Source organism: Kitasatospora albolonga (genome assembly GCA_002082585.1).
In the GTDB taxonomy this organism is placed as follows: domain Bacteria; phylum Actinomycetota; class Actinomycetes; order Streptomycetales; family Streptomycetaceae; genus Streptomyces; species Streptomyces stephensoniae.
In genome coordinates, this window is the sequence record CP020563.1 from 5,216,682 (window position 1) to 5,678,054 (window position 461,373).

General features: G+C 71.5%; 410 protein-coding genes, 2 tRNA genes, 16 pseudogenes and 1 riboswitch (2 of these 429 running past the window's edge). Of the genes and pseudogenes, 257 read left to right on the forward strand and 171 right to left on the reverse strand.

What is annotated here, in order from left to right:
- Nucleotides 1-1,427 carry the 5' portion of a betaine-aldehyde dehydrogenase gene (locus B7C62_23155; protein ID ARF74809.1) on the reverse strand. Its footprint begins 10 nt before the window's first position, so only the first 1,427 of its 1,437 coding nucleotides appear in the window; it begins with the start codon at nt 1,425-1,427; its stop codon lies off the left edge, out of view.
- 6 nt (nt 1,428-1,433) lie between these two features.
- Nucleotides 1,434-2,381: a deoxyribose-phosphate aldolase gene (locus B7C62_23160; protein ID ARF74810.1), complete on the reverse strand. Its 948-nt coding sequence runs from the start codon at nt 2,379-2,381 to the stop codon at nt 1,434-1,436.
- A 168-nt stretch (nt 2,382-2,549) separates the two neighbouring features.
- Between B7C62_23160 and B7C62_23165 the strand changes: the two genes are divergently transcribed.
- Entirely contained in the window at nt 2,550-3,188 is a 639-nt protein-coding gene (locus B7C62_23165) for a hypothetical protein (protein ID ARF74811.1), read from the forward strand.
- A 140-nt stretch (nt 3,189-3,328) separates the two neighbouring features.
- On the opposite strand, the gene B7C62_23170 is transcribed toward B7C62_23165, so the two are convergent.
- Nucleotides 3,329-3,901, reverse strand: a complete 573-nt coding sequence (locus tag B7C62_23170; GenBank protein ARF74812.1) for a hypothetical protein — start codon at nt 3,899-3,901, stop codon at nt 3,329-3,331.
- Between the two features lie 108 nt (nt 3,902-4,009).
- Nucleotides 4,010-4,444 (reverse strand): hypothetical protein, encoded by a 435-nt coding sequence (locus B7C62_23175; GenBank protein ARF74813.1) that lies wholly within the window; start codon nt 4,442-4,444, stop codon nt 4,010-4,012.
- On the opposite strand from B7C62_23175, the gene B7C62_23180 reads away from it, so the two are divergent.
- On the forward strand, nt 4,419-4,715 hold the full coding sequence (locus B7C62_23180) for a hypothetical protein (protein ARF74814.1): 297 nt from the start codon (nt 4,419-4,421) through the stop codon (nt 4,713-4,715). The genes B7C62_23175 and B7C62_23180 overlap by 26 nt on opposite strands.
- A 95-nt stretch (nt 4,716-4,810) precedes the next feature.
- Here the strand turns inward: B7C62_23180 and B7C62_23185 are convergent, their stop codons facing one another.
- From B7C62_23185 to B7C62_23195, 3 genes are all read right to left on the reverse strand, one after another.
- Nucleotides 4,811-6,451, reverse strand: coding sequence for a phosphomannomutase (locus B7C62_23185; GenBank protein ID ARF74815.1), 1,641 nt, complete (start codon nt 6,449-6,451; stop codon nt 4,811-4,813).
- Nucleotides 6,452-7,014: 563 nt separating this feature from the next.
- The gene (locus B7C62_23190) at nt 7,015-7,839 is read right to left on the reverse strand and encodes a purine-nucleoside phosphorylase (GenBank protein ARF74816.1); all 825 of its coding nucleotides are present in this window, start codon (nt 7,837-7,839) and stop codon (nt 7,015-7,017) included.
- 104 nt (nt 7,840-7,943) lie between these two features.
- The gene (locus B7C62_23195; GenBank protein ARF74817.1) at nt 7,944-8,381 is read right to left on the reverse strand and encodes a gamma-glutamylcyclotransferase; all 438 of its coding nucleotides are present in this window, start codon (nt 8,379-8,381) and stop codon (nt 7,944-7,946) included.
- Between the two features lie 277 nt (nt 8,382-8,658).
- On the opposite strand from B7C62_23195, the gene B7C62_23200 reads away from it, so the two are divergent.
- Nucleotides 8,659-10,098 (forward strand): NAD(P)H-quinone dehydrogenase, encoded by a 1,440-nt coding sequence (locus B7C62_23200; protein ARF74818.1) that lies wholly within the window; start codon nt 8,659-8,661, stop codon nt 10,096-10,098.
- Nucleotides 10,099-10,306: 208 nt separating this feature from the next.
- Nucleotides 10,307-11,278, forward strand: coding sequence for a DeoR family transcriptional regulator (locus B7C62_23205; protein ID ARF74819.1), 972 nt, complete (start codon nt 10,307-10,309; stop codon nt 11,276-11,278).
- A 130-nt stretch (nt 11,279-11,408) separates the two neighbouring features.
- Here B7C62_23205 and B7C62_23210 read toward each other — a convergent pair whose 3' ends face one another.
- Both B7C62_23210 and B7C62_23215 read right to left on the reverse strand, forming a co-directional pair.
- Nucleotides 11,409-12,005: a TetR family transcriptional regulator gene (locus B7C62_23210; protein ID ARF74820.1), complete on the reverse strand. Its 597-nt coding sequence runs from the start codon at nt 12,003-12,005 to the stop codon at nt 11,409-11,411.
- Nucleotides 12,006-12,160: 155 nt separating this feature from the next.
- Nucleotides 12,161-13,915, reverse strand: coding sequence for an acetyl-/propionyl-CoA carboxylase subunit alpha (locus B7C62_23215; GenBank protein ARF74821.1), 1,755 nt, complete (start codon nt 13,913-13,915; stop codon nt 12,161-12,163).
- Between the two features lie 391 nt (nt 13,916-14,306).
- Here B7C62_23215 and B7C62_23220 point away from each other — a divergent pair, with 391 nt between their 5' ends.
- Nucleotides 14,307-14,780: a hypothetical protein gene (locus B7C62_23220; GenBank protein ID ARF74822.1), complete on the forward strand. Its 474-nt coding sequence runs from the start codon at nt 14,307-14,309 to the stop codon at nt 14,778-14,780.
- A 49-nt stretch (nt 14,781-14,829) separates the two neighbouring features.
- On the opposite strand, the gene B7C62_23225 is transcribed toward B7C62_23220, so the two are convergent.
- The 3 genes from B7C62_23225 to B7C62_23235 form a co-directional block, all read right to left on the reverse strand.
- A complete protein-coding gene (locus B7C62_23225; GenBank protein ARF77339.1) occupies nt 14,830-15,432 on the reverse strand; it encodes a septum formation inhibitor Maf in 603 nt (200 codons plus the stop codon).
- Nucleotides 15,433-15,719: 287 nt separating this feature from the next.
- A complete protein-coding gene (locus B7C62_23230; protein ARF74823.1) occupies nt 15,720-15,926 on the reverse strand; it encodes a hypothetical protein in 207 nt (68 codons plus the stop codon).
- Between the two features lie 26 nt (nt 15,927-15,952).
- Nucleotides 15,953-17,533 carry a methylmalonyl-CoA carboxyltransferase gene (locus B7C62_23235; protein ARF74824.1) on the reverse strand — a complete coding sequence of 527 codons (1,581 nt, stop codon included), beginning with the start codon at nt 17,531-17,533 and terminating at the stop codon, nt 15,953-15,955.
- Nucleotides 17,534-17,740: 207 nt separating this feature from the next.
- Between B7C62_23235 and B7C62_23240 the strand changes: the two genes are divergently transcribed.
- From B7C62_23240 to B7C62_23255, 4 genes are all read left to right on the forward strand, one after another.
- Complete coding sequence (locus B7C62_23240) at nt 17,741-18,613, forward strand: biotin--[acetyl-CoA-carboxylase] ligase (protein ID ARF74825.1); 873 nt, start codon at nt 17,741-17,743, stop codon at nt 18,611-18,613.
- Between the two features lie 298 nt (nt 18,614-18,911).
- Nucleotides 18,912-20,114 (forward strand): adenylate/guanylate cyclase domain-containing protein, encoded by a 1,203-nt coding sequence (locus B7C62_23245; protein ID ARF74826.1) that lies wholly within the window; start codon nt 18,912-18,914, stop codon nt 20,112-20,114.
- Between the two features lie 198 nt (nt 20,115-20,312).
- Nucleotides 20,313-21,125, forward strand: a complete 813-nt coding sequence (locus tag B7C62_23250; GenBank protein ARF74827.1) for an enoyl-CoA hydratase — start codon at nt 20,313-20,315, stop codon at nt 21,123-21,125.
- A gap of 97 nt (nt 21,126-21,222) precedes the next feature.
- Nucleotides 21,223-22,377, forward strand: coding sequence for a diguanylate cyclase (locus B7C62_23255; GenBank protein ARF74828.1), 1,155 nt, complete (start codon nt 21,223-21,225; stop codon nt 22,375-22,377).
- 62 nt (nt 22,378-22,439) lie between these two features.
- On the opposite strand, the gene B7C62_23260 is transcribed toward B7C62_23255, so the two are convergent.
- A complete protein-coding gene (locus B7C62_23260; GenBank protein ID ARF74829.1) occupies nt 22,440-23,189 on the reverse strand; it encodes a translation initiation factor IF-2 in 750 nt (249 codons plus the stop codon).
- A 192-nt stretch (nt 23,190-23,381) separates the two neighbouring features.
- Here B7C62_23260 and B7C62_23265 point away from each other — a divergent pair, with 192 nt between their 5' ends.
- Entirely contained in the window at nt 23,382-24,932 is a 1,551-nt protein-coding gene (locus tag B7C62_23265; GenBank protein ARF74830.1) for a histidine ammonia-lyase, read from the forward strand.
- 64 nt (nt 24,933-24,996) lie between these two features.
- On the opposite strand, the gene B7C62_23270 is transcribed toward B7C62_23265, so the two are convergent.
- A complete protein-coding gene (locus B7C62_23270) occupies nt 24,997-25,284 on the reverse strand; it encodes a hypothetical protein (protein ID ARF74831.1) in 288 nt (95 codons plus the stop codon).
- Between the two features lie 153 nt (nt 25,285-25,437).
- Between B7C62_23270 and B7C62_23275 the strand changes: the two genes are divergently transcribed.
- Both B7C62_23275 and B7C62_23280 read left to right on the forward strand, forming a co-directional pair.
- Nucleotides 25,438-25,845 (forward strand): hypothetical protein, encoded by a 408-nt coding sequence (locus tag B7C62_23275; protein ARF77340.1) that lies wholly within the window; start codon nt 25,438-25,440, stop codon nt 25,843-25,845.
- 237 nt (nt 25,846-26,082) lie between these two features.
- Complete coding sequence (locus B7C62_23280; GenBank protein ID ARF74832.1) at nt 26,083-27,360, forward strand: hypothetical protein; 1,278 nt, start codon at nt 26,083-26,085, stop codon at nt 27,358-27,360.
- Between the two features lie 119 nt (nt 27,361-27,479).
- Here the strand turns inward: B7C62_23280 and B7C62_23285 are convergent, their stop codons facing one another.
- Together B7C62_23285 and B7C62_23290 are read right to left on the reverse strand one after the other, a co-directional pair.
- Entirely contained in the window at nt 27,480-28,040 is a 561-nt protein-coding gene (locus B7C62_23285; protein ID ARF74833.1) for an ATP-binding protein, read from the reverse strand.
- On the reverse strand, nt 28,037-28,357 hold the full coding sequence (locus B7C62_23290) for a hypothetical protein (GenBank protein ID ARF74834.1): 321 nt from the start codon (nt 28,355-28,357) through the stop codon (nt 28,037-28,039). The genes B7C62_23285 and B7C62_23290 overlap by 4 nt, the downstream gene beginning before the upstream one ends.
- 215 nt (nt 28,358-28,572) lie before the next feature.
- On the opposite strand from B7C62_23290, the gene B7C62_23295 reads away from it, so the two are divergent.
- The 3 genes from B7C62_23295 to B7C62_23305 all read left to right on the forward strand — a co-directional run bounded on the left by B7C62_23295 (nt 28,573) and on the right by B7C62_23305 (nt 30,157).
- On the forward strand, nt 28,573-29,457 hold the full coding sequence (locus tag B7C62_23295; protein ID ARF74835.1) for a transcriptional regulator: 885 nt from the start codon (nt 28,573-28,575) through the stop codon (nt 29,455-29,457).
- Nucleotides 29,457-29,666, forward strand: coding sequence for a DUF397 domain-containing protein (locus B7C62_23300; protein ARF74836.1), 210 nt, complete (start codon nt 29,457-29,459; stop codon nt 29,664-29,666). Before B7C62_23295 ends, B7C62_23300 begins: the two co-directional genes overlap by 1 nt.
- Before the next feature lie 278 nt (nt 29,667-29,944).
- Nucleotides 29,945-30,157, forward strand: a complete 213-nt coding sequence (locus B7C62_23305; GenBank protein ID ARF74837.1) for a DUF397 domain-containing protein — start codon at nt 29,945-29,947, stop codon at nt 30,155-30,157.
- Nucleotides 30,158-30,276: 119 nt separating this feature from the next.
- Here B7C62_23305 and B7C62_23310 read toward each other — a convergent pair whose 3' ends face one another.
- The 3 genes and pseudogenes from B7C62_23310 to B7C62_23320 all read right to left on the reverse strand — a co-directional run bounded on the left by B7C62_23310 (nt 30,277) and on the right by B7C62_23320 (nt 32,278).
- Nucleotides 30,277-31,119: a hypothetical protein gene (locus B7C62_23310; protein ARF74838.1), complete on the reverse strand. Its 843-nt coding sequence runs from the start codon at nt 31,117-31,119 to the stop codon at nt 30,277-30,279.
- A pseudogene (locus B7C62_23315) lies at nt 31,100-31,288 on the reverse strand (aldo/keto reductase). Before B7C62_23315 ends, B7C62_23310 begins: the two are co-directional and overlap by 20 nt.
- 153 nt (nt 31,289-31,441) lie before the next feature.
- On the reverse strand, nt 31,442-32,278 hold the full coding sequence (locus tag B7C62_23320) for an alpha/beta hydrolase (protein ARF74839.1): 837 nt from the start codon (nt 32,276-32,278) through the stop codon (nt 31,442-31,444).
- Nucleotides 32,279-32,469: 191 nt separating this feature from the next.
- Between B7C62_23320 and B7C62_23325 the strand changes: the two genes are divergently transcribed.
- Nucleotides 32,470-33,237: an IS5/IS1182 family transposase gene (locus B7C62_23325; GenBank protein ARF77341.1), complete on the forward strand. Its 768-nt coding sequence runs from the start codon at nt 32,470-32,472 to the stop codon at nt 33,235-33,237.
- A gap of 78 nt (nt 33,238-33,315) precedes the next feature.
- Here B7C62_23325 and B7C62_23330 read toward each other — a convergent pair whose 3' ends face one another.
- Nucleotides 33,316-33,840, reverse strand: a complete 525-nt coding sequence (locus B7C62_23330; GenBank protein ARF74840.1) for a hypothetical protein — start codon at nt 33,838-33,840, stop codon at nt 33,316-33,318.
- Complete coding sequence (locus B7C62_23335; GenBank protein ID ARF74841.1) at nt 33,824-34,033, reverse strand: hypothetical protein; 210 nt, start codon at nt 34,031-34,033, stop codon at nt 33,824-33,826. Before B7C62_23335 ends, B7C62_23330 begins: the two co-directional genes overlap by 17 nt.
- 376 nt (nt 34,034-34,409) lie before the next feature.
- Between B7C62_23335 and B7C62_23340 the strand changes: the two genes are divergently transcribed.
- A complete protein-coding gene (locus B7C62_23340; GenBank protein ID ARF77342.1) occupies nt 34,410-36,221 on the forward strand; it encodes a serine/threonine protein phosphatase in 1,812 nt (603 codons plus the stop codon).
- A gap of 112 nt (nt 36,222-36,333) precedes the next feature.
- Nucleotides 36,334-36,708 (forward strand): hypothetical protein, encoded by a 375-nt coding sequence (locus B7C62_23345; protein ID ARF74842.1) that lies wholly within the window; start codon nt 36,334-36,336, stop codon nt 36,706-36,708.
- Between the two features lie 54 nt (nt 36,709-36,762).
- Here B7C62_23345 and B7C62_23350 read toward each other — a convergent pair whose 3' ends face one another.
- The gene (locus B7C62_23350) at nt 36,763-37,386 is read right to left on the reverse strand and encodes a hypothetical protein (protein ARF77343.1); all 624 of its coding nucleotides are present in this window, start codon (nt 37,384-37,386) and stop codon (nt 36,763-36,765) included.
- A 127-nt stretch (nt 37,387-37,513) separates the two neighbouring features.
- Between B7C62_23350 and B7C62_23355 the strand changes: the two genes are divergently transcribed.
- The 7 genes from B7C62_23355 (at nt 37,514) to B7C62_23385 (ending at nt 42,922) form a co-directional block, all read left to right on the forward strand.
- Nucleotides 37,514-37,867: a hypothetical protein gene (locus tag B7C62_23355; protein ARF74843.1), complete on the forward strand. Its 354-nt coding sequence runs from the start codon at nt 37,514-37,516 to the stop codon at nt 37,865-37,867.
- Nucleotides 37,868-38,091: 224 nt separating this feature from the next.
- The gene (locus tag B7C62_23360) at nt 38,092-39,480 is read left to right on the forward strand and encodes a glutamate dehydrogenase (GenBank protein ID ARF74844.1); all 1,389 of its coding nucleotides are present in this window, start codon (nt 38,092-38,094) and stop codon (nt 39,478-39,480) included.
- 240 nt (nt 39,481-39,720) lie between these two features.
- Nucleotides 39,721-40,131 carry a transcriptional regulator gene (locus B7C62_23365; protein ARF74845.1) on the forward strand — a complete coding sequence of 137 codons (411 nt, stop codon included), beginning with the start codon at nt 39,721-39,723 and terminating at the stop codon, nt 40,129-40,131.
- Nucleotides 40,132-40,169: 38 nt separating this feature from the next.
- The gene (locus B7C62_23370) at nt 40,170-40,931 is read left to right on the forward strand and encodes a phosphonomutase (GenBank protein ARF74846.1); all 762 of its coding nucleotides are present in this window, start codon (nt 40,170-40,172) and stop codon (nt 40,929-40,931) included.
- Between the two features lie 357 nt (nt 40,932-41,288).
- The gene (locus B7C62_23375; GenBank protein ARF74847.1) at nt 41,289-41,906 is read left to right on the forward strand and encodes an RNA polymerase subunit sigma-70; all 618 of its coding nucleotides are present in this window, start codon (nt 41,289-41,291) and stop codon (nt 41,904-41,906) included.
- Nucleotides 41,903-42,553: a hypothetical protein gene (locus B7C62_23380; protein ARF74848.1), complete on the forward strand. Its 651-nt coding sequence runs from the start codon at nt 41,903-41,905 to the stop codon at nt 42,551-42,553. The genes B7C62_23375 and B7C62_23380 overlap by 4 nt, the downstream gene beginning before the upstream one ends.
- Nucleotides 42,554-42,637: 84 nt before the next feature.
- Complete coding sequence (locus tag B7C62_23385) at nt 42,638-42,922, forward strand: hypothetical protein (GenBank protein ID ARF74849.1); 285 nt, start codon at nt 42,638-42,640, stop codon at nt 42,920-42,922.
- A gap of 39 nt (nt 42,923-42,961) precedes the next feature.
- Here B7C62_23385 and B7C62_23390 read toward each other — a convergent pair.
- Nucleotides 42,962-43,435 (reverse strand): annotated as a pseudogene (locus B7C62_23390) (IS630 family transposase).
- Between the two features lie 81 nt (nt 43,436-43,516).
- Nucleotides 43,517-44,437, reverse strand: coding sequence for an alpha/beta hydrolase (locus tag B7C62_23395; GenBank protein ARF74850.1), 921 nt, complete (start codon nt 44,435-44,437; stop codon nt 43,517-43,519).
- Nucleotides 44,438-44,565: 128 nt separating this feature from the next.
- Here B7C62_23395 and B7C62_23400 point away from each other — a divergent pair, with 128 nt between their 5' ends.
- Entirely contained in the window at nt 44,566-45,297 is a 732-nt protein-coding gene (locus B7C62_23400) for a TetR family transcriptional regulator (protein ID ARF77344.1), read from the forward strand.
- Between the two features lie 60 nt (nt 45,298-45,357).
- Here the strand turns inward: B7C62_23400 and B7C62_23405 are convergent, their stop codons facing one another.
- On the reverse strand, nt 45,358-45,792 hold the full coding sequence (locus B7C62_23405) for a hypothetical protein (GenBank protein ID ARF74851.1): 435 nt from the start codon (nt 45,790-45,792) through the stop codon (nt 45,358-45,360).
- A gap of 187 nt (nt 45,793-45,979) precedes the next feature.
- On the opposite strand from B7C62_23405, the pseudogene B7C62_23410 reads away from it, so the two are divergent.
- A pseudogene (locus B7C62_23410) lies at nt 45,980-46,417 on the forward strand (hypothetical protein).
- A gap of 247 nt (nt 46,418-46,664) precedes the next feature.
- Nucleotides 46,665-47,093 (forward strand): hypothetical protein, encoded by a 429-nt coding sequence (locus B7C62_23415; protein ARF74852.1) that lies wholly within the window; start codon nt 46,665-46,667, stop codon nt 47,091-47,093.
- A gap of 111 nt (nt 47,094-47,204) precedes the next feature.
- Here the strand turns inward: B7C62_23415 and B7C62_23420 are convergent, their stop codons facing one another.
- From B7C62_23420 to B7C62_23430, 3 genes and pseudogenes are all read right to left on the reverse strand, one after another.
- On the reverse strand, nt 47,205-47,426 hold the full coding sequence (locus tag B7C62_23420; protein ARF74853.1) for a hypothetical protein: 222 nt from the start codon (nt 47,424-47,426) through the stop codon (nt 47,205-47,207).
- A complete protein-coding gene (locus B7C62_23425) occupies nt 47,426-47,851 on the reverse strand; it encodes an ATP-binding protein (protein ARF74854.1) in 426 nt (141 codons plus the stop codon). Before B7C62_23425 ends, B7C62_23420 begins: the two co-directional genes overlap by 1 nt.
- 147 nt (nt 47,852-47,998) lie before the next feature.
- Nucleotides 47,999-49,183: pseudogene (locus B7C62_23430) on the reverse strand (transcriptional regulator).
- 130 nt (nt 49,184-49,313) lie between these two features.
- Between B7C62_23430 and B7C62_23435 the strand changes: the two are divergent.
- Nucleotides 49,314-49,910, forward strand: a complete 597-nt coding sequence (locus B7C62_23435) for a flavoprotein (GenBank protein ID ARF74855.1) — start codon at nt 49,314-49,316, stop codon at nt 49,908-49,910.
- Here the strand turns inward: B7C62_23435 and B7C62_23440 are convergent.
- From B7C62_23440 to B7C62_23455, 4 genes and pseudogenes are all read right to left on the reverse strand, one after another.
- A complete protein-coding gene (locus tag B7C62_23440; GenBank protein ARF74856.1) occupies nt 49,854-50,555 on the reverse strand; it encodes a peptide-methionine (S)-S-oxide reductase in 702 nt (233 codons plus the stop codon). The two genes, B7C62_23435 and B7C62_23440, sit on opposite strands and share 57 nt — an antisense overlap.
- Before the next feature lie 108 nt (nt 50,556-50,663).
- Nucleotides 50,664-51,779, reverse strand: a complete 1,116-nt coding sequence (locus tag B7C62_23445; GenBank protein ARF77345.1) for a hypothetical protein — start codon at nt 51,777-51,779, stop codon at nt 50,664-50,666.
- A gap of 913 nt (nt 51,780-52,692) precedes the next feature.
- Nucleotides 52,693-53,880: pseudogene (locus B7C62_23450) on the reverse strand (peptidase).
- 312 nt (nt 53,881-54,192) lie between these two features.
- Nucleotides 54,193-55,296, reverse strand: coding sequence for a hypothetical protein (locus B7C62_23455; GenBank protein ID ARF74857.1), 1,104 nt, complete (start codon nt 55,294-55,296; stop codon nt 54,193-54,195).
- Between the two features lie 84 nt (nt 55,297-55,380).
- Here B7C62_23455 and B7C62_23460 point away from each other — a divergent pair, with 84 nt between their 5' ends.
- Entirely contained in the window at nt 55,381-56,526 is a 1,146-nt protein-coding gene (locus B7C62_23460) for a cystathionine gamma-synthase (protein ID ARF74858.1), read from the forward strand.
- A gap of 45 nt (nt 56,527-56,571) precedes the next feature.
- On the opposite strand, the gene B7C62_23465 is transcribed toward B7C62_23460, so the two are convergent.
- From B7C62_23465 to B7C62_23475, 3 genes are all read right to left on the reverse strand, one after another.
- Nucleotides 56,572-56,784 (reverse strand): hypothetical protein, encoded by a 213-nt coding sequence (locus tag B7C62_23465; protein ID ARF77346.1) that lies wholly within the window; start codon nt 56,782-56,784, stop codon nt 56,572-56,574.
- A gap of 50 nt (nt 56,785-56,834) precedes the next feature.
- Nucleotides 56,835-57,353 carry an RNA polymerase gene (locus B7C62_23470; protein ARF74859.1) on the reverse strand — a complete coding sequence of 173 codons (519 nt, stop codon included), beginning with the start codon at nt 57,351-57,353 and terminating at the stop codon, nt 56,835-56,837.
- A 120-nt stretch (nt 57,354-57,473) separates the two neighbouring features.
- Nucleotides 57,474-58,004, reverse strand: coding sequence for a MarR family transcriptional regulator (locus B7C62_23475; GenBank protein ID ARF74860.1), 531 nt, complete (start codon nt 58,002-58,004; stop codon nt 57,474-57,476).
- A gap of 157 nt (nt 58,005-58,161) precedes the next feature.
- Here B7C62_23475 and B7C62_23480 point away from each other — a divergent pair, with 157 nt between their 5' ends.
- The 3 genes from B7C62_23480 to B7C62_23490 all read left to right on the forward strand — a co-directional run bounded on the left by B7C62_23480 (nt 58,162) and on the right by B7C62_23490 (nt 61,382).
- Entirely contained in the window at nt 58,162-59,391 is a 1,230-nt protein-coding gene (locus B7C62_23480; GenBank protein ARF74861.1) for a threonine ammonia-lyase, read from the forward strand.
- 138 nt (nt 59,392-59,529) lie between these two features.
- Nucleotides 59,530-60,522, forward strand: coding sequence for a daunorubicin/doxorubicin resistance ABC transporter ATP-binding protein DrrA (locus B7C62_23485; GenBank protein ID ARF74862.1), 993 nt, complete (start codon nt 59,530-59,532; stop codon nt 60,520-60,522).
- On the forward strand, nt 60,519-61,382 hold the full coding sequence (locus B7C62_23490; GenBank protein ID ARF74863.1) for an ABC transporter: 864 nt from the start codon (nt 60,519-60,521) through the stop codon (nt 61,380-61,382). The genes B7C62_23485 and B7C62_23490 overlap by 4 nt, the downstream gene beginning before the upstream one ends.
- A gap of 75 nt (nt 61,383-61,457) precedes the next feature.
- On the opposite strand, the gene B7C62_23495 is transcribed toward B7C62_23490, so the two are convergent.
- Together B7C62_23495 and B7C62_23500 are read right to left on the reverse strand one after the other, a co-directional pair.
- Complete coding sequence (locus B7C62_23495; GenBank protein ARF74864.1) at nt 61,458-61,955, reverse strand: transcription elongation factor GreA; 498 nt, start codon at nt 61,953-61,955, stop codon at nt 61,458-61,460.
- A gap of 210 nt (nt 61,956-62,165) precedes the next feature.
- Nucleotides 62,166-62,585, reverse strand: a complete 420-nt coding sequence (locus B7C62_23500) for a hypothetical protein (GenBank protein ARF74865.1) — start codon at nt 62,583-62,585, stop codon at nt 62,166-62,168.
- Nucleotides 62,586-62,738: 153 nt separating this feature from the next.
- Here B7C62_23500 and B7C62_23505 point away from each other — a divergent pair, with 153 nt between their 5' ends.
- Complete coding sequence (locus B7C62_23505) at nt 62,739-63,620, forward strand: mycothiol conjugate amidase Mca (protein ID ARF74866.1); 882 nt, start codon at nt 62,739-62,741, stop codon at nt 63,618-63,620.
- 1 nt (nt 63,621) lies between these two features.
- A complete protein-coding gene (locus B7C62_23510) occupies nt 63,622-63,858 on the forward strand; it encodes a hypothetical protein (protein ID ARF74867.1) in 237 nt (78 codons plus the stop codon).
- Nucleotides 63,859-63,957: 99 nt separating this feature from the next.
- Here B7C62_23510 and B7C62_23515 read toward each other — a convergent pair whose 3' ends face one another.
- The gene (locus B7C62_23515) at nt 63,958-66,744 is read right to left on the reverse strand and encodes a hypothetical protein (protein ARF77347.1); all 2,787 of its coding nucleotides are present in this window, start codon (nt 66,742-66,744) and stop codon (nt 63,958-63,960) included.
- 885 nt (nt 66,745-67,629) lie between these two features.
- On the opposite strand from B7C62_23515, the gene B7C62_23520 reads away from it, so the two are divergent.
- The 6 genes from B7C62_23520 to B7C62_23545 all read left to right on the forward strand — a co-directional run bounded on the left by B7C62_23520 (nt 67,630) and on the right by B7C62_23545 (nt 75,697).
- Complete coding sequence (locus B7C62_23520) at nt 67,630-68,784, forward strand: hypothetical protein (GenBank protein ID ARF74868.1); 1,155 nt, start codon at nt 67,630-67,632, stop codon at nt 68,782-68,784.
- Nucleotides 68,785-68,804: 20 nt separating this feature from the next.
- Complete coding sequence (locus B7C62_23525) at nt 68,805-69,701, forward strand: hypothetical protein (protein ID ARF74869.1); 897 nt, start codon at nt 68,805-68,807, stop codon at nt 69,699-69,701.
- Between the two features lie 83 nt (nt 69,702-69,784).
- Complete coding sequence (locus B7C62_23530) at nt 69,785-70,825, forward strand: hypothetical protein (protein ID ARF74870.1); 1,041 nt, start codon at nt 69,785-69,787, stop codon at nt 70,823-70,825.
- A 20-nt stretch (nt 70,826-70,845) separates the two neighbouring features.
- Nucleotides 70,846-72,075 (forward strand): hypothetical protein, encoded by a 1,230-nt coding sequence (locus tag B7C62_23535; protein ARF74871.1) that lies wholly within the window; start codon nt 70,846-70,848, stop codon nt 72,073-72,075.
- A complete protein-coding gene (locus B7C62_23540) occupies nt 72,072-74,246 on the forward strand; it encodes a hypothetical protein (GenBank protein ARF74872.1) in 2,175 nt (724 codons plus the stop codon). Before B7C62_23535 ends, B7C62_23540 begins: the two co-directional genes overlap by 4 nt.
- Nucleotides 74,243-75,697 (forward strand): hypothetical protein, encoded by a 1,455-nt coding sequence (locus tag B7C62_23545; GenBank protein ARF74873.1) that lies wholly within the window; start codon nt 74,243-74,245, stop codon nt 75,695-75,697. The genes B7C62_23540 and B7C62_23545 overlap by 4 nt, the downstream gene beginning before the upstream one ends.
- Nucleotides 75,698-75,753: 56 nt before the next feature.
- Here B7C62_23545 and B7C62_23550 read toward each other — a convergent pair whose 3' ends face one another.
- The 3 genes from B7C62_23550 to B7C62_23560 all read right to left on the reverse strand — a co-directional run bounded on the left by B7C62_23550 (nt 75,754) and on the right by B7C62_23560 (nt 78,293).
- Nucleotides 75,754-76,857 (reverse strand): hypothetical protein, encoded by a 1,104-nt coding sequence (locus tag B7C62_23550; GenBank protein ID ARF74874.1) that lies wholly within the window; start codon nt 76,855-76,857, stop codon nt 75,754-75,756.
- 22 nt (nt 76,858-76,879) lie between these two features.
- A complete protein-coding gene (locus B7C62_23555) occupies nt 76,880-77,542 on the reverse strand; it encodes a hypothetical protein (GenBank protein ARF74875.1) in 663 nt (220 codons plus the stop codon).
- A gap of 124 nt (nt 77,543-77,666) precedes the next feature.
- Nucleotides 77,667-78,293 (reverse strand): hypothetical protein, encoded by a 627-nt coding sequence (locus B7C62_23560; GenBank protein ARF74876.1) that lies wholly within the window; start codon nt 78,291-78,293, stop codon nt 77,667-77,669.
- Nucleotides 78,294-78,546: 253 nt separating this feature from the next.
- Between B7C62_23560 and B7C62_23565 the strand changes: the two genes are divergently transcribed.
- The gene (locus B7C62_23565; GenBank protein ARF74877.1) at nt 78,547-78,987 is read left to right on the forward strand and encodes a hypothetical protein; all 441 of its coding nucleotides are present in this window, start codon (nt 78,547-78,549) and stop codon (nt 78,985-78,987) included.
- Between the two features lie 98 nt (nt 78,988-79,085).
- On the opposite strand, the gene B7C62_23570 is transcribed toward B7C62_23565, so the two are convergent.
- Entirely contained in the window at nt 79,086-80,240 is a 1,155-nt protein-coding gene (locus B7C62_23570) for a hypothetical protein (protein ARF74878.1), read from the reverse strand.
- A 1,014-nt stretch (nt 80,241-81,254) separates the two neighbouring features.
- On the opposite strand from B7C62_23570, the gene B7C62_23575 reads away from it, so the two are divergent.
- Nucleotides 81,255-81,419, forward strand: a complete 165-nt coding sequence (locus B7C62_23575) for a thymidylate kinase (protein ID ARF74879.1) — start codon at nt 81,255-81,257, stop codon at nt 81,417-81,419.
- Here the strand turns inward: B7C62_23575 and B7C62_23580 are convergent.
- The 3 genes and pseudogenes from B7C62_23580 to B7C62_23590 form a co-directional block, all read right to left on the reverse strand.
- A pseudogene (locus B7C62_23580) lies at nt 81,404-81,817 on the reverse strand (hypothetical protein). The gene B7C62_23575 and the pseudogene B7C62_23580 overlap by 16 nt on opposite strands.
- Nucleotides 81,818-81,933: 116 nt before the next feature.
- Entirely contained in the window at nt 81,934-83,046 is a 1,113-nt protein-coding gene (locus B7C62_23585) for a hypothetical protein (GenBank protein ID ARF74880.1), read from the reverse strand.
- Nucleotides 83,047-83,720: 674 nt separating this feature from the next.
- Entirely contained in the window at nt 83,721-84,287 is a 567-nt protein-coding gene (locus B7C62_23590; protein ID ARF74881.1) for a hypothetical protein, read from the reverse strand.
- A gap of 171 nt (nt 84,288-84,458) precedes the next feature.
- On the opposite strand from B7C62_23590, the gene B7C62_23595 reads away from it, so the two are divergent.
- On the forward strand, nt 84,459-86,480 hold the full coding sequence (locus tag B7C62_23595) for a hypothetical protein (protein ARF74882.1): 2,022 nt from the start codon (nt 84,459-84,461) through the stop codon (nt 86,478-86,480).
- A gap of 131 nt (nt 86,481-86,611) precedes the next feature.
- On the opposite strand, the gene B7C62_23600 is transcribed toward B7C62_23595, so the two are convergent.
- Entirely contained in the window at nt 86,612-87,325 is a 714-nt protein-coding gene (locus B7C62_23600; protein ARF74883.1) for a DNA-binding protein, read from the reverse strand.
- Between the two features lie 209 nt (nt 87,326-87,534).
- Here B7C62_23600 and B7C62_23605 point away from each other — a divergent pair, with 209 nt between their 5' ends.
- The gene (locus B7C62_23605) at nt 87,535-89,370 is read left to right on the forward strand and encodes a phosphoenolpyruvate carboxykinase (GTP) (protein ID ARF74884.1); all 1,836 of its coding nucleotides are present in this window, start codon (nt 87,535-87,537) and stop codon (nt 89,368-89,370) included.
- 150 nt (nt 89,371-89,520) lie between these two features.
- On the opposite strand, the gene B7C62_23610 is transcribed toward B7C62_23605, so the two are convergent.
- From B7C62_23610 to B7C62_23620, 3 genes are read right to left on the reverse strand one after another with little or no spacing between them, the layout of a single operon-like run.
- Complete coding sequence (locus tag B7C62_23610; protein ID ARF77348.1) at nt 89,521-90,159, reverse strand: hypothetical protein; 639 nt, start codon at nt 90,157-90,159, stop codon at nt 89,521-89,523.
- Nucleotides 90,160-90,205: 46 nt separating this feature from the next.
- On the reverse strand, nt 90,206-91,927 hold the full coding sequence (locus B7C62_23615; protein ARF74885.1) for a hypothetical protein: 1,722 nt from the start codon (nt 91,925-91,927) through the stop codon (nt 90,206-90,208).
- Nucleotides 91,924-93,264 carry a toxic anion resistance protein gene (locus B7C62_23620; GenBank protein ARF74886.1) on the reverse strand — a complete coding sequence of 447 codons (1,341 nt, stop codon included), beginning with the start codon at nt 93,262-93,264 and terminating at the stop codon, nt 91,924-91,926. Before B7C62_23620 ends, B7C62_23615 begins: the two co-directional genes overlap by 4 nt.
- Here B7C62_23620 and B7C62_23625 point away from each other — a divergent pair.
- On the forward strand, nt 93,244-93,477 hold the full coding sequence (locus B7C62_23625) for a hypothetical protein (GenBank protein ID ARF74887.1): 234 nt from the start codon (nt 93,244-93,246) through the stop codon (nt 93,475-93,477). The two genes, B7C62_23620 and B7C62_23625, sit on opposite strands and share 21 nt — an antisense overlap.
- Here the strand turns inward: B7C62_23625 and B7C62_23630 are convergent.
- From B7C62_23630 to B7C62_23645, 4 genes are all read right to left on the reverse strand, one after another.
- Nucleotides 93,387-94,487 (reverse strand): hypothetical protein, encoded by a 1,101-nt coding sequence (locus tag B7C62_23630; GenBank protein ID ARF74888.1) that lies wholly within the window; start codon nt 94,485-94,487, stop codon nt 93,387-93,389. The genes B7C62_23625 and B7C62_23630 overlap by 91 nt on opposite strands.
- 320 nt (nt 94,488-94,807) lie before the next feature.
- Nucleotides 94,808-95,209, reverse strand: a complete 402-nt coding sequence (locus tag B7C62_23635) for a hypothetical protein (protein ID ARF74889.1) — start codon at nt 95,207-95,209, stop codon at nt 94,808-94,810.
- A 125-nt stretch (nt 95,210-95,334) separates the two neighbouring features.
- On the reverse strand, nt 95,335-96,546 hold the full coding sequence (locus tag B7C62_23640) for an aminotransferase (protein ARF77349.1): 1,212 nt from the start codon (nt 96,544-96,546) through the stop codon (nt 95,335-95,337).
- Between the two features lie 298 nt (nt 96,547-96,844).
- Complete coding sequence (locus tag B7C62_23645; protein ID ARF74890.1) at nt 96,845-97,660, reverse strand: arylamine N-acetyltransferase; 816 nt, start codon at nt 97,658-97,660, stop codon at nt 96,845-96,847.
- 233 nt (nt 97,661-97,893) lie between these two features.
- On the opposite strand from B7C62_23645, the gene B7C62_23650 reads away from it, so the two are divergent.
- Both B7C62_23650 and B7C62_23655 read left to right on the forward strand, forming a co-directional pair.
- Nucleotides 97,894-98,232: a hypothetical protein gene (locus B7C62_23650; protein ID ARF74891.1), complete on the forward strand. Its 339-nt coding sequence runs from the start codon at nt 97,894-97,896 to the stop codon at nt 98,230-98,232.
- An 82-nt stretch (nt 98,233-98,314) separates the two neighbouring features.
- The gene (locus B7C62_23655) at nt 98,315-99,202 is read left to right on the forward strand and encodes a hypothetical protein (protein ID ARF74892.1); all 888 of its coding nucleotides are present in this window, start codon (nt 98,315-98,317) and stop codon (nt 99,200-99,202) included.
- A gap of 161 nt (nt 99,203-99,363) precedes the next feature.
- Here the strand turns inward: B7C62_23655 and B7C62_23660 are convergent, their stop codons facing one another.
- Nucleotides 99,364-100,185 carry a TetR family transcriptional regulator gene (locus B7C62_23660; protein ARF74893.1) on the reverse strand — a complete coding sequence of 274 codons (822 nt, stop codon included), beginning with the start codon at nt 100,183-100,185 and terminating at the stop codon, nt 99,364-99,366.
- A gap of 82 nt (nt 100,186-100,267) precedes the next feature.
- Between B7C62_23660 and B7C62_23665 the strand changes: the two genes are divergently transcribed.
- On the forward strand, nt 100,268-101,167 hold the full coding sequence (locus B7C62_23665; GenBank protein ID ARF74894.1) for an NADPH-dependent ferric siderophore reductase: 900 nt from the start codon (nt 100,268-100,270) through the stop codon (nt 101,165-101,167).
- Nucleotides 101,168-101,174: 7 nt separating this feature from the next.
- Here the strand turns inward: B7C62_23665 and B7C62_23670 are convergent, their stop codons facing one another.
- Both B7C62_23670 and B7C62_23675 read right to left on the reverse strand, forming a co-directional pair.
- The gene (locus B7C62_23670) at nt 101,175-102,794 is read right to left on the reverse strand and encodes an N-acyl-D-amino-acid deacylase (protein ID ARF74895.1); all 1,620 of its coding nucleotides are present in this window, start codon (nt 102,792-102,794) and stop codon (nt 101,175-101,177) included.
- Nucleotides 102,795-102,826: 32 nt separating this feature from the next.
- Nucleotides 102,827-104,128, reverse strand: a complete 1,302-nt coding sequence (locus tag B7C62_23675) for an amino acid deaminase (protein ID ARF74896.1) — start codon at nt 104,126-104,128, stop codon at nt 102,827-102,829.
- 177 nt (nt 104,129-104,305) lie between these two features.
- Between B7C62_23675 and B7C62_23680 the strand changes: the two genes are divergently transcribed.
- The 4 genes from B7C62_23680 (at nt 104,306) to B7C62_23695 (ending at nt 108,420) form a co-directional block, all read left to right on the forward strand.
- On the forward strand, nt 104,306-105,451 hold the full coding sequence (locus B7C62_23680) for a carbohydrate kinase (protein ID ARF74897.1): 1,146 nt from the start codon (nt 104,306-104,308) through the stop codon (nt 105,449-105,451).
- Complete coding sequence (locus tag B7C62_23685) at nt 105,448-106,212, forward strand: IclR family transcriptional regulator (GenBank protein ID ARF74898.1); 765 nt, start codon at nt 105,448-105,450, stop codon at nt 106,210-106,212. The genes B7C62_23680 and B7C62_23685 overlap by 4 nt, the downstream gene beginning before the upstream one ends.
- 6 nt (nt 106,213-106,218) lie before the next feature.
- Nucleotides 106,219-106,629, forward strand: a complete 411-nt coding sequence (locus B7C62_23690) for a reactive intermediate/imine deaminase (GenBank protein ARF74899.1) — start codon at nt 106,219-106,221, stop codon at nt 106,627-106,629.
- A gap of 315 nt (nt 106,630-106,944) precedes the next feature.
- Nucleotides 106,945-108,420, forward strand: coding sequence for a permease (locus tag B7C62_23695; GenBank protein ARF74900.1), 1,476 nt, complete (start codon nt 106,945-106,947; stop codon nt 108,418-108,420).
- 31 nt (nt 108,421-108,451) lie between these two features.
- Here B7C62_23695 and B7C62_23700 read toward each other — a convergent pair whose 3' ends face one another.
- Together B7C62_23700 and B7C62_23705 are read right to left on the reverse strand one after the other, a co-directional pair.
- A complete protein-coding gene (locus B7C62_23700; protein ARF74901.1) occupies nt 108,452-108,826 on the reverse strand; it encodes a twitching motility protein PilT in 375 nt (124 codons plus the stop codon).
- The gene (locus B7C62_23705) at nt 108,826-109,068 is read right to left on the reverse strand and encodes a prevent-host-death protein (GenBank protein ARF74902.1); all 243 of its coding nucleotides are present in this window, start codon (nt 109,066-109,068) and stop codon (nt 108,826-108,828) included. Before B7C62_23705 ends, B7C62_23700 begins: the two co-directional genes overlap by 1 nt.
- 187 nt (nt 109,069-109,255) lie before the next feature.
- On the opposite strand from B7C62_23705, the gene B7C62_23710 reads away from it, so the two are divergent.
- Nucleotides 109,256-110,557, forward strand: a complete 1,302-nt coding sequence (locus tag B7C62_23710) for an iron transporter (protein ID ARF74903.1) — start codon at nt 109,256-109,258, stop codon at nt 110,555-110,557.
- A gap of 101 nt (nt 110,558-110,658) precedes the next feature.
- On the opposite strand, the gene B7C62_23715 is transcribed toward B7C62_23710, so the two are convergent.
- The gene (locus tag B7C62_23715) at nt 110,659-112,389 is read right to left on the reverse strand and encodes a chitinase (GenBank protein ARF74904.1); all 1,731 of its coding nucleotides are present in this window, start codon (nt 112,387-112,389) and stop codon (nt 110,659-110,661) included.
- A 774-nt stretch (nt 112,390-113,163) separates the two neighbouring features.
- On the opposite strand from B7C62_23715, the gene B7C62_23720 reads away from it, so the two are divergent.
- The 14 genes and pseudogenes from B7C62_23720 to B7C62_23785 all read left to right on the forward strand — a co-directional run bounded on the left by B7C62_23720 (nt 113,164) and on the right by B7C62_23785 (nt 125,549).
- Nucleotides 113,164-114,060: a hypothetical protein gene (locus B7C62_23720; GenBank protein ARF74905.1), complete on the forward strand. Its 897-nt coding sequence runs from the start codon at nt 113,164-113,166 to the stop codon at nt 114,058-114,060.
- A gap of 189 nt (nt 114,061-114,249) precedes the next feature.
- Complete coding sequence (locus B7C62_23725) at nt 114,250-114,963, forward strand: Flp pilus assembly protein CpaB (protein ARF74906.1); 714 nt, start codon at nt 114,250-114,252, stop codon at nt 114,961-114,963.
- Between the two features lie 7 nt (nt 114,964-114,970).
- A complete protein-coding gene (locus tag B7C62_23730) occupies nt 114,971-116,269 on the forward strand; it encodes a septum formation initiator (protein ARF74907.1) in 1,299 nt (432 codons plus the stop codon).
- Between the two features lie 3 nt (nt 116,270-116,272).
- Complete coding sequence (locus B7C62_23735; GenBank protein ID ARF74908.1) at nt 116,273-116,710, forward strand: septum formation initiator; 438 nt, start codon at nt 116,273-116,275, stop codon at nt 116,708-116,710.
- A gap of 285 nt (nt 116,711-116,995) precedes the next feature.
- Nucleotides 116,996-117,322 (forward strand): septum formation initiator, encoded by a 327-nt coding sequence (locus tag B7C62_23740; GenBank protein ARF77350.1) that lies wholly within the window; start codon nt 116,996-116,998, stop codon nt 117,320-117,322.
- A gap of 155 nt (nt 117,323-117,477) precedes the next feature.
- The gene (locus B7C62_23745) at nt 117,478-118,815 is read left to right on the forward strand and encodes a secretion protein (protein ARF74909.1); all 1,338 of its coding nucleotides are present in this window, start codon (nt 117,478-117,480) and stop codon (nt 118,813-118,815) included.
- 10 nt (nt 118,816-118,825) lie between these two features.
- Complete coding sequence (locus B7C62_23750; protein ARF74910.1) at nt 118,826-119,770, forward strand: hypothetical protein; 945 nt, start codon at nt 118,826-118,828, stop codon at nt 119,768-119,770.
- Between the two features lie 36 nt (nt 119,771-119,806).
- The gene (locus B7C62_23755; GenBank protein ARF74911.1) at nt 119,807-120,694 is read left to right on the forward strand and encodes a hypothetical protein; all 888 of its coding nucleotides are present in this window, start codon (nt 119,807-119,809) and stop codon (nt 120,692-120,694) included.
- A gap of 164 nt (nt 120,695-120,858) precedes the next feature.
- Nucleotides 120,859-122,145: pseudogene (locus B7C62_23760) on the forward strand (two-component sensor histidine kinase).
- Nucleotides 122,146-122,294: 149 nt separating this feature from the next.
- Complete coding sequence (locus tag B7C62_23765) at nt 122,295-123,188, forward strand: DNA-binding response regulator (protein ARF74912.1); 894 nt, start codon at nt 122,295-122,297, stop codon at nt 123,186-123,188.
- Nucleotides 123,189-123,392: 204 nt separating this feature from the next.
- Nucleotides 123,393-123,623, forward strand: a complete 231-nt coding sequence (locus tag B7C62_23770; GenBank protein ARF74913.1) for a hypothetical protein — start codon at nt 123,393-123,395, stop codon at nt 123,621-123,623.
- A gap of 5 nt (nt 123,624-123,628) precedes the next feature.
- Nucleotides 123,629-124,237, forward strand: a complete 609-nt coding sequence (locus tag B7C62_23775) for a hypothetical protein (GenBank protein ARF74914.1) — start codon at nt 123,629-123,631, stop codon at nt 124,235-124,237.
- 29 nt (nt 124,238-124,266) lie between these two features.
- A complete protein-coding gene (locus B7C62_23780) occupies nt 124,267-124,893 on the forward strand; it encodes a hypothetical protein (protein ARF74915.1) in 627 nt (208 codons plus the stop codon).
- Between the two features lie 8 nt (nt 124,894-124,901).
- On the forward strand, nt 124,902-125,549 hold the full coding sequence (locus B7C62_23785) for a hypothetical protein (GenBank protein ID ARF77351.1): 648 nt from the start codon (nt 124,902-124,904) through the stop codon (nt 125,547-125,549).
- A gap of 98 nt (nt 125,550-125,647) precedes the next feature.
- Here the strand turns inward: B7C62_23785 and B7C62_23790 are convergent, their stop codons facing one another.
- Complete coding sequence (locus B7C62_23790) at nt 125,648-126,421, reverse strand: S-adenosyl methyltransferase (GenBank protein ARF74916.1); 774 nt, start codon at nt 126,419-126,421, stop codon at nt 125,648-125,650.
- Nucleotides 126,422-126,756: 335 nt separating this feature from the next.
- Nucleotides 126,757-127,257, reverse strand: a pseudogene (locus tag B7C62_23795) (hypothetical protein).
- A 499-nt stretch (nt 127,258-127,756) separates the two neighbouring features.
- Between B7C62_23795 and B7C62_23800 the strand changes: the two are divergent.
- Nucleotides 127,757-128,350, forward strand: a complete 594-nt coding sequence (locus tag B7C62_23800; protein ID ARF74917.1) for a hypothetical protein — start codon at nt 127,757-127,759, stop codon at nt 128,348-128,350.
- Between the two features lie 239 nt (nt 128,351-128,589).
- The gene (locus tag B7C62_23805) at nt 128,590-129,789 is read left to right on the forward strand and encodes a hypothetical protein (GenBank protein ID ARF74918.1); all 1,200 of its coding nucleotides are present in this window, start codon (nt 128,590-128,592) and stop codon (nt 129,787-129,789) included.
- A 4-nt stretch (nt 129,790-129,793) separates the two neighbouring features.
- Here the strand turns inward: B7C62_23805 and B7C62_23810 are convergent, their stop codons facing one another.
- Nucleotides 129,794-130,204, reverse strand: a complete 411-nt coding sequence (locus tag B7C62_23810; protein ARF74919.1) for a hypothetical protein — start codon at nt 130,202-130,204, stop codon at nt 129,794-129,796.
- Nucleotides 130,205-130,319: 115 nt separating this feature from the next.
- Here B7C62_23810 and B7C62_23815 point away from each other — a divergent pair, with 115 nt between their 5' ends.
- From B7C62_23815 to B7C62_23825, 3 genes are all read left to right on the forward strand, one after another.
- Entirely contained in the window at nt 130,320-131,171 is an 852-nt protein-coding gene (locus B7C62_23815) for a prepilin peptidase (GenBank protein ID ARF74920.1), read from the forward strand.
- A gap of 121 nt (nt 131,172-131,292) precedes the next feature.
- A complete protein-coding gene (locus B7C62_23820) occupies nt 131,293-132,093 on the forward strand; it encodes an SAM-dependent methyltransferase (GenBank protein ARF74921.1) in 801 nt (266 codons plus the stop codon).
- Between the two features lie 139 nt (nt 132,094-132,232).
- A complete protein-coding gene (locus B7C62_23825) occupies nt 132,233-132,676 on the forward strand; it encodes a hypothetical protein (GenBank protein ARF74922.1) in 444 nt (147 codons plus the stop codon).
- Nucleotides 132,677-132,734: 58 nt separating this feature from the next.
- Here the strand turns inward: B7C62_23825 and B7C62_23830 are convergent, their stop codons facing one another.
- Together B7C62_23830 and B7C62_23835 are read right to left on the reverse strand one after the other, a co-directional pair.
- Complete coding sequence (locus B7C62_23830; protein ARF74923.1) at nt 132,735-133,973, reverse strand: hypothetical protein; 1,239 nt, start codon at nt 133,971-133,973, stop codon at nt 132,735-132,737.
- Between the two features lie 560 nt (nt 133,974-134,533).
- On the reverse strand, nt 134,534-135,583 hold the full coding sequence (locus tag B7C62_23835) for an L-glyceraldehyde 3-phosphate reductase (protein ARF74924.1): 1,050 nt from the start codon (nt 135,581-135,583) through the stop codon (nt 134,534-134,536).
- Between the two features lie 250 nt (nt 135,584-135,833).
- On the opposite strand from B7C62_23835, the gene B7C62_23840 reads away from it, so the two are divergent.
- The 5 genes and pseudogenes from B7C62_23840 to B7C62_23860 all read left to right on the forward strand — a co-directional run bounded on the left by B7C62_23840 (nt 135,834) and on the right by B7C62_23860 (nt 141,161).
- Complete coding sequence (locus B7C62_23840; protein ID ARF74925.1) at nt 135,834-136,595, forward strand: isoprenyl transferase; 762 nt, start codon at nt 135,834-135,836, stop codon at nt 136,593-136,595.
- A gap of 224 nt (nt 136,596-136,819) precedes the next feature.
- Nucleotides 136,820-136,900, forward strand: a pseudogene (locus B7C62_23845) (UDP diphosphate synthase).
- Nucleotides 136,901-137,149: 249 nt separating this feature from the next.
- On the forward strand, nt 137,150-138,472 hold the full coding sequence (locus B7C62_23850; GenBank protein ID ARF74926.1) for a ribonuclease: 1,323 nt from the start codon (nt 137,150-137,152) through the stop codon (nt 138,470-138,472).
- Nucleotides 138,473-138,861: 389 nt separating this feature from the next.
- A complete protein-coding gene (locus B7C62_23855) occupies nt 138,862-139,593 on the forward strand; it encodes a transglycosylase domain-containing protein (GenBank protein ID ARF74927.1) in 732 nt (243 codons plus the stop codon).
- Between the two features lie 146 nt (nt 139,594-139,739).
- Entirely contained in the window at nt 139,740-141,161 is a 1,422-nt protein-coding gene (locus B7C62_23860) for an AI-2E family transporter (protein ARF74928.1), read from the forward strand.
- Between the two features lie 68 nt (nt 141,162-141,229).
- On the opposite strand, the gene B7C62_23865 is transcribed toward B7C62_23860, so the two are convergent.
- Nucleotides 141,230-141,763, reverse strand: a complete 534-nt coding sequence (locus B7C62_23865; GenBank protein ARF74929.1) for an alkyl hydroperoxide reductase — start codon at nt 141,761-141,763, stop codon at nt 141,230-141,232.
- A 12-nt stretch (nt 141,764-141,775) separates the two neighbouring features.
- Nucleotides 141,776-142,330 carry an alkyl hydroperoxide reductase gene (locus B7C62_23870; GenBank protein ID ARF74930.1) on the reverse strand — a complete coding sequence of 185 codons (555 nt, stop codon included), beginning with the start codon at nt 142,328-142,330 and terminating at the stop codon, nt 141,776-141,778.
- 133 nt (nt 142,331-142,463) lie between these two features.
- Here B7C62_23870 and B7C62_23875 point away from each other — a divergent pair, with 133 nt between their 5' ends.
- Nucleotides 142,464-143,468, forward strand: a complete 1,005-nt coding sequence (locus B7C62_23875; protein ARF74931.1) for a hydrogen peroxide-inducible protein activator — start codon at nt 142,464-142,466, stop codon at nt 143,466-143,468.
- Between the two features lie 111 nt (nt 143,469-143,579).
- Here B7C62_23875 and B7C62_23880 read toward each other — a convergent pair whose 3' ends face one another.
- The 5 genes from B7C62_23880 to B7C62_23900 form a co-directional block, all read right to left on the reverse strand.
- Nucleotides 143,580-145,976: a hypothetical protein gene (locus B7C62_23880; GenBank protein ARF74932.1), complete on the reverse strand. Its 2,397-nt coding sequence runs from the start codon at nt 145,974-145,976 to the stop codon at nt 143,580-143,582.
- Nucleotides 145,973-146,659 carry a macrolide ABC transporter ATP-binding protein gene (locus tag B7C62_23885; GenBank protein ID ARF74933.1) on the reverse strand — a complete coding sequence of 229 codons (687 nt, stop codon included), beginning with the start codon at nt 146,657-146,659 and terminating at the stop codon, nt 145,973-145,975. Before B7C62_23885 ends, B7C62_23880 begins: the two co-directional genes overlap by 4 nt.
- Nucleotides 146,656-147,180 (reverse strand): PadR family transcriptional regulator, encoded by a 525-nt coding sequence (locus B7C62_23890; GenBank protein ARF74934.1) that lies wholly within the window; start codon nt 147,178-147,180, stop codon nt 146,656-146,658. The genes B7C62_23885 and B7C62_23890 overlap by 4 nt, the downstream gene beginning before the upstream one ends.
- Nucleotides 147,181-147,279: 99 nt before the next feature.
- Entirely contained in the window at nt 147,280-147,627 is a 348-nt protein-coding gene (locus tag B7C62_23895) for a hypothetical protein (GenBank protein ARF74935.1), read from the reverse strand.
- Complete coding sequence (locus B7C62_23900; protein ARF74936.1) at nt 147,624-148,595, reverse strand: hypothetical protein; 972 nt, start codon at nt 148,593-148,595, stop codon at nt 147,624-147,626. The genes B7C62_23895 and B7C62_23900 overlap by 4 nt, the downstream gene beginning before the upstream one ends.
- A gap of 249 nt (nt 148,596-148,844) precedes the next feature.
- On the opposite strand from B7C62_23900, the gene B7C62_23905 reads away from it, so the two are divergent.
- Nucleotides 148,845-151,085 carry a penicillin-binding protein gene (locus B7C62_23905; protein ARF74937.1) on the forward strand — a complete coding sequence of 747 codons (2,241 nt, stop codon included), beginning with the start codon at nt 148,845-148,847 and terminating at the stop codon, nt 151,083-151,085.
- A 107-nt stretch (nt 151,086-151,192) separates the two neighbouring features.
- Here B7C62_23905 and B7C62_23910 read toward each other — a convergent pair whose 3' ends face one another.
- From B7C62_23910 to aspA, 3 genes are all read right to left on the reverse strand, one after another.
- The gene (locus B7C62_23910; protein ID ARF74938.1) at nt 151,193-153,094 is read right to left on the reverse strand and encodes a serine/threonine protein phosphatase; all 1,902 of its coding nucleotides are present in this window, start codon (nt 153,092-153,094) and stop codon (nt 151,193-151,195) included.
- A 390-nt stretch (nt 153,095-153,484) separates the two neighbouring features.
- Nucleotides 153,485-154,171, reverse strand: a complete 687-nt coding sequence (locus B7C62_23915; GenBank protein ID ARF74939.1) for a hypothetical protein — start codon at nt 154,169-154,171, stop codon at nt 153,485-153,487.
- Between the two features lie 116 nt (nt 154,172-154,287).
- Nucleotides 154,288-155,703 (reverse strand): aspartate ammonia-lyase, encoded by a 1,416-nt coding sequence (gene aspA, locus B7C62_23920; protein ARF74940.1) that lies wholly within the window; start codon nt 155,701-155,703, stop codon nt 154,288-154,290.
- 107 nt (nt 155,704-155,810) lie between these two features.
- Between aspA and B7C62_23925 the strand changes: the two genes are divergently transcribed.
- A complete protein-coding gene (locus B7C62_23925) occupies nt 155,811-157,370 on the forward strand; it encodes a hypothetical protein (protein ID ARF74941.1) in 1,560 nt (519 codons plus the stop codon).
- A 54-nt stretch (nt 157,371-157,424) separates the two neighbouring features.
- Here the strand turns inward: B7C62_23925 and B7C62_23930 are convergent, their stop codons facing one another.
- Together B7C62_23930 and B7C62_23935 are read right to left on the reverse strand one after the other, a co-directional pair.
- On the reverse strand, nt 157,425-158,729 hold the full coding sequence (locus B7C62_23930) for a M18 family aminopeptidase (GenBank protein ARF74942.1): 1,305 nt from the start codon (nt 158,727-158,729) through the stop codon (nt 157,425-157,427).
- A gap of 596 nt (nt 158,730-159,325) precedes the next feature.
- Complete coding sequence (locus B7C62_23935; protein ARF74943.1) at nt 159,326-160,993, reverse strand: fumarate hydratase; 1,668 nt, start codon at nt 160,991-160,993, stop codon at nt 159,326-159,328.
- Between the two features lie 180 nt (nt 160,994-161,173).
- On the opposite strand from B7C62_23935, the gene B7C62_23940 reads away from it, so the two are divergent.
- Nucleotides 161,174-161,884, forward strand: a complete 711-nt coding sequence (locus B7C62_23940) for a hypothetical protein (GenBank protein ARF74944.1) — start codon at nt 161,174-161,176, stop codon at nt 161,882-161,884.
- A gap of 166 nt (nt 161,885-162,050) precedes the next feature.
- A complete protein-coding gene (locus B7C62_23945) occupies nt 162,051-162,422 on the forward strand; it encodes a WhiB family transcriptional regulator (GenBank protein ARF74945.1) in 372 nt (123 codons plus the stop codon).
- 163 nt (nt 162,423-162,585) lie between these two features.
- Here the strand turns inward: B7C62_23945 and B7C62_23950 are convergent, their stop codons facing one another.
- Nucleotides 162,586-163,617 carry a fructose-bisphosphatase class II gene (locus B7C62_23950; GenBank protein ARF74946.1) on the reverse strand — a complete coding sequence of 344 codons (1,032 nt, stop codon included), beginning with the start codon at nt 163,615-163,617 and terminating at the stop codon, nt 162,586-162,588.
- A gap of 184 nt (nt 163,618-163,801) precedes the next feature.
- On the opposite strand from B7C62_23950, the gene B7C62_23955 reads away from it, so the two are divergent.
- Nucleotides 163,802-164,407 carry a hypothetical protein gene (locus B7C62_23955; protein ARF74947.1) on the forward strand — a complete coding sequence of 202 codons (606 nt, stop codon included), beginning with the start codon at nt 163,802-163,804 and terminating at the stop codon, nt 164,405-164,407.
- A 96-nt stretch (nt 164,408-164,503) separates the two neighbouring features.
- On the opposite strand, the gene B7C62_23960 is transcribed toward B7C62_23955, so the two are convergent.
- The 4 genes from B7C62_23960 to B7C62_23975 all read right to left on the reverse strand — a co-directional run bounded on the left by B7C62_23960 (nt 164,504) and on the right by B7C62_23975 (nt 168,444).
- Nucleotides 164,504-165,094 carry a malonic semialdehyde reductase gene (locus tag B7C62_23960; protein ID ARF74948.1) on the reverse strand — a complete coding sequence of 197 codons (591 nt, stop codon included), beginning with the start codon at nt 165,092-165,094 and terminating at the stop codon, nt 164,504-164,506.
- A 185-nt stretch (nt 165,095-165,279) separates the two neighbouring features.
- Nucleotides 165,280-165,552, reverse strand: coding sequence for an exodeoxyribonuclease VII small subunit (locus tag B7C62_23965; GenBank protein ARF74949.1), 273 nt, complete (start codon nt 165,550-165,552; stop codon nt 165,280-165,282).
- A 152-nt stretch (nt 165,553-165,704) separates the two neighbouring features.
- On the reverse strand, nt 165,705-166,916 hold the full coding sequence (locus B7C62_23970; GenBank protein ARF74950.1) for an exodeoxyribonuclease VII large subunit: 1,212 nt from the start codon (nt 166,914-166,916) through the stop codon (nt 165,705-165,707).
- Between the two features lie 109 nt (nt 166,917-167,025).
- Nucleotides 167,026-168,444, reverse strand: a complete 1,419-nt coding sequence (locus tag B7C62_23975) for an amino acid permease (protein ID ARF74951.1) — start codon at nt 168,442-168,444, stop codon at nt 167,026-167,028.
- A 97-nt stretch (nt 168,445-168,541) separates the two neighbouring features.
- On the opposite strand from B7C62_23975, the gene B7C62_23980 reads away from it, so the two are divergent.
- Both B7C62_23980 and B7C62_23985 read left to right on the forward strand, forming a co-directional pair.
- Nucleotides 168,542-169,522 (forward strand): 4-hydroxy-3-methylbut-2-enyl diphosphate reductase, encoded by a 981-nt coding sequence (locus B7C62_23980; GenBank protein ID ARF74952.1) that lies wholly within the window; start codon nt 168,542-168,544, stop codon nt 169,520-169,522.
- Nucleotides 169,523-169,601: 79 nt separating this feature from the next.
- Entirely contained in the window at nt 169,602-170,339 is a 738-nt protein-coding gene (locus tag B7C62_23985; protein ID ARF74953.1) for a polyphosphate glucokinase, read from the forward strand.
- Between the two features lie 92 nt (nt 170,340-170,431).
- Here the strand turns inward: B7C62_23985 and B7C62_23990 are convergent, their stop codons facing one another.
- Nucleotides 170,432-171,103, reverse strand: coding sequence for a hypothetical protein (locus B7C62_23990; GenBank protein ID ARF74954.1), 672 nt, complete (start codon nt 171,101-171,103; stop codon nt 170,432-170,434).
- Nucleotides 171,104-171,390: 287 nt separating this feature from the next.
- Between B7C62_23990 and B7C62_23995 the strand changes: the two genes are divergently transcribed.
- On the forward strand, nt 171,391-172,479 hold the full coding sequence (locus tag B7C62_23995) for a redox-regulated ATPase YchF (protein ARF74955.1): 1,089 nt from the start codon (nt 171,391-171,393) through the stop codon (nt 172,477-172,479).
- Between the two features lie 168 nt (nt 172,480-172,647).
- Here the strand turns inward: B7C62_23995 and B7C62_24000 are convergent, their stop codons facing one another.
- The 3 genes and pseudogenes from B7C62_24000 to B7C62_24010 form a co-directional block, all read right to left on the reverse strand.
- On the reverse strand, nt 172,648-172,911 hold the full coding sequence (locus B7C62_24000; protein ARF74956.1) for an addiction module antitoxin: 264 nt from the start codon (nt 172,909-172,911) through the stop codon (nt 172,648-172,650).
- A complete protein-coding gene (locus tag B7C62_24005; protein ID ARF74957.1) occupies nt 172,904-173,173 on the reverse strand; it encodes a prevent-host-death protein in 270 nt (89 codons plus the stop codon). Before B7C62_24005 ends, B7C62_24000 begins: the two co-directional genes overlap by 8 nt.
- Nucleotides 173,174-173,291: 118 nt before the next feature.
- A pseudogene (locus B7C62_24010) lies at nt 173,292-174,560 on the reverse strand (hypothetical protein).
- 328 nt (nt 174,561-174,888) lie between these two features.
- Between B7C62_24010 and B7C62_24015 the strand changes: the two are divergent.
- Nucleotides 174,889-175,365: a hypothetical protein gene (locus B7C62_24015; protein ARF74958.1), complete on the forward strand. Its 477-nt coding sequence runs from the start codon at nt 174,889-174,891 to the stop codon at nt 175,363-175,365.
- A gap of 38 nt (nt 175,366-175,403) precedes the next feature.
- Here the strand turns inward: B7C62_24015 and B7C62_24020 are convergent.
- A pseudogene (locus tag B7C62_24020) lies at nt 175,404-175,793 on the reverse strand (hypothetical protein).
- A gap of 962 nt (nt 175,794-176,755) precedes the next feature.
- Here B7C62_24020 and B7C62_24025 point away from each other — a divergent pair.
- Nucleotides 176,756-178,894 (forward strand): hypothetical protein, encoded by a 2,139-nt coding sequence (locus B7C62_24025; GenBank protein ARF74959.1) that lies wholly within the window; start codon nt 176,756-176,758, stop codon nt 178,892-178,894.
- Between the two features lie 87 nt (nt 178,895-178,981).
- Here B7C62_24025 and B7C62_24030 read toward each other — a convergent pair whose 3' ends face one another.
- A complete protein-coding gene (locus B7C62_24030) occupies nt 178,982-179,989 on the reverse strand; it encodes a 2,3-diaminopropionate biosynthesis protein SbnB (GenBank protein ARF74960.1) in 1,008 nt (335 codons plus the stop codon).
- Between the two features lie 118 nt (nt 179,990-180,107).
- A complete protein-coding gene (locus B7C62_24035; GenBank protein ARF74961.1) occupies nt 180,108-182,375 on the reverse strand; it encodes a hypothetical protein in 2,268 nt (755 codons plus the stop codon).
- Nucleotides 182,376-182,712: 337 nt separating this feature from the next.
- Here B7C62_24035 and B7C62_24040 point away from each other — a divergent pair, with 337 nt between their 5' ends.
- The 13 genes from B7C62_24040 (at nt 182,713) to B7C62_24100 (ending at nt 207,858) form a co-directional block, all read left to right on the forward strand.
- Nucleotides 182,713-183,741 (forward strand): daunorubicin/doxorubicin resistance ABC transporter ATP-binding protein DrrA, encoded by a 1,029-nt coding sequence (locus B7C62_24040; protein ID ARF74962.1) that lies wholly within the window; start codon nt 182,713-182,715, stop codon nt 183,739-183,741.
- Nucleotides 183,738-184,541 (forward strand): ABC transporter, encoded by an 804-nt coding sequence (locus B7C62_24045; GenBank protein ID ARF74963.1) that lies wholly within the window; start codon nt 183,738-183,740, stop codon nt 184,539-184,541. The genes B7C62_24040 and B7C62_24045 overlap by 4 nt, the downstream gene beginning before the upstream one ends.
- Before the next feature lie 21 nt (nt 184,542-184,562).
- Nucleotides 184,563-185,633: a 2,3-diaminopropionate biosynthesis protein SbnA gene (locus tag B7C62_24050; protein ARF74964.1), complete on the forward strand. Its 1,071-nt coding sequence runs from the start codon at nt 184,563-184,565 to the stop codon at nt 185,631-185,633.
- Nucleotides 185,630-188,383, forward strand: coding sequence for a hypothetical protein (locus B7C62_24055; protein ID ARF74965.1), 2,754 nt, complete (start codon nt 185,630-185,632; stop codon nt 188,381-188,383). Before B7C62_24050 ends, B7C62_24055 begins: the two co-directional genes overlap by 4 nt.
- On the forward strand, nt 188,380-193,515 hold the full coding sequence (locus tag B7C62_24060; GenBank protein ARF74966.1) for a hypothetical protein: 5,136 nt from the start codon (nt 188,380-188,382) through the stop codon (nt 193,513-193,515). The genes B7C62_24055 and B7C62_24060 overlap by 4 nt, the downstream gene beginning before the upstream one ends.
- Entirely contained in the window at nt 193,512-202,109 is an 8,598-nt protein-coding gene (locus tag B7C62_24065; GenBank protein ID ARF74967.1) for a hypothetical protein, read from the forward strand. Before B7C62_24060 ends, B7C62_24065 begins: the two co-directional genes overlap by 4 nt.
- Before the next feature lie 68 nt (nt 202,110-202,177).
- Nucleotides 202,178-202,387, forward strand: coding sequence for an MbtH family protein (locus B7C62_24070; protein ID ARF74968.1), 210 nt, complete (start codon nt 202,178-202,180; stop codon nt 202,385-202,387).
- 91 nt (nt 202,388-202,478) lie between these two features.
- Nucleotides 202,479-202,736, forward strand: a complete 258-nt coding sequence (locus B7C62_24075; protein ID ARF74969.1) for a polyketide-8 synthase acyl carrier protein — start codon at nt 202,479-202,481, stop codon at nt 202,734-202,736.
- Nucleotides 202,733-204,058 (forward strand): 3-oxoacyl-ACP synthase, encoded by a 1,326-nt coding sequence (locus tag B7C62_24080; GenBank protein ARF74970.1) that lies wholly within the window; start codon nt 202,733-202,735, stop codon nt 204,056-204,058. The genes B7C62_24075 and B7C62_24080 overlap by 4 nt, the downstream gene beginning before the upstream one ends.
- Nucleotides 204,055-205,233 (forward strand): hypothetical protein, encoded by a 1,179-nt coding sequence (locus B7C62_24085; GenBank protein ID ARF74971.1) that lies wholly within the window; start codon nt 204,055-204,057, stop codon nt 205,231-205,233. Before B7C62_24080 ends, B7C62_24085 begins: the two co-directional genes overlap by 4 nt.
- Nucleotides 205,230-206,018, forward strand: a complete 789-nt coding sequence (locus B7C62_24090; GenBank protein ARF74972.1) for a beta-ketoacyl-ACP reductase — start codon at nt 205,230-205,232, stop codon at nt 206,016-206,018. The genes B7C62_24085 and B7C62_24090 overlap by 4 nt, the downstream gene beginning before the upstream one ends.
- 50 nt (nt 206,019-206,068) lie before the next feature.
- Nucleotides 206,069-206,884, forward strand: a complete 816-nt coding sequence (locus B7C62_24095; protein ID ARF77352.1) for a hypothetical protein — start codon at nt 206,069-206,071, stop codon at nt 206,882-206,884.
- On the forward strand, nt 206,881-207,858 hold the full coding sequence (locus tag B7C62_24100) for a hypothetical protein (protein ID ARF74973.1): 978 nt from the start codon (nt 206,881-206,883) through the stop codon (nt 207,856-207,858). The genes B7C62_24095 and B7C62_24100 overlap by 4 nt, the downstream gene beginning before the upstream one ends.
- Before the next feature lie 173 nt (nt 207,859-208,031).
- Here the strand turns inward: B7C62_24100 and B7C62_24105 are convergent.
- A pseudogene (locus B7C62_24105) lies at nt 208,032-209,006 on the reverse strand (hypothetical protein).
- 147 nt (nt 209,007-209,153) lie between these two features.
- On the opposite strand from B7C62_24105, the gene B7C62_24110 reads away from it, so the two are divergent.
- Both B7C62_24110 and B7C62_24115 read left to right on the forward strand, forming a co-directional pair.
- Nucleotides 209,154-209,492: a hypothetical protein gene (locus B7C62_24110; GenBank protein ID ARF74974.1), complete on the forward strand. Its 339-nt coding sequence runs from the start codon at nt 209,154-209,156 to the stop codon at nt 209,490-209,492.
- The gene (locus B7C62_24115; protein ID ARF74975.1) at nt 209,452-210,192 is read left to right on the forward strand and encodes a hypothetical protein; all 741 of its coding nucleotides are present in this window, start codon (nt 209,452-209,454) and stop codon (nt 210,190-210,192) included. Before B7C62_24110 ends, B7C62_24115 begins: the two co-directional genes overlap by 41 nt.
- 119 nt (nt 210,193-210,311) lie before the next feature.
- Here the strand turns inward: B7C62_24115 and B7C62_24120 are convergent, their stop codons facing one another.
- Nucleotides 210,312-211,361 (reverse strand): hypothetical protein, encoded by a 1,050-nt coding sequence (locus tag B7C62_24120; GenBank protein ID ARF74976.1) that lies wholly within the window; start codon nt 211,359-211,361, stop codon nt 210,312-210,314.
- Between the two features lie 149 nt (nt 211,362-211,510).
- On the opposite strand from B7C62_24120, the gene B7C62_24125 reads away from it, so the two are divergent.
- The 4 genes from B7C62_24125 to B7C62_24140 all read left to right on the forward strand — a co-directional run bounded on the left by B7C62_24125 (nt 211,511) and on the right by B7C62_24140 (nt 215,669).
- Nucleotides 211,511-211,948: a hypothetical protein gene (locus B7C62_24125; GenBank protein ARF74977.1), complete on the forward strand. Its 438-nt coding sequence runs from the start codon at nt 211,511-211,513 to the stop codon at nt 211,946-211,948.
- A 50-nt stretch (nt 211,949-211,998) separates the two neighbouring features.
- On the forward strand, nt 211,999-213,108 hold the full coding sequence (locus tag B7C62_24130; protein ARF74978.1) for a hypothetical protein: 1,110 nt from the start codon (nt 211,999-212,001) through the stop codon (nt 213,106-213,108).
- Nucleotides 213,109-213,376: 268 nt separating this feature from the next.
- On the forward strand, nt 213,377-215,044 hold the full coding sequence (locus B7C62_24135; GenBank protein ID ARF74979.1) for a hypothetical protein: 1,668 nt from the start codon (nt 213,377-213,379) through the stop codon (nt 215,042-215,044).
- 118 nt (nt 215,045-215,162) lie between these two features.
- Nucleotides 215,163-215,669 carry a levansucrase gene (locus tag B7C62_24140; GenBank protein ARF77353.1) on the forward strand — a complete coding sequence of 169 codons (507 nt, stop codon included), beginning with the start codon at nt 215,163-215,165 and terminating at the stop codon, nt 215,667-215,669.
- An 8-nt stretch (nt 215,670-215,677) separates the two neighbouring features.
- Here the strand turns inward: B7C62_24140 and B7C62_24145 are convergent, their stop codons facing one another.
- Together B7C62_24145 and B7C62_24150 are read right to left on the reverse strand one after the other, a co-directional pair.
- Nucleotides 215,678-218,326: a haloacid dehalogenase gene (locus B7C62_24145; protein ID ARF74980.1), complete on the reverse strand. Its 2,649-nt coding sequence runs from the start codon at nt 218,324-218,326 to the stop codon at nt 215,678-215,680.
- Between the two features lie 120 nt (nt 218,327-218,446).
- Nucleotides 218,447-219,673, reverse strand: a complete 1,227-nt coding sequence (locus B7C62_24150; protein ARF74981.1) for an erythromycin esterase — start codon at nt 219,671-219,673, stop codon at nt 218,447-218,449.
- A gap of 59 nt (nt 219,674-219,732) precedes the next feature.
- Between B7C62_24150 and B7C62_24155 the strand changes: the two genes are divergently transcribed.
- Together B7C62_24155 and B7C62_24160 are read left to right on the forward strand one after the other, a co-directional pair.
- Nucleotides 219,733-220,611, forward strand: coding sequence for a MerR family transcriptional regulator (locus B7C62_24155; GenBank protein ARF74982.1), 879 nt, complete (start codon nt 219,733-219,735; stop codon nt 220,609-220,611).
- Between the two features lie 434 nt (nt 220,612-221,045).
- The gene (locus B7C62_24160; protein ID ARF74983.1) at nt 221,046-222,644 is read left to right on the forward strand and encodes a serine protease; all 1,599 of its coding nucleotides are present in this window, start codon (nt 221,046-221,048) and stop codon (nt 222,642-222,644) included.
- 82 nt (nt 222,645-222,726) lie between these two features.
- Here the strand turns inward: B7C62_24160 and B7C62_24165 are convergent, their stop codons facing one another.
- The gene (locus tag B7C62_24165) at nt 222,727-224,130 is read right to left on the reverse strand and encodes a glycosyl hydrolase (GenBank protein ID ARF74984.1); all 1,404 of its coding nucleotides are present in this window, start codon (nt 224,128-224,130) and stop codon (nt 222,727-222,729) included.
- Nucleotides 224,131-224,147: 17 nt separating this feature from the next.
- On the opposite strand from B7C62_24165, the gene B7C62_24170 reads away from it, so the two are divergent.
- From B7C62_24170 to B7C62_24195, 6 genes are all read left to right on the forward strand, one after another.
- Nucleotides 224,148-224,591, forward strand: coding sequence for a hypothetical protein (locus B7C62_24170; GenBank protein ARF74985.1), 444 nt, complete (start codon nt 224,148-224,150; stop codon nt 224,589-224,591).
- Nucleotides 224,578-225,330 carry a GntR family transcriptional regulator gene (locus B7C62_24175; protein ARF74986.1) on the forward strand — a complete coding sequence of 251 codons (753 nt, stop codon included), beginning with the start codon at nt 224,578-224,580 and terminating at the stop codon, nt 225,328-225,330. Before B7C62_24170 ends, B7C62_24175 begins: the two co-directional genes overlap by 14 nt.
- A 223-nt stretch (nt 225,331-225,553) precedes the next feature.
- Nucleotides 225,554-225,754 carry a hypothetical protein gene (locus B7C62_24180; protein ID ARF74987.1) on the forward strand — a complete coding sequence of 67 codons (201 nt, stop codon included), beginning with the start codon at nt 225,554-225,556 and terminating at the stop codon, nt 225,752-225,754.
- 143 nt (nt 225,755-225,897) lie between these two features.
- Nucleotides 225,898-226,299: a DNA mismatch repair protein MutT gene (locus B7C62_24185; protein ID ARF74988.1), complete on the forward strand. Its 402-nt coding sequence runs from the start codon at nt 225,898-225,900 to the stop codon at nt 226,297-226,299.
- Between the two features lie 252 nt (nt 226,300-226,551).
- Nucleotides 226,552-227,040 (forward strand): hypothetical protein, encoded by a 489-nt coding sequence (locus B7C62_24190; protein ARF74989.1) that lies wholly within the window; start codon nt 226,552-226,554, stop codon nt 227,038-227,040.
- Between the two features lie 160 nt (nt 227,041-227,200).
- Nucleotides 227,201-229,801, forward strand: coding sequence for a PAS sensor protein (locus tag B7C62_24195; GenBank protein ARF74990.1), 2,601 nt, complete (start codon nt 227,201-227,203; stop codon nt 229,799-229,801).
- Nucleotides 229,802-229,824: 23 nt separating this feature from the next.
- Here B7C62_24195 and B7C62_24200 read toward each other — a convergent pair whose 3' ends face one another.
- Both B7C62_24200 and B7C62_24205 read right to left on the reverse strand, forming a co-directional pair.
- A complete protein-coding gene (locus B7C62_24200; GenBank protein ID ARF74991.1) occupies nt 229,825-230,541 on the reverse strand; it encodes a hypothetical protein in 717 nt (238 codons plus the stop codon).
- Between the two features lie 59 nt (nt 230,542-230,600).
- Nucleotides 230,601-232,715 carry a fibrillarin gene (locus tag B7C62_24205; GenBank protein ID ARF77354.1) on the reverse strand — a complete coding sequence of 705 codons (2,115 nt, stop codon included), beginning with the start codon at nt 232,713-232,715 and terminating at the stop codon, nt 230,601-230,603.
- Between the two features lie 282 nt (nt 232,716-232,997).
- Here B7C62_24205 and B7C62_24210 point away from each other — a divergent pair, with 282 nt between their 5' ends.
- A complete protein-coding gene (locus tag B7C62_24210; GenBank protein ARF74992.1) occupies nt 232,998-234,572 on the forward strand; it encodes a sugar transferase in 1,575 nt (524 codons plus the stop codon).
- A 293-nt stretch (nt 234,573-234,865) separates the two neighbouring features.
- Nucleotides 234,866-236,227: pseudogene (locus B7C62_24215) on the forward strand (hypothetical protein).
- 73 nt (nt 236,228-236,300) lie between these two features.
- Here the strand turns inward: B7C62_24215 and B7C62_24220 are convergent.
- The 3 genes and pseudogenes from B7C62_24220 to B7C62_24230 all read right to left on the reverse strand — a co-directional run bounded on the left by B7C62_24220 (nt 236,301) and on the right by B7C62_24230 (nt 239,079).
- Nucleotides 236,301-237,437 (reverse strand): annotated as a pseudogene (locus B7C62_24220) (RNA polymerase subunit sigma-24).
- A gap of 39 nt (nt 237,438-237,476) precedes the next feature.
- The gene (locus B7C62_24225; GenBank protein ID ARF74993.1) at nt 237,477-237,884 is read right to left on the reverse strand and encodes a hypothetical protein; all 408 of its coding nucleotides are present in this window, start codon (nt 237,882-237,884) and stop codon (nt 237,477-237,479) included.
- A 205-nt stretch (nt 237,885-238,089) separates the two neighbouring features.
- On the reverse strand, nt 238,090-239,079 hold the full coding sequence (locus tag B7C62_24230) for an endoglucanase (protein ARF74994.1): 990 nt from the start codon (nt 239,077-239,079) through the stop codon (nt 238,090-238,092).
- A gap of 372 nt (nt 239,080-239,451) precedes the next feature.
- On the opposite strand from B7C62_24230, the gene B7C62_24235 reads away from it, so the two are divergent.
- The 3 genes from B7C62_24235 (at nt 239,452) to B7C62_24245 (ending at nt 241,551) form a co-directional block, all read left to right on the forward strand.
- Complete coding sequence (locus tag B7C62_24235; GenBank protein ID ARF74995.1) at nt 239,452-239,907, forward strand: hypothetical protein; 456 nt, start codon at nt 239,452-239,454, stop codon at nt 239,905-239,907.
- Between the two features lie 169 nt (nt 239,908-240,076).
- The gene (locus tag B7C62_24240) at nt 240,077-241,090 is read left to right on the forward strand and encodes a hypothetical protein (protein ARF74996.1); all 1,014 of its coding nucleotides are present in this window, start codon (nt 240,077-240,079) and stop codon (nt 241,088-241,090) included.
- A 44-nt stretch (nt 241,091-241,134) separates the two neighbouring features.
- Entirely contained in the window at nt 241,135-241,551 is a 417-nt protein-coding gene (locus tag B7C62_24245) for a hypothetical protein (protein ARF74997.1), read from the forward strand.
- A 97-nt stretch (nt 241,552-241,648) separates the two neighbouring features.
- Here the strand turns inward: B7C62_24245 and B7C62_24250 are convergent, their stop codons facing one another.
- Nucleotides 241,649-242,797, reverse strand: coding sequence for a hypothetical protein (locus B7C62_24250; protein ID ARF74998.1), 1,149 nt, complete (start codon nt 242,795-242,797; stop codon nt 241,649-241,651).
- A gap of 282 nt (nt 242,798-243,079) precedes the next feature.
- On the opposite strand from B7C62_24250, the gene B7C62_24255 reads away from it, so the two are divergent.
- Nucleotides 243,080-244,132, forward strand: coding sequence for a hypothetical protein (locus tag B7C62_24255; protein ARF74999.1), 1,053 nt, complete (start codon nt 243,080-243,082; stop codon nt 244,130-244,132).
- Between the two features lie 626 nt (nt 244,133-244,758).
- Here B7C62_24255 and B7C62_24260 read toward each other — a convergent pair.
- The gene (locus B7C62_24260) at nt 244,759-245,016 is read right to left on the reverse strand and encodes a hypothetical protein (GenBank protein ARF75000.1); all 258 of its coding nucleotides are present in this window, start codon (nt 245,014-245,016) and stop codon (nt 244,759-244,761) included.
- A 372-nt stretch (nt 245,017-245,388) separates the two neighbouring features.
- Nucleotides 245,389-246,342: an IS481 family transposase gene (locus B7C62_24265; GenBank protein ARF75001.1), complete on the reverse strand. Its 954-nt coding sequence runs from the start codon at nt 246,340-246,342 to the stop codon at nt 245,389-245,391.
- 254 nt (nt 246,343-246,596) lie between these two features.
- Between B7C62_24265 and B7C62_24270 the strand changes: the two genes are divergently transcribed.
- Nucleotides 246,597-247,187 (forward strand): alpha/beta hydrolase, encoded by a 591-nt coding sequence (locus B7C62_24270; protein ARF75002.1) that lies wholly within the window; start codon nt 246,597-246,599, stop codon nt 247,185-247,187.
- On the opposite strand, the gene B7C62_24275 is transcribed toward B7C62_24270, so the two are convergent.
- Entirely contained in the window at nt 247,184-247,564 is a 381-nt protein-coding gene (locus B7C62_24275; GenBank protein ARF75003.1) for a hypothetical protein, read from the reverse strand. The two genes, B7C62_24270 and B7C62_24275, sit on opposite strands and share 4 nt — an antisense overlap.
- Before the next feature lie 160 nt (nt 247,565-247,724).
- Here B7C62_24275 and B7C62_24280 point away from each other — a divergent pair, with 160 nt between their 5' ends.
- From B7C62_24280 to B7C62_24300, 5 genes are all read left to right on the forward strand, one after another.
- Nucleotides 247,725-248,231 (forward strand): mini-circle protein, encoded by a 507-nt coding sequence (locus tag B7C62_24280; GenBank protein ID ARF75004.1) that lies wholly within the window; start codon nt 247,725-247,727, stop codon nt 248,229-248,231.
- Nucleotides 248,232-248,271: 40 nt separating this feature from the next.
- Complete coding sequence (locus tag B7C62_24285) at nt 248,272-248,703, forward strand: hypothetical protein (GenBank protein ARF75005.1); 432 nt, start codon at nt 248,272-248,274, stop codon at nt 248,701-248,703.
- A 120-nt stretch (nt 248,704-248,823) separates the two neighbouring features.
- Nucleotides 248,824-249,777 carry an IS481 family transposase gene (locus B7C62_24290; protein ID ARF75006.1) on the forward strand — a complete coding sequence of 318 codons (954 nt, stop codon included), beginning with the start codon at nt 248,824-248,826 and terminating at the stop codon, nt 249,775-249,777.
- Nucleotides 249,778-249,869: 92 nt separating this feature from the next.
- The gene (locus tag B7C62_24295; protein ARF77355.1) at nt 249,870-250,670 is read left to right on the forward strand and encodes a short-chain dehydrogenase/reductase; all 801 of its coding nucleotides are present in this window, start codon (nt 249,870-249,872) and stop codon (nt 250,668-250,670) included.
- 134 nt (nt 250,671-250,804) lie between these two features.
- Nucleotides 250,805-251,077, forward strand: coding sequence for a hypothetical protein (locus tag B7C62_24300; GenBank protein ID ARF75007.1), 273 nt, complete (start codon nt 250,805-250,807; stop codon nt 251,075-251,077).
- Nucleotides 251,078-251,115: 38 nt separating this feature from the next.
- On the opposite strand, the gene B7C62_24305 is transcribed toward B7C62_24300, so the two are convergent.
- Nucleotides 251,116-251,739 carry a hypothetical protein gene (locus B7C62_24305; GenBank protein ARF77356.1) on the reverse strand — a complete coding sequence of 208 codons (624 nt, stop codon included), beginning with the start codon at nt 251,737-251,739 and terminating at the stop codon, nt 251,116-251,118.
- 494 nt (nt 251,740-252,233) lie between these two features.
- Here B7C62_24305 and B7C62_24310 point away from each other — a divergent pair, with 494 nt between their 5' ends.
- Nucleotides 252,234-252,617, forward strand: a complete 384-nt coding sequence (locus tag B7C62_24310; GenBank protein ARF75008.1) for a glyoxalase — start codon at nt 252,234-252,236, stop codon at nt 252,615-252,617.
- On the opposite strand, the gene B7C62_24315 is transcribed toward B7C62_24310, so the two are convergent.
- Complete coding sequence (locus B7C62_24315) at nt 252,603-253,271, reverse strand: SAM-dependent methyltransferase (GenBank protein ARF75009.1); 669 nt, start codon at nt 253,269-253,271, stop codon at nt 252,603-252,605. The two genes, B7C62_24310 and B7C62_24315, sit on opposite strands and share 15 nt — an antisense overlap.
- A 324-nt stretch (nt 253,272-253,595) precedes the next feature.
- On the opposite strand from B7C62_24315, the gene B7C62_24320 reads away from it, so the two are divergent.
- The 8 genes from B7C62_24320 to B7C62_24355 all read left to right on the forward strand — a co-directional run bounded on the left by B7C62_24320 (nt 253,596) and on the right by B7C62_24355 (nt 266,564).
- On the forward strand, nt 253,596-256,040 hold the full coding sequence (locus B7C62_24320) for a hypothetical protein (protein ARF75010.1): 2,445 nt from the start codon (nt 253,596-253,598) through the stop codon (nt 256,038-256,040).
- 446 nt (nt 256,041-256,486) lie between these two features.
- Entirely contained in the window at nt 256,487-258,358 is a 1,872-nt protein-coding gene (locus tag B7C62_24325) for a GTP-binding protein TypA (GenBank protein ARF75011.1), read from the forward strand.
- A gap of 578 nt (nt 258,359-258,936) precedes the next feature.
- A complete protein-coding gene (locus tag B7C62_24330; GenBank protein ID ARF75012.1) occupies nt 258,937-260,553 on the forward strand; it encodes a peptide ABC transporter substrate-binding protein in 1,617 nt (538 codons plus the stop codon).
- Between the two features lie 133 nt (nt 260,554-260,686).
- Nucleotides 260,687-261,616: an ABC transporter permease gene (locus tag B7C62_24335; protein ID ARF75013.1), complete on the forward strand. Its 930-nt coding sequence runs from the start codon at nt 260,687-260,689 to the stop codon at nt 261,614-261,616.
- A complete protein-coding gene (locus tag B7C62_24340; protein ARF75014.1) occupies nt 261,609-262,562 on the forward strand; it encodes a peptide ABC transporter permease in 954 nt (317 codons plus the stop codon). The genes B7C62_24335 and B7C62_24340 overlap by 8 nt, the downstream gene beginning before the upstream one ends.
- Before the next feature lie 11 nt (nt 262,563-262,573).
- Nucleotides 262,574-263,632: a methionine ABC transporter ATP-binding protein gene (locus tag B7C62_24345; protein ARF75015.1), complete on the forward strand. Its 1,059-nt coding sequence runs from the start codon at nt 262,574-262,576 to the stop codon at nt 263,630-263,632.
- Nucleotides 263,625-264,767, forward strand: coding sequence for a peptide ABC transporter ATP-binding protein (locus tag B7C62_24350; GenBank protein ARF75016.1), 1,143 nt, complete (start codon nt 263,625-263,627; stop codon nt 264,765-264,767). Before B7C62_24345 ends, B7C62_24350 begins: the two co-directional genes overlap by 8 nt.
- A gap of 165 nt (nt 264,768-264,932) precedes the next feature.
- The gene (locus B7C62_24355) at nt 264,933-266,564 is read left to right on the forward strand and encodes a peptide ABC transporter substrate-binding protein (GenBank protein ARF75017.1); all 1,632 of its coding nucleotides are present in this window, start codon (nt 264,933-264,935) and stop codon (nt 266,562-266,564) included.
- Between the two features lie 81 nt (nt 266,565-266,645).
- On the opposite strand, the gene B7C62_24360 is transcribed toward B7C62_24355, so the two are convergent.
- Complete coding sequence (locus tag B7C62_24360; protein ARF75018.1) at nt 266,646-266,828, reverse strand: hypothetical protein; 183 nt, start codon at nt 266,826-266,828, stop codon at nt 266,646-266,648.
- Here B7C62_24360 and B7C62_24365 point away from each other — a divergent pair.
- Genes B7C62_24365 through B7C62_24380 form a run of 4 tightly spaced genes read left to right on the forward strand, consistent with a single transcriptional unit; the run spans nt 266,827 to nt 270,918 of the window.
- Nucleotides 266,827-267,750 (forward strand): ABC transporter permease, encoded by a 924-nt coding sequence (locus B7C62_24365; GenBank protein ID ARF75019.1) that lies wholly within the window; start codon nt 266,827-266,829, stop codon nt 267,748-267,750. The genes B7C62_24360 and B7C62_24365 overlap by 2 nt on opposite strands.
- Entirely contained in the window at nt 267,743-268,720 is a 978-nt protein-coding gene (locus B7C62_24370) for a peptide ABC transporter permease (protein ARF75020.1), read from the forward strand. Before B7C62_24365 ends, B7C62_24370 begins: the two co-directional genes overlap by 8 nt.
- A 13-nt stretch (nt 268,721-268,733) precedes the next feature.
- On the forward strand, nt 268,734-269,711 hold the full coding sequence (locus B7C62_24375; GenBank protein ID ARF75021.1) for a methionine ABC transporter ATP-binding protein: 978 nt from the start codon (nt 268,734-268,736) through the stop codon (nt 269,709-269,711).
- Nucleotides 269,701-270,918, forward strand: coding sequence for a peptide ABC transporter ATP-binding protein (locus B7C62_24380; GenBank protein ID ARF75022.1), 1,218 nt, complete (start codon nt 269,701-269,703; stop codon nt 270,916-270,918). The genes B7C62_24375 and B7C62_24380 overlap by 11 nt, the downstream gene beginning before the upstream one ends.
- A 167-nt stretch (nt 270,919-271,085) precedes the next feature.
- On the opposite strand, the gene B7C62_24385 is transcribed toward B7C62_24380, so the two are convergent.
- On the reverse strand, nt 271,086-273,212 hold the full coding sequence (locus B7C62_24385; protein ID ARF75023.1) for a S9 family peptidase: 2,127 nt from the start codon (nt 273,210-273,212) through the stop codon (nt 271,086-271,088).
- 179 nt (nt 273,213-273,391) lie between these two features.
- Between B7C62_24385 and B7C62_24390 the strand changes: the two genes are divergently transcribed.
- The 8 genes from B7C62_24390 to B7C62_24425 all read left to right on the forward strand — a co-directional run bounded on the left by B7C62_24390 (nt 273,392) and on the right by B7C62_24425 (nt 280,651).
- Nucleotides 273,392-273,586 carry a hypothetical protein gene (locus B7C62_24390; GenBank protein ID ARF75024.1) on the forward strand — a complete coding sequence of 65 codons (195 nt, stop codon included), beginning with the start codon at nt 273,392-273,394 and terminating at the stop codon, nt 273,584-273,586.
- Between the two features lie 99 nt (nt 273,587-273,685).
- Complete coding sequence (locus B7C62_24395; protein ARF75025.1) at nt 273,686-274,717, forward strand: N-acetyl-1-D-myo-inositol-2-amino-2-deoxy-alpha-D-glucopyranoside deacetylase; 1,032 nt, start codon at nt 273,686-273,688, stop codon at nt 274,715-274,717.
- A complete protein-coding gene (locus B7C62_24400; protein ARF75026.1) occupies nt 274,714-275,238 on the forward strand; it encodes a hypothetical protein in 525 nt (174 codons plus the stop codon). The genes B7C62_24395 and B7C62_24400 overlap by 4 nt, the downstream gene beginning before the upstream one ends.
- Nucleotides 275,239-275,656: 418 nt before the next feature.
- Nucleotides 275,657-277,702, forward strand: a complete 2,046-nt coding sequence (locus B7C62_24405; GenBank protein ID ARF75027.1) for a hypothetical protein — start codon at nt 275,657-275,659, stop codon at nt 277,700-277,702.
- 138 nt (nt 277,703-277,840) lie between these two features.
- Nucleotides 277,841-278,200, forward strand: a complete 360-nt coding sequence (locus B7C62_24410) for an addiction module toxin RelE (GenBank protein ID ARF75028.1) — start codon at nt 277,841-277,843, stop codon at nt 278,198-278,200.
- 6 nt (nt 278,201-278,206) lie between these two features.
- Entirely contained in the window at nt 278,207-278,545 is a 339-nt protein-coding gene (locus B7C62_24415; protein ARF75029.1) for a transcriptional regulator, read from the forward strand.
- A gap of 125 nt (nt 278,546-278,670) precedes the next feature.
- Nucleotides 278,671-279,939, forward strand: a complete 1,269-nt coding sequence (locus tag B7C62_24420; protein ARF75030.1) for an AAA family ATPase — start codon at nt 278,671-278,673, stop codon at nt 279,937-279,939.
- 184 nt (nt 279,940-280,123) lie between these two features.
- Complete coding sequence (locus B7C62_24425) at nt 280,124-280,651, forward strand: hypothetical protein (protein ID ARF75031.1); 528 nt, start codon at nt 280,124-280,126, stop codon at nt 280,649-280,651.
- Nucleotides 280,652-280,863: 212 nt separating this feature from the next.
- On the opposite strand, the gene B7C62_24430 is transcribed toward B7C62_24425, so the two are convergent.
- Nucleotides 280,864-281,424: a maltose acetyltransferase gene (locus B7C62_24430; GenBank protein ARF75032.1), complete on the reverse strand. Its 561-nt coding sequence runs from the start codon at nt 281,422-281,424 to the stop codon at nt 280,864-280,866.
- A 123-nt stretch (nt 281,425-281,547) separates the two neighbouring features.
- Nucleotides 281,548-282,786: a hypothetical protein gene (locus B7C62_24435; GenBank protein ARF75033.1), complete on the reverse strand. Its 1,239-nt coding sequence runs from the start codon at nt 282,784-282,786 to the stop codon at nt 281,548-281,550.
- A gap of 113 nt (nt 282,787-282,899) precedes the next feature.
- Here B7C62_24435 and B7C62_24440 point away from each other — a divergent pair, with 113 nt between their 5' ends.
- The 5 genes from B7C62_24440 to B7C62_24460 all read left to right on the forward strand — a co-directional run bounded on the left by B7C62_24440 (nt 282,900) and on the right by B7C62_24460 (nt 290,856).
- Nucleotides 282,900-283,907, forward strand: a complete 1,008-nt coding sequence (locus B7C62_24440) for a transcriptional regulator (GenBank protein ARF75034.1) — start codon at nt 282,900-282,902, stop codon at nt 283,905-283,907.
- Between the two features lie 165 nt (nt 283,908-284,072).
- Entirely contained in the window at nt 284,073-286,820 is a 2,748-nt protein-coding gene (locus B7C62_24445) for a serine/threonine protein kinase (protein ID ARF75035.1), read from the forward strand.
- A gap of 69 nt (nt 286,821-286,889) precedes the next feature.
- Complete coding sequence (locus B7C62_24450) at nt 286,890-287,021, forward strand: Lanthionine-containing peptide SapB (GenBank protein ID ARF75036.1); 132 nt, start codon at nt 286,890-286,892, stop codon at nt 287,019-287,021.
- 167 nt (nt 287,022-287,188) lie between these two features.
- Nucleotides 287,189-288,961, forward strand: coding sequence for an ABC transporter ATP-binding protein (locus B7C62_24455; protein ID ARF75037.1), 1,773 nt, complete (start codon nt 287,189-287,191; stop codon nt 288,959-288,961).
- Between the two features lie 50 nt (nt 288,962-289,011).
- On the forward strand, nt 289,012-290,856 hold the full coding sequence (locus tag B7C62_24460; GenBank protein ARF77357.1) for an ABC transporter ATP-binding protein: 1,845 nt from the start codon (nt 289,012-289,014) through the stop codon (nt 290,854-290,856).
- A gap of 74 nt (nt 290,857-290,930) precedes the next feature.
- On the opposite strand, the gene B7C62_24465 is transcribed toward B7C62_24460, so the two are convergent.
- The 3 genes from B7C62_24465 to B7C62_24475 form a co-directional block, all read right to left on the reverse strand.
- Nucleotides 290,931-291,536: a DNA-binding response regulator gene (locus B7C62_24465; protein ID ARF75038.1), complete on the reverse strand. Its 606-nt coding sequence runs from the start codon at nt 291,534-291,536 to the stop codon at nt 290,931-290,933.
- Nucleotides 291,537-291,782: 246 nt separating this feature from the next.
- Nucleotides 291,783-292,667, reverse strand: a complete 885-nt coding sequence (locus tag B7C62_24470) for a hypothetical protein (GenBank protein ID ARF75039.1) — start codon at nt 292,665-292,667, stop codon at nt 291,783-291,785.
- 59 nt (nt 292,668-292,726) lie between these two features.
- Entirely contained in the window at nt 292,727-293,740 is a 1,014-nt protein-coding gene (locus B7C62_24475) for a GNAT family N-acetyltransferase (protein ARF75040.1), read from the reverse strand.
- Nucleotides 293,741-293,857: 117 nt separating this feature from the next.
- On the opposite strand from B7C62_24475, the gene B7C62_24480 reads away from it, so the two are divergent.
- Together B7C62_24480 and B7C62_24485 are read left to right on the forward strand one after the other, a co-directional pair.
- Complete coding sequence (locus B7C62_24480) at nt 293,858-294,178, forward strand: ferredoxin (protein ARF75041.1); 321 nt, start codon at nt 293,858-293,860, stop codon at nt 294,176-294,178.
- 141 nt (nt 294,179-294,319) lie between these two features.
- Nucleotides 294,320-295,414, forward strand: a complete 1,095-nt coding sequence (locus B7C62_24485; protein ID ARF75042.1) for a succinyldiaminopimelate transaminase — start codon at nt 294,320-294,322, stop codon at nt 295,412-295,414.
- A gap of 131 nt (nt 295,415-295,545) precedes the next feature.
- On the opposite strand, the gene B7C62_24490 is transcribed toward B7C62_24485, so the two are convergent.
- Together B7C62_24490 and B7C62_24495 are read right to left on the reverse strand one after the other, a co-directional pair.
- Nucleotides 295,546-296,001, reverse strand: a complete 456-nt coding sequence (locus tag B7C62_24490) for an ATP-binding protein (GenBank protein ARF75043.1) — start codon at nt 295,999-296,001, stop codon at nt 295,546-295,548.
- 409 nt (nt 296,002-296,410) lie between these two features.
- On the reverse strand, nt 296,411-297,328 hold the full coding sequence (locus B7C62_24495; protein ID ARF75044.1) for a hypothetical protein: 918 nt from the start codon (nt 297,326-297,328) through the stop codon (nt 296,411-296,413).
- 241 nt (nt 297,329-297,569) lie between these two features.
- Between B7C62_24495 and B7C62_24500 the strand changes: the two genes are divergently transcribed.
- A complete protein-coding gene (locus B7C62_24500) occupies nt 297,570-298,649 on the forward strand; it encodes a succinyl-diaminopimelate desuccinylase (protein ARF75045.1) in 1,080 nt (359 codons plus the stop codon).
- A gap of 120 nt (nt 298,650-298,769) precedes the next feature.
- Nucleotides 298,770-299,555, forward strand: a complete 786-nt coding sequence (locus B7C62_24505; GenBank protein ID ARF75046.1) for a Rossman fold protein, TIGR00730 family — start codon at nt 298,770-298,772, stop codon at nt 299,553-299,555.
- A 93-nt stretch (nt 299,556-299,648) separates the two neighbouring features.
- On the opposite strand, the gene B7C62_24510 is transcribed toward B7C62_24505, so the two are convergent.
- Nucleotides 299,649-300,521: a dihydropteroate synthase gene (locus B7C62_24510; protein ID ARF75047.1), complete on the reverse strand. Its 873-nt coding sequence runs from the start codon at nt 300,519-300,521 to the stop codon at nt 299,649-299,651.
- A 74-nt stretch (nt 300,522-300,595) separates the two neighbouring features.
- Here B7C62_24510 and B7C62_24515 point away from each other — a divergent pair, with 74 nt between their 5' ends.
- Nucleotides 300,596-301,081 (forward strand): cell division protein DivIVA, encoded by a 486-nt coding sequence (locus tag B7C62_24515; protein ARF75048.1) that lies wholly within the window; start codon nt 300,596-300,598, stop codon nt 301,079-301,081.
- Entirely contained in the window at nt 301,078-301,671 is a 594-nt protein-coding gene (locus tag B7C62_24520; protein ID ARF75049.1) for a 3-methyladenine DNA glycosylase, read from the forward strand. The genes B7C62_24515 and B7C62_24520 overlap by 4 nt, the downstream gene beginning before the upstream one ends.
- Nucleotides 301,672-301,675: 4 nt before the next feature.
- On the opposite strand, the gene B7C62_24525 is transcribed toward B7C62_24520, so the two are convergent.
- Entirely contained in the window at nt 301,676-302,488 is an 813-nt protein-coding gene (locus B7C62_24525) for an enoyl-CoA hydratase (protein ID ARF75050.1), read from the reverse strand.
- Nucleotides 302,489-302,803: 315 nt separating this feature from the next.
- Between B7C62_24525 and B7C62_24530 the strand changes: the two genes are divergently transcribed.
- Nucleotides 302,804-302,971, forward strand: a complete 168-nt coding sequence (locus tag B7C62_24530) for a DUF3117 domain-containing protein (protein ARF75051.1) — start codon at nt 302,804-302,806, stop codon at nt 302,969-302,971.
- Nucleotides 302,972-303,060: 89 nt separating this feature from the next.
- On the opposite strand, the gene B7C62_24535 is transcribed toward B7C62_24530, so the two are convergent.
- A complete protein-coding gene (locus B7C62_24535; GenBank protein ID ARF75052.1) occupies nt 303,061-303,726 on the reverse strand; it encodes a methyltransferase in 666 nt (221 codons plus the stop codon).
- Nucleotides 303,727-303,975: 249 nt separating this feature from the next.
- On the opposite strand from B7C62_24535, the gene B7C62_24540 reads away from it, so the two are divergent.
- The 5 genes from B7C62_24540 to B7C62_24560 all read left to right on the forward strand — a co-directional run bounded on the left by B7C62_24540 (nt 303,976) and on the right by B7C62_24560 (nt 309,045).
- Nucleotides 303,976-304,665 carry an RNA polymerase sigma factor SigE gene (locus tag B7C62_24540; GenBank protein ID ARF75053.1) on the forward strand — a complete coding sequence of 230 codons (690 nt, stop codon included), beginning with the start codon at nt 303,976-303,978 and terminating at the stop codon, nt 304,663-304,665.
- The gene (locus B7C62_24545; GenBank protein ID ARF75054.1) at nt 304,662-305,717 is read left to right on the forward strand and encodes a zf-HC2 domain containing protein; all 1,056 of its coding nucleotides are present in this window, start codon (nt 304,662-304,664) and stop codon (nt 305,715-305,717) included. Before B7C62_24540 ends, B7C62_24545 begins: the two co-directional genes overlap by 4 nt.
- 144 nt (nt 305,718-305,861) lie before the next feature.
- Nucleotides 305,862-307,628 carry a protease gene (locus tag B7C62_24550; protein ARF75055.1) on the forward strand — a complete coding sequence of 589 codons (1,767 nt, stop codon included), beginning with the start codon at nt 305,862-305,864 and terminating at the stop codon, nt 307,626-307,628.
- 127 nt (nt 307,629-307,755) lie between these two features.
- On the forward strand, nt 307,756-308,253 hold the full coding sequence (locus tag B7C62_24555) for a Sec-independent protein translocase TatB (protein ARF75056.1): 498 nt from the start codon (nt 307,756-307,758) through the stop codon (nt 308,251-308,253).
- Nucleotides 308,254-308,379: 126 nt separating this feature from the next.
- On the forward strand, nt 308,380-309,045 hold the full coding sequence (locus tag B7C62_24560; GenBank protein ID ARF75057.1) for a hypothetical protein: 666 nt from the start codon (nt 308,380-308,382) through the stop codon (nt 309,043-309,045).
- Between the two features lie 115 nt (nt 309,046-309,160).
- Here B7C62_24560 and B7C62_24565 read toward each other — a convergent pair whose 3' ends face one another.
- From B7C62_24565 to B7C62_24575, 3 genes are read right to left on the reverse strand one after another with little or no spacing between them, the layout of a single operon-like run.
- Nucleotides 309,161-310,294, reverse strand: a complete 1,134-nt coding sequence (locus B7C62_24565) for a sodium:proton antiporter (GenBank protein ARF75058.1) — start codon at nt 310,292-310,294, stop codon at nt 309,161-309,163.
- Nucleotides 310,295-310,337: 43 nt separating this feature from the next.
- Nucleotides 310,338-310,898 carry a hypothetical protein gene (locus B7C62_24570; protein ID ARF75059.1) on the reverse strand — a complete coding sequence of 187 codons (561 nt, stop codon included), beginning with the start codon at nt 310,896-310,898 and terminating at the stop codon, nt 310,338-310,340.
- Nucleotides 310,888-312,162 (reverse strand): magnesium transporter, encoded by a 1,275-nt coding sequence (locus B7C62_24575; protein ARF75060.1) that lies wholly within the window; start codon nt 312,160-312,162, stop codon nt 310,888-310,890. The genes B7C62_24570 and B7C62_24575 overlap by 11 nt, the downstream gene beginning before the upstream one ends.
- A gap of 234 nt (nt 312,163-312,396) precedes the next feature.
- Here B7C62_24575 and B7C62_24580 point away from each other — a divergent pair, with 234 nt between their 5' ends.
- The gene (locus B7C62_24580) at nt 312,397-313,158 is read left to right on the forward strand and encodes a hypothetical protein (GenBank protein ARF75061.1); all 762 of its coding nucleotides are present in this window, start codon (nt 312,397-312,399) and stop codon (nt 313,156-313,158) included.
- Nucleotides 313,159-313,177: 19 nt separating this feature from the next.
- Here the strand turns inward: B7C62_24580 and B7C62_24585 are convergent, their stop codons facing one another.
- Both B7C62_24585 and B7C62_24590 read right to left on the reverse strand, forming a co-directional pair.
- Nucleotides 313,178-313,699 (reverse strand): hypothetical protein, encoded by a 522-nt coding sequence (locus B7C62_24585; GenBank protein ID ARF75062.1) that lies wholly within the window; start codon nt 313,697-313,699, stop codon nt 313,178-313,180.
- Nucleotides 313,700-313,730: 31 nt separating this feature from the next.
- Nucleotides 313,731-314,858 carry a magnesium transporter CorA gene (locus tag B7C62_24590; protein ARF75063.1) on the reverse strand — a complete coding sequence of 376 codons (1,128 nt, stop codon included), beginning with the start codon at nt 314,856-314,858 and terminating at the stop codon, nt 313,731-313,733.
- 456 nt (nt 314,859-315,314) lie between these two features.
- On the opposite strand from B7C62_24590, the gene B7C62_24595 reads away from it, so the two are divergent.
- From B7C62_24595 to B7C62_24615, 5 genes are all read left to right on the forward strand, one after another.
- Complete coding sequence (locus B7C62_24595; protein ARF75064.1) at nt 315,315-315,899, forward strand: Suppressor of fused domain protein; 585 nt, start codon at nt 315,315-315,317, stop codon at nt 315,897-315,899.
- Nucleotides 315,900-316,137: 238 nt separating this feature from the next.
- Nucleotides 316,138-316,815 carry a hypothetical protein gene (locus B7C62_24600; GenBank protein ARF75065.1) on the forward strand — a complete coding sequence of 226 codons (678 nt, stop codon included), beginning with the start codon at nt 316,138-316,140 and terminating at the stop codon, nt 316,813-316,815.
- Between the two features lie 104 nt (nt 316,816-316,919).
- Nucleotides 316,920-317,786, forward strand: coding sequence for a phosphatase (locus tag B7C62_24605; protein ARF75066.1), 867 nt, complete (start codon nt 316,920-316,922; stop codon nt 317,784-317,786).
- 215 nt (nt 317,787-318,001) lie between these two features.
- The gene (locus tag B7C62_24610; GenBank protein ID ARF75067.1) at nt 318,002-318,607 is read left to right on the forward strand and encodes an antibiotic resistance protein MarC; all 606 of its coding nucleotides are present in this window, start codon (nt 318,002-318,004) and stop codon (nt 318,605-318,607) included.
- 353 nt (nt 318,608-318,960) lie between these two features.
- A complete protein-coding gene (locus tag B7C62_24615; protein ARF75068.1) occupies nt 318,961-319,872 on the forward strand; it encodes an NYN domain-containing protein in 912 nt (303 codons plus the stop codon).
- Between the two features lie 3 nt (nt 319,873-319,875).
- Here the strand turns inward: B7C62_24615 and B7C62_24620 are convergent, their stop codons facing one another.
- Nucleotides 319,876-320,733: an alpha/beta hydrolase gene (locus B7C62_24620; GenBank protein ID ARF75069.1), complete on the reverse strand. Its 858-nt coding sequence runs from the start codon at nt 320,731-320,733 to the stop codon at nt 319,876-319,878.
- A 468-nt stretch (nt 320,734-321,201) separates the two neighbouring features.
- The gene (locus tag B7C62_24625; GenBank protein ARF77358.1) at nt 321,202-323,442 is read right to left on the reverse strand and encodes a DEAD/DEAH box helicase; all 2,241 of its coding nucleotides are present in this window, start codon (nt 323,440-323,442) and stop codon (nt 321,202-321,204) included.
- Between the two features lie 475 nt (nt 323,443-323,917).
- Here B7C62_24625 and B7C62_24630 point away from each other — a divergent pair, with 475 nt between their 5' ends.
- Nucleotides 323,918-324,664, forward strand: a complete 747-nt coding sequence (locus B7C62_24630) for a tRNA 2-methylthio-N6-isopentenyl adenosine(37) hydroxylase MiaE-like protein (protein ID ARF75070.1) — start codon at nt 323,918-323,920, stop codon at nt 324,662-324,664.
- Nucleotides 324,665-324,682: 18 nt separating this feature from the next.
- On the opposite strand, the gene B7C62_24635 is transcribed toward B7C62_24630, so the two are convergent.
- From B7C62_24635 to B7C62_24650, 4 genes are all read right to left on the reverse strand, one after another.
- Nucleotides 324,683-324,955: a hypothetical protein gene (locus tag B7C62_24635; GenBank protein ID ARF75071.1), complete on the reverse strand. Its 273-nt coding sequence runs from the start codon at nt 324,953-324,955 to the stop codon at nt 324,683-324,685.
- A 259-nt stretch (nt 324,956-325,214) separates the two neighbouring features.
- Nucleotides 325,215-325,442: an ATP-binding protein gene (locus B7C62_24640; GenBank protein ARF75072.1), complete on the reverse strand. Its 228-nt coding sequence runs from the start codon at nt 325,440-325,442 to the stop codon at nt 325,215-325,217.
- A 186-nt stretch (nt 325,443-325,628) separates the two neighbouring features.
- Nucleotides 325,629-326,270, reverse strand: coding sequence for a TetR family transcriptional regulator (locus B7C62_24645; GenBank protein ARF75073.1), 642 nt, complete (start codon nt 326,268-326,270; stop codon nt 325,629-325,631).
- Between the two features lie 167 nt (nt 326,271-326,437).
- On the reverse strand, nt 326,438-326,653 hold the full coding sequence (locus tag B7C62_24650; protein ID ARF75074.1) for a hypothetical protein: 216 nt from the start codon (nt 326,651-326,653) through the stop codon (nt 326,438-326,440).
- A gap of 123 nt (nt 326,654-326,776) precedes the next feature.
- Here B7C62_24650 and B7C62_24655 point away from each other — a divergent pair, with 123 nt between their 5' ends.
- The 11 genes from B7C62_24655 (at nt 326,777) to B7C62_24705 (ending at nt 341,786) form a co-directional block, all read left to right on the forward strand.
- On the forward strand, nt 326,777-327,742 hold the full coding sequence (locus tag B7C62_24655) for an alpha/beta hydrolase (GenBank protein ARF75075.1): 966 nt from the start codon (nt 326,777-326,779) through the stop codon (nt 327,740-327,742).
- A gap of 131 nt (nt 327,743-327,873) precedes the next feature.
- The gene (locus B7C62_24660; GenBank protein ARF75076.1) at nt 327,874-329,310 is read left to right on the forward strand and encodes a hypothetical protein; all 1,437 of its coding nucleotides are present in this window, start codon (nt 327,874-327,876) and stop codon (nt 329,308-329,310) included.
- Nucleotides 329,311-329,789: 479 nt separating this feature from the next.
- Nucleotides 329,790-331,514 (forward strand): ABC transporter substrate-binding protein, encoded by a 1,725-nt coding sequence (locus tag B7C62_24665; GenBank protein ARF75077.1) that lies wholly within the window; start codon nt 329,790-329,792, stop codon nt 331,512-331,514.
- A 2-nt stretch (nt 331,515-331,516) separates the two neighbouring features.
- Nucleotides 331,517-332,506 (forward strand): peptide ABC transporter permease, encoded by a 990-nt coding sequence (locus tag B7C62_24670; protein ARF75078.1) that lies wholly within the window; start codon nt 331,517-331,519, stop codon nt 332,504-332,506.
- A complete protein-coding gene (locus B7C62_24675; protein ARF75079.1) occupies nt 332,503-333,492 on the forward strand; it encodes an ABC transporter permease in 990 nt (329 codons plus the stop codon). The genes B7C62_24670 and B7C62_24675 overlap by 4 nt, the downstream gene beginning before the upstream one ends.
- The gene (locus B7C62_24680; protein ID ARF75080.1) at nt 333,489-335,156 is read left to right on the forward strand and encodes an ABC transporter ATP-binding protein; all 1,668 of its coding nucleotides are present in this window, start codon (nt 333,489-333,491) and stop codon (nt 335,154-335,156) included. Before B7C62_24675 ends, B7C62_24680 begins: the two co-directional genes overlap by 4 nt.
- Nucleotides 335,157-335,346: 190 nt before the next feature.
- On the forward strand, nt 335,347-337,152 hold the full coding sequence (locus tag B7C62_24685; protein ARF75081.1) for a transferase: 1,806 nt from the start codon (nt 335,347-335,349) through the stop codon (nt 337,150-337,152).
- Between the two features lie 172 nt (nt 337,153-337,324).
- Nucleotides 337,325-338,527, forward strand: coding sequence for a hypothetical protein (locus B7C62_24690; protein ID ARF77359.1), 1,203 nt, complete (start codon nt 337,325-337,327; stop codon nt 338,525-338,527).
- A 188-nt stretch (nt 338,528-338,715) separates the two neighbouring features.
- Nucleotides 338,716-339,681: a reductase gene (locus tag B7C62_24695; GenBank protein ARF75082.1), complete on the forward strand. Its 966-nt coding sequence runs from the start codon at nt 338,716-338,718 to the stop codon at nt 339,679-339,681.
- Nucleotides 339,669-340,508, forward strand: coding sequence for a phage tail protein (locus B7C62_24700; GenBank protein ARF75083.1), 840 nt, complete (start codon nt 339,669-339,671; stop codon nt 340,506-340,508). The genes B7C62_24695 and B7C62_24700 overlap by 13 nt, the downstream gene beginning before the upstream one ends.
- 99 nt (nt 340,509-340,607) lie before the next feature.
- Complete coding sequence (locus tag B7C62_24705) at nt 340,608-341,786, forward strand: adenylyltransferase/sulfurtransferase MoeZ (GenBank protein ID ARF75084.1); 1,179 nt, start codon at nt 340,608-340,610, stop codon at nt 341,784-341,786.
- 64 nt (nt 341,787-341,850) lie between these two features.
- On the opposite strand, the gene B7C62_24710 is transcribed toward B7C62_24705, so the two are convergent.
- From B7C62_24710 to B7C62_24720, 3 genes are all read right to left on the reverse strand, one after another.
- Nucleotides 341,851-343,398: a peptidase gene (locus B7C62_24710; GenBank protein ARF75085.1), complete on the reverse strand. Its 1,548-nt coding sequence runs from the start codon at nt 343,396-343,398 to the stop codon at nt 341,851-341,853.
- Between the two features lie 181 nt (nt 343,399-343,579).
- On the reverse strand, nt 343,580-345,175 hold the full coding sequence (locus B7C62_24715; GenBank protein ID ARF75086.1) for a peptidase: 1,596 nt from the start codon (nt 345,173-345,175) through the stop codon (nt 343,580-343,582).
- 182 nt (nt 345,176-345,357) lie between these two features.
- Entirely contained in the window at nt 345,358-348,252 is a 2,895-nt protein-coding gene (locus B7C62_24720) for a hypothetical protein (protein ARF77360.1), read from the reverse strand.
- Nucleotides 348,253-348,575: 323 nt separating this feature from the next.
- On the opposite strand from B7C62_24720, the gene B7C62_24725 reads away from it, so the two are divergent.
- From B7C62_24725 to B7C62_24745, 5 genes are all read left to right on the forward strand, one after another.
- Entirely contained in the window at nt 348,576-349,109 is a 534-nt protein-coding gene (locus tag B7C62_24725) for a cysteine methyltransferase (protein ID ARF75087.1), read from the forward strand.
- 223 nt (nt 349,110-349,332) lie between these two features.
- Nucleotides 349,333-352,950: a DNA helicase UvrD gene (locus tag B7C62_24730; protein ARF75088.1), complete on the forward strand. Its 3,618-nt coding sequence runs from the start codon at nt 349,333-349,335 to the stop codon at nt 352,948-352,950.
- Nucleotides 352,951-353,054: 104 nt separating this feature from the next.
- Nucleotides 353,055-356,684, forward strand: a complete 3,630-nt coding sequence (locus B7C62_24735; protein ID ARF75089.1) for an ATP-dependent DNA helicase — start codon at nt 353,055-353,057, stop codon at nt 356,682-356,684.
- A 10-nt stretch (nt 356,685-356,694) separates the two neighbouring features.
- Nucleotides 356,695-358,092, forward strand: a complete 1,398-nt coding sequence (locus B7C62_24740) for a peptidase M20 (GenBank protein ARF75090.1) — start codon at nt 356,695-356,697, stop codon at nt 358,090-358,092.
- Nucleotides 358,093-358,145: 53 nt separating this feature from the next.
- Entirely contained in the window at nt 358,146-359,102 is a 957-nt protein-coding gene (locus B7C62_24745; protein ARF75091.1) for an NADH pyrophosphatase, read from the forward strand.
- 112 nt (nt 359,103-359,214) lie between these two features.
- Here B7C62_24745 and B7C62_24750 read toward each other — a convergent pair whose 3' ends face one another.
- On the reverse strand, nt 359,215-359,469 hold the full coding sequence (locus B7C62_24750; protein ID ARF75092.1) for an NrdH-redoxin: 255 nt from the start codon (nt 359,467-359,469) through the stop codon (nt 359,215-359,217).
- A gap of 248 nt (nt 359,470-359,717) precedes the next feature.
- Here B7C62_24750 and B7C62_24755 point away from each other — a divergent pair, with 248 nt between their 5' ends.
- The 5 genes from B7C62_24755 to B7C62_24775 all read left to right on the forward strand — a co-directional run bounded on the left by B7C62_24755 (nt 359,718) and on the right by B7C62_24775 (nt 363,707).
- The gene (locus tag B7C62_24755; protein ARF75093.1) at nt 359,718-361,940 is read left to right on the forward strand and encodes an ATP-dependent DNA helicase; all 2,223 of its coding nucleotides are present in this window, start codon (nt 359,718-359,720) and stop codon (nt 361,938-361,940) included.
- A 166-nt stretch (nt 361,941-362,106) separates the two neighbouring features.
- Complete coding sequence (locus B7C62_24760; protein ARF75094.1) at nt 362,107-362,436, forward strand: hypothetical protein; 330 nt, start codon at nt 362,107-362,109, stop codon at nt 362,434-362,436.
- A gap of 164 nt (nt 362,437-362,600) precedes the next feature.
- Nucleotides 362,601-362,969 carry a WhiB family transcriptional regulator gene (locus tag B7C62_24765; protein ARF75095.1) on the forward strand — a complete coding sequence of 123 codons (369 nt, stop codon included), beginning with the start codon at nt 362,601-362,603 and terminating at the stop codon, nt 362,967-362,969.
- Complete coding sequence (locus tag B7C62_24770) at nt 362,966-363,325, forward strand: hypothetical protein (GenBank protein ID ARF75096.1); 360 nt, start codon at nt 362,966-362,968, stop codon at nt 363,323-363,325. The genes B7C62_24765 and B7C62_24770 overlap by 4 nt, the downstream gene beginning before the upstream one ends.
- Before the next feature lie 166 nt (nt 363,326-363,491).
- On the forward strand, nt 363,492-363,707 hold the full coding sequence (locus tag B7C62_24775; protein ID ARF75097.1) for a hypothetical protein: 216 nt from the start codon (nt 363,492-363,494) through the stop codon (nt 363,705-363,707).
- Nucleotides 363,708-363,797: 90 nt separating this feature from the next.
- Here B7C62_24775 and B7C62_24780 read toward each other — a convergent pair whose 3' ends face one another.
- A complete protein-coding gene (locus B7C62_24780) occupies nt 363,798-365,255 on the reverse strand; it encodes an ABC transporter ATP-binding protein (GenBank protein ARF75098.1) in 1,458 nt (485 codons plus the stop codon).
- A gap of 63 nt (nt 365,256-365,318) precedes the next feature.
- Nucleotides 365,319-366,461: a hypothetical protein gene (locus tag B7C62_24785; GenBank protein ARF75099.1), complete on the reverse strand. Its 1,143-nt coding sequence runs from the start codon at nt 366,459-366,461 to the stop codon at nt 365,319-365,321.
- 320 nt (nt 366,462-366,781) lie between these two features.
- Here B7C62_24785 and B7C62_24790 point away from each other — a divergent pair, with 320 nt between their 5' ends.
- The 4 genes from B7C62_24790 to B7C62_24805 all read left to right on the forward strand — a co-directional run bounded on the left by B7C62_24790 (nt 366,782) and on the right by B7C62_24805 (nt 370,741).
- Nucleotides 366,782-367,405, forward strand: coding sequence for a metal-dependent hydrolase (locus B7C62_24790; GenBank protein ID ARF75100.1), 624 nt, complete (start codon nt 366,782-366,784; stop codon nt 367,403-367,405).
- Nucleotides 367,406-367,650: 245 nt separating this feature from the next.
- Complete coding sequence (locus tag B7C62_24795) at nt 367,651-369,276, forward strand: stress protein (protein ID ARF75101.1); 1,626 nt, start codon at nt 367,651-367,653, stop codon at nt 369,274-369,276.
- An 11-nt stretch (nt 369,277-369,287) separates the two neighbouring features.
- Nucleotides 369,288-369,968, forward strand: coding sequence for a hypothetical protein (locus tag B7C62_24800; protein ARF75102.1), 681 nt, complete (start codon nt 369,288-369,290; stop codon nt 369,966-369,968).
- A gap of 17 nt (nt 369,969-369,985) precedes the next feature.
- Nucleotides 369,986-370,741, forward strand: coding sequence for a hypothetical protein (locus B7C62_24805; protein ID ARF75103.1), 756 nt, complete (start codon nt 369,986-369,988; stop codon nt 370,739-370,741).
- Nucleotides 370,742-370,801: 60 nt separating this feature from the next.
- On the opposite strand, the gene B7C62_24810 is transcribed toward B7C62_24805, so the two are convergent.
- Both B7C62_24810 and B7C62_24815 read right to left on the reverse strand, forming a co-directional pair.
- Nucleotides 370,802-371,341, reverse strand: coding sequence for an NUDIX hydrolase (locus B7C62_24810; GenBank protein ID ARF75104.1), 540 nt, complete (start codon nt 371,339-371,341; stop codon nt 370,802-370,804).
- The gene (locus B7C62_24815) at nt 371,338-372,795 is read right to left on the reverse strand and encodes a hydrolase (GenBank protein ARF75105.1); all 1,458 of its coding nucleotides are present in this window, start codon (nt 372,793-372,795) and stop codon (nt 371,338-371,340) included. The genes B7C62_24810 and B7C62_24815 overlap by 4 nt, the downstream gene beginning before the upstream one ends.
- Nucleotides 372,796-372,985: 190 nt before the next feature.
- Between B7C62_24815 and B7C62_24820 the strand changes: the two genes are divergently transcribed.
- From B7C62_24820 to B7C62_24830, 3 genes are all read left to right on the forward strand, one after another.
- Entirely contained in the window at nt 372,986-374,143 is a 1,158-nt protein-coding gene (locus B7C62_24820; protein ID ARF75106.1) for an NAD-dependent dehydratase, read from the forward strand.
- Between the two features lie 109 nt (nt 374,144-374,252).
- Nucleotides 374,253-374,714: a molybdopterin biosynthesis protein MoeE gene (locus B7C62_24825; GenBank protein ID ARF75107.1), complete on the forward strand. Its 462-nt coding sequence runs from the start codon at nt 374,253-374,255 to the stop codon at nt 374,712-374,714.
- A gap of 412 nt (nt 374,715-375,126) precedes the next feature.
- Nucleotides 375,127-376,233, forward strand: coding sequence for a PDZ/DHR/GLGF domain-containing protein (locus B7C62_24830; protein ID ARF75108.1), 1,107 nt, complete (start codon nt 375,127-375,129; stop codon nt 376,231-376,233).
- A 33-nt stretch (nt 376,234-376,266) separates the two neighbouring features.
- Here B7C62_24830 and B7C62_24835 read toward each other — a convergent pair whose 3' ends face one another.
- A complete protein-coding gene (locus tag B7C62_24835) occupies nt 376,267-376,797 on the reverse strand; it encodes a hypothetical protein (GenBank protein ID ARF75109.1) in 531 nt (176 codons plus the stop codon).
- Between the two features lie 168 nt (nt 376,798-376,965).
- Here B7C62_24835 and B7C62_24840 point away from each other — a divergent pair, with 168 nt between their 5' ends.
- The 4 genes from B7C62_24840 (at nt 376,966) to B7C62_24855 (ending at nt 382,821) form a co-directional block, all read left to right on the forward strand.
- Nucleotides 376,966-379,962, forward strand: a complete 2,997-nt coding sequence (locus tag B7C62_24840) for a hypothetical protein (GenBank protein ID ARF75110.1) — start codon at nt 376,966-376,968, stop codon at nt 379,960-379,962.
- Nucleotides 379,963-380,004: 42 nt separating this feature from the next.
- A tRNA-Met gene (locus B7C62_24845) sits at nt 380,005-380,078 on the forward strand.
- Nucleotides 380,079-380,530: 452 nt separating this feature from the next.
- Complete coding sequence (locus B7C62_24850) at nt 380,531-382,642, forward strand: hypothetical protein (GenBank protein ID ARF77361.1); 2,112 nt, start codon at nt 380,531-380,533, stop codon at nt 382,640-382,642.
- A 105-nt stretch (nt 382,643-382,747) separates the two neighbouring features.
- Nucleotides 382,748-382,821: transfer RNA gene (locus B7C62_24855), tRNA-Met, on the forward strand.
- 144 nt (nt 382,822-382,965) lie between these two features.
- On the opposite strand, the gene B7C62_24860 is transcribed toward B7C62_24855, so the two are convergent.
- Nucleotides 382,966-383,385 carry a transcriptional repressor gene (locus B7C62_24860; protein ARF75111.1) on the reverse strand — a complete coding sequence of 140 codons (420 nt, stop codon included), beginning with the start codon at nt 383,383-383,385 and terminating at the stop codon, nt 382,966-382,968.
- A 165-nt stretch (nt 383,386-383,550) separates the two neighbouring features.
- Here B7C62_24860 and B7C62_24865 point away from each other — a divergent pair, with 165 nt between their 5' ends.
- Nucleotides 383,551-385,002, forward strand: a complete 1,452-nt coding sequence (locus B7C62_24865; GenBank protein ID ARF75112.1) for a catalase — start codon at nt 383,551-383,553, stop codon at nt 385,000-385,002.
- Nucleotides 385,003-385,089: 87 nt separating this feature from the next.
- Here the strand turns inward: B7C62_24865 and B7C62_24870 are convergent, their stop codons facing one another.
- Nucleotides 385,090-385,497, reverse strand: a complete 408-nt coding sequence (locus B7C62_24870; GenBank protein ID ARF75113.1) for a histidine kinase — start codon at nt 385,495-385,497, stop codon at nt 385,090-385,092.
- Between the two features lie 210 nt (nt 385,498-385,707).
- Complete coding sequence (locus tag B7C62_24875) at nt 385,708-386,508, reverse strand: histidinol-phosphatase (GenBank protein ID ARF75114.1); 801 nt, start codon at nt 386,506-386,508, stop codon at nt 385,708-385,710.
- A gap of 165 nt (nt 386,509-386,673) precedes the next feature.
- Between B7C62_24875 and B7C62_24880 the strand changes: the two genes are divergently transcribed.
- Nucleotides 386,674-387,420: a TetR family transcriptional regulator gene (locus B7C62_24880; GenBank protein ID ARF75115.1), complete on the forward strand. Its 747-nt coding sequence runs from the start codon at nt 386,674-386,676 to the stop codon at nt 387,418-387,420.
- On the opposite strand, the gene B7C62_24885 is transcribed toward B7C62_24880, so the two are convergent.
- From B7C62_24885 to B7C62_24900, 4 genes are all read right to left on the reverse strand, one after another.
- Nucleotides 387,312-387,635 (reverse strand): QacE family quaternary ammonium compound efflux SMR transporter, encoded by a 324-nt coding sequence (locus B7C62_24885; GenBank protein ID ARF75116.1) that lies wholly within the window; start codon nt 387,633-387,635, stop codon nt 387,312-387,314. The genes B7C62_24880 and B7C62_24885 overlap by 109 nt on opposite strands.
- Nucleotides 387,636-387,810: 175 nt before the next feature.
- Nucleotides 387,811-388,827: a ribosome small subunit-dependent GTPase A gene (locus B7C62_24890; protein ARF75117.1), complete on the reverse strand. Its 1,017-nt coding sequence runs from the start codon at nt 388,825-388,827 to the stop codon at nt 387,811-387,813.
- A 3-nt stretch (nt 388,828-388,830) separates the two neighbouring features.
- Complete coding sequence (locus B7C62_24895) at nt 388,831-390,171, reverse strand: 3-phosphoshikimate 1-carboxyvinyltransferase (GenBank protein ARF75118.1); 1,341 nt, start codon at nt 390,169-390,171, stop codon at nt 388,831-388,833.
- A 150-nt stretch (nt 390,172-390,321) separates the two neighbouring features.
- Entirely contained in the window at nt 390,322-391,035 is a 714-nt protein-coding gene (locus tag B7C62_24900) for a hypothetical protein (GenBank protein ID ARF75119.1), read from the reverse strand.
- Between the two features lie 53 nt (nt 391,036-391,088).
- Here B7C62_24900 and B7C62_24905 point away from each other — a divergent pair, with 53 nt between their 5' ends.
- The 9 genes from B7C62_24905 to B7C62_24945 all read left to right on the forward strand — a co-directional run bounded on the left by B7C62_24905 (nt 391,089) and on the right by B7C62_24945 (nt 399,600).
- Nucleotides 391,089-391,904: a hypothetical protein gene (locus tag B7C62_24905; GenBank protein ID ARF75120.1), complete on the forward strand. Its 816-nt coding sequence runs from the start codon at nt 391,089-391,091 to the stop codon at nt 391,902-391,904.
- Nucleotides 391,905-391,929: 25 nt separating this feature from the next.
- The gene (locus B7C62_24910; GenBank protein ID ARF75121.1) at nt 391,930-392,598 is read left to right on the forward strand and encodes a hydrolase; all 669 of its coding nucleotides are present in this window, start codon (nt 391,930-391,932) and stop codon (nt 392,596-392,598) included.
- 153 nt (nt 392,599-392,751) lie between these two features.
- On the forward strand, nt 392,752-393,594 hold the full coding sequence (locus B7C62_24915; GenBank protein ID ARF75122.1) for an RNA polymerase subunit sigma: 843 nt from the start codon (nt 392,752-392,754) through the stop codon (nt 393,592-393,594).
- Nucleotides 393,591-393,920, forward strand: a complete 330-nt coding sequence (locus tag B7C62_24920; GenBank protein ARF75123.1) for a mycothiol system anti-sigma-R factor — start codon at nt 393,591-393,593, stop codon at nt 393,918-393,920. Before B7C62_24915 ends, B7C62_24920 begins: the two co-directional genes overlap by 4 nt.
- A gap of 136 nt (nt 393,921-394,056) precedes the next feature.
- Complete coding sequence (locus B7C62_24925; GenBank protein ARF75124.1) at nt 394,057-395,418, forward strand: metal-dependent phosphohydrolase; 1,362 nt, start codon at nt 394,057-394,059, stop codon at nt 395,416-395,418.
- Nucleotides 395,419-395,426: 8 nt separating this feature from the next.
- Entirely contained in the window at nt 395,427-396,785 is a 1,359-nt protein-coding gene (locus B7C62_24930) for a metal-dependent phosphohydrolase (GenBank protein ARF77362.1), read from the forward strand.
- 92 nt (nt 396,786-396,877) lie between these two features.
- A complete protein-coding gene (locus B7C62_24935; GenBank protein ARF75125.1) occupies nt 396,878-397,873 on the forward strand; it encodes a hypothetical protein in 996 nt (331 codons plus the stop codon).
- Nucleotides 397,874-397,993: 120 nt separating this feature from the next.
- Entirely contained in the window at nt 397,994-398,632 is a 639-nt protein-coding gene (locus B7C62_24940) for a peptide deformylase (protein ARF75126.1), read from the forward strand.
- A 230-nt stretch (nt 398,633-398,862) separates the two neighbouring features.
- Nucleotides 398,863-399,600, forward strand: a complete 738-nt coding sequence (locus B7C62_24945) for a peptidase M15 (GenBank protein ARF75127.1) — start codon at nt 398,863-398,865, stop codon at nt 399,598-399,600.
- Here B7C62_24945 and B7C62_24950 read toward each other — a convergent pair whose 3' ends face one another.
- Nucleotides 399,601-400,623 (reverse strand): AraC family transcriptional regulator, encoded by a 1,023-nt coding sequence (locus B7C62_24950; GenBank protein ID ARF75128.1) that lies wholly within the window; start codon nt 400,621-400,623, stop codon nt 399,601-399,603.
- 81 nt (nt 400,624-400,704) lie between these two features.
- Between B7C62_24950 and B7C62_24955 the strand changes: the two genes are divergently transcribed.
- The 7 genes and pseudogenes from B7C62_24955 to B7C62_24985 all read left to right on the forward strand — a co-directional run bounded on the left by B7C62_24955 (nt 400,705) and on the right by B7C62_24985 (nt 406,868).
- Entirely contained in the window at nt 400,705-400,932 is a 228-nt protein-coding gene (locus B7C62_24955; GenBank protein ID ARF75129.1) for a hypothetical protein, read from the forward strand.
- A 132-nt stretch (nt 400,933-401,064) separates the two neighbouring features.
- Nucleotides 401,065-401,631, forward strand: coding sequence for a GNAT family N-acetyltransferase (locus B7C62_24960; GenBank protein ARF75130.1), 567 nt, complete (start codon nt 401,065-401,067; stop codon nt 401,629-401,631).
- Nucleotides 401,628-402,035 (forward strand): hypothetical protein, encoded by a 408-nt coding sequence (locus B7C62_24965; protein ARF75131.1) that lies wholly within the window; start codon nt 401,628-401,630, stop codon nt 402,033-402,035. Before B7C62_24960 ends, B7C62_24965 begins: the two co-directional genes overlap by 4 nt.
- A gap of 191 nt (nt 402,036-402,226) precedes the next feature.
- Nucleotides 402,227-402,755 (forward strand): annotated as a pseudogene (locus B7C62_24970) (hypothetical protein).
- Nucleotides 402,756-403,038: 283 nt separating this feature from the next.
- Nucleotides 403,039-405,087 (forward strand): SAM-dependent methyltransferase, encoded by a 2,049-nt coding sequence (locus tag B7C62_24975; GenBank protein ID ARF75132.1) that lies wholly within the window; start codon nt 403,039-403,041, stop codon nt 405,085-405,087.
- Between the two features lie 98 nt (nt 405,088-405,185).
- On the forward strand, nt 405,186-405,590 hold the full coding sequence (locus tag B7C62_24980) for a hypothetical protein (GenBank protein ID ARF77363.1): 405 nt from the start codon (nt 405,186-405,188) through the stop codon (nt 405,588-405,590).
- 156 nt (nt 405,591-405,746) lie between these two features.
- Nucleotides 405,747-406,868 (forward strand): hypothetical protein, encoded by a 1,122-nt coding sequence (locus B7C62_24985; GenBank protein ID ARF75133.1) that lies wholly within the window; start codon nt 405,747-405,749, stop codon nt 406,866-406,868.
- Nucleotides 406,869-406,918: 50 nt separating this feature from the next.
- Here the strand turns inward: B7C62_24985 and B7C62_24990 are convergent, their stop codons facing one another.
- From B7C62_24990 to B7C62_25010, 5 genes are read right to left on the reverse strand one after another with little or no spacing between them, the layout of a single operon-like run.
- Entirely contained in the window at nt 406,919-407,311 is a 393-nt protein-coding gene (locus tag B7C62_24990; protein ARF75134.1) for a hypothetical protein, read from the reverse strand.
- 14 nt (nt 407,312-407,325) lie between these two features.
- Nucleotides 407,326-407,772, reverse strand: coding sequence for a hypothetical protein (locus B7C62_24995; protein ID ARF75135.1), 447 nt, complete (start codon nt 407,770-407,772; stop codon nt 407,326-407,328).
- A gap of 29 nt (nt 407,773-407,801) precedes the next feature.
- The gene (locus tag B7C62_25000; protein ID ARF75136.1) at nt 407,802-408,176 is read right to left on the reverse strand and encodes a hypothetical protein; all 375 of its coding nucleotides are present in this window, start codon (nt 408,174-408,176) and stop codon (nt 407,802-407,804) included.
- Nucleotides 408,173-408,496, reverse strand: coding sequence for a hypothetical protein (locus tag B7C62_25005; GenBank protein ID ARF75137.1), 324 nt, complete (start codon nt 408,494-408,496; stop codon nt 408,173-408,175). The genes B7C62_25000 and B7C62_25005 overlap by 4 nt, the downstream gene beginning before the upstream one ends.
- The gene (locus tag B7C62_25010; protein ID ARF75138.1) at nt 408,493-408,756 is read right to left on the reverse strand and encodes a hypothetical protein; all 264 of its coding nucleotides are present in this window, start codon (nt 408,754-408,756) and stop codon (nt 408,493-408,495) included. The genes B7C62_25005 and B7C62_25010 overlap by 4 nt, the downstream gene beginning before the upstream one ends.
- Nucleotides 408,757-408,864: 108 nt before the next feature.
- On the opposite strand from B7C62_25010, the gene B7C62_25015 reads away from it, so the two are divergent.
- From B7C62_25015 to B7C62_25035, 5 genes are all read left to right on the forward strand, one after another.
- Nucleotides 408,865-409,704 (forward strand): transcriptional regulator, encoded by an 840-nt coding sequence (locus tag B7C62_25015; protein ID ARF75139.1) that lies wholly within the window; start codon nt 408,865-408,867, stop codon nt 409,702-409,704.
- A complete protein-coding gene (locus tag B7C62_25020) occupies nt 409,701-409,910 on the forward strand; it encodes a DUF397 domain-containing protein (protein ID ARF75140.1) in 210 nt (69 codons plus the stop codon). Before B7C62_25015 ends, B7C62_25020 begins: the two co-directional genes overlap by 4 nt.
- A gap of 99 nt (nt 409,911-410,009) precedes the next feature.
- The gene (locus B7C62_25025) at nt 410,010-411,035 is read left to right on the forward strand and encodes a transcriptional regulator (protein ARF75141.1); all 1,026 of its coding nucleotides are present in this window, start codon (nt 410,010-410,012) and stop codon (nt 411,033-411,035) included.
- A 54-nt stretch (nt 411,036-411,089) separates the two neighbouring features.
- The gene (locus B7C62_25030; protein ARF75142.1) at nt 411,090-411,656 is read left to right on the forward strand and encodes a GntR family transcriptional regulator; all 567 of its coding nucleotides are present in this window, start codon (nt 411,090-411,092) and stop codon (nt 411,654-411,656) included.
- An 86-nt stretch (nt 411,657-411,742) separates the two neighbouring features.
- On the forward strand, nt 411,743-411,949 hold the full coding sequence (locus tag B7C62_25035; GenBank protein ID ARF75143.1) for a DUF397 domain-containing protein: 207 nt from the start codon (nt 411,743-411,745) through the stop codon (nt 411,947-411,949).
- 50 nt (nt 411,950-411,999) lie between these two features.
- On the opposite strand, the gene B7C62_25040 is transcribed toward B7C62_25035, so the two are convergent.
- The 3 genes from B7C62_25040 to B7C62_25050 form a co-directional block, all read right to left on the reverse strand.
- A complete protein-coding gene (locus B7C62_25040) occupies nt 412,000-412,800 on the reverse strand; it encodes an ABC transporter permease (protein ARF75144.1) in 801 nt (266 codons plus the stop codon).
- 6 nt (nt 412,801-412,806) lie between these two features.
- A complete protein-coding gene (locus B7C62_25045) occupies nt 412,807-413,568 on the reverse strand; it encodes a hypothetical protein (protein ID ARF77364.1) in 762 nt (253 codons plus the stop codon).
- A gap of 95 nt (nt 413,569-413,663) precedes the next feature.
- Nucleotides 413,664-414,635, reverse strand: coding sequence for a methionine ABC transporter ATP-binding protein (locus B7C62_25050; GenBank protein ARF75145.1), 972 nt, complete (start codon nt 414,633-414,635; stop codon nt 413,664-413,666).
- A gap of 233 nt (nt 414,636-414,868) precedes the next feature.
- Between B7C62_25050 and B7C62_25055 the strand changes: the two genes are divergently transcribed.
- The 5 genes from B7C62_25055 (at nt 414,869) to B7C62_25075 (ending at nt 417,540) form a co-directional block, all read left to right on the forward strand.
- Nucleotides 414,869-415,114, forward strand: coding sequence for a hypothetical protein (locus B7C62_25055; GenBank protein ARF77365.1), 246 nt, complete (start codon nt 414,869-414,871; stop codon nt 415,112-415,114).
- Nucleotides 415,115-415,309: 195 nt separating this feature from the next.
- Nucleotides 415,310-415,909: a hypothetical protein gene (locus B7C62_25060; GenBank protein ID ARF77366.1), complete on the forward strand. Its 600-nt coding sequence runs from the start codon at nt 415,310-415,312 to the stop codon at nt 415,907-415,909.
- A gap of 90 nt (nt 415,910-415,999) precedes the next feature.
- On the forward strand, nt 416,000-416,272 hold the full coding sequence (locus tag B7C62_25065) for a hypothetical protein (protein ID ARF75146.1): 273 nt from the start codon (nt 416,000-416,002) through the stop codon (nt 416,270-416,272).
- 162 nt (nt 416,273-416,434) lie between these two features.
- Complete coding sequence (locus B7C62_25070) at nt 416,435-416,866, forward strand: hypothetical protein (GenBank protein ARF75147.1); 432 nt, start codon at nt 416,435-416,437, stop codon at nt 416,864-416,866.
- A gap of 149 nt (nt 416,867-417,015) precedes the next feature.
- The gene (locus tag B7C62_25075; protein ARF75148.1) at nt 417,016-417,540 is read left to right on the forward strand and encodes a hypothetical protein; all 525 of its coding nucleotides are present in this window, start codon (nt 417,016-417,018) and stop codon (nt 417,538-417,540) included.
- A 34-nt stretch (nt 417,541-417,574) separates the two neighbouring features.
- On the opposite strand, the gene B7C62_25080 is transcribed toward B7C62_25075, so the two are convergent.
- The 4 genes from B7C62_25080 to B7C62_25095 form a co-directional block, all read right to left on the reverse strand.
- Nucleotides 417,575-417,901, reverse strand: coding sequence for a hypothetical protein (locus tag B7C62_25080; protein ARF75149.1), 327 nt, complete (start codon nt 417,899-417,901; stop codon nt 417,575-417,577).
- 4 nt (nt 417,902-417,905) lie between these two features.
- Nucleotides 417,906-418,364, reverse strand: a complete 459-nt coding sequence (locus B7C62_25085) for a DNA-binding protein (GenBank protein ID ARF75150.1) — start codon at nt 418,362-418,364, stop codon at nt 417,906-417,908.
- A gap of 9 nt (nt 418,365-418,373) precedes the next feature.
- Nucleotides 418,374-418,568 carry a hypothetical protein gene (locus B7C62_25090; protein ARF75151.1) on the reverse strand — a complete coding sequence of 65 codons (195 nt, stop codon included), beginning with the start codon at nt 418,566-418,568 and terminating at the stop codon, nt 418,374-418,376.
- A 90-nt stretch (nt 418,569-418,658) separates the two neighbouring features.
- Nucleotides 418,659-419,141 (reverse strand): glyoxalase/bleomycin resistance/dioxygenase family protein, encoded by a 483-nt coding sequence (locus B7C62_25095; GenBank protein ID ARF75152.1) that lies wholly within the window; start codon nt 419,139-419,141, stop codon nt 418,659-418,661.
- An 80-nt stretch (nt 419,142-419,221) separates the two neighbouring features.
- On the opposite strand from B7C62_25095, the pseudogene B7C62_25100 reads away from it, so the two are divergent.
- From B7C62_25100 to B7C62_25115, 4 genes and pseudogenes are all read left to right on the forward strand, one after another.
- Nucleotides 419,222-419,581, forward strand: a pseudogene (locus B7C62_25100) (transcriptional regulator).
- A 158-nt stretch (nt 419,582-419,739) separates the two neighbouring features.
- Nucleotides 419,740-420,846 carry an arsenical-resistance protein gene (locus B7C62_25105; protein ID ARF75153.1) on the forward strand — a complete coding sequence of 369 codons (1,107 nt, stop codon included), beginning with the start codon at nt 419,740-419,742 and terminating at the stop codon, nt 420,844-420,846.
- Nucleotides 420,839-421,267: a phosphotyrosine protein phosphatase gene (locus tag B7C62_25110; GenBank protein ARF75154.1), complete on the forward strand. Its 429-nt coding sequence runs from the start codon at nt 420,839-420,841 to the stop codon at nt 421,265-421,267. The genes B7C62_25105 and B7C62_25110 overlap by 8 nt, the downstream gene beginning before the upstream one ends.
- Before the next feature lie 152 nt (nt 421,268-421,419).
- Complete coding sequence (locus tag B7C62_25115) at nt 421,420-422,064, forward strand: hypothetical protein (protein ARF75155.1); 645 nt, start codon at nt 421,420-421,422, stop codon at nt 422,062-422,064.
- Nucleotides 422,065-422,200: 136 nt separating this feature from the next.
- On the opposite strand, the gene B7C62_25120 is transcribed toward B7C62_25115, so the two are convergent.
- The 5 genes from B7C62_25120 to B7C62_25140 form a co-directional block, all read right to left on the reverse strand.
- Nucleotides 422,201-423,229 carry a ribonucleoside-diphosphate reductase gene (locus B7C62_25120; protein ARF75156.1) on the reverse strand — a complete coding sequence of 343 codons (1,029 nt, stop codon included), beginning with the start codon at nt 423,227-423,229 and terminating at the stop codon, nt 422,201-422,203.
- On the reverse strand, nt 423,220-425,634 hold the full coding sequence (locus tag B7C62_25125) for a ribonucleoside-diphosphate reductase subunit alpha (protein ARF75157.1): 2,415 nt from the start codon (nt 425,632-425,634) through the stop codon (nt 423,220-423,222). Before B7C62_25125 ends, B7C62_25120 begins: the two co-directional genes overlap by 10 nt.
- 134 nt (nt 425,635-425,768) lie before the next feature.
- A riboswitch (cobalamin riboswitch) is annotated at nt 425,769-425,904 on the reverse strand.
- A 180-nt stretch (nt 425,905-426,084) separates the two neighbouring features.
- Nucleotides 426,085-426,291, reverse strand: coding sequence for a hypothetical protein (locus B7C62_25130; GenBank protein ID ARF75158.1), 207 nt, complete (start codon nt 426,289-426,291; stop codon nt 426,085-426,087).
- On the reverse strand, nt 426,288-428,516 hold the full coding sequence (locus B7C62_25135) for a carbon starvation protein A (protein ID ARF75159.1): 2,229 nt from the start codon (nt 428,514-428,516) through the stop codon (nt 426,288-426,290). Before B7C62_25135 ends, B7C62_25130 begins: the two co-directional genes overlap by 4 nt.
- 207 nt (nt 428,517-428,723) lie before the next feature.
- A complete protein-coding gene (locus B7C62_25140) occupies nt 428,724-429,719 on the reverse strand; it encodes a helix-turn-helix transcriptional regulator (GenBank protein ID ARF75160.1) in 996 nt (331 codons plus the stop codon).
- 517 nt (nt 429,720-430,236) lie between these two features.
- On the opposite strand from B7C62_25140, the gene B7C62_25145 reads away from it, so the two are divergent.
- From B7C62_25145 to B7C62_25195, 11 genes are read left to right on the forward strand one after another with little or no spacing between them, the layout of a single operon-like run.
- Entirely contained in the window at nt 430,237-430,617 is a 381-nt protein-coding gene (locus B7C62_25145; GenBank protein ID ARF75161.1) for a hypothetical protein, read from the forward strand.
- Complete coding sequence (locus tag B7C62_25150) at nt 430,614-431,615, forward strand: sugar transferase (GenBank protein ID ARF77367.1); 1,002 nt, start codon at nt 430,614-430,616, stop codon at nt 431,613-431,615. The genes B7C62_25145 and B7C62_25150 overlap by 4 nt, the downstream gene beginning before the upstream one ends.
- Nucleotides 431,612-432,835 (forward strand): hypothetical protein, encoded by a 1,224-nt coding sequence (locus B7C62_25155; protein ID ARF75162.1) that lies wholly within the window; start codon nt 431,612-431,614, stop codon nt 432,833-432,835. The genes B7C62_25150 and B7C62_25155 overlap by 4 nt, the downstream gene beginning before the upstream one ends.
- The gene (locus B7C62_25160; protein ID ARF75163.1) at nt 432,832-434,322 is read left to right on the forward strand and encodes an aspartate aminotransferase family protein; all 1,491 of its coding nucleotides are present in this window, start codon (nt 432,832-432,834) and stop codon (nt 434,320-434,322) included. Before B7C62_25155 ends, B7C62_25160 begins: the two co-directional genes overlap by 4 nt.
- Complete coding sequence (locus B7C62_25165) at nt 434,310-435,356, forward strand: epimerase (protein ARF75164.1); 1,047 nt, start codon at nt 434,310-434,312, stop codon at nt 435,354-435,356. The genes B7C62_25160 and B7C62_25165 overlap by 13 nt, the downstream gene beginning before the upstream one ends.
- Before the next feature lie 18 nt (nt 435,357-435,374).
- Complete coding sequence (locus B7C62_25170) at nt 435,375-436,472, forward strand: prenyltransferase (protein ARF75165.1); 1,098 nt, start codon at nt 435,375-435,377, stop codon at nt 436,470-436,472.
- A gap of 38 nt (nt 436,473-436,510) precedes the next feature.
- The gene (locus tag B7C62_25175) at nt 436,511-437,545 is read left to right on the forward strand and encodes a glycosyl transferase (protein ARF75166.1); all 1,035 of its coding nucleotides are present in this window, start codon (nt 436,511-436,513) and stop codon (nt 437,543-437,545) included.
- The gene (locus B7C62_25180) at nt 437,542-438,672 is read left to right on the forward strand and encodes an endonuclease (protein ARF75167.1); all 1,131 of its coding nucleotides are present in this window, start codon (nt 437,542-437,544) and stop codon (nt 438,670-438,672) included. Before B7C62_25175 ends, B7C62_25180 begins: the two co-directional genes overlap by 4 nt.
- Nucleotides 438,669-439,862, forward strand: coding sequence for a glycosyl transferase (locus tag B7C62_25185; GenBank protein ID ARF75168.1), 1,194 nt, complete (start codon nt 438,669-438,671; stop codon nt 439,860-439,862). Before B7C62_25180 ends, B7C62_25185 begins: the two co-directional genes overlap by 4 nt.
- Nucleotides 439,859-440,914 (forward strand): endonuclease, encoded by a 1,056-nt coding sequence (locus tag B7C62_25190; GenBank protein ID ARF75169.1) that lies wholly within the window; start codon nt 439,859-439,861, stop codon nt 440,912-440,914. The genes B7C62_25185 and B7C62_25190 overlap by 4 nt, the downstream gene beginning before the upstream one ends.
- Nucleotides 440,915-440,916: 2 nt before the next feature.
- Nucleotides 440,917-441,927 (forward strand): aldo/keto reductase, encoded by a 1,011-nt coding sequence (locus tag B7C62_25195; GenBank protein ID ARF75170.1) that lies wholly within the window; start codon nt 440,917-440,919, stop codon nt 441,925-441,927.
- Between the two features lie 137 nt (nt 441,928-442,064).
- Here B7C62_25195 and B7C62_25200 read toward each other — a convergent pair whose 3' ends face one another.
- Nucleotides 442,065-442,829, reverse strand: a complete 765-nt coding sequence (locus B7C62_25200; protein ID ARF75171.1) for a GntR family transcriptional regulator — start codon at nt 442,827-442,829, stop codon at nt 442,065-442,067.
- A gap of 280 nt (nt 442,830-443,109) precedes the next feature.
- Here B7C62_25200 and B7C62_25205 point away from each other — a divergent pair, with 280 nt between their 5' ends.
- The 4 genes from B7C62_25205 to B7C62_25220 all read left to right on the forward strand — a co-directional run bounded on the left by B7C62_25205 (nt 443,110) and on the right by B7C62_25220 (nt 447,927).
- Entirely contained in the window at nt 443,110-444,408 is a 1,299-nt protein-coding gene (locus B7C62_25205) for a sugar transporter (GenBank protein ARF75172.1), read from the forward strand.
- Between the two features lie 115 nt (nt 444,409-444,523).
- A complete protein-coding gene (locus tag B7C62_25210; protein ID ARF75173.1) occupies nt 444,524-445,531 on the forward strand; it encodes a sugar ABC transporter permease in 1,008 nt (335 codons plus the stop codon).
- Nucleotides 445,528-446,388 carry a sugar ABC transporter permease gene (locus tag B7C62_25215; GenBank protein ID ARF75174.1) on the forward strand — a complete coding sequence of 287 codons (861 nt, stop codon included), beginning with the start codon at nt 445,528-445,530 and terminating at the stop codon, nt 446,386-446,388. Before B7C62_25210 ends, B7C62_25215 begins: the two co-directional genes overlap by 4 nt.
- 9 nt (nt 446,389-446,397) lie before the next feature.
- A complete protein-coding gene (locus tag B7C62_25220) occupies nt 446,398-447,927 on the forward strand; it encodes a sugar hydrolase (protein ARF75175.1) in 1,530 nt (509 codons plus the stop codon).
- A gap of 167 nt (nt 447,928-448,094) precedes the next feature.
- Here B7C62_25220 and B7C62_25225 read toward each other — a convergent pair whose 3' ends face one another.
- A complete protein-coding gene (locus tag B7C62_25225; protein ARF75176.1) occupies nt 448,095-448,880 on the reverse strand; it encodes a glucosamine-6-phosphate deaminase in 786 nt (261 codons plus the stop codon).
- A gap of 301 nt (nt 448,881-449,181) precedes the next feature.
- Here B7C62_25225 and B7C62_25230 point away from each other — a divergent pair, with 301 nt between their 5' ends.
- On the forward strand, nt 449,182-450,264 hold the full coding sequence (locus B7C62_25230; protein ID ARF75177.1) for a glucosamine-6-phosphate deaminase: 1,083 nt from the start codon (nt 449,182-449,184) through the stop codon (nt 450,262-450,264).
- A gap of 373 nt (nt 450,265-450,637) precedes the next feature.
- Nucleotides 450,638-452,104, forward strand: a complete 1,467-nt coding sequence (locus tag B7C62_25235; GenBank protein ID ARF75178.1) for an ATPase — start codon at nt 450,638-450,640, stop codon at nt 452,102-452,104.
- A gap of 169 nt (nt 452,105-452,273) precedes the next feature.
- Here the strand turns inward: B7C62_25235 and B7C62_25240 are convergent, their stop codons facing one another.
- The gene (locus B7C62_25240; protein ARF75179.1) at nt 452,274-452,531 is read right to left on the reverse strand and encodes a WhiB family transcriptional regulator; all 258 of its coding nucleotides are present in this window, start codon (nt 452,529-452,531) and stop codon (nt 452,274-452,276) included.
- A gap of 320 nt (nt 452,532-452,851) precedes the next feature.
- On the reverse strand, nt 452,852-453,820 hold the full coding sequence (locus B7C62_25245) for a diacylglycerol kinase (GenBank protein ARF75180.1): 969 nt from the start codon (nt 453,818-453,820) through the stop codon (nt 452,852-452,854).
- A 157-nt stretch (nt 453,821-453,977) separates the two neighbouring features.
- Between B7C62_25245 and B7C62_25250 the strand changes: the two genes are divergently transcribed.
- Nucleotides 453,978-454,427 (forward strand): hypothetical protein, encoded by a 450-nt coding sequence (locus B7C62_25250; protein ARF75181.1) that lies wholly within the window; start codon nt 453,978-453,980, stop codon nt 454,425-454,427.
- A gap of 127 nt (nt 454,428-454,554) precedes the next feature.
- Here B7C62_25250 and B7C62_25255 read toward each other — a convergent pair whose 3' ends face one another.
- The 3 genes from B7C62_25255 to B7C62_25265 all read right to left on the reverse strand — a co-directional run bounded on the left by B7C62_25255 (nt 454,555) and on the right by B7C62_25265 (nt 456,410).
- The gene (locus B7C62_25255) at nt 454,555-455,481 is read right to left on the reverse strand and encodes a B/F/G family RNA polymerase sigma-70 factor (GenBank protein ID ARF75182.1); all 927 of its coding nucleotides are present in this window, start codon (nt 455,479-455,481) and stop codon (nt 454,555-454,557) included.
- 23 nt (nt 455,482-455,504) lie between these two features.
- Nucleotides 455,505-455,918 carry an anti-sigma regulatory factor gene (locus B7C62_25260; GenBank protein ID ARF75183.1) on the reverse strand — a complete coding sequence of 138 codons (414 nt, stop codon included), beginning with the start codon at nt 455,916-455,918 and terminating at the stop codon, nt 455,505-455,507.
- 231 nt (nt 455,919-456,149) lie between these two features.
- Nucleotides 456,150-456,410 carry a hypothetical protein gene (locus B7C62_25265; GenBank protein ARF75184.1) on the reverse strand — a complete coding sequence of 87 codons (261 nt, stop codon included), beginning with the start codon at nt 456,408-456,410 and terminating at the stop codon, nt 456,150-456,152.
- 35 nt (nt 456,411-456,445) lie between these two features.
- Between B7C62_25265 and B7C62_25270 the strand changes: the two genes are divergently transcribed.
- Nucleotides 456,446-458,047 (forward strand): Na+/H+ antiporter, encoded by a 1,602-nt coding sequence (locus B7C62_25270; GenBank protein ID ARF75185.1) that lies wholly within the window; start codon nt 456,446-456,448, stop codon nt 458,045-458,047.
- A gap of 10 nt (nt 458,048-458,057) precedes the next feature.
- Here the strand turns inward: B7C62_25270 and B7C62_25275 are convergent, their stop codons facing one another.
- The 3 genes from B7C62_25275 to B7C62_25285 all read right to left on the reverse strand — a co-directional run bounded on the left by B7C62_25275 (nt 458,058) and on the right by B7C62_25285 (nt 460,736).
- Complete coding sequence (locus tag B7C62_25275) at nt 458,058-458,966, reverse strand: 1-aminocyclopropane-1-carboxylate deaminase (GenBank protein ID ARF75186.1); 909 nt, start codon at nt 458,964-458,966, stop codon at nt 458,058-458,060.
- Nucleotides 458,967-459,002: 36 nt separating this feature from the next.
- Nucleotides 459,003-460,199, reverse strand: coding sequence for a hemin transporter (locus tag B7C62_25280; GenBank protein ARF75187.1), 1,197 nt, complete (start codon nt 460,197-460,199; stop codon nt 459,003-459,005).
- Nucleotides 460,200-460,289: 90 nt separating this feature from the next.
- Nucleotides 460,290-460,736, reverse strand: coding sequence for a transcriptional regulator (locus B7C62_25285; GenBank protein ID ARF75188.1), 447 nt, complete (start codon nt 460,734-460,736; stop codon nt 460,290-460,292).
- Nucleotides 460,737-460,910: 174 nt separating this feature from the next.
- On the opposite strand from B7C62_25285, the gene B7C62_25290 reads away from it, so the two are divergent.
- Nucleotides 460,911-461,373, forward strand: the 5' portion of a protein-coding gene (locus tag B7C62_25290) for a Crp/Fnr family transcriptional regulator (protein ID ARF75189.1). Its footprint extends 944 nt past the window's final position; 463 of the gene's 1,407 nt are visible here — the first part of the coding sequence; it begins with the start codon at nt 460,911-460,913; its stop codon lies off the right edge, out of view.

Below are 461,373 nucleotides of genomic sequence, written 5' to 3' on the forward strand. Positions count from 1 at the left end.
AGGTACGCCTCCAGGCCGTGGCGGCCGCCCTCGCGGCCGTAGCCCGACTCCTTGTAGCCGCCGAACGGCGACGTCGGGTCGAACTTGTTGAACGTGTTGGCCCAGACGACGCCCGCGCGGAGCTTGTTGGCCACCGCGAGGATGCGGGAGCCCTTCTCCGTCCAGATGCCCGCCGAGAGGCCGTACTGGCTGTTGTTGGCCTTGGCGACCGCCTCGTCCGGGGTGCGGAACGAGAGCACGGAGAGGACCGGGCCGAAGATCTCGTCACGGGCGACCGTGTGGGCCTGGGTGACGTTGGTGAAGAGCGTCGGGGCGAACCAGTAACCCGACGACGGCAGTTCGCAGGGGGCGCTCCAGCGCTCCGCGCCCTCCGCCTCGCCGGTCTCCACCAGGGCGGTGATCCGGGCGAGCTGCTCGGCGGAGTTGATCGCGCCGATGTCGGTGTTCTTGTCCAGCGGGTCACCGAGGCGGAGCGTGGAGAGGCGGCGCTTCAGCGCGTCCAGCACCTCGTCCTGCACCGACTCCTGGACCAGCAGCCGGGAGCCCGCGCAGCAGACCTGGCCCTGGTTGAAGAAGATGCCGGTGACGATGCCCTCGACGGCCTGGTCGATCGGGGCGTCGTCGAAGACGATGTTGGCGCCCTTGCCGCCCAGCTCCAGCGTGACCTTCTTCTCCGTGCCCGCGACCGAGCGCGCGATGGCCTTGCCGACGGCGGTCGAACCGGTGAAGGCGACCTTGTTGACGTCCGGGTGCGTGACGAGGGCCTCGCCCGCGTCCCCGTAACCGGTGAGGATGTTGACGACACCCTTGGGCAGCCCGGCCTGACGGCAGATGTCCGCGAAGAACAGGGCGGAGAGCGGGGTCGTCTCGGCGGGCTTCAGCACCACCGTGTTGCCCGTGGCGAGCGCCGGAGCGATCTTCCACGCGAGCATCAGCAGCGGGAAGTTCCACGGGATGACCTGGCCCGCCACACCCAGCGGGCGCGGGTTCGCCCCGTACCCCGCGTGGTCCAGCTTGTCGGCCCAGCCCGCGTAGTAGAAGAAGTGCGCAGCGACCAGCGGGAGGTCCGCGTCGCGGGTCTCCTTGATCGGCTTGCCGTTGTCGAGGGTCTCCAGGACGGCCAGCTCACGGCTGCGCTCCTGGATGATCCGCGCGATCCGGAACAGGTACTTCGCGCGCTCGGAGCCGGGCAGCGCCGACCACTTCTCGAACGCCTTCCGGGCCGCCTTCACGGCCCGGTCCACGTCCGCCGCGCCCGCCTGCGCGACCTCGGAGAGCACCTCCTCGGTGCTCGGCGAGACGGTCTTGAAGACCTTGCCGTCGGCGGCCTCGGTGAACTCACCGTCGATGAACAGCCCGTAGGACGGGGCGATGTCGACGACGGAGCGGGACTCCGGCGCCGGTGCGTACTCGAATGCGGATGCCATGGCGTATCAGTCCACCGTCACGTAATCGGGGCCGGAGTAACGGCCGGTGCTGAGCTTCTGGCGCTGCATCAGCAGGTCGTTGAGGAGGCTGGAGGCGCCGAACCGGAACCAGTGGCTGTCCAGCCAGTCCTCGCCCGCCGTCTCGTTCACCAGGACGAGGAACTTGACCGCGTCCTTGGTGGTGCGGATGCCGCCGGCCGGCTTCACACCGATCTGTACGCCGGTCTGCGCCCGGAAGTCGCGGACGGCCTCCAGCATGAGCAGCGTGTTGGCGGGGGTGGCGTTGGTGGCCACCTTGCCGGTCGAGGTCTTGATGAAGTCCGCGCCCGCCAGCATCCCGAGCCAGGAGGCACGGCGGATGTTGTCGTACGTGGACAGCTCGCCGGTCTCGAAGATCACCTTGAGGCGGGCGGTCCCGCACTCGGCCTTGACGGCCACGATCTCCTCGTAGACCTTCAGGAACCGGCCGGAGAGGAAGGCCCCCCGGTCGATCACCATGTCGATCTCGTCGGCCCCGGCCGCCACGGCGTCACGGACGTCGGCCAGCTTGACGTCCAGTGCGGCCCGGCCCGCCGGGAAGGCGGTCGCCACGGACGCCACCTTCACACCGGAACCTGCGAGCGCGGCGGTGGCGGTGGCGACCATGTCGGGGTAGACGCAGACCGCGGCGGTGCGCGGGGTGGTGCGGTCGAGCGGGTCGGGGTGGACGGCCTTGGCGGCGAGAGCCCGGACCTTGCCCGGGGTGTCCGCGCCTTCCAGCGTCGTCAGGTCGATCATCGAGATGGCGAGATCGATGGCGTACGCCTTGGCCGTCGTCTTGATCGAACGGGTTCCGAGGGCGGCGGCGCGCGCTTCGAGACCGACGGCGTCGACGCCGGGCAACCCGAACAGGAAGCGGCGCAGCGCACTGTCGGACGCGGTCGCGTCGGCGAATGCGGGAGCAGTGGTGGGCATGGTCACCAGAGGAGCATATCTACGCGCGTAGCGACCTGTACAGGGGGACGGGGCATCCGTGCGTCCTGCGCCCCGCTCTCCGTTCCCGCCGCGCAGCCGCCGGGAACGGAGAGCGGGGCGCGGTGGCCGGAGGCTCCTGGCCCGCGCCCGTCAGGCAGAATCGGCCCCATGACGAGCCCCACACCTCCCGCAGAGCCGCAGTTCGCCGACCGGACCTACCGCTCGACAGCCGCACTGGTCGGCGGAACGCTGCTGCTTCTGCTGATCGCCTGGATGGGCGGGGACGCCATCATCCGGGGCGAGGGCGGGATGCCGTGGCTGGCGCTCGCCGCGCTGCTGTTCGTGGTGCCGCTGGTCGTGGCGTTCACCCTGCGGCCCGCCGTCTTCGTGAACGACGAGCGCATCCGCGTCCGCAACCCGTACCGGACGATCCAGCTGCCCTGGAGCGAGGTCGCCGACGTGCGGGCCTCCTTCTCCTCGGAGATGTTCGGCCAGGACGGTACGAAGTACCAGCTGTGGGCCATCCCCGTCTCCCTGCGCAGCCGCAAGCGCGCGGCGCGGGCGGCGGCCCGGGCGGCACACGACGACCCCTACGGCCGCACCTCGGTCAGCGCCGACGTCAGCGACTCCGCCGCGCGCACGGCCCCCGCCGACCAGACCGTCCGCGAGCTGCGGGCGCTGGCCGAGAAGGCGGGCGGGACGACGCCCGAGGGGGCGGCCCAGGTCTCCGTGCGGTGGGCGTACGAGGTGATCGCCCCGGCTGTGGTGGGCGGGGTGCTGCTCGCGGTGCTGTGGGCTACGGGGTGAGGCAGCCGGGCCCTGTGACCTGTCCGGGCAGGAGGCAGGTCCGGTGGTTTCCTGCCGTCGCCCCGGTACGTGGAGTCGCGCCCTTTCCGACGGTTCACCCGTTCCGGGGGCGGGGACGGGCCTGAGGCCCGACCGTCGGCTCAGATCCCCGGGTCCACCAGCTTCGGCTCCCCCTCCACCAGCCACTTCCGGTGGTCCCCCTCGCCGAACAGCTCACCGATCACCATGCCGGGAAACTCGATCGGCTCCGAGCGGCCGTCCAGCGCCACCCGCACCCGCCACGCGTCTCCCCGGTGCTCCACCAGCACCTCCGCCCATTCCGGCGACGGCACACGCACGCCGCGCAGCTCCGGACCTCCCTCCGGCCCGTACTCCCTGAACGCATGGAGAAGCGGCAGTTCCCGGACCAGCCACGCCAGGTGCGCCCAGGCCGGTGAAGGCGGCTCCGGCATCCACAGCAGTGCGGAGCGCTCGGCATCATCCGCCGGCACCGCACCGGCCACGCTGACCAGGGGCCGCGGATCGGCTTTCGGCACCTGGCGGAAGGTGAAGGTGCGGCCGACGACGTCCAGGTGGGTCAACTCGATCCCGAGCGGACCCCCTTTGAACACCATGTCCGAGACGTTCTGGAGGAACCCGGCCACCGCCTGGTCCTCCGCGTTCCGCGCCCCGGGACCCGCCTCTTCTTCTCCCAGCGGCTCGTACGAGAACACGTAGCGGTCTTTCCTCCTGGCCATGCGCACCCTTCCGTCCTCACCGCGCGCCGCCGCTCCTGGCACGATGCCCGAAGCGGCGGCGCGCCGGACCAGCCGACCGACCGGTTACTTCTTCGGCTTGTACGTGAATGCGTACTGCCATCCGCCGTTCACGGTCGCACCCGACGCGGCACTCTTCGGCCGGAACTTGGTGTTCACCCAGCTCGGGCATTTCGTGCTGCCGATGCAGTAAGCCGTGACCGCACCGAAGTACTTGAACGACGGCCCGTCACCGGTGGCGGTCATCGTGTGGTCGACCACCAGCAGCATCTTGCGCTGCTCCACCACCTTGCACGTGCCGCGGTTGCACTTGATCCTGTGTGCGTACCCGGTGAGGTTGTACCGCTTCGGGATCTTGCTCGCCTCGCGGTTGGGCGACTGGGACAGCCACTCGATGATGCTGTACTTCTTGATGTTGTGCTTCTTTTTGATCTTGGTCCAGCCCCACCCGACCATCTTTTTCTTCTTGTTCCGCTTGTACTCGCCCAGCCGCAGCGGCATATCGCCCGGCCCGGAGTACTTCATCGTCTTCAGGACCTTCCACTTGGACGGCTTCGCAGCCGCGGTGGTGGTGGTGTCCTGGGCCGCCTGTGCGGACGCCTGCGCAGACGCCCCAGACGCCTGCGCAGGCGTTGCGCCGGCCAGCATCGCGGCCACCGCCAGGCAGGCGGCGGCTGTTTTGATGTTCCTCATGAAGACCCTCCCCGTGATCGTCCCCCGTGCACTCCCGGGTGGGGCCGGAGGCAGGACGATCACTTTATGGAGGGTTTGACATGGCATCAATTGGCTTTTCGGGCATGGTCCTTCGGGTCACCCTTCGCCCATGAGGACAACACCCGATCAACCGCCGCACCGGGCTCCCGGGCCTCAGATCCCGGCAGCCGCCGCCAGGTCCCGCTTGATCCCGGCGAGCAGCTCGGCGCCCCGCGCGCGGGCCGCGGGCAGCCCGGCGGCGTCCGCGACCGGGACGACCACCTCCAGGTAGCACTTCAGCTTCGGCTCGGTGCCGCTCGGGCGGACGATCACCCGGGCGCCCTCCAGCTGGTAGCGCAGCCCGTCCGTGGGCGGCAGCGCGGCCGTGCCCTGGGACAGGTCCTCGGCCGAGGTGACCGCGAGACCGGCGAGGGCGGTGGGCGGCTGCTCCCGGAGGCGGGCCATGGCGTCCGCGATGACCGTCAGGTCCTCCACCCGCACCGAGAGCTGGTCGGTGGCGTGCAGGCCATGGGCCAGGGCCAGGTCGTCCAGCAGGTCCAGCAGCGTACGCCCCTGCTCCTTGAGTACGGAGGCGAGCTCGGCGACGAGCAGGGCCGCGGTGATGCCGTCCTTGTCGCGTACGCCCTCGGGGTCGACGCAGTAGCCGAGCGCCTCCTCGTACCCGTACCGCAGGCCGTCCACCCGGGCGATCCACTTGAAGCCCGTCAGCGTCTCCTCGTAACCGAGGCCCGCCTTCTCCGCGATCCGGCCGAGCAGCGACGACGACACGATCGACTCCGCGAACACGCCGGAGGCGCCCCGCTCCACCAGATGCGCGGCGAGCAGCGCGCCGACCTCGTCGCCGCGCAGCATCCGCCAGCCGCCCTCGACGGAGGTGTCGGGTACGGCGACGGCGCAGCGGTCCGCGTCCGGGTCGTTGGCGATGATCAGGTCCGGGGCCGCCCGGCGCGCGGTGGCGAAGGCGAGATCCATCGCGCCGGGCTCTTCCGGGTTCGGGAAGGCGACGGTGGGGAACGCGGGGTCCGGCTCGGCCTGCTCGGTGACGAGCACGGGGGCGGGGAACCCGGCGCGCTCGAAGGCGGCGGTCAGCACGGAGGTGCCGACGCCGTGCATCGCGGTGTAGACGGTGCGTGCGGTACGGGGGCTGTCGGCGGCCAGGACCGCGTCCGTACGGGCGAGATAGGCGTCCAGGACCTCTTCGCCGAGGGTCTCCCAGCCGTCCTCGGGGCGTACGACGCCCGCCAGCGGGCCGACCGCTGCGATGGCGGCCGCGATCTCGCCGTCGGCCGGGGGCACGATCTGCGAGCCGTCGCCGAGGTAGACCTTGTAGCCGTTGTCGCGGGGCGGGTTGTGGCTGGCGGTGACCTCGACCCCGGCGACGGCGCCCAGGTGCCTTATGGCGTACGCCAGTACGGGGGTGGGGAGCGGGCGGGGGAGCACGGCGGCGCGGAGTCCGGCGCCGGTCATCACGGCGGCGGTGTCGCGGGCGAAGTCCTCGGACTTGTAGCGGGCGTCGTAGCCGATGACGACGAGGCCGCCGGCCTGGCCCTGGGCCTTCAGATACGCGGCGAGGCCCGCCGCCGCCCGGATCACCACGGACCGGTTCATCCGCATCGGACCCGCCCCCAGCTCGCCGCGCAGCCCGGCGGTGCCGAACTGGAGCGTGCCCGCGAAACGGGCGGCGAGCTCCTGGGTGTCGCCCGCCTCGATGAGGGCGCCCAGTTCGTCGCGCGTCTCGGGGTCGGGGTCCTCGGCCAGCCAGGTCCTGGCCTGCGCGATGAGGTCGTGCTGCACGGGGGCCGCCTTTCGGGGTGCGGTGGTCTTTGGGGGCGTACGGGGTGGTGGTGCGGGCGTCCGTCGGGGGCGGGGCGGGAGGTGGGCGCCGCGGGGTGGGCGCTGCGCGGGCTGTTCCCCTCCCCGCCCCTTCCCGAAACCGGGGCTCCGCCCCGGACCCCGGTCCTCAAGCGCCGGACGGGCTGGAAAGGAAGCCGGGGCGGCTGGAAGGAGCCGGTCGGGGTGGAGGGAGGCCGGACGGGTGGGGAAGGCAGCCGGTCCGGCTCTGGGAAGGCAGCCGGTCTGGCTCCGGGATGGAAACCGGTCTGGCTCCGGGAAGGCAGCCGGTCCGACTCCGGGATGGAAACCGGTCCGGCTCCGGAAAGGCAGCCGGTCCGGCTCCGGAAAGGCAGCCGGTCCGGCTCCGGGAAGGCAGCCGGTCTGGCTCCGGGATGGAAACCGGTCCGACTCCGGGATGGAAACCGGTCCGGCTCCGGAAAGGCAGCCGGACGGGCTCCGGGAAGATCGGCCAGAAGCGCTGGCAAGGCAGCCGAAGGGCCATGGAAGGCCCCGCCGGACACGCCCTAGATGCGCTCCAGCACCCGGGCCAGCAGCGCGCCCATCCGGGTGGCCGAGTCGCGGCCCGCCTGGAGGACTTCCTCGTGGTTCAGGGGCTCGCCGGAGAGGCCCGCCGCCAGGTTGGTGACCAGGGAGAGGCCCAGCACCTCCGCGCCCGCCTCGCGGGCCGCGATGGCCTCCAGGACGGTGGACATGCCGACCAGGTCGCCGCCGAGGACCCGGACCATGTTGATCTCGGCCGGGGTCTCGTAGTGCGGGCCGGGGAACTGCACGTACACACCCTCTTCGAGGGTGTCGTCGATCTCCTTGCACAGCGCGCGCAGGCGCGGCGAGTACAGGTCGGTCAGGTCGACGAAGTTGGCGCCGACGATCGGGGAGGTCGCCGTGAGGTTGATGTGGTCGCTGATCAGGACCGGCTGTCCGGGGCGCATGCCCTCGCGCAGACCGCCGCAGCCGTTGGTCAGCACGACGGTCTTGCAGCCCGCCGCCACCGCCGTACGGACTCCGTGGGCGACGGCGGCGACGCCGCGGCCCTCGTAGTAGTGCGTGCGGCCGAGGAAGACCAGCGCGCGCTTGTCGCCGATCTTGTACGAGCGGATCGTGCCGCCGTGGCCCTCGACCGCCGGGGCCGGGAAGCCGGGCAGCGCGGTGACGGGGAACTCGGCCTCCGGGGCGCCGAGTGCTTCGCCCGCGGGCGCCCAGCCGGAGCCCATGACCAGGGCGACGTCGTGGGTCTCGGCGCCGGTCAGCTCGCGCAGGCGGGCGGCGGCCCCGGCAGCGGCTGCGTACGGGTCGCCCTGGATGTTGTCCGGAATAACTGATGCGTTCACGCGGAAGAGCGTAACCGCTGAATGCCTACGCGCGTAGATGTCCTGGTGCAAAGACTCGCCGCATGTCTTTGTGGCTTCGCACGAAGAGCGCCCGGGAGCCCTGGTCAGCAGGGGCGCTTGCGCAGGTTCATCACATAGTCGTGGGGCGCGCCCGCCGATTCGGCCGCGTCCGCGATCTCGCCCAGGTAGCGGGCGGAGGGCAGGCCGCCCTCGTACCCGTTCAGCACGTACATCCAGGCCGGCTCCTCGCCGTCCAGGGTGTGCACCCGTACGCGCATCCGCCGGTAGATGTCGAGCCCGACGCCCTCCCAGCGGTCCATGGAGTCCTCGTCCATCGGCGCCAGGTCGTACAGCGCGACGAAGACCTGGGAGCGCGGGGCCTCCACCACGGTGGCCAGCGCCCCCTCCCAGCCCATCTGCTCCCCGCCGAAGGTCAGCCGCCAGCCGTTGAGCCAGCCGGTGCTGCGCATCGGGGAATGCGGGGCGCGGCGGGTCATGAGCCGCGCGTCGAGGTTGCCGGCGTACGCGGCGTAGAGCGACATGGGACCGAGGGTACGGGAGGGGGGCGCGGGTGTGCCGGTTCCTGTGACGAAGGCCCCGGTCGGGGGAGGACCGGCCGGGGTTCGAAGAGGTGTGCGGGCGGGGTCGTTCCCGTACGTCCGGAGCCCCGGCTCCCGTATGGAGGGCCCCGGGGCGAATCTGTTTGGCGCGTGCGGGACAATGGAGTACGTACTGCATTCCCCCGGGGCGATCCCCCGGACCCCCGGCCGGGGCGGCAGGGCGGCCGTGGGGATGACACCCACGCGAGGCGGACTTTTCGTGACCCGGATCGTGATCATCGGCGGCGGCCCCGGCGGCTACGAGGCGGCTCTGGTGGGCGCCCAGCTCGGCGCGGAGGTGACCGTCGTCGACTGCGACGGCCTCGGCGGAGCCTCGGTACTCACCGACTGCGTGCCATCGAAGACCCTGATCGCCACGGCCGAGGTGATGACGACCTTCGACTCCTCCTACGAGGAGCTGGGGATCATCGTCGCCGACGACACCCCGCACATAGAGCAGGCGGCGCGGGTGGTCGGCGTCGACCTGGGCAAGGTCAACCGACGGGTCAAGCGCCTGGCGCTCGCCCAGTCCCACGACATCACCGCCTCCGTCACCCGGGCCGGTGCCCGGGTGATGCGCGGGCGGGGGCGGCTCGACGGGCTCCAGGCGGCCGACGGCTCTCGTGAGGTCGTCGTCACCGCCGCCGACGGCACTGAGGAGCGGCTCAGCGCCGACGCGGTGCTGATCGCGACCGGCGGCCACCCGCGCGAGATCCCCGACGCACAGCCCGACGGCGAACGCATCCTCAACTGGACCCAGGTCTACGACCTCGACGAGCTCCCCGAGGAGCTCATCGTCGTCGGCTCGGGTGTCACGGGCGCGGAGTTCGCCGGGGCCTACCAGGCGCTCGGCTCCCGCGTCACCCTCGTCTCCTCCCGCGACCGGGTGCTCCCGGGCGAGGACCCGGACGCCGCCGCCGTACTGGAGGACGTGTTCCGGCGGCGCGGCATGAACGTCATGGCCCGCTCCCGCGCCCAGTCCGCCAAGCGGGTCGGCGACCGGGTCGAGGTGACCCTCGCCGACGGCCGGGTCATCACCGGCTCGCACTGTCTGATGGCGGTCGGCGCGATCCCCAACACCGCGGGCATGGGCCTGGAGGAGGCCGGTGTACGGCTGAAGGACTCCGGCCACATCCTGACCGACCGGGTCTCGCGCACCAGCGCCCCCGGCGTCTACGCGGCCGGTGACGTCACCGGGATCTTCGCGCTCGCCTCTGTCGCCGCGATGCAGGGCCGGATCGCGATGTACCACTTCCTCGGCGACGCGGTCGCCCCGCTCAACCTCAAGACGGTCTCCGCCAACGTCTTCACCGACCCGGAGATCGCCACCGTCGGCTACAGCCAGGCCGACGTGGACGCGGGGAAGATCGACGCCCGGGTGGTGAAGCTGCCGCTGCTGCGCAACCCGCGCGCCAAGATGCAGGGCATCCGCGACGGCTTCGTCAAGATCTTCTGCCGTCCCGGTACGGGGATCGTGGTCGGCGGCTGCGTCGTCGCGCCGCGCGCCAGCGAACTGATCCACCCGATCTCGCTCGCGGTCGACAACAACCTGACCGTGGAACAGATCGCAAAGGCGTTCACCGTGTACCCGTCCCTGTCCGGATCGATCGCGGAAGTGGCCCGGCAGCTGCACACCCGCAAGCTCACGGACGAGGGCTGACGGCGGGGTAAGTCCTGGCGGGGGCCGGGGAATCGCGACATTCCCCGGCAACCCCCGTCACTCCGGGCGGCGGTGATGACCACTCGGCGATCACACCCGGACAACAGCGAAAGCCCCTATACCACTTCGGGCCCTGCCGGATGTACAACTTCCGTTATTCGGCGCAAACTGCTGAAAACCCATCGGCGGTCAGGTTACTGTCAGTTTCGTGTTCGCTGCAGAACGTCGTCAGTTGATCCTCGAAATGGTGCGCGCCAACGGGGCGGTATCGCTCCGTGAGCTCGCCCGCGTCGTCCAGACCTCCGAAGTGACCGTACGGCGGGACGTGCGGGCACTGGAGGCAGAAGGACTCCTCGACCGCCGGCACGGCGGTGCGGTCTTGCCGGGCGGTTTTACGCGGGAGTCCGGCTTTCCGCAGAAATCCCATCTCTCCACCGCGGAGAAGACGGCCATCGCCGACCTGGCCGCCTCACTGGTCGGTGAGGGCGAGGCCATCGTGGTCGGCGCCGGTACGACCACGCAGGAGCTGGCCCGCCGGCTCGCGCGGGTCCCCGGCCTGACCGTGGTCACCAACTCGCTGCTGGTCGCCCAGGCGTTGGCCCATGCCAACCGGGTGGAGGTCGTCATGACCGGCGGCACCCTGCGCGGCAGCAACTACGCGCTGGTGGGCAGCGGGGCCGAGCAGTCCCTCCAGGGGCTGCGGGTCTCCCGCGCCTTCCTCTCCGGGAGCGGCCTCACGGCGGAGCGCGGCCTGTCCACCTCCAACATGCTCTCGGCCAGCGTGGACCGGGCCCTGGTGCAGGCCGCCGCGGAGGTGGTCGTCCTGGCGGACCACACGAAGCTGGGCGCCGACACCATGTTCCAGACGGTGCCCACGGAGCTGATCACCCGCCTGGTCACGGACGAACCCCCGCACCACGACGAGCGCGCGGCGGCGGAGCTCCAGGCGCTGGCGGACCAGGGCGTGGAGGTCACGGTGGCCGGTCCCGAGGCGGACGCGGACGGCGAGGCCCCGCCCGCCGGGCGCCGACCGCGCCGCGACATGCCGTTGCCGGGGCAGCGACGGACGACGACCACCCGGACCGGGGGGCTGGGGCCGCAACTGCGGAGCGCGTCGCCCCTGTCCGACCAGGCGTCGCCGGGCGAGCGGGCCCGGGTGGCGGACCTGCGGCGGCGGTAGAGCTCTTCGTCGCCGCAGGCCCTTCACCGACGCAGACCCTTCGTCGGCGCCGTACCGGGCGCGCGGTGGCATCGTCGCGGGCGGGGACATCAGAGCCGACTGACCCCGCCCCCGGCCCCTGCTGCGTCCCCTACTTCAACCCCCGCAACGTCAACCGCAGCAGCCGCTCCGCCAACTCCGGATCGTCCGGTGACTGTTCGGCGGCCAGGGCGATCGCATTGGTCAGCTGCAACAGATCATCGATGGACACATCCCCTCGCACCGACCCGCTCTCCTGCGCCCGCCGCAGCAGCCCCGCCCCCGCCTCCCGCAACGGCAGATGGCACTGGGTGAGCGCCGAAGTCTCGTCCTGCGAGGCCGACATGAGGGCGCGGGCGAGGCCCCGGTACTCACCCGCATGAGTGACGATCGCCCCCAGCCAGTCCACCAGCGCCCGGCACGGAGCCTCCGCGCCCGCCAGTTCGCGGGAGCGGTCCAGGAGTGAGCACAGCGCGTCCTGGAAGACCGCGTTCATCAGGGCGTGGCGGTTGGGGAAGTGGCGGTAGAGGGTGCCGATGCCCAGGCCCGCCCGGCGGGCGATGTCCTCCAGCGAGGCGTCCGTACCGTGCTCGGCGAAGGCCGTACGTGCCACGCCGACCAGCCGTTCGTGGTTCCGGCGGGCGTCCGCGCGCATCGGCCGCTCCGGCGGCCGTGCCGTGCCCGTCTCCATCGAGATCGGCCCTGCCATGGCTCCCGCCCTCCCTCGGTCCGAGCACCTCTCGTGGGGTCCAGGATGCCACTGCACGCACCGTGGCCCGGCCCACCGCATGCGACCGCACGACGGAGGGGCCCGGACCGCGTCCACCAGGACGCGGTCCGGGCCCCTCCGCCCGAACTGAGCTGTCAGTCCTTGATCTCGCAGATCAGCGCGCCGGAGGAGACCGAGCCGCCCACCTCGGCGGTCAGGCCCTTCACCGTGCCGGAGCGGTGCGCGTTCAGCGGCTGCTCCATCTTCATGGCCTCCAGGACGACGACGAGGTCGCCCTCCTTGACCTCCTGGCCCTCCTCGACCGCGACCTTGACGATCGTGCCCTGCATCGGGGAGGCGAGGGAGTCGCCGGAGGCGGCCGAACCGGCCTTCTTCGCCGCGCGGCGCTTCGGCTTGGCGCCGGCCGCCAGGCCCGTACGGGCCAGGGACATGCCCAGCGAGGAGGGCAGCGAGACCTCCAGGCGCTTGCCGCCGACCTCGACGACGACGGTCTCGCGACCGGCCTCGTCCTCCGTGTCCGCGTCGGCGGGCGCGGCGAACGGCTTGATCTCGTTGACGAACTCCGTCTCGATCCAGCGGGTGTGGACGGTGAACGGGTCCGCGGTGAAGGCGGGGTCGGTGACCACGGCGCGGTGGAAGGGGATGGCGGTGGCCATGCCCTCGACCTGGAACTCCGCCAGCGCACGCGCCGCGCGCTGGAGCGCCTGCTCGCGGGTCGCGCCGGTCACGATCAGCTTGGCGAGGAGGGAGTCCCACGCCGGGCCGATGACCGAGCCGGACTCGACGCCCGCGTCCAGGCGGACACCGGGGCCGGTCGGCGGGGTGAACAGCGTCACCGTGCCCGGGGCGGGGAGGAAGTTGCGGCCCGGGTCCTCGCCGTTGATGCGGAACTCGAAGGAGTGCCCGCGCACGGCCGGGTCACCGTAGCCGAGCTCCTCGCCGTCGGCGATGCGGAACATCTCGCGTACGAGGTCGATGCCGGTGACCTCTTCGGTGACGGGGTGCTCGACCTGAAGGCGGGTGTTGACCTCCAGGAAGGAGATCGTGCCGTCGAGCCCGACCAGGAACTCGACCGTGCCCGCGCCGACGTAACCGGCTTCCTTGAGGATCGCCTTGGACGCCGCGTACAGCTCGTCGTTCTGCGCCTGGGTGAGGAAGGGGGCCGGGGCCTCCTCCACCAGCTTCTGGTGGCGGCGCTGGAGGGAGCAGTCACGGGTCGAGACGACGACCACGTTGCCGTGCTGGTCGGCCAGGCACTGGGTCTCCACGTGGCGGGGCTTGTCGAGGTAGCGCTCCACGAAGCACTCGCCCCGCCCGAACGCGGCGACGGCCTCGCGGACGGCGGAGTCGTACAGCTCCGGGATCTCCTCCAGCGTGCGGGCCACCTTCAGACCGCGCCCGCCGCCACCGAAGGCGGCCTTGATCGCGATGGGGAGGCCGTTGGCCTCGGCGAACGCCACGACCTCCGCGGAACCGGAGACCGGGTCCGGGGTACCGGCGACCAGGGGCGCGCCCGCGCGCTGCGCGATGTGGCGGGCGGCGACCTTGTCACCCAGGTCCCGGATGGCCTGCGGGGGCGGGCCGATCCACGTCAGACCGGCATCCAGCACGGCCTGCGCGAACTCGGCGTTCTCCGACAGGAACCCGTACCCCGGGTGGATCGCGTCCGCCCCGGAGTCCGCGGCGGCCTGGAGCACCTTGGCCATGTCCAGGTAGCTGGCGGCCGGGGTGTCACCGCCCAGAGCGAACGCCTCGTCGGCGGCCCGGACGTGCAACGCGTCCCGGTCCGGATCGGCGTAGACCGCCACGCTCGCGATCCCCGCGTCCCGGCACGCCCGAGCAACGCGGACAGCGATTTCGCCACGGTTGGCGATGAGCACCTTGCGCACGATGACTCCCTCCTGGAAACAAGCTGAGTTTAGGGACTACCGACACGGCGCTACGACCCGTCCCCAATGGTGAGCTTGCCCACACGGAGTGTGATCCGAGGCTTGCCCCAGTAGTGAAATCCCTTGTGGCACCACGGTACGCCGGGTTCTACCACCGCACAGTAACCAGCCGGTGTGGTGCAGGTCTCTGTCTTGAAGGTCAACGCCTCACGGCGTTTCTTTGTGGACTCCCTACGAACGGCCCAGGGATTCTTTGCCCGCGTTCCGGGCGGTCCGACCCCTTGTCCGAAGGAATACCGGTGAGTAAGGTCCGCGCTACGCCCGTACCGCAGGTAACAGGGCGGGGGCGGAGCCAGCCGACAGGGGCAGAGCAGTCAACAGGGGAGGCGCCGTGCTGCGCAGGCCGGTGGCGGTCGTGACCGCGCTCGTGCTGGCCGGGGAGGCGGTGGGCGTCTTCGCCCTCAACGCCGTCCTCGCCACGGTCGTCGAGAACCAGAACATGTCCCTGGCCGGGATGGACCCGCGGGCCATGGCCACCGGGACCTGGGTGCTGGGCGGGGTCTCCGCCCTGCTCCTGACCGGCTGCGGGCTGATCGCGCTGCTCGCCGGGGTCCGGGACCGCTCGCCGGGGCGGTTCGGCCGGATCGCGCTGATCGGCTGCGCGGTGGTGCACGGGGTGCTCGGCGCGGTGACCGTCGGGCTGGTGGGCTGGTCCGCGTTCACGTCCCTGATGGTGGTGCTGGGACTGCTGGTGTTCACCCTGCTGGCGTACGGCCCCGAGGACCGCGAGGACCGTGACGGGGGCCGCGACGAGGGGCGTGACGGGGGCCGGGTCAGCGACGAGGCGGCCCCGGCTGCCTTCTGAGCCGGGGCCGGGAGCCCCCGGAGGCCCCAGAGCCCCAGGGAAGCCCCTCTCAGACCCACAAATCCGTTACGGAGACGTCCAGTTCGCCCAGCAGTCGGCGCAGCAGCGGCAGCGAGAGGCCGATCACATTGCCGTGGTCGCCCTCGATGGAGTCGACGAACGGGGCCGAGCGGCCGTCCAGTGTGAAGGCCCCCGCCACGTGCAGCGGTTCGCCGGACGCCACGTACGCGGCGATCTCGGCGTCGCTCGGCTCCCCGAACCGTACGACGGTGGACGCCGTCGCCGAGGCCGTACGGCCCGTGGCGGTGTCGATCACGCTGTGGCCGGTCTGGAGGATGCCGGACCGGCCGCGCATCGCCTTCCAGCGGGCGGTGGCCTCCTCGGCGTCGGCCGGTTTGCCGAGCGCCTCGCCGTCCAGTTCGAGGACGGAGTCGCAGCCGATGACCAGGGCCCCGGCCGCCTCGGGGCGCTCCGCGACGGCCGCCGCCTTGGCCCGGGCCAGGACGAGGGCCAGCTCGGCGGGGGTCGCGGCGCTCAGCGCGTCCTCGTCCACCCCGCTGACGATCACCTCGGGGGCGAAACCCGCCTGGCGCAGCAGGCCGAGGCGGGCGGGGGAGGCGGAGGCGAGCACGAGGCGGCGCTGATCAGTCATACCGGCCATCGTAGAAGGGGCCGCGCTCTCGAAATATCCCGCACTCTCGAAAGGCCCGCGCTCTCGAAAGACCCTGCGGGTTCAGCGGGTGCCGAGCACGAACATCGCCACCAGCATCGCCAGCGCGAGCAGGAAGCCCGCGCGGCGCATCATGTCCTGGGCGTCGCGCAGTTCCTTCGGCGGCTTGTTCTCGGGGTCGGACCACAGCATGGTTCCGATCCTGCTGCGTGGGGCGCCGAAACGCCTGAGTACGGGTACTCAAGCGCCCCGGCGCCCCCGGTTCCGGCTCAGGCCGGCCAGTACGTCCGGGCCCAGGCCCGCGGGCCCGGCCGCGGGCGGCCGGTGCGGGCGATGCGGCCCGGGTCGGACCACTGCTCGGGCGGGTTCGGCGCGCCGGACGACACGGCGGCGCTCGCCGCGGCGCGGGCCTGGACCACCGCGAGGGCGGCGGCCAGCTCCTCCGGGGTCGGGTTGCCCCGTACGACCCTGATCATGGGCGGACCTCTCTGTGGACGGGCGGCTACAGCGGGATGTTGCCGTGCTTCTTCGGAGGCAGGGATTCCCGCTTCGTACGGAGCTGACGCAGCCCCTTCACGATGTGGGCCCGGGTCTCGGACGGCATGATCACCGCGTCGACGTAGCCGCGCTCGGCCGCCACGTACGGGTTGAGCAGCGTGTCCTCGTACGCCGTCATCAGCTCGGCGCGCGTCGCGTCCGGGTCCTCGGCGGCGGCGATGGTCCGGCGGTGCAGGATGTTCACCGCGCCCTGGGCGCCCATGACGGCGATCTGGGCGGTCGGCCAGGCCACGTTGAGGTCGGCGCCCAGGTGCTTGGAGCCCATCACGTCGTACGCCCCGCCGAACGCCTTGCGGGTGATCACGGTGATCAGCGGGACCGTGGCTTCCGCGTAGGCGTAGATCAGCTTGGCGCCGCGCCGGATGATGCCGCCGTACTCCTGGTCCACGCCCGGCAGGAAGCCCGGTACGTCGACGAAGGTGATGACCGGCACGTTGAACGCGTCGCAGGTCCGGACGAAGCGGGCCGCCTTCTCGCTCGCGTCGATGTCCAGGCAACCGGCGAACTGCATCGGCTGGTTGGCGACGATCCCGACCGGGTGGCCCTCCACCCGCCCGAAGCCGGTGATGATGTTCGGCGCGAACAGGGCCTGGGTCTCCAGGAATTCGGCGTCGTCCAGCACATGCTCGATCGCGGTGTGCATGTCGTACGGCTGGTTCGCCGAGTCCGGGATGAGCGTGTCCAGCTCCCGGTCCTCGTCGGTGACCGAGAGGTCCGCCTCCTCCGGGAAGGCCGGGGCCTCGGAGAGGTTGTTCGAAGGGAGGTAGGAGAGCAGGGACTTGACGTACTCGATGGCGTCCTTCTCGTCGCCCGCCATGTGGTGCGCCACCCCGGAGGTGGTGTTGTGCGTACGGGCTCCGCCCAGCTCCTCGAAGCCGACGTCCTCGCCGGTCACCGTCTTGATGACGTCGGGGCCGGTGATGAACATGTGCGAGGTCTGGTCGACCATCACCGTGAAGTCGGTGATCGCGGGGGAGTAGACCGCACCGCCCGCGCACGGGCCGACGATCAGCGAGATCTGCGGGATCACCCCGGAGGCGTGCACATTGCGGCGGAAGATCTCCGCGAAGAGACCGAGCGCGACGACACCCTCCTGGATGCGCGCGCCGCCGCCGTCGTTGATGCCGATGATCGGACAGCCGGTCTTCAGCGCGAAGTCCATGACCTTGACGATCTTCTCGCCGTAGACCTCGCCCAGCGACCCGCCGAAGATGGTGAAGTCCTGCGAGTACACGCAGACCGGGCGGCCGTCGACCGTGCCGTACCCGGTGACGACACCGTCGCCGTACGGGCGGTTCTTCTCGATGCCGAAGTTGGTGGAGCGGTGCCGGGCGAACTCGTCGAGCTCCACGAAGGAGCCCTCGTCGAGCAGCAGCTCGACCCGCTCACGGGCCGTCAGCTTGCCCTTGGCGTGCTGCTTCTCGACCGCGCGGGCCGAACCCGCGTGCGTCGCTTCGTCAATGCGGCGCCTCAGGTCCGCGAGCTTGCCCGCGGTGGTGTGGATGTCGCTCTGCGGCTCGGACATCGGGGGGCGGCTCCCTGCCTGGTCACGGGGACGACGACCGGTGATGGTCACGGGGGGACGGGCGGTCGTCTGTCCGGCTCTTCGGCTACTGGCTCGTAACCCGGGGTCACGCGGCTCTCGTACGTAACTCTCCGACTACTGACTCGTAGGGTATCGGCGTGTCTCCGGAAAGGCAGTGCGTCCTTTGCCACACCTAGGGTGGCTTGCATGACACCACCGGATGCGCCACACAACCGCTGGTCGGACCTGGACCGGCCGCCCCTGAACGTGACCGCCCTGCGCCGCGGGCTGCTGCGGCCGGACAGTCTCTGGAGCGAGCTGGAGGTCGTGGAGACCACCGGTTCGACCAACTCCGACCTCGCGGACCGGGCCCGCTCCGGCGATCTGCCCGAGGGCACGGTCCTGGTCGCCGAGGAGCAGACCGCCGGGCGCGGCAGGCTGGAGCGGAGCTGGACCGCGCCGCCCCGCTCCGGGCTGTTCCTCTCGGTCTACCTGGAGCCCGGCGACGCCGTGCCCGTGGAGCGGTGGGGGTGGGTGCCGCTGCTCGCCGGGGTGGCCGCCGCGACCGGCCTCGCCAAGGCGGCGGGCGTCGACACGGCACTCAAGTGGCCCAACGACCTGCTGGTCACCGTGGCGGGGGAGGAGCGCAAGGCGGGCGGCATCCTCGGCGAGTTCGCCGGGGACGGCATCGTGGTCGGCCTCGGCATCAACGTCTCGCTGCGCGCGGACGAGCTCCCCGCCCCCACCGCCGGTTCGCTGGCCCTCGCCGGGGCCGTCTCCACCGACCGGGAGACCCTGCTGCGGGCCGTCCTGCGGTCGCTGGAGCACTGGTACGGGGAGTGGAAGGCGGCGGACGGGGACGCGGCGGCGAGCGGGCTCCAGGCGGCGTACGCGGCCGGGTGCGCGACGCTCGACCGGACCGTACGGGCCGAGCTGCCGGGCGGGAACTCCCTGGTCGGGGAGGCCGTCGCGATCGATGGTGACGGGCGGCTTGTGCTCTCCGCCGAGGACGGGCTCCAGCAGCCGGTCTCGGCGGGCGACATCGTGCACCTGCGGGGCGCGGAGGGCGGGCTGACCTGAGGGGCGGCCGACCTGAGGGACCGGGCCCGGGCCGGGACGCGCGTGCGGGAGGCCCCGGCGGGCCCCTCTGACGGCCCCCGACGGACCCCTGGCGTACGCCGTATCCACCCGATGGCCGTACCGGTCGATACCGCGTATCCGGTAAATGTCACGTGCGACGCACCCGTACCGGGCAACCGACGACGTGAGCTAGGGCACACCTGCCGTATTGTTGAGGCGATCCAGCGACAGATCATTTGTCCGGGCGATCAGCGACAGATCGGCAGGCAGTGCGCAGGGAACGGGCAGGAGGCGGCTGGTGACCGTCGGCGACACGACGTCCGGCGCGGGCGAGGAGCAGCCCCCGTCGGACTCCTCGGTCCATGCCACCCCGCATCACGAGGTCGACCACACGGCCGAACCGACCGACGACCCCCTCGCGATCCGCCTCGAAGCGCTGATCCTCGGGGCGGACCGCCGCTACACGCCCTTCCAGGCCGCCCGTACCGCCGGGGTCTCGATGGATCTGGCCTCCCGGTTCTGGCGGGCCATGGGCTTCGCCGACATCGGCCAGGCCAAGGCGCTCACCGAGGCCGATGTGCTGGCCCTGCGCCGGCTCGCCGGTCTGGTGGAGGCGGGGCTGCTCAGCGAGCCGATGGCGATCCAGGTGGCCCGCTCCACCGGGCAGACCACCGCACGGCTGGCGGAGTGGCAGATCGACTCGTTCCTGGAGGGGCTCACCGAGCCGCCCGAGCCGGGGATGACCCGTACGGAAGTCACGTATCCGCTGGTCGAGCTGTTGCTGCCGGAGCTCCAGGAGTTCCTCGTCTACGTGTGGCGGCGCCAGCTGGCCGCCGCGACCGGGCGGGTCGTGCAGGCGGCGGACGACGACGAGATGGTCGACCGGCGCCTGGCCGTCGGCTTCGCGGATCTCGTCGGCTTCACCCGGCTGACCCGTCGCCTTGAGGAGGAGGAGCTCGGCGAGCTGGTCGAGTCCTTCGAGACGACCGCCGCCGACCTGGTCGCCGCGCACGGCGGACGGCTCATCAAGACCCTCGGTGACGAGGTCCTCTTCGCCGCCGACGACGCGGGCACGGCGTCCGAGATAGCGCTCCGCCTGATCGAGGCGATGTCCCAGGACGAGGCGATGCCCTCCCTGCGCGTCGGGATCGCCTTCGGCACGGTCACCACGCGCATGGGCGATGTCTTCGGCACCACGGTGAACCTGGCCAGCCGCCTCACCTCGATAGCCCCGAAGGACGCCGTCCTGGTGGACGGGGCGTTCGCCAAGGAGCTGGTCCGGCACGGGGACGCCCCGGAGTCCGAGGCCCAGGCCGCCGAGGAGGTCGCGGCCGCCGCCGAGCGGGCGCGGCTGGCGGAGAAGGAGGGCCGCGAGGTGGTCGAGGAGCCGCCGCTGCCCACGTACCGCTTCGGTCTCCAGCCGATGTGGCAGCGGCCGGTGCGCGGGCTCGGGGTCGTGGAGCCGTGGCTGCTGGCGCGGCGGGGGAAGACGGGGTCCTGAGCTTGGTCGACCCCGCTTTTTCTTCTCTGCCGTCCCTGCCGTCCCTGCCGTCCCTGCTGTCCCTGCCGTCTTGTACGTCCCCGATTCCGGTCCCGCGTCCTCGATTCCTGCTGTCCCTGTCGGTCTCCCGGGTGGCCTGTCTAGGATTCCTGCCGGGTAACGCTCGTTAACCGGCAGTCGACCGACAGGGGTGCAGCCATGACCGTCACGTCCGAGCAGCGGTTCGGGGAGTTCGTCGCCGTACGGCGGCACGAGGGCCGGGAGCACGTGGCCGAGCTGGTGCTCGACCGGCCCAAGGCCATGAACGCCGTCTCCACCGAGATGGCCCGCTCCATCGCCGCCGCCTGCGAGGCGCTCGGTGCCGACCGGGACGTGCGGGTCACCGTGCTCACCTCCAGCCATGAGCGGGCCTTCTGTGTGGGCGCCGACCTCAAGGAGCGGAACTCCTTCACGGACGCCGAGCTGGTACGCCAGCGGCCCACTGCCCGGGCCGCCTACACCGGGGTCCTGGAGCTGCCGATGCCGACGATCGCCGCCGTGCACGGCTTCGCCCTCGGCGGCGGCTTCGAACTGGCCCTCGCCTGCGATGTGATCGTGGCCGACGCCACCGCCGTGGTCGGGCTGCCCGAGGTGTCGGTGGGCGTCATCCCCGGCGGCGGCGGTACGCAGCTGCTGCCGCGCCGGGTGGGTGCGGCCCGCGCCGCCGAGCTGGTGTTCACCGCCCGGCGGGTGGAGGCGGCCGAGGCGCGGGAGCTGGGGCTCGTCGACGAGCTGGTGGCGGCGGGGCAGGACCGGGAGGAGGCCCTCGCGCTCGGCGCCCGGATGGCCGCAAACTCGCCGGTCGGGCTGCGTGCGGCCAAGAAGGCGCTCCGGCTGGGGCACGGGCTGGACCTGCGGGCGGGCCTGGAGGTGGAGGACGCTGCCTGGCGGTCGGTGGCCTTCTCCGGGGACCGGGCGGAGGGCGTGGCCGCGTTCAACGAGAAGCGGAGCCCGCGGTGGCCGGGTGAGTGACCCCTGCTGGGTGCCCCGGGCCGCCCGTCGCGTGACGCCGAAAATTAGTTGCGCATCAAACTGATCAAAAGGGAACAAATCTACATAAGCTGGACGAATGGCTGAAGAGGATGCCCGGCTGCGGGCCGTGGTTGCGCTGGCGCAGACGATGGCCGCGGCCTACACACCGCGTGAGTCGTGGCGGGCGGCCGCGCTCGGGGCCTGCGAGGCGCTGGGCGGCAGCTTCGCCGCGCTCTCCGTGTGGGAGCGGGACCGGGGCAGGCTGCGGGTCCTGGTGAACGCGGGGCAGCGGGCGGAGGGGGAGGAGGAGTTCCCCGAGGAGGAGGCGTACCCCGTACACGAGTTCCCGGAGATCACCGAGTTCCTGCACGAGCGCTGGGCGGGCGGCGGTGAGCCCGACGCCTGGGTGGAGACCGCCGACGGCCTGCCCGGCGCGGGCGGCCCGGCGCGCGGCGCCCGTCCGTACTGCCACCAGCGGGTGGTGGCCCTGCGGCGGCGCGGGCGGGGCTGCTGTGTGGTGGCCCCGATCGTGCTGCACGGGCGGGCCTGGGGCGAGCTGTACGTGGCGCGGCAGGCGGGGAAGCCGGTCTTCGACCGGGACGACGCCAACTTCGCGACCGTGCTGGCCGCTGTCGTGGCCTCCGGGATCGCCCAGACCGAGCGGCTGGAGGAGGTCCGGAAGCTCGCCTTCACCGACCCGCTGACCGGCCTCGCCAACCGCCGGGCCGTCGATATCCGCCTGGACGAGGCGATCGAGGCGCACCGCACCGCCGGGGTCGTCGTCAGCCTCGTCGTCTGCGATCTGAACGGCCTCAAGACGGTGAACGACACCCATGGCCACGCGGTCGGCGACCGACTGCTGGAACGTTTCGGCTCGGTGCTCTCCCTCTGCGGGGCGATGCTCCCGGACGCGCTGGCCGCCCGGCTCGGCGGCGACGAGTTCTGCCTGCTCGCGGACGGGCCCCCGGCCGACGACGTGGTGGGGGTGGCCACCGAGCTGTGCGACCGGGCGGCGGTGATCGAGCTCGGCAACGGGGTGGCCTGCGGGGTCGCGTCGACCGGCGACCCGATCGGGCCGGTGCGCTCGGCCCGCCGGCTGTTCCGGCTGGCGGACGCGGCGCAGTACCGGGCCAAGGCCGCCCGTTCGCCGCGCCCGGTGGTGGCCGGGCGGGACGGCGAGGTGATCCGGCTGGCCGACTCCCCGCCGAAGTCCGCGCACGACCGGCGCAGACTGCGCGGCAACCGGCCGTGAGCGGGAGTGTGCGGTGCGGTCGGAGTGTGCGGTGCGGCCGGGATGTGCGGTGCGGAGTCGGCTCAGTGCGGTGGGGCCAACGGCTCCAGGGCGTTGCCGATGCTGCACCCGCCCTCCCCGGGCATCCGCTGGACACGGGACGGCACCCACACCTCGGTGACGCCGGGGCGCACATGGGCGACCAGGCAGTCCTGCGGGTCGTGGCCGTTGCTCTTCAGGGACATGAGGATGCCGACCCGGCCGTTGTCCGCCTTCACCTCGGTACGTATCGCCCGGTCCAGATCCAGGGCGGCGAGCGTACGGCGTATCCCGGCCTCGTCCACCCGCCCGCCCTCCGGTACCCGGGGAAGTTTCGCGCGAAGCTCCTCGTAGGGCAGAGGGGGCGGTTCGGGCGGCGGGGCGAAGGTCAGCGGAGGGCCGTCCGGGCAGTCCACGGCAGGGGGGTCCTCACCCCACTCCGATGCGGGGGAGACTCGCACCGAGAAGCAGCGCAGCACGGTGACCGGCTCGCGGTCGCGCCTCTGCCCGTACGCCGTACCGGAGGTGCGGACGACCAGGCCGATGCCGTCCCCCTCGTGGGTCGAGGTACCCGTCACCCGCAACACCTCCACCCCGTCGATACCGGAGGCCGAGTGTCCGACCTCCTCCGCCGTGCGCGGACGTGGGCCGTCAAGGCGTTCACCGGCCTTCCTGGCCACATCGCGTGCGGCGTCCGACGCCTTGCCCTCGGCGGACGGTAACCCTCCGCAGCCGGCGGTGAACAGGAGTAACGGGGCGATCAACAGCGGTACGGGCAGCAGGAGTCGTCGCATACGTGCAGCTTTCCGGTAGGGCGCGCGGCGGGCAATCCGCTCACCTACTCAGACCGGCCCGGATGGCCGTCCGTTCACTGCGAGCGGACTGCGGGCGGACCACGGGCCGGGCCGTGAGCGCCGAGGGGCGGTAAGGGTCCCTCTCCTCGACGACTAGTGACATAGCGGTTTTCAATCCGTACGCTGCTGAATATGGATATGCACACTGTCGTGGTGGGGACGTCCGGAACCACCGCCGAGGACGTCGTCGCCGTGGCCCGCCACGGTGCCCGGGTCGAGCTCTCCGCCGTCGCCGTGGACGCGCTGGCCGCCTCCCGCCTCATCGTGGACGCGCTCGCCGCAAAGCCGGAGCCGGTCTACGGCGTCTCCACCGGCTTCGGCGCCCTCGCCAGCCGCCACATCAGCACCGAGCTCCGTGCCCAGCTCCAGCGCAACATCGTCCGCTCGCACGCGGCGGGCATGGGCCCCCGCGTCGAGCGCGAGGTCGTGCGCGCGCTGATGTTCCTCCGGCTCAAGACGGTCGCCTCCGGCCACACCGGCGTACGCCCCGAGGTCGCGCAGACCATGGCGGACGTGCTCAATGCGGGGATCACGCCCGTCGTCCACGAGTACGGCTCGCTCGGCTGCTCCGGCGACCTCGCGCCCCTCTCGCACTGTGCGCTCACCCTGATGGGCGAGGGCGAGGCGGAGGGCCCCGACGGCACGGTCCGCCCGGCGGGCGAGCTGCTCGCCGCGCACGGGATCACCCCGGTGGAGCTGCGCGAGAAGGAGGGCCTCGCCCTCCTCAACGGCACCGACGGGATGCTCGGCATGCTCGTCATGGCCCTCGCCGACCTCCGTAACCTCTACACCTCCGCCGACATCACCGCCGCCCTCACCCTGGAGGCGCTGCTCGGCACGGACAAGGTGCTGGCCCCCGAGCTGCACGCCATCCGCCCGCACCCGGGCCAGGGCGTCAGCGCGGACAACATGCTGCGGGTGCTGGCCGGTTCGGGGCTGACGGGCCATCACCAGGACGACGCGCCCCGGGTCCAGGACGCCTACTCCGTACGCTGCGCCCCCCAGGTCAACGGCGCGGGCCGCGACACCCTGGACTACGCGGCCGTGGTCGCGGGCCGCGAGCTGGCCTCGTCCGTGGACAACCCGGTGGTGCTGCCCGACGGCCGGGTCGAGTCCAACGGCAACTTCCACGGCGCGCCCGTCGCGTACGTCCTGGACTTCCTCGCCATCGTCGCCGCCGACCTCGGCTCGATCTGCGAGCGCCGCACCGACCGTCTCCTCGACAAGCACCGCTCGCACGGGCTGCCGCCGTTCCTCGCGGACGACGCCGGGGTCGACTCGGGGCTGATGATCGCCCAGTACACGCAGGCCGCCCTGGTCAGCGAGATGAAGCGGCTCGCGGTGCCCGCCTCCGCCGACTCCATCCCGTCCTCCGCGATGCAGGAGGATCACGTCTCCATGGGCTGGTCGGCCGCGCGCAAGCTCCGTACTGCCGTGGACAACCTCACCCGGATCGTCGCCGTCGAGCTGTACGCGGCCACCCGCGCCGTGGAGATCCGGGCCGCCGAGGGCCTCACGCCCGCCCCCGCCTCGCAGGCCGCCGTGGCCGCGCTGCGGGAGGCCGGGGCGGAGGGACCGGGCCCGGACCGCTTCCTGGCGCCGGACCTGGCCGCCGCCGACACGTTCGTACGCGAAGGGCGTCTGGTGGCGGCGGTGGAGCCGGTCACGGGGCCGCTGGCCTGAGCCGGTCCCGTACGTACGGAAAGGGCTGCCGCATCGGGGGGTGCGACAGCCCTTTCCCGTGTCCTCAGGCCGCCGGGCGGGGCCCGGAACGGCGTACCGAGTAGGTGACGAAGCCCGCGCCCAGGCCCAGCAGCGCCGTGCCGCCGATCAGATACGGGGTGGTGTCGACGCCCGGCCCGGTCTCGGCGAGCTGCGGGCCGGAGGTGTCGTCCTGGGCGGTGGCGACGGCAGCCTGCCGCGCTGCGTTCGGGGCGGTCTCGACAGTGGCGTTGGCCGACGGGACGAACCAGAGAGCGGCCAGCAGCGTCCCTGCGGCGGAGGCGGTCAGGAGTGTGCGACGAGTGACGGACACAGTTTCGATCCCCTTGCAACAACCGTGAGTTAGCCCCGTGGATCGATGCTAAGCAAAGCAGCGGGTCGGAGGAAAGTCGCGGCCTCCCCGAGCCCTACGCTCCGGAGCATGAGCACAGAAGAGACATCCAGGTTTGTTCGACTTCGCGTGGAGATGGTGCTGGAGGTCACCGACCTCGACGCCCTCACCGGTACCGCCCTCGAATCCATCGCCGCCGAGTACGGGGAACCCGTATCGGGTATCACCGAGAGCGACACGGCCGAGGAGCGGATGCATGCCGAGGCCACCGTCCGGGCAGACGGAGCTGAGGCCCTCGCCTCGCTGGTCGACCCCTTCGACCTGGTCAGCGAGGTGCCCGGGGTCGAGCTCGCGCAGGCTTCCTGGAGCAGCGAGAGCATCGACTACGACCCCGACGCGGAGGGCTGGGACGACGATGAGGAGGACGACGAGGACGGCCCGTACCTGGACGGGGCCGGGGGCGACGAGGAGGGGTACGGCGACGGCGTCGCGCACAATGGGAAGAACGACGGCGAGGACGGTGACCTCGCGCAGCGGGTCTGACGTGTGAGAACACCGGCCCCGGCCCCGCTTCACCGCGGACCGGGGCCGCGCTGTGCGGCGGTTCCGCATCCGCCCCCGGCGGCGGGAACCACCGCCGTCCCGACCGCGTCGATGAGTGGTGTTCCCCACATCCCCGGCGGATGTGGAACGGAGCGCCCGCTCCGGGTGTTCTTGGAACATTGACGGGGAATCGCCGCCTGGCAGCCCCGTCCGGGGATTTTTGGGGAATCGGCAACGATGGAGAAGCGTGTGATGACGGACAGCAAGCGGCGCAGGGGCCTCGCGGCCGTGTCCGCACTGCTCGGCGGCGTGCTGGTGCTTTCGGCCTGTAGCGACGACGGGGACAAGGGCGCGGCGGCGAAGCCGAGCGCCGGGAGTTCGGAGGCGTCACAGGCCCAGGAGGTGGACAAGGCCGCGGCCGAGGACGCGTCCGAGGCCCAGATAGCGATCGAGCCGAAGAACGGCTCGACCAACGCCAGCATCAACAACGCCGCCCAGATCTCCGTCAAGGAGGGCAAGCTGACCGAGGTCACCATGACCTCGGCGGACGGCAAGGCGGTCGAGGGCACGCTGGCGGCCGACGGCTCCAGCTGGAAGCCGTCGGGGCAGCTCCAGCGCTCCACCACGTACAAGATCGTCGCGACGGCCGAGGACGCGAAGGGCCGCCAGGCCCACGAGAACAGCTCCTTCACCACCGTCTCGCCCGACAACAGCTTCATCGGGAACTTCACCCCCGAGGACGGCTCCACCGTCGGCGTCGGGATGCCCGTCTCGATCAACTTCAACAAGCCGATCACGGACAAGAAGGCCGTCCAGGCCGGTATCACCGTGACCTCCAGCAGCGGCCAGGAGGTCGTCGGCCACTGGTTCAACAGCCAGCGCCTGGACCTGCGCCCGGAGAGCTACTGGCAGGGCGGCTCCACCATCACCCTGAAGCTCGCGCTGGACGGCGTCGAGGGCGCCGACGGCGTGTACGGCGTGCAGCAGAAGACGGTCACGTTCAAGGTCGGCCGTAACCAGGTCTCCACCGTCGACGCGAAGACCAAGATGATGACGGTCACGCGGGACGGCAAGACGATCAAGACCATCCCGATCTCCGCCGGCTCCCCCGAGACCCCCACGTACAACGGTCAGATGGTGATCTCCGAGAAGTACAAGGAGACCCGGATGAACGGCGCCACCGTCGGCTTCACCGACGACGACGGCAAGGGCGAGTACGACATCAAGGACGTGCCGCACGCGATGCGCCTGTCCACCTCGGGCACCTTCATCCACGGCAACTACTGGGGCAAGGGCATCTTCGGCACCGCCAACACCAGCCACGGCTGCGTGGGCCTCGCCGACGTGAAGGGCGCGAACGACCCCAACGCGCCGGGCGCCTGGTTCTACAACAACTCGCTCATCGGCGACGTGGTCATCGTCAAGAACTCCCCGGACAAGACCATCAAGCCGGACAACGGCCTCAACGGCTGGAACATGGACTGGGCCCAGTGGAAGGCCGGCTCCGCCGCCTGATCCCGGCCCCTCTTCTCCGTTTCCCCGCCTCTCTCCCCGCTCCACCCCCGTCCCCATCCGAAGGCGGCGGCTCCCCGGAATTCCTGGGGGGCCGCCGCCTTCGGCGTGTGCGGGGCCTCTCATAACGCCGAGTCCAGCCCCAGCAGCACCCGCCGGAGGAATGCGACATCGGGCCTGACCACCGGCCTCGCCACCGACCGCTCGGACGCCTGGCGCCGCGGGAGCGGCGGCCGGGCCGCCAGCTCGGCCCACACCACCTTCGCGCCCGCCGTGCGGTAGGAACCCCAGCGCGACGCCAGCCGCTGTACGAGGAAGAGACCGCGCCCGCCCTCGGCGTCATCGTCGGCGTGCTTGAGCACGGGCGGCTCGTCCGACACGTCCCACACTTCGACGACGACGCTGTCCCGCAGGCCGACCAGCCGGACGTGAACGAGGCCGAGCCCCTCCAGCTCCGCCCACGTCGGGCTCTCCGCCAGTTCCCCGGTGACGGTGACGGCATTGGTCACCAGCTCCGAGGCGATCAGAAGGACATCGTCCTCGACTGCCGCCGCCTGCCATTTGGCCAGAGCCAGCCGCAGGAAGTGACGCGACGCCGATACGGAGGAACGCGCGGCGGTCAGCGAGAGCTGGTCGACGAAGCGCACACTCTGCGGCCGGTACGGCGGCTCCCGGCCGGTCACGAGCCGTCCTCCAGGCTGACGACCACCGCGCCGCCCGTGGCGTAGAAGAGGTGCGTGAGCATGGCGTCCTGGAGCGACCGGTTGAGCGCCAGCTCCCGGTAGGACGGCACGACCACCTGCTTCGCCTCGGCGCGCCTGACCGCTTCGACTAACTCCGTGAACGCCGACTGCGCCCCCGGCACGTACTCGTAGAACACGATCGCCAGGTGGAAGCCGTTGCCTTCGGCGTAGGTGCTGAGGTCGTCCTGTTTCTGCTTGGCCTCCTCGTCGCTCATGCCGTCGGGCACGCGCATGTAGCCAAAGATCAACGGGTTCATCGAACGGGGGTCCCCTCGCCATGCCTGCGATCACATGGAGTGCTCGCAAGAGCTCTGTGGGTCACCGAGTGAAGCACTGGATTATTCGAATGTGCAACACTCCAGATTGGAAATCTGGAATTCGATTTCTCGAACAAACATCCCCTATTTCAAATCAGGGATACTCGGGGTTCCATTCCGGATGTAGGTTGGGTTGCAGATCGGAGGCGCATCAAGTGGTGGAAGCAGCAAGTGGTTCGACCGTGCCCCGCCGTCAACTGGGGCGACATTTACGTGAGCTGCGCAACCGCGCGCGGCTGACCGTGCGTGCGGCGTCGACGGCCCTGGAGTGGTCGGACCAGAAGATCTGGCGCATCGAGACGGGCCAAACGTCCATGCGCAGCCTGGATGTTGAGGCCATGTGCCGTGCGTACGGCGCTGACGCCGAGTTGACCAAGGGCCTGATGGGGCTCGCCAAGGAGACCAAGAACCGGGGGTGGTGGCACGCTTACGGTGACGTGATCCCGGAGGGCTTCGACCTCTTCATCGGACTGGAAGGGGCGGCAGCCAGCCTGCGTCAGTACATCAAGGACCTGGTGCCGGGGCTGGTACAGACGGAGGACTACGCGCGAGCGCTGATCCGGGAAGGCACCCATGGAGTGGACCGCGACGAGATCGAGCGACGGGTACATGTCCGCATGGCGCGCCAGGAGTTGCTGACCAGGGTGACCAGCCCGCCCACCTTGGAGTTGGTGCTTGGTGAAGCGGTGCTCCGTCAGCCGGTCGGCGGAGGCGAGGTAATGGCTCGCCAGCTGCACCGCCTGGCGGAGACGATGGACCTGCCGAACGTCTCACTGCGGGTCGTACCGTTCTCGGCGGGCCTGCACTATGGCCTCGTGTCGGGGCCGTTCACCCTCTTGCGCTTCCCTGTCAACGGTGACGGGCAACCGATGGAGCCGCCCACCGTCTACATGGAGGGCTTCACCGGTGATCTGTACCTCGACAAGCCGCAGGAGATCGAGCGGTACGACGGGGCGTTCACTTCCCTCTGGGGTGCCGCCCTGGATCACCAGGGCACCCAGAACATTCTTCGGCAAGCGGCAAAGGAGTTTTCCCGATGATGAGCGCAGATCTGACGGGCGCGGTATGGCGTAAGTCCAGCCGCTCGCAGAACAACGCCACCTGCGTCGAGGTCGCGTTCCTCGGCGACGGCCGCGTGGCCATGCGCGACAGCAAGGACCGGGGCGACGGCCCGGCTCTCGTCTTCACCTCCGGCGAGTGGGCCGCGTTCGAGGGCGGCGTCGTGGACGGCGAGTTCAAGCGGGCGTAGGACGAGCCCCCGCACACCACCGCACGAGCGCCCGGCCGGCATTCTTCTGGCCGGGCGCAGCCGCACGTGGGGTCGACGTGATCGGAGAGCCCGACACGGTTGCACGGACCTGATCGCCGGGCAGCCTCTTTGCGGGGCGACGAGAGGCCGGGCTTGATGGCACGTCTGCGATGACGTGATTTCCGAGGGTTCGAGCGCTGCTCGGGCTGAGGGAAGCCGCCGCGCGTCTGCTCTCGTACAGACATGCCTGATCCACGAGCAGTGAGGGAGCTGACCAAGTGAACAGTGCCGACCTGACAGGCGCGGTCTGGCGCAAGAGCAGCCGCAGCAACGGGGACCGCAACTGCGTCGAGGTCGCCTTCCTCGGCGACGGCCGCGTGGCCACGCGCGACAGCAAGGACCAGGGCAGCGGCCCGGCTCTCGTCTTCACCTCCGGTGAGTGGGCCGCGTTCGAGCGCGGCGTCGTGGACGGCGGGTTCCAGCGGGCGTAGTACGTACGCGTCTTCGCACGCGGTCACGGAAGTGCCCGGCCAGTCGTCCTGGCCGGGCGCTTCGGTGCTGTTGGGCCCCGCGCGGAAGGGGGGCGCCGGACTCGGAGAGGACGCGTCGTTCAGGGGGCCGGGGCCGGAGGACGGACCCCCGTCAGATTCTCCGCGCGACGCCGCAGGAGCGGGGCCAGTTCCGCGTACCAACCGCGACCGACGGCCTGAAGTATCTCGGCGAGGGCGATCTGTTCGCCGATCCGGCCTGCGGGAGTGTCGAGGACATGGGCGAACTCGACACGGATGCGGTCGGCGACCGTGGGGACGCGGAGGCTGTTCACGTAGAGCATGGCCGGGTCGTAGCCGACGGGAACGGCGCCCCAGCGCTCCCAGTCCAGGATGACGAGGGGGTCGTGGGTGAGGTTGGCCCACTGAAGGTCGGCATGCCCGGTAACGCGTTCGGTGATGGCCGGGGCGGGGATACCCAGGAACTCGGGGAAGACCCGGTCGGCCCAGGACTGCCGGATGGTCTCGCGGGGTGGCTCGGCGCCGCTCAGCGCGTCCAGGCTCTTCCGCAGGGCCGTCCACCAGGAGTCCGGTAGACCGGGGTCCTCAGCGAGGTCGGGGGTTTCCGGGGAGATGACCGGCTGGGCGATGTAGTCGATCAGCTCCGCCTCGAAGACGTACTCCCCGCTGTCCCAGCGGTACAGGTCGTGGAGGTGTGGGCGGGAGACCTTGTCGGACACGCGTTTCTCGGCGAGCGCGATGCCCTCGTTCCGGATCTTGGGGGTCTTGGACGTCTCGCCGCAGTGGACGCGGAGCCAGTGGCCGCCTTCGGTGCGACTGCCGATGGTGCGTCCCAACCAGCCCCACGCGGGCGCCCCTGTAGGCGTGGTGGAGAAGAGGGCGGCAGCGTGTGTCAGGGCTTCCTCCATACGGGCCCTGGTGGTCTCATCCTTGGGCGAGTACATCGGTGACCTTTCTGAGGTGGCCCGGAGCAAGCGGGTGCGCGATGACGCCCTGTGCCGCGCTCCAGTGTGATGGGCTGCTGGCGGACAGCAGTACCACGTCCAGGCTCGGGCAGGAGGCCGCAGCGAGGAGGCAGGCGGCGGCCGGCGAGGCACCGGGCCGGACGAACTCGCATGCACTCGTGGAGTGGGTCACCACGCTGATCGTCACCCGTGAGGGCGCCCGCCGCTGCGAGCCAGGTCTGAGTTTTCCCGGCTCGCTTCCGCAGGCTTCGCAGTGCTTCCTCTAGGTCTGACCTAAAGGCTGTCCCGCAAGCCGTGAAGCTCATCCCTTGATGAACTCGATGATCTGCGGAGCGATCTTCTTTGGAGCCATGACGACGGCGCCATGGTTGAGTCCGGGCAGAGTGCGGTGGTCGGCCTGCGGCAGGATCTCGGTGACGGCGAGGGCGGCGCGCTGGAACGCCGCTGGACTCTTGCCACCGGTCAGCACGCGGGTGGGTAGGGTCACCCCTTTCCACTCCTCGGCATCGAGAGGCTTGCCTTGCTGGGTATCGCCCATGACCGCGATGTCATAGGGGAGAGTGCTGGCCAACTTGGTGAGGTTTGCCCACATCTTCGGCATGAGCTTCATGAAGAACACGGCGATGCCGGGCATGCCCTGCACCCTGGTCATGAAGTACTTGACCGCGTCGCTGTGCCGGCCCTCCGCAAGCAACGCGGTGATCTGCTGCGCGAGGTCCTTAGGCGGTCCGTCGTCGCCTTCGCCGACTACGAACGGCGGCTCGTACAGAGCCAGGCGGTCGATGTTGACTCCGGCCGCGGCCGCGCGCAGGGCGAGGACCGCTCCGGAGGACGAGCCGAACAGCGACGCCGAACCGCCGGCGTGATCGACCAACGCGGCGATGTCTTCAATCTCGCGGTCGGGGGCGTAAGTAGCGGCGTCCCCGCTGGCACCGCGTCCGCGCCGGTCGTAGTTGATCACAGTGAAGTGGTGGGCGAGGAGAGTCGCGAGTTTGGCTGTGTCCGAGCGGTCTGCCAGCGCCGAGGCAACCAGGACGATGGCCGCCCCGCGGCCCGACTGCTCGAATGCGATCTCGGTGCCGTCGGCGGAGGTGACTCGGGCCTCGGCTCCGGCCGACTGCTCTCGCGCTGTTGCCATGTTTGTCTCTCCGGTTCACGTAGGGGTCGTACTGCTGTGGTGTGCGTTGCTGCCAATAGGACCCCCGCAGTGCGGGAAACTCATCGGTGCGTCAGGCTTTCGGTGCCGAAGTCCTCGCATCTCGGAGAGGACGAACCTCCTCACGCAGAATCGAGGGCATGGGCGGCAGCGGCAACTGGGATGATCCCGTTGTGACTGGTGTGATTACGGCATCGCAGCCGTCCCGGATAGCCCCGTTCACCGGGCTGAGCCAGCGTTCCTTCGGCAAGCTGGTGACGGTTCTGCGGCGTGAGGGTGCGGACACCGTTGGTAGAGGGCGGCCGTGGAGCCTGCCTCTGGAGGACCGGACGCTGCTGGTCGCGGCTTACTGGCGAACAAACTTGACGATGCGGCAACTCGCACTGCTCTTCAGTGTGTCGAAGTCCGCAGCTGACCGGATCATCGACCATCTCGGGCCGATGATCGCGCTCCGGCCACGCAGGTCTTTCGACAAGGGCACCGTACTGATCGTGGACGGGACGCTCGTGCCCACCCGAGACCACACCATCGCCGAGCAGTCCAAGAACTATCGGTACTCCACCAACCACCAAGTCGTCATCGACGCCGACACCCGCCACGTCGTCCTGGTGGGACGCTTGCTACCCGGCAACCGCAATGACTGCAGGGCATGGGAGGAGTCAGGGGGCAAGGCTGCCGTTGGCGCGACCCTCACCATCGCCGACGGCGGCTATCCGGGCACCGGACTCGTGATGCCTCATCGGTGCCGCAAGGCCGAGGAGCTGCCCGATTGGAAGGAGGCCCACAACAAATCCCACAAGCAGGTCCGCGCCCGGGTCGAGCACGTCTTCGCCCGCATGAAGAACTGGAAGATCCTCCGTGACTGCCGCCTCAAAGGCGATGGTGTTAACCACGCCATGCTCGGCATCGCCCGGCGGCACAACCTCAACCTCTCCGGCTAGATAAGCGGCCGGATGAATCGCCTCCCGCGTTCTCGTGCGTCAGAGATCATTTACGGGACAGCTCTTAGCCGTTCAGGCTCAAAGGTCAAGGCCCTTCACGTACTCCTCGAAAGGAACGGACTCGGCTACTGCGATTCGCTGGTATTCGATAAAAGGGGCCACGTCACCCTCGAATACCTCACGGTTGATCTGCTTGCCGTCAGGCTCATAGTTCATGAGAACGACTTCCGATTGATCGAACATCCAGAAGTCTTGAGCCCCTACAATAGGGTTGGTTCTGTCGGTTACGTCGAGAATGCGGATCTGCTCCCCGGCCAGGCGGTGCGGCCGGTAGTACTGAGAGAACTCGAACCGTAGATACTCGGACAGAGGCCGATTGACGACGTGGACGCGGCCTTGAACGCGCCCCTCCGCAGCCTGTCGGCGTAGCCTGTCCGTGTACTCGTTGCGGACCGTGGTGGGGTCGATACGTGCGCCGTCGCGGAACGCCTGAAGCTCCTCTGCTTCCTGCGGCATGAGGTACTGCGGCAGGGTCTCAAGTCGCCACGCTTCCCGCTGGAAGCCCTCGAAGCGCGCGGCCCACTCTTCACCAGCCAAGAGCACGGACGGCCTCCCTCAGAACGTCCTCGGGGATCTCGACGAGCCCCTCCCCCTCCGGGGGCTGGAATGCCTTGGACACGTCGCCCTGGACGACGATGGAGCCGGACGCGGTGCGGTAGACGTTCGGGCAGTCGTCCTTGCCACACGGTCCCCCGTTGCCGTTTCCGGTGAGCCGGGTCAGATCCTCACGAGCCATGGTGGAACCCCCTGTCCCGCACCCCTCGTGGGGCGGCTCCACGACCGTACGGAGAGGGCGCCACCGCCGTCCATGCGACAACGCCAATATTGGCGTTGTCGCATAAACCGTCTCTGTTGCGCAGCCTGCTCTTGATGCCACGCCCAGGTGCAACCTGACCGTGACCGCCCCCGGCCTCGACGAGCCCGGCCTGTACCTGTCCGTGGTCGAATCGCTGGAAAGCCCCGGCGGCACCGTGCAGGACTTCGCGTACGGGGGAGCCGACCTGCGCGCAGTCCCTGAACAGGCGATCCACATCACGTACCCGGAGGTGGAGCGGCCGTTTCCGGTGCACACTGGGCACCAAGAGGCGTCGAGTCCTGTTGGAGGCGCGAAGGTGAACGCCGGCAGTGGTGGACGGCGCCTGCCCGGCCGGGGCTCCGCCGGGCTGCGTTCGGCCGGCGCGAACGTGCGGTTCCGCCGGGCCAGAGGCGTCCTGCCGCCGGACCGGTTCACCACCCGCAGCCGTCTTGCCTGGCTGAATTCCGCCAGCTCCCGCATCGGCACGACCCTGGACCTGGAGCGCACCGCGCAGGAACTCGCCGAGTTCACCGTGCCCCGCTTCGCCGACGGGGCGGCCGTGGACATCCTCGAAAGTGTCCTGCGGGGTGACGAGGGCTCCCAGAAGACCGCAACCGGCATCCCGCAGATGCGGGCCACGGCGCTGTGCGCGATCGAGGAGCTCTCCAGCCTGGAGCCGACCCCGGTGGGGGAGGTCTTCGTGCACGCCAGCGAGCCGCACGAGACGCTGCTCCACCGGTACGTCCTCCGGCAGGGCAAGCCGGTGCTGCTGAGCAGGGTGCGCGACGACGACTTCATCCGCGTCGCGCCGACCGCGAGCGCCGCCGCGCAGTTGCGCGCCGCCGGTGTGCACAGCTACCTGGCCGTGCCCTTGATCGCCCGTGGGCTGCTGCTCGGCAGCGCCGACTTCGTACGCGGCCGTGGAACCCCGCCGTTCTCCACCACCGACCTGGCGCTGGCGGAGCAGCTCGCCTCCAAAGCGGCGGTCTTCATCGACAACGCGCGCCTGTACGGGCGGGAGCGCGAGCACGTCGTCTCGTTGCAGCGCTCATTGCTGCCGCGCGTCACCCCGGCGACGCCGGGCCTCGTGGTGCACTCCGAGTACGCGCCCGCGGCGGCCTACCACGGCGTGGGCGGGGACTGGTACGACGTGATGGCCCTGCCCGGCGGGCGGACGGCCCTGATGGTGGGCGACGTGATGGGGCACGGGCTGCCCGCCGCCGCCACCATGGGGCGCCTGCGGACGGTGGCCCGCACCCTGATGACCCTGGACATGGCTCCCGAGCGCATCCTCGCGCGGCTCGACCTGGCCACCCGCGACCTGGAGGACGAGCAGGTCGCCACCTGCCTGTGCGCGGTCTACGACCCCGCCGACTCCACCTACACGCTGGCGAGCGCCGGGCACCTGCCGCCGCTGCTCCTGGACGGGCGGGGCGCCGCCGACCTCGTCCCGGTGCCCACCGGCGCGCCGCTGGGGGCGGGCGTGATCCCGTACGACCCCCTGCGGCTGCGCGTCCCGGACGGCGCCCACCTGATCATGTACACGGACGGCTTGATCAAGTCCCGGGACGCGGACGTGGACGCCCAGCTGGACCGGCTGCGTACGGTGGTGCTGAGCCTCCCGCCCGGATCGCTGGAGAAGGGCGGTCTGGTGGAGCGTGCCCCGGCCGCCGCCGCCCGGTTCGACGAGGCGGTACTCCTCGTCACCGCGAGCGCCGCGCTCCCGGCGGGGGACCTGCGGGTGTGGGAGCTGCCGCAGGACGGCCGGGCCGCCTCGGCCGCCCGTGATCTCGTCACCGGCCAGCTCGCCGCATGGGGCCTGGAGGAACTCGCCGACGTCTCCGAGCTCGTCGTCTCCGAACTGGTCGGCAACGCACTGCGCTACGGGAACGGCCCCGGCACGCTGCGGCTGCTGCGCGGGGAACGCCTCGTCGTGGAGGTGTCGGACACCGGCCCCGACCTGCCCCAGATCCAGCACGCGGGCCTCAGCGACGAGGGCGGACGGGGCCTTCAGCTCATCAACATGCTGTGCCGCCGCTGGGGTTCGTCCCGCACGGTCACCGGCAAGGTGGTCTGGGCAGAACAGAACATGCCGTCCTCGGCCCCGGACCGCGGCTCACGGCCGTGAGCCGGTGGGCCGCCCGCCATGACCTCCGAGGTAATCGACGCCCTCCGTCCCGCGCGGCAGCATCGGAGGCGTACCGAACGATCACGCCACGCCCACCCCGGAGGACCGGACCATGACCGCGTACGCCATCGCCCACCTGCGCCCTGCCGACGGCCCCGTCCACGACGAGGTGCTGAGCTACATCGAGCGCATCCAGGCCACGATGGAGCCCTACGGAGGCCGCTTCCTGGTGCACGGGGCCGAGGTGGAGGTGCTGGAGGGGGAGTGGCCGGGGGCGGTGGTCGTCGTCGGGTTTCCCGGGGGCGGGGAGGCCCGCGCCTGGTACGCGTCCCCCGCCTACCAGGAGCTCCTGCCCCTGCGCACCCGGCACCTCGACGGTGACACGGTGATCGTCCCGGGCGTCGGCCCCGAGTACGACGCGTCGGCCACGGCGGCGGCCATGAGGGCGGCGCGGGACCGGGGAGCGCGGGACCGGGTGGCCGGGTAGGGCGCGGGGGCGCCTCAGCCCCTCCAGGTGACCTGATGCCCCCTGCGGGCCGCCTCAGCCCCTCCGGCCCCCCGCCACCGCCGCCCGGTAGTACCGCAGGTCGCTGCGGCGTACGTGGCGCACCCCCGCCAGGTCCGTGGGCGAGGCGGCGGCCCGGGGGCAGCCGCCCAGGCGGTTCCGGGGCGGGGGCTCGGCGGTCGCCCGGCGGAGGTGGTGCCAGGGCTGGAGCGGGAGCCAGAGCAGGCCGTACAGCCAGCGCAGCACCAGGCGGCGGAACTCCGGCCGGCCCGCGTCGGGCAGCCGGATCACCCGTACGCCCATGATCAGCTTCCCGGCGCTCGCCCGTACGGCCATCGTGAGCAGCACCTGGTTGGCGAAGGACAGCACCGTCAGCTGGCCGACGAGCACCGCCGCCGTCCGCCCCGCGCCCGCGTCCGTGGCCCCCAGGCAGGAGTGCAGCAGCAGGCCGACGACCAGCAGGCACAGGTAGCAGTCCAGCCCGGTCGCCAGGTAGCGGCGGGTTTCGCCCGTTCCCCGGGGGACGCGGGGCTGCCGCGCGGGGGTGCCGTACGGGTCCGGGTACGGCCGTACGGGAGGTGCGGCGGTGCGGCCGGTTCCGTACAACAACCTTGGCTCATAAGGAGATTGCGCTCTCCGGCGCCCCCGCCGCTTCGTCATGGGGAGCATCATGACTGATCGTCAGGCGGGGTGTCGCGGTTCCTGACGGGTAACCCCTTCGCTCTTACCGATTTCACCGATCCCTTACGTTGGCGGGAACAGACACACGAGTGGTACGGGGGCGGCGATGGGATTCAACGGCACCATATGGAGGCTGCGGCGCGGCGCGGAACTCGTCGGGGAGATCGCCGTCGACGGCGCGGACTTCCCCTGGCTGCACGGCCGGTTCCTCCCCGGCCCGGCCTTCGACCCCGCCGTGCGTCAGCTCTTCGACCGCGAGCTGGCCCTCCTGGAACGGCTGGAGGAGGACGAGAGCGACGAGAGCGCGGAGGCGTGGGAGCGGGCCTACGACGAGGTGAACCGTACGCTCGCGCTGGCCGGCCCGGAGGGGGCGGCGGTCGCCGAGTTCCTGCTGCACATCCGGGGGGACCGGGCCTGGTTCCGGTGGAGCGACACCCCGTTCTCGGAGGAGGGGCTGTAAGGGGCGGGGCCTTGCCGCAAAGATGAAAAGATGAGTGGAAGGGCCACTATGTGGATGGCCGTTCAAGATCATCGGGTGACGCGGGACAATCGGGGCGTACGACGGTCCCACCCACCGCCCGCCAGGGCCGCCGGGCGGACCGGAGGCGCCCCTCCGGGACGAGGGCGCTCCTCCGGGACGGGGGTGCCGACGCGCACGAGCCGACCACGGAAGGTCTTGATCAGATGCCGGTCATCCCCGACGCCACCGACCCCGCCCGCTCGCACGATGCCGCGGACCGTGTCATCGAGCCCCTCTACGCCGAGATCCTGCGGCGCAACCAGGGCGAGAAGGAGTTCCACCAGGCGGTCCGCGAGGTCCTGGAGACGCTCGGACCCGTGCTGACCCAGCGCCCCGAGTTCGTGGACGCCCGCATCATCGAGCGCATATGCGAGCCCGAGCGCCAGCTGATCTTCCGGGTGCCGTGGGCCGACGACTCCGGCGACATCCACGTCAACCGCGGTTTCCGGGTCGAGTTCTCCAGCTCGCTCGGCCCCTACAAGGGCGGCCTGCGCTTCCACCCCTCCGTCAACCTCGGCATCGTGAAGTTCCTCGGCTTCGAGCAGATCTTCAAGAACGCCCTCACCGGCATGCCCATCGGCGGCGGCAAGGGCGGCGCGGACTTCGACCCCAAGGGCCGCTCCGACGCCGAGATCATGCGGTTCTGCCAGTCCTTCATGACCGAGCTCCACCGCCACCTGGGCGAGTACACCGACGTCCCGGCCGGTGACATCGGCGTGGGCGGCCGGGAGATCGGTTACCTCTTCGGCCAGTACAAGCGGATCACCAACCGTTACGAGTCCGGCGTCCTCACCGGCAAGGGCCTCGGCTGGGGCGGCGCCCAGGCCCGGACGGAGGCCACCGGCTACGGCACGGTCCTGTTCACCGCCGAGATGCTGCGCAGCCGGGGCGAGTCCCTGGAGGGCCAGACCGTCGCCGTCTCCGGCTCCGGCAACGTGGCCATCTACGCCGTCGAGAAGGCCCAGCAGCTCGGCGCGACCGTCATCACCTGCTCGGACTCCAGCGGTTACGTCGTCGACGAGAAGGGCATCGACCTCGCCCTCCTCAAGGAGATCAAGGAGGCGGGCCGGGGCCGGGTCTCCGAGTACGCCGAGCGGCGCGGCGCCCACGCCCGGTTCGTTCCCGGTACGGGGGTGTGGTCGGTCCCTGTGGACGTGGCCCTGCCCTGCGCCACCCAGAACGAGCTCCACGAGGCCGACGCGCTCGAACTCGTACGCAACGGGGTCAAGGCGGTGGCCGAAGGTGCCAACATGCCCACCACGCCGGACGCGGTCCAGGTCTTCCAGCAGGCGGGCGTCGCCTTCGCCCCGGGCAAGGCGGCCAACGCGGGCGGGGTCGCCACGAGCGCCCTGGAGATGCAGCAGAACGCCTCCCGGGACTCCTGGACCTTCGCCCACACGGAGGAGCGCCTCGCCGAGATCATGCGCCACATCCACGACTCCTGCTACACGACCGCCGAGCGGTACGGCAGCCCGGGCAACTACGTGGTGGGCGCGAACATCGCGGGCTTCGAGCTGGTGGCGGACGCGATGCTGGCGCAGGGGCTGATCTGACCGTACGCCGAGGGCGGCCACCGGCCCGCGCGGGAACGCCCGCCGGGCCGGTGGCCCCGGCCTCGTCGTCACGCCGCTTCGCCGCCCGTCCGCTCGGTCACGTCACTTCGCCGCCTGACCGTCCGGTCACGCCGCCTCGCCGTCCGTTCGTTCTGTCACGCCGCTTCGCCGTCAGCAGATCCGCCCGGAGCGCAACGCCCGGCCCGTGCCTGCCGGGCGCCCGGCTCCTAGGCTGGAGCGGTGACCATCCGAGCGACGAACCAGCCCCGCGTCCGCGTTGTCCCCCTGCGCCCGCTCCCCGCCCCGGCCGGACCCGCCCCCGCCAGGGAGCCGCTCTGGCGCGACCTCGCCGGGGGCGTACTGCGGAGCGAACGGCAGGCCCAGGGGCGGACGTTGAAGGACGTGGCCGATGCGGCACGGATCTCGATGCCCTACCTCTCCGAGGTGGAGCGCGGCCGGAAGGAGGCGTCCTCGGAGGTGCTGGCGGCTGCCGCCCAGGCGCTCGGGCTGAGCCTCGCCGAGGTCCTTGCGCTGGCCCAGGGGGAGTTGATCAGGCTGTCGGGGGCGCGGTCCCGGAGCCTCGGGGCCAGCCGCCCGGCGGGCCCGGGGGCCGGGGCGGGGGCGATGGACACCGTACGGCTGGCGGCTTGAGCGGGTGTCACGGCCGATCCGGAGGTACCGTCCTCGGCATGGACTCTCGCACCACAGTCGAGCGCGCTGAGCGCTTCAGGCACCTGCACGCCGACCACCGGCCGCTCGTGCTCCCGACCGTCTGGGACGCCTGGTCGGCCCGGACCGCAGCCGCCGCCGGGTTTCCCGCCCTGACGGTCGGCAGCCACCCGCTCGCCGACTCCCGGGGAGCGGAGGACCAGGAGGGGCAGACCTTCGAGGAGGTGCTCGCCGCCGTCAGGCCGATCATCGCGGCGGTCGACATCCCGGTCTCCGTGGACCTGGAGGCCGGGTACGGGCAGAAGCCCGCGGATCTCGTCGCCGGACTGGTCGAGATCGGTGGCGTCGGCCTCAACATCGAGGACACCGTCCACTCGGAGGGCGGACGGGTGCGCACCACGCAGGAGCACGCGAGCTACATCGCGGGCCTGCGCGCGGCGGCCGACGCCTCGGGCGTTCCGGTCTGGATCAACGGACGCACGGACCTTTTCGCGCACGCGGAGGACGCCGCAGGCGTGCTCGACGAGGCGATCGAGCGGCTGCGGGCCATGGAGCAGGCAGGCGCGGACAGTGTCTACCCGGTGCGCATCCAGGACGACGACGAACTGCTCAGGGCGGTGACGGCCGCGGTCTCCGTTCCCGTCAACTCCACGGCCCACCCCGTCAAGCACGACCTCGAACGCTTCCGCCGTCTCGGCGTCGGCCGGGTCACCTACGGTCCGCTGCTGCAACTCGCCCTGACGGACGCGATGAAGGACATGCTCGGCCCCTGGGCGCCGTGAACCCCGTACAGGGTTTGACCGCAGCGGTCGTGAGGTGAGGCAGAGCGCGGGCAGACCGTTCGCCACCGCGGAACGGGAGCGGTCTCCCCGCGGCGCATCCCCACATATGTGGAGCTGATTCCGTCGAAGCCGACGAAGTCCTGGTCCGTTGCCTCCCCACGAATGGTGCGGGGGCCGGCGGGCGCCCGGGTGACCTTCATGCCACCCCGTCCGACTCGTCGGAGCCTGCGGCCTGATGGGCGGCATGTCGCTGCGGACGGGCCCGACGCCAGGGGACTGCCGGATTCCGGTCGCAGGCTCCGCCCTGTTTTTCCGGGGGGCTGTAAGGAAACGCGGTCCTCATGACATGTACGGGGTGTGGAGACCATTCAGACCGGAAGCGACCGTGAACGCGCCGCGCGGTTCACGGCTTTGTATGTGCGGGATCACCCACGTGTGCTGGCCTTCGTGTACCGGCGTGTGGGTGATCGCGCCGCCGCGGAGGAGTTGACCGCCGAGGTGTTCCGGATCGCCTGGGAGCGCGTCCTCAAGGGCGGCGGGGGAGTCACGAGCGGCTGGCTGTTCGTGACCGCGCGGAATCTGCTGGGCAATCACTACCGCGCCATGGCCCGCCTCACGGAACTTCACCGGCGCATCACCGACGAGCTGGACCGCACGCCTGCGTCCGGTGAGGACTCCGCAGTTCTCGACACGCTCGACCGTCTTCCCGTACGTCACCGGGAGGTTCTGCTCCTGAGCTACTGGGACGGGCTGAGCGCCGTCGAGGCCGGTGAGGTCCTCGGCTGTAGCGGGGCGGCGGTCTGGGTCCGGCTGCACCGTGCCCGTAAGGCGTTCCGGGACCTCTACGGAGAGCCCGAGCAGCCGCAGCCCGTTCAGCCCGAGCAGTCCGTTCAGCCCAAACAGCCCGTTCAGCCCGTTCAGTCCAAGCGGCCCGAGCAGTCCGTTCAGTCCGAGGAGTCCGAGGAGTCGGCATGATGCGTGTGAAGTCTCTGGTCCGAGCCGCCAACCCCCTCCCGGCCCTGGAGGCGGGACAGAAGGGGGACGCGCTGTCGGACCGTGCCCGCGCCGAGCTGGCGGCCCTGACCGGAACCCCGACGCTGCCCTCGGCCTCGCGCCGGGTTCCCCGGCGCGGTCTGCTGGTCGCCGCCGGTGCCTGTACGGCCGCCGCCGTGATCGTGGGTGTCGTCGCCGTGCTGAACGGCCCGTACGAGCCGGGCGGAGGCGTCCTGGCGGACGAGCCGTTCTACGCCTCCACGGCCGAGCTGGAGGAAGCGGCGGATCTGATCGTCCTGGCGCGGCTCGGAGCCGGGCGGGAGGAGACGGTCGACGGCATCGACAGGACGACCGTCACGGCGGCGGTCGCCGCGACCGCGAAGGGCGCGGCCCCGGGCCGTACGGTCGAGGTGTCCTACACGACACCCGGGTCCGGCCCGGAGACCGCCGACCTGGCCGAGGGCAAGGAGTACGTCCTTCTGCTCGACGCCCAGGACGACGGCCGCTTCACCCTGGTGAACACCACGCAGGGGGCGTACGGGGTGGACGGCGGCCGGGCGGTCGCGGGCGCGGACAACGACGTGGTGCTGAGCGCGGGGGTACTCAAGGCGCTCAGCCTGACCCTCTAGTGCTGTGACCGGAAAGGTTCGCCGGGTTTCCTGATCGGCGACGAGGACAGGTCTGCGATGCGGCCTCCATGCCAGGATGTCGCCATGCAGGCGTCGGATGCTCTCGTGGCTCTTCAGATATCGGTCTACCAGGAGCGGAGCGCGCTGGCCGACTTCGTCAGGTCCAGTGGCCCTGTCAAGGAGTGGAATGCTCTCGTTCGAGAGGAAGCCGGCAGGCGTCAGAGATCCCTCGAAGAGTCGGACCGCACGCTGGACCGCGCCGTGCCGGACGAGGCACCCACGGAGGACCAGGTGCGAGAGTTGCGGCGCGCTTTGAGCCGGCGGGCAGGGATCAGCCTTGCGAAGCAGGGGTCGGACCCGGGTGCTTGATCAGGCGGCGAGGGCTGGTCTGCTGCCCCAGCGGATGCCCTTCTCGCTGGTGACGCCGCGTCGGGCGAGCAGGCAGCGCAGAGTCTCCCGGCCGATGCGGATCGCGTGGCCGTGGACCCGGCGGATGCAGGCGAGCAGTTTGCGGATGGACCAGCGGGTGAAGGGCTGCCCGAGCTTGGCGGGGCGGGTGGTGGCCGTCTGGACGACGAAGTCCTCGTCGTCAGGGCTGAGCCGGCGGGGACGGCCTCCCGCCCACCGAGGGTTCAGGCAGGCCAGGCCGATCCCGTTGAACCGGTGGATGACATCGCGCACCGTGTCCTCGTCGGCCTGCACGAGCTGGGCGATCACCGGGCCCCGGTTGCCGCCCGCCGAGGCCGGCAGCATCATCGCCCGTCAGTAGCGCACCGTGTTCGTGCTGCCCCGACGCACGATCCGCTGTAACTGCTGGCCCTCCTGGCCGGTCAGTCTCCGAACCTTGACCGGCTCCGCCCCCGCGCCCCCAACCTCTTGGATGTTCGCCTCATCCAACTGGGTCCGGCCCACCACTGCCAACCCGGTGAACGTTCCCGGTCACAGCGCCAGCCGGGGCCCCTGTCATGCGCGTCCGCCGGTCTCGCCCGGCCGCGCCCGGTCCGCGAGTGCCCGTACCTCCGCCGCCACCGCCGCGTGGCGCTCGCGCGGGATGTCGTGGCCGACGCCGGGCTGGAGTACGAGGCGGGCGCCGGGGATCGCGGCGGCGGTGGCCCGGCCCGCGGAGGGCTTGAGCAGCGGGTCGTCCGTACCGTGCAACACCAGTGCGGGCAGCCGGAGTTCGGCCAGGGCCGGGCCGCTCCACCGCGCGCCGATCTGGCGGGACTGGGCGCCCGGGTCCGCGATGCCGCTCTCCACGTCGGCGGTGATCCGCTCCAGGGCCTCCGCCTCGTCGAACGGATACCCCGGCGACGCGCAGAGCCGCGCCACGGCCAGCGCCGCCGCGATCCGCCCCTCCCGGTCCTCGGCGGGCCTGATCCGGGCGAACCGGGCCAGGGTGCGCAGGCGCAGATGGCGGAAGGCGCCGAGCCCGCCGGTGTCGCTCGGCAGCGCGGCGGACGAGGTGAGCGTGCGCACCCGGTCCGGGTGGCGCAGGGCGACGCGCTGGGCGACGACCCCGCCCAGCGAGTGCCCGAAGAGGTGCGCCGACTCCCAGCCGAGCGCGTCCATGACGGCGACGGCGTCGTCGGCCATGTCCTCGGCGGTGTACGCGGCGGAGCGCCGGGCGGCCAGGGCGGTGAACGGGTTGGTGCCGGAGGTGCTTCTCGGCAGCCGGGTGGACTCGCCCGCGTCCCGCTGGTCGTAGCGGGCCACGGCGAACCCGGCCCCGGCGAAGGCGTCGCACAGCCCCTGCGGCCACCAGTGCCGGGAGACCGCCAGCCCCATCACCAGCAGCAGCGGTTCACCGTCCGAGCCCTCCCGCAGCCGGTCGTGGGCCAGCTCGACCGGGCCGTTGCGGGCGAAGCGGCGTTCGGTCCAGGTCATGGCTTGGCTCCTTCGCTGAGCAAGATACTGCGATCGATGTTCGCGGTATTAGACTACAGGCCGACGGAGAAGCCCGGACGGAACGGAACGGGATGGGATGGGACGGGGACGGGGAGGAGGGGCGGAACATGGTTGATCGTGTGAACCGGCCGACGACCGTGTGGTCACGCCCCGAGCGGGGTGCGCGCGGGCCCGCGCCCGAGCGAAGCCGGTATGAGATCACCGGGGCCGCCCTCGCCCTGGCCGACGCCGAAGGGCTGGCGGCCGTGTCGATGCGCGCGCTCGCGCAGCGGCTGGGCACCGGGCCCGCCTCGCTCTACCGTTATGTGGGGAGCCGCGACGAACTGCTGGACCTCATGGCGGACGCGGTCGCGGGCGAGCTGGACCTCTCCGCCGCCCCCACCGGCGACTGGCTCGGCGACCTCGTCGCCCTGGCCCTCCAGTCCAAGGCCGCCCACGCCCGCCACCCCTGGCTCGCCGACCTGAACGACCGGCGGGGCGAGGTGCTGGGCCCGCACGCGATCGACTACCTGGACCACGCCCTGGCGATCCTGGAGCCCGCACCCGGTACGAGCCGCCAGAAACTGGAGGCCATCGGGCTCCTGGGGGGCCTGGCCACGCTCTTCGCCCGCCGCGAGACCTCCGCGGCGGCGGACGGCACCCCCGGGCCCGGACCGGGCGCCGACGGCCCGCCCGCCCAGGCGGCCCACCTGGCCGCCGTCGCCGCCGAGGGCCGCCACCCGCACCTGCTGGCCGCCCTCACGACGGCGGGCCCGCCACCCCCGGCGGGCCCGGCCGAACGGGACGCCCTGTTCGAACGGCTGCTGCGCCGACTGCTTCCGGCGATGCTGGTGGGCTAGCGGCGCCGCTCGTCGCCGTACGACACGGGCCTCGGCCTCGCCGTACGTACGGCACATGCCTCAGTCGAGGCAGAACTCGTTGCCCTCGATGTCCTGCATCCCGATGCACGACTCGTTCTCCTCGTCGGCGACCAGCACGCGCTCGCACACCGCACCCAGCGCCACCAGCCGGTCGCGCTCGGCCTCCAGCGCGGCGAGGCGCTCCGCACCCACGAGCCCGGTACCGGCTCGCACATCGAGGTGGACCCGGTTCTTCGCGGTCTTGCCTTCCGGTACGCGCTGGAAATAGAGACGCGGGCCGAGTCCCGAGGGATCGGAGCATGCGAACCACGCGTCCCGCTTCTCCGGAGGCAGCGAGCCGTTGTAGTCGTCCCAGGACGCGAAACCTTCCGGTACCGGCGGGACTTCGTATCCCAGCACCTCGCACCAGAAACGGGCGAGGCGCTCCGGTTCCGCGCAGTCGAAGGTGACCTGTACCTGCCTGATCGTTGCCATGTGGGCACCCTAGTGGGGTGTTCCGTCCTCCGGCGCAGGGTTTTTGTGCCGTGCGCACCGAGGCGTGGAGCCCGAGGCCCCGACCCGTCAGCTCTCGGCCGGTGCCACGCCGACCGGTTCCCTCTGTGGCAGAGCCTCGGCAGGGCCGGCGTCTTGTCCATGTGGGTTCGGCGGGCTAGAACTTCTTGTGACCACTTTTGCGTGTGCCGCCTGCGCCCGCCCTCTGACCAGGTCTGTGCAGCTGTCCGAGACCCTGGTCAGGCCGGAGTTCGACGGGCGAATCGGACCTGACGGGCGTCGCCGGGCTCCGGCCACGATGCGTGTGGGGCTCTATGCCCTGGAGCCCGATCCATGGGGAGCCCCGTTTCTGCCGACCGGCGAACCCGTCGCGGTGTTTCCCGCCGGGCCTTGTGTCGGCAATCCGGACGGAGACGGATTCCTGACTTCCGCAGGTCCCCGCAACACGATCGTCCTCCATCCCGACGACGCACCTGACGTGCTGCCCGATCTCGAGGGAGACCACACAGGCTGCTGCGGCTGGCACGGACAGAGCGGCCCGAACCGGCTGTGCCCGTGTGGCGCTGCGGTAGGAACAGAGATCAGCGAGTGTTACACCGCGTACGAACTCCACCTCGACCCAGCACAGGTCCATGCGCTGGACGTCGGCATCGTCGGAGCACCGTCGGAGTTCGGTCAGGCAGAGCAGGAGGCGTGGAGCTGAGGCTCGACCTCCCCCATCATCGAACGCCACGACGACTCTCCGCGACGGCTCCCCAAGAGCTGTGCCAGAAACGGGTTCTGAAGGCAGTAGCCGGTTGCCGTGTCTGCCGGGCGTCCGACCGTTGTCCGTGTCTGCTGGCAGGATCGCCGGCATGACACCGTTGCTTCTCGCCGACATCGAACGAGCCGTTCGCAGCAGTTGGAGTGCCGAGACGTGCACGCCTGAGTTCCGATCACGCTGGACCGAGGAGAACCCGGCCCGGGATCAGTGCGGAGTGACCGCCATGGTGCTCAATGACCTGATGGGAGGCGAGTTGATCCGAGGGGAGGTCCATGTCAACGGGGAACGTGTGGACTACCACTGGTGGAACCGCCTCGGCATGGGCATCGAGATCGACCTCACTCGCGAGCAGTTCGGGCCGGAGGAGATCGTCACCGGAGGCACGGTGATTCCTCGCCCTCCTGTGACTGAGTGGCGCAGGCTCCGTGAGGAGTACGAGCTTCTCCGTGACCGCGTCGTGGAGCAGCTCGATCGGCAGCAGGGAACGGTCTCGGCGGCCGTGTCTCGTCAGTCGGCTTGAACCTGTTCGGCTCGTGCGCGGGTGGTCCCGACGGATCGGCGCGCACAGCTCGACCTTCGACATCGTCGGCATGACCAGGACCACCGCCGTCACAGCTCCGCTCGCGGGGCACTACTCGGACAGGGATGCCCGGAAGAACGCGGTCGTGATGCCCCGGAAGCCCGTGTGCCCGGTCCGGCCCGCGTGCCGCAGACACCACATCTCCGGGGCGTCCTTGTCCTCCGCCGCCCCCGAGCAGTCGCCGCATGTGGTGCACTCCGACTCGAAGACCGGTCCGCTTCCCGTGTGATCGACGTTCAGCGTCCAGTCCGCGAACCGTATGACCCGGGACATCAGAACGCCCCCTGCGGCTGCACGTGGCCGGAGTCTTCCCTAGGTGTGCCAGCGACCGTCAGAACAGCCCACACTGCCTTGCCGGGGCCCTCGCGGTCGCTCACGTCCCACCGGTCCGCCAAGGCAGCCACGAGGTTCAGCCCCCGCCCGCTGACGGAGTCTTCGTCCGGGGACCGCGGAACGGGCCGATCGTCCGACGCGTCGTGGACTTCGATCCGTACGCCCGCCTCGACGGGGCGATAGCGCGTCTCGATCTCTCGCCCGGGGGGTGCGCGGGCGTGGCGTACCGCGTTCGTCAGAAGCTCGGAGAGCACGAGAAGTGCCGCATCCTCGATCTGGAGGAGCCCCCAGTCGGCCAGCGCTTCACGTAAGACTCCGCGCGCCAGCGGGACGCACCGAGGGTTCCGAGTCCAACGCCGAGTCACCTCATGGTGGTTTGCTTCCTTGTTGCTGCCCACGTTGTCTACCCCGGGTCCGTCGTCGGTTGATTAGCCCGGTATCCATGCTGGCGACGAGGGGGGACCGCAACTTTCACACATGGGTGAAAGCCGGAGACGTGACGGGTGAAAGACCTACAGCCCCACCCAGGCCGCAAGGTGATCGAGAGTGTCAGGCGTGCGTCGGGACATGTGGACGAGCCCTCGGACCGTCTCACGCGCCCCCGGGTGATAGCGGGTCTGTTGGGGAGCCAATCACCTTGCCCTGATGATGGACTTCAAGGCCGCCTCACCACGCCCTGCCTCCATCTGTGCCCGCGCCTGATCGACGTAGAAATGAGCCGCGCGTGACACCGCCCAGTCGTCGGGGAGGGCCACGTCCGCCGCGTGCCGCAGCGCCGCACCGTACTGCCGCATCTCGATGTTCGCGGAGACGGCGTGCACTGCGACGTTGGTCGAGCCGAAGGAGAGCCAGTGCACGTTCTGCGCGTCACCGATCTGATCGGCGTAGTCAGCTGCCTCCGACAGGTGAGCCGCGACGGCCTCTCCGTCCCGGGCTCGCGCAGCGATGATCGAGGCACCCAGGTGAAGCTGCCCGGTCACGGCATGGCGTTCCCGTGTCCTCGGAGCCTGTCCCAGAATGTCCTGGCCCGACGAGATCAGGCGTTGGCCGATCACGTACTCGCCCTCACGGAAGTACACCAGGGCCCGCATGTACTGGCGTACCGCCGACAGCAGGGGGTCGGAAGCACGTTCAGCCGCCCAAGCCATCCTGTCCAGAGCCACCGTCGACAGGTCGTAGTACCCGAGCTTGACTGACACGTCGTGCGCGGTTCGGTACGTGCTTGTCAGGGCGGCCCACAGGTCGGTGGAAGGCGTGCGATGCGCAGCCGTGGTGATCTCCGCGACCAGGCCAGGGAGCGCGCGAGCGGCGTCATGGAGTTTCGCGGCCCGAATCTGGGCACAGAGATGGTCTGCGGCGGCCTGAAGCCGGTCCGTGGAGCGGGGGGTGATCTCTGGATCTGCGCCGAGGTCGTACAGGTCGAGCGCTTCCCGGATCGGCCGGATCAGCTCAGCCAGTCGGTCCTGCTGGAGTTCGGTCACGTAGGGCTGGCCCGTCAACGCCGTGACGTCGATGTGCAGTGCGCGGGCCACGGCCGCCACCAGGTCAGGGCTGGCCGACTTGTGCCCGGACTCCACCTGCGTCAGAAGGCTGTACGAGTACGGGATCTTCTGGGACAGGCCGCACTGGGTGAGTCCGGCCCGCTTGCGATGGTGCGCGATTCGCGTCCCTGTGTGATCTTCGTCGGGGAGGGGCATGAGGGCTCCGTTCCAGGACTGGCTCACTCGGAACGTTACGCGTCCGGCCCACGCGGGGAAGGCCGAACAGGAACCTGCCATCCCCACAGGTCAGTTGCGACCCACAGCAGCCCTGGGGTCAACTACGCCCATGACAGCGACCCGGGTTCTCTATCTGCTGGCCAGCGCGGCCCCGCCTGTGCTCGGCATCGGCGGCGTGATCGAGCAGGCGAAGGCGCGGGGCTGGGACGTTTGCCTTGGCTTGACTCCGACGGCCGCGCACTGGCTCGATGATCAGTTGCCTGCCCTGGAAGCGCTCACCGGTCACCCGGTGCGGAGCCGGTACAAGCTGCCTGGGGAGCCCGACGTCTGGCCCCGCGCCGATGTCGGTGTGGTCTCTCCCGCCACCTTCAACACGATCAACCAATGGGCGCTCGGGATCACCGACAAATTCGTGGTCGGATTCGCCGCAGAGGCCATCGGCAAGGGCATCCCCTTGATCACGATGCCGTGTGTGAACGCGGCCTACGTGCAGCATGCCCAGTTCCCGCACAGCATCGCAGCACTGCGCGGGATGGGTGTCACGGTGCTGTACGGCGAAGGCGGATTCGTGCCCAACGAGCCGGGCCAGGGGCGCCCGGACGCATACCCCTGGCACCTGGCCCTGGACGCGGCTGCATCAGCGGCTGCGTCAGTCGGCGGCGGGGGCGATCCCGGTCGGGCACGAACGCCCCCAGTTGGTGGCTGAGGGGGCGCTCAGCTCGACCCCCGTACCGCCGATCCCGCAGTAACCGCCCGGGTTCTTGTCCAGGTACTGCTGGTGGTACGCCTCCGCAGGCCAGAACGGGCGGCCCTCCGCCGGGAGGATCTCCGTGGTGATCTCCCGGTGGCCGGAGGCCGTCAGGACCTTCTGGTACGCCTCGCGGGAGGCGTCCGCCGCCGCTGCCTGGGCGGGGGAGTGGGTGTAGATGGCGGAGCGGTACTGGGTGCCCACGTCGTTGCCCTGGCGGAAGCCCTGGGTCGGGTTGTGGGACTCCCAGAACAGCTTCAGCAGCTCCCCGTACGTGACCACCGCCGGGTCGAAGACGACGCGGACCGCCTCCGTGTGGCCGGTCAGGCCCGAGCACGCCTCCTCGTACGTGGGGTTCTCCGTGTACCCGCCCTGGTAGCCGACCAGCGTCGTCCAGACGCCCTCCGTCTGCCAGAACTTCCGCTCCGCGCCCCAGAAGCAGCCGAGCGCGAAGTCCGCCACCTCCAGGCCCTCCGGGTACGGGCCCACCAGCGGGTTGCCGAGGACCGTGTGGCGGGAGGGGACGGTGAATTCGGGGACGGGGCGGCCGCGCAGGGCCTGCTCCGGGGTGGGGAGCTCGGGGGTGCGGCGGTTCAGGAACATGCGGGGGCTCCTCCGGGGTTCGGGGTCGTCCCTCTACAACAAGGGAGCGGCTGCCAGGATTCCGGGGAGGGGGAGGGGCGCCCCCGCCCTCCCCGCCCCCGGGGCACCTCAGGCGCTCACACCCGCCGCGCGCACCGACTGGTCGCGCAGGAAGCAGTACTGCTCGGCGGGCTCGGCCCGGTAGCGCCACGGCAGGGCGTCCACATAACCGTCCACCAGCCGGAACTGCTCCACCGCCGCCTCGTCGCGGTCCTGGAGCGACAGGTAGTACGCCAGCAGATGGCGCACCTCCGCCAGGCGCGGGTGGGCCGGGTCGGCGGCGGCCACGTCCGCGAGGGCGGCGTCGACCAGGGCGATCATCTCCGGCGTCCGGTCGGCCTCCTGGTCCGTGGTCTCGTCGTGCTCGAAGTGCACGATCAGCGGGAACGCGGTCAGCAGGCTGCCCAGCGGCGCCTTCGCGGCGGCCTCGGCGGCGAACGCCCGGGCCAGCTCGTGCGAGCCGCGCCACTTCTTGCACCAGTACTGGACCGCGGCGAAGTGCGCCTCGTAGTGGTACGGGGCACGCTCGGTGATCGCGGCCCAGATCCGCTCCATCTCCGCATGCGGGTAACCGAGGCCGAGCGCGGCCCAGACCTCCGTGATGTACGGGGTCGGGTCCTCCGGGTTCAGCTCGGCGGCCCGCTCCGTCTCGGCGCGCGAGCGCTGGAGCATCGCGTGGAAGCCCCGGAACTGCTCTCCCGTCGTGTACTCGGCCCGCTTCCCGCCCCGGATCGCCCCGGCCAGGCAGACCGTGCTGCGGGCCCGCACCACCGCCGCGTCCGGGTCCTCGGGGCGGGCCGTCTCCCAGGCCAGCAGCCAGGTGTCGTCGTGCGCGGCCTTCTCGCCCAGCTCGTACGAGTACGCCGACCGCTTCTCCCAGTCCCGCGCGGTGGCCGTACGCCCCATGAGCTCGGCGGCCGGTTCCCACTCCCCGCGCCCCACCGCGTCGAGCGCCGCGGTCAGTTCGGCGGGCGCCGGGCTCGCGCGGTCCGCGTTCTGCCGGTCGGGGGGAAGCAGGCCGAGCGCCGCGGACTCCTCCGGCAGCGCGTACGGGCCGTCGGGCTCGTCCGGGCTGTCGCCCCGCCAGCCCTCCAGGGCGCCCTGCACGATGGCTTTCAGGAACCAGAGGCCGATGGCCAGGACGATGAGGGCGATGAGGGCCAGAACGACCCAGAGCACGGTGATCACTTCGCGTCTCTCTGTGAGGGGGTGACGGGTCCGTGGATTTCCACGGGAGCGGGGTGGAGCGCGCGGGGAAGCGCCGGGAGGGGTGGGTGGTCGGCGGTTACGCGGTGGAGCTCGGGGCCGGGGTCGGGGCCGTTGCTGGTGTCGGTGTCGGGGCCGGTGCTGATCCGGGGGGCTGGGTCTCTACGGGCCCGGGGGCCTCGGGCGCATACACCGGTGCCAGCAGTGCCCGCAGCGGTTCCGTGTCCGGGCGGTCCGCCACCGCCGCCTCCAGCGCGTCCGGGAGTTCGTCCGCGTGACCGTACGGGAGCTCCAGCGCGGCGGACTCCGTCCAGGACAGCTGCCAGCGGGCCCGGCCCTGGCGCAGGTACTCCGCGCTGACCAGCTGCGACAGTCCCGCACGCAGCTGGGGACGGGCGAACTCGCGGGCCGCCCGGCCGGTCGCGGCGGCCGCCACCTCGGAGCGCGGGAGCCGTTCGGCCATCCGCCACAGCGCACCGGCGTCGATCGCGTCGAGCACCGCCCCCAGCGGTCCGCCGCCGCCGCCGCTGCCTTCCAGCTCGGATCGTGGCGTGCCGTGGCCCCCGTGCTCCGGCGTGCCGTTCTCGGCCCCGTGCCCCGGCGTGCCGTTCTCGGCCCCGTGCCCCGGCCTTCCGGCGCCGTCGTCCACCCCGGGCCGAGGAGCGCCATCGCCGCCCTCCGCCGGAGCCCCGGCCCCGCCCTCCACCGGAGTTCCGGCCCCGCCCTCCGCCGGAGCCCCGGCCCCGCCCTCCACCGGAGCCCCGGCCCCGCCCTCCACCGGAGTTCCGGCCCCGCCCTCCGCCGAAGCGTCGCCCCCGCCCTCCGCCCCCAGCATCAGCGCGCCGAAGCACTGGGCGGACTCCTCGGTGTGGACGCTCATCGCGGCGTGGACCAGCTCCGGCCAGTCCAGCCGCCGCAGGCCCAGGGCGGCCGGGGTGAGCACGGCCTCCTCGACGGTGGCGAGGGTCCGCTCGGTGTCGGCCAGCAGCGACAGCGACGGCCGGGCCGGGTCCGAGGCGCGGCCGTCGTCCGGGAGCGCCTCGATCCGGGCGACGCGCTCGGCGATCGGCGGGTGGGAGTCGTACGGGGAGACGGGCTCGGTGGGCAGCGGGCCGCCGCGCATCGCGTCCACCTCCTCGTGGCGGGCGGCCAGCAGGTGGCGGAAGCCGCCCAGGAACTCGCCGGGCGGCGGCAGCAGGCCCGCGTCGGCGCCGAGCGTCGCGTAGCGGTTCAGGTAGAAGTCGTGCGCCGCGTCGATGACCGGGATCTCGCGCAGCGCCGAGGCGGTCGCGTCGCGGCCCGCGATCCGGGCCGCCGCGATGTCCGCGGCGAACTCCGCGCGGCGGGAGCCGGAGAGGGTGGCGCGCAGGTAGAACTTCCCGTACGCCGTGTACAGCCGCGCCATCGCCCGGTAGGTGATGCCCGTGCCGGTGGTGTCGACCTCCCTCGCCTTCCTGCCCTTGGCGAGGGCGGCGGCGGCCTTCTTCTCCTGCCGGGCCCGCTCCTTGGAGACCTTGGCCCCGGCGCGTGCCTCGAAGTGGACGATGGTGCGCAGCACGTGGACACGGCCGCGTTCGGAGATGGCCGAGAGGCGGGTGTCGGCGTTGCCGTAGTGGCCCATCTCGTGGGCGAGCACGGCCCGCAGCTGAGTCTCGGACAGGCCCGTCATCAGCGGCAGCCCGATGTGGAGCCGCCGGGTGCCGCCCACGAGCCCCAGGAAGCGGGCGTCCTCGCTGACCGTCGCGTTGACGTCGCCGGTGAGCAGGATCTCGTCGGGGGCGCGGGTCCCGACCTGCTGGGCGATGTCCCGTACGGTCTGCCACAGCCGCGGCTCGTGGCTGTCGTCCACCCGTACGCCGGGCATGTCCTCGTCCGCGGGCGTCCGGAGCATGAACATGCCCCGGACGATCGGGACGGCGAGCACGGCGCTGACGAGGAAGACCTTCAGCGCGAAGGGGCCGGGGGTGTGGACGGCCGCCGCCCAGTCGACGGCGGCCAGGGCGGCGAGCAGGACGAGGCCGAGCAGGTAGAAGCCCGCAAGCAGGACAAGAGCGCGCGTGGCACGCAGTGTTGGGCCCATCGGGCGGTTCCCCCCACGGGAAAGGAAGACGTTCCGCCCAGGGGCGCGCGGGGCGCCGGGCCGGTCGGCACGCGAAGTGAACGAACGAAGTGAACGAACGAAATGGACGAACAAGGAGCGCGTCGACCGTGGGTGGTGAAACGTGCGAGTCGAACGTGCGTGTGGGGGAACCGGAGTATCTCGCACCGGACGGAGCGGCGGCAACGCGGATTCGCCCTGGTCGCCCGCTGTTACCGCACCGTTCTCAGCGCGACGGCAGCCCGCCCTCAGCGCCGTGCTGAGGGCAGGCTGCCGCCGTTGCCCGCACCGTCCTCAGTGCGGCAGCGTCGCCGGGGAGCCGCCGTTCGCCTCGTACCCCGCGACCGCCAGCGCCCGGTAGACCGTGTACTGCGCGGCCGGGTCCGGTCCCGCCGTCCACGGCAGCGCGCCCACGTGGCCGTCGATGAGGACGAGTTGGTGCATCGCCTCCGACCAGCGCTCCATGTGCACCAGGAACAGCACCAGGAGGTGGCGGACGTGGGCGAGCATCGGGTCGTCGGGACGGGCCGCGTGGACCGCGAACATCGCGCCCTCCACCGCCCTGGTCACCACCTGGCTCTGGTAGAACCCCTGCACCAGGTTGACCTCCGGCAGGTGCTCGTACACCGCGAACAGCGGCAGCGCGGCGAGCAGCGAGCCCTGCGGGGCGCGGGCGGCGGCGGCCGTGGCGAAGGCGTCGGCGTCCTTGCGGGAGCCGTGCCACTTTTCGCAGTGGTAGTGCAGCGCCGCGAGGTGCGCGCCCATGTGCGCCGGGGCCCGGTCGATGATCTTCGCCCAGAGCTGGTCGAACTGCTCGGGGGTGTAGTGCAGGCCCCGGGCCACAGCCAGCTCCACGATGTACGGCACCGGGTCGCCGGGCGCCAGCAGGGCCGCCTCGCCGCAGACCGTACGGGCCTCCTCCAGGATGATCCGGAAGTCGTCGCTCCCCGCCGACGAGGAGCGCCACGCCTGCTGTACCAGGAACTCCGCGTGCACCGCCGCCCCGCCCGCGTCCTTCGGGGCCTCCGCCCGCCAGGCGCGCAGCCACGCGCCGCCCTTCCCCGGCTGCTGCGCCAGCTCCAGCGAGGCCGCGCCCGCGAACGCCTGCACCCGCTGCCAGCGGACCTCGCCCTCCTTCGGCGTACCGGCCAGCAGCTGCGAGGCGGCCCGCCACTCCTGGGTGGCCTGGACGACGTCGAGGACGTCCAGGAGATCCTGGTCCGGGCCCGGCATCCGGACGTCCAGCTCCTCCTGGCGCGCGAAGCCGTACGTGTCGGGGTCGGCCGCGTCGGGCGAGCCCGGTTCGACCTGGCGGATACCGCCCCGCCGGCGCATGACCCACGGGCCGACGATCGCGGCGAGCATGCACATCGCGAGCAGGAACAACAGAATCTCCATGGCTCCATTGTCCCCGGAGCGGCGAGTGGCCGGTATGGGCCCTCTTGACGAACAGGGTCCCTGTGACGAACTACGCTCGGGGCCATGAGCGACCAGCACAGCTTCGAGACTCTCGCGATCCACGCGGGGAACACCGCCGACCCCCTCACCGGCGCGGTTGTTCCGCCCATCTACCAGGTGTCCACGTACAAGCAGGACGGCGTGGGCGGACTGCGCGGCGGCTACGAGTACAGCCGCAGCGCCAACCCGACCCGTACCGCCCTGGAGGAGAACCTGGCGGCCCTGGAAGGCGGCCGTCGCGGGCTCGCCTTCGCCTCCGGCCTCGCCGCCGAGGACTGCCTCCTGCGTACGCTGCTGACCCCCGGCGACCACGTGGTCATCCCGAACGATGCCTACGGCGGCACCTTCCGCCTGTTCGCGAAGGTCGCCGCGCGCTGGGGCGTGGAGTTCTCGGTCGCCGACACCTCGGACGTGGCGGCCGTGCGGGACGCGATCACCCCCCGTACCAAGGCGGTCTGGGTGGAGACCCCCTCGAACCCGCTGCTCGGCATCACCGACATCGCCGCCGTCGCTCAGGTCGCGCACCAGGCCGGGGCCCGCCTCGTCGTCGACAACACCTTCGCCTCGCCCTACCTCCAGCAGCCCCTGGCGCTCGGCGCGGACGTCATCGTGCACTCCACCACCAAGTACATGGGCGGCCACTCCGACGTCGTCGGCGGCGCCCTCGTCGTCAGCGACCCGGAGCTCGCCGACGAGCTGGCCTTCCACCAGAACGCCATGGGCGCGGTCTCCGGCCCGTTCGACGCCTGGCTCGTCCTGCGCGGCATCAAGACGCTCGCCGTCCGCATGGACCGCCACACCGAGAACGCCACCAAGGTCGCCGACCTGCTGACCCGGCACCCCAAGGTCTCCCACGTCCTCTACCCGGGCCTGCCCGAGCACCCCGGCCACGAGGTCGCCGCCAAGCAGATGAAGGCGTTCGGCGGCATGGTCTCCTTCCGTGTCGCGGGCGGCGAGGAGGCGGCGGTCGAGGTCTGCAACCGGGCCAAGCTGTTCACGCTGGGCGAGTCCCTCGGTGGTGTGGAGTCGCTGATCGAGCACCCCGGCCGGATGACGCACGCCTCCGTCGCGGGCTCCCTCCTCGAGGTCCCGGGCGACCTGGTCCGGCTCTCCGTCGGCATCGAGAACGGCGACGACCTGCTCGCCGACCTCACCCAGGCCCTGGGCTGAATCCGGTAGACGGTCAACAGGGGCCCGCCCACTCCGGTGGGCCCCTCACCACCCCTCCAGCGGAGGCGTCACCTCCGACGGCGGCGCGATCCACGGCTGCTCGACCCCCGCCCACACCAGGAACGCGGCCAGCACCGTCCCCGCCAGCCACCAGGCCGTACGCCGCGCTCCCCGGCGCAGCCGCAGCAGCCGGGCCCCGCGCCGCGCGGCCCGGGGCGCCAGACCGGCCGGTACCGGCGGGTGCGGCCCCGCCAGCATCCGCCGGACCTCCTCCGCCTTGTGATCCCGGCCCCGCTCCTGGCCCCCGATCACGGCGCCACCTCCGAAGGCGACGGAGACCGCGAAGGCAACCGCGGCCCGGCGGCCCTGCGCGCGAGCCCGGCCCCCGACCCGCGCAGCACCGCCATCGACCGCTCGCACACCGCCCGCACCCGGTCCGGCGGAAGGCCCAGCAGCGCCGCCGTCTGGTCCTCGCCGACCTCCTCGTACAGCCGCAGCACCAGCACCAGCCGCTCCAGCGGGGTGAGCCGGCCCAGCACCCCGCCGAGCGGGTGCCGGTGCCGCCACGCCTCGCGGGCGAAGCGGAGCGCGAGCTCCTGGCGGGTGTGGTCGTACGGGTCCCCGCCGCGCAGCCGGTCCCACTCCGCGTACGTCCGCGCCAGCGCCCCGCAGAGCAGCCGCTCGGCCCGGACCCCCGTGCCCGCCGGAGCGAGCGGCTCGGTCGTGAGCAGCGTCGCCGTGTGCAGCAGACGGCCGCCCGCGCCCGCCACGAAGGACTCGAACTCCTGGGCGCGGCGCCGGTCCCGGTGGGTCTGCCGCTCTCGCATGTCCTTCATCCGAGCCCCGGTGCGGTACGCGGGTCAAGAGGGCGGACACGACCGGGGGAGACCGGAGGGAGACAAGGGGACAGGTACGCGGGCGGCCGGGGCCCCGGGTGTCCGGGTGTGTCAGTCGTTCTGCGGCAGCTGGTAGGCGGCCTGCCGGGCGGCCAGCGAACCGTTGAACCGGGTGAGCAGCGTGCAGAACGTGTCCCGCTCCTCCTGCGTCCAGCCGTCCGTCACCTGCGACATCAGCTCGCGCCGCGAGGCGCGGACCTCCTCCAGGCGGGCCTGGCCGCGCGGGGAGAGCTGGAGCACGACGGCCCGGCCGTCCTCCGGGTGCGAGGTGCGCTTGACCAGCCCGGTGTCCACGAGCGGGGCGACCTGGCGGGTCACGGTCGAGGAGTCGATCCCCATCCCGGCCGCCAGCGCCTTGACGCCCATCGGGCCTTCCTTGTCCAGGCGGTTCAGCAGCAGGTAGGCCGCCCGGTCCATCGAGTTGCGGACCTGGCCGACACCGCCGAGGCGGGTCTGCTCGGCACGGCGGGCGAAGACCGCCACCTGGTGCTGGAGGGAGTCCAGCAGGCGGTCGGGGCCCGGGTGTTCGGGGGCGGCGCCCCCGGAAGGAGACGCAGCAGTCGTCATGTCCTGAGGGGGCATGGCCGGGGGCTCTCTTCGTGCGGTGTCGGATGGGTGGGGGACAGAGTACGCGGCCCCGGGGCAACGCGTACCAGTGCCGCACAAACCTGCGGACACCACCGCAGGCCGCCATGAGACAAGTCTCCCGCGACCACCGCGAGCTGCAAGACTTGCGGGCATGACGTTCCGCGCGACCTCCCGCCACCCGTCCCTGATCCTCGACGATGTCCGGGGCGCGCAGAAAATGCTGTCCGGCGTGGCCCGGGTGACCGCCCTGGAGGGCAGCCGCCACCTGACCGAGCTGGTCGGCGCCCCCGTCCACCTCAAGTGCGAGAACCTCCAGCGCACCGGCTCCTTCAAACTGCGCGGCGCCTACGTCCGCATCTCCGGCCTCACCCCGGTGGAGCGGGCGGCCGGGGTGGTCGCCGCGAGCGCCGGGAACCACGCCCAGGGCGTCGCGCTCGCCTCCTCCCTCCTCGGCGTACGGTCCACGGTCTTCATGCCCGTCGGGGCACCGCTGCCCAAGGTCGCCGCCACCCAGGAGTACGGGGCCGAGGTGCGGCTGCACGGCCAGGTCGTCGACGAGACGCTGGCCGCCGCCCAGCGGTACGCGGAGGAGACGGGCGCGGTCTTCATCCACCCCTTCGACCACCCCGACATCATCGCGGGCCAGGGCACGGTCGGGCTGGAGATCCTGGAGCAGTGCCCGGAGGTCCGCACGGTCGTCGTCGGCCTCGGCGGCGGCGGGCTCGTCGCCGGGATCGCCGTCGCGGTGAAGGCGCTGCGCCCCGACATCCGGATCGTCGGCGTCCAGGCCGAAGGGGCCGCCTCCTACCCGCCCTCGCTGGCCGCCGGGCACCCGGTCTCCCTCGGCGACCCGGTCACCATGGCGGACGGCATCAAGGTGGGGCGCCCCGGGGACGTGCCGTTCGCGGTGATCCAGGAGCTGGTCGACGAGGTGCGCACGGTCACCGAGGACGAGCTCTCCAGCGCGCTGCTGCTCTGCCTGGAGCGGGCCAAGCTGGTGGTGGAGCCGGCCGGGGCGAGCCCGGTGGCGGCGCTGCTCAGCGATCCGAAGGCGTTCCGGGGGCCGGTGGTGGCGGTGCTCTCCGGCGGCAACGTGGACCCCCTGCTGATGCAGCGCGTCCTGCGCCACGGGATGTCCGCCGCCGGACGCTATCTGAGCCTGCGGCTGCGGCTCACCGACCGGCCGGGGGCGCTCGCCGCCCTGCTGGCCGCGCTGACCGTGGCCGACGCCAATGTGCTCGACATCAGCCATGTGCGCACCGACCCGCGCCTCGGGCTGACCGAGGTGGAGGTCGACCTCCACCTGGAGACCAAGGGGCCCCGGCACTGCGAGGAGGTCGAGGAGGCGCTGCGCGCGGCGGGGTACCGGGTCATCGGCTGACCGTCCGGTTTTCCGCCCGGTGGCCGGATCTCGATATTCACCGCGCGGTGAGGCCCCCCGAATCCTAGGATCGGTCAGGAAGCCGCAAGCCACCCACGTACGCAGGCGGCCACTCATGAGCGATGGGGAGTTCCGGCCATGCCAGGTGCCATCCACGCCGAGGGTCTGGTGAAGACCTTCGGTGACGTACGAGCCCTGGACGGAGTCGACCTCGATGTGCCCGAGGGAACCGTCCTCGGGCTGCTCGGCCCCAACGGCGCGGGCAAGACGACCGCCGTACGGGTCCTGACCACCCTCCTGCGCCCCGACAGCGGAGCTGCGTTCGTGGCCGGGATCGACGTGCTGAAGAAGCCCAACGAGGTACGCCGCTCCATCGGGCTCTCCGGGCAGTTCGCCGCCGTCGACGAGTATCTGACCGGCCGGGAGAACCTCCAGATGGTCGGGCAGCTCTACCAGATGAGCTCGCGCGACGCGAAGGCCCGGGCGGGCGTCCTGCTGGAGCGGTTCAACCTTGCCGACGCCGCCGACCGTACGGCCAAGACGTACTCCGGCGGGATGCGCCGCCGCCTCGACCTCGCCGCCGCCCTGGTCGTCTCGCCGCCCGTGATGTTCATGGACGAGCCGACGACCGGCCTCGACCCGCGCAACCGGCAGCAGCTGTGGGACGTCATCGAGGACCTGGTGGCGGGCGGTACGACGCTGCTGCTGACCACGCAGTATCTGGAGGAGGCCGACCGCCTCGCCCACGACATCTGCGTCATCGACCACGGCAAGGTCATCGCGCGCGGCACCTCCGACGAGCTGAAGGCCCGCACCGGCGGTGAGCGCGTCGAGGTCGTCGTGCACCGCCCGGAGGAGATCGAGCCCGCCCGGTCCGTGCTGACCCGCCTCGGCAAGGGCGAGGTCACCGTCGTACGGCTCGCCCGCAAGCTGACCGTCCCGGTGAGCGGCGGGGCCAAGCTGCTCGCCGAGATCATCCGCGAGCTGGACGGCAACGGCGTGGAGATCGACGACATCGCCCTGCGCCGCCCGACCCTGGACGACGTCTTCCTCTCGCTCACCGGCCACGCGGCCGAGGCGGACGAGCACGAGGACGCCGAGGAGAACGAGCGCAAGGAGAAGACCCCGTGAGCGTCACCACCAAGGACGCGCCCGTCCTGGCCCCGCGCCCCTCCGGCGGTGTCGTCCAGTCGGTCAAGGACTCCCTCGTCGTCGCCAAGCGGAATCTGATCCGCATGGCCCGGATTCCCGAGATGCTGATCTTCGGGCTGATCCAGCCGATCATGTTCGTGGTGCTGTTCACGTACGTCTTCGGCGGCTCGATCAGCATCGGCGGCTCCACCGACCCGCAGCTCTACAAGGAATTCCTGATGGCGGGCATCTTCGCCCAGACCGTCACCTTCGCCACCGCGGGCGCCGGAGCGGGCATCGCCGACGACATGCACAAGGGGCTCATCGACCGCTTCCGGTCGCTGCCCATGGCCCGGGGGGCCGTCCTCACCGGACGGACGCTCGCCGACCTCGTACAGACCAGCCTCACGCTCGTCGTGCTCGCGGGCGTCGCCCTGCTCGTCGGCTGGCGGACCCACGAGAACATCGGCAAGGTGCTCTGCGGCTTCCTGCTGCTGCTCCTGCTCGGGTACGCGTTCTCCTGGATCGGGGCCCTGATCGGCCTCTCCGTACGGACCCCGGAGGCGGCCACCTCCGGCGGGCTGATCTGGCTCTTCCCGCTGACGTTCATCTCGAACGCCTTCGTGCCGGTCACCAACATGCCGACGTTCCTCCAGCATGTCGCCGAGTGGAACCCCTTCAGCGCCACGGTCGCGGGCGCCCGCCAGCTCTTCGGCAACACGATGCCGGGGCTGCCGAAGTCGGTCACCGGCGCCTGGCCGATGGAGCACCCGGTGCTCGCCTCGGTCCTCTGGTCGATCCTGATCATCGCGGTCTTCCGGACCCTCGCGGTCCGCAAGTACCGCTCGGCGACCGCCTGAGGCACCGAGGACCGACGACGCGGGAGCCCCCGGCCTCTTCGAAGAGGCCGGGGGCTCCCGCGTCACGTCATGTCGTCAGCCCGTGTACGGCTTCGCCGCCAGGATCTTCACCGTGGCGGTCTTGCCGTTCGGCAGCTCGTACTCGGCGTTGTCGCCGGTCCGCTTGCCGTTCACGCCGATACCGAGCGGGGACTGCGGGGAGTACGTCTCGATGTCCCCGCTGGCGTACTCGCGGGAGGCCAGCAGGAACGTGGTCGTGTCGTCCTCGTCGCCGTCGAAGGCGATCGTCACGACCATGCCGGGCTCGACGACACCGTCGTCCGCCGGTGCCTCGCCGACCTTCGCGTGCTCCAGGAGCTGGGTGAGCTGGCGCACGCGCAGCTCCATCTTGCCCTGCTCCTCCTTGGCCGCGTGGTACCCGCCGTTCTCCCGGAGGTCACCCTCCTCACGGGCCGCCGCGATCTTGACGGCGATCTCCGTGCGCGCGGGACCAGACAGGTACTCCAGCTCGGCCTTCAGCTGGTTGTACGCCTCCTGCGTGAGCCAGGTGACGTTTTCGCTGGTCTGGGTCACAGGTGCTCCTCGTCGGTACTGGGAATACAAAGCATCGCCCTACCCGGAAGCATGTGCTTCTTCGGGTGGGCGAAACCACGAGCCTAACAATTCCCCAGGAAAAGGGGGAGAAGGTAAACCGTCACACGTCCGGGTGGACCCGTTCCGGCGCCGGAAGGTGCCGGAAGGTGCAGGTCAGGACGGATCTGCCGGACGGGGGGCGGGGAAAAGTCAGCCGGCCGGAGCGTCGCCGTCGGCGGTGCAGCCCGTCAGCTCGACCGCCGTGGCCCGCGCCCGCGTCCGCATCACCACGAGCTCGTCGATCCGGTCGGCGCCGGGCTCGAAGCGGGTCTCCTTGCGGCCGACCTCGCTGCCGTCCTTGCTCAGGGCCCGTACGGTGCAGAAACCGCCGGTCCCGCTGTTCTTGCGCACCTCGAGGTGGGCCTCGGTCCGTACGTCGGAGGCGATCTCGAACTTGATCAGCTCGGCGCTGATGCCCTTGCCGCCCACGTAGTCGAAGCCGATCCAGGCGATCATGGCGAGCAGCCCGACACCCAGCACCGAACCGACGATCTTCAGCTTCCGGTCCGTGCGCTGCTCATCGGTCCTGCCGTACCGCCCCTCGGGGGAGGTCCCGCGCACCGCCGTCATGATCGTCCCTCCGGCATGATCGTCCCTTTCGGACAAAAGGACATCGAGGAATTTTCCGTCTCCTCGTTCGGTCACTATAGAAGTCGCCCGTTCGTCATCCGACCGCGCCCCGGCACGGCGCCCCCAGGACCATCGACTACCGAGGATCGAGCTTTGACTGAGCAGCTGCGGCTGATGGCCGTTCACGCCCACCCCGACGACGAGTCGAGCAAGGGCGCGGCCACGATGGCCAAGTACGTGTCCGAGGGGGTGGACGTGCTGGTCGTGACCTGCACGGGAGGCGAGCGCGGCTCCATCCTGAACCCGAAGCTCCAGGGCGACGCGTACATCGAGAAGAACATCCACGAGGTGCGCAAGAAGGAGATGGACGAGGCCCGGGAGATCCTGGGCGTCCAGCAGGAGTGGCTGGGCTTCGTCGACTCCGGGCTCCCCGAGGGCGACCCGCTGCCGCCGCTGCCCGAGGGCTGCTTCGCCCTGGAGGACCCGCGGCTCGCGGCCGGGCGGCTGGTGGCGAAGATCCGGGCGTTCCGGCCGCAGGTCATCACCACGTACGACGAGAACGGCGGCTACCCGCACCCCGACCACATCATGACGCACACGATCTCGATGATCGCGTTCGACGGCGCGGCCGACGCGGAGGCGTTCCCGGAGGAGGAGTTCGGCCCGGTCTGGACCCCGCAGAAGCTCTACTACAACCAGGGCTTCAACCGGCCGCGCACGGTCGCCCTGCACGAGGCGCTCCTCGCCCGCGGACTGGAGTCGCCGTACGGGGAGTGGCTGGAGCGCTGGAAGGAGTTCGAGCGGGTCGAGCGCACGCTGACCACGCACGTTCCCTGCGACGAGTTCTTCGAGATCCGCGACAAGGCGCTCATCGCGCACGCCACGCAGATCGACCCCGAGGGCGGCTGGTTCCGGGTCCCGATGGAGATCCAGCGGGAGGTCTGGCCGACCGAGGAGTACGAGCTGGCGAAGTCTCTCGTCGATACTTCCCTCCCCGAGAGCGACCTCTTCGCGGGCATCCGCGACAATGCCTGATATGTACGCGACCCAGGCACTGACGCACTTCGTCCCGCTCGCCGCCGAGCTCGACAAGAACAAGGTCACCCCCGGTGTCCTCGGCTTCCTTGTTTTCGCGGCCCTCGCCGTCGGCGTGTGGCTGCTGATGAAGTCGTTGAACCGGCACATGGGGCGGGTGAACTTCGAGGAGGCCCCGGAGCGGGGGGCGGCTGTCGCCGCCGAGAAGGGGGCCTCCGGAGGTTCCGCCGAGAGGTAGGCCCGGGGCCCGGGGCCCGGGGGCGTAGGCACCGAGAGGTAGGCCCGGAGGGCTTCGGCCGAGAGCAGGCCCGGGGCCCCCGGAGCGCGGGCTCCGTCCTCAAACGCCGGACGGGCTGGAGAGGTCGCCGGACGGGCTGGATACGCTCGGTGTCCCTTCCAGCGGGACGCCCAGCACCTCGCGGGAGTGGCGGGTCGGGATCAGGCCGAGCCGCCACGCCTGCCAGCCGTCCGCCAGCTCCACGCCCCGCTCCAGGACCACCGCGAGCGCCTCCACACACCGCCCGAGCCCGCTGTCCCGGGCCGGGTGGTCCTCCCCGGCCAGCTCCGCCAGCTCCTGCTGCGCCACCACCGTGCCCACCTCGCTGCCGCCCGGCGAGGCGTACGGCAGCAGCGTGCACCGCAGGAACCGGGCCCAGTCGCGCCCGCGCTCGTCCCCGTACGAGGCGAACAGCTCCACCGCCTCGCCGCAGAGCGTGAGCGCCTGGGCCGCCCGGCCGTTGCCCGCGTCGATCAGCGCCAGCTCCAGGCACGCCCACGCCTCCCCGTGCGCCACCCCGATCCGCCGGAAGTCGGCCCGGGCGTCCATCAGGAGCTGCCGGGCGAACCCCGAATTGCGCAGGTTCCCCGTCTGCGCGGCCCGCTGGTCGCGGGTCACCCGGCCCGAGTGGTGGCGGGCGCAGGCCAGCCCGTACACGTCCCGCATCCGGGAGAACATCGTCCGGGCCCGCTCCAGCTCCCGTACGGCCTCGACGGTGTCGCCATCCTCCTCCAGCGCCTGGCCCAGGTAGTACCGCGTCCACGCCTCACCGCGCGCGTCCTCGTTGTCCCGGTGCCGGGCCAGCGCGTCCCGGAGCTGCTCCAGGGCCGCTTCCGGATCGCCGCCCAGCAGCCGGGCCCGGGCCAGCTGGGTCAGTGCCCACGCCTCGCCCCGGCCGTCACGGGTGCGGCCGTACAGCTCCAGGGCGGTGGACAGGGCCTCCTCGGCCGCCGCCACCTCGCCTGTCCGCAGCCGGACCTGGCCGAGCTGGAACCGCGTCCACGCCTCCCCGTGCAGCGACTCGCCCTCCCGGTGCAGCCGGAGGGCGGTGTCCAGCAGGGAGAGGGCGCGCACGAGATGGCCCCGGTCGCGCTCGACCGCCGCCAGCGCGTGCAGGGTCCAGGCCCGGTCCTCGGCCTGGGCGGGGGAGGACTGGAGGTCCAGAGCCTCCCCGAGCCGGGCGGCGGCCTCGGTCAGATTGCCCTGGTGGTGCAGGGTGATCCCGAGCGAACAGAGGGCGAGGGCGGCTCCCGCGTCGTTGTGCGCCTCCCGGTAGAGGCCGACCACCGAGGAGAGCGTGGTGCGGGCCTTGTCCAGCTCACCGAGCTGCCGGGCCGCGATCCCCGTACGCCACTGCACCGACCGCTCCAGCAGCCCCTGGTCGATGGAGTGGGTCAGCTCGCTGATCTCACCCAGCCGGTAGAGGTCGCCGCGCAGCAGGCAGTAGTCGCACAGGGCGCCCAGCAGGTTCAGTACGGTGGACTGGTCGACGCCCTCGCTGTGGCGCAGCGCGGAGGTGATGAAGCTGGACTCGTCGTCCAGCCAGCGCAGCGCCGAGTCCAGCGAACCGAAGCCGTGCGAGCCGAACTGTCCGGCCCGGGTCGACATCTTCCCGTCGACCATCCGGATCACGGCGTCGGCGAGCTCCGCGTAGTTCGTCAGCAGCCGCTCATGGGCGGCGGCCCGCTCGGCGGGCTCCTCCTCGTCGAGCAGCCGGGCCAGCGCGAAGCTCCGGACCAGGTCGTGGAGCCGGTAGCGCGATCCCCGTACATGGGTGAGCAGCCCGGCCCGGGTCAGCTCGGCCAGCAGCCGCCCGGCCTCCTGCTCGTCGGCCGCCAGCAGCGCGGCGGCGGCCGCCGCGCCGAGGCTCGCCCGGCCCGCCAGTGCGAGCCGCCGCAGCAGCCGCCGGGCCGCCTCGCCCTGGTCGGTGTAGCGCAGCCACAGGGCCCGCTCCACCGGGGAGAGGTGACCGTACGCCCGCAGATCCTCCGCGAGCGCGCTGCGCGTGCGGGGCCCGAGCGCGGACGCGGCGACCCGCAGCGCGAGCGGCAGCCCGCCGCACAGCTCCACGACGGCGTCGGTGGCCGGATAGTCGTACGGCCCCGCCTCCTCGCCCCCGGCCAGCTCCCGCAGCAGCTCCTCCGCACCGGCCGCCTCCAGCGGACCCACGGGGAGGTGGTGCACCCAGGCCGGAAGTGACTCGGGCAGCTCCAGGGGCTCCCGGGCGGTGACGAGGACCAGGCTGTCGGAGCGCTCCGGGACGAGGGCGCGGACCTGCTCGGCGTCGGTCGCGTCGTCGAGCACGACGGTGACGGGGGTGCCGGTGAGGTGCTGGTGGTACAGCTCGCCGAGCCGCCGGACGTGCTGCTCGGCGGCGGACTTCCCGTACGCCTGCGGCTGGGCGCCGCCGGTCCCGTACGCCTGCGGTTGTGCGGCGCCGGATTGCGTACCGCCGGGCTGGGCACCGCCGGGTGCGGCTCCGTCACGGCGGCCCGGGGCTCCTGGTGTCGTTCCGTCCCGGAAGAGCAGCTGTTCGCGCGGGGCGCCCAGCCGGTTGAGGAGGTGCAGCAGGGCGTCCCGGGTCGGCAGCGGGCTCTCCCCGGCGACCTCACCCCGCAGATCGACCACACAGGCGCCCCGGAACTGGTCCTTGAGCGCGTGCGCCGCCCGCACCGCGAGCGCGGTACGGCCGGACCCCGGCTCACCGTGCAGGACGACGACGGTGGGCCGGGTCTGTGTGGAGGCGCGGGCGGTGTGCACCCACTTCGCGATCTGTGCCAGCTCGGCCCGCCGCCCGGTGAACGGCCCGTCCGCCGAGGGCAGATGGCCGAAGGACTGCTCCAGCACGACCCGGGTGCGGGCAGCGGCGCTGCGGTCGGCGCCGCGCAACTGCCGTACCACCGGGGCTTTCTGCGTTTTCGGGGCGCGGGCGGCCGGGGTCAGCATGCGCTGCTGGTCCAGGTACGGGCGGATGCCCCGTACCTCCAGCGCGGTCAGCCACTGGAGCCTCAACTGTTCGGCCCCGCCCGGCTGTCCGGCCGCTCCGGCGCGGCGGTGGGCGGCGGGCCAGTGCGAGGCGGTCACCTTCGCCACGGTCGTCGCGGCACCGGCCACCGCCACGACCGCGCCCGCGCCGAGGGCGGGACCGGTGGACACCCCGAACGCCAGGTCCGCCCCGAACGCCGCGACGGAGGCAACACCCGCCACCAGCAACGGCGTTCCGATGTTCGCCCGGCTGAACCGCTCCGCCAGCGGCCGGTCACCGGCCGCCGCCGTGTCGAGCGCCTGCGTGTACGCGGTGTACTCCTCGTGTGCCCCGGCCGCGATGGTGTCGAGCGCGGCCCGCGCCCGTGCCAGCAGCACACCGGAGTCGGTCCGGCCGCCGGACCGCCGCGCCTCTTCCTCCACGGCGCGCGCCAACAGCCTTTCGGCCTCCGCCCGATGGCTGTCCCGCATGTATGTCCCCTTCCGAGAGCCGAGTCCGCGTCCGTCGGTGCCGGTGGTCGGTGACCCGGCGCCGGGGTCAAGTGTCCTGCGTACGGGGCCCATGCGCGAGGGGACCTGGGCAAGGGGCAGGTCAAGGGCGGGGGTTCGGGCGCTTCCGTACGTCCCTTTCGTGCGTCCCTTCCGTATTCCTTCCGCATCCCCTCCTCACCCCTTCCGCGCATCCCTTCCGCTGAACGGAAATCGGGTGACACGACTGGCTCGTCGGCGTCGTCCAAGTACGTGCGGGTGGTCGAGGACGGCATCCGCCACGGCACCCGGGAGCGAGGGGGCGGGCCGATGCCGCGTGCGGACGGATGGGGGCTGGCCGTGGACATCGGCGGGGCCTGGGTGAAAGCGGCCTACTGGGACGGGCGGGGCGGGGTCGGGACGTTACCGGTGCTGCCCGCGACCGTGTACCGGGACCTGGACGGGCGGCTGCTGACCGGACCGGAGGCCGTCCGGCTCGCCCGTACCGCCCCCGAGCGGGCCGAGACGATGCCCGTACGCAGCCTGGCCGAGCAGGACGAAGCGCTGCTGGGCGGCGAGCCGACGGCTCCGGCGGAGATGGTGACCGCCCTGCTCGCCCGGGTGCTCCGGGACGCCGGGCCCGGGTTCGGCCGGTCGCGCCCCGACGCGCTGACGGTGGTCGTGCCGAGCGGCTGGGGCGGGGCGGAGCGGACCGCGCTCGCCCGGGCCGCCGGGGCCGCCGGACTGCCGGAGCCCGACTGGCTGCCCGCTCCGCTGGCCGTCGCGGCGGGCTGGGCCGCGTACCGGGAGGTGCCCGACGGCACGGTGCTGGCCGTCTGCGACGCGGGCGCCACCGGGCTGCGCTGCGCCCGCGTCGACCTGGACCGGGCCGCGTACGAGGCGGGGGACGAGGTGGCGTGCGGCGGCGTGGACCTGGACGAGGCGCTCCTCGCCCTGGTGGAGGCCCGCGCCCGGGCGGCCGGGCCGGAGGCGTGGGAACGGCTGCTGAACTCCACTGGTCCGGAGGGGCTCCGGGCCCGGGCCCAGGTGCGCGAGGACATCACGGGGGTGCGCGAGACCCTGTCGGCGACGGTGAGCGCCCCGCTCGTGGTGCCCGGGCACGGGGCGGAACTCCTCCTGCGCAGAGCCGAGTTCGAGGAGGCAGCACAGGGGCCGCTGAGCACGGCCGGCGCGGCACTGCGGGAGCTGCTGGACGCCGGGCCCCGCCCGTCGGCGGTGCTGCTGACGGGCGGGGTCGCGCGGACGCCCCGGCTCGCGGAGCTGCTGGCGGTGGACGGCCGGCTGCCCGACCTCCTCCCCGACCCCGTCAACGCGGCCGTCCTCGGAGCGGTCCGGTCCCGTGACGCGCCCGAGGCCCCGGGCGGTGGGGAAGTGCCGTACTCCCTTCCCGTGGACGACGACCTATTTCTGTGACCAGGAGGTGAGGACACCCGATGGACGTGGTGATGCTCGGCGGCAGCGACGCGGGCAAGACGACGTACGTATCACTGATGTACCGGCTGCTCACCGACGGGGCCGGGGGCTTCTCCTGCGGCGCCGCCGACCCGCGCGTACACGCGGCGCTGAAGGCCGCCGGGGACGACGTGCTGTCCGGGACCTACCCGCGCAACACCCAGCAGCGCGAGGTGCACGACCTCGTCCTGCGGTACCAGGACAAGGACGTGCTGCCGTTCCGGTGGCGGGACCACCGGGGCGAGGCGCTCACCCAGCAGGGGGCCACCAGCGCCGCCGCGCGGCAGCTGCACGACGACCTGAAGGACGCGGACGGCATCCTGCTGTTCGCCGACTCCTGGCGTCTGCTGCACGACCCCGGGCAGGACCTGGAAACCCGCCACATGGTCACCTCCGTCCTGCGGGCCCTCGCGGGGCGGGACAAGAGGCTCACCCCGCTGGTCATCGTCCTCACCAAGTTCGACCTGGTCGAACAGCAGGGCCCCGAGGCCGTCCGCCGCCTCAGGGAACCCTTCGGCGCGCTCATCCGCGCGGCCTCGACGGAACCCCACATCCGGGGAGCCGTGGTGCCCCTCGTCTGCGGCCGACGCCCGGTCAACGCCCAGATCCCGGCCCTGTGGACTCTGCGCAGCGGGCTCGTCGGCCGACTGGGCCGGCTCCAGGAGGCAGCTGACGAGGCCCTGGCACGCGGCCTGCGCGCGGCGGACCGGGACACCCTGTGGGACCGGGTCCTGAGCCGGGTGGTCTCGGAGCCCAGCTGGCGGTCCGTCAGTCAGAGGGCGTTCGCCGACCATCTGGCCGAGCGGGACCGGCTGTTCGCCCTTCAGCCTGCGGCGGACCGCCTGGACGCACTGCTGTGGAACGTCGATTCCTTCTGACTCTTTCTCATTCCTTCTGGCTCCCCATCCCCTTTGGAGGTACACCGGTGACGACCCCGCAGATCCCGGAAATCAGAGTTCTCGTGGCCGGGGGGCACGACACGGGCAAGACCGCGTTCCTGCACGGCATGTATCAGAGGCTCTCGGAAGGAGTGCACGACTACTTCCTCTACAGCGAGGACCGGGACGAGGAAATCCGTCTGGTCAACGCCTGGAAAGTGCTGAGAGAAACCGGCGAGTTCCCGAGGGTGAACGTAAGACCTCAGTCCTACACCTTCCAGTGCACGAGGAACTTCACCCCCCTTCTCCGGATGCGATGGACCGATTTCCGGGGCGGTGCGGCAATGGGGGTGGCCGAGGGGGAAGAGAAGAAGATCGTCGAGCAGTGGCGGGACGAACTGTCCAGGTCCGACAACGTCTACCTGGTCATGGACGGCAAAGCGCTCGGCGACTGGGTGCGCAACGGCATGCCGGAGAACGCCAACTTCGACAGCGGCGGCATGAACCTGACCTCGTACAACCGGGTGGTTCATACGGCGATGGCGAGCCGGGCGGACCGGGGTGTCCCACCGCCGTCCTTCGTGGTGCTGATCACCAAGATGGACCTGCTGCCCGGGGCGGCGGACATGCCTTTGAAACAGGCGCTGGAATCCGTGGTCCACAACCTGTGCACCCTGGTCAAGAGCCTCTCCGGCCCCGGGGTTACGGCCCTCGTCTGCCCGGTGCAGATCGGGGACTTCAAGACATCGCAGGCGTCCGGGGGAAAGGTGCTCCCTTCGCTCGTCCACCCGAAGTATCTGCACCACCCGATCTGCTTCTCGCTCTGGTACCACCTGACGGAGGAGATCGCCAAGTGCGAGGAGGAGCTGGCGGAGATCAAGAAGAGGATATCCGGCGGTGAAACGGAGCTGACCGCCCTCCGAACGAAATCGATCGTCATGTTCCGGAACGCCAAGATCCAGGAGGTGCAGACCGCCCAGCAGGCCCGGGAGACGGAAAGGGCGGAGAAGCAGGCCGAGATCGCGGCCACGAAGGAGCAGGCCGATCTGCTGATGCGGGAGTTCGACCGCTGGCCCATCATCAAGGCCGGCAAGGTCGTCTGGCGGTCGGGTCGTTCGTCATGACGGGCGCGGTGTGGAGCCCCGTGGTCCTCGGCCGGTTGCTCCGGGTCGACGAATGGTGGCGGGAGGTGCCCGAGGACGCCACGGGGGACGGCTGGCTCGTCGACGTGGTCATAGCCGCCGTCATGAACGGACGGGGCCTGTCCAAGGGGCCGCGCATGCTGCTGGCCCGGCCGCCCGTACCGGACGGCGAGGCCGCGCCCGTCCTGGTGGGCGTGGCCTGCGACGCCGAACTGATCAGCACCAAGTACCACACCGACAGCGGGGGCCGGCCGCTGTACTGCTTCGTCGGCTGGCTCTCCGCCCCCGGAGCGGGCGATGTCCCGTCCCTCGGCGCCCTGACCGAGGGGTTCCCGAGCTGGGCCAGGGAGACCTACGAGCGCGCGGTGGGCCCCGACTGGGAGGCGGTCACGGCACCAGGGCGGCGCGACCCCAGAATTCCGGGGGACGCGCCTTGGGGACCGGCCGGTGCGGCGGGGAGCGGTGGAGGGCCTGCCGGGCTGCGGACCGGGTTGCCGGCCGAGCCGCCTGCCCGGCTGCCGGGGGCGGAGGGCCCGGGGACCTGGCTGCTGCCCGAGGCCCGGGCCGGGGAGTACTGGGAGGGGGCCCGGATGTCGGACGAGCCCTGCGTCCTGGTGACCGGGTGGCGTGAGTCGTACGCCCCGGCCCGGTCGGTGCTCACCCATCTGTGCGGGGCCGGTGTCACCAACCCGGTGTTCGACGATGAGCCCGTGGCTTCGGGGACGTACAACTCATCGAAGACGTACGGCTCTTCGGGTACGTACGTCACTTCGGAGAAACGCGCCGCTTCGAAGGGAACCGCCGTTCCGGACGAGGGCGGGGCATCGGGTGAGCACGCCGCACCGGAGACGTCCGGCAAGTCACGGGTGAAGGAGCTGTGGCAGGCCGTCACGGAGGTCCCGAAGGCGGTGAGCGGGGTGGTCCGGAAGATGGGCGAGCTGCCCGGCCACCTCCCGGGCAGGAAGCGGCCGGGAGGGAAGCCCGCCGGGGAGCCCTCCTCCGTACCGGACGTCTCCGTACCGGGTGCCTTCACCCCGGGCGTCTTCGCCGTACGGCCGCCCGGCTCACCGGCGCACGACCTGTTGCTGGAGTCGGGCTGGGCGGAGGAGCCCCAGGGAGGGGCCGGGGCCGACGCCCGGTCCGCCTGGCCGGACAAGCCGTCGCGGGCTGCGGACCAGCCGTCACGGCGGCCGGACTCCCGGCGGCCCGGAACCGAGGAGGACGAAGCATGAACGACACCACCGGCCGCACCACCCGCCACGACGCCCTGGTCGACCTGGTGTACGAGGCCGCCGAGGCGGTGGAGGTCCTGACCGGGGAGTCCGTGCCCGGCGGGTCCGCCGCGCGGATTCTCGCCGAGCTCGACGCCCTCAGCACCGGGGCGGCGGTCGCCGTCTGCGTCGGCGAGAAGAAGCGCGGCAAGAGCTCGCTGATCAACGCGCTGACCGGGCACCCCGGGCTGCTGCCCGTGGACATCGACGTGGCCAGCAGCGTCCACGTACTGGTCCGCTACGGCGAGACACCGCAGGCCGCCGTCCACCGCTGGGAATCCGCCGGAGCCGGACAGGAGGCCCGGGACCAGGCCCAGGACCGGGACCAGGCCCAGGCCCACGAGCCGACCGCCGAGCCCGTCGCCCTGGACCGGATAGCCGAGTACGCGGCGCTGGACCCGGAGACCCAGCTCCCCCGGTACGACGACGTCAGCCATCTCGATGTCGCCGTACCCGCCGAGGTGCTCCGCCCCGGCCTGGTCCTCGTCGACACCCCGGGGGTGGGCGGCCTCGTCGCCGGGCACGCGCAGCTCACGCTGGCCACCCTCGGGCGCGCCGACGCGCTGGTGTTCGTGACCGACGGCTCCGGCGAACTCACCCGCTCCGAACTCGCCTTCCTGGAACGGGCCACCGAGCGCATCGCCACCGTGGTCTTCGTCCTGACCAAGACCGACAAGTACCCGCACTGGCGGAAGGTCATGGAGCGCGATCGCGCCCTGATCGCCGAGCACGCCCCCCGCTACGCCCGGGCCCCGTGGTTCGCGGTCAGCGCCGTACTGGAGGAGGACGCCCAGGAGGCCGAACGGGCGGGCGACCCGGAGACCGCCCGGCTCCGCGGGGCCGAGGGCGGCTGCGGAGAGCTGCGGTCGGCCCTGCGCCGGCTGATCACCGACCGGGCCCTCGACCTGCGGATGGCGAACACGGCCCACGTCATCCGGGGAGCGCTGGCCCCCCTCGCCGCACAGGCGGACAGGATGCTGGAGGCGTCCGCCGGTGACCCCGCCGTCACCGCTGAGGTGCAGCGGCTACAGAGTGCCCTCGCCCGGGAGAAGAGCGCCGCCGCTGCCTGGCGTACGTCCCTCCGTTCGCGGGCGGCGGAGCTGGAGGCGGACCTTCTGCTCCGGTTCCGGCGGAGTGTGAACGATCTGCGGTCCTCGGCCGAGGACCTGCTCTCCGTGGCGGGCAGCGCCACCGAGCTGCAGAAGCTCCCGGCCTCCCTGGAGGAGGCGACCCGGGCCGCCTGGCTGGACCTGGAGAACGCACTCGGGGCGGGGCTCGGGGACATCGCCCGGGAGACCGGGGCGGAGATCGAGAAGGCCCTCGGCGGCGGGACCACCTCCGGGACCATCTCCGGAGCCGCCCCCGGGACCATCTCCGGAACCGCCTCCGGGGGTGGGCCCGGGACCGTCTCCCCCTTCGGGCTGCCGCTCCCGGACCGGCTGCGGGATCTGCCGCAGCCGGTGTCCACGGCCCACGACCAGAGCGGGCCGGGTGCCTTCATGGAACGGCTCGTCCCCTCCTGGGGCGCGGGCGCGATCACCTTCGGCGTCGGAGCCTTCCTCTCTGGAGGGCTGTTCATCCCCCTGGTGGCGGGGGCGGGGGTCACCGCATGGCTCTCCTCGCGCCGCCGCCTCCGGGGCGAACTGTTCCGGGAGCGCGCCGACGTCCAGCGCTATGTGAGCCGGGTGGTGAACGAACTGAACACCGAGGCACCGCCGTTGATCAGGAAGGCGGTGGGCCGGACGCGGGACGGACTGGTCCGGATGATCACCCTGGCCCTGGAACAGCGGGAACGGGAGGTACGCGGGGAGCTCAAGGAGCTCCGGGCCGTCCTCGCACGCGAGCAGGAGGAGCGCGAGGAACTCGCCGATGCCGCCCGGTCCCGGTACGAGCTGATCACGGGGCTGCTCGACCGGCTGGACGCGCTGGCCCCGATGACGGACCCCGCCGCCTTCTCCGTACCGGCCGGGCTTTCCGGTTACGGTGCCGACGCCTCGGGCCCGTCCGGCTCGTCCGACTCCTCAAGTCCCTCCGGCTCGTCCGGCCCCTCCGGCCCCTCAAGTCCCTCCGGCTCGTCCGGCTCCTCCGGCCCCTCAAGTCCCTCCGACGCCTCCGTAAACGGCGCGAAGTGACCCGTCCGGACGAGGCTCCCGTGGTCCGGCTGGCGGCGCTCTGCGCCTCGATCGGGCCACGGCTTCCGGAGCCTGCCGCCACCGCTGTGGCCTCGGTCGCGGCCCGGCTCGCGGAGCCCGCGCTGCGCGTCGCCGTCGGAGGCCGCCTGAACGCGGGCAAGTCGACCCTGGTCAACGCGTTGCTCGGCCAGTCCCTCGCGGCGACCGGGGCCACCGAGTGCACCCGGCTGGTGACCTGGTACCGGTCCGGCCCCCGTAACAGAGTGCTGGTCCGGCGCAGGGACGGGTCGGCGCACCAGGTGCCGGGGGCGGCGGGCGGCGGCGTACCGCAGGGGCCCGGCGCGCTCGGCGCGGATGCCGGGGAGATCGCCGAACTCGTCGTGGAGGCGCCGAACCAGGCCCTCGACCGTTCCTACCGCCTCGTGGACACCCCGGGGATGGACTCGCTGAGCGGGCTGGACGACCTCTCGCTGGCCGCCCTGGACCGGTCGGACGCGCTGCTCTACGTGATGCCGCACCCGGGCGAGGGGGACGCCGAGGCACTGGAGGCGCTGCGGCGCCAGTCCGGCCGGGGCGTCACCGCCGCCAGGGCCCTGGGCGTACTGAGCCGGATCGACGAACTGGGGCGCGGGACCGGCGATCCCGGGCCGCAGGCCGACCGGCTGTGCACCACGTACGCGCGTCGGCTCACCGGGCTGGTCGCCGATGTGGTCCCGATCGCGGGCCTGCTGGCCCAGACGAGCCGCTGCGAGCGGTTCACCGACCGCGACACCGCGTCCGTGGCGCTGCTCGCCGCGATGCCGCCCGCCCGGCTGGAGAGGGTCCTGTACTCGGCGGACGCCTTCCTGTCCTGGCCGGACGGACCGCTCGGGAGCGAGGAGCGGCGACGGCTGCTGTCCCTTCTCGGACGGTACGGAATCCTGGTGGCCGCCCGCCGATACGACGGCGGGTCCACCCGCGCCCTGCTGGCCGAGCTGCGCCGCTGCTCCGGCTTCGATGCCCTGGAGGAGCGTGTCCGGCGCGAGTTCGTGGACCGGGCCGACCACCTGCGGGCCGCCACCGCGCTGAGGGCCCTGACGGCGGTGGCGCACGGGCTCGGCTCCGGAGGAGCCGGGGACGAACTGCGCGCGGGGCTGGCTCTGGCCCGCCGCCACCCGGTGCTGCGGCAGGCCGCCCTGTCCGCCGCCCTGGCGGACCTGGCGGCGGGCCGCCTGATCCTGGACGAGGACCGGGCCGGGGCTCTGGAGCTGCTGACCCGGGGCCGTACGGCCGCGGAGTGCCTGGGGCTCCCCGCCGCCGCCCCGGCCACCGAGACGGCGGCCCGGGCGGCGGCCGAGGCGGGGCGCTGGCGCACGTACGAGACGGCTCCCCGGCGGACCACGCGCGAACACGCCCGTACCGCACGGGCGTTGTGCGAGGCGCTGCACTTCGCGGCGCGGAGCAAGCGCTGACGTCCAGCGCGGCTCGCAGCACGGCGGAAGCACTGACGTACGGTGCGGCTCGCGGCTCAGAAGGAGGAGTGACCGATCCCCGGCCCGCCGTCGCCACCGCCGTCACCGTCGCCGTACCCCGATTCCGAGGAGGGGGAGGAGCCGCCGAACGGGTTCCTCAGGTCCGTACCGCGCGCGCCCCCGTCGTGCTCCTCGTAGGCGTCGGCGTTTCCGTCGTCGCTCCCGCTGCCGGTGAACTCCTCCTCGGCGTAGCCCTGTTCGTCGTTCTCGTTCTGCTCCTGGTCCTCGTCCTCCCCGTCGGCCCGGTCCCACTCCGGCCCGCCGAGCGGGTCGTCCCCGGCAAGGCCCCGCCCGGAGCCCGCCGGGGAGGAATGCGCCCGGCCGGACCTGCCGGACGCGGTGCTTCGGCCCTTGCCCGGTCCGTCGCGGCGCCGGGGAAAGCGGCTGGCCACGATGACCACACCACCAGTAGTCACGGTCCCGGCCACCAGATAGACGGTTTTCTTGTCGTTCAGGGAGGCCGGGGTGAAGACGGGCACCTTGTTGTTGGTACGCGCCGGGGGCAGGGCGACGACATGGGCGTCCGCGGTGGAGCCCTCCGCCGACTTGGTGTCCACCGTGACCGGGCGGAAGTCCGACGACCGCAGGCCCGGGAAGTCCTGGGCCACGACGTCATCGAAGTAGTGGTCGTTCACGATGAAGGCCAGGTCGGATGCGGGGTGGTCGGCCAGGGCCTGACGGGCTCCGGCGGAGCCCACCATCGAGCAGGCCGACTCCACGCCCTCCCCGACGAATCCGGTCGGCCCCTGGCTGACCACCCCCACCGACATGGCCATCCGCATCCGGATTCTGCCTCCCGGACCGGGGACCAGGTTGGCCCCGTACAGCGCGGTCCGGACCCCGGAGACGAGCCGGGGCACGGCGTCGCCCTCCTGGACCTCGCTCGGCAGGATGAAGAGCAGGCCGTCTCCCTGGTCCTGCCGGTGGCACCGCCGCGTCCTCACCCCGGCGGCCCGGAACGCGTGCCCCATGATCCAGTCGAGCCGGTTCTGGAGGTCCATCTGTTCGGTGTGGGTGCGTCGGCTGTACCGCTCGATGTCCACCACCAGAGTCAGCCGCCGTACGGATTTCAGTGCCGTGCCCTTGGACCACTTCTTCATGGCACACCCTCCTCGGGTGTCGTCAGTTCTCCCCGCCCGCCGCGTGGGCGAGCGCGCGCAACGCGTCCAGGTCGTGCACCACCAGGCGTAGATACCCGGTGGACAGGATGCCGCGGCGGCGCAGGTCGGCCGCCGCACGCTGCACGCTCGGCAGGGAGGCGCCCGCGAGCATGGCGAGGTCGAGCTGACTGAGCGGTACGTCGAGCTGGACGCCCTGGTCGGTGCGGCGGCCGTAGGTCGCGACCAGGCCCTCCAGAATCCCGCAGATCCGTACCAGGACCGGGGCCGAACCGGTCTCCATCCGGTGGCGGGTGGCCATCCGCAGCTTGCGGGTGACGGAGCGCTGGACGGCCTCCGCCGCGTCGGGGTGGGCGCGGAGGAACCGGAGGAACTCGTAGCGGCTGATGGAGCGGGCGAGTACCGGGGTGGCGGCCAGCACCGAGGCGCTGCGGGGGCCCTCGTCGAGAGCGGCGAGCTCTCCCACGAGGTCGCCCCGGGTGCGCAGGGCCAGCAGGACGGTCCGGCCGCTCGCGGTGTCCCCGACCACCCGTACGTAACCCTTGGCCAGCAGGTACACCTCGTCGTCCAGGTGGCCCTGGAGCACGAGGGCCTCATGCGGCCCGTACTGGCGTAAGGTGCCCAGGCGCAGCAGCGCCTGCCGGGGAGCCGGGGCGAGGTCCGCCACGAAGCTCCGCGCGGGCCAGCGCGTGTCCGCGCCACCGGTACGGGCCCGGGCGCCCTCCGCACCGTCGACGTCTGCCGTTGTCCCCACCCCCCGGATGCCGTCGGGGGCATCACGGTGGGCGAGTCTAACGGCCGTGATCGCACGGGGCCGGGCTTTCCGGAAGGGGCCTGGCCGGCCCGCGCCGACGGGGCGAGTCCAGCAGGCCCGCCAGCGCCCGCCGCCCCCGCGCGAGCCGTGCGCGCACGGCGTCGGTGGAGGTGTGGTGGTGCTCGGCTATCTCCTGGTAGGACAGTCCGTAGTGGTCGCGCAGCAGCACCGTGTCGCGGGTGTGCGGCGGAAGCTGGTCCATGGCCCACAGCAGCGCCACCCGGGTCGTCATCGGATCGTCGGAGGCCGTCGGCGTTACGGGCAGGGGGAGTTCGGGGGCCGGGGCGGGGCGTCGGCCCCGGCGGCGCAACTCGTCGAGCGAGGAGTTGATGGCCACCCGGGAGAGCCAGGTCCCCACCGACGACCGGTTCTCGTAACTGCCCATCCGCTGCCAGGCGGCGAGCAGGGCGTTCTGGAGCGCGTCGTGCGCGTCGTGATCGTCGCGGGTGATCCGCCGGCACAGGGCCAGCAGACGGGGCTGGTGGCGGGCGACGAGTTCGGCGAAGGCCCGGTGCTCGCCGTCGGCGGCTCTTCTGGCCAGCTCGCCGTCGGTCGGCTGGGGCTGGGGCTTGGGGGAGGGCGCGGGGGAGGTCTGGGTCGCCAAGGTGGCACTTCCCTCAACTGTGCGGCGCGAATGGTCTCGATCCAGCCTAGGAAGAGTGCCGCTGGCGTATTACCTCTCCTGATGTACTCGGTCACCCGTTTTCTCCGTAAGGTCGGCAGTCCCTCGGCGAGAAGGGAGAACAGCCGACATGTCCCAGACGTCCGTACCCCCTCAGACACCCCCCAGTGGCTCTCCCGCCAACACATTTGACGCTGCGTCAGCACTTGACCACGCCTGGCGCATCCACGCGGACGTGGGCGAATGGACCGCCCGGGTCGACGTCAAGGCATCGGTGGTGCTGACCCTGGAGATCGCCATCCTCGCGGGCCTGGTGACGGTCTCCACCGAGGGCGACCTGTCGGTGGGAGGCGCCAGGCTCGTCCTTCTCGTCGCGGGCGCCTGCTTCCTGGTGGCCGCCGTGGTGAGCGCAGTGATGATCCTGATGCCCCGGATGAGAGTACGGAGGATGCGCGACGAAGCCCCGCACGACTTCGTCTACTTCGGGCACCTGCGCCTGTGGGACCCGGTGGCACTGGCCGAGGCCCTCGGCCACGACGTACTGAACGCGCTCACCCGGTCCATCGTGATCAACAGCCGCATCGCATGGCGCAAGCACTGGCTGCTCCGGCTGTCGATCATCCTCGCCCTGGCCGGCGGACTCCTGCTGCTTCTCGGGCTCCTGTTCCGGCCCTGAGGCGTCTTCGGCTCTGAGCGGGCGAGGGCCGCGCGAGGGCCAGGTCAAGCAACGGGCCGAGTACCAAAGGGCAGTCCAGGAAGCGGGCTCCGGGACCATTACCCGGCAGAGCTCTCTTCTCCCTCCTCCTCGCTCTTCTCCTCGCCCTCGCCCTCGACCGACAGGCCGAGGGCGGACCGGGCCTCCCACTCCTCCCAGGTCCAGTCCTCCTCGCCGACGCTCTCCCAGCGTTTGTCGAACTCGGCCGGTGTGCGGGCCTCAGCGGCCGAACGGCGTTCGAGGGAGAGGGCGTCGAGCTGGTTCGCGAGTCCGGTCACCGGGCCCTGTGCCTCCGCCGGGAACCCGTCCACCGCCGCACGCAGCAACCGGGCCGACTCGGCCCCGCCCCGGGCCATCCGGTCGGCCCAGGCGGTGGATGCCGCCAGGTTGTCCTCCGTCGGCGTGTGGGGCGCGCTCACCCGTGCCTCGCTCAAGGGCCGCATGGCCTTCAGGTAGGCCAGTTGGTGTTTGTTCCACTGGCTCGGGTCCTGCCGCAGCGACCTCTCCGGCAGGCTGTCCTCCGCATCCATCCAGCACTGCACCGTCCGGTCCTCGCCGGTCCAGCTGACCGACACGGGGTAGTAGGAGGAAGGGAGGACCGTCGGAAGCGCGGTTGGGTCCAGGGCGAAATCGTGGAGCAGCGGCGCGCACCCCCTGACGGCCTGTTCGGAGATCTTCTCGGAGTCCGAAATAGCGTGGTTGCCCTTCAGCCGGAACGTCGCGAAAACCTCTCCCTGATGGGGCTTCCCGCACGGCACGATCTCGACCGACGGGTCGGTGATCCACGGTTCCTCCTCCCCCTGCGAGCCCTTCGGGGTGAAGCAGTCCCCCTCCCGCAGTTCGCGCAGCGTGCCCGCCTTCGCCGACCCGGACCCGTCGGTTGTCCACGCGGAGAACCGAGCCCCGCCGAACGCGACCAGCAGGAGGGACAGGGCGACCACGGCTCCGCCCACGGCGGTTCCGGCGATGGCCAGTCCCTTGCCGCGCCTGCCGGTGCGGGGGATGCGTACCAGCGCGATGACGCCGAGGAGCAGCCCCACCGGAGCGAGGCAGATCAGCAGCGACAGTACGAGCGAGGCCACCGCGAGCCCGCTCAGCGGGGGGCGCGCCACGGGCTGCCGGGAGTCGGGCGGAGACGGCGCACCGTACGGGTCCGCGGAGGGAGACGCGGGAGACGGAGGTACGGGAGACGGCGGAGGCGGCGGCACGGTCATGGTCCTGTGCCCTTTCGGCAGTCGTGTTCAGCGCGGGAGAGGCGCAGGAGTCGCAGGAGATCAGTGTGGGGCCGGGGTGCCCGCACGCTAGCACCGCGCTGCGTCGGCACCTCCACCCGCCGGTGCGGACAACACCTTCCCGCTCGTTCCTCTGCTCGTCACGCGGACCTTCCGCCTACTGAAGTTGCACTGGCAACTTCTTGATGAGGGGGAAGCCACCACGATGAGTGCTCGAAGAAAGCCGTCGAACCGGGTGGGACGAAGACGGCTCGGCGGCGGGGCTCTGCCGCGTATCGCCCTTGGGCTGGCAGGGCTGCTGGCTGTCGAGGCCGCTGTCGTCGTCGGTACGTCGGGCCGCGCTGTGGCTTTGCCGTCACGGCAAAGCCAGGAGCGGCAGCCGGTTTCCGCTCCCGCGGAAGCGGCCCGCCATCCGCGGGAGGCCGCCGACCTCCCGTCCGCCCAGGTGGCGGCGCGGCTGTCCGGCAAGCGGGTCGAGGCCCTGTCGGAGCGTACGGAGTCGTCGACGACCTGGGCGAACCCGGACGGGTCGGTGACGCTGGACGCCGCGTCCGGGCCGGTGCGCTTCCGGGACGGGGAGACGGACGCATGGCGTGACATCGACGTCGACCTGGTGAAGAAGCCGGGCGGTGAAGTGGCAGCCGAGGCACACCCGTTGGGGCTGAAGCTGGCGGGTAGGACGCCCGCGGCCAAGGCGGCGAAGGTGCGGGCATCGGGCGCGGTCGGGGAGGCCGGGACCTTATCCGTACCGCTGGTGCGGCTGGAGGCCGGTGACGACCGGGCGATGACCCTGTCGTGGCGGGGCGCCCTGCCCGAGCCCTCCGTGTCGGGGACGACGGCGCGTTACGTCGATGCGCTGAAGGCGACGGACCTGATTGTCGAGTCGACCCGTACGGGGTTCGAGCAGTTCGGCAAGGCCCCCTGCCCCACCTGCGCCTTCGTGCCGCGCCCCGTGGCGCGAAGGTGCCGTGGAGGCGGGTGCGCGAGGATTGGGGCATGGCCAATCGACTTGCGCAGACCACGTCCCCCTACCTGCTCCAGCACGCCGACAACCCCGTCGACTGGTGGCCGTGGTCGCCCGAGGCGTTCGAGGAGGCCCGGCGGCGGGATGTGCCCGTGCTGCTCAGCGTCGGGTACGCGAGCTGTCACTGGTGCCAGTGAACTCGCGAACCCAGTAGTCGGCAGTGCTTATACATTTCGATGATTACGTGCTTTCCACGGGCTTTTGACCAGGTGTCACGGTCAGACGCCAGAACGATCACGGGACCGCGACGCTGGAGACGAGGGCGTCGATCGCGTACCTGTTCCCGTGCAGCCCGCTTGCGTTCTGAAGAAGTTTCACTGCACTCAGGGCGTCCTCTTAGCTGACCGGTTCCACCCGCAGCCGGGCGAGTCCTCACTTCAAGCGCGCCAGATCGGCCTTCTTGCACACGGCTTCGATGTTGGTCAGCGCAGACACGAGGACGGGAAAATCGACCCGGCATCGCGCCTCACCGCAAGCCATCATCTTGCGGCCGCCCGTTGTACAGCAGCAAGGAAAGCGCCTCGGAGTCGAGCACTAGCTAGCGAGCCGACTGTTCCTTGGCTTCAGGCGGCGGAGAACTTCACACTCTCCAACTGCTGTGGCTTCCGGAGGGACGCCGTAGCGCGGCGCTCAGATGATCCTATCGTTATTCTAATTCTTGATTTTCCTCGAAAGGAGCAACGTCAATTGCTGAGAGCGAATTCGACGCGAGCCGAGATCAGACGAGTTCCGGACACCCGATGTGTACTCTTCGATGATTTTCTCGACTTCCTCAGCTGACATGTCGACAATAGTCGCCAGTGATTCTAGAAGGCTGTCAGTTTCTCCATTCTCACCATTCCTTTTCCTTTCCGATACTGCACGCTGAAACAGGTCCAAAAGCTCTCGAACCTGCATTCTCTGGAAATGATCGGCACTCTTTAGTTCGGCACGCAGCCCCCAGGAGGTGTGCAGTAGGGTAAACATGTCGACGATATTCGACCACCTGGTTCTGCCGACCCATTTAATGGTATTGCTGAGAAGGGTCAACAGCTCTAGAAATTCCGCAGAGCGATCCTGATAGTTTTCGAAGTCTGCGGAGATTTTATCGTAGCGTTCATTGAGTTCGGTCTTCTTGTTTGAAAGGCCGAAGATGCAAGTGCCGAAGACCTCGGCGTAGAACTCCAGGTCGCCGCCCCGCTTGCGTCGTTCGCCGCTGAATACGCCGGAGACTGTACTTATCTGGTGAGCTGCGCAGTCTTTGAGGAAGTCATTGAATGGCCCGGGGAGCAAGGCGTTTCGGAGTTCCTGCTCCGTCAAGACCATGTTAACTCTGTTGACGCGTGCAAAAACTGCGCGAACGAACTCGTCGGCCAGATTTGACAGACGACGAATCGGGAATCGGTACTGGAAGAACTCCTGCCGCACGTCATCAGGCAGCTCTTTGAAGAGCATTCCCTCAAACTTTGAACTCAGCTTCTCGTCTTCCAGTCCATCCAGAGGGAACTTGTTGTTAAGGAACTCAAGCAAAGAGGTGAGGCGTTGCTGACCGTCGACAACAGATGCAGTCTGCTCCCCTTCTGGTGATGTCTCATACGCAAGGTAAATCTCCGGGATCGGGTAGCCGAGGAGTATGGTTTCCATCAAGGACACCTTGGCACGTACCGGCCATACAGCTTGGCGCTGGTACTCGGGCTGAAGGATTAGCTCGCCGGACTTATCCAATGACCGGAATTCCGCTACTGTTTTCGACTCGATCTCGAACTTGAGTCCGTGATCAGCCATGGTTTACGCCCTCCTCGATTGCGCGATCGCGCGCGATGTTTACACTTTTTGTCTGGTAACTTCTGAGTGACTTATGGTTGCGGTACAAACGATAATTTACCTCACAGTTCCTGAAAGCGCCTCCAAGATCTTGAATGAAGAGATCCCTGGATCGCGACCATTGTTCGCCGAAGGGCAGTCTCGGTAGAACTATATCGAGGGCGATACACTCTTCGAAAACTAGTTTTCGTAGGTAATTCTTATTTCCGGAGAAGAGGTCGCCTTCGATTATTTTCTGAAGTTCCCCCCATGCTTTGTCGAAAAGCTCTGATGAGATTATTGCGATGTCTAGGTCTGATCCTTCGTGGAACTTTCTAAAGTTTTTCTTTGGGTTCATCGAGTAGCCCAGTCGGGCACTTCCAACTAGTTGTACGGCCATCGGGTCTACGCCTAGTTCGGTTGCAACAAGATGCCGCCACTTGATGTAACTCAGTTCTTGGGGCCACACCGCGGGTGTTCCGTCGAAAAGTCGGGCGGTCACGAAGTAGTCAACTTCCCGCCCGAGAGAACTGAACTCTTTCCAGAACTCCGACAGTCCTGAAATTTTGTCCATTGCGTCCCCTCTGTGGGCTTGAGCTGACTGCGTATGCCTTGTGGTCGTTTGTTGGTCACGGTGCCTGCACGGATGCTGGTCGTTAAACGGAGCCCAGGTCCACAGCGATGAAGAAGGGAACGCTGGCCTTCACCGTGCCGGTGAACATCTCGCCGTCCCTGTAAGCCTTGGTGGCGGGGTCGAGGACGTAGGTGTACACGATCGGAACCCCGGTAGCGGCCTGCTCGACCCGCCAGTAGAAGGGGATGCCGGCCTTGGCGTACTGGTCCACCTTCACGATCCGGTCCGTGGTCTCCGAGCCGGGCGACACGACCTCGACGACCAGTAGCACGTGTTCGGGGCGGGTGGGCGTGAGGTCGATGGTTTCCGCCCGGTAGACGGTGACGTCCGGACGGCGGTTGGTAAGCGGAACGTCCTGCAGGCGGACGTCGAAGTCCGTGTCCGCGTTCCAGTCCGGGCCCGCGGCGGCGTCCAGGGCGTTGGCCAGGATGCGGGCCAGCCGGTTGTGGCGCTTGGAGGCGCTCGGGCTCACGACGACCATCCCGTCAACGATCTCGATGCCGGCGCACTGCTCCTCGGTCCAGGAGTCGTACTGTTCCGCGCTGATCTGGGTGTGCATCCACGCGGGCGCCACCATCTCGGCGGTCATGGTGTACCTCCTTCGAGGAGCCTCGGCAGTCCCGGTGCTGCTGGAGCCAGCCTACTGTCCGCCGATGCCGGGCCGCCCGACTTCGGCAGCGCACCCCCGTCCCGCTTGCCCGTTCGCCCTCCGTCCCGTGGCGCGAAGGTGCCGTGGAGGCGGGTGCGCGAGGATTGGGGCATGGCCAATCGACTTGCGCAGACCACGTCCCCCTACCTGCTCCAGCACGCCGACAACCCCGTCGACTGGTGGCCGTGGTCGCCCGAGGCGTTCGAGGAGGCCCGGCGGCGGGATGTGCCCGTGCTGCTCAGCGTCGGGTACGCGAGCTGTCACTGGTGCCACGTCATGGCCCACGAATCCTTCGAGGACGAGACCACCGCCGCCTACCTCAACGAGCACTTCGTCGCCGTCAAGGTCGACCGGGAGGAGCGTCCCGATGTCGACGCCGTCTACATGGAGGCCGTCCAGGCGGCGACCGGGCACGGTGGGTGGCCCATGACCGTCTTTCTCACGCAGGACGCCGAACCCTTCTACTTCGGGACCTACTTCCCGCCCGAGCCCCGGCACGGCTCGCCCTCCTTCCGGCAGGTGCTCGAAGGGGTGAGTGCCGCGTGGAGTGACCGGCGGGAGGAGGTGGCCGAGGTGGCCGGGCGGATCGTCGCGGATCTGGCCGGGCGGTCGCTGGCTCATGGCGGGGACGGGGTGCCGGGGGAGGCGGAGGTCGCGCAGGCGTTGCTCGGGCTGACGCGGGAGTACGACGAGCAGTACGGCGGGTTCGGGGGCGCGCCCAAGTTCCCGCCGTCCATGGCCATCGAGTTCCTGCTGCGGCATTACGCCCGTACGGGAGCGGAAGGGGCCCTTCAGATGGCCGCCGACACCTGTTCGGCGATGGCCCGGGGCGGGATCTACGACCAGCTCGGCGGCGGGTTCGCGCGGTACTCCGTGGACCGGGAGTGGGTCGTGCCGCACTTCGAGAAGATGCTGTACGACAACGCCCTGCTCTGCCGTGTCTACGCCCACCTCTGGCGTACCACCGGGTCCGAGGAGGCCCGGCGTATCGCCCTGGAGACCGCCGACTTCATGGTGCGCGAGCTCCGTACCGCCGAGGGGGGTTTCGCCTCCGCCCTTGATGCCGACAGTGAGGATCAGGAGGGCAAGCACGTCGAGGGTGCTTTTTACGTGTGGACGCCTGCGCAGCTGCGTGCGGTGCTCGGTGAGGAGGACGGGGCCTTCGCCGCCGCGTACTTCGGGGTGACGGAGGAGGGGACCTTCGAGGAGGGGGCCTCTGTTCTTCAGCTCTCCCATGAAGGGCGGCCCGTGGACGCCGGGCGCGTCGCCGACGTACGGGCGCGGCTGCTGGCGGCCCGGGAGGAGCGGCCGCGGCCGGGGCGGGACGACAAGGTGGTCGCCGCCTGGAACGGGCTCGCCATCGCCGCCCTCGCCGAGACCGGCGCCTACTTCGACCGGCCCGACCTCGTCGAGCGCGCCACCGAGGCCGCCGATCTGCTGATCCGGGTCCACCTGGGCGAGGTCGCCCGGCTGACCCGTACCTCCAGGGACGGCCGTGCGGGCACCAACGACGGGGTGCTGGAGGACTACGGCGATGTGGCCGAGGGGTTCCTCGCGCTGGCCGCCGTGACGGGGGAAGGGGCCTGGCTGGAGTTCGCCGGGTTCCTGCTCGACATCGTGCTGGAGCAGTTCACCGGGGAGGGCGGGCAGCTCTACGACACCGCCCATGACGCCGAGAAGCTGATCCGGCGGCCCCAGGACCCCACCGACAGCGCCACTCCGGCCGGGTGGACGGCGGCGGCGGGGGCGCTGCTCTCGTACGCCGCTTACACCGGGTCCGACGCTCACCGGACCGCCGCCGAGGGCGCGCTCGGGGTGGTGAAGGCGCTGGGGCCGCGAGCGCCCCGGTTCATCGGGTGGGGGCTCGCCGTCGCCGAAGCGCTGCTGGACGGGCCCCGCGAGGTGGCCGTGGCCGGGCCCGTCGGCGGGGAGCTGCACCGTACGGCCCTGCTCGGGCGGGCGCCGGGTGCGGTCGTCGCGGCGGGGGAGGGGCCGGGCGCGGCGGCCGAGTTCGCGCTGCTGGCGGACCGGCCGCTGGTGGGCGGGGAGCCGACCGCGTACGTCTGCCGGCACTTCGTGTGCGACGCGCCGACCACGGACGCGGGGGAGTTGGCTGTGAAGCTCGGCGGGTGAGGGGCAGGTGCATGGGGGAGGGGCCGGTCGCGCGTGGTGCGTGACCGGCCCCTCTTCCGTACCCCGTACTCGTAGGGTGGGTGGTCCGTACGCCCGTACCCGTACGCCGGATAGTCCGTACGCCGTACGGGCTATCCGTGCTGGTACGCCACCAGCGAGATGCCCACGTAGTGCGCCACGAACGCCGCCAGCGTCAGCGAGTGGAAGACCTCGTGAAAGCCGAACCAGCGCGGCGACGGGTTCGGCTTCTTGAGCCCGTAGATCACGCCGCCCGCGCTGTAGAGCAGGCCGCCGACCACGACCAGCACCAGCACCGCGATGCCGCCCGTCCGCAGGAAGTCCGGCAGGAAGAAGACCGCCGCCCAGCCCATCGCGATGTAGCAGGGTGTGTAGAGCCAGCGCGGGGCGCCGACCCAGAAGACCCGGAACGCGATGCCCGCGGCGGCGGCCGCCCAGACCGCCCAGAGCAGCGGCCGTCCGGTGGACTCGGGCAGGAGCAGCAGGGTCAGCGGGGTATAGGTGCCCGCGATGATCAGGAAGATGTTGGCGTGGTCCAGCCGGCGCAGCACCGCCTCGCCGCGCGGGCCCCAGGTGCCCCGGTGGTAGACCGCGCTCACACCGAAGAGCAGACAGGCCGTCGCCACATAGATCGCGCAGGCTATCCGGCCCTCGACGCTGTCGGTCAGGGCGATCAGGGTGATCCCGGCGATCAGTACCGCGGGAAACATTCCGGCGTGCAGCCAGCCGCGCAGGCGGGGTTTGACAGGGGTGGGGTCGAGGACGACAGGTCCTTTCGTCGCCTCGTTCGGGCCGGTGGTCGCGGCGGCAGCAGCGGCGTCAGTCATATCGGCATGCTACCTACGCAACCGTAGGTAACGAATATGAGTGGCCATGCTCACGTGTGAGGCCCCCTGGACATATGGGCGAAACGGTCGGATGATCAAATGAGTGCGGTCGGCACCGGATGAGCGCCAGGGGATCGAAGGGTACGAAGCATCCGGGTCGCAGCCCCCACGGGGCACCTGACAACACCCACCCTCTTCAAGGAGCGATCGTGGCGCGCGACATCGCGGCTCCCCTCACTGTCCCCACCCACCACCAGGAGCTGATCTCCTGGGTCGACGAGATCGCAGCCATCACCCTGCCCGACCGGGTGGTCTGGTGCGACGGCTCCGAGGCCGAGTACGAGCGTCTGTGCGGGGAGCTCGTCGCCAAGGGCACGTTCACCAAGCTGGACGAGATCAAGCGGCCGAACTCGTACTACGCCGCGTCCGACCCGAGCGATGTCGCCCGCGTCGAGGACCGTACGTTCATCTGCTCCAAGGAGGAGAAGGACGCGGGTCCCACCAACCACTGGAAGGACCCCGCCGAGATGCGGGAGATCTTCACGGGGCAGGAGGGTGTGTTCCGTGGGTCCATGCGCGGGCGCACCATGTACGTCGTGCCCTTCTGTATGGGGCCCGTCGGCTCCCCGCTCTCCGCCATCGGCGTCGAGATCACCGACTCGGCGTACGTCGCCGTCTCCATGCGCACCATGACCCGGATGGGCCAGGCGGTCCTGGACGAGCTGGGCACCGACGGCTTCTTCGTGAAGGCCGTCCACACCCTGGGCGCACCCCTGGAGGAGGGCCAGGAGGACGTCCCGTGGCCCTGCAACACCACCAAGTACATCTCGCACTTCCCCGAGGACCGCGAGATCTGGTCGTACGGGTCCGGCTACGGCGGCAACGCCCTGCTCGGCAAGAAGTGCTACGCCCTGCGCATCGCCTCCGTCATGGCCCGCGACGAGGGCTGGCTCGCCGAGCACATGCTCATCCTGAAGCTCACCCCGCCGCGCGGTGAGGCGGAGGCCCCCAAGTACATTGCCGCCGCGTTCCCGTCCGCCTGCGGCAAGACCAACCTCGCCATGCTGGAGCCCACCATCCCCGGCTGGACCGTGGAGACCATCGGCGACGACATTGCCTGGATGCGGTTCGGCGAGGACGGCCGCCTCTACGCGATCAACCCCGAGGCCGGGTTCTTCGGCGTCGCGCCCGGCACCGGCGAGCACACCAACGCCAACGCCATGAAGACCATGTGGGGCAACTCCGTCTTCACCAACGTGGCGCTCACGGACGACGGCGACGTCTGGTGGGAGGGCATGACGGAGGAGGCGCCCGCGCACCTCACCGACTGGAAGGGCAACGACTGGACCCCCGAGTCCGGCACGCCCGCCGCCCACCCCAACGCCCGCTTCACCGTCCCGGCCGGGCAGTGCCCGATCATCGCGCCCGAGTGGGAGGACCCCAAGGGCGTCCCGATCTCGGCCATCCTCTTCGGCGGCCGCCGCGCCTCCGCCGTACCGCTGGTCACCGAGTCCTTCGACTGGCAGCACGGCGTCTTCCTCGGAGCCAACGTCGCCTCCGAGAAGACGGCGGCCGCCGAGGGCAAGGTCGGCGAGCTGCGCCGCGACCCGTTCGCCATGCTGCCGTTCTGCGGCTACAACATGGGCGACTACATGAAGCACTGGGTCGAGGTCGGTGCCGACCAGGCCGACCAGTCGAAGCTGCCGAAGATCTACTACGTGAACTGGTTCCGCAAGAACGACGCGGGCAAGTTCGTGTGGCCCGGCTTCGGTGAGAACAGCCGCGTGCTCAAGTGGATCGTGGAGCGCCTGGACGGCAAGGGCGAGGGCGTCGAGACCCCGATCGGCATCCTGCCGGCCAAGGGCGCGCTCGACACCGAGGGCCTGGACCTCTCCGAGGCCGACCTCGACTTCCTGCTCACGGTCGACAAGGAGGTCTGGCGCGAGGAGGCCGCCCTGGTCCCCGAGCACCTCGACACCTTCGGCGACCACACGCCCAAGGAGCTGTGGGACGAGTACCGCAAGCTCGTGGAGCGCCTGGGCTGAGCCGCCCCCCGAACTCCGCGGCGGGTCCATCGGACATCCGCCCTGACCTGTGGGTACGACGACGACCCACCGCGGAACGGGGGCTGTCGGAGACGACAGCCCCTCAGGGAGTCCCCGACCAAGGACGCCCTGCCGGCCCCCGGAACCCCCTCACGGTTCCGGGGGCCGCCCTTTTCCCGGCTCCTTCTCCCAGGCCCGGTTTCTCTCAGGCCCCCGGTCCTCCAGGTACCGCGTATGGCTCCGCTGCCGGATCTCCTCCGCCTCCCGCAACCCCGCCACCAGCGCCTCCACCTCCCGGTGCAGCAAGGACAGCTGCCGCTCCAGCTGCTCCTCGGGGTCCTGCTGCCCCGGCGCCATCCGCGTCCACCACCGGGTCCGTACGAAGGCGTCGACGGACTCCGGGAGGTCCCGGTGCACCGCACGGGCCAGTACGTGGACGCCCTCGGGGTCCTGGGCCAGTGCCTGCGACACCCAGCCGGGCTCCAGCAGCCCGTCCACCAGCTTCGTCAGGGAGCCGATCAGGGCCGTCGCGGCGGGCGGCAGCTCCACCCGGTCCAGATACTCCCGCAGGGTCGTCAAGTCGGCCCGCAGCGCGGACAGTTGCGACGACGGGTCCGGGAACTCCGGGGCGGGCGGGCGCGTCGGCGGTGCGATCAGCGCGCCCGCGCCGTACAGCCCGGCGACCACCACCGGCCAGTACGTGCCCGCGAACCCCGCGAACGTGAGCGCGAGCCCGCCCAGGGCCGCCGCGCTGCCGGTGAGGTTCTTGGCCGATTCGAGGTAGGTCAGCGCCCGGCCCGCCACCCCCGCTGCCCCTGTCCCCCTTCCCTCGGACCTACTGGTAGCCACGGATCTCCTCGAACGCCCCGTCCAGCGAGCCCGGTCCGTGCTCCTTCGTCCCGTCGAAGAGGCGGCCACCGGTCAGGGCGGCGATCCGGTCCAGCTCGGAGCGGTCGGAGTCGCCGAACACGACCGGGAAGACCGGGGTGGCCTGCCGGGCGGGCGGCAGGGAACGGTAGAACGCGGTGAAGTCGGCCGCCGAACGGCCCGCCGTGTTCTCGCCGTCCGTCATCAGCACGATGGAGGTGAACGCGGACTCGGTGTCCGGGCCGAGATGGTCGTAGGCAGCGGCGAGGGAGGAGTAGATCGCGGTGTCCCCCTCGGCGGTCAGCGCGGCGGCGTCCGCCCGGATCGCGGCGGGCGCGGCCTTCGGGTCGGCCGGATCGACGGTGTGGCTGCGGACCCGCTTCACCGAGGTGCCGAACGGCAGCAGGGTGACCTCCTCGCGCTGCCGGAAATCGCCGGTCAGGCCGGTGAGGGCGGACTTCAGCTGCGCCAGCCGCTTCCCCTTCATCGACCCCGAGGTGTCCAGGACGTACACGGTCCGCGAGGGCCGCCTGAGCTGGTGCTCGTACGCGGAGAGCAGCCCGTCGGCGACCGATCGCGAGCCGGGAAAGGGCAGTTCGCGCCGCGCCTCGGGCGAGAGCGGCTCGGCGGGGCGCGCGGAGGCGACGACCGGGCGGCGCAGGGTCTGCGCCGTTATCGCGCGCTGTACGGCGGGGGAGCGGAGGTGCTCGGTGAGGACCCGTACCGCGTCCTTGGCGGCGGGCGGGGCGGCGGCGAGGGTGGAGAGCGGGTAGTCGGCGGTGACGACTCCGTCGCGGGGGCGGATGACGGTGAGGCCGGTGCCTTCAGCGGCTGTGCCTTCAGCTTCCGCGTCTTCGGTTCCGGTGCCAGTGCCTTCAGTGGCTGTGCCGGAGCCGGATTCCGTGCCGCTGCCGTCGCTGTCGTCGTTGCGGTTCAGGGAGAGCAGCACCGACTCGTAGTTGATCAGCGCGTCCACCGTGGAGTTCCGTGCGTACGCCGAGGCCAGCCAGCCCGAGGAGCCGGAGGTCAGCCGCTGCCCCGCGAAGAACTCCTTCAGCTTCGGGCGCGCCGCGCGGACATCGGCGTCGGTCAGGGCCGCCTGCGCGCCGGAGAGCCCGGACGCCACCGAAACGAGGGCGGAGAAGCCGGAGTTGGAGCGCTTCGGGTCGGTCATCCCGTACGTGAGCTTCCCCGCCGCGACCGCCCGGTGGACCTGGGCCCAGCTGACCTGCTCCGGGTCCCAGCCGAGCCGCTCCACCGTCGCGGGCCGCACCCCGAGGGCGACCGGTGAGGCCATCAGCGGGGTCTCGGAGGTGACGCGGCGGGCGGCCTCCGGGTTCAGGCGCAGATAGTCGTTGGACGACAGCCACACCGCGTCGTACGCCCCGTCCGCCTTCCCCGAAGCCAGCCGCTCGACGGCGTCCAGGGTGCCGGTCCAGGTGGGCCGCACGGTGATCCCGGTCGCCTTGCGGGCCTCCTCCAACAGGGGCTTCATGTCGGCGAGTTCGCTGGAGGCGAGGACCCGTACCGTGCCCTCGCGCGGCTTCCCGTCGTCGCCGGACTCCCCTTCGGGACCGGCCGGTTGGGCCGTACAGGCGGCGAGCGGGAGCAGGACGGCGGCGGCGAGCAGGGGAGCGAGGGTGCGCCGGGGTCTGCGGGCCGCCGCCCCGGCCTTCGGGAGGCGGCTCATCCGAGGCCGCCGTCCAGAGCCCCGGCGGTGCGGCTGCGCTCCAACCGGGCTCCTGCCTCCTGGAGTTCGGCGGTCAGCGACTCGACGGTGGCGGCCATCGACTCGGTCGCCCGCACCTTGTACGTGTCGATGGCGTCCAGCGTCCGGTAGATCTGGTGGAACGCGGTACGCAGCGTCTCCGCGCCCACCGCCGGGTCCGCCGCGATGCGCTGGATCTCGCCGCTCTGGGTGGCCAGCATCTCCGCGTTGCCCCGGATCAGCTCCTCCGTGGTGGAGCGCAGCACCTGCACCTGCTCGGTCACCCGCCGCTGGTTCTCCAGCGCCGAGGCGAGCGTCACGGCGATCCGCAGGGCGGAGACCGTGGTGGTCGCGGCCCGGTCGACACCCTTGATCAGCTCGTCGTTGTTGCGCCGTACGACGTCCATCGCCAGGTATCCCTGCGCGCAGACGGCGAGTTGGGTCAGCAGGTCCTGGTGCTTCTGCCGGACCGGGAAGAGGAGGTCGGCGCGGAGCGCGTCCGCCTGTACGGGGTCGGTGTGCTCGGTCTCCGCGATGCGGCGGGCCACGACACCGTCGAGGGCCTCGGTGAGGACCGCGTACTCCTGGAGCTTGCCCATCGACTCCCAGAGCCGGGTGCGTTCGGTGTGCAACGCGGCGTTGTCGCGGCGCAGTTCGTCCTGGCCGCTGCGGAGCGATCCGACGATCCGGTTCAAGGTGCCTTGCGCGGAGGCGTACTTGGCCACATGGTCGCGGAACCGGTTCGCGCCGGGCAGCTTCGCCAGCAGCCGACGGGCCCCGCGCGCCGGGGTGTCGCCCGGGTCGAGATCCTGGACCGTGCGCCGCAGTTCGACCAGGGACGCCCCGACCCGGGCGGGCGCGTCGCCCTCACCGGAGGCCAGCGAGCGGACCGTGCGGTCCAGCATCCGGTTGGACTGCTGGGCGGCGCTGCGGATGTCACCCTGCCCGAGCGCGGTGATCTCGCCGATCCGGGCGGTGAACTCCGGTGAGCGGGCGTCGAGTCCGGCGAGGGAGACCACGTACTCCTCGGCGCGACGGGTCATCTCCTCACGCACCGCGTCCTCGACCGGGACGAGACCGGCGGCCTGCTCGGTCCGGACGGGGACGACGGGCTCGGGCGGGGTGAGGACGAGCGGCGCGGCGGCGGACGGGTCGAGCGGCCGGGGCGCGGAGCCCGGGGGTACGGAGCCGGGTGGTGCGGGGGGCTGGGGTGTGGCGTGCTGTGGTCCGGGGTGGTCGGGTGTTACGTGTCGTGGCCTGGGGTGCTGGGGTGTGGGGTCCGCCGGTCTCGCGTACTGGTGTCTGGGGTCCTGGGGCATGGCTGGGGTCTCCTGGGCTTCTGCGGGTGCGTCGGGGCACCCGGGGGAGGGGAGGGCCGGCGGCCGGGGCGCGGTGGCGGGCGCGCGGAGCCGGGAAGGCCGAGGCGCGGTGGCGGGTGTCATCAGCCGCGGGCGCGCCGGGCCATCGTGCGCAGCACCTCGGCGGTGGGCACGGGCGCCTGGCGTACGCCGGTCAGCCCCTGGTCGATGTAGTCGGTGTGGGCCTCCGTGGCTGCGGTGAACTCGGCCGCAGCGCCCTGCGGCCGGAAGCCGTGGCGTACGGCCAGTTCCCGCAGCCGGGGATCGGTCGAGAGCAGCTCGCCCAGCCGTCGGCCGGTGGCGGTCAGGGGGACGAGCGTGTGATCGCTGGAGACCGTGGTGTCCGGGTAGAGGACGGCGAGGTCCCCGATCTCCTGCCGTCGGCTGTGCGTCAGCAGGGAGGCCACCTGTGACTCGTAGACCAGCACCAGCGGGTTGCCGACCCCGCTGATGAAGTCGCGGAACGGGGCGTCGCTGCTGGTCTGCTGGGCGCCCTGGACCTGGACGAGCTTCCGCATCAGTCCGGCCGTACGGTCCACGGCGGCCAGGTCCGCCGCCACCCGCCCGCCGTCGGCGACGTAGGAGGCGGCGGCGAGGTAGAGGGCGCCGGAGTTGGACGAGACGGGGTCGGTGCTCGTGATGAACACGGTCCCGCTCAACTCGGCCTGGCCGGAGGCCCCTTCGAGCTGCTGCCAGGTCCGGTCCGCCTCGGCCGCCTTCAGGTAGGGGCCCATGAGCAGCGTGCCCCGGGTGGCGAACTTCGAGTCGCCGTTCGCCTTCAGCCGGACGAGCCCGTTGGCGGCGAGCACCTCGGCCGCGTTGCGGTGGGCGACGACCACGAGCGGTGAGTAGAAGGGCCGCAGCGGACCGCCCTCGGCGCCGGACTTCCGGCGGAGCTCATCGGCCGGGGCCTTCGAGCCGGGGAAGGCGAAGTCCTGTCCCTCCAAGGAGAGTTGGTCCATCGCCCAGGAGCCGGATGTCTCCGCCCTGACGGTCAGGCCCCGGGCGGCGAGGGCCTTCACGGTGTCGGGGTCGGCGAAGAACTCCGCCTTCTCCGAGCCGATCACTCCCCGCACGGTCGTCGCTGCCGTGCCGCTGTCGTCGTTGCCGCCCCTGCTGTCGCGGCCCGCCACGACGGCCGCTGTCACGCCGCCGATCAGCAGGACCGCCAGGACGATTCCCATGATGCGTCTCACAACCGCAGCGTGCTCGCGGAAGCCCACATTCCAGCCGGAGTTGGGTGGACGGCAGATGAAGGGGCCATCCCATTACGCAACGGAGGGGGGAGCCGACCCGGGCGCGTACGCGGAAAGCGCGTGCACAGAAAGGTGCGTACGCAGGAAGGTGCGCGTGCTGGAGGGTGCGTGTGCGGGAGGGCTCGTGTGCAGGAGGGTGCGCAGGCGGAATGGCGCGTACACGGAAGGCGCGTACGCCGAAAGGCTCGCACGCCCTAAAGGTCGTGGCGCCCGGTCCGCGCGCCGAGGCGGCACGCGGACCGGGGCCGTCAGTGGGCGCCGACCAGTTGCCCGGAGGCGTCGGCGGTCGAGGCGAGGGCCTCGGTGTGGGCGTCCATCCGCTGCGCGGAGAGGATGGCGGCGGTCGTGTCGGCGCGGGACGCGGCCACCAGCAGCGCGCGGCCCGCCAGTGCGTGGGCGCGGCGGTGCAGGTCCGCCGGGGCGGCGTCGGTCAGGGCGGCGTGCCGGGCGGGCGGGGCGCCGCGCAGCCGCGCCACCTGCTCGGCGATGCGGTCGCCCGCCGGGCGGAGGCCGAGTTCGTCGGTGACCGCGAGGAGGGCGGCGAGGTGCCCGGCCAGCTGGATGTCCAGCTCCTCCTCACGGCTGCGGTGCGGAAAGTCCGCGTCGTCGGCCGGGGTGTGGACCGATGTGGTGCGGATCGGCTCGTACATGGATGGCCTCCCGGTGATGCTGGGTACCCATCCTACATTGGATCGAGTCTAAATTTACGCCTGGTCCGGGAGTGTGGTCGCCCCACGGCGGTGCGTAACCGGTCCGTACCCCGTTATCTCCTTCCCTACGGCTGGCTGTAGCCGTCCAGGAACGAGCCGATCCGGGTCATGGCGTCCGTCAGCTCCTCGGTCGCCGGGAGCGTCACGATCCGGAAGTGGTCGGGCTCCGGCCAGTTGAACCCCGTACCCTGCACGACCATGATCTTCTCGGCCCGCAGCAGGTCCAGGACCATCTGCCGGTCGTCCTTGATCTTGTAGACCTTGGGGTCGAGCCGGGGGAAGAGATACAGCGCCCCCTTCGGCTTCACGCAGGTCACCCCGGGGATCGAGGTCAGCAGGTCGTACGCCACGTCCCGCTGCTCCAGAATCCGGCCCCCCGGCAGCACCAGGTCCTCGATCGACTGCCGCCCGCCGAGCGCGGTGGCCACCGCGTGCTGGGAGGGCATGTTGGCGCAGAGCCGCATGTTGGCGAGGATCGTCAGCCCCTCGATGTACGAGGTGGCGTGCGCCTTCGGGCCGCAGACCGCCAGCCAGCCGGAGCGGTATCCGGCCACCCGGTAGTTCTTCGAGAGCCCGTTGAACGTCAGCACCATCAGGTCCGGGGCGAGCGCCGCCGTCGGGGTGTGGGTGGCACCGTCGTACAGGATGCGGTCGTAGATCTCGTCGGAGCAGACGATCAGGTTGTGGCGCCGGGCGATCTCGGTGAGACCGCGCAGCATCTCGTCGTCGTACACCGCGCCGGTCGGATTGTTCGGGTTGATGATCACCAGGGCCTTGGTGCGGTCGGTGATCTTCCGCTCGATGTCCGCGAGGTCCGGCATCCAGTCGGCCTGCTCGTCGCACCGGTAGTGCACGGCCGTGCCGCCCGCCAGCGAGACCGAGGCCGTCCACAGGGGGTAGTCCGGAGCCGGTACGAGCACCTCGTCGCCGTCGTCGAGCAGCGCCTGCATCGACATCTGGATCAGCTCGGAGACCCCGTTGCCCAGGTAGATGTCCTCGACGTCGAGGTCGATGCCCTTGGTCTGGTAGTGCTGCACCACCGCGCGCCGCGCCGACAGCAGGCCCTTCGCGTCCCCGTAGCCGTGCGCGCCCGCGAGGTTGCGGAGGATGTCCTCGAGGATCTCCGGCGGGCACTCGAACCCGAACGCGGCCGGGTTGCCCGTGTTGAGCTTGAGGATGCGCTGACCGGCCGCTTCGAGCCGCATCGCCTCCTCGAGCACGGGGCCCCGGATCTCGTAACAGACATTGGCGAGCTTGGTGGACTGGATGACCTGCATGTCCGCGAGCTTACGGCCGCATTTCGCGGGGTGCGCGGAGATTGCGCCGTCCTCGCGATCCGCCTGCCCGCCGGGCACCGTACTCCGGCTTCCATCGGCATGGCGGCCCCGGCCCCGGACCGTGGGAACGGCCGGTCGGGGCGGCGTCGCGGCTTGGAATGGGGCGTGGGCGGCCCGGCCGGGTGAGATGCGCCACGCGGGGGCGACCGGGGTGCTGCCCGGGGACGGCCGGGGAGCTGCTTACGGGAAAGGCGCCGGAGCCTCCAGGGCCCCGGCGCCCACGGCCACCCGGCCGGGGTCACTCCGGCAGGCGGGTCCCCTCGGGAAGGCGGATGCCGAAGTCGTCCCGCAGCACCTGGAGGGCCTCCTCGGGACCCGACAGCAGCCGCTCTTTGATCGTGCCGTCGTCGGCCGTCTCCACCAGGTCCAGCCCGGAGAGCGCGAGATGGGCGCCGGGCAGGGTGCGCTGCGCGTACACCGCCTGCCGGAACGGCGAGCGCGGGTTGGTCGCCACGTGCCAGTTGATCACCTCGTAGTCCGGTGCCGCGTACGGCTCAAGCGTGAAGGCGTACTGCGGCTCCCAGGCCCCGCCCTTCTCCGTCCGCAGCTCCCACAGCTCCAGCGGCCCGTCGTGCGGGGCGTGGACCAGGCGGTGGTGGCGCGGGGTGTCGGACACCTCGGCGCCCTCCCGCAGCTCGATCGGCTCCAGCAGCGCGCCGACGGAGCCGAAGCCGACGTCCGCCAGGTACGGGTGCGGCTCGCCGGGCACGTCCACCTTCAGGAGCATGTGCGTACGCGGCCGGACATCGCCCGGCGCCGCGCCCAGCACCACCCGGGCGGCCAGCGGCGTCACGGTGAAGCCGATCTGCTTGAGGGCGGTCCAGAAGAGGGTGTTGTGCTCGTAGCAGTAGCCGCCCCGCCCGCCGTGGACGAGCTTGGCCTCCAGGTCGGCGAGGCCCAGGGACGGGGCCGAGCCGAGCACCGGCTCCAGGTTCTCGAACGGGATGCCCAGGGAGTGGGCGCGGTGCAGGGACCGCAGCACCTCCAGCGTGGGGCGGGGCTCGCCGGTCCAGCCGATCCGGGCGAAGTAGGCGTCGAGGTCGAGTGTCGTCATACCCCGACCGTACGCAGCCGGGGCGGGTGCGCGCCTCAGGCCGCGGGGCGATGTGCCCTCCGCTGAACGGACCGGGACTTCGGACGGACGCGGCGGAACTCCGGACACGGACGGACGCGGCGGGACTCCGGGCCGACGGGGCGCCGTGGGCGCCGTGGCGACGGCATTTCGTCCCTGGCTCAGTTCTTCCTCAACTGATGTGCGAGCCCGATGATCCGGGGAACGGTGCCCCCATGAGTCTGTTCCGGAAGCCGCAGCCCATCACCGTCATCGCCCTTCGTGACGCACCCGATCTCGTCACGTCCCTCCGGCGCGCGCTGGAGACCGCCACCGATGCCGAGCGTCCCGGTCTCGAACGTGCCCTCGCCCTGACCGAGGACGTGGCCGAGCGCCCGGACGCGGAGCTGCGGGGCCGGTGGGTGCGTCGGCACCTCGATGCCGCGGGGTACGAAGGGCCGGCGGACTCGGTGAACGCCATCAGGGTGCTGCGCCAGGCCGAACCGGGGCTGACGCTGCTCCAGGCGTTGACGTACGCGAGGGAGACGGCGGCGGCCGAGAACACCCCCTTGTGATGGCCTGACATCTGGGGAACCATGCGCATGTCAAAAGCCGGAAGATCTCCGGTCCTTGGCATCACTGGAGGGGACCCCCCACATGAACAAGCCTCTCGCCGGTGCGTTTCTTGCTGCCCTGCTCCTGGGGGCGGGCGTCTCGCCCGCCGCCGCGGCCGAATCCGTACAGGTGCAGGTACGGGAACAGCGGCAGGTGCAGGAAACCGCCACCCAGGACGCTCCCGCCGCGAAGGCCGTGACCTTCGCCGGGACCGTCGCGCTCAGCAACTGTTCGGGCTCCGTGGTCCGTTCGCCCGACTCCGCACCCACCGACCCCGCGCTCGTACTCTCCAACGGGCACTGTCTGGAGACCGGTTTCCCGGGCCCCGGTGAGGTGCTCGTCGACCGGCCGTCCACCCGGACGTTCACCCTGCTCGACGCCTCGGGCAACGGCGTCGGCACCTTGCGGGCGAGCAAGATCGCGTACGGCACCATGACCGACACCGACCTCGCGCTCTACGAACTCACCTCCACCTACCAGGAGATCGAGAGCGCCTACGGCATCGAGGCGCTGGAGCTGGAGACCGCCCACCCGGTGGCGGGCACCGCAATCACCGTCGCCTCCGGCTACTGGAAGCGCACCTACAGCTGCGACATCGACGGCTTCGTCCACCGGCTCAAGGAGGGCCGGTGGACCTGGAAGGACTCGGTCCGCTACACCCCGGAGTGCAGGACGATCGGCGGTACGTCGGGTTCGCCGGTGATCGACGACGCCACCGGGAAGGTGGTCGCCGTCAACAACACCGGCAACGAGAACGGCCAGGAGTGCACGGACAACAACCCGTGCGAGGTCGACGAGAACGGCGACGTGACCGTCCGCGAGGGCATCAACTACGCCCAGCAGACGTACAACATGGCCCCGTGCATCGGCACCGGCAACAAGATCGACCTGGACCGGGAGGGCTGCGGGCTGCCGAAGCCGACGTCGTAGCCGCACCGGTCACGTAGGCGCGCCGAACGGTCCGGTCCGGTCCGGCTCGGCTAGGTTCGGTCCAGCCCGGTCCAGCCCGGTCCAGCCCGGTCCAGCCCGGTCCAGCCCGGTCCAGCCCGGTCCAGCCCGGTCCAGCCCGGTCCAGCCCGGTCCGAGAGGTCTCAGGGCCGTTCGGCGCGCGCCGCCGTCACTGTCGCCTCGATCCCGTCCAGCAGCACCCCCAGCCCCACCCGGAACGTCTCCCGCGCCTCCCGCTCCGGATACGGCATCGCGTCCTGGCCGTCACGCGCCCGGTACGGCTCCGGCGCCCCGTCCCGCTCCAGCCCGATCACCGCCGGAAAGCGTTCCGCGAAGTCCGGGACCAGCTCCGTGAGAGCCGCCGAGCGCGCCGCCCACCACTCCTCGTCGGAGCTTCCGGTCGCCGTCGCGGCCCGTCGCGCGTCCGCCACCGTCCGCGCCGAGCCCTGCACCAGCGGGAACAGCGTCCCCACCAGCCGCCGCACCGTCCCGGGCGGCAGCCCGGTCGCGCCGAGCAGCCGGACCAGCGTGTCCAGGTTCGCGTACTCGTGCGGCCCCAGCACCGGCCGCGCCTGCGAGACCTGGAGCACCCACGGGTGGCGGACATAGAGCTCCAGCACCTCGCCCGCCCAGGCGGTGACCGGCCCCCGCCAGCCGTCCGACTCCGGGTACACGGACGGGAGTTCGGCGTGGACCGCGTCGTACATCAGGTCCAGCAGCTCGCTCTTGCCCGGGACGTGCGTGTAGAGCGCCATCGCCGTCCGCCCGAGCCGCTCGCCGACCGCCCGCATCGACAGGGCCGCCATGCCGTCCTCGTCCGCGACCGCGACGGCCGCCGCCACGATGGCGTCCACGCTCAGCCGGGGCTTGGGCCCGGGGCCGACGCGCGGCGGTGCGGCGACCTCCGCGCGCCAGAGCAGGGAGAGGGAGCGGCGGGCGTCGCCCTGCCCGGCAAAGACCACCACTTGCGACTCCTTACGTCATAAAGTAACTTCGGCCAGGCAATGCTTTACTCCGTAAAGGTATCAGGGGAAGAGGTGTCGGCCCATGGGTCAGGCCCCGTCGGTCATGCCGGTCAGCCATGTACGGGTCACCGGGGTCGAACGGATCACCCCGCGTACCGCCCGGGTCACCTTCACCGGCGACGCGCTGCCCGGGCTCATGGAGAACCGCCCCGACCAGCAGATGAAGCTGTGCCTGCCGCGCGAGGGGCGGAGCGTGGCGGCCGGGCTGCTGCCGGAGCAGGACGCCGAGGACACGTACGGCATGCGCTGGTACGAGGCGTTCCTCGCGATCCCGGAGGCGCGGCGGCCCTGGCTGCGCAGCTTCACCGTCCGCTCCTACGACCGTGAACGCAACGCGATGGCCGTCGACTTCGTGCTCCACGGGGATCTCCACGGCGATCTCCACGGCAGCCTCCACGGCAACGGCGGGCCCGCCGCGCGCTGGGGTGCCGCCGCCCGCCCCGGTGATGTGCTCGGCATGGTCGGCCCGTCGTCCCTCTACGCCCGGCCGCTGCCCGCCGCCGAGCGCATCCTCCTCGCCGGGGACGAGTCCGCCCTCCCGGCCCTCGCCACCGTGCTGGAGGCGCTGCCGCCCGGGACCCGGGCGCTCGTGTACGCCGAGGTCGCGGACGCTGCGGAGGAGCGCGAGCTGCCCGCCGCCGCCGGAGGGGCCGAGGTGCGCTGGGTGCACCGGGACCGGGGCGGCTCGCTGGTGGCAGCCGTACGGGAGGCCGGTGCGGAGCTCGACGGGGTGGGCGCGGCCTGGGTGGCGGGGGAGGCGTCGGCGGTGCGGGCGCTCCGCCGCCATCTGGTGGGGGAGCGCCGACTGCCCAAGAAGAACGTCGAGTTCAGCGGCTACTGGCGGCGCGCGCTCACCCAGGACGACGCCCCGACCGAGGAGGACCTCGCCTGGGCGGCGGAGCGGGCCGCCGACGCCTCGTAGGAGCGGCTCAGGCGGCCCCCGCTCCCCGGACCGCCCGGCCCGCCAGCACCGACGTCCGCCTGCCGTCCTCCATGACGAACCGGCCGTCGATCAGCACGTGCGGGATGCCCACCGGCAGCGTGCGCGGCTCCTCGAACGTGGAGCCCGCCGCCACCGTCCCCGGGTCGAAGAGCACCAGGTCCGCGCGGTACCCCTCGCGCACCAGGCCCCGGTCCGCCAGCCGCAGCCGGGCGGCCGGGCGCGAGGTCAGGTGGGCGACGCACTCCTCCAGCGAGAGGATGCCCAACTCCCTGACGTATCGCCCGAGATACTGCGGAAACGTGCCGTACGCCCTCGGGTGCGGCTTGTCCCCCTGGAGGATGCCGTCGCTGCCGCCCGTGTGCACGCGGTGGCGCATGATCTGCTGGACGTTCTCCTCATGGCCCACATGCTGGAGGATCGTCGTCCCGAGCCGGTCCTCGGTGAGCAGCCGCCGCGCGGTCACCCAGGGCTCCTCGCCGCGCAGTGCCGCCGACTCCGCCACCGTACGGCCCACGTACGCGGACAGGTGCGGGGCGCTGACGCCGGAGATCTCGATGGTGTCCCATTCGATCGGCACCCCGTGGCAGCCGTCCGAGCCGAGCACCTCCAGGTGGTGCCGTATCTTCTCGGCGCTCGCCGCGTCCGCGAGCCGGGTGAGGATCGACTCCGGGCCGCCCTCGCCCGCCCAGCTCGGCAGCATCGCCACGAGCGTGGTGCAGCCGGGGGTGTACGGGTAGGTGTCGAGCGAGATGTCGGCCCCGGCGGCCAGCGCGCCGTCCAGCAGGGCCAGCAGGTCGGGTGCCCGTCCCTTGTTCACGCCGAAGTTCATGGTGGCGTGGGCGAGATGGAGGGCACAGTCGGCGTTCCGCGTGAGCCGCACCATCTCCTCGTACGCTTCGAGCGCACCCGCCCCGTAACTGCGGTGGTGCGGGCAGTAGTAGCCGCCGTGACGGGCCACCACCCGGCAGAGTTGGGTGAGTTCGGCATCGTCCGCGTACATCCCTGGGGTGTACGTCAGCCCGGACGACATGCCGACCGCGCCCTCGCGCATGCCCTGGTCCACCAGTTCCCGCATCCGGGTCAGTTCGGCCTCCGTGGCGGGACGGTCGTCCCAGCCGACCGCGTACATCCGGACCGTGCCCTGCGGGATCAGATAGGCGGCGTTGACCGCGATGCCCTCGCCGCCGAAGTTGCGGTCCAGGCGGTCCAGATAGCCGCCGACCGTACGCCAGTCGAAGTCGATGTCGGAGCCGTCGCCGTTCCAGCCGGTGATGGAGCGCCGGACCTCGGCCAGCGTGCGGTCGTCGACCGGGGCGTACGACAGACCGTCCTGGCCCAGGACTTCGAGCGTGACGCCCTGCGCCGCCTTCGCGCTGTGGTCCGGGTCGCGCAGCAGCGCCAGATCGCTGTGCGCGTGCATGTCGATGAAGCCGGGGGCCAGCGCGAGGCCGTCGGCGTCGACCGTGCGGGTGGCGGTGGGGCGGGGGCCGGGGGCGGACTCGGGGTGGATCTCGGCGATCCGCCCGCCGTCGACCGCCACATCGGCGCGGTAGGCGGGCTCGCCCGTGCCGTCGACGACGAGCGCGTCACGCAGGACCAGGTCCATGGATGGCCTTTCGGAGTACGGGAGTCGACGGCTCAGAAGAACGTGCGGATGTAGTCCGCGACCGTGCCGTCCGCCTCCACCAGCGGGATCAGCTGCCACTTGTCGAAGCTGGTGCAGGGGTGCGAGAGGCCCATGCCGACCCAGTCACCCACCTCCAGCTCGGCCCCCGGCTCCGTACGGACCCAGGTGTGCTGGTCGGAGAGACCGGTGACGGAGATCCCGGTGGCGGGGCGCACCGAGCCGTCCCGGGCGGAGCGGACCACCTGCGCCTCGGGGAGGTCCAGGTCGTACGCCGCGTCCCGCTTGCCCGCGTTGAGGAACGCCTGCTCGCCGGAGGGGCGGGAGACGACCTGGGCCCAGAGGCGGAAGGCGGGCTCCAACGCGCCTTCCCCGGGGACGCGGTTGAACGGGGTGAGGTGCTTGTAGTGCCCGTCGTCGTGGGACACGTACGCACCGGAGCGCAGCAACTTCAGTACGGGAGCGCCCAGTTCGGGAATCTCCGCGAAGACGTCCGCGACCGCGTCGAACCAGGCGCTGCCGCCCGCGCTGATCACGATCTCCCCGGCCCCGGCGAACCGCTTCTCGCCGTCGAAGGCGGCCGCCAGTGCGACGAGGCGCCGCAGCCACTCCCGTACGCGCTCCGGATCGGCGTCCGGCACCTCGCCCTCGTACCCGGCCACGCCCACCAGGCGCAGCGACCCGGCCGCCGCCACCGCGTCCGCCACCGCCGCGCAGTCGGCCTCGGTGCGGGCCCCGGTCCGCGCGCCCTCGCCCGCGCCGAGCTCCACGACCACATCGAGGGGGCGGGTGGCGCCCGCCGCGCTCAGGGCCTCCTCCATCAGCTCGACCCCGCGCACGGAGTCGACGTAACAGACGAAGCGGAACTCCGGGTCGGTGCTCAGCTCACCGGCCAGCCAGCGCAGCGCCACCGGATCGACCAGCTCGTTGGCGAGGAAGATCCGCCCGATCCCGTACGCCCGGTAGACCCGTGCCTGGTGCGGCACGGCGGCCGTGATGCCCCAGGCGCCGCGCCGGAGCTGGTCCGCGAAGAGCTGCGGGGCCATCGATGTCTTGCCGTGCGGGGCGAAGGCGAGGCCGTGGCGCTCGGCGTACGCCTCCAGGACGGCGAGGTTGTGCTCGACCGACTCGGCGGAGAGGGCGAGGACGGGGGTGGTGAACCCGCCGGTGAAGAGGTTGCGGCGCTCGGCGGCGAGGGTCCCGACGGTCAGGCCCTCCGCGTCGGGCGGCAGCGCCTTGAAGCGGTGGTCGACGCGCTCCTCGGCGAGACCGGCGGCCAGTTTCGCGGTGTGGTCGGTGGGGTGTTCGGCTGCCAAGGGGAGCTCCTCGAAGTTCGTTGCATCATGTGCAACACCCATTGCGCATATCGCTCAACGCTGTCTAACATCCGAGCCGACGCCCGGTCAATGGTGACCATCGGCCCGCACGTGTATATGACCACCGGCGTTCATGGTGACCACCGGCCCGCACGCCGAACCAGCGAGGAGCCCTCAGTGTCCGGACCCGCAGCAGGGACGGCCCGCGCCGCCACGACCACCACCGATGTCGTCTGTCTCGGTGAGTCCATGGTGACGTTCCTGCCCTCGCAGCCCGGCCGCCTCGCCGATGTGCCGTCCTTCGGGCGCGGGATCGGGGGCGCCGAGTCCAACGTGGCCTGCGCGCTCGCCGCCGCCGGGCACCGGGTGGCGTGGGTGGGGCGGGTCGGCGCGGACGGCTTCGGCGACCATCTGGTCGAGACGATCTCCGGGTACGGGGTCGACACGTCGGCCGTCCGCCGGGACCCGGCCCGCCCGACGGGCATCTACTTCCGTACGGCGGCCGACCGGGGCACCGGCACGCACGAGGTGGCGTACTACCGGGCGGGTTCGGCGGCCTCCGCGATGTCGCCGGAGAACATGCCGTACGAGCATCTCCTCGCGGGCCGCGTCCTGCACCTGTCCGGGATCACGGCCGCGCTCTCCGCCGGCTGCCTGGCGCTGCTGCGGGACCTGACGGCTCCGCGCGCAGCCCGTCCGCTGGTGTCGTTCGACGTGAACCATCGGCCGCACCTGTGGCGGGACGGCGATGCCTCCGTGCTGCTGGAGCTGGCCCGCCGCTGTGACCTGGTGTTCGTGGGGGAGGACGAGGCGGAGGAGACGTGGGGGATCGTGGGCGCGGAGGCGGTACGGGAGGCGCTGCCGGAGCCTTCCGTGGTGGTGGTGAAGCGGGGGAGTGCGGGGGCGACGGTGTTCTCCTCGGGGCGCCACCCCGGAGCCCGCTCCGCAAACGCCGAAGGGGCCGACACGGCCCCCACTGCCCCTGCCTCCCCTGCCTCCCCCGCCGTGGCTTTCGGCCCCGACACCGTCACTGACGTCCCCGCCCTCCGTGTGGATGTCGTCGCCGCCGTCGGGGCAGGGGACGCGTTCGCCGCCGGGTTCCTCTCCGCGACCCTGCGGGACCTGCCCGTACGGGACCGGGTCCGGCACGGTCACCTGATGGCCGCCGCCGCCCTCACCGCGCCCGGCGACCTCGCCGACCCGCCCGCCCGCGACCACGCCGACCGCCTCGTCGCCCTCGACGACGCCGCCTGGGGGAGACTTCGTCTCGGCCCCGGCTGGACCGCAGCCGACCGGGCCCCCGAGGAGGTACGTACGCCATGAGCCAGACCGTCGACCGGGCACTCAGCATCCTGCCGCTGCTCGCCCAGGGCCCCGCCGACCTCGGCCAGGTCGCCGAGCGGCTCGGCGTCCACAAGTCCACGGCGCTGCGCCTGCTGCGTACGCTCCACGAGCACGGGCTCGTCTACCGCCAGCAGGATCAGCGCTACCGCCTCGGCGCCCGGCTCTTCGCGCTCGCGCAGGAGGCCGTGGAGAACCTCGACGTACGCGAGATCGCCCACGCCCACCTGGTCGAGCTGAACGACCGGTGCGGGCACACCGTGCACCTCGCCGTCTACGAGGAGCAGGAAGTCCTCTACATCGACAAGGTCGAGAGCCGCTACCCGGTCCGGATGTACTCGCGGATCGGCAAGCCCGTCGCGATCACCGTCGCGGCCGTGGCCAAGCTGCTGCTGGCCGACCTCACCGAGCCCGAGCGGCGCGCGATCGCCGAGAAGCTCGACTACCCCATGTACACGTCCCGTTCGACGCCGAACGCGGCCGCCTTCCTCAAGGAGCTGGCCGTCGTCCGCGAACAGGGCTGGGCCACCGACCTCGGTGGCCACGAGGAGTCCATCAACTGCATCGGCGCCCCCATCCGGGGCGCGGACGGCCGGGTCGTCGCGGCCATGTCGGTCTCCGCACCGAACGTGGTCGTCACGGCCGAGGAACTCCTCACCCTCCTCCCGCTGGTCCGGCGCACCGCCGAGACCATCAGCCGGGAGTACTCCGGCTCCGGCACCAACCGACCCAAGAAAGTCTGATCAGCCATGACCGAGAAGATCGCGCTCACCCCGTCCACGCACACCACGCCCCCGGCGAAGTTCTCGCACGGCGTGAAGAAGGGGAACATCCTCCAGGTCGCCGGCCAGGTCGGCTTCCTCCCGGCGGTGGCGGGCCAGGCCCCGACCCCGGCCGGCCCCACCCTGCGCGAGCAGACCCTCCAGACCTTCGCCAACGTCAAGGCGATCCTGGAGGAGGGCGGCGCGAGCTGGGACGACGTGATGATGATGCGCGTCTACCTCACGGACGTGGACCACTTCGCGGAGATGAACGAGATCTACAACGCGTACTTCGCCGAGCAGAACCTCAAGGAGGCCCCGTCGGCGCGGACGACGGTCTACGTGGGCCTGCCCAAGGGCCTGCTGATCGAGATCGACGCGCTGGCGGTACTGAGCTGAGGGTCCGGCTGAGCTGACGGCTTCGGCTCGGCTGACCGTTCCCTGTTCCACCGAAGGCCCAGGCCCAGGCCCAGGTCCAGGCCCAGGCCCAGGCCCAGATTCAGGTCCAGGCCCAGGCCCAGATTCAGGTCCAGGCCCAGGCCCAGGCCCAGGCCCAGGCCCAGATTCAGGTCCAGATCCAGGTTCTGCCGCACTGATCGCCTTGTTCCACCCGCAGCAACTCTCCAACCCGCCGTACGGCACGGCGCCCCGTCCCCCGGGGGCGCCGTGCCGCGCTCCGCCCTGCCCTCCCTCCAGCACCATCGGAGTCCCCCCATGCCCCTCGCCGCCACCCCACCGCCGGTCGAGACCCCACCGCACACCGGTGGCCTGCTCCTCCTGATCGACGGCACAGCCGGTCTGCTGACCGTCGCCGCGCTCGGTATCGCGCTCCTCCTCTTCCTGATCATCAAGGTCAGACTCCAGCCGTTCGTCGCCCTGTTGGCCGTCTCCATAGCCGTCGGCCTCGGCGCCGGGCTCTCGGTCACCGAACTCTTCGGCACCGTGCAGAAATCCGCCGCCGCCTCGGTCATCGAGTCCGGCATGGGCGGCATCCTCGGCCATGTGGCGATCATCATCGGGCTCGGTACGATGCTCGGCGCGATCCTCGAAGTGTCCGGCGGGGCCGAGGTGTTGAGCGCCCGCCTGCTGAACCTCTTCGGCGAGAAGCGCGCCCCGCTCGCGATGGGCCTGACGGGTCTGATCTTCGGTATCCCGGTCTTCTTCGACGTGGGCATCTTCGTCCTCGCGCCGATCGTGTACGCGGCCGCCAAGCGGTCCGGGAAATCGGTCCTGCTCTATGCGATGCCGCTGCTGGCGGGCCTGTCGATGACCCACGCGTTCCTGCCCCCGCACCCGGGCCCGGTGGCCGCCGCCGGACTCTTCAACGTGTCGCTGGGCTGGGTCATCCTGATGGGCGCGGTCGTCGGCATCCCGTCCGTGCTGGCCGCCTGGGCGTACGCCTCCTGGATCGGGAAGCGGATCTTCGTCGACGTACCGCAGGACATGGTGGACGCCGCCGCCGAGGCCAAGGAGGCCGTCGCCGCCGAACAGCGGGCGGCGGGCGTCACGCCGTACGAGAAGCCGGTGCCGCTCGCCACGGTCCTCGCGATCATCGGAACCCCGCTGATCCTGATCCTCGCCGCGACCTTCTCCTCCATCGCGCTGAACCCTTCGACTCTCCGCTCGGTCGTGGAGTTCTTCGGCAACCCGTTCGTGGCCCTGACGATCGCGCTGTTCCTCGCGTACTACCTGCTGGGTATCCGCCGGGGCTGGTCCCGCACGTCCCTGGAGTCGGTCTCCACGTCCTCGCTCAAGCCCGTCGGCAACATCCTGCTGGTGGTCGGCGCGGGCGGCGTCTTCGGCGCCGTACTCAAGGGCAGCGGCATCGCGGACGCGCTGGCCGACACGTTCAACGACGTGGGCCTGCCGGTCATCCTGCTCGCCTGGCTGATCTCGGTCGTGCTGCGCGTCGCCCAGGGCTCGGCCACCGTCGCGATCGTCACGACGGCGGGAATCGTGGTCCCGCTGGTCGAGGGCCAGGATCTGTCCCAGGCCCACCTGGCGCTGATCATCATGGCGATCTCGGCGGGCTCGATCTTCGCCTCGCACGTGAACGACGGCGGCTTCTGGATGGTGTCGAAGTACTTCGGCATCTCGGAACGCGACACACTGAAGTCCTGGACGGTGCTGGAGACGGTGCTGTCGGTGGCGGGCTTCGCGGTGGCGGCACTGCTGAGCCTGATGATCTAGGGCCTTACGGTGTGCGCCCCCGGGGGGCCGTTCAGACGGCCATGACCTGGACGTCGTACCGCGGAATCCACTGGTCGCGGGTCACGATGGTCATTCCCTCGGTCTGCGCCTGGGCGACCAGTATCCGGTCGAAGGGGTCGCGGTGCAGGGCAGGCAGCCTGCCCGCCCGGACCCCGTGTCCCGCGGTGATCGGCAGCGCCGTGAACTGGCTGTCGCGTACGCGCTCCGCCAGGTCGTCCGGGCCGTCGAGCTTGCCCAGGGACTGCTTGATGGCGATCTCCCACGCGGACACCGCGCTGAGGTGGACGGAGGGTTCCGTGTCGAGGAGGCCCTTGACCTGATCGGACAGCTCGTCGGAATCCCCGAGCCACCAGAGGACCACATGGGTGTCGAGCAGCAGGCGCATCAGCGCATCCCGAAGGCATCGGCGATGTCGTCCGGCAGCTCGTCGAAGTCGTCGGCGATGTGGATACGCCCTGCCAGCGACCCGCGCCCGGTCCTCCTGACCTTCGGACGCAGGGGCACCACCTTGGCGACCGGCTCGCCGGCCTTGCTGATGACGACTTCTTCGCCGGTGGCGACTTGCTCCAGGATGCGGGAGAAGTGCGTCTTGGCCTCGTGCACGTTGTATTGACGGGCTGCTTCCACGGCTGCCTCACCAAGGGGGGAAGGGGTGGACTAAGTACTGGACTAAAGGCTACCTCAGGCTGACGGAAGCCACCTGGAACTACCTCCCGAGCCCCCCGGGGGCCATTCCTGGCGACGACCCCCGGCCCCCGCCCATTCCCCGCACGCCCCCTTGTGCGGTCCCGCCGATTGCGCTTCCTTGATCGGCATGGCGGAGACAAGAGCAACCACAGGGACAGGGGAGCAGACCTCCCGACCACGTAAGTCCAGCTGGAAGTACATCGGCCCCGGCATCGTTGTCGCGGCGACCGGGGTCGGGGCTGGTGACCTGGTCGCGACCCTCGTCGCGGGCAGCAAGTTCGGGTACACGCTCATGTGGGCGGCGGTGATCGGCTGCCTCGTCAAGATCTCGCTCGCCGAGGCGGCCGGGCGCTGGCACCTGGCGACCGGACGCACGCTCTTCGACGGCTGGCGCAGCCTCGGCGCGTGGACGACCGTCTACTTCGCGATCTACGTCGTCGTCTGGGGCTTCATCTACGGCGCGACCGCCATGTCCTCCAGCGCCCTGCCCATCGTGGCGCTCTTCCCGGACGGGCCGGGGCTGAAGTTCTGGGCGATCGTGACCGGGCTGACCGGGCTGGCCTTCGTCTGGTTCAATCGGTACGCCGTCTTCGAGAAGGTCATGACGGTCCTGGTCGGCATCATGTTCGTGGTGGTCGTCTACGTGGCCGCCCGGGTGGTGCCGGACGTGGGTGCCTCGTTCGCCGGGCTCGTCCCCGTACTGCCGGACGGCTCGCTGCTCTACACCCTCGGGCTGATCGGCGGCGTCGGCGGCACGATCACGATGGCGGCCTACGGTTACTGGGTGAACGCCAAAGGCTGGAGCAACTCCTCCTGGATGAAGGTGATGCGGCTCGACAACCGGGTCGCCTACCTCACCACCGGCATCTTCGTCGTCGCCATGCTGATCGTCGGCGCCGAACTGCTGCACGCCTCGCAGCTCGCCCTCACCTCCGGCGACCGCGGACTGATCGACCTCGGCACGATCCTGGAGGACCGCTTCGGCCCGTCGACCGCCACGCTCTTCCTGGTCGGCTTCTTCGCCACCTCCTTCTCGTCGCTGATCGGCGTCTGGCACGGGGTGAGCCTGATGTTCGCCGACTTCGTGGAGCGGTTCCGCGCCCCGGCGGACCGGGAGAAGGAACACGCGGGCCCGGCCGTCGTCGACCGCCAGCAGCGCTCGCGGCCCTTCCGCGCCTACCTCCTCTGGCTGACCTTCCCGCCGATGACCCTCCTCTGGCTGGACGAACCCTTCGGCCTGGTCATCGCGTACGGGGTGCTCGGCGCGTTCTTCATGCCGTTCCTCGCCCTGACCCTGCTCTGGCTGCTCAACTCCTCCCGTACGCCCAGGGAATGGCGCAACAGCTGGCTCAGCAACGGGATGCTGGCCCTCGCGGGGCTGCTGTTCATCGTGCTCTGCGTCCAGCAGGTGCGCGAACTGCCCTGGTGATTCCGGGGACAGCCCGGGAAACGCGGCAGCGCCGCCGGGGGAGCGGCGGCGCTGCGGGTCGGGGGGTGGCTGTGTTCGGTGCGGGAGGAGCTGCCGAGGAGTTACGGCAGGTTGCGGACGTGCGGGCCGACCGCCTTCGACCAGGCGAACCCGGCCGTCGCGTCCCAGTTGGTCGACCAGGTCATCGCGCCGCGCAGCGACGGGTAGGTCTTCGAGGGCTTGAAGGAACCGCAGTTGGTGCCCCTGGTCAGGCAGTCCAGGGCGGCGTTCACGACCGACGGGGCGACGTATCCGCTGCCCGCGCCACGGGTGGAGGCCGGGACACCGATGCCGACCTGGGACGGGTCGAGGCCGTTCTCCAGCTGGATGCAGGCGAGCGCGGTGAGGAAGTCCACCGAACCCTGGTGGTAGACCTTGCCGTCGCAGCCGAGCATCGAACCGCTGTTGTAGTACTGCATGTTGACGACGGTCAGGATGTCCTTGACGTTGAGCGCCGTCCTGAAGTAGTCGGCCGACGTCGTCTGCATGTCGATCGTCTGCGGGGCCATCGTGAGGACGAGTCCGGGGCCCGCCTTTGCCGACAGCTGGCGCAGCGCCTTCGTCATGTAGGTGGCGTTGAGACCGTTCTCCAGGTCGATGTCGACCCCGTTGAAGCCGTAGTCCTGCATCAGCGCGTAGACCGAGTCGGCGAACGCGGTGGCGGAGGCGTCGTTGTCGACCCGGACCGTGCCCAGTTCGCCGCCGATCGAGATGATGACGTTCTTGCCCTGGGCCTGCTTGGTCTTGATGTCCGCCCGGAACTGGGCGTCCGTGTAGCCGTTCAGCCCGGCCGTGTCGAGGTTGAAGGTCACCGCGCCCCGCGTCGGCGTGGCGTCCGCGAAGGAGACCGCGATGATGTCGTAGTCGGCCGGCACGTCGGTGAGCTTCTGGACGGCCGCGCCGTTGTTGAAGTTCTGCCAGTAGCCGGTCACCGCGTGCTTGGGCACCGCGGGGCCGGGGCCGGGGCCCGTACCGGGCTTGGCCGTACGGGCGCTGACGGCGGCGGACTTGACCGACTCACCGGCCGCGTTGGTGGCGCTCACGGAGAACTGGTACGCCGTGTCGGCGGCCAGCCCCGTGACGGTCGCCGAGGTTCCGGTGGAGGTGGTGGCCTGCACACCGTCCCGGTACACCTTGTAACCCGCGGCGCCCGAGACCGCGTTCCAGGACAGGGCGACCGAGGAGGTCGTCGTGGCGCCCGCGGTGAGACCGGCGGGGGCCGCCGGGATGACCGGGCCGGGGCCGTCGCCGCCCCCGCCGCCGTCGGGTCCCGTCACCTCGATGTCGTCGGCGAAGTAGGCGGACTGCCCGTACCAGCCGTGGGTGTAGACGGTCACCGACGTGGTGCTGGCCCCGGTCCGGAAGCTGGTGGACAGCTTGGTCCAGGTGGTGGAGCCCGGCGTCCAGGTGGAGACGTCGGTCGTTCCGCTGCCGGTCACACCGAGGTAGGCGTAACCGCCCTGCACCCAGGAGCTCAGCGCGTACGTCGAGTTGGGCTTCACGGCCACGGTCTGCGAGCACTTGGCGTTGTCGTGTCCGGCCGGGGTGGCCTTCAGCGCGGACGTGCCGCTGCGCACGGGGGAGGAGACGGTGCTCCCGCTGCCCCCGGTACAGGACCAGTTGGCGAGCCCCGACTCGAAGCCGGCGTTCTTGGCGTTGTTGACGTCGGCGGCCTGGGCGGTGGAGACGAGTCCGGTGACGGTCAGGGCGCCTGCCGCGATGACGGCCACCGCGCCGCCGAGGAACGGCCGGGCGTGGTGCCTTCTGCGTCTGCTGCCTGCGGAGCGTTGCACGTGAGCCTCCGTGGGGGAGTTGGTGGTGCGTGGCGGGGGTGGTGCGGTGGTGGTGCGGGCGTTGCCGGACGGGCGGGGTGCGCGGCGGTGGTGACGGGGAAGGGCCGCGCGGTGGGGCGGGGTGAGGCGGGGGTGGAACCTTGCGGGGCGGAACCTTGCGGGGTGGTGCGGTCCCTGGGGCGGTACGGAACCTTGCCGGGCGGTACGGAACCTTGCGGGATGCGGGATGCGGGTGGAGCCGGGGCGGTGGCCACCGCTGGCGGATAAACTGGTCCAGACCAATCAAGTTGTCAAGACCTCTGGCAGTGAAAGGGACTTCGACAGGAGGTGGGGCAGGGTCCGGGGCGGAGTTTCTTTACCCGGAGATGACCTGCCGCCCGTGCCCCCGCCACCCCCACGGGTGATCTTGCGGAAGGTCTCCGTACCGTGACGAGAACCGCCCGCCGAAATGATCCGGTACGCGCCTGTATCCGCCTTGACGTGCGGGAATGGAAGTGTGACCGGATTCTGGACGGGGGGTTCGGTAACGCTCCGCAGTGGTAGGTCAGTTGGGTGGAATCGATTTCGTCCTGTTTGCCACCCGACCCCCGTACGAACGGTGTTCGCATGATGACGCACTGGTCCCCGAGAACTGTTCTCTGCCTGGTGAGACGTGGCTAAAGTGCTGAGGCAGGAGCACGGAGCAGGAGCGATTGCGGCCGACGTCTCGACGGCGGCCGGAGCCGAACGGGGAAGAGCGTGCCGACCGCGATAGCAGTGACGAGTGCAGATCTGGTGCTGCCGCCCACCGATCAGCAGACACCGACCGCGGCCCTGCTCCAGGCCCCCGAGGACCAGGCGCTGGAGCAGGCGATCGGCGATATGCACCTGCTGCTGGAGCAGCACGGATATGTGATCGCCCTCTACCCGTCCGGTATCCGCCCCGAGCACGAACGCCGCCTCCACGCCATCCGCTCGGTCCTGGAGAGCGACCGGATCGCCCTGGTCAAGGTGGACCTGCCGCCCCTGGGTGTCGCCGTACTGGTGCGCCAGTTACGGCAGTTGTCCATCTGCGACTTCAGCCCTGGGGTGATCGCCTCCGCCGCCCGGCTGCTGTCGCACTACATCTACGCGGGCGCCCTGCTCAACTCGGTCGCCAAGCTCGACCGGGTCCCGGTCGGCCTCAAGAGCCACGCCAGGTCCTGGGTCCCCGGCTCCCAGTTCGCCGTGCTCGCCGGACCCGAACCGCAGCTCATCAAGGTGGGCCCGGTCGCGGAACCGCTGGCCGGGCCCACCTTCCGTACCCATCTCCTCGTTGCCAGAGGGCAGTTGCCGTCCGAGTGGGTGCAGGAGACCCTCGCGCCCGCCTGGCAGGTCCAGGCCGTACAGGAGACGGGCGTACCCGCCGACTCCCCACGCTGGTGGGGCACGGCGAAGCTGGTGGAGTTCGCCGCCCACCTCCCGGACATCTCCGTGCTGTACCAACTGGTCGCCTCCGTACGGCGCGAGAAGTGCCACTGGTGCGAGATGGAACTCATCGGCGACCGCTGCGCCTTCTGTTCCTCCCCGCTCACCGCCCCGCTCGCCCCCTCCCACACCGCCGCGCCCGCCGCGCCCCGAGCCGCCCTCGAGAGCCGCACACCCTCCACCGGCCCCCTCCAGCTGGAAGCCGGCAGACTCTCCGGCCCCTAGCCCCCCGCCCGGCCCGGGCCCCGGCCCCCGGCCCGTACCGCCTCACGCGCCTCCCTCTCCGTCTCCGCCCGCTGCCCTACGCACCCGATCCGCCGCCGATCCGCCCCCGCTCCCCACCTGGTACGCCCTCCCGCTCCACACCCGCATACGCACCCGATTCGCATCCGATCCGAACGAGGTTGTCCGGCCATGAACTCCCGCCAGCGCCGCGGCGTGATACTCCTGCTCCTGTCGGTCCTGTGTGCCTTCGGTGCCTTCGCCGGAGTGCTCTCGGTGATCAGCGATGTGAACGCGAAGGTCGGACCCGAAGTCACCGCCTACCAGCTGAAGACCGACGTGGCCCCCTATACGGCCCTGCGCGGCGGCCAGTTCGAGAAGATCTCGATGCCCAAGCGCTGGCTCTCGGAGAACGCGGTGACCGACCTGCGGGAGGTCGAGTCGAAGATCGCCGTCACCCACCTCCGCAAGGGCTCGCTGCTCCAGTCGGACATGATGGTCCGCAAACCCGAACTCCGTGCCGGTGAGCAGGAGATCGCCATCATGATCGACGCCGCCACCGGGGTCGCGGGCAAGATCACACCGGGCGCCACGGTCAACATCTACGCCACCTTCGCCGGGGAACAGCGGGAGGACGGCGCCCCCGCCCAGTCCAAGGTCATCGTCTCCAACGCCAAGGTGCTGGAGGTCGGCAAGCTCACCGCGCTGGAGCCGACCGGCGACGAACGCCGCAGCCAGGTCACCGAGGCCGTGCCGATCACCTTCGCCCTGAACACCCTGGACACCCAGCGCATCGCCTACGCCGAGTCCTTCGCGGAGCACGTACGTCTCGCACTCGTCGCCCCGGGCAGCGACGGCACCATCCGCCCGGGAGACCGCACCTACACGCTCGACAAGGACAAGTGAGGATCGGATGACCACCAGAATCCTCCCGGCCGTGGGCGACCCCGACGCGGCCCGCTCCGTCATCACCCTGCTCAGCCAGCTCCCCGACGCCGAACCCGCAGGCCCGGTCACCGACTCGACCCAGCTGATCGACACCTTGGCACGTCTCGCGGGCGAGGCCCTCGACGAGCTGCCCGAAGTGGTGCTGGTGCACGAGCGGATCGGCCCGGTCCCCGCGCTGGAGCTGATCCGGGAGGTCTCCCTGCGGTTCCCCTCCGTCGGGGTCGTCATGATCACCACGGACGTCGGACCCACCCTCTTCGCCGACGCGATGGACTCCGGCGCGCGCGGTCTGGTCACCCTCCCGGTGGGGTACGAGGAACTTGCCAACCGGGTCCAGGCCGCCGCCCAGTGGTCGACCGGCGTACGCCGTCATCTCTCCTCCGGCGGTGACGTCTTCACCGGCCCCGGCGGCACGGTCGTCACGGTCACCGGCGCCAAGGGCGGTGTCGGCGCCACGGTCACCGCCATCCAACTCGCCCTGGCCTCCCAGGCGTCCGGCCACACCGTCGCCCTGGTCGACATGGACCTCCAGACCGGCGACATCGCCTCGTTCCTCGACGTACAGTTCCGGCGCTCGCTCGTCGACCTCGCCCTGATCGCCGACATCTCGCCCCGGGTCCTCTCCGACGCGGTCTTCTCCCACTCCACCGGCCTCGCCCTGCTGCTGGCCCCCGGCGAGGGCGAGCGCGGCGAGGAGGTCAGCGACCGGTCGGCCCGCCAGATCGTCAGCGCCCTGCGCTCCCGGTACGAGGTCGTCGTCATCGACTGCGGCGGCCAGATGAACGGCGCCAACGCCGCCGCCATCGAGATGGCCGACGTGGCCCTGCTGGTGACGACCCCGGACGTGGTCGCGGTGCGCGGCGCGAAACGCATCGTACGGATGTGGGAACGGCTCCAGATCCGCAAGGCGGAGGAGACGGTCACCCTCGTCAACCGCTTCACCCGCAACACCGAGATCCAGCCGACCCTGATCCAGAAGATCACCGGCACCCGGGTCGCCTCCGCGGCGGTCCCCGCCAACTTCAAGGAGCTCCAGGCGTCCATCGACTCCGGCCGTCTGCACGAGCTGGACGCCAAGAGCACGGTCAAGCAAGCACTTTGGAGCCTGGCCGGAGAGCTGGGCATCGTCAGGCCGAGCGCCACCGCCAAGAAGGGCGGCGCCCTGGCCAGGAGGAACAGCGGCACCTTCAAGAACGACCGAGGCTCGATCGGCCGCCCGCGCCGCCGACGTGCCGGGCCCGCCGACTCCGAGGGGACACGTTGAGCGATGACGACCACCACCACAAGGACGGCTCGCAGCGGTATACGGGGGCTCCGAACTCTCCGGGTCCCCCGAACCCTCCGGAGAGATGACCGGGGGCAGACCGCGATCGAGTTCCTCGGCATGACCCCCTTCATCATCCTGATCATGCTGGTGCTCTGGGAGTGCGCCCTGATCGGCTACACGTTCAGCCTCGCGGGCAACGCGGCGGACGTGGGCGCGCGGAAGGGGAGCGGAGCGGAGTCCGGGGCCGGGGCGGCCTGCGAGGCGGGTGCGCGGGAGGACCTGCCCGCCGCCTGGGCGGGCGCGGCCGATGTGCGGTGCGGGCCGAGCGGCGGCCTGTACGAGGCGAAGGTGCGGCTCAAGGTTCCGGTGCTGGTGCCGGGGCTGTTCGACCTGAACACCCACATCACGGGCGAAGCCGGATCGCCGAGGGAGGACTGAGTGATGACGGCCACCGTGAACGCACCACCGCAGGCCGGCACCCGAGGAACGGACCGGAGGACGGGCCGGGACACGGGCCGGGGGATGGGCCGGGGGATGGGCCGACGTACGGGTCGGCACACGAGCCGCGACCGGGACCCGGGCCTGCGCAGGGACCGGCACACGAGCCGGACCCGGAGCCGGGGCATGCGCCGACTCCGGGACCCGGGCATGCGCCAGCTCCGGGACCCGGGCATGCGCCGGAGCCGGGCCCGGAGCCGGGGCACCCGCCGGGACCGGGGCCAGGTGGCCCTGGAGTACCTCGGCTTCCTCCCCCTGCTCCTCCTCGTCGCCCTGCTGGCCATCCAGCTCGGCCTCGCCGCCTACGCCGCCAACCAGGCGGGCACGGCCGCCCGCGCCGGAGCCCGTACGGCGGCGAGCCACGACGCCCAGGGCGACCCGGGCTCCACGGCGCGCAGCGCGGTGAGCGGCTGGCTGGCCGACGGCGGGTTCAGCTACCGCCAGAGCGGCTACCGGGACATCACCGCCACCGTCGCGATCAAGGTCCCCTCGCTCGTCCCCGGTATCGGCCCCTGGACGGCGACCCGGAGCGCCACGATGCCGCGCGAGTGACCCCGTACGGGCACACCCGCGCGAGTGACCCCACTGCGGGGACACCCGGGCGAGTGACCTCGTACGGAGACATCCGCACGAGCGACCCCACTACGGGACACCCGCCACACCCGCCACACCCCGCTTCACGCGCTACAGCGAGGAGAGTTACGCAGATGAGCCTGCGGGCACGCATGAGCGCCCCGGACGAGCCCGGCGGCGCCCGGGAGGACGGCCACCTGGTGGCCGTCTACCGGGCCAAGCTCCTGGAGGAGATCGACCTCGCGGAGATGTCCTCGCTGGCCGCCGCCGACCGGCGGGCCCGTCTGGAGCGCGTACTCGGCCACATCATCAGCCGTGAGGGCCCCGTCCTCTCCACCGTCGAACGCGCGCAGCTGATCCGGCGCGTCGTGGACGAGGCCCTCGGCCTCGGCATCCTGGAACCGCTCCTCGAGGACGCCTCCATCACCGAGATCATGGTGAACGGCCCCGACCAGATCTTCGTCGAGCGCAGCGGCAAGGTCGAGCAACTGCCCCTGCGCTTCGGCTCGCACGAGCAGCTGATGCAGACCATCGAACGCATCGTGTCAACCGTCAACCGCCGCGTGGACGAGTCGAATCCGATGGTCGATGCGCGGCTGCCCAGCGGCGAACGTGTCAACGTCATCATCCCGCCGCTCTCCCTGACCGGCGCGACCCTCACCATCCGCCGCTTCCCGCGCTCCTTCACCCTCCAGGAGATGATCGGCTTCGGCTCGCTGGACGAGCAGATGCTGATCCTGCTCGCCGGTCTCGTCCAGGCCAGGCTCAACATCATCGTTTCGGGCGCCACCGGCACCGGCAAGACGACGCTCCTCAACGCGCTCTCCGGGCTGATCCCGAACACCGAACGGATCGTCACCATCGAGGACTCCGCCGAACTCCAGCTCCAGCAGGGCCATGTGATCCGGCTGGAGTCCCGCCCGGCCAACGTCGAGGGCAAGGGCCAGGTCACCATCCGCGACCTGGTCCGCAACTCCCTGCGGATGCGCCCCGACCGCATCGTCGTCGGTGAGGTCCGCGGCGGCGAGTCCCTCGACATGCTCCAGGCGATGTCCACCGGCCATGACGGCTCGCTCGCCACCGTCCACGCCAACAGCGCCGAGGACGCGCTGATGCGTCTCCAGACCCTCGCCTCCATGTCGGAGGTCGAGATCCCCTTCGAAGCCCTGCACGACCAGATCAACAGCGCCGTCGACGTGATCGTCCAGCTCACCCGGCACGCCGACGGCACCAGGAAGATCACCGAGATCGCGGTGCTCGACTCGCACGGCCGCGACCCGTACCGGATCGTGACCGTCGCCCGGTTCGACGCCCGGCCGATGGCCGCCGACGGCCGGATCTACGGCCGCTTCCAGTACCTGCCGCTGCCCCGCAGGATCGCCGACCGCCTCTACCTGGCGAGCCAGCCCGTCCCGCAGGCGTTCGGCATCGCCGAGAGCACCCACCAGCTCGCCACCCGAGAGGCCAACTAGGTACCGAGCCATGGACAACGTCAACCTCCCCCTGGTCACCGTGGGCGTCACCCTGGTCGCCTGTGTGCTCGGCGTGATGGGCCTGTACGCCTACTCCGGCGGCAAGGCCGACCGCGACGCGCTGGTCGAGCGGCTCTCCCACGTCGGCCAGATCCCCGAGACGGGCCGCCGACGCCGGTTCAGGGGCCTGGACCGCAGGCTCCGGGCCACCGCGCTCGGCCGGAAGCTGGAGCTGAAGCTCGCCGCGACCGGTATGGAGCTCACCCCCGGCGAGTTCTTCGTCTACGCCCTCGTCGCGATGGCCGGACTGTGGATGATCGCGTCCTCCCTGCTCGCGGCCTTCTTCGGCCCGGTCGCCGCGCTGATCGGCCTCTGGGGAACCAACGCCTTCCTCAACTGGCAGCGGACCAGGCGCACGGAGCGCTTCATCAACCAACTCCCCGAACTCTCCCGCATCCTGGCCAACGCCACCCAGGCGGGCCTGTCCCTGCGCACCGCACTCTCCATGGCCGCAGAGGAGTTGGAGGACCCGGCGGGCGAGGAGCTGGCGCGCGTCGCGAGGCGGCTGGCCGTCGGCGAGTCCCTGGACGAAGCGCTGAGCGAACTGACCGACCGCCTGCCCTCCCGTGAACTCGTCGTCCTCGTCACCACGTTGGTGCTCTCCAACCGGGCCGGCGGTACGGTCGTGAGCTCCCTGCGCAACCTCACCGAGACGCTGGAGGAGCGCAAGGAGACCCGCCGCGAGGTCAAGACCCAGCTCTCCCAGGTCACCGTCACCGCCTACGCCGTACCGGTCTTTGGCATCGGCGCGATGCTCCTGATGAACGCGGTCATGCCGGGCGCCCTGGACCGGATGACGGGGGCCTTCATCGGCCAGGTGGCGGTGATCGTGGCCATCGCCCTGTACGCGGTCGGCTTCGTGGTCATCCGCCGCCTGTCCCGTATCGACGTCTGACACCGGGTCCGACACCAGAAGAAAGGGGGGACGGACATGGATCTGCTGCTGGCCCTGGTCGTGGGCCTTGCCGTCTACGGGGCCATCCACGGCATCCGGATGTACCGCGCCGACGCCAAGCTCCCCGGCGACCTCGCCATCGCCCTCGAATCCGGCTCCACGCGCACGGGCGCGGTGGGCTCCGGCATCGACCGGCTCGGCATCCGCTGGGCACCGATGGTGCTGCGGATGATGGGCCCCAAGGCGGTCAACAGGAAGCGCCGCCAGATCGACCTGGCCGGAAACCCGGGCGGCCTCACCATCGACCGCTACGCGGCCCGCCGCGCGGTCTACGGCGCGCTCGGCCTCCTGGGCGCCTTCGCCATGCTCCTCCAGGGCCAGCTCTTCCTCGCGCTCCTCATGATCGCGTTCGGCCTGTTCTGGGTGGAGGCGGGCATCTGGTCGGCCATCCGCGTCCGCCGCGAGCACATCGAACGCACCCTCCCCGACTTCCTCGACGTCCTCGCCGTCGTCGTCTCCGCCGGACTCGGTTTCCGGCAGGCGCTGGACCGGGTGGCGGAGAAGTACGAGGGCCCCTGGTCCGACGAACTGCGCATCACCCTGCGCCAGATGGACATGGGCGTCAGCCGCCGCCAGGCGTTCGAGGAGCTGCGCAGGCGCAACGACTCGGAGCAGGTCGCGATGTTCGTCACCACGCTCCAGCAGGGCGAGGAACTGGGCGCGCCCATCGTCGAGACGCTCATCCAGATCGCCAACGACATGCGCCGCACCGACGCCCAGAACGCCCGCCGCAAGGCCGCCAGGGCGGTCCCGAAGGCGACGTTCGCGGTGACATCGTTCCTGCTGCCCGGCACGCTCGTTCTTCTCACGGTCGGATTCGTGTACGGAGCCGATGTCGACTTCTCGTTTCTCACGGGCGGCTGACATGAACGGCGGAGGGGATGGGGAGCACATGAACTCACGGTGGCGTAGGGGAACTCGCCTGACTTACGCGTACTGATCCTGACTTACACGTACTGATATCGGCTTACATGGACTTACGGGAACTTGCGGGAACTTACGGGGAACGAGACGGAGGTGACAGGCGCATGGCCTACCAACTGAGCGGCTCCCGGCCCGGCCTGAGCACGGACCTGACCCGGGCCCACAGCGGCACCCCCGCGCCCCCGGCCCTGGCCATCCAGGTCAATGCGCTCCAGGCGATGTGCCGCCAGGTCTTCGGCTTCCGCCTGGCGATGATCGCGATAGCGACCCCGTACGCCATCGGCCACACCGCCCCCGGTCTGCCCACCTGGTTCATCGGCGCGGCGATCCTGGTCACCTTCATGGGCTCGTACGTCCTCTTCCGCGACTGGGAGCGCTTCGGCCCGGTCCTCCTGCGCCACCCCTGGCTCCTCGCGGTCGACGTGTTCTTCGGCGCGCTGCTGCTGATCACGGCGACCCCCGAGTCGACCCTCGCGTACGTCACGGTCTGCACCCCGCTGCTGGCGGGCCTGGTCCACGGCTGGCGCGGCGCGGCGGTGTTCGCCTCGCTCCAGGTGGTGATCGTCTTCGGCGTGTACGCCAGTGTCCCGAAGCTGGAGGCGGGCGGGGCCACGGCGCTCCTCCTGCCCGGCTTCTGCGTGATCGCCGGGGCGGTGGGGGTGACCCTGCGCAACCTGCTCCTGCGTTTCGGCACGGCCACCCAGGCGCTCACCGAGACCCGGGCGCGGCTGGCGGTGAACGAGGCGGTGGAGGGCGAACGCACGCGCCTGGCACGGGAGATGCACGACTCGGTGGCCAAGACCCTGCACGGCCTGGCCCTGGCCGCCGACGGTCTGGCGGGCTCGGCCGACCGCATGGACCCGGCCGCGGTGAGGCTCCAGGCGGAGCTGGTCGCCCGGGCCGCCCGCCGGGCCGCCGCCGAGTCGAGGGAGCTGCTCACCGACCTGCGGAGGGAACAGGGCCTGGAGGGCGGCGTGGACATCATTGCCGAACTGGCCGCCCAGACATCGGACTTCACCGCCCGCCACCCCGTCACGGCCACGTTCCGCCGCCTGTCCGATGAGACCCCGGTCCCCCCGGTCCCGCAGGCGGTGGCCCGCCAGCTCCTCACGGTCGCCGCGGAGGCCCTGGAGAACGCGAACCGCCACGCGGCCCCCACGTACCTGGTCGTCCTCGCCGGTGTACAGGCCGATGTGCTCCGGCTGAGCGTGTACGACGACGGCTGCGGCCTCCCCGCCGGGACGACCCTGGAGGGCCTGCGCCGGGCGGGCCACTTCGGCCTGGTCGGCATGGTGGAGCGGGCCGCGTCGATCGGGGCCAGAATCCGGATCGGGAGGGGGAAGGCGGAGCGGGGGACGGAGGTACGGGTGGAACTCCCGCTGGCGGCCCTGGGGGAGGGGGCCGAGCCGTACGCCGAGCCACAACCCCACCCCCGGACGCCCTCCCGTTCGCTGCCCTCGCTCACCTCCGCCTCTCCCGCCACCTTCATCCCGAGCCCCCACCCGTAAACCGGCTCCCCCTTCAGAGAGGAGGTCGCGGCATGCCGGACGACCCCGCCACCGCCCCCGCCGGACATCAGGACCCCCCGCCCTCCGCGATCGATCCCCCCGCCCTGCCCCCGGTGCCCGCCGCAGCCCCGCTCCGGGTGGTGGTGGCCGACGACAACCCCGTCGTACGGGCGGGCCTGGGCGTCCTGCTCTCGGGCCGGGCCGACATACAGGTGGTCGCGGAGGCGGCGGACGGCCGTGAGGCGTACGAGAAGACGCTCCGGCACCGCCCGGACGTCGTCCTCCTGGATGTCCGTATGCCGGGCGTGGACGGCATCTCGGCGCTGCCGCACCTGGTCGGGATCGCCCCGGTGCTGATGCTGACGTACAGCCGCGAGAGCGAGATCGTGCACGAGGCCCTGCGGCTGGGGGCGGGCGGTTACCTGGTGCACGGCGAGTTCACGGCGGACCAGCTGGTGCAGGCGGTACGGGACACGAGGAACGGCCGCGCCAACTTCACCGTCACAGCCGCTGACGCCCTGCTGGCCCATATGCGCCAGGGGACGGCCCCGTCCCGGGGGCCGTTACCGGAGGGGCTGGGCGCGGCGCTCACGGCAACGCCCGCCGACCCACCCCCGGGGCAGCCGGAACCTTCGGAAGGTCTTTCGCGACTGCAACCCCCTGTGGGACAGTCTTCTGTGAGCGGGGGGCCGGGCTCATCCCCCAACAGGCAGCAGTACGGGCTGAGTTCGCGGGAGGTGGAGGTCATGGAGCTGATTGCGTCCGGGATGAGTAATCAGCAGATCGCCGCCACCTGCTTCATCAGTGAGAAGACCGTCAAGAACCACATCAACCGCATCTTCACCAAGCTCCACAGCGCCAGCCGCAGCGAGGCCATAGCCCACTGGCTCGGTACGGCGCCCCGGCCTCCCGGGGGGCGGCCATGACCGACCGGATGCCGAACAAAGGCGCCCAGAAAACCTTTTGGGCCCGGAATTGGGCCCACGGGCCCTCTGGCTGTGCGTCAGTTCCCTCCTATGTTGCTCCCGTCGTTCTCGGCACCGGCCAGGAGGAAGCCGGTACCGAGAACGGAACCGCAGAAGCGCCCGAGCCGGCCGGCACGCGATCGGCCGAACCAGGAGGGGAACAGCATGTCGAACTTCAACCTGAAGACCGGCGTCCGCGTCAACGGCTGGGCCAACACCGCAGTCAGCGCCGTCCGGAAGCGTTACGCGGCGAAGGACCGGGGGCAGACGGCGTTCGAGTACCTGGGCATCGTGCTGGTGGTGGTGGCCATCATCGGAGCGATCGCCGCAGCCGGGATCGGTGGGAACATCTCGGACCGTATCGACGGTCTGGTCACCGCCATCACCTCTGGCTGACGCGCATGCGCCGACGCGGCGATGCAGGGCAGGCTTTCCCCATCTACGTCATGATGGTGGCGGGCCTGCTCTTCCTTGCGTTCGCCTTCTTCGCTGTCGGCAAGGCATCGGCCTTGCGCAACGGGTCCCAAGGGGCCGCGGACGCAGCCGCACTGGCTGCCGCTCACAGTGTGCGCGAGCAGTTCGCCCCGGGGTTTCATACGTCGCTCCCCGGCGACCAGCTGGACCAGTTTCTGCGTGCCCCCTTCTCGACCTTCGCGCCGTGCGCGGAGGCCGGGAGGCTGGCGTCCGTCAATGGAGCCGACACCAGCTTCTGCGGCACGTCCGAGACAGGCTGGGGCCGCGACAGGGTCACGGTGAAGGTCGAGGGGCGCAAGGCTGTGGACTCGCCGGTGATTCCCGGTACGGAGAGCACCTTCGCCAAGGCCGAGGCAACGGCACTCATCGAGTTCCGTTGCAGTTGGGTCGCCGCGGACCTCAACAGCGACGGTGCCAAGGACCTCTATACGTTCTCGTGCGGCAAGGCCGGGGTGGCGGAAGTCGTTCCGGGCGACCTGACCGACTGGCCCCGGGTGAGCAAGATTCTTTTCGATGTGCGGTTGGTCGACCAGTGACAGCGAACGACGAGTAGAGGAATCGGACCATGAGCATTCGGCGGACCACGACGACCAGAAGGGCGCTGACGGCCGTCACGGTGACGGCTGCCCTGGCTCTCGCTCTCACCGGCTGTGGCGACGACGGGGGCGAGCAGCCCCGCAGCGAGGGCTCCGTCGCACCGTCCGCTCCGGCCGCCCCTTCGACCCCGGAGGGTGAGGACAAGGGCGAGCCGCAGCAGGAGGACACTGCGGCGGGTGAGAGCGTGGACCCGAACGTGAAGCTCGCAGAAGCGCGCGGGCAGGCGGGCCTCGTCCTGGTCATCAATGAGGTCAAGCGGGACTCCGGCGGATTCCTCACGGTTCAGGGCGTGGTCAAGAACGAGGGCGACACCAGGCAGACAACCTCGACCTGGTCCGGTTCAGAGGTGAACATCGTCAACAAGAACCCCAACTCGGTGGCCGGGGCAACCCTGGTCGACAAGGCGGGCAAGAAGCGCTATTACGTGCTCCGTGACACGGATTCACGGTGTCTGTGCACCACAGCGATCACGCCCATCGCTCCCGGGAAGACCGCGCAGATCTTCATGCAGTTCCCGGCCCCGCCGCAGACCACCACCGAGGTCGACTTCACCCTTCCGACCTTCGCCACCACGTCGCTCAAGATTTCTGGGTGAGCGCCGACATGAAGACCCTCCAGCGTCCCGGAGCGGCGCGCAACGTGGCACAAGCCGTCGCGGTCGTCATGCTTGTCGCCGGAACGACTCTCCTCGGCGCGTCACCCTCGTCCGCCGACGACGGGCCGGGCGTGCCCCCCGGCACGCAGGCGACCTCCGAACCGCCCGTCCCCCTCGACCCCGAGGACCCCGACCTCAAGATGCCGGAAGGCGGCACCCTCGCCCCCGGCCGGGTCCTCGACATCGTCCAGGTAGTGGAAGACCTGGGCGGCGAGGAGCGGCGTGAGGACAGCAACGCCGACATCAAGTTCGCGCTCCAGGCGGAGGTTCTCTTCGGCAAGGACAGCGCGAAGCTGGGTTCGGCGGCCAACGCCCGTATCGCCGCCATCGCCGAGGAGATCAAGAAGCAGAACACGACCAAGGTCCGCATCTTCGGCTTCACCGACAACCTCGGCTCCTCCGCCCACGGCGACGTGCTCTCCAAGAAGCGCGCCGACGCCGTGCACGGGGTCCTGTCGAAGCAGCTCGGCCCCACGATCACGTACGAGATCCGGGGCTACGGCGAGCAGTACCCGATCGCCAGCAACAGCAACGAAGAGGGCCGGAAGAAGAACCGCCGCGTGGAGGTCTCCTTCCCCCGGGGCGAGGGTTCCTGACCACCTCTACCGGATGCAGGAGAGGCTACGAAGGTGCTCCCCGCCGCCCGCGCCCGGCGGGGAGCACCTCATTGCGGGACCGGCCAGCCCCCGGGCGCCTAGCGCTTGCGGGCCACCAGCCCCCACTGGTCCACCGGACGGGGCGCCGGGCCCTCCGGCCGCCAGTGGGACACCGGGACCAGCCCCGGCTCCAGCACCTCGAGCCCCTCCGCCACGGCCAGGATCTCCTCCGGCTCGCGCACCCAGTACGGCGGTGTGTCACCCGACGCGTACGCCTCCTGCGCGGCCAGCGTCTCCGGCGTCTTCACCGTGTCGCACACCACCAGCGCGCTGCCCGCCACCAACGGCTTCATGTACTCCGCCATCAGCTCGGCCCCGGCCTTCGCCTCCAGGTGCCCCAGGGTGGACAGGATCATCACCGCCACCGGCCGCCCCGGGTCCAGTGCCCCCGTCGCCACCGCCTTGGTGAGAACCTCGCGGGCGTTGCGCAGGTCCTCGTCCACGTACGCGGTCTGGTCCTCCCGGACACCCCGCAGCAGCGCCCGCGCGTGCGCGAGGACCAGGGGGTCGTTGTCGACGTACACGATCCGGGCGTCGGGGTTCACCGACTGCGCGACCTCGTGGGTGGAGTCGTGGACCGGCAGCCCGGTCCCCAGGTCGAGGAACTGGTCGATCCCCGTACGGGCGAGATGGGCCACCGCCCGCTTCTGGAACGCCCGCGAGGCCAGGGCCAGTTCCTGGGCGGCCGGGTACGTCTCGGCCACCTGGCGGCCCAACGCCTCATCGACCGGGTAATGGTCCTTCCCGCCGAGCCAGAAGTTCCACACTCTTGCGGAGTGCGGGCTGCTGGCATCTATGTCCGTGATGTCCATGGGCTTTCCCCTCGCTCAATGTGAACGTGTCACCGTGCCGCCGCCGTACGAACGCGGCGACGCGGCCGGGAGGTCGGGCGGCCGGGGAGACTGCCGTGCTCTCCGTGCTGCCTCACCTGCTGGTTCACACCCGCCCCGCGCTGCTCATCCGTCGCGGCACTCATGCCCCGGACCCTACCGGCCCAAAGGGCCCCCGGGTCAGTCCAGTTCGGATGAACCAGCAGGCAGGCCCTGCGAACGCCTCGCTGAACAACCGGCGAAGGCCCCGAAGCCGACCCGAAGTCGACAGCCCACTGCCCCACGGACAACCGCCCTGCCCGCCCCCTTCACCGTCGGCCTGCTACCGCCAGCGCGCCGATCAGCGCCACGGCGAGGATCACGGCACCGAGGTACTCCGTCGTGGTGGCGCCGCTGTCACGCCAGTTGTACGAGTACCTCGGCGGGGGAGGAGGCCGGGTGGCACGCTCCTCCAGGAGCCGGTCGACGGCCACCCCCGCCGCCGCGCCCGTGGCCAGCGACGCCACCGGCATCAGGGAGCCCTCGATCCCGACCGCCTCCCACGGGACCGCGAAGCCGTACGCCAGACCGGCCAGCGGCACGGCCAGCGTGGCGAGCAGGTAGAGGGCGCGGGACTCCCGGTGCTCGTCGGGGAGCATCCGGGCGGCGGCCAGCACGGTGAGCAGCGTGACGGTGAGCGCGGGTATGTGCAGGAGCGCCATCCGCCAGCCGAACGCCTCCAACCGAGCCTCGGTGCCGAGGAGTTCGAGCAGCGACCGGCTCATCAGGAATCCGGCGCCCAGGTGGATCAGCGCACCCGCCGCCCAACTGCGGGTCAACGCGGAGAAGGCCCCGCCCGGCCGGCGGCCCGAACCCCCGTCTCCCCAGCCCCCGTCACCGTTCACGCTGCACCCTCCCTCCCCCGGCCGGAACCAGAGTCGTGGCCGTTCGCTGGCCGTGAGCGTACGGGGAGAGCGCGCGCCCGGCGCGGGCCCTCGGTCCCAATGAGGGCCCAATTCCGTTGAGTTGGAGCCTGTTCGGGGTGCTCGTCCGTGAGGGGGTGCTCTTGGGCTCCGTGGGGGTGTGCTCTGGGGCCGCCGGTGGGCCCGTGGGCCCACGCCGTGCCCGGTGCCGCTCGGTACGCTCGGACGTGCCGACGGTCGCCGACCGCGCCGCCGCGCCCTTCGAGCTCCCGATTCCGTGTGGCCGTGTATCCGCGTGGCTGTGTATCCGTGTGCAAATTCACCTCGGTAGGCGCTTGTCCGGGATGGGCGAGACCCCTACTCTGATATTTGCGCACGCGAATTTATGTTCATGCCGTGATGGGGTGAGGCGTCGATGAGAGCCGGATTCTTCTACTCGTACCACCTGGGCTGGACCGGGCTGGACGCCGCGACCCTGCTGGGGGACCTGGAGGCGGAAGGGCTTCGCCCGGCGCACCCGGCGACCGGGTACACCGTGCTCGTCAGCCTCGACTTCCCTTCCTCCGGGGCCCGTTCGCCCGTCACGCGCGAGCAGCTTCTCTCCCTTGCCGGTCTGCAAAGGCTCCAGGAGGTCGGCTTCCGGTTATGGGTGGACGAAGGTTCCGACTTCCTGGTGCGCATACGGAAGGCCCGCGGCGGTGTCGTCGCCGTCGAGTTCTCCGTGGGCGAGCTGCCGCCGGAGGAGCGGGAGCGGGCGGTCGGCGCGATCCGGCGGACCGTCGGGAGGGCCTCCGTGCTCTGCATCGGCTTCGTCGTCGACCGGAGCGGGATGACGGCCGCCACCGACTGGGACGGTGTCGTCATCGAAGGCGGCGCGCACCTCGACGCCTGGCCGGACGCCGTCGCCGTACGGGAGGAGACCGCCGCCCGGCATCCGCAGCTGGCGGTGCTGGACTCCGTCGCGATCTCACCGTGGAAGGTGTTCGGGAACGCGGTGCTCAGCGTGTGAGCCGGCTGGGAGCGTGGTGGTGAGCGAGTGAGCCGGTCAGGAGCGCGGTGCTCGGTGTGTGAGCCGACCGGGAGTGTGGTGGTGAGCGAGTGAGTGGCTCGGGAGCGCGGTGCTCGGCGTGTGAGCCGGCCGGCAGTGCGACGCTCGGCGTGTGAACCGGCCGGGGTATCCCTGAGGGCTCCCCGGGGGCTCCCCGCCCGGCGTCGGGATTGTCCTGGCCGGAAGACATAATCGGCCGTATGTCCGACCACCAGCTCCGCACCCGGAGACCCGGCGCCCCGTCCCCGCACCCGCGCGCCCCCGGGCCCCGGACGGCCGCCGCACTCCGGGCCGCCGCGCCCGCGCTCGCGGTCTACGCCGCCGTCCGGGCCCTGGGCCTCCTGGTCCTCTGGGCGGCCGCCCACGCCTCCGGCAAGGACCCCCTGACCCGGCTCAGCGGGCGCTGGGACTCCGTCTGGTACCAGCGCATCGCCGAGAACGGGTACGGCTACACCGTCACCCTCCCCGACGGCGCCCTCCACTCCGACCTGGCCTTCTTCCCCCTGCTCCCCGCCCTGGAGCGCGGCCTCTCCGAGGTGACCCCGCTCACCCTCGGCGGCGCCGGGCTCCTGGTCGCCTGGACGGCCGGGCTGCTCGCCGCGTGGGGCATCTTCGCCGTGGGGGCGCAGCTGCGCGGACGGCGTACGGGGGTGGTGCTGGCCGCGCTCTGGGGCGTGTACCCGACGGCGTTCGTCCAGTCGATGGCGTACACGGAGACGCTCTTCACCGCACTGGCCGCCTGGGCGCTGTACGCGGTCCTCAAGGGCCGCTGGCTCGTGGCGGGCGGGCTCTCCGTGCTGGCCGGACTCACCCGGCCCTCGGCCGCCGCCCTGATCGCGGCCCTGGCGATCACGGCCGCGGTCACCCTCGTCAGGGAGATCCGGGCAGGGAACGGCCTCGGCCCGGTGCTCCGCCGCAACGCCCGCATGATCGCCGGGGTGGCGCTCGCACCGCTGGGCTGGCTGGCGTACGTGGTGTTCGTCGCCGTGCGCGAAGGCAGCCCGGTCGCGTACTTCGACGTCCAGGCGCAGTGGGGCAACAGCATCGACGGCGGTCGCGCGCTCGCCGCCTTCATCGCCGGGCTGCCCCTGCCCGCCGCCCTCGGGCTCTGCGCGGCGCTCGGCCTGCTCGGCTGGCTGGTGGTGCTCTGCGTACGGCAGCGGCAGCCGCTGCCCGTCCTCGTCTACGGCATCGCGATCGTCGCCATCTCGCTGATCGGCGCCGGGTACTTCGGCTCCCGCCCCCGTCTGATGATGCCCGCGTTCCCGCTGCTGCTCCCGCCCGCCGTCGCACTGGCGCGGCTGCGCAGTACGGGGCGCGAGGCCGCCGTCATCGCCGTACTGGCCTGCGCGTCAGCGGCCTACGGGGCCTGGACCCTGCTCGGCGCGGGCCCGCCGTAAAGCCCTAAGGAGGGCCCGGCCGTCCCCAGGACGTACCCACCGCCCGCAGCTCCACCCGCACGCCCGGCCGCACCCCCCACCGCTCCATCGCCCCGGCCTCCGCCTCCACCACATGACGGGCCCGCAGCCGGGGCAGGCCGAGGCGGCCGGGCTTCATCGTGCGGACCGCCAGCACGGTGAACTTCCGGTCCAGATAGGCCACATCGATGGCGAACCGCATCCGGAAGGTGTGCACACTCCCGCACGGGGTGAGCATCAGCGCTCCGTCGATCCCGTCCCGCCCGAGCAGCCCCCGGGTACGCGCCCGGTACGAGGCCGCGATCCGCAGCGGCACCCCCCGAACCCCCGGGCCCGGAGCCCCCGCCTCCCTGCCGACGACCGTCAACGTTCCGTCGCCATCCCGCCACTTCCTCATGGGCCTCCTCATGGCCCCGACCGTAGCCCCCGGCACCCGCCTGCGGGACCTGAACGGCCCGGAGTGGGCCCCAGGGCCCAAGCCCCTTGTCCGCACTGCCGATTAGGGTCGTCCCGTGGACATCGCGCTGCTCGCCGTCGCCGCTGTCTGGGGTGGAGCCACCGGACTGCTGATCCCCCGTGCCGCGTACCGGTTCGCCGTCGATCCGGAGGAGCCCTGGCGCACCGCGTGCCCGGCCGGGCACGCGCTCACCGGCCCGCTCGGCGGCTGGTTCGGCCCGGCCCGCTGCGCGGCCTGCGGACCCCGGGTGCGAACCGCCGTACCGTACGGCGACGAAGACGGCACTCCTGCCACGCACCCCGGCGGTGGCGGCGCCCCTGCCACGCCTCCCGGAAGCGATGGCGACAGTGGTAGCGGCGCCCCGTACGCGCCCGGCACCCTCGCCCCCCTGGTCACCGCCCTCGCCTGCCTCGCGCTCGCCGCCGCGACAGGGGCCCGGCCCGAGCTCGTCGGCTGGCTGCTCCTGGCCCCTCCCGCGGTCCTCCTCGCCACCGTCGACCGCCGCGTCCACCGGCTGCCCGACCCGCTCACCCTGCCCCTGGCCGCCGGGGCCGTCCTGCTGCTGGGCGGGGCGGCCCTGCTCCCCGGCCACGCCGGGTCCTGGACCTCCGGGCTGCTCGGCGGGGCGGCGCTCGGCGGTTTCTACCTCCTCCTCTTCCTCATCAACCCGAACGGCATGGGCTTCGGCGATGTGAAGCTGGCCCTCACCCTGGGCGTCGCTCTCGGCTGGTACGGCTGGGCGGTGCTGCTCCTGGGCGGGTTCGCGGGGTTCCTGTTCGGCGCGGTGTACGGGCTCGGGCTCGTCGTCCTCCGCCGGGCGGGGCGCAAGACCGGCATCCCGTTCGGCCCGTTCATGATCGCGGGGGCGCTGACGGGGGTGCTCCTGGGAGCCCTGACGGCAGCCTGAGCCGTAAGCAGCTTGTACGCCCCGGAACCCGACCGCCCCGAAGCGCGACCGCCGCCCCCAAACGCGACCACCGCCCCGGAATCCGGTCGCGCTACCCGCCCCCGGCTGACACGATTCCCGTATGTCCGAACAGTCCCTTCCCCCCTTCGCCTCCACCGCCTCCCGCGACCGGTTCGAGGCGCTCGTCGCCGAGGCGGACGCCGTTTCCGTGGACGGCTGGGACTTCTCCTGGCTGGACGGGCGGGCCACCGAGCAGCGGCCCTCCTGGGGGTACGCCCGGGCCATGGCCGACCGGCTGGCCGGTGCCCGGGCGGCGCTCGACATCCAGACCGGCGGCGGCGAGGTGCTGGCCGCCGCGCCGGTCCTTCCGCCCCTCACCGTGGCCACCGAGTCCTGGCCGCCGAACATCGCCCGGGCCACCGCACTCCTGCACCCCCTCGGCGCCGTCGTCGTCGCGGACGAGGACGAGCCGCCGCTGCCCTTCGGGGGCGCGGCCTTCGACCTGGTGGTCAGTCGGCATCCGGTGACCACCTGGTGGGAGGAGATCGCCCGGGTCCTCGCCCCCGGCGGTACGTACTTCTCGCAACAGGTCGGACCGGCCAGCGTCTTCGAGCTCGTCGAGTACTTCCTCGGCCCGCAGCCGCCCGAGGTACGCCGTGGCCGCGACCCCGAAGACGCGCGTGCCGCCGCCGAGGCCGCCGGCCTGGACGTCGTCGACCTGCGGCTGGAACGGCTGCGCACCGAGTTCCTGGACATCGGCGCGGTCGTCTACTTCCTCCGCAAGGTGATCTGGATGGTGCCCGGATTCACCGTGGAGCGGTACCGGCCCCAACTGGCCTCCCTGCACCGGAAGATCGAGGAGGAAGGGCCGTTCCTCGCCCACACCACCCGCTTCCTCATTGAGGCCCGCAAGCCCCGGTGACGTATCAGGAAGAGTCAACCTGCTTACCCCGGACGCCAGTTCAGCCTTGCCCCACAGGCAACGCGATCGCGGGGGCCACCGTCCTACTCGGCGGGAGCACACACAGCGAGGGAAACGGCGAGGAAGACGGGGAGCGGCCATGACGGTGGAGAGGGAAGAGTACGGCGGGCCGGCCGGGCGCGCGCGGCACGGCAACTCCGACTGGCTCATGGGCTCCCGGATCACCGCCGTCCACGGGGTCTTCTACCGGCCCGAGGGGCGCGCGGGCGAGCCGGAAGCCGTCGAGTTCGTGCTCGCCGACGGCCAGTCCGTCCAGCTGACCTGCACCTCCGACTGGACGCTGCGGGTGACCCCCGGCACCTGGCCGCTGCTGCCCGACTGGTGCGTACCGGCGAACCAGTGGCACCACGCCCCCCTGCCCCAGCTGCCCCCGGTGCCGTACGGGGGAGCCTGGACGGTCGTCGGCACGCTGGAGCGCCGGGACGGCAACGGGGAGGTCCACGAGGCCGTCATCCGGTGTGCGGAAGGGGACTTCGTGGTCGGCGCCGGGGACACGATGGCGGTCCGTTTCCATCCCCACTGATCCGCTCTCCCCTCCCATCCCCACGGAGAGGCCCCACGGGATGTCCCTCTGCCGATGGCTACGCGTGCGGCCCCACCGACACCGTCCCCACCGTCAGCTCCGTCTTCCCCTCCACGATCGCCGCCACCCGCTCCACCTCCGCCTCCAGCGCCCGCAGCCGCGCCGCCGACAGGGGTTCCAGCGGCTCCACCGTCACCGCGATCCGCTTGCCCGAACGGCGCTGGTGCCAGACGCCCGCCACCGTCCCGTCCACCAGCAGCACCGGGTAGTTCCCGGCCTGCCCGCCCCCGAGCGCCCGCTCGGACGCCCGGCCCGGGAAGAGCCGTTCGCGGGGGTGCGAGGCGATGGTGAAGGCGTCGAAGTAGGGGAGCAGGCGCACTCCCCGTACCGGAGCGGCCGGGAAGTCCGTGTCGCCCGCCACCACCCAGGCGGGTCCGGCGCCCTCGAACGCCACCTCCTCGATCGCGCCGGAGCCCGCCCGCGAGGCGAACAGCCCGGCCGCCCACCGCCTCGGGGCCGCCAGCCACTGGGCGAAGTGGGCCGGGGTGGCGGGGCCGTACGCGTACAGGTACCGCTCCAGCAGGGCCGCCGTCGCCTCCGGGCCGGGCAGGGGGGCGCAGCCGGGGTTGGTGTATGCCGCCTTCCGGCCCCGGTTCGGGGCGTAGGCCAGGACACCCCGGTGTCCCGCCAGGTGCAGGACCTGCCGCCAGCGCGGCCACATCTCCTGGAACCCGGGCACCACCAGGTCCCCGGCCCACGGCCCGGTCCGGGCGACGACCTCCTCGGAGAGCTCGTCGATCGTGAGCTCCGCCCCCCTCAGGGCCTCCCCGACCGCCGCCACGACCTCCTCCACCTGCTCCGGGGACATCCGGGCACCCTTGGGGAACGGATGGGGGCCCGTCGGTACGGCACGGAGCGCGCCGGTCCACAGCGGCAGGTCCGCCGCGGGCAGGAGATGGACCGTGCCGCGCGGCCCGAACGTCTTCACCAGGGTCCGCCGGGCCGGGTCGTCGGCCCACAGCGCCGTACGCACGTCCGTGCGCGTCAGGCCCTCACCGCGCAACCCCACGGAAAGCTCGGCCGCCGACAGCACCTGGGCATGCGCACCGAGCATCGCGCCGACCACGTCGGACGGGGAGGGCGGTGATGGTGGTGAGGGCGTCGAGGCCGGGGAGGGCGGCGAGGAGGAAGGCGTACGGGTGGATGCCAGGCCGCCGTACAGGTGCTGGCGGGCCAGCCGCCGGGCGTTCGCCTCGGGCCAGGTCACGGTCGCGGTCGCACGGGCTCGGGTCGTCATCCCCCGAATCTAGAGCTCCTTCAGGTCAGAATCTGTCCGCAATCCCGTCCCGGGGTGACGTGCGCCGTCAAGGCGGCGCCGCGCGTCACCCCCTCGATACCGGGGCCGAATCCGGTCGCGGAAGCGCGGTGCGCAGGGCATCGGACCTGCTCTTCGCGGAGTCCGGCGAATTCGGAGAGTGATGGTGGAGTGGCGTGGCACGCGGCATCACTTACGAAGGGTTATGGTGGAAACCCCCCCTCGGGCCGGTCCGTATCCCCCCCACGGACCGGCCCGTTTTTTACGGGCCGTTTCCGGCCGACGCGGACCGCCGTACGGAACCGCAGCCGCAGCCGTGGTTTTCAGTCGCTGCCGGGGCTCCGTTCTCCCTTATAGGGGAGCATCTTTGACCGGACGTCAGTGGAGCCCCTGACCGGCAGCGGGTATCACCAGCCCTGACCGGCAGCGGGTGTCCAGCCCCTGACCGGCGGCAGGCGCGCCAACCCTCTGACCGGCCGTAGGCACCACCAGCCCTGACCAGCCGTCAGCCCCTGCCCTGCCCTGTCCCGCCCTGAGAGTCGTCAGCCCCGTCCCGCCCAGATGTTCGTCCCCTCGGTGTCCACCGCGAAGGCGTCGATCTCCTTCAGCTCCTCGGCCGTCAGCGCGGGCCCGGCCAGCGCCGCCACGTTCTCCTCCAGCTGCCGCACGCTCGACGCGCCGATCAGCGCCGACGTCATCCGGCTGTCGCGCAGCACCCACGCGATGGCCAGCTGGGCGAGCGACTGGCCCCGGCCCCGCGCGATGTCGTTCAGGCCGCGCAGCCGGCGCAGGACCTCCTCCGAGAGCAGTCCCGGGTCCAGCGACTTGCCCTGGGTGGCGCGCGAGCCCTCCGGGATGCCGTGCAGATATTTGTCGGTGAGCAGGCCCTGCGCGAGCGGCACGAAGGAGATGCAGCCCATGCCGGCCGCCTCCAGGGTGTCGAGCAGGCCGTCGTCCTCGATCCAGCGGTTGATCATGGAGTAGGACGGCTGGTGGATCAGGGCCGGGACGCCCATCTCCCTCAGCAGCCCGGCCGCCTCGGCCGTCTGCTCCGCGTTGTACGAGGAGACGCCCACGTACAGCGCCTTGCCCTGCCGCACAGCGGACGCCAGGGCGCCCATCGTCTCCTCCAGCGGGGTGTGCGGGTCGAAGCGGTGCGAGTAGAAGATGTCGACGTACTCCACACCCATCCGCTTCAGGGAGGCGTCGAGCGAGGAGAGCAGGTACTTGCGGGAGCCCCACTCGCCGTACGGGCCGGGGTGCATCAGATATCCGGCCTTGGTCGAGATGACCAGCTCGTCCCGGTATCGGGCGAAGTCCTGCGCGAACAGCTTGCCGAAGTTCAGCTCGGCCGAGCCGGGCGGCGGTCCGTAGTTGTTCGCCAGGTCGAAGTGCGTCACCCCGAGGTCGAAGGCGCGGCGCAGGATCGCCCGCTGGGAGTCGAGCGCCCGGTCGTCCCCGAAGTTGTGCCACAGGCCCAGCGAGAGGGCGGGCAGCTTGAGACCGCTGCGGCCGGTGCGGCGGTATTCCATGGAGTCGTAGCGCGTATCGGCGGCGCGGTAGGAGAGGCCGGGGGAGAGGTAATCAGTCACTTTCTCTCCTTATCACGGAGTTGTGACAGACCGGGTTGGGCCCCCGTGACCCGATCGCAGTAATGTGGCGGCTTCGGGGAACGCCGATGCGCGGCGCGGCTCAGGCCCGCCTGGACCCGTACTGACCTGTGCGGATGGACCGGACCGGCCGTGCGGACCGTGCGGCGCTCCCCCGCGGGGGTGGACCCCGGACCCCCGGCGACGGGGAGGACGGGCCCCGGGCCCGTACGTTACCGAGAGGGTGGACTCTGTGAACTTCCGCGACCTGGTGTACAGGCTCTACGCGCGCCGGGTGGAAGGCCGCCTGGACCATGACCAGGTGCCGAAGCACATCGGGGTCATCCTCGACGGCAACCGCCGGTGGGCGAAGGCGTCCGGCGGCTCGGCCGTGCAGGGCCACCAGGCCGGTGCGGACAAGATCTCCGAGATGCTCGGCTGGTGCAGCGAGACCGATGTCGAGGTCGTCACTCTCTGGATGCTGTCCACGGACAACTTCGACCGGCCCGAGCACGAGCTGAAACCGCTCCTGCGCATCATCGAGAACACCGTCCGCAACCTCGCCGCCGACGGGCGGTGGCGCGTCCACCACGTCGGCACCCTCGACCTGCTGCCCGCCGAGACGCAGACGGTGCTCAAGGAGGCCGAGCAGGCGACCTCCCACGTCGATGGGATACTCGTCAATGTCGCCGTCGGCTACGGCGGCCGCCAGGAGATCGCGGACGCCGTGCGCTCGCTGCTCCTGGAGCACTCGGAGAAGGGCACGACCTTCGAGGAGCTGGCCGAGATCGTCTCCACGGACCTGATCTCCGAGCACCTCTACACCCGTGGCCAGCCCGACCCCGACCTCGTGATCCGTACCAGCGGGGAGCAGCGGCTGTCGGGCTTCATGCTCTGGCAGAGCGCCCATTCGGAGTACTACTTCTGCGAGGTCTTCTGGCCGGCCTTCCGCAAGGTCGACTTCCTGCGGGCACTGCGCGACTACGCCGCCCGCCACCGGCGCTACGGGGCCTGATCCCCGCAGGGCAGCCACGGGGCCTGATCCCCGCAGGGCGGTCACGGGCCTGATCCCTCTGCAGGGCGGCCACGGGCCCTGATCCCCGCAGGGCGGCCACGGGGCCTGATCCCGCCGGGCACCGCCTGACGCCGCCTGGCATCGCCTTCAAGCAAGCCTCCCGGAAACCGCCGGTCCGCCCCCTACCGCCGTGGTCCCCGATGACTCCCCTCCTCACAGGGGAGTCATCGCGCGTCCACCGGGACTTCTCCACACCGTGTCATATGCAGCGGCATGGCTTCGGGCCGAAGAGGGAATACCCCTGACAGGTCGACATCCGGTCACCAACCAGGCGGATGTCGCATCCAAGTGAGCGGCACCCAGTCCGCTCGCCCGGGAGGCCCTTTGCACACGAAGGACCGTAGACACCGCGGACGCAGTCAGCCTGCGGCCGACGCGGAGGCCGTGGTCCGGCCCGCGCACAGGGGCCCGATCCCGGTCCGTCCTCTCCCTTCGGGAAGCTCCGCGACCGTTCGTCGCACTCCCCGACCTCGTCCGAGGGGGTACGTCCTTCCGTGGTGACCAGTACTAAGCGCCGCTTGCCCGACAGGCGCACATACGTTCTCGACACCAGCGTCCTGCTGGCCGATCCCGGTGCCATGTCCCGCTTCGACGAGCACGAGGTCGTGCTGCCGATCGTGGTGGTCACGGAGCTGGAGGCCAAACGGCACCATCCGGAGCTCGGGTACTTCGCCCGGCAGGCCCTGCGCCTGCTGGACGACTTCCGCATCCGGTACGGCCGGCTGGACGCCCCGATCCCGCTCGGGGATCTGGGCGGGACGCTCCGTGTCGAACTCAACCACTCCGACCCGGGCATACTGCCCGCCGGGTACCGGCTGGGGGACAACGACTCGCGTATCCTCGCGGTCGCCCGCAACCTCCAGGCGGAGGGGTACGACGTCACGGTCGTCTCCAAGGACCTGCCCCTGCGGATCAAGGCGTCCTCGGTCGGCCTCCTCGCCGAGGAGTACCGCGCCGAACTGGCCATCACCGACTCCGGCTGGACCGGGATGACCGATCTGTCCCTCTCGGGGGAGCAGGTCGACCTCCTCTTCAGTGAGGAGACGCTGTACGTCCCCGAGGCCGCCGAGCTGCCCGTCCACACCGGCCTGGTCCTCCAGTCCGAGCGCGGCAAGGCGCTCGGCCGGGTCACGGCCGAGGGCAATGTGCGGCTCGTGCGGGGCGACCGGGAGGCGTTCGGCATCCACGGCCGCAGCGCCGAGCAGCGGATCGCCCTCGATCTGCTCCTCGACCCGGACGTCGGCATCGTCTCGCTGGGCGGCCGGGCGGGCACCGGAAAGTCGGCGCTGGCCCTCTGCGCCGGACTGGAAGCAGTGCTGGAGCGTCAGCAGCACAAGAAGGTGATGGTTTTCCGGCCGCTGTACGCGGTCGGCGGCCAGGAGCTCGGCTATCTCCCCGGCAGCGAGGCCGAGAAGATGAGCCCCTGGGCGCAGGCGGTCTTCGACACGCTCTCGGCGGTCGCCGGGCGCGAGGTCATCGAGGAGGTGCTGGGGCGCGGGATGCTGGAGGTCCTGCCGCTCACCCACATCCGGGGGCGCTCGCTCCACGACGCCTTCGTGATCGTCGACGAGGCGCAGTCGCTCGAGCGGAACGTCCTGCTGACCGTGTTGTCCCGGATCGGGGCGAATTCCCGTGTGGTGCTCACCCATGACGTGGCCCAGCGGGACAACCTCCGGGTCGGCCGGTACGACGGAGTCGTCGCCGTGGTCGAGAAGCTGAAGGGGCATCCGCTCTTCGCGCATGTGACGCTCACACGTTCGGAGCGTTCGCAGATCGCCGCACTGGTGACCGAAATGCTGGAGGAAGGGCACATCTGACCTGCATGTCCCGTTCATGCCGCCCGGCGAGCCAAAGAGCTTAGCCGGGCGGCATCGTGTTGTGCCGTCATTTCCGCCGAACCGATGGCCTAAATGAGGTGTGACCTTTCCCACTCGGCACAGAATTGCCCCGTGGCATCGCCGTCCGGCAGAGTCTTGCTTCCGTCAGGCCCCGCATACGGCACTTGGGCACCTCCAGAGGCGCCACGCACCACACAACTCCACACGAACCGCCCGTATGCCGCCCGCGAGCACCACGCGGCAGCCTCCTCACCGGGGTTGCCCAACGGGCCCGTGCCTCCCGTGACCCACGCAGTAGGGAGGCCAGCGCCAGGGGCACGAACGCGCCCGCGAGGTCACCTAAGCGGACGATGCTGGAAGGACACCATGTGAGCCGGATCTCGGTCCGGGGGTTCGCCGTGGCATCTGCCACCGCGGTCACCACCGTTGGCGCCGTCGTAGGCGTTGCCGCGGGCGGCGCACCTGCCGCCGATGACAACAACTTCGAGGCAGCCGCAGCCGACACCACGCTGCTCGCAGACATCCCCACGGGCCAGCAGGCCCAGGTGCAGATCGCCTCGCTGACGCAGCAGGCCGACGCCCAGGCATTCGCCGCCGACGCCGCCGCGAAGAAGTCGGCCGAGGAGTCCGCCCGCATCCAGGCCGCCAAGGACGCCAAGTCCAAGAAGCAGGCGGCCGAGGAGCGGGTCGAGGCCGAGCGCCTGGCCGCCGAGAAGGCGGCCAAGGAGAAGAAGGAGAAGGAAGAGGCCGAGCGCGCCAGCCGGTCCTCCGTCCGCGACGCCTCCTCGTTCGCCACCCAGGGCTCGTACACCGTGGCCCAGGTCCAGGCGATGGCCCGTCAGATGGTCCCCGCCGACCAGTTCCAGTGCTTCAGCAACATCGTGAACCACGAGTCGACCTGGAACTACCGCGCGGTCAACCCGTCCTCCGGTGCGTACGGACTGATGCAGGCCCTCCCGGGCCACAAGATGTCCTCCGCCGGTGCCGACTGGCAGACCAACCCGGCCACCCAGATCAAGTGGGGCCTCAGCTACATGGACAGCCGCTACGGCTCCCCGTGCGGCGCCTGGTCCTTCTGGCAGGCCAACAACTGGTACTAGAGGCCGACGGGGTCCGGGAAACGGACCCCGCCCCGGCTCCGTGAAGCCCCCCACCGCGTACGCGGTGGGGGGCTTCACGCGTGTACGGTCGCATCCGGCGACCCATGTCGGCGCTGGGGAGCGAAGACGGGGGAAGGGAAAGAGACATGTCAAAACTACCGGGCTGGCTGGGCCGCTTCGGGTCCGAACTGACGGAGCTGGGCGCACGCCTGGAAGAGCGCCGGGCGCGCGCCGTCGAGGACGACGACCCCCTCGGAGACGCCGGGCCCCCCGTGGCCCCGGCGGCACAGGACCCCGGGCAGGTGCCCGCGCCGCCCTCGTACGCCCCCTCCGTCGCCGCCAAGCCCGATCCGGTCGCGGCGATTCCGTGGGGGATGCGGGTCGCGGCCGAGGCCGGGTGGCGGCTGCTCGTCCTCGCGGGGACCCTCTGGGTGCTGATGCAGGTGATCACCGCCGTACAGCTCGTGGTGCTCGCCTTCTCCGCCGCCCTGCTCATCACCGCGATGCTCCAGCCGACCGTGGTCCGGCTCAAGGGGATCGGGCTGCCGCACGGGCTCGCCACCGCCGTGACCGGGGTGCTCGGGTTCGTCATCATCGGCCTGGTCGGCTGGTTCGTGGTGTGGCAGGTGATGGAGAACCTCGACACGCTCTCCGACCGGGTCCGCGACGGCATCGACGAGCTGAAGCGCTGGCTGCTGGACAGCCCCTTCCATGTCACCGAGTCGCAGATCAACGACATCGCCAAGAACCTCAACGACACCATCGGCACCAACACGGAGGAGATCACCTCCGCCGGGCTCCAGGGCGTCACCTTCATGGTGGAGTTCCTCACCGGTCTGCTGCTGGCGATGTTCTCCACGATCTTCCTGCTCTACGACGGCCGGCGGATCTGGGAGTGGTCGCTCAAGCTGGTGCCCGCCGCCGCCCGCCCCGGTGTCGCCGGGGCCGGACCGCGCGCCTGGCGCACCCTGACCGCCTACGTACGCGGCACGGTGCTCGTCGCCCTGATCGACGCCATCTTCATCGGCCTCGGCCTCTACTTCCTCAACGTCCCGCTCGCGGTGCCGCTGGCCGTCTTCATCTTCCTGTTCGCCTTCATCCCGCTCGTCGGTGCCGTGGTCTCCGGAGCGCTGGCCGTGGTCGTCGCGCTCGTCACCGAAGGGGTGTGGACCGCGCTGTGGGCGCTGGTGGTGGTCCTGGCCGTGCAGCAGATCGAGGGCCACATCCTCCAGCCGTTCATCCTCGGCCGGGCGGTGCGGGTCCACCCGCTGGCCGTGGTCCTCGCGGTGGCGACGGGCGGCCTGGTCGCGGGCATCGGCGGCGCGGTGGTCGCCGTACCGCTGGTCGCCGTGACCAATACGGTGGTCGGCTATCTGCGGTCGTACGGTTCCCCGGGACCGGTCGGCGGACAGCACGGGGCCACCGCGCTGGGGATCGCCCCGGCCTCGCCACCGACCTCACCACCGGCCGCGTCGCAGCCCGCCGCGGCACCGCCGGGCCCGGCGGACGAGCCGGGCGGTGACCCCGAACCCCCGGCGCGGTCCGAGGGCGAGCCGCCGCAGAAGTAGACACGAAGGAGCCCCGGGACGGTCGGTCGTCCCGGGGCTCCTGCGTGTGTCAGAGGTGGTGCGGGTGACTACTCGGCGAGTACGGCCTCGGCGTCGAGGGTCACACCGACCGCCTGGATCACCGAAGCGACCTTGACGGCTTCCTGGATCGTCTCCCGGTCCACGCCGGCCTTGCGGAGCACCTGCTCGTGGGAGTCCAGGCACTGGCCGCAGCCGTTGATCGCGGAGACGGCGAGCGACCACAGCTCGAAGTCGACCTTCTCCACGCCCGGGTTGCCGATGACGTTCATCCGCAGGCCCGCGCGGAGCGTGCCGTACTCCGGGTCCGACAGCAGGTGCCGGGTCCGGTAGAAGACGTTGTTCATGGCCATGATGGCCGCCGCCGACTTCGCCGCGGTGTACGCCTCCGGCGAGAGGTTGGCCTTCGCCTCGGGCTCCAGCTCGCGCAGCACCTTCGGCGAGCGCGAGGCGATCGCGCAGGCCAGCACGGTGCCCCACAGCTGCTGCTTCGGGAGGTCGCTGTTGCCGATGACCGAGCCGAGGTTCAGCTTCAGGTCCTTGGCGAAGTCCGGTATGGCGGACTTCAGTTCGTCGAGAGCCATGTCGGTATCAGCTCACTCGCCCGAGAGGAGCGCGACCGGGTCGAGGGTGTTCTCGCCCTTGGTCCAGTTGCACGGGCACAGCTCGTCGGTCTGCAGGGCGTCCAGGACCCGCAGGACCTCCTTGGGGTTACGGCCCACGGAACCGGCGGTCACCATCGTGAACTGGATCTCGTTGTTCTGGTCGACGATGAAGACGGCGCGCTGCGCGAAGCCGTCCTCGCCCTCGATGCCGAGGTCACGCATGAGCTCGTGCTTCGAGTCGGCCAGCATCGGGAAGGGCAGGTCGGTCAGGTCCGGGTGGTCCTTGCGCCAGGCGTGGTGCACGAACTCGGAGTCACCGGAGAAACCGAGGATCTGGGCGTCGCGGTCGGCGAACTCCTCGTTCAGCTTGCCGAAGGCGGCGATCTCCGTGGGGCAGACGAACGTGAAGTCCTTCGGCCACGCGAAGACGATCTTCCACTTGCCCTCGTAGGTCTTGTGGTTGATCTGCTCGAACTCCTTGCCGCTCTCCAGCGAGACACAAGCAGTCAGGTCGAACTCGGGGAACTTGTCACCGACAGTGAGCACGCGCTCTCCTTGCAACGTCTGGAACTCCCTTTTTGGGGGAGTTCCTGAGGGTTGGACGAGATCCACCTTGGCACAGAGTGCATTGATCAGGGAAATAGCTACACTCGGTCGTGATGATCGGAGGTGCCTATCAGTGGCCCAGGGAAAACAGGGCATACGCCCGAAGCAGGCCGGTAAGTCGGCCGCCAGGCAGCCCAGCCTCTCGCAGCTGCGTGCCTTCGCGGCCGTGGCGGAACATCTGCACTTCCGGGACGCGGCGGCAGCAATCGGGATGAGTCAGCCCGCACTCTCCGGAGCCGTCTCCACCCTGGAGGAGGCACTGGGTGTCCAGCTCATCGAGCGTACGACGCGCAAGGTGCTGCTCTCGCCCGCCGGGGAGCGGCTCGCGGTACGGACCGGTGTCGTGCTGGAGGCCGTCGCGGCGCTGATGGAGGAGGCAGAGGCGGCGCGGGCGCCGTTCACCGGGGTGCTCCGGCTCGGGGTGATCCCGACCGTCGCCCCGTATCTGCTGCCCACCGTGCTCCGGCTGGTCCACGACCGCTACCCCGACCTCGACCTCCAGGTCCACGAGGAGCAGACCTCCTCCCTGCTGGAGGGGCTCGCCGCCGGACGTCTGGACCTGCTGCTCCTCGCCGTGCCGCTCGGGGTGCCCGGGGTGAGCGAGCTCCCCCTCTTCGACGAGGACTTCGTGCTGGTCATGGAGCAGGACCACTGGCTGGGCGGCCGGGCCGACATCCCGCGCGAGGCGCTGCGGGAGCTGCCTCTGCTCCTCCTGGACGAGGGCCACTGCCTGCGCGACCAGGCCCTGGACATCTGCCGGGAGGCCGGGCGTACGGAGGGGGCGCCGGTCACCACGACCGCCGCCGGGCTCTCCACCCTGGTCCAGCTGGTGGCGGGCGGGCTCGGGGTGACGCTGCTGCCGCGCACCGCGGTGACGGTGGAGACCGGACGCAACGACGCCCTGGCCACCGGGTACTTCGCCCACCCGGCCCCGACCCGGCGAGTGGCCCTCGCGATGCGGGCGGGCTCCGCGCGGGGCGGCGAGTTCGAGGAGTTCGCCGCCGCGCTGCGGGAAGCGATGGAGCCGCTTCCGGTACGGGTGGTGGACGCGCCTCAGCCCGTGGTGGACGCGCCTTAGGCATCCGTACGCGTACGGGGGCGCGGCCGGACCTCCGCCCGTCCCGGCCCGGATGTACGGCGGTGCGGCCGGAAGGTCTCCCTCCGGCCGCACCCCCCGCACGGTCTCCCGCTACTCCGTCCGCAGCCCGTCCGGCCGCATCAGCCGCCACAGCGAGGGCATCGACGCCGCCGTCACCAGCAGGATCAGCCCTGCCCCGACCCCCGTCAGCGGGAGGAACAGCCACCAGTCGGAGACGGTCTTCGCGATCATCCAGGCGAGCACGGCGCCCAGCCCCAGCCCGCCCGCGACCGCGACCACCAGGCCGAGGAAGACCGGGACGGCGGTCTGCCACAGCACCGACCAGCCCATCGTCGTCCGCCGGGTGCCGAAGGCGACCAGCACCGACAGCAGCCGCTTGCGCTCGCGCAACTGCTCCACCTGGGAGACCAGCATCGAGGCGGCGATCAGCAGCAGCACCACGCTCGCCCCGACCTTGAGCCCGGTCTGGATGCTGTCGTACTGCCGGTCGCGCTCCACCGAGTCCAGGGTGACGAAGGCCATCCCGGGATCGATGCGGGCCGCCGTGTTCCGTACGTGCTCCGCGACGTCGGGCACGCTCCGGTCCACCCGGATCTGGGCGGTGATCTGCGCGCCGGGCAGCGTACTCGCGTCGACCGCGCCGGTGGTGGCCATGATCCCGTAGTGCGTCTCGCCCATCGGGTCCTTGCGGCCCTGCACCGTCCGGGCGTCGGCGGGCAGCGTCCACCGCAGCGGCTCGCCCTCCCCGGAACCGATCTCGACCACCTTGCCCTTGCGGGCCGTCCGGTCGACCCAGGAGGTCATGTCCTGGTCGCCCGGCGGGTGGACGACGAAGGTGTCGCCGTCCTCGCAGGAGGTGATCCGGGCCAGCTCGCGCAGGGTGTCGCAGGTGCCGACGGTCACCGAGGTGGTGGGCGGGATGTCGTCGTCGGCGTAGACGCCGGGCTTGGACGCGTACGCCTGCACCGAGCCGATCACCACGTCCACGCCCTTCGTGGCGCGGAACTGCTCGATGGCCGAGGTGGCCGCCTCGCCGGTGACGTTCTCCGAGTACGCGGCGAACTGGGCCCGCGTCGGGTCCTGGCCGGTCGCCCGGTTGAAGTCGGCGTTCATCGCCGCGAACAGCATCTGGAGGGCGATCGCCCCCGCCACCGCCACCGTGACCCCGCTGACCGCACGGGACGCGGCCCCGCTGTTCAGCTGGAGTCTGCGCACGGCCAGCTGCCAGGGCACCGGGCCGCCGCGCAGCCGCTTCACGCACGCCTCGACCAGCCACGGCAGCAGCAGGGCGAGACCGACCAGCACCAGCACGGCCCCGGCCGCGATGGGGAACGGCTTCACCGGCTCGTACGCGTACTCGTCGACCCGGCCGGTGATCCCGAGCACCGCCAGACCCGCGACGGGCACGAGCAGCCGCCACCAGAGCCGACGGCCCCGGTCCTTCCCCCGGCGGACGACACCGAGCGGCTCGATCACCACCGAGCGCATCGCGACCAGCGTGACGAGCACGGCGGTCAGCGGCACCGCGACCATGATCAGCAGGGCGAGCAGCGGATCGGGCACCACGTCGGCCGGGAACGCGCTGACGTCCCAGACCTCCACCGAGTCGACGAACTCCCGCCCCACCGCGAAGAAGACCAGCCCGATCAGCAGCCCCAGGACCGCGCCGAACAGCGCCTCCCCGGCGGCGATGCGCCGGGTCGTACGGATGTCCGCGCCGACCAGACGCAGCGCGGCGAGCCTGCGGTCGCGTCGGTCGCCGCCGAACCGTACGGCGGTGGCGATGAAGATCGCGACCGGCACCAGCAGCACGACACAGACCATGACGGTCAGTACGACCAGCAGCGGCGGCAGCGGGTCGGCCGGGCGGTGGGCCCCGTAGCCGGAGATCCGCTCGGCCCCGGCGGCGGGCGTCAGGGTGTCGCTGCCCGCGTAGTAGAACAGCTCGTTGGGTGACCGCAGCCCGGCGTCACCGATCGTGCCGGTGAGCTCGTACGACAGCCGCTCGCGCAGCAGCTCGTTGCCGGGCGCTTCGAGCAGCTCCTTCAGCGCGGGGGAGACCACCATCTCGCCCGGCCCGGGGAAGCGGGCCAGCCCCGGCGGGCGGACGGGCGCCGCACCCTCGGCGCGCACCAGGCGGCCGATGACCGTCCGGTCGCGGTACTCCGTGCTCGTGTCGAGCCGCAGCACCGAGGTGTCCGACTTCGCCGAGTCGTCGGCGGAGACCTTCACCTCGCTGCGGGCCTGGTCGCGCGCGGAGCGTTCGTCCAGCATGTGCGGTACGGAGGAGGCGAGCAGCAGCAGCGCGACCCCGAGGCCGACGCCGACCGCCGTCAGCAGCGTACGTATCCACCCCTCGCGGCCCCCGGCGGCGGCGAACCGGATGCCGAGGCCGAGGTCCCGGAGGGTGGTGGCGGCGCGCGAGGGCGGCTTCGGGCTCTCCGGTGCGGCGGGCGGCGGGGCGGTACGGGAATCGAGCAGCGTCATACGGCGTGCTCCAGGTCGCGGGCCCGGCCGTCGCGCACGGTGACGTCACGGTCGGAGTAGGCGGCGACCCGGGCCTCGTGGGTCACCAGGACGACCGCCACGTTGGAGGAGCGGGCGGCCTCGGTGAGCAGCTCCATCACCCGCTCGCCGTTGAGGGAGTCCAGGGCACCGGTCGGCTCGTCCGCGAAGATCACCTTCGGGGAGCCGGCCAGCGCGCGGGCCACGGCGACCCGCTGGCCCTGGCCGCCGGAGACCTCACCGGGGCGCTTGGCGGCGAGCCCGTCGACCTCCAGGCGCTCCATCCACTCCCGGGCGGTGCGCTCGGCGGCCCTGCGCTTCACCCCGTTGAGCCGCAGCGGCAGCGCCACGTTCTCCACGCAGGTCAGCTCGGGGACGAGCTGGCCGAACTGGAAGACGAAGCCGAAGTCGCTGCGGCGCAGGGCGCTGCGCTCGGCGTCCGACATCGCGGACAGCTCGCGGCCCGCGTAGGTGATGGTGCCGGAGTCCGGGGTGATGATCCCGGCCAGACAGTGCAGCAGGGTCGACTTGCCGGAGCCGGAGGGGCCCATCACGGCGACGACCTCGCCGGGGTGCACGGAGAACGAGGCACCGTCCAGGGCGGGCGTCGAACCGTAGGTCTTGCGCAGATCGTGCGCGGCGAGCAGGGAGCCGTCGGGGATCACGCGGCCACCACCTTGGCGAGCTGGCCGAGCCGGGCGGCGGTCAGTTCCAGCCAGCGCAGATCGGCTTCCAGATGGAACAGGGCGTGGTCGCAGATGAGCTGGTCGGCGAGGTCGCCCTTGCGCTTGCGGTCGGTGAGGACACGCATCATCCGCAGGTGCTCCGAGCGCTGGGAGTCCAGCAGGTCGGCCGCGCTGCGGTCGGTGAGGAGGGCGAGGACCACCTTGGTGTAGAGCGTCGACTGGAGATACGGCTCCGGCTTCTCGGGCTGCATGAGCCAGCGGGAGACGTCGGTGATCCCGGCGTCGGTGATGGCGTACCGCTTGCGCTCGGGCCCTCCTTCGCTCTCTATGCCGTCGACCTCGACGAGCCCGTTCTTCAGGAGGCGGGACATCGTCGAGTAGACCTGGCCGTAGTGGAGCGGGCGGTCCTGGCCGAACTTCTCGTCGAAGGTCCGCTTCAGGTCGTAGCCGTGGCGGGGGCCGGATTCCAGGAGTCCCAGGAGTGTGTGACCGATAGACATGCGGAGGACTCTACACGGTGTGTATACCTGCTGTGTATACGCGGCTGGAATACGCCCTCGGGCCCGCACCCGGTGCTGGGTGCGGGCCCGAGGGGCTTCCTAGGTGTCGGCTTCCGGCGCGTGCTCCGGCGGGTGCCCCTCCGGCCTCTCCGCCGGGGGCTCCGGCCCCCCGCCGTCGGCCTTCGGCGGGCTCTCCGGCCCCTCCTCCGGCAGCTGTTTCGGCGGCCGTCCCCGGCGCGCGATCGGCGCCGCCGACCCCGGCAGCCGCCCCGCCTCCTTCAGCGCCCGGCGCAGCAGGAACTCGATCTGCGCGTTGGCGCTGCGCAGCTCGTCGGAGGCCCAGCGGGCCAGCGCGTCGTGCACGGCGGGGTCCAGCCGCAGCAGCATCTGCTTGCGCTGCCGCGACCGGGAGTCCGGCGTCCGCCGGGGAGGCGTCGGGCCGGTCACTGGTAGAGGCTGCCCGTGTTGAGGACCGGCTGTGCCGCGCGGTCACCGCACAGCACCACCATCAGATTGCTGACCATGGCGGCCTTCCGCTCGGAGTCCAGCTCCACGATGTCCTGCTCGGAGATCCGGTCCAGGGCCATCTCGACCATGCCCACCGCGCCCTCCACGATCAGCTTGCGGGCCGCGACGACCGCGCCGGCCTGCTGGCGCTGGAGCATGGCGGAGGCGATCTCGGGGGCGTACGCGAGGTGGCTGAAACGCGACTCGATGATCAGGACGCCCGCCGCCTGCACCCGGGCGGTCAGCTCGGCGGCCAGCTTCTCGGTGATCTCCTCGGCGTTGCCGCGCAGTGAGAGGCCGTCCTCCTCGTGGGCGTCGTACGGGTACTCGATCGCGATGTGGCGGACGGCGGCCTCGGTCTGGGTGGCGACGAACTCCAGGAAGTCGTCGACCTCGAAGAGGGCCTGGGCGGTGTCCTCGACCTTCCAGACGACGATCGAGGCCAGCTCGATCGGGTTGCCGTAGGCGTCGTTGACCTTGAGGACGGCGGTCTCGTGGTTGCGGATGCGGGTGGAGATCTTCTGGCTGCTGGTCAGCGGGTTGATCCAGCGCAGCCCGTCGGTGCGGATGGTGCCGACGTACCGTCCGAAGAGCTGGATCACCCGGGCCTCGCCCGGAGCGACCATCTTCACACCGCTCATGCAGAAGAGGGAGGTGATGACGAGGAGCGGTCCGAGGATGAGGAGGGTCACGCCGATGGCGGTGGCACCGCTCCCGTTGAGCACCGCCCCGCCGATGATCATTCCGATGCCCGCGAACACCCCGAGCACCGTCAGGAGCAGTCCGATGCCGCCCGGGATCGAGTGCGCGGTGAACTCCCTGACCTGCGGAGCGGGCATCTCCGGGGCGTCGATGTCGAGCTCGGCCGCCGGGGCGTCCGGGCGGTGGCCGTCGTGCTGTCCGGTCATGGGTCCCCCGTTCCGTGCGGCCTGACGCCGCGCTATCAATGTGATGTCACATTATCGGTTCTCGCGGCCTCGCGCACCCCCGAGGGGCCGGTTCCCTGGGAAGCGGGTGCTGATTGTCACGTCCGTAAAAGACCGGATCGCTTGCCTTTTGTCCCTGCCGACGGTGTTAGCTGGCAGGTCTGAGTGGTCCGAGCGGTCCTGGTGGACCCGAGCGAGCCGGTCGAGCAGAGAAACGGGAGCAACAGAGCAATGGGTCGAGCGGACGCGCGACGGGCTCAGGCGCGGGAATCGCGCCAGGCCGCGAAGAAGGGCGGCATACGCAGATTCTTCACCTGGCGGAAGCTGCTGGGGACGTTCTTCGGGATCGTCCTGCTGGGCATGGGTGCCTTCCTCGCGCTCTACCTGTACGTCCCCGTCCCCGCCCCCAACGCCATGGCCGAGCGGCAGAGCAACGTCTACCAGTACAGCGACGGCACGGTCCTCGCCCGCTCCAACAACGGCGTCAACCGGCAGATCGTGGACCTGGCCCAGGTGCCCAAGCAGGTGCAGCAGACCTTCGTCGCCGCCGAGAACAAGACCTTCTACAAGGACGACGGCGTCGACTTCAAGGGCACGACCCGCGCTCTGTTCAACACGCTCAGCGGCAAGGGCAAGCAGGGTGGCTCGACCATCACCCAGCAGTACGTGAAGAACTACTACCTGACGCAGGACCCCACCGTGAGCCGCAAGCTCCGGGAGCTGGTGATCTCGCTCAAGGTCGACCAGCAGCAGTCCAAGGAGCAGATCCTCGCCGGGTACATCAACACCGCCTACTACGGACGCGGCGCCAGCGGTATCCAGGCGGCGGCCCAGGCGTACTACGGCATCGACGCCGAGGACCTGAACGTCTCCCAGGGCGCCTACCTCGCCTCCGTCCTCCAGGCCCCCAGCCAGTACGACTGGTCCACCGCCACCGACACCAGCAAGCGCCTGGTCGAGGAGCGCTGGGCCTACACCCTGCGGAACATGGTCGAGATGGGCTGGCTGGAGGAGTCCGAGCGGGCCCGGCAGAAGTTCCCCGAGCCGCAGAAGCCCAAGCCCGCCCAGGGCATGGAGGGCCAGACCGGCTATCTCGTCGAGGCGGTCAACAAGGAGCTGGACAAGCAGGGCATCTCCGCCGAGGACCGTGAGGCGGGCGGCTGGACCTTCACCCTCACCGTCGACAAGAAGCACCAGCGGCAGCTGGAGAAGTCGGTGAAGAAGGAGCTGGAGTCCCAGCTCGACCGCGAGGGCAACAAGACCGACGCCACCGTCCAGGCCGGTGCGACCTCCGTCGACCCGAAGACGGGCAAGGTCCTCGCGCTGTACGGCGGCGAGGACTACGTCAAGCACTACGTCAGCAACGCCACCCGCCAGGACTACCAGCCCGCCTCCACCTTCAAGCCGCTGGTGCTCGCCGCCGCCCTGGAGAACGAGGCGAAGACCCAGAACGGCAGCCTGATCGGGCTCAACACCGTTTACGACGGCACCAGCAAGCGGCCCGTCGTCGGCAGCGACACCCCGTTCAACCCGCAGAACGAGGACGACCGGAGCTACGGCCCGATCTCCGTCCAGAAGGCGATGAACAGCTCGGTCAACTCCGTCTTCGCGCAGATGATCGTGGACGTGACGCCCGCCGCCACCAAGAAGACCGCGCTCGCCGTCGGTGTGCCCGACAAGGAGTTCCCCGAGCGCCCCGCCGTCTCCCTCGGCACCATGAACGCCTCCACCTGGGACATGGCGGGCGTCTACGCGACCCTCGACAACCACGGCCGCAAGGTCACCCCGCACATCCTCCAGTCCGCCGAGCACCGCGCCCGTACGGTGAAGCCGGAGGCGCCCAAGCAGCAGCAGGTGATCAGCCGCGCGTCGGCCGACACCGTGACGTCCTCGCTCACCGGGGTCGTCCAGTCCGGCTCCGGCCGCGCCGCCAGCACCTCCGCCTACCAGGCGGCGGGCAAGACGGGCACATCCGAGGAGAACAAGTCGGCCTGGTTCGCCGGGTACACCCCCGAGCTGACCACCGTCGTCGCCCTCTTCGGCGAGGCCGACGGCGGACGCAGGCAGGTCTCCCTGACCGGTACGGCCAACTCCGGCCGGGCCAACGGCGGCGGCTTCCCGGCCCGGATCTGGGCGGACTACACCCTCGGCGCCCTCGGCGGCGGCTCGGACGCGACGTTCGACCTCCAGGACGTGGAGCGCGGCGAGGTCCCCGCACCGCCCACCCCCTCGGTGGCCCCGTCGCAGGAGCCGACCCCGAGCGAGAAGCCCACCCCGTCGGACACGCCGTCCCGGACCCCGAGTGAGAAGCCGACCGAGACGCCCCCGTCGCCCTCGCTCCCGCCGACCAGCTCCCCGCCGCCGGTCACCCCGCCCACCAAGACCCCGACCCCCGAGCTGCCGCCGCTGCCCGGGGAGGGCGACGGGCAGCCGGGCGAGCGGCCCGGTGGCGGGGGAGCGCAGGGGGAGTGACCGCGCGCACGACCGCATGACGGAGAGGGGCGGTGCCGATCCCGGCACCGCCCCTCTTCGTCACGCACGTATCCGTACGGTTCCGAACCCCGCCCGTACGGCTACGGCTACGGGCTCGGGGTCGCCATCTCGAACCAGACCACCTTGCCCGTCGACAGCCGTGTCGCGCCCCACCGCCGGGCCAGCCGGTTGACCAGGAACAGCCCGCGCCCGCCCTCGTCCGTCTCCCGCGCCCGGCGCTGCCGGGGCAGCTGCGGGGAGTCGTCGCCGACCTCGCAGCGCAGGATGTCGGTCCGCAGCAGCCGCAGCGTCACCGGCCGCTCCGCATAGCGCACCGCGTTGGTGACGACCTCGCTGACCAGCAGCTCCACCTCGTCGGACAGATCGTCCAGACCCCACCGGGTGAGCGCCCGCCGGGCCAGCCTGCGGGCCCGGCCCGGGGCCGCGTCCTCCGGCTCCAGATACCAGTACGCCACATCGCTCGGCGCGATCCCGTCGAAGCGGGCGGCCAGCAGCGCGATGTCGTCGTCCCGGTCGCCCGGGCCCAGGATGTCGAGCACGTCGTCGCAGAGGGCCTCCAGCGGCGGGGAGTGGTCGTCCCCCGTCAGCTGCGCGGTCGCCGCGAGGCGCTCCCGGAGCTGTTCGATGCCCGTCCACACGTCCCGCAGCCGTGACTCGACCAGCCCGTCCGTGTAGAGGAGGAGCGTGGCACCGGCCGGGGCGTCCAGCTCGACGGCCTCGAAGTCGACCCCGCCCACGCCGATCGGGGCGCCCGGCGGCACCCGCAGCACCTCGGCCCGGCCGCCCAGGTGGAGCAGCACGGGCGGCGGGTGTCCGGCGTTGGCGATGGTGATCCGGTGCGCGACCGGGTCGTACACCGCGTACAGGCAGGTGGCCATGCGGTCGCTGCCGAGCCGCTGCGCCTGCTCGTCCAGGTGGTGCAGCACCTCCTGCGGCGGCAGGTCGAGCTGGGCCAGGGTCTGGGCGGTGGTCCTCAGCTGGCCCATGATCGCGGCGGAGGTCATGGAGTGGCCCATGACATCGCCGACGACCAGCGCGACCCGGCTGCCGGGCAGCGGGATCGCGTCGTACCAGTCGCCGCCGACCCGGGCCGTCTCGGCCGCCGGGAGATAGCGCGAGGCCAGGCGTACGCCGGTGGGCTGGGGGAGCGAGTCGGGGAGCATCGTGCGCTGGAGTTCGTCCGCGATGTACGCCTCGCGCCCGTACAGCACGGCCTTGTCGATGCCGAGCGCGGTGTGCGTCGCCAGCTGGGCGGCGACCAGCAGGTCACTGGCCTCGAACGGGGGCCGCTCGGTGGAGCGTACGAAGACGGCGGCGCCGATCACCCGGCGTCTGCCGCGCAGCGGGGCGAGGATCGCCCGGTGGCCGGTGGGGACCGGACGCCCGGGGCCCAGCAGCTCGGGCAGCGCGGCCCGGGCCGCCGCCGAGTCGCCGAAGACCGGCCGCACCCCGCGCAGCACCTCCGCCAGCGCGCCGCCCGCCCGCACCTCGCACAGCTCGGCGGCGGGCATCAGATCGGCCGTCGGGTCGGCGAGGAGGGGCCGCAGCCGCTCCGTCTCCGCACCGGCCTCGCCGTCCTCGTCGGTCAGGCGGAGCCGGTCGCTGCGGCGCAGCCGCAGCACGAACGGGCTCACCGGCCGCTCGTCCCCGACCGGCAGCGGATCGCGCAGATAGACCAGGATCGCGTCGGAGAACGTCGGCACGCTCGCCCGGCACAGGCCCAGCACGATCTCGTCCAGGTCGATGCCCCGGGCGATCCGCCGGGTCGCGGCCCCGACGAAGCGCAGCCGGTCGCCCTCGCGGCGGGTCGCCGACTGGGCCTCGGCGACGGCGGCCGGTCCGGGGCCCGGGTTCGGCGCGGCGGCGGGCGCCGGGATCGCGGCCGCGGCGGCCGCCGCCGAGGCGTCCTGCTGCCGGGGCCGGGTGCGCTCCTGCTGCCGCGCCGCGAGAGGCTGCCGGCCTTCGTGGGAGGTGGGGTGCTCCGTCACGCGTGGGGTTCCGTCCGTCCGGGCCGGTTGTATGGGGCAGTCACTTCGTGAGGCGCCACTGTGCCCCGGCGACCGCGATGAGGACAACGGCTGTCTGCGGATGCCCCCGCGCGCGAGGCCGAAACCGAGCGTCCGGGAGTTGGCCGGACGACGCTGTTCCGCACGGCGGCCGGTCCGCGCACGGCGGTGCGGCAGCGGGCAGCGAACATCTCTCCCACCCCCTCGTGGTGGCCTGCGACCGGGCGGTACGGCCGGGTCCGTGGCCCGTCCCTCCGCACGACCGGTGCGATGACTTGTGGTCAGTTCCGGTGTGGTGTGCGCCGTTCGCGCCGGCGCCTCCCTCGGGGAGCCGGGCCTGCCGACCGGGCCCCGGGGGGTGCGTCCAGGGTCTCACGACGGCATATGGGCAGGGGTGCGGTCCCAGTCATCCGGCAGCGGCGGAATCTGCCACCGCGGATCGGGCCGCCAGTGCTCCCAGCCGTCCCGGAACGGCGAGCCCCACCCCGAGATCACCTCGACCGCCGCCCGGCCCGCCTCCCGGACCCGGACGGCGGTCGCCGGGTCCATCAGGCCGACGTGCTGCGCCTGGGCGAACTCGTCCTCGTCGAGCCACTTCCAGCTCCGGTCCGGGTGCACGGAGATGTCGAGGAAGTGATCCTCGGAATCCACCCCTCCGGACCACCGGAGGCGCGGCTCCTCCAGGTTCACGTACCAGTTCCGGAAGGTCCACCCCCGGTCCCAGAAGAGCCAGACCGACCACGGGTCCCCGGGCCGGGCCAGCTTCAGCACCCCGGCCCCGAACCAGGTGGAGCGCGTGGTGGTGCGGGGCGCGGTGTAGCGGGTGGCGAGCGGTTCGGCGTGCACCTGGGTGCCGTTCGCCAGGACCGGGCGTACGCATTCGGTGCCGGGCGCCATCCAGACGGCGAGCAGGTCGTCGGTGTCCTGGACGACGGTCACCGGGCGGCAGATGTGGACGGGCGGGGCGCCCGGCGCCCGGTGGGCCCGGCCGTTGTCGCGGTAGCGCCAGAGGATCTGGTCCCCCGGCGCCCAGCGTGCGCACTCTCCCGTACCTGTCATGGAGAGATCTTACGGAGCGCCCGCGCCCGCCCGCTGCGACTCAGGTCACCCGGTGTGCCCGGGTGATCCGGCGGGGGTCGTCCGGGCACACCGGACGACCCCACACGTCACATCCGTCACGGCCGTGTCATCCGCAACACGTCCAGCGCCTCGTCCAGCTGTTCCACGGTCAGATCGCCGCGCTCGACATAACCCGAGGCCAGCACGGTCTCGCGGATCGTCGTGCCGTCCTTGAGGGACTGCTTGGCGACCTTCGCCGCCTCCTCGTACCCGATGTACTTGTTGAGCGGGGTGACCACCGAGGGCGAGGACTCCGCGTAGGCGCGGGCCCGCTCCACGTTGGCCGTGATGCCGTCCACCGTGCGGTCGGCCAGCAGCCGGGAGGCGCCCGCGAGCAGCCGTACGGACTCCAGCAGGTTCTTCGCGATGACCGGGAGCATCACGTTCAGCTCGAAGTTGCCCGCCGCGCCCGCCGTGGCGACCGTCGCGTCGTTCCCCGTCACCTGGGCGGCCACCATCAGGACCGCCTCCGGGATCACCGGGTTGACCTTGCCCGGCATGATCGAGGAGCCCGGCTGGAGGTCGGGCAGGTTGATCTCGGCGAGGCCGGTGCGCGGTCCGGAGGCCATCCACCGCAGGTCGTTGGAGATCTTCGTGAGCGAGACCGCGATCGTCCGGAGCTGGCCCGAGGTCTCCACCAGCCCGTCCCGGGCCCCCTGCGCCTCGAAGTGGTCGCGGGCCTCGGTCAGCGGCAGCCCGGTGGCTGAGGCGACCTCGGCGATCACGGCGGCGGAGAAGCCGGGCGGGGTGTTGATGCCGGTGCCCACCGCCGTACCGCCCAGGGGGAGTTCGGCGAGCCGGGGCAGGGAGGCGCGCAGCCGCTCCACGCCGTAGCGGATCTGGGCCGCGTAGCCGCCGAACTCCTGGCCGAGGGTGACCGGGGTGGCGTCCATCAGATGCGTACGGCCGGACTTGACGACCTCCGCGAACTCGGCTGATTTCCGCCCCAGGGATTCCGCCAGATGGTCCAGTGCGGGGATCAGATCGGCGGTGACGGCGGCGGTCGCCGCGATGTGGATGGAGGAGGGGAAGACGTCGTTGGACGACTGCGAGGCGTTGACATGGTCGTTGGGGTGGACCTCGCGGCCGAGCCGCTCGGTGGCGAGGGTGGCGATGACCTCGTTGGTGTTCATGTTCGAGGAGGTGCCGGAGCCCGTCTGGAAGACGTCCACCGGGAAGTGCTCGTCCCAGCGGCCCGACGCGACCTCGGCCGCCGCCTCCTGGATCGCGTCCGCGATGTCCGGATCGAGCACCTTCAGCTCGGCGTTGACCTTGGCCGCCGCGCCCTTGATCCGGGCCAGCGCCTCGATGTGCGCCCGCTCCAGACGCTGCCCGGAGAGGGGGAAGTTCTCCACCGCCCGCTGGGTCTGCGCACGCCACTTGGCGTGGGCCGGGACCTTCACCTCGCCCATCGAGTCGTGCTCGGTCCGGAACTCCGGACCGCCCTGCTGATCCGCGGTTGTGTCGGCCATCGTGTTTAAACCTCCTGAAAAAGATGAGCACGTGTCTTGTTCTATGTATTCCCAAGTCGCCTACCGGCCAGTAAATACCGGGGGTAACGACTCACCCGGGAGGCGCAATGACGCGCACCAGGCTCAGACTTCGAGGGCTCCGCAGCCTTCGCCGGCTCCGCTGTACGGCCGCTGTCACCGCCGCGTTCGCGGTGGCGGCCACCACTCTGGCGGTCGCCGGACCGGCCGGAGCGGCCGAATCGGGCACCGGCACCAGCACGGTCGCATCCACTCCTCTCCCGCCCGCGCTGGAAACGATCCGGGCGGCCGAGGCCACCCGGCTGTACGGCAGCCCCGCCGAACGGCCGCTCGCCGAACGCAAGACCGGGCTGATCTCACTGGGCGACAGCGAGATCTCCGGCGAGGGCGTCGGCACCTACGACCCCGGAACGAACGGGCCGGACAACTGGTGCCACCGCTCCCCGGAGGCCGCCATCCACCGCACGGGCATCGCGGCGGACGTCACGTACAACGTCTCGTGCTCCGGTGCCTATACCGGGAACATCAGAATCGGCGGAAACAAGCAGTACGCCGACGAGCTCGTCCAGAGCGACAGCCTCGCCATCAAGGCCCGCAACACCCGCATCAAGATGATCGTCCTGGTCGCCGGGGCCAACGACGATCTCCAGTTCGGCCCGGTCATGACGGACTGCGTGGTCCGCTACCTCACCCTCCAGGGCCCGTGCGAGCCCAAGTACGCGGGCGGCTGGCAGGCCCGCGTCGACGCCCTGGTCCCCAAGGTCGAGGCGACCGTCCGCGATCTGCGCACGGTGATGACCGGCGCCGGATACGCCGACAGCGACTACAAGCTGGTCCTGATGGGCTATCCCAGCCCGATCGGCCCCGACTTCCGCGACAACCCGAACTTCCCCGGCAAGCTCATCTGCGGCGGCATGGGCTACGACTCCGACACCGTCTGGGGCCGCAACACCGCCGTCCCCGCCTTCCAGGTCGGCATGCGCAAGGCGGCCGCCTCCACAGGCGCCGCCTACCTCGACAACTCCCGCCTCTTCCACGGCCACGAGGTGTGCAGCGAGGCCCCCTGGGCGCGCGGGCTCTACATCGACCTGGGCAAGCCCGGACTGCCCGACGAGAACTCCGTACGCCAGTCCTTCCACCCCAACGCGGCCGGTCACCGCGCCTTCGCCTCCTGCCTGACCCAGATGTACGACTCCGGGCTCCGCGAGGCGAGCTGCGCCGACCCGGCCAGCACCGGCAACCCGGTCCTCCAGGGCGCGGCCTGGGACGACCTGTTCACCCCCGTACGGAACGAGGCCACCGGCACCTGCGTGGACGTCCCCGCCTCGGTGACCCGCAACGGCACCGCGATCGGCGGCTGGGACTGCCACGGCGGCCGGAACCAGAACTGGTGGTACGACAGCGGTACGCAGACCCTGCGCACCGCGCTCAGCCACGACCGGTGCCTGGACGTGCCGGGCGCCAGGTACAACGCGGGCGCCACGCTCATCGTGTGGAACTGCGCGGGCGCGCCCAACCAGAAGTTCGTCCGGCAGGCGGGCACCATCCGCCCGGCCGCCGCGACCGGGCTCTGTCTGACGCTGGCGGGGGCCAAGGACCCGCTCAGGCTCCAGACGTGCGACGGCAGCGCGAAGCAGCGCTTCGCGTAGCGGGCATCCGGCGCGCGGTGGGTGGCGGGACCGTCCGCCACCCACCGCGTGCCGTCATCTCCCGGCCATCACCGCGCCCAGGATGGCCGCCAGATACGCCGGGTCGGCCACCCCGCACAGCTCGCGCGCCGAGTGCATCGAGAGCCCGGGCACACCCACGTCCACGGTGGTGACGCCGAGGCGGGCGGCGGTGAGGGGGCCGATCGACGTGCCGCAGGGCATCGCGTTGTTGGAGACGAACGGCTGCCAGGGGGCGCCCGCCCGCTCGCAGGCGGCGGTGAACACGGCGATGCCGGTGGAGTCGGTGGCGTACCGCTGGTTGACGTTCACCTTGATGGTCGGGCCGCCGTTGGGCAGCGGCCGGTGGTCGGGGTCGTGGCGCTCCGCGTAGTTGGGGTGCACCGCGTGGGCCATGTCGGCGGAGACGCAGAACGCGCCCGCCAGCGCCCGCGACCAGTCCTCGTCGCTGCCGCCCCGGGCCGCCACCGAGCGCGAGAGGACCCGCTCCAGCAGCGGGCTCTGGGCGCCCGTCTCGGAACCGCTGCCGACCTCCTCGTGGTCGAAGGCGGCCAGCACCGGGACGAAGGACGGCTCGGTGACCCCGGTCGCCGCGTCGACCAGGGCGGTCACCCCGGCGTGCACCGAGACCTGGTTGTCCAGCCGGGACGCCACGACGAACTCCCGCTCCGCGCCCAGGTATCCGGGCGGCTGGATGTCGTGCAGCATCAGGTCCCAGCCCAGCACATCGGCCGCGTCCTCCCCGGCCGCCTCCGCGACCAGCCGCAGCAGCTCGCCCTCGCGCGGATCGCCGAGCGCCCAGATCGGGGCGATGTGCCGCTGCCGGTCCAGCGCCACCCCGTCGTTGACCGAGCGGTCCAGATGGATGGCCAACTGGGGCACCCGCAGGAGCGGTTCGTCGATCTGGACCAGCCTGCTGCGCGGGGTGCCGTCCGGGCCGCCGCGCAGCGCGAGCCGCCCGGAGATGCCCAGGTCCCGGTCGAGCCAGGTGTTCAGCGGGACCCCGCCGTAGATCTCCACCCCGATCTGCCGCCACCCCGAACTGCCGGTGTCCGGGGCGGGTTTGATCCGCAGGTTCGGCGAGTCGGTGTGGGTGCCGACGATCCGGAACGGGGTGTGCGCGGGCGCGCCCTCGGGGACGTACCACGCGATCAGCGCACCGGCCCGGCTGACGAAGCAGCCGCCACTGGCCCCGGCCCAGTCGTCCGTGCCGAGCAGCTCGCGGAACCCGGCCTTCTCCAGCCGCTGGGCGGCGCTCGCGACCACGTGGTACGGGGAGGGGCTGGCGGCGATGAAGGCGAGCAGGTCGTCGGTGTGGCTGCGGTGGGGGGCCGGAGTCATTCGGCGTCCGCCTTTCCGGAGTTCGGCAGTTGCTGTGCGGTGGTGTGGCTGTGCTGTGCTGCGCTGTGCGGTCGTGCGCGCGCGTGGCTGCGCGATGGCTCGGCTGTGCGGTTGCGTGGCGAAGGGGCCGTCGGGCACCGAGGGGTGCCCGACGGACCCAGGGCCGGTGAAGAATTCCAGGAACGTTCGATAACCCTTCGCTCCCGCCCCGGCGCGGCGCAACCCCGCAGAACGGCGGGGTGCGGGAAAGAGGCGGTGCCCGACCGGCCCTCCGCCCGGCCGCCGGGGCGGGGTCCGCGGTGTCCGGGCCGGGGGCGCTCCCCGGCGCCCGGTGCGCGCGGGGCCCGTTCGGGCGAGCTGACAGCGCCCGGCCCGGGATGGCCGGAGGGCGTACGCGGGGGGCGGCGGGTGTGCCGGGGCGCTCGGCCGCACCTGCTCCGGGGGCGGCCGGGGGTGCGTTGTACCCGGCTGCGAGATTGGCTTGATTTCGACGTACGGGGGTCGCTTCCGCGCCGGGACACGGAAGAGGGGGCGCCCGTTCGGACGCCCCCTCCCGGTGACTGCCGGCCGTTGACCGCAGGCCGTTGCGCGGCCGGTCAGCCCAGGCCGGGACCCCGGACCGGAATGCTGGTGAAGGTCGGCGCCGGGGCGGGCTCGGTGAAGAAGTCGTTGCCCTTGTCGTCCACCACGATGAACGCCGGGAAGTCCTCGACCTCGATGCGCCAGACCGCCTCCATGCCGAGCTCCTCGTACTCGACGACCTCGACCTTCTTGATGCAGTCCTGCGCGAGGCGGGCCGCCGGGCCGCCGATCGAGCCGAGGTAGAAGCCGCCGTGCGCACCGCAGGCGTCGGTGACCTGTTTGCTGCGGTTGCCCTTCGCGAGCATCACCTTCGAGCCGCCCGCCGCCTGGAACTGCTCGACGTACGAGTCCATCCGGCCGGCCGTCGTCGGGCCGAAGGAGCCGGAGGCGTACCCCTCGGGCGTCTTCGCCGGGCCCGCGTAGTAGACCGGGTGGTCCTTCAGGTACTGCGGCATCTCCTCGCCCGCGTCGAGGCGCTCCTTGATCTTGGCGTGCGCGATGTCGCGCGCCACGACCAGCGGGCCGGTCAGCGAGAGCCGGGTCTTGACCGGGTACTTGGTCAGCTCGGCCAGCACCTCGTCCATCGGCCGGTTGAGGTCGATCTCCACCACGTCCCCGGCCTCGTCCAGGTGCTCGTCGGTGGTGTCGGGGAGGAAGCGCGCCGGGTCCTTCTCCAGCTGCTCCAGGAAGACGCCCTCGGCGGTGATCTTCGCGGTGGCCTGGCGGTCCGCCGAGCAGGAGACGGCGATGGCGACGGGCAGCGAGGCGCCGTGCCGGGGGAGGCGCACCACGCGGACGTCGTGGCAGAAGTACTTGCCGCCGAACTGCGCGCCGATCCCGATCTTCTGCGTCAGCTCGAAGACCTTCTCCTCCAGCTCCTTGTCCCGGAAGCCGTGCCCGGTGGGGGAGCCCTCGGCGGGCAGCTCGTCCAGGTAGTGCGCGGAGGCGTACTTGGCGGTCTTCAGCGCGAACTCCGCCGAGGTGCCGCCGACCACGATCGCCAGGTGGTACGGCGGGCAGGCCGCGGTCCCCAGCGAACGGATCTTCTCCTCCAGGAACTTCATCATGGAGGCTTCGTTCAGGACGGCCTTCGTCTCCTGGTAGAGGAACGACTTGTTGGCCGAGCCGCCGCCCTTGGCCATGAAGAGGAACTTGTACGCGCCGCCGTCGGTGGCGTACAGCTCGATCTGGGCCGGGAGGTTGGAGCCGGTGTTCTTCTCGTTCCACATGGTCAGCGGGGCCATCTGCGAGTAGCGCAGGTTGAGCTTGGTGTACGCGTCGTAGATGCCGTGCGAGAGGGCCTCCTCGTCACCGCCCTCGGTCAGCACGTTCTGCCCGCGCTTGCCCATGACGATCGCCGTACCGGTGTCCTGGCACATCGGCAGGACACCGGCCGCGGCGATGTTGGCGTTCTTCAAGAGGTCCAGCGCCACGAACTTGTCGTTGGAGGACGCCTCGGGGTCGTCCACGATCCGGCGCAGCTGCGCCAGGTGGGCCGGGCGCAGATAGTGCGAGATGTCGTGCATCGCCTCGGCGGCCAGCGTGCGCAGCGCCTCCGGGGCGACCTTGAGGAACGTACGGCCGTCGGCCTCGAAGGTGGAGACACCCTCGGCGGTCACCAGACGGTACGGCGTGGTGTCCTCTCCCAGGGGGAGCAGATCGGAGTACGCAAACTCTGGCATTACGGCCATTCCTCACTCGGCGACAGCGGCTGACCTCCCTTGGGCAGCGCGTCAACCAGGGTAGAACGCCGCCTTCGGGCCGATCCTGTGAGGTAAGGCTCACCTGGAGCGGTCCGCGGGCGGGAGGCGCGCCGTCCGGAGGGGTAGTCGCGATCTATCGCGTTTGGGTACCCTGGGGCGGTGGACCCAGAGAAGCAGCCCCAGCAGCCCGCCCGGCCGGCCACCGCGCCGCCCGCCCCGGTCCCGCCCGCCGGGTTCGCGCCCGGCGACGGTCTGCGCGCCTCCGACGCCGACCGCGACCGGATCGCGGACATCCTGCGGGAGGCGATGGCCGAGGGCCGGCTGACGGCGGACGAGCACGCGGAGCGGGTCGACCTTGTCTACCGGGCCAAGACCGTCGGCGAGCTCCAGCCGCTGGTCCGCGATCTGCCCTCCTCCTCGGACGCCTCCGCCCCGCGCCCGGAGCCGCAGCCGTACGCGTACGGCCCCGAGGTCCCCGACGGCCCCGCCGACAACCTCGTCGCGGTCTTCAGCAGCGCCACCCGCAAGGGCCGTTGGCGGGTCGGCCCCCGGACGAACGCCTTCTCCCTCTTCGGCAGCGTGGAGATCGATCTGACCGAGGCGCTTTTCGGCCAACGGCTGACCGTCATCAACGCGACGGCCATCTTCGGCAGCGTCGACATCCGGGTCCCGGAGAACATCACGCTGCGCGGCAGCGGGACCGGTGTCTTCGGCGGGTTCGACGTGCGCTCGCTGGAGTCGGTGGACCCGGAAGCGCCGGTCGTCGTCGTGAACGGCTTCTCCCTCTTCGGCGGAGTGGACGCCAAACCCAAGCGGGGCAAGTTCGTCGCGGACCTCCAGCGGCGGCTGCGCAAGCACCTCGGGCACTGAGGACGGCACGGCGGACGCACGTTCGGGAATCAGCCAGAACGCCACCTGGAGCCCTTGTCGCGCGCCGTGCGCCGGTGCCGCTGAGTGCATAGGCGTACACACAGCGGGTATGGACTGCTGCATCGTCTCTCGCTCGCGAAGCCGTAGCCGTCGTCAGGAGTAGACCGTGCTGCAACCGCCGCATCAGCCTCCGCAGGTCGCCGCCGTTCCTGCCCAGCGGACCCCCGCCCGGGAGGACGAGGCGGGCCCCTGGCATTCGGAGGCGGTGTGCCGCCGGGACGAAGCCGGGCTGTTCTTCGCCCCGTCGAAGGAGCCGACCGCCGCCCGACTGGCCCGCGAGGAGGCCGCCAAGCGGCTCTGCGCCCGCTGTCCGGTGATGGTGGCGTGCCGGGAGCACGCCCTGCTGCAGCCGGAGCCGTACGGGGTGTGGGGCGGGCTCACCGCCGCCGAACGCCGGGTCGCGCTGGCCCGCCGCCGTCGGCGCGACATCGAGCTGACCGCCGCCGCGACGGGGGAGCGCATAGCCGCGGCGGGCTGAGGGCGCGCCAAGGGGAACGCGAAAGAAAAGGGCGCGCAGGGGGAGCGCGAAAGAAGAGATGGGGTGCGAGGGCGGCAGCCGCCCCGGCACCCCTTCTTTCTCTCCGTTCCCCGCGCTTCCCGGCTGCTTCCCGTGCCTTCCGGCTAGTTCGTGTGCCTTCCGGCTACTTCGCGCGGTCGAAGTCGATGGCGCTGTAGGCGCGCAGCTTCGACAGCCGGTGCGTCGAGGAGATCGTCCGGATCGTGCCGGACTTGGAGCGCATCACGATCGACTCGGTGGTCGCCGTCTCCGCGCGGTACCGCACACCGCGCATCAGCTCACCGTCGGTGATCCCCGTCGCCACGAAGAACACGTTGTCGCCGCTGACCAGGTCGTCGGTCGACAGCACCCGGTCCAGATCGTGGCCCGCGTCCAGCGCCTTCTGCCGCTCCGCCTCGTCCTTGGGCCAGAGCTTGCCCTGGATGACCCCGCCCAGGCACTTTATGGCGCACGCCGAGATGATGCCCTCGGGGGTGCCGCCGATGCCCATCAGCAGGTCGACGCCGGTGCCCTCGCGGGCGGCCATGATCGAGCCCGCCACATCGCCGTCGGAGATGAACTTGATGCGGGCGCCGGTCTCGCGGATCTCCTTGACGATGCCCTCGTGGCGCGGGCGGTCCAGGACGACGACGGTGACGTCCTCGGGCGTGGAGTTCTTCGCCCGCGCGACACGGCGGATGTTCACCGACACGGGGGCGTTGATGTCGACGAAGTCCGCCGCCTCGGGCCCCGTGACCAGCTTGTCCATGTAGAAGACCGCGGACGGGTCGAACATCGCCCCCCGGTCGGCGGCGGCCAGCACGGCGATCGCGTTCGGCATGCCCTTGGCGTTGAGCGTGGTGCCGTCGATCGGGTCGACCGCGATGTCGACCTCGGCGCCGGTGCCGTCGCCGACCCGCTCGCCGTTGAACAGCATGGGGGCCTCGTCCTTCTCGCCCTCCCCGATGACGACGACGCCGTTCATCGAGACGGTCGAGACGAGGGTGCGCATGGCCTTCACGGCGGCGCCGTCGGCGCCGATCTTGTCGCCGCGGCCCACCCAGCGCCCGGCGGCCATCGCGGCGGCCTCGGTGACCCGGACCAACTCCAGGGCCAGGTTGCGGTCGGGGGCCTCCGGGGAGACCTCCAGTTGGGACGGCAGATGATGCTCGGACATCGGAGCGCACCTTTCTGTACGGCGACGACCGGATATGAGGGTGCTGTGACTCTATCGGTAGGTCGATAAAATGAGCAGTACGGGTCACGCATGAGCGCCCCGATACGTGCTGTCCCCGCCACCCGCTGTCACGCCCGCCGCCGCCCGGGACCCTACGCTGGGGCCTCACGGGCCCCGTGCCACCATGGACCCCGTGGCAAGCAAGCGAGGCAAGCAGACGGTCAGGAACATGTTCCTGTCGACCTTGGTGACCGCCGCCTGCGCGGGCGTCATCTACATCTTCATTCCGCACGACGAGAACGCCGACCCGATCAAGGCCGTCGACTTCACCGTCGAACTGGCGACGGTGCGCATCGCGGCCCCCTACCCGGTCGCCGCGCCGGAGGGCCTCCCGGAGAAGTGGAAGCCGACCTCCGTCTCGTACGACCACACCGCGGGCAAGGCGTGGCACCTCGGCTTCCTCGACCCGGACCGCAAGTACGTCGCGGTCGAGCAGTCCACCGCCGACGCGCGCACCTATGTCCCCCAGGTCAGCCAGAAGGCCAAGGACACCGGGACCACCGAGACGGTCGCGGGCCGGGAGTGGCAGTACTGGGAGGGCGCGAAGTACGACGCCCTCGTGCTGCTGGAGAAGGGGCACACGACGGTCGTGACCGGCTCGGCGCCCAAGGAGCGGCTGGTGGAGATGGCCGAGGCGCTGAAGACGGAGCCGGTCGGGGGCTCCGTGCCCGTACCGTCGGCCTCGCCCTCGGTTTCCGTCTCCCCGTCCGCTTCTGCCGCGGCCTCCTGACGGGCGGTCCTGTCCGCTGTACGGACGTGGCTGTACGTACGTGAGGGGCCCCGGAACACCAGGTGTTCCGGGGCCCCTCACGTACGGCGTGCGCGCTCAGACGGTCGTGACGACCTCGTCGAAGGAGAGGCGCGGGCTGCGCGGGAACCAGGCGTCCTCGCCCGGCTTGCCGATGTTGACGACCATCAGCGGGGTGTGGTCGCCGTCCAGGAACTCCTTCTGGATACCGGCGGCGTCGTAGCCGGTCATCGGTCCGGCGGCCAGTCCGGCGGCGCGGACGCCGATGATGAAGTAGGCGGCCTGGAGCGCGGCGTTGAGACCGGCGGCCGACTCACGGACCGGGCGCTCCGTGAAGAACAGGTCCTTGGCCTGCGGGAAGTGCGGCAGCAGCGCCGGAAGCTCCTCGTGGAACTCGTTGTCGGCGGCCAGGATCGCGACCAGCGGGGCGGTGGCGGTCTTCGGCCGGTTGCCCTCGGCCATGTGCTGCACCAGGCGCTCGCGGCCCTCGGCGGAGCGGACCAGGACGACACGCAGCGGCGACTGGTTGAACGCGGTGGGGCCGAACTTGACCAGGTCGTAGATCGCCTGGACCTGCTCGTCGGTCACCGGCTCGTCGGTGAAGGTGTTGGCGGTGCGGGCCTCGCGGAAGAGGAGGTCCTGGGCGGCGGGGTCGAGAACGAGGGACATCTGGGTGCGAACCTTCCGAACGGGCGTGGGGGAAGTGATGGCACGACCGTAACGGAGAGATAGGTTAACTTTCAACTAAAACCGGAGTGGAGTGATCCACTCCACAACGCGGCCGTGCTTCTCCGCTTCTTCCGGCTGCTTCTCCCGGACGGCTCTCCCGGCCAGCTCTTCCGGTCGGCTCGCTCTCAGCCGTCGGTGGCCGGACCCGCGGCGCTGCCGCCCCCGCCGGCCTCGTCCTGCGGCCGGGCCAGCGCGGCGTCCAGGCGGGCCCGGGCGCCCTCCAGCCAGTGGCGGCAGATCTTCGCCAGCTCCTCGCCCCGCTCCCACAGGGCCAGGGACTCCTCCAGCGTCGTACCGCCCGCCTCCAGCCTGCGTACGACCTCGATCAGCTCGTCCCGCGCCTGCTCGTACCCGAGCGTGCTCGTCGCGGCAGCCGCCGCCGTACCGTCGTCCGTCATGTGATCCACCCTAGATTCGTCGTCTTCCGGCCCCGCCCGGCCCGGCCACGGGGCCGTCCGTCCTCGGCCGCTTCCCTCTGCCGCTTGCTTGTGCCGCCTTGCCCGCGCCGCTTCCTCCGGCCTGCTTCACGCGCCGCTTTCCCCGGACTGCTTCACCCGTCCACCCGGACCGTGAACTCGCCCTCCGACACCCGAGCCCGCAGCGGCTCCCCGGCCGCCCCGGCCTCGTCGGGGGAGCGCACCACATGGCCGTCGGGCCGCTGGAGCACCGCGTACCCCCGCTCCAGCGTGGCGGCGGGCGAGAGCGAGACGACCCGGGCCCGGGTGTGCGCGAGCTCCGAATCGGCCCGGTCCAGCAGATGGCCCAGCACCCGGCGGCTCCGCCCGACGAGCGCGTCGACCTCCGCCGCCCGCTCGTCCACCAGCCGCTGGGGGCGCTCCATCGAGGGGCGCCCCAGCGCGTGCGCGAGCCCTCGCTCCTCGCGGTCCAGGATGCCCCGGACGGTCCGCAGGGCCCGGTCGCGGAGCTGCCGCACCTTCTCCAGCTCCTCGCCCACGTCCGGTACGACCTTCTTGGCCGCGTCCGTGGGCGTGGAGGCGCGCAGGTCGGCCACCAGGTCCAGCAGCGGGGAGTCCGGCTCGTGGCCGATCGCGGAGACCACCGGCGTACGGCAGGCGGCCACGGCCCGGACCAGCTGCTCGTCCGAGAACGGCAGCAGATCCTCCACGCTGCCGCCGCCCCGCGCCACCACGATCACGTCCACCTCGGGCAGCGCGTCCAGCTCCTCGACGGCCTGGACCACCTGGGCGACCGCGTTCACCCCCTGCACGGCGGTGTTGCGGACCTCGAAGCGCACGGCGGGCCAGCGGCGGCGGGCGTTCTCCAGGACATCGCGCTCGGCGGCGGAGGCCCGCCCGCAGACCAGCCCGACGAGCTGCGGCAGGAAGGGGAGCTGCTTCTTCCGGTCGAGCGCGAAGAGCCCCTCGGCGGCGAGCGACTTCTTCAGCTGCTCCAGCCGCACCAGCAGCTCGCCGATGCCGACCGGCCGTATGTCGGTGGCCCGCAGCGACAGCTGCCCCCGGGGCGCGTACCACTCGGGCTTGGCGAGGACGACGACGCGCGCGCCCTCGCTCACCACGTCGGCGATGCGGTCGAAGACCTGCCGGAAACAGGTGACGCTCACCGAGATGTCGTGCGAGGGGTCGCGCAGGGTCAGAAAGACGACCCCGGCACCCGGCCGCCGCGACAGCTGGGTGATCTGCCCCTCCACCCAGATCGCACCGAGCCGGTCGATCCACCCCCCGATCAGGCGCGACACCTCACCGACGGGCAGCGGCGCTTCCGCGGACGTGTTGAGAGCCATGCGCACGAGCGTATCGGGACGCACTGACAGCGGAGGCGGCCCACGAACGGAAGCTGTCAGGCAAAGCCCGCCCCCTCACCGCCGCCCGCTCCCCGTGCCCCCGGCCCCTTCACCCCCGCCCGCTTCCCGCTTCCCGTGCCCCCGCCCCCTGCACCGCGAGCACCACGAGCCCCACCCCCAGCCAGCACAGCCCCACCACCTGGGCGCTCGTCGTCGCCTCCAGGATGACCGCGACGAGGATTCCCGCCCCCACCACCGGCACCAGCACGTGCTTCCACCAGACGGGCGGCCCAGCCATCCGGCGTACGGTGAACCAGCCGACCACCGACGCGTGCAGCAGCACGAACGCGGTCAGGGCCCCGATGTTCACGACCGACACCAGGTGGTCGAGGCCGTCGTCGCGCCGGGCCGCCCACACCGCCGCCACCAGGGTCACGACCGCGGCGCCGAGGATCGCGAGCCGCGGCACGCCCGACTTCGGGTCGACCTTGGCCAGGAACGGCGGCAGCCGCCGCTCACGGGCCATCGCGAAGACCAGCCGCCCGGCGGCGGCCTGCCCGGCCAGCGCCGCGAACGCCGCCCCGATCGCCTTGCTGACCGCCACCAGATCGTGCAGCCAGGTCCCCACGGAGGCGTCCACCGCGTCGTAGAAGGCCGACCCCTGGGCCGCCGGATCGGCCTTCAGCTCCGCCGAGCCCATCGGCTCCAGGAGCGCCGCCAGATAGGTCTGCGCGACGAACAGCACCCCGGCGAGCATCAGACAGAAGAGGAGCGCCCGCGCCACCTTCCGGGACCCTCCCGTCACCTCCTCGGCGAACGAGGCGATGGCGTCGAACCCCAGATACGACAGGACGGCCACCGAGACCGCGCCCAGCACCGCCGCCACGGAGAACGCCGTGTCCCCGGTGAGCGGCGTCAGCCACCCGCGCTGCGCCCCGTCCCGTACGAGGACGGCCACGGCCGACACCACGAAGACCAGCAGCACCACGATCTCCATGGCCAGCACGGCGAACCCGACCCGCGCCGCCGCCCGTACGCCCCACAGATTGAGCAGCGTGGTGATCAGCACGGCGACGGCGGTCCACACCCACCGCGACACCTCCGGGACCAGGGCGTTCATGGCGATGCCGGAGAAGAGGTAGGCAACGGCCGGGATGAGCAGGTAGTCGAGCATCGCCATCCACCCCGCGACGAACCCGGGCCCTTCCCCGAGCCCCTTGCGGGCATACGTGAACACCGACCCCGCGAAGGGCGCGACCCGCACCATCTGGGCGTAACTGAAGGCGGTGAAGCCCATGACGACGGTGGCCACGATGTAGACGAGGGCCACCGAACCGCCGGACCGGGCGTCCAGGGTGCCGAAGATGCCGACGGGGGCCATCGGGGCGATGAACAGCAGCCCGTAGACGACGAGGTCCCGGAACCCGAGGGACCGCCGCAGCCGCCCTTCCTGAACGCTGCTCCCGCGCCCCTCCTGGACGCCGCTCCCGCTGTCGCCTCCACTGCCGTTCCCCGGGACCGACGCCATCAACCCTCCACCCTCACCGACCGTGACCACTCGTCACGACCAGTCTGTCCATGTGGTCGTCATGGCGCCTGTTCGGTACGGCCTTACGATGGGACGCATGACTGCAATGCCTGCCCGCCGTGTCCTGCTCGCCGCTCCCCGTGGCTACTGCGCGGGCGTGGACCGTGCCGTGATCGCCGTCGAGAAGGCCCTGGAGCAGTACGGGGCCCCGATCTACGTCCGCCACGAGATCGTGCACAACAAGTACGTCGTGCAGACCCTGGAGAAGAAGGGCGCGATCTTCGTCGACCAGACCGCGGAGGTCCCCGAGGGCTCCATCGTGATGTTCTCCGCGCACGGAGTGGCGCCCACCGTCCACGCGGAGGCCGCCGAGCGCAAGCTCGCGACCATCGACGCGACCTGCCCGCTGGTCACCAAGGTCCACAAGGAAGCCGTCCGGTACGCCAAGGAGGACTACGACATCCTCCTGATCGGTCACGAGGGCCACGAGGAGGTCATCGGCACCTCCGGCGAGGCCCCCGACCACATCCAGCTCGTCGACGGCCCCGAGGACGTCGCGAACATCGAGGTCCGCGACGAGTCGAAGGTCGTCTGGCTCTCCCAGACCACGCTCTCCGTCGACGAGACGATGGAGACGGTGGGCGCGCTCAAGTCGAAGTTCCCGAACCTCCTCTCGCCGCCCAGCGACGACATCTGCTACGCCACGCAGAACCGCCAGATCGCGGTGAAGAAGCTGGCCGAGGACGCCGAGCTGGTCATCGTGGTCGGCTCGAAGAACTCCTCGAACTCCATCCGCATGGTCGAGGTCGCCCTCGACGCCGGAGCCGCCGCCGCGTACCTGGTCGACTTCGCGAGCGAGATCGACGAGGCGTGGCTGGAGGGCGTGACGACGGTCGGCCTGACCTCCGGGGCCTCGGTCCCCGACGTCCTGGTCGACGGGGTCCTGGAGTGGCTCGCGGAGCGCGGTTACGCGGACGTGGAGACGGTCAAGACGGCCGACGAGTCGATCACCTTCTCCCTCCCCAAGGAGCTCCGCCGCGACCTGCGCGCCGAGGCCGCCGCCCTGTCCGCCGAGTAGCCGCCGCCCTGTCCGCCGAGCAGACGCGAGAAGGCCGGGTAGCAGGGCGCGGGCCCCGGCCTGCCCGTACGGTGTTTCCATGGAGATCTTCGGCGTGGACATCGGCGGTTCAGGGATCAAGGGCGCTCCCGTGGACCTGGACCGCGGAGACCTGGCGCGGGAGCGCCACAAAGTACTGACACCCCAGCCGGCCACGCCTCAGGGCGTGGCCGGCTGCGTGGCGGAGGTCGTCGGCCACTTCGACTGGTCGGGCCCGATCGGGATCACGTTCCCGGGCGTCGTCACGGACGGCGTCACGCGGACGGCGGCCAATGTCGACAAGGGCTGGATCGACACGGACGCCGCCGCGCTGCTCGGCGAGCGGGTCGGCGGGCCGGTGACGATCCTGAACGACGCGGACGCGGCCGGGATCGCGGAGATGACGTTCGGCGCGGGCCGGGGCCGTAAAGGCACGGTGATCATGCTGACGCTCGGTACGGGCATCGGCAGCGCGATCTTCGTGGACGGCCGCCTCGTCCCCAACACCGAGCTGGGCCACCTGGAGCTGCACGGCCACGAGGCGGAGAAGCGCGCCTCCACGAAGGCCCGGGAGGACGAGGACCTCAGCTGGCAGCACTGGGCGCACCGGGTGCAGAAGTACCTGCTGCACGTGGAGATGCTGTTCTCGCCCGAGCTGTTCATCATCGGGGGAGGCGTGAGCCGCAAGGCGGAGAAGTTCCTGCCGCTGATCGAGAAGGTCCGCGCGGAGATCGTCCCGGCGGAGCTCCAGAACAACGCGGGGATCGTGGGGGCGGCGATGGCGGCGGCGGGGAAGTAGCGGGCCGCCGCTTACGGGGTGTTACGCGGCCTGTCGGCCGGGTGCGGGTGCTACCTGCCGACGCGGGGGCTTACCTGCCCACCGGAGAAGGCTTACCTGCCGACCCGGGAGCGGTCGGCGCGGATGGCGGGCCGGGCAGCCGCCCCGGCGGCCCTCTGGGGTGCCCGGGGTGCGGTCCGGCCCTTCTCCGCTCCCGTACGCCCCTGAGCCAGCAGATACCGCCGCCGGGCCCGCATCTGCCGGACCTTGCGTACGGAGGCGATGAGCCCCGCGATCAGCGTGCCCCCGTACAGCCACCCCGCGTGCACGGCGAGGGCGGTGACGAGGGCCATGGTCTGCCCGCCGAAACCGCTGGACCCGCCGGAGATCGGGAAGACCCCGACGGCGAAGGCGATGGGCACGCTGATCGGTGCGGTGACGAGGTCGGCGGGCCGGACCCAGAGGGCGGTGAGCGCGCTGACGGGCAGGAAGAGCAGCCCGTAGACGAGCTCGGAGCTGTCGAACAGCAGCCGGTCCAGACAGGCGAGCACGAACATGGTGAGGGAGGCGAACAGCCCGGCCCCGATCCCGGTGAGCCGGGGGTTGGGGAACCGCCGCAGGGCGAGCAGGACGGGCGGCACGGTACGCGTCCGCCCTCCGGCCGCCCCCGTCGCCCGGTAGACGGTGGAACTCTCACCGAAGGCGCCCTGGGCGGGCGTGGCGGGGGCGGGCGCGGCCTGCGGGGACGGCCTGCGCTGCGGGGGACGTGTCCTGGGCTGCTCCACGGGGACAACGTAGGTCGCGGGGCGGGAGGAATCAGGCGTTGGACACGCGCTTTGGCCGACCTTGGCGTTGCGTTCGATGAGACGGGGCCGAAAACGAACCTGTTCGGCGGTATACGCGCGGTGGCCGCGTCCCGGGGGCGGACCCGTGCGGGGCAGGGAGCCCCCGCCCGTAAACTGGAGAATCGGTCCACTCCGGGACCCGGCCCGAACAGCCGAGCCGGCCCCGGCGCCCCTGATCCCCTTCGCTCCCCTCCTCACTCCAGTCCTCACTCCAGGAAGTCGCCAAAGTGTCGCTCACGATCGGAATCGTCGGTCTGCCGAATGTCGGCAAGTCGACCCTGTTCAACGCCCTGACCAAGAACGACGTGCTGGCGGCCAACTACCCGTTCGCCACGATCGAGCCGAACGTCGGCGTGGTCGGCGTCCCGGACCCGCGCCTGAACAAGCTCGCGGAGATCTTCAACAGCCAGAAGCTCCTGCCCGCGACGGTGGATTTCGTCGACATCGCCGGCATCGTGCGGGGCGCGTCGGAGGGTGAGGGCCTGGGCAACAAGTTCCTGGCGAACATCCGCGAGTCCGACGCGATCTGCCAGGTCATCCGCGCTTTCAAGGACGAGAACGTCGTCCACGTCGACGGCAAGGTCTCGCCCAAGGACGACATCGAGACGATCAACACCGAGCTGATCCTCGCCGACCTCCAGTCCGTCGAGAAGGCGATCCCGCGCCTGACGAAGGAGTCGCGCCTCCAGAAGGAGAAGGTCGCGGTGCTCGCCGCGGTCGAGGACGCGCAGAAGATCCTGGAGTCCGGCCAGACCCTCTTCTCGGCGGGCATCACGGCCGCCACGGAGAAGGGCAAGCTGCTCCACGAGCTGCACCTGCTCACCACGAAGCCCTTCCTCTACGTCTTCAATGTCGACGAGGACGAGCTGGTCGACGAGGACTTCAAGAACGAACAGCGCGCCCTGGTCGCCCCCGCCGAGGCGATCTTCCTCAACGCCAAGATCGAGTCCGAGCTGATCGAGCTCGACGACGACGAGGCCCTGGAGCTCCTCCAGTCCATGGGCCAGGACGAGCCCGGCCTCGCCACTCTCGGCCGCGTCGGCTTCGACACCCTGGGCCTCCAGACCTACCTGACGGCAGGCCCGAAGGAAGCCCGCGCCTGGACCATCAAGAAGGGCGCCACGGCCCCGGAGGCGGCCGGTGTGATCCACACCGACTTCCAGAAGGGCTTCATCAAGGCGGAGATCATCTCCTTCGACGACCTGGTCGAAACGGGCTCGGTCGCCGAGGCCCGCGCCAAGGGCAAGGCGCGCATGGAGGGCAAGGAGTACGTGATGCAGGACGGGGATGTGGTGGAGTTCCGGTTCAATGTGTAACCAGGCGATCACCGCATATTAGGAGTCAGGTCGAACGTACACGTCAGAAGGGGTCGGGCCCTGTCGAGCCCGACCCCTTCTGACGGGGTCGGGCCCTGTCGAGCCCGACCCCTTCGTCGTCCCCGTGCTGGATGGGTGCTGGATATTCTGACGTGTGGTCAGTGGTGGTCAGGTGTCGTAAACGGTGGAGTGGTGTCCCACGTGAACAACCCAGACCACCAGTTCCCCGTTGTCGATCGTGTAGACGACGCGGTAGTCGCCAACCCGTAGGCGCCGACGATCTGGCTGGGACACGAGTGCGGTGGTGTTGAAGCCGAGCGGATCGCTTTCCAGCTCGGTCAGCTTGGCCAGGATGCGCAGTGCCATCTCGCGCGGGATCTTCCGAAGCTCGGCCTGCGCCTCGGGGCGGAAGACGGTTCGGCACTCACTCACTGCGCGCCAGCGTCTCCCTCATGATGTCCTCGATCGGGATGCCGGGTGCGGGGGTGGCCATGCGTTCGTCGATGATCCGATTGATCTCGCGCTCTTCCCACTCCTGGTACTTGCGCAGTACCTCGATGGAGACGACGGCGGCGACTTCCTTGCCTCGGCGCGTGATCACGGTGGGTACGTCGTCGCGGTCGGCGCGTTCCACGACCTCCGCCAAATGCGCGCGCACGTCGCGGATGCTCTCTGTGGGCAGCGGCTGCGTCATGCGCTCAAGTGTACCGAATGTCCCATATGTCCCATGTGTACGCAACGGGTATGGGTGGGAGTGGAGGATGGGCATTCTTCGTTACGGCTCCGCGTGCGCCATGAGGCGCCGGGCTCTCTGAGCAGTTCCACTCCTCGCTGGGCAGTGCGTGCCACAGGTCGAGCCAGTCGTGGAGCAGGAAGAGGGGGCGGGTCAGGACGATGTCGTCGGCCCGCTGGGAGCGGATCGCCAGGCCGAGGTCGGCGAAGACCGGATCGCCGGCGACGCTGTACGCCAGGCTGTCGGGCCGTGTCGTGCGGTGGACGAGCCAGTCCTCCACATGGGAAGGCGCGCAGCCGGTCAGCGGGGCTGCGTCCAGTCTCGCCTGGGGGCCGGTGAGTGCGTCTGCGGCGACGCACCCCAGGCGGCCGTCGTGAAAGAGGGCCCTGATCCCGCTCTTGGCGAAGTCGGCGTACTTGAGCTGCTGGTCTTCGCCGTGGTGGGAGTAGGGCGAGACGGCCGGTTCTTCGCCGAGGGCACGGGTGATCTGCTCCAAGGTCATCCCGAAGTGCAGGGGGCCGACTCCTACGTACGACGTGAACGTCCACTCGGCGCGCTCCTCCTCCCGGGCGATCCGCCACGGGCCGCGGTACCCCGCCTCGCTTCCAGCGGCGGCCACAGGCGGCTCGGGTGCTGGCTCGTGCGGGGCGGCCGGTATGGGCACGGTCCGGTCCTCATGTCGGCGGCCGAGTCGTTCCGGAGCCGCGGTGTCCTTGGGTTGCTCTTCCAGCCAGCGGATCGCCTGCTCCTGCTCCTGGCCTCCGAACGGGTCCTCCGCCAGCTCGCCTGCCCGGTCCCGGGCCGCGCGGCGCTCCTTCTCCGCAGTGACGAGACCAGCGACATCCTCCCCCCAGGCAGCCAGCCGTTCCCGGGCGATCCACCGGTAGTACGAGTCCGTGCTCACGGCCAGGACCTCGCGAACGGCGGGCGCGTACCGGGGTACGGACGAGGCGAGGGCGGGATCGGCCAGGAGCAGGGCGGTGGCCGCGAGCGCGGCCTCCTTCACCAGTCGATCGTCGGCATCGCAGAAGTCCGCGATGCGGTCGTAGAGTACGGGCCTTGCCGCACGGGCGGCAGCCAGATTCTGCGCCGTGCCGACGCCGTCCTCGATGTCCAGGCGGGCGATGTCAGCGAACGAAGCCAGCCAGTTCAGCAGTTCGGCGCGGAGCGACCGCCGGCCGGCCCTGCGTTCCCACCGGTCTTCGGCGAGAGTGCGCGGATCGTCGAGAAGACCGGCCAGGACCAAGGCCGCCGGAGCGGTCGCCGGAAACACCTGATCCTGATGGAGGAGCAGCCGGTACAGATCGCCTACCGCTCGTGCCCTGTGGGCCGGGTCGACGGCGAGCACAGCGCCGAGGACGTCCGGTGTGTCAGGCACACCGTGTTGCCCCGTGCAGACGTGCGGCAGCTCCTCCCAGGCAGTGCCGGCGAGCTCTGCCTGTGCTCCGGGCGGCAGGGAGTCGGCGGGGCCGTCAGGAAGATCTGGGGTCATCTCGTTGATCACGACCGCAGTGTCCCAGCCGACTCCGGCATCAGTGCCGCCGATACGTGCCACAGGCCGCAGACGGCTCACGCTCGAGCAACCATCTGATGCCCTTGCTGCTCGTGGCAGCGAGGGCGATGCTCTTATGGATGTCAAATTGCTGTCAGAGCGTGGGTAGGGTCGGGAGCGGTCAGTGGGGTTGGGAGGTTCGGTGGAGTGGCTCGATACGGATTTCGGGTACTACGCGTTGTGTCCGGAGCCGTATCTGACGGATTGGGAGGGCACCGAGGCGGATGCGGTGGGAATTGAGTACGTCGGGAGAGTTCCCCTGCCTGATCACGGTGAGGTGCTCACCTTGGGCGGGGAGCCGTCGGCCATCACCTACCTTGACCGCACTATGACGTTCATCCGATGGCACGCGGCCGACAACGACACTGGGCTGGAGAACGCGGTAGAGCGGAGCATGGCGTCGGACGAGTGGCAGGACGTCTTCGACATCGACCTCGGCGGCCGTTACTTTTTGCTGGACTCTGCGGCTCGTGGCGACGAGATCAGCGAGGCTGATGTGATCCGAGTGGATGTCCCCCCGGGGCGTTACCGCGTGCAGTCGCTCTTCATCAGCCCATCCGAGGACGCATCGTTCATGCTGGAGCGGCTGCTCAAGATGTGAACGCTCATACCTGGCTGAGGCGGCCGCCCGAAGGGGCGTCATGCGGCTTTTGTGAGCTGTTCGGCGGTGGTCCGGGCTTGGGCCGGAGCAGCCAGGACCTGGTAGATCTCGCGGGCGATGTACCGCTTGAGGCAGCGGATGATCTCCTTCTTGGACATGCCTTCCTTGGTCTGCCTCTCCATGTAGTCCTTGATACGTGCGTCGTAGCGCAGGCGGCAGAGTGCGATGCGGTAAAGCGCGGAGTTGGCCTGCCGGTCGCCGCCGCGATTGAGCCGGTGGCGCTGGGTGCGTCCGGAGGAGGCCGGCAGCGGGGCAGCGCCGCAGAGCATGGCGAAGGCCGCCTCCGAGCGCAGGCGCTCGGGGTTTTCGCCCGCAGTGACCAGCAGTTGGCCGGCGACGTCGGGGCCGACGCCGTTCAGGGCCAGCAGGGTTTGATCCGGTAGAGGCGGCAGCCACCGGCAGAGCGGGCGGACAAGACAGTGATGGGGCCTCTGGTCAGGCTGAATGAGGAGGGGGTGGCGCCCGCTGAACGGGCGCCCTGTGCGAGGCCGAGGAGGCTCCCGTCTCCGCCGAGGGGGCAGGGAATTGGCCCCGGTGGCGCCTTCGACGGTGACTAGGTGGAGGCGGAAGCCTTTGCCAGCTCCGAAGCCCCGAGTCGGGTGAGCTTCTTGCAGACTGCGAGCGCTGTTCTCGTGGCGTCTCCTCCCGTGAGGCGCACGTCGATCGCGAGCGCGGGTTCGGCGGAGAAGGCTCGGGCCCGGACGGTGTACGAGACCTCGTTGCCGTTGTCGTTGGTCTTGACGTACCCCGCCAGCGGGGCGTTGCAGTGCTTGATCCAGGCCATCGAGTACCGCGAGCAGGGCTGCTCCAACGTCGAGGGCTGGATCGACTCCAGTCGGAATAAGCTGAAGACGGCGTCCGCACAGCAGCTCGCCGAGGCTGCTTTGACGATGACCTCTGTCGAATGGCAGAAGGTCTACTTGCCCTGAGTGGATCGCGAAACGTCCCGTACTCACGTCAAAGTGGCGCGCGGCGGGGCGTATGGGGTTTCGCGACGGCCAGCCTTTCTTACCCATCCACGTATGACTGGCTGTTGAGGTGGGCGGCGATTTTTCCGACCCGCGCTCAAGGCGGTACCGCACGGCGCGAGCCGTGATGGAATCGTGGGCGGCGATCAGCTCATCCGACCAGTCCAGGGCGTAGCGGAGGAACAGGGTCCGGCGCTCCCCGGGAGAGGTCGCAGGCCCCCACGCTTGCTGGATGTCGGCCAGGTGGGAGCAGATCACGTCGGCCGTCCGCAGGTCGACGGTGCCCTTGGGCATGTCGGCGTCCGGGACCTGCGGATGGCGGATGCCATGCGCGGCGCCGGGGTCCCCATCGCTGGAAGCAGATGCTCGACGAGGCGCCGCTCGTACGCTCACGCCCGCTTCCTTGTCCGAGTTCGCGCACGCGGCCTCGTAGGAGGTGTGGCGGGTACGGGCCCTCCCTCCCCAACCCCGGGGTGTACCTAGGTCCCCCACGGACGCCACCCAGGGCCATGGGCCGGGGCGCTTCCGCGGGATTGACTGGTTGCATGACGAATCGACAGCGTCCGCGCCGCCTCCTCCTCGCCTTCCAGGTACTCCTGCTGACCGTGCTCGTGGTGCTCGGCAGCGGGGTGGCGCAGGCCGCTGGGCCGGGGCGGGATGCCGGTCTTCGTTCGCAGGGGCGGAGCGGCTCCCTGCCGGGGGCGCTCGACGCCCTTGTGCGGAAGCAGCTCGCCGACCATCGCATCCCGGGCGCGGCCGTCGTGGTCGTCCAGGGTGGGCGGCAGGTCTTCGCCCAGGGGTACGGGGTCGCGGACATCGAGGCCGGGACGGCCGTGGACCCGGAGCGCACCGGGTTCTTCCTGGCTTCCGACGCCAAGCTGTTCACCGCGATCGCGGTGCTTCAGCAGGTCGAGAAGGGTCGGCTCGATCTGGGGGCCGACGTCAACCGCTACCTGAAGACCTTCCAGGTCGCCGACACCTTTCCCGGGCGCCCCGTGACCGTACGGGATCTCCTGACGCACACGGCGGGCTTCGACAACAACATCATCGGGCGGGCCACCGTGCGCCCCGAGGACGTGCGGCCGCTCGGTGAGAGCCTCGCCGAGCACCAGCCCCGCCGGGTGCGGCCGCCGGGCACGGTCGCCAGTTACGACAACTACGGGGTGGCGCTCGCCGGTCATCTGGTGGAGACCGTCACGGGCACCCCGTTCGCCCAGTACGTGGACCGGTCGATCCTGCGGCCCCTCGGCATGCGGTCCACCAGCTTCGCCCAGCCCCACCCCCCGGCCGTCGAGGCACGGCTCGCACGCGGCCACCGGCCCTCCGGCGGGCGGCAGTTGGTGGAGAACGGGCAGTACGGCGACTGGAGCCCGACCGGGGCGGGTGCCGTCAGTACGGCCGGTGACATGGGGCTGCTGCTGCGCGCCCTGCTTGACGACGGTGGTCCCCTGCTCACGCCGAAGTCCCGATCCGCCCTGATCAAGCGGCAGTTCGGCAACGACCCGCGGCTCCCCGGTCTCGGCTACATCCTGGAGGAGCGGGTCCGCAGCGGGCAGCGGATGCTCGTCAAGGAAGGCGATCTGCCGGGATTCCACGGCAACTTGGCGCTGCTCCCGGAGCGTGGCGTGGGGGTGTACGTCGTCTACAACGGTGACGGTGAGGGCGGTGGCGCCACCTGGGCCGGGCAGGAAGTGGCTGACCTGGTCGCCGACCACTTCGGCGCCGCCCGGTCGGTGGAACGGTCGGCGGAACAGCCGGTGGAACGGTCCGCTTCGTACGCCGACGTCTCCCCGTACGAGGGCGACTACCGTTCCACGCGCACCAGTTCCTCCGAGCTGACCCGGATCGGCGCCCTGACCGGGTCGGTCCGGGTGGAGGCGGGGGAGGGCGCCACCCTGACCACGACCGGCCCGCTCACCCGCGACCCCTCCACCTCCGTACGGCACTGGGTGCAGATCAGCCCCGGGCTCTTCCAGGAGAAGGGCGGCCAGGACCGTATCGCCTTCCGGGACGGCCGGCTCGTCGTCGCCTCGGACGCCTCGGCAGCGTACGAGCGGCTGCCCTGGTACCAGTCGCCCACCCTGCACCAGCAGGCCCTGCTCGCCAGTCTCGCGTTCCTCGCGCTGACCGTGCTGGCGCTGCCGGTGCTGGCCCTGGTGCGCCGCCGTTCGCCGGGTACGCCGGGAGGTGCGCGCGCCGCCCGGCTGCTGCTCTGGACGACCGGGGCGCTGATCACCGCCGCCACGGTGTGCTTCGTGCTCCTGTTTGCCGACCCCGACGCCCTCAACCGCACCGTGATGGTGGGGGATTCGGTGCTGCTGGAGATCGTGCCGACGCTGATCACCATCGCACTCGCCACCACGTGCGCCATGGTGCTGTGCGCGGGGCTCGCCTGGCGCCGACGCTGGTGGCGGCTGTCGGGCCGGGTGCACTACACGTGCAGCACGCTGGCCGCGCTGGTCTTCCTCGGGGTGTGCTCCGCCTACCGGCTGATCGGGTAGCGGGCATGTGCGAGGGCCCGGACGGGGGCAGTCCCGTCCGGGCCCTCTGTGCGGTGTCGCGGGGTGGGCGACCGGGGCGTACGGCGCTTACCAGCGCGTTGTCTCCCCGAAGAAGTCCGCGATCTCCACTGCCTCGCCCGACTCCCGTGCCGCGTGGAACACGTGCAGGCCGACCGCGAGGTCCAGGACGCCCAGCCCGAACGGGGAGAAGATCACCGGCTTGTCGGACCCGGTCGTCACCTCGCCCTTGATGAACTGGGCGAGCGTGCCGGTGATGAAGTGCCGGTCCCCGTACTTCTGTTCCGCGAGGTGCGGGGAGGTGTTGGCCTTCAGGCAGTGGTCGATGTCGTCGAGGATGTTGTACGAGCCCTCGATCAGCTCCGGGCCGATGTCCCGCAGCGAGATGTTGAGGACCACCTGACCGGGGGCGAAGGCGGCCGGGTCCACGATGTACGGCTCGGCGGCGGTGGTCGCGAGGACCACCACGTCGGCGCCCGTGAGCGCCGAGGCGAGGTCGGGGTCGGTGGTGGCCGGGTAGCCCAGGGTGCCGGTGGCGTGGGCGGCGAGCGCCGCACCGTACTCCTCGCTCTTGTCGTGCACGGAGAGCGAAGTGACCTGCCAGTCGCGGGACTTGAAGAACTCGAGGATGTTGCGCGCGATGATGCCCGCCCCCACGACGGTCAGCTTGCCGGCCGTCCGGCCGCCGGTGAGCTGCTCCGCCGCGAGCACCGCGGAGGCCGCCGTGCGGGCGGCGCTGATCTGCGAAGCCTCCAGGCAGGCGAAGGGGTAGCCCGTCTCGTAGTCGTTGAGCAGCAGGGCCGCCGATGCGCGCGGTATGCCGCGCTCGATGTTGGCCGGGAAGCTGCTGATCCACTTGATCCCGGAGACGTCGGCCGCACCGCCGAGGTGGGCGGGGAGCGCGATGATGCGGGCGTCGGGCTTCTCGGGGAAGCGCAGGAAGTAGCTGTCGGGGTTCACGGAGTCGCCCGCGTCGTGGGCGAGGTAGGTGTCGCGGACGACATCGACGATGGCCTGCCGGGAGGAGCCGATGACCGCCCGTGCGGTCTTGCCTCCGATGACGCTGAACTCGTACATGGCGTGCTGTCCTTGGGAGTTAGGTGGGTGTGGTGCGGACGAGGGAGTGGTGAGCGCGTGCGACCGCCGAGCGGGGCCGTGAGGCCCGCTCGGCGGGTGGGGCTGTGGGGTGGGGTGGTCAGCGGTTCGTCAGCAGGCGGCCGTCGGGTGAACCCGCCTGGTCCGGGCCGGGGCTCTCCTTCGCGGCCGATCGGGGGGCCGGGGCCGAAGCCGCCTCCTCCTCGCCGTGGGAGAGCTGCGGCAGCCACTTCAGCCAGCCCGGCAGCCACCAGTTGGAGCGGCCGAGCAGGACCATCACGGACGGCAGGAGCACAGCCCGTACGAGAGTGGCGTCGAGCAGCACCGCCACCGCCAGGCCGACGCCCAGCTGCTTGAAAGCCTGCATGGACAGCGTGCCGAACACCGCGAACACGGCGACCATGATCATGCCCGCGCTCGTGACGACCCCCGCCGTGGCGCGGATTCCGTGGGCGACGGCCGTACGGTTGTCGGCGCCCCGGCCGTGGGCCTCCTGGACGCGGGAGACCACGAAGACGTGGTAGTCCATCGACAGGCCGAACAGCACCACGAAGACGAACAGCGGCATCCACGACTCGATCGCGCCGACGGCCGTGGTGCCCACCAGCTCGTCGCCCCAGCCCTTCTGGAAGACGGCGGTCATCACCCCGTAGGCGGCGGCCACCGACATCAGGTTGAGGACGATCGCGGTGACCGCGATGACCGGGGAGCGGAAGCACAGCAGCATCAGCAGGAAACTGATGCCCAGCACGAAGGAGAAGACCGGCAGGACCGACGACTTCAGCTGGCTGTTGTAGTCGGTGGAGAAGGCCAGGTCGCCGCCGACCGCGGCCTCGGCGCCCGGGGCCTTCGCCAGGGTGGCCGGGATGATGTCGTTCCGCAGCTCCGCCAGGGCCTTCGCCGATGTCGCGTTGCGGCCGTCGCCCGCCAGCGGGGCGTTGATCACCGCGATGTTCTCGTCCTGGTGGACGGTGATCTCGATCGGGTTCCTGACCTGGCCGGAGGCCAGGGCCCGCTGCTGGAACTCCTCGATGGCGGCGGTGGTGGCGGGCGCGTCGATGTCGGCGGCCCTGAACACGACCTGGGCCGGTGCCGGGGCGCCCGGGAAGACCTTCTCGATCCGCTTGGCCGTCTGCGCCGTGACGTTGTCGGCGGGCAGCAGCTGGTCGAAGCCCAGCTTCTCGGTCTTCATGGACAGGGCGGGCGCGGCGAGCGCGAGCATGAACGCGATACCGAGGACGGCGAACAGGGCAGGCGCCTTGATCACCGCACCGAGCAGCCTGCCCGGCTTCCGGTCCGCCGCCCGCGCGCGGGACGTGCGGCGCAGACCGGGGATGCGGCCCGCGTCGATGCGGTCGCCGAGCATCGACATCACGGCGGGCAGTACGGTCATGGAGCCGAGCACCGCGATCAGGACGACCTCGATGGTCGCGATGGCGAAGCCCTCGAAGACGGTCAGGCCGGAGAAGAACATGCCGGCCATCGCGACGGCGACGGTGATACCGGAGATCAGCACCGAACGGCCGGAGGTCGCCGCCGCGATGCGCAGCGCGGACTCCTTGTCGCGGCCCGCGGCCCGCTCCTCGCGCTCACGGCGGATGTAGAAGAGGCAGTAGTCGACGCCGACGGCGAGCCCCATCAGCAGCAGCACCGAGTTGGTCATGGCGTCGACCGGGACCAGCTGGCTGGAGAGGGCGAGCAGGCCCATGGCGGCGACGCACGCGGTGATGGCGAGGATCAGCGGCAGTACGGCAGCGACGAGCGCGCCGAACACGATGAGCAGGATGCCGAGCGCGACCGGCACGGCGGTGAACTCGGCGCGGGTGAAGTCCGCGCCGAGCGAGTCGTTGATCCCCTTGAGGCCGGTGGCGGCGCCGTACTGGCCGAAGGTGACGTCCTGATGGGCGCCCTCCGCCTTCGCGAGCGCGTCGATGACGGGCTGGATGCGGTCGGCGGCCGTGTCCGGGTCGCCCTTCACGGAGAACTGGACGAGCGCGTCGTGCTTGTCCTCGCCGATGGCGCCCGTCTCGTACGGGTCACCGATGCCCTGGGCCAGGCCCGTACCCTCGACGGCCGCGATCGCGTCGGCCACGGCCTTCTTGAACTCCGGCGCGTCGGCGGTCAGCCGGTCACTGTGCACGAGCACGATCTCGGGTGCCGGGGAGGTGATACCGGCCTCGACGAGAATACGGGCCGAGCGGCCGGATTCCCCTGTTCCGTAGTCGGCCTCGGTCAGGCTTTTCTGCCCCACCAGGTTCCCCAGCACCGTGAGCGCGATGACGGCGAAGAGCCATCCGAAAAGCGCGGTCTTACGGTGCCGGGCGCTCCACACCCCTAGTGAAGCCGCCAGATTTCGTTGACTTGCCATGACCTCTCCCAGTGGGAAGTGCTTTCCGGACCTACGATCAGCGACCCTCCGACGATAGGGGCGCGGGCCCGGCGGATCGCCTTTCCCGCTTGACAGTTGAGTGCCGCTGCAAGGTCCTGCCAGCCCCGCTGCGACCAGGGGCGCGCCGGGCCTGCAACATGCTGCACCGGCAGGCTGCGGACACCGGGAACCGCGCTTTTCGGCCGAGGCGGCGGATACGTTTCTGACGGCGGGAGAACGCCGGTCCGAGGTCTGCATTCCTCTCGGGATTACCCGACGTCAGGATTACCCAGCTCCCGGTCTCCCATTCACAGAATTCCAAGAGAGGGGGAAATTCGTGAACACCGCGATCGAGGCCGACGGCCTGACGAAGAACTACGGCGGCCACCGTGCCCTCGACGGCGTGAGCCTGTCGGTCGAAGCCGGTACCGTGCTCGGCCTGCTCGGACCCAACGGCGCAGGCAAGACCACCACGGTCCGCACGCTCGCCACCCTGCTGGAACCCGATGAGGGCAGCGCGCACGTCGCGGGCTTCGACATCGTGCGCCAGCGGCGCGAGGTGCGTACCCGCATCGGTCTCGCCGGACAGTACGCGGCCGTCGACGAGCTGCTCACCGGCCGCGAGAACCTGATCCTGCTCGGCAGGCTGCTGCGGCTGGGCCGCAGGGGAGCCCGGGCGCGGGCCGCCGAACTGCTCGGACGGTTCGAGCTGGAGGCCGCGGCGGACAAGCCGGCCAAGGACTACTCCGGCGGCATGCGGCGCCGCCTCGACCTCGCCGTGAGCCTGATCGGCTCGCCCGAGGTCCTCTTCCTCGACGAGCCCACCACCGGACTCGATCCGGCCAGCCGGGCCACCCTGTGGCGCATGGTGCGCGACCAGGTCGACCAGGGCGTCACCGTGCTGCTCACCACCCAGTACCTGGAGGAGGCCGACTTCCTCGCCGACCGCATCCTGGTCGTCGACCGGGGCCGGGTGATCGCCGAGGGCACCTCCGACGAGCTCAAGCGGAAGGTCGGCGGCGAACGCCTGGAGGTGGCCGTCGCCGACGCCGACGCCCTCGCCCAGGCCGCCGCGGTCCTCGCCCCGCTCGCGGTGAACGCCCCGCAGCTGGACGGGCGGCAGCGCACCCTCCTCGTACAACTCCCGGACGGTATGGGGGCCTTGGCCGCCGCCGCGACCGCGCTGGAGTACGCCGGTGTCGCGGTGGAGGAGTTCGCGCTGCGCCGCCCCTCGCTGGACGACGTCTTCTTCCATCTGACGGGCGAGGTCACCGGTCCGCGGAGCGCGGAGGAAACGGAGAACGAGGACAGCGTGGACAGCGCGGAGAAAGCAGAGCGCGCGGAGAAAGCGGAGGCCCTGCGATGAGTTCGGCACTTGCCCACGGCCAGGACGTCGCGGCCCTCACCGGCCGCCATCTGCGCCATCTGCGCCGTACCCCGGAGAAGATCATCGGGGTGGCGCTCACCCCCGTCGCGATGGTCGTCATCCTCGGCTACCTCTTCGCGACCGTCGTCCAGGTGAAGGACGCGGGCAGCAGCTACCGCGAGTACATCATGGCCGGGGTCTTCGCCCAGGTCGGGCTCTCCTGCATCGGCATCACCGCGATCGGGGTGGCGGGCGATCTCGGCAAGGGGCTGATGGACCGGTTCCGTTCCCTGCCGATGGGCCGGGCGACCGTGCTGGTCAGCCACACCCTCGCCGATCTCGCGGCGGCGGCGCTGAGCATCGTCCTGGTGGCGCTCACCGGACTCGCCGTCGGGTGGCGGGTGCACGGCACGTTCGCGGAGAACCTCCTCGGCTTCCTGCTGCTGCTCGCCTTCGCGTACGCCATGCTCTGGGTCGGCGCGCTGCTGGGCATGCTGATGCGCAACCTCGAGGCGATCAGCGGGGTAGCGGCCCTGATGCTGGTCCTGTTCTCGTTCCTGTCCAGCTCGTTCATGCCGCTCACCGGCCTGCCCGGCTGGCTGCGGACGGTCGCCGAGTGGAACCCGGTGAGCGCCGTCTCCGAAGCCTGTCGCCAGCTGTGGGGAAACACCGGGGCCGTCACCTCCGCCAGCTATCCCGTGACGCACCCGGTGACCGTCTCGCTGATCAGCATCGGGCTGCTCATCGCCGTTCTCGTACCACTGAGCCTGCGCGTGTACCGCACTTCGGCCACGCGATGACTGCGTGCTTCTGGGGGGATCATGCCGGTCATATCGGCACCACACGAATTCAACACCGAAGATCTCTACGTGGATCTGCGGGACATGTACGGCTATCCGCTGCACCTCAAGTGTGAGGGCTTCAACTTCGCCGGTTCCATCAAGCTCAAGGCCGCGGCGAGCATGATCGAGGCGGCCGAACGCAGCGGGGCCCTCACCCGGGAATCGACGCTCGTGGAGTCGTCCTCCGGCAACCTCGGCGTCGCCCTGAGCGTGATCGCCGCCGCCAAGGGCTACCACTTCATCTGTGTGGTCGACGCCCGTACCAACCTCGCCACCCGCAAGGTCATCGAATCGCTCGGCAGCGAGGTCCACACCGTCACCGAACCGGCGGCCGAGGGCGGGTTCCTCGCGGCGCGCCTCGCGTACGTCCAGCGGCTGCTGTCCGGCGGACCCCGGTACGTCTGGCTCAACCAGCACGCCAACCCGGACAACTGGCGGGCGCACTACCGCACCACGGCCCCGCAGATCGAGAAGCAGTTCCCGGGCCTGGAGGTCCTGTTCATCGGCGCGGGCACCACCGGCACCCTGATGGGCTGCGCCCGCTACTTCAAGGACCGGCCGCGGCCCGTGACGATCGTGGCCGTCGACAGCGTCGGTTCGGTGACCTTCGGCGGGCCGCCGGGCCCGCGCATGGTCCCCGGCCTCGGCACCGGGGTGCGGCCCGCGCTGCTCGACACCTCGTACGTGGACCACGTGGTGCACGTCCCCGAGGCCGACACCGTACGGGCCTGCCACACCCTGGCCCGCGGCGGCTTCCTCTTCGGCGGCTCCACCGGGACGGTGGTCAGCGGCGCGCTGAGCTGGCTGGCCGAGCACCGCCCCGGGCAGAACGCCACGGCGGTCGCCATCGCCCCGGACCTCGGTGAGCGCTATCTCGACACCGTCTACCAGTCGAGCTGGGTGCGTGATGTGTACGGCATCGGCATGGACGGCACGCCCGCCGCACCGGAGACCCCGTCGGCCCGGGACACAGCCGACGCCCAGGGCGGCGACGCGGTCGACGACAGCCATGAACTGACCGAACTTCCCACTGGAGCACTGCAGTCATGATCTCCCTTCCCCCTGCGCAGCAGCTGCCGCTCTCCGCCGCGCAGCACGAGATGTGGTACGGACAGCAGGCGGACCCGGGCAACCCCGTCTTCACCATGGGCGACTTCCTGGAGTTGCGCGGCCCTCTCGACACCGCCCGGCTCACGGCGGCCTGGCAGGGGGTACTGCGGGAGGCCGGCACCCTGCGCGCCCGGTTCACCGAACAGGACGGCGAACCGCGCCAAGAACTGCTCCCCGTCGAGGAGTTCCCCGTCGAGACGGTCGACCTCTCCCACGAGGAACGGCCCCGCGAGGCCGCCGACACGTTCATGCGGCGCGACCTGCTGGCACCACCCGACCTGACGGCGGGCACCCTCCGGTCCGTGCTGCTGCGGCTCGGCCCGGAACACGTGCTGTTCTACATCCGGGTCAACCACATCGTGGTCGACGGGTTCAGCCGCGTCCTCGTCTACAACCGGCTCGCCGCCCTGTACGCCGACCCGGACGCCGAGGGCGCCTTCCCCGACCCCCGTACGCTCACCGACGACGAGGACACGTACGCGCAGAGCGCCAAGTACCGCAAGGAGCAGGCGTTCTGGCAGTCCCGGTTCGACCCGGTGCCGGAGCCGGTGAGCCTGTCCTCGCGGCCCGGCGGCCAGGTCCGCGCCTCCCTGCGGTGCGAGGCGGTACTGCCCGCGGCCACCGTCGAGCGGCTGCGCACGCTCGCCTGGGACGCCCGGGTCACCTGGCAGACGCTCCTGATCGCGGCGACCGGCAGCTATGTGCAGCGGGCCGCCAACGTGGAACGCGCCCTGCTGACCCTCGCGGTACCGGCCCGCGCCACGGCGGCCTCGCGTGCCGTTCCCGGTATGCGGGCCAACTTCGTACCGCACCCGGTCGAGGTGGCGCCAGGCCGGACCGTGGCCGACTTCCTGCGCGACAGCGCCGGTGAACTGCGCGCGACCCTGCGCCACCAGAACTACCGGGGCGACCGCATCCGCCGCGACCTCGGCTTCACCGGCGACGCGGGCCGGTCACTGGGCCCCACGGTCAACGTCCTGGAATCCGGCTTCGATTACACCTTCGGGGAGTGCGCGGGGCTGCTGCACAACCTGTCGACGGGTCCGGTCGAGGACATGCAGATCATCTACCTCGACTCGGCGGAGAGCGGCTACTCGGTACGGCTCGACGCCAACCCCGAGCGCTACACCCAGGAGGAGCTGGAGCTCCACCAGCAACGCCTGTTCGGCTGGCTGACCACTCTCGCCGAGGCCGGTCCCGACGCCGTCGTCGACCAGCTGGACGTGCTGCTGCCGGGGGAGCGGGAAGCGATACGCCAGGGCTGGGCGTCGACCACGGTCGTGGATGCGTATGCGGGTGTGGTGGAGCGGGTGCGGGCGTGGGCGGTGGAGCGGCCGGACGCGATTGCCGTGGAGCATGCGGGAGAGCGTGTTTCTTACGCTGAACTCGTCTCTCTTGCTTCGGCGTTGAGTCGTCGGCTGGTGGCTTCCGGGGTCGGTGTCGGGTCGCGGGTCGCGGTGTTGTGCGAGCCGGGTGTGCCGTTCGTTGCGGGGATTCTGGGGGTGTTGGGGGCGGGGGCGGCGTGGGTTCCGTTGGACCCGGGTGCGCCCCGGGCCCGGAGTGCGGGGCTGCTGGACGACAGTGCGCCGCAGGTTCTGTATGTGGGGCCCGGACATGAGGAAACCGCGGTGGAGCTGCTCGATGCCGCCGTTCATGTTCCGCAGGTGGTGGTCTGGGACGGCGTCCGGGATGGCGGGGTGTTGGTCGAGCCGGTGGGGCATCCGGAGGATCTCGCGTACGTCATCTTCACGTCGGGTTCGACCGGTCGTCCCAAGGGTGCGATGGTGCATCGGCGCGGGATGGTCAACCATCTTCTGGCCAAGGTAAGCGACTTGGGGATGACCGCTGCCGACACGGTTGTTCACAATGCGCCGGTCACTTTCGACATCAGTGTGTGGCAGATGCTGTCCCCGCTGATCGTCGGTGGGCGTCTGATCGTGGTCGACCGGGACACCGCCGCCGATCCGCAGCAGCTCTTCGGCCGTGTCAGCACTGACGGCGTCACCGTCCTCGAAGTCGTGCCTTCTCTTCTGCGCGCCGCTGTCGACGCGTGGCAGGCGGGTACGCCCCGGCCTTCCGTGGGCGGGCTGCGTGCGCTGATGGTGACGGGTGAGGCGCTCTCGGCCGATCTGGCTCTGCTCTGGGGGGAGTTGGAGCCCGGGATACCCCTGGTGAATGCGTATGGTCCCACCGAGTGCTCCGATGATGTCACCCACGCCTTCATCACGCCCGGTACCGCTCTGGAGACGCGTACTCCTATCGGGTTTCCCGTCCGGAACACCCGTCTCTACATCCTGGACACCCACCTGCGGCCTGTTCCGCCGGGCACTCCGGGTGAGCTGTACGTGGCCGGTACGGGGGTGGGGCGCGGGTACCTCGACAACCCGGCCCGGACCGCGACCACCTACCTCCCCGACCCGCACGGCGCACCCGGTACCCGTATGTACCGGACCGGTGACCGGGTCCGTCAACGGGCTGACGGGCAGATCGAGTTCCTCGAACGGCTCGACCACCAGATCAAGATCCGCGGCCACCGCGTCGAACTCGGCGAGATCGAAACCGCCCTCCGCAACCTCCCCGGCATCACCGACGCCGCCACCGCCCTCCACCACGGACGCCTCACCGCCTACCTCATCGGCACCACCCCCACCCCAAGCAAGCCCTGGCCGCCCACCTCCCCGACTACATGATCCCCACCACCTACCTCACCCTCCCCGCCCTCCCCCTCACCCCCAACGGCAAACTCGACCGCAACGCCCTCCCCACACCCGACCCGACGGCTCTCTCCGCCGATCTGCTCGCCCCGCGCAATCCGCTGGAGCGGGCGCTGTGCGAGATCTTCGCCGAGGTGCTCGAACTTCCCGCCGTGGGGATCGACGACGACTTCTTCGAGCTCGGCGGGCATTCGCTGCTTGCCACCCGGGTCGCCTCCCGGGTACGGGCCCGGCTGGGCTTCGAGGTGGCGATCCGGGTCTTCTTCCAGGCCCCGACCGTCGCCGCGCTCGCCGAGCGGCTGGAGAACGGCGAGGGCGGTACGGGCGGCGCCCTCGCGCGGCCCGCGCTCGTGGCGGCCGGTGCGCGCCCAGACGAGCTGCCGCTCTCCCCGGCGCAGCAACGCCTCTGGTTCCTCAACCAGTTGGGCCAGGGCTCCGCCGCCTACCACCTCCCCTTTGCCGTCCGCCTCACCGGCGATCTGGACGTGGCGGCGCTGCGTGCGGCGCTCGGTGATGTCGTCGCCCGGCACGAGAGCCTGCGGACCGTCTTCCCCGACGACGGGGGCCGCCCCCGGCAGCGGATCGTGCCGGCCGCCGAAGCGCGCGTGGACCTGCCCGTGCTGCCCGTACCGTCGGCTGTGGAAGCCACGCCCTCCACGGGCGCCACGCCCTCCACGAACGCCTCCGGCGAGGCCCTGGCTCGCGCGCTCGCCTCGGCCGCAGTCCAGGGCTTCGACCTGTCGAGTGAACTCCCTCTCCGCGCAACCCTGTTCACGGAAGGCGACGGCGAGCACGTCCTCCTCCTGGTCCTCCACCACATCGCCGCCGACGGCTGGTCCATCGCCCCGCTGGCCCGCGACCTCACGGACGCCTACGCGCTGCGCCGCGCGGGGACGGCCCCGCGGTGGGAGCCGCTGCCGGTGCAGTACGCGGACTACACGCTGTGGCAGCGGGAGCTGCTGACCGCCGTCGGCGACGAGCAACTGGACTACTGGCAGACCGTGTTGGGCTCGCTGCCCGAAGAGCTGGAGCTCCCGGCCGACCACGCCCGGCCCGCCGTGCCCAGCCACCGCGGTGCCACGGTCGCGTTCCGGATCGACGGGGCGCCGCACGCGGCCGTCGCCGCGCTCGGCCGCGCCCAGGGTGCCAGCACCTTCATGGTGCTCCAGGCCGCCCTGGCCGCCCTGCTGTCCAGTGTCGGCGCGGGGGACGACATCCCGTTGGGGGCCGCCGTCGCCGGGCGTACCGATCCCGCGCTGGACGACCTCGTCGGGTTCTTCGTGAACACCCTGGTGCTGCGCGCGGACCTGTCCGGGAACCCGACCTTCCGGGAACTCCTGGACCGGGTGCGGGCCACGGACCTCGCGGGCTACGCCCATCAGGACCTGCCCTTCGAGGCCGTCGTCGACGCCCTCGCGCCCAGCCGGTCGCTCTCCCGGCAGCCGTTGTTCCAGACCATGCTGGTGCTCCAGAACAACGCGTCGGCCGACCTTGCCCTGCCTGGCCTCGATGTGTCCGTGGTTCCGGTCCGCACCGGTACGGCCAAGCTGGACCTGGCCTTCGAGCTGACGGAGCGGCACCGCCCGGACGGGACGCCCGACGGCATCGACGCCGTACTGGAGTACAGCACCGATCTGTTCGGCGAGGCGACGGCGCGCGCTCTGGCCGACCGGTTCGCGCGGCTGCTGTCCGTGCTGGCCGGGGCCCCCGACGTACCGCTGAGCCGTCTCGACGCGCTGCTGCCCGCCGAGGCGGACCGGATTCTGACCGTGTGGGCGGGGCCGACGCAGGACGTCGACGTGGCCCCGGTGCACGAGCTGTACGCGGCCCGGGCCGCCGGGCAGCCCGGTCACCCGGCCCTCCGGTTCGGCGAACAGGTGCTGACGTACGCCGAGTTGGACGAACGCGCCAACCGGCTCGCGCACGAGCTGGCGGCCCGTGGCACCGGTCCCGGCGATCTGGTGGCGCTGCTGCTGCCCCGGTCGCCCGAGATGGTGGTCGCGCTGCTCGCCGTCCTGAAGGCGGGCGCGGCCTATCTGCCGATCGACGCCGCGTACCCGCGCGAGCGCATCGCCTACATGCTGGACGACGCCCGGCCCGCGCTCGCCCTGACGGCGTCCGCCGAGTCCGCGGGCCTGGCGGGCTCCGGCGTACCGGCGCTGCTGCTGGACGACGAGGAGATACGGGCCCGGGTGGCCGCCCGCCCGGCCCGCGCGCTCACCGACGCCGACCGTACGGGGCCGCTGTCGGTCCGCGACGCGGCGTACGTGATCTACACCTCCGGCTCCACGGGCCGCCCCAAGGGGGTCGTCGTGGAGCACCGCACGGTCGCCGTGATGGTGGCCGACCAGGGGCCGCGCATGGGGATCGGGCCCGGGACGCGCTGGCTGCAGTTCGCCTCGTACAGCTTCGACGCCGCGACCTGGGAGCTGGCCATCGGGCTGCTGTCCGGGGCCACGATGGTGCTGTCGACGGCCGAGGAGCGCGGTCCCGGCCACCCGCTGGCCGACCTCGTCGAGCGGACGGGCGTCACCATGGTGTGCCTGCCGCCGACGGTGCTGGCCGCCTGGCCCGCCGACCGGCCGATGCCCGAGGGCGTCCAGCTGGTCGTGGCGGGCGAGGCGTGCTCGCCGGAGCTGGTGGAGCGGTTCTCGCGCGGGCGGGTGATGCGCAACGCGTACGGGCCGACCGAGGCCACCGTGTGCGCCAGCATCAGCGAACCGCTCTCCGGTGCGGTCCGCCCGCCGATCGGCTTCCCGCTGCACAACACCCGGCTGTACGTACTCGACGCCTGGCTGCGTCCGGTGCCGCCGGGCGTCACGGGCGAGCTGTACATCGGCGGCGCCCAGCTGGCCCGGGGCTATCTGCGGCGGCCCTCGCTCACCGCGAACCGGTTCGTCGCCGACCCGTTCGCCACGGAGCCCGGCACCCGGATGTACCGCTCCGGCGACCTGGTGCGCTGGAACCCCGACGGCAGCCTCGACTACGTGGGACGCGTCGACGACCAGGTGAAGCTGCGCGGCTTCCGGATCGAACTCGGGGAGATCGAAGGGGCGTTGCTCGCCCTCGATGGCATCGCGCAGGCCGCCGTGACGGTCCGCGAGGACCGGCCGGGGGACAAGCGGCTGGTGGCGTACGTGGTCCGGTCGGAGCACGCTGAAGACCCGCTGGGTGCGCTGGACGTGCGTGCGGGGCTGGACCCGGCCGACGGCGCGCTGGACGTGCGTGCGGTGCGGGCCGAGCTCGCCGCCGCGCTGCCCGAGCACATGGTGCCCCACGCCGTCGTCGCCCTGGACGCGCTGCCGCTCACCGGCAACGGCAAGCTGGACCGGCGGGCCCTGCCCGCCCCCGACTACACCGAGCCGGCCTCCGCCGACCGGGCCCCCGCGAACGAGCGCGAGACCGCGCTCTGCCGGGCGTTCGCCGAGGTGCTCGGCCTGGAGCGGGTCGGCGCGGACGCGAGCTTCTTCGACCTGGGCGGCGACAGCATCAGCTCCATCCAACTGGTCAGCAAGGCACGGGAGTCGGGGCTCGCCATCACCGCGCAGGACGTGTTCGTCCACCGCACCCCGCAGGGTCTGGCGCTCGCGGCGGGCGCCGCCGGGCAGCCGGAGACCGTGGGGGTGGGCGACGGTACGGGCCCGGTGGCGGCCACCCCGATCACGGCCTGGTTCGACGCGATCAGCGGCCCGACCGACGGCTTCCACCAGGCGGCCGTCGTGCGGACGCCCGCGGGAGCCTCGTACGAACGTCTCGTCGGCGCGCTCCAGGTCCTGCTGGACCACCACGACGTCCTGCGGTGGAGCGCCGGGACCGTCCGGGAGGCCGGAGCGGTACGGGCCGGGGACCTGCTGCGACGGGTGGCGGCGGAGCCCGGCGACGACCTGGGCGCCCTGGTGCGTACGGCGGCGGCCCGCTCCCGGCAGGAGCTGGACCCCCGTGCGGGCGAGGTGGTGCGGGCGGTCTGGATCGACGCGGGGGACGAGCGGCCCGGCCGGCTGCTGCTGACCCTGCACCACCTGGTCGTGGACGGCGTCTCCTGGCGCATCCTGCTGCCCGACCTGGCCCAGGCGTACGAGCGCCCCGGCCTCGCCCCGGCCCCGGTGGGCACCTCCTTCCGGCAGTGGGCGCGGCTGCTGAACGAGGAGGCGGCCCGCGACGAGCGCCGCAGTGAACTCCCGCTGTGGGAGGCGGTGCTGGCGGGCGGCGAAGTGCCCCTCGGTGCGAGGCCGTTGGACCCGGCGCGGGACACCGCGGCCACGGCCCGGCGCCTGCGTCTTGAGCTGCCTGCCGAGTACACCGCCGAGCTGCTCACCTCCGTACCCGCCGTCTTCCACGCCGAGATCAACGATGTGCTGCTGACCGCGCTGGCCCTGGCCGTCGCCGACCGGCAGCGCGGACGGGGCGAGGTGCGGGGGGACGCAGGAGGCGATGCGCGGGGTGTGCTCGTCGAGCTCGAAGGGCACGGGCGCGAACCGGTCGTGCCGGGCGTCGACCTGACCCGGACCGTTGGCTGGTTCACCAGCACGCACCCGGTCCGCCTCGACGTCGGGCTCTGCGACTGGGACGAGGTGTGGGCGGGCGGACCGGCGCTCGGCCAGGCGCTCAAGGAGGTCAAGGAGCAGCTGCGGCAGCTGCCGCAGCACGGCATCGGCCACGGCATCCTGCGCCATCTGGACGACGGTACCGGGCAGGTGCTCGGGGCCTATCCGGCGCCGCAGCTCGGCTTCAACTACCTGGGCCGGATGGCGGTTCCGGAGCCCGCCGACTGGCAGATCGCCCCCGAGTCGCTGGAGGTCGCGGCCGGTACCGACCCGGGTATGCCGCTGCCGCACGCGCTGGGCGTCAACGCGCGCACCGAGGACCGCCGCGACGGGCCGTGCCTGGTCGCGGAGTGGGCCTGGGCGGGGCTCACGGTGGCCGACGCCGACGCCGAGGCCGTCGCGCACGGCTGGTTCAGGGCGCTGCGGGCGCTGGTCCGGCACGCCGCGCGGCCCGACGCCGGGGGCTTCACACCCTCGGACCTACGGCTCGTCGAGGGCCTGGAGCAGGGCGAGATCGACGAGTTCGAGAACGAGTTCGCAGACGACTGGGGGACTGACGGATGAGCACGACCACACCGGGCGCCGAGAAGAGGCCCCAGACAGCGGGAGGCGGCCTCAGCGACGTACTGCCGCTGACCCCGCTCCAGGAGGGGCTGCTCTTCCACGCCGTGTACGACCGGCGTGAGCTGGACGTGTACGCGGTCCAACTCGTCCTCGACCTGGAAGGGCCGCTGGACCGGGCCGCCCTGAAGTCCGCCGCCGCCGGTCTGCTGGCGCGTCACCCCAATCTGCGCGCGGGCTTCCGCTACCGCAAGAACGGCAGCCCGGTGCAGCTGATCCCGCGTCAGGCGCCGCTGGCCTGGCGGGAAACGGCGGCGAACGGTGCGGATCTTGAGGCGCTGACCGACCGGGACCGTACGGAACCCTTCGACGTCGGACGGCCGCCGCTGATCCGGTTCACGCTGATCGACACCGCCGCCGGTTCCGCCAGCCTTGTTGAATCCGGCTCCGGCTCCGGATCTGTCCCCGGCTCCGCCGCCGATTCCACCGGCTCTGCTGACTCCGGCCCCGCCGCCGATTCCACCGGCCCGGCCGGTTCCGGCCCCGCCGCGCACCGGCTGCTGATCACCTGCCACCACATCCTGCTCGACGGCTGGTCCATGCCCGTCCTGCTGTCCGAGCTGTTCACGGCGTACGCGGCCGGGGGCGACGCGGGCGTGCTGCCTGCGGTCACCTCGTACAAGAGCCACCTGGCCTGGCTCGCGGGCCAGGACACCGAAGGCGCCGCCGAAGCCTTCCGGGAGCTGCTGGCCGGACTGGCGGAGCCCACCCGGCTCGTCCCCGCCCCGCCCGGCCGTACCCCCGTCCTGCCGGAAGCCCACATCGGGCGGCTGGACGCGGCGGCGACGGCGCGCCTCACCACGTGGGCCCGCACCCGGGGCGTCACGCTCTCCAGCGTGCTCCAGGGCGTGTGGGCGGTGGTCCTCGGCGCGCTGACCGGCCGCGACGACCTGGTCTTCGGCACCACCACGTCCGGGCGCCCGCCGGAGCTGCCGGGCGTCGAATCGATGGTCGGGCTGTTCATCAACACCCTCCCCGTACGGCTCGCGGCCCCCGCCTCCCGCACCCTCGCCGAGGTCGTCGACGCGGCGCAGGAGCAGCACACGGCCCTGCTGCCGCACCAGCACGTGGGGCTCTCCCGCATCCAGCAGGACGCGGGCCACGGCGAACTCTTCGACACCGTACTGATCTTCGAGAACTACCCGCTGGACCCGCAGGCCCTGCGCTCCGCCGTGCCGGGGCTCACGGTGACGGGCGCCCGGGGCCGCGACGCCACGCACTACCCGCTCTCGCTGCTGGTGCTGCCCGGCGACGAGCTGACCCTGCGGCTCGACCACGCCCCCGACCTGATCACCGCCGAGCAGGCGGCGGACATCTCCGGCCGGGTGCTGCGGCTCCTCGAAGCCCTCCCCGAGCAGGCCGGACTGCCGCTCTCCCAGCTGGAGCTGGTGAGCGGGGCGGAGCGGGCGGTGCTGCTGGACACGTACAACGACACGTTCCGCGACCACCCGGACCGGCCGCTGCGCGAACAGCTCGCGGACCGGGCCGGGGCGAGCCCCGACGCGCCCGCGCTGCGCTGCGGCGCGGACCGGCTGACCTTCGCCGAACTGCACGCGCGCGCCGACCGGCTCGCCCACGAACTGGTGGCGCGCGGTGCCGGGCCCGGAGAGCTGGTGGCGGTGGCGCTGCCCCGCTCCACGGACCTGGTCGTCGCGACCCTCGCCGTCGTCAAGGCGGGCGCCGCCTATCTGCCGCTGGACCCCGGCTATCCGGCCGACCGGATCGCCTACATGCTCGACGACGCGGCGCCCGCCCTCGTCCTGACCACGACGGGCGTCGCGGCGGCGCTCGACGCGGTGACCGCCCACCCGCACCTGCTCCTCGACACGGCGGCGCCCCTCCTCGCCGGGCGGCCGACGGGCCCGGTGAGCACGGCCGCCCCGCACCCCGCCGACACCGCCTACACGATCTACACCTCCGGCTCGACCGGCCGGCCCAAGGGCGTCGTCGTCCCACAGGGCGCGCTGGTCAACCTGCTGCACGACATGGCCGAACGGTTCCGGATCGACGGCGGCGACCGCTTCCTGTCGGTCACCACGTTCGGCTTCGACATCTCCAACCTCGAACTCTTCGTCCCGCTGCTCACGGGCGCCGAACTCGTGCTGGCCGAGCACGACACCGTACGCGACCCGGCGGCGCTGGCCGCCCTGATCACCGGCAGCGACGCCACCGTCATGCAGGCCACCCCCACCCTGTGGCACGCCCTGGTCACCGAGCACCCCGGCAGCCTCGCCGCGCTGCGCGTGCTGATCGGCGGCGAGGCCGTGGGCGAACCGCTGGCCGACGCGCTGCGCGCCGCGTCCCGCGAGGTCACCAACGTCTACGGACCCACCGAGACCACGATCTGGTCGACCGCCGCCACCCTGGACGGGGTACGGACCGGGGTGCCGCCCATCGGCCGCCCCATCGCCAACACCCAGGTGTACGTCCTGGACGACGCGCTGCGGCTCGCCCCCCGGGGCGCGGTCGGTGAGCTGTACATCGCGGGCACCGGAGTGGCGCGCGGCTACCACGGGCGGCCCTCCCTCACCGGGACCCGTTTCGTGGCCGACCCGTTCGGCCCGGCCGGCAGCCGGATGTACCGCACCGGGGACGTGGTGCGCTGGGGCGGTGACGGGCAGATCGAGTACATCGGCCGCGCCGACCACCAGGTCAAGATCCGCGGCTTCCGGATCGAGCTGGGCGAGATCGAGTCGGCGCTCGCCGCCCACCCCGAGGTGTCCCAGGCCGCCGTCCTCGCCCGCGAAGACCTGCCCGGCGGAACCCAGTTGGTGGCGTACACCGTCGGCACGGCCGCCCCGGCGGCGCTCCGGACGCACCTCGGCGCGACCCTGCCCGGCCATATGGTCCCGGCGCTGTACGTCACCCTGGACGCGCTGCCGCTGACCGCCAACGGCAAGGTCGACCGCAAGCTCCTGCCCGCGCCCGAGCAGGGGCCGCGCCCCGCCGCCCGCGCCCCGCGCTCCCCGCAGGAGCAGCTGATGGGCGAGGTGTTCGGCGAGGTGCTGGGGCTGCCGGGCCCCGCGGACCCCGACGACTCCTTCTTCGACCTCGGCGGGCACTCGCTGCTCGCCACCCGGCTGACCGGCCGGATCAGGGCGGCGCTCGGCGCCGATCTGCCGGTGCGTGCCGTCTTCGAGTCCCCGACCCCGGCGGGGCTCGCGGCACGGGTCGCGGACGCCGGGGAGGCCAGGCCCGCCCTGGTCCCCGCCGTCCGCCCGGCGGTCCTGCCGCTCTCTCCCGCGCAGCGACGCCTGTGGTTCCTGGGGCAGTTGGAGGCCGGGAACCCGGCGTACAACATCCCCGTGGCCGTCCGGCTGAAGGGCGCCCTGGACGTGGCCGCGCTGCGTGCGGCGGTACGCGACACCGTCGTACGACACGAGGCGCTGCGCACGCGGTACCCGGACGCCGACGGGCGGCCGTACCAGGAGATCCTGACCCCCGACGCGGTGACGGTGGACCTTCCGGTCCATGACCTGCCGACGTACGGACCGACCGGCGGAGCGGTCCAAGACGAGGCCCGCCGGGGCTTCGACCTGGCAACCGAACTCCCGCTGCGTGCCACCCTGTTCAGGGTCACGGACGAAGAGCACATCCTGCTCCTCGTCGTCCACCACATCGCGGCCGACGGCTGGTCGATCGGCCCGCTGGGCACCGACCTCGCCCAAGCGTACGAAGCCCGCCGCGCGGGCAGGGCCCCGCAGTGGGAGCCGCTGCCGGTGCAGTACGCGGACCACACGCTGTGGCAGCGGGACCTGCTGGAGTCGGTCGGCGACGCCCAACTGGACTACTGGCGCGGCACCTTGGTGGATCTCCCCGAGGAGCTGGAACTGCCGGCCGACCGGCCGCGCCCCGCCGTGCCCAGCCACCGGGGCGACACGGTCGCGTTCCGTATCGACGGCGCACTGCACGCGGCCGTCGGCCAACTGGCCCGCGCCCAGGGCGCCAGCACGTTCATGGTGCTCCAGGCGGCCGTGGCGACCCTGCTGTCGAAGCTGGGCGCGGGGGACGACATCCCGCTGGGCGCACCGGTCGCCGGACGTACCGATCCCGCGCTGGACCACCTCGTCGGACTGTTCGTGAACACCCTGGTCCTGCGCACGGACCTGTCCGGAAACCCGACCTTCCGGGAACTCCTGGACCGGGTGCGCACCACGGACCTCGCGGGATACGCCCATCAGGACCTCCCCTTCGAGGCCGTTGTCGACGCTCTCGCCCCCAGCCGCTCGCTCTCCCGGCACCCGCTGTTCCAGACCATGCTCACCCTGCACAACACGCCCGAGACCGCCGTGCGGCTGGCGGGCGTCGCGTCCGAGCCGCTGCTGATCGGCACGGGAACGGCAAAGGCCGACCTCGCCTTCGAGCTCTTCGAGCGGCGCACCGCCGAGGGTGCGCCCGACGGCATCGACGCCGTACTGGAGTACAGCACCGACCTGTTCGGCGAGGCGACCGCCCGGTCCTTCACCGAGCGGTTGACCCACCTGCTGGGCACCCTGGTGACCACCCCGGACCAGCCGCTCGGCGCGGCGGACGCGCTGCTGCCGGGGGAGTGGGAGACAGTCCGCCAGGGCTGGGCATCGACCACGGTCGAGGACGCGTACGCGGGTGTGGTGGAGCGGGTGCGGGCGTGGGCGGTGGAGCGGCCGGATGCGGTGGCTGTGGAGGATGCGGGGGGCTGCGTTTCTTACGCCGAACTCGTCGCCCTGTCAGCGGCGTTGAGCCGCCGTCTCACGGCCGCCGGTGTGGACTCCGGATCGCGGGTCGCGGTGTTGTGCGAGCCGGGTGTTCCGTTTGTGGCGGGGATTCTGGGGGTGTTGGGGGCGGGGGCTGCGTGGGTTCCGTTGGACCCGGGTGCGCCTCGGGCCCGTAGCGCGGGGCTGCTGGACGACAGCGCGCCGCAGGTTCTGTACGTCGGGCCCGGTCATGAGGGCACGGCTGCCGAGCTGCTCGATGCTGCCACGCACACACCGCAGATCGTCGCTTGGGACGGTGTCCGGGATGGCGGGGCGTTGGCCGAGCCGGTGGGGCATCCGGAGGATCTCGCGTACGTCATCTTCACGTCGGGTTCGACCGGTCGTCCCAAGGGGGCGATGGTGCATCGGCGGGGGATGATCAACCATCTTCTGGCCAAGGTCGGTGACTTGGGGATGACCGCTGCCGACACGGTCGTTCACAACGCGCCCGTCACCTTCGACATCAGTGTGTGGCAGATGCTGTCCCCGTTGATCGTCGGTGGGCGCCTGATCGTGGTCGACCGGGACACCGCCGCCGATCCGCAGCAGCTCTTCGGCCGTATCGCCGCCGACGGCGTCACCGTCCTCGAAGTCGTGCCTTCCCTTCTGCGCGCCGCCGTCGACTCATGGAAGAACGGCCTCCCGCAACCCGAACTCGCCCCCCTCACCCACCTGATGGTGACCGGCGAGGCTCTCCCCGCCGACCTCGCGCGCGAGTGGCTCGCGCTCGCACCGCACATCCCGCTGGTGAATGCGTATGGTCCCACCGAGTGCTCCGACGATGTCACCCACGCCTTCATCACGCCCGGTACCGCTCTGGAGACGCGTACTCCTATCGGGTTTCCCGTCCGGAATACCCGTCTCTACATCCTGGACACCTATCTGCGGCCTGTTCCTCCGGGTACTCCGGGTGAGCTGTACGTGGCCGGTACGGGTGTGGGGCGCGGGTACCTCGACAACCCGGCCCGGACCGCGACCACCTACCTCCCCGACCCGCACGGCGCACCCGGTACCCGTATGTACCGGACCGGTGACCGGGTCCGTCAACGGGCTGACGGGCAGATCGAGTTCCTCGAACGGCTCGACCACCAGATCAAGATCCGCGGCCACCGCGTCGAACTCGGCGAGATCGAAACCGCCCTCCGCAACCTCCCCGGCATCACCGACGCCGCCACCGCCCTCCACCACGGACGCCTCACCGCCTACCTCATCGGCACCACCCCCCACCCCAAGCAAGCCCTGGCCGCCCACCTCCCCGACTACATGATCCCCACCACCTACCTCACCCTCCCCGCCCTCCCCCTCACCCCCAACGGCAAACTCGACCGCAACGCCCTCCCCACACCCGACCCGATCGCTGCCCTGGCGGACGGGCCCGGGCGTCCGCCCCGTACGGGCACCGAGCGGACGCTGTGCGAGGTCTTCGCCCAGGTGCTCGGGCTTCCCCAAGTGGGCATCGACGACAGCTTCTTCGAGCTCGGCGGGGACAGCATCCGGTCGATCGAGGTGGTCGCCCGGGCCCGGCGGGCCGGGCTGCGGGTGACCGCGGCCGATGTGTTCACCCACAAGACGGTCGAGGCGCTGGCGGCGGCGGTCGGCGGGGCGGAGACGGTCGAGACGGCCGGTACCGACGACGGCGTGGGCGAGCTGCTCCCCACCCCGGTCGTGCTGCGACTGCTCGAAGAGGGCGGGCCAATCGACGGGTTCAACCAGTCGGTCGTGCTGGCCGCGCCCGCCGACCTGGACGTGGACCGGCTCACCGGGGCGCTCCAGCGGGTCCTGGACCACCATGACGCGCTGCGGCTGCGGCTGACCGGGCACGGCCCGGCCGACTGGCGGCTCGTGATCGGCGAGCCCGGCCGGGTGCCGGCCGCGCCGCTGGTCACCCGCGTCGACGCCACGCACCGCGCGTACGAGGACGAGTCGCTCCTGCGGCGCGCCGTGGCCGCCCAGTCGGAGGCGGCCCGCGACCGGCTTGCCCCGCGCGAGGGTGTCGTGGCGCAGGCCGTGTGGATCGACCGGGGGAGCGACCGGCCGGGCAGGCTGATCCTGATGCTGCACCACCTCGTGGTGGACGGCGTCTCGTGGCGCATCCTGCTGCCGGACCTGCTGTCCGTGTACGAGAACCCGGGTGCGGACCTCGACCCGGTCGGCACCTCCCTGCGTCACTGGTCGCAGGTCCTGCGCGCCCAGGTCGCCTCCCGCTCCGGCGAACTGGCTTACTGGCAGGTGCTGTTGGACCGTACGGAGCCCCTGCTCGGGGCCCGCGCGCTCGATCCGGTGCGGGACACCGCGGCCACGGCCCGCACCCTGCGTCTGACCCTGCCCGCCGAGCACACCGCCCCGCTCCTCGAACACGGTCCGGCCGCCTTCCAGGCCGAGATCAACGATCTGCTGCTGGCCGGTCTCGACCTGGCCGTCGGCCGGTGGCGGGGGACGGGCCTGCTCGTGGAGGTCGAGACGCACGGCCGGGAACAGCCGCACCCCGGCATCGACCTGTCGCGGACGGTCGGCTGGTTCACCGGCACCCACCCGGTGCTGCTGCGGGCCTCGGGGCTGGGCCCGGAGGAGTCGGTCAAGGAGATGCGCGAGCAGCTCGCCGGGCTCCCCGACCACGGCATCGGCCACGGCATCCTGCGCCACCTCGGCGACGGGCCCGCACCGCTGCTGCCCGCCGTGAACCCGCAGCTCGGCTTCAACTACCTGGGCCGGTTCGCCGGACTCGAGGCGTACGAGGGCGGCTGGTCGGCGGCGCCGGAGTCGCGGGAGGCGTACGCGGCGGCCTCCCCCGGAATGCCGCTGGCCCACACCCTGGAGGTGGACGCCCTTGTCGAGGACGGCCCCGAGGGCCCCGTACTGGTCGCCAACTGGACCTGGGCGGGCGGGATTCTGGAGGGTACGGACGCCGAGCGGCTGGCCCACGGCTGGTTCGACGCCCTGCGCGTGCTCGCCGGACGGGCGGGCGAACTCGCCGCGACCCGGACCGGGGAGGACGGCGGCCGACGCCCCGCACTGCTCACCGAGGCTTTCGAGACGGTGCTGCCGATACGGCCCGACGGGACCCGTCCGCCGCTGTTCTTCATGCACGGCGGGGTCGGGCTCAGCTGGCCCTATCTCGGACTGACCGAGCACCTCGCGCAGGAATTTCCGGTGTACGGGTTCCAGTCGGCCGGAATCGTCACGGAAGCCCCGCTTCCGTCGTCGATAGCGGACATGGCCGATGGGTATGTCCGGAGAATTCTGGAAATCCAGCCGGAGGGCCCTTACTATATTCTCGGCTGGTCCTTCGGAGGGCTTCTCGCCCATGCGGCGGCCACCCGGCTCGAAGCGCTCGGACACCGTGTCGCGTTCCTGGCGAACCTGGACAGCTACCCGGTCGCGGAGCCCGGCGGCATCCCGGACGACCGGGCACTGCTGGCGAAGATCCTGGAGTACTGCGGATACGACGCCCAGGCTTTCGCGGGCGGTGAGCCGGGGTTCTCCGAGGTCCTGGAGCTGTTCCGGCGGGACGCCAACCCGCTGGCCGGGCTGGACGAGGAGCAGTTGGGCCGGCTGCTGCGGATCGTGCGCAACCACGCTGTCCTCAGCGCCGAGTTCGTCCCGGACCGCTTCGGCGGGGACGTCCTCTTCCTCTCCGCGGCGCTCGGCACCGACGAGGAGTCGCCGACAATCGCGGAATGGGCGCCCTATATCGGCGGCCGGATCACCCACCACAGCATCGCATCCGACCACGACGGAATGATGCGACCGCAGCCGCAGCAGGAAATCGGACGCATTATCGCCGCCCACCTTCCGCACAGCTGAATTCCCGCAGTCATTCCCGTATACGCCATGCCCTGTACGTCATGCTCTCGCACGGAGGAAATCCGCAGATGAAGAACAACCCGTTCGACGACGAGAACGGCACCTTCCTGGTCCTGGTCAACGACGAGGGACAGCACTGCGTCTGGCCCGAGTTCGCCGCCGTCCCCGACGGCTGGACCACCGTCCTTCCGGCCGGCAGCCGCGCCGCCGCCCTGGAGCACATCGAGCGTGTCTGGACCGACATGCGGCCGAAGTCCCTGATCGACGCCACGGCCTGAGCACCACGACCGGCGGCCGCCACGACCCGGCCGCCACCGCCGCCCCAGTCACCCCCGCCACCATCAGCAACAACCGAGAGGCAGCACACCCATGACCGTGAACACCCCTGTGGACGTCTCGGCCGTCCGGGCCATCGTCGTCGACATCCTGGAGCTGGAGGACGACGAGCTCACCGGGACCAGCCTGTTCATCGAGGACCACGGCGCCGACTCGCTGGGCGCCATCGAGATCCTCTCCCGTATCGAGAAGGAACTCGGCGTGGTCATCGCGCAGGAGGACCTCGTGAAGCTGGTGAACCTCGACGCCGTTCTCGAGGTGCTCGCCACGGCCGAACGGCGCCAGCCGTGAGCGCCGTCGACCCGGTGCGCGGCCCCGCCGAAGGGCCGCGCCGGGTCGTCCTCACCGGCTGCGGGGCCCTGTCCAGCGTCGGCATCGGCGTCGCCGCGTTCACGACCGCCCTGCGGGAGGGCCGGGTCGGCACGGGGGACATCACCGCCTTCGACTCCACCGGCTTCCCCAGCCGCCGGGGCCACCAGGTGCACGGCTTCGACGCGGCGGCCCGGCTGCGCCGGGTCCGGCCGGAGGAGACCGGCCGGGCCACCCAGTTCGCGGCGGCGGCCGCCCGGATGGCCCTGGAGGACGCCGGGCTGACGGAGGATCAGCTCCGCGAGCGGCGTGGCACCGTCGTCGTCGGTACCACCGACGGCGAGACCGGCGAACTCGACCTGCTCACCGAGTCGGCGCTCTCCCTGGGCGCCGCCGCCTTCACCGGTACGGCGCTGAGCAGGTCCGCCACCGGGAGCCTCGCGCTCGGGATCGTACGGGAGCTGGATCTCTCCGACGTCGAGGTGTCGACGATCGCGACCGCGTGCGCGGCGGGCAACTACGCCATCGGCAACGGGTTCGACGCGGTCCGCAGCGGGGCCGCCGAGTGGGCGCTCGTCGGCGGCGCGGACGCGCTGAACCGCAAGACCTTCGCCGGGTTCGCCCGGCTCGGCCTGATCGCCCCCGACGAGTGCCGGCCCTTCGACACCGGGCGTGCCGGACTGCTGACCGGCGAAGGGGCGGGCCTGCTTCTGCTGGAGAGCGAGGAGTCGGCGCTCGCCCGGGGCGCGCACATCTACGCGGAGGTGCTCGGCTACGGCCTCAACTGCGATGCCGCCCACCCCACCGCCCCCGAGGAGGACAGCGTCGCCCGCTGCATCCGCCTCGCCCTGGCGAACGCGTCCGTGAAGCCGGAGGAGGTCGACCTGATCTCCGCACACGGCACCGGCACCCCGACCAACGACGCGACCGAGATCGCCGCCATCCACCAGGTGTACGGGGACACCCCGCCGCGCACCGTCGGCGTCAAGTCGATGATCGGGCACACCATGGGCGCGGCCAGCGCGCTCGGCGCGATCGCCTCCGCGCTCGCCATCCGGCACGGTTTCGTCCCGCCGACGGCCAACCACCGCGAGACCGACCCGGCCTGCCGCGTCGACGTCGTACCGAACACCTCGGTCACCGCCGATGTGCGGGTCGTGCAGAACAACGGGCTCGCGTTCGGCGGCAACAACGCCATCGTCCTGCTGGGCCGCCACGAGAGCGCGGGCCACGGGGGCGCGGGCCATGAGGGCGCGAGTCGTGAAGGTGCGCGCCAGGACACACGAGGGGAGAACGTCCGATGAGCAACGCCGTCATCACCGCGTGGTCGGCGGTGTCGCCGTACGGCACCGGCAGCGCCCCGCTGGCGGACGGCCTGCGTACGCGCACGGCCGCCCCCCGGTCCGAGGCGCCGGAGGAGTGGACGGCGCGGCCGGACGCGACCGCCCGTCTCGTGCCCGGCTTCGACGTCCGTGAGGCGCTCGGCCGGGCGGGCACCCGGGGCATGGACCGGCTCACCGGCCTGACCGCCGTGACCGTACGGGAACTGCTCGCCGCGCGGGGGGCCGAGCAGGACGACAGCCTCGGCACCGGGGTCGTCCTCGGCACGGCGGCCGGGAGCGTGCAGGGGTTCATGGAGTTCACCCGGGCCTCGCTGGAGGGCGCCCGACCCATCGACGTACCGCCGTCGAAAGCTCCCAACATGGCGATGAACAGGGCGGCTTCGGCAAGCGCGATCCGGCACGCGCTGAAGGGCCCCAACAGCACCGTGGCCGCCGGTCGGCTCTCCGGCCTGGTTGCCCTGGACCACGCCAGGCGGCTGCTCGCCGACGGGCGGGCCACCCGGGTGCTCGCCGGATCGGCCGAGGAGTACTCCGCGAGCCGCGCCCACCTCACGCACGCGGCGCACGGCGACGACGTGGTGCTCGGCGAGGGCTGTGTGATGGTCCTGCTGGAGCCCGCCGACCGGGCCGACGGCCGGCCGCTCGCCGAACTCCTCGCGGTCCACCACCGGGTGGCCCCGACCGGCGACTTCACGGCGGCGCTCACCGCAGCCGTCGAGACCGCGCTCACGGCGGCCGGAGTACGCGCCGATGAGGTGTGGGCCGCGCTCCCCGGCAACGCGCCGGGGGCGGCGGGGGAGCAGGAAGTGCGGCTGCACGAGGCTCTGTTCGGTGCGGAGGTACGCGAACGGGTCGCGACCACCGCGCTGTTGGGGGAGACGGCAGCGGCCACCGGGGCCTTCCAGCTCGCGGCCCTGCTGTCGGAGCCGGGCGAGCCCGGCCGGATCGCCCTCGTCACGACGACGGACCCCGACGGCTATGTGGGCTGCGCGGTGCTGCGCCTCCTCACGGACGGCACACCGCCCGCCGCCGGGAACGCACCTACCGCCGGGGGCGCGCCCGCTGCCGGTGACGTGCCCACCACCGGCAACGTGTCCGCCGCCCCGACGACGGCAGAGGAGATCGACGCCCGATGAGTGACACCGAGCACCGCACAGGCAGTGACACGGGCGGCACCCCGGACCTCCCCGTGACCCGTCCCGTCGCGCTCATCAGCGGCGGATCGCGGGGGATCGGCCGGGCCGTCGCCCTGCGGCTCGCCGAGGAGGGATACGACATCTCCTTCTGCTTCCGCGGCGACGAACAGGCCGCCGCGCTCCTGGAGAAGGAGCTGACCGCTCTCGGCGCCCGCGCGTTCGCCGCACGGGTCGATGTCACCGACGCCGAGGGTGTACGTGGCTGGGTGACCCGTACCGAGGAAGAGTTCGGGCCCGTCGCGGTGGCCGTCACCTCGGCGGGCATCACCCGCGACAAACCGCTGCTGATGATGTCCGACACCGAGTGGCACGAGGTCCTCGACACCAACCTGGACGGCGTCTACCACGTCTGCCGGGCCGTCGTGTATCCGATGCTGAAGCGGCGGGCCGGTGCCATCGTCACCCTGGCCTCCGTGTCGGGCCTGCTGGGCAACGCCGGGCAGACCAACTACGCCGCCTCCAAGGCCGGGATCGTCGCCTTCTCGCGCTCGCTGGCCAAGGAGGTCGGCCGCCGGGGCGTCCGGGTCAACGCGGTGGCACCCGGCCTGATCGACACCGACATGTCGGCGGTGCTCGGCGACGGCATCAAGGAGGAGGTCGCCGGACGGACGGCGCTGGGCCGGGCCGGGCTGGCGGCCGAGGTCGCCGACGCCGTCGCCTACCTGGCCTCCCCCCGCGCCTCCTACATCACCGGAGCTGTTCTGCCCGTGGACGGCGGGCTGTGACCGTGGCACCACGGCCGGTGGTCCCCGCGCTGCGGCGCGGGGACTGCCAGCTGTGGTGGGCGTCCGGCCGGGACGACCCGTGGCTGCGCACCCTGCTGGACGACCGCGAGCGCGCCCGCGCCGACCGGCTCCGCCACCCGGCGGCCCGATCCCTGTACGTCGGCGCCCACGCGCTCGCCAGAACCGTTATTGCGGCCCAACTCAATATCTCCGTAAGGGAATTGAAGCTGACGGTGGAGTGCAAGCACTGCGGCGACGCCACGCACGGCAAACCGCGCCCGCCCGCCCCGCTGCGGCTCTCCCTGTCGCACTCCGGCGCCCGGGTGATCGTCGCCCTCGCGCACTCCACCGACATCGGCGTGGACGTCGAGGAGGTCGCCCCGCACGCGCCGGAGACGGTCGAGAAGGCCCTCGCCCCACCGGAACGCGCCTCCCTCGCCGCGCTCCCCGCCGCCGAGCGGACCGCCGGATTCATCCGCTACTGGACCCGCAAGGAAGCCCTGCTCAAGGCGACCGGCGACGGCCTCGCCGTACCGCCGGCGCTGCTGCACGTCACCGCTCCCGACACCGCGCCCCGGCTGCTGTCCTGGTCGGGGCCCGGGCGCCCCCGGCTGCCGCTGCGGCTGTACGACCTCGACGCGGGTACGGGCCACCGCGCCGCGCTCGCCTCCGTCGGGGCCCCGGTCCGGCTGACCCACCACGACGGCACGGCCCTGCTCACGACGGCGCGCCCGGATGGACCCGGTACGCCCGCGCCCCGCCCGGCCGCGCCCCTGTCGTCCCGTACCCCCGTCCCCGTACCCGCCCACGCGGGTGCGTCCGCTTCGCCGTACACGACCACCTCGGAAGGGCAGCCCACCTCATGACTCAGTACGTCGCTCTGATCGCCGACGCGCTCAGCCCCGGCGCGAGGGCCGTGCTCACCCGGGACGGTGCGGTGGAGGTGCGGCAGGTCGACGGCACCGACCGGACCGCGCTGCTGGCCGCGCTCGCCGATGCCGACGCCGTCCTCGTACGCTCCGCCACCCGCATCGACGCGGAGGCCCTCGCCTCGGCGCCCCGGCTCAGGGCCGTCGCGCGGGCGGGGGTCGGACTGGACAACGTGGACGTGGCGGCGGCCACGGCGGCGGGCGTGCTCGTGGCCAACGCTCCCGCGTCCAACGTCGTCAGCGCCGCCGAGCACGCCGTGGCGCTGCTCCTGGCGCTCGCCCGCCATGTCCCGCAGGCGCACGCCGCCCTCAAGGAGGGCCGCTGGGAGCGCGGCGCGTACAGCGGGGTGGAGCTGGCGGGCAAGACGCTCGGCGTGCTCGGCCTCGGCCGGATCGGCTCGCTCGTGGCGCGCCGACTCGCCGCCTTCGACATGGAGGTCATCGCGTACGACCCGTACGCGAGTCAGGCCCACGCCCGGACGCTCGGCGTGCGTCTCACCGATGTGGACGAACTGCTGTCCCGCTCGCAGTTCCTGACGGTCCATCTGCCGCTGACGGAGCAGACCCGGGGCCTCATCGGCTTCGACGCCCTCCAGCGGGTCCGCCCCGACCTGCGCCTGGTGAACGCGGCGCGCGGCGGCATCGTCGACGAGGCGGCGCTGTACGCGGCCCTCAAGGAGGGCCGCGTCGCGGGGGCCGCGCTGGACGTGTACGCGCACGAACCGTGCACGGACTCGCCCCTGTTCGGGCTGGACAACGTGATCGGCACACCGCATCTGGGCGCGAGCACGCCCGAGGCGCAGGACCGGGCGGGTACGCAGGCCGCCGAGTCGGTCCTGCTGGCGCTCGCGGGCCTGCCCGTACCCGACGCGGTGAACGCACCTCAGGGTGTCCCCGTGCCTACGGTGTGAGCCGCATGGACAGCGTGACCGCCGCCCCGTTCCTTCCGGGTTCTCCGGGCGCCGCGCGGTCAGCCGCCACCGGCGACGACAGGAGCGGCGCCGACCGCGGCGGCGCCGCTGACCGCTGCGACGCCGTTGACCGTCGCGCCGCCCACCGCCGCCGTGTCCGCCGTACCGGGGCCCAGCCAGCCGCGCTCCATGGCCAGTGCCCCGGCCTGGAAGCGGCTGCGGGCGCCCAGGCGGGCCAGCAGATCGGCGGTGATGCGCCGCCCCGTACGCACCGAGACGCCGAGCTTGCGGGCGACGACATCGTCGGTGTGGCCGTCGAAGAGCAGGTCCAGCACGGCCTGTTCCTGCGGGGTGAGCCCGTCCGGCGTCGCCTCCCTGGCCTCGCCGATCGGCTGGGACTGCTCCCAGATCTGCTGGAAGAGCGAGACCAGCGCGGTGACGACTCCGGCGCCCTGGAGGACCATCACCCCGAGCAGGGACGCCTCGGGGTCGATGGGCACGATGGCCGCGCGGCGATCGTAAATGATCATGCGCAGCGGCAGTTGCGGCAGGACCCGCACCTCACCGCCGATGTCCTGGAGCCAGCGCGCGTAGTTCAGCGTCGGCGGATCGTTGCGGATCGAGTCCAGGTAGATGTACCGCACCTGGACGCCGCGTTCGACGGCTCCCTGGTCCAGCGGCCGGGCGGCCTTCAGGGCCGCCAGCGGCTGGGCGCCGCGCGGTGCGAACACCTCGATGGAGCTCTCCGCCCCGTACGACAACCGCTCGATCTGCGAGTTGATCGCGTCGAGCCCCGTGTATCTGCGCACCTCGTCGGTCCGCGCCGTCGGACTGCTCTCGTACTCGGTGAGCATCTGCGTGATGGCCAACCGGGAAGTGGCCACCGCCTGTTGATGCCGTGCGAGCTCCTGCTCCTGCCGGTGCAGCAGCCCGGACAGCCCGAACTCCGGGTTGACCAGGCGCACTTTGTCCGGCTCCTCGGAGGAGTTCCTTACGAGTGTGAGCTCGGCGAGTCGGTCCAGCGTGGCCCGGGCGCGCGCGACGGGCCAGCCGAGACCGTCGGCGATCTCCGATACGCCCGCTTTCGGCAGTTTCAACAGGATGCGATAGACGGCTTCTGCGTCTGAATCCAGACCTAGTTGCCCCATTGATGCGCTCCTCCCCCCAGAGGCCCCCTACCGGCGCTTTATGCGGAGTCGCCGGATCGCCCTGACTATCCCAGCCCAGTTGGATCGACTGCAAGCCTACTCAGGGGTACGCGGATCGGTTCACAGGAAGTTCGTGGAGGCCCCACCATGTTCCTCGTGACGGCGACCGTGCCCGCCGGCTCCCTTTCCGGCGGAACGGACCTTGACCAGCGCATCCGTGACCTTGCCTCCCCCGAAGACCAGTTGGAGCACGTCCATGTGGCCGCCGCGCCCGACGGCGGCACCCGGCTGGCCCTCTTTCTCGGCCACCCGGACGGCGCCCGCACCGAGGCGGCGGCGGTGCGCCTCCTGGCCCGGGCTCTGCCTCCGGCCGCCGGGGCGTCGGTCGACTGGACACCGGCCACCTCCCTGCTGAGCGCGATGGAACGACTCGGAGCGGGCGCGCATGACAAGGAGTTGCCATCACAGGAGGCTGACACTCAGTGATGCTGACGAGGCAGTCGGTGAATGCAAGACTCGCCGACGTCAAGCAGGAACGACCAGCACCGTGAATGTTCTAGGGGGACACCACCACCATGCGTATCTGCGTCCAGCGCCGCACCCGGCACACCGCCAAGCCCGTCGCCCGCCGTATCGCCACCGTGGCCCTGGTCGCCCTCGCGGCCACCGCGTCCGCGTCGACGGCCATGGCGGCGGAGCCCGCCCAGGGTGCGGCACAGGGGAGGACGGCCGCAGGCGTCACCGGTGCGGCGGCCGGGCTCGTCGCCAGCACCCTCAAGCTCTTCGGCCTCGGCGACGTCGTCATCGTCAGCCCCAACGGCAACACCTGGGGCCCCTGATGCCCGTACGCGACGAAGAGGCCGTCACCTCGGACGTGGCCGCACCCGTCACCTCGGACGTGACCGCACCCGTCACTTCCGATGTGACCGCACCCGTCGCCTCCGACGTGACCGTACTCCGCGCCGACATCGACCTCGTCGACGCGGAGATCCGGGCCCTGGTGGCGCGCCGCGGCGAACTCTCCCGGGCGATCCAGCGGGCCAGGATCGCCGGGGGCGGCCGGCGTACCGACCTCGCCCGTGAGACGCGGGTCATCACGCCCTACACGCAGAGCTTCGGCCGCCCGGGCACCGCCATCGCCCTGGCGCTGCTGGAGATCTGCCGGGGTACGAAGCCCACGGGCTGACCCGTTCGGCACCCGGCACCTCGCCCGGCACCTCCCCGAACTCCCGGACCCGGCCGGGGCGGTGGAGGTGCCGGGCTTCTGCCGACCGTACGGTTCAGGCCACAGGGCCACCCCACCGCTCAGGTCACAGCACAGCCGTGCCGGGCCCCGGAAGCGGCGGCGAAGGCCGTCAGCAGCCGTTGCGCGTCCTTGCCGCCGACCCTGCTCCGTACGCCCTTCCCGGCATCCGGCCTCGGGAACTCCTCGAACTTGTAGTACGCCGTATCCAGGGCTCCCCCGCAGGAGCGCGCCCGCACGACCGCGCCGAGCACGCTGCCGGGGTAGCGGCCGTCCAGGTACTTTTCCTGCTCGGCGGAGGGCCCGTAGTACGCGCGCAGACGGACGTGGTGGCCCTCGCCCCTTTCCGGTCCCCGCAGGGAGCACTCCTCGGTGAGCGCCCGTCCGGCGGGCTTCTCCGCGGCCGTCGTCAGCCCCAGCCGCTCCGCGTCCCGTGGGCCGACGACGTCACGGCAGGTTCCGGTCGCCCGGGCGGCGGGGCGCGTCGTCCACCGGGTGCGGTCGACGGCCGAGGGGCGCTGCCCGAGGGCCCCCTCACAGTCGAAGCGCTTCGCCGCGCGGCGGGCCGACTCGGTGGTGAACCGGGCCAGTTGGAGGAGCTGCTCGTCGGAGAGCTCCTTGACGTCCTGGCGCGCGGAGGCCAGGACGAGGAGCCCCTTGCCGGGCAGCGGAGCGCAGTCGACGAGCACCGCCGCATCGGGCGTGAGCCCGGAGGTCGAGAACGAGCCGTTCCAGCCGAATCCGATGGGGGACGCCGAGGCATCCTCCGCCGCGCCGCTGGCACGGTGTGCCGCCGACGGACGAATGTTCAGTTTGAGCTGGACGCCCTCGAACTTCTCGAGCTCCTCGGACTCCTCGGACCTCTCGCCATGGGCCCATGCCGCGCAGTACTCGGTCGCCTGGCCCGTCCAGTCCGCGGTGTGGCCCTTGAAGGCCAGCTCGGCCCCGCCGAAGAACGCGGCGGCCTCCTCGGCCGCCAGCGATCCCCGGCAGGTGTCGGCCGGGACCCGCGCCGGGCCGTCGTCCCGGAGGCCGAACCCCCAGATGAGCCCGCCGGCGGTGAGCGCCAGGACGAGCGCCGCCCCGGCCGCCCGGTTCCGTATGTATCGCATGCTTCGCACCGTGCTGCCTTCCCCCGTTGATCTTTCTCGCCGATCAGGCCGAGGACGCTATCCGATCGCAGTTCGGGCGGGACGAGCGGGTTCTGTTCGGGGTCTGGCGGGTAGATTGGTGGATAAGTCCCCTTGGGGAGGCTGATTCGATGCCGTGGCTCGTATGGTTGCTGGCCGCCGCGGCGCTGGGCGCTGCGGAGTTCTTCACCCTGACGCTGGTCTTCGGGCTGCTGGCCGGCGCCGCACTGGTGGCCGCCGTGGTGGCCGGTGTGGGGGTCGGGCTGCTCGGCCAGCTCGTGGCGCTCGGACTGGCGGCGGTCGCCGGTCTCGCCATCGTCCGCCCCGTCGCCCTGCGGCACATGGCACAGGCGCCCCTCGTCCACGAGGGCAGCGACGCGCTGATCGGCAAGCGGGCGGAGGTCATGCAGGAGGTCACCGCCACCCACGGCCTGGTCAAGGTCTCCGGTGAGGAATGGTCCGCCCGGGCGCTCGACGAGAGCCATGTGATCCCGGTGGGAGCGCTGGTGGACGTCATGGAGATCGAGGGCGCCACAGCTGTCGTGTATCCCCGCGAGCTTCTTCCGTGAACGGCTGAACACGCAGCGGGAGCAAGGCGGCGGAGGAAGAGGGAGGAAGTATGGATGCGGTTGTGATCCCGATTCTTGTGGCGGCGATCGTCGTCGTCTTTCTCGTGGCCGCCACCGTGCGGATCGTTCCGCAGGCGCGCCGTTACAACATCGAACGGTTCGGCCGGTACCGCCGGACGCTGCAACCCGGCCTGAACTTCGTCCTGCCGGTGGCGGACCGGGTCAACACCAAGCTCGACGTGCGTGAGCAGGTGTATTCGTCCGAGCCCAAGCCGGTGATCACCGAGGACAACCTCGTGGTCAACATCGACACCGTGCTCTATTACCAGATCACCGATCCCCGGGCGGCGGCCTACGAGGTCGCCGACTATCTCCAGGCGATCGATCAGCTCACCGTGACCACCTTGCGCAACGTCATCGGCTCCATGGACCTGGAGGGGACGCTCACCTCGCGTGAGGAGATCAACGCCCGGCTCCGTGCCGTCCTCGACGACGCGACCGGCAAGTGGGGTATCCGGGTCAACCGGGTGGAGATCAAGGCCATCGATCCCCCGAACACCATCAAAGAGGCGATGGAGAAGCAGATGCGGGCCGAGCGTGACAAGCGCGCGGCCATCCTGCACGCGGAGGGGGAGCGGCAGGCCAAGATCCTCACCGCCGAGGGTACGAAGCAGAAGGACATCCTGGAGGCCCAGGGCACCCAGCAGGCCATGATCCTGCGGGCGGACGGCGAGGCGAAGGCGGTGGAGCTCGTCTTCCAGTCCGTCCACCGCAACAACGCCGACGCGAAGGTCCTGGCCTACAAGTACCTGGAAACGCTCCCGGACCTGGCGAAGAGCGACAACAACACGTTCTGGGTGATCCCGGGCGAGCTGACCGAAGCGGTCCGGGCCGTCACCAGCGCGTTCGGCGACCGGTCGGCGATGGGCCTTCCCCCGGAAGCGACCGCGCAGCGCGAGGAGGAACCCGCCGAGGCCGGGACTGCCGGGGCCGCCGGGACTCCGGAGCTCGACGCGGACCCGACGCTCGCCCTGGACGCCGCGGCGGCGGCCAACGAGGTCGCGAAGCAGGCCGCGGCAGCGGTGAGCGACGCGAAGGCGGAGGCCGAGGCCGTGGGGGAGGCCCAGCTCCCGGGCCGGGGACAGACCCGAGACGGCTGAGGGTGTGGCCGGAGGCGACGGCCAGGCCCGCCGGGTCTGCCCGATCCGCAGTGCGGTCCTGGAAGGGGACAGGGGCGGGCGACAGGGCCGAACGGCGAGTGGTCGGCGTAAGGCCGGACAGCTGCGGAGCTGAGGTACAGGACATAAAGCGGCTATTTTCAGTCAACCTGGCAAATCTCTGGGAACTTGCTCCCCTGCGCCGTGTGAGCTGCTCGCTTGAGGGTTCGTTCGTATGCGTCGCGCCGTGCAGTGTTGAGGGGAATCAGGTATGTCCAGTCTGAAAGAGAAGCCTACGGCTGCGACTTTCGATGTTGAGGCCCTTGTGGCGGCCGCGTGGAACGGCGAGATCCGTGTACCGCACTTTCAACGAGGGTTCAGGTGGGCGCGCGAGGATGTTCGACGCCTGTTCGACAGCATCGTCAAGGGGTACCCGGTCGGCAGCTTGCTGCTGTGGGAGCGCCCTGCTGTCCAGCAGCAGGTGACTCTCGGTGCCCTGCATTTCGATGCCCCTGCCACGGATGCGGCTCAATGGGTTGTCGACGGGCAACAGCGAATTACAGCCCTGGCTAACGCGCTGCATCCGTCGGGGCAGTCAGATCAGAAATTCGCCCTTTCATACAACCTGAAGAACGGAAAATTCATCTCGTCGCCGCCGACTGCTGACCCAATGGTTATTCCACTCCCGATTGTCTTTGATCTTCAGCAAATCTTGAAGTGGTTCGCCAGGTACCCCGAGATTGCGCAGCACCTTGACGATGCGACGAGTGTGACCAAGCGGCTGCGTCAATTCCCCATCCCTGCATACGTTGTCAAGCAAGGCAGCCCGGACGCTCTGCAAGAGATCTTCGACCGAATGAACAACTACGGAAAGAGGCTCAAGCGTGCTGAGGTGTTCTCGGCCCTGTATGCCGGCGAAGAATCGAAGCAGGATGAAACTCTGACCATCGAGAGGATCGGCCAGGGGATCAACGTTGAGAGGCAGTTCGGGACCATTGATGACGACACCATCCTGAGGGCCATCCTTGCGAGGCGTGGCCCCGATGTGACGCGTGACATCCACCATGAGTTCGATGACGGGAAGGAGGGGCGGGACGCCGCCTTCAAGGCGGGGGAGGAGGCTCTGCTCCAGGCTGTCAAATTCGTGCAGGAGAAGGCTGGCGTTCCTCATTTCCATCTTCTGCCGTACAGGTTCCTCCTGGTGGTTTTGGCACGGTTCTTCGCCCATCACCCTGACCCGGGGCCAGGCGGTCTAGAGGTACTACGCAGCTGGTTCTGGCGGGCTGCTGTAGTGGGGCCGTACATTTTCCGCGGAAGTGCTACCGGTGCGATGAAGGCGCAAACCTACAAGATCCTTCCCCACTCGACGGAGGAGTCCCTTCGTGGTCTCATCGACGTCGTGGAGCGGTCCGAGCATGCCATGCCGAACGCTGCTCGCCTGCGGACCAACGAGGGGGCCGGGAAGATTATCCTCTGTTCTCTGTGGGCTCTCGGTCCGCGTGACTTTCTGACCGGAGACACCATTGAGCAGCCGCGCCTGGCTCGTGTGATCGGAGACTCCAACACGGCAGCCTCGGCCATCAACTACATTATTAATCCCAGGAATGTGGGAAGCAGTCAACGTCTCTCTGCCAGTAACCGGCTGATCCTGAGCTCGGAGAAATATCCTGCGAACGAGATCGACAGTCTGATTTCCAATCAGCCGATTCACCTGGGCGATGTCGAGTGGGAATTGGTCCTCGCCTCTCATGCTGTGAACAGGGGAATGGCTCAGCTTCTTGCCTCGGGGAAAGTTGTGGAGTTCCTTCGCCATCGAGAGCAGATCGTGCAGCAGAATCTGCAGGATTTTCTCAGTGAGATGTGCGGATGGAAGTTTGACAGCGTCGAGCCGCTCCTGGACCAGCTGTCTGCGGAGGTCGACTCCGGGATGGAGAGCTGATCCGAGGGACAGAGGCGGGCAGCCCGCACCCACCTGAGTGCCACCCGGGCCGAACCCCCTGAGCGCTGTGCTGCCCCCCGTGGCCGGACCCGCACCCCGGATGGCCGAGAATGCCTGCATGAGCGAAGAGTCGATACGTACGTACCTGGGCACGGTGGAACGGCAGCTCGCCGCCGACGGATGCGGGCCCCGCTGGGAGCAGTGGGGCGGTTCCCCCGTGCTGATCGGGCGGCGGGCCGACTTCCGGATGCGCTGGGCGGCCACCAAGCTGCACCTGTTCACCGTCGCCACCGCCGTCCCCGAGATCACGGTGCAGACCGTCGAGGGCTTCACGGCCCAGGCGCTGCGCTACGCCAAGACCAACAAGGGCGGGCTGCCCGTGGGGTTCCAGACCGGGCTGGCCGTCTTCCCCGTGCTCGTCAGCGACCGGGTGGACCCGGCGGCCATGGCCTGGGCCGAGGAGAAGCAGCGTAACCAGTTCGGCTGCTTCGCCCGGCCCGTCGTCGTGGACGCCGCGAACGGCTACGCGGGCTACTACCAGGGCAAGCCGATGGTGGGGCTCGCGTACGCCGCCCATCTGATCGAGAAGGGCGACCTGTACTTCCGCTCCGCCCCGGTGGCCTGAGTCCCCGCCTACCGCCCCGCCGCCACCCCCAGCTCCGCGATCCCCGTCGGCTTCTCCGGGTCCTCCGCCCGCACCGTCACCCGGACCTTGCGTGCCGTGTCCCCCGGCAGGAACGGGCGCCAGAAGCGGCCGTCGACCGAGGTCTCCACGGTGGACGAGGCGGGGGCGGGGTCGCTCCAGCGCGGGGTCACCGCTGTGACCCGGAGCGGGTGCGGGCCCAGGTCCACCGTCAGGGACCCCGTCGCCCCGTCCGGTGACCAGGATGTCGCCGGGGAGCCGTCCACCGCCGCCTCCGCGTACAGGCCCGGGGCCTCGGACGTGGCCGTCACCGGGCGGCAGCGCGCCGCGTCCGCCGTCGGGGTCAGGTCCGGGCGGCGGGTGGGGAGCACCAGCGCCGAGGTCAGGCGGCGCGGGCCCGCCGCCGTGTGGACCGTGAACGGCGCGCCCGACGTCAGGCGGACCGTGCTCGTCCGGGCGCCGATCTCGACCTCGTACGTGGCATCCCGGTACCGCAGCCCCTTCAGCGTGACGCCCTCGTGCAGCTGGGGCGGCAGCAGCGGGTCCAGGCGCACGCCGTCCTCACGGAGCCTCAGCCCCGTCAGGCCGTGCGTGAAGACCTGGAGGAGCCCGCCCTTCCCGGTCAGGAAGTCCTCGGCCGGGAAGCCCGACAGCGGGTCCTCGGCACCGGACTTCTCGCCGCGCGCCTCGGAGAACAGGTCGTAGGGGCCCCGCATGAACGGCCGGACCGCGCGCTGGAGATACGTGTACGTCGAGCAGCCCGGCTCTCCGGTCTCCGCCGCGACGACCGCGTGCACGGAGTCCGTCATCGCCGGGCCGTCCGGATCGGTGCGGGCCGCGTAGTAGTCGAGCGTGGCGGCGGCCGCGCCGGGCTCCATCGGCCATTCCAGCGGGTACATCAGCAGCACGGTGTCCGCCTGCTTGATGGTCGAGCCGTTGTAGCCCGCGTACTGGAGGAAGACCTTCCGCTCCGCGTCGTACGGGATACGGAGTCCGTCCGCCACCCGGTTCCAGGCCACGGGCGGCCGGTGGCCCAGGAGTTGGGCCGCCCGGGTCGCGTTGCGGAGGGCGGTGGCGGCGACGGCGTTGGTGAAGACGGCGTCGTCCACCCCGTTGCTGTACTCGTCGGGCCCGGCCACGTTCCTGACGGAGTAGCTGCCGTCCGCGTTCGCCGTGGCGCGGGACTCCCAGAACTCCGCGATCCCGCGCAGCAGCGGCCAGCCCCGCGCCGCCAGCCAGTCGCGGTCGCCGGTGGCGAGGTAGTACTGCCAGACGGCCAGCGAGACATCGCCCTGGAGGTGGTTCTGCGTCAGGCAGTGCGGCGGGTCCCAGCTCTGGCACTCGGAGTCCATCCGGCCCCGGCTCGCGCTGGTCCAGGGGTAGAACAGGCCCCGGTGGCCGTACTTCTCGGCGTTCGCGCGGGCCGCGTCCCGGGTGCGGTAGCGGTATTCGACGACCGAACGGGCCAGTTCGGGGCGGGTGGCGAGCAGCCCGGGGAACATCCATGTCTCGGCGTCCCAGAAGATCATGCCCGCGTAGTTGTCGCTGGTCAGGCCCGCTGGGGCGATGCTGTCGGAGGAGCCTCGGCGGGTGTTGGCGAGCAGCCCGTACTGGGCCGAGCGCAGCCACCGTTGCAGCTCCGGGCGGCCGTTGACCACCACATCGGCCGACCACGCCTCGCGCCACGCCCGCTCGTTCGCCGCGAAGACCCGGTCCCAGCCGCGCCGGGCCGCGCGGTGGGCGGCCTCGCGGGCGTCCTCGGCGGGGGTGGGCGAGGTGAGGGCGGTGTCGACGCCGACGTACTTCTCGAACGTGTACGTCCTCCCCTCCCGTACCGGCGTCGGCTTCGGGGCCGTACGCGACTCGGGGCGCAGCGTCTCCACGACCCCTGAACTGTGCCGCATCGCCTGCGCCACCGCCCCCTCCACGCCGGTCCCGAGCGTCCTGAACGTGCCGTCCCTGCGCAGCGTGATCCGGCGCGCGCCCCGCTCGTCCAGTCGGCCGGTGACCGTCGCCGTACCGCTCCAGCGCGGGGTCATCCGCAGGCGTACGGCTCCGGTGTGCACGTCGGAGCGGTCAGCCAGGACCTCGTAGGTCAGGTCCGTGGCCCGGCCGTCCGCCGTCGTCCACCGCAGTGAGGTGCGGACGAGACCGCAGCTGAGGAAGACCGTCTGCCGGTAGTGCGAGATGCGTCCGGCTGGGGTGTCCGCGCCGAACTTCTCGTTGCCGACCCCCACCTCGACCGTCGTCCAGCTCGGCAGCGCGGCGATCACCTCGCGGCCCTCGGAGACGGCCTTGTCCCGCGCGTAGAGACCGGAGACGAACGCGCCGTCGTAGCGGGGCGTGTAGAGGGGCCAGCCGGTCTCCTCACCGGTCGCCGCGTAACCGGTGCCCGCGGCGGGGACACGGTGGCCGAGGTAGCCGTTCCCCACGTACGGGTCGTAGCCGTCGGCCTCCCCGAAGCGGGTGGAGGTCAGTGCCCAGCCGGGGTCCTCGCCGTCCGCCCGGCCGCAGGCGGGGACGGCGGAGGACGGTGGTGGCGCAGGAGTGGCGGCGACGGCGTGGGGGAGGGGCGGCAGCGGTGCGATCAGGGCGGCCGCGACCAGGGAGGCGAGGACGGAGATGCGCGAGAGGCTCACGGTACGAAGGTAGGGAGACGGCCGCGGAGCCGGGTGGTACGGCACGCCCGCCCGTACGAAGGTGGCGTGAACACGCCCGCCGGATGGCCCTGCCGACGCCTTGAGCCCCCGATGCGACTCTCAGCCCCGTACGTCCCTGACGAAGACCAGCCCGTCCGCCTCCTTCAGGTGCGCCGGGTCCAGGCCGAAGTAGCCGAACCAGGGCGAGACACGGGGCGCGGGCAGCGGATCGCCCAGGGTGGCGGCCAGACGGCGGGCGTCGATGAGGAAACGGTCCTCCGGCAGCGCGTACAGGAGGCCCTCCACCGTCTCCGGCGGCGGGGTGTCCACCCCTTGGTGCCGGATCGTGCCGAGGGCCGTGGGGAGGAAGGCGTACGCCGGACCCAGGTGCGCGCTCACGATCGATCCGGCGCTCCACCACTCCAGCCGCTCACCGCCCATCCGCATCGAACTCTTCTCTCGCTGGAGGTGGGCGTTGTGGGCGAAGGCCAGGACCGGGCCGCGTGCGGCGAGGGCGAGGAGGTTCTCGGCCATCATCCGGTCCCGGACGGAGACCAGCCGGGTCATCCGGGCGGGCGTGGTGTCGGCCAGCCAGGCGTGGTAGCTCAGCAGACCGGTGGCGGTGCGGCCGTGGAGGCGGGCGCGGTCCCAGTCCTCCCGACCGGCCGCCGCGATCAGACGCGGTGCCCGCTCATCGAGCAGGGAAACCAAGTCGTGGGCGATGAGGGCGAGTTGTACGGCCTCGGGGGAGCGGCCGCAGGAACGGGACGGGTCCATCAGCGCGGCCGGTCCGGTCCACCGGTCGTCCGCGCCGAGCAGCTCGTCGAGCGTCTCGGCGGTGCAGGGCAGGAGGCTGCCGGTGGGGCCGTCCGCGAGGCCGTCCGCGTCCGGCCAGGAGGTGAGGAAGGTGTGCAGGGCGGTGAGCGCCTGCCGGGGGCTCGCGGCGCCCGTCATCTCCAGCGGGGCGTCGAAACCGGCGAAGCGGAGCTGGTCGGCGGCGGGGCGGCCGGTGTTGTACTCCCTTGCCCAGCGCACGAGTTCGCGGTTGGCGGCGGAGGCGCCGAACCCATGGCTGAACCCGTGTGCCATGGCCTCGTCCAAGGTGCCGGCACCCGTGGTGACGTACGTGTCCACGAGCAGGCCCGCCAGGCAGTCGCTCTCGACGGCGATCGTCCGGTACCCCTCCTGCTCCACGAGTTGCCGGAAGAGTTCGTTGCGTACGTCGAGCAACGTGTCCTCGCCGTGGGTGGGCTCGCCCAGGGCGAGGACATGGGGTCGGGCCGGGAGCAGCTTCATCACGGCGGAGGCTTCGACGGCATGGGTGAGGTGCGCGATGTCGGTGACCATGCCTTCAACGGTATCGTTGAACTCTCGATGGAGACTTTTACGCAGAGGTGCCGTGAAACATGGGAAGTGCAGGGGAAAACCTTCAACCATGGGTACGGCTCCGGCCGGTCGATCTGGCCCGTCCGCACGGCCTCTCCACCCAGGCCGTACGGAACTACGAGGAGGCCGGAATCCTCCCCGCCGCCGCGCGCACGGAGAGCGGCTACCGCACCTACTCCCCGCTGCACGCCCAGGCCCTGGATACGTTCCTCGCCCTTCTCCCCGGCCACGGCCACCCGACGGCGACGGGCATCATGCGGGCGGTGAACCGGGGCGCGGCCGAGGAAGCGTTCCGGCTCATCGACGAGAGCCACGCCCAGCTTCTGGAGGACCGGCGCACTCTGTCGGCGGTGGAGAACGCGCTGCGCGACCTGGGGCCCGGCGCACCGGAACCCCCGGGCGGCCCCGGCCGGAGCCCCGGCCAGGCCCCTGGCCAGGCCCCCGGTCAGGGTCCTGGCCAGGCCCCCGACCATGGCCCAGGCCAGACCCCCGGCCGAGCGGCGGCCCCCACCTTCATCGGCCCCCTGGCCGACCGGCTCTCCATCCGGCCCGCCACCCTGCGCAAGTGGGAGGCCGCCGGGCTGGTCCGGCCCCGCCGTGATCCGCTGACCGGGTACCGCGTGTACGGTGAGGCCGAGGTGCGGGACGCCCGGCTGGTCCATCAACTCCGGCGCGGGGGCTACCTCCTGGAGCAGATCGCCCCGCTTGTCGACCAGGTCCGGGCGGCCGGCGGGCTCGCTCCCCTGGAGGCGGCTCTCGGCGACTGGCGCTCCCGGCTCGCCACCCGTGGCCGGGCCCTGCTGACCGGCTCCGCGAAGCTCGACGCGTACCTCAAGGAGCACGAGCACGAGCAGAAGCGCGAGCAAGGGGCGCGAGTACGACCAGAAGCGCGAGCGTGAGCGGAAAAGCAGAGCGGTTCTCAGGATCTCTTCGTAACGTCCAGGTGAATCGGCCCGCCCGGAAAGCGCGTTCAGGGCGGGCCCGGCGGGCCGCCGCGGGGCCCGGGCCTCCGCTCTCCGGCCGACCGGACAGCGCCAGGTCAGGGGCGGAAGTGGGGGAGCGGGTTCCGCCACGGGCACGGTGCCGGACGATCGTCGTCCGCCGGATGTCAGGCATATGGCAGATGAATGGCGGGCGTATGGCATGGCTCGACGCACCCTTGTGGGTTTGCCATGGATCGGTCAATCTTTCGCTGGCAGCAGGGCATGCCGGTCACGGACGACGCAGAAAGCGTGGCGTTCGGACGGTTGATTTGTCATGCCCCTGCCGGGAGTCTCGCGCGGCTCCGGCACCACCCCCCACCAGCGCACCGCCTATGAGGAGGACCCCTCACATGTCAGTGATGCGTCACACCCCCCATGCACGTCGAAGACTTGCCGCGGCGACCGTCATAGCCACCGCAGCCGCCGTCGCCCTCGCCACCGCCGGTACCCTCCCGGCGACCGCGGCCGACCGCGCACCCGAAGGCGTGATCCTGAACGCGGGCGCCCCGGACACCGTCAGCGGCAGCTACATCGTCACGCTGAAGGACTCCGCCGCGAAGTCCGACTCCGCCAAGGGCAAGGCCCTGGCGAAGAAGTACGGCGCGAGCATCGAGCGCACCTACCGTGCGGCGCTCAACGGCTACGAGGTCGAGGCCACCGCCGCGGAGGCCAAGAGGTTCGCCGCCGACCCGGCCGTCGCGTCCGTCTCGCAGAACCGTATCTTCACGATCGACGCCACCCAGACCAACCCGCCGTCCTGGGGTCTGGACCGCATCGACCAGCGGAACCTTCCGCTGGACCAGCGCTACACCTACCCCGACAAGGCCGGTGAGGGCGTCACCGCGTACGTCATCGACACCGGGGTGCGGATCAGCCACAGCGACTTCGGCGGCCGGGCCTTCAACGGCTATGACGCCATCGACAACGACAACGTCGCGCAGGACGGCCACGGCCACGGCACCCACGTGGCGGGCACTGTCGCGGGCACCGCCTACGGGGTCGCCAAGAAGGCGAAGATCGTCGGCGTCCGGGTGCTCAACAACCAGGGCTCCGGCACCACCGCGCAGGTCGTCGCCGGTATCGACTGGGTGACGGCCAACGCCGTGAAGCCCGCCGTCGCCAACATGAGCCTCGGCGGTGGCGCGGACTCGGTCCTCGACGCGGCCGTGCAGCGGTCCATCAACTCGGGCATCACCTACGCCGTCGCGGCGGGCAACGAGTCGACCAACGCGAACACGAAGTCCCCCGCGCGCGTCGCCGACGCCATCACGGTCGGCTCGACGACCAACACCGACGCCCGCTCCAGCTTCTCCAACTTCGGTGCGGTCGTGGACCTCTTCGCGCCCGGTTCCTCCATCGCCTCGGCGTGGAACTCCAGCGACACCGCCACGAACACCATCTCCGGTACGTCGATGGCCAGCCCGCACGTCGCCGGTGCCGCCGCCATCTACCTCGCCGACAACCCGGGCTCGACCCCCGCCCAGGTCTCCGCCGGTCTCGTCGCGGCGGCCACCACCGGCGTCGTCGGCAACCCGGGCACCGGCTCGCCCAACCGCCTGCTGTACGTCGGCACCGGCAGCACCAACCCGCCGGACCCGGACCCGGGCAAGAAGTTCGAGAACACCACGAGCTACCCGATCCGCGACAACTCGACGGTCGAGTCGCCGGTGACGGTCACCGGGATCACCGGCAACGCCCCGGCCGCGCTGAAGGTTCCGGTCAACATCTCCCACACCTACATCGGTGACCTGAAGATCGACCTGGTCGCTCCCAACGGCACGGTCTTCAACCTGAAGGCGTTCGGCTCGGGCGGCAGCGCCGACGACATCGTGACCACGTACACGGTCAACGCCTCCTCGGTCGCCGCCAACGGCACCTGGAAGCTCCGGGTCACGGACAACTGGACGTATGACACCGGCCGGATCAACAGCTGGGGCCTGCACTTCTGAACCGGCCGCAGCACCTGAACCGAACCAGTGACGCGTGAGGTTGGGGCAGCCACGACCCGTGGCTGCCCCAACCCCGTTTCCGCTAGCGGCGGTTCAGCCCGCGGTGGACCGTGCTGACCAGCTCACCGTCCTCCGTGTCCCCGTCCAGCGACCAGAACATCGCACCGGCCAGGCCCTTGTCCCGGATGTACGAGGTCTTGGCGCGCAGCACCTGCGGGTCGTCGTACGTCCACAGCGTGGTGCCGTCGAAGAGCCAGGCGTGGCCGTTCTTGGTGTCCCGGTGGACCTTGAACGTGCCCGACTGGGCCAGCTTCTTCAGAACCTTGTAGTCCTCGTAGCCGTTCGCCCAGGTGGCCGGAGCCGGGCCGGTGGCAGGCTGGCCGAGGCCCTTGCCGCCGCCGCTCACTCCGGTCCAGCCCTGCCCGTACGTCGGCATGCCCACCACAAGCTTGCTCTTGGGGGCGCCGCGCTTCACCCAGTCCCGTACGGTCTGGTCCACGCTGAAGTCGTTCTTCGCGTACAGCGCCGACTGCTGGGCCGTCTTCTTCTCGCCCGAGACGTGGTAGTCGTAGCCCTGAAGGTTGACGAAGTCGAAGTCCTTCATGAGGCGCTTCACGTCGAAGCCCGCGTCGATCGCCTTCGGGTTGGCGGGGACGTACGCCGACAGGTCGTAGTGCTTGGGCTTCGGCTTGTGGTGGCCGTGGCCCTTGCCCTTCTTCGCCTTGGCCTTCGCCTCGCTCTTCGCGTACGCGTCGAGCTGCTTGCGGAACTCGCTGATCAGCGCGGTGAAGTTCTTCTTGTCCTCCGGGCGGAAGACCGTGCCCTCGTTGGCCGGTGAGCCGGGCCACTCCCAGTCGACGTCGATCCCGTCGAAGACGCCGGCCGCCGCTCCCTTGCCGCCGCGCGCCCCGTCCACCGGCAGGTCGCCCTTGATGTACAGGTCGATGCAGGAGGCGACGAGCGCCTTGCGGGAGGCCGCCGTGCGCACCGAGTCGGAGAAGTGGGTGGACCAGCTCCAGCCGCCGAGCGAGATCATGACCTTGAGGCCGGGGTTCTTGGCCTTCAGCTTGCGGAGCTGGTTGAAGTTGCCCGCGAGCGGCTGGGTGTCGGTGTCGGCGACGCCGTCCACCGAGTTCGCCGCGTCGAGCGGGCGGGCGTAGTCGGCCCAGGCGTCGGCCTGACCGGCGATGTTGCCGGTGAAGCACTTGCCCTCGGCGCTGACGTTGCCGAAGGCGTAGTTGATGTGGGTCAGCTTGGCCGCGGACCCGCTGGTCTGGAGGTCGTTGACCTGGAAGTCGCGCCCGTAGACGCCCCACTGGGTGAAGTAGCCGATGTTCTTGTAGGCGGGGCGGTGGTGGCCCTTGGAGCGGTCGCCGCCGCTGCTCTGGCCGCGGTCGCTGCCGGCCGTCGCGGCCGGGGCGGCACCCGCCACCAGGGCGAGGGCGACTCCGGCGATGGTCAGTCGGGAGAGGTTCTTTCGACGCATGAGGCTCGTTCCTGTGCGTGATCCGGTGCGGGAAGGACATCGGGAAGGAGATCGGGAGCCGTGCTGTGCACAGGAAGGTATTGGTCTGGACCAAAAACGGTCAAGGGGCGGGGAGTTGTGGTCTCGGTGACGGTCTCGACGGTGGCCTCGGGGGTGGTCTCCGCGGCGGTGCCGGTGGTGGTGCCGGTGGCAGTGTCGTTCGGGGGGATTCGGGGCAGATTCGGGGCGGGCCCGGGCGGGTCCGGGGCGCGTTCGGGTGCGGGCACGGAGTGGGCGTGGAGTGGGTGCGGGGCGGGGAATGGCCGGTAACCGCTCTGGCGCTCGTGGCCGATCCATGCATGATCCACCGCAGTGTCATCACATTGAGTGAAACTCTGGCCCATGCTTGCGGTGCGCAACCCACGGTTGTCAGGCTGTTGCAGACTGTCAACCTGTTGGGAGTGGCCTGTGACTTTCGGTGAGCAGCCCGCCTATCTGCGCGTGGCGAGCGATCTGCGAGAGAAGATCGTGAACGGCGCGCTGCCGCCCCATACCCGCCTGCCGTCGCAGGCCCGCATCCGGGAGGAGTACGGGGTATCGGACACCGTCGCCCTGGAGGCGCGGAAGGTCCTGATGGCCGAGGGGCTGGTCGAGGGCCGCTCCGGCTCCGGTACGTACGTGCGCGAGCGCCCCGTCCCCCGCATGATCGCCCGCTCCGGGTACCGCCCCGAGAAGGGCGCCAGCCCGTTCCGCCAGGAGCAGACCGCCGACGGGGTGCGCGGGACCTGGGAGTCCCGCAGCGAGCAGGAGGGGGCGAGCGCCGAGATCGCCGAGCGGCTCGGCATCGAGCCGGGCGACCGGGTCATGCGGACGCACTACGTGTTCCGGGAGGCGGGAGAACCGATCATGCTCTCCACTTCCTGGGAGCCCCTCTCTGTCACCGGGCGTACGCCGGTGATGCTCCCTGAGGAGGGTCCGCTGGGCGGCTGCGGGGTGGTCGACCGGATGGCGGCGATCGACATCGTCGTGGACAACGTGGCCGAGGAGGTCGGCGCGCGCCCGGGGCTCGCGGAGGAACTCCTCGCGCTCGGCGGGGTGCCGGGCCATGTGGTCATCGTGATCGGGCGTACGTACTACGCCTCGGGGCGCGCGGTGGAGACCGCCGACGTCGTGGTGCCCGCCGATCGCTACCGGGTCGCTTACCACTTGCCGGTCAGATGAGTTGACGCCCCGTCGGGCCGGTCCGCTCCGCCGCGAGCAGGGCCGATGAGGTCGAGAAGGGGGCGCATCCAGCGGATGCGCCCCCTTCGGCATGGCCGGATGCGTACCTCTTTGTGTAAAGACGCCTGCGCTGAGTGAAGGTCAGGCGTACGCTCGGGCATATGCGTACTGCGGTTTCCTGGGGATGCTTAGAGACGTGCACGCCGGTGGAGAGAGGGGCGACATGCGGGGGAGCGACACGATGAGCGACAGCGGCGCCGTGCTCCCGTGGCTGGTGATACGGCAGGACGACAGCGGCAACCGCTACCGCGTCGGCAGATATGCCACACAGGCCGAGGCCCAGAAGGTCGCCGACGGCCTGGACGACCGCAAGCACCGCCAGGTGTACCGGGTGGAGCGCATGGGCCAGGGCGGGCGCCCCTGAGGGCCCACCGCGGCCTGCCCGGCCCGCCGCTGCCCGCCACCGCCCACCTCCGCGTTCCGGGACCCTGCCGCGCAGGCGGTAGGGTCCCGCCCGTCCGGTATGAGCGTTCCGGACGCGGCGAACGAGGGCAGGGCGGAGCGGTGATGTCGGTGCTGATCGACACGGTGGCATGGGTGCGGATCGAGAACGGCAGGATTCTCTGCGCCCGGCCCAAGGGCAAGGACGTCTTCTACATCCCGGGCGGCAAGCGCGAGGGCGCCGAGACCGACCTGGAGACCCTCCTGCGCGAGATCGAGGAGGAGCTGACGGTCGGCCTGGTCCGGGAGAGCGTCGTGCACGCCGGTACGTACGAGGCGCACGCCCATGACGGTCCGGGTGCCCCCCTCGTACGGATGAGCTGCTACTACGCCGACTATCGCGGGACGCTGGCCGCGAGCAGTGAGATCGAGGAGGTGGCGTGGTTCACCTACGCCGACCGGCCTCTGGTGCCCCCGGTGGACCAGCTGCTCTTCGACGATCTCGAAGCCGCGGGCGAACTGCGCTGATCGCCGCGCGCGAACTGTGCTGATCGCCGCGGGCGAACCGCGCTGGTCCGCGCTCTGCGGCGGTCCGGCCCCGTACGCGGCCCGCACCCTGCGGCGGTCCGGCCCTCTATGTAGCCCGCGCCCTGCGGCGCTCCGCGCCCGTACGCCCGTCTGCACCAAACCCACCCCGGCGCGGTAGTAACCAATAAATGGTGGGTATGGGCTGTTTAGTCCCCATTTATCTATGGGTGAGCCCGTGGCCGGCCCTGGGAAGTGATCGGCGTGATCGAGACCGAAGGCGACTGCGCCGAGTGGACCTTCCCGGCCGAACCGGGTTCCGTGCGCAGCGCCCGGCACGCCGTCCGTGACGCCCTGCACTGCTGGGGCCTGGACTCGTCGGTCGGCGACATGACCGTCCTGCTGGTCAGCGAGCTGGTGACCAACTCCCTCCGGTACGCCTCGGGCCCCATCGGCGTACGGCTGGAACGTTCGCATCCGGACGCCGGGAGCAACGGGTCCGGTGAGCTGACCGGGGACTTCTCCACCGATCTCCGGCTCGCCGCCGCCCGCCCGCCCACCGCCCCCGGCCTGCTGGTGGAAGTCTCCGATCCGCTTCCGGACGCACCCACCGAACGCCGTGCGGGACCGGACGACGAGGGGGGCCGGGGACTCCAGCTCGTGGCCTGTTCCGCACGCCGTTGGGGGACTCGTCGCGGAAAAAGCGGCAAGACGGTGTGGTTCGAGCTCGCTCTCCCTGGTTAGGAGAGGGGAGGGACGCACAGCGATCACCAGAGGTCGGGCAGAACCTGGCTGAAAGGTACTGAGACCTTGCTGTGATCGTGAACGCCGTGTCGGTCGGGGCCGTAGTGCTGAATACTGCGGGCAGGACCGGTCCGGTGTGTGAGCTGGAGGGGACGGTCGCGTGAGCGAAATACCTGGGACAACGGGCGACGTCGTGTGGCAGAGCAGTCCGCCCGGCTCGATCTACGACTACATCAGGGTCGCCTCCTTCTCGATCGGGGCCGACGGTCTGATCGAGCAGTGGAGCCGCCGGGCCGCCGGCCTCTTCGGCATGGCCGCCGACGAGGCGATCGGGCGTGACCCGGTCGAGGCGTTCATGCCCGCCGAGCTGCGCTCGGACGGCCACCGGAGGGTCGGCGAGATCCTGGACGGCAAGGAGTGGACGGGTCTGGTCCCGTTCCGGATGCCGGGCGAGGGCGGTGCGCACGGGCTCGCCGAGGTCTATGTGATGCCCAGTGAGACGGCGGAGGGCGAGCGGGCCGCGCTCTGTATCGTCGTGGACGTCCGGGCGTTGCGGAGGATCGAGACCGACCTCGCCGCCTCGCAGGCCATATTCGGCCAATCTCCCTTCGGCTTCGTGCTGTTCGGTACGGACTTCACCGTCGTCCGGGCCAACCAGCGCTTCGCCACCGTCTTCGGCGGCGCCGCCGAAGACCACCGGGGCCGTACGGTCGACGACTACCTCCCCGGCCCCGAGGCCGACCGGCTCTCCGCCACACTGAAACGCGTCCTGGAGACCGGAGAGTCCGTCACCGACCTCCAGCTGGTCGGCCCCACCCCCGGCGAGACCGGCCGCCGCCACTGGTCCATGAACCTCTACCGGGTGCACAGCGGCTCCGGCCGCCCCGTCGGAGTCGCGGGCCTCGCCACCGACGTCACCCGCCGCCACATCGCCGCCCGCGAGGCCGCCAGCGCCCGCCGCAACCTCGCCCTCCTCAACGAGGCCAGCGCCCGCATCGGCAACTCGCTCGACCTGGAGACCACCGCCCGCGAGCTCCTCGACGTGGCCGTCCCCGGCTTCTGCGACCTGGCCGCCGTCGACCTCTACCAAGGGCTGCTCACCGGCGAGGAGGCCGCCCCCGGCTCCTGGGCACCCGCCCACCGCGAGTCCGCCGGCGGCTCGGCCGAGCTGCGCCGGGTCGCCCACGCCAGCGCCGTCGCCGACGCCCTGCCGACCGCCGTGGCGGGCAGCGGCGCCCCGGGCCCCGACGACCTGCCGCCCGCGCTCGGCTCGGTCCACCGCTTCCCGTTCGGCTCCCCGTGCGCGGCGGCCCTGCGCTCGGGCCATGTCGAGGCGGTCCCCGGCGACGACATGGGGTTCGTGCAGTCGACGCTCGCCGTGCCGATGGTCGCCCACGACACCGTCGTCGGCCTCGTCCAGTTCTCCCGTACGAAGGGGAGCGAGCCCTTCGGGGAGCGCGACCGGGCGCTCGCCACCGAGCTGGCCGCCCGCGCCGCCGTCTGCATCGACAACGCCCGCCTCTACCGCCGCGAGCACGAACGCGCCCTGATCCTCCAGCGCAGCCTGCTGCCCCCGGGCGACCCCGAGGCCGCCGGACTCGACATCGCCTGCCGCTACCTCCCCGGCAACACCGCCACCGAGGTCGGCGGCGACTGGTTCGACGTCATCGAACTCCCCGGCCACCGCACCGCCCTGGTCGTCGGCGACGTCATGGGCCGGGGTCTGCGGGCCGCCGTCGCCATGGGCGAACTCCGCACCGCCGTCCGCACGTTGGCCCTGCTAGACCTGGAACCCGCCGAAGTGCTCTCCGCCCTGGACGAGGTGGCGCGCGGCCTCGGCTCCCCGGGCGGCGGCGAACGCTCCGAAGGGCTCGGCGGCAGCGGGGGAGCCCAGTGGCCCTCCCGTGCCGCGCAGAAGTCCCGCGAGGCGGACCTCTCCGAGGTGTACCTCGCCACCTGCGTCTACGCGGTCTACGACCCGGTCACCCGACGCTGTACGTTCGCCAACGCCGGGCACCTCCCCCCGGCCGTGGTCGAGCCCGGCAGGCCCGCCCGGCTCATCGACGTACCGCCGGGGATGCCGCTGGGGGTGGGCGGCGAACCGTTCGAGGAGGTGGAGGTCGAGCTCGCCGAGAACGCCCTGCTCACCCTCTACACCGACGGGCTCGTCGAATCCCGTGACCAGACCCTCGACGAGGGCCTGGACGCCCTGCGCTCCGTGCTGACCGGACCGCAGATGCCGCTGGAGGACGCCTGCGACTTCGTCCTCTCCACGCTCGACACCCGGCACGGCGAGGACGACATCGCCCTGCTGATGGCCCGTATCCAGGGGCTGCCCGGCGAGGCGGTGGGGGACTGGACGCTGCCGCGCGAACCCCGCTCGGTGGGCCGCGCCCGCGAACTGGCCCGCTCCCAGCTCATGTCCTGGGACCTGGACGACCTGGTCGACACCACCGAACTCCTCGTCAGCGAGCTGGTCACCAACGCCCTGCGCTACGGCGAGGGCGAGATCAGGCTCCGGCTGCTGCGCGACCGCACCCTGGTCTGCGAGGTGTGGGACGCCGGACTCGTCCAGCCGCGCCGCCGCCGGGCCCGCGACACCGACGAGGGCGGGCGCGGGCTGCAACTGGTCGGGCTGCTCAGCGCCGCCTGGGGCTCGCGCCGCACCCCGCGCGGCAAGACCGTCTGGTTCGAACTGGCCCTGCCGGACGGGGCACCGGCCGCGGAGCTCTCGGTGGAGCAGCTGCTGAGCATGTACTGAGCCGACGGGAGGCGGGGCGTACGTTACGAGGCGCCCGCCTTCAGGGCCGCGAGCCGGGCCTCCACCTCCGCGCTGGCGCCCAGGCTGTCCAGCTGCTCGAACTGCGCGTCCAGCGAGGAGGCGGCCAGCTCCTGCTTGCCCAGGGCCTTCGCTTCCTCGCGCCGCACCTTGTCCTCGAACCGGCTGAGCTCGCTCGTCGGGTCGAGGACGTCGATGTTCTTCACCGCGTCCATCATCTGGTTCTGCGCCTGCGCCGACTTGGCGCGCGCCACCAGCTCGTCGCGCTTGGCCTTCAGCTCGGACAGCTTGGCCTTCATCTGGTCCAGCCCCGACTTCAGCTTCTCCACCACCTCGCTCTGCGAGGCGATCGTCGGCGCGGCCGTCTTCGCCTCCTGCTCCGACTGGAGCTGACGGCCGAGCGCCACCTTGGCCAGGTTGTCGAACTTGTCAGCCTCCGCCACCGACCCCGCCCCGCGCAGCTCGTCCGCCTTGCGGCTGGCGGCCAGCGCCTTGCCGCCCCACTCGGCCGCCGCCTCCACGTCCTCCTTGTGGTCCTGCTCCATCAGCCGGAGGCTGCCGATGGTCGCGGCCACCGCCTGCTCGGCCTCCGCGATGTTGCTGGTGTAGTCGCGGATCAGCTGGTCCAGCATCTTCTGCGGGTCCTCCGCCTGGTCGAGGAGAGCGTTGATGTTGGCCTTGGCGAGCTGGGTGACGCGGCCGAGGATCGTCTGCTTGGTCATGGCACGGCTCCTTGGGAATCGAGATCGTTCGTACGGATGAGGGGACGAGGGAAAGTCGTTCAGAAGCGCCCGCCTCCGCCCCGGCGCCCCCGCGTACCGCCCCCGCCGAAACTGCCCGGCCCGGCACCGAACCCTCCGGACCGCCCGCCGCCGAACCCCCCGGACCTGCCGCCCCCGAACCCGCCCCCGTAACCGCCCCGGCCACCCCCGCCGCCCCCGAACAGCCCGCCGAGGATGATCCCGCCCAGCACCGCCCCGCCCATGCCGCCCCCGCCCCCGCCCCGCGTTCCGCCGGGACCGCCGAAGCCGCCCGGACCTCCCGGCCCCTGGAAGTCCCGTACGTCCTGCGCGGCCAGCTCCAGCGCCTGCCGGGCCAGCGCGTCCGCCTGCTGCGCCTCGGCCAGCGCGCCCTGGGCGTCGGCGGCGGCCAGCTCCCCGGCCCGCTCCCAGCGCCGCTGGGCCTCCGCGAGGCGGGTGCGGGCCGGGGCGCCGACCGCGCCCCGGTGGGTGGTGATGTAGTCGGCCGCCGCCCCGATCGCGGAGCGGGCGGTCAGCATCGCCTGATCGAGGAGCGAGCGGGCCCGCCGGCCGCCCTCCTCCCGCTCCCGCGCCCCGGCGAGCGCCTCGTCCAGGGCCGCGTCCGCCTCCTCGACCCGGCGCAGCGCGTCGACCGGGTCGTACGGGCCTGTGGCCATCGCCTCCCGTACGTCGGTGAGTACGGCCTCCGCGCGGGCGGTCCGGCCCCGCAGGTCGGCGGTGGAGGTGGCGGCGGTGGTCCCTTCGAGGAGGCCGCGCGCGTCGGCGAGGTCGGTCTCCGTCTCGGTGAGGGCGGCGGGCAGCTTCCCGGCGGCCTCGGCCAGCTCCGCCGAGCGCCGGTCCACCGCGTCGACGAGGGTCCCCGCCTGCCCGACCGCGCCCTCGGCGGCCCGGATATAGACGGCGGCCCGGGCGTAGTCGGCGCCGTCCACCGCCTGGCGGGCCTGGTCCAGGGCGGAGGCGGCGAAGGCGAGCCGGTCCTCGGCCTGCCCGACGGCGCCCGCGACGGGGGCGGCGGCCCCGTCCCCGTACCGCTCGCGCATCCCCGCCACCGCGCTCTCCGCCGCCGGGACGCGCCCGGTGAGCGTACGGAACGTGGTCTCGACGCCGGTCAGGGCCTCCGGAGCGTTGCGTTCCAGGGCACGCAGCCGGTCGAAGTCCTCCGCGACGGCGTCGAGCCCCTCGTCGGCCGCCGTGCACCGGGTGAGGATCTCCTCCAGCATCCGGCGGCGGGTCGCGTCGTCCTCGGGGAAGGCGTCGTCGAGCTCCTGGCGCAACCGGAACGACCGCGTCAGCTCGTCCTTGGCCCGTGCGACCGCCTCGGTGAAGGGCTTCGCCGCCTCCTCCCCGAACTGGGCGGTCGCGAAGCCGAGTTCCTCCTCGCTGGTACGCACCGCGTCATCGGTGTCCACCAGCACCTGCTTCGCCCGCGCGTCCAGCTCCTCCAGGGGCACCGGCCCCTCCGACGGCCGCCCCCAGCCGGTCGCGGCGGGGGTGGTACGGGTCCCCGAGCGCCGCTTGCGCCGGGTGTACGCGAACACGGCGAGCGCCCCCGCGCCCCCGACGACGGCCACCGGCAGCAGGAAGTCGCCCGCGCCGGAGGGTCCGGAGGCGCCCGAACCGGGGTCGGCCGGGCCGGGGGTGATGGCGGGGGCGGTCACCGGGCGTCCGGCCAGTACGGAGACGTACCCGTCCGCCGCCCCGATCGCCGCCCCCGCCCAGTCGTTCTCCCGCAGCGCGGGCTCGATCGCGGTGGACGCCACCTCCCGCAGCTGCTCGTCGGTGAGCCGGGAGTCCGCGTCCACGGAGTAGGCGTACTGACGGGCGCGGGTGGCGACGGAGAGCAGCACGTCGTCCTGGCCCAGCCCGTTGCGGTCGGCGGTCTCGTCGCTCCAGGTCTGCCCGGAGCGTCCGGAGAAATCGCGTACGTACACGACGAAGAGCTGGATGCGCCGCTCCGCGTACAGCCGGTCGAGAGCGTCCTCCACCGCGTCCGTACGGCCCTGGAGGGCGCCGGTCCGGTCGGTGATCTGGCCGTCCCGGGAGAGCTCCACGGGGTCGTCGGCCCGGGCGCCCGCCGCCCCGGGGAGCGCGAGCCAGCCCAGGGCGAGGAGCGTGGCGAGCAGGCCGGTGAGCAGGGCCCTGCCCAGGGGCCCGCGCAGGGCCCTGCCGGGCGCGGCGCGCCAGTTTCGGTCCACGAATGGCGTCACGTTCGTGAGGCTATGTCCGGGTTCTGGCCCCCGCGACCGGAGCTTCGGCACCCCTCCCGTACGGGTCTGCGCTGTTCGGATGAAAGGGCGCGGCGGCCCGCGCGTCCGGGCTCGGAAGCCCCGGCCCCCTCCGCCTGATGGGCAAATGTAGAGAAACCGCAACAAGACAGGCCCCACGTGGGTGACCCGGCCGAAGCCTGGAGATGTCACATGACCGGCCTTCAGCTCTCCGTCGTCGTGCCGTGCTTCAACGAGGCCGAGGTGCTCGACACCTTCCACACCGCCCTGCTCACCGTCCTCGAAGGGCTCTCCACCCCCTTCGAGGTCTGCTACGTGGACGACGGCAGCAGCGACGCCACCCGGGAACTCCTCGCCACCCTCGCCCTGCGCGACGACCGGGTCCACTACACCGCCTTCAGCCGCAACTTCGGCAAGGAGGCCGCCATGCTCGCCGGACTGCGCATGTCGCGCGGCGCGGCGGTGGTCATCATGGACGCCGACCTCCAGCACCCGCCCGAGCTGATCCCCCGCATGCTCGAACTGCACCGGCACGGCTACGACCAGGTCATCCCGCGCCGCGACCGGGCGGGCGAGGGCGTGGTGCGCGCCACGCTCAGCCACACGTACTACGCCCTGGTGCGGCGGTGCATGGACGTGGAGCTGATCGACGGCTCCGGCGACTTCCGGCTGCTCTCCCGGCGGGCCGTGGCGAGCGTCCTCTCCCTGCCCGAGAGCAACCGCTTCTCCAAGGGGATCTTCTCCTGGATCGGTTTCGACACCGTCAGCTTCCGCTACCGCAACAGCGAGCGGGCGGCCGGCCGGTCGAAGTGGGGGAGCAGACGGCTGCTGAACTACGGCATCGACGGGCTCCTCTCCTTCAACAACCGCCCCCTCCGCCTCGCCATCTACACCGGCTTCTGGGTCTTCGTCTCGGCCCTGGCGTACGCGCTGTGGACGGTGGTCACCGTGGTCCTGCACGGCGCGGACACCCCGGGGTACGCGACCCTCCTCACCGCCGTCGTCGCGCTGAGCGGCATCCAGCTGGTCACCCTGGGGGTGATCGGCGAGTACGTGGGCCGCATCTACCACGAGACGAAACACCGCCCGCCGTACGTGGTGCGGGAGACCGATGCGACCTGCCGGACCCTGCCGGGCCGCCACCACCGCGTACCGTCCGGGCAGCTGGTGATCGGCGGGCCCGGCGAGCGGCCCGCCCCCTCCACCCGTTCCCGTACGGCGCGCCAGTTCGGCAGCTTCGTCCTCATCGGCTTCGTGAACACCGCCGTCTACCTGTGTGTCTACGCCACGCTCAACCGCTGGATTCCCTACCTCGTGGCCCATGCGCTGGGGTACGCGGTCAGCATCGTCTGCTCGTTCCTCCTCAACTCCTACGTCACCTGCCGGACGCGACCGACCTGGCACGCGTTCGTCCGCTTCCCCCTCTCCAGCCTGGTCAACCTGGTGGCGTCCGGAGCACTGCTCTACGGCGCGGTCAGTGGTCTCGGGATGGACAAGAACCTGGCCGCGCTGGCGGCCGGGGTCATCGTCACGCCGATCTCGTTCCTGCTGGCCCGCTGGGCGATCATGTCGGGCCGCCGCGCCCGGTCTTCCGGGACCCCCGAGAACTCCGCGACCTCCGGAGCCTCCGGGACATCCGTGCAGGAGCGGGCGGCCCAGCCGCTGTCCGGCCGGCCGGTGACCGACCGGCCCCTCTCCTCACGGACGCCCCCACGCCCTTCGGCGGCGGCCCCCCAGACCCCCGTGCGCTCCTCCGAGGAACGGTGATACGACGGATGACCGACAGCACCCCGGAATCCGCCGTGTCGGAGAGCCGGAGGGACACGTCCGGGAGTACGGCCAGGGATACGGCTGAGCAACAGGGACACGGCTCAGCCCCCCGCGACGACCGCTCCCGGAACGCACGCTCCCGCGACGAGCACTCCCGCGACGCACGCCCCCAGGACTCCCGCCCCCGGGACCCACGCCCCCAGGACTCCCGCCACCGGGACCCACGCCCCCAGGACCCCCGCCCCTGGACCGCGCTCTGGGTCACCGCCCTCGCGCTCCCGCCCCTCGCCCTGCTCGCCGCCGCCTCCTGGTTCGGCCGGTGGGTGCGGCCCAGCGCCGACGACTGGTGCTTCCTCCCCGCCGTACGGGACGACGGCATCACCGGCCTGGTCGGGAAGTTCTACTTCGACGACAACGGGCGTGTCGCCAACGCGCTGCTCGTCGGCGCCTACGCGAAGTTCCAGGTCGCCGGGCACCAGTGGTACCCCGTCATCAGCGGGGTGCTGGTGCTCGCGGTCCTCTGGGCGGTGACGGTCGTCGCGCTGCGCCGGGGCGGGATCACGGTGCCGCGCGGGCTGCCGCTGCTGGTCGCGGCGATGGTGACCGCGCTGTTCCTGTTCGTCACGCCGAACACGTACAAGACGTTCTACTGGCCCGCCGCCTCCGTCTCGCACACCCTGCCACCGGTCCTGGCCTGCGCCGCGCTGATCCCGCTGCTGCTCGCCCGTACCCGCCGGGGCCGGGGGTTCGCCCTCGCCACCGTCCTGGTCGCGGGCGCGTTCCTCGCCACGCTCTCGGAGGAGACGGCGATCGTGGTGGTGATGGTGCTGCTGGCCACGCTGCTGCTGAGCGTCCGGCTGGTCCCCGCCGCTGAACGGGGGTTCGTCCGCCTGTGGTGCGGGGCGGGCATCGCCGGAACGGTGGCGGGCGCCCTCGTCCTCATCACCTCACCCGGCTCCACCCGCCGCCGGGAACGGTTCGGCGCGGAGACCACCTCGCTGCTCGCCCCGGACTCGCTCGCCGCCTCGCTGCGCGCCTTCGCGGAGATCACGGTCCAGACGGTCACCACCTGGCAGTACGTGGGCGCGGTCGCCGTCGGCGTACTCCTCGGCCTGCTCTGCGCCCACCGCGACGGCCGCACCCCCGCCCCGCCCGCCCACGGGCCCCTGCTCGTCTGGACCGCCCTGCTCACGCTCCTGGTCTCCGGCTATCTGTGCACGGTGATCGCGTACCCGGTGTTCCAGGACCGGGTGAGCGACCCGAGCGCCAACCGGCTCTGGAACGACTACCTCCTGCTGTACGTGGTCCTCCTCGTCGGAGCCGGGGCGCTGGGCGGCCTCGCGGTGCGGCGGTACGTAGGCCGTACGGCCGCGGTCAAGGCCGTATGCGCCGCGCTCTGCGTCCTGGTCTGCTTCGGCCCGGCGGTCTCGCTGCTCAACCTGGACACCAACATGCGGGCCCGGGCGGAGAAGTGGGACGCGCAGGACCGGCGGCTGCGGGAGGGCGCGGCGGACGGCGAGCGCGTGATGCCGTACGAACGGCTCGTCATCAGCGCCATGCTGGAGCCGTTCAGCCGGGGCGGGGCCAACTACTGGCCCGGTGGGTGCGTGGCGGACTTCTACGGGCTGGAGCGGGTGACGGACGGGGCGCGAACGCCTACTCCTTCGGGCGCTCCCGGTGCTCCCGGCCCTTCCGGTGCTCCTGGTCCTGGCGTTCCTCCTCATCCTTCCGGGAGTTGAGCCGGGCGGCCCGCCGGGTCAGATGGTCACGCTCGGCAGTGTTCTGCGCCTTGCGGGCGGCCTCGGCGTACAGCTTCGCCGCCGTCTCCAGGTCCCCGTCGCGCTCATGGAGGTACGCGGACACCGCCGCGTACCGGGGCAGCGAACCGTCCAGCTCCGCGAGGGCGGCGAGCCCGGCGCGCGCCCCGTCCGCCTCGCCCACGGCCACCGCGCGGTTGAGCCGGACGACCGGACTGCCGGTCAGCCGCACCAGCTCGTCGTACCACTCCACGATCTGCACCCAGTCGGTCTCCCCGGCGGTGGGCGCGTCGGCGTGGAGCGCGGCGACGGCGGCCTGGGCCTGGTACTCGCCCAGCCGGTCGCGCGCGAGGGCCGCCTGAAGGATGCGCACCCCCTCCGCGATCGCCTGGGTGTCCCACTGCCCCCGGTCCTGCTCGGCGAGCGGCACCAGGCTGCCGTCGGGCCCGGTGCGGGCGGCGCGCCGGGCCTGGTGGAGCAGCATCAGGGCGAGCAGCCCCGCCACCTCCGGGTGGTCGATCACGGCCGCGAGCTGCCGGGTGAGCCGGATGGCCTCGGCGGCGAGGTCGACATCGCCGGAGTACCCCTCGTTGAAGACCAGGTAGAGGACGCGCAGCACGGTGGAGACATCGCCGGCCCGGTCGAACCGCACACCGGAGACCGTGCGCTTGGCCCGGCTGATCCTCTGCGCCATCGTCGCCTCGGGCACCAGATAGGCGCGGGCGATCTGCCGGGTGGTGAGCCCGCCGACCGCGCGCAGGGTGAGCGCGACGGCGGACGAGGGCGTGAGGGAGGGGTGCGCGCAGAGGAAGTAGAGCCGGAGCGTGTCGTCGGTCCCGGGGGCGGGACCGGGCGGCGGCTCCTCCTCCACGAGGTCCTCGCGCCGCCGCCGGGAGGCATCGGCCCGCGTCGCGTCGAGGAACCGCCGCCAGGCCACGGTGACCAGCCACCCCTTCGGGTCGCGCGGCGGATCGGCGGGCCAGACCCGCACCGCCTCGACCAGCGCTTCCTGTACGGCGTCCTCGGCCGCCGCGAAGTCGGCTCCGCGGCGGACGAGGACCCCGAGCACGCCCGGCACGATGCTCCGGAGCAGCAGCTCGTCCACCGGCTCGGCCCCCTCCGCGATCTCGTTCATCGGATCAGGTCACTCCGAGATGGTGGGCGGCGCGGTCAGGAAGGGGCGCAGCTCCAGCCACTCGTGGATCGGCTTCCCGCCCGCGCCCGGAGCGGCCGACAGCTCACCGGCCAGCTCGACGGCACGTTCGTACGAGTCCACGTCGATGATCATCCACCCGGCGATCAGGTCCTTGGTCTCGGCGAACGGCCCGTCGGTGACCGGCGGCCGCCCCTCCCCGTCGTACCGGACCCAGGCACCTTCCGGCGCGAGCGCCTGCCCGTCGACGTACTCCCCGGACTTCTCCAGCCGGGCCGCGAAGTCGTTCATGTACTGGATGTGCGCCGAGACCTCCTCCGGCGTCCACCGGTCCATGGGCACGTCGTTGACGGCCTCCGGAGCGCCCCGGTAGTGCTTGAGCATCAGGTACTTGGCCATGGGATTCTCCTCGGTGCGGGGCTGCCGGTCGGGGCCGCCGTGGTCGCTTTCACTACGGGGACGGAGCCGAGGGCGGGTTCTCGACATGGCCGCCCGAACTTTCTTCACCTTCTCTCTTCGAGGTCCGTGGCGACGGCCTTGACGCGGCCGGGAAGTCCGCGGCGGAGCGCGCGGGGCGCCTCGGGCAGGGCACCCCGCGCGGCTCTCAGTACCCGAAGATCATCTTGTACGCGACCTCCGGAAGGAACTGCCCGGCCACGGACCCGCCGCCGACTCCGCAGTTCCCGTCGGACTCTCCCGGGGTCTTCAGCCACAGCAGCATTTCCGCACCGCCGCCCCCGCCGCCGGTCTGGCTGACGGCCCCGGTCCGCCGCCCGCCGGGGTTGCACCACTCGCCGTCGGAGCCGTTGCCGTTGCGGCTGGTGTCGATGACGTACGGCTTCGAGTAGCCGTAGGAGGAGGCCAGCGCCGAGCTGATGGCGTTGCCGTAGGCGGTGTTCTCGCCGGTGGTGAAGTAGTTCGAGATGTTCAGCGAGAAGCCGTGCGCCTCGCGGGCCCCGGCGCCGTCGAGGTGCTGGGCCATGGTGGCCGCGCCGATCCAGGCGGGGTTCCCGGCGTCCAGATACGTCCAGGTGTTGGGCGCGCGGTCGCGGAACTGGGCCAGGGCGCCCCGTAGCATCCCGTTGCGCTCGTCGATCTGCGCCTGGCTCAGACAGCTGAAGTCGCCCAGAGAATCGGGTTCGATCACCACGAGCGCGGGCCGGGAGCCGATGGCGGACGCGAAGGCGGATATCCAGGAGTGGTACGCGGCCGGGGTCCCCGCACCCCCGCCGGAGTGGCCGCCGCAGGCGTCGCGGCCGGGGATGTTGTACGCGATGAGCACGGGCAGCTTGTCGGCGGCGTCGGCGGCGCCCACGTACGAGCCGACCGCCGCCCCGATGTCCCCGCTCCAGGCGCCGAACCAGCGGGCCATGGGGCGCGAGGCGATGGAGTCCCGGATGGCGGCGGCGCGTCCGTCACCGGGGTTGGCGGCGGCCCAGACGGCGGGGGCCGCGTTCGGGTCCGTATAGAAACCGCTGGTCATGCCGGTGGGGTCGGCCGGTACGGCGGCCGCGGCGCTGGACGGTCCGGTCCCGAGGGGGAGGAGCAGACAGACGAACGCCGAGGCGGCGAGCGTACGGAGGAGTCTTCTCACGAGTGCGGCCCTTCTCTGGGAGCGCTCCCATTCGGCGGCGGCCCGGCTGTGGTGGGGGGAGGGAAGCGCGGGGGTGGGGGTGGGGGAGGTGCGCGCGGCGGACCCCTGGGGCGTTGTCGGTCCGCGCACTGCCGCCGTCAGTCGAGACGGTGACAGGAGGGCCTTCGGCTGTCAATGAGTTGGTGAGCGCCCGGCTTTCCGGCGTGGGCCGGGCTTCCTCAGGGGCCGCCTGGGGGACTCCCTCAGGGCCGTGCGACCAGAGAGGTATCCGTATATGTCCCATAGTCTGACCTTTCCGCAGCATAAGCGCATGAAGATGGAGAGGAGGGAAGAACAAACTTCCTTCGGCTCCGACATCTGACAGGAGAGAAAATGCGTGGCGTTCTGGTGGGCGTGGTGGGCACCGTGGTGGTGCTCGGAGTGGCGGTCGCGGTGGCCGTTCCGGAGGCCAAGGAGTGGTACGAGGGGCGCCATGAGCAGACCTCGTCCTATGCCACGGGCAAGGCGGCGAAGAGCGAACGCGAGTCCGTTCCCCGCTGGCTGCCGGACAACGCGGCCTCCGTCGAGTACGCCATGCGTACCACCGGCGGCGAGCGCATCCTGAAGGCCACGCTCAGCGACGCCCGGCTTCCGGCGTCCTGCGAGCTGCTCGACGGCAAAAAGAAGGCACCGGCCCCGGAGCTCAGCGCCTCCTGGTTCCCCTCGGCCGCCGTGAACGGTGCGCAGGGCCGCTGCGGCTCCTATTACGTATCGCTGGAGGACCACACGCTCTACGCGTGGCAGACGAACGACGACTGGATCGAGGAGAACCGCCGCCACGCGCAGTAGGGCAGTAGGACAGTCCCGTTCCCGGCTTCCCGTTCCGTTTTCCCGCAGCTGTGCGGGCTGAGGGCGTTCCCGGCCCCTTCCCGGGCATACAGGCTGGAGGCGTCCCCGCCCCGCCCCTGCTCCTCCCGACCGTGCCGCGCACCGTGCGGCCGACCACCCGAGGTCACCAGTGATCGCTTTCGTACCGACAGCAGTTCTCCTCCTCTGGTTCTGCTGGGGCGTACGGCAGGACCGCCGCCAGTTCCGCAACGCGGTCCTGCTCGGCCTGACCGTGCTGAGCCTGTCGTTCGCCCTGCTGACCCAGGTGGACCGACTGCCGGGGAACCTGGCCGTCCTGGTGTACTCGCTGGTCTTCCTCGTCCCCGCACTGGCGGTCGTGGTCCTCGGCGGCTTCCTGGTGGGCAACGGCCTGACCATGGTCCGCAAGGAGGGGCGCAGCCCGGCCAACCTCCTGTCGGGGCTGGCGGGTCTGGGCATCTTCGCCGTACTGGCACTGGTGGTCACCGCCGACTACGTCGGAGGCTCGCCCGCGTACCAGTCCTTCATCCTGGCGGTCGTCCTGGTCACCGGTTACATCGCCTTCCTGTTCCTGTGCTTCCTCGCCTACGCGTTCCTGTACGGCCGCATCCGCGTACGCGGCGACGTGGACTTCGTGGTGGTGCTGGGCTCGGGCCTCATCGGCGGCGAACGGGTCCCTCCGCTGCTCGCCTCGCGCCTGCGGGCCGGACACCGCATCCAGGCGCGGCAGGCGGCCCGGGGCGCGGCACCTCCCGTCCTGCTGGTCTCCGGCGGACAGGGCCCGGACGAGAAGCTCCCGGAGGCCGAGGCCATGGGGCGCTGGCTCGTCGGTGACGGTGTCGACCCGGCTCTCGTCCTGGAGGAGACGGAGTCCCGGACGACCACCGAGAACCTGCGCTTCAGCCGACGGCTGATGGAGGAGGCCGACGAGCGTTATGTCTGCGTCGTGGTGACCAACAACTTCCACGCCTTCCGCGCGGCGATGACCGCCCGCCGGGAAGGGGTGCGCGGCCAGGTGATCGGCTCCCCGACCGCCGCGTACTTCTGGCCGAGCGCCACGATCCGGGAGTTCGTCGCGGTCTTCTGGGAACACCGGCTGGTCAACGCCGTCCTGTGCGTGCTGCTCGTGGCCCTGGCGGTGGCGGCGGGGACGGGGATGCGCTGACCCCGGCAGCCCCTCCTGACGGGGCCTCCTGCTACAACCTCCGTATGACGTACCGATTCACGGCTCGCGAGGCCGGCGCCGAGGAGGACCCCGACGGGTACTTCGTCGAAGCGTTCCTGGCCGAGGGCGGGGACGAGGACGGCGGCGGCTTCGTCCTGATGTTCATGGCGGGGGAGGAAGAGCCCGACGAGCAGGACGTGGCCCTGGGGCTGGACACGCACTGCCTGGTCACACCGGATCAGGGCACGGCCTACGGCTGCGTACGCGAAGCCGTCCTCACCGGCAACGTCCTCCGCGTCTCGCTCGCCCCCAAGGCGCTGGCGGACCTGGGGCTGACGGACAGCGAGATCGAGGCGGTCATCGAAGCACCGGCCGAGGACATCGCCCTGTTCCGGGAGATGCTCGCCCGGGTCCTCGCCTACGGCCGTGCGGACGCCCTGCCCATGCTCGTGGGCCTTTGAAGCGATTCGCCGCCATCGACGGCACGGGCAGTACGGCCTGTACGGGCAGGTGGGGGACCGGTCAGTGGAGCACACCGGCCCGCCTGGTCCCCGAGAGTCATCCGCCCGCCGCACACCGCCAGATGACCGGATACGCGGTCTCGGGCTCGTCCGGGTCGGGGAGCCCCGTGGCGTAGCCGCCGATGCGGCCGTCGTCGGCGACGGCGTGCGCCTCCGCCGTGCCCAGGGGGTGCAGGCGCGGCAGCTTGATCGCCGGGCGGCCGGTCGGCCACACCAGCGCGGCCCCGCTCTCCTCCCCGGGCCCGGCCCAGCGGTTGGGCGCGTACCCGGCGGTCAGCCGGCCGTTCGGGCTGATCGCGGTGAGGTACCCCTCGGCCCCCAGCTCCGGTGGCACGGCGGCCTCGGCGGGCGGCCGGGTGTACGGGCGGTCCCAGTGGACCGGGGAGCCCCAGGTGAAGAGGCGGTGGCCCACCACACGGCCCGTACGGGAGATGTCGGCGGCCACGGAGGAGTAGCCCTCGCCGGGCGCGGCCTCCGGGAGCAGCGTCCGCGCGTGGCCGGGCGGACCGGCCTTCCAGACGAGCCCGACGCCGACCCACTCGCCGCCCACGTACCGGCTGCCGCCGCCGATGACCGTACCGGCGTCGTTGATGCCCACCGCCGTGAAGGCCCCGCCGTACTCGCCGGTGGAACCGTCCACCGTGAGGTGCCGCAGCACGGCGTTGTTCTTCCAGAGCACCCCCGTGCGCCCGGAACCCGCCCCGGTGGTGACCCCGGCGATGACACCCGAGTCATTGACGTCGTTGGCGGCGGTCCCGCCCGGCAGCAGCTTCACCCCGGAGCCGCCGATACGGAAGCTGAACGCGCTGGTCGCGCCGGTGCCCGGGTGGTGCAGCGTCCCGACCATCAGCCCGTGCCGGTTGACCGCCGTGACCTCCCCCGAGAGGTTCCCGGGCGGAAGCGGCACGCGGTGGACCTTGGTGCCGGTCCAGTACACGGGGACCCCACCGCTCGACCCCGCGGAAATCCCCGGGCGCCCCAGCGCCCTGACGACGGCGAAACCCCCCGGGAGACGCCCGAGCGTCCGCGGAACCGGGTTCGCACAGCCCGCAGAGCCCGTGGCAGGGCCCGTACGGCCGTGGGGCGGAGCGGTGGCGGTCGCGGTGGGGCCCGCCGCGACCGTCAGACCGGCGGTCAGCAGTCCGGCGACGAGGACGCGCGCCGTCCGGAGGCGCCGGAGCACCACGACCTGAGGTGCGGGTATCGGCGGTACGTCCTCGCCGGGTCTTCCTGCGATCATGAGCTGCACACTCCCGGGTCCAGGGCATCGACCTGCTCGTCCTGCGGCTGATGGTGACCGGAACGGCCCGCCGCTGTACGGGATTTCCGCACGCACTACGCAGATGTGGCCGGAGCCGCCGCTCACGCGCATGCGATGCGGATACGCGTACCGCATGACGCCGCTGTCCACCTGTTCCACTCGCTCCGCCCGCTCCGATTGTCAGAGGCTCCTCCTACATTGAGATCCATGGAGATCATCACCGAGCGGGTACTCGCGGAGGCATGGCAGCGGACGGCCGGGCGGCACCCCCTGCTCGCCGAGGTCGGACCGCCGCCCGTGGTGCGTGCGGAGGCCGAGCTGGAGGAGTGGGCCGAGCGGGCCGAGGAGGAGATCGCGGAGACCGGGGAGGAAAGCGGCGCCCTGTGCCTGCTGCTGGACGAGGACGGCACGGTCCACGGCCATCACGATCCCTACCTCGAGGACTTCGCCACCCGCGACCTCGACCAGCTGCTCTACCTGATCGCCGAGGCCGGAGTGCGCCGACGCGGCGGCAGCCCCGAGGAAGTGGCCGACGCGCTGGGCCGGATCGATCCCGGGTGGGGCAGACGGTTCCGCGGTGGCGGCCTGGACGACCCGGGAACGGTCGAGCCGTGCGGGCGCGACCCGCTGGACGGGCTCGCCTGGATAGCCCGGTCCTGGCGCGATCAGTCCCCGTACACGACGCTCGCCTTCTACCGCGCGGCGCCCGGACACACCGTCGACGCCGAGCAGTTGGCCCTGCTGTACGGGGCCGAGCCCGGGCAGGTCGCGGCCGGTACGCGGCTGAAGGACCTCCGGGCCGTGGACGACGGCCGGGCCCACGGGGACCGCCAGTGGAAGAGCTGCTGCTTCGGGCTGGCGGGCGAGTGGACGTTCCTCCTGCACCACGAGACCCCGCCGGGGGCCTTCGCCGACAAGGAGGCGTACGCGGCGCTCGGGATCAAGGAGAGCGTCCACCTGGAGGCCACCTCCGCGAAGGCCATCTACACCTTCGACCACGTGCGGGACGGCCGCCGTGTCGACGACGACCGGGGCCTGCTGGAGCTCATCTGGTACGAGCCCGGCCGAGCCCCCTACCCGCGGGGCGGCGAACTGGACTTCCTCAACCGGGCCGTACGCCGCGCCGAACTGGACCACCCCGAACTGACCGACTCCTTCGAGCTGTACTTCCACGCCCTGGAGCAGTCCCTCGGCCTGCGCCTGCCGCGCCGGGACTTCGAGGAGGGGGAGGTGCGGGCCGCGTACTGGGCGGAGAAGTAGCCCCGAGCGCGCAGCCGTGCGTCCGTCAGTCCATGTTCCCTGCCGGTGGAGCGCCGGAGGCGATTGCTTGGAGGGTCGCTACGTGGCGGGTGAGGGCCGATGGTGACGGCCAGGCTGTAGAGGCCCGCTCCGGCCGCTGTGGTCACCGAGTAGAACGCCCGGTAGTGGCGGGGCAGGACGGAGCGGGTTGCCACGAAGATGCTGAGAGCCAGCAGCGGAAGCATGAGCAGGAAGGGGACAGGGGCGGGAGCGGTGTACGAACCCCTGGGCTGAATGACCAGGCCGTACACCGCCACCAGTGCCATCATGGCCACGCCCAGGAGCAGGATCAGTGCCGTACGAGGGCGTTGGCCGGTTCTCCGTATACGCGAAGTGGCTGTTTCGGCGGAGGCGAGGGCCTCGCACGCCTGGTCCTGGTTCATCGTGGTGACTTCCCGCTACGGCTGTGGCCGGGGGAGGCCACTCCGTCTCTCCGCCCCCGGCCACAGCGTGCGCACCACTCGTGGTGAACTTCCTTACGCACCAAGGGATTTCACCATGGCGCATACCTGCCAAGGCGGCAAGTGCTTGTTGGGGCGGAATGTCATCGGCTCATTCAGGCCGCCGATTGATTCCGCGTGGAGCTGCTACTGGCCGGGCAGTGGCGCGGTGCTGGAGTGGTCGATGACGTTGCCGTTGGAGCAGTTGTTCTTGTGGTTGCCGGTCCAGTCGCTCATGGCGGGCACCACGGCGAGTTCTTGGATGCACACGTCAGCGGCGGTGAAGTTCCAGTTGTTCGCGGCGTTGACGCCGCTGCCGAAGTTGCTGTCGTTGTCGGCGAAGGCGGGCGGGGCGGCGGAGAGGGCTGCGGCGGCCAGCAGGCCGCACGTGATGATCTTTCGCATGGCCGATGAACGCGCCCCGCCCCCGTAGGTCACGCGGCCATCGGCCGAATGTGAACGGGCCCGGTGCCGGAGCTGGCTTTCGGCCCGTCATTTCTCTTTCAGCGGAGAATATGTGGCCCTGCTCTCGGTGCTGCCGCAGTGGCGATCCGGCTGCGGGAACGGTCCCGGATTCCCGGGGCCTCGGCATTCGTTTCTTCGAGGGGGAACCATGTCAGCAGTGCGCAGGGCCCTGGCCGTCCTGGCCGTGACCGCGCTCGTCTCGCTCGGATTCACCGGCACCAGCTACGCCGATCAGTGCGAGTGGCCGTGGGACGGGGGCTTCTACTGCCAGAAGTACTAGGGCCTGTCCGGCCCTGATCCGCCGGACACGCCCTAGGTGTATTGCCCTGTGAGGTTGGGGACGCGGGTGGCGGGTGGTTTGCCTGCGAGCGCGGTGTGTCCGCGGTGGTGATTGTAGGTGTGCAGCCAGGCGGGGAAGGCGTCGCGTCGTTCCTGTTCTGAGCGGTAGGGACGGGCGTAGGCCCATTCGTCCAGCAGGGTGCGGTTGAGGCGTTCGACCTTGCCGTTGGTCTGGGGCCGGTAGGGCCGGGTTCGCTTGTGGGCGATCCCGGCTGCTGCCAGGGTGTCGCGCCAGGTGTGGGACTTGTAGCAGGCGCCGTTGTCGGTCAGGACGCGTTCGACGGTGATTCCGACGCCGGTGAAGTAGGCGTGGGCCCGCTGCCAGAAGGCGGTGGCGGTTTCCTTCTTCTCGTCGGTGAGTATCTCGCTGTAGGCCAGGCGGGAGTGGTCGTCGACGGCGGTGTGGATGTACTGGTAGCCGACACCGGACCTGGTCCTGCGGCCCGCCGGGCGGCCCAGGACTTTGTGGCCGCCGCCGTCGGGGATGTTCCCGAGTTTCTTGATGTCCACGTGTACCAGCTCGCCGGGGCGGTCGTGTTCGTAGCGGCGTATGACGCGGCCGGTGGCCCGGTCCAGATGCTTCAGGCGGGCCAGGCCGAAGCGGGTCAGGACCCGGTGCACGGTCGAGGGGGCCAGGTTCAGCAGGTGCGCGATGCGGGCTGGTCCCCAGCGCCGCAGGACTCTGACCTTGATGATCCGGCGTTCGGTTCGGGTCGCGGTCCGGCGCGGGCTGTGGTGCGGGCGGGAGGAGCGGTCGCTCATGCCGGCCTCGCCCGTGGCCCGGTAGCGGGTGGCCCACCGCTGGGCCGTGGTGGGCGAGACCTGGAAGCGTTCTGCCGCGCGTCGAAGAGGCCAGCCATCCTCGACCACGCAGCGGGCCAGACGCAGGCGGCCGGTCTCGGTCAGAGGTGCATTACGGTGGGGCACGAGGGCCTTTCGGTCAGGTGTAGACGTCGCAATCCACACCGAACCGGCAGGCCCTCACCCATTTCAAGATCCCTCAGCCGAGATGTACCTCACCGTCCACAACCTCCCGGGACAGAACACCTAGGGATGGTCCGGCCCCGACCCGCCGGACACCTCTTGGCCGTGTCCATCGCTACGGCACCGGGGGCTTGGTCCCGGGCCCGGCACGGAGGCCGGGGCCAGGCCCGTTTGGATGCGGCCGGTAGCCTGCGGCCATGTCCGCCCCCTCGCCCCTCGGCGTTCCCACCCGCAGTGACGGTGACCCTGACCGTGTCGCCCTCGTCGTTCCAGGCGTCGGTTACTCGCCCGCCAGGCCACTGCTGCACTTCGCGTGCAGCGTTCTCCGCCAACACGGCTGGAAGGTCCAGGAGTTGTGGTGGCAGGTTCCGGGCGACTTCCCGCAGATCCCCGTGGCCGACCGGATCGCGTGGGTCGAGCGGCAGGTCACCCGGGCCATCGACGCCGAGGCGGGCGCCTGCCGCCTTCTCGTCGGCAAGTCCCTGGGCTCCCTCGCCTGCGGTATCGCAGCCGACCGGAACATCCCGGCGGCCTGGCTCACCCCTGTCCTGACCCTGGACCATGTGGCCCGTGCTCTCCAGCGTGCCCAGGCCCCGACGCTCCTGGTCGGCGGTACCGCCGACCAGATGTGGGACGCGCGGCTGGCGGAGTCCCTGCCCCACGAAGTCCTGGAGGTCCCCTCGGCGGACCACTCCCTGGAGCTCGCGGACGACGCCGAGGGATCGGTCGAGGTAATGCGGCAGGTCGTCTCCCGGCTTGACCGGTTCATCGGCTCTCTCGCCCGTTAGACGTCCGCGGAATCAGGTACGTCGTCGGAGGAGGCCCCCGCCGCGGCCGGTGCTGTCGAGGCACCCCTGAAGCCGCGGTCCAGAACCACCGGGAACGTCCGGACAGCAGATGCGAGCCAGGCGTCGATCTCGTCGTGCGACGACCTGATGGCGTCGATCAGTTCCATGACCGATTCCAGCTTCCGGCTGCCGACGTTCAGGCGCAGTTCCTCGACGGACACTTCCTGGTACGTCATTCTCAGCTGCCACCAGAACCGCATGAGGTAGCGGCACTCCTGCTGATCCCGGTCGTCCGCGAAGCGGCTGTGGATCACTGCTTGGACGCACCGCTGCTGGTCCTCATCGCGGAAGCCGTTGCTGAGGTCGGTCAACGTCATGGCTGGACCCTAAGGGCCTCCTGCCCGGCGGATCACGCCGGGTGGCCCGCCGGTGCTGGATCGCTGTATCGACCCGCCGGACAAGGAGCCGGGTGAAGCGGGTCGGGGCCGGCGGCAAATCCCTCGACACGGGTCGTGGTGATCGGGGACGCTTCGCGCGATGACAAGGATCGATGACACACCGCCCGCGTGGGACGAGCGCACCCAGCTCACCACGTTTCTCGACTACGCACGTGGCACCGCTCGCGCCAAGTGCGAAGGCGTCTCCGCGGAGAACGCCCGCAAGGCGCTCCTGCCGGGCTCACCGCTGATGACCATGAGCGGAGTGATCAACCACCTCCGCTGGGTCGAGTACTACTGGTTCCAGGTGATCTTCCTCGGCGAGGAGGACCTGGCCCCCATGACGGATGAGGACCCCGACCGCGAGATGCGGATCGCCGTCGACTACCCGCTCACGCAGCTGCTCGACGAGTACGCCGAACAGAGCGCCCGCTACCGCGAACTGGTCGCCGGAACCGACCTGGACGAGCGGGCCCGGGGGACCATCCGTAACGGCCTCCATGTCGACCTGCGCTGGATACTCCTCCATCTCACCGAGGAGACGGCCCGCCACAACGGCCATCTGGACATCCTGCGCGAGATGCTCGACGGTGCGACCGGCTACTAGGCCGTATATCGGGAGTGAATCCTGTGCATAGGGTGTCGGCATGTCGCTGAGCCGCATAGCTCTCTCGTCCGGACGTTCGATCGAGCTCACCGAGCTGCGAATGTCCTCGACCTATGCAGGGACGCTGGAGGGCTACCCGTGCAAACTCATCAACGACATGAGGGTCAGGGGTCTCCAGCGGCAGGCTGAGCGGGCGTTTCCCACCAGGCCGGTTCATCTGGTTTCACCCTCCCTCGAGTACCCGGACCAGACCGCCGGCGCCTTCGGCCCCGTTGAGGTACTCCCTTCCGTGGCCTGCACCGGGGTCTTCCGTTCGGCAGCGGTCGCCTCTGAACTCGACCCGGTGCTGCACCGTTCCGCTCTCACCGTGGTCTGGTTCCAGACCGGCTTGGACGTCCCTTCGGGCGAGGACGCCGACCTCGGGCTGCGTGGCATTCGCTGGGAGGAGCTGGCCCAGGACTACGAGCTCTAGCTGTTCTGTCCCGGGAGGTTGTGGACGGTGAGGTACATCTCGGCTGAGGGATCTTGAAATGGGTGAGGGCCTGCCGGTTCGGTGTGGATTGCGACGTCTACACCTGACCGAAAGGCCCTCGTGCCCCACCGTAATGCACCTCTGACCGAGACCGGCCGCCTGCGTCTGGCCCGCTGCGTGGTCGAGGATGGCTGGCCTCTTCGACGCGCGGCAGAACGCTTCCAGGTCTCGCCCACCACGGCCCAGCGGTGGGCCACCCGCTACCGGGCCACGGGCGAGGCCGGCATGAGCGACCGCTCCTCCCGCCCGCACCACAGCCCGCGCCGGACCGCGACCCGAACCGAACGCCGGATCATCAAGGTCAGAGTCCTGCGGCGCTGGGGACCAGCCCGCATCGCGCACCTGCTGAACCTGGCCCCCTCGACCGTGCACCGGGTCCTGACCCGCTTCGGCCTGGCCCGCCTGAAGCATCTGGACCGGGCCACCGGCCGCGTCATACGCCGCTACGAACACGACCGCCCCGGCGAGCTGGTACACGTGGACATCAAGAAACTCGGGAACATCCCCGACGGCGGCGGCCACAAAGTCCTGGGCCGCCCGGCGGGCCGCAGGACCAGGTCCGGTGTCGGCTACCAGTACATCCACACCGCCGTCGACGACCACTCCCGCCTGGCCTACAGCGAGATACTCACCGACGAGAAGAAGGAAACCGCCACCGCCTTCTGGCAGCGGGCCCACGCCTACTTCACCGGCGTCGGAATCACCGTCGAACGCGTCCTGACCGACAACGGCGCCTGCTACAAGTCCCACACCTGGCGCGACACCCTGGCAGCAGCCGGGATCGCCCACAAGCGAACCCGGCCCTACCGGCCCCAGACCAACGGCAAGGTCGAACGCCTCAACCGCACCCTGCTGGACGAATGGGCCTACGCCCGTCCCTACCGCTCAGAACAGGAACGACGCGACGCCTTCCCCGCCTGGCTGCACACCTACAATCACCACCGCGGACACACCGCGCTCGCAGGCAAACCACCCGCCACCCGCGTCCCCAACCTCACAGGGCAATACACCTAGCGACTGTCTCTTGACGGGGCGTAACCGGAGGATCATGTTCTCCCTGAGGGGCGGTGCTCCTGGTGGGTTCCGGCCTGTGCGGTCCTCGCCGCGTGCGAGGTGGTCCTCGTAGATCCGCACCTTGTGGCGCATCACATCCAAGGTCTCGTGCAGTTCCTGGATCTTGGCCTCCACGTGGTTCTCGTGCCGACGCGGCAGCTCAAGTCGCTCGTGTTCGTTGCCCGGGCCTCGGGCCAGCTCGATGCACTGCCGGATCGTCGCCAGAGGCCGGCCTGGCGGAGTTCGGACGGATCGACGTCGTCGTCAACAACGCAGGCTACGGCCTCGTGGGCGCGGTCGAGGAGACGTCCGACAGAGCCGCCCGCGCTCTCTTCGATGTCAACGTGTTCGGCGTACTTAACACCTTGCGGGCGACCCTGCCGACGTTGCGCGCCCAGCGATCCGGACATGTCCTGAACATTGGCTCCGTGGGCGGCTTCGCCACGGCGCCCGCGGCGGGCTTGTACGGGGCGTCGAAGTTCGCCATCGAGGGCATCTCCGAGGCGCTGCACGGCGAGCTGGCCCCGCTGGGCGTACGTGTCACGATCGTGGAGCCGGGCGGCTTGCGCACGGACTTCCTCAACAGCTCGAGCATGCGGGTCGAACCGGCCTCCATCGCGGACCACGTCGTCGGCGCGGGCCCGGTGCGCGAGGCACTGGCCCACCACGACGGCCGTCAGCCAGGAGATCCGGTGAAGGCGGCGAAGGCCATCGTCGACATCACCGAGGTCACCGAGCCGCCGCTGCGACTGCAGTTGGGCGCGGATGCGATCGAGCGTGTCGAGGCGAAGCTGGACCGGGTGCGCCGTGAACTTGACGAATGGCGCCACGTGGCGCTCTCCACCGGTATCTGAACCGTTCCGGGTCCGGCGGGGACTCGACGCGGAGCGGGCGGACCGGGACATCCGGGGCGGCTGTCCGGCCGACCGGTTGGCGACCGTGATCAACGCTCTTGTCACAGCGGCACCGGGCCAGGAATGCTGGAGCGGTGCCAGGGCAGCGAAAACGGAAACGTCAGCAGCGGGTCGCGGGTCGCGGCAGTCTCGGCGCGGGCCGCTGGGAGGTGCTTCTCGAGACGCAGGACGAGTCGGAGTGGCATGCTCACCTGCGTCTTCTGCGGGCCGGGCGGGAGCGGATCGACTGGTCCATGACTCGGGTGGACACCTGCTGCGGACGCCTGATGCAGGCGACCACGTACCGGTTGAGTCTGTTCGTTCCCGGCCCCGGGCCGGGACCCGGTGGGGAACAGTCCGGCCCTTGATCTCCTGAGGCGCTCGAGACGCTTTTCCGGTGCGGGAGTCAGGACTCCGTCGGGTTGCTGTTCAGCTTTCGCCGTTCCCGGCGGTTGGGGTGGCGGATGACCACTCCTCCCGCGCCGCCGGTCCCGGTGAGCCGGATCAGGGGAGTCCCGGGGAGCCGGTCGGGCGTGGTCTCGTTCTTGAGGCCGCCGAAGCCGGGGTCCATGCCTCCGGCGTCCGTGGCCCAGGAGTCGGGGATGACGACCGTGACACCGGATGTCTCCCCGTACGCCTCCACCGCGATCTCCGGGAGGCGGCACTCGACCCGGGTGAAGTCGATCTTCACGCCGCCCACGCCTCCGTGAGCGATCACGCGGCCGGGAACCTCCCACCGCTCGGGGCCTCGGGAGACGCCGTAGATGCCGCCCTTGAGCACCAGCGGCGGCAGGCTCGCAGCGGAGACGGAGTCCGGCTTCGGCAAGTCGTCGGTCAGGGCGGCCAGTTCGCCGTGGGTCCTGGACTTCAGCGCCAGCTCCACCCGGGAACCCAGCTCATCGAGATCGATGCGCCCCTCGGCCGCCGCGTTGCGCAGCTGCTCCACGACCGCGTCCCGGTCGTCGTGAGAGGCGCGGAGCTTTCCGGGCGGAGCAGGGCGCGGCGGGAGCTCCGGGGGCTGGGAAGTCATGCCCACCAGGATAGGCAGGCAGCGGACGGGGCGGGGGCTGCTCGTCTCAGCACTGCCTGGAGCCTCTCGGCTCGGCAGAGGGCTGTGCGGCGTGAGCGCCGTCGGCCGCCGGTCACGCGTGCCCAACGCTCTTGGACGGCCGACAACTTACGCTCGAACTCGGCATCCCCCGTCCGGCTGGTGAAGGCCCCGGGAATCGTGAGCGGACGCCCACGTCCCCGTACGGCCCTCAGGTCCCACCAGGAGCCACTGCGCGTGAGATGCAGGCGCTTCTCGATCCGGGGGATCTCGCTCCAGGGAACCGGGCGTCGGCTCACGAAGGCGCGGAACTCCATTCCCTCCGCGGTCAGGCGCGTCCGGCCGTATCCCCGGTTGAGCATGAGAAGACCGAGGCCGACCGGGCGAGCGTGAGAAGGCCGGTGCCCTGCCGACGAGGGCGCGTGCGGTCGGCCGCGTTCGGCCGGGGTGCCCGGTGCGCTCGTACACTGACCGGCATGGCATGCCGCATCAGCGAACTGGTCATCGACTGCACCGACCCCGAACGGCTCGCCGCCTTCTGGAGCGGCGTCCTCGGCTATGTCGAACTCGGCCGCGAGGATGACGGAAGCATCGAGATCGGGCCGCCCGGCACCGGCTTCGGCGGCCCGCAGCCCACCCTCGTCCTCAGCCCCGGCGGCGAACCGCGTACGGGGAAACTCCGGCTGCACATCGACGTCAACGCCACCGACCGCGACCAGGAAGCCGAGCTGGAGCGGCTGCTCGCCCTGGGGGCCAGGCCCGCCGACGTGGGCCAGAGCGGTGAGGAGAGCTGGCACGTTCTGGCCGACCCGGAAGGCAACGAATTCTGCCTCCTGCGCAGGCGGCTACCGCCTCTCTGACCGTGCGCCCTCCTCCGGCGGCGCGGGAGTGCCGTCCGTACGGGCGTGGACGCTCACCGCGTAGCCGCTGCCCGGGTGGTAGGTGTCGCCGCTCCACGTGGCGTACCGCTGGAGCAGGGAGAGCCCGGCCCGGGTGCACCAGGCGTCGAACTCCTCGACGGTGACCGTCGGTTCCGGCAGGGGCAGGTGGGCCGCGTCCAGGCCCATGCCCGTGACCAGCAGTCCGCCGGGGCGCAGGGCGGCGGCCAGGTGCCGGATCACGGCCGGTTCCGTGCCGGGGGCCAGGAGCGGGATGACGTTTCCGGCGGCCAGGGCCAGGTCGTAGCCCGGCTCCAGGGCGAGGGTGTCCAGGTGGGCCAGGTCGCCCAGGAGCCACTCCTGGGCGGGCGCCTGGCGGCGGGCCACGGCGAGCATCGAGGCGTCGGCGTCCACGCCCGTGCAGTGGTGGCCCAGCTCGGTGAGCCGGATCGCGATCCGGCCGGTCCCGCAGCCCGCGTCGAGAATCCGTGCGGCGGGCTTCAGCAGGGCCTCGCAGAAGGTGGCCTCGCCGTGGACGTCATGGCCCGATGCGGCGAGCCGCGCGAAGCGCCGGGCGTACTCCTCGCCGGTTCGTCCGCCGGTCAGTTCCGCCCAGCGGTCGGGTTGCCCAGTCATGTGCTGTGTGCCTTCCGGTCGGCCGTCCTGGAAAGCACGAGCGTTCCGTCTCGGCGTTCCCGTGTCCAGCGGGACTCGATCCGGGGCTCGATCCCGGGTGGCGGGGCGGGGGAGTGGCGGAGGCGGGCGGAAGGGCGGAGGCGAACCGTTCCTCCGGGCGGGTGAGCTTGGCGGTTCCGTCCGTCGTGTCGGCGGCGCCTCCCGCGCGGAGGCGCCTTCAGTAGGTGGAACGAATCAGTGTGATCAACTGCAAATGCCACCAAACAAGCACTATCCGGTCCATCCGGTACGGGGTGGTCCGGGCCGGCCCCGGAGGTATCAGCCATGTCCCACGTCGGCGTCCCGCGCGGGACGGTACGTAAGCGCCGCTCGCTCGCGCTCCTCACGACGGGGGTGCTCACCATCCCGGTACTGGCGGGGTGCAGCTCCGGTACCGAGGAGACCTCCCGGGGGGTCCCGCAGGACATCGCCCCCGCCGCCCGCGACCGGGTCGCCGACGGATCGACGGTGAACTGGGCGGTCGACGCGATGCCCACCACCTTCAACGCCTTCCAGGCGGACGCCGACAGCGCCACCACCAGGATCACCGGGGCCCTGCTGCCCACGCTCTTCCCGATGGACGCGGCCGGGCAGCCGAAGCTCAACCCGGACTACCTGGAGTCCGCGAAGATCATCGAGCGCGAGCCGAAGCAGGTCGTGCTCTACAAGCTCAACCAGCAGGCCGTCTGGAGCGACGGCCGCGAGATCGGCGCCCCCGACTTCGTCGCCCAGTGGCGGGCGCTCAGCGGCAAGGACTCCGCCTTCTGGACCGCCCGCAACGCCGGGTACGAGCGGATCGAGAAGATCGAGCGCGGCTCTGACGACCTCCAGGTCAGGGTCACGTTCGCCAAGCCGTACGCGGACTGGCGCTCCCTCTTCTCGCCGCTCTACCCGAAGGAGATCACCGGCTCGCCGGACACCTTCAACGACGATGCGCGTACGGCCCTGAAGAAGACCGCGGGCCCCTTCCAGCTGAAGAGCGTGAGCAAGGCCAAGAAGACCGTCACCCTCACCCGCAACCCGCGCTGGTGGGGCCAGAAGGCCAAGCTGGACAGCCTCGTCTTCCGCGCGGTCGCCCCCAAGGACCGGGCCAAGGCCCTCGCCGACGGCACCGTGCACGTCACGGACATCGACGCGTCCACCGCCAACCGCATCGCCCTCGCCGTCCGTGACGCGGGCAGCAACGGCCAGCCGCTCACCCACGGCCCCGGCGCCGACCGCACCGCCGCCGACGCCACGCGCTCCTGGGCCCTGGCGCACGGCTCCGACAAGGAGCAGGCGGAGATCGCCCAGGCGGCCCGGGAGAAGAACCGCAAGGCCGTCGCCGCGTACGGGGCCGAGCAGAAGGCCCTGCGCAGTTACGTCGTACGCAAGTCCCTGGAGCCCGCCTACACCCAGCTCGCCCTGAACGGCGAGTCCGGCCCGCTCGCGGACGACCGGGTGCGCCGGGCGGTGGCCCGCGCCCTGGACCGGCAGGAGATCGCCGACACCGTACTGAAGCCGCTCGGGCTTCCGGCGAAGCCGCTCGGCAGCCACCTGGCCCTCGCCGGGCAGCCCGGCTACAAGGACGGCAGCGGGGCCCTCGGCAACCAGAACACCGAGGAGGCCCAGGCGCTGCTGGCCGACGCGGGCTGGACCCGGGGCGGCGCGGCCCAGAAGCCGAAGGACACCAAGGCGGGCAGCGAGGCGGACAAGACGGAGAAGGACGACGAGGACGCCACCAAGAAGGACGCCACGAAGGAGAAGGAGGACAAGGACGCTGTAAAGAAGGAGAGCGAGGAGGACAAGGAGAACGAGGAGAAGAAGAGCGAGAAGAGCGAGGCGGAGGACGACGAGAAGAAGGCCGACAAGGCCGCCTCCGGCTCCGACGACAGCGCCTCCTCCCGCGCCGAGGGCCTCTACATCGTCGGCCAGGACGACAAGCCGGGCGCCCGGCCCGTACAGGTCCCCTACGCCTCCCAGGCCGCCGCCCAGGGCATCGCCCTCCTCCGCCGCGCCGACGACACCGACCGCGCCGACACCGACCGGGCCGACAACGCCAACGGGGACAGCGCCGACGCCGCCGCCAAGGTCACCGCCCAGGACAAGCAGTCCGGCGGCGCCCCGGGCGCGTACGCCCCCAAGGGCACCGCCGCCCCCGCCCCCGCCTCGGTCAACGGACCCCTCGGCAAGGACGGCAAGACGCTGACCCTGCGCTTCGTGCTCCCCTCCGGGCCCGGCTCGCAGTCGCTGCGCGGCGTCGGCGAGCGGATCGCGGTGATGCTGGAGAAGATCGGGATCGGTACGGAGATCACCAAGGTCCCCGACGAGAGCTACTTCAAGGACCACATCGCCTCCGGCGACTACGACCTGGCCCTCTACTCCTGGCCCGCCACCGCCTACCCGGCCACCGACGGGCGCCCGATCTACGCCAAGCCGGAGCCGGCCACCGACGGGTCGCTCCTCGTCGAGCAGAACTACACCCGGGTGGGCACCGACCACATCGACCAGCTCTTCGACCAGGCGGTCGCCGAGCTGGACGAGAAGGCCGCGCGGGAGCTGATGAAGCAGGCGGACGCCCGGATCTGGGCCGCCGCGGGATCGATTCCCCTCTTCCAGCGCCCGCAGCTCGTCGCGGTGGACAAGAAGCTCGCGAACGTCGGCGCCTTCGGGTTCGCGGCCCCCCGCTACCAGGACATCGGGTTCACGGACCGGCAGGCGGCGGGTGCCCCGGCCGACCGGAAGGAGTAGCGGGTCACCGGAGCGGGGCGGTGCGTGACACCGTGAGGAAGAGCGCGTGACGCCGTAAGAAAGAGCAGGTCAACGGTGTGCGCAAGCTCAGTTCCTGCTCAAAACCCTTGCCCGCCGGCGACCCCGGCGGGCAAGGTGGTATCCGCCCTGACCCGGACCGTTCGACCCTCCTCACACCCTCCCCGCACCTTCCCCCCACGCGGACCCATGCGGACCCCATGCGGACCCATGCGGCCTTCCGCCCGGCCGTCCCGGCTCCTTGACACCGGCTGAATATCGCCTGAATCACACGGGAAGACCGCCTGCGCGGATCGGCCCGGGAAGCCCGGCACGCGCAGGGCCCGTACCATGGGACGAGCCGTGGCGTGCCGCCCGGCGGGCGTACGAGGACTCGAAGACCGACTGAGACGCCTGATCCCACGATCCGAGAGAAGCGCAAGCCACCCATGCCCACGCGCCACGACATCCGTAACGTAGCCATCGTCGCCCACGTCGACCACGGCAAGACCACGCTGGTCGACGCCATGCTCAAGCAGGCCGGCTCCTTCGCCGCGCACGCTGCCGAGTCGCTCGACGACCGCATGATGGACTCGAACGACCTGGAGCGTGAGAAGGGCATCACGATCCTCGCCAAGAACACGGCGGTGAAGTACCACCCCAAGGACGGCGGGGACCCGATCACGATCAACATCATCGACACCCCCGGCCACGCCGACTTCGGTGGCGAGGTCGAGCGCGGTCTCTCGATGGTGGACGCGGTCGTCCTGCTCGTCGACGCCTCCGAGGGCCCGCTGCCCCAGACCCGCTTCGTGCTGCGCAAGGCGCTGGCCGCGAAGATGCCGGTCATCCTCTGCATCAACAAGACGGACCGGCCCGACTCCCGGATCGCCGAGGTCGTCGACGAGACGTACGACCTGTTCCTGGACCTGGACGCCGACGAGGACCAGATCGAGTTCCCGATCGTCTACGCCTGCGCCCGTGACGGCGTCGCCTCGCTGACCAAGCCCGAGGACGGCACCGTCCCGCAGGACAGCGAGAACCTGGAGCCGTTCTTCTCCACGATCCTCAGCCACGTCCCGGCCCCCGAGTTCGACGAGGAAGCGCCGCTCCAGGCCCACGTCACCAACCTGGACGCCGACAACTTCCTCGGCCGTATCGCGCTCTGCCGCGTCGAGCAGGGCGAGCTGCGCAAGGGCCAGACCGTCACCTGGATCAAGCGCGACGGCACCATGTCCAACGTCCGCATCACCGAGCTGATGATGACCGAGGCGCTCACCCGCAAGCCCGCCGAGGTGGCGGGCCCGGGTGACATCTGTGCCATCGCCGGTATCCCGGACATCATGATCGGCGAGACGCTGGCCGACCCCGAGAACCCGATCGCGCTGCCGCTCATCACGGTCGACGAGCCGGCCATCTCGATGACCATCGGCACCAACACCTCGCCGCTCGTCGGCAAGGGCGGCAAGGGCCACAAGGTCACCGCCCGCCAGGTGAAGGACCGCCTGGACCGCGAGCTGATCGGTAACGTCTCGCTCCGCGTCCTGGACACCGAGCGCCCCGACGCCTGGGAGGTCCAGGGCCGCGGTGAGCTCGCGCTCGCCATCCTGGTCGAGCAGATGCGCCGCGAGGGCTTCGAGCTGACCGTCGGCAAGCCCGAGGTCGTCACCAAGCAGATCGACGGCAAGACGTACGAGCCGATCGAGCGCATGACGATCGACTCCCCCGAGGAGCACCTCGGCGCCATCACCCAGCTGATGGCGACCCGCAAGGGCCGTATGGAGACCATGACGAACCACGGCTCCGGCTGGGTCCGCATGGAGTGGATCGTTCCTTCGCGCGGCCTCATCGGCTTCCGTACGGAGTTCCTGACGCAGACCCGCGGTACGGGCATCGCGCACTCCATCTTCGAGGGCCACGAGCCGTGGTTCGGCGAGCTGCGCACCCGCCACAACGGTTCGCTGGTCGCCGACCGTGCGGGTTCGGTCACGCCGTTCGCGATGGTCAACCTCCAGGAGCGCGGTGTCATCTTCACCGAGGCCGGTACCGAGGTGTACGAGGGCATGATCATCGGCGAGAACTCCCGCGCCGACGACATGGACGTGAACATCACCAAGGAGAAGAAGCTCACCAACATGCGTGCGGCCTCCGCGGACACCACGGAGAACGTGGTCCCGGCCCGCAAGCTGTCGCTGGAGCAGTCCCTGGAGTTCTGCCGCGAGGACGAGTGCATCGAGGTGACCCCGGAGACCGTGCGTATCCGCAAGGTCGTCCTGGACCAGAGGGACCGCGCCCGCACCGCCTCCCGCGCCAAGCGCTGACGCGGCGGCCCGCGCCGGGCGTCCGGCGTGGAGCCCCGCGCCAAGCGCTGACGTACGCCCCGTACCGGGCGCCGAGACCTCCTCCGTGCCCGGTGGGGCGGCCCCGCCGCCCCGGAGCCGTACGCTCCGTATTCACGGGGCCCGGCGGCCCGTCAGGTCTCGTTCGGACGGACCGTCAGCACAGGCATTGACAGAGGGCCCGGCCCACCACGGAAACTGTGGTGGGACCGGGCCTTCGCCAATCGTTTTTCCTGGCCGAGCTGTCCGGATATCGGAGGTAGCTCTCCGGAACATGTGTTAACAGTCCGTTTCGGGCGTGTCTGTCTGGGATCGCTTTGTCCGGATTTCGGGCACACAGGGTGGACTGATGTTGTCAAACCGAGACCCTTTAAGTGTGGTTTACAGCCCGGTCGTACTCAATAGTTGGCTCCATTGAGCTCGGGTCAATGGGTCACGCACTGTGGGGAGTGCCGACTCACGAGCACACTCGGGGCACTGAACGATCACCGTCAGGGGTGTCGGTGAATCTCTCCAGTGCCCTTCTTGTAGTCAAAAGTGGACTCATGAGGAGGAAACCCATGCGCGGTGCCAAGAGCGCCAAGTGGGTCGCGGGAGCGGCCGTCATCGCCCTGGCTGCGACTGCCTGTGGCGGCAGCGACAACGGTGACGGAGGCAAGAAGAACTCCGGCCAGCCCGCCGGTTACGTCTCGATCGACGTCGGCGAGCCGCAGAAGCCCCTGATGCCGGCCGACACCAACGAGAGCAACGGCGCCTACGTCATCCGCTCGCTGTTCAGCCAGCTCCTGGGCTTCGACTCCAAGGGCGAGATCATCTTCCTGAACGCGGAGTCCCTCGAGACCGAGGACTCCAAGACGTGGACGGTCAAGCTCAAGAAGGGCTGGAAGTTCCACAACGGTGAGGACGTCACCGCGCAGTCGTACATCGACGCGTGGAACTGGTACGCCAACGTCAAGAACAAGCAGCAGAACGCCTTCTGGTTCTCCGACATCAAGGGCTACGCCGACGTCCACCCCGACAAGGGTGAGCCCAAGAGCGACAAGATGTCCGGCCTGACGGCCGTGGACGACACCACGTTCACGATCGAGCTGTCCGAGCGGGTCCCGTACTTCAACTACAAGCTCGGCTACTCGACCTTCGCGCCGCTGCCCAAGGTCTTCTACGACGACCCGGCCGCCTTCGGCAAGAAGCCGATCGGCAACGGCCCGTACGAGTTCGAGAAGTGGGACCACAAGAAGCTCATCCAGGTCAAGGCGTACGACGCCTACCAGGGTCCGAACAAGGCCGCCAACAAGGGCCTCCAGTTCAAGAACTACTCGACCGTCGAGGCTGCGTACTCCGACCTGATCTCCGGCAACCTGGACATCGTGCGCCAGGTCGGCCCGCGTGACCTGCCGAAGTACAAGACGGACCTCGGTGACGGCGCCATCTCGCAGCCGTACGCCGCGATCCAGACGCTGGTCCCGGCCTTCTACACCAAGACGTTCAAGGACATCGACCCCAAGGTTCTCCAGGGTCTGTCCATGGCGGTCGACCGTGACACCATCACGAAGACCGTGCTGAACGGCACCCGCACCCCGGCGACCAGCTTCACGCCGCCGCAGGTCAAGGGCAACCAGACCCTCGACTCGGACTTCCTGAAGTACGACCCGGCCAAGGCCAAGGAGCTCATCAAGGCCGGTGGCGGTGTCCCGGGCAACAAGTTCACCATCCAGTACAACTCCGACGGTGGGCACAAGGAGTGGGTGACCGCTGTCTGCGAGTCCATCCGCAACGCCACCGGGGTCGACTGCACGGGTGACCCGAAGCCGGACTTCCCGACCGACCTCGAGGCCCGTGACAACAACGAGGTCAAGGGCATGTACCGCGGTGGCTGGGTCGCCGACTACCCGGTCAACGTGAACTTCCTCAAGGAGCTGTACCACTCCAAGGCCGAGTCGAACAACGGTCGCTTCGCCGACAAGGAGATCGACGCCCTGATGGCGAAGGGCGACAAGGCCGAGTCGCTCGAGGAGTCCGTCGCCGCCTACCAGGAGGTCGAGAAGGCTCTCGTCGAGAAGATGCCCTCGATCCCGCTCTGGTACTACGCGATCAACGGTGGCCACGGCAAGAGCGTCAGCAACGTCAAGGTGGACTTCCACGGTGACTTCGAACTGACCAACGTCACCACGAAGTAACCACGCCTGCGGGTCATTTCCCCACCTTGGCCGTCATCCGGCCGTGCTGCTCCTCAGCGCGGCCGGAGGCGCGGGGGTCGTCTCTGCGAAGAGGCGGCCCCCGCGCCGCAGTTATCCCCACACGGAGGCACCCATGGGGCGCTATGTCGCACGACGACTGCTCCAGATGATCCCGGTCTTCATCGGGTCGACCTTGCTGGTCTTCCTGATGATGTACGCACTGCCCGGCGACCCCGTCAGAGCTCTTGCCGGTGAACAGCACGTCGACGCCGCACAGATCGCGGAGATCAAGGCTTCACTCGGCCTCGACCAGCCGATCTGGCAGCAGTATTTGAACTACCTGGCCAACCTGTTCCAGGGCGACCTCGGCACACAGATCGGGACGAAGCGTCCGGTCGCCGAGGTCATCGCCGATGCTTATCCGATCACCGTGAGACTGGGTATCTTCGCCTTCGTCTTCACGGTCGTCGCCGGGATCTCGCTCGGCATCGTCGCGGGTCTCAAGGCCGAGTCCCTCCGGGACCGCGGTCTGCTCGGCCTGACGCTGGTGCTGATCTCCATGCCCTCCTTCGTGCTGGGCTTCCTCGTTCAGTACTTCTTCGCGTTCCAGCTCGGCATCGCCAACCCGAACGTGAGCCTCGAACCGACGAACACCGAGCTGCTCATGCCTGCCCTCGTGCTGGCGTCCCTGTCGCTCGCCTACGTGGCCCGGCTGACGCGTACCTCGGTCGCCGAGAACGTCCGCGCCGACTTCATGCGCACGGCCGTCGCCAAGGGCCTGCCGCGCCGCCGCGTCGTCGGCATCCACCTGATGCGCAACTCGCTCATCCCCGTCGTCACCTTCCTCGGCGCCGACATCGGCTCCATGATGGGCGGCGCGATCGTGACCGAGGGCATCTTCAACATCAAGGGCATCGGATCGCTCATCTTCGATGCCCTCGGCAAGCGCGAGGGTGCCACGGTGGTCGGCGTCGTGACGCTGCTCGTCGTCGTCTATCTCGTCTGCAGTCTGCTGGTCGACCTGCTCTACGCGGTCCTGGACCCGAGGATTCGGTATGCCTGACACCACCGCACTCAAGAGCACCGACGCTCCGGCCCCCGCTGCGGACGCGCCCGTCGCCACGGACGCCGGGCCCGCGCCCGGCAAGCCGCGCAGCCTCTGGTCGGACGCCTGGTACGACCTGCGCCGCAACCCGCTCTTCCTCGTCTCGATGGGGCTGATCCTGCTCCTCCTGGTCATGGCGGCCTTCCCGGGCCTGTTCACCAGCGCCTCGCCGCGGGACGCCAACCTGGCCGAGCACTACCTCCAGCCCCCGAACTGGAGCCACTTCTTCGCCCCCGACTGGCTCGGTTACGACGTCCAGGGGCGCTCGATCTACGCGCGCCTCGTCTACGGGGCCCGTGCCTCCATCACCGTCGGCATCGTGGTGACCCTCGCGGTCACCATCACCGGCCTGGTGATCGGGATGCTCGCCGGTTACTTCGGCGGTCTGCTCGACACGATCCTGTCCCGGATCACCGACGTCTTCTTCGGCGTCCCCTTCATCGTCGGCGCCATGGTCATCCTGACCAGCTTCGAGCGGCGCTCCGTCGGGGTCGTGATCCTGTCCATGGCCTTCCTCGGCTGGACCTCGATCGCCCGTGTCGCCCGAGGCTCGGTCATCACGATCAAGCAGGCCGACTACGTGGTCGCCGCCAAGGCGCTCGGTGCCTCCACCTTCCGGATCATGACGCGGCACATCCTGCCGAACGCCATCGCCCCGGTGATCGTCGTCGCGACCATCGCGCTCGGCGGCTACATCGGCGCCGAGGCCACGCTGTCGTTCCTCGGTATCGGCCTCGCCGAGCCCACCGTCTCGTGGGGCATCGACGTCTCCACGGCGAAGGACCAGCTCCGCAACGCCCCGTACGTCCTGATCATCCCCTCGGTGATGGTCTCGATCACGGTGCTGTCCTTCCTGATGTTCGGCGATGCGGTCCGCAACGCCCTCGACCCCAAGATGCGCTGAGGGAGGCGTTCGTGACCACCATCGAAAAGACGGCCAACGTCCCCGCACCGCGGGAGTCCGTGAGCGGCGACGGTCCACTGCTCGACGTCCGTGACCTGCACGTGGAGTTCCACACCCGCGACGGTGTGGCCAAGGCGGTCAACGGTGTGAACTACACCGTCAGCGCCGGTGAGACGCTCGCGGTGCTGGGCGAGTCCGGCTCCGGCAAGTCCGTGACCGCGCAGACGATCATGGGCATCCTGGACATGCCGCCGGGGAAGATCACGCAGGGCGAGATCCTCTTCCGCGGCCAGGACATGCTGAAGATGTCCAACGAGGAGCGCCGGAAGATCCGCGGCAGCAAGATCGCGATGATCTTCCAGGACGCGCTCTCCTCGCTGAACCCCGTCCTCTCCGTCGGCTACCAGCTCGGCGAGATGTTCCGGGTCCACCAGGGCCTGTCCCGCAAGGCGGCCAAGGCCAAGTCCATCGAGCTGATGGACCAGGTCAAGATCCCGGCGGCGGCGGCCCGTGTCTCGGACTTCCCGCACCAGTTCTCCGGCGGTATGCGCCAGCGCATCATGATCGCCATGGCGCTGGCCCTGGAGCCCGACCTGATCATCGCGGACGAGCCGACCACCGCGCTCGACGTGACGGTCCAGGCCCAGGTCATGGACCTGCTGGCCGAGCTCCAGCGCGAGTACAACATGGGTCTGATCCTGATCACCCACGACCTCGGCGTGGTCGCCGACGTCGCGGACAAGATCGCCGTGATGTACGCGGGCCGGATCGTCGAGACGGCCCCGGTCGGCGAGCTGTACAGCCGCCCGGCGCACCCGTACACCAAGGGTCTGCTGGACTCGATCCCGCGCCTGGACCAGAAGGGCCAGGAGCTCTACGCGATCAAGGGTCTGCCGCCCAACCTCACGCGCATCCCCACCGGTTGTGCGTTCAGCCCGCGCTGCCCCAAGGTGCAGGACATCTGCCGTACGGACGTCCCGGCACTGCACCCGGTGACCGAGCAGGACGGCCTCGAGCTCGTAGGCCGCGGCAGCGCGTGCCACTTCTGGAAGGAGACGATCCATGGCTGAGCTCAAGAAGGAGCCCGTGGACGCCACCCCGAACGTCTCCGACGTGGAGACCGTGGACGCCGCGACCGAGGCGGAGGCGGTAGCCGCCATCGACGCTCCGGTGAGCCAGGGCGAGCCGATCCTCCAGGTGCGCAACCTGGTCAAGCACTTCCCGCTGACCCAGGGCATCCTCTTCAAGAAGAAGGTCGGCGCGGTCAAGGCCGTCGACGGGATCTCCTTCGACCTGTACGCGGGCGAGACCCTCGGCATCGTGGGGGAGTCCGGCTGCGGCAAGTCCACGGTCGCCAAGCTCCTGATGCTGCTGGAGAGGGCCACCTCCGGCGAGGTCTTCTACAAGGGCCAGGACATCACCAAGCTGTCCGGCCGCGCCCTGAAGGCCGTGCGCCGCAACATCCAGATGGTGTTCCAGGACCCGTACACCTCGCTGAACCCGCGGATGACGGTCGGCGACATCATCGGGGAGACGTACGAGATCCACCCCGAGGTGGCTCCCCGGGGCAGCCGGCGGCAGAAGGTCCAGGAGCTCCTGGACGTCGTGGGTCTGAACCCGGAGTACATCAACCGGTACCCGCACCAGTTCTCCGGCGGTCAGCGTCAGCGCATCGGCATCGCGCGCGGCCTCGCGCTCAACCCGGAGATCATCATCTGCGACGAGCCGGTCTCCGCGCTCGACGTGTCGGTGCAGGCGCAGGTCATCAACCTGATGGAGAAGCTCCAGGACGAGTTCAATCTCTCCTACCTCTTCATCGCGCACGACCTCTCCATCGTCCGGCACATCTCGGACCGGGTCGGCGTCATGTATCTCGGCAAGATGGCCGAGATCGGTACGGACACGCAGATCTACGACCACCCGACGCACCCGTACACCCAGGCGCTGCTCTCCGCGGTGCCGGTGCCGGACCCCTCCGCGCGTGAGGGCCGGGAGCGGATCATCCTGACCGGTGACGTTCCGTCACCGGCGAACCCGCCCTCGGGCTGCCGTTTCCGCACCCGGTGCTGGAAGGCGGAGGAGCGCTGCGCCACGGAGATGCCGCTGCTGGCGATCCCCGAGCGCTTCGTGAAGACGGGCGGCGGAGCCGCGCACGAGTCGGCGTGCCACTTCGCCGAGGAGAAGGATGTCGTTCACGCGGCGTAACCGCTTCCGGTAGCTGTACGTCGGATGCCCGGCCCCTCCCGGAGGGGCCGGGCATCCGTGCGTCCGGCCGCGCCCGTGCCCGTACGGGGTAAGCCCGCATGCGGTGTGTGGCGGTATGGGGTGATATGAGGCATTGAGCTACTCGATGACTCTAGGAGGCACTTCATGCGCGGAGCCACACGGGCCAGGTGGGCCGCATGTGCGGTGGCCGTCGCCCTGGCAGCGACGGCCTGCGGCGGCGGAGGCGACGACAGCGGCGGCAGCGGCGCCGACGGGATCGTCAGCTCCTCCTGGGGCGACCCGCAGAACCCGCTGGAACCCGCCAACACCAACGAGGTGCAGGGCGGCAAGGTCCTCGACATGGTCTTCCGGGGACTCGTCCGGTACGACCCCAAGACCGGCGAGGCGCAGAACATGCTCGCCGAGTCCATCGAATCGGACGACGCCCAGAACTTCACGATCAAGCTCAAGGAGGGCTGGACCTTCTCCAACGGAGAGAAGATCACCGCCAAGTCCTTCGTGGACGCCTGGAACTACGGCGCGGCGCTGAAGAACAACCAGAAGAACGCGTACTTCTTCCAGTACATCGAGGGCTACGAGGAGGTCCACCCCGAGTCCGGCTCGGCCTCCGCCGAAACGCTCTCCGGCCTCAAGGTCGTCGACGACCTGACCTTCACCGCCAAGCTCAGCCAGAAGTTCTCCCTCTGGCCCGACACCCTCGGCTACTCGGCCTTCGTACCGCTGCCCAAGGCGTTCTACGACGACCACGACGCCTGGCTCTCCAAGCCGATCGGCAACGGGCCGTACACCATCGAGTCGTACGCCAAGGGCTCCTCGATGAACCTGCGCCGCTGGGACGACTACCCGGGCGACGACAAGGCGAAGAACGGCGGCGTCGACCTCAAGGTCTTCACCGACAACAACACCGCCTACACCTCGCTGACCTCGGGCAACCTCGACCTCGTGGACGACGTGCCCGCCTCCCAGCTCCGTAACGTCGAACAGGACCTGGGCGACCGGTACATCAACACCCCCGCAGGCATCATCCAGACCCTCTCCTTCCCGTTCTACGACGACGAGTGGGACACGGACGACGCCCGCAAGGTCCGCCAGGGGCTCTCCATGGCGATCAACCGGCCGCAGATCACCGACCAGATCTTCCAGAAGACCCGCACCCCCGCGTCCGACTGGACCTCCCCGGTCCTCGGCGAGGACGGCGGCTTCAAGGAAGGGCTCTGCGGCAAGGAGTGCACGTACAACAAGGCCGAGGCCAAGAAGCTGATCGACGAGGGCGGCGGCATCCCCGGCGGCCAGCTGAAGATCTCGTACAACGCCGACACCGGCTCCCACAAGGAGTGGGTCGACGCCGTCTGCAACAGCATCAACAACGTCATGGGCAACAACCAGGCGTGCGTCGGCGGCGCGGTCGGCACCTTCGCCGACTTCCGCAACCAGGTCTCCACCCAGAAGATGACGGGCCCCTGGCGCGCGGGCTGGCAGATGGACTACCCGCTCATCCAGAACTTCCTCCAGCCGCTGTACTACACCAACGCCCCGTCCAACGACGGGAAGTGGACCAACAAGAAGTTCGACGACCTGGTCGACCAGGCCAACGCCGAGACCGACAAGGCGAAGGCCATCACCACGTTCCAGGACGCGGAGAAGGTCCTCGTCGAGCAGATGCCGTCCATCCCGCTCTGGTACCAGAACGGCAGCGCGGGCTACTCGGACCGGATCGACAACGTCGAGCTGAACCCGTTCAGCGTGCCGGTCTACACGGAGATCACGGTCAAGTGACCCGTACCGGCGTCAGCTGACACCCGGTGGCCGGGGCGCCCGACGCGCGCCCCGGCCACCCGCCCATCCGGCTTCTCCGCCCTAGGGGGTGCCTTGCCGGTCGTGCCGGGCTCGCGGGGTCTGGCACCGCACCTCGCGGCGTTGTCGTCGGTCACCGACGCTCCGCGTCGACTCTCTCCTCCGCCTTGCGATGCACGGCACCAGACCCCGCTCCCTGATCCGGCCTGACCGACAAGGCACCCCCCGACCCCCGGAGCCCCTCATGGGACGTTATGTGATCCGGCGGCTGCTGCAGATGATCCCCGTCTTCTTCGGCACCACGCTGCTGATCTTCCTCATGGTGAACGTGATGGGCGACCCCATCGCGGGCCTCTGCGGCGACCGCCAGTGCGATCCGGCCACCGCCGCCCAGCTGCGCTCCGAGTTCGGCCTCGACAAGCCGGTCTGGCAGCAATACCTCACGTACATGGGGAACCTCTTCACCGGCGACTTCGGCACCGCGTTCAACGGGCAGAAGGTCACCGAGCTGATGGCCACCGCCTTCCCCATCACGATCCGGCTCACCGTCGTCGCGATCGTCTTCGAGATCGTCATCGGCATCAGCCTCGGCGTCGTCACCGGCCTGCGGCGCGGGCGCCCCGTCGACACCACGGTCCTCATCCTCACCCTGGTCGTCATCGCCGTCCCGACCTTCGTCACCGGCCTGCTCCTCCAGCTCCTGCTGGGCGTCAAGTGGGGCATCATCAAGCCCTCGGTCTCCCCGGACCCCAGCTTCGACGAACTCCTCGTCCCCGGCCTCGTCCTCGCCTCGGTCTCGCTCGCCTACGTCACCCGGCTCACCCGGACCTCGATCGCCGAGAACGCCCGCGCCGACTACGTACGCACCGCCGTCGCCAAGGGCCTGCCCCGGCGCCGGGTCGTCGTCCGGCACCTGCTGCGCAACTCGCTGATCCCCGTCGTCACCTTCATCGGTACGGACGTGGGCGCCCTGATGGGCGGGGCCATCGTCACCGAGCGGATCTTCAACATCCACGGCGTCGGCTACCAGCTCTACCAGGGCATCCTGCGCCAGAACTCCCAGACCGTCGTCGGGTTCGTCACCATCCTGGTGCTGGTCTTCCTCGCCGCCAACCTCATCGTCGACCTCCTGTACGCCGTACTCGACCCGAGGATTCGCTATGCCTGAGCCGCAGTCACCGGACGAAGCGATCTCCCAGGCGGGCGCCGGCGGCGCGACGGACCTCGCCATGGCGGAGGGCACCAGCCTGGAGAAGACCCCGGGCGGGCCCGAGGGGACCGGGCCCGCCGGGAAGCCGCGCAGCCTCTGGTCGGACGCCTGGCGCGACCTGCGGCGCAACCCGGTCTTCATCATCTCCTCGCTGATCATCCTCTTCCTGGTGGTCATCTCGATCTGGCCCTCGCTCATCGCGAGCGGCGACCCCCTCCAGGCCAACCTGGACGACGCCCAGAAGGGCTCCGAACCCGGCCACCCCTTCGGCTTCGACCCGCAGGGCCGCGACGTCTACACCCGGGTCGTCTACGGCACCCGCACCTCGGTCACCGTCGGCGTCTGCGCCACCCTCGGCGTCGCCCTCCTCGGCTCCCTGCTCGGCGGGCTCGCGGGCTTCTTCGGCGGCTGGTGGGACTCGATCCTCTCCCGCCTCACCGACGTCTTCTTCGGCATCCCCGTCGTCCTCGGCGGCCTGGTCTTCCTCTCCGTCGTCACCAGCTCCACCGTCTGGCCCGTCGTCGGCTTCATCGTCCTGCTCGGCTGGCCGCAGATCGCCCGTATCGCCCGCGGCTCGGTGATCACCGCCAAACAGAACGACTACGTCCAGGCGGCCCGCGCGCTCGGCGCCTCCAACTCCCGGATGCTGCTGCGCCACATCGCCCCCAACGCCGTCGCGCCCGTCATCGTCGTGGCGACCATCGCGCTCGGCACGTATATCTCGCTGGAGGCGACCCTCTCCTTCCTCGGCGTCGGCCTGAAGGACCCAGCCGTCTCCTGGGGCATCGACATCTCCGCCGCCGCCAACTACATCCGCAACGCCCCGCACATGCTGCTCTGGCCCGCCGGAGCGCTGGCGATCACCGTGCTCGCCTTCATCATGCTCGGCGACGCGGTGCGCGACGCCCTCGACCCCAAGCTGCGCTGAGGAGCCGGTTGCCATGTTGCTCGAAGTGCGCGATCTGCACGTGGAGTTCCACACCCGCGAAGGCGTCGCCAAGGCCGTCAACGGGGTCAACTACTCGGTGGCCGAGGGCGAGACGCTCGCTGTCCTCGGGGAGTCCGGCTCCGGCAAGTCCGTCACCGCCCAGGCGGTCATGGGCATTCTCGACATGCCGCCCGGGAAGATCGCCGGTGGCGAGATCCTCTTCAAGGGCCAGGACCTGCTGAAGCTCAAGGCGGAGGAGCGGCGCAAGATCCGCGGCCAGGAGATGGCCATGATCTTCCAGGACGCGCTCTCCTCCCTGAACCCGGTCCTCACCGTGGGCGAACAGCTCGGGGAGATGTACGTCGTCCACCGCGGGATGTCCCGCAAGGACGCCAGGGCCAAGGCCGTGGAGCTGATGGACCGGGTGCGCATCCCGGCGGCGAAGGAGCGGGTCGGCCAGTATCCGCACCAGTTCTCCGGCGGTATGCGCCAGCGCATCATGATCGCCATGGCGCTGGCCCTGGAACCGTCCCTGATCATCGCGGACGAGCCCACCACCGCCCTCGACGTCACCGTCCAGGCCCAGGTCATGGACCTCCTCGCCGAGCTCCAGCGCGAGCTGAACATGGGCCTCATCCTGATCACCCACGACCTCGGCGTGGTCGCCGACGTGGCCGACAAGATCGCGGTGATGTACGCGGGCCGGATCGTGGAGACCGCCCCCGTCCACGAGATCTACAAGGCGCCCGCCCACCCGTACACCAGGGGCCTCCTCCAGTCGATCCCGCGCCTGGACCAGAAGGGCCGGGAGCTGTACGCGATCAAGGGCCTGCCGCCCAACCTGCTGCGCATCCCGCCCGGCTGCGCGTTCAACCCCCGCTGCCCGATGGCCAGGGACGTGTGCCGCACCGATGTGCCGCCGCTTTACGAGGTGGACGAGCAGCGCCGGAGCGCCTGCCACTTCTGGAAGGAGACGCTCGATGGACGCTGACCGCGAAGAGGGTTCGACCCTGCTCTCCAAGGCGGGGGAGAGCAGCAGGCCGTACGCCGAGGGCGAGCCGATCCTCGAAGTGCGGGACCTCGCCAAGCACTACCCGCTGACGCAGGGCATCCTCTTCAAGCGGCAGGTCGGCGCGGTCCGGGCCGTCGACGGCGTCGACTTCGACCTCCGCGCGGGCGAGACCCTCGGCATCGTGGGGGAGTCCGGCTGCGGCAAGTCCACGGTCGCGCGGATGCTCGTCCATCTGGAGAAGCCCACCGCCGGGGCCATCCGCTACAAGGGCGAGGACATCTCCCGGCTCTCCGGCCGCGCGCTGAAGGCCGTGCGCCGCAACATCCAGATGGTGTTCCAGGACCCGTACACCTCGCTGAACCCGCGGATGACGGTCGGGGACATCATCGGGGAGCCGTACGAGATCCACCCCGAGGTCGCCCCGAAGGGCAGCCGCCGCCAGAAGGTGCAGGACCTGCTGGATGTGGTCGGGCTCAACCCGGAGTACATCAACCGCTATCCGCACCAGTTCTCCGGCGGCCAGCGCCAGCGCATCGGCATCGCCCGCGGCCTCGCGCTCAACCCGGAGATCATCGTCGCGGACGAGCCGGTCTCGGCGCTCGACGTCTCCGTACAGGCCCAGGTCGTCAACCTGCTGGACCGGCTCCAGGCGGAGTTCAGCCTCAGCTTCGTCTTCATCGCGCACGACCTCTCCATCGTGCGGCACATCTCCGACCGGGTCGGGGTCATGTACCTCGGGCGGATCGTGGAGATCGGCTCCGACGCGGAGATCTACGACCACCCCACCCACCCGTACACCCAGGCGCTGCTCTCCGCCGTCCCCGTGCCCGACCCGGAGGCCCGCGCCCACCGGGAGCGGATCATCCTGCACGGGGACGTTCCCTCGCCCGCCAACATCCCCTCGGGCTGCCGCTTCCGCACCCGCTGCTGGAAGGCGCAGGAGCGGTGCGAGCTGGAGATCCCGTTGCTGGCGGTCCCGGCGGAGTTCCGGCTCGTGGACAGCCCGGCCCGGCACGACTCGGCGTGCCACTTCGCGGAGGAGAAGCGGGTGGTGCCGCCGGAGGGCGAGCTGCACGCCCCGGGACGGCCGGTGGAGGAGGTGGCCGGGGCGGACGAGGAAGGTGCCGCCGAGCCAGGGAGCGAGGGCGGGGCCGAACCCGGCGAAAAGGGCGGCGAAACCCCGTAAAAGGGCATCGGATTCGTTAACAAGCAGGCAACTTCACCGTCGCCGCACCGATATACGGACGTTCCATGCTGGGCGGCGTACGGCCGTGCGGGTGCCGTGGACCGGCCGGAGCGTCGTCGTGTCGCTCCGGCCGGTCGCCCGCCGCACCGGCCCCCGGCGCGGTCGGCTCAGACGCCGGACAGCCCCAGCGACCGCTTGAGGAAGTCCACCTGGAGCAGCAGCAGGTTCTCCGCGACCTGCTCCTGCGGGGTCATGTGCGTCACCCCGCTCAGCGGCAGCACCTCGTGCGGCCGGCCGGCCGCCAGCAGCGCCGAGGAGAGCCGCAGCGCGTGCGCGACCACCACGTTGTCGTCCCCCATCCCGTGGACGATCAGCATCGGACGCACCTGCTCGGCGGCCTCGGACAGGCCGTCGTCCGTGATCAGCGAGTTGTACGCGTACACCTCCGGCTGCCGGGCCGGGTCGCCGAGATAGCGCTCGGTGTAGTGGGTGTCGTACAGCCGCTGGTCCGTCACCGGAGCGCCCACCACCGCCGCGTGGAAGACGTCGGGCCGCCGCAGCACCGCGAGCCCCGCCAGATACCCGCCGAAGGACCAGCCGCGGATCGCCACCCGGGACAGGTCGAGCGGGAACCGCCCGGCGAGCCCGTGCAACGCCTCGACCTGGTCCTCCATGGTCAGGACGAGGTTGTCCCGTACGGCCTTCTCCCAGGCGGGCGAGCGGCCCGGGGCGCCGCGCCCGTCCGCGACGACCACCGCGAAGCCCTGGTCCGCGAACCACTGCGAGGTGAGGTGCGCGTTGTGGGCGGCGACCACCCGGCGGCCGTGCGGTCCCCCGTACGGGTCCATCAGGACCGGAAGCGGACCGTCCGACTCCTGGTAGCCCGTGGGGAGCAGCACGGCGCACGGAATTCGCCGTGCGCCCCCCTCGGTGAGCGTGACCCCGGCGGAGAGCACGGGCTCCTGCGCGAAGCTCGCGATCCGGACCAGCCGCTTGCCGTCCCGGACGACCCAGGCGGCCGATCCGGGCTCGTCCGGGGTGGCCGAGACCAGTACGGTCAGATCGCCCGAGCGGACGGCGGAGTGCACACCCACCCCTTCGGAAATCCGCTCGATTCCCAGCTCGTTGACCCGGTACACATGGCTCTCGCCGATCTCCGGCGCCGCGGCCTCCTCGCCCGCCACCGCGGAGATCAGGATGTCCGAATCGCCGATGTCCAGCACCGCCTGGACGTGCAGCTGCGCCCCGGTCAGCGGCCGGTCGCCGACGGCCAGCACCCGCGCGCCGCCCTCGTCCACGATCCGTACGAGCCGTCCGTCCGGCGCCCACGCGGGCACCCCGCCGAACAGATCCAGCCACACCGGGTCCTCGTCCACATGGACGATCCGGGTCTCACCGGACTCCGGGTCCACCGCCAGATACCGCTGGCTGCGCTGGTCCCGGGCCTGTACGAGCAGCAGCGGGGCACCGGCGGAGGACCAGTGCACCTGGGCCAGGTACGGGAAGGCCGCCCGGTCCCAGACCACCTCCGTACGGGCCCCCTCCAGGTCCGTCACGAAGAGCCGCACATCGGCGTTGGCCGTCCCCGCCGCCGGGTAGGCGACCTCGGTGGGCCTGCGCTCCGGGTGCGCGGGATCGGCGATCCACCACCGCTGTACGGGGCTGTCGTCGGCCCGCGCGACCAGCAGCCGGTCCGAGTCCGGCGACCACCAGAAGCCCCGGAAGCGGTGCATCTCCTCGGCCGCGATGAACTCGGCCAGACCGTAGGTGACATGGGCGTCCTCGGGCTCCGCCAGCGCCCGGTCGCCGTCTCCCTCGGCGCCCACGATCCGCAGCGCGCCCTTCGACACATACGCGATGTGGCGCCCGTCGGGGGAGGGGCGCGGGTCGATCACCGGGCCCGGCACCGGCAGCGCCCGCGCCGTACCGGCCCTCAGCTCGGCCACGTACACCTTCCCGGACAGGGCGAACGCGGCCAACTCGGCCGCCGCGTCCACCGCGTAGGACACGATGCCGGCCGACCCCTCCCGGGTCCGCTCGCGCCGGGCCCGCTCCTGCGGCGACAGCCGCTCCGCCGAACCGCCCAGCAGCGCTTCGGGATCGGCGACGAGACGCTCCTGACCGGAGACCGGGTCGAGCACCCAGAGGCGGTTGGTCCGGTCGGTGCCGGAAGCGGAGCGCAGGAAGATCACCCGCGTCTCATCCGGTGAGACGGTGAAGGCGCGCGGTGCGCCGAGAGTGAACCGCTGGGTCCGTGCGTGCTGGCGGGGAAAGGACAGGTTCGCTGAGGTCATGGCTCCGAACTTAGCCTTGTACAGCGGTCCGTGCGCCCCTCGTGCTGCTGTGCCCCGATCAATGCGTTCGCACGGATAGTTATGATCCGTAGCGCTCGGTGGGTAAGTACCCGTCGACCACTTGTTACCCGTGTACCCGTGTATTCGCGTTCCGACCGTACCGATGGAGGTGAACCGCCGTGGCGCTCTCGATTTCGGCGGTGGTGCTGCTGGCGATCATCGTCTTCCTGCTGATCCGGAAATCCGGACTCAAGGGCGGACACGCGGTGGTCTGCATGCTGCTGGGCTTCTACATCGCGAGTTCGTCCATCGCGCCGACCATCTCGAGTCTGACGTCCAACGTGGCGGGGATGATCGGGGGCATCAAGTTCTGACCGCAGCAGTTCCCGATCACTTCTGATCGCTTCCGATCACCGCCGTTCCTGACCGGGCGGGGGAACGCGGGGGGCCGCCGGGCTCGTAGGGTGGTCCCCATGAAGGACCTCCCCGCCCGCCGTCTGCTGCTGGTGCACGCGCACCCGGACGACGAGTCGATCAACAACGGCGCCACCATGGCCAGGTACGCGGCCGAGGGCGCCCACGTCACGCTGGTGACCTGCACCCTGGGCGAGGAGGGCGAGGTCATCCCGCCCGCCCTCGCCCATCTCGCCGCCGACCGGGACGACGCCCTGGGCCCCCACCGCGTGGGCGAACTGGCGGCGGCGATGAAGGAGCTCGGCGTCACCGACCACCGCTTCCTCGGCGGCGCGGGCCGGTTCCGGGACTCCGGGATGCTGGGCACCGAGCAGAACGAGCGCCCCGGCGCCTTCTGGGCCACCCCGGTGGACGAGGCCGCGGGCCCCCTCGTGGAGATCGTCCGGGAGGTCCGCCCCCAGGTCCTGGTCACCTACGACCCCGACGGCGGCTACGGCCACCCCGACCACATCCAGGCCCACCGCGTCGCGATGCGCGCCGCCGAGCTGGCTGCCGACCCGGCGTACGGCACCGACGCCCCGCACACCATCGCCAAGGTCTACTGGAACCGGGTGGAGCGGTCGGTAGTGGAAGCCGCCTTCGACCGCCTCCGCACGACGGCCCCGGACACCTTCCCGGGCATCGCGGCGGTGACGGACGTCCCCGGGGTGGTCGACGGCGACGGGATCACCGCCGAGATCGACGGAACGGCGTACGCCGGGGCGAAGGCGGCGGCGATGCGCGCCCACGCGACGCAGATCGTGGTGGAGGGCGAGGGCGAGGGCAAGGGCGCGGGAGCCTTCTTCGCCCTCTCCAACGGCCTGGGGCAGCCGCTGCTGACGACCGAGTACTACCAGCTGGTACGGGGCGTTCCCGGGGCCGCCGGGGGAGCACGGGAGGACGACCTGTTCGCGGGCCTGCCGGGAGTGGGGCTCGGGGCGGAGGCCGTACGGGAGTCGGAGCCGGGTTCCGGTTCGACTTCGGGGCCGGGTTCCGCTTCGTACGCCGACCCCGGTGCCGGACACGGTTCCGGATCGGAGGCGGGCGCATGAGCGGGAACCCGGGCAAGGGGCGCGACCGCGCCCGCGCGCCCCGCACCGATGCGCCGCGCAAGGACGTGCCCGGTACGAACGCGCCCCGTAAGAACGCGTCGCGCACCGGCGCACCACCCGGTGCGCCCGGAGGCGCGGGGTTCACCGCCCGGCCGAACCCGGCCCGGATCGCGGCCTACTTCGGGCTCGCGGTGCTCGGTGCGCTCGTCGCGCTCGCCGGGGCGCTCGTCCAAGCGGCCTGGTTCCCGGGCGGGTTGATCATCGCGCTGGCGGCTCCGGCGGGCCTCTTCTACGGCGGCCGCATCCTGACCGGCACCCAGATCGGCGCGCTCGCCCCGGCGGTCGGCTGGTTCATCACGGTGTTCCTGCTGCTGAGCGGTCGGCCGGAAGGCGACTACGTCTTCGGCGACGAACTCGGCCTGGTGCTCTTCATGCTCGGCGGGACGGCCGCCGCTGTGATGTGCGCCACCACCTCAAAAGTGCCGCAATCGGCCATCCGTAACAGCCGGTCCGGTATCTGAAGTGCTAAGTCCGCGCCCGGAATGCCCCCCACAGGTGTGATGCCGCAGTGGAGGTTTCCCCCGGTCGCGGAGTGTCCGACGGCGGCGGCCAGTATGGTGGTGCGCGCGCCGAGCCGTCCCCTGGCCTGCGGCATGGGGGAAGTACGGGCGGCGGAGCCAATCGGGAGAACCTGCTTTGAGTCGTGAAACTGACAGTTCGTCCTCCGGGCCCCAGGGGCGCGGTGGTGCCGCGTACCCGTCGGGTACGCCGCCGTACGGATCACGCCAGTATCCGTCGCCGGCCGGCTCGGACGAGGCCCCGGAATCCGTCGATCCGCCCCGGCCCGAAGAGCCGAAGACCGAGACGACGCTGACGACGCGCATCCGGATCAACATCCCCGGGTCGCGTCCCATCCCGCCGGTCGTGATGCGTACGCCGATGGCCGAGAGCGATCTCGCCACGGGCGGCTCCGACCCGGAGCGCACCGGCGGCACCCCGCGCCCCGGCACGTCTCCGTCCGCGCCCTCGGGTCCGGCCAACGGCGCGTCGGGCGGGGCCGGTACGTCCGGTGGCCCGGCCTCCGCGCCGTCCTCGCAGCCCCAGGACGGCGGCGGCGCGCCCGCCGATCCGTCCGCCTCCGCCGACGACCCGGCCAGGGCGAAGAGCGGGAGCGACTGGTTCGCCCCGCGCAAGAGCCCGACGCCCCCGCCGGGTTCCGGTACGGGCGGCGCGGCCGGTTCCGGTGCGCCGGGCGGACCTGGTGCCGGTGGGCTCGGTGCCGGGGCTTCGGGTGCTGGTGCCGGTGTGCCCGGTGCGGGCTCCGGCGGTCCGGGCGTCGGCGGTCCCGGTGCGGGCTCCGGTGGCCCGGGCATGGGGGGTTCCGGCGGTCCGGTCCCGGGCGGATCGGACGGCTCGGGTTTCCCCGGCGGCTCGGACGGTTCCGGCTTCCCCGGTGCGGCGGGCCCCGGCGGTGCCGGTCGGCCGCGGCCCGACCTGCCGTACTTCTCGGACGCCGATCCGCGCCCCGGCGCCCCCGGCTCCGGCACCCCCGGCAGCGCCCTGGACGGCTACAGCACGGAGCCCCCCGGCGCGGGCCCGCGCTCCCCGCGTACGCCGGGACCGGCCGGCCCCACCACGGGCCCGGCCACCGGCACCTCCGCGCTGACCCCCAACCTCGACGGGGTCCCTGGCCTCGGCGGCCCCGGCCCGATGGTCCCGGGCGCCCCCGGCGGCGTACCGCCCCGGCTGTCCGACGACACCGCGATCCTGACGCCGCAGTCGCCGGGGCCCGATTCCGGCCCGGGCGGACACGTCTCGGGCGACACGCTCACGAGCGGCATCCCCGTGGTGCCCAGCGAGCCCCGGTCGGCGTTCCCGGGCGGCGGTCCTGGTAGCCCGTTCCCGGGCGGCTCGGGCGGTCCCGGCGGTCCTGGTGGTCCGTTCCCCGGCGGTCCGGGCGATACGGGCGGCCCCGCGGCCGCCCGCCCGGCCCCGAAGCCCGCCCCTGCCCCCGCTCCCGCTCCAACCCCCGCGAAGAAGGGCCGCTCCAAGCTGGTCCTCCTCGGCGTGGCCGCGATCGTGCTGCTCGGCATCGCCTACGGCGCGGGCCTCCTGCTGAACCACTCCGAGGTCCCCAAGGGCACCACGGTGCTCGGTGTCGACATCGGCGGCGGTACGAAGGAGGAGGCGGTCGTCAAACTGGAGACGGCCCTCGGCGAGCGGGCCCAGGCGCCGCTGACGCTCTCCGTGGACGGCAAGGAACAGAAGCTGGACCCGGAGAAGGCCGGTCTCACCCTGGACAGCCAGGAGACCGTGCGCGGTGCCGCGGGCAGCGACTACAACCCGGTCTCGGTGATCGGCTCGCTGTTCGGCGGGGCCCGCACCGCCGACCCGGTGATCCCGGTCGACGAGGAGAAACTCGGCGTCGCGCTGACCGATCTGGCGGGCGCCGCCGGCTCCACCCAGGACGGCACGATCCGGTTTGAACCGAACAAGGCGATCGCGGTGCCGGGCAAGGCGGGCAAGACGATCGACGTCGGCCAGTCGCTGATCTCCGTCCGCGACGCCTACCGCGCCCAGGTGCAGACCGGACAGGCCCGGGTGGTCGAACTGCCCGTCACCACCACGGAACCCACCATCACCCAGGCCGAACTGACCCGGGCGATGAAGGAGTTCGCGGAGCCCGCGATGTCCGACCTGATCACCATCAAGGCGGGCCCGAAGCAGATCCAGTTCGGCCCGGCGCGGTCGCTGCCGCAGATCCTGTCCATGAAGGCCGTCGACGGCCGCTTGGTCGACGTCTACGACAAGAAGGCGATCGACACGCTCCTGGACGGCGTCTTCGACGGCATCATGGCGGTCAAGGCCGACGGCAAGGAGCACCAGGTCGGCGCGGACGACGTGGCCCAGGCGATGAAGACGGCCCTGACCGGGAAGACCCCGGCGGAGCGCACGGTCACCATCGACCTGACCGGCCAGGGCTGACCCCTCCCCGCCGTACGCACCTTTCGCAGCCCCTGCCCGGACGCTCCGGGCGGGGGCTGCGCTCGATTCCGCCACCCCACGAATATCACCCTCGGGTGATATTATGCAGGTGTGATGGTCCGGGTGGCTGGAGAGTGAATGCAGTTCAAGATCATCGTCGTGGAGCCGGCGAGGAGTTGGTTACACGACTTGCGCCGGCATGACCGGGACACGCTCCTCCAGGTCGCAGCCGCCATCAGTATCCTGCAGACGGAAGGGCCTGCTCTTGGCCGACCGCTCGTTGATCGCATCACGGGATCGGCTCTCGCGAACCTCAAGGAGCTGCGGCCCGGTTCATCAGGCTCCAGCGAGGTACGGATTCTGTTCGTGTTCGACCCTGCGCGCAACGCGGTAATCCTGGTGGGCGGCGATAAATCCGGTAGCTGGTCGGGGTGGTACCGGACGGCGATCAAGGAAGCGGAAGACGCCTATGAGGCGTACAGGGATGAGAAGGAATGAGGAGCCATGAGTGCAGGACGAAAGACGGCCGACGCCGTCGACTGGGACGACCTCAAGGGTGAATTCGACTTCTCCGCCGACGAGGCCCATGAGGTCGAGCGGCGCGCTGCCCTGTTGCTGTCCGAGGTGAGGGCCCACCGTCTCGCCGAGGTGCGCAAGCGCCAGCGGATGACGCAAGCGGCAGTGGCAAAGGTTCTCGGCGTCACCCAGGGGCGCGTGTCGGCCATAGAGAAGGGCGCGATCAACCGCTCCGAAGTCGAGACGCTTGCCGCGTATGTCGCTGCTCTGGGCGGACAGTTGAAACTTGTGGCCGACTTCGGTGATGAAACCCTCGTCCTGGGCTGACCCGAACCGCCCCCTGCGCCCACCCCCCGCCGGCCCTCCGACAGGCGTCCCGTCCCCACCGGACCGATGATGGAAGGGCAGGCAGGGCAGGACGGGGGCCGTCGGAGGCTGGGCAGGGCCGGATCATGGCCGTGTGGCATGTGCGGGATTTCGTACCCGAGGATCTCGAAGGCGTGGTGCGGCTCGACTCGGAGAGCCGTACCAGCGGGCAGCCCGCCGTCTTCCGGCTCTCCGAAGTCGTCGCCGCGCTCCAGGGGCGGAACCCCGGGGTCGTCGCCGTGGCCGACGGGCATCTCGTGGGGGCCGCCGTGGGGCGGGTCGACGGGGACCGGGCCTGGGTGCTGCGGGTCGCCCTGCATCCCGCCTGGCGCAATCTCGGGCTCGGGACCGCGTTGCTCTCCGCGCTGGAGCAGCGGCTGCGGGCCGCCGGGGCGGTGCTCGTCGCGGCGGTGCTGCCGGAGGACGAGACGGGGGCCGCCGCGCTCGCCAACTCCGGGTTCCGCGGGCACCGCGGGCTGACCTACTACGAGAAGGCCCAGTCGGTGACCGCCGAGGGGTCCGCCGTGCTCGCCTCGCTCGGCGCGACCGTACCGCCCTCCGGGCTCTGGGACCGGCTCGCCGGGATGGCGGACGCGAAACAGCTCGTCGAGCGGCGGCTCGTCCTGCCGCTGGCCAACCCCGAGCTCGCCGACGAACACGGCGTCGAACCGCCGCAGGCCGTCGTCCTGTTCGGGCCGCCGGGCACCGGCAAGAGCACCTTCGCCCAGGCCGTCGCCTCCCGGCTCGGCTGGCCCTTCGTGGAGCTCTTCCCCTCCCGGCTCGCCCTGGAGGACGGGCTCGCCAACGGGCTCGGCCGCCGGTTCGAGGAGATCGCCCAACTCGATCACGTACTGGTCTTCATCGACGAGGTGGAGGAGGTCGCGGGGGCCCGCAACCTCGCCGATCCCGTCTCCGTGGGCGTCGTCAACGAACTGCTCAAGTCCATCGTCCGGTTCCGCGACCGCGACGGGCGGCTCCTCGTCTGCGCCACCAACACCGTCGCCGCCCTCGATCCGGCGTTCCTGCGCCACGGCCGCTTCGACTACGTCCTGCCCGTCGGCCCGCCCGACCACGAGGCCCGGGCCGCGCTCTGGGCCAGCTACCTCGCCCGGACCGGAGCCCGGGCCGACACCGCTCTGCTGGCCGACGCCAGCGAGGGGTTCACGCCCGCCGACATCAAACAGGCCGCCCGGACCGTCGCCCAGGCCGTCTTCGAGCGCACCCTCGACACCGGGACCAGGGCCCAGCCCTCGACCGAGGAGTTCCTGCGCACCATCAGCCGCACCCGGCCCACCGTCACCACCGAGATGGCGTTGGAGTTCGCCGATCACACCATCCGTTACGGGCGTACGTGAGGGACCAGAGGCCCGGGAGGGAGCGGCAGAACCGGGTCCCGCTCCTGTACAGGCCCTGTACTCCGGGAAGTCCACCACCCGGGAAGGGAGTCTCCGATGATGATCGGGGCGGATGCCTCGTCACCTGCGGGCCGGGCGGCGACCCGGACGCGCGGGTGTGCGGCGTACGGGGGACCATGGGGCCATGAGTCCGCCCGACGCCGGTCCGCCGCGCCCGGCCCGTGACGACCGCCCGCCCTCCGGTATCGGCCGGTACATCAAGGTCTGGTTCCGGTTCGTGCCGCGTGAGGGCTGGCTGCCGTACGACACCGAGGGGCTGTGGGCGACCCGGCTGAGCGCCGACACCGCCCGGGTCGCCAACGTGCCGTTCCTCCAGGACGGGGTTGCCGAGGGCGAGACCGTACGGTTCACGACCGACGCGGACGGGGTGCACTGGGCCACCGGGCGGGTGGCGGCCTCGGGGAACTGCACCGTACGGGTGCTGCCCGTGCCCGACGGGCCGCTCGGGCGGGACGCCCACGCCGTGCACGAGCGGTTCGCCCCGTTCGGGCTGGGCGGCGAGGTGTTCAGCGCGGACTTCCCGCTGGTCGCGCTCACCGTGCCCGGCGGCGCGGACCTCGGGGCGATCAAGGCGCTGCTGATCCGGGGGGTGGCCGAGGGGTGGTGGCACTTCGAGGTCTCGTGCGTCACGGATGCCTGGCGGGTGGCGTAGGGGCGGGACGGGGCGGGGTCCCGGGGGAACGGGCCCGGGTCGGCACACGCCTCGGTGTTCGGTCCACGCCCCGTGTTCGGTACGCCCCCGTGCTTGGTCCACGTGCCCGTGTTCGGTCCGTGCGCGTGCTTGGTCCACCCGCCCCTGTTCGGTCCACGCCCGTGCTCGGTCCACACCCCGTGTTCACGGTTACGGGGCGTTCGGCTTTACGGTTACGGGGCCGTCGGCCCTGTTCCCTCCCCGATCTCCCGGATCGCCCGGGCCGGATTGCCCACCGCCACCACATTGGCCGGCAGGTCCTTCGTGACCACCGCCCCCGCGCCCACCACCGTGTTCTCCCCGATGGTCACCCCCGGGCAGACGATCACCCCGCCGCCCAGCCACACGTTGTCCCCGATCGTGATCGGCTCCGCGGCCTCCCACTTGGCGCGGCGCGGCTCCGGGTCGATGGGGTGGGTCGGGGTGAGGAGCTGGACGTTCGGGCCGATCTGGACGTCGGCGCCGATCGTGATCCGGGCGACATCCAGGAACACCGCCCCGAAGTTCACGAACGTGCGCGGGCCCACCGTGATCCGGTGCCCGTAGTCCACCCGCAGCGGCGGGCGGATCTCGGTGCCCTCGCCCAGTTCGCCCAGCAGCTCCGCCAGCGCGGCGCGGCGGGCCTCGGGGTCGGCGGCCGACGTGGCGTTGAAGCGTTCGCTGAGGAGCGCCGAGCGCAGTGCGTCGGCCGCGATCTCCGGGTCGTCGGCGAGGTAGAGGTCGCCCGCGAGCATGGCCTCCCGCTGGCTGCGCGGCGCCTTCTTCCCGGCGGCTTCGGCGGCTTCGGGGGCGTCGGCGGAGTCAGGGGAGCCGGGGGAGCCGGGGGTGTGCTGGCTGGTCACGAGGTCGTTGTCTCCTTACGCATCCTTCGCATCCCTCGTACGGGATGATCCGTCCCCGTGCAGTCTGCCCGCCGGGTCCGCCCCGCGTCCCGGAGGTCCCCCCGCCCGCAGCCCCGGCGCCAGGGCCAGGGTCACCGCCAGCGAGAGCGCCGCGACCGCCGCCATCCCGGTCCCGGGCGAGGTCAGCTGGGCGGCGGTACCCGCGACGGCCGCGCCCACGCCCTGCATCGCGAGCATCCCCGAGGAGCTCAGCCCCAGCGCGTGACCGCTCAGCTCCGGCGGGGTGAGGGCCATCAGCCGTTCCTGGAGCAGCAGGCTCGCGCCGAAACCGGTGCTCGCCAGGACCACCGCCACCACCGCCACCGGCAGCCCCGGCTCCAGCGCGAACAGCAGGTACGGGGCGGCCAGCAGCAGCCGCAGCGGGCTGCCGAGCCGGGCGCGCCACCGCCCCGGGACGAACCGGCCGACCACCGTGTCCCCGGCCAGCATCCCCACCGCCCCGCAGGCGAAGAGGAGCCCGGCGTGCCCGGGCGCGTAGGCGATGTACAGCGACTCGCACCCCACCACCAGCCCGTTGGGCACCCACAGGGCGAGGTACACCGAGCGGCGGGGGGCCGACGACCAGAGCCGGGCATTCGTCCGCCAGGTCTCCCGGACCGAGGCCCGCCCGGTGGCGCGGGGCGGCCGGGCGGCGAGCCCGAACCGGGCGAGGGCGGCGGCGACCACGTACAGCGCCGCCCCCACCAGCAGCGTGCCGCGCGCCGAGAGCGCGGTCACCAGCACCCCGCCCACCGCGAACCCGGCGATCTGCAGGGTGCCCACCGACATGTTGAGCACCGAGCGGCCGAGCAGGAAGCCCCGCTGCGGCAGGATCTCGTCGAGCAGCCCGTACCGCACTCCGCCGCCCACCGAGGAGGCCACCCCGAGGGCCAGGAGCACGGCGAACGCGGCCCACAGGGGCAGCCCGGGGAGCGCCTGTACGCCGGTGCCGAGCGCGAACAGCAGCGCCAGGCCGGTCAGCGCACCGCGCGGCGGCAGCCGGTCCGCCGCCGACAGCAGGGTCAGCGCCCCGGCGACCTGCGCCAGGGACGGGCCGAACATGGCCAGCGCCGACAGCAGCGGCGAGCCCGTGGAGGCGTACACGAGGGTGCCGAGGGCGAGCCCGCTCGTCGTCTGCGCCGCCACCTGCACGGAGACGGCCGTGAAGAGCGGGAGGAACTCCGGGGTGCGGAAGAGGTCGCGGTAGGTGCGCATCAGGCGAGTGTGCGAGGGCGGTCCACGGGCCCGTTACTCTTTCGCGGGGCGGCGAAACGTCACCGTCCACACCGGAAACCGTTCTGCGGAAACGGAGTTGGCGGGAGCGGCCCATGGGCTGGTGGCAGATCAGCGCCGACACCCTCGCGAACAGCCGCTTCACCGTCTCCCCGCTGGCCGAGACCGTGGCGAGCCTGTGCACCCTGGAGCGCGCCGCCGCCGCGCAGCCGCGTGAGCGCGCCTGGCTGGAGCGGTGGCTGCCCGCCTACCGGCGGCTCAAGGCCGACGACCCCCTCGCCGCCTGGATCATCCGCGCCGCCCTCACTCCCCGCTGGATCGCCGACTTCCTCACCCCCGTCCCCGTGCCCCCGCCCGCCGGGCGGCAACCGGACACCTTCGCGCAGGAGTTGGCGCGGGTCCGGGCGACACCGCCGGACACGGTCCGCGCCGATCTCGCCGTGGCCCTGCGCGGACCGCTGCCCGCCGCGCTGGACCGGGACGACCTGGCGCGGCGGAGCGCCGATGTCCTGGAGTGGGTGTGGACGCGGGCCGTCGAGCCGGAGTGGGCCGCCCGGCGGCGGGTCCTGGAGGCCGATGTGATCGCCCGGGCCGCCGAGTTGAGCCGGGGCGGCTGGGCCGGGGCGCTCGACGGGATGCGGCCGGGGATGCGATGGCTGGGGGAGAGTCGGCTCCAGATCAACACGTACGACAACCCGCCGCGTGAACTGAAGGACGCCCAGCTGGTGTTCACCCCCGTCACCGCCGAAGTGGGCTGGGTCTGCTGGGACATCCCGCACCGGTACGGGGTGGTGTACCCGTGCTCGGGTGCGCTTGCCGAACCCGGGCGTGCCCCCGTACCGCAGGCGCTCGGCGCGCTGATCGGCCCGGCACGGGCGGGAGTTCTGGTTCTGCTGGCCTCGCCGCTGAGCACCACCCGGCTCACCGCGCTGACCGGGCAGGGGCTGGGGTCGGTCGGCCGTCATCTGCGGGTCCTGCTGGACGCGGGGCTGGTGTGCCGCCGCCGGGACGGGCGGTCCGTGCTCTATTTCCGGACGGCGGCGGGGGACGGACTGGTGCGTGCCGCGGCTGCGGGCGATGGGCTGGTGCGCGCCTCAGGCTGAACGCGCCCCGCGCGCGCCCCCGTTCGCAGCTGGGAGAACACCGGTGGGCGGTGCGGTCCGCATGGGTCGTGCGCATGGATGAGTGGTGACATCGGTGACTGTTGGCCGTGCTCATCGTTATGACAATTTCTCTCTCGCCACGAAACGTCGAGCGGGGGGAATGCCGTGAATCCGGAGTACGCCGCGTACTGCCAGGCGGACCGCCGCTTCTACGACGCACCCCACCGTTCCCTCGAAGCGGGCGCCGAGGAGCGGACGTTCTACGCCTCGGTCCGGCGCGCGGCCCCCCAGGGGTGGACCCGCTCCCGGCGCGGTGACTGGCTCTCCTACAGCCCGGACGGGCTGCGGCTGCCGGCCCAGGGCTGGAAGATCCACATATCGGCCGCCGCCGACAACGCCGCATCGGTCCTCGAACGGGTGCTGGAGCACTGTCTGTCGCACCGGCTGCCCTTCAAGTGCGTACCGTCCCCGGGCCTGTTGAACCTGCGGAACTCCAAGTACGCGGACCGGGCGGGGAGCGGCAAGTTCATCACCGTGTATCCGCACTCCGAGGACACGTTCCCCGAGGTATGCGGCGCCCTGATGGAGCTGCTGGACGGCGAGCACGGCCCGTACATCCTCAGCGATCTGCGGTGCGGGAACGGACCGGTGCACACGCGGTACGGGGCGTTCGCCGCGCGCTTCTGCACCGGCCCCGACGGGCGGCCCGTGCCCGCCGTCGCCGATCCGCAGGGCCGTCTGGTCCCCGACGACCGGGGTCCGGCCTTCCGGGTGCCCGCCTGGGTGACCCCGCCGGACTTCCTGCGCCCGCACCTCGAGGCCCGTGCCGCCGTGGGCCTCGGCGACCTGCCGTACACCGTCGAGAAGGCGCTCCACTTCTCCAACGGGGGCGGCGTCTACCTCGGCCGGGATGCCCGCACCGGGGAGCAGGTCGTCCTCAAGGAGGCCCGCCCGTACGCCGGGCTCGCCGCCGACGGGGCCGATGCAGTGGCCCGGTTGGGGCGCGAGCGGACCGCGCTGGAGCGACTGGCCGGACTGGAGTGCGTACCGGCCGTGCACGACGCGTTCGAGGTCGGCGGCCACCACTTCCTGGTCCTCCAGTATCTGCCGGGCGCCACCCTCAACACCGTCTTCGCCCGCCGCTTCCCGCTCGCCCGGCAGAACCCGGCCCCCGGACTGCTCGCCGAACACGCGGCGTGGGCAGAGGAGTTGTACGGGAAGGTCGAGCGCGCCGTCGAGGCCGTACACGCCCGGGGCATCGTCATCAGCGACCTGCACATGAGCAACGTCATGGTCGACGAGGAGTCCGGCCGGATCGCCCTGCTCGACTTCGAGGCCGCCTCCCCGGCCGCCGACCGGCGCCGCCAGATCGTCGCCAACCCGGCCTTCGTCGCCCCGCCCGACCGGCGCGGCACCGACATCGACCGGTACGCGCTGGCCTGTCTGCGGCTCGCGCTGTACCTGCCGCTCACCACCCTCTTCGGCATCGACCGCACCAAGGCGGCCGGGCTCGCCCGCGAGATCGCACGCGTCTTCCCGGTCACCGAGGAGAGCCTGCGGCCCGCGGTGGAGGAGATCCAGCGGGGTACGGGAATGAGCACGGGGACGAGCGTGGCCACGGGGGCGGCGGCGAGTACGGGGGCGCGTACGGCCACGGTGTCGGAGGTGGGTACGAGGGTGCGTACGGGCGCGGGGTCGGAGGCGGGTGCGGGCGCGGGGGCCGCTGGACCGATTCCGGCCGCTCCCGGTGACTGGCCGGCCGCCCGTGACTCCATGGCCCGCGCCATCGCCGCCTCCTGCACTCCCGACCGCGACGACCGATGTTTTCCCGGCGACATCGCCCAGTTCGCCACGGCGACCGGCGGCCAGTCCTTCGCGTACGGCGCGGCCGGAGTCCTCTACGCCCTCCACGAGACCGGCGCCGCGCGGTGCGAGCCGGGCGAGGAATGGCTGCTGCGGCAGGCCAAGGACCCGGCCTCCGGCTCCCCGCTCGGCTTCTACGACGGGCTCACCGGCATCGCCTGGACACTGAACCGGATCGGCCGCACGGCGGAGGCCGCCGATCTCCTCCGGATCGTCCTGGACCAGCCGCTGGAGGGCCTGACGCCCGGACTGCACAGCGGTTACGCCGGTATCGGCCTCGCCCTCGACGACCTGGCCCGCACCGCCCCCGCCGACGGGGCCCCGGCGCTCGCCGCGGCCGCCGGACGCTGCACCGCCCTCGCCGTACGCGCCCTGGTGGATGGCCCGCCGTCCCCGCGCACCGGCCTCCTGCACGGCGCGACCGGAGTGGCCCTGCTGCTCATCCGCCGGTACGGCACCACCGGGGACACCGCCCTGCTCGACCTGGCCGCCGCCGCCCTGCGCCGCGACCTGGACCGGTGCCGGGCCGGGGACGACGGGGAACTCCTCGTTGTCGAGGGCAAGCGGCTGATGCCCTACCTCGGAGCGGGCAGCGCCGGGATCGCGGCCGTCATCGACGCCTACCTGGCCCACCGCCCCGACGACGCGGAGCTGGCGACCAAGGGGCGCGCCCTGCTCCCGGCCGCGCTCTCCGCCTTCTACGTCCAGCCCGGGCTGCTGCGCGGCTCGGCCGGACTCCTCCTGCACCTGGCGGCCACGCCCCTGTGCGACGAGGAGACCCGGCAGCGGGCGATCCGCCTCCACACCGGTCTGCTGGCCGGTCACGCGCTCGCGTACGAAGGTGGACTGGCCTTCCCCGGCGAGCAGTTGATGCGGCTGTCGATGGACCTGGCCACCGGGACCGCCGGCTGCCTGCTCGCCCTGGGCAGTGCGCTGGGCGCCCCGCCGGGGCCGCCCGCCACGCTTCCCTTCCTCTCCGCTGCCGCTCCCCGCGCGGCGCACCCCGGCCGCGCGAGCGGCCCCACGGACCGGCTCCTTCAGGGGTCGTAGCAACACCACCGCTCAACACCCAGCCGGAGCAACGGGTTCCGGTTACCGTCCCAGAAAGGAAACACCATCATGGCGCTTCTGGACCTTCAGGCGATGGAGACCCAGGCGGAGGAGTCCTTCGGCGAGCTCGCCACGGGCAGCCAGGTCTCGCTGCTGGTCTGCGAGTACAGCTCGCTGAGCGTGGTCCTCTGCACCCCGTGACGCCCCGCCGCCCGCTCCGCCGGTGATCCCACCGGCGGGCCGGGCGGCCCGCCCGCCGGTCCCGAGCGGTTCGTCCGCCCGGGACCGGCGGCATGCGTCCGTACGTCCGTACATACCGATCGATACAGGTCGGGAAAGACCGATACGGGTCCGGAAAGGAAGACCACGTGCGGCTGAAACCCCGCCCCGGGACGCCCTCCGACACCCGGCGGCTCGCCCGGCGCCACCCGGCCGCCCTCCTGGCCCTCCTCCTCTGCTCCGTCGGCGGCGCGCTCGCCGCCCTCGCCCTGCCCGCCGCCCTCGGCCACACCGTCGGCCGGCTCGTCGACGGCGGGCCCGTGCCCTGGGCCGGGCTGCTGCTCTGCGCCGTACTGGTCCTCGCCGAGACCGGGCTCGACGCGTGCTCGGCCGTGCTGGGCGCCACCACCACCGCCCGGCTCACCGCCCACCTCCGCACCCGCACCACCGCCCGGGTCCTGGCCGCCGAACCCCGCCGCGCCCTCGCCGTGCCGACCGGCGACCTCACCGCCCGGCTCACCGCCCGCACCGCCGACGCCGCCGCCGCGCCCGTCACCGCCGCCGGAGCCGTCTCGGGCGTCCTGCTCCCGGTCGGCGCGGTCATCGGGCTCTTCCTCATCGACCCCTGGACGGCCGCCGCCTTCCTCCTCGGCGCCCCCCTCCTCATCGCCCTCCTGCACACCTTCACCCGCCGCACCGCCGACGCCGGGGCCGACTACCAGCGCGCCCAGTCCGTCATCGCCCACCGCCTCACCGAGGCGCTCGACGGCGCCGAGACCATCCGCGCCGCCCGCACCGGGGCCCGCGAGTACCGCCGCGTCCTCGAACCGCTCGGCGCCCTGGCGGTCCACGGCCGCCGCACCTGGACCGTGTACGGGCGGGCCGCAGGCCAGAGCGCCCTGCTGCTGCCCCTCCTCATGCTGCTGGTCCTCGCGGTCGGCGGACTCCGCCTCCACGCGGGCGCGATCGGCGTCGGGGACCTCGTCGCCGCCTCCCGGTACGCGGGCCTCGCCGTCGGCATCGGCGCCCTCACCGGAGCGCTCGGCGCCCTCGCCCGCAGCCGCGCCGCCGCCCGCACCCTGGACCCGCTGCTCACCCTGGACCCGCTGCCGCACAAGGGCCTCGGCCCGGTCCCCGGCGGCCCGGGCCGCCTCGAACTCCGGGACGTCGGCGTCGTACAGGACGGGAAGCCGCTGCTCGCGGGCGTGCACCTCGACGTCCCCGGCGGTACGTCCCTGGCCGTCGTCGGCCGCTCGGGCTCCGGCAAGTCGGTGTTCGCGGCGGTCGCCGGACGGCTGCTCGACCCGGACACCGGAACCGTGCTGCTGGACGGCGTCCCGCTGGCCGCCATGGACCCGGCCTTCCTACGCCCCGAGGTCGCCTACGCCTTCGCCCGCCCCGCCCTGCCCGGCACCACCGTCGAGGACACGATCGCCTTCGGGCCGTGGACCGCCGGGCCCGACGCGGTACGGGAGGGGGCCCGGGCCGCCCGCGCGGACGGGTTCGTCGGGCTCCTCCCGTACGGCTACGCCACCCCGCTCACCGGCGCCCCGCTCTCCGGCGGTGAACGCCAACGCCTGGGCCTGGCCCGCGCGTTCGCCCACCCGGGCCGCCTGCTGATCCTGGACGACGCCCTCTCCGGCCTCGACACCGTCACCGAGCACCACGTCCGTCGCGCCCTCGACGAGCGGGCCGGGCGCGCCACCCGCGTGATCGTGGCCCACCGCCTCTCCTCGGCCGCCCGCGCGGACCGGGTCCTCTGGCTGGAGAACGGCCGCGTCCGCGCGACGGGCCCGCACGAGGAGCTCTGGGCCGATCCGGAGTACCGGGCGGTGTTCCGTACGGAAGCGGAGGAGGCGGGCGACACGGATGCGGAAGCGGAGGCGCTTCCCCGGCCCCGTACGGAAGCGGGGGCGCGATGACGGCCCCGACGGAACCGGAACGAGCGGCGAAGGCGGAGGCGGATGTGGAGGTGAAGGCGGAGGCCCGGGTGAAGCGGAACGAACCCCTCCCTGGCCCCCGCTCCGGCCCCCTCCCTGGCCCCCGCCCCCGCTCCGGGCCCCTCGCCCGGGTCACCCGCGAGGCCCGCCCCTTCCTCCGCGCCCGTACCGGCACCGTCCTGCGGCTGGCAGGCTGGTCCCTGCTGGAGTTCGTCCAGACCTTCCTGGGCGGCTACGGCGTCGCCCGGGCCCTGGACCACGGCTTTCTCGCCGGACGCCCGCTCACCGGCCTCCTCTGGCTGGCCGTCGCCGCCGTGGCCGTCCTCCCCGCCCAGCTCGCCACCCGGGGGGTGTTCGGGCGCCTCGCGGACCTGGTGGAGCCGCTGCGGGACGGGCTGGTCCGGCGAGCCGTCTCCCGGGCCCTGTCCGGCGCCCTCGCGCACCCCGCCGACACCTCCGTCCGGTCGCTCTCCCAGGTCACCCACCAGAGCGAGATCGCCCGGGACGGCTGGGCCGGACTCGTCCTGACCCTGCGGTCGTTCGTGTTCACGGTGGCCGGGGCCGTGGCCGGGCTGCTGGCCCTGGAGCCGAGGCTCCTGCTGATCGTGGCGCCCCCGCTGGTCCTGGGCACCGGGCTGTTCCTGGCCACCCTGCCGCCGATGGCCGCCCGCCAGCGCGACTACCTCACCGCCGACGAGACGTACGCCGCCCACGCGGGCCGGACCGCCGCCGACCTGCGGGATCTCGCCGCCGCCGGGGCCGCCGACCGCACGGTGGCGGAGTCCCGGGCGCTGGCCGACGACCAGGTCCGCGCGGCCCGTTCGCTGGCCCGCTGGTCCGGCGTACGGGTGGTGGCACTGGCGGTCTGTGGCCGGTTCCCGCCGCTCCTGCTGCTGCTCTGCGCCCCCTGGCTGCTGCGCGACGGCCTCACCCCCGGCGCGCTGGTGGGCGCGCTGACGTACCTCACCCAGGCGCTGGCCCCGGCGGTCCATGCGCTGATGACCATGCTGTCCACGGTCGGCGGCCGACTGCTGGTGGTCCTGGACCGCTTCACGGACGCGCCGCCGCCCCCGGCCGAGGACAGCCCGGAACCGCAGGCAGCCGACGAGCCGCCTCCCGCCCGGCACACCACCCCTGGGGCCACCACTCCCGAGGCCGCCGTCCCCGTCGCCGAACTGGACGCCGTCACCTTCGCGTACGGCCCCGCCGCGCTCCCCGTCCTGGACCGGCTCTCCCTGAGCATCGCCCCCGGCGAGCACCTCGCGGTGATCGGGCCGAGCGGCAGCGGCAAGTCGACGCTGGCCGCCGTCCTCGCCGGGGTCGAACAGCCCACCGGGGGCGCGGTGCGGTGGCACGGGCGGCCGGTGCGCGCGGCCGACGCCACCTCCGTACGGGTCCTGCTGCCCCAGCACGCGTACGTGTTCACCGGCTCGCTGCGCGAGAACCTCCGCTATCTCCGCCCCGACGCGGACGACCGCTCCCTGGCCGCCACGATCGACGCGCTCGGCCTGGACCCCCTGCTCACCCGGCTCGGCTCCCTGGACGCGCTCCTGGAACCGGACCGGCTCTCCCAGGGCGAACACCAGCTCATCGCCCTGGGCCGGGCCCATCTGGCGGCCCCTCCGCTCATCGTGCTCGACGAGGCCACCAGCCGCCTCGACCCGGCCGCCGAGGCCCGCGCCGAGCGCGCGTTCGCCGCGCTGCCGGGCGCCCTGGTGGTCGTCGCGCACCGCCTCGGCTCGGCCCGCCGCGCCGACCGGATTCTCGTGATGGACGGGCCCCGCACCCGCTGCGGCACCTCGGCGGAGCTGCTGCGCTCCTCGGCCCTCTACCGGGACCTGGCCGGGCTCTGGGAGCCGGACGACGTCTCCGAGTGAAGGTCCTCCGCGAAGGGCCGGGTCACGGCCACCCCTGAAGTCCGTTCCCCTGAAGCCCGTTCCCTGGAGCCGGGTCATATCCAGCCCGCCTCCTTCGCCCGTCTGATGGCGTCCATCCGATTGCGCGCCCCGGCCTTGCGAATGGCGGCGGCGAGGTAATTGCGCACCGTCCCCGGGGTCAGATGCAGCCGCTCCGCGATACCGGAGACCGTTTCCCCGCGCTCGGCGATCGAGAGCACGCTCAATTCCCGGGGCGATAAGGGCATGTCGGCCACCTGCAACAGGCTGAACGCCAGTGACTCGTCGATATGCCGCCCGCCGTCGGCCAGTTTGTGCATGACCTCGGAGAGGTCGTTCACCGGCCGGTACTTGTCGATGTAGCCGCGGGCCCCCGCCTCGTAGGCCCGGCGCAGCCCCCGGGGCCGGTCGCTGCGGGTGAGCACGGCCAGGGGACACCCCCGGCCGCGCGGTTCGGCCAGCGACCTCACCTCCTCCAGGACGTCCAGGGCATCCGGACAGTCGAGGTCGGTGAGGAGCACATCCGGTCCTGTTCCGGCCAGTGCCGAACGTATCGCGCCCTGCTCGGAGGTCCGTACGTCTATTCCCTGCCCAGCACCGAGCAGGGAGGCCAGCGAGGCGCGCCACAGGGGCACGGTGTGGACCAGCAGAACGGTTGTCATCAGGCTGCCCTCGGCTTTTCTCTCCGGGCACGCACTCCAGGCGCATCGCAGAATGCGATGGTGTGTGCGCGTCGGGTGACGGGTCTCCAGTGGAGCGCATGAGCATTCGGGTACGCCGCGGAATTGGCGGATTCCCGTGCCTGTGTGGGCGCGGATGGGGGCGTTCGGGGGTACAGCGGGAGCGCACGGGGTGGCGGGAGGGTGGCTACCCAGCGGTGCAGGCGGACCGCCGGACCGGCCGGGGCGTCAGTTCAGCAGTGCGCGGGCCGCCTGGGCCTTGTGCCGGATCGTCTCGGCCGTCGTCGGCTCGATCGTGCCGAGCACCTCCGCGTACTCCTCCATCTCCGCCGCCCCGCGCTGGAACTCCCCGCGCTGGACCAGCAGCTGGGCCCGCTCGTAGCGCAGCCGTGCCGGGTGCGAGGGCAGGAGCAGGGAGAGGTCCACCGCCCAGAGGGCCACATCCGTGCGCTCGGGGCGGGCGGTGGCCCAGGCCCTGATGTTGTTGAGGATGCGCAGGACGATCTCCAGGGGCCGCGCGGGCGTCAGCATGGACGGTTCAAGGCGCGCCCCGGTCGCCCCGGTGACCAGGAGGTCCGCGTCCTCGCCGGTCAGCGGCGCGCCCCCGGCGAACGGGTCGACGAGCACCGGGTGCGCCGGGTCCCCGAAGCCGACCACGAAGTGGCCGGGCAGCGCCACCCCGTACACCGGGGCGCCCGCCCGCCGGGCGACCTCGATCCAGACCACCGAGAGCAGGATCGGCAGCCCCCGGCGGCGGCGCAGCACCTGCTGGAGGAGCGAGGACTCCAGCCGCTGGTAGTCGGCCGACGAGCCGCCGAACTCGTGCCGCTCACCCAGCAGTTCGGCCAGGGCGGAGGCCCAGTCGGCGGGGGTCTTCCCCGGCCCGTACGGCAACAGCCCGGCCAGCCGGTCCAGTTCGATCTGCGCCGCGTCGATCCCGTACGGGTCGGGGGAGACCTCCGCCGGATCGACCGGGCGCGGTTCCTCGGGTCCGACCGGGCCCGCCTCCGCGCCCAGCAGCAGGCAGAGCAGTGCGAGATCCGGCCGCTCGGACCGGGCCTCCTCGGCGAACTGCCGCCGCCTCTCCGTCGTACCGGAATCCTGCGCGCTCATATGCGACCCATGCCCCTGATCGTCCCTGCCGTCGTGCCGCCACCCCACCCCCGGCTCCGCTACGCGGGCCGGAAATGGTGGTAGCTGTGGTGCGTCGCGAAGCCCATCCCGTCGTACAGCGCCCGCGCACCCTCATTGTCCTCCTCCACCTGGAGCCAGGCCGCCGAAGCGCCCTCGTCCAGGGCCCGGCGGGCCAGCGCCGCCATCACGGCCGTGCCCAGTCCGCGCCGCCGCTGCCCGGGGGCGACCTCGACCGCCATGAACCCCGCCCACCGCCCGTCCACCACGCACCGGCCGATCGCGGCGGGCACCGCGTCCTCCTCCGCGCCCTCGTCCCCGCCCGCCACCGTGGCGAACCAGACCGAGGGGCCGCTGCCCAGCACCCGCAGGACATGGGGGCCGGGGGTGGTGAGGCGCTGGTAGCGCGAGAGCCACGCCCCGTCCGGCTCACGGGCCAGCCGTACCGCCGACACGTCCGCGTCCAGGTCCCCGACCGGCGCCAGCGCGGCGATCCGGACCTGGGCCGAGACCTCGCGCCGCCACCCGTGCCGCTCCAGCTCCGCGCAGAGCGCCTCCTGCGTGCCCTCGGCCCCGGTCGACGTCTGGATGTACGGGGGCAGGCCCCGCTCCTCGTACCACCGCTCGACCCGCCCGAACGCCTCACCGAGCGGCACCCCCGGATCACCGAGCGGCAGCGCGGAGTTGGCGCGCCGGGTGAACCCTCCGGCGGCGCGCAGCCGCCACTCGCCCAGGGGCGCGCTCTCCACCGGCTGCCAGGCCCGCGCGGTGACGGCGGCCAGCTCCGGGAAGGAGGCCGCCGGGCCCCGCCTGCGGGCCGGGGCGGCGGGGACGACCTTGCCCGCCACCAGGGACGATTCCAGGATGCGGACGGACTGCCCGTTCTTCCGTGTGATCGAGACCACGCCGTCGTCCCATGATGTGAGAACGCCGACCGTGTCGGTGAACTCCGCGCCCGCGCCACCCCCCTCGGAGCGCTGCCGAACGGAGACCCGTTTGCCCACGTCAGCCGGTGTGATGCGGACCTCCAGCCGTCCGCCGATGGTGAATTCCACAGCTCTGTCCGCCCCTCCTGTTCGGATCGTGCCCGAGAACGGAGATACTAGGGGCGGGCATCGACGACGCCGCGCTCCCGCGCGAGAGCCAACGCCCTACCGAGGAGGAACGACAGCGTGACCTACGTCATCGCGCAGCCTTGTGTCGACGTGAAGGACAAGGCCTGCATCGAAGAGTGCCCCGTCGACTGCATTTACGAGGGCCAGCGGTCCTTGTACATCCACCCGGACGAATGCGTCGACTGCGGAGCCTGCGAGCCGGTCTGCCCGGTCGAGGCCATCTTCTACGAGGACGACACTCCGGAGGAGTGGAAGGACTACTACAAGGCGAACGTCGAGTTCTTCGACGATCTCGGCTCGCCGGGCGGTGCTTCCAAGCTCGGTCTCATCGAGCGCGACCACGCGTTCGTCGCCGGACTGCCGCCGCAGAACCAGTAGCAGGCGGCACCACGTGCGCAGCCCGGTCCCGTACGGCTTGTCACCGTGCGGGACCGAGGCGTATCCCCGTACGGCCACGGCCGCTGCCCATCCCTGAACAGTCCGAGAAAGCCCCAGAGAGCTCCGAGAAAGCAGAGTCCCGTGTCCGCAGTCTCCTCCCGCCTCCCGGTCTTCCCCTGGGACAGGCTCACGCCGTACAAGACGACGGCCCAGGCCCACCCGGACGGCATCGTGGACCTCTCCGTCGGCACGCCGGTCGACCCGGTGCCCGAGGTGATCCGGCAGGCGCTCGTCGCCGCCGCGGACAGCCCCGGCTATCCGACGGTGTGGGGGACCGAGGCCCTGCGGGACGCGCTCACCGGCTGGGTGGAGCGGCGGCTCGGCGCGCGAGGGGTGACGCACGCCAACGTGCTGCCGGTCGTCGGCTCCAAGGAACTGGTGGCCTGGCTGCCGACGCAGCTCGGGCTCGGCCCCGGCGACAAGGTCGCCTACCCGCGCCTCGCCTACCCGACGTACGAGGTCGGCGCCCGGCTCTGCGGCGCGGAGCCCGTCGTCTACGACGACCCGACCGAGCTGGACCCGGCCGGGCTGAAGCTGCTCTGGCTCAACTCGCCCTCCAACCCGACCGGCCGGGTGCTGGCCAAGGACGAGCTGGTCCGGACCGTCGCCTGGGCGCGCGAGCACGGGGTGCTGGTCTTCAGCGACGAGTGCTACCTGGAGCTGGGCTGGGAGGCCGAGCCGGTCTCGGTGCTCCACCCGGACGTCTGCGGCGGCCACTACGACGGGATCGTCGCCGTCCACTCGCTCTCCAAGCGCTCCAACCTGGCCGGGTACCGGGCCGCGTTCATCGCGGGTGACGCGGCCGTCCTCGGCGAGCTGCTGCTGATCCGCAAGCACGGCGGGATGATGACGCCCGCCCCCGTCCAGGCGGCCACCGTCGCCGCCCTCGGGGACGACACGCACGTGGCCGAGCAGCGCGTCCGGTACGCGGACCGCCGCCTGGCCCTGCGTACGGCCCTGGAGGCGCACGGCTTCCGGATCGAGCACAGCGAGGCGAGCCTCTACCTCTGGGCGACCCGTGACGAGCCGTGCTGGGAGACCGTGGCGTACCTCGCGGAGCTGGGCATCCTCGTCGCGCCCGGCGACTTCTACGGCCCGGCGGGCGAGCGCTTCGTCCGGGTGGCGTTCACCGCGACCGACGAGCGGGTGGCGGCGGCGGTCAAGCGCCTGACCTGAACCCGGGGACGCGTGAGGGCCCGGGGAGTGCGCACTCCCCGGGCCCTCACGCATGTGTTCGTACGGCGGTGGCTCGGCTCCCGTACGTCGTACGGCGGTGAGTCGGCTCCCGTACGTCGTACGGCGGTGGGTCAGCCGATCGGCAGGCCACCCAGCGGCAGGCCGCCGGTGGGCAGCCCGTCCGTGGGCAGGCCGCCCTGGGTGAGGGCGTCGGTGGGCAGCCCGCCACCGGCGGCGTCGGCCACACCGCCGACGGCCTCGCCCGCCTGGCCCGCGGTCTGGCCTGCGGTCTCCTGGGCGGCCGGGGCGGCCACCTTGGCGGTGTTGCCGACGGTCTTGCCCGCGGCCGGCACGGCGGTGCCGACGATACGGCCGCCGGTGTCACCGGCCGCCTGGGTGCCCTGCTGGGCGGCGCTGTCCAGGGTGTTGCCGACGCTCGCACCGTCCAGTGCGGTGAGGCCGCCCAGGTCCGGGGTCTGCGGGAGCTCTGCGGCACCTGCGGCACCGGCCGCACCGACCACGGGGACGACGCCTGCGGCGAACAGCAGCGCGGTACGAGCGATCCGACGGGGCAGGGGGAGGGACATGGTGCTCCTTCGACGAGGTCCGTGAGGTCTGTCCGGTCGATCCGGACGCACTGACAACCGGTCGGAGGGGAGGGAAAGTTGCGGCGGGCCAAGGTAAAGAGTGAGTAATGCGTCCGATAATCCGCAGCGGAGGAACCCGGGCAAACGCAGCATTCCGCAGGCGTGCGACGAACCGTCACTTCCCTTGGGAGGCAAGGGAATCGGTGCGGGACGAACGGAAGGGGAAAGGGGGCGCCGAAACGGGTCCGGGAGCGAGGTCTCAGGACCCGTACGGGTGACGCTTCGCACTCCTGGGCGCCCTGCTGTGCGGCTTGTTGGGTGACTTACCGGGCCGACCCTGCCGGGCGGCTTACCGGGAGCCCTGCCGGTGACCTGCTGAGCGGCCTGCCGGGCGACCTGTTGTGCGGTCCTACTCGGCGGCGACCCGGATCGCGACGGCCGTCGCGTCCGGTTCCTTGTCCTTCGCGTCCTCCGTACGCCAGCCCGAACCGGCCTCCCAGACCCGGTCGGCATAGCTCACGCGCTCGATCCGCAGCTCCTGGGAGTGCGCCACCGCCCAGTGCGCCAGCTCCCAGCCGCGCCGGGGAGCGCCGTCGGACGTGGCCCGGGCCGCCGCCGGTACGGGCACCGAGACGGTGGCGGCGGCCGGGGACCCCGCGGCCTTCGCGGTCGGCAGGACGTCCTTGCCGAAGGTACGGATCAGCTCCGCCCGCACCTTCGCCGCGTCCCCCGGGCCTTGGCCGGTCTTCTGCGACGGTGTGCAGTTCAGCGCGGTGGGCTCGCGCCCGGTCAGCGCGGCGGCCAGCAGCGCGGCGTCCGGCTCGTGCTTCGCGTACGCCTGCGGGAACCCGCTGCGCTGCACGCGCTGCGCGGCCACGGTCAGCGGGAGCCGCGAGTAGCCCGGGACCTCGGCGAGGTGGTCGTAGAACTCCCCGGCCGAGTACACCGGGTCCATGATCTGCGCCACGGTGCCCCAGCCCTGCGAGGGGCGCTGCTGGAACAGGCCCACCGAGTCCCGGTCCCCGTAGTCGATGTTGCGGAGCGTGGACTCCTGGATCGCCGTCGCGATGGCGATCGTCACCGCCCGCTCCGGCATCCCGCGCGTGGTCCCGACGGCGGAGATCGTCGCCGCGTTCGCCGCCTGGTGCAGGCTCATCTCGTACACGTGGTCCCCGTCGGCGGCGCGGACCACACAGCGCGGTACGGCCTTGGTGTTCGAGGAGTCGTACTGCACGGCCAGATAGCCGCCGAGCGCCGCGAGCACGGCGAGGGCGGCCGTGTAACGGAGGAGGCGGCTGCGGCGGCGGGGGCTGGCTGTCCGGGGCACGGCCCCACCGTACTGGAGGGTTCGGCCGGGGCCGATACCCCAGTCCCGCCTGGGGCGATACCCCGGTCCTGCGGGGGCCGATACCCCAGTCCTGCCCGGGCCGATACCCCGGTCCTGCGGGGTCGGCACCCCGGTCCCGCCCGGGCCGATACCTCAGTCCCTCAGGCTCGTGGCCAGGTCGGGCGTACCGCCCTCCAGGGCCATGGCCGGGCCCCGCGCGCCGTCCTCTAGGGTCGTGGCCATGTCCGACAGCACGCTTGACCTGACCCTGGACGGCCCGGCGCTCACCGCACGGCTCGTCGACATCCCCTCGGTCAGCGGGGAGGAGAAGGCACTCGCCGACGCGATCGAGACAGCGCTGCGCGGCCTGCCCCATCTGACCGTCGACCGCCACGGCAACAACGTCGTCGCCCGGACGAACCTGGGCCGCGCCGAGCGGGTCGTGCTCGCCGGGCACATCGACACCGTGCCGATCGCCGGCAACGTGCCCTCCCGCCTCGACGAGAACGGCATCCTCTGGGGCTGCGGGACCACCGACATGAAGGCCGGGGTCGCCGTCCAGCTCCGGATCGCCGCGACGGTCCCCGAACCCAACCGCGACCTGACCTTCATCTTCTACGACAACGAAGAGGTCGCCGCCGACCTCAACGGCCTCGGCCACATCGCCACCGCCCACCCCGACTGGCTCGCCGGAGACTTCGCCGTCCTCCTGGAGCCCTCCGACGGCGAGGTGGAGGGCGGCTGCCAGGGCACGCTCCGGGTCCACCTCCGTACGGCGGGGGAGCGGGCGCACTCGGCGCGCAGCTGGATGGGGTCCAACGCCGTCCACGCCGCCGCCCCGATCCTGGCGAAGCTGGCCGCGTACGAGCCGCGCCGCCCGGTCATCGACGGCCTGGAGTACCACGAGGGGCTCAACGCGGTCGGCATCGAGGGCGGCGTCGCCACCAACGTCATCCCGGACGCCTGCACCGTCGTCGTCAACTACCGCTACGCCCCCGACCGCACCGAGGAAGAGGCCATCGCCCACGTCCGCGAGGTCTTCGCCGACTGCGGGGTGGCCGAGATCGTCATCGACGACCACTCCGGCGCGGCCATGCCCGGCCTCTCCCACCCCGCCGCCCAGGCGTTCATGAAGGCGGTCGGCGGCACCGCCCGGCCCAAGTTCGGCTGGACGGACGTCTCCCGCTTCGGCGGCCTCGGCGTCCCCGCGGTGAACTACGGCCCCGGCGACCCGATCTACGCCCACAAGCGCGACGAACACGTGGTGGCCGAGAAGATCACCCACTGCGAGGACCGCCTCCGCTCCTGGCTGAGCAGCTGACCGGCTGACCTTCCGACGTACGGCATTCCCCCGTACGTAACCTCCGCCGATCTACGCTGGCCGGACGCAGCACGACACAGCCCGACCCAGGACGACGCAGGTCGGTGGAGGGAGCGGAACATGGGCAACGCCGAGGACGCACGGATTCCCGAGGGTGCGGAGGTCCCGGAGGGCGCGGTGGCCCCCGAGGAACAGTGGCTGGGTCCGGTACTGCGCCGCAGGGAGCAGGTCCAGCCCGGCACGACCGACCAGCGGCTGCTGGACTCCGAGGGTGACTCCGAGTGGGTGCACACCGACCCCTGGCGGGTGATGCGCATCCAGTCGGAGTTCGTCGAGGGCTTCGGTGCGCTCGCCGAACTGCCGAGCGCGATCAGCGTCTTCGGATCGGCCCGCACCCCGGCCGGATCACCGGAGTACGACGCCGGGGTCGCGATCGGCAAGGCCCTGGTCGACGCGGGCTTCGCGGTGATCACGGGCGGCGGCCCGGGCGCGATGGAGGCCGCCAACAAGGGAGCCCGGGAGGCGAAGGGCGTCTCGGTGGGCCTCGGTATCGAGCTGCCCTTCGAGTCGGGGCTGAACCCGCACGTCGACATCGGCGTCAACTTCCGCTACTTCTTCGTCCGCAAGACGATGTTCGTGAAGTACGCGCAGGGCTTCGTGGTCCTGCCCGGCGGCCTCGGCACCCTGGACGAGCTCTTCGAGGCGCTCACCCTCGTCCAGACCGGTAAGGTGACCCGCTTCCCGATCGTCCTCTTCGGCACCGCCTACTGGGGCGGCCTGGTGGACTGGCTCCGCGACACGGTGGTGGCCGGCGGCAAGGCATCGGAGAAGGACCTGCTGCTGTTCCACGTGACGGACGACGTGGACGAGGCGGTGGCGCTGGTGACGAAGGAGGTCGGACGCTAGGGCGTGTCCGGCCGCACTCAGCCCGTCCGGCGCTTGAGGGGCGGGGTCCGGGGCAGCGCCCCGGACCCCGCCCCGCCGGGCGGGCGGCACCTCCTACGCCAGCCCCCTCCGCGCCACCGCCGGTTCCCGGTGCCCGGCGATGGACGCCACCATGTCCAGCACCTGCCGCGTCTCCGCCACCTCGTGCACCCGGTACACCCGCGCCCCCAGCCACGCCGACACCGCCGTCGTGGCCAGCGTCCCGATCACCCGCTCCTTCACCGGCCGGTCCAGGGTCTCGCCCACGAAGTCCTTGTTGGACAGGGAGACCAGCACCGGCCACCCCGTCTCCGCCATCTCCTCAAGACGACGCGTCGCCTCAAGAGAGTGCCGCGTGTTCTTACCGAAGTCGTGCCCGGGATCGATCATGATCCCGTCCGCCCGCACCCCGAGCTCCACCGCCCGCTCCGCCAGCCCCACCGTCACGCGCAGGATGTCCGCCATGACGTCGTCGTACGCGATCCGGTGCGGCCGGGTCCGCGGCTCCGCGCCGCCCGCGTGCGTGCACACCAGACCCGCTCCGTACCGCGCGGCGACCTCCGCCAGCTTCGGGTCGACCCCGCCCCACGCGTCGTTCAGCAGGTCCGCCCCGGCCTCGCAGACCGCCTCGCCCACGTCGTGCCGCCAGGTGTCCACGCTGATCACCACGTCCGGGTGGCGGCGGCGTACCTCGGCGACGAACCCCACCGTCCGGCGCGCCTCCTCCTCGGCGCTCACCTCCTCGCCGGGGCCCGCCTTCACCCCGCCGATGTCGATGATCGCGGCGCCCTCGGCCACCGCCTGCTCGACCCGGGCCAGCGCTGGTTCGTCCCGGAACGTGGCGCCCTGGTCGTAGAAGGAGTCCGGGGTCCGGTTCACGATCGCCATGATCACCGGCTCGTACGGCCCGAATTCCCGCCGCCCCAGCCTGAGTGCACCGCTTGCCATCCCCTGTTTCCTCCCTGGTAGCCCGCCTGTGACCCTAACGGTCGGCGACGGCCGGCCCCGACTGTCGGTGCCGCATGGCACGATCGGAGCCGGCCGAGGTTTCCGCTCCCGGGGAGATACGCGTGTTCTGGTTCTTGCTGCTCACGATGGTGGTGGTCGTCACGGCGGTCACCCTCGCGGTGGTCGGCGGTGGCGGGAGCGCCGTGCTCCAGGACGTCACCCCCGAGCGGTTCACCGACCCGCTGCCCGCGACCCGCCCGGTCGGCCGGGCGGACGTCGAGGCGCTCCGCCTGCCGATGGCCGCCCGTGGCTACCGGATGGCGGACGTCGACGAGGCGCTGTCCCGGCTCGGCGCGGAGCTGGCCGAGCGGGACGCCCGGATCGCGGAGCTGGAATCCGCCCTGGCCGGGGCGCAGGCGTCCGTGGTGAGCACGGGGACCGACCTGTTCAAGCAGCCGGGGGAGGGCAGACAGCCCGGGGAGGACCGGACCGCCGGGCCCGGCGACGCTCAGCGGAACGGCACCGCGGGCCCGGACCGCACGGAGGGCGAGGCACGATGAGCACCGGAGCCGTCGCGGCCCCCGACGGACGGCCGCGCTGCCCGTGGGGGCTGTCCACCGAGGACTACCTCGCCTACCACGACACCGAGTGGGGCCGCCCGGTCCACGGGGACGACGCCCTGTTCGAGCGGCTCTGCCTGGAGGCGTTCCAGTCCGGCCTGTCCTGGCTGACGATCCTGCGCCGCCGCGAGACCTTCCGTACGGCCTTCGCCGGGTTCAGGATCGCCGAGGTCGCGAAGTTCACCGACGCCGACCGGGAGCGGCTCCTCGCCGACCCGGGCATCATCCGCAACCGGGCCAAGGTCGACGCCACCCTCGCCAACGCGAAGGTGCTCGCCGACTGGCCGGCCGGGGAGCTGGACGAGCTGATCTGGTCGTACGCCCCCGATCCGGCCGGCCGCCCCGCCCCGCGCGGACTGGACGACGTCCCCGCCGTCACTCCGGAGTCCACCGCGCTGGCCAAGGAGCTGAAGAGGCGCTCGATCCGCTTCGTCGGCCCCACCACCGCCTACGCCCTGATGCAGGCGTGCGGCCTGGTCGACGACCACCTCGCGGACTGCGTGGCCCGGGGCGGGGCCACCGTGGGATGAGCGGTCACTTCCCGAGATAGACCGGCTTCTCCTTCTTCAGGAACGCCTCCACCGCGATGGTGTGGTCCTGCGACGCGCCCGCCCGGGTCTGGAGTTCGTCCTCCTTCTCCAGCGCCTCGGCGAGCGTGTGCCCGGCGCCGTACGCCAGGGACTCCTTCAGCGCCGCGTACGCCACCGTCGGACCGTCCGCCAGGGCGCGGGCCACCTGCGCGGCCTCCTCGGCCAGCTTCTCCGCCGGTACCACCCGGTTGACCAGGCCCAGCTCGTACGCGTCCTGCGCGGAGATCGAGCGCGGGAAGAACAGCAGGTCGGCGGCGCGGCTCGGGCCGATCAGCCGGGGCAGCGTCCAGGACACGCCCGAGTCGGCCGTCAGCGCGACGCCCGCGAAGGAGGTGTTGAAGGAAGCCGTGTCGGCGACCACCCGGTAGTCGGCCGCCAGGGCGAACCCGAACCCGGCCCCGGCCGCGACCCCGTTCACCCCGGCGACCACGGGCTTGGCCATCCCGGTGATCGCCCGCACGATCGGGTTGTAGTGCTCCCGTACGGTGCTCAGCGCGTTGCCGTCCCCCGCCTCACGGGTCGCCGCCAGTGTGGCGACGTGCTCCTTGAGGTCCTGGCCGACGCAGAAGGCGCGCCCGGTGGCCGTGAGCAGAACCGCCCGTACGCCCGGATCGGCGCCCGCCGCCTCCAGGGCGTCCCGGAGCGCGACCTTCGCCGCGGTGTTCATGGCGTTCATCGCGTCGGGTCGGTTGATCGTGATCGTCGCGAGACCCCCGGTCACGTCGTAGAGCACGGTGTTCGCCAGTTCGTCGGCCATGGTGCTGTCCCCTCACTGCTCGGGCATCGTTGCCACTGGGGGCAAGCATGGCCGACGCGGGGCGGCCCGCCGATGTGACCTGCGTCTAACAATTGGCCCTCACCTGGGGGCCCGGGGCGGCGCAGTATCGCAGCCGGATCGCCGAATTGAGTGGTTTTGAGAGAGCGCGTTGCGCAAGCGATGCAGAGCGATGTTGGTCATCGGGGTCATTGATGCGGGATAATGGTGAAGAAGCAATGTGTTCGATGCCGGTGAGGCAGCGCCTGTCATGGGGCCGCCGGTTGCGATGAGCTGGTTTCAGGAAGGGGAACGAGCATGGCGGCCATGAAGCCGCGGACGGGCGACGGCCCGCTCGAGGTGACAAAGGAGGGGCGGGGCATCGTCATGCGCGTTCCGCTCGAAGGCGGCGGTCGGCTTGTTGTCGAGCTGACTCCGGACGAGGCCGATGCCCTCGGCGACGCGCTGAAGAAGGTCGTCGGCTGACGCGGAACGCCCATCACCTTCACCACTGCCCGGTACGGATCTCCGTACCGGGCAGTGGTGCGTCCGGAGGAGTCGTCGCGGGTACGGGCTCAGCCGCGCCGGACCGCGCAGAGCAGCCCGTCGCCGACCGGGAGCAGCGTCGGCATCAGCTCCTGGCTGTCGCGCACCGCGCGCAGCAGCTCCCGCAGCCGCAGCACCTCGGCGGGCTGGGCGGCGGAGTCGACCGTACGGCCGTCCGCGAAGACGCCCTCGAAGCAGACCAGGCCGCCGGGGCGCAGCAGGCGCAACGATTCAGCGAGGCAGTCGAGGCTCTCCAGCCGGTCGCCGTCGCAGAAGACGAGGTCGTAACCGCCGTCCGCGAGCCGGGGCAGGACGTCCAGCGCGCGGCCGGGGATGAAACGGGACCGGTTGGAGGCGAAGCCCGCCTCGCGGAACGCCTCCCGGGCGAACTGCTGGCGCTCGGGCTCCGGGTCCACCGTGGTCAGCACGCCGTCCGGCCGCATCCCGTGCAGCAGGTAGATGCCGGACACGCCCGTGCCCGTGCCGATTTCCGCCACCGCTTTGGCGCCCGCGGCACCGGCCAGCAGGCGCAGCGCGGCGCCGGTGCCCGGGGACACGGAGCGGAGACCCAGCTCGCGGGCCCTCTCCCGGGCCCGGTGCAGAGCTTCGTCCTCGGCGACAAAGGCGTCGGCGAGGCCCCAGCTCGTCTGCCGGTTGGCGGTAATGACCCTCTCCTGTCCCCGTAGTTGGCGCAACGGTGACTGTATCCGCTGGACCCGGGAACCCGCAGATGGGACCGGGCGTTGTGCAAGGAGTGGGGAAAGCGCAGCTGCCCGGCCCGCGGATCGGACCGGTGAGCTGCGAGGAGGCTCCGGGCGGCGCCCGGCCCCAGCAGGGAAAAGGCTTATCCGGAGCTAACGGGCGAGGTGGCTATGGTAGGGGCTCCACTGGACACCACCAGAGCCGATAGGGGAGGTGCGGCTGCGCCTGTGGATCGGGGCGGGGTGCTGCGGCGCCTTCTCAGGTCGGCCGGTGAGCCGAAATCCGTGACCAACATTGCTGACCGTTCTTCCGAAGACTCCGCACCGACCGCGACCTTCGCCTCTGATGCGGATTCTCAGGCGTGGACCCCGCCCTCATGGGAAGAGATCGTCAGCACGCACAGCGCGCGCGTGTACCGCCTCGCCTACCGGCTGACGGGCAACCAGCACGACGCCGAGGACCTGACGCAGGAAGTCTTCGTCAGAGTCTTCCGCTCGCTGTCGACCTACACGCCCGGCACCTTCGAGGGCTGGCTGCACCGCATCACCACCAATCTCTTCCTGGACATGGTCCGGCGCAAGCAGCGCATCCGCTTCGACTCGCTCGGCGACGACGCGGCCGAGCGGCTGCCCAGCCGGGAGCCGTCCCCGCAGCAGGTCTTCAACGACACCCACTTCGACGCCGATGTGCAGCAGGCGCTGGACACCCTGGCGCCCGAGTTCCGCGCCGCCGTCGTCCTCTGCGACATCGAGGGCCTCAGCTACGAGGAGATCGCCGCCACCCTCGGGGTGAAGCTCGGCACCGTGCGCAGCCGTATCCACCGGGGCCGCTCGCATCTGCGCAAGGCGCTCAAGCACCGTTCGCCCGAAGCCCGCGCCGAGCAGCGCTCCCTGGCGGACGCGGTCCTGGCAGGGGAGGGCGGAACGGCGTGAGTGGCACAGGTCCGACCGGTCCCACCCCCGCCGAAGCGCATCTGGGGGACCGGCTCGCCGCGCTGGTCGACGGCGAGCTCAATCACGATGCCCGCGAGCGGGTCCTCGCCCATCTGGCGACCTGCGCCCGGTGCAAGGCCGAGGCCGACGCCCAGCGCCGCCTCAAGAGCGCCTTCGCCATGTCTGCCTCACCCTCGCCCTCCGAGGGGTTCCTGGCCCGTCTCCAGGGCCTTCCCGGGGGCCCTGGAGACGACGGCAGCGGTGGCGGCAGGCCGTTCGGCGGCGGCGGGCCCTTCGCCGACGAGTTCTTCCCCCCGGTGCGGTCCTCGGGCTCCACCCGCCGCGACACCGCCGCGCCCTCCTCCCCCCTGGACGAGTTCGGCTATTTCCCGGCCGCCCACGGCTCCACCGCGGCCCTCCCGGTCGGCCCCCGCTCCGTCCTCCGCATCCACGACGTGGACCGGGACGCCGAGCGCTCCCCGTGGCGCGGGCGGCGCTTCGCCTTCGCGGCGGCCGGTGCGGTCTCCCTGGCGGCCCTCGCGCTCGGCGGCACCCTGCCGCTGGACTACGGCCCCGACTCCGTCCCGCGCGCCGAGGGCAGCGGGACCAGCGTGACCCCGCTCGACGCCGAGACCCGCGCCGGAGGTTCCGCCGAGGCGGTCAGCCGCGGGGGCGGTACGCAGTCGGTGGGCGGCGAGCGCCTGTCGGCCGACGGGTCGTCGACCGGTACCCACCGGCCGTCCCCCTCGCTCACCGCACCCCCGGTGTCCGGCGTCCCGGCGGTGAAGCCGCCCCTGTCGCTCCGGGCGCACATGACGACGCCCCTGCTGCTCGGCGCCCCGGTATCGGGCGGGCACCCGTTCGCGTTCCCCGTGGTGAACGTGTCCGTGCCGCCGCCGCTGATACGCCCGACCGGTAGCTCGACCCCGCTGCTCGCGGCGGTGCTGGGCAGCGGTTCGACAGCGAAGGCGGTCACCCCGCCGGCCCCCTCGGGCCCGGGTCCGGCCGCGCCGACCAACGACCTGGCGAGCCCGCTCTCCTCCGGGCGCTGAGCGGAACCGGGCCGGACACCGGCCACACAGCGGCCACACACCGGCCGAACCGTGACGGGCCCCTGCGCAGGGATTCGTGAACCTGGTTGAATCCCTGGGAGAAACGCCTCTGTGGGGCGTGCAGAGGCCAGTTGCGGAGAGAGCATGGACGACGGGAAGCCCACCGGGCCGCAGGCGAAGTGGTGGAGCCGCCCTGCGGCGGGGCGGCCCGGCCGCACCGAGCCGGAGGGCCGGGATCAGAACCGGGACCGGGGCACGGCCGAGGACGTCACCCCGGCCGCGCACACCGGGAGCACCGAACGCCCCGGCGGCGCCGGACACCACCAGGACAGTGCCACCGCAGCACACCCCGGCGGCCCGGCCCCCCAGGACACCCCTGCCGCAGACCCCCACGACAGCGCCGCCCGCCCCGGTGCCGCCGCCCGCCCCACCGGCCAGGAGCCGCAGCCGCCCCTCCCGTCCGGCCCGCCGCTGCACGCGCCCGACGAGTACAGCACCCCGCCGTACGGCGGCCCCGGGCCGTGGGCGCCCGCCCCGCCGGTCCAGCGTCCGACTCCGGCCCACGGCACCCCCGTACCCCCGCAGACCACCGCCACCCCCGTACCGCCGCAGGGCACCCCCGTGCCCCCGCAGACCCAGGCCGCACCCGTACCCCCGCAGCCCAACCCCGTACCGCCGCAGCCCGACCACCCCGTACCGCCGCAGTCCTCGCAGTGGCTCCAGTACGACCCGTGGGGTGCGCCCGGGCAGCCGTTGACCCAGGCGGGGCCGCCCCCGGGCAGTGAGCCGGGGCGCCGGAGGAACCGCCGGGGCGGGGCTTTCGCCGGGGTGCTCCTGCTGACCCTGGTCGCCAGCGGCATCGGCGGCGGAGTCGGCGCGTACATCGAGCGCCACGGCGGGCTGACCACCGTCGAGCTGCCCCAGGCGAGCCACGACAACGGCGACCGGGCCCCCGAGAGCGTCGCGGGCATCGCCGCCAGCGCCCTGCCCAGCGTGGTCACCCTGCACGTCAGCGGCACCGCCGAGTCCGGCACCGGCACCGGCTTCGTCCTCGACAACCGGGGCCACATCCTCACCAACAACCACGTCGTCGCCCCGGCCGGGTCCACCGGCGACATCACCGTGACGTTCAGCACCGGCGAGACGGCCGCCGCCGAACTCGTCGGCAAGGACAGCGGCTACGACCTCGCCGTCGTCAGGGTCAAGGGGGTCTCCGGCCTCAAGCCCCTGCCGCTGGGCAACTCCGACAACGTCCGGGTGGGCGACCCGGTGGTGGCCATCGGCGCCCCCTTCGACCTGTCCAACACGGTCACCTCGGGCATCATCAGCGCCAAGCAGCGGCCGATCACCGCGGGCGGCGAGAAGGGCGACGGCAGCGACATCAGCTATGTCGACGCCCTCCAGACCGACGCTCCGATCAACCCCGGCAACTCCGGCGGCCCCCTGGTCGACACCCAGGCCCACGTCATCGGCATCAACAGCGCCATCCGCGCGGCCGACAGCGGCAAGGGTGCCGAGCGCGGCGGCCAGTCCGGCTCCATCGGCCTCGGCTTCGCGATACCGATCAACCAGGGCAAGCGCGTCGCCGAGGAGCTGATCAACACCGGCCGGGCGACCCACCCGGTGATCGGCGTCACGCTCGACATGAAGTTCACCGGCGACGGGGCCAAGGTCGGCGAGAAGGGCGCCGAGGACGGCCCGGCGGTCACCAAGGGCGGACCGGCCGACAAGGCGGGCATCAGGTCCGGCGACGTCATCACCGCCGTCCAGGGCCAGCGGGTGCACAGCGGGGAGGAGCTGATCGTGAAGATCCGCGCCCACCGCCCGGGCGACCGGCTGGAGCTGCGGCTCACCCGAGGTGGCAAGGAGCTGTCCATCACGTTGACGCTCGGCTCGGCGAGCGGCACGTGAGCGACACGGCGAGGTACCGCCCCGACAGCTCGGCCAGGTACCGTTGAGCGGTCCGGGCACCCGGCCCAGCCTGCCGCGGACACCGGCATCAGGCGGAGAACACGCGGAGAACACGAGGAGCAGCTAGGTGTTCAATGACATAGGCGCACTGGAGCTGCTGACCATCGGAGTCCTGGCCGTGCTGGTCTTCGGCCCCGACAAGCTGCCCAAGCTCATCCAGGACGTCACGCGCACCATCCGCAAGATCCGCGAGTTCTCGGACAGCGCCAAGGAAGACATCCGTACGGAGCTGGGCCCGCAGTTCAAGGACTTCGAGTTCGAGGACCTCAACCCCAAGACGTTCGTCCGCAAGCAGCTGATGGACGGCAACGACGACCTGGGGCTGAAGGAGATCCGCGAGAGCTTCGACCTGCGCAAGGAGCTCTCCGACGTCACGGACGCGGTGAACGGCCGCACACCCGCACCGGATTCCGCCAACAGTGCGGCGAACGGCTCGGCGGGCGCGTCGGCCACCGCCACCTCGCCCAGCCTCACCAAGACCGGTGACACCACCCCTGACCTGCTGAAGAAGACCCCGCAGCAGACGCAGACCGAGCGCCCGCCGTTCGATGCGGACGCCACCTGACACCAGGTCAATCCCGACTCGTCCGGACGGTATGGCTATTCTCCATCTGTCCGGTTGCGAGGACGCCCACGCCCGCGGGGGGCGGGCCGCTCCGGATCGGAACTGATCGAGGAGGCGGCCGCTCAGATGGAGACGACGAGTCGGGTGGATACGGACGGTGCCCCTGGCACGGTCACGGCGGAGGAGGTGCCGGCGGCCCGGCGGCGTACCGTCGACGGCTACCTGGAAGCCCCTTTTCCCTGGTACGGGCTGGATGAAGCCTTCACCGGACCGCGCTGGCTGATGCAGGTCGGCACGGCCGCCGACGGCACGGTGCAGCACGGTTCGACCGGGCACGGCGACGAGCCCTCGGTGAAGACGGACGGCTCGGCCGCCGAGAAGGAGCGGTTCGCGGCCGTCATCACGGTCGCCGCCAGCCCGGTGCGGCACAGCGGTGACGGTACGGGGGTCCTGGACGCCACCACGGTCTCCTCGGCCGCCTGGCTGGCCGGCTCGGGGCTGCTGGCGTACACGTGGCCGCCGCAGATGGACCACACCCTGCGCGACGACTGGCTGGACCAGCAGACCGAGACGGCGTTCACCCTCGCCGACGACCTCGGCTCGGCGCCCTGGTCGACGCTCTCCCTGCCGGTGGACGGGGTCCCGGTGGAGTTCCACTACCGGGAGTCCGAGTTCGGCTGGGTGCTCGCCGGGTCGGCGCACGAAGGCGTGCACATCGGGGCGTACGGGCGGGGGATGAGCGCGTACGGGCTGGGGTTCTCGGTGATCAAGGACATCGAGAGCTACGCGTAGGACCCGGGAGTCGCGCGTAAAGCCCGAGAGCTGAGCGTAGGGCCCGCGCCCGGAACGCGTGAGCGCCGTACGGCCCGGTCTTCCCGGCCCGTACGGCGCTCACGAGCGGCAGGGCTCAGAACTTGTTGCGCGGGGTGATCCCCAGCGACATGCCCGACAGACCGCGCTGACGGCCCCCCAGCTTGCCCGCGATCGCGCGCAGCGCGCTGCCCGCCGGGGAGTCCGGGTCGGACAGGACCACCGGCTTGCCCTCGTCGCCGCCCTCGCGCAGCCGTACGTCGATCGGGATCGCGCCCAGCACCGGCACCTCGGCGCCGACCGTCCGGGTCAGCCCCTCCGCGACCCGAGCGCCGCCGCCCGAGCCGAAGACGTCGACCATCTCGTCGCAGTGCGGACACGGCATGCCCGACATGTTCTCCACGACGCCGACGATCTTCTGGTGGGTCTGTACGGCGATGGACCCGGCCCGCTCCGCCACCTCGGCCGCCGCCTGCTGCGGGGTCGTGACCACCAGGATCTCCGCGTTCGGCACGAGCTGCGCCACCGAGATCGCGATGTCACCGGTGCCCGGCGGCAGGTCGAGGAGCAGGACGTCCAGGTCGCCCCAGTACACATCGGCCAGGAACTGCTGGAGCGCCCGGTGCAGCATCGGGCCGCGCCACACCACGGGCGCGTTGCCCGGGGTGAACATGCCGATGGAGATGACCTTCACACCGTGCGCGGACGGCGGCATGATCATGTTCTCGACCTGGGTGGGCTTGCCGTCCGCGCCGAGCATCCGGGGCACGCTGTGCCCGTAGATGTCCGCGTCCACGACGCCGACCTTCAGCCCGTCGGCCGCCATCGCCGCCGCCAGGTTCACCGTCACCGAGGACTTGCCGACGCCGCCCTTGCCGGAGGCGACCGCGTACACCCGGGTCAGCGATCCGGGCTTGGCGAAGGGCACCTCGCGCTCGGCCGTCCCGCCGCGCAGCGAGCTCGCCAGGTCCTTGCGCTGCTCGTCGCTCATCACGTCGAGGGTGACCGCCACGCGGGAGACGCCCGCCACGCGGGAGACGGCCTCCTCCACGTTCCTGGTGATCGTGTCGCGCATCGGGCAGCCGGAGACCGTGAGATACACCGTGACAGCGACTGCACCGTCAGGATCGATCTCGACCGATTTCACCATGCCCAGCTCGGTGATCGGGCGGTGGATCTCCGGGTCGTTCACTGTCGCCAGTGCCTCAAGCACCGCGTCTTCCGTAGCCATACAGACGATGTTACGGCGCCGGGCCCTACGGGCGGGTAGCCCCTCAGCGGTCGCCTTCGTCACTCTCGGACGTACGCACGATCCGGCGCTCCTCCAGGTCCCGCACCATGTCCTGGAGCTCCGAGCGCATCCAGTCCCGGGTGGCGACCTCGCCGAGCCCCATCCGCAGCGCCGCGATCTCCCGGCTGAGGTACTCGGTGTCGGCGATGGACCGCTCGTTCTGCTTGCGGTCCTGCTCGTGGGTGACCCGGTCCCGGTCGTCCTGCCGGTTCTGGGCCAGCAGGATCAGCGGAGCGGCGTACGACGCCTGGAGCGAGAGCATCAGGGTCAGGAAGATGAACGGGTACTCGTCCCACCGCAGGTGCTCGGGCGCCCAGACGTTCCACGCCACCCAGACGATGATGATCAGCGTCATCCAGACGATGAACCGCCCGGTCCCCAGGAACCGCGCGATCCGCTCGGAGAACCGGCCGAACGCCTCCGGGTCGTACTCCGGCAGCAGCTTCAGCCCCGGCGCCTTCGGCTGGTCGAGCCGGGTGCGCGGAGGCCGCACCAGGCCCGACGAGCCCGTCGACGCGGCCTTCGACCGCTCCTCACCGGCCATGGTGGATGCCCCCCTCACCGTGGAAGTCGGTCTCGCGCCAGTCCTCGGGCAGCAGATGGTCCAGCACGTCGTCCACGGTCACCGCGCCCAGCAGCGACCCGCTCTCGTCCACGACGGGCGCCGAGACCAGGTTGTACGCCGCCAGATAGCTGGTCACCGTCGGCAGCGGGGTGTCCGGGGGCAGCGGCACCAGATCGCTGTCCACGATGGAGCTCACCAGGGTGAACGGAGGGTCGCGCAGCAGCCGCTGGAAGTGCACGGTGCCCAGGTACTTCCCGGTCGGCGTCTCGTCGGGGGAGCGGCATACGTACACCTGGGCGGCGAGCGCCGGGGACAGGTCCTGCTGCCGGACCCGGGCGAGCGCGTCGGCCACCGTGGCGTCCGGCCGGAGCACGATCGGCTCGGTCGTCATCAGACCGCCCGCCGTCCGCTCCTCGTACGACATCAGACGCCGTACGTCGGCGGCGTCGTCCGGGCGCATCAGGGTCAGCAGCCGCTCCTTGTCCTCCTCCGGCAGCTCCGAGAGCAGGTCGGCCGCGTCGTCCGGGTCCATCGCCTCCAGGACGTCGGCGGCCCGCTCCTCCTTCAGCTTGCCGAGGATCTCCACCTGGTCGTCCTCGGGCAGCTCCTCCAGGACATCGGCGAGCCGGTCGTCGTCGAGCGCGGCGGCCACCTCCACCCGGCGCTTGGGGGAGAGGTGGTGCAGGGCGTTGGCCACATCGGCGGGGCGCAGCCGCTCGAACGTGGCGACCAGGTTCTCCGCGCCCTGCCCGTGCTCCTCCAGCGAGAAGCCGCTCACCGCCGACCACTCCACCGTCAGCGTCTCGCCCTTGCGGCGCAGCGCCCCGCCGCGCCCCTTGCGGACGAAGTACTTGTCGATCTCCCAGTCCCGCCGGGCGGGCAGCTGCTGGATCGCCACGTCCAGGACGGTGACCTCCTCGTCGCTCTCCACCAGCCGCACCCGGCGGTCGAGGAACTCGCCGAGGACGAGCCGTTCGGTGGGCCGCTGCTCGAAGCGCCGCATGTTGACGACACCGGTCGTGATGACCTGGCCCGACTCGACACCCGTCACCCGGGTCATCGGCAGGAAGATCCGCCGTCGGCTGATCACCTCGACGACCAGGCCCAGGATGCGCGGCGGCCGTGCGCCGACCCGCAACATCGCCACCAGGTCGCGGACCCGGCCGACCTGGTCCCCGTTCGGGTCGAACACCGGCACCCCGGAGAGGTGCGAGACGAAGACCCGGGGGGCTCCTGCCGCCATGCTCCGCCTCCTCGTCTCCCGTTCCGCCGGCCGTCCGGCCGACGCTCCGTGCCACCAGCGCGTTCCGTCGTACGCGGGCCCGTCCGCGCGGACCGCCGTACGCGGGATCAGGCTAGCCCCTGCCGCCGTACCGCGCCCCGGCGGACCCGTCCGTACGGCGCGCTGGCGGGAGGTGCCCGGACCCCGGGTACGCTGCGCTCTGCCCCCCGATCGCAGTTGAGAGGCAGTACGCCCGTGACCTCTTTTGCCCCGGCAGTCCGGAATCATCACCGGACCGCGCTCGCGCTCGTGCTCTGCGGGGGGCTCGTCGCCGCCCTCACGGCCTGCGCGGGCGAGGACCCGGACAAGGGGACCAACGGGATCGGGAAACTCTCCGCCGAGCAGATCGACAAGAAGACCAGAGCGGCGGCCGACAGCGCCGACGGCGTACGGCTGGCGGGCACCCTGGTGAGCAAGGGCGGCACCTACATGCTGAACATGAAGCTCAGCGACAAGGGCGGCACGGGGTCGGTCTCCTCCAAGAAGCGGAACTTCGTGCTGCTGCGGATCGAGGACGAGCTCTTCATCAAGGCCGACGCCGACTTCTGGACGCACGAGGAGGGCGGCAAGGCGGGCGCCTCCGACCAGGAGGCGGCCGAGAAGCTGGGCGGCAAGTACGTGAAGGTCCCCAAGGACGACCCCAGCTACCGCCAGCTGCGCGGCTTCACCGACAAGAAGGTCCTCCTCGACGGCCTGCTGCCGCTGCACGGCACCCTGAACAAGGGCAGCCGGGACACGGTCGCCGGACACCGCACCATCCAGCTCCTGGGCGGCAAGGGCGAGGGCGGGGCGCTCGACGTCTCCCTGGAGGGCAAGCCGTACCCGGTGCGGGTGGCCAGGGGCGGCGGCGGGGGCACGGTCTCCCTGGCCGACTGGGGGCGCGCCTTCCCGCTGGAGGCCCCGGACAAGGACGACACCGTGGACTACGGCGGCCAGCTCCCCAAGTCCTCGGGCTGAGTCCTCTCACGGCCGGGCGTCAGCGCGTACGGCGCCGCTTCAGCAGCAGCCGGGGGAGCGCGGCCGGTACGGGCCGCCGCGTGGTCGCCCCGGTCGGCAGCGGGGCGGCGGCCAGCGAGGTGTCCGGCAGACGGGTGCTGACCGCCCCGGGCGTCAGGCGCACGACCGCGCACTCCTTCGCCCAGCGCTCGGTCATCACCTCGGCGTCCGGCGCGTTGAGCCGCTTGCCCCTCAGCTCGGCGACGGCCGCCTCCCACTCCTCGGAGTGCGGCGCCAGGACCCGTACGCCCGCGGTCCAGGCCACGATCCGGCCGCCCTTGTCCTTGCTGCGTACGGTCACCTCGGCGCTTCCCCCGTCGGCCAGCCCCTCCGGCAGCGGCTGCTCGCCCGGGCCGTCCCCGACGAGGTGGGCCGCGCCCTCGTGCCAGACGTGCCACACGGCCCGGGCGGGCCCGGTGGCCCGTACCCAGATGAGGCCGGACTTCTTCGTGGCCTCCTCGACGAGGGCCTTCTCCAGCAGGGCGGCGGCAGGATCAGTCATGGGCGGGAGCTTAGGCGGTGCCCTCCCGCGCTCACAGCCAGCCGTTGCGCTTCAGGATGCGGTGGATGGAGAAGCAGACCGCGCCGATGAGCCCGAGCACCAGCGGATAGCCGTACTTCCACTCCAGCTCCGGCATGTAGTCGAAGTTCATGCCGTAGATCCCGCAGATCGCCGTGGGCACGGCGATGATCGCCGCCCAGGAAGTGATCTTGCGCATGTCCTCGTTCTGGGCGACGGTCGCCTGCGCCAGATTGGCCTGGAGGATCGAGTTCAGCAGCTCGTCGAAGCCGATGACCTCCTCCTGGACCCGGGCGAGGTGGTCGGCCACGTCCCGGAAGTACTTCTGGATGTCCGGGTCGATCAGCCGCATCGGCCGCTCGCTGAGCAGCTGCATCGGCCGCAGCAGCGGCGACACGGCCCGCTTGAACTCCAGCACCTCCCGCTTGAGCTGGTAGATCCGCCCCGCGTCCGATCCGCGCCGGCCGCCCTTGGCCGGGGTGGAGAAGACATCGATCTCCACCTCGTCGATGTCGTCCTGCACCGCCTCCGCCACTGCGATGTACCCGTCGACGACATGGTCGGCCACGGCGTGCAGCACGGCGGAGGGACCCTTGGCCAGCAGCTCCGGGTCCTCCTGGAGACGGTGGCGCAGGCCGCGCAGGGAGCCCTGGCCGCCGTGCCGGACGGTGATGACGAAGTCCCGGCCGGTGAAGCACATCACCTCACCGGTCTCCACGACCTCGCTGGTCGCGGTCAGCTCGTCGTGCTCCACGTAGTGGATCGTCTTGAAGACGGTGAACAGCGTGTCGTCGTACCGCTCCAGCTTGGGCCGCTGGTGGGCGTGGACGGCGTCCTCCACGGCGAGCGGGTGGAGCCCGAACTCCCGGGCGATGCCCGCGAATTCCTCCTCCGTCGGCTCGTGCAGCCCGATCCAGGCGAAGCCGCCCTTCTCCCGCACCTCGAGCATCGCCTCGTGCGGGGTCGGGGTCGTGGGCCCCTCCAGGCGGCGGCCGTCGCGGTAGACCGCGCAGTCGACGACGGCGGTGGAGGCGGAGGGATCGCGAGTGGTGTCGTAAGCGCTGTAAGGGGCGGTGTTCTTACGGAAGGACGGACGCAGGGACGGGCGCACGGCGGCGCGCAGGTCACGGATCATCGACATGGCTGGCTCCTTCACGGAGGGCCGTCGGCGAGGGCGTGGAACAGCCCGGAATGGGGACGTGCGCTCACGTCCGCAAAGCGGGCTCCACCGCGCGGGCGCGATGACGGCGTTCGCAACAGACAGGCTGAGAAAGAGAACGGAAGTGTCTTCCGCGCGGTGAACGACCGTTGAAAGGGGCTGCCGGGGAAGCCCGACAGAGCGTCAGTTCAACGGATGGCTGAACGGGGGTTCAGCGGGAGAAGCGATGCGCGGAAGGGTGATCGGTACTGCACGGTCGACTTGGACGATCCATGGCAGTCCCCACCTCCTCCGGCCGGTCCCCCGTGAGGGACGACGTGTCGTCGGGACAAAGAGAGCGACGCTTCTGCGTGCTGTCCCGACCGGCGGCCAGGTTATCAGCCGTCCGGGGCCGAATCCCTTACTTTGCCCACTCCATACGCACTCTATGCTCGCCGGATGGCAGAAATTCTCGCTCTGGTCGAAGCCCGGCTCCGCTCGGCCCTCGGTGAACCGGACGCCCGCGCCGATGTGACGTTCCTCGGCACGGACCGGATCGAGGTGCTCCGCTTCCTCGACGGCGATGTGGTGCGCTACGCCACGCTCGGCATGGCGGGCCAGCCCATGGCCGACCCCACCTCACCGCTCGCCGACCCGGTGAAGGGCCCCCGCGCCGAGCTGATCCTGTCGGTACGGGGCGGGCTCGCCGACACCGACCAGGTGCTCCGCCCGCTCGCGGTGCTGGCCGCCTCCCCGCAGGTGGAGGGGCTCGTCGTGGCCCCGGGCGCGTCGCTGGACCTGGGGGAGCCGCTGTGGACCGGGGCGCCGTTCACCTCGGTGCTGGTGGCGGAGTCCGGCGGGCTGGTGGAGGACCTGGAGCTGGACGCGCCGATGGACCCGGTCCGCTTCCTGCCGCTGCTGCCGATGACCCCCAACGAGGCCGCCTGGAAGCGGGTGCACGGGGCGCAGGAGCTCCAGGAGCGGTGGCTCACGCACGGCACGGACCTGCGTGATCCGCTGCGTACCTCCGTACCGCTGGACTGAGCGGGGCCGTCCCGCGTACGGCGGGAGCGCCCGGGGGTCCCGGCTCGCCCGCGTACGGGGACGGACCGCCCGTACCGGGGCTCGTCCCCGTACCGCCGGAGCGTATGCGGGCGGCCCGCCGAACGGTCCCTCCGGTCCGGTGAGTGTCATGGGCATGTGCTTCTACCCGGCGGTAGCCACGCTGCGGACGGGTGATCGTCCTTGACGCGGCGACCGGCGGGGAGGACCGTGGGGCTCTATGAGGGGCGAACCCAGTTGCCCGAAGTGCGGTGGCCGGGTCAGGGCGCCCGGTCTCTTCGCCGACGCCTGGCAGTGCTCCGCGCACGGCCAGGTCCACCCGATGCAGCCGGTCGTCCCGCCGAGCGTCGAGGCGCTCGGCGTCGCGGTGCACCGCTCCCAGGTGCCCGTCTGGATGCCGTGGCCGCTCCCCGTGGGCTGGCTGTTCACCGGTGTGGGCGGTGCGGGCGACGACCGCAGCGGCGGCCGGGCGAGCGTCGTCGCCTGCTCGGGCCCCGGACCGCTGGGGGGCATGGGCGAGCTGCTGCTCGTCGCCGAGGAACTCGGCGTCGGACTCGGTGCCCGTTACGCCGGTATTGACGGCCCCGACCCCGGCCCCCATCTGAACGTCGACGCCGCCCCCGACGCCAAGGTCCACGCCGCAGGCCGTCCCACCCCGCTCTGGCACGTCAGGAACGCCCCGGAGGACCGGGCGGTCTTCGCGGGCGAGGCGCGCGGGCTGTGGCTCTGGGCGATCCTGTGGCCCGAGCAGTCGGGGCTGCTGCTCTACGACGAGCTGGTGCTCACCGATCTGCGCGATGCCGGGGGAGAGGTGGACCTCGTCCCGTGCGGGGCGCTCACCCCGCGTCTGCTCGCCGCCCCGGAGGCACCGCCCCGGCAGGGGACGGGTGAGCGGTAGGTCACCTACGGCTCCGGGGCCGGTGAGCGCGGCCGGGGCCCTGGCGTGCGGCGGTTATCCTTGAGCGGTCCCCCGTCCGCCCGCGAGCCCCGGAGTCAAGCGTCGTGCGCATCGACCTGCACACCCACTCCACCGCTTCGGACGGTACGGACACCCCCGCCGAGCTGGTCGCCAACGCCGCCGCCGCGGGCCTGGACGTCGTCGCGCTCACCGACCACGACACCGTCGGCGGCCACCAGCAGGCCATCGACGCGCTGCCCGAGGGGCTCACCCTCGTCACCGGCGCCGAGCTCTCCTGCCGGGTCGACGGTGTGAGCATGCACATGCTGGCGTACCTCTTCGACCCCGCCGACCCCGAGCTGGAGCGCGAGCGCGAGCTCGTCCGCGACGACCGGGTGCCGCGCGCCCAGGAGATGGTCCGCAAGCTCCGCGCCCTCGATGTGCCCATCACCTGGGAACAGGTCGCCCGGATCGCCGGGGACGGCTCGGTCGGCCGCCCGCATGTCGCCGCCGCCCTGGTCGAACTGGGCGTCGTCCCCACCGTCTCCGACGCCTTCACGCCCGACTGGCTGGGCAACGGAGGCCGTGCCTACGCCGCGAAGCACGAGTTCGACCCCTTCGAGGCGGTCCGGCTCGTCAAGGCGGCGGGCGGGGTCACCGTCTTCGCCCACCCGGCCGCCTCGAAGCGCGGTGAGGTGGTCCCCGAGGCCACGATCGCCGCGCTCGCCGCCGCCGGGCTCGACGGCATCGAGGTCGACCACATGGACCACGACGAGCCCACCCGGGCCCGGCTGCGCGGTCTCGCCCGCGAGCTGGGGCTCCTGCCCACCGGCTCCAGCGATTACCACGGCAGCCGAAAAACCGTCGGGCTCGGCGAGTACACCACCGACCCCGAGATCTACGGCGAGATCACCCGGCGCGCCACGGGAGCCTTCCCGGTGCCGGGCGCGGGCGGAGCAGACTGTCGCTAGGTCCTGTCGCCGAACTGTCGTCCGCCGGGCGACGCCCGGCACGGCCTAGCCCGTGCCCGGCGGATCAGGACCGGATAGGCCCTAGCCCCTCCCGGGCCCCTTCACCGCATCACGTCCCATTCCCGCGCGCCCTTTCCTCCGCCGTCGTGCGCCGACGGCGGGTCGGCCGGGCCCGCGCACCTCCGTACCACCCGCTCTCTCTCGCAAGGCTCACTGTGTTCGACGTCGCTGTCTTCGGATCTCTTTTTCTCACCCTTTTTGTGATTATGGACCCCCCTGGGGTCACCCCGATCTTCCTCGCCCTCACCGCGGGCCGCCCCGCCAAGGTGCAGCGCAGGATGGCGCTCCAGGCCGTCGCGGTCGCCTTCGGCGTGATCGCCGTCTTCGGTCTGCTCGGCCAGCAGATCCTGGACTATCTGCATGTCTCGGTCCCCGCCCTGATGATCGCGGGCGGTCTCCTGCTGCTGCTCATCGCGCTGGATCTGCTGACCGGCAAGACGGAGCAGCCGACACAGACCAAGGACGTCAACGTGGCGCTCGTACCCCTGGGCATGCCGCTGCTCGCCGGTCCCGGTGCGATCGTCTCGGTCATCCTCGCCGTGCAGCACGCCGACGGCTTCGGCGGCCAGCTCTCCGTCTGGTCGGCCATCGTGGCCATGCACGTGGTGCTCTGGCTGGCGATGCGCTACTCGCTGGTGATCATCCGCATCATCAAGGACGGCGGGGTCGTGCTGGTGACCCGGCTCGCGGGCATGATGCTTTCGGCCATCGCCGTACAGCAGATCATCAACGGCGTCACCCAGGTCATCCAGAACTCCTGACGCCGCCCCGCCGCACATCAGAGCGCCCCCGCACGGACTTTCCGTGCGGGGGCGCTGTGCCGCCGAAGGGGCGACGGGGGTTACGAAGCCGCGTCGCCGAAGGGGCGACGAGGGTTACGAAGCCGCGTTTTCGGCCGGCCGGATGTAGATGCGCTGGCTCACGGCCGCCGCCTGCCGCACGATCCCGTTGACGGAGGCGGCGTCCACGACGGTGCTGTCCACGGCGGTACCGTCGACGTCGTCGAGTCGCATGATCTCGAAGCGCACAGGGCTTCCCTTCGTCTCGTCCGTTTCTTGTATGTGACAACGTCTTGCCCGGTGCAAACATTCCCTACGCTAAGGAAATTTTTTGGATGTCTAAGTATCCGGCGGATATCGCGGACATCGCGGCTGTCATGGAGCGTCTGGACCGCACCAACGAGCTGCTTCAGCGCATGCTCGTGGAGGTCTCCAAGACCCCTTCCACCCATGCCATCTTCGTGGACGCGGGCTATGTGTACGCGGCGGCCGGGCTGCTCGTCACCGGCACCGAGGACCGCCGCTCCTTCGACCTCGACGCCGAGGGGCTGATCGAGGCGTTCATCGACCGGGCCCGCACGATCTTCGCGGACAGCCGGCTGCTGCGCGTGTACTGGTACGACGGGGCCAGGCGCCGCATCCACACCACCGAGCAGCAGGCCATCGCCGAACTCCCGGACGTCAAGGTGCGGCTCGGCAACCTCAACGCCAACAACCAGCAGAAGGGCGTCGACTCCCTCATCCGCACCGACCTCGAATCGCTCGCCCGGCACCGGGCCATCAGCGACGCGGCCCTCATCGGCGGCGACGAGGACCTGGTCTCCGCCGTCGAGGCGGCCCAGGGGTACGGGGCGCGCGTCCACCTCTGGGGCATCGAGGCCGCCGAGGGCCGCAACCAGGCCGAACCGCTGCTCTGGGAGGTCGACAGCCAGCGCACCTTCGACCTCGACTTCTGCCGCCCCTACGTCACCCGGCGCCCGGTCACGACGTACGAGGACGACACCCCGGCCCCCTCCCGGGAGGACGTCCGCTTCGTCGGCGCCCAGATCGCCGCCGCCTGGCTCGCCGCCCGGGGCCGGGAATCCCTCGCCGACCTGCTGCCCGGCCACCCCTACCTGCCGGGCTCGGTCGACCAGGACCTCCTGGTGGAGGCCGAACGCCTGCTCCAGTACTCACTGCGCGGCCACGCGCACCTGCGCCGGGCGCTGCGCGACGGCTTCTGGCAGCACGTGCAGGCGCAGTTCTGACCCTCAGGCGTCGGGGACCGTGTCCCAGAACGCGGCGAGCGCCGCCGCCGTCTCGTGCGGGCGGGCGGTGTTGGGGGAGTGCTCGGCCCCGGCGATCGTGGTGCGGTGCGCCCCGAGCCGCCGGGCCATCGCGTCGAACTGCTCCACCGGCCATACGTCGTCGCGCTCGCCGGACAGCACAAGGACGGGCAGCCCGAGGGCGGCCAGCTCGTCCACCCGGTCCGGTTCGGCGGACAGCTGGGCGCCGGTGGCGATCAGCTGGGCCGGGTTGTGGAGCAGCCACCGCCGCCGCAGGTCCTCGCCGTCACCGGTGTCCGCCTCCTGCGGCGGGTCCATGACCCGCATCGCCTCCCACACCTCGTCCATGGTGAGCACGGAGAGCGCGTCGCTCAGCATCTTCACCTTCTCCTGCTGTACGGCGACCACCTCGGCCGGGCCGGAGGACATCAGCGTCAGCGAGCGGAACGGGGTGGGGTCCAGCAGGACGGCGGCGCGGGAGATCTGGCCGCCGAGCGAGTGCCCGAGCAGGTGCAGGGTCCCGCCGTCCTCGGCCAGGGCCGCCGCCTGGGCCAGCACATCACTGGCCAACTCCCTTTGCGCGTACGTCTCCTGACGGTCCGTCCCCGCGGACTCGTACTGCCCGCGACCGTCGACGGCGACCACCCGGTACCCGGCCGCGCAGAGCGGTTTGAGCAGCGCGATGAAGTCCTCCTTGCTGCCGGTGTACCCGGGCAGCAGCAGGGCGGTGGCACGCGCCGGAGCGGCCGGTACGGCGTCCAGGACGGCGAAGTCCCCCCGCTCGGTACGCAGGACGCGGGCGGTGGCGCAGGGCGGCGGGGTGAAGGTGGGCGGGCGGCTCATGGGGCGAGGCTATCGCCGGGCCGGGCCCGGGGCACCACCGGGAGGGCGGGGGAGGGCCGGTACGGGGGCCGTTGGGGTTGGTGCGGGGCGCGGGGCGCGGGGTGCCGGTCGGGGGGGCCTGGCGCGGGTGCCGCCACCCCTGGCCCGGTACGCCATCGGGCCCGGCCCGGGAGACCGCCGGGCCCAGCCCGGGGTGCCGGTCGGGGTCTTGGCCCGGGTGCCGCCCCCCTGGCCCGGTACGCCATCGGGCCTGGCCCGGGAGACCGCCGGGCCCGGCCCGGGGTGCCGTCGGGCGCCCGGGGCCCCGGGCGCGCCGTCGAACCTGGCCTCGGGCGCTGCCGGGCGGGCCCCGGCCGCCGGTCCCGGCGCGGGGCGCCTGCGGGCGTGCCGCGCCCACCCCCGTACAGCGTGAAAAGGCCCCGGCCCCCGCAACTGCGGGGGCCGGGGCCTCGGGGTTTCGCGGGACCGTCAGCTCTCGGTCGTCGCCGTGACCTTGCCCGCCGCGCGGGTGGCCCGGCGGCGGCGCGGCTTCGTCTCGGCGGCGGCCTCGCTCACCACGGCCTCGGCCTCGGAGACCACAGCGGCCTCCTGGGACGCGGTCGAGGTGACGCTCCGGGTGGCCCGGCGCCGACGCGGCTTGGTCTCGGCCTCCTCGGCGGTGGCCGGTGCCTCCGGGGCCGCCTTCTCGGCGGATACCGAGGTCTCCGTGCCGGTCGCGCTCCGGGTGGCGCGGCGGCGGCGCGGCTTCGTCTCGGTCTCGGTGGCCGGAGCCTCCGGAGCCTCCGGAGCGGCCGTCTCGGCGGGGGCCGCGGCCTTCGCCCGCGACGCCCTCTTCGGCTTCGCCTCGGTCTCCGTACCGGCCTCCGCCTTCGGCTTCGACTCCGCCTTCGGGCGGCTCGTGGCGCGGGCCGGGCGGCGGCGGGTCTTCGACTCGGGCTCCGGCTCGGAGGCCGGGGCGATCTGGAAGTCCACCTCGTCGGCAGGCTTCACGATCCGGGTGCGGCGGCGCGGCCTGGTCACCGGCTCGGCGACCGGCTCCGCGATGCCCGCGGCGGCCGCCACGGTCTGGAACCCGGCCTCGACCGGAGCGGCGGCGGCAGGGACCTGCGCCACCGGCTCGGCCACCGGCTTCGCGGCGGCGCGGCTGCGACGGCGGCGCGGCTTGGCCTCCGCGACGGGCTCGGCGGCGGCCGGGACGACGGCCTCGGCGGCGGGAGCCACCGCAGCCGGAGCCGTGGCCGGGGCCTCGGCGACCGCCACGGACGCCTCGGTCACGGTGTCGGCCGCGCCGACCCGCGTACGGCGACGGCGGCGCGGGGTGCGGGCCGGGGCCTCGGACGGCTCGTCACCGGCCGGGGCGACCGGCGCGGCCTCCTTGGCGGGGGCCGGGACCGTCGCCGCGGACTCCGCCACGGTCGACCCGCCACGGGTGCGGCGGCGCTGACGCGGCGTACGCGTACGGGGCTCGCGCTCCTCACGGGCCGGAGCGGCTGCGGCGGACTTGCGGCCGCGGCCACCGGTCTCGCCGAGGTCCTCGACCTCCTCCGCGCGCAGACCGGCACGGGTCCGCTCGGCGCGCGGCAGGACACCCTTGGTGCCGGCCGGGATGCCGAGCTCCTCGAAGAGGTGCGGCGAGGTGGAGTAGGTCTCCGGCGGGTCCGGGAACTTCAGGTCCAGCGCTTTGTTGATCAGCTGCCAGCGCGGGATGTCGTCCCAGTCGACCAGCGTGATCGCGGTGCCCTTGGCGCCCGCGCGGCCGGTGCGGCCGATGCGGTGGAGGTAGGTCTTCTCGTCCTCCGGCGACTGGTAGTTCACGACGTGGGTCACACCCTCGACGTCGATGCCGCGCGCGGCGACATCGGTGCAGACGAGGACGTCGACCTTGCCGTTGCGGAAGGCGCGCAGCGCCTGCTCGCGGGCGCCCTGACCGAGGTCGCCGTGGACCGCGCCGGAGGCGAAGCCGCGCTTCTCCAGCTGCTCGGCGATGTCGGCGGCCGTCCGCTTCGTCCGGCAGAAGATCATCGCGAGCCCGCGGCCCTCGGCCTGGAGGATGCGGGCGAGCATCTCCGGCTTGTCCATGTTGTGCGCGCGGTAGACGTGCTGGACCGTGTTCTTGACGGTCGTGCCCTCGTCGTCGGGCGAGGTGGCGTTGATGTGCGTCGGCTGCGACATGTAGCGGCGGGCGAGGCTGATGACGGCACCGGGCATGGTGGCCGAGAACAGCATCGTCTGGCGCTTGGCCGGGAGCATCGTGATGATGCGCTCGACGTCGGGCAGGAAGCCCAGGTCCAGCATCTCGTCGGCCTCGTCCAGGACGAGCCCGCGGATGTGGGAGAGGTCGAGCTTGCGCTGGCCCGCCAGGTCCAGCAGGCGGCCCGGGGTGCCGACGATCACGTCGACGCCCTTCTTGAGGGCCTCGACCTGGGGCTCGTACGCCCGGCCGCCGTAGATCGCGAGAACGCGGACGTTACGGACCTTGCCCGCGGTCAGCAGGTCGTTGGTGACCTGGGTGCAGAGCTCGCGGGTGGGGACGACGACGAGCGCCTGGGGGGCGTCGGTCAGCTCTTCGGGCTTCGCGCGGCCCGCCTCGACGTCGGCGGGGACGGTGACGCGCTCCAGGAGGGGGAGTCCGAAGCCGAGCGTCTTTCCGGTGCCGGTCTTGGCCTGGCCGATGACGTCGGAGCCGGAGAGCGCCACGGGGAGCGTCAGCTCCTGGATGGGGAAGGGGGACGTGATGCCGACTGCCTCGAGGGCTTCGGCCGTCTCGGAAAGAATGCCGAGGTCGCGGAACGTAGTCAGGGTGCTGCCTCTTCTGTGAGACGCGGCCCGAGGCGAACGCTGGGGGTCGTACCGTGCCGGGTTGGTCATCCGGCCGTGGGAGGCCGGGTGGCGCGGGACCACTGCCGTCGCTCGAGCGCTCGTGCCGCTGAGGGGGCCCCTCATCTTGCAGTCGTACGGTGTCGTACGCACTGCGTGGAGGGCTGTCGGGTCGGAGCCGATCGGGCCACCGACCGGGCATCCTCATTCAAAGGACGCGCCCCTGGCACAGGAAAATGCTCAGTAAGCGCAATACCACTGTACCCCGGATTCGCGCATGTGTGTTGGACGAATTCATCGGAACGGTGTGATGTCCGCTGCTGACCGGGCCCTTCCGCCCCTCGTCGGGCGGGCTATTGTGCGGTCCATGGAGACGCCTGACAACGCCACTGAACACCCCGACGAAGCGCCCGGAGCGGCCGGGACCGCCGCCCAGGACTGGGCCACCGCCGCCGCGGAGCCGCAGTACCGCGCCGCGGTCGTGGACCTGCTGGGCGCCCTCGCGTACGGCGAGCTGGCGGCCTTCGAGCGCCTCGCCGAGGACGCGAAACTGGCGCCGACACTCGGGGACAAGGCGGAGCTGGCGAAGATGGCCGCCGCCGAGTTCCACCATTTCGAACAGCTGTCCGACCGGCTCGCCGCCATCGACGAGGACCCGACCGCCGCGATGGAGCCGTTCGCCAAGGCGCTGGACGACTTCCACCGCCAGACGGCTCCGTCCGACTGGCTGGAGGGCCTGGTCAAGGCGTACGTCGGCGACTCGATCGCCAGCGACTTCTACCGCGAGGTGGCGGCCCGGCTCGACACCGACACCCGTGCCCTGGTCCTCGCCGTGCTCGACGACACGGGGCACGGCAACTTCGCCGTGGAGAAGGTGCGCGCCGCGATCGAGGCCGACCCGCGCGTGGGCGGGCGGCTCGCGCTCTGGGCCCGTCGGCTGATGGGCGAGGCGCTCTCGCAGGCCCAGCGGGTGGTCGCCGACCGCGACGCGCTCTCGACGATGCTGGTGGGCGGGGTCGAGGGCGGCTTCGACCTGGCGGAGGTGGGCCGGATGTTCTCCCGGATCACCGAGGCCCACACCAAGCGCATGGCCGCGCTGGGGCTGGCCGCGTAGGACCGCGTGACGACCGGGCTACTGGGCCGCCGCCGACCTCGTGAGGCGGCGGCCGCGTGGACGGATCAGCAGCGACAGCGTCACCGCCCCGACGGACACGGCGCCGACCAGGGTCGCCACGGTGTGGCCCGGGCCGAGCGCGGAGTGGGTGAGGAACGCCCCGAACAGGGCGCCCAGCGCACCGGTGGGATACACCGCACGGGCGGAGGGGAGCCGGTCGGCCAGTGAGCGGACGGCCACCCAGGACAGGGCGAGTCCGAGGACGGCGGAGCCGAAGGATTCCCAGATCACTAAGGATCACCTCGCGGGGGTGTGCGGGGCGGGCAAATCGGTCGTAGGCGGTACTACCCCTGGCCCACTCCGCACAACCCTCCGCCGGGCCGGGGAAACCCGTACGGGTAAGGCTTTCCCGAGCGGTGCGTACGGCGTCCCCGGCCTGGGCATACAGGAGTCGGCCCGCTGGGCGAACGGGAGCGGCCCGCTGGGCATACGGGAGCGGCCCGGCGGGACATCCCGCCGGGCCGCTCCCGTGATCACCGCGTCCCGTGGACTACAGCGCGCCGAACCCCACACGCCGGGTGGTCGGCTCACCGATCTCCACGTACGCGATCCGGTCGGCCGGCACCAGGACCTTGCGGCCCTTGTCGTCCGTGAGGCTCAGCAGCTCCGCCTTGCCGCCCAGTGCGGCGGCGACCGCGCTCTCGACGTCCTCGGCGGAAAGCCCGCTCTCCAGAACGATCTCCCGGGGCGTGTGCTGCACCCCGATCTTGACCTCCACGGCTATGTCCCTCCGACGGTCAGTCCCTGCGCGGCGAACCGCGCCGTACGCAGCCACATTAGCCCGGTGGGAGCATGCCTCACGGCCCGACCGGCAACGCCCGCAGCGAACACGGGGCGGTACCCGGCCGGGACGGGGCGCGACGGACCGCCGGGACGGGGCGCGACACGCGACCGGGACGGGTGGTCAGTGCTGCTCGACGCCGTGCAGCGGGAAGCCCGCGATGCCCCGCCAGGCCAGCGAGGTGAGCAGCTGCACCGCCGTGTCGCGGGGGATGCTGGAGCCGCTGGAGAGCCAGTAGCGCGCGACCACCTGCGACACACCGCCGAGGCCCACCGCCAGGAGCATGGACTCGTCCTTGGACAGGCCCGTGTCCCCGGCGATCACGTCGGAGATCGCCTCGGCGCACTGGAGGGAGACCCGGTCGACCCGCTCGCGCACGGCAGGCTCGTTGGTCAGGTCCGACTCGAAGACCAGCCGGAAGGCGCCGCCCTCGTCCTCCACGTACGCGAAGTAGGCGTCCATCGTCGCCTCCACGCGCAGCTTGTTGTCCGTCGTCGAGGCCAGCGCCGTCACCACGGCCTGGAGCAGCGACTCGCAGTGCTGGTCGAGGAGGGCGAGATAGAGCTCCAGCTTGCCGGGGAAGTGCTGGTAGAGCACCGGCTTGCTGACCCCGGCCCGCTCGGCGATGTCGTCCATCGCGGCGGAGTGGTAGCCCTGTGCGACAAAGACCTCCTGCGCGGCGCCCAGCAGCTGATTGCGTCGGGCGCGGCGGGGAAGGCGCGTGCCTCGCGGGCGCGCTGCCTCTGTCTGCTCGATGGCGCTCACGCCGCCTCCCAAATGTGTGTTCCAGCACAGCCGATCCGTACACGCTGCGCCGTACAGCCATCGTACTTTTGGGTAACCCCGGTGCGCGCGGCGCGGACGCAGAATTTCACGGACCGGACGACTGCGGAAGCCATGGCTTGGCCAAGGCCAGGAGCAAAGCGGGCGATCTAGCGGTAATCGTCCTCGTCCAGGGGGATCACCCTGCGCTGTTCCGCCACATCCGCCTCATTGGCCGTGGCCAGGTCGAGGTTCCCCACCTCTTCGTCGTCCTCGGGCCGGATGTCCGTCCGCTGCTCGACGGCGTCCGCCTCCGGCGCCTCCGGACCGGGGGTGTCCGGCTCGGCGTTCTCGAAGGTGTCCGGGTCGCTCGGGTCGACCGTCATCGGGTGGCTCCCTTCCCCTGAAGCGGCTTCTCTTGAAGCCTAGGAGCAACACTCCTACCCCGCGATGCGACCTGTGACCGCGAACACATGAACCAGTACGTGATCGTCTCGTAACATTGGCGCATGTCTTCGACCGAGCTGCCGGGTACGCAAGCCGTCGCCGCGGCGACGGCTCCCACGGTCAGCGCCGTCCGGGTCGCCGAGGGCGAGCGGCTGCGCTCGGTGGCGCTCCCGGGGCTCACGCTGACCGTCCGCTCCCGGCCCGCCGACCGGACGGGACTGCCGCCCGCGCTCTTCGTGCACGGGCTCGGCGGCTCCTCGCAGAACTGGTCGGCGCTGATGCCGCTGCTGGCGGACGCGGTCGACCCCGACGCCGTCGACCTGCCCGGATTCGGTGACTCGCCGCCGCCGGACGACGGCAACTACTCGGTCACCGGGCACGCCCGCGCGGTCATCCGGCTGCTCGACGCGGAGGGGCGCGGGCCCGTCCATCTGTTCGGCAACTCCCTGGGCGGTGCGGTCGCCACCCGGGTCGCCGCCGTCCGCCCCGACCTCGTGCGCACCCTCACCCTGATCTCGCCCGCGCTGCCCGAGTGGCGGGTGCAGCGGCCCGCCGTGCCGACCGGTCTCCTGGCGGTGCCGGGGGTCGCCCCGCTCTTCGCCCGGCTCACAAAGGACTGGACGGCGGAGCAACGGACGCGCGGAGTCATGGCACTCTGTTACGGCGATCCGGCACGGGTCTCCGACGAAGCCTTCCGTCATGCGGTGGCCGAGATGGAGCGCCGGCTGGAACTGCCGTACTTCTGGGACGCGATGACGCGTTCGGCCCGGGGCATCGTGGACGCGTACACCCTGGGCGGCCAGCACTCACTGTGGCGCCAGGCCGAGCGGGTGCTCGCACCGACCCAGCTCGTGTACGGCGGACGGGACCGGCTCGTCTCGTACCGGATGGCGCGCAGGGCGTCCGCGGCCTTCCGCGGTGCCCGGCTGCTGACCCTGCCCGAGGCGGGGCACGTGGCGATGATGGAGTACCCGGAGGCGGTCGCCCAGGCGTTCCGGGAGCTGCTGGACGATTGCGGCGGGAGCTGATCCGGGGCGTGGGACGACACAGCCGAAAGGGCTCGGGGGCCACCCGCCCGGACGCCGCGGCCGCGGAGCCGGGCGGTCCTCGCGCCGTACCCCGGTCCGGCGGTGGCGGCAGGCGCAGGCGCCAGGCGCCGTTGCCCCCTGCCGACGGGCACATCCCCTTCCAGGACGCGCCCTCCCCGGGCACCTCGTATCCGGACGGCCCGCAGGTGCGCGGCGGCCATCCCGAGCAGCGTGAGCCGGGCGGCGGGTGGGGCACCGGGCCGCAGCCGCGCCAGGGGGCTCCCGCCGGTCAGCAGCCGTACGGGGGCCAGGCCCCCGGCCCGTCGCCGTACGGTGCCACCGCGGCCGGTGCCCGGGGCTCCGGCGCCCGGCCGTACCCGCAGACGTCCGGCCCGCAGATGTCCGGTCCGCAGGCGTCCGGTCCGTCGGGCCCGCAGGCGTACGGCGCAGCGGGCCACCGCGCCCAGGACGCCGCCCGGGAGGAGGCTGTGGCGCGGCAGGTGTCCGCCCAGCGGGCCGCGCAGCGTGCGGCAGACGGCCGAGTGGCGCGGCAGGCGGCCGGCGTCCCCGGGGTGATGCCCGGCCCGCGCCGGGAGTTCGTCGACGCCTTCGACGGCCTTGACGGCCTCGACACCGAGGCGCCCGGCCCGGCAGACCCGTCCGGCCCGCGTACGGACTCCGGGGCCGCCGGTCCGCCGGAGGAGCCGGACGGCACCGGCCCGGACGCGGAGCCCGCCCGATGCCGCGCGGCCAAGGGCGGCAAGGGGCGCACCTTCACCGGGATCGCCGCCGCCGCCGTGACCACCGTGCTCGCGATCGTGGTGGCCGGACAGGTCGCCGAGGACTCCGCCGCCCGGTCCGCCGCCGCGGCGCGGACCGCGGACCGGGGCGGTGACGAAGGCGCCTCGCGCTCGGAGGCCCGTCCGACCCCCGAGCGCCCCGCGAAGCCCCCCGAGGTCAAGCCCCTCTCGTACGCGGCCAAGATGGCGCAGCCCTTCCCGCTCGCCGCGGACCTGAAGGCGAGCGGAGAGTTCGAGGCGGTCCCCGGACTGGCGAAGGCGCCCGGCAAGGGGAGGAAGTACCGCTATCGCATCGATGTCGAGAAGGGTCTCTCCCTGGACGCGGGCCTGTTCGCCGAGGCCGTCCAGAAGACGCTGAACGATGACCGGAGCTGGGCGCACAACGGTGCGATGACCTTCGAGCGGATCTCCTCCGGGAGCCCGGATTTCGTCATCACGCTCGCCAGCCCCGGGACCACCGGCGAATGGTGTGCGAAATCCGGTCTGGACACGACGGTCCAGAACGTCTCGTGCGATTCCGCCTCGACCGACCGCGTGATGATCAATGCCTATCGCTGGGCCCAGGGTTCCGCCACCTTCGGCCCGAAGAAGCTTCTGCCCTACCGTCAGATGCTCATCAATCACGAAGTCGGCCACCGGCTCGGATACGGCCATGTGAGCTGCCGCACCCCCGGCGCCCTGGCCCCGGTGATGCAGCAGCAGACCAAATCCCTGGACATCAACGGGATCAAGTGCAAGCCCAACCCCTGGGCGTACCCCAGTAGTTGACGAAGCCTGTCCGCATGGTGAGATGGTCGCCCCTGTTCCGTTTTGACAGTGGTCAAGGCGGTCGTTCATATTTCTCGGCATGTCACGCAGCCCCGCACCTTCCGAGATCGCCGCCCTTGAGCTGGCGCTTCTCGGCGTGACCGGGCACTGCGTAGCCGACATTCTCTGTCGCTGACGCCCGTCCGAGCGCGCCGTCGGCCTTTCCTTTTCCCGTGCCCCGTCCGTGAGCCCCTGACCGGCTCCACGGGCACTGTGACCGCCGCGCCCGGACGTAACTCCGTCCGCAGGCGCGGCTTTTGCTTTCCCGGCTCCTTCCCGGCTCTTTCCCGGTCCCTTTCCGGGCTTCTTCTCCGGCCCGGCAGGGGCTCTCGTCCCGGTTTTCGCCAATGAGCCCCGGAGCCTCTTCCGCTGTCGCCTGCGCGGATTCCCCTTTCCCTTTTCCGCGCTGTTCCCGCAGTACTCCGAGAGGTCATCTTCCGATGCGTCAACCGTCCGTCATATCGCGCCGCGTGGCAGCGGCCACCGTCACCCTCGTCCTCGCCGCGGGTGCCGCGGCCTGCGGCCCCGAGGACAGCAAGGGCGGCGACAGCGGCTCCAGAGCCGAGGGCAAGCCGCAGAAGGGCGGCACCCTCACCGTCCTGAACCGCAATCCCCAGCAGGACTTCGACCCCGCCCGGCTCTACACCTCCGGCGGCGGCAACGTCCCCTCCCTCGTCTTCCGCACCCTCACCACCCGCAACCGCGAGGACGGCGCCGAGGGCGCGCAGGTCGTCCCCGACCTCGCCACCGACCTGGGCACGCCCAACAAGGACGCCACGGTCTGGACGTACACCCTCAAGGAAGGGCTGAAGTACGAGGACGGCACCGCGATCACCTCCGCCGACATCAAGTACGGCATCGAGCGCTCCTTCGCCCCCGAACTCTCCGGCGGCGCCCCCTACCTGCGGGACTGGCTCATCGGCGGCGCCGACTACCAGGGCCCGTACAAGGAGAAGAAGGGCCTCGACTCCATCGAGGTGCCCGACGACCGGACCATCGTCTTCCGGCTGAACAAGCCCGAGGGCGAGTTCCCCTACCTGGCGACCCAGACGCAGACCACCCCCGTACCCAAGGCCAAGGACACCGGCACCAAGTACGAGGAGCACCCGGTCGCCTCGGGCCCGTACAAGGTCGTCACCAACGAGAACGACGGCGAGCGCCTGGTCCTGGAGCGCAACCCGCACTGGTCGGCGAAGACCGACGAGGAGCGCAAGGCATACCCCGACCGGATCGACGTCCGCTCCGGCCTGGACTCCGCCGTCATCAACCAGCGGCTCTCCGCCTCCCAGGGCGCCGACTCCGCCGCCGTCACCACCGACACCAACCTCGGCCCGGCCGAACTCGCCAAGGTCGGCAGCGACAAGAAGCTCGCCGCCCGCGTCGGCACCGGCCACTTCGGCTACACCAACTACATCGCCTTCAACCCGAAGGTGAAGCCCTTCGACGACCCGAAGGTGCGCCAGGCGATCTCGTACGCCGTCGACCGCACCTCGGTCATCAACGCGGCGGGCGGCTCCTCGCTCGCCGAGCCCGCCACTACCTTCCTCCCCGAGCGGGACTTCTTCGGCCACACGCCCTACGACCACTTCCCGGCCGGTAAGACGGGCAATCCGGAGAAGGCCAAGGAGCTGCTGAAGGAGGCCGGGCACGGCAAGGGGCTGACCGTCACCCTCACCCACTCCAACGCCAAGGACTTCCAGACCAGCCCGGAGATCGCCACCGCGATCCAGGCCGCGCTCAAGAAGGCCGGGATCACCGTGAAGCTCCAGGGTCTTGAGGACAACGACTACTCCGACACCACCCACGACGCCAAGAGGACGCCCGGCTTCTTCCTCTCCCGCTGGGGCGCCGACTGGCCCTCCGGCGGCCCCTTCCTCGCCCCGATCTTCGACGGCCGGCAGATCGTCAAGGACGGCTCCAACTACAACGCCGCCTTCCTGAACGACCCCGAGGTCAACAAGGAGATCGACGAGATCAACAAGCTGACCGACCTGAAGGCCGCCGCCACCCGCTGGGGCGCGCTCGACAGCACGATCGGTGAGAAGGCGCTGACCGTGCCGCTGTTCCACCCGGTCTACAAGCGGCTGTACGGCGAGAGCGTCAAGAACGTCGTCATCAGCGACTGGACCGGTGTCCTCGACGTCTCCCAGGTCGCGGTCAAGTAGTCATGGCACAGGCTCTTCCGGTCCAGGAGGCGGGAGCGGCGCCGGCCGTCGCCCCCGCCTCCGGGGCCCGGCCCTTCCGGCGGAGGCTGCGCGCCCAGCGCGCGGCCTTCGCCGCGGCCCTCGTCGTCCTCCTGCTCGTCCTGGTCGCGCTCGCCGCGCCGCTGCTCACCGCACTGGCGGGCCAGGACCCGAACACCTACCACCCCGACCTCGTCGACTCGGCGGCCGGCGGCGTCCCCATCGGCCCCTTCGGCGGCATCAGCGCCGACCACTGGCTCGGCGTCGAACCCCAGACCGGCCGCGACCTGTTCGCCCGGATCGTGTACGGCGCCCGGGTCTCGCTCGGCGTCGCCCTCGTCGCCACCGTCCTCCAGATCACCCTCGGCCTGGTCATCGGCCTCACCGCCGCGCTCGGCAGCCGCCGGGTCGACCGGCTCCTCAGCTGGATCACCGACATCAACGTCGCTCTGCCGCTCATGGTCATCGCCCTGGCCCTCCTGGCGATCGTCCCCGACACCTTCCCCCGGCCCGTCCTGATCGCCCTGGTCCTCGGGGGCATCGGCTGGTCCGGTATCTCGAAGATCGTGCGGGCCCAGGCGCTCGCGCTCACGTCCCTCGACTTCGTCGCGGCGGCCCGGCTCAGCGGGCGCGGCAGATGGGCCATCGCCCGCCGCGAGCTGCTGCCCTCGCTCGCCGCCCCCGTGATCACGTACGGGGCCCTGGCCTTCCCCTCCAACATCGTCGCGGAGGCGGCCCTCTCCTTCCTCGGAGTCGGCATCAAACCGCCCACCCCGTCCTGGGGCCAGATGCTCACCGAGGCCAACACCTGGTACCAGGCCGCCCCCACCTACCTCCTGCTCCCCGCCGGGCTCCTCTTCATCACCGTCCTCGCGCTCACCGTCCTCGGCGAGGGCGTCCGCACGGCCCTCGACCCGCGCGCCGCCTCCCGGCTCCGGGTGGGCACCAGGAACAGCGACGGAGGTGCCCCGTGACCGGGTTCCTGATCCGGCGGCTCGGCGGGGCGGTCCTCGTCCTGTTCGCCCTGACCGCCATCCTGTACGGCATCTTCTACGTGGCCCCCGGCGATGTCGCCCAGCTCGTCTGCGGCCCGCGCTGCTCGCCCGCCCAGGTCGCCCAGGTCACCGGGCAACTGCGGCTGGACGACCCGCTGTACGTGCAGTACGGGCACTTCCTCCAGGGCATCGTCGCCGGACGCGACTTCTCCACCGGCACCGGCGTGGAGCACTGCTCCGCACCCTGCCTCGGCGTCTCCTACCAGTCCGACCAGCAGGTCATGCAGCTCATCCTGGCCAAGCTCCCGGTCACCGGCTCGCTGGTCGTCGGCGCCTTCGCCGGATGGCTGCTGCTCGGCGTGGGCACCGGCGTCCTCTCCGCCTGGCGGCGCGGCCGGCTCACCGAACGCGTCCTGACCTGGCTGACCCTCGCGGGCTCGGCCATGCCCGTCTTCGTCATCGGGCTGCTGCTCATCATCGTGTTCTGCTCCACCCTCCAGTGGCTCCCGGCGCCCTCGTACGTCCCCTTCACCGAGGACCCCGAACAGTGGGCCTGGGGACTGCTGCTGCCCTGGGTGTCGCTGGCGCTGATCGAGTCCGCGAAGTACGCCCGGCTCACCCGCAGCGCCATGCTGGAGACGCTCGCCGAGGACCATGTGCGCACCTTCCGGGCGTACGGGGTCGGGGAGCGGGCCATCATCGGCCGGCACGCGCTCCGGGGCGCGGTGGCGCCCGTCATCGCCCTCAGCGCCCTGGACTTCGGCACGATGTTCGGCGGCGCCGTCCTCACCGAGTCCCTCTTCGGCATCCCCGGCATCGGGCGTGAACTGGTCAACGCCGTCAAGCTCGTCGACCTGCCGGTGGTGGTCGGCATGGTGCTGGTGACCGGGTTCTTCGTCGTCCTCGCCAATGCCGCCGCGGACCTGCTGTACGCGCTGGCCGACCGACGGGTGGTCCTCTCATGACAACGAACGATCCCTTGGTGGAGGTCGCCGGTCTCACCGTCGACTTCGGTTCCGTACGCGCGGTGGACGGGCTCTCCTTCACCCTGGAGGCGGGCGGCGCCCTCGCCGTGGTGGGGGAGTCCGGCTCCGGCAAGTCCGCCTCCGCCTACGCCCTGCTCGGCCTGCACCGGGGGACCGGCGCCCGGGTCGGCGGCACGGTCCGCGTCGCCGGTACGGACGTGAACGCGGCCGACGACGCCGGACTCCGGGCGCTGCGGGGCGCGCAGGCCGCCATGGTCTTCCAGGACCCGCTCTCCTCGCTCGACCCGTACTACCCGGTGGGCGACCAGATCGCCGAGGTCCACCGGGTCCACCGCCGCGTCTCCCGCCGGGCCGCCCGCGCGCGGGCCGTCCAGGTGCTGGACCGGGTCGGCATCCCGGACGCGGCCCGCCGCTCCCGGCTGCGCCCGCACGAGTTCTCCGGCGGGATGCGGCAGCGGGCGCTCATCGCGATGGCCCTGGCCTGCGAGCCCCGGCTGATCGTGGCCGACGAGCCGACGACCGCGCTCGACGTGACCGTACAGGCCCAGATCCTGGACCTCCTGCACACCCTGCGCCAGGAGACGGGCATGGGGCTGCTGCTGGTCACCCACGATGTGGGCGTGGCGGCCGGGAGCGTGGACGAGGTGCTCGTCATGCGGGGCGGCCGGGAGGTCGAACGCGGGCCGGTGGCCCAGGTGCTGGGCGCGCCGCGCGAGGCGTACACGAAGGAGCTGCTGGCGGCGGTGCCGAGGGTGGAGACGCGGCGGGTGGTGGGAGTTCCCTCGCCGCGCGCCGCCGAGCCGGGCGTGAGCGCCGAAGAAGCCTCCGTACCGCTGCTCGAAGCCGTCGACCTGCGGCGGGAGTTCGGGCGGGGGAGCGGGCGGACCCTTGCTGTGGGCGGGGTCTCGCTCACCGTGCGCGCCGGGGAGACGCTCGGCATCGTCGGGGAGAGCGGCAGCGGCAAGACCACGCTCGGCCGGATGCTGGTGCGCCTGCTGGAGCCGACGGCGGGCCGGCTCCGTTACGGGGGTACGGAGATCGGCTCGCTGTCGGAGAAGGAGCTGCGGCCCTTCCGGCGCGAGCTCCAGATGGTGTTCCAGGACCCCGTCGCCTCCCTCAACCCGCGCCGCTCGGTGGGCGAGTCCGTGGCCGACCCGCTGCGGGCGGCCGGGGAGCGCGACGAGGGGCGCGTACGGGACCGGGTGGGCGCACTCCTGGAGCGCGTCGGTCTCGACCCGGCGCACTTCGAGCGCTACCCGCACGAGTTCAGCGGCGGACAGCGCCAGCGCATCGGGATCGCCCGCGCCCTGGCCGCCGAGCCGAAGGTCATCGTCTGCGACGAACCGGTCTCCGCGCTCGACGTCACCACCCAGGCCCAGGTGGTCGCCCTGCTCGCCGAACTCCAGCGCGAACTGGGCATCGGCCTGGTCTTCATCGCCCACGACCTCGCCGTGGTCCGGCAGGTCAGCGACCGGGTCGCGGTGATGCGGGGCGGCCTGATCGTCGAACAGGGCCCCGCCGACGAGGTGTACGGAGCCCCCCGCGACCCGTACACGAAGCAGCTCCTGGCGGCCGTCCCGGCCCTCGACCCCGGGCTCGCGGCGGCCCGCCGGGCGGCCCGCAAGGAGCTGGCCGCAGCCTGACGCTCCGTAACAACCGACCGCCGTATCGCGACAGAACGCGACCGGGCCGGGAAAGTTACGACGGTTCACCCCTTTCGGTGGTGCGACGGACAACCGTCCGTCGCGCCACCGATGTATCCGCTTACGGTCGTCCCGCTGTGAGTCGCCATTCCAACGGCGGCCGCCCACAAGGGAGATCGGGGGTGTACTCGTGCGGATCGGACTGCTCACCGATGGTGGTTATCCGTATGCGACCGGTGAGTCCAGACTCTGGTGCGACCGGCTCGTACGCGGTCTGCCGCAGCACGAGTTCGACCTCTTCGCGCTGAGCCGCTCCGCCCACCAGGAGGACCAGGGCTGGGTCAGGCTGCCGCACCACGTCAGCCGGGTGCGCACCGCGCCGCTCTGGACGCCCGAGGACGGCACCCTGCGCGGCAGCGGTGAACGCGGTCTGCTGGCCAGGCTGGTGACCGGCGGCGGCCCGTCCTACGGGCGGCGCGACCGCAGACGCTTCGCCGCCCACCTGGAGGCGCTGGCCACCGCGATCTGCGCCCCCGAGGACACCGGCCGGGAGCCGGCCACCGACGGAGGACTCTTCACCGAGGGGCTCTACGGACTGGCCGAGCTGGCCCGCGAGCGCGGCGGACTCCACCTCGCCCTGCGCTCCGAGACCACCGTGCGCATCCTGGAGGCCGCCTGCCGCGCCCGGGGCACCGGCCGGACCGTGCAGAGCGCCACCGTCCTGGACCACCTCGCCGTCGCCGCCGAGCTGGAGCGCGCCCTGCGCCCGCTCTCGCTCGACTGGTACGGGCAGGACAGCCTCGGCGCCGTCGACCTCTGCCACGCCACCTCCGGCGGGGCCGCCGCACTCCCGGGGCTGCTGGCCAAACGCTTCTTCGGGGTGCCGCTCCTGGTCACCGAGCACGGCGTGCAGCTCCGCGCGCACTACCTGGCCGCGACCGACGCGCCCTTCGGCGCCCCGGTGCGCGCCCTCCTCGCCACCTTCCACGGGCAGCTGGCCGCCGAGGTCTACCGCCAGGCCACCGTCATCACCCCCGGCAACACCCACGTACGCCGCTGGCAGCAGCGGTGCGGCGCCGACCCGGCCAGACAGCGCACGGTCTACCCGGGCATGGCCGCCGAACGCTTCTCGCCGGTCGGCGAGGACGACGACCAGGGCGGGCCCGGCACCCTGGTCTGGGTCGGCCGGATCGAGCCCGCCAAGGACCTGATCGCCCTGCTGCACGCCTTCGCCGAGGTCCGCCGCGCCGAACCGGACGCCCGGCTGCGCGTCTTCGGCGCCCCGGCCGAGGGCGGCGAGGGCGCCACCTACCTCGCGCACTGCCGGGCGCTGGCCGCCCAGCTCTTCCCCGACGAGGCCGTCGGCGCGCACGCCGAGGGCGTCAGCCCGGTCACCTTCGAGGAGATCGGCGGCCCCGAGGTCCCCGACCTCGCCGAGGCGTACGCGGCGGGCGGGGTGATCGTCCTCTCCAGCGTGGTCGAGGGCTTCCCGATCAGCCTGGTCGAGGCGATGTTCTGCGGCCGGGCCACCGTTTCCACGGATGTCGGGGCGGTCGTCGAGGTCATCGGCGGCACCGGCCTGGTGGTGCCCCCGCGCAATCCCCGGGCGCTCGCGGACGCCTGTATCGCGCTGCTGCGCGACCCCGAGCGCCGCGCGCGGCTGGGAGCGGCGGCGCGCGCCCGGGCGCTCGAACTCTTCACCGTCGAACAGAACCTCGCGGCATTTCGCGGCATTTACCTGGAGCTGATCTCGCACGCCCCGGTGCGGCGGGAGGCCGACGCCGTGGACGCCCACGGCGAACCGCTGCTCTTCGCCACCCCGGCGGAGGCCCGGCTCCTCGGCCACTGGACCCAGCCGCAGCCCCCGGCCACCGGGGCCTGGTCCGAACCGGGGACCGGGGTGCCCAGCTGGGCCGCCGGAGCGGAGCCCGAACCGGCCCCGGAGCCCGAGGGCGTCTGCGCGGCGGTCCACGGACCGGGGGACGGCGATGCGTGACCACCCGACCGGCCCCCGCTCCCACTCTCATCTCCACCCCCGCCCCTGTTCCCGCCCCGACCACGGAGACCGCCCGATGCCCCGTACGGAAGACGCCACGGTGTCTGCTGATGCCGCTGTGGGTGTGGATGCCGCTGTGGGCGCGAATGCCGCCGAGCCCGCCGTGGCCTCAGTGGCCGCCGCGTCTGCCGCAGTCGCCACGCGGGCCGACGGTGCCGACGATGCCGCCGGGGGTGGCGACGCCGGACCGGACCGCCCCGCCGAGATCCCCGCGCGCGCTCCCCAGCGCAGGCCCGCCGCCCCCGCGCGCCGGGGCCCCGCCGACCCGGTGAAGTCCCTGATGCACCACCACCGCGACCTGTGCGAACGGGCCGTGAGCCCGCTGGAGATCGCCGCCGGGCTGGAGGCCCACGGCCTCACCGACCGCACCGCCGCCCGCTACCGCCACCGGGACGTGTTCTCGCTCGCCGAGGAGCTGTACGCCCGCATCCCGGCCCGGACCGCCGAGCCCGCCGCGCCCGAGCCCCCGCCGCCCGGACCCGACAGCGAGGCCCGCGCCGGGTGGACGCTGCTCGCGCTGCTCCCCGGCGCCGCCTGCCTCGCCACCGCCGGTCTGCTCCGGGCCACCGAAGGGGTGCTCGGCGGGGGAGCGCGGGCCGCCGTGACCGTCACCGGCGCACTCCTGGCGTGCCTGGCGCTCCGGCTCTGCCTGAGCCGGGGCCCCCTGCGCGCCCCCGAGGGAGCGGGCCGCGCCGGGATGTACGCCTGCTGGCTCCTGAGCTTCGCGGTGTACGGGGAGGAGCTGATCGCCCAGGTCATCAGCGGCGGCCCGGACGGCCCGTGGGAGGCGACCCCCGCCCCCTTGCTGGGGCTCGCCGCCGCCGTCGCCCCCGCCGCCTGGTGCGCCCACCTCTTCACCGTCCGGGCCCACCGCAAACTCACCGGCAGCCGCGCACTGGAGGAGTTCGGCGCGGGAGTGCGCCCCCTGCTCCTGGCAGCCGTCGCCCTCTTCCTCTGCGCCCTGCTGCCCCTGCTGTTCCTGGCCGGCCTCGGCCTCGGCGGCGACGGGACGCCGGTCGGGGCCGCCGCCCTCGGGGTGCTGTTCTTCCTGGCCCGGCTGCTCGCCGCACACGGACTGCCCGAGCCGGGCACCGTCGCGCTCGCCGCCGCGTGTGCCGTGGAGGCCGCCGCCCCGGCCCTCGTCCTCGCCGGACGGCTGCCCGGCCTCGAACCGCTGGCCGCACCCGTGCACGCCCTCGTCTCGGCGGGCGGCACCGGAGCCGTATCCGCCCTCGCCTGTGGCGCCGCCGCCCTCGGGCTGCTGGTCCACGCCTCCGCCGCCCTCTCCCGGGCCTCCGCCCACGCGAGGAGCTGACCGGCCCCGCCCCCGTACCCCCGGAACCGCCACCCCCCGAACCGCACCACCGCACCACTCCCTCGGAGCCGACGCCGCGGGCTTTCCCCGTCACACCGACCGATCGACCGATCCACCAAGGAGTAACCCGCCATGACCCCCCAGTCCCCCGCACCGGCAGGCCGCCGTCGGCACCGAGGCGGTGCGCGATGAGGGTGCTGCTGCTCGGAGCCAACGGATTCCTCGGCCGCTTCGTGGCCGACCGGCTGCTCGCCGACCCCGCTGTCCACCTCACGGCCCTCGGCCGCGGCGACGACGCCGACGTCCGGTTCGACCTCGCGGGCGGCAGCCCCGGAGCGCTCACCCGCTTCCTGGACGCCGTCCACCCCGGAGTCGTCGTCAACTGCGCGGGCGCCACCCGCGGCGGCGCCCGGGACCTCACCCGCCACAACACCGTCGCCGTCGCCACCGTCTGCGAGGCGCTGCGCCGCAGCGGCTGCGGGGCCCGGCTCGTCCAGGTCGGCTGCGCCTCCGAGTACGGCCCCTCGCAGCCCGGCTCCTCCACCGCCGAGGACGCCGTCCCGCGCCCCGGCGGCCCGTACGGCGTCAGCAAGCTCGCCGCCACCGAGCTGGTCCTCGGCTCGGCCCTCGACGCCGTGGTGCTCCGGGTCTTCTCGCCCGTCGGCCCCGGCACCCCGGCGGGCTCCCCGCTCGGCCGGCTCGCCGAGGCGATGCGCCGGGCCATGCAGGCGGGCGACGGCGAGCTGAAGCTCAGCGGCCTCGGCGTGCAGCGGGACTTCGTCGACGTACGGGATGTGGCGCGGGCCGTCCACGCCGCCTCGCTCTCCGCCGCCCAGGGCGTCGTCAACATCGGTACCGGGCGCGCCGTCCGGCTCCGCGACGCCGCCGCCGTACTGGCGCGGGTCGCCGGGTACGCGGGCGCGCTCCACGAACTGGACTCGCCCCCTCCGCGCCTGCCCATCGGGGCCCCGCGCACCTCCGCCGAGTCGGTGATGGAGCACCTCTCGGCGACCCCGTCCCCGTACCCGGACGGCTGCGGTGCCTGGCAGCAGGCCGACGTCCGCACCGCGCGGGACCGGCTCGGCTGGCGCCCCCGGATCAACCTGGAGGAGTCGCTCGCCGACATCTGGATGGAGGCGGCATGCCGTATCTGACCGCCCCCGCCGACGCCCGCAGGATCGCGGGCGGCGAACAGCTCGGCTTCGGCGTCCCCGGCTACGCCCACCCGCTGCTCGCCCCCGCCGAATGGGCCGAGCTGGTCCGCCCCGGCACCCCGCTCCACTGGGCCGTCCTCAACATCGCGGGCGGCCCCGGCACCCGGCCCGACCCGCACTGCCTGGAGGTGGCCGGGCGGCTCCGCAACGCCCGGGAGCGCGCCCTGCACGGCGAGGAGCCGGACGACTCCGTACGCGCCTGCGGCGGCCGGCTCCTCGGCCACCTCGACCTGGCCCACGGCGAGCGGCCGTTCGACGAACTGATCGCGGACGCCCGGGCCTTCATCGACTGGTACCGGGTCGGCGGCTTCTACCTCGCCCGCTGCCCCGCCGAACGGGCCCAGCTGCCCGGCGTACGCCGTCTCACCGGCACGCTCCACGCGCTGCTGGCGGAGAGCGACAGCGCGGACGACGGCGGTCGCCTGGTCCTGGGCCACGGCACCCACCCGTATCCCGGTTACGCGGAGGCGGCCGACCAACTGGTCACCTTCCAGGGCCCGTGGACCGACTACCGCTGGTCACAGGTGGCCGAGTGGACGGCGGACTATCCGCCCGGCCGGTTCGCGCACTTCGTCCACGGAGTGCCCCGCACCCATCTCGACGAGGCGATGCGCGTCGCCCGCTGGCAGGGCGCCGGGACGATCTTCTTCACGGACCGGGGCGGACAGAGCGCTGACGGACGGAGCGGACAAACCGATCCATTCGCGGCGCTGCCCAGGTACTGGGACGAAATTGTCTCGCGGATCGGACCCGGTATCTCGGAATGAGAAGGGGCGTGGCAGTGTTACCGGAAGAACAACCGTACGTAGTCGATGGACGCGCAGTCGACGTACGTAAATCCGACCACCTGCATTGTTGAGGTTCCTGTGTCGCTGCCACCCCTGGTCGAGCCGGCCGCCGAGCTCACCGTCGACGAGGTCCGCAGGTACTCCCGCCACCTGATCATCCCGGATGTCGGGATGGACGGACAGAAGCGTCTGAAGAACGCCAAGGTGCTCTGTGTGGGCGCCGGCGGTCTCGGCTCGCCGGCCCTGATGTACCTGGCCGCGGCCGGGGTCGGCACGCTGGGCATCATCGAGTTCGACGAGGTCGACGAGTCGAACCTCCAGCGCCAGATCATCCACAGCCAGGCCGACATCGGCCGGTCCAAGGCGCAGTCCGCCAAGGACTCGGTGCTGGGCATCAACCCGTACGTCAATGTGATCCTGCACGAGACCCGGCTCGAGGCCGACAACGTGCTGGAGATCTTCGCGCAGTACGACCTGATCGTGGACGGCACGGACAACTTCGCCACCCGCTATCTGGTCAACGACGCCGCCGTGCTGCTGAAGAAGCCGTACGTCTGGGGCTCGATCTACCGCTTCGACGGCCAGGCGTCCGTGTTCTGGGCCGAGCACGGCCCCTGCTACCGCTGCCTCTACCCGGAGCCCCCGCCGCCGGGCATGGTCCCCTCCTGCGCCGAGGGCGGCGTGCTGGGCGTGCTGTGCGCGTCGGTCGGCTCGATCCAGGTGACCGAGGCCATCAAGCTGCTCGCCGGTATCGGTGACCCGCTGGTCGGCCGTCTGATGATCTACGACGCCCTGGAGATGCAGTACCGCCAGGTCAAGGTCCGCAAGGACCCCGACTGCGCGGTCTGCGGGGAGAACCCGACCGTCACCGAGCTCATCGACTACGAGGCTTTCTGCGGCGTCGTGTCCGAGGAGGCCCAGGAGGCGGCGGCCGGTTCCACGATCACTCCGAAGCAGCTCAAGGAGTGGATCGACGGCGACGAGAAGATCGAGATCATCGACGTCCGCGAGCCGAACGAGTACGAGATCGTCTCGATCCCCGGCGCGAAGCTGATCCCGAAGAACGAGTTCCTCATGGGCACCGCGCTCCAGGACCTCCCGCAGGACCGCCGTATCGTCCTGCACTGCAAGACGGGTGTCCGCAGCGCCGAGGTCCTCGCGGTCCTCAAGTCGGCGGGCTTCGCCGACTCGGTGCACGTCGGCGGCGGCGTGATCGGCTGGGTCAACCAGATCGAGCCGGAGAAGCCGATCTACTAGAGCCATGAGCAGCACAGGAAGGGGCCGGTCCACACCAGGTGGACCGGCCCCTTCCGTATGTGCGTCAGCCGCAGGTGGTGCCGTCCTCCGGGACCTTCCCGTCCAGGAAGTAGCCGTCCACCAGCGAGGTCACACAGCCGCCCTCGCCGTAGGCCCCGTGCCCCTCGCCCCGGTTGGTGATCATGATGCCGACGCCCTTGCCCAGCTCGTCCGCCATCCGCCGCGCCCCCTCGTACGGGGTCGCCGGGTCGCCGGTCGTCCCGATGACCAGGATCGGGCCCGCGCCCGGCGCGCTGGTCTCCGGGGTGTCGCGCTCCCCGTCGACCGGCCACCCGGCGCACCAGCCCGCCGTGTCCCAGGCCAGGAACGGCCCGAACACCGGGGAGAGTTCACGGAACTCCGGCACCAGCGCCCGCGCCTCGTCCACCGTGGGGCGGGCCTTGGTGTCGGCGCAGGAGATCGCCCGCTGGGAGTGGGCCTGGGTGTCGTAGCGCCCGTTCTCGTCACGGCCGTTGTACGAGTCGGCGAGGCGGAGCAGACCGTTGCCCGTGCCCTTGTCCTCCGCCTCGTCCAGGGCGGCCGTCAGGGCGGGCCAGCCGGACCGTGAGTAGAGCGGGGTGACGATGCCGGTGATGGCCAGATACTCGGTCAGCTCGCGGCCGGAGGCGGTCGGCAGCGGATTCCCGTCGATCCGGTCCAGCAGCCGGGCGATGCGCTCCGAGCCCGCCTTCGGGTCCTCGCCCCGGTCCTTGAGGTAGTTCTCCAGGGCGCGCTGGAACCCCGTCGCCTGGTTGCGGGCGCGCCCGACGGAGTCGGCCGTCGGGTCGACGACCGCGTCCAGGACGACGCGCCCCACGTTCCCGGGGAAGAGGTGCGCGTACGTCCCGCCCAGCTCCGTACCGTACGAGAAGCCGAGATACGACAGCTTGCCGTCACCGAGGACGTGGCGGATCAGGTCCAGGTCGCGGGCGGCGGCGGACGTGCCGACATACGGGAGGACCTTGCCCGAGCGGCGTTGGCAGCCCGCGCCGAAGTCCGCGCCGTTCTCGATGAACGCCGCCTCCTCGGCCGCTGTGTCCGGCGTCGGGTCGACGCTGTGGAAGGCCCGCTCCTCCTCCTCGTGGGTGCGGCAGTTCACCCCGGAGCTGGCCGCGACCCCGCGCGGATCGAACCCCACCAGGTCGTAGCGGGAGTTGAGCTTCCCGTACGAGGAGGCCGCGCGCGGCAGGAGCTCGACGCCCGAACCGCCGGGGCCGCCGAAGTTGAACAGCAGCGAACCGATCCGGCGGCCCTTGTCGCGGGCCTCCTTGCGGATCAGCGCGATGGAGAGGGTCTCCCCGGACGGCTTCGCGTGGTCCAGAGGCACCTTGACGCTCGCACAGCGCCAGTCGGAGCCGGGGGCGCTGCCGCCGCGCGGTGCCGTGCAGCGCTTCCAGTCGGGGCGCTGGGAGACGAGCTCGGCGGGCAGATCGGGGGAGACCGAGGAGTCACCGGGGCGGCCGTCCGCCCGCTCCGACGGCTCGGGCTCCGTCCTCAGCAGCCCGCAGCCGGCGAGCAGCACGGCCGTCAGCAGCACCGCCCCCGCCCGTACGGCCCCTCGGTGCGCACGCATGATCCGGCTCCTGTCCTCGAGGCCCGGGCCGGTGGTGACGCGGCGGGCGTTCGCGATGTCCCGCCATGCTAATCGGCACCTCTGACAGAGCGTCGGGAACGGGGGCTCAGTGGGGAACGGGGGCGCGGCGGGAACGGGGGCGCGGTGGAAGCGGGGCGGGAACGGGGACGCGGTGGGCCGGTCACTCGCAGACCGTGCCCGACTTCGGCACCGTACCGTTCAGGAGATAGCCGTCGACCGCCCTCTGTACGCACGTGTTCTTGCTGTTGTACGCGCCGTGGCCCTCGCCCTTGTACGTGAGCTCGACGCCCACTCCCGCACCGAGCTGCTCCACCATGGCCTTCGCGCCCGCATATGGAGTCGCTGGGTCACCGGTGTTGCCGATGACCAGGATCGGCGCGGAGCCGGGCGCGCTGACGTCGGGGGTCTCCCAGGCGCCCGCGACCGGCCAGCCGGTGCAGCCCATCAGCCCCCAGCCCAGGTACTCCCCGAACATCGGGGACGCCTTGCGGAAGGCGGGCAGGGCCGCCTTCGTCTGCTCCAGGGTGAAGCGCTGCTTGCTGTCGGCGCAGTTGATCGCGATGTTGGCGGCGTTGGAGTTGTCGTACCGCCCGTCCTCGGAGCGGCCGTTCAGCGAGTCGGCCAGTGCGAGGAGGAGGGCGCCGGAACCGCCCTCGGCCTCGTCCAGGCCCTGTTCCAGCAGCGGCCAGGTCTCCTTGGAGTAGAGCGCGGAGGCGATGCCCGTGGTGGCCAGCGTCTGCGTCAGCGCCCGGTCGCCGAGCCCGTCGATCGGCTCCTTCTCCAGCTGCGCCAGGAGGTCGGCGATCCACTTCTGGACCTCCTCGCCGGTGGAGCCGGGCAGCGCGCACGCGTCGCCCCGGTCCGCGCAGTCCTTCGTGAAGTTGTCGAAGGCGAGCTGGAACCCCTCGGCCTGGCCGAGGGAGGACTGCTCGGAGTTCTTGGTGGGGTCGACCACCGCGTCGAAGACCGCCCGGCCGACCTTGTCCGGGAAGAGGTTGGCGTAGACGCCGCCGAGTTCGGTGCCGTAGGAGATGCCGAAGTAATGCAGCTTGTCGTCGCCCAGGACGGTGCGCATCAGGTCCATGTCGCGCGCGGCGTTCGTGGTGCCCACATAGGGCAGTTCGGGGCCCGAGTTCTTCTTACAGGTGGCGATGAAGTCCTTCTGCCCCTGGACGAACTCCTTTTCCTCCGCCGCGTCGTCCGGTGTGGCGTCCTCCTGGTAGAGGGCGTCCAGCTGGGCGTCGTCCGCGCACCGCACGCCCTCGCTGCGCCCCACCCCGCGCGGGTCGAAGCTCACCAGGTCGTACCGGGTGCGCAGCCGGTCGTAGTCCGCGCCGAAGGCGGGCAGGGTCGCGATGCCGGACGCGCCGGGCCCGCCGAAGTTGAACAGGAGCGAACCGATCCGCCGGTTCTGGTCCTTGGCCTTGCCCCGGATCAGGGCCAGCTCAATCGTCCGGCCGTCCGGCTCCCCGTAATCCAGCGGTACGTCCATGAAGGAGCACTCCCAGACCGTGCCGCCGGGCAGCGGGGAGGGCGACTCGCCCCCGCCCTGCGCCACGTTCGGCGCCGGGCAGGGCGACCAGTCCAGCTCCTGCGAAGCCAGCTCCCGGGAGGTGGCGGTGGGGGAGGCGGTCGAGGCCCCGGAGGGCGTCGAGCTGCCCTCTCCGCCGCCGCCGTCCGAACAGCCGGCCAGGGGCAGCAGCACGGTGGCGGTGGCGGCGAGGGCGGCGGCACGCAGAGCGGGGGAAGTCCTCATGGGCTCCATCGTGCGGCGGGGCGCCGGGGAGCGCGCGGGGCGCGGTCCATGCGGGTGGTGCGCTCCCTCCCGCGGGGGAGCGCACCCGGGTGTGCCCTTCTGCAGGGGGAGTGCACTCGGGCGTGCCCTTCTGCGGGGGAGCGCGCCCGGTTGACCTCCCTCGGGGGGAGCGCCCCCGGTGGCTACAGCTCGCCCTTCCGGGTCAGCTGGTTGAAGCAGATCCACCCCGGCAGCACCGGCAGCCACAGCGTCATCACGCGGTACAGCAGCACCGCCGGTGCCGCGACCTCCATCGGCAGCCCGACCGCGATCAGGCCCAGCGTCAGGGCGCCCTCGACCGCGCCCATCCCGCCCGGGGTGGGCGCCGCCGAGCCGAGCGCGTTGCCCGCGAGGAAGACCACCGCGATGCTCGCGTAGCTCAGCTGGGTCACGTCCGGGCCGCTGAACGCCCGGATCGACGCGTCCAGGCAGAGCACGAACAGACCGGTCAGCAGCAGCATCCCGCCGATCCCGGTGACCAGCTTCTGCGGCCGCTGCACGACGTCCAGCATGCGCGGCACGACCCCGGCGAAGAGCGAGCGCACCCGCGTCACGACGAACTTCCGCAGGAACGGGACGGCCGTCACCACCAGCACCAGCACCGCGACCGTCAGCAGACCGGCGATCACCGTACGGGAGGGGGTCAGCGAGTCCGGGGTCTTCTCCGTACCCGTCAGATAACCGAAGAGGGCCAGCAGCAGGATGTGGCAGCCGAGCCCGAAGAGCTGCGAGGCCCCGACGCTCGCCACGGCAAGACCGGGGCGCACTCCGGCGCGTTGCAGGAAGCGGGTGTTCAGCGCCACGCCCCCGACGGCGGCCGGGGCGACGATCTTCACGAACGAACCCGCCACCTGCGCCTGCACGGTCTTCAGGAACGGCACCCGCTCCGGCACGAAGCCGAGCAGGCTCATCGCCGCCGCCACATAGCTGAGCGCCGAGAAGCCGAGCGCGGCGGCCACCCAGCCCCATTCCGCCTGCTCCACGAGCACCCCGAAGTCGGCCTGGGTGACCTGGGAGATCAGGAAGTACGCGGCGATGGCCCCGGCGATGAAGCTGAAGAGCGTACGGGGCTTGATCCGCTCCAGACGGACCGGCTCGACCGGCGCCTGCGGCCGGATCAGCAGCACCTGGCGGCGGATCTGGGCGAGGAGATCGCCCTCCCGGGCCTCCTCCAGCGCATCGTCCACGGCCCGCTTCTCGGCCTGCTTCTCGTTCCGCAGCGACTTCCGTTCGGCCTTGTGCCCGCTCTTGCCGCCGCTTCTGCCGCCGGTCTTCTGCTCGGACTTCTGCGGGTGCTTCCGCCCGGCCTCCTCCGTCCCGGCGCCCGTGCCCGCGTCCGCCTCCGCCGACCCGTCCTGGGCCCGTGCCTGCTTGGCCGCCCGCGATGCCTCCAGCACCGCTTCGCGCTCCTGCTGCGAACGCTCCCGCGCGATCCGGCGCAGCGTGGCCCGGGAGGAGCGGCTCAGGGCGATCGGCTGAAGCAGCGGCAGACAGTCCGCGACGGCGTCCGGACCGAGCACGGCCAGGGCGCCGGAGACCGAGCGCTCGGCCCCCACGCGCAGCCCCAGGGTGGTCAGCAGCTGGGCCACGTCCATCCGCAGCACCAGGTCACCGGCGGCGATCTCACCGCCGCGCAGATCCGTCACGAACACCTTGCCGGAACGATCCACCAGCAGTGCGTCACCGGTCAGCCTGCGGTGCGCGATCCGGCGCGACTGGAGCGCCTTCACCTGGTGCCAGGCGCCGCGCACCAGCTCGTCGGTGATCTCCTCGTCCTCCATCTGGTCCAGCGACCGGCCGCCGATGTGCTCGTAGACGAGCATCACCGCGTCCGGTCCGAGCTCGGAGGTGGCGATCAGCTTGGGCGCGTTCGCCCCGGCGGCGATGGCCGCGTACGCGAGCAGCGCCTCCTGCTCCAGCGCCTGCCGCAGCGACTGGATGGAGCGGCGCTGGGTGAGCGTACGCAGCGTCAGCCGCCGCCAGGCCCGGTAGAAGAACCCCTGGGCCTGCTGCTCCCGGTCGACGACCGTCACGTCCAGCGGCGGCCCGTCCTCCAGGGTGACCAGATACCGCCGCCCCCGGTCGCTCTGGTCGGCGTTGTCCGGCACGTCCTCGGTGCGCATCGCGGCGACCGGGCGGAAGCCGACGTGCCGCAGCCCCGCCATCAGATGCTGGCCGGTGGGGCGGACGTTCGGGGAGCCGACCGCGTACAGCGTCCCGTACGCCACCGTCCAGCCGATCAGGACCGTCAGGATGATCGAGAACGGGGTGGTGTAGCCGCCGACGAGCATCGCGAACGCGTCGAGCAGCAGCACCGCCCAGAGCACGACCCGCCAGCGCGGCCGTCTCGCCATCCCGACCGCCGTCATGTACGCGATCACCGGGGCGAGGTAGCCGTGCACGGGGTCGGTCAGCCCGTCGCCCGGCTGCGGCTGGGTCAGCGCCTCCTGGATGGTGCCGGGCGCGGACCGTGAGACCCAGAGGTCCGTGGCGAGGGTCACGCCGTGGGCGAGCACGGCGGCGAGCACACCGTCGGCGATGCGCAGTCCGTCCCGCTTGATCAGCCGCTCGATGGCGAAGGCGACCGGCACGAGCAGCACGGCGATGCTGGAGACCAGACCGGCCATCTTGATCAGCAGGTCGGGCGCCTGTTCGGTGCCCTTGGAGATGTCGTCCTCGAGGCCCGTGGTGGTGCCCTGGGCGAACGCGGCGATCGCGAACAGCACGGCGATCGCGGCGACGCCGATGAGCAGCCGCATCAGGTCGGAGGGGCGGTGCACCCGGGCGGGGAGCAGCGGTTCGTCGCCGGAGACCCGGTCGGTCAGGGCGGCCTCGGCCGAGGCGAGCGTCGAGCCGGTGAGATGGCCGCTGGTGGCGGCGGTGGGACCGTCGGCACGGAGTACGACGGCGGGGTCCGCGGCCCTGTCCGGGCGCTCTCCGGCGGGCTCGGGAGCCGAGGGCTGTCCGGTGGGGGCGGCGGGCTCGGGAGCCGGGGGCTGTCCGGAGGGGGCGGCGGGCTCGGGAGCCGGGTGCTGCACGGCGTGCTCCGGTGCACTCTCCGCGCGCTTCCCGGTGGGCTCCGGCGCGCTCGACGGGCGCTCTCCGGCATCGGAGGCGTCCGCCGCCTTCGGTGGCTGCACGCCCTGCTCCTTCGTCGCCTCTGGTTCGTCTTCGTGATCTCGTATCACCGGTCACCGCCCGGATGATGGTGGCACGGCCCGTGGACGGAGCGGGGCATCAGGGTGCATCGCACGGGCGCGGGATGCGCAACATACGCCCCTTTGCACCTGTGCGCACGCTCGGTGCCCGTACGCACACGGTTTCGGCCGCGCTGTCGGTGGCGTACGGCAGGATGGGGCGGATGAGCCAGGACGAGACGGGCGGGGGCGGGCCCGGAGCCGCCCCGGCCGGCGACGGAGGACCGCCGGCCGGAACGCGGGACGGCATGCGGGACGAGATCCCGGACGAGGTGCCGGGCGACCTCCAGGACCGGCTGCCGGAGTACGCGGAGCGGGTCCTCGATGTGGCCGACCTCATCCCGCCGGGCCGGGTCATGACGTACGGCGATGTCGCGGAGTGGCTGGGCGACGGCGGGCCCCGGCAAGTCGGCCGGGTCATGGCGCTGTACGGCTCCGCCGTGCCGTGGTGGCGGGTCGTGCGGGCCGACGGGACGCTGCTGCCGGGCCATGAGCTCCAGGCCCTGGACCACTACCGCGCGGAGGGCACCCCGCTGCGCGAGGCGTCGCGCCAGGCGGACGGGCACCTTCCGCGCCTCGACATGCGCCGGGCGCGCTGGGACGGCGGCGGGGGCGGTGACGACGGTCGGGGTGACAGCCGGGGTGACAGCCCGAGCGGGGGCCGGGGCGGCGGTCAGGGCGAGGAAACTCACACCTGACCGCTCGCGCCGGAGACCGTGCCCGGTCGCGTGGCGCGGTCCGGTACGTCCGGTACATCCCGTACGTGACGAGGGACGCACCGCACCCGCCTCCTCCCGCGCCCCCACTGGCGTAGCGTCGTCACCGCGCACCGCGCGTGCCCCTCTCCTCGTTCCTCATGACCTCTTCGGTCCGTATGTATGGCCTGTACGACCCGTAATCCCACCAGGACCGGCGATCCACGTGAGCTCCTCCTCTTCCACCCGGCACAGTCCGCACCGTGAGTCACGGCCGCGGACCACGGGCGCGTACCGCCTGGTGCGCACTCCGCCGGGTTCCGTGGAGCCTCCTCTCCTGGACGCAGGCCAGCGCGCTGTGGTTGATCACGCCGAAGGACCGCTGCTCGTCCTGGCGGGTCCCGGCACCGGCAAGACCACCACCCTCGTGGAGTCCGTCGCGGCCCGGGTGAACCGGGGCGCCGACCCCGCCCGCATCCTCGTCCTCACCTTCAGCCGCAAGGCCGCCGTCGAACTGCGCGACCGGATGGCGGCCCGGCTCGGCGCGGCGCGCGGTCCGCAGGCCACCACCTTCCATTCGTACTGCTACGCACTGGTCCGCGCCCACCAGGACGCCGACCTCTTCGCCGATCCGCTGCGCCTGCTCTCCGGGCCCGAGCAGGACGTCACCGTCCGCGAGCTCCTCGCGGGCCAGCTCGACCTGGAGAAGGAGGGCCTGGCCCACGTCCGCTGGCCCGACGAGCTGCGCGCCTGCCTGACCACCCGGGGCTTCGCCGACGAGGTGCGCGCCGTGCTCGCCCGCAGCCGTGAACTGGGGCTCGCCCCGGACGCGCTCGCCGCCTTCGCCCGCCGCACGGGCCGCCCGGACTGGAGCGCGGCGGCCCAGTTCCTCGCCGAGTACCTCGACGTGCTCGACGCCCAGGGCGTCCTGGACTACGCGGAGCTGGTCCACCGCGCGGTCCTGCTCGCGGAGCGGCCCGAGGTCTCGGCGCGGCTGGCCGGGGCGTACGACGCGGTGTACGTCGACGAGTACCAGGACACCGACCCGGCGCAGGTGCGCCTGCTGCACGCGCTGGCCGGGAACCGGGTGGGCGGTGCCCGGGGCCGGGTGCGCGACGCGGGCGGCGGCCGGGTGCGCGGGGCGCACGCCGGGGGCGGGCGTCATGCGCGGGGCGCCGGGGGCGGGCGCACGCTGGTGGCCTTCGGCGACCCGGACCAGTCGATCTACACGTTCCGGGGCGCCGATGTGAACGGCATCCTCGACTTCCCCGACACCTTCCGGCGGGCCGACGGGGGCCCCGCGCCCGTCGGGGTCCTCACCACCTCGCGGCGCTCCGGCACCGAGCTCCTCGCGGCGACCCGGCTGCTCACCCGCCGCATGCCGCTGACCCGGCTGCCCGGCGACGCGGTCCGCGCCCACCGTGAGCTGCACGCCCTCCGGGAGGGCGGCCGGGTGGAGGCGTACACCTACCCGACCGCCCCCACCGAGCTGGACAACATCGCGGACCTGCTGCGCCGCGCCCATCTGGAGGACGGGGTTCCGTGGCGGGAGATGGCCGTGCTGGTACGGGCCGGAGGCCGCTCGCTGCCCGCCGTCCGCCGCGCCCTCACCTCGGCGGGCGTCCCCCTGGAGGTGGACGGCGACGACCTCCCGCTCCGCCACGAACCGGCCGTCGCCCCGCTGCTGACGGCCCTGCGGACAGTGGCGACGGCGGCGCTGCACACGGCCCGGGCCGACGAGGAGAGCTCGGGCCGACCCGACAAGAAGCAGGCCGGGGGACAGAGCGAGGAACAGGCAGAGAGGCTCGGCGAGGAGCAGGCCGGGGAACAGGCAGAGGGACAGGGCGAGGAACAGACCGAGGGGCCCGGCCAGGAACAGGCAGAGAGGCCCGGTGAGGAGCAGGCCGAGGAACAGAACGGGGAACAGCCCGAGAGGCCCGGCCAGGAGCAGCCCGAGAACGTCACCGCCCCCTGGCTCGGCACCGAGACCGCCCTCACCCTCCTCACCTCCCCCCTCGGCTCCATGGACGCCGCCGACCTGCGCCGCCTCGGCCGGGCCCTGCGCGACGAGGAGCGCGCCGCGGGCATCCGGGTCCCCGCCCCCTCCGACGAGCTGCTGGCCCGTGCGCTGGCCGAGCCCGAGCGGCTGGTCACGCACGACCCGGCGTACGCCCATGGCGCGCAGCGTCTCGGCGCGCTCCTGCGCAAGGCGCGCGAGCTCCTGGAAGGCGGCGGGACCGCCGAGGAGGCCCTGTGGACCCTGTGGAACGGCACCTCCTGGCCGGGCAGGCTGGAGCGGGCCGCGCTGCGCGGCGGGGCGGGCGGGCGCAACGCCGACCGGGATCTCGACGCGGTGTGCGCCCTCTTCGAGACGGCGGCGCGCGCCGAGGAGCGCATCGGGGGGCGCGGGGCGCTCAACTTCCTGGAGGAGGTCGACGCCCAGGACATCGCCGCCGACACCCTCTCCCGGCGGACCGCCCGCCCCGACGCCGTACGCCTGATGACCGCCCACCGCTCCAAGGGCCTGGAGTGGCGGCTCGTCGTCGTCGCCGGGGTGCAGGAGGGGCTCTGGCCCGACCTGCGCCGCCGGGGCTCCCTCCTGGAGGCGGACCGGATCGGGCGCGACGGGCTCGCCGAACCCCTCACGCCCGGCGCCCTCCTCGCCGAGGAGCGCCGCCTCTTCTACGTCGCCGCCACCCGTGCCCGCGAGCGCCTGGTGGTCACCGCCGTGAAGGCCCCCGCCGACGACGGCGACCAGCCCTCCCGGTTCCTCACCGAACTGGGCGTCGAACCCCGCGATGTCACCGGCCGCCCGCGCCGCCCCCTCGCCGTCGCCGCGCTCGTCGCGGAGCTGCGGGCCACCACCGTCGACCCGGCCGCCTCCGAGGCCCTGCGCGACGCCGCCGCCCACCGCCTCGCCCGGCTCGCCGCGCTCACCGACGACGAGGGCCAGCCGCTCGTGCCCGCCGCCCACCCGTCCCGCTGGTGGGGCCTGGACGAGCCCACCCGCTCGGCCGTCCCGCTCCGCGACCGCGACGAGCCCGTCTCCCTCTCGCCCTCCGCGCTGGAGCAGCTCGCCGGAACCTGCGCCCTCCAGTGGTTCCTGGGCCGCGAGGTGAAGGCCGATGCCCCGGCCACCGCCGCCCAGGGGTTCGGCAACGTCGTCCACGTACTCGCCGACGAGGTCGCCTCGAGCCGGACGCCCGCCGATCTCGACGTCCTCCTGGAGCGCCTGGACTCCGTCTGGGACGGCCTCGCCTTCGACGCCCCCTGGAAGTCCGAGCAGGAGAAGGACCACGCCCGCGCCGCCCTGGAACGCTTCCTCAAGTGGCACGTCCTGGACCGGGGCGGCCGTACCCCCGCCGCGAGCGAGCACGGCTTCGACGTGACCCTGGAGGCGGGCGCGTACGCCGTCCGTATCCAGGGCTCGATGGACCGGGTGGAGAAGGACACCGAAGGAAGGGCGTACGTCGTCGACTTCAAGACCGGCAAGAGCGCGCCCACCAAGAAGGAGGTGGCCGCCCACCCCCAGCTCGCCGTCTACCAGCTGGCGGTCCGCGAGGGCGCGGTCGACGAGGTCTTCGACGGCAGGCGGCCCGAACCCGGGGGCGCCGAACTCGTCCAGCTCCGCCAGCCCGCCCCCGTGAAGGAGGGCGGCGACGCCCTCCCCAAGGTCCAGGCACAGGAACCACTGGCGGGGGAGTGGGTCGCCGATCTGCTCGCCACCGCCGCGGGGAAGGTCCTGGACGAACGGTTCACGCCCACCACCGGCACCCACTGCGCCCAGTGCGCCTTCCGCGCCTCGTGCAGCGCGCAGCCGGAGGGGCGGCAGGTGGTGGAGTAGGGCCGCCGGTCAGGGCTTCCGCGGGCATCGGGGCGGGGCGTCGGCGGTGTGGGCCGCATCCCGTTCGTACCGGGTTGTCAGTGGGCCCGGTTACCGTTTCTCACGTGTCTCCACGCATCACCGATCCCGAGCAGCTCAAGGAGCTCCTCGGCATCCCCTTCACCCCGGAGCAGACGGCCTGCATCACCGCGCCGCCCGCCCCGCAGGTGATCGTGGCCGGAGCCGGGTCGGGGAAGACCACGGTGATGGCCGCACGGGTGGTGTGGCTCGTCGGCACCGGCCAGGTCGCACCGGAGCAGGTCCTCGGCCTCACCTTCACCAACAAGGCGGCGGGCGAGCTCGCCGAGCGGGTCCGCAAGGCGCTGATCGCCGCCGGGGTCACCGACCCCGAGGTCATCGACCCGGACCACCCGCCGGGCGAGCCCACGATCTCCACGTACCACGCGTTCGCCGGCCGCCTCCTCACCGAGCACGGCCTCCGCATCGGACTGGAGCCCTCCACCCGCCTCCTCGCCGACGCCACCCGCTACCAGCTCGCGGCCAAGGTGCTGCGCGAGGCCCCGGGCCCGTATCCGGCGCTCACCCGCTCCTTCTCCACCCTCGTCAGCGACCTCCTGGCGCTCGACGGCGAGCTGTCCGAGCACCTCGTGCCCCCCGGCAGGCTGGCGGCGTACGACACCGAGCTGCTGCGCGCCCTGGAGCACGTCCGGCTCAGCAACGAGGACCTGCGCAAGATCCCCGAGACCGCCGAGGCCCGCCGCTCCCTCCTCGGCCTCACCGAGCGCTACCGGGCCGCCAAGCGGAGCCGGGACCTCCTGGACTTCGGCGACCAGATCGCCCTCTCCGCCGAGCTGGCCCTGACCCGGCCCGAGGTGGGGGCGATCCTGCGGGACGAGTTCCGGGTGGTGCTGCTCGACGAGTACCAGGACACGTCGGTGGCCCAGCGGCTGCTGCTCTCGGCGCTGTTCGGGAGCGGCAGTGGGAGTGGCAGCGGCAGTGGGAGTGGGAGTGGGAACGGCAGCGGTACGGAGCCGGGGGCGCCCGGGACGTCCGGCGCGCCCACCCCCGGCTCCGGCACGGCCGTCGACGGGACCCGGCCGACCGGGCCCACCGGCCACGCGGTGACCGCCGTGGGCGACCCCTGCCAGGCGATCTACGGCTGGCGCGGCGCCTCCGTGGCCAACCTCGACGACTTCCCCGAGCACTTCCCGCACGCCGACGGCACCCCCGCCACCCGCTTCAGCCTCAGCGAGAACCGGCGCAGCGGCGGCCGGCTCCTCCAGCTCGCCAACGGCCTCGCGGAGCCCCTGCGCGCGATGCACGAGGGCGTGGAGGCGCTGCGCCCCGCCCCGGGCGCCGAGCGGGACGGCGTGGTCCGCTGCGCCCTGCTGACCACCCACACCGAAGAGATCGACTGGCTCGCGGACTCCCTCGCCCATCTCGTCCGCACCGGCACCCCGCCCGGTGAGATCGCCGTCCTGTGCCGCACCGCCGGGGACTTCCCCGCGATCCAGGCGGCCCTGGTCGCCCGGGGCATCCCGGTCGAGGTGGTCGGCCTCGCCGGGCTGCTGCACCTGCCGGAGGTGGCCGACCTGGTCGCCGTCTGCGAGGTCCTCCAGGACCCGGGCGCCAACGCGTCCCTGGTTCGCCTCCTCACCGGACCGCGCTGGCGCATCGGCCCCCGCGACCTCGCCCTCCTCGGCCGCCGGGCCCGCCTCCTCGTCCACCGGACCGCCCAGGGGGACGACGCCGACCCGGACCGGCGGCTGGCGGAGGCCGTCGAGGGCACCGACCCGGCCGAGGTGATATCGCTCGCGGACGCCCTGGACACCTTCCTCATCGCGGGGGACACGGCGGACGACGGGCTGCCGTTCTCGGCGGAGGCCCGCGTCCGCTTCGCCCGGCTCGCCCGCGAGCTGCGCGACCTGCGCCGCTCGCTCGCGGACCCCCTGATGGACGTCCTGCACCGGGTCCTGGCCACCACCGGCCTGGAGGTCGAGCTGTCCGCGTCCCCGCAGGCGCTGGCCGCCCGCCGCCGCGAGACCCTCGCCAACTTCCTGGACGTGGCGGCCCGGTTCGCCGCCCTGGACGGCGAGGCGTCCCTGCTCGCCTTCCTCGGCTTCCTGCGGACCGCCGCGCAGTACGAGAAGGGGCTCGACAACGCGCTGCCCGGCGGCGAGAACACCGTCAAGGTCCTCACCGCCCACAAGTCCAAGGGCCTGGAGTGGGACGTGGTCGCCGTGCCCGGCCTGGTCACCGGCCAGTTCCCCAGCGGCCAGTCCCGGGACGCCTGGACCGCCCAGGCCAAGGTGCTCCCGCACGCCCTGCGCGGCGACGCGGCCACCCTCCCGGCCCTGGACGCCTCCGACGGGCTGAACGCCAGGGGCGTCAAGGCGTTCAAGGAGGAGATGAAGGAGCACCAGCACACGGAGGAGCTGCGCCTGGGGTACGTCACCTTCACCCGCCCCCGCTGCCTGCTCCTCGGCTCCGGCCACTGGTGGGGCCCGTCCCAGAAGAAGACGCGCGGCCCGTCCGCCTTCCTGGAGGCGCTGTACGAGCACTGCGCGGCGGGCCACGGCGAGATCGAGGTCTGGGCGGACAAGCCCGCCGAGGACGAGGAGAACCCGGCCCTCGCGGCACCCGAAACGGACCTGGCCTGGCCGCTCCCGCTCGACGCCACGGCCCTCACCCGCCGCCGCGCCGCCCGGGACACGGTGCTGGCCCACCTGGAGAGCCTGGCCGTCCACGGGGACGAGCGGCCACCGGCGCACGGGCCCGGACCCGACGGCGTACCGCCTCATGACGCGGCCCACGAGGACGAGCCGCCTCTCGAGGAGGCACCGTTCGACGAGGGCTGGGACTGGGACGCGCTCCCCACCGAACGCCCCGCGGAAACCGTTCCGGACACGGCCCCGGAGCCCGTACGGGGGTCGGCACCGGAGGCACCCCCGAGCGAGCCCCCGCACATCCCCGCCGCCCGCCACCCCCAGGAAGAACCGCAGGACCGGCCCCAGGAAGAACCGGCGGACCGGCTCACCCCCGAGGAGGCCCGCACCCTCGCCTCCTGGGACCGGGATCTCGACGCCCTCGCCGGGGAGCTCCGCCGCGCCCGCGCCACCGTGCACGACGTCCTCGTGCCCGCCTCGCTCTCCGCCACCCAGCTGCTGCGCCTGGCCGAGGACCCCGACGCGTTCGCCAAGGAGCTGGCCCGGCCCATGCCCCGGCCGCCGCAGCCCGCCGCCCGCCGGGGCACCCGGTTCCACGCCTGGGTGGAGTCCCGGTACGAGGAGCTGCCGCTGCCCATGCTCGGCCCCGACGAGCTGCCCGGGGGCGACGGGAGCGACGCGGAGATCGCCGACGAGCGCGACCTCGCCGAACTGAAGGAGGCGTTCGAGCGCACCACGTACGCCCGGCGCACGCCGTACCGGGTGGAGACCCCGTTCCAGATCACCCTGGCCGGCCGGGTGATCCGGGGCCGTATCGACGCCGTCTACCGCACGGGGGACCGTTACGAGATCGTCGACTGGAAGACCACCCGCCACCGCACCGCCGACCCCCTCCAGCTCGCCGTCTACCGCCTCGCCTGGGCCGAGCTGCACGACCTGCCGCTCTCCGCCGTCACCGCCACCTTCCTTTACGTACGCAGCGGGGAGACCGTCCACCCGCAGGGGCTGCCGGGCCGGGCCGAGCTGGAGCGCATCCTGCTGGACGAGCCGGTCCCCGGGGACGGATAGGCTCAAGAGCATGAGCGAGACCCCGGACAGCGCCGTCCGTACGTACACCGAACAGCACCGCGCAGCCTTCCTCGACGACCTCGCCGAGTGGCTGCGCATCCCGTCCGTGTCCGCGCAGCCGGAGCACGACGGGGACGTACGGCGCAGCGCCGAGTGGCTGGCCGCCAAGCTCAAGGAGACCGGCTTCCCGGTCGCCGAGGTCTGGGAGACCCCCGGCGCCCCGGCGGTCTTCGCCGAGTGGCCCAGCGACGACCTGGGCGCCCCGACCGTGCTGGTCTACGGCCACCACGACGTGCAGCCCGCCGCCCGCGAGGACGGCTGGACCACCGACCCGTTCGAGCCGGTGGTCCGCGACGGCCGGATGTACGGGCGCGGGGCGGCCGACGACAAGGGCCAGGTGTTCTTCCACACCCTCGGCGTCCGGGCCCACCTCGCGGCGACCGGCCGCACCGCCCCCGCCGTCCACCTCAAGCTGCTGATCGAGGGCGAGGAGGAGTCGGGCTCCCTGAACTTCCGCGCCCTGGCCGAGCAGCACGCCGACCGCCTCGCCGCCGACGCCGTGATCGTCTCCGACACCGGCATGTGGGACGAGGAGACCCCGACCGTCTGCACCGGCATGCGCGGCCTCGTGGAGTGCGAGATCGAGCTGTACGGCCCCGACCAGGACATCCACTCCGGATCGTTCGGGGGAGCCGTCCCCAACCCGGCCACCGAGATCGCCCGCCTGGTCGCCGCCCTCCACGACGAGGACGGCAAGGTCGCGATCCCCGGCTTCCATGAAGGCGTCACCGACCTCACCGACACCGAGCGGGCCCTCTTCGCCGAGCTGCCCTTCGACGAGGCGACCTGGCTGCGTACGGCGAAGTCGCGGGCGGCCTCGGGCGAGGCCGGGTACTCCACGCTGGAGCGCGTCTGGGCCCGCCCCACCGCCGAGGTCAACGGCATCGGCGGCGGCTACCAGGGCGCCGGAAGCAAGACGGTCATCCCGTCCTCCGCGATGGTGAAGATCAGCTTCCGCCTGGTCGACGAACAGGACCCCGACCGCGTGGCGGAAGCCGTCCGCGCCTGGGTCGCCTCCCGCGTTCCGGCGGGCGTCCGGCACCGGATCACGTTCCAGCCCGCCACCCGCCCCTGTCTGACCCCGCTGGACCACCCGGCGCTCCAGGCGGTGGTCCGCGCGATGGGCCGCGCCTTCGGCAAGAAGATCCTCTTCACCCGCGAGGGAGGCTCGGGCCCGGCCGCCGACCTCAGGGACGTGCTCGGTGCCCCCGTCCTCTTCCTCGGCATCTCCGTACCCTCCGACGGCTGGCACGCCCCCGACGAGAAGGTCGAGCTCGGCCTGCTGATGAAGGGCGTGGAGACGACCGCGTACCTGTGGGACGAGATGGCCGCGGCGCTCGGCCGATGAACCCGGCCCCACCTCCGCACACCCGATCCGCCCAGGGGGAGTAGAAAGCACCTGTGAGCACCTTCGACAACGCCACCGCAGACCGCCCGATCGGCCTCACCGCGCCCAGCGGTATCGACCGCGCGGCGCACCACCGCCTCGACGAGGCGTGGCTGGCCGCGGCGTGGAGCCACCCGACGACCCGCGTCTTCGTCGTCTCCGGCGGGCAGGTGCTGATCGACGACACCCCCGAGGGCGGCACCGAGATCGTGATGACCCCGGCCTTCGAGGCCCCGGTCACCGAGACCCACCGGTATTTTCTGGGCACCGACGAGGAGGGCGTCAGCTACTTCGCGCTCCAGAAGGACGCGCTGCCCGGCCGCATGGACCAGTCCGCCCGCCCGGCCGGACTGCGCGAGGCGGGCCTGCTGCTCGGCCCCCGCGACGCGGGCCTGATGGTGCACGCGGTCGCCCTGGAGAACTGGCAGCGCCTGCACCGCTTCTGCTCCCGCTGCGGCGAGCGCACCGTCATCGCGGCGGCCGGGCACATCCGCCGCTGCCAGGCGTGCGGCGCCGAGCACTACCCGCGCACCGACCCGGCCGTCATCATGCTCGTCACCGACGACCAGGACCGCGCGCTGCTGGGCCGCCAGGTGCACTGGCCCGAGGGCCGCTTCTCCACGCTCGCCGGGTTCGTCGAGCCGGGGGAGTCCATCGAGCAGTCCGTGGTCCGCGAGGTGTACGAGGAGGCGGGCATCACCGTCGGCGAGGTCGAGTACGTCGCCAGCCAGCCGTGGCCCTTCCCCTCCAGCCTGATGCTGGGCTTCATGGCCCGGGCGACCTCGTCGGAGATCGACGTCGACGGCGAGGAGATCGAGGAGGCCCGCTGGTTCTCCCGCGAGGACCTCACAGCGGCCTTCGAGTCCGGCGAGGTCATGCCCCCGTTCGGCATCTCGATCGCCGCCCGTCTGATCGAGCTCTGGTACGGGAAGCCGCTGCCGAGGCCGGGCAGCTTCAACCGGACGAACTGAAGCAGCTTCGGCCGGACGGACCGAACGGGAAACACCTCTGCCCCCGGCGGATGCCGGGGGCAGAGGTGGAGGCCCAGCGAGCCGAGTGGAGCGCGCGACCCTAGTGCTCGGCTCAGGCGACCAGGGCCTGCTTCACCTGGGCGAGCGACGGGTTGGTCATGACCGACTCGGTGCCGGAGGGGGAGACGATCAGCAGGGTCGGGACCGTCTGGTTTCCGCCATTCGCCTTCTCGACGAACGCCGCCGAGTCCGCGTCGTGCTCGATGTTGACCTCGTTGTACGCGATGCCCTCGCGGTCCATCTGGCTCTTGAGCCGACGGCAGTAGCCGCACCAGGTGGTGCTGTACATCGTCACAGTGCCCGCCATGTCGCTGGCGCTCCCTTGTCTCGTCCGTCCCGCTGCGCGGCCGGCAGCGTCAACACGCGGCCCGGCGGACTGCGCCGCCTTCCCGCACCGGGTGGAACGTACGGGAGGCGGCCACCATTCCCACCGGCTCCCAGTACGGCTCGTGGTCCTCGTAAGTACGGCTCGTGGTCCTCGTACCAGTACGACGAACAGCTCACCCCTGTGGACAACCGCCGCATCCGCCCCGTGCGACCTGGCAGCATGGCGGGGTGACAGCAGCAACGCATTCCACCCTCTTCCCGCAGGTTCCCGAGACCCCGGACGCCGTGCTCGACGGGCTCGACCCCGAGCAGCGCGAGGTGGCTCTCGCCCTGCACGGACCGGTGTGCGTGCTGGCCGGCGCGGGTACGGGCAAGACCCGCGCGATCACCCACCGCATCGCGTACGGGGTGCGGGCGGGCATCCTCCAGCCCGCCACGGTCCTCGCCGTCACGTTCACCAACCGGGCCGCCGGGGAGATGCGCGGACGGCTCCGGCAGCTCGGCGCCACCGGGGTCCAGGCACGGACCTTCCACTCCGCCGCGCTCCGGCAGCTCCAGTACTTCTGGCCGAAAGCAGTCGGTGGCGAGCTGCCCCGGCTGCTGGAGCGGAAGGTGCAGCTGGTCGCCGAGGCCGCCGCCCGCTGCGAGCTCCGGCTCGACCGCAACGAGCTGCGGGACGTCACCGGCGAGATCGAGTGGGCCAAGGTCACCCAGACCGTGCCTGCGGACTATCCGGCGGCGGTGGCGAAGACCCAGCGGGACGCCCCCCGCGACCCGGCGGTCCTGACCCAGATCTACTCCACGTACGAACAGCTCAAGCGCGACCGCTCGGTGATCGACTTCGAGGACGTGCTGCTGCTCACCGTGGGCATCCTCCAGGACCGCCAGGACATCGCCGACCACGTGCGCGGCCAGTACCAGCACTTCGTGGTGGACGAGTACCAGGACGTGAGCCCGCTCCAGCAGCGGCTGCTCGACCTCTGGGTCGGCGACCGGGACAACCTCTGCGTCGTCGGTGACGCCAGCCAGACGATCTACTCCTTCACCGGGGCCACCCCCGACCACCTGCTGAACTTCCGCACCCGCCACCCCGGGGCGACGGTGGTCAAGCTGGTGCGGGACTACCGCTCCACGCCCCAGGTCGTCCACCTCGCCAACGGCCTCCTCAGCCAGGCCCGCGGCAGGGCCGCCGACCACCGGCTGGAGCTGGTGTCCCAGCGCGACAAGGGCCCCGAGCCGGTCTACGCGGAGTATCCCGACGAGCCCCATGAGGCCGAGTCCACCGCCCGGCGCGTCCGCGACCTGATCGCGGCGGGCGTCCCGGCCGGGGAGATCGCCGTGCTCTACCGGGTCAACTCCCAGTCCGAGGTCTACGAGCAGGCCCTCGCGGACGCCGGGGTGCCCTACCAGCTGCGCGGGGCCGAGCGGTTCTTCGAGCGGGCCGAGGTCCGGGAGGCGGGCACGGCCCTGCGCGGCGCGGCCCGCGCCGGGCGCAACGACTCCCTGCTCGACGGGGCGGAAGGGCTGCCGTCCCAGGTGCGGGCGGTGCTCTCCACCAAGGGCTGGACCACCCGGCCGCCCGCCGGGTCGGGTGCGGTGCGCGACCGCTGGGAGTCGCTGGCCGCGCTGGTGCGGCTGGCCGAGGACTTCGAGGCGGCCCGGCCGGGGGCGACCCTCACCGACCTGGTCCGCGAGCTGGACGAACGGGCCGCCGCCCAGCACGCCCCGACGGTCCAGGGGGTGACGCTGGCCTCGCTGCACTCCGCGAAGGGGCTGGAGTGGGACGCGGTGTTCCTGGTCGGGCTCACCGAGGGCATGATGCCGATCGCGTACGCCAGGACCGACGAGCAGATCGAGGAGGAGCGGCGCCTGCTGTACGTCGGAGTCACCCGCGCCCGCCTCCACCTCTCGCTCTCCTGGTCCCTGGCGCGCTCGCCCGGCGGACGGGCGAGCCGCAGGCCCACCCGGTTCCTGAACGGGCTGCGGCCGGGCTCCACGGCGTCCGGCGCCCGGGGCGGGGCCGGGGGCGGCGGAGGGATCGACCGGGGCACCGGCCGGGCCACGGCGGCGGCCGGGCGGACCGAGGCCGTCGAGCGCAGGCCCCGGCAGCCGGTGCGGTGCCGCGTCTGCGGCCGGACGCTCACCGACGCGGGCGAGATGAAGCTGATGCGGTGCGAGGAGTGCCCGTCCGACATGGACGAGGCGCTCTACGGGCGGCTGCTCGACTGGCGCGCGGACCAGGCGGCCCGGCTGAGCCAGCCGGACTACTGCGTCTTCACCGAGAAGACCCTGATGGCCATCGCCGAGGCCGTGCCCTCCACCGAGGGGGAGCTGGTCGTCATCGCCGGCGTCGGAAACCGGAAGCTGACCCGTTTCGGAGCCGACGTACTCGCCATCTGCGCAGGTGAGGCGGTTGGCGAGGAGCCCGAGGAGGGCGCCGGGGAGAGCTGAGAAAAATTGGTCCAGAAAATAGTTTGCGCCCGCCCCAGTCGTCACCATAGGTTCTTAACCACGGGAACAGCGACTTCTCTGAAGCCCTGATTCCGTGCTGTACTTATCCGAATACGCAGGATCGGCCCCGGCCGGTCCCTTGAGACGCCGAGAGGAGGCGATTGAAGTGATCAGCATCATCGAAACCCAGAAAATGACCGGTCTTTCGGTCGTCTCCACCTGCCCGCTCGGCCTCACCCGCACCTCGGTTGCTTCGCTCCGCGCCACCGGTCTGTCCGGCATCTCCGCCGTCAGCCCGCTGTCCCCGGCGAGCCTCCCCGTGATGCGGGAGCGCAATGAGCGACCGGTCGAGGCGTCGGCGGCAGCAGTAGCGAAGGATGCACAGGCTCAGGTCTATGCCTTTGCGGCAGCCGACGCCGGAGCCGAGAAGCAGACGCAGCAGCACCACACGATGTGGGCCTTCCGTGGGCCTGAACCCTGGAGCGATCCAGCCTGATCCAGCATCAGGCCGGCGCCTCAGGGCCGCGGAATCCCACTCGGATTCCGCGGCCCTTTTGTTTTGTCCGAACGGACGGGACACACCGAAGGCGCCTCGGGCCAGCAGTACCAGCCGCCAACCGGCCAACAGGCCGGCACGACCAGACGAGGACACCACCCACCGTGCAACTCGAAGCGCACGCCCCGTCAGTACCGCAGTCCGACCCGATCTCCCCGCCCGGCTCCACGGAGGACTCCACCTTGCTCCCCCTCACCGCGCTCACCGCGCTCGACGACGCCATCGAGAACCTCGGCGTACCCGTCCCCTGCCGCTCGTACGACCCCGAGGTCTTCTTCGCCGAGTCCCCGGCCGACGTCGAGTACGCCAAGTCCCTCTGCCGCACCTGTCCGCTCGTCGAGGCGTGCCTCGCCGGTGCCAAGGAGCGGCGTGAGCCGTGGGGTGTCTGGGGCGGCGAACTCTTCGTCCAGGGCGTCGTCGTGGCCCGCAAGCGGCCGCGTGGCCGTCCGCGCAAGAACCCGGTCGCAGCGTGACCGCCGACTGCGGCGCCCCCGCCCCCACACGGTGGCTGCGCCTCGGAACCATCGACCGTCCCCAGACCCATGACCCCCGGAATCAGGCCCCGATGACCACCCCCACGAAGGAGCCCGTCGGCTCCGCAACCCCTGACGTCACCATCATCGGCGCGAACGACTCGCGTCAGAACAGGACCCGCGAAATGCAACTCATCCCAGAAGCCCTGGCTCGTGCGCATATGCGCGACCGCCTGCGGGAGGCCGAGGTGGACCGCCAGGCGGCCCGCCTCATGGCCGCCCGCCGGATGCAGCGCCGGGCGGAGCGCGCCTCGCTGCGCGCCCGCCGTGCGCTGGCCATGGCCGTCATGCACTGAGAGGCCCCGCCTCTCCGCTCCCCACAGGAGCAGCACCACCGGCTTCTCACCGGGCAACCGCTCTGCCCGGTGAGGAGCCACCACCCCACCGCGGGGCCGTCCGGGCGAGGACGGCCCCGCGGTGCGTTGTGCTGCCGGGTCCCCGTGGCGGGGATATCGTCACGACGTGGACGAGGAGACGCATCCCCCCGACCGACCGGCTGAGCCACCGGCTGCCGGACCTGTGGTCTGCGCCCGCTGCGGCACCGCCGCCGAAGGCGGGACGGCCCCACTGACCTGGCTCTCCTCCGTGGAGGACGGCCGCCACCTCCACTTCTGCGAGACCTGCGCCCGTCTCCACATCAGAGCGATCGAGAGCCGCCTCGACTCCCTCTGGTGGTGACCGGTACTCCTTCCGGCGGTGACCGGGTGTCTCGCCCTGCTCCGACGGCAGGTCTCCGGCGAGGGACCCCGGTCGCCCCTGCCTCCTCGGCTAGCTGTCGGCCCCCTCGGAACCCTCCGCCTCCGGCATGAACCCCGGGAGCCATGCCTCCAGCTCGTCCCGCAGCCGGACCGCCGCGCCGAGCTGGCACAGCACCCCGATCGTGCTGAGCGTCACCCGGTGTATCAGGAGGTAGGACGGCGGGAGGTTCAGCTGTCTGCCGAGCTGGTGGGCGGGGGAGCGCGGATCGGCGATCCGGGCCGCCTGGTCCCGCAGCCAGCCCCGGGAGAAGGTGAACTCCTCCACCTGCGCCGGTTCGATGATCGGGAGCAGGTAGTCGAGCACCTCGTCCGGCTCCAGGTCGACCGACTCCTTCACGAAGCCCTCTTCGCGCAGCAGCCCGTACACCGCGGCGGCGTTCCCCTCCAGCGTCATCCGCAGGGATTCACCGATGGTCCCCGGCAGCCCGCCCGGAAGGCGGTCGACCGTACCGAAGTCCAGCACCCCCAGCCGCCACGCCCCGGCCGATGCGCCCTCCTTGCTCAGGAGGCCCGGGGCGCCCGAACCACCCGGGTCGCCCGAACCGTCCGGGGTGTCCGAGCCGTCCGGGTTGCTTTCCTCCGCCTCCGCCGCTGGCGGCAGCAGCCGGAAGTTCCCCGGGTGGGGGTCGGCGTGGAGCAGGCCGGTGCGTGCCGGGCCCGAGAAGAGGAAGCGCGCCAGCAGCTGTCCGGCCCGGTCCCGCTGCTCCTTCGTACCGTCCGCGATGACATCGGCCAGCGGGATTCCGTCGATCCACTCCGTCACCAGCACCTGGTCGCCCTGGTGCACCACCCCGGGGATCACCACATCGGGATCGTCCGCGAACTCCGCCGCGTGCTCCCGCTGGGACCGCGCCTCCAGCTCGTAGTCCAGCTCCTCCGCCACCCGGTCGCGCATCTCCTTGATGAGCGGCTTGATGTCCATCCCGGGCACCAGGGGGCCGAGCAGCCGGGCGAAGCGGCTGAGCTGGGCGAGGTCCGAGAGCAGCGCCTCGCCCGCGCCCGGATACTGCACCTTCACGGCGACCTCACGCCCGTCGTGCCACACCCCCCGGTGCACCTGCCCGATCGAGGCGGCGGCCGACGGCTTGTCCTCGAACTCCAGGAAGCAGTCCCGCCAGTCCTCCCCGATCCGCTCGGCCAGCACCGCGTGGACCGTGTGGGCGGGCAGGGGCGGTGCGGCCTCCTGCAACTTGGTCAGGGCGGCGCGGTAGGGGCCCGCGACCTCCTCGGGCAGCGCCGACTCGAAGACCGAGAGGGCCTGGCCCAGCTTCATGGCCCCGCCCTTCAGCTCACCCAGGGTCTTGAACAACTGGTCCGCCGTGCGCTGCTGGACCTCGCGGGCGACCAGCTCGGCGGACCTCCCGCCGATCCGCTTGCCCAGACCCCACGTGGCACGGCCGGCGAAGCCCAGCGGGAGCGCGGCCAGCTTGGCGGTACGCGTAACCGCCTTCCGGGGAAGATCAGACATGTGCCCCTCCAGTTCCCAGACTGCCGTGCCGCCTGAGCCTCCGGTGTCATCCGTCGACGGCGGTCACCCGGCCATTGTGTCCTGCGCCGGAATCCCTCCGGAGGCCCGTGCCCCCCGGCCGCTCTCCGCCGCCCCGCAGGAGCAGTCCGGGTGGGGGCCGATCCGTTCGCAGCGCCACTCCAGCAGGGGCAGCGCGGCCTCCCACCGGGCCCCGGCGCAGGCCGGCAGCTCCCCGTCCAGGAAGGACAGGGCGTGCGCCGCGGCGAGCCCGGCGACCGCCGTGGCCAGCCCCAGATCGCAGGCGGGCACCGCGGTCCGCCGCCCCGAGCGCCACTGCGCCAGCATCCGGGGCCACTGGGAATCCCGGTCCGCGCGGTGCAGCTCCAGACATCCCGCGCACCCGGTGCCGCCCGGAAGCACGAGCGGCCCGACCACCCCGGTGGCCTCGATCACTCCCGTATAGAGATGAGGAGTGCCGGACGCGATCCAGGGAGCCGCGGTGTCCGGGACCGGTGCGTACGCCGCGAGGCCGTCCCGGGGCGCGACGACGATCAGTGACAGGCCGGGCTGCCCGCCCGCCGCACCGGGGTCCGCCTCCGCCGACCGCGACCGGGGCGCGGGCCCGGGGGCGGCCTCGCGGACGACCCGGCGGGCCGCCGTGTCGCGCCGTTCCCCCACGGCCCCGGGCGGGAGCCCGGCCGGGGCCACGTCCCCCGGCCCGGCCCGGCCCCCGTCCAGCACCTCCACCTGGCCCACCCCCGCCCCGGACAGCACCGCCGCGATCGACGCGCCGACCCTGCCCGCGCCCCGCACCTGGACCCGCATCGCCCGCCGGGCCGCCATCCGGCGGGCTCCCTCGCCCGGCCCAGGGTGGACGACGGAGAGCGAGGCCACGTCCGGGCGTTGACGCTCCATCACCTCGGCCTGTCGGCGCAGCACATCTGCCTGTGGCCCACCGGCCCGTACATCGTCCAGGAGGCCCGCCTCCGTCAGCCGGTGCACCAGGACGTCCACATGACGGTCCGACAGGTCGAGGGCGCGTGCCTCCTCGCGCAGCAGCGGCAGGCCACGCGTTCCGTCGAGCAGTTCCAGAAAGCTCCCCGTGGCGATGTCCACCGGCCCCAGTGTCACGGCGTGTGCGGGTGTCACCCCGAATTGCACGGTGTTCCGTCCGCGCCACGCACGGCGCAGCGCGGGCTTCAGCATCGGATGCGGGACTTCTCCCCCGAGACGCACGGCATTCCCCCGATCGGTGTCGTGAACGCGGGCCCGGGAGGATTCCCGGTCGCGTCGAAACCATGGCCCGGCCGAGCCCTTGCCGACCGGACCATTGCCAGAATGCGCGCCCGCGGCGAAGCGTGCCCGGAGTTATCCACAGGTAGCGGGATTAGTCATTCAATAGTGCGGCTCGCGTCGCGGAGCAGTGCGGCTCATGGTGCGAAGCGAGGCGCGGGGAGTGCGGGGGATCGGTGGCGAACGGACCCGGAGGCGGGACTTCCCCCACTGACAGCGGGTAACGTCGAGGCGTGCCCGCAGACCCGTCACCCGGCGTCGCCGGGGAGACCCCCGTGCGCAGCGCCGCAAGCCGCCAGCGAGGCGCGGCCGCCCGTGCGTCCCGCGCCCCGGCGACGAGCGCGGTCGAGGTCCGCAGGAGCACCCGGCGCAGGAAATCCGTCTCCGCGTACCGGGAGGGCGACCGCACGATCGTGCTCATCCCCGCGCGGATGTCGGAGGCCGAGGAGCGGCGCTGGGTGGGCGTGATGCTCGACAAGCTCGCGGCCCAGGAGAGCAGACGGGTCCTCGGGGACGCCGAGCTCACGGAGCGGGCCGAGCGGCTCTCCGCCCAGTACTTCGACGGCAGGGCCCGGCCCGCCTCGGTGCGCTGGGTGACCAACCAGAACACCCGCTGGGGCTCGTGCACCCCCGCCGAGGGCAGCATCCGGCTCTCGCACCGGCTCCAGGGCATGCCGGAGTACGTCGTCGACTACGTACTCCTCCATGAGCTGGCCCATCTGCTCGTCCCTGGCCACGGCCCGGAGTTCTGGCGGCTGCTGGAGGCGTACCCCCGCACCGAGCGGGCCCGCGGCTACCTCGAAGGAGTGGTGGCGGCCGATCAGCTGCCCCGGCTGCCCGCCGCGCGCGAGGAGTGAGCAGAGGCGCGAGGAGTGAGAGAGACGGTGAGATCGGAGCGGCCCACGGCTCCGGCGGCCGACCGCTCAGGTGGGCCGCTCCGACCGACCGCTCCGACCGACCGCTCCGACCGACCGCTCCGACCGACCGCGTTCGGTGACTCGGCGATTCTGTACCGGGTGTGTACCGGCTTGGCCGGATGTCGGCGATTGCGGTTAGCCTGACGCGACGCATTCACCTTCGGGATGGGGGACGGTCGTTACGTATGGCCAGGGAATTCCAACGAGGCCACAAGGCCAAGCTCAGTGATCTCACACAGGGGACGGATCTGTACGTAGGTGTACAGATCGCCGCCCCTGGGCTGACCTTCGACATCAGCTGCTTCGGTCTGGACGCCGACGAGCAGCTCTCGGACGACCGGTATTTCATCTTCTTCAACCAGCCGAAATCGCCTGAGGAGTCCATTCAGCTCCTCGGCGCGCAGTCCGGCGACACCGAGTCCTTCCGCGTCACGCTCGACCGCATCCCGGCCGCCATCCAGAAGCTCTCCTTCACCGCGACGATCGACGGACCCGGCCAGATGTCGCAGGTCGGCCCCGGGTACATCCGGATCGTCGCCGGTGGGGAGGAAGTGGTCCGGTACGCCTTCACCGGTTCGGAGTTCACCACCGAGCGCGCGGTGATGCTCGGTGACTTCTACCTGAAGGACGTCTGGCGCTTCGCCGCCGTGGGACAGGGCTTCGACGGCGGTCTCGAAGCGCTCCTGAAGAACTTCGGCGGCGAGGTCGCCGAGGAGGAAGAGGCACCGGCGGCCCCGCAGGCGGCCCCCGGATTCGCCCCGCCCGCCCAGGCCACCGCGCCCCCGGCCTTCGCCGCCCCGCCCGCCGCCCCCCAGGCCCCGCAGCCCGCGCCCTCCTTCGGCGCCCCGCCCGCCCCCGCCCCCGCGCCCCAGCAGCCGATGCACGCCGCGCCCACCATCGCGGCCCCGCTCACCCCGCAGACGCCCCCGGCCCAGTACGGCCAGCCGCAGCAGCTCCACCAGCCTCCGCAGCCGCAGTTCGGCCAGGTCCCCGGCCAGGCCGCCCCGCCCACGCCCCCCTACGGCCAGCCTGCGCCCGCTCCCTACGGCCAGCCGGTCCCGGCCCCGTACGGGCAGCCCGCCCCGGCCCCCTTCGGGCAGCAGCCCCCCGGCGTACCGCAGGGCGTCCCCCAGGGCGCTCCGGCGGCCGGTGCCGGGCTGCACGCGGCCCTCCAGAAGTACAAGGAGACCTCCACCGGGCAGCGCTGGACCCCGCAGAACCAGCAGCTCATGCGCGTCGACCTGACCATCGGCGGCACCGGGGTGCTGGCCCGCCAGGGCAGCATGGTGATGTACCAGGGCAAGGTCGACTTCGGCTACAAGGGCGCCGGGTTCGTCGGCCGGGTCGTCGGCAACGCCACCGGCCAGGAAATGCAGCTGATGCGGTGTACCGGCCGTGGTCAGGTCTTCCTCGCCGAGGAGGGCTCGTACCTGCACCCCATCGAGCTCCAGGGCGACGCCATCTGTGTCTCCGCCGAGAGCGTCCTCGCCTTCGACGAGTCCCTCCAGTACGAGGTCCGCCGGGTGGACGGGCACGGCATCCCCGGCGGCGCCCTGTTCACCATGCAGTTCCAGGGCACCGGCACCGTGGTCATCAAGACCCACGGCACGCCGGTCGTCCTGCCGGTCACGCCCACCACGTTCGCCGACTGCAACGCGGTGGTGGCCTGGTCGGCCGCCTCCCAGGTGATCGTCTCCAGCCAGGTCCGGCTGCGCCGCAACGCCTACCCGGGGCACAGCGGGGAGACCGTGAACCTCCAGTTCCGGGGAGCCCCCGGCAACTTCATCGTCGTCCAGCCCTACGAGGTCTGAGGGAGCCCGTCATGAACCAGCAACTCGCGGGCTACGCCCCGACCCCCGTCACGGCACGTATGGAGAACCACGGTTCGGCCATGCTCAAGGTCGCCATGGCCACCGGGCAGGACCTCTACGCGCGCACCGGCTCGATGGTGGCGTACGAGGGCTTCATCCAGTACGAGCCGAACCCGCCCGCCGTCCGGCAGATCGCCTCCCAGTGGATCACCGGCGAGGGCGCCCCCGTCATGAAGTGCTCCGGCGACGGACTGCTCTACCTCGCCGACTACGGCGCCGACGTGGTCGTCATCAACCTGAACAACGAGTCCATCTCGGTCAACGGCACCAACCTCCTCGCCTACGACGCGCACCTCACCTGGAGCGTCGAGAGGGTCAAGGGCATGGCCAAGTTCGCCGGTCAGGGGCTGTGGAACGTCGTCGTCCAGGGCACCGGATGGGTCGCCATCACCTCCCGGGGCACCCCGATCGTCGTCGACTGCGGACGCGGCGAGGACGAGACGTACGTCGACCCCGACGCCCTGGTCGCCTGGTCCACGCACCTCAAGGTGAAGGGGAAGCGCAGCTTCAAGGCCGGGGCGCTGATCGGCCGCGGCAGCGGGGAGGCGTACCAGATGGCCTTCTCCGGGGAGGGCATCGTCGTCGTCCAGCCGAGCGAGGACAGTACGGACCGCCTGCGGGTCCGGAACTGAGGGGAGGGGAACACACCATGCAGAGTCCGCTTTTCAGCCACACCGAGCAGCAGTCCCAGGACCGGTACACGATCCAGAACCCGCAGCTCCTGCGGGTGGCGCTGACCGGGCAGGACGACGTCCTCGCCCGCAAGGGCGCCATGGTCGCCTACCAGGGCCTGATGGACTTCGACGGCGAGTACCAGTCGCACGGGCAGCGCAGCGCCCGCGCACGCACCGGTGAGGGCCTCGACCTGATGCGGGTCTCCGGCCAGGGCACCGTCTACTTCGCCAACCTCGCCCAGTACATCCACGTCGTGGACGTCGACCGCGAGGGGATGACCGTGGACAGCGCCTATGTCCTCGCGCTCGACTCCTCGCTGCACACCGAGGTCATCGCGGTGGACAGCCAGTACGGGATCTCCGGCAGCGGCAAGTACCAGCTCAACATCTCCGGCACCGGCAAGGTCGCTCTCATGACCTCGGGCCAGCCCCTGATGATGCAGGTCACGCCCGAGAAGTACGTCAACGTGGACGCCGACGCCATCGTGGCCTGGTCCAGCGCCCTGCGGGTGCAGATGCAGGCCCAGACGCACTCCAGCGGCGTCTTCCGGCGCCGGGGCAACACGGGGGAGGGCTGGGAGCTCAGCTTCCTCGGCCAGGGCTTCGCCCTCGTCCAGCCGAGCGAGGTCATGCCCCCGCAGAACGCCCAGATCGGCCAGGGCGCCCGCGCCCAGTTCGGCGTGGGCCAGCAGGGCGCCTACGGCCAGAACCAGAACAACGCCTGGAACTGACCGGAGCACAGCGGTAAGGGGCGACCTCTATAGAGGCCGCCCCTTACGCATATGTACCCGCTACAGCCGGGACCGCGTCGCCTCCAGCAGCCGTACGACGGAGGCGTCGGCCACCCCGGGCACGTCCCTGTAGCCGAACCACCGCAGATCGAGCGACTCCTCGCTGATCCGTTCCGCCGCTCCGGCCGGAGCCAGCGCCGCGTACTGCACGTCGAGGTGCCAGTTGCAGGGGGCCGGGATGGGGTGCCGGTCCAGCCGGACCGGTCCGCCCGGCAGCAGGGTGAGCCCCGTGATGCCGGACTCCTCCGTCGCCTCACGGAGCGCCGCCGTCTCCAGCGTGGCGTCCCCCTCCTCGCAGTGGCCGCCCATCTGGAGCCACATCCGGAGCTTGCGGTGCAGGGTGAGCAGGACCCTCTCCCGCTCCGGGTCGATCACCAGGGCGCTGGCCGTCACATGGCCGGCCCCGCACGCCTTCCCCATGCCGTCGGCGTGGCGGGCCAGATGGTCCAGGTAGGCATCGCGCAGCTCCGCCTGGTCGCCGCTCCCGTCCGCGGGGTCGTAACCCTTCAGTACGAGGGTGGCGTCGTCGTGCAGCGTCACTGGTCGCGGCCGTCCTTGCCGTCTTCTTCCTTCTTGTCCTCGGCCTGGTCCTCGGCGGGCTTCGGCTGCTCCTCGGCGGCGGGCTTCCGCGGGCCCTTCGCGGCCTCGCCGAGCATCTTGTCCAGCTCGGAGAAGTCCGCCTGCTCGTGGTGGACGAAACCGTCCGGGTCGTCCAGGTCGTGGGCGGTCGGCAGCATGTCCGGGTGCGCCCACAGCGCGTCCCGGCCCTCCAGGCCCCGGGCGTCGGTGAGCGAGGCCCAGAGCCGCGAGGCGTCCCGCAGCCGGCGCGGGCGCAGCTGGAGACCGATGAGCGTGGCGAACGTCTGCTCGGCCGGACCACCGGAGGCCCGGCGCCGCCGCATCGTCTCGCGCAGGGCGTCCGACGAGGTCAGCCGGGACTTCGCGGCCTCGTGGACCACCGCGTCCACCCAGCCCTCCACGAGCGCGAGGGCCGTCTCCAGCCGGGCGAGGGACGCCTTCTGCTCGGGCGTGTCCTCGGGCTGGAACATGCCCTGCTGAAGGGCGTCCTGCAACTGCTCGGGCTGCGAGGGGTCGAACTGGCCGACGACGTCCTCCAGCTTGCTGGTGTCGACCTTGATGCCCCGCGCGTACGACTCGACCGCGCCGAACAGATGCGAGCGCAGCCATGGGACATGGGCGAAAAGCCGCTGGTGGGCGGCCTCGCGCAGGGCCAGATACAGCCGCACCTCGTCCTGCGGGACGCTGAGGTCCTTGCCGAACCGCGCCACGTTCAGCGGGAGCAGCGCGGCCTTGCCCGCCGGTCCGAGCGGCAGCCCGATGTCGGTGGAGCCGACCACCTCACCGGCCAGCACACCCACGGCCTGCCCGATCTGCTGGCCGAACATGGCGCCGCCCATGGACCGCATCATGCCGATCAGCGGGCCCGCCATGGCCTGCATCTCCTCGGGCAGCACGTCGCCCATCGCCGCGCCCACCCGCTCGGCCACCGGGTCGACCAGCTGCTGCCAGGCCGGCAGCGTGGCCTCGACCCACTCCGCGCGGCTCCACGCCACGGTGGAGACCGAACCGGAGGGCATCGACGTCACACCGTCCAGCCAGAGGTCGGCCAGCCGCAGCGCCTCGTCGACCGCCGTCCGCTCGGACGGGCCGACGCTGGCGTCCTTGGTGCCGTCGGACGTCCCCTGGGAGACGGTCTGGCGGGCGATCTGCTTGGCCATGTCCCAGTTCACGGGACCGCCCTCGTAGCTCAGCATCTGGCCGAGCTGCTGGAAGGCCGCGCCGAGATCGTTCGGGTTCATCGAGCCGAACATCGCGGCGAACGGGTTGTCCCCGCCCGCCCCCGGCCCGAAGCCGAACGGGTTTCCCGGCCCGCCCGCGCTCTGCCCACCTTCGGTGGGGTCCTTCTTCTTGCCCTCGTCGCCGTTCTCCGGCTCCTCCGGCGGAAGGCCGAATCCGAATGGGGTGTCACTCACGGGTTTCCTCGGCTCGTAGGGCCGCCGGCTCGAACCGGCGGCGACTGCCCGACATCACCATCCAGCGTAGACACCACGCCCGCTTCGGGCCTCAGTGCTCCGCCGACTCCCGGCCTGCGGCAGGATGGACGCCACCTGGTACGTACGCGTCATTCGGGTACGTACTGAAGACAACCGCTGGAGACGCCCGGTGAGTTCCCCAGATCCGCAGGTTCGCGCAGCGCGAAACCTGACCGACCCCTCGCCCGAAAGCACATCCGAAAAGAAGCACCCCAGGGCCCCCAGGAACCGGGGACCCGTCGTCGCGGTCACCGGTGCCGCGACCGGCGTGGGTGAGCTGCTGACCGCCCATCTCGCCGCATCCGACGAGATCAAGCAGGTCATCGCGATCGACGAGCGCCGCGGAGAGGTCTCCGAGGCGACCTGGCACATCCTGGACGTCCGCGACCCGATCATCGCGGAGAAGCTGCGCGGCGCGGACGTCGTGGTGCACCTGGCGCTCGATCTCGACCTGGAGACCGACCCCGCCGCCCGCACCGCGTACAACGTACGGGGCACCCAGACCGTCCTCACGGCCGCGGCCGCCGCCGGGGTCCGCCGGGTCGTCCTGTGCACCTCGGCGATGGTCTACGGGGCGCTGCCCGACAACGACGTGCCCCTCTCCGAGGACGCCGAGCTGCGCGCCACCGCCGAGGCCACCGGGGTCGGCGACCTCCTGGAGATCGAACGGCTGGGCCGCCGCGCGCCCCGCGCGCACCCCGGGCTCAACGTCACCGTCGTGCGCCCCACCGTCCTGGTCGGCGGCACGGACACCGCGCTGACCCGCTACTTCGAGTCACCGCGTCTCCTCGTGGTCGCCGGTTCCCGCCCCACCTGGCAGTTCTGCCACGTCGAGGACCTGGTGACGGCCCTGGAGTACGCCGCCCTGGAGAAGATCGACGGAGAGCTGGCGGTCGGCTGCGACGGCTGGCTCGAACAGGAGGAGGTCGAGGAGCTCAGCGGCGTACGCCGGATGGAGCTGCCCTCCGCCGTCGCCCTGGGGGCGGCGGCCCGGCTGCACCGGATCGGGCTCACCCCGTCCCCGGCCGGCGACCTGGCGTACACGATGCACCCCTGGGTGGTCAGCGTGAGCCGGCTGCACGACGCCGGGTGGCGGCCGAAGTGGACCAACGAGGAGGTGCTCGGCGCGCTCCTGGAGGAGGTCGAGGGACGCCACACGGTCGCCGGACGACGGCTCGGCCGCAAGGACGCCACCGCCGTCTCCGCCACCGCCGCCGGGGCCACCGTCGCCCTGCTGGGCACGGCCGCCCTCGTCCGCCGCGCCCGCAAGGCCCGCCGCCGCATCTGACGTGCTCCTCGGCGCCCGCAGCCTCCTGTAGGAGGCTCCAACGCGGCCGGCCGCCCGCCGGTCGAAGAGGCAATTCCACGATGTCGGTGCCGTACGGCACGATGGGGGCATGGCACGCACCCAGGACCACCCCGGCGAGCAGACGGCAGCGGACCCCATCCGGCTGCTGGAGATCCGGGAGACCGCGCTCTCCGTCGACGAGGTCTTCCGTGCCGTCGGGGACGACGCCGCGGGGGGCATCGCCCTCTTCGTCGGCACGGTGCGCAATCACGACGGCGGACAGGACGTCGGTGCGCTGGGCTACTCCTGCCACCCCTCCGCCGCGGACGAGCTGCGCCGGGTGGCGGAGAAGGTCGTCGCCGACTTCCCGGTCCGGGGCCTCGCCGCCGTCCACCGGGTGGGTGAACTGGAGGTGGGCGATCTGGCGGTGGTCGTCGCCGTCGCCTGCCCGCACCGCGCGGAGGCGTTCGCGGCCTGCCGCAAGCTCATCGACGACCTCAAGCACGAGGTTCCGATCTGGAAGCACCAGCGTTTCTCCGACGGCACGGAGGAGTGGGTCGGGGCCTGCTGAGCGCAAACCGGACCGGGGCGCATCAGCCCCGATTTGCGTAACCGCACCCCTGCCACGAGCGTTGGTGTTCCGATCGCTAATCTGCAGATCGATCACTCGGTCGCTCATGGGGTAGGGAGGTCGTAATGGCGGCACTCGCTTGGCTGTTGATTCCACTTTTCGCTGCTGTCGGCGGTGCGATATGGGCGACGTGGGCTGCTCGCAATCGCACGACCGGCGATGTCACCGAACTCGCCGGCTACGCCAGGTTCCGTGACGCGATGGAGAAATCGCACTCCGGTTCCGAGGCACTCTAGAGGCCCTCCAGGGGCCGCCGAACGCCGCGTGACCTTCTTTCCGCCGCGTTCCCGCCGCTCCCCGTACGGACCGGCCCCGGCGGTGGACGGACAGGCCCTTCCCGTACTGTCGTTCCATGCCACGCCGCACCGCGACGATGCTCGCCTCCACCCTCGTCCTCATCGCGCTTCTCTGCGCGGGGCTGCTGATCAAAGTGCCGTACGCGGAGATGTCCCCCGGACCGACGGTGAACACCCTGGGCGAGGCGCGCGGCGAGCCGGTCCTGCGGATCAAGGGCCCCGACACGTACGAGACCACCGGGAACCTCAACATGACGACGGTCCGGGTCACCGGAGCGGACTACCGGATGAACCTGGGCGAGGCCGTCTGGGGCTGGCTGGCCCACGACAGCGTCGTCGTACCGCACGACACGCTCTACCCGGACGGCAAGACCGAGGAGCAGTCCACCCAGGAGAACGCCGAGGAGTTCAGCCAGTCCCAGGAGAGCGCCAAGGTGGCCGCCCTGAGGGAGCTGGACATCCCCGTCGCCACCCAGGTCGTCGTCGCCAGCGTGGTCAAGGGCAGCCCCTCCGAGGGCAAGCTGCACGCGGGTGACGTGATCGAGGCCGTCGACTCCACCGAGGTGAAGGAGCCGGGCGACGTCGCCGAGCTGGTCACGAAGCACAAGCCCGGCGAGGACGTCACGTTCACCATCATCCCGGCGAAGGAGGCGGCCGCCGCAGAGAAGGCCGGCCGGGCCCCCGAGGGCAGCCGGAAGGTCATCATCACCACGGAGAAGGCGCCCGCCTCGGAGGGGGACGGGGGGAAGGAGCGGGCGGTCGTCGGCATCCGGGCCGGGACGGACCACAGGTTCCCGTTCACGATCGACATCAAGCTCGCCGACGTCGGCGGTCCCAGCGCCGGCCTGATGTTCTCCCTGGGCATCATCGACAAGCTCACCCCGGGCAATCTGACCGGCGGCAAGTTCATCGCGGGCACCGGGACCATCGACGACGAGGGCAAGGTCGGCCCGATCGGCGGGATCACCATGAAGCTGGTCGGCGCCCGCGACGAGGGCGCCCGCTACTTCCTCACGCCCGACGAGAACTGCGCGGCCGCCGCCGCGGACACCCCGGACGGGCTGACGCTGGTCCGGGTCAAGACCCTGGACGACGCCGTGAAGTCGCTGGAGAAGATCAGCTCCGGGAAGACCGACGCGCTGCCGAGCTGCTCGGCGAGCTGACAGCGCGTCGGGGGAGCGGACGGACGGCGTCCGTCAGGACTCGAACGTCGCCGCGAGGGCCTCGGCGAGCCCCGGGACCAGACCGGCGCCGGTCAGCACCTCGGTGGGGGAGTCCTTCTCGCGCAGCCGTACGGCGGACTCGCGCGCCCCGTCCCGCAGCACGGCCACCGTCATCCGCACCTCCTGCCGGTCCGGGTGCCGGGCCACCCACTGGGTGAGCTTCTTGTCGCTGAGCCCTTCCGGTACGGATGCCTCGGCGGACGGCGGCAGCATCAGCCGCTCCACGGTCATGGCACAGCCGGCCACGGCGTCGGGCCAGGCGATGGTGCCGAGGAAGTCGTCCAGGGCGGTACCGGCGGGCAGCTCCTCCTGCTCGATCGGGGTGAGGGAAGCGGCCGGGGCGGCGGTGTCGTCCAGCCCGAGCTGAGCGGCGAGCCCCGGCTCCTGGGCCCGCAGCCGGGCGGTGTCGACCAGGGCGAACAGCCGGGCGGGCTGGTCCCAGCCGAGGGTGGAGGCATAGGCGTCGATTTCGAGGACGGCGACGGTCAGCGGGCTCGCGGCCATCGGGGGTCCTGCGGGGGAAACGTTGGGCATGGGCAATATCCTGCCTCCTTCGGCCCCGGTATCGGGAACTAGGTAAAGCTTCAGTAAGTTGCATAGGTGGGCTCTGCGACCGCCGGGCCCCGCTCCAGACGACCCGCGAACTTCGAGGTGCGCACGTTGGCTTTCCAGATGCCGGACCGCGGCGGAGGCCCCACGGGGCCACGGATCAGTGTCGGCCGCCCGTCCCGGCGCGTCCGCACCCTGCTCATGACCTTGGGGGTCCTGGCGGTTCTCGCCATGGCCTTCGTCATGTTCGCCGGGTTCTGGACGGACTGGCTCTGGTACCGGTCGGTCGCCTATTCCTCCGTCTTCACCACCACCCTGTGGACCAAGATCGGACTGTTCCTCGTCTTCGGACTGCTGATGGCCCTGGCCATCGGCGTCAACATCTGGCTCGCGCACCGGCTCCGGCCGCCGCTGAGCGCGATGTCGCTGGAGCAGCAGAGCCTGGACCGCTACCGCATGAGCGTCGCCCCCTTCAAGAAGTGGGTGCTGCTCGCCGTCACCGCGCTCGTCGGGCTGATCGCCGGGGCGTCCGCCTCCGGCCAGTGGCGCACGTGGCTGATGTACATCAACGGTGTGCCGTTCGGCCAGAAGGACCCCCAGTTCCAGCTGGACGTCGCCTTCTACGCCTTCGACCTGCCGTTCTACCGCTTCCTGCTGGGCTTCGGCTTCGCGGCGACCGTGCTCTCGCTGATCGCCGCCGCCCTGACCCACTACCTGTACGGCGGGCTGCGCATCACCAGCCCCGGCGCCCGTGCCACCGGAGCGGCCACCGGCCACCTCTCGGTGCTGCTCGGCATCTTCGTCTCCCTGAAGGCCGTGGCCTACTGGCTCGACCGGTATGGGCTCGCGGTGAAGTCCAGTGACTTCAAGGCCGCGGAGAACTGGACGGGCCTGCGGTACGTCGACGCGAACGCCTACCTCCCGGCGAAGACCATCCTGTTCTGCATCGCGGCGATCTGCGCCGTGCTGTTCTTCGCGACGCTCTGGCGCCGCACCTGGCAGCTGCCGGTCATCGGCTTCGGCCTGATGGTGCTCTCGGCGATCCTGATCGGCGGGCTCTACCCGGCGATCGTGCAGAAGTTCCAGGTCCAGCCGAACGAGCAGGCCAAGGAAGCGCCCTTCATCCAGAAGAACATCAAGGCGACGCGCGATGCGTACGACATCGATGACGCCCAGATGGAGGACTACTCGGGCCAGGCCACCACGACGGACGACGCCAAGCTGCGCGCCGCCGCCAACACGGCCGCCAGCTACCGCGTGATGGACCCCAACGTGGTCTCCCCGGCCTTCCAGCAGCTCCAGCAGCGGAGGAACTACTACCAGTTCCCCGAGACGCTCGACGTCGACCGCTACAAGGGCGAGGACGGCAAGGAGCAGGACACGATCATCGGTCTGCGTGAGCTGAACATCCAGGGTCTGCCCAAGCGGAACTGGATCAACGACCACTTCACGTACACCCACGGCTACGGCGCCATCGCGGCCCGCGGCACCACCACCGGAAAGAACCCGACGGGCTCCCCGGACTTCACCGAGTCCGGTCTGCCGTCCACCGGTGAGTTCGGGAAGTACGAGCAGCGGATCTACTACGGCGAGAAGACCGAGCAGTACTCCATCGTCGGCGGGCCCCAGAAGGAGCTCGACTACGAGGAGGACGGCGAGAAGACCACCAGCTACAAGGGCGACAGCGGGGTCAGCCTCTCCAACACCTTCAACCGCGCGGCGTACGCGGTCTCCTTCAGCGAGCCGCAGATCCTGTACTCGGGAGCCATCGGTGACGGTTCGCGCATCCTGTACAACCGCACGCCCAAGGAGCGCGTCGAGGCGGTCGCCCCGTGGCTGACCATCGACGGTGACGCCTACCCGGCGGTCATCGACGGCCGCATCCAGTGGATCGTCGACGCCTACACCACGACGAACGGCTACCCGTACGCCTCCCGGACGACGCTCGGCGACACCACGGCCGACTCGCTGACCACCAACCAGCGCGCGGTCGTCGCCCAGCAGAACCAGGTCAACTACATCCGCAACTCGGTGAAGGCCACCGTCGACGCCTACGACGGCAAGGTCAGGCTCTACGAGTGGGACACGAAGGACCCGGTCCTCAAGACCTGGCGCAAGGCGTTCCCGGGCACGGTGAAGGCCCGTTCGGAGATCTCCCAGACGCTCATGGACCACCTGCGCTACCCGCAGGACCTCTTCAAGGTCCAGCGCGAGCTGCTCACCCGCTACCACGTCGAGGACCCCGCGCAGTTCTACAGCGGCTCCGACGCGTGGCAGGTGCCGGCCGACCCGACCACCAAGGACTCGGGCTCGGTCCCGCCGTACTACCTGTCCATGAAGATGCCGGGCCAGGACGAGCAGGCGTTCTCGCTGACCACCACGTTCACCCCCAGGGGGCGGCCGAACCTCGGCGCCTTCATGGCGGTGAACGCGGACGCGGCCAGCAAGGACTACGGCACGATGAGACTGCTCCGGGTCACCTCCACGGTGAAGGGCCCGGGCCAGGTACAGAGTGAGCTGAACGGTAACGACGACGTCGCCGAGTTCGTGAGGAACCTCAAGGGCACGGACTCCGACATCGACTACGGCAACCTGCTGACGGTGCCGCTCGAAGGCGGCTTCCTCTACATCGAGCCCGTCTACACGCGCGGTGGCAACCAGAACTACCCGCTGCTGCGCAAGGTGGCCGCCTCGTACGGTTCGAAGATCGTCTTCGAGAACAACCTGGGAGACGCGCTCAACGCGGTCTTCGGGGTCGACGGGGACGCGGACACCACACCGCCCGATCCCAGTGACCCGCCGGGTGACACCACGAAGCCCCCGGCCACCGGCGGCGATGCGTTGCAGAAGGCCATCGCGGACGCCCAGAAGGCGTACGCCGACGGCGAGAAGGCGCTCCAGGAGCAGGACTGGCCGGCCTACGGCAAGGCCCAGGACGCGCTCCAGGAGGCCCTGGAGCGGGCCGCCAAGGCCAAGCCCGCGGGCGGCGGTGAGGCGGCCGACAAGGCCGACGACAAGGCCGACGGGGCCGAGAAGCCGGAGAAGGACGACGGAGCCGACGCGGCCAAGAAGCCCGATGAGGGCGACGAGGCCGATCCGGGCGGCGACCAGGGCACCTGAGAAGGCTCCACCCCGCGTCGTGATACGGTTTGAACACAACGACGCGGGGTGGAGCAGCTCGGTAGCTCGCTGGGCTCATAACCCAGAGGTCGCAGGTTCAAATCCTGTCCCCGCTACTGAAAGACGAAGGCCCGGATCTCGATCAGAGATCCGGGCCTTCGTCATGCCGCCGTGCGGAGCGTGTCTTTCTCGAACGAGTGGGCGTGAAGTGCGGTTCGCTGGGCACCAGTTGGGTTCCGGCGTGTTTGACTTGTCTCTCTGTGGGCATGTCGACAAAACGCTGAAGTGACCTCACTGACCGCGATATACCAGGTGTACGCGGGTTACAGGTGGTGCGACGATGGTATTTATGGGGGACAGGGCAACTCTGTTGGAGACAGGGCGGTTTGTGCAGCGGCACGGCCAGAAGGCGGACACGATGACAGATGCGGCTTTCGCTGCGGTCATCGCCGGGGCGGCCGGGACGAGCACGGGCACGCCCGGGGTGGCGGACGTCACCACCGCCGGAGAAGCAGGGCCCGCTGTCGAGGCGCCGGCCCGGGGCAGGGGGCGCACCACGGGCAACGCCATCGGGACGGTGGAGGACGCGGACGCCGAAGCCGTACGCGCCACCGGCGCCACGCACACGACCGGTTCGCACGCGACCGCCGCACGCACGGGTACCTCGCACACGGCGATCCCGCACACGGCTGCTTCGGACGTCACCCCTTCCGACGCGGACACCACGGACGAGGTCGACGCGGCGGACAGCGCCGAGACCGAGGCGCGCCACCGCCGCGCGGCCGAGGCCGGGGACACCGCGTCGATGAGCGTGCTGGGCGCCCTGCTGCTGCGCCGGGGCGACCTGGACGGCGCCGAGACCTACCTCCGCGCCGCCACCGCCGACGGCGACCGGGCCGCCGCCAACAACCTGGGCGTCCTGCTCCACCAGCGCGGCTACCCGGACGAGGCCGCGGGCTGGTGGCGTATCGCCGCCGTGGCCGGTTCCGCCGCCGCCGCGCACGCGCTCGGCCGCCACTTCCGCGAGCGCGGCGACGAGCCCGGCGCCGAGTACTGGCTCCGCCAGTCCGCCGAGCAGGGCCACGCGCTGGGCGCCTACGCGCTCGCCGACCTCCTGGAGCACCGGGGCGACGTCGGCGCCGAGCGCTGGCTGCGCGCCGCCGCCGAGCAGGGACACCGGGAGGCCGCGTACCGGCTGGCCCGCACCCTGGAGCGGAACGCGGTCGAGGACCCGCACGGCGCCTTCGGCCTGGGCCGGGGGACCGGCACCGGCCGCACCGGTATGAGCCTCGGGCCCCACGCCGACCCGGTTGCGCCCGACGCGCGGGCGGCGGGCGCGACCGGCACAAAGCATGCGACCGGCGCGAACGGTACGACCGGCGCGACGGGCGTCACCGGTACGAAGGGTACGCCCGGCACGAAGGGCGCTCCCGTCGGCGGTGACAGCCCCGTGGCCGGTCCGGCCACGGGCCGGGTCGGCGAGGCCGAGCAGTGGTATCGCCGCGCCGCCGCCCGGGGCCACCGCCGCGCCGCCCTCCACCTCGGCGCGATCCTGGAGCAGCGCGGCGAGCTCAAGGAGGCGGGCCGCTGGTACCTCACCGCGGCCAAGGAGGGCGAGGCCCGCGCCGCCTGCGCGCTCGGCTTCCTGCTGCGCGACGCGGGCGACGAGGAGAGCGCCGCCGTGTGGTGGCTGCGCGCCGCCCAGGACGGCGACGGCAACGCGGCCAACGCGCTGGGCGCCCTGCATGCGGCGCGCGGCGAGCAGCAGACCGCCGAGCGCTGGTACCGCGCCGCCATGGACGCCGGTGACGTCAACGGGGCGTACAACCTCGGGCTGCTCTGCGCCGCCCAGGACCGTACGCCGCAGGCCGAGCAGTGGTATCGCCGCGCCGCCTACGCCGGGCACCGCGAGGCCGCCAACGCGCTCGCCGTGCTCCTCCTCCAGGCCGGGGACCACACCGGGGCCGAGCCCTGGTTCTCCAAGGCGGCCGAGGCGGGCAGCGTGGACGCCGCCTTCAACCTCGGCATCCTGCACGCGGGCCGCGACGAGGACCGTACGGCGCTGGGCTGGTACCAGCGGGCGGCGGCGGCCGGGCACACCGACGCGGCGCTCCAGGTCGGCATGGCCCTGCTCCGCGACGGCGAGGACCGGGAGGCCGAGCGCCATCTGCGCTGCGCCGCGGGCGGCGGCAGCGCAGAGGCGGCGTTCCGGCTGGCCGGGGTGCTGGACGCGCGCCAGCCGCCGCCGGGCCCGCCCGCGCTGGGCGAGCCGATGCCCGCCAAGACCGAGTGCGAGGAGTGGTACGAGCGGGCCGCCCAGCAGGGCCACCGCCGCGCCCAGGTCCGGGTCGGCATGCTCGCCGCCGCCCGGGGCGACGTGGAGAGCGCCGCCCACTGGTACCGGGAGGCCGCCGAGGCGGGCAGCCGCAACGGGGCCTTCAACCTGGGGCTGCTGCTGGCCCGCGAGGGCAGCGAGCGCGAGGCCGCCCTGTGGTGGAGCCGCGCCGCCAACGCCGGTCACGGCCGGGCCGCGCTGCGGCTGGCCCTGCTCGCCGCCCGCCGGGGCGAGCTCACCGAGGGCCAGCGCTGGTGCGCCCGTGCCGTGGAGCTGGGCCCGGCCGAGGTCGCCGAGCGGGCGGCGCGGCTGCGCGAGGCGCTGCACCAGGAGCTGACCGCGTAACGCCCGGGGCCCCGGTGGCGGGCGTGAAGGAAATCCGGGACCCCCGGGGCGGGCGTGAAGGAATTTGCGCCGTTCGACCCGCTGACGTAATGTTGCATTCACCGACGCGGGGTGGAGCAGCTCGGTAGCTCGCTGGGCTCATAACCCAGAGGTCGCAGGTTCAAATCCTGTCCCCGCTACTGAAGAACGAAGGCCCGGATCTCCATAAGAGATCCGGGCCTTCGTCATGTCCGGGCCCTCGTCCTGTCCGGAACGGCGCGAGGAGCGGGCAGCGAAAAGCCGGGCCCGCCTCGCGGGAGGCGGGCCCGGCGCAGCTCGCAGGCTCAGGCAGCGGCGGCGCAGCTCGGGCAGAGCCCCCGGTACGTCACCTCGACGCCGGAGACCGTGAAGCCGTAGCGCTCGTCCGCAGGCAGGTCCGCCAGCGGGTTGCCCGCCGGGTGCACATCGCGGATCGCGCCGCACTGTCCGCAGATCAGATGGTGGTGCGGGCGGTGCGCGTTCGGGTCGTACCGCTTCGCCCGGCGGTCGGTGGAGACCTCCAGCACCTCGCCCAGGGACACCATCTCGCCGAGGGTGTTGTAGACGGTGGCGCGGGAGATCTCGGGCAGCTTGGCGACGGCCCTCGCGTGGACCTCGTCAGCCGTCAGGTGCACATGGTCCCCGTCGAGGACCTCGGCCACGACACGCCGCTGCGCCGTCATGCGCCAGCCACGTCCACGGAGTCGTTCCAGCAGGTCGCTCATGCAGCCCAGCCTAACAGTGGCGGGATCGAGTCCCGATCGGGTGTGAATTTGGATGCTCGCTTGACTTAGACATTGTCCATTGTAGGATCGGGACCGGCATTAGCCAAGGGACAGGGCTGTACAGAGCCGGAAGGACTGTGCAGGAACGCGACGCAGGAGGCGCACGTGACGCAGGGACCGCTCACCACGGAGGCCGGGGCCCCGGTGGCCGACAACCAGAACAGCGAGACCGCGGGCGCCGGCGGTCCGGTTCTCGTCCAGGACCAGGCGCTCCTGGAGAAGCTCGCCCACTTCAACCGGGAGCGCATCCCGGAGCGCGTCGTGCACGCCCGCGGCGCCGGTGCGTACGGCACCTTCACCGTGACCCGTGACGTGACGCGGTGGACCCGGGCGAAGTTCCTCTCCGAGGTCGGCAAGCAGACCGAGACGTTCCTGCGCTTCTCCACGGTCGCCGGAAACCTCGGCTCCGCCGACGCCGTGCGCGACCCGCGCGGCTTCGCGCTGAAGTTCTACACCGAGGAGGGCAATTACGACCTCGTCGGCAACAACACCCCGGTGTTCTTCATCAAGGACGCCATCAAGTTCCCCGACTTCATCCACACCCAGAAGCGCGACCCGTACACCGGTTCCCAGGAGGCGGACAACGTCTGGGACTTCTGGGGGCTGTCCCCCGAGTCGACGCACCAGGTGACCTGGCTCTTCGGCGACCGGGGCATCCCGGCCACGCTCCGCCACATGAACGGGTACGGCTCGCACACCTTCCAGTGGAACAACGAGGCCGGTGAGGTCTTCTGGGTCAAGTACCACTTCAAGACCGACCAGGGCATCAAGAACCTCACCCAGGCCGAGGCCAACAAGCTCGCCGGTGAGGACCCCGACAGCCACCAGCGCGATCTGCGCGAGGCGATCGAGCGCGGTGACTTCCCGTCCTGGACGGTGCAGGTCCAGATCATGCCCGCGGCGGACGCGGCGACGTACCGCTTCAATCCGTTCGACCTCACCAAGGTGTGGCCGCACGCGGACTACCCGCCGATCGAGATCGGCAAGCTGGAGCTCAACCGCAACCCGGAGAACGTCTTCGCCGAGGTCGAGCAGTCCATCTTCAGCCCCGCCCACTTCGTGCCGGGCATCGGTCCGTCCCCGGACAAGATGCTCCAGGGCCGTCTCTTCGCGTACGGCGACGCCCACCGCTACCGCGTCGGCATCAACGCCGACCACCTGCCGGTGAACCGCCCGCACGCCACCGAGGCGCGCACCAACAGCCGGGACGGCTTCCTCTACGACGGCCGTCACAAGGGCGCCAGGAACTACGAGCCGAACAGCTTCGGCGGCCCTTCCCAGACGGACCGTCCGCTCTGGCAGCCGCTGCCGGTCACCGGCACCACCGGCAACACCGAGGCCCCCGCCCACGCCGAGGACGACGACTTCGTCCAGGCCGGAAACCTCTACCGGCTGATGTCGGAGGACGAGAAGGTCCGGCTGGTCGAGAACCTCTCCGGGTTCATCGCCAAGGTCTCGCGCGACGAGATCGCCGAACGCGCGATCAACAACTTCCGCCGGGCGGACGACGACTTCGGCAAGCGGCTGGAAGCCGCGGTCCAGGCCCTTCGCGGCTGACCCGACGCTTGCCGTCGACGGTGGGCCGGACTCCCTCACGGGGGTCCGGCCCACCGGGCGTCACGGGACCGGCCCCGTGGTCCGTCGCTAGGCCGTCCCGGCGGCGGTGACCGTACGGCGGCGGGTGGGCGCCCAGCAGCGGATGATGTCGCGCACCGACACGATGCCCACCGGGCCGGTGCCGTCCAGCACGATCAGATGCCGGAACCCGCCGTGCGTCATGGCTTCCGCGGCCTCCTCCAGGGTCCAGGCCGGGGCGGCGAACACCACGTCGGTGGTGGTGTGGGCGGAGGCGGTCTCCAGGTCGGGGTCCTGACCCGAGCCGACCGCGTCGAGTATGTCGCGCTCGGTGATGATCCCGAGCCCGCAGGTGTCCGGGTCGTGGACGACGGCCGCCCCGATACGGCGGGCCGACATCAGCCGGGCGGCCTGGCGGAGCGTGTGGTTGGGGCCGATGGTGAGGACCACCGTGCTCATGGCGTCACGGACGAGCATGGAGCGAGCCACCTCCTCGGAGCGCCGACTCTGTGAGTCGATTCACAAGTTCACAAGTGGGGGGACTCTCAGAGTGGCACCCTTGGGGCGGGTCGACAAGGGGTGGCCGGGCGTGCACCGGGGGAGTGCGCGAGCACGCGCCGCGTCCACGGCGCGCCTGGTCACCGAACGCGCCGCGTCTCCCAGCACGCCCGGTGATCGGTGGAAGCGTCAGTAACGCTGGTTGAGATAGCCCAGCAGCTCGTCGTGGAGCAGGCCGTTCGACGCGGCCCCGTTGGCGCCGCCGGGCCCGTCGGCCCCGTCCAGGTCGGTGAACCGGCCGCCCGCCTCCTGCACGATGATCGCGTTCGCCGCCATGTCCCAGAGCGAGAGCTCCGGCTCCGCGCAGATGTCCACGGACCCCTCCGCGACCATCATGTACGGCCAGAAGTCGCCGTACCCCCGGGTCCGCCAGCAGGCCCGGGTCAGGTCCAGGAAGCCGTCCAGGCGGCCCTGCTCCTCCCAGCCGCCCAGTGAGGAGAACGCGAACGAGGAGTCCGCGATGGTCTCCACCTTCGACACCCGCAGCCGGGTCGCGGACGTGAGGCTGCGCCCGGAGTACGCGCCGGAGCCCTTCGCCGCCCACCAGCGCCGGTTCAGCGCGGGCGCGGAGACCACCCCGACGACGGGCTGGAAACCGTTCTCCCCCGCCTCCATCAGCGCGATCAGCGTCGCCCACACCGGCACACCGCGCACGTAGTTCTTGGTGCCGTCGATCGGGTCGATCACCCAGCGCCGGGGCCCGGTGCCCTCGACGCCGTACTCCTCGCCCAGGATCGCGTCGCGCGGGCGGGCCCGGTGCAGATGGCCGCGGATCAGCTCCTCGGCGGCCTTGTCGGCCTCGCTCACCGGAGTCATGTCCGGCTTGGTCTCCACCTTCAGGTCGAGGGCCTTGAACCGGTCCATGGTCGCCGCGTCGGCGGCGTCCGCCAGTACGTGGGCGAGGCGCAGGTCATCGTGGTAGTCGGGCATGCCGTCACAGTATCCAGCGGTACGGGGCACGGGCCAGCGGCCCCCGGCCCCGCACCGGGGACCCACGGCGCCCCCGCCCCGTACGCGGACCCTTGACAGCCCCTACCCGCGCCTCAACTCTGAACCGCAGGCCCCCGGCACGGCCCCGGGGTGTGGGAGGCGGCGATGCCGACAGCGCGAGAAGCCCTGCTGGACGCCGCCCTCAGGGCGCTCGCCGAGCGGCCCTGGCGCACGGTCCGGATGGTCGAGGTCGCCGCGCTGGCCGGTGTCTCGCGGCAGACCCTCTACAACGAGTTCGGCACCAAGGGCGGGCTCGCCACCGCCCTGCTGCGCCGGGCCGCCGACGGCTATCTGGCCGGCGTGGACCGCGCACTCGCGGCGCCCGCGCCGGAGCATCCGGCCGCCGTGGCGCACTGGACCGTACGGGCGGCCCGTGAGGACCCGCTGGTCAGGGGGTTGCTGACGGGGCTCTGGGGGGAGTGGTCACCCCGCCCCGGCCATGAGGTCCCGGCCCCCGCCCAGCTGCTCGGGCTGGCCCGCGACCGGATGGTGGCCGCCTCGGAGACCGTAACGCCGCCGCTCCCGCCCACGACGCTGGGAGAGACGGCGGCGCACCGGACAGCGGCGCCCGGGTCGGTCACGGACGGGACAGCGGGGCCCAGGACGGTCACGGACAGGGCGGCGGCACACCGGACCGCGACCGACAGGGCGGCGGCGCACCGGACGGCGGTGCGCTGCGAGACCGTACTCCGGCTCGCGCTCTCGTACGTGATCGTGCCCGGCGACTTCGCCGGGCCGAGGTCTCAGTGCGCGGAACCGGACAGCTGGAGCCCGATCACACCGATGATCACCAGCGAGATCGACACCAGCTTCAGCGTCGAGACGACGTCACCGAGGAAGACCATGCCGTAGATCGCCGTACCGGCCGCGCCGATGCCGGTCCACACCGCGTACGCCGGACCGACGTCGAGCTTCTTCAGAGCCATCGTCAGAAGGCCGAAACTGGCCAGGGCGAACGCCCCGAACGCCAGGGTCGGCCAGAGCCGGGTGAAGCCGTGCGAGAGCTTCAGACAGACGGCGAAGCCGGTCTCCAGCAGTCCGGCGACCACGACCAGCAGCCATGCCATCGTCCGTTGCCTCCGCGTAGGTGCCCATCGTCGGTTCGTGAACGTACCCGGCAGGCGAAGTGACGCACCCGCACGGGGCGATTATGCCTTTACCAGTCGTTGAAACCCGCAAACAGGCCCGCAGGACACCGGCCGAAAACGGCCGCTCCGCAGCTGCCCCCGCCGCCGCCCCTGCTCAGTCGCCCTCGCGCCGTTCGCGGGTCGCGAGCAGCCGCCGCAGCGAGTCGAGCCGGGCCGGATCGGCGTGGCCCCCGGCCACCCAGGCGTCCAGCGCGCACTCCGGCTGGTTCTCGTCGTGGGTGCAGCCGCGCGGGCACTCCTCGGTGCCCGGCTCCAGGTCGGGGAAGGCGTGGATGACGCGCGAGGGATCGACGTGGTGCAGCCCGAACGACCGTACGCCGGGGGTGTCGACGACCCAGCCGCGCCCGTCGGGCAGCGGCAGCGCGAGCGCGGAGGTGGTGGTGTGGCGGCCCCGGCCGGTGACCGCGTTGACGATGCCGGTGGTCCGCCGCCGGTCCTTCGGCACCAGGGCGTTGACCAGCGTCGTCTTGCCGACCCCGGAGTGCCCGACGAAGGCGGTGACCTTCCCCGCCAGCTGCTCGCGCACCCGCTCCGCCGCGCCGCCGCTCTCCAGCTCCTCGCGGCTGGTCACGATGTACGGGACGCCGAGCGGGGTGTACGCCTCCAGCAGCTTGTCCGGCGAGGCCAGGTCCGACTTGGTCAGCACCAGGAGCGGGGTGAGCCCGCCGTCGTACGCGGCCACCAGACAGCGGTCGATCATGCGGGGGCGGGGCTCCGGGTCGGCCAGCGCGGTGACGATCGCCAGCTGGTCGGCGTTGGCGACGACTACCCGCTCGTACGGATCGTCGTCGTCCGCCGTGCGCCGCAGCACCGTACGGCGCGAGGCGATGCGCACGATCCGGGCCAGGGTGTCCTTCTCGCCGGACAGGTCCCCGACGATGGAGACGGTGTCGCCGACCACGGCGGCCTTGCGCCCCAGCTCGCGGGCCTTCATCGCCACCACGGTCCGGCCGTCGACGAGGCAGGTGAGCCGGCCCCGGTCGACGGTGAGGACCATGCCGTCCTCGGCGTCCTCGTGCTTGGGCCGGATGTGCGTACGCGGCCGGTTGCCCTTGCGGTTGGGGCGGACGCGGATGTCGTCCTCGTCGGGGTTCTTCCCGTAGCGGCGCATGATCTAGATCCCGAGCATTCCGGTCCACATGTCCGGGAAGTCCGGCAGGGTCTTGGCGGTCGTGCCCACGTTCTCGATCTCTACGCCCTTGACCGCGAGGCCGATGATCGCCCCGGCGGTGGCCATGCGGTGGTCGTCGTACGTGTGGAAGACGCCGCCGTGCAGCGGGCGCGGGCGGATGTGGAGCCCGTCGGCGGTCTCGGTGACGTCACCGCCCAGCTCGTTGATCTCCTTGGTGAGCGCGGCCAGCCGGTCCGTCTCGTGGAGCCGCAGATGGGCGACGCCGCTCAGCGTGGAGGGGGAGTCGGCCAGCGCCGCGACCGCCGCGATGCCCGGGGTCAGCTCGCCGACCTCGCCGAGGTCCACGTCGATGCCGTGGATACGGCCCGTACCGGTGAAGGTCAGCCCGCGCTCGGTCAGCTCGCAGCTGCCGCCCATCGCGGTGAAGATCTCCCGCAGGGCGTCACCCGGCTGGGTGGTCCGCTCGGGCCAGTCGGGGATGGTGACCCGGCCGCCGGTCACCAGCGCGGCGGCCAGGAACGGCTGCGCGTTGGAGAGGTCCGGCTCGATCGTCAGGTCCCGGCCGAGCAGCGCGGAGGGGGAGACCCGCCACACGTTCGGCTCGCCGCCCGTCTCCGGCTCGTCCACCTGCGCGCCGACGGCCCGCAGCATGTCGACGGTCATCCGGATGTGCGGCATCGAGGGGAGGACGGAGCCGGTGTGCCGGACCTCCACGCCCTGGTTGAACCGCGGCCCCGACAGCAGCAGCGCCGAGACGAACTGCGAGGACGACGAGGCGTCGATCGCCACCGGGCCGCCGTCCAGCGCCCCGCCGCCGTGCACGGTCAGCGGCAGCGCGCCGCGCCCGTCGTCGTCGATCCGCGCGCCCAGCGCCCGCAGCCCCTCGATCACACCGGTCAGCGGACGCTCGTACGAGCGCGGGTCGCCGTCGAAGCGGATCGGGCCGTCGGCGAGCGTGGCGACGGGCGGCAGGAAGCGCATGACGGTGCCGGCGTTGCCGACGTCGACGGTGGCCGGGCCGTGCAGCCCCGCCGGGATGACCCGCCATGCCTCGCCGGAGCCGCCGGGCTCGCCCGCGACGGTGGAGCTGGAGGAGACGGTCTCCTCGATGCCGACGCCCATCGCGCGCAGCGCCTCGGCCATCAGCAGGGTGTCGCGGGAGCGCAGCGGGCGGCGCAGCCAGCCCGGCTCGGAGGCGAGGGAGGCCAGCACGAGCGCCCGGTTGGTGACCGATTTCGATCCGGGCACGGTGACGGTCGCGTCGACGGCTCCGCTCGCGTGAGGGGCGGGCCAGAGGGCGGGGTGCACGGAACTCTCGGTCATGGCCCTTACTTTAGTGGCTCCGCGCAAACCCGGATCGTCACCAAAAGGGAGGAAACCGGTCCGTAACGAAGGACTGGTACGGACCGGATCGTCTTCCGCGCGGGAGGCAGGGGTCCCGCCACCTCGGCGGCCCCACCGCCCCCGGCGGCCTCACCACCCGAGCAGCCACCGTCCGCCGCCGATCAGCGAGCAGAGCGACACCGCGTGGAAGAGGAACAGCCACAGCGCCGCCGGGGCGTGCGTCAGCCGGGCCAGTTGGTCCGCGTCGGAGTCCGGGGCACCGCCGTAGCGCCGCTTGGACTGGAGCTCGAAGGGCGGCCGGACCCCGCCCAGCAGCAGGAACCAGACCACCGCGTACGCGAACGCCGACTGCACGTCCGACGAGGTCAGCCAGGACACCAGCAGGAAGGCCGTACCGGTCAGGATGACGGTGAGGGCCCCGTACACATTGCGGATCATCACCAGCATCGCGGCGAGCAGCGCCGTCGCGATCCACAGCAGCAGCGTGATCCGGCCATTGGTCAGCAGCCAGGCACCGCCCAGACCCAGCAGGGAGGGGGCCGTGTAGCCCGCCGCCGCCGTGAGGATCATGCCGATCCCGGTGGGCTTGCCCCGGCTCACGGTCAGCCCGCTGGTGTCCGAGTGCAGCCGGATGCCGGAGAGCTGGCGCCCGGTGAGCAGGGCCACCAGGCCGTGGCCGCCCTCGTGGGCGATGGTGATGGTGTTGCGGGCCAGCCGCCATATCGGGTTCGGCACGACGGCGATGAGCGCCAGGGCGGCGGTCACCACCACCAGCCACTGCTCGGGGGCGGGCTGGGTGCCGGTGAGGCGGTCCCACAGGTCGCCCAGTTCGGTGCTGTTCATCGGCCGGGCGACTCCTTGCGGTGGGGGCGGGCGGTCGTGGCAGTCTGGCACTTATGTGCGGACGGTTTGCAGCCAGTCGGAAACCCGAGGACCTGACCGGACTCTTCGGGGTCGAGAAGTGGGAACCCACCGAGACCCTGGAGCCGGACTGGAACGTGGCGCCGACCAAAGAGGTCTACGCGGTACTGGAGCGTCCTGTTAAGGACGCGGACGACCGGCGTCCGGTTCGCCAGATGCGGTCCCTGAAATGGGGACTCGTGCCCTCCTGGTCGAAGACCCCCGAGGGCGCCGCCCGGATGATCAACGCCCGCGCGGAGACCGTGCACGAGAAGCCCTCCTTCCGCCGGGCCTTCGCCCAGCGCCGCTGCATCCTGCCCGCCGACGGGTACTACGAGTGGGTCACCGGCGCGGAGGAACGGCAGCTGGAGGAGAAGAAGGGCAAGAAGCGGGCGCGCAAGCAGCCGTATTTCGTCACCCCCGCCGACGGCTCGGTCTTCGCGATGGCCGGACTGTACGAGTTCTGGCGCGACCCGACCCTCCCCGGCGAGCACGAGAACGCCTGGTGGGTGACGTGCTCGGTGATCACCACCGAGGCCGAGACCACGCCCCTGGCCGTCGCCCCCGCCGAGGGTCCGGGCGCCCTCGCCGACATCCACCCCCGTATGCCGCTGATGCTCACCCCGGACCGCTGGGACACCTGGCTGGACCCCTCGCACACCGACCCCGACGAGCTGCGTGCGCTGCTGGAGCCGCCGCCCGGCGGGCTGATGCGCGCCTACCCGGTCGCCACCGCCGTCAGCAACGTCCGCAACAACGGGCCCGAACTGCTGGAGGAGCTGGCCGCGCCGGAGGAGGCGACGCTGTTCTGAGCGGCGCCCGGGGGAGGATGGCCCCGTGAGTCGTCAACCCCGTACACAGTCCCGAACGCAACCCCGTACGCAGAACGTCACCACCGACACCGGCGAGGCCCGGATCACCTGGTTCCCGGCCGCCACCGCGCCTCGCCTCGTGCTGGCCGCGAGCCACGGGGCCGGGGGCGGCATCGAGGCCCGCGACCTGAAGGCCCTGGCCGCCGTCCTGCCCGCACACGGTGTCACCGTCGCCCTGGTGGAGCAGCCCTGGCGGGTGGCCGGGAAGAAGGTGGCGCCCGCACCGAAGACCCTGGACACCGGCTGGCGGGGCGTGTGGCCCGCCCTGGCCGCCGCCGGGCCGCCGGTCGTCTCCGGAGGCCGCAGCGCCGGGGCCCGCGTCGCCTGCCGGACCGCCACCGAGCTGGGCGCCCGCGCGGTCCTCGCGCTCAGCTTCCCGCTGCACCCGCCGGGCAAGCCGGAGAAGTCCCGGGCGGACGAGCTGCTGGGCACGGGCGTCCCCACCCTGGTGGTCCAGGGCGGCAACGACCCGTTCGGGCGGCCGGAGGAGTTCCCGGCCGGACCGTACGAGCTGCGGGAAGTGCCCTACGGGGACCACGGCTTCGCCGTACCGAAGAAGTCCGGGCTGAGTGAGGATCAGGCGATGGCCGTCCTGACCGGCGCGGTGACGGAGTGGCTCACCGCACTCGGGTGACACGGGCCACGGGAATGCGGCGTACAGGGGCGCTGTTGTTCGGGACGTCGGTACAACAACGCCGGTACGTCGGTATGACGACGCCGGTGCACCGATGCCGCCGCACCACAACGCCGCTACACCACCACCGCACGTGGAGAGGGAGTCCGTCGCATGGGTTCGACCATCTGCCCCAGCCGCTCGAACGCCGCTGAACTGGAGTGGACCGTGCTGCCTGCGGCGAAGACCACCCGTGCGCGGTCGGCGGGCGGTGCAAATGGACAGGCCGTCTCCCAGCAAGGTCGACTATTCTCCGAGGCGAGCGGGTCCGGTTTCGGCTCCGCCACATCGTTGGAGGAGGTGGGTCCGGTCACTGGGACCGACACAGGGACCGACGACGGCCGCGCACCGGAGACGCCCGCCGAGCGCAACGCGCGTTTCGAGCGGGACGCCCTCGGCTTTCTCGACCAGATGTACTCGGCCGCGCTGCGCATGACGCGCAATCCCGCCGATGCCGAGGACCTGGTCCAGGAGACCTACGCCAAGGCGTACGGCTCCTTCCACCAGTTCCGTGAGGGCACGAACCTCAAGGCGTGGATGTACCGCATCCTCACCAACACCTTCATCAACTCGTACCGCAAGAAGCAGCGCGAGCCCCAGCGCAGCGCCGCCGAGGAGATCGAGGACTGGCAGCTGGCGCGTGCCGAGTCGCACATGTCGACCGGTCTCCGTTCCGCCGAGTCCCAGGCGCTCGACCACCTCCCGGACTCCGATGTGAAGGCCGCGCTCCAGGCGATTCCCGAGGAGTTCCGCATCGCCGTCTATCTCGCCGACGTCGAGGGCTTTGCGTACAAGGAGATCGCGGACATCATGGGGACTCCCATCGGTACGGTGATGTCCCGGCTGCACCGTGGCCGCCGTCAGCTGCGCGGCATGCTGGAGGACTACGCCCGTGAGCGCGGGCTCGTCGCGGCCGGCACCGGTGGTTCGGACGATCGGAAGGGCTCTACCTCATGAGCTGCGGAGAGCCGCACGAGACGGATTGCTCGGAGGTCCTCGACCATCTCTACGAGTTCCTCGACCGGGAGATGCCCGAGGGCGACTGCACCAAGTTCGAGGTGCACTTCGAGGAGTGCTCCCCGTGCCTGGAGAAGTACGGCCTGGAGCAGGCCGTGAAGAAGCTGGTCAAGCGCTGCTGCGGTCAGGACGAGGTCCCGACCGACCTGCGCTCCAAGGTGATGGGCCGGATCGACCTGATCAGGGCCGGTGAGGCGGTGCCCGAGCAGGACATCACCGTCGCCGACGCGGATCAGACCGACCGGGCCGCGACCGCGCGGGAGTAGGGAGTAGCCGGACCGCGAACGCCACGGTCACCGCTGCCGTCACCCGAATGTGCTAATCGCCCCCGTAGCGGCTCCCTGAGTCCGCCGAATCGCTAGCGTGGCGCCTCCATGGACCACCAGGGGGGCGAGTGCGGGCGTGAGGGGTACACCGGCGGCGGCGCGCGTCTGCATCCTGGCGGCGGTGGCGGCAGCCGTCTGCTGTGCCCTCCCGGTGGTACGTCCCGGCTCCGCCGTCCCCTGGGGCGATCTGGGCCTCCTCGCCGCCCTCTGCCTCCTCTGCGAGTCCGTCGGCCGCCGCTTCGGCCCGGGCTCGGTCCAGGCCGGTGCCGGATCGTTCCTCCCCCTCCTGCCCGTCGCCGCCTTCCTCCTGCCGCCCCCGGCCGCCGCGCTGGTCGCGGCCGTGGCGGCGCTGGCGGGCCGGGTGGACCGGCCGCCCTTCGCGGCCCGCCGGGCCTGGCGGGCCGCACAGCTCGCCCTCGCCTGCTGCGCCGCCTCCTGGACCCATACGTTCCTCGGTGGCCCCGCCTCGATCGCCGCCCCGGACCTCCCGTACGCCCTGCTGCCCGCCTGCGCGGCGGCCCTCGCCTTCAGCCTGGTGCTGACGGCCCTGGACTGCGTCATCCTCGCGGCGGCCGAAGGACAGCCCGTACGCCGCTCCTGGCGCACCCTGCTGCCGCGCGCCCTGGGGCCCCACCTGGTGCACGCGCTCGCCGGGCTGATGCCCGCAGTGCTGTGGCGCAGCTCGTACGGGCCCGGCTCCGCGCTCTTCGTCCTGCTGCCGATGTACATCTCCTGCTGGGTCTTCGCCCGGTACCACCGCGAGGACGCCGCCCACCGCGCCACCATCCGCGCACTGGTCCAGGCCGTCGACATCAAGGACGCCTATACGCGCGGCCACAGCGAGCGCGTCGGCCGGGCCTCCGTCCTGATCGCCCGTGAACTCGGCATGGACCGGGACCGGCTGGAGGCGCTCCGCTTCGCCGGGGTCCTGCACGACGTCGGCAAGCTGGGCGTACCGACCCGGGTGCTGCGCAAGGACGGCCCGCTCACCCCTGAGGAGCGCCGGGTCATGGAGCTGCACCCGGAGTACGGGCACGAGATCGTGCGCGGCATCGGCTTCCTGGACGAGGCCCGCGACGCGATCCTGCACCACCACGAACGGCTCGACGGCACCGGCTATCCGTACGGGCTCAGCGGCGGACGCATCCCCGAGTCCGCCCGGATCGTCGCGGTCGCCGACGCCTTCGACGCCATGACCTCGACCCGCTCCTACCGGCGCGCACGGCCCGTGCCCGCCGCCCTGGCCGAGCTGCGGCGGTGCGCGGGCAGCCAGTTCGACCCGCGCATGGTGCGGGCGCTGGACCGCGCCGTGGGCCGGTACGGCTGGAGCGGCGCGGACCCGGCGGTGACGGCGGACGAGGCGGGAGCGGCGGCCGTCCTCCCCACGGCCCGCGAGGGAGCTGACCGGCGAAGCCCTTCCCCGGCCCGGTACGAGTGAAGAGCCCCGTGAGAAGTCCTACGCCCCCGAGCAGCCGCGAGCGTTCCGGCGCCCCCACCCCGCCCGCCCTCATCGCCCTGCGCGCGGCCGCCCTCCTCCTCGTCCTCGCCGCGCTCGCGCACACCCTCCGGTACGGCCTCACCGAGCCCGGCCACGCCCTCGCCTTCGGGCTCCTCGTCGCCCTCGGGGAACTGGCCCGCCGGGGCGGCGCGCCCGGGGAGCGGGAGCCCGCGCCGCTCGCCGCCGCCGGGGCGCTGGCGTACGCCCTGCTCGGGGACAGCGCGGGGGAGCCGACCGGGCACGGGCCCCTCCAGGTGGTCGCCGTGGTCGCCGCCGGGCAGCTCGTGGCCGCCGTGGAGCAGCTCGCCCGGGGCGCGGGGCCGGACGCGGACCGGGTGGCGCGGCGGGTGCTCACGGTGGGGTTCGCCGCCGTCTGCTTCCAGCCGCTGTACAACTCCGGGCAGGCGGTGCGGTGGTTCGGGGACGGGCCGCGGTTCGCCCTGTTCCTGCTCGGCCTGCTGGTGCTGACCGCGCTCTGCGACGCGCTGCTCGCCGCCGTCGTGGCGCGCGCGAGGGCCCTGCCGTACGGGACCGGCGGCACCCCGCCCCCGTACGAACGGTCGAGCCCGTCCCCGTACGGCACCGGGAAGCCACCCCCGTACGGACCGTTCCTCCAGGACGAGCTGCGGGCGCTCGCCGGGATCGGGTCCGCCGTCGGGGCGAGCGGGGTGGTGATGGCGCTGGGGGTGGCCGTCGCCGGGCTGTGGGCGCTGCCCGTGCTCTGTGTGCCACCGCTGCTGACCCAGGTCTCCTTCCGGCGGTACGCGGCCGTCCGGACGACCTATGGCCAGACCGTCGCCTCGCTCGCCCGCGCCACCGAGATCGCCGGGTACACCCCGCCCGGCCACGCCCGCCGGGTCGCCGCCCTCGCCACCGCCGTGGGGCGGGAGCTGGGGTTCACCGGGGCGCAGCTGACCGTGCTGGAGCACGCGGCCCTGATGCACGACATCGGCCAGCTCTCCCTGCTCGACCCGGTCGCCGACGGGGCCACCGCCCGGCTGCCCGCCGCCGAGCAGCGCCGGATCGCCCTGCTCGGCGGGGCCGTGGTGCGCCGGACCCGGGTGGACCCCCAGGTCGCGGCGGTGGTGGAGCAGCAGGCCGACCCCTACCGGGAACAGCTGCCCGCCGCCAGAATCGTCAGGACGGTCAACGCATACGACGACCTGTGCGGGGAAGGCGTCGGCGGGCCGCTGGGGGCGCTGGAGGAGCTCAGGCTCGGTACCGGCCACGACCACCAGCCGCAGGTGGTCGAGGCCCTTGTGAGAGTCCTCGGGCGGGGCGGTCTGACCCGGGTCGGGGCTGGGTAACCCATGGGTAATGAGCGGGCGTCCGGCCGGGCATGGTTGGATGCGAAAGCAGAGCGGAAAACGAGGGTGTCCAGTCGGGACAGGCGGGAATCGTGAGGATCTTCGGGAAGGTACGGCATCGGCCGTCCGCCTCTTGGCGGCAGGCCACGGACCGCGCGTTCACGCTGATCGGCGACGGCCGGTACGAGGACGCGGGGGCGCTGCTGACGCGCGCGGCGGATCTGGAGCCCTGGCTCTCGGAGTCCTGGTTCAATCTGGCGCTGCTCCACAAGTTCCGCCACGACTGGGAACAGGCGCGCGCGGCGGGCCTGCGGGCGGTCGCGCTGCTGGACCGCGAGACCGGCGCCCCGGACTGGTGGAACGTCGGGATCGCGGCCACCGCGCTCCAGGACTGGCCGCTGGCGCGCCGGGCCTGGCAGGCGTACGGGCTCAGGGTGCCCGGCTCCGGGCTGAACAGCGCGGCCACCACCGAGCCGACCGGCATGGAGCTGGGCAGCGCGGCGGTGCGGCTCTCGCCGGAGGGCGAGGCCGAGGTGGTCTGGGGGCGCCGGCTCGACCCGGCCCGGATGGAGGTGCTCTCCATCCCGCTGCCGTCCTCCGGGCGGCGCTGGGGCGAGGTTGTGCTCCACGACGGGGTGCCCAACGGCGAGCGGGTCACCGCCGCCGGGCCCTCGTATCCGGTGTTCGACGAGATCGAGCTCTGGGCGCCCTCCCCGGTGCCGACCTGGGTGGTGCTGCTGGAGGCGGCCACCGAGGACGACCGGGACGCGCTGGAGAAGCTCGCGTCGGACGCCGGGTTCGCCGCCGAGGACTGGTCCTCCTCCGTACGGCTGCTGTGCCGGGCCTGTTCGGAGAGCCGGATGGAGAGCGACGAGGGCGACGGGGAGCACCTGGACCCGCACGACCACAGCGAGCCGGGCCACCCCGGGCCGCTCGGCCATCGCACGGCGGGCGGCGGTGACCTCTGGGTCCCCGAGCGCGAGTGCGGTCTCGCGGCCCCGGCCGGGCTGGTGCGGGGGCTGCTGGACGGCTGGGTGGCCGACAGTCCGGACAGCCGCGAGTGGCGGGATCTCGAAGAAGTCTGCTGACCGCTGCCCGTAGGCTGTACGCGCACCGATCGCGGTGCTGTTCCTCCCGTGGTTCCCGGGCTCTCACCGGGTCCTGCGGGGTCACCGAGTTCAGGTTTTGCAGGAAGGCGTACGGCGGACATGTCGCAGCAGGAGACGGACGGGCGGATCGACGTGGACGACGAGGGGTTCGTCGTCGACACCGAGGACTGCGAGGCGCGCGAGCTGGCGTACCGGGAGCGCGGCACCTCGCGTCCGATCACGGTCGTGGGCAACCCGGTGCTGCACAAGGAGTGCAAGGACGTCACCGAGTTCGGCGACGAGCTGGCGCAGCTGATCGACGACATGTTCGCCAGCCAGAAGACTGCCGAGGGCGTGGGCCTGGCGGCCAACCAGATCGGTGTGGACCTGAAGGTCTTCGTCTACGACTGCCCGGACGACGACGGCAAGCGGCACACCGGCGTGGTCTGCAACCCGGTCCTGGAGGAGCTGGAGCCCGAGCGCCGGGTGCTGGACGACTCCAACGAGGGCTGCCTCTCGGTCCCGACCGCGTACGCCTCCCTCGCCCGCCCCGACTACGCGGTGGTGCGCGGCCAGGACGCCAAGGGGAACCCGATCCGGGTCCGGGGCACCGGCTACTTCGCGCGCTGCCTCCAGCACGAGACGGACCACCTGTACGGGTATCTGTACATCGACCGGCTCTCCAAGCGCGACCGGAAGGACGCGCTGAGGCAGATGGAAGAGGGCACGCCGCGCTACGAGACGGTCCCGAACGCCTGAGGACGCCGTGCCCGCAGGGGTACGTACGTACGTTCGGGAGGGCCCGGCACCGGGGAGCGGTGCCGGGCCCTCCGCTCTCTCAGCCGGGCCCTCCGCTCTCTGCGCCGGGCCTTCGGCCTTCTGTGCCATTGGTCGGACAACTGGCGTTTCCCGAGGTGTAGTTGACGCGCGTCGACTCCTGGGTCAGGCTCGCCTGGACATCGCCCGTGACGTTCAGAGGGAGACCCCCTGTGCTGAGACGTACCGCACGCGTTCTGCTCGGATTTGTCATGACCATTTCATTCGCGCTGGGCGGGGCGGTGCTGACCGCCGGTCCCGCGCAGGCCGACGGCTGCTACACCTGGACCCGTACGCTCGCGCCGGGAGCCACCGGCAACGACGTCACCCAGCTCCAGATCCGGGTGGCGGGCTGGCCCGGGTACGACTCCGTGCTCGCCATCGACGGCTCCTACGGCCCGGCCACCACCGCCGCCGTCAAGCGGTTCCAGGCGGCCTACGGCCTGGCCGCCGACGGGATCGCGGGCCCGGCGACCCAGGCCAAGATCTACGCGCTCCAGGACAACGACTGCACCCCGATCCACTTCACGTACCCCGAGCTCAACAAGTGCAACAGCACCTGGGCGGGCGGCAAGGTCGCGGCGGGCACGGCCAAGGCCAACGCGCTGAGCAGCATGTGGAAGCTGGAGGCGCTGCGCCACGCGCTGGGCGACAAGTCGATCCGCGTCACCAGCGGCTTCCGCTCCACCTCCTGCAACGCGGCCGTCGGCGGAGCGACCAACAGCCGCCACCTGTACGGCGACGCGGTCGACCTCGGCGCCTCGCCGCACTCCCTGTGCACCCTGGCCAAGCAGGCCCGCTACCACGGCTTCCGGGGCATCCTCGGTCCGGGTTACGCCGGTCACGGCGACCACGTGCACGTCAACCAGGGGCCGAACCGCTTCTGGTCCGCCTCCCAGTGCGGCATCTGATCAGCTGAGCCCGCCCTCCGCGCCCCGCGCCCGCCCCCGGGCCGCGCCGGGCACGGAGGGCGCGGTGTCCGCCGGGCCCCGGAAGGTCCGGCGGTAGGCGTTCGGCGTCGTACCGAGCGTGCGGGTGAACTGGTGGCGCAGGGTCGCCGCCGTACCGAACCCCGTCTGCCCCGCGATCGTGTCGACCGTCCGGTCGGAGGTCTCCAGCAGGTGCTGGGCCAGCAGCACCCGCTGCCGCAGCAGCCAGCGGTACGGGGTCGTCCCGGTCTCCTGCTGGAAGCGGCGGGCGAAGGTGCGCGGCGACATGTGGGCCAGGGCCGCCAGTTGTTCCACGGTCATCTCCTGGTCGAGGTGGCCCTCCATCCACGCCAGCGTGGAGCCGACCGTGTCGCACGCGTTCCGGGGCAGCGGCCGGTTGATGTACTGCGCCTGCCCGCCGTCCCGGTGCGGCGGCACGACCATGCGCCGGGCGATGGTGTTGGCCGCGTCCTGCCCGTACGCCTGGCGGACCAGGTGGAGGCAGGCGTCGATGCCCGAGGCGGTCCCGGCCGAGGTGATGACGGGCCCCTCGTCCACGTACAGCACATCCGGCTCCACGATCGCCTTCGGATAGCGGCGGGCCAGCTCCGCCGCGTGGCGCCAGTGCGTGGTGCAGCGGCGCCCGTCCAGCAGCCCCGCCGCCCCGAGGACGTACGCCCCCGAACAGACGCTCAGCACCCGTGCCCCGCGCTCCACGGCCCGGCGCAGCGCGTCCAGGACCTCGTCCGGATACTCCCGGTCCATGAAGTTGCTGCCCGCCGGTACGGCGATGAGGTCGGCCGTCTCCAGCCGCTCCAGGCCGTGTTCGGTACGGATGGTGAAACCGGCGTGGGTGCGCAGCTCGGGGCCCTCGGCGGAGACGACCGCGAAGTCGTGGACCGGGAGCCCCTCTTCACTGCGGTCCAGTCCGAACACCTCGCTCAGCACGCCGAGTTCGAAGGGGTGGACCTCGTCGAGCAGCAGGGCGGCGACATTTTTCAGCATGGAGCCAGTGTGGCAGTAATTCGATGCTGTGTGGCAGTGCTGCCACTGACCGGATGGGGCCGGACGGACGAAGGTAGAGCCATGAACATCTTCCTGGACTACCTCGTCGTCACCGCCCTCTTCGCTCTCGTCCTTCTCCCCGCAGTCGTCGGCGCGGTCCGTGACCGCCGCATCGACCGCCAGCTGCGCGACGCGGAACGGGGGGAGGTGCTGCCTGCCAGGAGGGAGAGCGCCGCGCGGCCCGTCGCGGCCACGCGGCGTCTCCCGTCGTGGAGTTGGGCGAAGGCCCAGACGGCCGGCCGCCCCTGACCTCCCCCCTCCATCGCCTCGCAGCCCCGCCCCCGCCGACCCACTCGTCCCCGTCTTCCCGCACGCCCGCCCGCCCGCTCGTCCCGGATAAACGGATGGCCGGGGCGGGCGGCACACGGCAGGATGCTCCGCATGACCCTGCCCACCCCCCAGCTGCACACCGCCCGCCTGCGGCTGCGCCCGTTCACCGACGCCGACGCGGAACCGCTCTACGCCCTGCACAGCGACGCCCACGTGCTGCGGTACTGGGACTCTCCGCCGTGGACCGAACCGGCCCGCGCCCAGCGCTTCCTCGCGGTCTGCCGGAGGATCGAGGAGGAGGGCACGGGCGCGCGGGTGGCCGTCGACCGCGCCTCCGACGGCGCGTTCCTCGGCTGGTGCGGCCTGACCGGCTGGAACCCGGACTTCCGCAGTGCGTCCCTGGGTTACGCCTTCAACGCCGCCGCGTGGGGCCACGGCTACGCCACGGAGACCGCGCACGCCGTCCTGCGGTGGGCGTTCGACACCCTGGACCTGAACCGCGTCCAGGCCGAGACCGACACCCGTAACGTGGCGTCCGCCCGGGTCCTCAAGAAGCTCGGCTTCGTCCACGAAGGCACGCTCCGCGAGGACTGCGTCGTCAACGGAGACATCTCCGACTCCTGGGTCTTCGGCCTCCTCCGCCGGGAGTGGCACCCGACGGCCCCACCGACGGCATGACGCCGCCGCTGCGCCACCCCCGGCCAGGGCTCACGTGGGACTGGTGGGCGGTGGACGCCCGGGGCTTCCTCGTCCAGTTCAGCGACGGGCCCGCCCCGGAACATCTGCTGGCGCACGCGGAACGTGTCGACGCCGCGGCTGCGTGGGCCGATGAGCACCGCCCCACCTGGTTCAACGGCCCGCCCTCACCCGTGCACGCCTTCACCTGCACCGGAGAGCTGCCGGTCTACACCCGCAACGGTGTCCCGGACTCTCCCCTGCACCTGTCCGACGCTCCGGCGGTCATCGCGGAGGTCGCGGCCCTGGTCGAACTGCGCAGGGCCGTGGGGGACACCTGGACGGTCCGGCTCGATGAGGGGTGGGTCCAGGGTGCTATCAAAGTGTCAGGCCCATATCAGGAGTGATGTGCCGAGGCATTCTCCTCCAGGACGACAGCACCCGAGATCTTCTCCGAACAACTTCTCCCTAGCACGAAGAGTGGTTCCTGCTGGCACGGAGTCCATGCATGGGTGCTTGTTCTGTAGCCTCGGGGCATCATCGCCGTGAACGGCGGTCAGGGTGGACGCTGAGCTATAGAGGGTGACAGAGGGTGCCGATGAGTGCGGTCGAGCAGGTATTTCTGGAGTGCGAGCGTGCTCGGGCAGACGGTGACTTGATTCAGCGGGTCTCCGCCAGTGACAAGGAGTACCACTTTCAGAATTGGGTGCAGGCCCGCATAGAGGCATGCAGGCTTTCGTATGATGATCCCGGCCGGAACACCTATCCGGACTTCCGGCTCATCCACCACCCGGAAGGGTACGAGGTCAAGGGCCTGGAGTTTCCCGGCCGCGAGGCCGACTATGACTCCAACTCCCAGGTGCCCACCGGTAACCACGGCGGGCGTGAGGTCTTCTATGTGTTCGGTCGCTACCCGAAGGCAGAGCGCGGCGTCGAGGAGTACCCGGTTGTCGACCTAGTGGTGTGCCACGGCAGCTTCCTCAATGCCGATAGCGAATACATTCACAAGAACAAGTCGTTCCGTGGCTTCGGCTCGTACGGAGACATCCTGGTCCGCGACCGCAAGATGTACGTCGTGCCAACGCCGTTCGCGCTGGCTTCCGGAACTGCAGGGCTCGCGACTCTGATCGTTCCTGCGGAATTCGAGCCGCAGTCGGATGCTCTTGTCCAGGTGGGTGAACTTGATCGAACCGAGGTGGACGAGGTCATCGTATCGTACGAGTTCAACCTTCAAACCAATGAGATGGTGACACATAAGGCGCCTAATCCCTATGCAGGTAAGGTCCATAGGTTCCGGGCATACCGCTCGCGTGGCGCAGGCGACTCCAAGTCGGTTTCCTTCGCGAGAGGTCGACTGTGACGCTCGTGGTACCGCAACGCACCAGCCTGGAGTCGAACTTTCCGGCGGCGATGCTCAGCGGTGTCGGAACGAAGGAATCCTGGCGCAAGGAAGTGCACCGTCCGGCCACCAGTACGCACAAGTGGTGGGCCAAGCGCCTCGGCACCGTATTCCGGGGGATCATTACGTCGGCGGCGACGCCTGCTGGAGCCGACGCCGCGGGAGCCTACGGATCGTCGCTCGATCTGGAGGGAGCGGTTGTGCTCGACCCGTTCTCCGGATCAGGTGTGACCGGTGTGGAAGCCCTTAAAGCCGGGGCCAAGGCTGTTTGTTTCGATATCAACCCTGTCGCAACGCTCGTTCAGCGCCAAGCTATTCAACCGTGGGATCTCGGTTCTCTTGAAGCTGCCTACAAGGAGGTCGAGTCGGCCTGTCGATCCGAGGTTGACCGGCTCCACTGCGCAGAGGACGGGAGGACGGTTCTCTACTACTTTTGGGTCGCGGCCCTCGGCTGCCCCGAGTGTTCCAGGAAAGTTCACCTGTTTGACTCGCCAGTTTTCTCCAAGAACGCGTACCCGAAACGAGTACCCAAAGCGCAAATTGTTTGTCCCGAGTGCCTCTCCGTCAAGGAGAGTCGGTACGACTTCGTCGCTGAGACCTGTTCGAATGGTCACACAATTTCGCAGCGCGGTGCGGTGCGGGGTCAGTCGGCGACATGCGGGAACGGTCACAGCTTCAAGGTCCTCGGCGCCCTGAACGGATCGCCACCGGTATACGAAATGTATGCCAAGCTGGTAGCCAACTCGGATGGCTCGAAGAGCTACGAAGCCATTACCGACTGGGATCGTGCACTCTACGACGAGTGTGTTGCCATGCTCGCAGAGCTATCACAGTCTGCCGTCCTTCCGAGCAGTCGGCTAGCTCCCGGAAATAATACTGACCAGGCCCTGAAGTGGAACTTTCGGGAGTGGCGTGATTTCTTCAACGCGCGTCAGCTGATCTCCCTCTCGCTGATTGCTACGGCGATTCGTGACCTGACTGGATCAGCTCCTGAACGCGAAGCGCTCTGTGCCCTGTTCTCAGGAACGCTTGAGTTCAATAACCTGTTCACATCATTCAAGGGTGAGGGGACAGGGGCTGTCCGGCATATGTTCAGCCATCACGTCCTGAAGCCGGAGCGAACTCCGCTGGAAGCGCACCCCTGGGGTACGTCGCAGTCCTCCGGCGCCTTCTCGACTCTCTTCAAGAGCCGTCTGCGGCGTGCTCACGAGTACAAGAGGAAACCCGTAGACCTCGTTGACAGGGGTGCAGGGATCGAGCGGATCTCCGGGGTGTCAAAGCCAGTGGGCACGAGCATTGCGGATTCGTGGGAGGCTTTCGTCTCCAGCGAAGGGCAGGCAGCCTATGTCGCCACCAGGAACTCGGCGCATATGGATATCCCGGATGGGTCGGTTGACCTGATCATTACTGATCCGCCCTACATGGACAACGTCCACTACGCGGAGCTCGCGGACTTCTTTCATGCGTGGCTCCAGCACATGCAGCCGTACGTCGGCTATTCCGATGCGACAACGACCCGTCGAGTGGGCGAGGTCCAGCATGCTGACCCGGTTGAATTCAGGAAGGCAATCGAGGCCGTATGGACCGAGTCGGCGAGAGTCTTGAAGCCGGGTGGTCTGCTGGCCTTCACGTTCCACCAGGCTCGGATCAGCGGGTGGGTGCAGGTAGTTGAGTCGCTACGCTGCTCCGGGTGGGTCGTGATGGCCGTCCAACCGGTGAAAGGTGAGATGACGACCAGCGTCGTCAAGGCTGGTTCCCGTGAACCCTCCAATCTCGATAGCGTTGTGGTGTGCCGCCGGGCTGTGGACGGGGCTACGAATCCTCATTCTTCGGCGGAGGAAGCTCTAGCGGCTGTTATCAGGGAGCTGACAGACCTTCGAGATGCCCAGGTCGATATCGGGGCAGGCGACATCAGATCAGTTGTCCGCGGTGCGCTTCTGGCCTATCTCGCGTCCACAGGCGTGGACCTTGATGATTCAGCCACCGCGCAGGTGGACTTCCTGGCAACAGAAAGCATTCAGAAGCTGCTTGGGTCCGATTCGGGTAGCGGCGGTCGCTGAAGCGTTTGCAGAAGTCTGGTGCTGGGCCGGTGAAGCCGGGCTCTGGTGTCGGCGTCGATGGTGACCCGCACGTTCGCGGAGAAGGGGAGGTGAGCGCTTTGTCCTGGCCGTCTGTGATCATTCTTGTCGCCGCAGAGCAGAGGCCGTCCCTTGAGGGACGAATTCGTGCCTTCGGGCTCGTGCCGGACCCTGTGACGGGCGGCGAAAGGCTGCACCGGCACGACTACGCGTACTGCCTCGACCTCTCGGGCGGCATCCTGGCGGACTACGAGCCGGACGAGCTCGGCCAGGTCACGTCCTCGATCGGCGAGCCGTACGCGGTCTACGTGTCGTGCCAGTCCCTGGACGCGGCCCGGGCGTTCCTCCGTGAGGTTCTTCCCGGTGTCGACGGCCTCGTCGACACCAACCATTTCGAGATCCTGCCGACGAGCGCATTCCTCACGCTGATGGGCCGCCACCCCGACTGGGACTGGCGTCGTCGACCGAGCACCGATCTCCGGTAGTCCGTCGTCGACGGCACACCCGCCGCCATCGGGCGTCGGAGTGATGCCGACGGAGGCGGCACGGCCGACCGGAAACTCGTTCACCGCGCGGTCCGCCGCCGAGCCGACATCATGCCGCTGCTTCCTTTGCTTCCTTTGCTTCCTTACGGAGGATGGTTGTTCGTCTTCGTGTGCGCAGGCTGTGGGGCCAGGCTGACCGTCCCGCTGTCCCAGGTCGCGCTGCCTGCCCACGCCCATCAGAAGTACGGGAACGGGGTCCAGCTCCCGGTGCTCATGGCGTCGGGCACCTTCGCCGTGGACCCGGAGCCCTCGGGGCCGCCGTGGCGGAAGTGGGAGGAGATCGGTCCGGATGAAGCAGCCGCCCGCGGTGTGTACGCCCCGGTGTCCGCCCTCTCCGACGGTGCGCCCGGCGCGATCGTCATCGCACCCGGCGACGCCGACGGCACGGTGCTGATCCCCGGGAACCGCCCGGACGGCTACTGCTGCGGCCTCGACGGTGCCGACGGCCCCAATGTTGCCTGCGCCCAGTGTTCCCTGCCCGTGGCGAGCAGGGTCGACGACTGCTCGCTCTGGCAGGCGATGTGGCTCGCCCCGGACGCGGTACGCCGCCTTCGCATCGACGGCCACGGCGCCGCGCCGCCCACCTGGACCGAGCTGATGGCGCAGAACGCGGGCACGCCCCCGTACGAGCCCATCGCCTCCTGGAGAGCGCGGACGGAGCCGGGCCACTGGGCGAACTACTGGTGGTCGTGGAGCCCCCAGTGGGAGGCAGCGGCCGGCCAGGCGCTCGCCCACCTCCTGGCGGCGTCCGGCGGTCAACCGGTGCTCGTCCCGGGCGGTTTGGCCGAGCAGGTGTTCCAGCGTGCGCTCACCGCTCTGCTGCCCGCAGGGCCACCGGCGCGGCACGCCGTCCTGGCCGGACCCGGACTACCTGCTCCCGGCGGGGACGCCCCCATCCTCCTCGTGCCGTCCCACCCCCGGACGGGTACGACCTGGGCTCCGGCCGACCCGGTGCCGTACCTGGTGCCGCTGCCGTTCGGCGTGTGGCGGTGGCTGGCCTTCCCCGTACCGGACCTGCCCGTCCCCATGTCGGGGGTCCTGCCGGCCGGGGTCCGCCACGACGACTTCGACCCTCCCGCGCCGCACCCCCCTCGCCTCTTCCGGGCCGACCTGGATGTGCTGCGGCGCACCCTGGTCCAGCTGTCGGCCGTCCGCAGCCCGTGGTTGCGCAAGATCCTCGACGACCTTACGCACCCCCGGCACTCCGGCCTCTTCTAGCCGATCGGCAGGGGTCCGTACGCCCCTCTCCCGGTTCTCGCGGGCAGCCGTCAGCTCCCGTCTTCCTCTTCGGTGCGTTCGGCGATCTCGGGGGTTCCGGGGAAGAGGTGGGGGTGTTGCCGGGCGAGGTCGTGGGTGATCGCTTCGTGGGTGGGGTCGGTGATGTCCCAGCTGTGGGGCGAGGGGTGGTCGGCGAAGAGTTCGCAGGCTTCTTTACGGGGGTCGAGGGCGAGGCACCAGGGCAGCGGGATCAGCCGGGCGCGGTGGGTGTTCCAGCGGGCCCAGACGGCGCCTCCGGTCGGGCCTCCTTCGTCCCAGAGCATGGTGGCGTGGTCGCCGGGGTGGTCGGTGGCGAGTTCGCAGAGGATGTGGCCGGGTTCGGCGGCGAGGGTGATGAGGTGGTCGGGAGGCGGCAGGAGGGCGACTGCGGTGCACTGGCGCATGGCGGGGTCCCCCGTCATCTCGGTTTGCCGGTGGGGTCGTCGGGCGTATCGCCGTTCTTGGTGCTGCCCGTGGTGACCGGTCCGGCGAGGAGGTCGCTCAGGGGGTCGGTCACGCCCCAGGAGTGGTCTCCGGTGTGCTGGGCGAGGAGCGAGCACGGCAGTACGGAGTCGGTGTCGAGGATGCGCAGGACGGCGGGGCACCACGGCACCGTGGTGATGCGGTGGGTGCGGTCCATGTCGGTGCCGGTCCAGAGGAGCCAGAGCGCGGGGCGGTGGGGTGTTCCGCCCGGGCAGAGGAGCGCGGCGTGTTCGGTGTGGGTGTCGTGCTCGCCGAGTTCGCACAGGACGTAGTGGGCCGGGGGGAGTGAGCTGAGGGGGTTGTCGGGGCCGCTTTCCATGGTGGTGAGGGCGAGGAGTACGTCGGTGAGGGGGGCCAGGGTCACGGCGGTGCACTGGAGCACGGTCGGGGGCCTTGTCTTCTGAGAGGGGTTTACGGGTGCCCGGCGGGGGAGCCGTGCCACCCGGCGAGGGTGAGGGTCAGCTCGACGGCGGGGTCGAGGACGGTGAACTGGAGCGGGAATCCGGCTTCGAGGGTGCGTATCGCGTCGTCCTGGCGGCGGCCGTCGGTGGCCCAGAACCGCAACCCTTCGGGGGCGTCGGAGCTGCGGAAGAGTACGGGGCGTACGTCGTTGGGTGCCGCGTCCCGTACGGTGCCCCCGCATCCGTGTCCGTCGGCGAGGCGGAGCGCCTGCCTGCGGAGCCAGAGGAGGACGAGTCGCCGGTTGCGTACGGTGATGCCTCCGAGCGAGGCGGAGCGGTGGCCGTGGGAGAGGGTGACCTGGGCGGCATAGCGGGTGTGGGTCATGCGGCCCGCCCGTGGTCGCCGGAGACGGAGTTGGGGTCGGTGACGAGGTGCCGGAGGTGTTCGGCCGCCGCCTCGATCGCGTGCACCACCGCCTCGCGTTCCGCGTCCCGGTCGGTGATCGCCGCGTTGAGCCGGGCGAGGAACAGGGCCCGGTAGGCGGGGTCGGTCTCGATGCGTTGCAGCTCGGCGAAGGGGGCGTCGGGGGCGGTCCGGCGGCGGGTGAACGCCCACATCAGGCGGGGGAGGTGGCGCCGCAGGTGGACCTCGGCGGCCCCGAGTGCGAGGGTGAGCCGGACCCGTAACCGGGCGAGGGTGTTCACCGGGCCTCACCCCGGCTGCTGGTGTTCATCCGCGCGGTGTGGGAACGCAGTTGCTCTGTGGGGGGTGCGGGTCGTACGTGGCGGGGGTCGGCCTCCCACTCCCGTCCGCCGCCGATGGGGCGTAGTGCCCAGTAGCAGCCGGCGAGTCCTTGGAACTCGCCCACGCGGTTGTTGCGGCTGGTGTCCACCAGGAGGGTTCCGGGGGCGGGGAGGTCGGGGGGTGGTTCCTCGGGATTCGGGCAAGCGTTCACGCCGTACACCGATCGGCTCCTCTCTGCCGCTGAACGGTTACCGAGGCGACTCAGGCTGACCTACCGTGAAGAACCCTTCAACTGGCTGAAGTTGAAGGAAGGATCAAAGGGGGCGGCATGGTCAACATCAAGCAACTGGAGCCGGAGAGCAGCCCGCAGGCGGCGTTCGGTGCCCGTATCCGGCAGTTTCGCGAGGAGCGGGGGTGGACCCAGGACATGCTGGCCCCGAAGATCGGGTACTCCAGCCAGCACATCTCGGCCGTGGAAACTGTTCGCAAACCGCCAACTCTGCGGTTTTCGCGGAAGTCTGACCAGGCATTTGGTACGACCAACACGCCCGATTCCTTCGAGCGCGAGTACGCCAAGATGAGGAGCGGGGCGCTGCTGGAGGGCTTCCCCGAGTACGTGGGGTACGAGGGGCGGGCGGTGGAGATCAGGCTCTACAACCTGGGCCTGGTTCCGGGGCTGTTACAGACTCCGGAGTACGCGCGGGCGGTGGCCTACGGGGACGTTGAACGTGGGTCCATCACCGCTGAACAGGCTGATGAGCGCGTCGCGTTCCTGGCGGAGCGGCAAGAGGCACTGGTTCGGTCGCGGCCGCCCATGGTGTTCGTCGTCATGGATGAGAGCTGTCTGCATCAGGCCGTCGGCGGGCCGGAGGTCATGGACGCCCAGCTGCAACGGCTGGAGGAGGTGGCCGCGCGGCCCAACTGGATCATCCAGGTCGCGCCGTTCAGCATGGGGGTGCGCAGGGCGTTCCATCTGCCGGTCAACCTGCTGACCATGGACGACCGCTCCATCGTCGCGTACGCCGAATCGCAGGCTCAGGGGTACGTCGAGCGTGAAACGTCATTGGTGGCGCCGATGTTCACGACCTACCATCAAATGCAGGGCGAGGCGTTGTCGAAGGCGGCGTCTGCGGCCAGGATCAGCCAGTTGCGAAAGGGCACCTCGTGAAGACCGAATCCCCCCGTTGGTTCAAGTCCTCCTACAGCTCGAACGGCGGTGACTGCGTCGAGGTGGCCGCCAATCTCGTCGCCTCGCAGGGCATCGTCCCGGTGCGTGACTCCAAGTGCGTGGACGGTCCGGTGGTCGGCGTCCGTACCGCCGCGTTCTCCGCGTTCGTCGCGGGCGTGCAGGCCGGAGCGCTCGACGCCGTCTGACGAGCCGACCCAGGACGCCCCACCGCTTGCAGTGCGGTGGGGCGTCCTGCTGTCTGGGTATGACCGGAGTCGCCGTGCCCTGACTTGCGGAGGTCGGATATGGACCCTTCTCGCCGTAGCGTGCTGGGAGTTGCCCTGTTGCCTGTCGTGCTCACCCTGCCGGATCGGCCGGACGCAGTGGGCCGTATGGAGGCCGCGCAGCTAGGAGCTCGTACGCGCATCGGCTTGTCCGACGTGCACACCGTCTCCGCCATGACCGAGCAACTCTCCTCAATGGATGATCAGTTCGGGGGGCGCGTCGCCCGCCCCCTCGCCGCAGCGTTTCTGGTGAACACGGTTGTGCCGTTCCTGCGGACCAGCGGCTCCGACGACGTACGCAGAGCGATGATGTCGGCGGCGGCGGACCTCTGCTACCTCACGGGATACATGGCGGTCGACGAAGGGCTGCACGGGCTCGCCCAGCGCTACTATCTCCAGGCACTGGAGCTTGCCGGAGCGTCGGAGGATCACCTGACGTTCTGCACCACGCTCCGAGGGATGAGCGTGCAGGCCGTGGATCTGGGGCAAGGGCCGGTGGCCATGCGCCTCGCGGACGCCGCAGCGGCTGCGTCCCCTCAGGCCGGACCCCGGATGCGCGCCTTCCTCGCCGGACAACAGGCCCACGCGGCAGCGCAGACCGGTGACCGCCGCTCAGCCCTCATGTACTTGCAGGAAGCCGAATTCGCCATGGACAAGGCTGAAGCCCGGGGAAAGACCTTCGGCTCGTACGACCCTGCGTCCCTGAGCTATCACACCAGCCAGGTGCGGTTCGAAATGGGCGACGTACACGGCGCCGTTGTCGCCATGCAGGAATCGGACCGGCTGCGGTACAGCGTCTATCGCCGTACGCGTGTGAAGGAGCGAGCGATCCTCGCCGAGCGCCAATTGTCGACGGGGCACCTCGAAGCCGCCTGCAAGACGTGGGGGTTCGCGCTGGACGACTATCCCCTGGTCAACTCGGGGCGCATCGACAAGCGCATGACCGACATGTTCAACCTCATCCGCCCGCACATCAGGAACCACGATGCCCAAGCGCTGTACGAGCGGGCTCGGGAGACCGTCCGGCCTGAGCTGATTCCGGCATGACGAACCAGGGAAGGCAGGCGTGGTACGTACTTCCAGGGTGAAGGGCTTTCAGACGTGCGGAAGGAGTGGGGGGTGGTCCGGGACTTCCAGCCGCTCAGGCGGCGCGGGATTCAGCGGCTGGCGCGTGAGCAGTGGGGGACCGGGCGCTCCGTCTGGGAAGCGGATCTCGGCGATGGCCGGGAACTGGTCGTGGACCAGGTGGAGGTGCGTGAGGGGGCTGCACCGGAGAGCGTGGCGAGGGTGCTCGGCCTTGGGGCGGGGGAGCGGGCCTGGGTCAGGAGTCGCCGGTTCGTGCTGGACGGTAAGCCGGTGCTGCTGTCGACGTCGTACCTTCCCGCGTCCCTGGTCGGGGGCTCAGCCATCACTCAGCCGGACACGGGCCCCGGAGGCATCTACGCACGGCTGGCCGAGCTGGGCCACCGGCCGGTCCGCTTCCGGGAGGAGATCCGCTCCCGTATGCCTCTGCCGGAGGAGGCGTCGAAGCTGAGTCTTCCGGCCGGGACGCCCGTCATGCTCGTCTGCCGGACCGCGTTCGCGGAGGAGGGCCGCCGTCCCGTGGAGGTCAACGACATGGTCCTCGACGCGGCGGCCTATGTACTGGAGTACGACTTCGACGCGTGAGGGCCTCACGTCGGCCAGAGGCCCTCTGGTGCCGTCCTGTCGTGCCGTGCATGGTGGAACCTCCGCCTACGAAGGGGAACTTCGCGATGACCGAGCACCCGCAGTGGTTCACGTCCTCGTACAGCGCTAACGGCGGCAACTGCGTCGAGCTGGCCGTCAATCTCGTCGCCTCGCGGGGCGTCGTGCCGGTCCGGGACTCGAAGTGCGTGGGCGGTCCGGTGGTCGACGTCCGTACGGGGGCGTTCTCCGCGTTCGTCGCAGGCGTGCGGGCCGGGACGTTCGACGCCGTGTGACACCGGGGGCCGGGGCCGGGGCTCGGTGAAGCCCCGGCCGGCGGACCCGCTCAGTGCCCGCTGCTCTCGTAATGGCGGGACTGCCGTTCCCAGAAGCGGTACGCGGCGTACATGAGCACCACGCCGATACCCGGGGCGCCCCAGGCGAGCCACTCCGGTACCGCCAGCTCCTCTCCCCGGTCCATCAGCACGGTCGCGGGCAGATAGGCGACGAAGGCCAGCGGGAAGACGAAGGTCAGGCCGAAGCCCGCCACCGGGCCGAAGATCTTCAGCGGGTAGTTGCCGAAGTCGCTGAAGATCATGTCGATGGCGAACTTGATGGGGGAGACCCGCTTCATCCGGAAGACCAGGGCCGAGGCGGCCAGTTGCAGGGCGCCTTCCACCAGTGCGCCGCCCACCACCGCGAGCAGGAGGAAGCCGATGGCTCCCGGTGACCAGTCGACCGGGGCGGAGGCCGAGGCGATGGAGAGGAGGACCACTCCGCCCGCCAGGTCGCCGAGAGAGCTCAGCCGTACCCTGCGGGTGAGGAGCTGGACCAGGGGCGGTACCGGGCGGACGAGGTAGCGGTCGTACTCGCCCTCGATGACGACCTCGTCGACGTGGATCAGCTGGTGGCCGGGGAGCAGCCACAGGCCGTGGGCGGTGAGCCTGATCCCGTACAGGAAGGCGATCTCGCCCAGTCCCCAGCCGCCGACCTGCCCGAAGCGGTCCAGCACCGCCCAGATGAAGGCCAGTCCGACGCCCTGGTAGAACAGGCCGCCGATGATGTTGATGAACAGGTTCCCCCGGTACTGGAACTCGGCGCGGAACGCCGCACCGGCCAGCAGCAGATAGACACGCGGTCCTCGCATCGTCCCTCATCCCCCCTGCGACATGACACGGCGCCGGGCGCGCGACCAGACGAACGCGGACAGCGCGCCGAGCGCGGCGATCCACGCGAGCTGGACCCCGAGGGCGACCGCGATGCCGGAGCCCTCGATCTGGCCCAGGTAGACGGCCGCCGGGGTGTACGCGGTGGCCTGGAAGGGCAGCCACTCCGCGGCCACCCGGACCGGGCCGGGCATGAACCACAACGGGACCAGGGCGCCGGAGAAGAACTGCGCGATGAACCGGTAGGCCATGAGGGCGCCGGTCACCTCCAGGGTCCAGAAGGAGACCATGCCGAGCAGCAGCCCGAGCAACTGGTTCACGAGCAGCGCGCCGAGCAGGGCCACGGGGTAGGCGAACCCCGCCGCCGTGGACGCGGGGGCCTGGCCCGCCCCGATCAGCAGCGCGAACGGCAGGGCCACCAGCAGGACCGGGACGGCGGACGACGCCCACCCGAGCTGGCCCGCGAGCATCTGCCCGGGGAAGCCGACGGGCCGTAGCAGGTCGACGGCGACCTTGCCCTCCCGTACCCGCTGGTCGATGGGGGAGGAGCGCCACGGGCTGACCAGCTGGTACTGGAGCGTGGTCAGCGTCGCGTACGCCGTCATGGTGGCGAGGCTGAGCCCGTCCACCTCCGTACGGCCGTCGTAGAGGGCCCTCCAGACCACCGTCAGCAGCCAGATCTGGAGCAGCATCATCGCGAAGGACGACAGATAGGACGTGCGGTACGTGAGGGCGGTGCGGAACTCCATCCGGGCGCAGGCGAGATGGGCCCGGAGCGGCGTCGCCCGTGGCCGTTTCGCGGCGGCGGAGGGCGGCTGAGGCGCGGCGGGGGCCGTCGGGGCGCTCATCCGCGGTCCGCGTAGATCCGGTGGATGACGCTCTCCAGCTCGGGTTCCACGATCGACAGGTCGGTCACCTGGTGCTGGGCCAGCACCGCGGCCACCAGTTCGGCGGGCGGAGTGCGTACGGGGTCGAAGCGCAGCCACACCTTGCCGTCCTCGCGGCGGACGACCTCCGCACCCTCGACGCTCTCCAACCGGTCGGTCTGCACGACGAGTTCGCGGTGCGGGGCGTAACGCGTCTTCAGCTCGCCCACCGCGCCGTCGTAGGCGACCTTGCCATGGTCGATGAGGATGATCCGGTCGCAGAGCTCCTCGACGTCGTCGAGGTCGTGGGTGGTGAGGACGACCGTCGTCCCCGACTCGCGGTTCAGCTCGCCGACGAAGGTCCGTATCCGCTCCTTGGCGATGACGTCGAGCCCGACGGTCGGCTCGTCCAGGTAGAGGATGTCCGGGTCGTAGAGCATCGCGGCGGCGAGGTCGCCGCGCATCCGCTGGCCCAGGGAGAGTTGGCGTACGGGGGTGTCGAGGAACGGGCCGAGGCCGAGCACCTCGCTGAACTGCCGCTGCCGCTCGCGGAACCGGGCCTCCGGTACGTCGTAGAGGCGGCTGATCAGCCAGAGCGAGTCGCGCAGCGGCAGGTCCCACCAGAGCTGGCTGCGCTGGCCGAAGACCACGCCTATCCGGCGGGCGTTGCGGGACCGGTCCCGCCAGGGCGTGGCACCGGCGACCGTGACCGTGCCGGAGGTGGGGACGAGGATGCCGGTGAGCATCTTGATGGTGGTGGACTTGCCCGCGCCGTTGGGGCCGAGGTAGCCGACCATCTCGCCCTGCTGGACCGTGAAGTTCACGCCGTCGACGGCACGCTTGACGACCTGCTCACGCGTCAGCAGCGTACGGATGCCCGCGAAGCTGCCCTCCTGCCGTTTGGTCCGGCTGAACTCCTTGACGAGGTCTGCCACTTCGATGACGGGCATGTACGCCTTCCTGGAGCGGGCCGAGCCCGGCCCTGTCGGGTGGGCCGATCTGAGAGTGTGCATGCCAGCGTTGGTCTAGTCCAATCATTTTTTCCGCCCCTTCCTGGAGCTCCGGCACCGTCGCCCCCCTCGCACGGTTTCGAAGCGCACCGGAGGGGCAACCGGCCGCCATGGACACCGAAGAGAGCATCGAAGGCGGCATCAAGGAGACGTCCGTGGCTCAGGGGGCTCAGGTGACTCAGGGAGCTCAGGTGACTCAGGGGGGCGAGCATCACGTCCTCCTCAGCGCGGACACCAACGGCGACGGAAAGCCCGATGTGTGGGTCACCGACACGACCGGCGACGGCACGGCGGACCTGTACCAGTTCGACACCACGGGTGACGGGACGGTCGATGTGACGGTCGTGGAAGGGGCGGAGGAGCCCGGTACGGACAGGCTCGTCGTGGAGGGGGACGGGGGGCACCCGCAGCAGGTCTAGGGGGCCATGTCCGATGCCCGATGCCCGGTGCGGCGGAGGGTGGCTGCCGGGAGGGGTGGGGGAGGAGACGGTGACGGAGGGGCGGGGATGGCTGGGGTGACGGGGGCGACCGGAGGGGCGGGGATGACCGGAGGGGCGGGGATGGCTGGGGCGACCGGGGCGACCGGGGCGACCGGAGGCGGACGTAAGCGACGGGTGCGGGCGGGGGCGGCCGGGGCGGTCCTCGCCGTGGTCGCCACGGCGGCGCTGGCGGGCTTCCTGGCGGGAGCGGTCTTCGGCGGGGAGGACGGTGTGAGCGTCCTCTCGGGGCTGCTGGTAGCCGGTTCCTTCATCCTGGCGGCAGTGGTCGGCGCCCTGATCTGGTGGCGGTGGGCGAGCCGCCGGGCGACGAAGGTGGGCCTGTCCGCCGGGCGGTACGTGCGGGTGGCCCGGCAGATCCAGCGCGGTGAGGTGCCGGACGACCCGGCGGAGCTCCCGGCCACGATCGAGATCGCCGGACGGGCACGGCGTGCGTTGGACGTCCAGCAGCGCCGATTGGTGTGGTGGCTGATGGGCGGTGCGGCGTTCCTGATGCTCACGAGCGCCGCGATCCACGTCGCGACCCGCGAGTACCTCAGGGCCTTCCAGTACCTCGCCCTGTCGGGGATCTTCCTCATCAACCCCCTGACCATGCGTCGGCAGCGCCGCCGCCTCGACGCGGTCGAGCAGGCGCTGAGCCGCCGTACGTCAGTGACGGGCACGGGTTCCCCCGGCGGTGCCGAACCGGAGGGTCGGACATATCCATCCGGCAAATGACCGTGTTGTCGCCGGAGTCGGGGGTACCCGACCGTCAGGCCGGTCCGATCGGGACCGGGTCTCGCAGCGACCGTCCCGAAGGAGCGACAGATGGCTACGCACTACACCGACCAGCCGGCCGACCGGCCGCACCGGAGCACGCCGCAGAGCGGCGCGGCCAACAACGTGGCCAGCATCTTCGCGATGGTCCTGGGTGTGATCGGGCTGCTCTTCCTGCCCGTCGTCATCGGCCTGACCGGCGTGATCCTGGCCATCATCGCGAAGACCGTCCGGCACGAGCGCCTCTCCACCATCGCCATCGTCGTGAGCACCGTCGGCATGGTGGGCGGCATGATCCTCGGAGCCGTGTTCGCCAGCATGTGACCCCGGGTGACCTCTCTGGCTGAGGGGTACAGGAGGACAGGCCCCACCGCGCTCGGCGCGGTGGGGCCTGACGCTGCTCCGGACACCCCGGGATGCGGTGCGTTCGTATGCTTGTCCGTGAGCTGCGGGTGATGGGGTGGGGCAGGTATGCGGGTACGTCGGGTGAGGAAGAGGCGTACCTTCTGGGCGCTCGGCTACTTCCTGATGGGCGGCGCCTGCCTCCTGGTCGCCGGAGTGATGGCGGCGGGCGCGGACCGGGTGATCCATCTGATCCCGGTCGCGGTCGTCGGCGTACCGGGTGTGCTGCTGACGCTGCGCGCGCCGGGGCTCGGGGTCTCCTACGGTCCGGCGGGGGTGCGGTACTCCGGGCTGTTCGGGGCGCGTTCTCATGCGTGGGCGGACATCCGGGAGGTGCGGGTGGCCGTCGTGCCGGGCACGGTCTACTCGTCCGACGTCCCGGAGCTGGTGCTGGCCTCCGGCGGGACGGACCAGCTGCTGATGCTCGGGGGCCACAGCTGGGGCCGGACCCGGAACCGGCGGGTCACACGGCTGGTGGCCGAGCTGGAGGCGGCGCGGGTGGCGGCGTCGTCCTGACGGCGGGGGAGGGACCGGTGCCTGCGGGGCTTCGGGCGGGGTGCGGGGCGAAAGTCGGGTGCGTGATGCGCGGCCCACGGCCATGATGCCGACCATGACGGCCGCCACCACCGGCTCGTCCGGCGCCCGAACTCACTGAAGGAGCTTCCATGGAACAGCACGTGGAGACCGTGCGCACGGAGAACGCCATCGCCTGGGCGCGGCAGCACCTCGGGACGACGTCCTACGCCTCCCGCTGTCTGGCCTTCGTGGAGGACGCCTACGAACGGTCCAACGAACTGGAGCTGTTCGGGGGCGACTTCGCCGCCGAGTCCGCCGCGCTGTACGCGGCGCGGGACAACGACGGGGAGCCTCCGGCCGGGGCCTTCGTGTTCTACGACTTCCACGGCGAGATGCTCGGCCGGCGGCAGAACTGGGGCCATGTGGGGCTGTGCGTGGGCGACGGCCTGGTCATCCATGCCTGGGACGAGGTCAGGACCGACCACTATCGGCAGATCCCGGCCCTGGTGGTCCCGCCGGGCTGGGACGCCCCTCGGTGGGCCGGATGGACCCCCGTACAACGCGTCCTGGAGGGCTGCCGGCCGAAGGACTGGACCCCGGAGGGCGACGCCGCCACGGCCGCGCGGCGCATGCAGGCCGCCAGATTCGGTGACGGGACGACAGCGACGGCCTGACACGACGAGGTGAAGCGGTCGCGCGATGGCGCCTCTACCGCATCACTCGCAGCGCTGCGGCCGAAGCGACCAGGCCCTCCCGCTCCAGCGAGGCGATCACATCGGACACCACCGCGTCAGGGGGCACCATCCACGCGTCCGCTATCTGTGTCAGCACCCCGTAGACCAACTGGGGCGACAGGCCGACCTGCGCTTCGATGAACGCGTCCGGATGGACAGCCTGGACGTCCCAGACCGACAACTTGTCGGCCGGGAAGTCCTTGAGGTTGAACGTGACGATCACCTGAGCCTTCGCGCGGACAGCCGCCGCGAGAACGTGCCGGTACAGAACGTCGGCGTCGTAGACGGCGGTGAAGGCCATGGCCTCAGTTCATTCTCATCTCCTGGCCGAGCTGAGTGAGCTCGTCCGCCACCAGGCGGCGATGGTGGTCGTCCTGACGCTTGTACTCCAGTAGAGAGGACGCGGTGATCCTGCGGTGTGTGCCGACGGTCCTGTACTCGATTTCCCCCGCCTCCAGCAGCCCGATGAGGAAAGGGCGGGACACGTTGAGCATGTCGGCGGCTTGCTGGGTGGTGAGTTCGGCGTCGGAGGGAACGACGGACACGGCGCGGCCGGCGCCGAGGTGGGCGAGGAGCGACGCGAGAAGCTCCACGGCCTCGCGGGGGAGGATCAGGGGTTCAGAGTTCTCCCCCTGAACGCTGACGCGGACCTGGGACGCTTCTTGATGCTCCGCCAAGTACGTCCGAACCCGCGCGAGGGCGTGGTTGGCGGCTTCCTTCTTGTCGTCCGGAAGCTTGACCGGACGAAGGTCGGTCTTTGTCATGGGGCGCCCCTAGGTGTGGGCCGACCGCCGTTGGCGCGGCGGAGAGCTGACGACGATGGCGGGCCTCATGAGTTTTGGCGCAAACATGAAGCCCACTGACGTGAGGGCAGTGGCGACGGGTCCGGTGGTGCCCAGTGACTGACCCGCTATCCGCAGTATCCGCAGTATCCGCAACAAACGCAACATCTTGAAGATGTGGATCATCTGGATGGACCCTGTGGGCGAGGGGCGGCCTCCCCGGCGCTCATCCCGCCGGGGAGGCCGCCTGTGGTGCGGCTGCCTGCTGCTCCGGGCTCAGCTGCCGCAGGCGCAGCCCGCTGCCGTCGGCTCGGGTGTCACGGTTTCGGCGGCCTCGCTCCCGCTGGTGCAGCAGGCGCCGCCTTCGGGTGCGGGGGTCTTGGTGAGCTGGTCGGCGTCGGCCTTGACGACGTAGACCTCCCACGGCTCCTTGCCGGGGCCGTGGACCCACACCTTGTCCTGGAGCGCGTAGCAGCAGGAGGTGTCGTTCTCCTCGAACGTGGCGAGGCCCGCCTCCTTGAGCCGGGTGGTGGCGGCGCTGACCTCGTCGGTGGTCTCCACCTCCACGCCGAGGTGGTCCAGGCGGGTTTCCTGGCCCGGCTCACCCTCGATGAGGACGAGCTTGAGCGGCGGGGCGGTGATCGCGAAGTTCGCGTAGCCGGGGCGGCGCTTGGCGGGCTCGACGCCGAAGAGCTGGGAGTAGAACGTGACCGACGCTTCGAGGTCGGCGACGTTGAGGGCGAGTTGGGCACGGGACATGACGGTCTCCCTGGTTGGGTTGTATCGATGTCTGTCGATGCAACCTTGTGCTCTGCATCGAAGAATGTCAACATAGAAGCATGTCGAAACAAGAGCTCGTGGTGCTCGGCCAGGACGCCGCCGCCGAGGGGTGCTGCCCCGCCCTGCTGGCCACCCCCCTGGACGAAGGCCAGGCCGAGACGCTGGCGAAGGTGTTCAAGGCCCTGGGTGACCCGGTCCGGCTGCGGCTGCTGTCGATGATCGCCTCCCGTGCGGGCGGGGAGGTCTGCGTCTGCGACCTCACGCCCGCCTTCGACCTGTCCCAGCCGACGATCTCCCACCACCTCAAACTGCTGAAGCAGGCCGGGCTCATCGACTCCGAGCGGCGCGGAACCTGGGTGTACTACCGGCTGCTGCCACAGACGACCGACCACCTCGCGGCGATCCTCACCCGGCCCGCCGGGCAGTCCCGGGCAGGGATCGCGCAGCCCGGGGCCGTACAACAGACCGGGGTCGTGGAGCCCGGGACCGTACAGCAGTCCGGGGCCGTACAGCAGTCCGGTGCTGCCCCGGAGAAGCCCGCACCCGCCAGGGGCGCCGCACCCGCCGCGGCCGCTTCATGAGCACCGGGCCCGCCGGGGTCGTCGCCGGGCGGTTGTCCTTCCTGGACCGCTTCCTGACCGTGTGGATTCTCGTCGCGATGGCCGCCGGCCTCGGTCTGGGCCGCCTCGTGCCCGGGCTGGGGGACGCGCTCGCGAAGGTCACTGTCACCGGCGTCTCGCTGCCGATCGCGCTCGGCCTGCTCGTGATGATGTACCCGGTGCTCGCCAAGGTCCGCTACGACCGCCTCGGCACCGTCACCCGTGACCGGCGCCTGCTGATCCCGTCCCTGGTCCTGAACTGGGTCGTCGGCCCGGCCCTGATGTTCGCGCTGGCCTGGATCTTCCTGCCGGACCTGCCCGAATACCGCACCGGCCTGATCATCGTCGGCCTCGCCCGCTGCATCGCCATGGTGATCATCTGGAATGACCTCGCCCGCGGTGACCGCGAGGCCGCCGCCGTCCTGGTCGCCCTGAACTCCGTGTTCCAGGTGGTCGCGTTCGGCCTGCTCGGCTGGTTCTACCTCTCGCTGCTCCCCGGCTGGCTCGGCCTGGAACAGGCCGCGCTCGACGTGTCCGTGTGGGAGATCGCGCGCAGCGTGCTGATCTTCCTCGGCATCCCGCTGGTGGCGGGGTTCCTCACCCGCCGCCTGGGCGAGAGGGCCAAGGGGCGCACCTGGTACGAGACGCGGCTGATCCCCCGTATCGGGCCGTTCGCCCTGTACGGGCTGCTGTTCACGATCGTGGTGCTGTTCGCCCTCCAGGGCGAGGCCGTCACCTCGAAGCCGTTCGACGTCGTCCGGATCGCGGTGCCGCTGCTGGTGTACTTCGTTCTCATGTGGGCCGGGTCCATGGCCGTCGGCCGCGCCGTGGGGCTCGACCACCCGAAGGCGACCACGCTGGCGTTCACCGCTGCGGGCAACAACTTCGAGCTGGCCATCGCGGTCGCCATCGCCACCTTCGGCGCCACTTCCGGCCAGGCTCTCGCCGGGGTCGTCGGACCTCTCGTTGAAGTCCCCGTTCTCATCGGCCTGGTCCATGTCGCCCTGGCCGCCCGCCGCTTCTTCCCCCGGCCCGCCCCGACGGCCGGACCGGCCCTCTCCCCGGAAAGTTCCGCCCATGTCTGAGCCCAGGCCGTCCGTGCCCAGGCCGTCCGTACTGTTCGTGTGCGTCCACAACGCCGGCCGTTCGCAGATGGCCGCCGCCTTCCTCGCCCACCTCTCCCGGGGTGAGGTCGAGGTCCGCTCCGCCGGGTCCGCACCGGCCGACGCCGTGAACCCGGCCGCCGTGCGGGTGATGGCGGAGGTGGGTATCGACCTGTCCGCCGAGACGCCGAAGGTCCTGACCGCCGACGCCGTACGGGCGTCGGACGTCGTGATCACCATGGGCTGCGGCGACACCTGCCCCGTCTTCCCGGGCAAGCGCTACCTCGACTGGCAGCTCGACGACCCGGCCGGGCTCGGTGTCGAGGCCGTGCGGCCCGTCCGCGACGAGATCGAACGGCGCGTTCGCGGCCTGCTCGCCGAGCTGCTGCCCGAACACGCCTGACGCGGGCGGGCCTGTACGGGGTGGTCGCCCGGCTCGGGGATCAGCGCGGTGCCCGCGTCCAGGGGCTTGTGAATCACGGTGCGCCGACCGGCGCCCGGCGGCCCTCTTCCGCGTAACTGCCTCGGCTGCCAGGGCTGTTCGGCCGAACCGGAATGGTCACTCATGGTGATCGAGTGAATGCCTGGAGTGATAGAAAGGGGTGTTCTTCGACGTTCCTTTTCCGAAACGGAGCAATCGTGCGCACCCCCGTGAAGTCCCTCGCCGTGCTGGCCGCAGCCACCCTCGGCCTGATCTCGCCCGTCTGGACCGCGACCGCGGTCGAGTCCGCCGAGCGGTCGCAGCAGGCCCTGCGGGTCTGTCCGGCCGTCGACCCTGAGGACGCCTCCGTCTACGCGCCCCTCGGCAACACGGCGGCCGGTTTCGCGGAGTGCAGCAACGGTGTGCCGTACGTCATGGACTGCCCCCAGGGGCTGCTGTTCAACCTGCGGCTGAACGTGTGCGACTGGCCGCGGAACGCGGAGAAGGAGGGTGCGGAGACCCGGTTGACCGCTGCCGCGGTGACCCTCTCTCCCACCACCGAACTCTCCGCGGTCGTCACCTGGGAGGACAAGCCGCTGTACCAGGCGCCGGTCGTCTTCCTCGACCCGCAGGGCAGCGCACTGTGCCACGCCGAGACCGACGACACCGGCCGCGCCGCCTGTGAGGCGGAAGGTGTCACCGAGGCCGGGTACACCGCCGCGTACGCGGGGACGGAGACGCTCACCACCGCCAACGCCAGGGGAACCGCCCGCAGCTGAGACCGCCCGCAGTGCCCGCAGGCGGGGCCGTCGGCCCCGCCCCGCCCACACGCACAGCGCCGCCCACCGTGCCGGACGCACGGTGGGCGGCGCTGTCGTGGAAGTGGAACAGGCTGCTCAAGCAGAGCCGACGGGCCTAGAAGTCGTCGTCGAACCCGACCGAGCCCTCCACCGCCACCTGGTACGCGGACGGGCGGCGCTCGAAGAAGTTCGTCAGCTCCTGGACGCCCTGGAGCTCCATGAACGAGAACGGGTTCTCGGAGCCGTACACCGTCGGGAAGCCCAGGCGAGCGAGCCGCTGGTCGGCGACGCACTCCAGGTACTGGCGCATCGACTCCGTGTTCATGCCCGGCAGGCCCTCGCCGCACAGGTCGCGGCCGAACTGGAGCTCCGCCTCGACGGCCTCCTTCAGCATGTCGGTGACCTGCTGCTGGAGCTCGTCGTCGAAGAGGTCCGGCTCCTCCTTGCGGACGGTGTCCACGACCTCGAACGCGAAGTTCATGTGCATCGTCTCGTCACGGAACACCCAGTTGGTGCCCGTGGCGAGGCCGTGCAGCAGGCCGCGCGAGCGGAACCAGTACACGTAGGCGAAGGCGCCGTAGAAGAACAGCCCCTCGATGCAGGCCGCGAAGCAGATCAGGTTCAGCAGGAAGCGGCGGCGGTCGGCCTTCGTCTCCAGGCGCTCGATCTTCTCGACCGAGTCCATCCACTTGAAGCAGAACTGGGCCTTCTCACGGATCGAGGGGATCTCCTCGACCGCGTCGAACGCCGCCGCCCGGTCGTCCGGGTCGGGCAGGTAGGTGTCCAGCAGCGTCAGATAGAACTGGACGTGCACGGCCTCCTCGAACAGCTGCCGCGACAGGTACAGCCGCGCCTCGGGGGAGTTGATGTGCTTGTACAGCGTCAGCACGAGGTTGTTCGAGACGATCGAGTCACCGGTCGCGAAGAAGGCGACCAGGCGGCCGATCATGTGCTGCTCACCCGGCGACAGCTTCGCGAGGTCGGCGACGTCCGAGTGGAGGTCGACCTCCTCGACGGTCCAGGTGTTCTTGATCGCGTCCCGGTAGCGCTCGTAGAAGTCCGGGTAGCGCATGGGACGCAGGGTCAGCTCGAATCCCGGGTCGAGCAGGTTCTTCTCTTCGTTCGTGGTGCTCATTACTGGCATGCCTCGCAGGACTCAGGGTTTTCCAGGGAGCAGGCGATGGCGTCCGCGTCGGGAGCCGTCGCCTGCTGTACGGGAATGGGGGCGGCGGCCGACGCGGCTCCGGAGGCGGCACGGGCGATCCGGGTCGCCGGGCGCGAACGGAGGTAGTACGTCGTCTTCAGCCCCTGCTTCCAGGCGTACGCGTACATCGAGGAGAGCTTGCCGATCGTCGGCGTCTCCAGGAACAGGTTGAGCGACTGGCTCTGGTCGAGGAACGGCGTACGGGCCGCCGCCATGTCGATCAGGCCGCGCTGCGGGATCTCCCACGCCGTGCGGTACAGCGCCCGCACGTCCTCGGGAATCCAGGCGAAGCCCTGCACCGAGCCGCTGGCCTCGCGCAGTGCCTCACGGGTACGGGCGTCCCACACGCCGAGCTTCTTCAGCTCGTCCACCAGGTAGCCGTTGACCTGGAGGAACTCACCGCTGAGCGTCTCGCGCTTGAACAGGTTGGAGACCTGCGGCTCGATGCACTCGTACACACCGGCGATCGAGGCGATCGTGGCGGTCGGCGCGATGGCGAGCAGCAGCGAGTTGCGCATACCGGTCTTCGCGACCCGGGCGCGCAGCGCGTCCCAGCGCTCCGGCCAGTTCAGCTCGGTGTCGTAGTGGTCGGGGTGCAGCACACCGCGCGCCGCCCGCGTCTCCGACCACGCGGGCAGCGGGCCCGAACGCTCGGCGAGGTCGCAGGACGCCTCGTACGCGGCGAGCATGATCCGCTCGGAGATCTTCGTGGAGAGCGCGCGCGCCTCGGGCGAGTCGAAGGGCAGGCGCAGCTGGAAGAAGACGTCCTGGAGGCCCATCGCGCCCAGGCCGACCGGCCGCCAGCGGGAGTTGGAGTTCCCGGCCTGCTCGGTCGGGTAGAAGTTGATGTCCACCACCCGGTCGAGGAAGGTGACCGCGGTGCGGACCGTGGAGTCCAGGCGGTCCCAGTCGATCGAGCCGTTCGCCACGAACGCGCCCAGGTTGACCGAGCCCAGGTTGCAGACGGCCGTCTCGCCGTCGTTGGTGACCTCAAGGATCTCCGTGCACAGGTTCGACGAGTGCACGACCCGGCCCGGCTCGGCGGTCTGGTTCGCGGTCCGGTTGGAGGCGTCCTTGAACGTCATCCAGCCCTGGCCGGTCTGCGCGAGGGTCCGCATCATCCGGCCGTACAGCTCACGCGCCGGCATCGTCTTGCGGGCCAGGCCCTTGGCCTCGGCCGCGCGGTAGGCGGCGTCGAACTCGTCGCCCCACAGGTCGACCAGCTCGGGGACCTCGGCGGGGGAGAACAGCGACCACTCGGTGTCCGCGTCGACCCGGCGCATGAACTCGTCCGGAATCCAGTGCGCCAGATTCAGGTTGTGCGTACGCCGCTGGTCCTCACCCGTGTTGTCGCGGAGCTCCAGGAACTCCTCGATGTCCGCGTGCCAGGTCTCCAGGTAGACCGCCGCCGCGCCCTTGCGCCGACCGCCCTGGTTCACCGCCGCCACCGAGGCGTCCAGCGTCTTGAGGAACGGCACGATGCCGTTGGAGTGCCCGTTGGTGCCCCGGATCAGCGAACCCCGGGCGCGGATACGGGAGTAGGAGAGGCCGATACCGCCCGCGTGCTTCGAGAGGCGCGCCACCTGGTGGTAGCGGTCGTAGATCGAGTCCAGCTCGTCCTTGGGCGAGTCCAGCAGGTAGCAGGAGGACATCTGCGGGTGCCGGGTGCCGGAGTTGAAGAGCGTGGGGGAGGAGGGGAGGTAGTCCAGCTTGCTCATCAGCCCGTAGAGCGCGGCGACCTCCTCCAGTGCCCGCGCCGACTCGTCCTCGGCCAGACCGGCGGCCACGCGCAGCATGAAGTGCTGCGGGGTCTCGATGACCTGACGGGTGATCGGGTGGCGCAGCAGGTAACGGCTGTGCAGCGTACGGAGACCGAAGTAGCCGAAGCGGTCGTCCGCGCCCTCGGCCAGCGTCCGCTCCACCAGCTCGTCCAGCGCCTTTGCGTGCAGCTCCACGAAAGCGGCGGTGCGGTCGGCGATCAGGCCCTCGCGGTGGCCCACCGCGACCGAGGCGGAGAAATGCGTCGCGCCCTGGCTCGCGGCCTCGTCGGCGATCGTACGGGTCAGCAGCCGGGCGGCGAGTTTGGAGTACGCCGGGTCCTCGGAGATCAGGCCCGCGGCCGCCTCGGTGGCCAGCGAGCGCAGCTCGGCCTCGTCGGAGCGGGCGTTGCGCCCGCGCAGCGCGGAGGCGGCGACCCGTCCGGGGTCGGTGTCGGGCAGATCGACGGTGAGGTCGGTCAGGGTCCGCAGCAGGGCGGTCCCGGGTCCGTCGGTCGTGCCTGCTCCGGACGTGGTGGAGGCAGCGGATTCGGTGGCTGAAACCGGATCGGCGGGCGCGATGGTCACTGGGCTTTCCCTCGCTCGGCTGGGGGCCGGCGGCGAGCGGGGAAGCCGGGCAGCGCGGTGCCCACAGGGGCAGCACTGCTCACGGCGTCCACCGGCCCATCCGCGAGGCCCGGACGTCTGCCGTCCGGTTCGGTCGAGCCGGACGTACTGTCGACAGGTCTTCGGACTTCGGGTGTGCAAAAGCACACTGATCACACCGTTGCGGGACAGTTCCGGATTCGCACCGGATTCCCCTGCGGCGACAGCGAGGTCGAGCATACATGTGGGGGGCGCTCGATGAGGAAGCCCCCACATGTTGTGTCGGCGTGAACAGATGTCGGTATGACGGTCTGGCTTCTTCGCCCTGCTTTCTTCCGGGTCCGCGGGGTGCGGAGGGGGCTGGGCGAGGGTGCGAAAAGGGGCCGCCGCGCCCCTGGAAGGGGTGCGACGGCCCCGATCGGCCGGTGGTGGTCAGCAGCAGCGGAAGCCCTCGCGGGGGTCCGCCTCGCGGGCGTCCGTGCGGCTGCGTTCGAAGGCGCGGCGGCTCATTACCGGCGTGTCCGGATCGTGGGACCTGGCGTGCGCCACATAGCGGTCGTACGTCGACTCGCCGGTCAGCTCACGGACGTACCAGCGGACGCGTCCGGCCACCCGCCGTACGTCGTCGGCGACGGTCATGACCGGCTCCCCGTCCCCGCGGTCTCCTCCTTGCGGAGGCCGCCCTCGGGGCCGACTCCGGCGGCGGCCAGTTCGGCCTTCTCCTCCTTGGTCGCGATGAGCGAGGCCGGGGCGACGAACTTCGACTGCACGAAGGGCGTCTCGTGGAGCTTGACGCTCTCCGGGTCGCGGATGGCCTTGTAGCAGACCCGGCCCGCGTCCACGAGCACGACGATGATGAGGAGCGCGAAGACCGCGCACAGCACCCCGTCGACGGTGGAGTTGGTGACGATCGTCCGCATGTCGTCCATGGACTTGGCCGGTGCCAGCACCTCGCCCGCGTCGATGCCCGCCTGGTACTTGTCGCGCTGGGCGAAGAAGCCGACCTTCACGTCCGGGGAGAAGATCTTCTGCCAGCTCGCGGTGAGGGTGACCGCCACGTCCCAGGCGAGCGGTACGGCGGTGACCCAGGCCCACTTCAGCCGCCCCGACTTCACCAGCAGCGTGGTGCAGACGGCGAGCGCGACGGCGGCCAGCAGCTGGTTGGCGATGCCGAAGAGCGGGAAGAGCTGGTTGATGCCGCCCAGCGGGTCGTGCACCCCGACCCAGAGGAAGTAGCCCCAGCCGCCGACCACGACGGCACTGGCGAACCAGACGCCCGGCTTCCAGCTGACCTCGCGGAACGGCTTGTAGGCGTTGCCCAGCATGTCCTGGAGCATGAAGCGGCCGACCCGGGTGCCCGCGTCCACGGTGGTGAGGATGAAGAGGGCCTCGAACATGATGGCGAAGTGGTACCAGAACGCCTTCATCGCGGTCCCGCCGATCACCGCGGAGAAGATCTCCGCCATGCCGAGCGCGAACGTGGGCGCGCCACCCGTCCGGGAGAGGAGGCTCGCCTCCTCGACGTCCTTCGCGGCCTGGGCCAGGGCGTCGGGGGTGATGGTGAAGCCGAAGTTGGCGACGGCCTCGGAGGCGGACTGGACGCTGTCACCGATCACGCCGACGGGCGCGTTGATGGCGAAGTAGAGACCGGGGTCGATGATGCAGGCCGCGATCATCGCCATGATCGCCACGAACGACTCGACCAGCATCGCGCCATAGCCGATCACCCGGATCTGCGTCTCCTTCTGGACCATCTTCGGGGTGGTGCCCGAGGAGACCAGGGAGTGGAAGCCGGAGAGCGCGCCGCAGGCGATGGTGATGAAGACGAACGGGAACATCGAACCGGCGAAGACCGGGCCCGATCCGCTGGAGGCGAAGTCGGTGACGGCGGGCATCTTCAGCGTCGGCAGGGCGACGACCACGCCGAGGGCCAGCAGGACGATCGTGCCGATCTTCATGAAGGTGGAGAGGTAGTCGCGCGGGGCCAGCAGCAGCCACACGGGCAGCACTGAGGCGAGGAACCCGTACACGATCATCCAGATGACCAGCGTGCCCGGCTCCAGCGTGAAGAAGTCCGCCCACGACGACTCGGCGACCCAGCCGCCCGCGACGATCGCGAGCAGCAGCAGCGCGACGCCGATGAAGGAAACCTCGCTGACCCTGCCGGGCCGCAGGATGCGCAGATAGACGCCCATAAAGAGGGCGATCGGGATCGTCATACCAATGGAGAAGACGCCCCACGGAGAGTGGGCCAGCGCGTTCACGATGACCAGCGCGAGGACCGCGAGCAGGATGATCATGATGATGAAGACGGCGACCAGGGCGGCGATCCCGCCGACCGGCCCGATCTCGTCGCGCGCCATCTGGCCGAGCGAACGGCCGTTGCGGCGGGTCGAGAAGAACAGCGTCACCATGTCCTGGACGGCCCCGGCGAAGATGACGCCGACGACCAGCCAGATCGTGCCGGGCAGATAGCCCATCTGGGCGGCGAGCACGGGGCCGACCAGCGGACCCGCCCCCGCGATGGCGGCGAAGTGGTGGCCGAACAGGACCCGGCGGTCGGTGGGGTGGAAGTCGACACCGTTGTCCAGCCGTTCGGCCGGGGTCGCGCGGTTCTTGTCCGCCTTCAGTACCCGGTTGGCGATGAACCGGGAGTAGAAGCGGTACGCGATGGCGTACGAGCCCAGCGCCGCCGCCAGCATCCAGGCGGCGGAGACCTCCTCACCCCGCGAGAGCGCGAGGGTGGCCCAGCCCGCGGCGCCGGCCAGGGCCACCAGGCTCCAGACCGCTATGGACTTCGGGGTCAGGGTCCGGCGCCCCGGTGCTGATGGAACCGGTGGTGCTGGTGTGGGCGATTCCGGCATGACGATCCGTCCCCTCGCGTGATCACTGTGTCGTAACGTGCGCGAAATCTAGGGGCTCGTGGCCGCTCTCCGGAACCCCTGTCCGCATTCCGGTCAGGTAAGGCCGGTGCTGTGCGACCCCGCACCGCTGTTGTTCCGCTGTTGCTCCATAGGTGGGGCACGGATGGGGAGAGGGGTCGGTTCACGCGGATTCAAAAGCCCGGGGCGTCAGATCCAGCCCCGGCGGGCCGCCTCCGCTCCGGCCTGGAAGCGGCTGCGGGCGTCCATACGGGCGGTCAGCTCGGCGTTCATCCGGCGGACGGTCCGCAGCGAGACCCCCAGCCTGCGGGCAGCGGTGGCGTCCGTGTGGCCCTGCGCCAGGAGGGAGAGCAGCTCGCCCTCCTGCGGGGTCAGTCCGTCGCTGTCCACGGGCGGCCGGGCGCCGAGCGGGGTGGCGGCGGCCCAGAGCCTCTCGAACAGCAGCCGGGCGACCAGGACGGCCCCCTTGCTGCGCAGCTCCAGCGCGCCGGCCCGGCCGTTCTCGGGGTCGAGCGGGACGAGGGCCACCTCGCTGTCGACCACGACCATGATGAGCGGCAGAGTGGGTAACGTACGGCTCTCGGCGCCCAGTCCGCCGATCCAGTTCACGTACCGCAGGGTGTCCGGGTCGTTGCGGAAGCTGTCCTGGTAGATCGAGCGGATACGGACGCCCCGCTCCAGGGCCTGCTGGTCGAGCGGCTTGCTGGCCGCCAGGGTGTCGGGGGCCTGCGCTCCGCCGGGCAGCAGGGAGAGGCACTCGGTCCTGGCCAGCTCGGCGAGTTCGGTGAGCCGTTCCCGTACGGCGTCGAGCCCCTCCAGCCGCTTGATGACGTCGAACCCGCGCCGCTCTCCCCGGCCGCGATGGGCCGTGAGCGCGGAGACCGCGTCCCGGGCGACCTCCAGGCCCCGTTGCTGGCGCGCCAGTTCCGCCTCCCGCCGGGAGAGCAGGAACGGCAGGCTGGCGGCCGGGTCCAGGGCGCGGAAGACCGGCGGGTCACCGTCGGTGGAGCGGTCGTCGCGGTTGTCCAGCAGGCAGAGTTCGGCGAGCCGGTCCAGGGCGTCGCGCACGTCCTGCTCGCTGCGGCCCAGCCGCGCGACGATCTGGTCGAGCCGCAGCTCCGGTTCCTCCAGGACGAGCCGGTACACGAGCTCCGTCCGCGCGTCCAACCCCAGTACCTGAAACATCTCTGGCTCCCCCACCGATGTCACGCCGCGCCTGAACGCCGATGCCGGGCCGGGACCCCTCATCGGCACCGGGCGCGAGTGTAGAGCGCGGGGGGCGGATAGGTATAGACCAAGTCCATGGGGTGGATACGGGACACGGTCCGGCCGGATTCTGCCCGGAGTGTGGACATCCAGTGGTGAAGGTGTGGCCTCTTGGTGCCTGGTCACCGGCTGCCAGTACGGCGTCGCCGCAGGTGACAGGGGCATTTGCGGGGTGGCGGGTGCTGGCAGCCTGCTGCCCGTAACTCCCGGCCACCCGCAGGGCGTGACCCCCGGACCGCCGCGACGCCATGCTCAGGCCGTGCCCAGACATTCACACGCTGTTGATGAGATGGAGCCCCGCATGCAGACCTTCCGTACGCTCTCCCTCCGCATCGCCCTGGCCTGCGCCCTCGCCCCCGTCCTCCTGGCCGTGGCCGTCCCCGCCACCCGGAGCGGCTTCTCCTGGGGGTGACCCCGGGAGAAGAGAACCTCCTCCGTGTACCTGGTGACCGCGCTGCTGGTGCGGGCCGAGCCCCCGGAGCCCGCCGCCTGGACCGCCCGTGAACTGGCCGGGCGGCTGCGGGCCTCGGGCGCCGGAGCGAGGACGCGGTGCCCCGGCCCGGACGGTCCGGGCCCGGCCCACCTGTACGCAGCCTCGTACCTCGGCCGGACCGTCCGCGCCGCGCTCTACATGGAGGACTCCGACCCCCTCCACGCCGAACTGGCCGCCCTGGACTTCCTCCTCGCCTCCCTGGCCGCCGACCCCGGCGCCAGGGGCTGGCACCTCGCGGTCCTCGGCCGCCCGGACCTGCACCGACTGCCCGAACGGAAAGGACCCGACCCGCCATGTCACGGGAGCACCCCACCGTGTCCGTGATCATCCCGAACCACAACTACGAGAAGACCCTGCGGGCCTGTCTGGAATCCGTCTTCGCCCAGACCCTGCGCCCGCTGGACGTGGTGGTCGTGGACGACGCCAGCACCGACTCCTCCCGCGACATCGCCCGGGAGTTCCCCTGCGTCCTGGTGGCCCGCCCCGACAACGGGGGCGTCTCCGCCGCCCGCAACCTCGGCGTCGCCGCGTCGCGCGGCGAGGTCCTGTTCTTCCTCGACTCCGACATCGCGCTGGCCCCCGACGCGATCGAGAACGCGGTCGCCCTGCTGGGCGCCGACCCGGAGACCGGCTGCGTCCACGGCGTGCTCGACCCCGAACCGCTCTACGACGACGGGCCGGTGGAGGTCTACCACTGCCTGCACGCCCACTTCTGGCGCCGCCGCAGCGCCGGGATCGTCGGCACCGCCTTCTTCGCCCTGGCCGCGATCGAACGCCGTGTCTTCGAAGCCACCGGGCCCTTCGACGAGAACCTGCGGGACTCCGAGGACGTCGAGTACAGCGACCGCCTCGCCGCCACCCACCGCATCCGCCTCAGCGAGCGGGTGACCGGCCGCCACGACGACGTGGACCGGCTGCTCCCGATGCTCGCCGAGCAGTACCGCCGCTCCCAGCTGCTCGTCCCGGTCGCCGCCGTCGAGCGCCGCCGGGGCGGCGGGCTCCGGGCCAACCGCACCCGCGGGGTCCTGGCCGCCGCCCTGGTCCCCGCCACGCTCCCGCTCGCGCTGCTGACGCCCTGGCTGCTCGCGGTGCCCCTGGCCTGCGCGCTGGCCTTCGCCCTGGCGGACGTGGAGCTCTCCCGCTTCGTGGCCCGCCGCGAGGGGTGGCCCTTCCTCCTCCGCTTCACCGCCCTGCACTTCGCGGTGCACCTGGCCCTGGTCCTCGGCGCGGTCCACGGGGGCGTCCGCTGGCTGGTGGACCCGGGCTTCGGCCCCTCCGTCCGACGCCGCCGGGACCGGCCGTCGGCCGTGGTCGCGCCATGAGTACGGCTACGCGGGACATCGGTGAGGGGGGTGCGGGTGCGGCCGGGAGCGGTGGGACTGGTGGGGCTGGTGTGGCTACCGGGGCTGCTGAGGCCATAGGGACTACTGGGGCCGTTGAGGCCGCTCCGGGCGACGGCGCCTCCGGAGCCGTTCCGGGTGACGGCAGCCCCGCGAACGCTCCGGGTGACGGTGTGCCCGGAGCCGCCCCCGTACGGCCGTCCCGGCGGGCACGGCTGTTGCGGTGGGTCGCCGCCCTCGTCCTGATCGCGGCCACCTGCTTCGCCGTGGGCGGTGCGCTGCGCGGTGCCGGTACGGAGGTGGCGCAGGCGGCCGGACGGCCCGGGGGCGTACTGCTCCTGGGGGCCGCCCTCCTCGCCAACGCGGCCGGACTCGTCCTGTCGATGCTCTCCTGGCGGGTCCTCGTCGTGGACCGCGGAGTCGTGGACGGCGGAGCCGGGGACGGCGGCGCGGGCGAGGGCGGTGGCCGTGGGCCGAAGGCCCGTACCTCCGACATCGCGCGGATCTTCTTCATCGGCGTCATCAGCAAGTTCGTCCCCGGCCGGATCTGGGGCGTCCTCGCCCACATCCAGCTCGGCAAGGCCCTCGGCATCGCCCCCGAGCGGATGATCGCGGCCTTCGGGCTCGGCCTCGTCATCGGGATGACCACCGGCGCCGCCGCCGGACTCCTGGTCGCCCCGGCGGTGTTCGGCGCCCACGCCTGGGTCTTCGCCCCCCTCGTCCTGCTCGCCGCCGCGGCCGTGGCCCGGCCCGGCTGGGTGGGCCGGCTGGTCGCGTGGACCATGCGGCTGGCCCGGCGCCCCGACCGGTCCGCCCCGTCCTCGCCCCGGGCCCTGCGGATCTCCATCGGCTGGGCCTGCGCCTCCTGGGCGGTCTCCGGGCTCCACCTGTGGGTCATCGCCGTCCTCCTCGGCGCCCCGCCGCTGCTCTCCCTGCCCGTCTGCGTCGGCGGCTTCGCCCTCGCCACCGTCGCCGGAAGCCTCGCCTTCGTCCTGCCCGACGGCTGGGGCGCCCGCGAACTCGTCCTGCTCGCCCCCCTCAGCGCCGTCATGCCGCTCTCCGCCGCCGCTGCCGCCGTCATCGCCAGTCGGCTGGTCTGCGTGATCAGCGAAGTCGCCGCCACCGGCGGAGCGCTGCTCTGGGCCCGTGCCGCGGGCCCCCTCCCCACACCCCGACCCGCGCTCCAGGAAGGAGCCGCATGACCACCGACGCAACACCCCCGCCCTCCGACACCACGCCCCCGGCCACCGGTCTGCCACCGCTGATCACCGTGGACGAGTGCGAGGAGATGCCGCTGCGCCGGGTGCACGACCTCTATCGGTCGCACGTCAACAAGAGCCAGGTCTCCCTGATGACGTCCTTCGGCTTCGGCCGGGAGCTCGTCAGCCACGCCGAGGGCTCCTGGATACACACCCGCGACGGCCGCCGCGTCCTCGACTTCACCGGGGGCGTCGGCGTCCTCAACCACGGCCACAACCACCCCCGCATCCTCGCCGCCCGCCGCCGCTTCCAGGAGCAGCGCCGGATGGAGGTGCACAAGACCTACTTCTCGCCCTACATCGCGGCCCTCGGCCACAACCTCGCCCAGCTCCTCCCCGGCGACCTGAACATGTCGTTCTTCCCCAACTCGGGCGCGGAGGCGGTCGAGGGCGCGGTGAAACTCGCGTACAAGTACCACGGAGGCAAGCGGCAGCAGATCCTGCACGCCGACATCAGCTTCCACGGCAAGCTGCTGGGCTCCGGCAGCCTCACCGGCAGCGCCCAGAGCACCTTCGCCTTCCCCGGCATCCCCGGAGTCTCCGCCTTCCGCTACGGCGACCTCGACTCCGTGCGCGAGAGCGTCGCGGCGGCCCGGGACGCCAAGGGGCGCTGCGATGTGTACGCGATCCTCATCGAACCCTTCTCCGCCTCGACCATGACGGAGTGCTCCGAGGAGTTCCTGCGCGGGCTGCGGGAGCTGTGCACCGCCGAGGACATCGTGCTGATCTTCGACGAGATCTACACCGGCTGGGGCAAGACCGGCAGCCTCTTCCACTTCATGCGCCACCCCGGGCTCGTCCCGGACGTCGTGACCACCTCGAAGTCGTTCGGCGGCGGCAAGTCCTCCATCTCCGCCTTCGTCGCCCGCGAACCCGTCTTCCGCCAGGCGTACGACAGCCTCGGCGACGCGATGCTCCAGTCGACCAGCACCACCTACTACGGCTTCGGCGAGGAGACCGCCACCGCGCTGGAGGCCGTCAACATCGCGGTGGAGGACGACTATCCGGCCCGCGCCCGCGCCATCGAACGCGTCCTCGCCCCGGGCCTGGAGCGGTTGCGCAAGCAGTACCCCGACATCATCGCGGACGTCCGGGGCGCCGGAGCGCTGTACGGGATCTTCCTCGACGGCGGCCCCCGGATGCTCGACCTCGCCGCCAAGCTCGCCCCCGGAGGGCTGGCGCGCGACCCCCTTCTGCGGACGAAGGTCATCACCTGCGCGGTCGTCAACGCGATGTACCAGGAGCACGACGTGTACATGTACTACACGCTCAACGGGCGCAGCCCCCTCGTCGCGGCGCCCTCCCTGGTCGCCGGGCCCGAAGAGGTGGAGATCTTCCTCGACGCCTTCGACAAGACCCTCGCCCGGGGCATGAACCGGCTCCTCGCCGCGTTCCTGAAGGACAAGGCGGTGTCCCGATGGGCCGCCTGACCATCGCCGTGACCGGAGCGGCCGGAATGCTCGGCTCGCACCTGGTGGCCCGGCTCGCCGCCGACGGGCACGACGTCATCGGCATCGACCTCCGCGACGACCCCCACCCGCCCCCGGGCGCCCGGCACGTGGTCGCCGACATCCGGGACGGCGTGGTGCTCGGCCGCGCCTTCGCCGGGGCCGACGCGCTGGTGCATTGCGCCGCCGCCCTGCCCAGCTACCCCGTGGACCAGATCCGCTCGATCACCGTCGACGGCACCCGTACGGTCCTGAGCGCCGCCCACCGGGCCCGGGTGCCCCGGGTCGTGCACATCTCCTCCACCGCCGTCTACGGGCTCCCCCAGCAGGTCCCCACCCCGGAGGAGCACCCGCGCGAACCCGTCGACCCGTACAGCAGGGCCAAGGCCGAGGCGGAGGAGGTCTGCGAGGAGTTCCGGGCGCGCGGGATGTGCCTGCCGGTGCTGCGCCCCAAGACCTTCCTCGGGCCGGGCCGGATGGGCCTGTTCGCGATGCTCTTCGAATGGGCCGAGGAGCGGCGCAACTTCCCCGTCCTGGGCCGGGGGGACGTCCGCATCCAGATGTTCGGCATGGCCGACCTGGTGGACGCGGTGGTGCTCGCCCTGCACGCCGAACCCGAGGTCGCCAACGACGTGTACAACCTGGGCGCCGCCGAGTTCGGCACCCTGCGCGAGGACTTCCAGGCCGTCCTGGACGCCGCCGGACACGGCAAGCGGGTCGTCCCGCTGCCCGCCGCGCCCGCGCTCGGCGTCCTGCGCCTCCTGGAGCGCACCAAGCTCTCCCCGGTCTACGGGCGGCTCCTCTTCAAGCTCCTGGACGACTCGTACGTGGACATCAGCCGCGCCACCGAACGGCTCGGCTTCCGTCCGCAGCTCTCCAACCAGGACGCCATCCTCGGCACATACGCCTGGTGGCGCACCCAACGGCAGGGCAGCGCACCCGCTCCCGGGGCCGGCCGGACCAGCCGGGACCCGTGGCGCCAGGGCGCGCTGGGCCTGGCCAAGGTCTTCTTCTAAAGACGCGGGAGCCCTGCCGTGGACATCACCCGGTCCTCACCCGCGCCGATGCGCGTGGTGACCGCACCGCCCGAACCCCCGGATCTCACCGTCCTGCCGACCCCCGGCCCGCTGCCCGGGCCCCCGGAACCCGTCCTGCCCACGACCGCCCCGCAGCCCACCCCGCCGAACGCGGTGCCGGAAGCCACCGGGACAGCGACCGCCGCGCCCCCCACCACCCCGCAGCCCGCCGCCCCCCACCGCGGCCTCGCCCGGGACCTCCTCGCCCTCGTACGCCCCGGCCAGTGGGTGAAGAACCTCGCCGTGGTACCGCTCGCCCTGCTGGACGTCCGGCCCTGGCACCCCGCCGCGTTCGGGCGGATCGGGTGGGCCGTGCTCGGCTTCACCCTGGCCTCCGCGCTCGTCTACGTCGTCAACGACCTCGCCGACCGGGACCGGGACCGGCTGCACCCGGTCAAACGGAACCGCCCGATCGCCTCCGGCCGGGTCTCCACCACCGCGGCCACCGTCCTGACCGGCCTCATCGCCGCCTCGCTCACCTGCTGGGCGGTGGCCGGGCCCGCCTGGCAGTGGTGGCCCACCGCGCTCTACCTGGTGCTCTCCGTCGCGTACAGCCAGGGCCTCAAACACGTACCGCTGGTGGACGCGTTCATCGTGGCGAGCGGGTTCGTCCTGCGCCTCGTCCAGGGCGCGCTGCTGGTGGGCGGCCGGGTCTCCGAATGGCTCGCGCTCTGCGTCTTCGCGCTCTGCCTGATGCTGGCCCTCGGCAAACGGCGGCACGAGATGACGGCGGCCGGACGTGCCCACCGCCCCGCCCTGCGCGGCTACACGCTCGCCTTCCTGGACCACCTCGTCGTCCTGGTCGCCGTGCTGACGGCCGTCTCCTATGTGCTCTACCTCCGCGACGACGCCGCCCTCGCCGCCGGAGCCTCCTTCGTCACCCTGCTCTCCGCCCCCTGCGCCGTCTTCGGGCTGGCCCGCTATCTGCAACTCCTCCTGGTGGAGGAGGGCGGCGCCAATCCGGTCCACGTCCTCTTCCGGGACCGCGCGACGCTCGTCAACGCGACGCTGTGGGCCGTGCTCGTCTCCGTAGCCCTCCTCCTCTCCCGACTGTGACCACCCAGTTCCTCCGACCGCCCGAAGGTGCGGCCCCCATGAACCAGAAGAAGACACCGTTCGTCTCCGTCGTCATCCCCAACTACAACTACGGCCGCGCCCTGGAGCTCTGCCTGCGCGCCGCGCTCGCCCAGACCTACGCCCCCATGGAAGTGCTGCTGATCGACGACTGCTCCACCGACGACTCGGTCGCCGTCGCCGAGGCGTGCGGGGTGCGGGTCATCTCCACCGGGGTCAACAGCGGGGTCGCCACCACCCGCAACACCGGGGCCGCCCACGCCCGGGGCGAGATCGTCGTCTTCGTCGACTCGGACGTGGCGATGGAACCGGACGCCATCGCCAACGCGGTCGCCCTGCTCACCTCCGACCCGAAGATCGGCGCCGTCTGCGGCACGTACGACGCCGAACCCCTCATCAGGGACAGCCTGATCGAGGAGTACCGCTGCCTCCACCAGTACTACTGGCTCGCCGAGACCGAGGGCCGCATCGGCACCCTGCACACCGCGATCTGCGCCATGCCCGCCCATGTCTTCGCCGAGATCGGGCCCTTCAACCCCCGGCTGCGCCACACCGAGGACGGCGACTACGCGGCCAGGATCTGCCGGAGCTACGAGGTCCACAGCTCCACCACCGTGCGCGGGCGCCACGACCACGACGACACCTGGCGGGTCGTGCTCCGCAAGGTCTTCCACCGCACCCGGCTGCACATCCCGCTGTACGTGCGCCGGGGCGACCTCCCCGGCGGCATCGCCACCGGCCCCCGCGCCGGTGCCAGCGTCGCGGCCCTGCTCGCCGTGCTGACCCTGCCGCTGGGGTTCGCCGCCGCGCCCTGGCTGCTGCTCCCCGCCGCCCTGCTCGCCCTCGCCCTGCTGGCCGACACCGCCCTCTACCGCTTCGTCCTGCGCCGCCGGGGCCCCCTCTTCACCGCCTACTTCGCCTTCGTGCACTCGGTGGTCAACGCGGTCATCGCGGCGGGCGCGGGCGTCGGCGTCCTCCAGTGGCTGGCCTCCCGGCGCTTCCGCAGGCTGTACGAGCCGGGGGAGCACCTCACCGCCGTACGGGCCACGACGTGACCCACGTACACGACCCCGACGCCGCTCCGGGCACGCGCGGCGCCCCCAGGGCGTGGCCCGGCCGCCTCCTGCTCGCCGTCGCCCTCCTCTGGGCGCTGTTCGTCGCCGCCCGCGCGGTCCTCAGCGGGCGGTGGTGGGCGTGGAACGGCATCGGCCTCGCCCCGCCCGTCGCCCATCTGCTTGTCCCGCTCGCCCTGCTGGCCCTCGCCGCCCTGATCCGGCGGGGGAGACGGCTCGCCGTGGGCGTCGCCCTGGTCTCGCTGCTCCTCGGCTCCTGGCAGACGGGGCTGCACCCCGGGGCGCTGCTGCGCGGGCAGCCGGCCGTGCCCGCCGACGCCCTCAAGGTGGTCAACTGGAACACCTTCTTCTGGGACGAGGACAGCGACACCGACGACTTCTACGCCTACCTGAAGAGCCACTCCGCCGACGTCTACCTCCTTCAGGAGTACCAGAACCGCCGGGGCGACGAACCCGCGCCCATCGACGACCTGGCCAGGCTCCGGGCCGAGTTCCCCGGCTACCACCTCGCCACCGAGGGGGAGTTCCTCACCCTGTCGCGCTACCCCATCACCTCCGTAAGGGCGTTGCGGCCCCAAGGGCTCGCCCCGCCGGACACCTCCTGGGCCGACTACTGGAACATTCGCGTCCTGCGCACCGACATCGACGTGGACGGCCGGACGCTCTCCCTCTACAACGCCCATCTGCCCGACCTGCTGAACGTCGACCGCAACCCCCTCACCCCCGCCTACCACCGCTCGGTGAAGCAGCTCTCCGACCGGCGGGAGATCCACTTCCGGGCCCTGCGCGAGGACCTGGACGCCAACGAGCACCCCGTGGTCCTCGCCGGGGACCTCAACGTGCTGCCCGGCACCGGGGACCTGCGCTGGTTCGACGGGCTCCGGGACGCCGCCGGGCTCGTGGGCCCGGTCCACCCGGCCACCTTCCCGGTCCGGGGTCCCGCCCTCTGGCGGCTCGACTGGGCCTTCGTCTCGCCCTCCGTCCGGCTGCACCGGCAGTCCATCGAGGACCCGCCCGCCGAACACTCCACCCACAAGCTGATCGACCTCCGCCTCTCCCTGCCCGCCCCCGCGAACTCCGCCCCGCCCACCGAGAAGGACCGGCCATGACCAGGCGCCCCGCCCACCGAGAGGGCCCGGCCGCGACCAGGCGCGCCGCGCCCCCGCCCCGCTTCGACGTGGCGATCGTCCTCACCTACTACCTCCCCTACACCAGCGGCCTCACCGAGGTGGCCCGCACGGTCGCCGAGGGGCTGGCCGCCCGGGGCCGCCGGGTCGCCGTCGTCGCCTCCCGCCACGACCCGGCCCACCCCGCGCGGGAGACCGTCAACGGCGTGGAGGTCTTCCGTGCCCCGGTGGCGGCCCGGGTCGGACGCGGGGTGCTCAGCCCCGGGTTCGCCCCGCTCGCCGGACGCGTCGCCCGCGCCTCCCGGGTGGTCAACATCCATCTGCCGATGCTGGAGGCCGGGGCCGTCGCCCGGCTCGCCGGGAACACCCCCGTGGTGAGCACCCACCACGACGACGTCTGGCTGCCGCCCGGCAGGCTCGCCCCGCTCCAGGTGAAGGTGGTCGACGCCTCGGTCGGCGCGGCCCTGCGCCGCTCGGCCGCCGTCGTCGTCAACAACGTGGACCACGCCGAGCACTCCCGCCACTGGCCCCTCATGCGCGGGCGCACGCTCCTGGCCATCGCCCCGCCCTGCCGCCAGCGCGAACCCGCCCCCGCCACCTTCCGGGAGACGGCGGGCCCCCACGTCGGCTTTCTCGGCCGGATCGCCCACGAGAAGGGCCTGCACCACCTGGTGGACGCCTTCCGCACGCTCCCCGACCCCGAGGCCCGGCTGCTCATCGCGGGGGACTACTCCAAGGTGGCGGGCGGCAGCGTCGTCGGGGCGCTGCGCACCCGGGCCGGCGACGACACCCGTATCCGCTTCACCGGTTTCCTGGACGACGCCCGGGTCCCGGAGTTCTACGCCTCGCTGGACGCCTTCGCCCTGCCGTCCGTCGCCGAGGAGTCCTTCGGCATCTCCCAGGCCGAGGCCATGATGCTCGGTGTCCCCTCCGTCGCCAGTGACGCCCCGGGCATGCGGGTGCCCGTCTCCGAGACCGGGTTCGGGCGCCTCTTCCCGCCCGGCGACGCCCACGCCCTGGCCGCCGCCCTGACGGAGGTGGCCGCGTTCCCGCCGGAGCGGCGCGCGGAGGGGGCGCGCGCCACGAGGGCCCGGTACGGGACGGACGCCTGCCTCGACGCGTACGACGCCCTCTTCCAGGAGGCCGGAGCCGTTCGCGGGGCCGCCGCGTGACCGGGGGGCCGGTGCTGTGGGCGGCGGTGGCCTGGGCGGTCTTCCTCGGCGCCCACCTGGCCCTCAACGGCCGCTGGTGGCTGTGGCTGCTGCCCTCGCTGCTCCCGCCGCCCCTGTTCGCCGCCGTCCCCGCCGCCCTGCTGGTGCTCGCCTGGGCCGCGGGGGACGGGGCCGCCGGGGCGGTGGCGGGCGGTGCGCTGCTGCTCGGGGCGCGCCAGTGCGGCCTGGTGCCCGGCGCACTCGTACGCCGACCGGCCCGGCCGCCCGAGGAGGGCACCGTACGCGTCGTGTCGTGGAACACCCAGCACTGGTGCCAGTCCACCGACCCCGACCCGTTCTACGCCTTCCTGCGCGAACTGGACGCCGACGTCTACCTCCTCCAGGAGTACCACCACGACGAGTTCGACGGCACCTACCGCCTGATCGACGACGAACGGCGGCTGCGCGCCACCTTCCCCGGCCATCGGGCCGTCATCGCCCGGGGGCTGATCACCCTCTCCCGGCTGCCGGTGGCCGCCACCGTGGAGACCGCCGCCCGCCGGACCCTGCGGGTGGACCTCGAACTGCCCGGCGGCCGGGGGCGGCTGGCCACCTTCAACGTCCACATCCCGGTGCAGCTGCGGCTCATCAGCCCGCTGCGCGCGGAGTTCTACCGCGCGGTGCGCACCCGGGCGGGGGACCGGGCCCGGGAGTACGCCGGACTCGCCCGCGATGTGGCAGGCTGCCCCCATCCCGCCCTGATCGCGGGGGACTTCAACACCACGGCGGCGATCGGGGACGCCCGGCACATCGCCCGGCTGGGCGCCGACGCCGTACCCCTGACCGGACGCCTCTGCCCCACCTCCTGGCAGCCCCGCCCCGGACTGCGCTGGTGGCGCCTGGACTGGGTGCTCACGACCCCCGGCGCCCGGGTGCACAGCTACCGCTTCCGCGATCCGCGCGGACTCTCCGACCACAGCGTCCAGGAGGTGACCGTGTCCCTCACCGGACCGGGCCCCCGGACCCCCGCCGACACCCGACTCCGACCCCGACTCCACAGCGAAGGAACCTGACCATGCGCTACCGCTACCTCGGAAAGACCGGCCTCAGGGTCAGCGAACTCTGCCTGGGTGCCATGACCTTCGGCCGCGAGGCCGACGAGCGGACCAGCCACGCCCTGCTGGACCGCTTCACGGAGGCGGGCGGCACGTTCGTCGACACCGCCGACATCTACTCCGCCGGAGCCTCCGAGGAGATCCTCGGGCGCTGGCTGAAGGGGCAGCGCCGCGACGACGTCGTGGTCGCCACCAAGGTGCGGTACGGCACCGGGGAGGGCCCCAACGACCGCGGACTGGGCCGCAACCACCTGATCGCCGGGGTGGAGGCGAGCCTGCGCCGCCTGGGCACCGACCACATCGACCTCTACCAGGTGCACGCCTGGGACCCGGGCACCCCGCTGGAGGAGACCCTCGCCACGCTGGACGCCCTGGTCACCTCCGGGAAGGTCCGCTACATCGGGGCGAGCAACTTCTCCGGCTGGCAGCTCCAGAAGGCGGTGGATCTGAGCCGGGCGCACGGCTGGGAGCCGTTCACCGCTCTCCAGCCGCTCTACAACCTGCTGGACCGCTCCGCCGAGTGGGAGCTGATGGAGGTCAGCCGCAACGAGGGCCTCGGCGTGATCCCGTGGAGCCCCCTGCGCGGCGGCTGGCTGAGCGGCGCGATCCGGCGCGGTACGACGGCACCGCCCTCCGGCACCCGGGTGGAGACCGCCGAGCGGCTCGGGTGGGGCGAGTCGTGGAGCGCGTACGAGGGTGACGAGCGGACCTGGCGGGTGCTGGACGCCCTGCACGAGGTGTCCGGGCGCACCGGTCTCGCGGTGCCCGTCCTCGCCCTCGCCTGGCTGCTCGGCCGGCCGGGCGTGACGGCCCCGATCGTGGGCGCCCGCACCCTGGAGCAGCTGGAGACCAACCTCGGCGCCGCCGACCTGGACCTCGACCCGGCCGACGCGGAGCTCCTCACCGAGGCGAGCGGGCAGGTGCTCCCGTACCCGTACAGCGTCATCGAGACGGACCCGGAGCTGCGCTGACCCGGGACCGGTCCGGCCGGTGATGTGACAGCGGTCCGGCCGGTGACCTGACCGGAAACAGCCGGTGGCCCGGGGGTGCGTCCCCGGGCCACCGGCTGTCGGTGTTTCCGCCGTCCCTCAGTACGTCGGTCCGTACGTCAGTCGGTCGGCCGCTTCAGGCGGGCCACGAACTTGTACCGGTCGCCCCGGTACACCGAACGCACCCACTCCACGGGTTCGCCCTGGCCATCGATGGAATGGCGCGAGAGCATCAGCATCGGCAGCCCCACGTCCGTCCCCAGCAGACCGGCCTCGCGCGGGGTGGCGAGCGAGGTCTCGATGGTCTCCTCGGCCTCGGCGAGGCGGACGTCGTACACCTCGGCGAGCGCGGTGTAGAGCGAGGTGTACTTCACCAGCGAGCGGCGCAGCGCGGGGAAGCGTTTGGCCGAAAGATGGGTGGTCTCGATCGCCATCGGCTCCCCGCTGGCGAGCCGCAGCCGCTCGATGCGCAGCACCCGGCCGCCCGTCGAGATGTCCAGCAGCCCGGCGAGCGTGTCGTCCGCCGTGACATAGCCGATGTCGAGCAGCTGGGACGTCGGCTCAAGGCCCTGGGCGCGCATGTCCTCGGTGTACGAGGTCAGCTGGAGCGCCTGGGAGACCTTCGGCTTGGCGACGAAGGTCCCCTTGCCCTGGATGCGTTCGAGCCGGCCCTCCACGACCAGCTCCTGGAGCGCCTGGCGCACGGTGGTGCGCGAGGTGTCGAACTCGGCCGCCAGGGTGCGTTCGGGCGGCACCGGGGTGCCCGGCGGCATGGTGTCGGTCATGTCGAGGAGATGCCGCTTGAGCCGGTAGTACTTCGGTACGCGCGCGGTGCGCGCACCGTTGCCGGTCTCGCTCCCCGAACTGCCCCCGTCGGCACCCATGGCCCGCCTTCCCGACGCTTGCGTTGCTGCCGTCACCGGCTCCTCCGTCTGTCGCGGCTCACATGGTGGCACGGTCCGGTCACGGGTCGTCGCCCTCCCTTAGGTGTCGGTCCTATAACGGACGCGAGTGCACTTCTTATACACCCTTGACACCCCTAAAGGTCTAGGCCAAGCTCCCGGTACTGGTCTAAACCATTAAAGACCAGGTCCCAGCCCCAGCAGAACTCGTCGAAAGTCTTCGCGGTGGGTGGGGTTGCAGCATCCCTGAGGAGGGTTTGACGTGAAGCGCAAGCTCATCGCGGCTATCGGTGTCGCGGGCATGTTGGTTTCGGTCGCGGCGTGTGGTTCGGACGACAAGGCGTCGTCGCAGGACCCGAAGGACCGCAAGGAGAACCTGACCGTCTGGCTCATGGGCGAGGCCCGGTCGACCTGGCCCGAGCTGGTCAAGGACGTCAACGCCGAGTTCAACAAGAAGTACCCGAACGTCAAGGTCAAGGTTCAGTACCAGCAGTGGGCTGACAAGGTCAAGAAGCTTGACACCTCCCTCGCCGGTGACAAATTCCCGGACGTCGTCGAACTCGGCAACACCGAGACCATGCAGTACATCCTGAATGGTGCGCTCGGGGAAATCGACCCCAAGAAGTACGAGAACTCGGACACCTGGATCAAGGGTCTTCAGGACACCTGTTCCTTCGAGGGCAAGACGTACTGCGTTCCTTACTACGCCAGTGCCCGTCTGGCCGTCTACAACCAGGACATGCTGAAGGCCGGCACCGGCAGCGACGCCCTCCCGCAGACCGAGGACGAGTTCCTCGCCGCGATGGACAAGGTCGCCGCCGAGCTCGGCAAGAAGGACAAGCGCGCCTCCACGCTCTACCTGCCGGGCCGCTACTGGTACGCCGCGATGTCCTACGTCGCCGCCTACGGTGGCAAGATCGCCGAGTACGACGAGGGTGCCAAGGAGTGGAAGTCCACGCTCTCCACCCCGGAGGCGCAGAAGGGCCTCGAGCACTTCATCAACCTGGTCAAGAAGTACAACAAGGGCGACCAGCTGAAGGACGAGCAGGACCACGCCAACGTCATGGCCAACGAGAAGGCCGCCGTGATCTACGGCCAGGCGTGGGAGGCCGGCAGCGTCACGGGTGGCGAGAACGGCAACCCGAAGCTCGAGGGCAAGATCGCCACGGCCGGTATGCCCGGTCCCGAGGGCAAGGCCCTCCCGTCCTTCATCGGCGGCTCGGACCTCGCGACGATCTCCAAGTCCAAGGTCCAGGACCTCGGCGAGGAGTGGATCTCCCTCTTCACCAACGCGAAGTCCATGGAGGTCCTCGCGTCGAAGAACATCCTCCCGAACAACGAGAAGCAGCTTGAGCCGCTGAAGGCCAAGCCGGAGACGGCCGCCATCGCCAACGCGGTGCCGGACGCCTGGTTCACGCCGATCGCCCCGGGCTGGGCCTCCATCGAGAAGGAGGAGATCCTGGAGAACCTGCTCCTGGAGATCCTCAAGGGCTCCTCCGTCGCCGACGCCACCAAGAAGGCCGACGACAAGGTCAACGCTCTGATCAACAAGAAGTCCTGACCTTCCGGTCGCCAGGCGGGGGTCCGGCAGGCATGCCGGGCCCCCGCCCCCTTCTCGCCAGTGAACGCCGTGAATTCCGGGGCCCGCCTCGGACCCGCGATGGAAGGTCAGCCACGTGTCTGCCGCTGATACCAAGGCCGTCGGGCCGCCGGTCCCCGTACCACCCGACCCGCAGCCGACCGGGAAGTCGTCCGCCGACGACAGCACCCCCCGGGCACAGAAGAGGAAGTGGAAGAAGGGCGAACTCCTCCCCTACTTCCTGATCCTCCCGGCGATCGTGGCGATCGCCGCCGTCTACCTCTACCCGCTGAGCAAGACGGTCATCATGTCCTTCCAGGACATGGGCCGTCGTGAACTGTGGTCCGGAGAGCCCGCCCCCTGGGTGGGCTTCGAGCAGTTCACCAACATCCTCGGCGACTCCGAGTTCTGGTGGGTGACCTTCCGCACGGTCGCCTTCATGGCCATCTGTGTGGTCCTGACCATGGGCATCGGGCTCCTCGTCGCCCTGCTCATGCGCAAGCTCTCCACCTGGGTCCGGCTCGTCCTGACGGTCGCCCTGATCGCCGCCTGGTCGATGCCGCTGATGGTCGCCGCCTCGATCTTCCGGTTCATGGCCGACTCCGACTACGGCCTGATCAACACCCTGGTGGCCAAGGTCGTCGGTGAGGACTGGCTCGGACACAACTGGTACGTCAACCCCGTCCAGGGCTTCGGCATCATCACCCTGCTGGTCGTCTGGGGCGCCATCCCGTTCGTGGTCGTCACCCTGTACGCCGCCCTCACCCAGGTTCCCCAGGAGCTGGAGGAGGCCGCGGCGCTCGACGGCGCCAGCGCCTACGGCATCTACAAGTTCGTCACCTGGCCGGTCATCAAGCCGGTCTTCACCATGGTCGCCACCCTCTCGGTGATCTGGGACTTCAACGTCTTCGGCCAGATCTGGCTGCTGCGCGGCAACAAGCCCGAGCCGGAGTACGAAACCCTCGGCCTCTACTCCTACTCCAAGGCGTTCGAGTCCACCTCCTTCAGCCAGGGCTCCGCGATCGCCCTGATCACGGTGCTGCTGCTGTCCGGTGTGGCCGTGTACTACCTGCGCCAGCTCATGAAGACAGGAGAGGTCGAATGAGCAGCACGACCGAGACACAGGCGCTGCGGCCCGACCGCAAGAAGAGCCGGCTCCACCTCGACATCATCGGCCTCGGTATCGCCGCGGTCATGATCTTCCCGGTCTACTGGCTGGTCATCAGCGCCCTGCGGCCCAACCGGGAGATTCGCAGCTACGACCAGACCCTGTGGCCCTCGTCGATCACCTTCGACAACTTCGAACGGGCGATCAACCAGCCCAACTTCGCCACCGCCATCCAGTCCAGCCTGATCGTCGCGGTCACCGCGGTGGTCGGCGGCATGATCATCGCCACGCTGGCGGCCCTCGCGATCGGCCGGTTCCGTTTCTTCGGCCGCAAGCCGCTGCTCCTGATCATGATCCTGGTCCAGATGCTGCCGCCGACGGCGATGCTCATCCCGATCTACGCCCAGCTCAACGCGATGGGCGGGATCGACGAGTACTGGGGCCTGATCGTCGTCTACCTGGTCTCCACGCTGCCCTTCGCCACCATCATGATCCGCGGCTTCGTCGTGAACATCCCGGTGGAGCTGGAGGAGTCCGCGATGGTGGACGGCTGCACCCGCTTCCAGGCGTTCCGCAAGGTGATCTTCCCGCTGCTGGCCCCCGGGCTCGCCGCCGCGTCGATCTTCGCCCTGGTGAACGCGTGGAACGAGTACCTCTTCGCGTACATCCTGATCAACGACAACTCCAAGTACACGCTCAACGTGTGGCTGATGACGTTCACCACCGAGCGCGGAACGGACTACGGCGCGCTCATGGCGGCCTCGACCATGATCGCCCTGCCCGTCGTCATCTTCTTCATGATCATCCAGAAGAAGATGGCCGCGGGGCTCACCTCCGGCGCTGTGAAGGGATAGTGCGGGCCGATGACCACCCTCGTTTCCACCACGGACACGCTGACGCGCGACGCGCTCGCGGTGCTCCAGCCCGGATTCACCGGAACCACCGCACCGGACTGGCTGCTGCGCCGCGTCGGTGAGGGGCTCTCCTCCGTCGGACTGTTCGGCCGCAACATCGAGACGCCCGAGCAGCTGGCCGCCCTCACCGCCCGGCTGCGTTCCGAGCGGGACGACGTCCTCGTCGCCATCGACGAGGAGGGCGGGGACGTGACCCGCCTGGAGGTCAACGAGGGCTCCTCGTTCCCGGGCAACTTCGCCCTGGGCTCCGTCGACGACGTCGACCTCACCCGGGCCGTCGCCCAGGAGCTGGGGCGCCGGCTCGCCGAGTGCGGCGTCAACCTGAACTGGGCGCCGTCCGCGGACGTCAACTCCAACCCGGGCAACCCGGTCATCGGCGTACGCTCCTTCGGCGCCGACACCCGGCTGGTGGCCCGCCACACCGCCGCGTACGTGGAAGGGCTCCAGGCCGCGGGCGTCGCCGCCTGCACCAAGCACTTCCCCGGCCACGGCGACACGGCGGTCGACTCGCACCTCGCGATGCCCCGGATCGATGTGGATCTCGACACCCTGCACGCCCGTGAGCTGGTGCCTTTCCGGGCTGCCATCGCCGCGGGTTCCAAATCGGTGATGAGCGCGCATATCCTGCTTCCCGCACTCGACCCGGACCGCCCGGCCACCCTGAGCCCGCAGATCCTCACCGGTCTGCTCCGCCAGGAGCTGGGCTACGACGGCCTGATCGTCACCGACGGCGTGGAGATGGAAGCCATCTCCAAGACCTACGGCATCGAGCGCGGATCGGTCCTCGCGATCGCCGCGGGCGCCGACGCCATCTGCGTCGGCGGCGGGCTGGCCGACGAGGAGACAGTGCTCGCGCTGCGCGACGCCCTGGTGGCGGCGGTACGCAGTGGGGAGCTGTCCGAGGAGCGGCTCGCGGACGCGGCCGCCCGAGTACGAGCCCTCGCGTCCTGGACGCAGGGGGCCCGGGGGGTTGTCCCGGAGCCGGGCGCGGCAGTGCAGGAGGGGACCGCGCCCGGCACCGGAGTCAGCTCCGACATCGGCCTGGTGGCCGCCCGCCGCGCGGTCCGGGTCACCGGCTCCGGCGACCGGCTGACCGAGCCGGGGCACCTGGTGGAGTTCGCCACGGAGGCGAACATCGCGGTCGGCGACGAGACCCCCTGGGGCATCGCCGCCGGGCTGAGCGCCGCCCTTCCCGGGACCACCACGGCCACGTACACCAGCGAGAGTGCCGACCCGGCGGCCGACGCGGTCGCGGCGGCAGGGGAGCGGCGCATCGTCGCCGTCGTCCGCGACGAGCACCGGCACTCCTGGATGGCCGAGGCGCTGGACGCCCTGCTGGCGGCCCGCCCCGACACGATCGTGGTCGAGATGGGCCTCCCGGAGGCCACCCCCCGGGGCGCCCTCCACGTGGCCACCTACGGTGCCTCCCGCGTCTGCGGCGAGGCGGCGGTGGAAGCGGTCACGGGCACGAAGGCGTAGGGCGGGCACAGCAAGCCCGTCCGGCGTTTGAGGACGAGGCCGCAAGGCCGAAAACGAGCCCGTCCGGCGATTGAGGACCAGCCTCTCGCCGGACGGGCGGCACAACGGGAAGGGCCAGGACACCGTGAGGCGTCCTGGCCCTTCCCGCATGCACGGCCCCGTACGGACTACAGCCCCTGCCACCCCGGCTTCGCCGCATACGTGGCGCGGAAGTAGTCCGCCAGCTTCAGCTTCGACGCGGCGGCCTCGTCCACCACCACCGTCGCGTGCGGGTGCAGCTGGAGCGCCGAGGCCGGTACGACCGAGGCGACCGGCCCCTCCACGGTCTGGGCGATGGCCTCCGCCTTGCCCTCGCCGGTGGCCAGCAGGATCGGGTGCCGGGAGTCCAGGATGGTCCCGATGCCCTGGGTGATCACGTGGTGCGGCACCTGCTCGATGTCGTCGTCGAAGAAGCGCGCGTTGTCGACCCGGGTCTGCTCGGTCAGTGTCTTGATCCGGGTGCGCGAGGCGAGCGAGGAGCACGGCTCGTTGAAGCCGATGTGCCCGTCGGTGCCGATGCCGAGCAGCTGGAGGTCGACCCCGCCGGCCTCCGCCAGCGCCCGGTCGTACGCCTCGCACGCGGCCTGGACGTCCTCGGCGGCGCCGTCGGGGCCCATGAAGGACGCCTCGGAGAGCCCGAGCGGCTCGATGACCTCACGGAGCACCACGGAACGGTACGACTCCGGGTGGCCGACGGGCAGGCCGACGTACTCGTCCAGCTGGCAGACCCGGGCCCGCGAGGCGTCGACGGCCCCGGAGGCGACCTTGGCGGCCAGCGCGCGGTAGATGGGCAGCGGGGTGGAGCCGGTGGCAACGCCGAGCAGGGCGTCGGGCTTGCGGCTGAGCAGGGAGGCGATGGCCTCTGCGATCAGTTCGCCGCCTGCCGTGGCGTCCGGGACGATGACAACTTCCACGCTGTGCCTGCCGATCTGGTGAGGGGAGCCGTGTGGTATAGACCAATCAAGGGCTCAATCTAGCAGAATCGGGCAGCCGTGCGGTGAACAGCCCACGCATCGGTCACCCCGCCCGGTCCGGCTGGCGGACCCCGGGTTTGCCTGGTCGACTTGTCCGGTACGGAACCGGCGGGGCGGTCCGCGGAAGGCGCCGTACACGACCGGTCCGCGGGAGGCCCCGCACCGGGGCCGGTCCGCAGGAGACCGCCGTACACGACTCCGTACGCCACCGCCGACGACACCGCCATGGGAGGCACCCCACATGTCCGCCACCCCTCCGCCCGGCCCGGACGACCAGAGCGATGTGCCCGGCCGCATCATGTCCGGCGAGATGGCCGAGCAGCCCGCGATGCTCCGGCGCATCCTCGACCAGGGCGCGCCCCGCATCCGCGAGGTGGCCGCCGAGATCGCCGCCAGGAAGCCCCGCTTCGTGCTGCTCACCGCGCGCGGCACCTCCGACAACGCGGCGCTCTACGCCAAGTACCTGCTGGAGATCCGGCTCGGCCTGCCCTGCGGCCTCGCCTCCATGTCCACCACGACGGCGTACGGGGCCACGCCCGATCTGCGGGACGTCCTGGTGATCACCGTCAGCCAGTCGGGCGGCTCTCCGGACCTGGTGGCCTCCACCCGGGCGGCCCGGGAGGCCGGTGCGGTCACCCTCGCGGTCACCAACAACCCGGACTCCGCCCTGGCGGCGGTCTCCGAGTACCACATCGACATCCTGGCGGGCCCGGAGAAGGCGCTCCCGGCCACCAAGACGTACACGGCCTCCCTGCTCTCCCTCTACCTCTTCGTGGCGGGCCTGGGCGGCGGTGACGGTACGGAGGCGGCGTCGGTCCTGCCCGATCTGGCGGGCGCGGTCCTGGGCCGCCGGGCCGAGGTCAAGGCGCTGGCCTCCCGCTACCGCTTCGCCGAGCGCATGGTGATCACCTCGCGCGGCTACGGTTACCCCACGGCCAAGGAGGCCGCCCTCAAGCTCATGGAGACGAGCTACATCCCCGCTCTCTCCTACTCGGGCGCCGATCTGCTGCACGGCCCACTGGCCATGGTCGACAACATCTCCCCGGTGATCGCCGTGGTCACCGACGGCCGGGGCGGCGAGGCGCTCCAGCCGGTGCTGGACCGGCTGCGGGGGCGCGGCGCCGACCTCTTCGTGGTCGGCCCGAAGGCCCAGGTGGAGGCGGCGTCGGCGGGCTTCGCGCTGCCGACGTCGGGGGTGCCGGAGGAGCTGCAGCCGATCCTGGAGATCCTGCCGCTCCAGATGCTCGCGTACGAGGTCACCATCGCCCGCGGCCAGGACCCGGACTCACCGCGCGCCCTGGCGAAGGTCACGGAGACCCGCTAGGAGCTCGTACGGCCCCGGAAACACCCGCGGGCCGCGGCGCCGGGATGGGACCCTCAGCCCATCCGGCACCGCAGCCCGGAGCTACCTGGCCGGCGGTGTGCGGTGCCTCCGGCCACATGAGACACCTTGCGCAGTCAGGGCAGAGAGCGCCGGGTGCCTCGGTCCGTTCTCCTGTGCGGGGAGAACGGAGGTCTTGGTGAACTCATTGTGGACTAGACCAATTGCCCGTGTCCATCCATGTGCACGACATTCTCCGGCCGTACACCGCGCGCTGTCCATCGCCTTCCGGCCGCCCCACCCCACCGCACGGCCCGCCGGGCCGATCGGTTCGAACACGTCCGTTCACCCCGGGTACGCTCCACAGGTGCCCTCCATGAACGATCTCGTCCGCCAGCACACCGCTCTGAGCGACACCGACCTCGAGTGGCTCCATCTGCTGGTCTCGGAGTGGCAGCTGCTCTCCGACCTCTCCTTCGCCGACCTCGTGCTGTGGGTCCCCACCCGGGACGGCACGCGGTACGTCTCCGTCGCCCAGATGCGGCCCAACACCGGCCCCACCTCCTACCAGGACGATATGGTCGGCCACCTGGTGCCCCGTGGCCGCCGCCCGCTGCTGGACGCGGCCCTGGACGAGGGCCGGATCGTGCGCGAGGGCGACCCGGAGTGGCGCGAGGAGGTCCCCGTACGGGTCGAGTCCATCCCCGTACGCCGTGAGGGCCGGGTCCTCGGCGTCATCGCCCGCAACACCAACCTGCTCACCGTGCGCACCCCCTCCCGGCTGGAGCTCACCTACCTCCAGTCCGCCTCCGACCTGGCCCAGATGATCGCCGCCGGGGCCTTTCCCTTCCCCGGCCAGCAGGTCGACATGGACGCCTCCCCGCGCGTCGGTGACGGCCTGATCCGGCTCGACGCGGACGGGGTCGTCCAGTACGCCAGCCCCAACGGCCTCTCCGCCTACCACCGCCTCGGCCTCGCCTCCGACCTCGTCGGCCACCACCTCGGCACCACGACCGCCGAACTGGCGCCCTCCCGGGGCCCGGTGGACGAGGCCCTGGTCAAGGTGGCCAGCGGGTACGCGCCGCGCGAGTTCGAGGTGGAGGGCGAGGGCGGGGTGATCCAGCTGCGGGCCATCCCGCTCAAGCCCAAGGGCGTCCGCATCGGCTCGCTGGTCCTGCTCCGGGACGTCACGGAACTCCGCCGCCGCGAGCGAGAGTTGATCACCAAGGACGCGACCATCCGGGAGATCCACCACCGGGTGAAGAACAACCTCCAGACGGTGGCCGCCCTGTTGCGGCTCCAGGCCCGCCGGATGGATTCCGTCCAGGGGCGCGAGGCGCTCAACGAGGCGGTGCGGCGCGTCGGTTCGATCGCGATCGTCCATGAGACGCTCTCGCAGAATCTCGACGAGCGCGTCGAGTTCGACGAGATCGCCGACCGGGTCATCGCGATGGTCTCGGAGATTTCTCCCGGCAAGGTGACCTGCCGACGCATCGGACGCTTCGGCATCCTGGACGCCGAGGTCGCCACCCCGCTCTCCATGGTGCTCACCGAAGTTCTCCAGAACGCCCTGGAACACGCGTTCACGGTGGCGGACCAGGGCACGGTGGAGGTCTCGGCCGTACGGGGTGGCTCACCGTCCGACGCCCGGCTGCTGATCACCGTCACCGACGACGGGCGCGGTCTGCCCGAGGGGTTCGACCCGCAGCAGGCAGGGAATCTGGGGCTCCAGATCGTACGGACGCTGGTGGAGGGGGAGTTGGGCGGCACGTTCGGCATGGTCCCGGCGCCGGAGCGCGGCACCCAGGTGGTGCTGGACCTGCCGGTGCGCGGCGCCAAGTAGGAGCTGCACACAGCAGAGCGGGCCCGGACCGTGGTGACGGTCCGGGCCCGCTCCGTGCTGCTCACGATGCGATGCGCTCCGGGGTACTGCGCGCTGCGACTCGAAGGCGGGGCTGTGCGTACGCTCTGTACGCGCCGCCGGGCTGAGGCGTGTTCGTGGGGGGCGTCGGTCAGGCGCTGGCGTTGCGCGCCCGGTTGCGAGCGGCACGGCGCTTCATCGCGCGGCGCTCGTCCTCGCTGAGGCCACCCCAGACGCCGGAGTCCTGGCCGGACTCGAGCGCCCACTGCAGGCACTGCTCCATGACGGGGCAGCGACGGCAGACGGCCTTGGCTTCCTCGATCTGCAGCAGCGCAGGACCGGTGTTGCCGATGGGGAAGAACAGCTCGGGGTCTTCCTCACGACAAACGGCGTTGTGACGCCAGTCCATGGCTGCTACCTCTCCTTGGTATTACACGCTTGTTGCTTGTGAATGTGAACGCTTTCACGAATCCCCCCGCAGATGACGGGCCGACCCCCAGGAGGACTGGGTGTGGTCTGTGATGGTGAGGAGGGGTTCTGGCTCTCAGTGGAGGCCGGTGTTGCGGGCCGTCCCGATCGCCATGTAGAGATTCGCAAACCTCGGCGGCGGATACAACCCCTTCTGGAAAGTTTTTTTTGATTCCTCGGTGTCGACTAGGTCACAGGCGCACTTCTTAGGGGTGGGACCCAGGCCAAACGTTCGAGTTAAAGGACTTTCGGCCCTTCCACTCACACAATCACACGCAGTGCACGGCGTACGCCTGTGAACGTCACGCTCGTACGCAGTCCCAGGTGGTCGCCGTCCATCTGGAAGGGCAGTGGGACCTTTGAATGCAAGGTGAAGTCCGTGAGGTCGTGGCGTGAAACGGCATGCTTCCCCCGGGGCCCTCTTTCAGGGCTCGAAGTAAGCAGCTGGGTGCCGTACAGGGCCACCGCCGGGGTGGACAGACGCTTCAGTCCGAGGACGTCCAGAGCGGTGTCGAAGGAAGCCTTCGGAGACGCGTACACCGGACGATTCCCCAGGTAGGTCCAGGGGGCGGTGTTGCAGATTATGGAGAGCGCGAGGTCGGTGACGGGCTCCTGGCCGGGCACGTCGAGCGTGATCTGCCCGTGCCTGCGGTGGGCCTCGTTCAGGAACTGGCGCATCACCTGGCGCACGTACAGCGCGTGCGTCGAACGCTTGCCGCCCTCGCGTTTCTGTTCGACCCGGCCGACCACTCCGGCGTCGAAACCGAGACCGGCACAGAAAGTGAACCAGCGTTCCGGTACGGACTCGTCCTCGGTGCCCGGGGTGCCGGCCGCGAGCCCCAGACCGACCGTGCGCTCGCTCCGGTTCTCCAGGGCGTCCAGAATCGCGCCGGTCGCCTCCACGGCGTCGTTGGGCAGCCCCAGGGCGCGCGCGAAGACATTGGTGGAGCCGCCGGGGACCACGGCGAGCTTCGGGACACCGTCCGGGTCCGGCCCCCGGTGCAGCAGCCCGTTCACGACCTCGTTGACCGTGCCGTCACCGCCGAGGGCGACCACCAGGTCGATGTCGTCGCTGTCGGCCGCCCGCCGCCCCAGATCCCGCGCGTGACCCCGGTACTCGGTGGTCACCGCCTCCAGCTTCATCTCGCTGGCCAGGGCGTGGATGAGTACGTCCCGGGTACGCGCACTGGTGGTGGTAGCTGCCGGGTTGACCACGAGGAGTGCGCGCATGCCCGCCAGAGTACCTACCGGGCGGTTCGGCACCGAAGCCGCGGTTCACCGGGCGCCCGCCCGGTCACGTTGAGTCACCGGTGCCTGTACGTGACATGCGCCGCGCCCGCGCACCCCGGCTTCACTTCCGGGCCCCCGGGATGCCAACCTGAAGGGCGTGAGCACTGAAGCGACCTCCTCCACCCCCTCGCCCGCCGTGACGGAGCGCCCGCGAAGGATCACGATCCTCGCCGGGATCAACGCCCTCGAAGGCGCCGCGCTCGCGATCGGCGGGCTCTACCTGCTGGTCATGGGGGTGCTCGGGCGCCCCGAGAGCCCGCAGCAGGCGGAGACGGTCGGCATCACGCTGATCGCGCTGGGCGCGATCCCGCTCGCCGCCGCCCGGGGTCTGCTGCTGCTGCGCGGCTGGAGCCGGGGCCCGGCGCTGATCACCCAGATCATGGCGCTGCCCGTCGCCTGGACGCTGCTGCGCTCCCAGGGCGCGCTGATCCCCACCGGGATCGTCGTGGCCGTGATCGCCGTGACCGGTCTGGCGCTCGTCCTGAACCCCGAGACCACCCGGACCCTGGGCCTGCGCCGGGGCGCCGGGGCGGACCCGGGGGCCTGAGCCCCTTCAGGGGGTGAGCCCCGGGGGCCTGGCTTCGGAGGGCGAGCCCCGAGGCCCGGCCTCGCAGGCGCCCCCGGGGCGGTCGGCGGTCCGCTCCCGGGCCGCCCGCTCCCCGCTCCTCGGCGGTCTACTCCTCGACGAGCAGGCGCTCGCGCAGCTGGGCCAGGGTGCGGGCCAGCAGCCGGGAGACGTGCATCTGCGAGATGCCGACCTCCTGGGCGATCTGCGACTGGGTCATGTTCCCGAAGAACCGCAGCAGCAGGATGCGCTTCTCGCGCGGCGGGAGGTCCTCCAGGAGCGGCTTGAGCGACTCCCGGTACTCCACGCCCTCCAGCGCCTCGTCCTCCGAGCCCAGCGTGTCCGCGACCGCCGGGGACTCGTCGTCGGTGTCCGGCACGTCCAGCGAGAGCGTGCTGTACGCGTTGGCCGACTCCAGGCCCTCCAGGACCTCTTCCTCGGAGATGCCGAGCCGCTCGGCCAGCTCGTTCACGGTCGGTGAGCGGCCGTGCTGCTGGGAGAGCTCGGCGGTGGCCGTGGTCAGCGAGAGCCGCAGCTCCTGGAGGCGGCGCGGCACCCGCACCGCCCAGCCCTTGTCCCGGAAGTGGCGCTTGATCTCGCCGACGACCGTGGGGGTCGCGTACGTCGAGAACTCCACGCCCCGGTCCGGGTCGAACCGGTCCACCGACTTGATCAGCCCGATCGTGGCGACCTGGGTCAGATCGTCCAGCGGCTCCCCCCGGTTGCGGAAGCGCCGGGCGAGATGCTCGACCAGCGGCAGATGCATCCGCACCAGCCGGTTGCGCAGCTCCGCCTTCTCCGCCGAGCCGTCGGGAAGCTCCCGCAACTCGATGAACAGGGCCCGTGCCCCGCTGCGGTCGTGTGGATCGTGGTGCCCGTGCTCGCTCATCTGGCCCGCCCGCTCTGCCTGCGACTGCTCCACCGCGACGTTGAGGCTCTGCGACCCGTCCGCTCCGTCCACCGGATGCGGCCGGGCCTGTTGCTCCGGGATGCCCGCAGGGCGCACCACCCCGGATCGGATCGTCTCGTCCCGCACAGGACCGTCCCCGTTCCCCTCGCTCACGCCGGCCCGGGGCCCGCGCCGCGCTGTTTGTAGAGGCTGATGCTGACCGTACGGTCGTCGGCGACCGTCGACTCGACCTTGCCGGCCAGTGCGGAGAGCACCGTCCAGGCGAAGGTGTCCCGCTCGGGCGCGCGGCCGTCCGTCGTGGGGGCCGACACCGTCACCTCGAGAGAGTCGTCGATGAGCCGGAAGACGCAGCTGAGGACGGAGCCGGGCACGGCCTGCTGAAGCAGGATCGCGCAGGCTTCGTCGACCGCGATGCGAAGATCCTCGATCTCGTCGAGGGTGAAGTCCAAACGCGCTGCGAGACCGGCCGTGGCCGTTCGCAGCACCGACAGGTAGGCACCCGCAGCGGGCAGCCGGACTTCCACGAAGTCCTGATTCCCGGGCTCGCCTGCGATCTGGGACACCCTCACCTCCAAGGTGGCACAAACTCTTTCGAGGTTCCGGGAAGGGTGGCCCGGAGCCATGCGGTCGGTCGACGGTTCTCAGCTCGGCGACGCTATCGGATCAATGATGCAGTGTCGTCCGCACCCCATCCCCCGACCGTCACTCATGGTAAACATATGAGCACGCACAGTGGCTAGGGGGTTGCGGCGTCCAATTACGAAGAACCGGCGCCGGATTGACGTACCCAGACGTCAGACGATCGAACCGTCCTCGAAGCACCAGCGCCAGTTCTCGCCCGGCTCGAAGCTCCGCATCACCGGATGACCGGTCTCCCGGAAGTGCCCGGTGGCGTGCCGCAGCGGTGAGGAATCGCAGCAGCCGACGTGCCCGCAGGTCAGGCAGAGCCGCAGCTGCACGGGGTGGGTGCCCGCCGCCAGGCACTCGGGGCAGGTCTCCCCGAGCGGGTCGGGCTCGGGGCGTGGCAGATCCGCTACGTGCGCGCACTCGCTCATGATGGGCAGGTTACGACGGATGCGAGGACGGTGGGATGGACGCGCTGCCGCTGGTGGCGCTGGTCGCGGCCAGTGCGGCGGTCGCCGGGGCGGCGCGCCGCACCCCGGTCCCCGCCCCGCTCGTCCTGGTCGCCGTCGGCCTCGTGGCGGGCCTGGTGCCGGGCGTTCCCACGTACCACCTGGACGCGCATGTCGTCCTCCCGCTGCTGCTGCCCCCGCTGCTCCACACGGCGGCCCTGGACAGCTCCTACCTGGACCTGCGGGCCAATATCCGGCCGGTCGCGCTGCTCTCCGTGGGGTACACCCTCTTCGCGACGGTGGCGGTGGGCTGGCTGGCGCACCTCGCCATTCCGGAGCTGCCGCTCACCGCCGCACTCGTCCTGGGGGCCGTCGTCGCCCCGCCGGACGCCGTGACGGCCGCCGCCATCGCCCGCCGGGTGGGGCTGCCCGCCCGGGTCACGACCATCCTTCAGGGTGAGTCCCTGGTGAACGACGCCACCGCGATCACCGCCTTCCGGGTGGCGCTCGCCGCAGCTGTCGGGGAGGGGATGACCTGGGCCGCCGGGATCGCGGAGTTCCTGCTGGCGGCGGTCGGCGGGGTCGGCGTCGGCCTCCTCCTGATGGTGCCGCTGCACTGGCTGCGCACCCACCTGAAGGAAGCCCTCCTCCAGAACACGCTCTCCCTTCTGATCCCGTTCGTGGCGTACGCGGCGGCCGAACGGGTGCACGCCTCCGGAGTCCTCGCCGTGGTCGTCGTCGCCCTCTACCTGGGACACCGCTCCTGGCAGGTCGACTTCGCCACCCGCCTCCAGGAGGCGGCCGTCTGGAAGATGGCCGCCTTCATCCTGGAGTCCACGGTCTTCGCCCTGATCGGGCTGCAACTGCCCTTCGTACTGAAGGGCCTCGAAGCGGGCGGCTGGGCGGCGGCCCTGGGGTACGCGGCCATCGTGTTCGCCGCCGTCGTCGTGGTCCGCTTCGTCTGGGTCTACCCGGCCACCTACCTGCCGCGACGGCTCTCCAGGCGGGTACGGGAACGGGAGCCGGGAACCGACTGGACCGCACCCCTGATCGTCGGCTGGGCGGGCATGCGCGGGGTCGTCTCGCTCGCCGTAGCCTTCTCCATCCCGCTGGTCACCCACGACGGCGAGCCGTTCCCGGCCCGCAACCTGGTGCTGTTCCTGACCTTCACCACCGTCATCGCCACGCTGGTGATCCAGGGGCTGACCCTGCCCGTACTCGTTCGCGTACTGAAGCTGCCGGGGCGCGACCCGCAGACCGAGACGCTCGTCGAGGCACAGGCCCAGAGCGAGGCGTCGGCAGCCGCCGAAGCCCGCCTGGAGGAGCTGCTCGCCGCCCCGCACAACCGCCTCCCGCCCCCGCTGGCCGACCGGCTGCGCAGCGTCCTGGACCGCCGCCGCAACGCCGTCTGGGAGCGCCTGGGGGCGGCCGACCCGGTCACGGGGGAGTCGGCGGACGACACCTACCGCCGGCTCGCCCGCGAGATGATCGAGGCCGAGCGGAAGGTCTTCGTCCGGCTCCGGGACGAGCGGCGGATCGACGACGAGATGATGCGTACGCTGCTGCGCAGGCTGGACCTGGAGGAGGCCGCCGCCTACCGGGAGACGGACGGGCCCTGAGAGGTTTCCGTTACGGGGACGGGGCGGCCGGTGCGTCAGGGGTGCCCGTGATCACCGCGCTCACCCGGCTCCCCGGCGCGAACGCCCCCTCCTGGGCCAGGGCCGTCAGCGCGTACAGCAGTTTGGCGACGTAGACGCGCTCCACCGGCAGCCCGTGGCGGTCCTCGAAGTCCGCGGCGAAGGCGTCCAGTTCCGGGGTCGTACGGGCGTAGCCGCCGAAGGTGAAGCGCTCGTCCAGCGACCAGTGGCCGGCCGGTCCGCCGAACGCCTGTTCCTGGAGACGGGCGACGGTCTCGCCCAGGAAGCCGCCGCGCAGGACGGGTACGCCGAGGGCGCGCTGTCCGTCGTCCAGTCCGGCCGCGAGCCCGGCCAGGGTGCCGCCGGTCCCGCAGGCCACGGCCGCCACATCGGTCTGCCCGCGCAACTCGCGCCCCAGCGCTGCGCAGCCCTGTGCGGCCAGGGCGTTGCTGCCGCCCTCCGGGATGACCTCCACGTCCCCGAACAGGCTCAGCAGCCCCTCCAGGACCTCGGACGAGCCCTTCGCCCGGTAGGTCGTACGGTCCACGAAGTGCAGCCGCATCCCGTCGGCGGCGCACCGGGCGAGGGACGGGTTCAGCGGCCGGTGCGCCAGCTCGTCACCGCGTACGACCCCGACGGTGGGGAACCCCAGCAGCCGCCCGGCCGCGGCGGTGGCCCGCAGGTGGTTGGAGTAGGCGCCGCCGAACGTCAGCACGGCCCGTCCGGCGGCGGCCTCCAGGTTGAGGACGAGCTTGCGGAACTTGTTGCCCGGGAGGTCGGGGTGGATCAGGTCGTCCCGCTTGAGGAGGAGCGTGATCCCGTGCCGGGCGAAGCGGTCGTCCCGGACCTCCTGGAGCGGGGACGGCACCCGGGGGCGCAGGAGGGTCTCGGGGCGGTTCACGTGCCCATTGTGGCCCGCCCCGGTCCGGGCGCCCGCTCAGGCGCTCGCCAGCCAGAGGTCCGGGCCGAACACCTCGTAGTGGATGTCGGCCGGGCGGACCCCCGCGTCCAGCAGCCGGGTGCGGACGGTGCGCATGAAGGGGAGCGGGCCGCACAGGTAGGCGTGGGTGCCGGGGAGGACGGTGATGCCGTTCAGGTCGACGAGGCCGGTGCGGTGGGCCGGGTGGCCGTCCTCCGGGGACTCGTACCAGAAGTGCGGCTCGGCCTCCGGGAGCTTCTCCGTCAGCCGGACGTGGTGGGTGCGCAGGGCGTGGTCGGCGGGGGAGCGGTCGCCGTGCACCACGGTGACCGGGCGGTCGTGGCCCTGCTCGGCCAGGTACTCCAGCATCGACAGCATGGGCGTGCAGCCGATTCCCGCCGAGGCCAGCAGCAGGGGCGCGTCCAGGTGGTCGAGGACCAGGTCCCCGTAGGGGACGGAGACGCGCAGCCGGTCGCCCGCGCGGGTGTGCTCGTGGAGGTGGCGGGAGACCTCGCCGTCCGGGGCGGCCTCACCGCGCACCCGCTTCACCGTGATGGAGCGCAGCCGGGAGCCGGGGGCGGAGGAGAGGCTGTACTGGCGTATCTGCCGGGCCCCGTCGGCCAGTTCGACCTGTACGGAGACGTACTGGCCGGGCCGGAAGGCGGGGCCGTCACCGCCGTCCGCCGGGCGGAGGTGGAACGTGGCCACGTCCTCGGTCTCCTCGATCCGCGCGGCGACCTCCCACTCCCGCCACACATCGCCCGCCACCACGCCCTGCTGGGCGTAGAGCCGCGCCTCCATGGTGATGAGCGCGTTCGCCATCAGCCAGTAGACCTCGTCCCAGGCGGCGGCGACCTCGGGGGTGACCGCGTCGCCCAGTACGTCGCCGATCGCGGCGAACAGGTGGGTGTGGACGACCTCGTACTGCTCCGGGGTGACACCGAGCGACGCGTGCTTGTGGGCGATCCGGTTCAGCATCACGTCGGGCCGGGTGCCGGGGTGCTCGACCAGCGCGGTCGCGAACGCGGCGATGGACCCGGCCAGCGCTTTCCGCTGGTCGCCGGAGGCTTGGTTGCCCCGGTTGAAGAGGTCGCGGAGCAGCTCCGGGTGGGCGGCGAACAGCTTCTTGTAGAAGAGGTCGGCGATGTCCCCGATGGCCGCGCCGACGGCGGGGAGGGTGGCACGGACGGTGGCGGTGGACCGGTCGGAGAGCATGTGGACGGGCTCCTTTTAATTGGTATTTGATGTGCGTATTTTTGGGCTGACGGAACCCGCCCGTGGGTGGGGGCGGGTTCCGTGCGGGGGTCAGTCCTGGGGTGGGCCGCTGCCGATGCCGAGCAGCAGGGGGCCGGTCGGGGCGGCGACGAGATCGGTGACGGTGATCGGGTCGAGCGTGGCGTAGAAGGCTTCCTGGGCCTGCCGCAGGGCACCGCGCAGCCGGCAGGCGGAGCGCAGCGGGCAGGGGGTGGAGCCCTCGCACTCCACGACGTCGTCCGTGCCCTCCAGCTCCCGTACGACCGCGCCGATCGAGGCGGAGTGCCCGGCCGTGGTGAGGGTGAGTCCGCCGCCCCGGCCCCGGCGGGCGTCGAGCAGCCCCAGGTGCTGGAGCCGGGCGACGACCTTGGCCGCGTGCGTGTAGGGCACCTGCATGGTGTCCGCCACCTCGCGGGTGGTCGGCGGGTCCGTGCCCTCGGCGACCGCCAGCCGCATGAGCACGCGGAGCGCCACATCGGTGAATCTGGTCAGCCGCATGGCTTGATCCTAGATAAGTGGCATCTCTGATGCAAGTTATGGGGACCGCAGGGCGACGGAGGCAACCTGCCCCGCCCGAAGGCCGATTAGTCACACTCTTTTGTGTAATGGCGGGCCGAGTCCTCCGCTGAAAGGCTTCTCCAGCAGGTCAGCCCAAGATCGAGAGGACGTCAGATGTCCGTTGGTGAAGAGGTTCGCGACACGCAGGCGCCGCCGCAGCAGAGTCTGGGGACGGCAGCTGCGCGGAACCTCGCGACGACCACCAAATCCGCGCCGCAGATGCAGGAGATCACCTCGCGGTGGCTGCTGAAGATGCTGCCGTGGGTGCAGGTACAGGGCGGTACGTACCGGGTGAACCGTCGGCTCAGCTATTCGGTCGGTGACGGCCGGGTGACGTTCGTCCAGACCGGGGACCGGGTGGCCGTGATCCCCGCCGAGCTGGGGGAACTGCCCGCTCTGCGCAACTTCGGGGACGAGGAGGTCCTCGCCGAGCTCGCCCGCAGGTGCGAGCAGCGGGACGTGGCGGCGGGGGAGGTGCTCGCCGCTGCGGGGGACGCGGCGGACCGGGTCTTCCTGCTGGCCCACGGCAAGGTCGAGAAGATCGGCTCCGGACTCTACGGGGACGAGACGGAGCTCG

Bases quoted from the DNA above. Each gene is read 5' to 3' on its own strand.
- B7C62_23160 (ARF74810.1), bottom strand. From the start codon at position 2,381: ATGCCCACCACTGCTCCCGCATTCGCCGACGCGACCGCGTCCGACAGT.
- B7C62_23165 (ARF74811.1), top strand. From the start codon at position 2,550: ATGACGAGCCCCACACCTCCCGCAGAGCCGCAGTTCGCCGACCGGACC.
- B7C62_23175 (ARF74813.1), bottom strand. From the start codon at position 4,444: ATGCCGCTGCGGCTGGGCGAGTACAAGCGGAACAAGAAGAAAAAGATG.
- B7C62_23195 (ARF74817.1), bottom strand. From the start codon at position 8,381: ATGTCGCTCTACGCCGCGTACGCCGGCAACCTCGACGCGCGGCTCATG.
- B7C62_23210 (ARF74820.1), bottom strand. From the start codon at position 12,005: ATGGCAGGGCCGATCTCGATGGAGACGGGCACGGCACGGCCGCCGGAG.
- B7C62_23225 (ARF77339.1), bottom strand. From the start codon at position 15,432: ATGACTGATCAGCGCCGCCTCGTGCTCGCCTCCGCCTCCCCCGCCCGC.
- B7C62_23230 (ARF74823.1), bottom strand. From the start codon at position 15,926: ATGATCAGGGTCGTACGGGGCAACCCGACCCCGGAGGAGCTGGCCGCC.
- B7C62_23235 (ARF74824.1), bottom strand. From the start codon at position 17,533: ATGTCCGAGCCGCAGAGCGACATCCACACCACCGCGGGCAAGCTCGCG.
- B7C62_23240 (ARF74825.1), top strand. From the start codon at position 17,741: ATGACACCACCGGATGCGCCACACAACCGCTGGTCGGACCTGGACCGG.
- B7C62_23250 (ARF74827.1), top strand. From the start codon at position 20,313: ATGACCGTCACGTCCGAGCAGCGGTTCGGGGAGTTCGTCGCCGTACGG.
- B7C62_23255 (ARF74828.1), top strand. From the start codon at position 21,223: ATGGCTGAAGAGGATGCCCGGCTGCGGGCCGTGGTTGCGCTGGCGCAG.
- B7C62_23260 (ARF74829.1), bottom strand. From the start codon at position 23,189: ATGCGACGACTCCTGCTGCCCGTACCGCTGTTGATCGCCCCGTTACTC.
- B7C62_23265 (ARF74830.1), top strand. From the start codon at position 23,382: ATGGATATGCACACTGTCGTGGTGGGGACGTCCGGAACCACCGCCGAG.
- B7C62_23275 (ARF77340.1), top strand. From the start codon at position 25,438: ATGGTGCTGGAGGTCACCGACCTCGACGCCCTCACCGGTACCGCCCTC.
- B7C62_23280 (ARF74832.1), top strand. From the start codon at position 26,083: ATGGAGAAGCGTGTGATGACGGACAGCAAGCGGCGCAGGGGCCTCGCG.
- B7C62_23290 (ARF74834.1), bottom strand. From the start codon at position 28,357: ATGAACCCGTTGATCTTTGGCTACATGCGCGTGCCCGACGGCATGAGC.
- B7C62_23300 (ARF74836.1), top strand. From the start codon at position 29,457: ATGAGCGCAGATCTGACGGGCGCGGTATGGCGTAAGTCCAGCCGCTCG.
- B7C62_23310 (ARF74838.1), bottom strand. From the start codon at position 31,119: ATGTACTCGCCCAAGGATGAGACCACCAGGGCCCGTATGGAGGAAGCC.
- B7C62_23320 (ARF74839.1), bottom strand. From the start codon at position 32,278: ATGGCAACAGCGCGAGAGCAGTCGGCCGGAGCCGAGGCCCGAGTCACC.
- B7C62_23335 (ARF74841.1), bottom strand. From the start codon at position 34,033: ATGGCTCGTGAGGATCTGACCCGGCTCACCGGAAACGGCAACGGGGGA.
- B7C62_23345 (ARF74842.1), top strand. From the start codon at position 36,334: ATGACCGCGTACGCCATCGCCCACCTGCGCCCTGCCGACGGCCCCGTC.
- B7C62_23350 (ARF77343.1), bottom strand. From the start codon at position 37,386: ATGACGAAGCGGCGGGGGCGCCGGAGAGCGCAATCTCCTTATGAGCCA.
- B7C62_23355 (ARF74843.1), top strand. From the start codon at position 37,514: ATGGGATTCAACGGCACCATATGGAGGCTGCGGCGCGGCGCGGAACTC.
- B7C62_23360 (ARF74844.1), top strand. From the start codon at position 38,092: ATGCCGGTCATCCCCGACGCCACCGACCCCGCCCGCTCGCACGATGCC.
- B7C62_23370 (ARF74846.1), top strand. From the start codon at position 40,170: ATGGACTCTCGCACCACAGTCGAGCGCGCTGAGCGCTTCAGGCACCTG.
- B7C62_23380 (ARF74848.1), top strand. From the start codon at position 41,903: ATGATGCGTGTGAAGTCTCTGGTCCGAGCCGCCAACCCCCTCCCGGCC.
- B7C62_23385 (ARF74849.1), top strand. From the start codon at position 42,638: ATGCAGGCGTCGGATGCTCTCGTGGCTCTTCAGATATCGGTCTACCAG.
- B7C62_23395 (ARF74850.1), bottom strand. From the start codon at position 44,437: ATGACCTGGACCGAACGCCGCTTCGCCCGCAACGGCCCGGTCGAGCTG.
- B7C62_23400 (ARF77344.1), top strand. From the start codon at position 44,566: ATGGTTGATCGTGTGAACCGGCCGACGACCGTGTGGTCACGCCCCGAG.
- B7C62_23405 (ARF74851.1), bottom strand. From the start codon at position 45,792: ATGGCAACGATCAGGCAGGTACAGGTCACCTTCGACTGCGCGGAACCG.
- B7C62_23415 (ARF74852.1), top strand. From the start codon at position 46,665: ATGACACCGTTGCTTCTCGCCGACATCGAACGAGCCGTTCGCAGCAGT.
- B7C62_23420 (ARF74853.1), bottom strand. From the start codon at position 47,426: ATGTCCCGGGTCATACGGTTCGCGGACTGGACGCTGAACGTCGATCAC.
- B7C62_23435 (ARF74855.1), top strand. From the start codon at position 49,314: ATGACAGCGACCCGGGTTCTCTATCTGCTGGCCAGCGCGGCCCCGCCT.
- B7C62_23440 (ARF74856.1), bottom strand. From the start codon at position 50,555: ATGTTCCTGAACCGCCGCACCCCCGAGCTCCCCACCCCGGAGCAGGCC.
- B7C62_23455 (ARF74857.1), bottom strand. From the start codon at position 55,296: ATGGAGATTCTGTTGTTCCTGCTCGCGATGTGCATGCTCGCCGCGATC.
- B7C62_23460 (ARF74858.1), top strand. From the start codon at position 55,381: ATGAGCGACCAGCACAGCTTCGAGACTCTCGCGATCCACGCGGGGAAC.
- B7C62_23465 (ARF77346.1), bottom strand. From the start codon at position 56,784: ATGCTGGCGGGGCCGCACCCGCCGGTACCGGCCGGTCTGGCGCCCCGG.
- B7C62_23470 (ARF74859.1), bottom strand. From the start codon at position 57,353: ATGCGAGAGCGGCAGACCCACCGGGACCGGCGCCGCGCCCAGGAGTTC.
- B7C62_23475 (ARF74860.1), bottom strand. From the start codon at position 58,004: ATGCCCCCTCAGGACATGACGACTGCTGCGTCTCCTTCCGGGGGCGCC.
- B7C62_23480 (ARF74861.1), top strand. From the start codon at position 58,162: ATGACGTTCCGCGCGACCTCCCGCCACCCGTCCCTGATCCTCGACGAT.
- B7C62_23485 (ARF74862.1), top strand. From the start codon at position 59,530: ATGCCAGGTGCCATCCACGCCGAGGGTCTGGTGAAGACCTTCGGTGAC.
- B7C62_23500 (ARF74865.1), bottom strand. From the start codon at position 62,585: ATGACGGCGGTGCGCGGGACCTCCCCCGAGGGGCGGTACGGCAGGACC.
- B7C62_23510 (ARF74867.1), top strand. From the start codon at position 63,622: ATGTACGCGACCCAGGCACTGACGCACTTCGTCCCGCTCGCCGCCGAG.
- B7C62_23525 (ARF74869.1), top strand. From the start codon at position 68,805: ATGGACGTGGTGATGCTCGGCGGCAGCGACGCGGGCAAGACGACGTAC.
- B7C62_23540 (ARF74872.1), top strand. From the start codon at position 72,072: ATGAACGACACCACCGGCCGCACCACCCGCCACGACGCCCTGGTCGAC.
- B7C62_23550 (ARF74874.1), bottom strand. From the start codon at position 76,857: ATGAAGAAGTGGTCCAAGGGCACGGCACTGAAATCCGTACGGCGGCTG.
- B7C62_23570 (ARF74878.1), bottom strand. From the start codon at position 80,240: ATGACCGTGCCGCCGCCTCCGCCGTCTCCCGTACCTCCGTCTCCCGCG.
- B7C62_23575 (ARF74879.1), top strand. From the start codon at position 81,255: ATGGCCAATCGACTTGCGCAGACCACGTCCCCCTACCTGCTCCAGCAC.
- B7C62_23585 (ARF74880.1), bottom strand. From the start codon at position 83,046: ATGGCTGATCACGGACTCAAGTTCGAGATCGAGTCGAAAACAGTAGCG.
- B7C62_23590 (ARF74881.1), bottom strand. From the start codon at position 84,287: ATGACCGCCGAGATGGTGGCGCCCGCGTGGATGCACACCCAGATCAGC.
- B7C62_23595 (ARF74882.1), top strand. From the start codon at position 84,459: ATGGCCAATCGACTTGCGCAGACCACGTCCCCCTACCTGCTCCAGCAC.
- B7C62_23600 (ARF74883.1), bottom strand. From the start codon at position 87,325: ATGACTGACGCCGCTGCTGCCGCCGCGACCACCGGCCCGAACGAGGCG.
- B7C62_23615 (ARF74885.1), bottom strand. From the start codon at position 91,927: ATGAGCCGCCTCCCGAAGGCCGGGGCGGCGGCCCGCAGACCCCGGCGC.
- B7C62_23620 (ARF74886.1), bottom strand. From the start codon at position 93,264: ATGCCCCAGGACCCCAGACACCAGTACGCGAGACCGGCGGACCCCACA.
- B7C62_23630 (ARF74888.1), bottom strand. From the start codon at position 94,487: ATGGGAATCGTCCTGGCGGTCCTGCTGATCGGCGGCGTGACAGCGGCC.
- B7C62_23635 (ARF74889.1), bottom strand. From the start codon at position 95,209: ATGTACGAGCCGATCCGCACCACATCGGTCCACACCCCGGCCGACGAC.
- B7C62_23640 (ARF77349.1), bottom strand. From the start codon at position 96,546: ATGCAGGTCATCCAGTCCACCAAGCTCGCCAATGTCTGTTACGAGATC.
- B7C62_23645 (ARF74890.1), bottom strand. From the start codon at position 97,660: ATGACGACACTCGACCTCGACGCCTACTTCGCCCGGATCGGCTGGACC.
- B7C62_23650 (ARF74891.1), top strand. From the start codon at position 97,894: ATGAGTCTGTTCCGGAAGCCGCAGCCCATCACCGTCATCGCCCTTCGT.
- B7C62_23655 (ARF74892.1), top strand. From the start codon at position 98,315: ATGAACAAGCCTCTCGCCGGTGCGTTTCTTGCTGCCCTGCTCCTGGGG.
- B7C62_23665 (ARF74894.1), top strand. From the start codon at position 100,268: ATGGGTCAGGCCCCGTCGGTCATGCCGGTCAGCCATGTACGGGTCACC.
- B7C62_23670 (ARF74895.1), bottom strand. From the start codon at position 102,794: ATGGACCTGGTCCTGCGTGACGCGCTCGTCGTCGACGGCACGGGCGAG.
- B7C62_23685 (ARF74898.1), top strand. From the start codon at position 105,448: ATGAGCCAGACCGTCGACCGGGCACTCAGCATCCTGCCGCTGCTCGCC.
- B7C62_23690 (ARF74899.1), top strand. From the start codon at position 106,219: ATGACCGAGAAGATCGCGCTCACCCCGTCCACGCACACCACGCCCCCG.
- B7C62_23695 (ARF74900.1), top strand. From the start codon at position 106,945: ATGCCCCTCGCCGCCACCCCACCGCCGGTCGAGACCCCACCGCACACC.
- B7C62_23700 (ARF74901.1), bottom strand. From the start codon at position 108,826: ATGCGCCTGCTGCTCGACACCCATGTGGTCCTCTGGTGGCTCGGGGAT.
- B7C62_23710 (ARF74903.1), top strand. From the start codon at position 109,256: ATGGCGGAGACAAGAGCAACCACAGGGACAGGGGAGCAGACCTCCCGA.
- B7C62_23725 (ARF74906.1), top strand. From the start codon at position 114,250: ATGAACTCCCGCCAGCGCCGCGGCGTGATACTCCTGCTCCTGTCGGTC.
- B7C62_23730 (ARF74907.1), top strand. From the start codon at position 114,971: ATGACCACCAGAATCCTCCCGGCCGTGGGCGACCCCGACGCGGCCCGC.
- B7C62_23735 (ARF74908.1), top strand. From the start codon at position 116,273: ATGACGACCACCACCACAAGGACGGCTCGCAGCGGTATACGGGGGCTC.
- B7C62_23745 (ARF74909.1), top strand. From the start codon at position 117,478: ATGAGCCTGCGGGCACGCATGAGCGCCCCGGACGAGCCCGGCGGCGCC.
- B7C62_23750 (ARF74910.1), top strand. From the start codon at position 118,826: ATGGACAACGTCAACCTCCCCCTGGTCACCGTGGGCGTCACCCTGGTC.
- B7C62_23755 (ARF74911.1), top strand. From the start codon at position 119,807: ATGGATCTGCTGCTGGCCCTGGTCGTGGGCCTTGCCGTCTACGGGGCC.
- B7C62_23765 (ARF74912.1), top strand. From the start codon at position 122,295: ATGCCGGACGACCCCGCCACCGCCCCCGCCGGACATCAGGACCCCCCG.
- B7C62_23770 (ARF74913.1), top strand. From the start codon at position 123,393: ATGTCGAACTTCAACCTGAAGACCGGCGTCCGCGTCAACGGCTGGGCC.
- B7C62_23775 (ARF74914.1), top strand. From the start codon at position 123,629: ATGCGCCGACGCGGCGATGCAGGGCAGGCTTTCCCCATCTACGTCATG.
- B7C62_23780 (ARF74915.1), top strand. From the start codon at position 124,267: ATGAGCATTCGGCGGACCACGACGACCAGAAGGGCGCTGACGGCCGTC.
- B7C62_23785 (ARF77351.1), top strand. From the start codon at position 124,902: ATGAAGACCCTCCAGCGTCCCGGAGCGGCGCGCAACGTGGCACAAGCC.
- B7C62_23790 (ARF74916.1), bottom strand. From the start codon at position 126,421: ATGGACATCACGGACATAGATGCCAGCAGCCCGCACTCCGCAAGAGTG.
- B7C62_23800 (ARF74917.1), top strand. From the start codon at position 127,757: ATGAGAGCCGGATTCTTCTACTCGTACCACCTGGGCTGGACCGGGCTG.
- B7C62_23805 (ARF74918.1), top strand. From the start codon at position 128,590: ATGTCCGACCACCAGCTCCGCACCCGGAGACCCGGCGCCCCGTCCCCG.
- B7C62_23810 (ARF74919.1), bottom strand. From the start codon at position 130,204: ATGAGGAAGTGGCGGGATGGCGACGGAACGTTGACGGTCGTCGGCAGG.
- B7C62_23820 (ARF74921.1), top strand. From the start codon at position 131,293: ATGTCCGAACAGTCCCTTCCCCCCTTCGCCTCCACCGCCTCCCGCGAC.
- B7C62_23825 (ARF74922.1), top strand. From the start codon at position 132,233: ATGACGGTGGAGAGGGAAGAGTACGGCGGGCCGGCCGGGCGCGCGCGG.
- B7C62_23830 (ARF74923.1), bottom strand. From the start codon at position 133,973: ATGACGACCCGAGCCCGTGCGACCGCGACCGTGACCTGGCCCGAGGCG.
- B7C62_23860 (ARF74928.1), top strand. From the start codon at position 139,740: ATGTCAAAACTACCGGGCTGGCTGGGCCGCTTCGGGTCCGAACTGACG.
- B7C62_23865 (ARF74929.1), bottom strand. From the start codon at position 141,763: ATGGCTCTCGACGAACTGAAGTCCGCCATACCGGACTTCGCCAAGGAC.
- B7C62_23880 (ARF74932.1), bottom strand. From the start codon at position 145,976: ATGACGCTGCTCGATTCCCGTACCGCCCCGCCGCCCGCCGCACCGGAG.
- B7C62_23890 (ARF74934.1), bottom strand. From the start codon at position 147,180: ATGTCTATCGGTCACACACTCCTGGGACTCCTGGAATCCGGCCCCCGC.
- B7C62_23900 (ARF74936.1), bottom strand. From the start codon at position 148,595: ATGACCGGACAGCACGACGGCCACCGCCCGGACGCCCCGGCGGCCGAG.
- B7C62_23905 (ARF74937.1), top strand. From the start codon at position 148,845: ATGGGTCGAGCGGACGCGCGACGGGCTCAGGCGCGGGAATCGCGCCAG.
- B7C62_23915 (ARF74939.1), bottom strand. From the start codon at position 154,171: ATGACAGGTACGGGAGAGTGCGCACGCTGGGCGCCGGGGGACCAGATC.
- aspA (ARF74940.1), bottom strand. From the start codon at position 155,703: ATGGCCGACACAACCGCGGATCAGCAGGGCGGTCCGGAGTTCCGGACC.
- B7C62_23925 (ARF74941.1), top strand. From the start codon at position 155,811: ATGACGCGCACCAGGCTCAGACTTCGAGGGCTCCGCAGCCTTCGCCGG.
- B7C62_23930 (ARF74942.1), bottom strand. From the start codon at position 158,729: ATGACTCCGGCCCCCCACCGCAGCCACACCGACGACCTGCTCGCCTTC.
- B7C62_23935 (ARF74943.1), bottom strand. From the start codon at position 160,993: ATGCCAGAGTTTGCGTACTCCGATCTGCTCCCCCTGGGAGAGGACACC.
- B7C62_23950 (ARF74946.1), bottom strand. From the start codon at position 163,617: ATGTCCGAGCATCATCTGCCGTCCCAACTGGAGGTCTCCCCGGAGGCC.
- B7C62_23955 (ARF74947.1), top strand. From the start codon at position 163,802: ATGGACCCCGTGGCAAGCAAGCGAGGCAAGCAGACGGTCAGGAACATG.
- B7C62_23960 (ARF74948.1), bottom strand. From the start codon at position 165,094: ATGTCCCTCGTTCTCGACCCCGCCGCCCAGGACCTCCTCTTCCGCGAG.
- B7C62_23965 (ARF74949.1), bottom strand. From the start codon at position 165,552: ATGACGGACGACGGTACGGCGGCGGCTGCCGCGACGAGCACGCTCGGG.
- B7C62_23970 (ARF74950.1), bottom strand. From the start codon at position 166,916: ATGGCTCTCAACACGTCCGCGGAAGCGCCGCTGCCCGTCGGTGAGGTG.
- B7C62_23975 (ARF74951.1), bottom strand. From the start codon at position 168,444: ATGGCGTCGGTCCCGGGGAACGGCAGTGGAGGCGACAGCGGGAGCGGC.
- B7C62_23980 (ARF74952.1), top strand. From the start codon at position 168,542: ATGACTGCAATGCCTGCCCGCCGTGTCCTGCTCGCCGCTCCCCGTGGC.
- B7C62_23985 (ARF74953.1), top strand. From the start codon at position 169,602: ATGGAGATCTTCGGCGTGGACATCGGCGGTTCAGGGATCAAGGGCGCT.
- B7C62_24005 (ARF74957.1), bottom strand. From the start codon at position 173,173: ATGACGCAGCCGCTGCCCACAGAGAGCATCCGCGACGTGCGCGCGCAT.
- B7C62_24025 (ARF74959.1), top strand. From the start codon at position 176,756: ATGCTCGACGAGGCGCCGCTCGTACGCTCACGCCCGCTTCCTTGTCCG.
- B7C62_24030 (ARF74960.1), bottom strand. From the start codon at position 179,989: ATGTACGAGTTCAGCGTCATCGGAGGCAAGACCGCACGGGCGGTCATC.
- B7C62_24035 (ARF74961.1), bottom strand. From the start codon at position 182,375: ATGGCAAGTCAACGAAATCTGGCGGCTTCACTAGGGGTGTGGAGCGCC.
- B7C62_24045 (ARF74963.1), top strand. From the start codon at position 183,738: ATGAGTTCGGCACTTGCCCACGGCCAGGACGTCGCGGCCCTCACCGGC.
- B7C62_24050 (ARF74964.1), top strand. From the start codon at position 184,563: ATGCCGGTCATATCGGCACCACACGAATTCAACACCGAAGATCTCTAC.
- B7C62_24055 (ARF74965.1), top strand. From the start codon at position 185,630: ATGATCTCCCTTCCCCCTGCGCAGCAGCTGCCGCTCTCCGCCGCGCAG.
- B7C62_24060 (ARF74966.1), top strand. From the start codon at position 188,380: ATGATCCCCACCACCTACCTCACCCTCCCCGCCCTCCCCCTCACCCCC.
- B7C62_24065 (ARF74967.1), top strand. From the start codon at position 193,512: ATGAGCACGACCACACCGGGCGCCGAGAAGAGGCCCCAGACAGCGGGA.
- B7C62_24070 (ARF74968.1), top strand. From the start codon at position 202,178: ATGAAGAACAACCCGTTCGACGACGAGAACGGCACCTTCCTGGTCCTG.
- B7C62_24075 (ARF74969.1), top strand. From the start codon at position 202,479: ATGACCGTGAACACCCCTGTGGACGTCTCGGCCGTCCGGGCCATCGTC.
- B7C62_24085 (ARF74971.1), top strand. From the start codon at position 204,055: ATGAGCAACGCCGTCATCACCGCGTGGTCGGCGGTGTCGCCGTACGGC.
- B7C62_24090 (ARF74972.1), top strand. From the start codon at position 205,230: ATGAGTGACACCGAGCACCGCACAGGCAGTGACACGGGCGGCACCCCG.
- B7C62_24100 (ARF74973.1), top strand. From the start codon at position 206,881: ATGACTCAGTACGTCGCTCTGATCGCCGACGCGCTCAGCCCCGGCGCG.
- B7C62_24110 (ARF74974.1), top strand. From the start codon at position 209,154: ATGTTCCTCGTGACGGCGACCGTGCCCGCCGGCTCCCTTTCCGGCGGA.
- B7C62_24115 (ARF74975.1), top strand. From the start codon at position 209,452: ATGACAAGGAGTTGCCATCACAGGAGGCTGACACTCAGTGATGCTGAC.
- B7C62_24120 (ARF74976.1), bottom strand. From the start codon at position 211,361: ATGCGATACATACGGAACCGGGCGGCCGGGGCGGCGCTCGTCCTGGCG.
- B7C62_24125 (ARF74977.1), top strand. From the start codon at position 211,511: ATGCCGTGGCTCGTATGGTTGCTGGCCGCCGCGGCGCTGGGCGCTGCG.
- B7C62_24130 (ARF74978.1), top strand. From the start codon at position 211,999: ATGGATGCGGTTGTGATCCCGATTCTTGTGGCGGCGATCGTCGTCGTC.
- B7C62_24135 (ARF74979.1), top strand. From the start codon at position 213,377: ATGTCCAGTCTGAAAGAGAAGCCTACGGCTGCGACTTTCGATGTTGAG.
- B7C62_24140 (ARF77353.1), top strand. From the start codon at position 215,163: ATGAGCGAAGAGTCGATACGTACGTACCTGGGCACGGTGGAACGGCAG.
- B7C62_24150 (ARF74981.1), bottom strand. From the start codon at position 219,673: ATGGTCACCGACATCGCGCACCTCACCCATGCCGTCGAAGCCTCCGCC.
- B7C62_24155 (ARF74982.1), top strand. From the start codon at position 219,733: ATGGGAAGTGCAGGGGAAAACCTTCAACCATGGGTACGGCTCCGGCCG.
- B7C62_24160 (ARF74983.1), top strand. From the start codon at position 221,046: ATGTCAGTGATGCGTCACACCCCCCATGCACGTCGAAGACTTGCCGCG.
- B7C62_24165 (ARF74984.1), bottom strand. From the start codon at position 224,130: ATGCGTCGAAAGAACCTCTCCCGACTGACCATCGCCGGAGTCGCCCTC.
- B7C62_24180 (ARF74987.1), top strand. From the start codon at position 225,554: ATGCGGGGGAGCGACACGATGAGCGACAGCGGCGCCGTGCTCCCGTGG.
- B7C62_24185 (ARF74988.1), top strand. From the start codon at position 225,898: ATGTCGGTGCTGATCGACACGGTGGCATGGGTGCGGATCGAGAACGGC.
- B7C62_24200 (ARF74991.1), bottom strand. From the start codon at position 230,541: ATGACCAAGCAGACGATCCTCGGCCGCGTCACCCAGCTCGCCAAGGCC.
- B7C62_24210 (ARF74992.1), top strand. From the start codon at position 232,998: ATGACCGGCCTTCAGCTCTCCGTCGTCGTGCCGTGCTTCAACGAGGCC.
- B7C62_24225 (ARF74993.1), bottom strand. From the start codon at position 237,884: ATGGCCAAGTACCTGATGCTCAAGCACTACCGGGGCGCTCCGGAGGCC.
- B7C62_24235 (ARF74995.1), top strand. From the start codon at position 239,452: ATGCGTGGCGTTCTGGTGGGCGTGGTGGGCACCGTGGTGGTGCTCGGA.
- B7C62_24245 (ARF74997.1), top strand. From the start codon at position 241,135: ATGACGTACCGATTCACGGCTCGCGAGGCCGGCGCCGAGGAGGACCCC.
- B7C62_24255 (ARF74999.1), top strand. From the start codon at position 243,080: ATGGAGATCATCACCGAGCGGGTACTCGCGGAGGCATGGCAGCGGACG.
- B7C62_24260 (ARF75000.1), bottom strand. From the start codon at position 245,016: ATGCGAAAGATCATCACGTGCGGCCTGCTGGCCGCCGCAGCCCTCTCC.
- B7C62_24270 (ARF75002.1), top strand. From the start codon at position 246,597: ATGTCCGCCCCCTCGCCCCTCGGCGTTCCCACCCGCAGTGACGGTGAC.
- B7C62_24275 (ARF75003.1), bottom strand. From the start codon at position 247,564: ATGACGTTGACCGACCTCAGCAACGGCTTCCGCGATGAGGACCAGCAG.
- B7C62_24280 (ARF75004.1), top strand. From the start codon at position 247,725: ATGACAAGGATCGATGACACACCGCCCGCGTGGGACGAGCGCACCCAG.
- B7C62_24285 (ARF75005.1), top strand. From the start codon at position 248,272: ATGTCGCTGAGCCGCATAGCTCTCTCGTCCGGACGTTCGATCGAGCTC.
- B7C62_24305 (ARF77356.1), bottom strand. From the start codon at position 251,739: ATGACTTCCCAGCCCCCGGAGCTCCCGCCGCGCCCTGCTCCGCCCGGA.
- B7C62_24310 (ARF75008.1), top strand. From the start codon at position 252,234: ATGGCATGCCGCATCAGCGAACTGGTCATCGACTGCACCGACCCCGAA.
- B7C62_24315 (ARF75009.1), bottom strand. From the start codon at position 253,271: ATGACTGGGCAACCCGACCGCTGGGCGGAACTGACCGGCGGACGAACC.
- B7C62_24320 (ARF75010.1), top strand. From the start codon at position 253,596: ATGTCCCACGTCGGCGTCCCGCGCGGGACGGTACGTAAGCGCCGCTCG.
- B7C62_24325 (ARF75011.1), top strand. From the start codon at position 256,487: ATGCCCACGCGCCACGACATCCGTAACGTAGCCATCGTCGCCCACGTC.
- B7C62_24330 (ARF75012.1), top strand. From the start codon at position 258,937: ATGCGCGGTGCCAAGAGCGCCAAGTGGGTCGCGGGAGCGGCCGTCATC.
- B7C62_24335 (ARF75013.1), top strand. From the start codon at position 260,687: ATGGGGCGCTATGTCGCACGACGACTGCTCCAGATGATCCCGGTCTTC.
- B7C62_24340 (ARF75014.1), top strand. From the start codon at position 261,609: ATGCCTGACACCACCGCACTCAAGAGCACCGACGCTCCGGCCCCCGCT.
- B7C62_24350 (ARF75016.1), top strand. From the start codon at position 263,625: ATGGCTGAGCTCAAGAAGGAGCCCGTGGACGCCACCCCGAACGTCTCC.
- B7C62_24355 (ARF75017.1), top strand. From the start codon at position 264,933: ATGCGCGGAGCCACACGGGCCAGGTGGGCCGCATGTGCGGTGGCCGTC.
- B7C62_24365 (ARF75019.1), top strand. From the start codon at position 266,827: ATGGGACGTTATGTGATCCGGCGGCTGCTGCAGATGATCCCCGTCTTC.
- B7C62_24360 (ARF75018.1), bottom strand. From the start codon at position 266,828: ATGAGGGGCTCCGGGGGTCGGGGGGTGCCTTGTCGGTCAGGCCGGATC.
- B7C62_24370 (ARF75020.1), top strand. From the start codon at position 267,743: ATGCCTGAGCCGCAGTCACCGGACGAAGCGATCTCCCAGGCGGGCGCC.
- B7C62_24375 (ARF75021.1), top strand. From the start codon at position 268,734: ATGTTGCTCGAAGTGCGCGATCTGCACGTGGAGTTCCACACCCGCGAA.
- B7C62_24380 (ARF75022.1), top strand. From the start codon at position 269,701: ATGGACGCTGACCGCGAAGAGGGTTCGACCCTGCTCTCCAAGGCGGGG.
- B7C62_24385 (ARF75023.1), bottom strand. From the start codon at position 273,212: ATGACCTCAGCGAACCTGTCCTTTCCCCGCCAGCACGCACGGACCCAG.
- B7C62_24395 (ARF75025.1), top strand. From the start codon at position 273,686: ATGAAGGACCTCCCCGCCCGCCGTCTGCTGCTGGTGCACGCGCACCCG.
- B7C62_24400 (ARF75026.1), top strand. From the start codon at position 274,714: ATGAGCGGGAACCCGGGCAAGGGGCGCGACCGCGCCCGCGCGCCCCGC.
- B7C62_24405 (ARF75027.1), top strand. From the start codon at position 275,657: ATGGCCGAGAGCGATCTCGCCACGGGCGGCTCCGACCCGGAGCGCACC.
- B7C62_24410 (ARF75028.1), top strand. From the start codon at position 277,841: ATGCAGTTCAAGATCATCGTCGTGGAGCCGGCGAGGAGTTGGTTACAC.
- B7C62_24415 (ARF75029.1), top strand. From the start codon at position 278,207: ATGAGTGCAGGACGAAAGACGGCCGACGCCGTCGACTGGGACGACCTC.
- B7C62_24420 (ARF75030.1), top strand. From the start codon at position 278,671: ATGGCCGTGTGGCATGTGCGGGATTTCGTACCCGAGGATCTCGAAGGC.
- B7C62_24425 (ARF75031.1), top strand. From the start codon at position 280,124: ATGAGTCCGCCCGACGCCGGTCCGCCGCGCCCGGCCCGTGACGACCGC.
- B7C62_24430 (ARF75032.1), bottom strand. From the start codon at position 281,424: ATGCTCGCGGGCGACCTCTACCTCGCCGACGACCCGGAGATCGCGGCC.
- B7C62_24435 (ARF75033.1), bottom strand. From the start codon at position 282,786: ATGCGCACCTACCGCGACCTCTTCCGCACCCCGGAGTTCCTCCCGCTC.
- B7C62_24440 (ARF75034.1), top strand. From the start codon at position 282,900: ATGGGCTGGTGGCAGATCAGCGCCGACACCCTCGCGAACAGCCGCTTC.
- B7C62_24450 (ARF75036.1), top strand. From the start codon at position 286,890: ATGGCGCTTCTGGACCTTCAGGCGATGGAGACCCAGGCGGAGGAGTCC.
- B7C62_24465 (ARF75038.1), bottom strand. From the start codon at position 291,536: ATGACAACCGTTCTGCTGGTCCACACCGTGCCCCTGTGGCGCGCCTCG.
- B7C62_24470 (ARF75039.1), bottom strand. From the start codon at position 292,667: ATGAGCGCGCAGGATTCCGGTACGACGGAGAGGCGGCGGCAGTTCGCC.
- B7C62_24490 (ARF75043.1), bottom strand. From the start codon at position 296,001: ATGTCCCTCCCCCTGCCCCGTCGGATCGCTCGTACCGCGCTGCTGTTC.
- B7C62_24500 (ARF75045.1), top strand. From the start codon at position 297,570: ATGTCCGACAGCACGCTTGACCTGACCCTGGACGGCCCGGCGCTCACC.
- B7C62_24505 (ARF75046.1), top strand. From the start codon at position 298,770: ATGGGCAACGCCGAGGACGCACGGATTCCCGAGGGTGCGGAGGTCCCG.
- B7C62_24510 (ARF75047.1), bottom strand. From the start codon at position 300,521: ATGGCAAGCGGTGCACTCAGGCTGGGGCGGCGGGAATTCGGGCCGTAC.
- B7C62_24515 (ARF75048.1), top strand. From the start codon at position 300,596: ATGGCACGATCGGAGCCGGCCGAGGTTTCCGCTCCCGGGGAGATACGC.
- B7C62_24520 (ARF75049.1), top strand. From the start codon at position 301,078: ATGAGCACCGGAGCCGTCGCGGCCCCCGACGGACGGCCGCGCTGCCCG.
- B7C62_24525 (ARF75050.1), bottom strand. From the start codon at position 302,488: ATGGCCGACGAACTGGCGAACACCGTGCTCTACGACGTGACCGGGGGT.
- B7C62_24530 (ARF75051.1), top strand. From the start codon at position 302,804: ATGGCGGCCATGAAGCCGCGGACGGGCGACGGCCCGCTCGAGGTGACA.
- B7C62_24550 (ARF75055.1), top strand. From the start codon at position 305,862: ATGGACGACGGGAAGCCCACCGGGCCGCAGGCGAAGTGGTGGAGCCGC.
- B7C62_24560 (ARF75057.1), top strand. From the start codon at position 308,380: ATGGAGACGACGAGTCGGGTGGATACGGACGGTGCCCCTGGCACGGTC.
- B7C62_24565 (ARF75058.1), bottom strand. From the start codon at position 310,294: ATGGCTACGGAAGACGCGGTGCTTGAGGCACTGGCGACAGTGAACGAC.
- B7C62_24570 (ARF75059.1), bottom strand. From the start codon at position 310,898: ATGGCCGGTGAGGAGCGGTCGAAGGCCGCGTCGACGGGCTCGTCGGGC.
- B7C62_24575 (ARF75060.1), bottom strand. From the start codon at position 312,162: ATGGCGGCAGGAGCCCCCCGGGTCTTCGTCTCGCACCTCTCCGGGGTG.
- B7C62_24585 (ARF75062.1), bottom strand. From the start codon at position 313,699: ATGACTGATCCTGCCGCCGCCCTGCTGGAGAAGGCCCTCGTCGAGGAG.
- B7C62_24590 (ARF75063.1), bottom strand. From the start codon at position 314,858: ATGTCGATGATCCGTGACCTGCGCGCCGCCGTGCGCCCGTCCCTGCGT.
- B7C62_24595 (ARF75064.1), top strand. From the start codon at position 315,315: ATGGCAGAAATTCTCGCTCTGGTCGAAGCCCGGCTCCGCTCGGCCCTC.
- B7C62_24600 (ARF75065.1), top strand. From the start codon at position 316,138: ATGAGGGGCGAACCCAGTTGCCCGAAGTGCGGTGGCCGGGTCAGGGCG.
- B7C62_24615 (ARF75068.1), top strand. From the start codon at position 318,961: ATGTCTAAGTATCCGGCGGATATCGCGGACATCGCGGCTGTCATGGAG.
- B7C62_24620 (ARF75069.1), bottom strand. From the start codon at position 320,733: ATGAGCCGCCCGCCCACCTTCACCCCGCCGCCCTGCGCCACCGCCCGC.
- B7C62_24630 (ARF75070.1), top strand. From the start codon at position 323,918: ATGGAGACGCCTGACAACGCCACTGAACACCCCGACGAAGCGCCCGGA.
- B7C62_24650 (ARF75074.1), bottom strand. From the start codon at position 326,653: ATGACGGTCGACCCGAGCGACCCGGACACCTTCGAGAACGCCGAGCCG.
- B7C62_24655 (ARF75075.1), top strand. From the start codon at position 326,777: ATGTCTTCGACCGAGCTGCCGGGTACGCAAGCCGTCGCCGCGGCGACG.
- B7C62_24665 (ARF75077.1), top strand. From the start codon at position 329,790: ATGCGTCAACCGTCCGTCATATCGCGCCGCGTGGCAGCGGCCACCGTC.
- B7C62_24670 (ARF75078.1), top strand. From the start codon at position 331,517: ATGGCACAGGCTCTTCCGGTCCAGGAGGCGGGAGCGGCGCCGGCCGTC.
- B7C62_24680 (ARF75080.1), top strand. From the start codon at position 333,489: ATGACAACGAACGATCCCTTGGTGGAGGTCGCCGGTCTCACCGTCGAC.
- B7C62_24695 (ARF75082.1), top strand. From the start codon at position 338,716: ATGAGGGTGCTGCTGCTCGGAGCCAACGGATTCCTCGGCCGCTTCGTG.
- B7C62_24700 (ARF75083.1), top strand. From the start codon at position 339,669: ATGCCGTATCTGACCGCCCCCGCCGACGCCCGCAGGATCGCGGGCGGC.
- B7C62_24710 (ARF75085.1), bottom strand. From the start codon at position 343,398: ATGCGTGCGCACCGAGGGGCCGTACGGGCGGGGGCGGTGCTGCTGACG.
- B7C62_24715 (ARF75086.1), bottom strand. From the start codon at position 345,175: ATGAGGACTTCCCCCGCTCTGCGTGCCGCCGCCCTCGCCGCCACCGCC.
- B7C62_24725 (ARF75087.1), top strand. From the start codon at position 348,576: ATGAGCCAGGACGAGACGGGCGGGGGCGGGCCCGGAGCCGCCCCGGCC.
- B7C62_24740 (ARF75090.1), top strand. From the start codon at position 356,695: ATGAGCGAGACCCCGGACAGCGCCGTCCGTACGTACACCGAACAGCAC.
- B7C62_24750 (ARF75092.1), bottom strand. From the start codon at position 359,469: ATGGCGGGCACTGTGACGATGTACAGCACCACCTGGTGCGGCTACTGC.
- B7C62_24780 (ARF75098.1), bottom strand. From the start codon at position 365,255: ATGTCTGATCTTCCCCGGAAGGCGGTTACGCGTACCGCCAAGCTGGCC.
- B7C62_24785 (ARF75099.1), bottom strand. From the start codon at position 366,461: ATGCTGAAGCCCGCGCTGCGCCGTGCGTGGCGCGGACGGAACACCGTG.
- B7C62_24795 (ARF75101.1), top strand. From the start codon at position 367,651: ATGGCCAGGGAATTCCAACGAGGCCACAAGGCCAAGCTCAGTGATCTC.
- B7C62_24800 (ARF75102.1), top strand. From the start codon at position 369,288: ATGAACCAGCAACTCGCGGGCTACGCCCCGACCCCCGTCACGGCACGT.
- B7C62_24805 (ARF75103.1), top strand. From the start codon at position 369,986: ATGCAGAGTCCGCTTTTCAGCCACACCGAGCAGCAGTCCCAGGACCGG.
- B7C62_24825 (ARF75107.1), top strand. From the start codon at position 374,253: ATGGCACGCACCCAGGACCACCCCGGCGAGCAGACGGCAGCGGACCCC.
- B7C62_24830 (ARF75108.1), top strand. From the start codon at position 375,127: ATGCCACGCCGCACCGCGACGATGCTCGCCTCCACCCTCGTCCTCATC.
- B7C62_24835 (ARF75109.1), bottom strand. From the start codon at position 376,797: ATGGCCGCGAGCCCGCTGACCGTCGCCGTCCTCGAAATCGACGCCTAT.
- B7C62_24840 (ARF75110.1), top strand. From the start codon at position 376,966: ATGCCGGACCGCGGCGGAGGCCCCACGGGGCCACGGATCAGTGTCGGC.
- B7C62_24860 (ARF75111.1), bottom strand. From the start codon at position 383,385: ATGAGCGACCTGCTGGAACGACTCCGTGGACGTGGCTGGCGCATGACG.
- B7C62_24870 (ARF75113.1), bottom strand. From the start codon at position 385,497: ATGCTCGTCCGTGACGCCATGAGCACGGTGGTCCTCACCATCGGCCCC.
- B7C62_24875 (ARF75114.1), bottom strand. From the start codon at position 386,508: ATGCCCGACTACCACGATGACCTGCGCCTCGCCCACGTACTGGCGGAC.
- B7C62_24880 (ARF75115.1), top strand. From the start codon at position 386,674: ATGCCGACAGCGCGAGAAGCCCTGCTGGACGCCGCCCTCAGGGCGCTC.
- B7C62_24885 (ARF75116.1), bottom strand. From the start codon at position 387,635: ATGGCATGGCTGCTGGTCGTGGTCGCCGGACTGCTGGAGACCGGCTTC.
- B7C62_24890 (ARF75117.1), bottom strand. From the start codon at position 388,827: ATGCGCCGCTACGGGAAGAACCCCGACGAGGACGACATCCGCGTCCGC.
- B7C62_24895 (ARF75118.1), bottom strand. From the start codon at position 390,171: ATGACCGAGAGTTCCGTGCACCCCGCCCTCTGGCCCGCCCCTCACGCG.
- B7C62_24900 (ARF75119.1), bottom strand. From the start codon at position 391,035: ATGAACAGCACCGAACTGGGCGACCTGTGGGACCGCCTCACCGGCACC.
- B7C62_24905 (ARF75120.1), top strand. From the start codon at position 391,089: ATGTGCGGACGGTTTGCAGCCAGTCGGAAACCCGAGGACCTGACCGGA.
- B7C62_24915 (ARF75122.1), top strand. From the start codon at position 392,752: ATGGGTTCGACCATCTGCCCCAGCCGCTCGAACGCCGCTGAACTGGAG.
- B7C62_24920 (ARF75123.1), top strand. From the start codon at position 393,591: ATGAGCTGCGGAGAGCCGCACGAGACGGATTGCTCGGAGGTCCTCGAC.
- B7C62_24940 (ARF75126.1), top strand. From the start codon at position 397,994: ATGTCGCAGCAGGAGACGGACGGGCGGATCGACGTGGACGACGAGGGG.
- B7C62_24950 (ARF75128.1), bottom strand. From the start codon at position 400,623: ATGCTGAAAAATGTCGCCGCCCTGCTGCTCGACGAGGTCCACCCCTTC.
- B7C62_24955 (ARF75129.1), top strand. From the start codon at position 400,705: ATGAACATCTTCCTGGACTACCTCGTCGTCACCGCCCTCTTCGCTCTC.
- B7C62_24960 (ARF75130.1), top strand. From the start codon at position 401,065: ATGACCCTGCCCACCCCCCAGCTGCACACCGCCCGCCTGCGGCTGCGC.
- B7C62_24965 (ARF75131.1), top strand. From the start codon at position 401,628: ATGACGCCGCCGCTGCGCCACCCCCGGCCAGGGCTCACGTGGGACTGG.
- B7C62_24975 (ARF75132.1), top strand. From the start codon at position 403,039: ATGCTCAGCGGTGTCGGAACGAAGGAATCCTGGCGCAAGGAAGTGCAC.
- B7C62_24990 (ARF75134.1), bottom strand. From the start codon at position 407,311: ATGCGCCAGTGCACCGCAGTCGCCCTCCTGCCGCCTCCCGACCACCTC.
- B7C62_25000 (ARF75136.1), bottom strand. From the start codon at position 408,176: ATGACCCACACCCGCTATGCCGCCCAGGTCACCCTCTCCCACGGCCAC.
- B7C62_25015 (ARF75139.1), top strand. From the start codon at position 408,865: ATGGTCAACATCAAGCAACTGGAGCCGGAGAGCAGCCCGCAGGCGGCG.
- B7C62_25025 (ARF75141.1), top strand. From the start codon at position 410,010: ATGGACCCTTCTCGCCGTAGCGTGCTGGGAGTTGCCCTGTTGCCTGTC.
- B7C62_25035 (ARF75143.1), top strand. From the start codon at position 411,743: ATGACCGAGCACCCGCAGTGGTTCACGTCCTCGTACAGCGCTAACGGC.
- B7C62_25040 (ARF75144.1), bottom strand. From the start codon at position 412,800: ATGCGAGGACCGCGTGTCTATCTGCTGCTGGCCGGTGCGGCGTTCCGC.
- B7C62_25045 (ARF77364.1), bottom strand. From the start codon at position 413,568: ATGGAGTTCCGCACCGCCCTCACGTACCGCACGTCCTATCTGTCGTCC.
- B7C62_25050 (ARF75145.1), bottom strand. From the start codon at position 414,635: ATGCCCGTCATCGAAGTGGCAGACCTCGTCAAGGAGTTCAGCCGGACC.
- B7C62_25065 (ARF75146.1), top strand. From the start codon at position 416,000: ATGGCTACGCACTACACCGACCAGCCGGCCGACCGGCCGCACCGGAGC.
- B7C62_25075 (ARF75148.1), top strand. From the start codon at position 417,016: ATGGAACAGCACGTGGAGACCGTGCGCACGGAGAACGCCATCGCCTGG.
- B7C62_25080 (ARF75149.1), bottom strand. From the start codon at position 417,901: ATGGCCTTCACCGCCGTCTACGACGCCGACGTTCTGTACCGGCACGTT.
- B7C62_25085 (ARF75150.1), bottom strand. From the start codon at position 418,364: ATGACAAAGACCGACCTTCGTCCGGTCAAGCTTCCGGACGACAAGAAG.
- B7C62_25090 (ARF75151.1), bottom strand. From the start codon at position 418,568: ATGATCCACATCTTCAAGATGTTGCGTTTGTTGCGGATACTGCGGATA.
- B7C62_25095 (ARF75152.1), bottom strand. From the start codon at position 419,141: ATGTCCCGTGCCCAACTCGCCCTCAACGTCGCCGACCTCGAAGCGTCG.
- B7C62_25105 (ARF75153.1), top strand. From the start codon at position 419,740: ATGAGCACCGGGCCCGCCGGGGTCGTCGCCGGGCGGTTGTCCTTCCTG.
- B7C62_25110 (ARF75154.1), top strand. From the start codon at position 420,839: ATGTCTGAGCCCAGGCCGTCCGTGCCCAGGCCGTCCGTACTGTTCGTG.
- B7C62_25115 (ARF75155.1), top strand. From the start codon at position 421,420: ATGGTCACTCATGGTGATCGAGTGAATGCCTGGAGTGATAGAAAGGGG.
- B7C62_25120 (ARF75156.1), bottom strand. From the start codon at position 423,229: ATGCCAGTAATGAGCACCACGAACGAAGAGAAGAACCTGCTCGACCCG.
- B7C62_25130 (ARF75158.1), bottom strand. From the start codon at position 426,291: ATGACCGTCGCCGACGACGTACGGCGGGTGGCCGGACGCGTCCGCTGG.
- B7C62_25135 (ARF75159.1), bottom strand. From the start codon at position 428,516: ATGCCGGAATCGCCCACACCAGCACCACCGGTTCCATCAGCACCGGGG.
- B7C62_25140 (ARF75160.1), bottom strand. From the start codon at position 429,719: ATGTTTCAGGTACTGGGGTTGGACGCGCGGACGGAGCTCGTGTACCGG.
- B7C62_25155 (ARF75162.1), top strand. From the start codon at position 431,612: ATGAGTACGGCTACGCGGGACATCGGTGAGGGGGGTGCGGGTGCGGCC.
- B7C62_25160 (ARF75163.1), top strand. From the start codon at position 432,832: ATGACCACCGACGCAACACCCCCGCCCTCCGACACCACGCCCCCGGCC.
- B7C62_25165 (ARF75164.1), top strand. From the start codon at position 434,310: ATGGGCCGCCTGACCATCGCCGTGACCGGAGCGGCCGGAATGCTCGGC.
- B7C62_25175 (ARF75166.1), top strand. From the start codon at position 436,511: ATGAACCAGAAGAAGACACCGTTCGTCTCCGTCGTCATCCCCAACTAC.
- B7C62_25185 (ARF75168.1), top strand. From the start codon at position 438,669: ATGACCAGGCGCCCCGCCCACCGAGAGGGCCCGGCCGCGACCAGGCGC.
- B7C62_25195 (ARF75170.1), top strand. From the start codon at position 440,917: ATGCGCTACCGCTACCTCGGAAAGACCGGCCTCAGGGTCAGCGAACTC.
- B7C62_25200 (ARF75171.1), bottom strand. From the start codon at position 442,829: ATGGGTGCCGACGGGGGCAGTTCGGGGAGCGAGACCGGCAACGGTGCG.
- B7C62_25215 (ARF75174.1), top strand. From the start codon at position 445,528: ATGAGCAGCACGACCGAGACACAGGCGCTGCGGCCCGACCGCAAGAAG.
- B7C62_25220 (ARF75175.1), top strand. From the start codon at position 446,398: ATGACCACCCTCGTTTCCACCACGGACACGCTGACGCGCGACGCGCTC.
- B7C62_25230 (ARF75177.1), top strand. From the start codon at position 449,182: ATGTCCGCCACCCCTCCGCCCGGCCCGGACGACCAGAGCGATGTGCCC.
- B7C62_25235 (ARF75178.1), top strand. From the start codon at position 450,638: ATGAACGATCTCGTCCGCCAGCACACCGCTCTGAGCGACACCGACCTC.
- B7C62_25240 (ARF75179.1), bottom strand. From the start codon at position 452,531: ATGGACTGGCGTCACAACGCCGTTTGTCGTGAGGAAGACCCCGAGCTG.
- B7C62_25245 (ARF75180.1), bottom strand. From the start codon at position 453,820: ATGCGCGCACTCCTCGTGGTCAACCCGGCAGCTACCACCACCAGTGCG.
- B7C62_25265 (ARF75184.1), bottom strand. From the start codon at position 456,410: ATGAGCGAGTGCGCGCACGTAGCGGATCTGCCACGCCCCGAGCCCGAC.
- B7C62_25270 (ARF75185.1), top strand. From the start codon at position 456,446: ATGGACGCGCTGCCGCTGGTGGCGCTGGTCGCGGCCAGTGCGGCGGTC.
- B7C62_25280 (ARF75187.1), bottom strand. From the start codon at position 460,199: ATGCTCTCCGACCGGTCCACCGCCACCGTCCGTGCCACCCTCCCCGCC.
- B7C62_25285 (ARF75188.1), bottom strand. From the start codon at position 460,736: ATGCGGCTGACCAGATTCACCGATGTGGCGCTCCGCGTGCTCATGCGG.